This is a genomic window from Microbacterium sp. S1037 (assembly GCF_048381605.1).
Classification (GTDB): Bacteria; Actinomycetota; Actinomycetes; order Actinomycetales; family Microbacteriaceae; genus Microbacterium; species Microbacterium testaceum_B.
Genome location: NZ_JBLWIG010000001.1, coordinates 478,049 through 932,675 on the forward strand (window position 1 = coordinate 478,049; position 454,627 = coordinate 932,675).

Genomic DNA, 454,627 nt, shown 5'->3' on the forward strand with positions numbered 1-454,627 from the left:
TCGTCGCGACCGCGGGACACGCGGACCATCGCTAGTGGCCCGCGCGCGGGCGAGGTCATCCCCGTCGAGGTCGACACCCATGTGACGGGGGTCCTCGAGCACGTCGGCAGCGCGGTGTCGACGGTGACCTTCAGCTTCGACGCACCGGTCAGCGATGCGGCCCCGATCGAGGTCTACGGCGAGACGGGCACCCTGTCGGTCCCCGACCCCAACCTGTTCGACGGCGAGGTGCGCGTGTGCGCCGGCCGTCAGGACGAGTGGCACGCCGTGACCGAGCGCGCCGGATACGAGCACGCGGGCCGCGGGATCGGCATCCTGGATCGGATCCGGACCGGCTCGGATCGCACGGATGCCGCCATCGCGCTGCACGTGCTCGAGGTGATGACGGCCCTCCAGGAGTCGGCGCGCACCGGTAAGCGCATCGAGATCGAGACGAGGCCGACGCCGCCGCCCGTGGTCCCGTTCACGGGAGAGGAGCAGTGGCGCGCGGGGTGAGTCAGCGCGGGTGAGGCAGCGCGGGTGAGTCAGCGCGGGTTCGAACTCCGCGCGCGGAACCAGACCGTGAGCTCGCGCAGGGCGCGCGCCGTGACCGTGTCGTCGTCGGAGTCGAGATCGTCGAACGAGTCACGGAAACCCTCGGGCGCCGCCTTCTGCGGAACGTTGAGGACCTCGTACCCCATGGTCCAGTCGGCGAAGCGACGCTCCTCGATCTCCTCGTCGACGAGGATCCGCATGTCGCGGTGCCGCGGATCACGGCGGATCCGGTCGACGAGCTCTCGTACGACGGACTCGGGGCCTTCGAGGACCTGAAGGAACCTGTTGCCGCGGAACAGCAGCATGCCCGACAGGTCGCGCGCGAGGTTCGCGGCTCTGCTCGACGCCAGCAGGTCGGCGAGCTCCTTCGCGCCGAACGCCGACGCCGCGGTGCTGGAGTAGGTCATCGATCGCAGAGCCTCGGTCATCACCGCACCACCGATCCCGGGTGCTCCCGGTCGGTCCGCACCTGCTGCAAGACGATCTCCTCCTCGCGCCGGACCGGCATACGCGTCTCGACCGGTGCGGACGTGACCGCCGCCATGCCTGAGACGAGCGTCGGGAAGCGACCGACCAGGCGGGAACGTCCGTCGTACGCCAGGTAGCTGCCGTCGGCCTCGCGGTCGAGATAGCCCAGGAAGACGCCGTTGCGGCTACCCACGTGAAAACCCTCTTCGACGCGGGCCCACACCACGCCGGCACCCGGGCGGTTCGTGTCGGTCATGTCGGCGCTCCTCTCCCGCGGCGATTCCGCGGACTTACGACCGTACCTATGCATGCGATGGCCGCGCGCTCCTTGACAGCGGCGCTCGAACCCGTCCGCTCAGCCGAGCAAGGCGCTGATCTGCTCGGCGTCGTCGGTGCCGGATGCCTCGACGATGCGCCCGCGCGAGAGGCGGTACATCGCGAACGCGGCGATGTTCACGCGCCGCCGGGTGGCCGCGAGGTGCCGGTACGTGCCCGTGTGCGTCCCCGATCCGCGCAGGTGCACCGCGAGGCGGTCGTCCTCGACGATCACCTGGATCCGCTTCCACTGCCAGTCGGGGAAGGCGTGCACGAGCTCGGCGACGTCGGCGATCCAGGCCTCGGCACCGGCGGGAAGGTGGGCGCGGCGCACGCCGGGGTCGAGGAACTCACGTACCGCCTCGAGATCGTGCCGGTTCTGGGCCTCGAGGAAGTCGGCGAACCAGTCACGCGTCTCCCAGGCCTCCACCGTTCCATTATCCGGCGGGGCTGCCCGGTGGGGCGTGCTGTCGGCGCCGGGCCGTGCTGTCGGCGCCGGGCCGTCAGGCGGAGTCCGTTCCCGACACGCCGCCCCACGGCATCCCGCCGCGGCGAGTCGCCCCCGAACTCCGCACGACGGCACGGCCCCACCCTGACCACCCCACCCGGACCATCAAGCGGGGAACGACCCCGACACGCCGCCCCACGGCATCCCGCCACGGCGAGTCGCCCACCAACTCCGCACGACGGCACGGCCCAACCCGACCCCCGCGCGTCAGGGCCGCGCGCCGCCCAGGTCGGCCGCGAGCCGCCGCGCGCCGCGCACGGCGATCGCGACGCTCATCAACGTCGGGTTCATCGTGTTCGCCGTCGGGATCAGCGCATTCCCGCCGACGACGAGGTTGTCGAAGCCCCATACGCGCGAGTAGGGGTCGGCGACCGAGGTCTCGGCATCCGTCCCGGTCCGCATCGTGCCCATGAAGTGCAGGCTCGACCCGTTCGGCAACAGACGCGGGCCCGCGACGAAGCTGCCCAGCGCCTCACCCGCGCGGCGCAGGCGCTCGGTCGCCTCGGCGATCTCCTTCTCCTCGCGCTCGGTGAGGGCGTACTCGATCGTGAAGTTCGGCATGCCGCGGTAGTCGAGCTCGTCCTCCGCGAAGGTCACGCCGTCTTCCACGCGGGGGAACTTGCGGATGCCGAAACCCATGTTCACGTACCCCCACCGGTTCCCGTGCGCGGGGTGGTCCGCGGCGAGGGGGAACGGCGGGGTCTCGGCGTACATGATCTGCGCCGAGTAGGGGTGCCCGGGCTCCGAGAAAGGGATGCGGTTGACCGCGGCGACGGGGTCGGTCGGGTTCACCGCGCGGCGGGCCAGCTCGGCCTCGAGCTCGTCGTCGGTGACGAGAGCGCTCATGCGTCCCTCGTCGAGGGCGACCGTGCTGATGACCACCTGATGCTCGGTCAGGTAGCGGCCGAGCGGAGCGGGACGGATGCCGGAAGCCCACAGCAGCTGCGGGGAGCGGAACGCATCGGCCGCGACGACGACCACATCCGCGCTGACGAACGACTCCTCGCCCGTGCGCAGATCCTCGACGGTCACGCCCCGGACGTGCGCACCGTCGTGTTCGAGGCGCCGGACGAGCGTGAGGTCGCGCAGCTCGAAGCGCGCGGCGGTGTCGGTTCCGGGCTCGATGAGGGGGCCCAGCACGGTGTCGGCGCCGGCCCAGCGCATCGAGCCGTCGGGCTGCGGGTCGCCCGCGACGGGGAGCGTGCTGACGCCGTAGCCCTCGGGCAGCTCGGCACCGAACTCGCGGTCGAGGAGCGTGCGGATCGCGGCGCCGACCGGGGAGTCCGAGAAGGCGGCACTCTGCTTGTGCAGGAGGTCTTCGGCGGTGGAGATCAGGTCTTCCCACTCGTCGTCGCCGACGAAGTCGAGCTTCTCGCTGAAGGCCGGGCGCGGGATGGCGCAGGTCCAGTGCGCGCCCTGGCCGCCGACGTTGGTGGCCGCGGCCGCCGCGGGGAAAGAGGGGGCGTGCGCGGAGCCCTCGCCCCCGAAGTCGAGGAGGTGGGTGCCCTGTCGCGCGGTGAACATCCCCTCGACGACGGTCCCGCCCGGGATGCCGAGCGACTCGCGGAACGTCCCCGCCTGCGGCCCCTGCGAACGCTCGCGGGCGCGGGCCTTCTCGTCGGGATCGGCGATGTTGCGCACGCTCTCGCCGGGGCGCTCGGTGAGCTGCGGGCCGGCCTCGAACATGATCACGCGGGCGGCGGGAACGGACTCCAGGAGCACGCGCGCGTAGGCGGAGCCGATGGGACCGCTGCCGACGATGGCGATGGTGGGGGTGTCGGACATGCTCTCTCCTTCGAGATCGGGCGGGCGGGTTCGGGCGGGGTCAGGCGGGTTCAGGCGGGTTGTCGGTCGGAGGGCGCCGCCGTCGCGGGCATCTCGTCGGACAGACGCTCGGCGGGCAGGAGCAGCGCGATCACGACACCGCACGCGTAGACGAGCGCGAGTCCGAGGAAGACCGGCGCGAACACGTCGTGGTAGATCAGCGCGATCTGGTCCTGGACCCCCTCGGACGCCGAGCGGGCCGCCGCGGGCGTGAGGGTGGCGGCATCCAATCCCGGAGGAAGAGCGGCCGCCACCGCGAAGCCGACGACACCGCCGACCACCGCGGTGCCGACGGCGGCTCCGACCTGCCGCACGAGGTTGGTGGTCGCGGTGACCGCGCCGAGGTCGTCGCGCGACGCGGCGCTCTGCACCACGGCGAAGATGAGGTTCGTGAATGCCCCGGTGCCGACACCGACCGCGGCCATGACCGCCATCGGCACCCACAGCGGCATTCCCACCGGAAGCAGGGCCATCACGGAGAGGCCGACAGCCGCGAGCGCGGTACCCACGACCGGGTAGAGCCGGTAGCGGCCCGAGCGGCTGACGAGCCACCCGGTCAGCAGACTGCTGACGAGCATGCCGAGCACGGTCGCGATGGGCACGAGACCCGACACCGTCGCGGTGGTGCGGTACGCCATCTGCACGTACGTCGGCACGTAGGCGACGACCGAGAACAGGCCCGCCCCCACGACGAGCGAGAGTCCGAGACAGACGAGGATCGTCCGGTTGCGCAGGATCCTCGGCGGAAGGATGGGCGCCGCGGCCCGCCGCTCGATCGCGATCAGGGCCAGGATGCCGATACCCGCCCCCACCGCACACGCGATCGCCGCGGGGCGAAGGGTGTCGTCGCCGATCCAGGTCACGGCGAGGATGAGCGCCAGGAGCGACCCCGTGAACACGAGGGAGCCCGGCACGTCGAAACGCGGGTGCGCGCCGCCCGGCAGCCGGGGGACGGCGACGAGCGCGAGCACGAGCGCGACGAGACCGACGGGGATGTTGATCCAGAACACCCACGGCCAGCTCCAGTAGTCGGTGATGAGCCCACCGACCACCGGTCCCACCACGATCGCGACGGGGAAGGCCGCACCGATCACCGCCATGTAGCGGGGCCGCTGGCGCGGGCTCGTCACGCGCGCGACGATCGTCTGCGACATCAGCTGCAGGCCCGCCGATCCGAGTCCCTGCACCACCCGCGCGGCGACGAGCCAGCCGAGGTCGGGCGCGAAGCCGCACGCGAGCGACGCGGCGAGGAACAGCGCGAGCGAGACGACGAAGACCAGGCGCGGCCCGACGACGTCGCCGAGCTTGCCGAGGACCGGGAGCATCACGGTGGCCGCGAGGGTGTAGCCGACCATGATCCAGCTCATGTGCTCGAGCGCGCCGAGGTCACCGGCGATCGTGGCGAGAGAGGTCGAGACGACGGTGTGGTCGAGGGCGCCGAGGAACGACACCGTGAGAAGGGCCGCGACGAGGATGCGGACGCGAGCGGGAGAGAGAGTCATGCGTGGGGCGCCCGTACGACCGGGCGATCGACGCGACCGTATGTGCCGCTCCGGCTCCCTCACCGGGCGAACGGGCTCGCGGAGCCCCGACGTCCCGTCCATCATACCCGACTTATGTCGATTTTTGACATTAGCCGCGTCGGACATCAGCGGAAAGCGTTCGACAGCACCGTCGCTGCGCCCGAGAGCGCCTGTCCCCCGTCGACGCCGATCTCGGCCCCCGTGATGAAGGCCGCGGCATCCGACAAGAGAAAGGCGACGATCCCGGCGACCTCGGAGGACTCGCCGACCCGGTGCAGCGGAATGATCGCCGTGTTCGCGTCGGCGAAGGCGGGCGGCGCCGAGGCCGTCATCGGCGTGCGGATGAAGCCCGGGTGCACGAGATTTACCCGGATGCCACGGGGCCCGAGCTCGGTGACGCACGCGTGCGTGAGCCCCCGGAGCGCCCACTTGCTCGCCGTGTACGCGGCTGTGTAGTGCCCCGTGAGTCCCGCGACCGAGCCGATGTTGACGATCGAGGACCCGGCATCCATCAGGGGCAGGAGGGCCTGGATGCCGAGCATCGCGCCGGTGACGTTCACGGCGAAGACGCGGTCCCAGTCGCCGCGGTCCAGCGCGCCGATACGCGCGCGGTGGGTGATGCCGGCGTTGTTCACGAGCCCGCGGACCCGGCGCCCCTCGAGCGCCGCGGCGAGCGCGGCCCAGTCCTCCTCGCTCGAGACGTCGAGGCGGCGATAAGTGATGCCCGGTGCGTCGCGCAGGTCCGGGGCGTCATCCGCCACGTCGACCGCGACGACCTCGGCACCCGCGCGGGCGAGGGCGAGCGCTTCCTCGGCACCCTGCCCTCCCGCGGCACCGGTCACGACGAAGAGGTTCCCGGTGAGCCCGGGGGTGGTCATCGCGACCGCGCCCTCGAGCGGACGCGCGCCCGCGGCACGGGCGGGGCGGCGACCCGCTCCCCCACGACGTTGACGATCTCGCCGACCCCCTCGATCACCAGGCGCACCTCGTCACCGGGTTCGAGCGGTCGCGGGTCGAGACCGCCGCGGCGCCCCCACAGCTCGCCGAGGCACCCGCCGTTGCCGACGGTGCCCGAGCCGAGCACGTCACCCGGAACGACGATCGAGTTGCGCGCGGCGTAGGCGACGAGCTCGGGGAACGGCCAGCCCATGTTCGACACGAGGTCATGACCGATCAGCTCGCCGTTGATGAAGAGCTCGGCGCGCACCGCGAGGAAGCCGTCGGCGTCGAGGAACGGCTCGAGCTCGTCGGCCGTGACGATCCACGGCCCGAGCGTCATCGCGAAGTCTTTGCCCTTCGCGGGCCCGAGGCGCACCTTCATCTCGCGCGACTGCAGGTCGCGAGCCGACCAATCGTTCATGACGGTGTAGCCGAAGATGTGCCGCGCCGCGGTCTCGGCGTCGACGTTCTCGCCGTCGGAATCGGGGGCTGCCCCGATCACGGCGGCGAGCTCGAGCTCGACGTCGAGACGCTGGGTCTCGGGGATGGCGACGACGTCACCCGTCGCCCGCACGGTGTGCGGGTTCGTGAAGTAGAACGTCGGCGCCTCGTACCACTCGGGCACGACCTCGCTCTTGCCGTCGACCGACGCGCTCACGCCCTCGACGTGCTCCTCGAAGGCGACGAAGTCGCGGATCGACGCCGGCACGAGCGGGGCGAGCAGGCGCACCTCGGTCAGCGGCCGGGCCGCGGCACGGTCCCGGCGTTCGTAGAGCGCCGAGGCCGCGGACAGCCCCTGCGCCAGCACCTCGGCGACCCGGAGCCCGTCCGGGAACGGCACCACGAAGTCGTTGACGACGAAGCCCTCGCCCACATCGGCCCCGTCGGCCCACCGTGCGATCCTCACGCGTGCACCCGGGTGCGCAGCAGCTCCGCGGCGTTTCCGCCCAGGATGCCGGAGGTCTCGGCATCCGAGAGTCCGGCTCCGCGCACGAAGCCGACGGGATCGTCGAGTCCCATGTCGAACGGGAAGTCGCTGCCCAGCAGCACGCGGTCGGCACCCGCCGCCTCGACCAGCCAGCGCAGCGCCCGCTCGTCGTGCACGACCGTGTCGAACCAGAGCTTCGAAAGGTAGGTCGACGGGGCGTGCGCGCAGCCGCGCGCTTCGGGGCGGACGGTCCACGCGCGGTCCGAGCGGCCGATCGCCGTGGGCAGGTAGCCCCCGCCGTGCGCCGCGATGAGGCGGAGTCCCGGATGCCGATCCAGCACGCCCGCGAAGATCAGGTGCGACAGCGCGACGGCGTTCTCGGTGGGCTGGCCGACCGTGTTGGAGAGGTAGAAGCGGTCGAGGCGCTCGTCGAGCGAGCAGCCGAAGGGGTGCAGGAACACCACGGCGCGCAACTCGGCCGCGCGGGCCCAGAAGGGCTCGAGGCGTTCGTCGCTGAGCTCGACGTCCCCGGCGAACGACGAGATCTCGACGCCCGCGAGGCCGCGCCCGAGAACGGCGTCGTCGAGCGCGTCGACGACGAGGTGCGGGTGCTGCAGCGGCACGGTCCCGAGACCGACGAGACGGTCGGGTGCCTGCGCGACGTGGTCGGCGATGAGGCGGTTCGCCTCGCCGGTCGTCCAGGTCGCCAGGCCCTCGTTCGCCCACGGGTAGAAGTGGTTCGGCGAGGGGCTGACCCACTGGCGGTCGACGCCCTGCGCGTCCATCGCCTCCAGGCGCGCGCGCACGTCGGTCAGGCGCGGGAAGCGCTCGCCGATCATGCGTCCCGAGGCCTGCAGGCTCGCGAGGCCGTTGCGCTTCAGCTCGAGGTCGGCCGCGGCCTGCACCTCGTCGGGCACGCGGCGCTCGACCTCGGCGTGGAGCCCGGGCATGAGCAGGTGCGCGTGGACGTCGGTGACCTCGTTGCGGTCGACGCCGTCGGTCGCGAGGCTCATGCGCGGGCCGCCGTCAGCTGCGCGACGCCGAACATCAGGCCGCCCATGTCGGCGTCGCGGACGCCGTCGAGCTGCCACTGACCGAGCTGCACCGAGGCGTCGACGATCGCTTTCGCGCGCGCGACGCGGCGCTCGTGGAACGCGTCCCACAGCGCCTGGTCGACGGCATCCCGCTCCACGAGCAGCTCGCTCAGGACCGCGGCGTCCTCGAGGCCCTGGGCCGCGCCCTGCGCGATCGTGGGAGGGCAGCTGTGCGCGGCGTCGCCGATCACGACGACGCGACCGCGGTTCCACGGCGCCTCGACGAGGTGCTTCGTGAACCAGGTGTAGTTCGCGTCGGCGCCGGCTTCGATGTCGGCGCGGATGTGGTTCCACGGTCCGTCGTACGCGCGCGACTGCTCGACCATGATGCGCCGCGCCTCCTCGGGCGTCGCCTGGGAGCGGTCCTGCGCCGCCTCGACGAGGAACGCGTACATCGTGTCGTCACCGGTGGGCGTGTAGCCGGCGATGTACATCGGGCCGCCGTAGTACAGCTCGCTGCGGTCGACGTCGGGCGGCAGCGACACGAAGGTGCGCCAGATGCCCATGCCCGTCTGCTCGGGGGAGACATGGATGCCGATCATCTCGCGCACGGCCGAGTGCAGGCCGTCGGCGCCGACGAGCAGGTCGAAGGTGCCCGCGGGCTTGCCGTCCACCTCCACCGCGACGCCGTCGTCGGTCTGCGAGACGCCGGTCACCCGTGTGCCGAAGTGCACGCGCGCCCCGTGACGCTCGGCCGCAGCGAGCAGGATCCGCGCCAGATCGGGACGCGACATCCCCATCGTGGAGGGGTAGTCGGGGCCGCCGGTCTTCAGGTCGGGCAGGGCCGCGACGACCGGAGCACCGGGGCCGGGGGCGCGCAAGTTGAGACCCTCGAAGGCCTTTCCGGCGGCGGCGACCTCGTCCCAGACGCCGAGCTCGTCGAAGACGCGCAGCGCGTTGCCCTGCAGGGTGATGCCGGAGCCGCGCGTGGAGAGCGCGGGTTGGGCGTCGTACAGGTCGACCTCGACGCCGGCCTTGGCGAGGAAGATCGCGGTGGCCAGGCCCGCGACGCCGGCTCCGGCGATCGCGACTTTCTGAACGGCGGTCATGTCAGAACCTCTCTGTTCTGGGACGGGTGATCTGTTCGGGGCAGGTAGAGGGATTACAGCAGAGCGACCGGGTTCACCGGCGAACCCACGGCGCCCGTGATCGGCAGCGGCGGAGCCGAGAGGAGGAACTCCCAGCGTCCCGCGGCGGCGCAGGCCGCGGCGAGCGCGTCGAGGTTCCACATCTCGCCGATCGTCAGCCCCATGTTCGGGATGACGACCTGGTGCAGCGGCTGGAACGCCGGCACGTCGAACTCGTTCGGCCGCACCTCGAAGCCCCAGGTGTCGGTCGCGATCGCGGCGATCTCGGTGCGGTGCAGCCACCCGGCGGTGGTGAGCGAGAGCCCGGGAGCGGGTCCGCCGGCGTAGTCGCCCCAGCCGTCGCGGTGCGCGCGGGTGTAGTGGCCGGTGCGGACGAGCACGATGTCGCCGCGCCCGATCTCGACGCCCTCGGCCGCGGCGCACGCCTCGAGGTCGGAGACGGTGATCGCGTAGCCGTCGACGAGCTCACCCGCCTCGGGGGCGAGGTGCCGTCCGAGATCGAGCAGCACGCCGCGCGACACGATGACGTCGGCCGCGTGCTCGATCCCGGTGACCAGGTCACCGTCGCTCGTGACGACGTCTCCGGCCCGGCGGCCGTTCCACGCGTAGCCGTGGTCGAAGATGTGGCCGAGACCGTCCCACTGCGTGGAGCACTGCAGGGGCATCGCGATGACGTCGTCGGCGCCGCCGATGCCGTGCGGGAAGCCCTGGTTGCCGCGCTCGGCGTCCGTCCCCGTGTCGGTCATCGTGTGCACCGGGTTGGTCCGCCGACGCCAGCCCTTCTGCGGGCCGTCGGTGTCGAAGCGCTGCGAGAGCGAGATCGAGAGGCCGTCGCGCACGAGGGCCGCGGCCGCCCGGCGCTTGTCGGCGTCGATGAAGTTGAGGGTGCCGAGCACGTCGTCCTCGCCCCAGCGTCCCCAGTTGCGGAACGCCTCGGCACGCGAGGCGATCTCGGCTTCGGGATTCTGCCGGTCGAGGTCGGCCGGGTTCTCGGAGGGGAGGGTCACGACGCCTCCCCCACGCATCGCACGACCTGCGTCCCGAGCGCCCCGATCGTCCCGGTCATGACGTCCCCGTCGCGCAGGAACCTCTTCCAGTGCTGACCGTTGCCGGCGGGGCTGCCGGTGAGCAGCAGGTCGCCGGGAAGCAGCGGGTGGGTCTGCGATGCCGCCGAGATGAGCGCGGGCACGTCGAACAGGAGGTCGGAGGTGTTGGCATCCTGCATCACCTGTCCGTTCAGCTCGAGGCGCACGTCGGTGTCGGCGGGGTCGACGAACCGCGCGGGCACGAGGAGGGGCCCGGTCGGCAGGAAGCCGGGCGCGTTCTTCGCCCGGTACCAGTCGGTGCCGATCTCCTTCATGTCCTTGCGGAACACGAGGTCGCGCGTCGTGATGTCGTTGACGATCGTGTACCCGGCAACGTGGTCGAGGGCGTCCTCCCGCGAGACGCGGAAAGCCTCCTTGCCGATGACGACGGCGAGCTCGAGCTCCCAGTCGTGCACCTCGCTGTACGAGGGAAGGACGAGCGGCACGTCATCGCCGACGACGCACGCGGTGAGGCCGATGAAGAAGTACGGCTCGCCGCTGCGGGCGCGCTCGTCCATCATGTCGGCGGCGAAAGCGTGCGCCTCCTCGGGCGTGCGGTCGGTGTTCTGCGTCAGGCCCGCGGCCACGAGCTGGATGACGTGCTCGCGGTAGTTGGCACCGGTCTGCAGCACCTGCCGCGGCTCGACGGGCGCCGTGAGGGTGACATCCGAGAGGGGATACCACTCCCCCGGCGCCTCTTCCCGCCCGGAGGCGAGGGCTTCGAGGCGATCCCAGTCGGGGTCGGCGAGGAAGGTGTTCAGACCCCCACCCAGTTCGTCGGCGGTGAGCGCGCGGATGCGGTCTCCGGCGACGAGGCCGATGCGCACGGCATCCGCCTCACGAAAACGCGCGAGCGCGAAGGGTGCAGTCGTCATGGTGGTGCTCACTTTCCCCGACCGGGATCTCGGCTCAGCCCCGGCCCTGAACGGCGTAGGGGTTGAGCAGCGCGTCCTTGATCTCGTCGGGCACGCCCTCTTCGGTGGCGCTGGGGCCGTCGGCGGGCGGGAACGACTCGGTCATCGACATCGGCATGGCGCCGTTGCGGTACATGTTGTTCGAGCCGAGCGAGGGCTTCCAGGTGTTCGCCTCCCAGTCGGGCACGTAGTTGCGGTAGCCGCCGGTGTTGAGCTCGATGCGCAGCGTCGAGGGCTCGCGGTAGTAGAGGAAGGTCTGCTCGCCGATGCCGTGGATGTTGGGGCCGTACTCGATCGGCACGCCGTTCTCCATGAGGGTGTCGGCGGCGATGAGCAGCTCTTCGCGGGTGTCGACCCAGAAGGCGTAGTGGTTGATGCGGCCGGCGCGGCTCGAGCCGTCGAGGACGACGCCGAGGTCGTGCGACTTCTCGTTCGTCGTCAGGACCGAGAACACGGAGATGGGCGCCTCGTCGAGAACGGTGCGGGCCATGAAGCGGAAGCCGAGCGTGTCGACGTACCACTGCACGAACGAGTCGACGTCCTTGGTCGCGACGGTCACGTGGTCGAGCTGGCGGGGAGCACCGGCGACGGAGCTGCGCTTCTCGGGGCGGTCGGGGAAGATCGAGGCGGTGTGCGGCTCGGCGCGGTGGCGCTCGACGTCCCAGTGCAGGGTCATGTTGTGCCCCTGCGGTCCGGTGAAGCGGAACGCGCGGCCGATGCCCCGGCCCTCGAACCACTCGCCCTCGATGCCGGCGGCCTGCACGCGCTTGGCGGCCTCTTCGAGCGCCTCGGCCGACGAGGTGCGCCAGGCCATGGTCTCCATGCCCGGCTCGTCGCCCTTGACGACGATGACGGAGTACGCGTAGTAGTCGCCCCAGCAGCGGAGGTAGACACGGTCGTCTTCGCGGGCGACCTCGGTCAGCCCCACCTGGTTGACGTAGAAGTCCACCGAGGCCTCGACATCAGGAGTCGTGATCGCGACGAACGACAGATGAGAGAGAAGCTTGATCATCTTCGATCCTTTCGGTGAATCGGGTCGTTCCGACTCTTCTTCCACTATCCGACCGAAGTCGGTATCAGGGAATCCGATTCTGTGGATGCCGGGCATCGGCGTGACTTATTCGCTCGACGCTCGCTTCACGCGTGAACGGACCCCGGGCATCGCTCGTCCCACTTCTGACGGTGCATGTCCCAAAACTGGTCGGCCTGGGAGCCCGCAACCCACCACAAGTGGGACATGCTCCGGTGGAGGGCAGCTCCGCTCGTCAGGAGGGGTGCGAGATGACGGCGTCGTCCGCTGCCAGCTCGGGCAGATCACTGAGAACGGCGCCCGCGTCGATGGCATCCAGGACCCGGCGGAGCGCGAGACGTTCCGGGGACTCGCGCCGGACGGGCCGGATGCGGCGACCGCCCTCGTCGTGGAACGCCACCTCGGCGAGCGGCGACGCGGTGTCCACGCGCACCTCGAGACGGCGCGGGCCCAGCGCGGTCGCGACGAGCGCGCCTCCCACTCCGCCGCCGATCGCACGGGTCACGCTCGCGCCGACGCCGTCCAGACCGCGCAGGGCCAGAGTTGTGGCCGTGGCGGTATCGGCGCGATCGACGAGGCTCAACGAACCGCCGGCGAGGATCCGCGCCCACCCGACCGCGTCACGGAGGAGGGCCGTGGCATCCGTTCGCCCTCCCCAGGCGTCGATCACGACGTGCCGCGGTACGACGGGCTCGGCGCCCGCGTCGGCGACGACGTCGGGCCGCACGCGTCGACGGACGACCGCGACCGGAGAGCCGATCGCGCCGAGCCGTGCGTGCACGTCGGTCGGCGCCGGGTCGGGCTCGTCGACGACGAACGCCGCTGCGTCGACGAGACGCTCCCACCAGGCGCCGCGGCCCTCGACTACCCGGATCGCGTCCGCGCCACCGCCGGGCCTCACCCGCGGCGCGAGCTCGGCCACCGCCGCGCGGTACGCGGGGAGGTCGGTCCACACGTCCCTCATCGCACCGCCCCCGCCCGCACGGCACCCCGGCGCGCGTCGTCTTCGCGCCCGGCCCGGTCCGGCACGGCCCGGTCCCGCACGGCACCGTCCCGCACGGCCTCGGCCGCCCCGTCGGCGATCGCCGTCACGAACGCGGCGTCGGCGCGCAGCTCGTCGTATTCCATCGCGGCCTCGCCGCGCAGCAGGGCGGCGAGCGCCCGCCACTCGACCTCGTAGCCGTCGCGACGGTCGATCGGGTAGACGGTCTGCACGCCCTGCGCGTCGCGCACGGTGGTGCGCGCGCCACCCACGTGGACGAACGGCGGGGGGAACTCGACCTCGACACGAGCACCGGCGGTGGCGACGCTCACCCGCCAAAGCGAGTCAGCCCCCTCGGGCAGCATCACGGTCGTGAACCGCACCAGAGCGCCGTTCGCGCGAAGGGCGAGGTCGAAGCCGATCGGCGGCACGGGCCGCGCCCAGAGCACCTCCGGACCGCCCGGCACGAGGTCGCGAACGAGCGGAAGATCGTGGACGCCGAGCCCCGCGACGAGCTGGCGCACGATCGCGGCGCTCTGCTCGGGGTCGTCGAGGTCGAGCGGCGGGCGCTTCGCGGGCGGCGCTGAGGGAAGCGGCTCGCCCATCGTGAGCGCGTGGTACCGATCGTTGGGCGAAAGGCACAGCGTGACCGTCACCGAGGAGATGCGCCCCTCGAGGGCGTTCAGGTGGTGCGTCGCCCGCCCCCACGCCGGATCGAAGAGGTGGTTCGTCCCGACGACGAGGAGGGCACCGACCGCCGCGCACTCGGCGACGAGGAGCTCGGCATCCTGAGCCGTATCGGCGAGCGGCTTCTCGCAGAAGATCGCCCGACGACCCGCGGCCAGGCTCGCGCGCACATGTTCCGCATGGAGCGCGGGCGGGCTGCAGATCGCGACGACGTCGACCTCGGGGTCGGCGAGGAGCGCATCGATCCCCGTGGACGCACGAGCGCCGAACCGTTCCGCGATCGCCGCGGCCCGCCCGCTCCCGGCATCGCTCACGTGCACGAGGCGGAAGTCACCACCGGTGCGCACGAGGGTCGGCGCGTGCAGCGCCGCGACGCCGGGACCCGACCCGATGATGCCCACGCCCCACGTCATGTCGGCCCCCTCGCCTACTTCGGCATGATTTATGCCGAAGTTGTCACGTCACGAACTATAGATGACGAGATTCGAGCAGGACAGACCCGCTCTTATGTGAAGATCAACCCATGGCCAACGTGTCCACCCTCCGCTTCGGCGCCCAGACCGACGAGGTCACGAGCCTCCTGCGGATCGTCAACATGGTCCGCCTCGGTGAAGCCGTGACGCGCCCCGAGATCGGCCGTGTGACGGGCCTCGGCCGCGGTGTCGTCGCCCAGCGCGTCGACCGCGCCGTCGAGATGGGCTTCCTCGAGGATGCCGAGTACGGCCCCTCCTCCGGCGGCCGCGCGCCCCGAACCCTGCGTTTCCGCGCGGAACGCGGCCGCATCGTCGTGTGCGCGCTCGGCGGTCAGCACATCCACGTCGGCGTGACCGACCTCGACGGCGAGATCCTCGACGAGGCCCATCGCGTGTGGGACATCGCGCGCGGCCCCGAGGAGACCCTGACCACCGCGACCGCGATGGTCGACGAGCTGCTCGCCAAAGGCGACGGCACCCCCGTCTGGGCGATCATCGTGGGCCTCCCGGGCCCCGTCGACTTCGAGACGGGGCGGCCCGTGGCCCCGCCGATCATGCCGGGCTGGAACGGCTTCGACGTCCGCGGCGCCTTCGAGGAGCGCTACGAGGCCCCCGTCTGGGTCGACAACGACGTGAATCTGCTCGCCGCGGGCGAGCGCGCGCGCCGCCGCGACGAGGCGATCGACCTCATCTACTGCAAGGTCGGCACGGGGATCGGTGCCGGGCTCGTCTCGCACGGGCGGCTACACCGGGGCGCGAACGGCGCCGCGGGCGACATGGGCCACGTGCGCGTTCCCGGCGCCGAGCAGGTCTGCCGCTGCGGCAAGATCGGCTGCCTCGAGGCCGTCGCCGGGGGATGGGCGCTCGTGCGCGACGCCCGCGCGGCGATCGAGGGAGGCGCCACGGGCCCCCTCGCCGACAGTGTGGCCGCGGGCGACGATCTGAGCCTCGAGAGGATCACCCTCGCAGCCAGCAGAGGCGACGCCCTGGCCATCTCGCTCGTCCAGGCCTCGGCCCGGCAGGTCGGCGAGGCCGTCGCCGCCCTGGTCAACATGTTCAACCCGAGCCTCATCGTCATCGGCGGGGCCGTCGCGTCGACGGGCGAGCTGTTCCTCGCCGAGGTGCGCCACCGGGTCTACGAGCTGTCCCTTCCCCTCGCGACTCGGGACCTTCAGATCAAGACGAGCGAGAACGACACGCGGGAGCCCGTCCGCGGCGGCGTGGACCTCGCCTTGGAGCAGCTGTTCGAGGTGAGCCTGCCGCGCTGGTTCGCGGATGGGCGGCCGACCGTCGCGGCGGTGCACGGGACACCCGCCTGACTTCTTCCCTATTTCGACATTAGTCGGTAGGTTGTGAGCGGAAGCGCGCCATCGGGCGCGCTGTGACACGAGGACGTGCCCGCCATGACCCTTTCCGCCCTGCGCGACGATGCGCTGCGCGCCGCCGCAGACGGGACGGAGGTGCGTCTCTCGCTGCCGTGGATCCGGTCGCTCCCCGTGGCGAGCCTGATCGACCCGGTCGTCCACCTCGACGGAACGCGGCACGAGCCCTCCGTCGTCCTCGGCACGCGGCGCGTACCCGCCGCAGCGCTCACCGACGAGGGCGGCTGGTGGTACCTGCAGGATCGCGTCGTGCTGGAGATTCCGGATGCCGTGACCCCCGGCATCCACGAGGTGTCGGTGTCGTTCCTGCTCGAGATCCCGTATCTGCCCGCCGGGCCCGACGCCCCGCTGCGCCTGCCGTTCTCCTTCCGCCGTGAGCTCGAGGCGGGAGCCGCTGCCCCGAGCGTCTCGCTCGACGTCGGAGAAGCCGCGTGAGCCTGCCCGAGGGGTGGACCCTCTCCGCCAGCGCCTTCAACCTCACCCCCGAGGTGATCAGGGCCGAGCGCAGCGCCCCCGACCTCGCCCTCACGCTCGTCGAGCGAGGCATCGCCTCGGCCGTCGAGATCGAACTGGGCCAGATGTGGCGCGGATTCCCCGCGCCACCGACGCGCGACGTCGAGGCGTTCCGCGACCGGCTCACCGCCGAGGGCGGACGCGTCAGCATCGTCGGCGTCAGCATCGACGAGTACGACCGCGGTCGGCGGCGGACGGATGCCGAGCGCCGGGCGTTCCTCGAACCGCAGCTGCGCGCGGCCGCCTCGGTGGGAGCTGCCGGAGTCCGCCTGCCGATCGGCCAGGCCGGAGGGATCCTCGACGACCTCGTGCCCCTGCTCGAAGACCTCGACCTCGTGCTCTTCGAGGAGGCACAGGGCCACGAGACCCCGGCCGCGCGACCGGCGGACTACGACCGCATCGCCGAGCTCGACACCCCGCACGTGCGCCTGCTACTCGATATCAGCATGCTCATGCCGGCCCTGCCGGTGACCTACCTCGAGCGGCTCGAGCGCGCCGGCATCCCGGCCGACCTCGTCGGGCGACTCCGCGACGAGTGGCGCGAACCGGCGACCCACGACGCGGTCATCGGCCTGCTGCGGTCGGGCGGTGTACCGGGGCCGGTGCACACGCTGTACATGAACCTGCTCGTGCGGTTCGGTCGCGCGCACATCTCGGACCTGGCATCCGTCCTCCCCCTCCTCGGTGCCGTGCACCTGAAGTTCTGGGACCTCGACGACGCCGATCACCGACTTTCCGACCCCCTTCGCGACGTGGGCGCCGCCCTCGCCGCGACGGGCTTCACCGGCACGCTCTGCAGCGAGTGGGGCGGCCAGGAGTGGCTCGACGACGACCCGTGGGAGATGACGTCGCGTCATCTCTCGTTGGCCGCCGGCGCCCTCTCCGACCGTCACCCATCCGCATCCCTTCAGAGAGCGAGCACGCAATGACCGACCGACCCATCAAGTGGAGCTACATGGACCACTGGCGAGCCCAGGGCCCCGCCGGCCCCTACGACCAGTGGCAGTCCAAGCTGGCGATGAAGCGCTTCCTCCAGCAGGTCGCCGCCGTCGGCTTCGACGCGATCGACACCTTCGACTTCCGCATCTGGCAGATTTTCGAGCAGTACGGTTCGGTCGCGAACTACCAGGAGTTCGTGCAGGAGCAGGGCCTCGAGCGCATCGTCAACACGTTCCACGGCGTCTACTACTCCCCCGACCGCTACGCGCCCGAGGTGCCCGCGACCCACGGCACGATCCTTGAGGACTTCCAGCGCACCCTCGACATGTGGTCGGGCATCCAGCTCGACAACATCATCGTCATGCCGGGGTCCCGCTACTTCGACGAGGCGGGAGTGCCCGACGACGGCCTCAAGCACGCGGCCGACATCTGGGGGAAGGTCGGCGAGCTCACGCAGCAGTACGGCGTGAACCTCACCTGCCACCACGAGTTCTACGCCGGCATCCGCACGCGCGATCAGATCGACCGCTTTTACTCGTACGCCGACCCGCGCTACGTGAAGTTCTTCGTCGACACCGCGCAGCACTGCATCGCCGACGTCGACCCCGTAGACGTCTACGAGAAGCACCACGAGCGCGTGACGGGCTTCCACTTCAAGGACACCCGCCACAAGGACGTCAACGACGACTACCGGATGTTCCCGGATGCCGAGGTCTCGGCGAAGACGACCGAGAAGTGGTTCTACGAGATGGGCACCGACGAGGGCCTCGTCGACTTCGAGGCGATGATGCGATCGGTCCGCGACAACGGATACACCGGCTGGATCAGCGTCGAGCACGACAAGGCCGACAAGCTCGGCGGCGACTACGCCGAGAGCACCGCGATCTCGCGCTGGTACGCCAAGAACGTCCTGGACGGCATCTACAACGAGGAGGTCGCGCGATGAGCGACGTGCGCTGGGCCTACGCCATCAACCAGTGGGACACGAACATCGACTCGTTCGTGCGCAAGCGCGAGCACGAGCGCGCGTTCAAGACGGCATCCATCAGCGGATTCGCGGGGATCGAGCTGACCGCCGAGAGCTTCGGCGCGTGGGAGCCGCTGGGCACGCCCCAGCAGCTCGCCGACCTCTACGGCTCGGTCGAGGAGTTCGGCGAGTTCCTGTCCTCGTGCGCCATCGAGGCCGTGAGCAGCTATGTCTACGACCCCTCCGTCGGCTTCGAGGTCGAGATGGGGCGCGGTCCCGACCCGCTCGACCCGGCGTCGGTCGACCAGATCGTGCGCACCGCACGGTGGTTCGCGGATGCCATCCGCCGCCTCGGCGGGAGCGTGCTCGTCGTGCGCGCCGCGCCGTCGGCGTGGCAGACCGGCGAGCTCTCCGACGAGCAGATCGGCGTGCTGGCGACCCTGTGGAATACCGTCGGCGCGGCCATCGCGGCGGACGGCATCGCCCTGGGCCTGCACGTCGACTTCCTCTCGGCGCTGCGGCTGGGTGATGGGATGCACCGCCTGCTGGCGGCGACGGATGCCGAGAAGGTCGGCCTCGCGATCGACACGGCGGAGTACGCGATCGCGGGCATCGACCCGGTCGCGTTCTACCGACGTCACGCCGACCGCGTCGTGCACGTGCAGCTGAAGGACGCACGCGAGACGGTCGACGACGCCGAGGCGAGCACCCCGCACGCGGAGCAGTTCATCCGCACCGAGGGCGGCGCGCGCAAGATCCTGCGCTGGTTCTACGAGCCGAGCGACGAGCGCGCGCTCGTCGACTTCGAGGCATTCGTCGGCGCCCTGGCAGAGCACGGCTACCGCGGCTGGATCGTCGTGGAGTCCGACCAGAGCCCGCACCCCGCCGAGAGCACGATGGTGGCGGGCTGGTACGTGCAGAAGGTGCTGCGGCCGATCCTCGAGGGGACGCGCGTCCCCACCTGACCCCTCCCGACCAGGGGATCGCGCCGGAACAGGATGCCGTCAGACGCAGGCGTCCGCACCGGTGCGATCCCCTGGTCTCGTCCCTGCGGTTGCTAGCACAGCGCTCTCGCGTGCGCCGCCCCCTCGGCGCCCCGGCGCGCGCGTGGAACCGTGGGGGCATGGCATCCCCCCTCGCCCTGCTTCGTGACGACTCGCTCTCGCTCCTGGTCCGCGGCTACGGATTCGGCGCGCACCTTTGGCGACGCGCCGATCGCGGCGCGCGAGCGGTGCCGTTCCGACTCCTCGGGCGAGAAGCGCTGTTCGTCCGCGGCGAGGAAGGGGTGCGGCTCTTCTACGACGAGTCGCTGACCCGCCGGCACGGGGCGATGCCGGCGTTCATCCAGGAGTCGCTGTTCGGCCACGGCTCGGTGCACAGCCTCGACGGTGAGGAGCACCGCCACCGCAAGGCGACGTTCGTCGACGTGCTCTACGACGACGCCGAGGTACAGCGCCTGCTGCCCGAGCTCGAACGGCAGTGGCAGGGCGAGCTCGACGCGTGGGTCGCGGGCGGCGAGCGCTCAGCGTACGACGCCGCGGTGGGAGCCCTGGGCCGCGCGATCATGCGGTGGGCAGGCATCCCCGGCACCGCCGCGGCACAGACGCGCTGGGCGAAGCGGCAGGCACAGATCGTCGACGGGTTCGGCGTGCCGTACTCGCCCGAGTTCTTGCTGGCCCTGGCGAACCGTCGGTGGTCGGACCGCCACGCCGCCGAACTCATCGAGGCCGTCCGCGCCGGAACCCTGGACCCCGCCGAGGGCACGGCGCTGCACGCCTGGGCGTGGCACCGCGACCGCTCCGGCGAGCTGCTGCCCGCGAAGCGCGCGGGCATCGAACTGCAGAACAGCTTCCGTCCGATGATCGCGGTTTCGCGCTTCGTCGCGTTCGCCGCGAAGGAGCTGCACGACCGTCCCGAGTGGCGCGAGCGCATCGCGGCCGAGACGGCCGAGCGCGGCTCGCTCGTGAGCGGCGAGCTGGCGACGGCGTTCGCGCAGGAGATCCGCCGGACCGCTCCCTTCGTGCCGATGCTCCCCGCGTGGGCCGTGAGCGACGTCGAGCTCGATGGCGAGCGCGTTTCCGCCGGTGGCCGGGTCGTGCTCGACATCCTCGGCACCGACACCGACGCGCGCGAGTGGGAGCGGCCCTCGACGTTCGACCCCGAACGCTTCCGCGGCATCGACGACTACGAGGCGCTGCGCGCCTTCGTCCCCCACGGCGGCGGCGAGGTGCCGACCGGTCACCGCTGCCCGGGCGAGAAGCTCGCGATCGCCGGGCTCGCGGCATCCATCGCCGTCCTCAGCGACCCTCGCCTGCGGATCTCGGGTCACGGCCTGGAGGTGAACCGGCGCCGGATGCCGACCAAGCCGCGCTCCGGCGGGCGCGTGCGCCGCGCGGACGCCCCGTCGGGCTGCCCGTTCCACCGGGGTCGGGCAAGCTGAGCAGCTGCGGCTATCGGCCGTAGACCTCCCGACGGTGGGCGGCCCGGACCACAGTGACGACGAGCTCGCCATCGAAGACGTCGTAGATCACCCGGTAATCCCCGACGCGAATGCGCCAGGCCGTGTGCTCGCCGACGAGCTTCTTCGCACCCGTCGGTCGAGGGTCGTTCTGGAGCATCCCGATCGCCTCCATCACACGATCGCGCGCAGGCCTCGGAAGCTTCCTCACCTGACGAGCTGCCGCCCCGGTGAGTTCGACGCGATAGGTCACGACGAGAGGTCGGCGCGAAGCTCCTCGAGCGTCACGCGGGTACCGTCATCCGTGCTCTTCGCCTGACGGTACGCGGCGACGTCTTGCGCCATCTCGAACTCTTCGAGGGCCTCGACGTCGGCGACACTCACGACCACCGCTGCCAGCTTGCCGTTGCGGGTGACGCCGATGCGCTCCCCCGCGTACATCGCACGACCCAGAACGTCTGAGAGCTGGCTCCGCAGCTCGCGGGTCGACAGTTCGGTCGTCACGGTGTCCATGCCATCATTGTAGCAAGAGTGTTGATTGTGTACACAATGTCACGTGGAGCGACGCACCCAGCGCCGCCACTCCGGTTGGGGCGCATATCCGCGAGCCGCCCACGCCGACGCGCCCAAGTCATTGCCCTCGAGCACCATCGCGTCGAAACGTCCGGCGCCGAGCGCGCGAAGACGATCCTCAGCCGCGTCGAGGAGCGCACCGGCGATGCCCTGACGACGGTGGTCGGGGTGCACGGCGAGGCGATAGAGGTGGGCGCGCCACCCGTCCCAGCCCGCGATGACGGTGCCGACGATCCGGCCCTCCGACCGCACGACGAGCACGGCCTCGGGGTCACGGCGCAGGAGCGCCTCGACCACGGGAGCCGAGTCGCTCGGCCGTGCGTCGTTCTCGCCCGCGATGGCCCAGAACGCCAGCAGCGCGTCGACATCGGCGAGGGTGGCGGTCTCGACGGCGGGGGAAGGGCTCATCGTCCGACGATATCGCCGCATTCCCCTTCGGGATCGACGAGAACAGGCTGATCGTCGAGGACAGCACCGCCCCTGCCGCCGGCCTGTCCTGGCCGGATGTCCTGTTCTCGCGAGGCACCCCAGCCGTCAGCGCGGCTCCAGCCCCGCCGCGCGGTAGATCGCGTCGACCACCCGCATCGTCCCGACGCCGCGACGGGCGTCGAGCACGCTCTCCGAGCCCTCGGCGAGCACATCGCGCAGGTGCTCGAGCTGACGGGCGTAGCTGTTCTCCCCCGGTTCCGCGGCGACGGAGCGGAGCACCTCGCCGGCCGGCGACGTCACGGTGAGCGTCGCTCCCCACTGCGGCACGATCACGCTCGTCGCCAGCAGCGACGCGTCGCCGCCGTCGACGCGCACCCACATCGCGCCCTGATCGTCGCCGAGGAACGACGCCCGCAGGAGGGCCGGGATGCCACCGGGTAGACGCAGCTCGGCATCGGTCTGGAGGTCGATCCGGGGATCGGCGTCGTACGTCTGCGCCGTCGCCGTGATCGCCTCGGGCTCGCCGAACGCCGCGCGGAGGAGATCGACGGCGTAGCAGCCGACGTCCATCACGGCCCCACCCGCGAGGTCGCCGTCGAGGCGGATGTTGCCGGGCTGTACGACGAAGTGCGGGATGCTGAAGTCGATCTCGACGAGCTTCACGTCACCGAGCACGCCCGACGAGATCGTGTCGAGGAGCTCGCGGATGAAGCCGTGGAGGCGGAAATGGAACCCGACGAACGCGCGTCGGCCCGCGACATCCGCGGCATCCGCGATCGCTTCGGCGGTGGCACCGTTCGCCGACAGGGGCTTCTCGCACAGCACGTTCTTGCCGGCGGCGAGCGCGCGCTGCGCCCACTCGGCGTGCACGATCGGCGGGAGCGCGAGGTAGACGAGGTCGACCCGCGGGTCGGACAGCACCGCGTCGTAGTCGCCCCATGCGGGGACTCCCAACCGCTCGGCGAACGCCCGAGCTCGCTCCGGGTCGCGCGCTCCGATCGCGACCACCTCGACGCCCTCCACCCCGCGCGCGGGGTCGACCATCGCACGCTCGGCGATGCCGCCGGCCCCCAGGATGCCGATTCCGATCACGCCCGTCTCCCCTCACTGATAAACGCTGTTACGTGCGAGAAACGCCGCGACACCGCGTTTCTCGCAAGGAACGGCGTTTATCGCGGCGGGCACGCCCCCGCACGCCCCCGCACGCCCCCGCATGCCCCGCGCCCCCGCACCCGCCGCCGCCCGCACGCAGCCCCCGATCACCCCCTGTTCGAGAACGCGGCGTCGAACAGTTGGTGCGGCGGCGTGATCTCGCCGAGCTTGCGAACGAAGGCGAGGGCCTCGGGGCCGCCGACGAGCCGGTCCATGCCGGCGTCCTCCCACTCGACGCTCGTCGGGCCGTCGTAGCCGATCGCGTTCAGCGCGCGGAAGAGCGGCTCCCACGGCACGTCGCCGTGGCCGGTCGAGACGAACGTCCACCCGCGGCGCGGGTTGTCCCACGACAGGTGCGAGCCGAGCACGCCGTTGCGGCCGTCGAGGTTGGTCGTGGACTCCTTGCAGTGCACGTGGAGAATGTGCTCCGCGAAATCCAGCACGAACGCGACCGAGTCGAGCTGCTGCCACACGAAGTGCGAGGGGTCGAAGTTGAACCCGAAGCTCTTCCGGTGTCCGATCGCCTCGAGCGTCTTCTTGGCGGTCCAGTAGTCGTACGCGATCTCGGACGGGTGCACCTCGAGCGCGAAGCGCACGCCGACCTCTTCGAAGACATCGAGGATCGGATGCCACCGCTCAGCGAAGTCCGCATACCCTCGCTCGATCATGGCGTCGGAGGCCGGCGGGAACATCGCGACGTACTTCCAGATGCTCGACCCGGTGAAGCCGGTGACCGTCTTCACGCCGAGCTTCGCGGCGAAGCGCGCCGTGTTCTTGAGGTCCTCGGCGGCACGCCGGCGAACGCCCTCGGCATCCCCGTCCCCCCACACGCGCGGCGGCACGATGTCGTGGTGGCGCTCATCGATGGGGTCGTCGCACACGGCCTGGCCCACGAGGTGGTTGGCGATCGTCCAGACCTTCAGACCGTTGCGCTCGAGGATGTCGAGACGCGACTGCACGTAGTCGGCGTCGTCCCAGCGCGACACGTCGATGTGGTCGCCCCAGCAGGCGATCTCGAGGCCGTCGTAGCCCCACTCGCCGGCGAGGCGCGCGACCTCTTCGAAGGGCAGATCGGCCCACTGGCCGGTGAACAGGGTGATGGGGCGTGCCATGACGGGGCCTTTCACGAAGCGGGGACGGGGGATGCGACGCCGGTCCACACCGCGCCGGCGGAGGAACTGCGCTCGACCGCGTCGAGCACGCGCTGGACGCGAAGCCCCTCGTCGAACGAGGGATGCGGGTCGGTGCCGGCGTCGATCGCGCCGACGAGGTCGACGACCTGGTGGCTGAAGCCGTGCTCGTAGCCGAGCATGTGCCCCGCGGGCCACCACGCCGAGACGTACGGATGCTGCGGCTCGGTGACGAGGATCCGCGTGAAGCCCTGCCGCCCGTCGGCGGCGGTGCGGTCGTAGAACCGCAGGCTGTTGAGGTCTTCGAGGTCGAACGCGAGCGCGCCCCGGTCCCCCGACACCTCGATCGTGAGGGCGTTCTTGCGCCCGGTCGCGAAGCGGGTCGCCTCGAAGGACGCGAGGGCGCCGTTCGACAGCCGCCCGGTGAAGATCGCGGCGTCGTCGACCGTGACCTCACCGAACCCTTCGCCGGCCGAGCCCGACAACCCCGACCCGGCGGCCTGCAGCGGCCGCTGCTTCACGATCGTCTCGAGGGTTCCCGTGACGCTCTCGACGCCGAGCCCGGTCACGAACTGCGTCATGTCGATGATGTGCGCGCCGATGTCGCCGAGCGCCCCCGAACCGGCGTGCTCCTTCTGCAGGCGCCAGGCGAGCGGCATCCCGGGGTCGACGAGCCAGTCCTGCCGGTACGCCGCGCGCACCTGCTGCACCGTGCCCACGGCCCCCTCGGCGATCATGTCGCGCAGCAGCGTCACCGCCGGCACGCGACGGTACGTGAATCCGACCATCGACCGGATGCCACGCGCCCGCGCCCGCTCAGCCGCCTCGGCCATCGCCTCGGCCTCGGTGACCGTGTTCGCCAGCGGTTTCTCGCACAGCACGTGCTTGCCCGCCTCGAGGGCCGCGATGGCGATCTCGGCGTGCGAGTCGCCGGGCGTGACGATGTCGACGATGTCGATGTCGTCGCGCCCGATGACCTCGCGCCAGTCGGTGGCCGACTCGGCCCAGCCCCACTTCTCGGCGGCGGATGCCACGGCATCCGCGTTCCGTCCGACGACCACGGTCATCTCGACCGCGCGCGGCAGGTCGAACATGCGCGGCGCCTGGCGCCAACCCACGGAATGGGCGGCTCCCATGAAGCCGTAGCCGATCATGGCGACGCGGAGCGGAGTTTTCGGCGGAGGGTCGCCAAGCGGCGCTTCGGGCACGGTGACGCGAGCGGGCGCGGTCATGCCAGCACCAGCTCGCGCTCGACCGGAACCCGGTTCGTGACGTAGCGACCGGGACCGCCGTCGACGCCCGGCATGATCTGCATGTAGAGCAGACGCATCGTCAGGACGACCTCGACGGTGACCTTCTCGCCCGCCGCGGGCGGCGTGTCGAGGTGGATCAGCACATCGGGGCGGTCGGCGACGAACCACAGGGTGTCGGACTGCTCGGGCAGCTCCTCGACGCGGTACTCGCGACCCTCGAGGACGAACCGGAGGTCCTCGGTCGGGACCGCGACACCGTTCACCGAGGCGGCGACCCCGTCGACGGCCGACAGCCAGAGGCTCCGATACCACGGCAGCTGCACCGAGACGGCGAGCCCGTCGTCGGTACGACGGACGTCCTTCTCGGCGAAGAGCGAGTTGTGGGTGGCCACGGGGACTCCTAGGCGAAGGTGTCGACGAAGTGCTCGTGCGCCACCGGCGGCACGGGCTCGAGCTTCTGCGTCGTCTGGGGGCTGTACGGGTGGTTCTTCGAGGGAACCGGCTCGTCAGCGGGCGGCATGAAGACGGGCTTGCCGTCGTCGCCGAAGTACATCAGGTCGAGGTCGAAGGCGCCCTGGTTCTTCAGGCCGAAGCTGACCCAGTTCTCCTCGAAGGGGGCACGGGCGAGCTCGTAGCAGCGGAACTTCCAGAACTTCCACTCGCCGTCCTGCTTGAGGAAGTCGATGGCGTACTTGCACCACACCCAGTGCGCCCAGACCTTCTTGCCGAGCACCTCGTCGGGCGAGTACATGTCGGGGAACGCCTCGGCGACCTTGGGGTCGGTCAGGCCCGACTCGGTGCCGGCCATGAGCCAGACGCCCTTGGCGGTCTTGCCGTCGGCGGCGACCTCGATCACGGGGGTGTTCGTGGTGTGGAGGATGAGCTTGCCCTCCGGGTGGGGGCGCCCGCGGTGGTAGTCGGTCACGCTCTGCCAGGTCGTGTACTGACCGGCGTTGGTGTACCGCGCGCGGATGCCCTCGGTGCCCTCCTTCACCCACATCGGGATGATCTGCTCGTCCTCGAAGGCGTTGTGCAGGAACATGTAGCGGTTGAACAGGTTCTCGACCTGTCCGCGGTCCTCGGCGCGCTGCGCGAGGGACTGGGCGGCCTCGACCTGGTCGCGCAGGCGCGCGATCTCGGCGATGAGGTCCGAGATGGATGCCTCGGTGGTGGTGTTCGACACGGATACTCCTTCGTGGGTGAGGGTTGTCAGGCCGGCTGGCGCTCGGCGACGGTTTGTTCGATGGCTTTGCGCATGAGCGCGTGCTGCTTCTTGACGAGATCGATGGGGTCGCTCTCGCCGAGGTCGCTGAAGGCGTGGCCCTCCCATTCGCTGGAGAGATAACCCTCGTACCCGCCGATCACGAACTGCTTCACGATGCGCGGGATGTCCATGGCCGGCTCCTGGCCGTCCACGCCGATGTCGTAGAACTTCGCGTGCACGTGGAAGATCCGCGGCATGATGTCGAGCCACTCCTCCGGCGGCACGAGACCGTGCATGTTGAAGGCCAGGCGCGTGAACGGCCCGAAGCGCAGCGGGTCGACACCCTCGCCCGAGAGGTAGTCCTCGAACTTCTGGTTGCGCACGTGCATGGGGGTGGGCTCTCGCCAGATCTCGTCCATGACCGGGAAGTGCTTCCCGTCCATGCCCATCTGGCCGAGCGTGCGCAGCAGGGTGGGAGAGAGCGAGTGCATGGTCGACGAGAAGTCGGCGGTGAAGCCGAGCCGGTCGCTCCCGAGCTCGTCATACACCTCGCGGATCTCGAGCACCTTCGGGTCGTTGGGACCCGAGGGCGCGTGGATCTCGTAGCCGAGCCGCTGGTCGTACTTCTCGGCCAGGGGCAGCAGACGGCGCAGCAGCTCCTTGCCGGCCGAGCGGATGACGACCGTCTTGAAACCGAGCGTGTGCGCCGACTTGAGCTGGCGCGCGAAGAAGTCGTGCTCCTCGTCCGGCGTCATGTCGCGGTCCTTGCGCCGGCCCATGTCGAGGTTCGTGCCGACGGCGCTGGCCTCGAGACCGTACGTCTCGAGCGAGTCGAACCAGAGCTTCGTGAAGTCGGCATCGACGTCGGGGTACGAGCGCAGCAGCTGCGCGAAGTTGAACTCGACGCCCGGGCCGATGCCCTGGTCGTGCACTTCTTTGATGAGGGTCTCGGGGGTGTAGAGCCCCGCGGCGAACTCGCTCGTCATCGAGTAGAGCGTGGTGCCGAGCTTGATGCCTGTTCCGGCGATGCCGTCAGTCATTCGCGTTGTCCTTCCAGGCGCGCGGGTCAGGCCCGCACGGCGTGCGGCAGGTGGGCGTCGAGGGCGCGCCGAGCCTCGGCGGCATCCGTGATCATGCGCGAGCCCGCGGCCTCGGCCGCGGTGCGCTGGATGGCCTGTTCGCCGCGGATGATCTCGAAGGGGCTCTGCCAGTGGTTCCAGTGCCAGCCCTCGTACTCGCTCGACACCGCTCCGCTGTAGCCGTTCTCGACCAACAGGGTGATGAGGTCGGCGACGGGCACCGAGGGCTCGTTCCCGTGCTCGTCGATGCCGAAGAACTTGCCGTGCACGTGCTTGATCCACGGCATGATCTCGAGCCAGTCGTCCACGCGCGCCGGCCCGAACAGGCCGGTGCCGTTGATGCCGAAGTCGATGCCGAGGTCGGGGCGACCGTGCTGGTGAGCCAGACCGATGAAGCGGCCGAAGCGCTGCCCGTGGTCGGCCTGATCGGCGGGCGGACCCTGCTCGTAGTACTCGTCCCACAGGGCGACGACGGCCGAGAGAAGCTCCTCCGAGGCCCCGCGCCGGCGGTACGCCTCGATGAGCGAGGGAGCGAAGCCCGTGACGGTGGCGCCCCAGTCCATCGTGAAGCCGAGGAAGGGCGAGCCGACCTTCTCGTAGCGATCGCGCAGCGCGAGGATGCGCGGGTGCGAGGCGTACTGGTCGGCGTGCACCTCGAGCGCGAGCGTGACGCCATACTCCTCGGCGATCGGCGCCAGCGCCTCCATCGAGTCGGGCGTGAGCGAGATCTGCACGCGCGCGATGGGGAAGCCGAGCTTCGCCGCCGCCGCGATCTGCTTGCGCATGTACGCGATGAGCTCGTCCTGGTCCATGAGCTTGTCGGGACGCAGGCCGATGTCGGCGTTCACCGCGAGCGAGGTACGCACGAGGCCGACCTCGTCGATGAGGTCGGAGAAGCTCCCCGCGAAGCGGTCGTCGATCTCGGGGAAGCCGCGGAAGCTCGAGAAGCCGATGATCTCGAGACCGGGTCCGAAGCCCTCGGCCGCGGTCTTGCGGATGAGCTGATCGAGGTCGTACTCGCGGCCGTGGAAGGCGCGGGTGAAGCTGTAGAGGGTGACCCCCTGGATGGGCGTGCCGAGCTCGGTCATGCGCGGGCCTCCTCGACCTGGCGGACGGTCATCGTCTTCGTGTCGTGCTCTTCGATGTGGAGCACGCTGTCGGCAGAGCTGTCGTCGGAGATGATGATGTACGGGATGTAGAGCTCGAGGTCGACGCGCACCTCGTGCTCTCCGGCATCCACCGCCACCTCTCCCGACAGCACCGCGGAGTCGGTCGGGAACCACCACTGCTCGGTGTTCGTCTTCATGTCGGCGAAGGTGAACTCCTCGCCGTTCATCTCCCAGCGCAGCGAGTCCGCGGGCGCCTCGACCCCGTCGACGGTGAGCTTCGCACCGGAGATGCAGGATGCCGGGAGCGCCCGGTACCAGGGGAGGCGCACCTCGACTGCTGCGCGTCCGTCGCGGGCGCTCAGAGTGCCCTGCTCGATGATGCGATCCGGGATCACCGGGACCTCCTCGTCGGTGCGGCCGAAGCCGCGAACTTCTTTGTTCTGATTTCTACACTCTAATGTCTGATTCCTGCATAAGCAAGGATCAGACGGATGCCGAGACCGGGGCGGCCCGCTCCGAACCGAGCACGGCCGCGATCTTCCGCGCCCCCCGCACCGCCAGGGCGACCGAGGTCACCGTGGGGTTGCACGCGGTCGCGGTCGGGATCACGCCGTTGCCGGCGACGAACAGATCGGGAACGCCCCAGACTTCGCTGTCGACGTCGCACACGCTCGTGCCGTCGTCCGCGACGCCCATCCGCGTCGAGCCCTGATAGTGCAGCGACGAGCCGAGCGGAAGCGTGAACGGGCGATCGCCGACCGGGTCGCCGATGGCCTCGGCCAGACGCACGATCTCGCGCCGGGCCCGCTCCACCACCTCGTGATCGCGGGCGGTGAGGCGGTAGTGGATGCGGGGAGCCGGCATCCCATATCCGTCGACGTGCCCCTCGTCGAAGACGACGCGGTCATCGCGCTGCAGGTCCTTGGCGCAGAACAGTCCGAGCCCCACGATCGAGCCCGGGACGACGGGGTCGTCGTCGGCGAGGGCGATCGGAGAGGCGTCGAGCTGCATGATCTGACCGTGGAACGGCATGTCGTCGGTGAACGGCACCCAGCTCACGCCGCTGTACTCGGCGAGTCCGGCCGTGGGGGCATCCTCGGCGAGCGGCGGCATATCGCGCAGCCGCGAGGCGAAGACCACCTGGGCCTGATCGTTGAGGTAGCGCCCAAGCGCCTCGGGACGCACGCCCGAGGCCCACAGCAACTGCGGCGTGCGCAGCGCGTCGGCCGCGACCACGACGAAGCGCGCCGCAACGCGGTGCTCCTCGCCCGAGCGCAGGTCGCGCACGATCACCCCGGCCGCGCGTCCGCCCTCCACGATCACGCGCACCGCGAGCGATTCGTCGAACAGCGAGAACCCGGGGTTCTCTCGCGTCACCTCGCCGAGCACGACGTCCGACCCCGACCAGACCAGACGTCCATCGTCGCGGCGGTGCACGGCCAACGGCATCCGCTGCACCTTCGTCTCATCGACGCGGCCCTCATCGACCGCCGCCGAGAGGCGCTCGCGCACGATCGCCCCGAACGGCGCCGAGTCGAAGGCGTTGCGGGTGACGCCGAGCAGACGATCGCCCTCGTCGAGCAGCTCGTCGAGATCGGGCAGGAAAGCGATGCGCTCACTGTCGTTCGGGCGGGGGCAGGCACCAGTCCAGTGCGCCGCCATGCCGCCGACGTTGCTCGACATCGCCACGACCGGCAGGCCGTCCTCCCCCTCGAACGCGTAACCGTCCTCCAGGAGGAAGGTGCCCGGGCGCGCACCGCGGACGCCCGCCCGGGCGGCGCCGGGGTTGGCGACCTTCGCGCCGCGCTCACCGGGACCCTCGGACGCGACCTGCGCGCGAGCCCGTTCGGCGGGGTCGGCGATGTTCTTCACGTGCGCGCCGGGCGGGTCCGACACCGTCGGCCCCACCTCGAACATCGCGATCGTCGCACCCGGCACCCGCTCCGAGAGGATGCGCGCATAGGCCGAGCCCGTGGGGCCGCTGCCGACGATGACGACGTCGACCGATTCGGGGTAGCGTCGCGCGTTCATGCCGCGCGCGCGATCTCGACGACGTGCGCGACCGAGGCCTCGGACGCGGTGGTCGGGTAGTACTCCAGGCCCACCGGCCCGTCGTAGCCGCTGTCACGCAGCAGAGCGAAGCGCTGGGTCCAGTCGAGGGCACCCGTGCCGGGCTCACCGCGGCCCGGCGCATCGGCGAGCTGCACGTAGTGGATGAGGTCGCCGGCGTTCGCGAGCTCGGCCTCCATGTCCTCGCCCTCGACGGCCGAGTGGTAGATGTCGTACAGCACGCCGAACTGCGGCGAGTCGACGCCGCGAGCGACGTAGACGCCCTCGGCCGTCCGGTCCAGGAGCGAACCGGGGTGGTCGACCCGGACGTTCACCGGCTCGAGCACCAGGCCGACGCCCGAGCCCTCGATCTGCGCGATCGCCTTGCGGTAGATCTCGATGAGCTTGTCGAGCTGCACCTGGCGCTTCCACCCACCGAACCCGGTGCCGCTGCCGACGACGATGCGCGGGCAGCCCAGGTCGCGGGCGATCTCGACTCCCTCGTCGAGCTTGCGGAAGAACTCCGAGTGGTCCCACGGCGGGATCATGAACTGCGTGCGCGGCTCGGCGAGCTGTGCGGTCAGCTGCACGCCGGTCTCCTCGAGCGCGGCCTTCAGCGCGGGCAGATCCTTCGGGGTGGCCGGGGCGTCGACGCCGGTCGGCCCCCACATCTCGACGGCATCGAAGCCCGCGGCCGCCGCCGCGCGCACGCGGTCGTGGTAGTCACCGGCCTCGGTGAAGAGGAGTTCGATGTTGGGGGCGAGTTGGTACACGAGGGTGTCCTTTCGAGGATGCGGGCGCGACGATCATGGATGCCGGCGGTCCGGCATCCATGAGGAGAAAGCGTCAGCCCTTCAGGCCGCCGGCGAAGCCCTGGATGAAGCGCTTCTGAGCGAACATGTAGAAGAGCAGGATCGGGACCATCGAGATGATCACGACGGCGAAGATCTTGTTCCAGGCCGAGACGAGACCGCCGACGTAGGTGTACATCGCGACGGGCAGGGTCTGCGTGGTGGAACCGCCGAGGAAGATCAGCGAGTTGAAGAAGTCGTTCCAGACGATCAGGCCCGCGAGGATCGCCACCGTTCCGGTGGCCGGCGCCATGAGCGGCAGCACGACACGGAAGAAAGCCTGCACCGGCGAGGCGCCGTCGATCACGGCGGCCTCTTCGTACTCGGTCGACAGCCCGCGGAAGAAGCTGGCGTAGAGGAAGACCGACAGCGGCATCAGGATGCCGACCCAGAGCACGATCATGCCGAAGGCGTTGCCGGTCAGGCCGATCGAACGGGCCCCGATGTAGAGGGGAACGGTGCCCAACTGCGCGGGCAGGATGATCGCGATCAGCACGAGGTAGTAGGTGATCGTCGTCCACTTCCGGGTGCGGCGGGCGATCACGTAGGCGGCGACCGAGCCGAACAGGACGAGACCGAGGATTGCTCCGCCGGTGATGATCACGCTGTTCAGGATGCTCATCGGGATGCTGTTGCGACCGGTCGCGGTCAGCACCGACACGAACGCGCTGAAGTCGATGCTCGTCGGCGGGGCGACGGCACTGCTCGACAGGGCCTCCTTGTCGCTCTTGAGCGCGGTGGCGACGAGGATGTAGAGGGGCAGGAGACCGATCAGGGTCACGACCCAGACCAGGACTTCCCGGACGGCCGTGAACTTCGTGTAGCGGAACATCAGGAGACCTTCCCGACCTCGCGGTCGCGCGTGACGTACTGCTGGAGGATGGCGAACGCCAGGATGATGACGGTGAGCACGAGCGCGAGCGCCGAGCCGAAGCCGAACTGCCCGAGAGAGAAAGCGTTCTTGTAGACCTCGGTCGCAAGAGTCTCGGTGGCTCCCGCCGGACCGCCTCCGGTGAGGGCGAGGATCTGGTCGAAGATGCGGAGGCCCTGGATGAGTCCCAGGGTCGTCGCGATCGCGATCGAGGGGCGGATGGCGGGGACGACGACGTTCCAGAAGCGCCCCCACACGCCGGCGCCGTCGAGGGCCGCGGCCTCTTCGACCTCGACCGGCACCGAGGCCAGGCCCGCGAGGTAGATCACCATCGTGAAGCCCGTCTGCTGCCACACGACCGTGATGAGGATCGCCCAGATCGACCACGTGGGGTCGGCGAGCCAGGTCTTCTGCAGCGACTCGAGACCGATCGCCCCGAGGAAGCCGTTCAGCGGACCGTTGAACTGGAAGATGAACTTCCAGACATAGGCGACGGCCAGCGGGCTGAGCACGACCGGCATGAACAGCAGGGTGCGCAGGATGTAGCGCGTCTTCAACGTGCGGTTGATCGCGAGGGCGAACAGCAGACCCAGCACGTTCGTGATGATGACCGACCCGAAGGCGAGGAAGAGGGTGTTCCACACCGCGCCGAGCAGCTGCGGGTCCGCGAAGATCTTGGCGAAGTTGTCGAACCCGGTGATCTCGAACGAGCCGAGACCGGTCCAGTTGGTGAAGGCGAAGAAGCCGCCCGTGAGGGTCGCGGCGTACTGCACGCCGAGCACGAGGAGGATGGCGGGAAGAGCCCACCACCACTGCCCGTAGCTGATCAGGGGCTTTCCCCCGCGCACCGGCCGCTGAGATGTCCGCCGAGCCTTGGGCGGCACGGTGAGCGTCCGCGTGGTGTCCTTTTCGATGGTCACAGTCATCTGCCCTCTGACTTCGTCGTCATTGCGCTCTCGTTGCGTCGAGCGCCGGTTCTCCGACTATCGCACCCTTGTGTCGAAAAGACACATTAGTGAGATGGATGCTCGACATAACGAGACGAGCTCTCCCCTTCTGACCCTCACGGCCACCCGCGCGCATCGCCCGCGCGCGAGGAGAAATGCTGGTGAGCGGCCGTATCGATGGCGAATCGCTGGCACTATTGCACGGCATCAGCGACGCTAATGTCGAAAACCGACAAATGTGTGTCACCCTGAACTCGCGGCAACGAAAGCCGTACCAGCCACTCACTACCCGGGCTGGAGACAAAGACGTCACGAAAGGGTTCGCCCATGCCACAGCACAGTTCGCTTCGGTCGCTCCGCCTTCCCCTGCTCGCCGCTCCGCTCGCCGGTGTCCTCATCCTCGCCGGCTGTTCGGGCAACAGCGACTCCGGCGGCGGCGACAGCGCCGACGGGTTCACCGTCATGGTCGCCCAGGCCAACGACGACGACCAGTCGTACGCCAAGACGCTCGAGGCCTACGGGCAGGAGAAGGGCCTCAACATCGAGGTCATCCCCTACCCCTCCGAGGCCTACAACACGCAGGTCACCACGCAGCTGCAGGCCGGCAACGCCGCCGACGTCATGATCCTCGCGCCCGGCACCGGACAGCCGATCTCGGTCATCTCGCTCGCGCAGGCGGGCCTCCTGGCCCCGCTGGGCGACTCGTCCGCCAGCCTCGTCCCGGCGAACGCCGAGAACCAGTACGAGGTCGACGGCAAGGTCTACGCCCAGCCCACCGCGCTCATTCCGGTCGGCCTCGTCTACAACAACGACGCCGCAAAGGAAGCGGGCCTCACGGCCTACCCCGACGACTACGAGTCCCTCCTCGCCGACTGCAAGACCGCTCGCGACGCGGGCAAGAGCTTCACGGTCCTCGCCGGCGCCATCACCTTCAACACCGGCCTGATGGCGCAGCTCATCTCGGCCACCCGCGTCTACGAGGCGACCCCCGACTGGAACGAGCAGCGCGCCGCGGGCAAGGTCACCTTCGCCGACACCGAAGGCTGGAAGGAGACGCTGCAGGACCTCGTCGACATGAACTCCGCCGGCTGCTTCCAGGACGGTGCCGCGGGCGGCACGTTCGACAACATCACCGCCGGCCTCGGTGGCGGCACGGCTCTGTCGGCCGCGGTCCCCGGGAGCGCGGCGAGCTCGATCGGCGCGGCGACCGGCGCCGACCTGACCGTGCAGAGCTTCCCGCCCTCCTCGGGCCAGAAGCCGTTCGTCCTCGCCTCGGCCAACTACGCCTGGGGCGTGAACGCGAAGACCAGCGACGCGAAGAAGAAGCTCATCCAGGACTTCCTCGACTGGGTCGCCACCCCCGACCAGGCCAAGGCCTTCGCCGACAGCTTCGGCGGCGTGCCGATCGTCGGCGCCTCGGAAGACAGCCTGCTCCCGCAGTACAAGAACATCGGCTCGCTGCTCGAGTCGAACTCGTACACCGGCCTGCCGAACGCCGCGTGGCCGAACCCGGGCGTCTACGACGCTCTCGGTGCGGGCGTCCAGGGTCTGCTGACCGGCCAGAAGACGGTCGACCAGGTGCTCGCCGACATGGACAGCGCCTGGGGCTGATCCCCTCTGTCGCGATCGGCTGTCGTCCCCCGGGGCGGCAGCCGATCGCTGTTTCCGACCCACGCACAGGAGCTCTCGTGACCACCTTCCGCAATCCCGTCCTGGGCGGGGACCGTCCGGACCCGGCCGTCATCAAAGTCGGCGACGAATACTGGATGACGTACTCCTCGTTCGAGTCGGCTCCGGGTCTACTGCTCTACCGCTCGCGCGACCTCGTCTCGTGGGAGTACGTCACGGCCGCGCTCCCCGATCCCGTCGGCGTGACCTTCGCGGTCGACATCGCCGAGGTCGACGGACGCTTCTTCATCTACATCCCCTTCATCCCGGCATCCTGGTCCGCGCTCACGGAGCCCTCGATCTTCGTCATCCACGCCGACTCCATGGAGGGCCCCTGGTCGGAACCGATCGACCTCGGCATCCGGGGCGCGATCGACCCGGGCCACGTCGTGGGCGAGGACGGGAAGCGGTACCTGTTCACGAACGGGGTACGTCGAATCGCCCTCGCCGACGACGGACTGTCGACCGTCGGCGACCTCGAGCACGTGTACGACGGCTGGCATTACCCCGACGAGTGGGTCACCGAGGCCTACGCTCTGGAGGGGCCCAAGCTGCTGCGCAAGGACGAGTGGTTCTACCTGATCAGCGCCGTCGGCGGCACAGCCGGCCCGCCCACCGGGCACATGGTCACCGCCGCTCGATCACGCTCGGTGCACGGCCCGTGGGAGAACAGTCCGCACAACCCCGTCACGCGGACCACGGATGCCGCCCAGGCGTGGTGGTCGCGCGGTCACGCGACGATCGTTCCCGGCCCGGAGGGCGACGGGTGGTGGATGCTGTCACACGGGTACGAGAACGGCTACCGCACGCTCGGCCGCCAGATCCTGCTCGAGCCCGTCACCTGGACCGACGACGGATGGCCGCTCGGGGCCACCGACATCGGCGGCGACCTCGACGTCCCGGCGGGTGCCGCCGCGCAGAGCGGACCCGTCGCGTGGAACGACGACTTCGCGGCGCTCCCGTCCCCCGAACGGTGGACGTTCCATGCCCCCGGCCCCCGCGAGGCGGAACGGCTGCGAATCGATGACGGCCTCGTCGTCACGGCGAAGGGCGACTCTCCCGCCGACACGTCGCCGCTCGTCACGATCGCCCCCGACCACGCGTACGAGATCGAGGTCGACGTCGAGGTGAACAACCCCGGGGTCGAGGCCGGCATCCTGCTCTTCTTCAACGACCGCCTGTACGTCGGCGTCGGCATCGACGGCGAGCGCATGCGCACGTACTTCGGCGGCCATCCGCACCACCGCCCCGAGCCGGCACCGCCCGCGCGGCGGATGCAGCTGCGCATCCGCAACGACCGGCACATCGTCGAGATCCACTACCGCGCACCCGGCGGCGAGTGGACACGGCACGGCCTGCGGTTCGAGGTCTCGGGCTACCACGCCAACACCGTCGGCGACCTGCTGAGCCTGCGACCCGCGCTCTACGCGTGCGGCGAGGGAACCGCGCGCTTCCGCTCCGCGACGTACCGGCCCCTGTCATGAGCGCTCGCATCGACGACCTCCTCGCCCGCATGACGTGGGACGAGAAGATCGGTCAGCTCCAGATCGTCTTCCGCCCGAACCCCGACGATGCCGCCGCCCTCGTCCGCCGCGGCGTGGGCTCGACGTTCTGGCCCCCATCCGCCGCGGCGACGAACGCCCTCCAGCGCGTCGCCGTCGAGGAGACGCGTCTCGGGATCCCCCTGCTCGTCGGCCTCGACGTCATCCACGGACAGCGCACGATCGCCCCGATCCCGCTGTCGCAGGCTGCGACCTTCGACCCCGACCTCGTCCGCGAGCTCGCGCACCTCGCCGCGACCGAGGCCCGCTCGGGCGGCGTGACCTGGACCTTCTCCCCGATGGCCGACGTCTCGCGCGACCCGCGGTGGGGACGCGTGTCCGAGGGGTTCGGCGAGGATCCGTGGCTGACCTCGCTGCTGGTCGCCGCCATGGTCCGCGGCTACCAGGGCGACGACCTGTCGTCTCCGGATGCCATCGTCGCCACCGCCAAGCACTTCGTCGGCTACGGCGCGGGCGAGGGCGGGCGCGACAACAACGGCGCCGACCTCAGCGAACGAGCCCTCCGCACCGTCCACCTCCCGCCGTTCGAGGCCGCCGTACGGGCGGGAGCCGCCTCGGTGATGGCCGCGTTCACGTCGGTGTCCGGCATCCCGATGCACGCCCACCGGCGTCTGCTGACCGACGTGCTCAAGCGGGAGTGGGGCTTCGACGGGGTCGTCGTGGGCGATGCCGAGGGCGTCGCGAACCTCGTTCCGCACGGCGTCGCGGAGAACCTCGCGGATGCCGTCCGCCAGGCGTACGCGGCCGGGCTCGACATCGAGATGGGAGGCTCTCCTCTCGGCCTCGCCGACGACGAACTCGCGCGTCTCGATCCCGGCCGCGTCGACGACGCCGTACGCCGCGTGCTGCGCGTGAAGGAGGCACTCGGCCTCTTCGAGAACCCCTACGTCGATCCGGATGCCGAGATCACGACCCCGGATGCCGCCTCTCGCGCGCTCGTCCGCGCCGCCGCCACGCGCGGCAGCGTGCTGCTGCACAACGACGGCACCCTCCCCCTCGTCGCGCGCCGCGTGCTGCTGACGGGCCCGTACGCCACGTCGACCGACCACCTCGGCGCGTGGGTGCAGTTCTTCGGTGCCCGCGCGGGGTCCGTGGTCGACGAGCTGTCCGATCGCCGCCCCGACCTCGAGATCGCCGTCGAGGAGGGCGTGGACTTCCTCTCACCCGACGACGACGGCATCGCGGCAGCCGTCCGTGCGGCGGCCGCCGCCGACGTCGCGGTCGTCCTCGCCGGGGAGCCCTCCGCCCTCTCCGGCGAAGCCGCCTCGCGAAGCGACCTGCGCCTCCCCGGTCGGCAGGAGGCGTTGATCCGCGCGGTAGCCGCCACCGGGACGCCCACCGTCGTGATGCTCGTCACCGGCCGCCCGCTCGTCGTCGCCGGCTGGATCGACGAGGTGGCCGCCGCTGTCGTCGTGTGGCACGGGGGCACCGAAGCCCCCGCGGCGATCGTCGATCTCCTGCTGGGTGACGCCGAGCCCTCCGGTCGCCTGCCGATGTCGTTCCCGCGCTCGGTCGGGCAGATCCCGATCCCCTACGCCCACGAGAACACCGGACGCCCGGCATCGACCGGCGGAACGCTCACCGCCGAACACATCGACGTGGGCCTGCACGGACCCGGGAACGTGCAGGACAAGTACACGTCGAAGTACCTCGACCTCCCCCTCGGACCGCAGTTCTCCTTCGGCCACGGCTCGGGCTACGCCCGGTTCGCGCACGGGGTGCCCGAGGTCTCGGCATCCGCATTCCCCGCCGAGGGCGCTCTCGACGAGACGGTGCTCACGGTGACTGTCGAGGTGACGAACACGTCCGACCGGCGCGGCGACGAGGTGGTGCAGGTGTACCTGCGCGACGTGGTGGCCTCGGTCACGCAGCCCGTGCGGCGCCTCGTCGGCTTCGCGCGACGGACCCTGGATGCCGGCCACTCGGCGACCGTGTCCATCGCCCTGCCGCGCGAGGTCTTCGGGCTGTGGGCGGACGGCTGGCGCGTCGAACCCGGGGCGTTCGAACTTCACGTCGGGAGCACGCTCGCGACCACTCGGCTCGTGCGCGTCGAGGCCCGGTAACCGGAATCACGATCAGGAATACTTTCAGGCACGACATCGACGTGGTTGATACGCTCGGCGTACCCGATTCGTTCCGCCCCCGGCACGAGGAGAACACGACGACGTGTCCGACAACGCAGCTCTTTCCCGCCTCGACCTCAACCTGCTCGTCTCGCTCGACGCGCTGCTCACCGAGCGCAGCGTCACGCGCGCGGCCGAGAGCCTGCACTTGAGCCAGCCCGCGCTGAGCGCCTCGCTCGCGCGCCTGCGCACGCACTTCAACGATCAGATCCTGGCGCGCCGCGGCAACACGTACGAGTTGACGCCCTTCGCGGTCCGCCTCACCGATCACACGAGCACGGCCCTGGAGGCCGCGCGCCGGGTGTTCGAGAGCCAAGCGTCGTGGTCGCCCGCCGAGTCGACCCGCGAGTTCTCGATCTACGGGTCGGACTACGGCTTCGTCACGGTCGGCACCGTCGTCTCGCAGCTCGCCGCCGAGCAGGCGCCGGGCGTGCGCTTCCGGTACATGCTGCACAACCCCGGCATCGTCGAGGACGCCGCGAACCGCCTGCGCTCGGCCGACGCGATGGTGATCCCGCACGGGCCGGTGTCGGAGTTGCCGTACCTCGACCTCTGGCAGGACGACTGGCTGGCCGTCGTCGCCGACGACAACGACGAGGTCGGCGACACCCTGACGATGCAGAACCTCGCCGATCTGCCGTGGGTGCTCACCTTCCAGTCGCGGTCGGCGTTCACCTCCGCCGCGCGGCAGATCCAGCAGCTCGGTGTCGAGCCCCACATCGAGGTCGTGCTCGAGAGCTTCCTCTCGGTCGGGCATTTCGTCAGCGGAACCCGCCGCGTGGGCCTGGTGCAGTCGGCGCTCGCCCCGCATCTGCTCCGGATCGGCGGCATCCGCGTCGTTCCCCTCCCCTTCGCGGCGACGCCGATCGTGAGCGCGCTGTGGTGGCATCCGTCCCACAATCGCGACCCCGAGCACGAGTGGATGCGGGGGCTGTTCGCCGAGGCCGGGCGCGTGATCGCCGCCGGCCACGCCCCGCACTGACCCGCCGCCATCCACGCGTCGTTCACTGTCCAAGACACCCGGTCGATTCCGCGACCCGTCCGGGTGTCTTGGACACTCAACCACCCGCCTCGGAGTCACGTTGAGAGTCCAAGACACGCCGTAATGCGCCGGGAGGTCGCGGCGTGTCCTGGACACTCAACATTGCTCAGGGCCGTGCGCTCCCGTTGCCCCCGGCGCGCGCCCGCCACGCCCCCGCGCGCGGCACCCGCCACTCGGTGTCCAGAACACCCGGACCATCTCGCGAAACGTCCGGGTGTTCTGGACACTCGACCGAGCCGCGGCCCCACCCACCGCGGCGTTTCCCGACACCGAAGAACCCAGGAATTACGCCGTTGTAGTTTCGAAGCTTCCCTCGGGTCGAGGGTTTTCCACAGGGTATTCGCACAGAGAATGGCGGTTTACGCACACCTCTCCACAGAGTTATCCACAGGTGCACTCACACCTGTTCGTAAAGGCGTGCGCACCCGAACACCGACGGCTCAGCCGAGACGTAGCCGCCGGATCCACGCGACGATCGCCTCGACGGTCGGCAGCGCCGTCGGATCCGCGGGCTCGTTGATGTGCCCGTGCGCGGCGCCCGGCTCGAGGTGCACGTCCACCGCGCCGCCCGCGGCGCGCACCATCTCGGCGAACGCCTCCCCCGAGGGGCGCAGCTCGTCGAGCTCGCACACGACGACCAGCGTCGGCGGGTAGCCCTCTCCCCGCCCGAGACCCGGGAAGGCGTACGGATCACGGATGCCGCCGGGCCCGGCGAAGTTCTCCGAGATGCGGCCGATCGGCGAGGCGGGATCGAGCGGCGCGCCGGGGTCGACGCTGTTCGGATGCAGCGCCGGATACACCGGGACGAGCCCCGCGGGCGCCGTGCCCGCTCCATCGCGGAGTCGCGCGGCGACGCCGACCGCCAGGTTGCCGCCCGCGCTCGCCCCGCCGAGGACCACGGCATCCGGACCCACCCCGAAGAACTCGTGCGCGTTCTCGAGCGCCAGACGCCATCCGGCGAGCACGTCGTCGGATGGAACGGGGAAGTGCGCCTCGCCGAGGCACTTCGTGTACTCGAGGGCCAGGACCGGGATGCCACGGGATGCCAGTTCGAGGGCGACCCAGTGCGACTCCGGCATGTCCAGGTACCCGCCGACGAACGCACCGCCGTGCACCCACACGAAGGCCCGCCCGCTCGGCGCCGCCGACGGGTCGCGGTACAGCCGCGCCGGCTGCGGCCGGCGGGCCCCGTCCACCGTGAGGTCGCGCGTCTCGACGGCGGCCAGACGCGGGAATCGACGCACGAGCGAGGCCGCGTCGATGTCGTCCCGCGGATCGGTCGGCTCACCGTGCTCGCGCAGATGCGCGAGCATCTCGGCGAACGGCATCGCGCGCAGGTCGGTCATACGCCGGCCGGCACAGCCCGCATCGACGCCCGGATGAGGTCGTGCTGACGCCGCACGAGGAGCAGCGGGTCGACCTCGCCGAGCTCGGCGAACGCGTGACCCTCCCACTCGCTCGACCAGAAGCCGCGGTACCCGCCCTCGACGAACACGCGCACGAGTTCGGGGTAGTCGATCGCCGGCTCCTGGCCCTCGTCGTCGATGTCGTAGAACTTGGCGTGCACGTGCAGGATCTGCGGCATGATGTCGGCCCACTCGCGCGGGTCGACGTGCCCGTGCATGTTGAACGCGAGGTGCGCGAACGAGCCCAGGCGGCCCGGGTCGAAGTCCCGCCCTCGGAGGTACGCGATGAACTCCTGCTGTCGCGCCTGCATCGTGGCATCCGTCGCCCAGATCTCCTGCAGCTTCGCCACCGCCTCGTCGTCGAGACCCGCCCGCCGGACGGCCCGCAGCAGGGTCGGTGACATTGCGTGCATGGTGGAGGAGAAGTCGGCGACGAAGCCGAGCAGGGGCGAGTCGAGCTCGGCGTAGGTCTCGCGCACGCGCAGGATCGGCTCGGAGTTCGGGCCCATGGGCGCGTGGATCTCGTACGCGAGCTTCAGTTCGAGGTCCTCGGCGATCGGCAGCAGCCGGCGCAGCAGCTCGGGCTTGGCGCTCTGGATGCGCACGAGCGGGAAGCCGAGCTTCTTCGCCCCCTCGAACATGAGCTTCGAGAACGCGAACTCCTCGTCGGGCGTCATGTCGCGGTCGCGCCGACGCCCCATGTCGAGGTTGGCTCCGAACGAGCTCTCGACGAACCCGTGGCGGTCGAACGCGTCGCGCCACGTGCGGACGAAGTCGTCGCCGACGACGGGGTAGGTCGGCACCATCTGGGATGCCACGATCTCGATGCCCGGACCGATCCCGAGCTCCGCGACCCGGTCGAGCAGCCCGTCGAAGTCGAACCACCCGGCGCGGAACTCCGCGCTGGCCGAGTACAGCGTGAGCCCGAGCTGGAAGGGGTCGCCGTCGACGGCCGGCGGCGGGGGCGCCACCTCGGACACGAGCGCCGGGGGCTCGGCATCCGCGGCGACGACCGTGAGGCTCTTCACGTCGTGCACGACGTTCGGCACGTACATCCCCGGGCCGCCGTCGGCCCCGGGCGCGATCTGCATGTAGGGCAGGCGCAGCTCGCCGTGCAGCACGACGTCGTGGGTCTCGCCGAGCGCGACCGGAGCGGAGCGGCGCGCGATGAGGAGCGGGTGCTCCTGCAGGAACCAGAGCCGTTCGCTCTGCTCGGGCAGCTCGTCGAGGCGGTACGAGGTGTCACCGAACTCCACGCGGAGGTCGTCGGCATCCACCCGCTCTCCATCGACGGTGAGGGCGAGGGTCGTCACCGACGACAGCCAGAGGCTGCGGTACCAGGGGATCGTCAGGCGCAGCGCGAGCCCGTCGGGGTGCGTGCGCAGACTGTCGTCGTGGATCAGTCCGTTGGGCATGGCGTTCCTCAGATCCGGTCCGCGATCTGGCGGATCAGCGAGTGCTGGCGGCGAACCTGCTCGATCGAGCGCCACGGCTCGCGCTCGCCCTCGTACTCGCTCGACAGGTAGCCGGTGTACCCGGCGTCCTTGAGGGCCTTGAGCACCGGCTCCCACGGGATCTGCTTGTCGTCGAGTTCCTCGTCGATGTCGTGGAACTTCGCCTGGATGAACACGACGTTCTCGATCACGTCGAACACGTCTCTCGGGTCGACGTGGATGCCGTCGAGGAACGCCGGACGCTGACCCGGCAGCTCGCCGGGCTTCAGCGGAATGGGGCGGTCCTGGAAGATGCCGGTGTCGAGCAGCAGGCCGAAGTGCTTCGTGCCGGTGCGGCGGATGAGCGCGATGTAGTCGTCGACGACCTCGTGCTTGATGGGGGTCGGCGAGTGGATCTCTGGGCAGATGATGACGTCGAGCTCTTCGGCGAGCGGGAGGGATGCCTCGACGACCTCGGTCCAGATCGGGTGCGGGATGAGGTCGCTCGAGACGACGCCGATCTTCGGCCGCACGAAGCGGAAGCCGAGGCCCTTCGCGAGACGCAGGTCGCGCTGGAGAGCGGCTGCCCCCTCCTCCACCGTCATGTCACGGCCGTTCGGGCCGCTGGAGTGCAGGCGCGTGTCGATCCACGAGCCGTAGTTCGTGGGCTCGAGGCCGTACTTCTGCAGCAGAGCGAACCACTGTTCGACCCACTCGTCGGACGGGTTCGGGTAGTTCGGGATGTGCGCTTCGCCGAGGATCTCCAGGCCCGTCGCACCGAGGTCGGCGATCGAGGCCATCGCGGTCTCGAGGTCCATGACCGTGCCGAAATCGCTCATGTAGCTGTACAGCGAGACGCCGTAGCGGAAGGGGGCACCGGATGCCTCGGGCGCGAGCGTGACGTGCTTGGTGACGCGGTAGGTGCTCGGCTGGTGCTCCTGCGGGATGTACGACATGCGCAGTCGCAGCTCGATCGACAGCTCGTGCACGCCGTCGGGGAGGCCGCCGCCAAGCGGCACCGTGATGATCGCGGCGTCCTCGAGCGGCCAGCGGACGCCGTCGCCGTCCCACAGCTCCGCGAGTGTGTAGGTGCCGCCCTGCAGCGTCCACAGCGGCACGTCGGGCGCGACATCGACGAGCCCGGGGATGCTCACGCCGATCCCGTCGATCAACGAGGCGGCCATGCCGCGGTACGACGGCATCCGGACGCGGAACTGGAAGCCGGTGATCTCGCCGTTCTCGCGGACGTTGCGGAATCCGACGGACTGGATGAGGTCTCTTTCGAGAAGCATCGTCGCTCACTCTCTGTGGGGTTCGCTTCGACGTTACCTCTCTTTAGTCTATTTCAGACATAAGGGGTTGTGATGCCGCACATCACCATCGCGCACCCCGCGCTCGAGCTTTAGCAGCACGCGGGTGATGTCCCGAAATGTGCGATCGGGGCGCGCTCTACCTGCACAAAGTGGGACATGAGTCGCCCGACTCCGGTGCCTCGCCTCACGCGTGGTCCGCGAACACCTCGCTCGCGATGCGGAAGGCCGTGTTCGCCGCCGGCACGCCGGAGTAGATCGCCGACTGAAGGATGACCTCGCGGATCTCGTCGATCGTCAGGCCGTTGCGGAGCGCGGCGCGCAGGTGCATCGCGAGCTCCTCGTGGTGACCGTGCGCGATGAGAGACGACAGCACCGCGACCGAGCGCGAACGACGGTCGAGACCCGGGCGCGACCAGACGTCGCCCCAGGCCACGCGGGTGATGAAGTCCTGCCAGTCGGCGGTGAGCTCGGTCGCGGCGGCGGTCGCGCGGTCGACGTGCGCGTCCGAGAGCACCTCGCGGCGCACCGTCATGCCCTGGTCGTAGCGTTCCTGGTCGGTGGCCATCAGGCCTCCTCTCGAGAGGCGGCCTCTGTCGAGACCGAGGCGAAGAACGACCGCAGCAGCGCCGCCACGGCCTCGGGCTGCTCGGCGGGCGGAAGGTGCCCGGCGTCGTCGATACGCGCGATGCGCCCGTCGCGGACCCCGGCGACGATCTCCGCGGCCTTCTCCTCGGGCGCGACGGCGTCGAACGCGCCCCACGCCGCGAGCACCGGCACGGTGATCTCGCCGAGCACGGGTCGGATGTCGTACGCGGCGAGCGCCTCGCAGCAGCGCGCGTAGCTGTCGTCGTCGGCATCCTGCAGCGCGTGCAGCAGGCGCCCGGTCAGCTCCGGTCGCCGCGCGATGGAGTCGGGGGCGAACCAGCGCTGCGCCGAGGCGATGATGAGGCTCGACGTGCTCTGGGCCCGAGCCTGCGCGGCGCGGTCGTGCCAGGCCCCGGGGTCGCCGAGCTGGGCTCCGGATGCCACGATCGCGGCGGCCCGCACCCGATCGCCGTGCCGGCGCGCCAGTTCGAGGCCGGTCGCCCCGCCGAGCGAGACGCCGGCGTAGAGGAACGTCTCGTCGGGCACGGCCGCAGCCACGGCATCCGCGAGGTCGGCGACCGTGAACACCTCTCGCGCGATCGGCCCCGCGCCGTGACCGGGCAGGTCCCACGCGGCGACGCGATAGTCGTCGGCGAGCAGCGGCAGGACGTCGTCCCACAGGATCGTCGAGGTGCCGAGCGACGGGCCGAGCACGACGAGGGGCGCCCCCGCCGGGCCGACCGGCTCGGTCAGCGAGATCAGCGGCATCGCGGTCATCGTTCCACCCCGTCTTCGTCGGCATCCGGTCTCGTGCGGTCACGGCGATCCTGCGCAGCCCCGGCGCCGGCCCGCGCCATCCGCGGAGCCAGGCCCACGTAGGCCCGCGGATCGAGGAGGGCGTCGACGTCGAGACCCGCAGCCTCGGGCATCGCCCCCAGGGCGTCGGCGAGGCCGGCGTCGCCCGCGAGCAGCTCGGCGAAGCGCTCGGCCCCGATGAGCGGGACGAGCACGCCGCGCAGGCGTTCGCTCACGAGGCGCCCGCCGGTCAGGTCGGCGTTGCTCTCCGCCGCCGAGGAGTCGACCCGCAGGTGCGCGAGCATCGACGCCGCGTGCCGCGTCGCGCCGAGTGCGAGCCGCAGCAGCTCCCGCAGGGTCGGCCACTCGGCGTGCCACGCCCCGTCGGGGCGTTCGTCGACGGCGAGGGATGCCGCGAGGTGCAGCGTCGCGCCGAGCTGCGGCGCGCGAAGGGCCGCGGAGCGGATGAGGACCGCCTCCGCCGGGTTCTGCTTCTGCGGCATGGCCGAGGAGCCGCCGCCCACGCCCTCCGACACCTCGCCGATCTCGGTGCGACTGAGAGTCGCCACGTCGCCCGCGACCTTGCCGAGAGCGTCGATGGCCTGCACGAGCGCGTCGCCGAGCTCGGTGATCGGCCAGCGCGTCACGTGCCACGGCGCATCGGGCGCGTCGAGATCGAGCGCCCGCGCGAAAGCGGCGGGGAGCGCCGCCGCGGTCTCTTCGGAACCGGTGATCTCGACGAACGATGCCAGCGTGCCGCCCGCCCCGCCGAGCTGCGCGGGGTACTCCAGGTTCTCGAGCCGCCGCGACGCTCGCTCGATACCGCGCGCCCAGGTCGCGGCACGCGCGCCCACGGTCGTGGGGACGGCGTGCTGGGTGAGGGTGCGTGCGGCCGAGACGTCGTCGGCGTGGGTGACGGCGAGTTGCCGTGCCCACTCCGCCGCGATGCGCAGCGACGAGCGCACCTGGTCCATCGCCCGGCGCGCGACGATCATCAGCGCCGTGTCGAGGATGTCCTGACTCGTCGCCCCGCGATGGATCCACGCCCGATGCTCCGCCGGCACCTGCGCCTTCAGCATGCCCACGAGCGGGATCACGGGGTTGCCCCCGCTCACCGACTCCGTGATGAGACGGTCGACCTCGAGACCCGCGGCCGGATTGCCGTACTTCTCGTCGATGCCGAAGGTGTGGTCGATGTCGCGGCGAGCCTCGCGCGGGGCGACGCCCACTTCCTCGTACGCGGCGACGAGAGCGCATTCCGCGCGAACGAGCGCTCTCAGCACGAACGAGTCCGACACCAGAGCGTCGTGCCCCACGGTCACGGGCGACAGCAGCCCGAGGTCGATGGGCACGAGGGGATCAGAAGGCAAGGAAGACCGTCTCCTTCTCGCCCTGCAACCGGATGTCGTGGTGGAGGTTCCCCTCGGGCGTTCGCGTCGCCACGAGGCTAGCGCGCTCGCTCTCGTCGAGCGAGGACAGCAGGGGATCCGCGGCGAGCGCCGCGTCGTCGCCCGGCACGTAGATGCGGGTGTGCAGCTTGTCGGGCAACCCGCGTGCGAACACGATCGCCGCGAAGAAGCCCGGACGATCCCGGATGCCACCGGGCTCCCGCGTCCAGAACTCGAAGTGCCCTTCGTCGTCGGTGAACGCGCGGCCGAAGCCGGTGAACGTGTGGTCGTCGCGGCGGAACGCGCCCCGCGCCCGCGGCACGGAGCCGTCGGCATCCGCCCCGAAGATCTCGACCAGCGCGTCGGGGACAGGCGCTCCCGCCCCGTCGAACACGGTGCCGCCCAGCACGATCGCCCCCGGCGAGTGCGGGAACACGACCTCGTGCTGCTTCGGGTACTCGAGGCCGTAGGCGAAGAACGGGCCCACGGTCTGGCCGGGGGTGGCGCGGTGGGTCTTGGCGGGGGTGCTCATCACTCGTCGCCCTCCTGCTCGAAGTACGTCTGATCCGGGCCGTCGACGACGATGTCGAAGCGATAGCCCGTCGCCCACTCGGGCGAGGTGAGGTCGTGGTCGTAGACGCCGACGAGGGCGTCGCGGTCCTTCTGCCGGTGGATGGTGTTGTAGATCGGGTCGAGCGCGAAGAGCGGGTCGCCCGGGAAGTACATCTGCGTCACCAGGCGCTGCGTGAACGACGAGCCGAACACCGAGAAGTGGATGTGCGCGGGGCGCCAGGCGTTGCGGTGGTTCTTCCACGGGTAGGGGCCGGGCTTGATCGTGGTGAAGCGGTACTCGCCGTTCTCGTTCGTGATCGCGCGCCCCGCCCCGGTGAAGTTGGGGTCGAGGGGGGCGGGGTGCTGATCGCGCTGGTGGATGTAGCGCCCCGCCGAGTTGGCCTGCCAGATCTCGATGAGCTGGTTCGCGATCGGTCGCCCCCACGAGTCGAGCAGACGCCCTTGCACGCTCATGCGCTCGCCGAGCGGCTCGCCGGCGTGCTGCAGGGTGAGGTCGGACTCGATCGCGGCGACGTCGCGCTGTCCGAATGCGGGCGAGAAAAGCTCGATCGTCTCGGGGTCGACGAGCTTCGGGTTCTTCGTGGGGTGCCGCAGCACGCTCGAGCGGTACGCGGGGAAGTCGTGGGCGGTCGCGGCGACCCGCTCTCCCGCCGCCTCGAGTGCGTCGAGCTCGGCGTGACGGGTGCGGATCTCGTCGACGATCTGGTCCTGCGTGGCCTGATCGGGAGCGGCGAGCAGCGTTTCGGGCGCCGCGGCGGGGGTGTGCGTCATGGGGTCTCCTTCGACCAGACCATCGTCCGACACCGACCTGGAGGACGGCGTAGTGTTCCCGCTCAATGGGAATCGTGGCATCCTGAGCCTATGGCGAACTCCCCCTCGGGCGACTCGGTCACCGACCGGCTGGTGCGCATCCTCGAGACGTTCACCCCCACCCGCACCGCCCAGACGACCGCCGACATCGGCCGACGCGCGGGGTTGCCGAGCTCGTCGGCGCACCGGATCGTGAACGAGCTGGTCGACGCCGGCCTGCTCGAGCGCGACGACGAGCGACGCGTGCGCGTGGGGATGCGGCTGTGGGAACTGGCGACCCGGTCGTCGCACGCCCTGCGCCTGCGCCAGGCGGCGCTGCCGTACATGGAGCGCGTGCAGCAGCGCGTGCGCGAGCACACGCAGCTCGCGATCCTCGAGCACGACGAGGCGCTGTTCCTCGAGCGGCTCAGCGCCCCCGACTCGGGAGCGAACATCACGCGCGTCGCGGGCCGCCTGCCCGTGCACGCCTCGTCGTCGGGACTCGTCCTGCTCGCCTTCGCCCCGCGCGACCTGCAGGAGCGGGTGCTCGCCGGCCCCCTTCCGCGCGTGACCCCCGAGACGATCGTCGACCCGGCGGCGCTCCGGCGCACGCTCGCCGAGATCCGCACGCTGGGGCGCGTGATCGCCCCCGGATACGTCGACGAGGTCTCCACCGGCGTCGCCGTGCCCGTGCGCGACGAGACCGGCGCCGTGATCGCGGCGCTGTCGGTGGTTCTGCCCCGCGACGCCGAGACGCAGTTCGCCCTCGTCGAGCTGCACCGCGCCGCCCGCGACACCGAGCGCACCCTCGGCTATCGGCGCTGACCCCCGCCCGCGCTCCCCCCCTGCCGCGCACGTCGCGCGTCCATGTGCATGATCCGTGGGGCGCGAGTCACCCGAAGTGCCGCACGGGGCGCCCCACAGCCACCCCGTCCTGCAGTTGGACCACACCGAGCCACATCCCGTTCAATGAGAGCACTGCGACGGGGAGCCCGCGGGAACGGCACCATCGACACAGCCACCGTCGAAGGAGACGCCATGACCACCACCGTCCGCACCCGTGTCGCCATCGTCGGCGCCGGCCCCGCCGGCCTCCTGCTGTCGCACCTGCTCGATGAGGCCGGGATCGCCTCGGTCGTCATCGACCAGCGCTCGCGCGACGAGATCGAGAGCACGATCCGGGCCGGCATCCTGGAACAGGGCACGGTGGAGCTGCTCGACACGATCGGCGAGGCCTCGCGCGCCCGGACGGTCGGCCACCGCCACGACGGCATCGAGCTGCGCTTCGAGGGCGAGGGACACCGCATCGACTTCGCCGCGACGGTCGGCCGGGCGGTGTGGCTCTACCCGCAGCACGAGGTGCTGAAGGACCTCATCGCCGCGCGTCTGGCCGCCGGCCAGGACCTGCGCTTCGGCGTCACCGCGGAAGGCATCGAGAACGGCGAGCGCCCGCGGGTGATCGCGCGCGATGCCGAAGGGAACCCTCTCGAGATCGAGGCCGAGTTCGTCGTCGGGTCCGACGGCTCGCGCAGCGTCGCCCGTGCCACCGTGACCGGGTCGAGCACCGGCGGGTACTTCCGCGAGTACCCCTTCGCCTGGTTCGGCATCCTGTGCGAAGCCCCGCCCAGCAGCGAGGAGTTGATCTACAGCAACTCCCCCGACGGTTTCGCGCTCGTCAGCCAGCGCTCCGACACGGTGCAGCGCATGTACTTCCAGTGCGACCCCGAGACCGACACCGCGGCGTTCAGCGAGGAGCAGCTGTGGGACGAACTGCAGAAGCGCGTCCCCGGCACGACTCTGAAGCAGGGCCCGATCTTCCAGCGTGACGTCCTGCGCTTCCGCAGCTTCGTCGCGCACGAGCTCCGCCGCGGTCGCGTCGCGCTCGTGGGCGACGCGGCGCACACCGTCCCGCCCACCGGCGCGAAGGGCATGAACCTCGCGATCGCCGACGTGCGCCTGCTCGCCGCCGCCCTCGGCGCCCTGCTGCTCGACGGCGACGAGCGCCTGCTCGACGCCTATCCCGAGACCGCGAGCCGACGCATCTGGAAGGCCCAGCACTTCTCGTGGTGGATGACGAGCCTCCTCCACGTGGCTCCGGATGCCACCGACTTCGACCGCCGCCGCCAGCTCGGCGAGCTGCGCACCGTCGTTGAGTCGGAGCACGGCCGCGCCTACCTCGCCGAGGCGTACTGCGGCTGGCCCTTCGACGCCTGACCGGCGCACGCACCCTGACCTCCGCCCGCACGCCCCCTCGAGTGTCCACGACACCCGGACTGAGATCGAAAACGTCCGGGTGTTCTGGACACTCAACGCACGTTGCCGCGCACACGACAGCGGCGCCCGAGCCGAAGCCCGGGCGCCGCGTCACCCCCGCGAGGGGCTCAGTCCTTCTTGCCGCGCGCGTTCTTGTCGCGCGGCTGCGGGAAGGGGCTCGGCACCACCGGGACCGTCCCCGTGTAGCCCTCGCGCTCGGCGGCGAGCTCGGCGATGCGCTTGCGGCACGCGAACCATCCGGCCGTGATGAGCAGGCTCGCGACGATCGCGACGACCAGCGTCGCGGGCGAGTCGATGAACACCAGCACCAACACGATCGCGAGGAACACCAGCGTCGCGTACCCCGTGTACGGCGCCCAGAAGAGCCGGAATCTCGGGCGGACCAGCTCTCCGCGATCGGCCAGGCGCTTGAACTTCATCTGGCAGAGCATGATGGTCGCCCAGGTGACCAGGATGCCGACGGCGGCGACGTTCAGCACCGTCTCGAACGCGTCGCTCGGGTTGACGTAGTTGATCACGACACCGAACAGCGCCACGACCGCGGTGATCGCGATGCCGCCGTAGGGGACGCCGGCCTTGTTCATGCGGGACGCGAACTTCGGCGCGGATCCCGCCACCGCCATCGAGCGCAGGATGCGACCGGTCGAGTACAGCCCCGCGTTGAGCGACGACAGGGCGGCGGTGAGCACGACGAGGTTCATGATCACGTCGACGCCCGGAACCCCGATCGAGGCGAAGAAGGTCACGAAGGGGCTCTCGTCCTTCGAGTACGCGGTGTACGGCAGCAGCAGCGCGAGAAGGAGCACCGACCCGACGTAGAAGATCGCGACGCGGAAGATGACCGAGTTGATCGCGCGCGGCATGACCTTCTCGGGGTTCTTCGTCTCGCCCGCCGCGGTTCCGACGAGCTCGATCGAGGCATACGCGAACACGACGCCCTGCATGAGAATGATCGCGGGCAGGATGCCGTTGGGGAAGAAGCCCCCGTTGTCGGCGATGAGCGAGAAGCCGACGGGCGCACCGTTGGGGGTGCCGAACACGACGAAGTAGATGCCCACGAGCAGGAACGCGACGAGCGCCGTGACCTTGATGAGCGCGAACCAGAACTCCAGCTCGCCGAACACCTTCACCGACACGAGGTTGACCGCGAGCACCGTGACGAGCGCGGCGAGCGCCCAGGCCCACTGCGGCACCGCGGCGATCCACGGCACGTACTTGCCGAAGAAGTTCATGTAGAGCGCGGCGGCGGTGATGTCGACCATGGTCGTGGTCGCCCAGTTGATCCAGTAGAACCAGCCCGAGACGAACGCCGCCTTCTCGCCGAAGAACTCGCGCGCGTAGGAGACGAATGAGCCCGAGGTGGGGCGATGCAGGACGAGCTCGCCGAGCGCCCGGAGGATGAAGAACGCGAAGAGCCCGCACACCGCGTACGAGATGACGATCGCGGGTCCGGCCTGAGCGAGGCGCCCGCCGGCACCGAGGAAGAGACCGGTTCCGATGGCACCGCCGATGGCGATCATCTGCACCTGACGCGACGTGAGCCGCTTGTGGTACCCGGCGTCCTCGAGCTGAACGGTCGAGGTGTGGATCTGCTCGGCAGCGTCGCCGGCGCGGGGGGTGGAGTCGTTCACGTACCCATCATTCGTTTCACGCAGCCCCTGTCCAGCAAGCGCGCCGAGTGTCGGGATTCCGGATGCCGCGGGCTACAGCCACTTCTTCACCTTGAACGTCAGCCACAGCCCCGCCGATACGAGCACCATGAGCACGAGCGCCATCGGGTAGCCGAACTCCCAGTTGAGCTCGGGCATGTTCTTGAAATTCATGCCGTAGATCCCGCCGATCAGTGAGGGCCCGAAGAGGATCGCCGCCCACCCGGAGATCTTCTTGACCTGCTCGTTCTGCTCGAGCGACGTCTCGGTCTGCCGCTGCGTGACGAGCGTCGCGTTGACGGTCAGGGCGTTGTCGAGGATCGAACGCATCGACGTCAGCTTGTCGCACTGGCGCAGGACGTGGTCGAGGACGTCGCGCAGCGACCGCTGCAGTTCGATGTCGACGCCGTACTTCTCGGCACCGCGCAGCAGCGCCTGGAGCATGTCGCGCAGGGGTTCGGTCGCACGCTGGAAGTGGATGACCTCGCGAGCGAGCTCGTAGATGCGCTGCGTCAGCTCCGCGCCGCCGACCCCGAAGAGCTGATCCTCGATCTCGTCGACGTCGTTCTGCAGCCCGCGCGCGACGGGGTCGTACTGGTCGACGACCTCATCGAGAATCGCGTAGAGCACCGCCTCGGGGCCCCGGGCGAGGAGCTCGGGCTGCTCCTCGAGCCGGTGCCGCACGCGGGCCAGGTCGGGCACCTCGGCGTGACGCACCGTCACGACGTAGTCCTCGCCCACGAACACGTGCAGCTCGCCGAACTCGACGGTCTCGGTCTCGTCGATGTACCGGGCGGGACGCAGCACCGCGAAGAGATTGCCGCCGTACCGCTCGAGCTTCGAGCGCTGGTGCCCGGCCAGCGCGTCCTCGACCGCGAGGGGGTGCAGCGAGAACTCCGCCGCGACGCGTTCGAGCTCTTCGGGGGAGGGGCGCAACAGCCCGATCCAGGCCATCCCGCCGTGAGCCTCCATGTACTCGAACGTCTGGTCGAGGCTGGCGGGGTTCTCGATGCGGTGGCCGTCGACGTACACGGCGCTGTCGATGATGGGCATGTATCAGTTCTACGCCCCGCAGGTGGCCGGGCGATGACGTGGTACCCGCCTTCAGGCGGGAGTCACAGCGCCGGGCACCGGCACGAGGTCGATGCCCTAGGCCTTCTTCGGATCGTGCCCCCAGTTCATGAGGGAGTATCGCCAGTCGGTGTCGGTGATGTCGCCCTTCGGGCGCTGGGCTCCGTGCCGCTTGACGTATCCGACCACTTTCCGCATGTGCGCGATGTCGGCGTCGGTGAGGTCGGCCTTCTTCTTCTTGAGGATCCGCACGATGTGCCGACCGCTCTCGTGCCCGGTCGACTCCCCGCCGTCCTTCTTCTGTCCGACGCCGCGGGACTCGTCGGTCTCCAGCCAGTCCGACAGCTCGGTGGCCGTCATGTTCACGGCCTCCCCGAACTCGGCGCGGGTCTGTTCGTCGTCATCGCTGCGTTCGCTCATACGCCCATGCTGACCGTCGACCCCGCACCGCCCCGCCCCCTTGCGCGGCCCGCCGGCCCATGGCATCCCGGGCTCAGCCGACGGGCTCGCTCAACGGCTCGTTCGGATCGGATCCCGGATGCCGACCCCCGGGCGCGTTCCGGGCGGCCGCCGTCACGGCACCGATGCTCGCCGCGATGACCAGGGCGACACCGCCCACCTCGAGCCACGAGAGGTGCTGGCCGAGGAGGAGGAATCCCGCCGTCGAGGCCGTCGCGGGGCCGAGGCTCATGAGGATGGCGAAGGCCGAAGCCGGCAGGCGTCGGAGAGCGATGAGCTCGAGCGCGTAGGGCACGGTCGACGACAGCACGGCGACCGCGGCGCCGAGGGCGAGGATGTCGAGGCGGAGGAGCACCTCGCCGGCCTGCGCGATGCCGAACGGCAGGGCCGCGATCGCCCCGACGGCCATCGCGAGCGCCAGGCCGTCGAGGCGGGGAAAGGCTCGCCCGACGCGCGCCGACGCGAGGATGTACAGCGCCCAGCTCACCGCCGCGCCGAGCGCGAACAGCACGCCGAGAGGGTCGAGCCGGTCCCACCCGCCCGCGCCCAGCGCCACGACGCCGGCGAGCGCGAGTCCCGCCCAGAGCCAGCGCGCCGGGCCCGTCGCCGTGATGATCGAGAGCGTGAGGGGGCCGAGCACCTCGATGGTCACGGTCACGCCCACCGGGAGCCGCTCGAGCGCGAGGTAGAACAGTCCGTTCATCGTGGCGAGGACGAGACCGAAGGCCACGACCTCGCGCCAATGCGCCGGCGAGTGACCGCGCCACCGCGGTCGGGCGATGATCAGCAGAAGCGTTGCCGAGAACAGCAGGCGCAGCATCACGATGCCAAGTGGCCCCGTCTGCGGGAACAGCATGACGGCGAACGAGGCGCCGACCTCTTGGCACGCGAGACCGATCAGCACCAGCGCCGCGGCCGACCGCGGTCCGCCGGTCGCGCTCATTCCGCCGTCACTGTGCGGGGACGGTGCAGATGGCGTTGCCGACGATGCCGTCGCGCATCTGCTGGGCCGTCCAGGGCAGTCCCGCCTCGGGAGCGGTCTGCCCCGAAGCCGCCGGAGCCTTCGACGCGATTGCCGCGAGCTCCCAGCTGAGCCACGCGGCGGTCTTCGGGTTGCCCGCCGAGTTGTTCAGCACGACTGAGACGGCCATGCCGGTCTTGGGGTCGGCGAAGGAGCCGACCATGTAACCCGCCGTCGCACCGAACTGTCCGATGAGCGAACCGGCCTGGTACGCGCCGCCCGCCGCGGTGAACCACGTCGGGTCGTCGGCGCTCACGGGGAGGGGCGACGAGAACCTGTCGCTCCCCTCGGGCAGCAGGGAGCCGGCGGCGAGCGCCTGCGTATAGCGGCCGAGGTCGGTGATGTCGGTCACGGCTCCCGCGGCGGCGCCGCCGAAGCTCGACGAGGTCACGGTGACGTCCTGGGGCTGATCGCAGGTCCATCCTCCCTCGGGGAGTTGCTGCGAGCGGAACCCCTCGAGGGCGGTCGACGAGGGCGCGGCAGCCGCCGACCCCGGCAGGCTCGTGTTCGACAGCCCGAGGGGTTCTGCGACGCGCTCGCGGATGAGGTCCGAGAGCGTCTCCCCGGTCGCGCGCTCGGCGGCCAGACCGGCGATCAGGTAGTTCGTGTCCGAGTCGGCGAACGCCGCGCCGGGGGGGTTCAGCCGAGGGCTCGCGATGCCGTACGCGAGCAGCTCGCGCGGGTTCCACGCCCGGTCGGGGTTGTTCAGCTCGCTCCCCTGCAGCACGGACGAGTAAGAGCCGAGCCCCGAGGTGCCGTTGCAGAGCATGCGCAGCGTGATGTCGTCATACCCGGGGAGGTTGCTGACCCACGTCGTCACCGGGTCGTCGAGCTTGACCGTGCCGTTGGCGGCGAGCTCGTACAGCACATCGCAGGTCATCGCGCCGGTGACATCGGCGGCACGGAAGTCCAGGTCGGCCGAGACCTCGGCGCCGCCCGGTCCCTGCGTGCCCAGGCCCGACACCCAACTCCCGCTCCAGGGCGCCCACACGCCGACGATGGCGCCGCTCGATCCGGTCGCGGCCATGGCGGTCGTGACGGCGTCGCGCAACTCGGTGACCGTCTGGTCGGGCAGCGGCGCGTCGACCTGGGCCGGGACGTCGATGGACACGGAGCTCTCGGCGGTGCACCCGCTCAGGATCACCGCGAGGACGCTCGCGCCGGCGATCGCGGCCGCAGCAGACCGACGCCATGTCCCCATACTGAACCCCCTGGAATCCGCGCGCGACGAATCGCGCGCTCCAAGAATTCAAACACACGCCGCCCGGAGCGACTTGCCGGTTGCGCCCGGGCGGCGTCACGTCTGCATCACATCTCGCCGCGAGCGCTCGGCGGTACGTCGATCAGCGGCGAAACCACAGGAAATCGGGGGTTAGGTTCACCTAACCCTGTGCGTATGATGTCCCCATGAACGCCGTCGTCCCGTTCTCCGCCGCTCTGCGCGAGCGCTGTTCCACCAGCGCGCATTCGACGAGCGAGTGCGACGGCTTCATGACCGACCTCCTCAACGGCACCGGCTCCCGCGACGACTACATCGCCCTCATCGCGCAGCAGTGGTTCATCTACGAGGCCCTCGAGACGGCCGGCGAGCGCATGCGCCACGACCCGGTGGCATCCGTGTTCCTCAGCGACAAGCTCACCCGCCTTCCCGCGCTGGAGGCCGACCTCGCGTTCCTCCTCGGCGCCGACTGGCGCGGGCAGATCAGACCCCTGCCCACCACGCAGGCGTACGTGTCGCGGATCCGCCGCGTCGCCGCGACCTGGCCGGGGGGCTTCGTCGCGCATCACTACACGCGCTACCTCGGCGACCTGTCGGGCGGACCGTTCATCGGTCGCCTCATGCAGCGCCGCTTCGGCTTCGACACCAACGGGATCGGGTTCTTCCTGTTCGGCGACATCGCCGACCCGAGAGCATTCAAGAACGTCTACCGCGAGCAGCTCGACGCGGTCCCGTGGGACGACGACGAGAAGGCCCGCGTCATCGACGAGGTGCTGGTGGCGTACCGGTTCAACAGCGAGCTGTTCGCCGACCTCGCGCGCGCCAAGGCGGCTCAGGTCGCCTGAGCGCGATCGCCCTGCTGGCGTCCGAGCCACGCCTGCTTCATGAAGCGGCGCACGTCCTCGTCGACGCGGATGTCGCTCGGGCGCAGCGGCCGTGACAGGTAGAGACCGTCGAGAGACGTCAGCCGGCTGAGTGCGACGTAGGTCTGCCCGGGTGCGAAGGCCCCGGCACCCAGGTCGACGACCGCGCGGTCGTACGTCTTGCCCTGCGACTTGTGGATCGTGACGGCCCACGCGAGCCGAAGCGGGAACTGCGTGAACTCCGCGACGATCTCGCGCGAGAGGTTCTTCGTCCCCGGGTCGTACGCGTAGCGGTACCTCTCCCACACGGCGGGTTCGACATCGTGCTGGATGCCGTCGACCTCGACCCGCACGCTGTCGCCCGCGATGCGCGTCACCGTGCCGATCGTGCCGTTGACCCACCGCGGCGCCTCGCCGAACTGCGCGGAGTCGTTGCGGAGGAACATCACTTGCGCCCCCACCTTGAGCGTGAGTTCCATCTCGGCGGGATAGTTCGCCTCACCGCGTCCGAAGTCGCCCGAGATCTCGGCGTTCGCGGTCTGTGTGCGCCCCACGAGCTCCTCGAGATGGCGCCGGTTGATGCTGTTGACGCGATCGTTGCGCGTCGCCAGCGTGATGATCGGGTGCTCGCCGTCGGCCGGGTGCGGGGGCGTGCGGGCTCCGGCGGTGTTCAGGATGCCGGCCATCTCGGCCGTCACGCGCCCGTAGCGCACCGCGTTGAGCAGCGTCTTGAAGCCCGGGTCGGACTGCCGGTGGATCTCGACGAGCTCGTTGACGTGCAGGTCGGCCCCGTGGCGCCCGATGTCGATCAGCCCGTCGCTGGCCGCTTCGCCCGACCACACCTTCGCGTCGAAGAACCAGAACGAGCGGTAGTGGTCGCGGATGTAGCGCGCCTCGTCACCGCGCGGGGGGACGGGGGCGAGCTGGTACGGGTCGCCGAACATGACGATCTGGGTGCCGCCGAAGGGCTCGGCGCGCCGGCCCCGCGCCTGACGGAGCGAGCGGTCGATGGCATCCATGAGGTCGGCGTTCACCATCGAGATCTCGTCGATCACAAGCGTGTCGATCGCGTTCAGGATCTTGCGGGTCGCGTCGTTCTGGTCGATGTCGCCGTTCGCGATCAGGCCGATCGGCAGGCGGAACAGCGAGTGGATCGTCTGCCCCTCGACGTTGAGCGCCGCCACGCCCGTCGGCGCACACACGGCGATCTGCTTCTGCGTGTTCCACGCGAGGTGCTGCAGCAGCGTCGACTTGCCCGTCCCCGCACGCCCGGTCACGAAGACGTGCTCCCGCGTGTCTTCGATCAGCCGGAACAGCGCCTGCTGCTCGGCGGAAAGAGGCGGGGTGGTCACCGATTCATGCTAGTTCGCGGGACGATCGCGGGGCGGCTCGGTGTGGACAAGCAGCCACTGCGCCTCTCCCGACAGGACGTCGGCGACATGGCTGCGGAAGCGCGGGCACTGCGTGATGTCATGCGACCGACATCGCAGCGCATGCTCGGTCATCGCCCTCGCCTCCGCGATGTCGGCGGCACGACGATCGAGTTCGGCGATGTGCTCCTCGAGCACGCGGTGGCGATCCGGCGCATCCCGCTCGAGCAGCACGCGGATCTGCTCGAGCGACATTCCCGCGGCCTTGTTGCGCAGGATGATCGCGATCCGGACGCTGTCGTCGTCCGAGTAGCGGCGTCGACCGCCGGCATCCCGATCCGGATGCAACAGCCCCTCGTCCTCCCAGTAGCGCAGCACGTGCGTGTCGAGCCCGAACCGCGCCGCGGCCTCCCCGATTGACTTCATGTCGACATGAAGTCACACGATGGTCTCGAACGCAAGCGAAGGAGTTCCTCATGTACGACGCGATCATCATCGGCGGCGGCCCGGCTGGCCTGCAGGCGGCCCTCACGCTCGGACGCATGCACCGGCGGACCCTGCTGCTCGACTCCGGCGAGTACCGCAACGGGACGGTGCCGCACGCGCACAACCTGCTCACCAACGACGGCCGCGACCCGGCCGAGCTCCGCCGACTCGGACGCGCGGAGATCGCCGCGTACGAGACGGTCCGGATCCAGGATGCCGCCGCCACCGAGATCACTCGGGTCGACGCGGATCTGGTGGTCACGGTCGCCGGCACCCCGCTGCGGACCCGAGCCGTGATCCTCGCGACCGGACTCGCCGACGATCTGCCGCCGATCCCCGGACTCGCGGACCGCTGGGGCGACCGCGTCGCGAACTGCCCGTTCTGCCACGGCCACGAGTTCGCCGGTCAGCGCGTCGCGGTGCTCAACGGCACCGCACACGCGGCGATGCTGGCCGCGATGCTCGAGCCGGTGGCATCCGAGATCGTCGTCCTCGACCCGGTTCGGGTGCGGGAGGTGGGCGACTCCCCGGCGGGGCTGCGGCTGCACCTCGACGACGGCACGACCGAGGATGTCGCCGGAGCCTTCGTGGCACCCGTCTCTCGCCAGCGCGCACCGTTCGCGGACCAGCTCGGGCTGGAGCGGCAGGAGTCGGGAGCCGTCCGCGTCGACCCCTTCGGACGCACGAGCGTCGACGGCGTCTACGCGGTGGGCGACATGGCCCAGCCCGACCATTTCATGGGGCCGATGGCGTCGCTCGCGAACGCGATCGCGGCAGGCCAGCTCGCGGCGGTCGCCGTCGTGCAGGCGGACGCACAGGTGCGGGTGGCGTCCCATTCTTAAACTGGGTATGTGGACAACGCAGGCGGGGGCCCCGCGACGCCCGAGGGTGTCCGCTTTGCGCGCCCGCGTCTCGCCCTCGAGCTGACCGCGCTCGGGGTCGTCGGCGTGCTGCTGGTCCTCGCGCTGGCCGCCGGCGCGGGCGCCCTGTACCGCGAGGTGTACAGCCCGCGGGCCTTCGTCCGGCACTACCTCGAGCTGCTCGAGAATCACCGCGCGGCCGAAGCGCTCGCCGTCCCCGGGGTCGCGATCGACGCCGCGGAGCTCGAGGCGGCGGGCCTCCCGTCGACGGCCTCCGAGGCGCTCCTGCGACCCGACGCCCTGGGCACCCTCTCCGACGCCGAGATCGTCGACGAGACGGTCGACGGCGACATCACGCGGGTGAGCGTCACCTATCGCGCGGGCACCCACGAGGGCCGCACGACCTTCGCGGTGAAGAGCGACGGCGAGACCGGATTCCTCCCGCGCTGGCGCTTCGCCACCAGCCCCCTGGCCGTCGTCGACCTCTCGGTCCGGGGGTCGATGCGGTTCTCGGTCAACGGTTTCGAGGTCGACAAGCGCCAGGTCTCGGTCGACGGAGCGGATGCCGATCCCTCGGCCGCCGTTCCCCTGCTGGTGTTCTCGCCCGGTCTCTATTCGGTGGCGGTCGACACCGCGATCTCGGCGACCCCGGGCGTCGCGGTACTGGCGGATGCGCCCCTGACGGGGGTTCCGGTCGACGTTCAGGCCGAACCCACCGACGAGTTCATCTCGGTCGTGCAGCAGCGCGTCGAGGACTTCCTCACCACCTGCGCCGAGCAGAAGGTGCTGCAGCCGACCGGGTGCCCCTTCGGCTACACGGTGCGCAATCGCATCGAGGGGGCACCCTCGTGGTCGATCGCTCAGCAGCCGAAGGTGACGATCGTCCCCGACGGCGCGGGCTGGCGCATCCCGTCCACCGGCGCCGTCGCGCACATCGACGTCGACATCCGCTCGATCTTCGACGGCTCGATCCGCAACGTCGACGAGGACGTCCCCTTCAGCGTCGACGGCAAGATCACCGTGCTCCCCGACGGCACGGCATCCATCCTCGTCAGCGGCAGCTCCGACTGAACCGCGCCGCCCGCGCGTGAGGGAGAATCCGTCAGCCGCGACGAGCGGCGTCGCGCTCGGCCGCCCGGGCGTCGCGCGCCGCGAGCCGCGCGAGCTCTTCGTTGTAGGCGTCGAGCTCGAGGTCGCCGACGCGGTCGACGTGACGGTCGCGTCGGCGCTGCTGGCGTTCGTCGCTGCGACTCCACTGGATCGCGACGGTGATCGCGAGGATCAGGGTCGGGATCTCGCCGACCGACCACGCCACGCCGCCGCCGGCGTACTGATCCTCGAGGGGTGTCGGCCCCCACGTGCGCCCCATCGCCCCGAACCACTCGGCGACCATCAAGCCGGAGTTCATCATGATCGCGATGCCGAAGAACGCGTGCATGGCCATGATCGCGATGAGCACGAGGAGCCGCATCGGGTAGGGCAGACGGTACGGGACCGGGTCGATCCCGATGAGGCTCAGCACGAACAGGTAGCCCGTGATGAGGAAGTGGGCGACCATCCAGATGTGCCCGAGGTGGTCGTACAGCGACCAGCGGAACAGGTCGGTGTAGTAGAAGGCCCAGAGCGAGCCGATGAACAGTCCGGCGGCGACATAGGGGTTCGTGAGCACCTTGGCGACCGGGTTGTGGACGGCCCAGAGGATCCACTCGCGACCGCCGCGCGTGCCGTCGTCGCGCTTGCGGATCGCGCGGGCCGCGAGGGTCACCGGCGCCCCCGAGACCAGCATGAGCGGGATCGCCATCGACAGCAGCATGTGCCCGATCATGTGCATGCTGAACAGGTAGTCCTGGTAGACGTTCACCGGCCCCGAGGTGATCCAGAACACCGCGAGCATGCCCAGGCACCACAGCACCGTCCGGTAGATCGGCCAGCTGTCGCCGCGGCGGCGCAGACGCCACACGCCGGCGAGGTAGAAGAAGAGTCCGAAAGCGACGACGAATGCCCAGAGCAGGTCGATGTCCCAGCTGGTGAACCAGCGTTCGATCGTCAGCTCGGGCGGCAACGGCGAGCCCGTGAGGATCTCGGCGGGAGTCTGGCCCACCAGCGGCGGAGCGATCGGAGGAGGGGTGCGGGCGAGGGCTGCGGCCGCACCGCTCGCGATCCCCATGAAGACCAGCTCGACGACGATGATCGCCCAGAAGCGCCGCGAGCCCTGCTCGTCGGCCATGCGCGAGATGAGGCGGCGGCGGTACCACGCCCCCAGCACGCCCATCGCGAGCAGCGCCGCGACCTTGACGAGGACCAGGATGCCGTAGGGCGAGAACAGGTTCTCCCAGCCCAGCAGGCCGATCGAGGCGCGCACCGTGCCCGAGACGGCCACGACGACGAACGCCGCGAGGGCGATCGACGAGTACCGCAGCAGCGTGGTCTGCAGCTGCGTCCGCGACATGGCGGGGCGCACGACGACGAGCAGCACCAGGCCGCCCAGCCAGACGGCGGCGGCGATGATGTGCAGCACGAGCGAGGTCACGGCCGCCGTGTGGCTCGCCTCGGTGCCGGCGTGGCCCTGCGTGCCCATCGGGACGAGCGACGCCAGCGCGAGGATCGCGACGATCATCGTCGGAACCCAGGAGCGCACGGCGAAGGTCAGCACGGTCAGCACCGCACCGGCGATCGTGGTGATCAGCCAGGCGGGGCCGATCTCGCTCTCGACGAGGAAGCGGCCGAGCTGCTGACCGAAGAGCGGGTCGAGCGTCGGCTTCGCGTTGATGATGTTGAGGAAGGTCAGATAGCCGGTCGCGGCCGAGGCGACCGTGAAGATCGCGGCACCGATCGAGGCGGTGTCGAGGGCGAGCTCGAAGGGGCGTTCCCCGGCCTTCAGGGCGAACAGCGCGAGCACCAGGGAGCCGACCATCGTCGCCGCTGACAGGTTGACCACGAGCGTGGCCAGCGGCAGTCCCCATCGCACCACGGGACCGGGGTCTGCGAGCAGGGGCGCAGCGGCGCCGCCGCCGTACGCCAGGCCCGCGACGACGGCGATCAGCGAGACCGCGACCAGGATGACGGGTCCCGCCACGCGGAGGGCACGGGCGTTCACCCACCCAGACTACGTCGGCGCGCGCACGCGAGGACGCGGAGCGGCGTCGGAGGCATCGACGAAGGACGATATCGAACGATTCGGGTCGAATGATCTCGGGTCGAACGATCCCGGGTCGAGCGCTCTTGCGCCGGACGCTCTTGCGCCGGACGCTCTCGCGCCGGACGAAGACAGAGGGGGATGCCTCTCGGCATCCCCCTCTGTGCGGTGCGGCGACGTCTTACTTGACGGCAGCCTTGAGCTTCGAGCCCGCGGTGACCTTGACGCGCTTGCCGGCGGGGATCGAGATCTCTTCACCGGTCTGCGGGTTGCGGCCCGTGCGAGCGGACGTGGCGACCTGCTCGAAGGCGATCCAGCCGGGGATCGAAACCTTGCTGCCCTTGGCGACCGCCTCGGAGACGGTGGAGAAGAGGGAGTCGAGCACGCCCGACACGGCGGACTGGCTCTGCCCGGTCGCGCTGGCGATGCTCGCGACGAGCTCGGTCTTGGTGATGGACTTGTCAGCCATGTGGTTGTCCTCCAGGCGACGTTGTCGTCGCCTCTCGTTACATCGGACGAGGAGGAATTCTCCTCGGTGGTCGGGAGACCGCCTCGACAGTATCAACCGAACCGCGGAATTACGGGGATTTTGAGGGATTTCCCCCTCGAATGCACCGGCGTGTCGCTCGAAACGGGCCCGACCCGGCCCCGGTGAGAGTGAAGGCCCGCCTCCTCGCGTCCTCGGGCGAAGAAGCCGGGCGAAGCGACCGAGCGATACGGGTGACCTCGGACGTGAATGAGAGCGGTATATCCCCGGAGGGGCGCGAGATGCGGGTGAGCGGCTTTCGTATGTTGGGGGCTCGACGGGTCATGTGCCTCGCACCATCGGAGGGTCCGGGCGCCCTCTCCGACTCCCGTCGGGAGAGGGGGGCGCCATGCCGAACACGCAGAGATCCATCGACGCCCGGGCCGCCTTCCACGCGGCGGTCGTCACGACCGCGGCCCGGTTGGCCCCCGGGCACGGGATTCCGGAGCAGCGCCACCTCGCCCTCCTGGCCGAAGCACCGCCGCCCCCGCTTCCTCGCGTCTGGACCGACACGGCGGCGCTGACCCTTGCCGCCGTCCTGGTGTCGCGGGCGCGCCGAGATGCCCTCTCCGAGGGGCTCTCGCTCATCGATCGGTACTTCGTCGACACCCGCCTCACCCGCGAAGCCACCCTGTCCGACGACGCGCGCGCGCATCTGCTCGCGGCCGCCGGCGAGTACTGCTGCGCCATCGGCTGGCCACAGGTCGGCGCACAGTACGGCGCCGAAGCTCTGCTCTTCGCCGACACCGACCCGGTCCGGTACCGCGCCCACGCCGTTCTCGCCCTGGGCCATGCCCTCAACGGCGAGTACGAGAGCAGCGAGAACGACAGGGCCGCCGCTCAGGCGCTCTTCACCGACAATGCCTGGCCTGACGATGAGATCGACTACCTCGTCCTGCTCGCGGAATCCCTCGTGGCCGCGGCCTGGATGCAGCCGGAGCGTCTCGTGGCGGTCTCCACGATCCTGCACGAGACCCGGCCGGACGACCCGTACTGGGACTACTCCGCCCGCGCCATCGACGTCATGCGGGGCCTCGTCGAGCGCGACTACTCGGGAGCTCTCGCCGCGAACTGGCAGCTGTCGTATGGTTCACGGCGCCACCGCAGCCACCGCATGATCCGCGACTTCCTCACGTGCATCCGGTCCGACATCCTCGTCGCGCGAGGTGAGTACGCCGAGGCTCTGGCGACTCTTTCCACCGGACAGACTCCGCCCGGACACGGGATCTGCTTCCCGATGCAGCGCTCGGTGGCGCTGCTCCTCCTCGGACGCGACCGCGAACTGCTCGCCGAGACCGAGGCGTGCGTGGCCGACGAGACCGACCACTGCTTACGCACCCTGACTCCCACGCTGCTGCGTCGCGCGATCGCATTCGCGCGTATCGGGTCCGCGCGACGCGCCGCGCAGAGCATGGAAGCGGCCCTGCTGCTGATCTCGCGGACCGGGGGCTCGATCACGCCGTTCATTATGCTGCCCCTGGGCGAGACGCTGGCCCTGTTCGACGAGGTGGTGAGCGCTCGACCAGAGCTCGGACCCCTCGTCACCGGCATCCGGGACTTCCTGCCCTCGGTCGCCGCACCGTCGCTGAACCCCGCTGAAGCCATCGGGCTCACCCCCACCGAGCGGGAACTGGCGGTGCTGCTCTCGTCGGACCGGAACCTGGCCGACATCGCCCGCGAGAGGGGTGTGTCTCTCAACACCGTCAAGAGCCAGGTGCGTTCCATCTACGCCAAGCTCGGCGTCAGCGGGCGCGCGGAGGCCGTGGGAGAACTCCTGAGACGGACGTTCTGAACGGCGAAGGGCGGGAGCCCCTCTCGGGACCCCCGCCCTTCGCGGTGGTACTGGTGCTTACCAGGACGACTTGGTCACACCGGGCAGTTCGCCACGGTGGGCCATGTCACGGAAGCGGACGCGCGAGACGCCGAACTTCGTGAGGACACCACGGGGGCGGCCGTCGATGACGTCGCGGCTGCGCACGCGCGCGGGCGACGCGTTGCGGGGCAGCTTCTGCAGGCCCACGCGGGCGGCCTCGCGGGCCTCGTCGGTCGCGTTGGGGTCGACCAGGGTCTTCTTCAGTTCGGCGCGCTTCGCGGCGTAGCGCTCGACGACGACCTTGCGCTGCTCGTTGCGCGCGATCTTGCTCTTCTTAGCCATGTGCTTAGCGCTCCTCTCGGAAGTCGACGTGCTTACGGACCACGGGGTCGTACTTCTTGAGCACGATGCGGTCGGGGTTGTTGCGGCGGTTCTTGCGCGTCACGTAGGTGTACCCCGTGCCGGCGGTCGAACGCAGCTTGATGATCGGACGGACGTCCTGAGCCTTCTTCGCCATTACAGCTTCACGCCCTTCGCCTGCAGGTCACGGACGACGGCTTCGATACCGCGCGCGTCGATGACCTTGATGCCCTTCGCCGAAACGTTGAGCTTGATGTTGCGACCCAGCGACGGAACGAAGTAGGTCTTCTTCTGCACGTTCGGGTCGAAGCGGCGCTTCGTCCGGCGGTGCGAGTGCGAGATGTTGTGACCGAAGCCGGGAACCGCTCCAGTCACCTGGCACACTGCTGCCATGGTGATGTCTCCTTCTGTACCGTGACACCGGACGGTGCCACCCAAGATCCCTTGTCTGCACCCCGTCTGAGCACGACGGAGAGCCGGGATCAGGAGGAGGGGTGCGAACTGCGTGCTGGAGTGCGCGCAGACAAGGGGTCAGTCTAGCACGGACGGCGTGTCGCCTTGACTCCCGGTGGCTTCGACAGGCTCAGCCACCTGCGCCGTGGAGGTCCCTGAGCCCGCCGAAGGGACCGGGACCCTCACTCCCCCGCCGCCTCCGCGGCACCGCGGCCCCAGCGGAACGCGGACACCGTGGCATCCCCCTCGATCCAGAAGCGCCAGGGGAACGCGGCGGTGCCGGCGACACCGGCCACCCCGACGCGCGGGCCGGTCGCGATGCGGGCCACCGGTTCGTCCGGCCATCGGAGCCGCGCGCGGGCGCCGGCGCGGATCTCGCCCTTCACCGCGTCGATCCCGTCGTGCAGCGGATGCCGAAGGCCCACCGCGTCGCCCAGACGACCGGGACCCCGGGCGAGGTCGCGCGCGGCACGAACGACACCGCGGCGCTCGAGACGACGCCTCTCGGCGACCGGTGCCCCCTCGATGATCTCGCCGCCGCGCAGCAGCACACCACCGGCGACACCCTCGGGCCCGCAGACGACGTTGACGCAGGAATGGATGCCGTGACTCAGGTAGACGTAGAGATGACCAGGCTCGCCCCACATCGTGGCATTTCGAGCGGTCGGACCCATCCGTGCGTGCGAGCCCGGATCGGGCCGTTCCCCCGTGCCGAGACCGTGATACGCCTCGACCTCGGTGAGACGGACGGCGACGCGTTCTCCCTCGACCTCGGTCTCGAGCACGGCGCCCAGCAGTGAGGGGGCGACCTCGACCGGAAGCCCCGCGAGGTCGTCGCGCGTCGCGAACCGCGTCATCCGGGCGGGACCTGGCACCACGAGAGGTCGAAGCCCTCGAGGGCGACGAGCTGCTGGCCGGTGTCGATCTCGACGAGGTGCGTCTGCAGCTTTCCGGGCAGGGGCAGTTGGTAGCGGTCGAAGGGGTTGTTCACGGCGCCCGGGGCCACCAGGACCGCGGCGTAACGCCCGCTCGGCGAGACGCACGTCTGCAGGACCGTGTCGGTTCCCGGCACGTCGAGCAGCTGACGCACCGTCCCGTCGCTGCTGACGTGCCCGACGATGGTCGAGCGATAGGCGCCGTCCGACCCGATGTCGGCGAACGACCGGACGGTTCCCGCGTCGAGACCGGGGACGGGCGTCGCGCGGCCCGTTCTTCCCGGAGGGTCCACCGGGTCGACGAGGGCTTCCTCCGAACCGTCCGTGAGGTTGATCTCGCGCACTCCTTCGAGGCGTTCGACGATCGCGACCGACGACCCGCGCGCGATGCCGTCGATCGCCACCGCGCTGCCGAGCGGAGCGGCGTTCCCGCCCACCGCGTCGGTCAGGAGGAGCCGCGAGTCGAACGTCAGCACGAGCATGCTGTCGGTGTCGGGCACGAAACGCCAGTCGGCGATGCGCACGTCGCCCCCGTTGAGGCCCACCTCGACCGGGGCGTCCTCGGTCGCGGCCGAGGCCGTGAAGAGCCGGCTCTCGCGTCCGCCCGCGGCGCCGAGAGTGGCATCCGAGAAGGTGAAACCGAAGCGCTCTCCGCGATCCGCCGACTGCAGGTTCGAGACGAATCCGGGGCCGGGCAGGGTGACGTCGCGCGGGTTCTTCCCGTCGAGATCGGTCACGATCACGCGGGCGGTGTCGTTGTCGCGTGTGGAGATGACGAGGTGGTTCGCCGTCGTCCGGAAGTCCTCGATGTGCGGGTCGGTGAACACCGGGAGCCCGGCCTTGCCCTCGAGGTCGGTGCGGAAGATCGTGTCGCCCTCGGGCGTCCCGCGCTGCATCAGGTACGCCTGCAGGGCAGGCGTTCGGAACGTCTCGGTGAGGGTCGCTCCGGGCCCCGCGCCGAGACCCTTCACGTCGTTCACGGTGACGCGGTAGTCGGAGTCGTCGCGCAGGGGCAGCGTGAAGCGGATGCCGACACTGCGTCCGGAGGTGTCGACGGTGAACGGCGTCGCCGGCTCCACCTCGACCTGCGAGGGATCCACCTTCTCGAGCGACTGGGTCGTGGTGAGGATGACGCGCGATCCGGATGCCGCGATGCCGGCGGCCGGATCGACCTGCACGTCCGTGACGCGGGGTCCCTGCGCGACGGCGACGACGCCGCCGACGCCGCCCACGAGAACGAGGGTCAGCAGCACCGCACCGAACGCGGCGAGGTAACCGCGGCCCTGGCGGCGGCGCGCCCGCGCGCGGCGAGAGTCCGCGCCGCCCCGGCGCCGGGTGTCAGTACTCATAGGGGTCCGCCGGCTCATCGATCGCGGCCACCTGGTCGGCGTGCACCTCGAGCTTGCCGTCGCCGCTCGAACGCACCGTTCCGGTCACCGTCACCCACTGCCCGCTCGCCGGGGCGTCACCGGTCGCCGCGATCGGCAGACGCGCGGTCTGCGCGTCGATGACGCAGTGCGTGATGACGAGTCGCGTGAGGTCGAAGCTCGCCCCGTCACCGCCGGGGGTGATGAAGCCGGTCAGGGTGACGGGCTTACCGTCGAAGGTCTCGGGATTCGTCGCGTGGGCGAAGACCGCTGACCAGTCGCCGACGCCGAATTTCGAGGTATCGCCGGACGCGGCCAACGTGATCACGTCGGAGCCGGCGAACAGGGGTGCGGCCCCCACGTCGCGCGAGACGGCGAGCTCGGTCGAGAGCGAGGCCGCGGGCGTGAGCAGCACGGCGACGACGGCGGTCGAGGCCAGCACGCCTCCCGTGAACGCGGCGATTCCCGCCGGCGTCAGGCGCGGACGGGCCGCGAGGTGCTCGTGCGCGGCGTGGTCGTGCGCGTCGGCCGGGTCGGAGTGCTCGTGGTCGGCGTGGGCGAAGGCCTCGCGGCGCGCCGAGGCGGCCGCGGGGGCGTGACCGTGCTCGTGGTCGTGCCCGTGATCGGCTTCGGCCCCGAGCGGGAGGGCGAACGATGCGATCGCGCCGATCAGCGCGACGACCGACATTCCGACGGCGAACCAGGCGGAGTCGGGGTTGATGTAGAGCGACATCCGCCCGGTGATCCACAGCGTGATCGTCGTGATCGACAGGCAGGCCGTGAGACCCACTCCCAGCCAGCGTGTCGCGAGGGCACCGGTCTTAGACAAGGAGGTTCACCACCGTTCCGAGCGAGAACGCGAACAGCACGACGACCACCGTCATCCCCACCAGGACGCGCGTCGAGAAGGTGGTGCGCAGCAGCGCCATCATCTTGAGGTCGATGATCGGCCCCACGACGAGGAAGGCGACGATGGAGCCCGGGGTGAACGTCGAGGCGAACGACAGCGCGAAGAACGCGTCGACGTTCGAGCACAGCGACACCACGATCGCCAAAGCCATCATCGCGGCGATGGAGAGGGCCGGGTCGGACCCGATCGCCAGCAGCGCGCTGCGCGGCACGAGCACCTGGACGGCGCCCGCGAGCAGCGAGCCGATGATGAGGGCCGGCATCACCGACCGCAGCTCGACGACGAACTGCGCGAGCGTGCGCCTCCCGCGGTCGCCGCGCTCCTGCACGACGATCTCGCACGTCTCGAGGAAGCGCTCGGTGAGCAGCTTGTCGGGATCCGGATGCCGGCTGTACAGCCACCCGATGAGGTTGGCGACGAGGAACCCGCCGATCAGGCGCGCGACGAGGATGCCGTCGCTGAAGCCGAACGCCGCGTGCGTGGAGATGATCACGATGGGGTTCACGATGGGCGCGGCGACGAGGAACGTGAGGGTGTCCGAGACCCCGAAGCCGCGCATGAGCAGGCCCCGGGCGAAGGGGACGTTGCCGCACTCGCAGACGGGGATGAACATGCCCAGCAGCGACAGCACGGCTCGGCGCGCCCACGGCGCGCGCGGCATCCATCTCTCGATCGTCCCCGGCGGCACCCACACCTGCACGATGATCGACAGCACCACGCCGAGCACGACGAAGGGCAGCGACTCGATCAGCACGCTGAGGGCGAGGGTCAGCCCGTCCTGCGCGCGCGTGGGCAGCGGCTGCGCGAAGAAGGTCGGTGCGAACGCGTCGATGAGGAACAGCGCCGCGATGACCACGACACCCAGGCCGAGAGCGACGAGGGTGCGGGAGGCGCCGGTGCGCTGCGGCGACGGCGTCGCGGTGCGACTAGTCGTCGCCACGCTCGCGGGCGCGCGCCTGCGCGCAGTCGGCGCAGATGCCGAAGATGTCGACCACGTGCTCGGCCTCGGTGAAACCGTGCTGCGCGGCGGTGCGCTGGGCCCACTCCTCGACGGCGTCGGCCTCGATTTCGACCGCGACACCGCACGAGCGGCAGATCAGGTGGTGGTGGTGTCCGCGGGTCTCGCACGCGCGGAAGAGGTTCTCGCCCTCCGGGCTCTGCAGCGAGTCGGCGTCGCCCTGAGCAGCGAGGCCCGCGAGAGCGCGGTAGACGGTCGCCAAGCCGATGCCGGTGTTCTCGTCGCGCAGCGTCGCGTGCAGCGTCTGGGCGCTGACGAAGCCTCCCGCACCGGAGAGGGCTTCGCGCACCCGCTCTCGCTGCCACGTGTTGCGCTGGACCATGGCCCCGAGTTTAGCCAGGTCGTCGGTGAATCGGCTGGGCGCCTACACGGCCCTGGTCGTGCGATCGCGGCGCGCGCCGATCACGCGGCAGACGAGGTAGATCGCGAACGAGATGGTCGTGATGTAGGGGCTCACCGGGAGGGTTCCCGCCACCGCGAGGAGGACGCCGCCCACCGCGGACACGAAGCCGAACAGCGCTGCCAGCAGCGGCACCGACAGGGGGCCGGATGACACGCGCATCGCGGCGGCGGCCGGGGTGACGAGCAGGGCCATCACGAGCAGAGCACCGATGATGTGCACCGCAACGGCGACGATGAGTCCGAGCAGCAGCATGAACACCAGCGACACCGCGGTGGTGTTCACCCCGCGCGCGGCGGCGGACTGCGGGTCGAGGGAGTCGAAGCGTAGCGGGCGCCAGACCAGCAGCAGCGCGACCAGCACGATCGCCCCGATCGCCACGAGCCACCCGAGCTGTCCGCTCTGCACCGACACGATCTGCCCGGTGAGCAGGCTGAACCGGGTGGCGCTGCGTCCGTTGTAGAGCGACAGGCACAGGATGCCGACACCCAAGCCGAACGGCATGAGCACGCCGATGATCGAGTTCCGGTCGCGCGCGCGGGCCCCGAGCACGCCGATGAGCGCCGCCGCGATGAGCGAGCCGACGATCGAGCCCGAGACGACGTCCGCGCCGATGAGCAGCGCGACCGCCGCCCCGGCGAACGACAGTTCGCTGATGCCGTGGACGGCGAAGGCCATGTCGCGCTGCATGACGAAGACGCCGATCAAACCGCCGACCAGGCCCAGGACGGCCCCCGCGTAGACGGAGTTCTGCACGAGCTCGAGGATCGCGCCGTACTGGCTCACGCCGCCGAAGAGGGCGTTGCCGACGTCGGACCAGTTCATGCGTGATCCTCGTCGTGGTGATGGTGGTGGGCCTCATCGGCATCCGGAGCTCCGACGACGATGAGCTGCCCGCCCGCGCGCACCACGAAGACCGGGGCGCCGTAGAGGGCCGACAGCGTCTCGGTGGTGAGCACCTCGTCGGGGGTGCCGAGGGTGAAGCGGCCGTTCGCGATGTAGAGGATGCGATCGACGCGTGAGAGCACGGGGTTGATGTCATGGGTGACCAGCAGCACGGCCGCGTCGCGGTCGCGGCGGTGCCGGTCGATGAGCCGGACGACGGCCTGCTGGTTCGCGAGGTCGAGGCTGGTGAGCGGCTCGTCGCAGAGCAGGAGAGCGGGATCGTCGGCGAGAGCCTGGCCCACGCGGAGTCGCTGCTGCTCGCCGCCCGACAGCAGACCGACGGGGCGGTCGCCGAAGGCGGTGGCTCCCACCGCGTCGAGGAGTTCGTCGATGCGCGCGCGGTCCTTCTTGCGCGAGAGGGGCAGGCCGAAGCGATGGCCGTCGACCCCGAGACCCACGATGTCGCGCCCGCGCAAAGGCGTCTCGCGCGGCAGGGGACGCTGCTGCGGGATGTAACCGATGCGGCGGTTTCCGGCGCGGCGCACCGGTTCGCCGAGCGCCTCGATGGATCCCTCGCTCAACCGCTCGAGGCCGAGGATCGCGCGAAGCAGCGTGGTCTTGCCCGAGCCGCTCGGTCCGAGGACGGCGACGAGCTCGCCGGGCTCGACCTCGAGGTCGAGCCCGGCCCACAGCTCACGGCCCCCTCGTTCGAGGGCGGCGCCGCGGATGCGCAGCGGTGCCGCTGCGCTCACGCGGCGAGCGCGTCGCTCAGGGCCTTGATGTTGCTCTGCATCCACGAGATGTAAGTCTGACCCTCGGGGAGCGTTTCCGTGAACTCGATCACGGGGATGTTCTTGGCCTTGGCTTCGTCCTGCACCTTCGTGACCTCGGCACCGCCGGTCTGCGGGTTGACGATCATGACCTTGATCTGACCCGAGTCGAGGAGCTGCAGCGACTCGAGCAGGGTCGCGGGCGGCACGTCCTGTCCCTCCTCGACCGACTCGCTGAACTCGTTCGGGGTGGCGTTGTCGAGACCGGCCGCGGTGGTCAGGTACACGGGCACCGGCTCGGTCACGAAGATCTTCTGCCCGGCATCCTTCGCCTTGATCTGGTCGAGTGAGTCTTCGAGACCGGCGATCTGCTGGGTGAACGCCTCGGCGTTGGCGTTGAAGTCGGCGACGTGGTCGGGCGCGAGCTCGCCGAGCTTCGACGCGATCGCCGCGGTGAGGTCTTCGACCGTGTGCGGGTCGTACCAGACGTGCTCGTTGAAGCCCTCGATGTGGTCGTGGCCGTCGCCCTCGTCGTGCGCGTGGTCGTCAGCGCTCTCGCTCGGCGCGGGGCTCGCGTCATCGTGCGACTCGGCGCCCGGGTAGTCGTGGTTGTACTCGACGGCCGTGAGCACGGGCGCCGCGGTGCCGCTCGCCTGGATGAGGCCCTCCATGAAGGAGTCGTAGCCCGCGCCGTTCTCGATCACGAGGCCCGCGTTCTTCAGGGTGAGCTGGTCTTGCGCGCTCGCCTCGTACTCGTGCGGGTCCTGCGTCGGCGAGGTGATGATCGAGGTCACGTCGACGAAGTCGCCGCCGACCGCCTCGGCGATCGAGCCGTAGACGTCGGTGGATGCCACGACGGTCACCTTGCCGTCGGCACTCGCGGTCGAACCAGCCGAGGGGGACGCGCCGGCGCAGCCGGCGAGGGCGAGCACGGAGGCCGCACCGAGGGCGAGGGGGGCGAGGAGGCGTCGGGTCATGCGAGCCACTGTAACGGTAGTGATAACCGTTCTCAAACTCACGGCGGGAGCCATAGCGCCTTCCCAGGATGCCTGTTGGCGCGGTCGCCGGGGCGGCCGGGTAGGGGCGCGGCGCGGTCGCCGGGCGGCCGGGTAGGGGCGCGGTCGAGCGGAGGCACGGCGGGCGCGGCGGGGGTCGCCGGGGCGCCGACGGCGGCTCGCGCACGCGCCATAAACGCGATCCGCTCACATAAACGCGATGTCCCCGCGTTTATGTGCGTGGATCGCGTTTATGCCGGCGTCTGCCCCGGAACGACGACCTCGAGAGCGGGCCTCAGCGCCGCAGGATGCGGTGCGCGAGCGCGTTGCCGACGAGCTGACCGGCCTGCACGATCACCACGATGATCGCCACCGTGATCCACGTCGCCTGGGCGTTGAACTGCTGGTAGCCGTAGATGATCGCGAAGTTGCCGAGCCCGCCGCCGCCGATGTACCCCGCCATCGCCGACATGTCGACGACCGCGATGAACATGAACGTGTAGCCGAGGATGAGCGGCGCGAGCGCTTCGGGGATGACCACCCCGAACAGCACGCCGATGCGCCGCGCGCCCACGGCGCGAGCCGCCTCGACGGTTCCCGGATCCACGGCGACGAGGTTCTGTTCGACCACGCGGGCGATCACGACCGTGGCCATGATCGTGATGGGCACGATCGCGGCATCCGTCCCCAGCGTCGTCCCCGTCACCGCACGGGTGACCGGGGCCACCGCGGTGAGGAAGATGATGAACGGGATCGGGCGGATGAGGTTGATCACGAGGTTCGCGACGAAGAAGACGACGCGGTTCTCGAACAGATTGCCGGGGCGGGTGGCGTAGAGCAGGGCGCCGATGGCGAGTCCCGCGATGCCCGAGATGAGCAGCGACACCGCGACCATGTAGACGGTCTCGCCGATCGACTGCAGCAGCACCGGCGTCAGGGTGTCCCATTTGTTCATGCGCGGGCCTCCTCGACGTTCGGCACCACGACGTCGGTGTGGGAGCGGAGCTCGGCCACGACGGCATCCAGGTCGTCGGTGTGCACCCGATACGTGAGGGTGCCGAGCTGCTTGCCGAGCACGTCGGTCACTCCGCCGTAGACGACCGAGTGCCGTGCGCCGTGGCGCTGGAACACCTCGGACACGTCTTCGCTCGTGAACTCGTTCACCTCGACGCTCACCAGCGCGCCGCCGCCCGCGGCGAGCGCCGCCAGCGCCTCACCCGACGGCACGCCCTGCGTCACCGCGGCGACGAACCGCTTGGTCAGTTCCGCCCGCGGGTGCGCGAACACGCGATACGTGTCGCCGCTGTCGACGACGCGTCCGCCGTCCATCACGATGACCTGATCACAGAGCTCGTGCACGATCGAGATCTGGTGCGTGATGACCACGATCGTGATGCCCAGGCGCCGATTGATCTCGCGGAGCAGGTCGAGAACCTCGGCGGTGGTCTGCGGGTCGAGGGCGCTCGTCGCCTCGTCGGCGAGGAGGATCCGCGGGTTCGTCGCGATCGCGCGCGCGATGCCGACGCGCTGCTTCTGTCCGCCCGACAGGCGCCGCGGGTACTGCTTCGCCTTGTCGCCGATTCCGACGAAATCGAGCAGCTCCGCCACCCGCTTGTCGCGATCGGCCTTCTTCCACCCCGCGACCTTGAGCGGGTACGCGACGTTGGCCGCGACCGTGCGCGAGGAGAACAGGTTGAACTGCTGGAAGATCATGCCGACGCGGCGGCGCAGGTCGCGTAGCGTCGCCTCGCTGGCATCCCCCACGTCCACTCCCAGCACCTCGACGGTGCCCGAGGTGGGCTTCTCGAGGCCGTTCAGCAGCCGCACGAGCGTCGACTTGCCCGCGCCGGAGTACCCGATCACCCCGACGATCGACCCCTCCTCCACGCTCACCGTGACGTCGTCGACGGCCGTGGTGGTGGAACGGCGGTCGGTGCGGAAGCCCTTCGTGACGCCCCGCAGCTCGATGACCGCGGTCATCCCTTCTGGGCCTTGAGGGCGTCCTCGAGGCTGGTGAGCTCGTCCTGCAACTGCGCACCGGTCCACTCGGTCTTGAACTGCAGGTTGCCCTGGTTGAGCTCGGTGACCGCGGCCTCCACCTCGGGCGAGTGGTACGCGGCGACGAGCTTCTCCCAGCGCGGGTCGTCCTTCTTGTCGTCGCGGACGACGAAGGCATTGATGTACGGCGCGAGCTGCGGGTTGTTCAAGTCTTCCTTGAAGATGATGAGCTCGTCGCCGAGCCCGCCCTTCTGCGCCTGCGTGTTGTTGACGATCGCGGCCTGGGCGCTGCCGTCCTTGAGCGCGGTGACCGTCTGGTTGGTGTCGACCGGCAGCAGCTCGACCTTGGAGGTCACGATGTCGGCGGGCGTCGAGAGGGCCGTGCCGCCGTCCTTGAGGGTGAGCAGGCCGGCGGTCTGCAGGTTGAGCAGGCCACGCGCGAGGTTGGTGGGGTTATTGGGGATCGCGACCTTCGCGCCCTCGGGCAGGTCCTTCACCTCGGTGTACTGCTCGGAGTACAGCGCGAGCGGGTACACCGCGGTCGCACCGACCGGCACGAGCGAGCCGTTGTTCTCGACGTTGAACTGCGACAGGTAGATCAGGTGCTGGAAGAGGTTCACGTCGAGCTCGCCGTCCTGCACGCCCTGGTTGAGCTGCACGCCGTCGTTGATCGTGCGCACCTCGAGGTCGATGCCTTCGCCTGCGAGCTTCTGCTTCAGCACCGTCCAGTGCGCCTCGTTGCCGTCGTCGGCACCGAGGACGATGCGGGACGAGTCGTCTTCGGATGCCGCCCCTCCCGCGCACCCGGTGAGGGCGAGGAGGAGGGCTGCGGTGGAGGCGCCGAGGATCGTGGCCAGGCGTGCGGTGGTGCGTGAAGTCATGACTCCACGTCAACATGCGCCCGCCCGAGGCTCAAACCGGACCGTCACGAGCGGTAACCGGTCGTCGTGCGGCGTCATCGATTCGACGGACCCCGGGCTCGATGGCATCCGGAATCGACGCGGACGCGCGTCAGCCCCTCCCCCGAACGTCCGTGGTGGAGGGGCTGACGTCGTCGATCACGGGGTCGTGAGGACCGCCCCGTCGACCCAGGCTTGGGCGGTGCCGCTGTTCTTGTAGAAGTACAGCAGCGCCGACGTCGCCGTGGATCCGGTGGTGAAGGTGACCGAGGCCTGCTTCCAGTGGCTGGCGGTCACCGGCGTCGAGACCTCGGACCCTCCGAAGTTCTTGGCGCCGATGTACACGGGCTCACCGGCCGCCGACTTGGCGAATCCGCTGAACGTGTACGTCGTGTTCGGGGTCAGCCCCGACACCACCTGGTACACGCCCTTGCCCGCGCCCGTGAAGGTCGCGGCGTTGCGTCCGTCGTAGACGTTCGTCGACACGACGGATGCCGCGCCCTCGACCGACCAGGAGCTCAGGTCACCGCTCTCGAACCCGGGGTTGAGAACACCGGCGTTGGTGAGCTCGAGCTCCGCGAGCTGCAGACGGTAGACCTGCGACGACCCCTCGGTGACCGGCTGACCCTGCTTCGTCGCCGTGAGGCGGACGTACCGGTACGACGCCTTCCCGGTCGAGAACACCTGCGGTCCCGCGACCTTCTGGCCCGCTTTGTACCCCGTCTTCGTGACGAGCGATGTCCAGGTCGAGCCGTCGTTCGAGCCCGCGAGCGTGAAGTCGACCGGGAAGCTCGAGCCGTCGGCATCCTGATCATCCCGCGGCCAGAGAGTCGCGGTGTCGAAGGACTTTGCGCTGCCGAGGTCGAGCTGCACCCACTGGGTCGCCTGGGCCGTCGACGTGGAATCCGAGGTGAACCCCTGCGAGATCCCGCCGGTGTCGGAGGCGTCGTAGGTGTGGCGACGACCGTCGACGAGCTTTGCTCCACCCCAGCCGCCGCCGGTGTAGCTGCTCGAGCTCGTCACGATGCTCGCCCGCGCCACGTTCGTCGACGAGGTGGGCGTGCTCAGCGGAACGGCACCCGCGGCCTGCGTCGACGGGCTCAGCACGAACAGCGAGACCGATTTGGCGGGCATGGTCACCTGCGACGACCACGTGGATGCCGGCGCGGAGACGTTCACGCTGGACGGGCGCAGCAGTTCGTTGGGGCCCGTCGTGCGGTTGCGGGTTCCGGCGGACCAGTCGGCGTAGTAGTTGCCCGACGTGGCGTTGACGTCGTACCGGGTGACCGAGAAGTTCGACGATGCGAACGGGAGCGCACTCGCCGACAGCGAGACGGTGGAGGCGTCGCTGCCGTCGTTCCAGGCGAGGAACGCGGTCGTCTTGCTGCCGGTGTCGCCGGTGGCGATGGCGCCGACCGACCGGTCGGTGGGCGCTCCGGAGGTGGTGGACGTCAGCACGGTGGACGGCATGAGGTCGACCATCTCGAACACGTTGCCGACGGCCTTGCGGTGTCCTTCCACGGTCAGCAGACCGAGGTCGGTGGAGAAGTCCGCGGTGGGGTTCCACCCCTCGACCGGGCTGAAGAAGAACACCCCGTTGAGGGTGGGCTGCAGCAACGCTGAGGTCAGGCGACGGGCCGTGTAGGAGGCGAGCACGTTCGTGTCCGCGTCCCCGCCGGGGGTGGAACCGAACGCCGCCGTGGTGTGCCACTCGGTGATGTACTGCTTCTTCGCCGGGATCTTGCGCGACGACAGCATCCCCGCCACGGTCGCCGACTCCGAGAAGTCGTTGCCGCCGTAGTCGTGCCAGCTGACGAAGTCGAACGGCACGCTCGGGTTGGCTGCGATGTAATCCAGGAACGACCCCATGATCGACGCGTTGATGTCGTAGACCGCGGGACCACCGATCTGCGCGGTGGAGTCGGTGTCCTTCACCGCCTTCGCCGAGGCCGCGTACAGATCGTTGAACGCGGATGCGCCCGACTTCCAGAACGAGAAGTCGGGCTCGTTCCAGACCTCCCAGTTGAGTCCGGTGTGCCCCAGATCGGAGTAGTGCTTCACGGTGGTCGAGACCACCGTCGACCAGTCCGCGTAACTGGAGGGGGCCGTGAACTTGTCCTTCGCCAGCGCCCCCGGCATGTAGCTGAGCGTGAACCACGGGACCATGCCCTGATCGAACAAGGGCAGCACCACCGAGTCGAGCTTGGTGAAGTCGAACGTCAGCGCGCCGGCGGAGTTGCGGGAGACGAGCCCGTAGAAGTCGTCGTCGAAGATGTGGTCGATGCGCACCGACCGCACCCCGGTCGAATTGACCTGACCGAGCGTCTCGGGCAGCAGGTGGAGGTTCTTCGTGACGGCATAGCCGCCCTGAGAACCGTTGAGCAGCCGGGCGTCGTCGAGCTGCTGGCCCGCATCGGTGCCGTACGTGGCGCTGAACGTGACGGTGCTCGCCGCCACCGCGGACGGCGCCGACGCACCCGCCAGCACGAGGGCCCCGATCACGACCCCCACGGTCGCATTCGTTCTGATGGACACGTTCGTCCTCTCCTCTTCATCGAGAACCCGGCGGCGTCATCGCCGTCGGGGGTGGCAGGCCGGCCGCCGTCACGGTCGGCCTGCCACGGCCTCCACGGCAGAGCATCGCGCGGGCGCGGTCCTGCCGTCTCCGTGTGTGGGCGGCAGGGGCGGGATGCGCCCCTGCCGCCGTCTGCTCAGCCCTCGAGCCAGCGCTGGTTGTCGCCGCCGTTGCACCACCACAGGTTCGCGGCCGTGCCATTGCCGGTGTTGTTGCCGTACACCTCGAGGCAGAGTCCGCTCGCCGCGTTGGAGATCGCGTTGTATCCACCGGTGGCCGAGGCGATGTTCCACTTCTGCACGGCGACGTCGGCGCAGGTCACCTGCACCATGACCGCTCCCGCGGAGGTACTCGCATCCTTCGGAGCGAGGCATTTGCCGCTGTTGACGTTGATGATCTTGTACGACGAGCCCGTTGCCTGCAGCGTCCATCGCTGGTTCGCGCCCCCGTTGCACGAACCCTGGTTGACCGGCGCTGCCTCACTTGTGCTCAGACCCCATACGTCGAGGCACTGCGAGCTATGGGCGACCTGGAGCGCCAACTCGGTCTTTCCGAGAGGTGCGCCGAGGACGGGCCAGCCGTTGGCGTAGGAGAGGGGGCGGATGTCCAGGCTTTCTCGACCGTTGTTGGTGGCGTCGTAGTAGTGGTAGCCGAAGAAGGCTGACGAACCGTTGGTGAAGACGTCGCCGCCGCCCGCGGCGACACGCGGATAGGTGCCCTTCAGGACGACGGTGCCTCCGCCGTCGACCATGCTCTTCCCGCTCATGTCCGTGTACGGGCCGGTCACCGAGGTCGATCGCGCCACCGTGGTGTAGTACGTGCTGCTCGTCCCTGAACAGCACAGCCCCTTGGATCCGTACAGGTAGAAGTAGTCGCCGTCGCGGTGGATGGATACGCCCTCGACGCCCGTCGCGATCTTCCAGAGGTTGTTGTCGCTCGTCGAGAGCTTGCCGGTGGTCTCGTCCACGACGTGCATGTAGACGGCACCGCCGGTCCACGAGCCCCACGATACGTACAGACGGTTGTCACCGCCCCGGACGACATCGGGGTCGATCGGGTAGTTGACGTCCGTCACCATGCCCTCATCGGTCCACGGCCCGGCCGGGTCGGTCGCGGTGAGCAGGCCCATCACGGCGGAGGAGGTGCCCCAGACGGAAGCCCCGTAATAGAGGTAGTACTTCCCGTTGAAGAAGTTGATGTCGGGCGCCCAGATGTTCGGCGGGGTCTTGCCGAGCTTCTGGGTGATCCAGGCGGGCGTGCTCGCCCACGTGTTGCCGACCTTGACCCAGTTCGTCGTCGCGGGCGTATCGCAGGTGCGATAGACCATGACCGCTCCGGCGGCATTGTTCGGGTCGTTCTCGAAGCCGGTCGAGAAGGCGTAGGTGCACGAGCCGACCGTGATCAAGGACGGGTCGTGCAACCGTGTCTCGCCGCTGAGGGCATTCGCGGGTGGTGCGGCGATGAGCCCCGCGAGCACGAGCGCGAACGCTCCGAGAGCGACGACCGTGCGCCAGAGACGCACCGCCTCCCGGCCTTTCGTGATGGACGACGACGATGTCATTTCGACTCCTTTATCGGTGTGCATGGTGTGTCTTGGGGGGGGGCTCTCCGCCCGGCATCCACCGGACGGAGAACGCGCTGTCGTGTCTCCGGTTCGTCCGCCTATCGGAGAAGAGCAGAGGCCGTCGCGGGATAGGTCGCGTGGAAGAGATGAGTGCCCGCCCCGACCCTGATGTCGAGGTCGAACAGGTCCACTTGCGCCCTCGTGCCCTGCGGGACGACGACTTCGAGCCGGATGCCGTCCGCCTCGCGGTTCCACCTCACAGCGGCGCCTCCGTACGGCGTCATGACCTCGGTCTCGGCCCAGTCCACGCCGTCCACCGGACGAGGGGCGACGAGGATCTCGCCGTAGCCCGGCTCCGCAGGAGCGAGCCCTCCGAGGACACGATGCATCCAGTCCGCGACAGCACCCAAGGCGTAGTGGTTGAAGGAGGTCATCTCCCCCGGGTTCACGGTCCCGTCCGGGAGCATCGAGTCCCACCGCTCCCAGATCGTCGTCGCCCCCATCCGAACGGGATAGAGCCACGACGGACACTCCCTCTGCAGGAGCAGGCGTCCGGCCGTCGGCACTTGGCCCGTCGAGCTGAGAGCATCGAGAATGAACGGCGTGCCGGCGAAACCGGTGGAGATCCGGTAGTCGCTCTTGGCGACGAGCTCGGCCAGACGGGCACCCGCCCACTGCCGTTCCTCCTCATTTAGCAGACCGAAGACGATGCTCAAGGCGTACGCGGTCGTGCAGTCGTTCCGCAGACGCTTGAGCGCTGCATCGACGTAGGCGACGCGGTACGCCGCGCGGACGCGCCCGGCGAGTGCGTCGAGCACGTCCCGATCATCGAAGCGCTCGAGGACCTCAGCGCTTCGCGCCGTGAGAACGACCGTGCGGTAGAAACTGGCCGTGGCGACGAGACCGGTGTCGGCCTTCGCCTTCTCCGGGGATTCGGGCGGGGCGTCCGGATCGAGCCAGTCTCCGAACTGGAAACCCTCATCCCACAGGCCGGAGGGCGAGAGCAGGGACTCGACCCTCCGCACGTGGGCGAGCATCGAGTCGAACGACTCCTCGACGACCCGGAGATCGCCGTTCGCCTCCCACACCGCCCACGGGACCCAGACTGCAGCGTCGCTCCAGATGGCTGTCGAGTCCATGGGCGTGAACTCCGCCGGCATCCCGGCGTGCTTCAGCACATCGGGGACGACGTACGGCACGAGGCCGTCCTGCCCCTGCTGCTCCGCTCGAAGGTCGCGCAGCCAATCACGCAGGAAGTCTCCGACGTCGAAGAGGAACGCGGCGGTCGGTGCGAAGACCGCGATGTCCCCCGTCCACCCCAGGCGCTCGTCCCGCTGCGGGCAGTCGGAGGGAATGTCGAGGAAGTTGCCGCGGGTACTCCACACGACGTTGCGGTGAAGCGTGTTGAGCGCTTCGTTGGAGCTGCGGAACGTTCCGATCCGCCGCATCTCGGAACTCACCACCACCGCGGTGAGCGCGGACGGATCGAAGGCATTGATCCCTCCCGGCCATCCGTCGATCTGCACGTAGCGGAAGCCGTGGAAAGTAAAGGTGGGTTCGAAAACATCGCGACCGCCCGACAGCACGAATCGATCGGTCGCCGTCGCAGACCGTAGCGGGCGGAGTGCGAGTTCGCCGTCTTCCAGCACCTCGGCGTGGCGGAGAACGATCTCCGAACCGCGTTCGCCCGTCACCTCGCATCGCACCCAACCGACCAGATTCTGGCCGAAATCCACGATGAGAGCGCCGGATGGAGACGTCCATGTGGCCTTGGGCGACACCTCTCCCTGACGGCGAACGGGCGGACCGACGTACGGCTCGAAGCGGGACAAGTCATCCTCGAGGAGGCGCACGGGAACCGACGCCCCCGGCGTCCCGCAAAGCCGGGCGTCGATCGTCTGACCACGGTAGAGGTCGTCGCTGATCGTGGCGCTTCCGCGGGCCGCCCACGTGGCGTCCGTCCCGAGGACGCGCACGCTGCCGTCCTCGTAGCGCACCTCCAGCTCGGCGATGCCGGCGAGGTCGTCACCGTAGACCGCGGAAGCCCCCATCCAGGTGAGGTTGCCGCGGTACCACCCATTGCCGAGCTCGAGTTCGATCTCCACGTCGGAACAGTCGCGCACTAGCTCGATCACGTCGGCTTCGGCGACGCGGATGCGCCACTCGTAGCTCGACCACCCCGGCGTGAGGACGTCTTCGGACACCGCGGCGCCGTCGATACGAGCCTCCACGATGCCGAGTGCGGAATACCGAAGCACCGCCGATACGACGGGACTTGCCGAGGCGATGTCCACGCGCGCATGCAGGACGGGCGCGGAGTCGAGCGCTGCACCGGGTGTGATCAGAGAAGCGACGGAGAACGGCGACCCGGTCATCCCTTCACCGCCCCACTGGTCATTCCGGCGACGATCTGGCGGTTGAAGAAGATGTACATGATGAGGGGAGGAATCGTGATGAGGAGGATGTCGGCGAAGAGGAGGTTGTACTGGTTCGCCGCCATGCCGCCGGCGTAGTTGTAGAGGGTGAGCTGGACGGTCGCGTTCTGATCGCCGGGGAGGAAGTAGAGCGGGTTGGCGAAGTCGTTGAAGACAGCGACCGACTGCACGACGATCGACGTCACGATCACCGGCTTCAGCAACGGCAGCACGACACGGAAGAAGAGACGGATGGGACCCGCGCCGTCGATCACCGCGGCCTCGTCCAACTCCCGCGGGATCGTGGCCACGAAGGCGCGGAACAGCAGGATGCAGAAGGACAGACCGAACGTCGCCTCGATGAGGACGAGTCCGGGCAGCGTCTTGAACAATCCCAGGCGCTGCAGCACCCAGATGGTGGGGACGACCGCCGGCGGGACGATGAGTCCGGCGAGCACGAAGAAGGTGATGACGCCGTTCCATCTCGACTGACGACGCGACAGGATGTAGCCGACCATCGCGGACAGCACGACCATGATCGTCACGCTCGCCACCGTCAAGACGATGCTGTTGACGAAGGCGCGCACGAGGAGGCCGTTGCGGTCCGACAGGACGGTGACGATGTTGTCCCAGAGCACCCACTTGTCCGGGAGCGAGAAACCGAGGAGCGAAGCGCCCTGCGTGGTCTTCGATGCCGTGATGAGAATGAAGGCGAACGGCACAAGGAAGACCAGTACCGAGACGGCGATGGCCACGGCGCCGACGATCCATCGGCGCAGCTGTGTCCGCCTCATGACTCCACCCCCCGACGGCCGATGTAGGAGGCGAGAGGGATCATGATCGCCGCCACGATGACGAAGAGGACGACGTTGCCCGCGGTCGAGAGTCCGTAGAAGCCCGCTTGGTACTGCTTGTAGATGACGGATGCCACCACATCGGAGCTGAAGCCCGGGCCTCCCTTGGTCATCGCCCAGATGAGGTCGAACGAGCGCAGACCGCCGATGAGGGAGAGGATGATGACGGTTCCAGTGGCGGGCCACGACAGCGGGAAGATGATGCTCCGGAAAACGGTCCACGCACCCGCCCCATCGACGCGGGCCGCCTCGAAGTACTCCTGCGGAATCGCCACGATGCCCGCGATGTAGATGAGCGTCGCGATACCGAGACCTTTCCAGACGTCGACCAGGGCGACCGACAGCAGAGCGAGGTTCGGGTCGGTCAGCCACCCGGGACCCGCGATACCCAAGGCCGCGAGTGCTTGGTTGACCACGCCGTCGAACGGGTCGAGGAGGACCTTGAAGGTTAGCCCGACGCCGATGGTGGAGACCAGGACGGGGAAGAAGGTGACGGCCCGGAGATATCCGCGGCCGATGAGGTTGCTGGTCAGCAACAGGGCCAGGGCGAACCCGAGCACCACTTTCGCGCCGCTGGTGACGACCGCGTAGATCAGGGTGTGGGCGAGCGACTGCGAGAGCTGAGGGTCCTGGAAGAACTGGACGAAGTTGTCGAGACCGATGAACGTGACATCGAACAGCGTCCACCGCGTGAGACTGAAGTACAGCGACGCGAACGTCGGCACAGCGAACAGCACGACGTAGAGCAGGGATGCCGGCAGGTGGAACCAGAGCGGGTAGGTCCGTCGGGCGAAGGGATCGGTGCCGGTTCTCCGCTTGCGGCGGCGGCCGCGGCGGCGGTCGAGGTCGGGAAGGACCTGAGCCATCGTGCTTGCCATGGGTTTCTCCTAGGTGGGTGGGGAGCCGGCTGCGAGAGTTCAGGGGGACAGCCGGCTCCCCGGTCGATCACGAGTGGATTGTGCGCGTGAGGCGCGTCACCACCCCTCGATGCCCAGCTGCTGCGCCTGCTTCTTCACGTCCTCGTCGTACGCGGCGGCGCCGTCGGCGGCCGATCGGATGCCCGATCCGACCTCGACGGAGATGTTCTCGAGGTTCGGTCCCTTGATCGGCGAGAGGAATTCGAGCGCGGAGGCGGACTTGCTCCCGTCGACGTACGACGCGATGTCGGAGACGAGCGGAGCGGCATCCGTCGGAACCTTGCAGGTGTCGATGACGTACGGGCCCGCGGCGTTGCCATTGGCGTTCTGGATGTCACAGCCCGCGGAGGAGTTCGCGAACGCGATGAACTTCTTCGCGGCGTCGAGCTGCGCACCCTCGGTGGTCTTGGGGATGTACAGGGCGGACGGCTGCCAGACCGTCAGCGTGGTGTCTGCGGCGGCGTCCGCGGGGAACGGGAAGACTCCGAGGTCCGCGATCTGGTCGGGCGCGTCCTGCGCGAGCTGGCCGAGCACGACCTGAGTCAGCATCGGGTACATGGCCGCCTTGCCGCTGCCCAGCGCAGCGATTCCGTCTGCCGCTGTCGCGGAGGCGAAGTCTTGATTGAACATCCCGGCGTCGAACGCGTCCTGCAGGTGCTGGAAGCTGGTGAGCGCCGGCTGGTCGGCGTACTTCGCCTTGTTGGCGGTGTACTCCTCAGCCCACTGCGGGTCCTGCGCGAGGATGTTGCCGAAGTCGCCGAGCACGAAGAGCTGCGAGGTCCACGAGTCACCGTAGGTCTGCTCGACCGGAGTGATGCCGGCGGCCTTGATCTTCGCAGCGGCGGCCGTGAACGAGGCCCAGTCCTTGGGCACCTCAATGCCCAGGTCGGCGAAGACCTTCTTGTTGTAGACCACGGCCCCCGCGTACGACGTGCCGAGCGGAGCGCCGTAGAACCCGGCATCCGTGGAGACGACGGCCTTGAAGCCATCCGAGACGTCGGCGGCCCATGACTCGCCGGAGAGATCCGTCAGGGTCTGGTCGGGGTTCAGCGCCTGGAAGAGGGAGCCGCTGTTGTACAACAGAACGCTGTCCATCTCCCCGGTCGACAGTTGCGTCTTGACGAGGTTGTCGCCTTCGGTTCCCGTGGGACGCGGGTCCACCGTGACCGTGATGCCCGGGTTCTCCTTCTGAAAGGCTTCGGCGAGGGCCGTCACGGTCTTGACCACGGCGGCCTCGTTGTAGACGGAGACGGTCACCTCGGCATTGGCCCCGTCGCCGCCGTTTCCGGCGGAGGAGCAGGCGGCGAGGGATACCGCGACCAGGGCGGATGCGGTGAGGGCGGCGCTCGTACGAAGCGCGCTGCTGCGGGACAACATGGCTTACCTCTCTGTAAGGGTCAGGACGGCGGGCTGTGTAGATTGATCTACACACGGGTCGGAGTTACCCGCCGCGCTCAAGTTAGACGCACTTCTGTGAAAATGTCAACCGGTCTACACTGGACACGCCCAGTCATCGACGACGGAGACGCTTTGACCCCTGCCGCCCTTCCCACCCCCTCGCCCGACGCGACACCACCCGGAGGGATCGCCCCGACCCGGGCCACCATCGAAGACGTCGCGCGAGCCGCGGGCGTGTCGCGCGCCGCCGTGTCGAAGGTCATCCGGGACGCCTACGGGGTGAGTGATTCGATGCGCGAGCGCGTCAGCGCCGCGATCGCCGATCTCGGCTATCGCCCTCGCGTCGCGGCGCGCGCCATGCGCGGATCGAGCCGAACGGTGGGCGTGCAGCTACCGCGCGTCGACAACTCGTTCTTCGCGAGGATTCTCGTCGGCGTCTTCGATCATCTGGAGGGGACGGGGTACCAGACGATCCTGGCCCCCATGACGCACGCGGCCAACGGGAAGGCAGCCCTCGAGAGCCTGGTCGACCGGCAGGTGGATGCCATCATCGCCGTCGCCCCCGCGGTGAGTCAGACATGGCTGGAACAACTCGGCCTGCGCGTCCCGCTGGTGCAGATCGGCCAGCATGACGATCCGGAGCACTACGACGTCGTCACGGGTGATGACGAAGAGGGCAGCCGTCTGGTCATGGCCCACCTGTTCGAACTGGGCCACCGCCGGATCGCTCATTTCACCGTCGATCAGAGAGCGCTCTCGGACCCACCGGCCGACCCCCATCTCGCCCGCACCCGAATCTACGACGAGCTCATGACCGAGCGCGGGCTGCCCACCGATACTCGCGCCATCCCCCTGACGGAAGAGGCGGCCTACGCGGAGACGATCTCGCTCCTGTCCCTCGCCGACCCGCCCACGGCCCTGTTCGCCGGACACGATGAACTCGCGCTCGGCGCCCTGCGTGCAAGTGCCGAGCGGGGCCTCGGACCCGAGGAGTTCTCCGTCGTCGGTTACGACGACGTCCCCATCGCGTCGCATCCGCTGATCGGACTCACCACCATCGACCAGTTCGGCGAGGAGATGGGCTTCCTCGCGGCCTCGCTGGTGCTCGAGAGGATCTCGGGCCGCACGGGATCCGTCCTCCGGCAGACGGATCCCGTGCTGCGCGCGCGGCGGTCCAGCGCTCGGATCTCGTCGGCGACGCAGGCGGCAGGCGCCGACTGATCCGTTCTCGCCGTGGGCGATGACCTCGTCAGCCACCGGCGCAGCCTTCGCCGTCCCCGAGCCGGATAGCCTGGAACCGATGCCACGGGATGAGAACGAACGAAGAAGACTCACCCGGATGCCACCTCAGGGGGCGGTCGTCGCCGTCCTGGCCCTCGCGGGGTTGTGCTCGTCGTTCATGTTCACCCTCGTGGTGCCCATCCAGTCGCAGCTCCCGACTCTGCTGAACGCCTCGCGCGACGACACCGCCTGGGTCGTCACCTCGACGCTGCTCGCGGCCGCCGTGTTCACGCCGATCGCCGGACGCCTGGGCGACATGTACGGCAAGCGCCGCATGGTGCTGGTCCTCCTGGCGGTGATGATCGCCGGGTCGGTGATCGCCGCTGTCTCGGGCGGCATCGTCGGTCTGATCGTCGGCCGCGCTCTGCAGGGCGCGGTGGTGGGCGTCGTGCCGCTCGGCATCTCGATCATGCGTGACGTGCTGCACGAGAACCGCGTCGACAGCGCGATCGCGCTGATGAGCGCGACGCTCGGCGTCGGCGGCGCGCTGGGGCTTCCCATCAGCGCACTGGTCGCCGAGAACACGGACTGGCACTGGCTGTTCTGGATCGCCGGCGGACTCGGCGCCGTCGTCTTCGCGCTCGTCCTGTGGGTCGTCCCCGTGAGCGTGCTGCGCACGGCCGGGCGCTTCGATTACCTCGGAGCCGTGGGCCTCGCGATCGGCCTGATCGGGATCCTTCTCGCCGTCTCGCGCGGCAACACGTGGGGCTGGATCTCGCCGCTCACTCTCGGCCTGGCGGCCGGCGGCATCCTGATCCTGCTCGTCTGGGGCTGGTACGAGCTGCGCGCCGAGAACCCGCTCCTCGACCTTCGCGTCGCGGCGCGCCGCCCGGTCCTGCTCACCAACCTCGCCTCGATCGCGATGGGTTTCGCCCTGTTCACCTCGAACGTCGCCTACCCGCAGATGCTCGAGCTGCCGCTCGCGACGGGCGTGGGCCTCGGCCTCTCGCTGCTGGCCGCGAGCCTCGTGGTCATGCCGTCCGGGCTCGTGATGATGGTGCTCTCGCCCATCTCGGGCACCCTCGCCCGCACGATCGGGCCGCGGGTGCTGCTCATCGCCGGGTCGATCTCGCTGATCCTCGCGTACGGCTTCAGCCTCGTCTTCTCGACGGAGGTGTGGCACTTCGTCGTCGCCAACATCCTCATCGGCTTCGGGATCGGCTTCGGCTACGCCGCCATGCCGATGCTCATCATGCGCGCGGTCCCGCCGAGCGAGACGGGAGCGTCGAACGGGCTCAACGCCCTGGCGCGGTCGCTGGGCACGAGCACCGCCGCGGCGATCGTGGGCGTCGTGCTCGCGACGCTGTCGACCGGCGACGGCGACACCCGCATCCCCACGGCGCAGGCGTTCCAGGTGTCGTTCCTGCTGGGGATCGGCGCGGCGGCCGTCGCCCTCGTCCTGGCGTTGTTCATCCCGACGCGCGAGAACCCGGCCGGCGAGCGGGCATCCCTGCCCGAGTGAGCGTCAAGCCCCGCGCCGGCCTTCGCCGAGAGGGACGAACGGGTCTAGCGACCGAGCGTCACGGAATCCATGTGGTCGATTCGACTCGGATGTCAATCGAGCAGCAGCGCCGGCTCCTCCAGAACGGATGCCACGTCCGCGATGAACCGCGAGATGCCGTCGCCGTCGACCACGCGGTGATCGAACGAACCCGAGACCGTGGTCACCCAGCGGGGGCGCACCTCGCCGTCGACGACCCACGGCTTCTGGCGGATCGCGCCGAGCGCGATGATCCCGGCCTCGCCGGGGTTGATGATCGGGGTGCCGGCATCCACTCCGAACACGCCGATGTTCGTGATCGTGAACGTGCCGCCGGTCTGGTCGGCCGGGCTCGTCTTCCCCTCGCGCGCGGTGAGCGTGAGGCTCTCGAGCGCCTTCGCGAGCTCGCGCGTGTTCATCGCCTGCGCGTCCTTGATGTTCGGCACGAGGAGGCCGCGGGGGGTGGCGGCGGCGATGCCGAGGTTGACGTAGTGGCGCACCGAGATCTGCGCGCCGTCCTCGGTGTCGACCCAGGCGGCGTTGATCATCGGCGTGCGGCGGAGCGCCCAGATGACGGCGCGCGCCATGATCAGCAGCGGCGAGATCTTCACGTCGGCGAAGTCGGGCGAGGCCTTCAGGCGCTTGACGAGCTCCATCGTGCGCGACGCGTCGACGTCGACCCACACCGAGACGTGGGGGGCCGAGTAGGCACTCGAGGTCATCGCGTTCGCGGTGGCCTTGCGGACGCCTCGGACAGGGATCGACTCCTCGCGGGCGTCGGCGACCGGCGCCGGGGCGGCCGGGGCGGGAACGGGGATCGTCTCTTCGCGCACCTCGCCCCACGCGGGCGTCTCGATGTTGCGGAAGACGCTCGCCTGCTCCGCGTGCTTCACGACGTCGTCGCGGGTGACCTCGCCGGCCGGACCGCTCGGGGTGACCGCCGACAGGTCGACGCCGAGGTCGCGAGCGAGCTTGCGGATCGGGGGCTTCGCGACGACCCCCACGGATGCCTTGACGGGGCGCTCCGCGGGCTTGCGCCGCCGCGACGACACGGCGCCACCGGTGCCGTAGCCCACCAGCACCGCTCCGCCCGGATCGCTGGGCTCGGGAACCGTGGTCGGCTGCGCGGGCGCCGGGGCAGCGGCATCCGAAGATCCGATCGTGATGATCGGCGCACCGACCTCGACGGTGGACCCCTCGGATGCCAGGAGCTCGCCGACCGTGCCCGAGTAGGGCGAGGGCAGCTCGACGAGCGACTTCGCCGTCTCGATCTCGACGATCACGTCGTTGACCGCGACGGTGTCACCCGGGGCGACGCGCCACTGCACGATCTCGGCCTCGGTGAGGCCCTCTCCGACGTCGGGGAGGACGAAGGTCTGCTCGGTCACGGGGTGTCCTTTGCTCGCGAGACTGCATCGGGCTGACGAGACAGCGGCAGAATGTCGCGGTTTCGTCAGCGAAATGAAGTCTCGCGGATCATGGGTCAGTAGGCCAGCGAGCGGTCGACGGCCTCGAGGATGCGGTCGGCGTCGGGCAGATAGGTGCCCTCGAGCTTCGCGGGCGGGAAGGGCACATCGAAGCCCGACACGCGCAGCACGGGCGCCTCAAGCGCGAAGAACGCCTTCTCCATCACGGTCGCGGCGATCTCGGAGCCGAGCGAGGTGAAGCCCGGCGCCTCCTGCGCGTAGACCATGCGGCCGGTGCGGCGGATCGAGTCGAGCAGCGGGCCGTAGTCGACCGGAGACAGCGAACGCAGGTCGATGACCTCGCAGCTCGTGCCCTCGCTCTCGGCGAGCGCGGCCGCCTGCAGCAGGGTCGTGACCATCGCGCCGTGACCGACGAGCGTCACATCGGTACCGCGGCGGACGATGCGGCTGGCGTGCAGCGGCAGGGCGGGGGCGTCGAGGTCGACCTCGCCCTTCTGCCAGTACTTCGCCTTCGGCTCGAGGAAGATGACGGGGTCGGGCGAGGCGATGGCCTGCTGCATCATCCAGTACGCGTCGTTGGCGTTCGAGGGGCTGACCACGCGCAGACCCGCGGTGTGCGTGAAGTACGCCTCGGGGCTCTCCTGGTGGTGCTCGACGGCGCCGATGTGCCCGCCGTAGGGGATGCGGATGACGACGGGCATGCGCACCGCGCCCTCGTGACGGTTCGTGATCTTCGCGAGCTGCGAGGTGATCTGGTCGAACGCCGGGAAGACGAAGCCGTCGAACTGGATCTCGAGCACCGGCTTGAAGCCGCCCATCGCGAGACCGATGGCGGTGCCGACGATTCCCGACTCGGCGAGGGGCGAGTCGATGACGCGGCGCGGACCGAAGTCTTTCTGCAGGCCCTCGGTCACGCGGAAGACGCCGCCGAGCGGGCCGATGTCCTCGCCCATGAGCAGCACGCGGTCATCGGTCTCGAGGGCGCGGCGGAGCCCGGCGTTCAGCGCGCGGCTGATCGGCATGTTCTCGGTCACTGCGCGCCCCCTTCCATCGACGCCTCGTAATCGTCGAGCCAGCGCTGCTCCTCCTGGATCAACGCATGCGCCTCGGAGTACACGCTCTCGAACATGTGCGCGCGCGGGATCGTGCCGAGCTCGTTCGTGCGCACGCGCACGTCGTCGGCGAGCGCGGCGCCCTCGGCATCCGCGTCGTCGAAGAACTGCTGCGAGGCACCGCGGGCCTCGAGGAACGCGCGCATGCGGGCGATCGGATCGCGACGGCCCCACGACTGCTCCTCGTCGGAGGTGCGGTACTTGGTCGGGTCGTCGCTCGTGGTGTGCGCACCCATCCGGTAGGTCATCGCTTCGATCGCGCGGGGTCCGCCGCCGGCACGCGCCTCGTCGAGGGCGGTCTTCGACACGGCGTAGCTGGCGAGCACGTCGTTTCCGTCGACCTGGACGCTCGGGATGCCGTATCCCTCACCGCGCTTGTACAGCGGCGAGCGCGATTGCGTGGCGACGGGGACCGAGATGGCCCACTGGTTGTTCTGGAGGAAGAAGACCTCGGGGGTCTGGAAGCTCGCGGCGAAGACCATCGCCTCGTGCACGTCGCCCTGGCTGGACGCGCCGTCGCCGTAGTAGACGATGACCGCTTCGTCGCGCTCGGGGTCTCCGGTGCCGCACTTGCCGTCGAACACGAGCCCCATCCCGAGACCCGTGGCGTGCAGCGTCTGCGCGCCGAGCACGAGCGTGTAGATGTGCGTGTTGCCGTTCTTCGGGTCGCTCGGATCCCACCCGCCGTGGGTGAGCCCGCGCATGAGCCGGATGATGTCGAGCGGGTCGACGCCGCGGATGCGGGTGACCACGTGCTCGCGGTACGAGGGGAAGATGTGGTCCTGCGCGCGAGCGGCCCGGGCGGATCCGACCTGGGCGGCCTCCTGCCCGAAGGACGGCGGCCACAGGGCGAGCTGCCCCTGGCGCTGCAGGTTGGTGGCCTGCACGTCGAACGCGCGGATCGAGACCATGTCACGGTAGAACGTCTCGAGCTCGGCGTCGGTGAGGGCGTCGATGAGCGGCAGGTAGCGCTCGGCGGCGGGCGTGGGGGCCAGCGTGCCGTCGGCTGCCAGAACGCGCACGAGAGCGGGGTCGTCGAGCGGGGTCATGCTCCCACGCTAATGCTCGCCCTATGCCGAGGACTGCATGAGGTGAACAACGGATGCCGGGATTCGGCGTACGTGATCGACAATCGACACCGTGGTCCAATTGCAGGACCGACGCGGTTGAACGCGCCCGGGCGACGGCTTCGAGGCCTCATGCGCCCCACGGGTCATGCAGATGGACCGCGCTCAGCGCGGCGCCGTCGCGGCCGCGACCTCGACGATGCGGTCGAGCGACTCTTCCTCACCGACCGAGATCCGCACGCCGTCGCCGGCGAAGGGGCGCACCACGAGGCCCGCCGCTTCGAAGGCCGACGCGACCTCGAGTGCCCGGTCTCCCGCGGGGAGCCAGACGAAGTTCCCCTGGGCGTCGGGGACGGGCCACCCGGCATCGCGGAGGCGGGCGACGAGACGGTCGCGGCGCTCGGCGATGACGCGGACGCGCTCCAGCAGCTCGGACTCGGCGGCGAGGCTCGCGAGCGCCGCCTCTTCGGCCGCGGCCGTGACCGACAGCGGGATCGCGGTGCTGCGCGCGGCATCCAGGACCCGCGTGTGGCCGATCGCGTAGCCGACGCGCAGGCCCGCGAGCCCGTAAGCCTTGCTGAAGGTGCGGAGCACGACGATGTTCGGGCGGGCGATGATCGCGCGCACGCGGTCGCCCTCGACCGAGGAGGGGTCGGTCACGAACTCGGCATACGCCTCGTCGAGCACGATCAGCACGTCGGCGGGCACGGCCTCGACGAACGCGGCGAAGTCGTCGTGCGTGACGGTGGGGCCCGTCGGGTTGTTCGGGCTGCACACGATGACCAGGCTCGTGCGCTCGGTGATCGCGGCGGCCATCGCGGGGAGGTCGTGGCGGAAGTCGTCGGTCAGGGGCACCTGCACGCTGGTGGCGCCGGCGACGGCGACGAGCGAGGGGTAGGCCTCGAAGGAGCGCCAGGCGTAGACGACCTCGTCGCCCGGCCCCGAAGTCGCGAGAAGCAGCTGCGCGAGCAGAGACACGCTGCCGGCACCGATGTGCACGTCGTCGGGCGAGACGCCGTGTCGCGCGGCGAGACGTTCGCGGAGGCGGGCGGCCGTGGCATCCGGATACCGATTGATCCCGGACGCGCCCTGGATGGCCTCGAGAACACCGGGGAGCGGGTCGAAGGGGTTCTCGTTGCTCGACAGCTTGAACGCGTCGGCGCTGGCCTGTCGGCCCTGGCGGTACGCCGGCAGGGCGGCGATCTCGGGGCGGATTCGGGGGAGGACCGGCTCTTCACTCACCCCGCGAGCCTAACCGCGGGCGGCCGTCGCGCGTCAGTCCCTCCGTGGCATCCGTCGCAAGCCCCTGCCGGACCGTGGCACCGGCGTGCCAGGGTGGGGGCATGCGCTTCGTCGTCCGCGTCGCCGTCAACGCCTTCGCCATCTGGATCGTCACGCTGCTGCCCGCCCTGCAGGTGCGGCTGATCCCCTTCGCGCCCGGGGAGTGGCTGCAGGTCGCCCTCACCCTGCTGCTCGTGGGGCTCATCTTCGCCCTGGTGAACACGATCGTCGGGACCGTGGTCAAGATCGTGGCGATCCCGCTGTACATCCTCACGCTCGGGCTCATCTCGCTCGTGATCAACGGATTCCTGCTGTGGCTGACCGCCGTCATCACCGCGAACTGGGACTGGGGCCTGCGCACCGGCGAGTTCTGGTTGACGGTCGTGGCGGCGCTGCTGATCGGCATCATCAACGCCGTGCTCGGCGGCATCCTGCGTCCGCGTCGAGACGAGCGTTCGCGGCGCTGACGGGTCGGTTCGCGTCACCCGGGTCCCCGAGCCCGTCGAGGGGACCGGAACCGGCGTGCGTCCGGAGGAATCGGCGCGTGCGGTCGCGGCGCTTCAGCGCCATGATGGAGGGATGACCGCGAGTGCCGACGCGCCCTTCCGCGTCGTGTTCGTGTGCAGCGGCAACATCTGCCGCTCCCCCATGGCCGATGTGGTGTTCCGTCATCTCGCGGATTCCTCGGGGCTGGGCTCGCGCGTCGCCTCGTCGTCGGCCGGTACCGGGGACTGGCACGTCGGGGAACGCGCCGACCACCGCACCCTCGCGGCTCTGGAGCGTCTGGGGTACGACGGTGCGGCGCATCGCGCGCGACAGTTCCAGTACGCCGACTTCGAGCGCAACGACCTGGTCGTGGCGCTGGACCGCAGCCACGAACGTGTCCTGCGCGGCTGGGCCCGCGACGACGACGCCGCCGACAAGATCACCCTGCTGCAGTCGTTCGTTCCGGATGCCGAGACCCTCGACGTCCCCGACCCGTACTACGCCGGCCCCCCGATGTTCGACGAGGTGCTCGGTATGATCGAGAGTGCCTGCCGCGCTCTGTTCCGGCAGCTCGAGCCCGCCATCCGTTCCGCGGGCTGACCCCTTCGCGCGACCCCCGGGAGACCCGTGTCCGCTCTGCCTCCGCAGCCCCTCAGCCCGCTCGACGGCCGGTACTTCGGCACTGTCGCAGAAATCGGCGACTATCTGTCGGAGGCGGGCCTGAACCGCGCCCGCGTCGAGGTCGAGGTCGAGTGGCTCCTCGCCCTGACCGACCGCTCGCTGTTCGGCACCTCGCCGGTGTCCGACGCCGACCGTGCGCGCCTGCGTGCGCTGTACGAGGAGTTCGGCGCCGACGAGATCGCCTGGCTGAAGGAAAAGGAGGCGGTCACCCGCCACGACGTCAAGGCCGTCGAGTACCTCGTGCGCGACCGGCTCGACAGCCTCGGGCTCACCTCCCTCGCCGAGCTCACGCACTTCGCGTGCACGAGCGAGGACATCAACTCCACCGCCTACGCCCTGACCGTGCAGCGCGCCGTCGAGCGCGTGTGGCTGCCGAAGCTCCGCGCCGTCACCGCCGCCCTCGCCGAGCTCGCGGTGACGCACCGCGACGCCGCGATGCTCTCGCGCACGCACGGCCAGCCCGCGACGCCCACGACGATGGGCAAGGAGATCGGCGTGTTCGCGTGGCGCCTCGAGCGCGTCATCCGTCAGCTGGATGCCGGGGAGTACCTCGCGAAGTTCTCGGGTGCCACCGGCACCTGGTCGGCGCACGTCGCGGCCGAGCCCGACGTCGACTGGCCGCAGCTCACGCGCGCGTTCATCGAGTCGCTCGGCCTCGGCTTCAACCCCGTCACGACGCAGATCGAGTCGCACGACTGGCAGGTCGAGCTCTACGACCGCGCGCGCCACGCGGGTGGCATCCTGCACAACCTCGCCACCGACATCTGGACGTACATCTCGCTCGGGTACTTCACGCAGATCCCCGTCGCGGGAGCCACCGGCTCGTCGACGATGCCGCACAAGATCAACCCGATCCGGTTCGAGAACGCCGAGGCGAATCTCGAGATCGCCGGCGGACTGTTCAGCACCTTGGCATCCACTCTCGTCACCAGCCGGATGCAGCGCGACCTCACCGACTCCACGACCCAGCGCAACATCGGTGTCGCCTTCGGGCACTCGCTGCTCGCGCTCGACAACCTGCAGCGCGGCCTCACCGAGATCTCGCTCGCCGAGGACGTGCTGCTGGCCGACCTCGACGTGAACTGGGAGGTGCTCGCCGAGGCCATCCAGACCGTGGTGCGCGCCGAGATCGCCGCCGGTCGCTCGACGATCACCGACCCGTACGCGCTGCTGAAGGACCTCACGCGCGGTCGCCGCGTCGGCGCCCCCGAGCTGGCCGAGTTCGTGCGCGGCCTCGACATCGGGGATGCCGCGAAAGAACGCCTGCTCGCGCTCACCCCGGCGGCGTACGCGGGCCTGGCCTCGCGGGTGGTCGACTCTCTGTAGGCGGCGTCGCCCGGGGCCTGCTCGGCGGCGTGCCGTCAGGCGGAGTCTGCGGACGACACGCCGCGCCGCGGCACCGGGTCGCGGCGTGTCGTCCAGGAACTCCGCCTGACGGCACGCGCGCGCCCCGCGAACCGCGCGGCCCCGACAACCCGAACGGCTACGACGACCGCCCCGCCGCCGCGGTCGGCACGGCGTTCTCGGCCAGCGAGCGCGCCACCGCCTCGGCGACGCGGGCATCCTCGGCATCCTGACGCCGACGACGACGAGTACGCACCCACCGCGGACCGAGAACGGCCGCGCCGATGGCCAGCAGCAGAACGACGAGCAGCGGCCACGGCACCGCCCAGCCCATGGCTGAGCCGACGACCGGGTCGAGGACCGTGGTCGATCCCGAGGCGTCGGTGACCGTGGGCGATGCCGTCACCGACGCCCAGATCATCCCCATCGCGGCGACGGCGGGAACGCGCACGTCGCGCTGCCACGACTCCCCGGGGAGCAGGATGGGAGCGGCGTCACCGGGGGTCGCATCGACCTCTCCCCAGCCGAAGGGGCCGGCGACGGCGTCGGTGTCGTCGGCCGTGAGTGAGACGTTGCCGGCGTTGTGCAGGCGGTAGTGCACGGTGGCGTCGCCGAAGAGGAAGGGGACGGCACCGCCGTCCCAGTCGACGCCGACATCGTCGAGGGCGAGGGCCGGAGCAAGATCGCCGCCCACCCGGATGCCGGCCCGGATGCCGAGACGACGGTCGACGTTGACGTTCGCCGTCTGGTCGGCCACGGTGAGCGAGGTGACGACGCCGCCGGCGTAATCGCCGGGGGTGGCATCCGCGGGAATGTCGATCGTGAAGGGCACCTCGACGGTCTGCCCGGCGGGCACCGACACGTGGTGCTGCGGAACGACGATCCACTTGCCGACGCCCACCGGCTCCTCGGCGGCGAGACGCAGATCGACGGCGCCCGTCGAGGTCGTGTACCCGTCTGCCGCATAGACGTCGAGCTCGACAGCCTCGGTGCCGCGGTTGGCGACGACGAGGCCGTCGTCGAGATGGGCTCCGGGGTTGAGCGCGTAGGAGAAGTTCGTCCGGTCGGCGCCGAGGTCGTTGGACGCGGTGCGCACGGTCCAGGTCACGTCGTCGGTCGCGGCGAACGCCGCGGGGGCGGCGGCCAGGGGGACGGCGGCCACGACGGACGTCGCCAGGAACAGCGCGAGGGGACGGGAGAGGTTCTTCATGAGGGATCCTTCAGAAGGGGCCGGCGGGGAGGGGACTCCCCGCCGGCCCGGTTCGCTGGTCAGCCGGCCAGCGCGGTGAGGGTCAGGGTCGCGCGGTAGCTCCCCTTGTCGATCGAGTTGGGCATCTTCAGGTCGAGGTCTGCCCCCACGACGCCGGTGCCACGGTCGTGGCCCATGGCGGCGGAGCCGAGGACCCGCGACGTCGACAGGCCGTCGCCGCCGTCGTAGCCGGAGCCGACGGCCGCACCCGCGACAGCGCCGGCACCCGGGGTGACGACCTTCGGCGTCCACCCGAGGTACTTGCCCTCGAACGTCTTCGAGCCGTCGGTGAAGGTGCCGACCGACGCCGAGACCGACCAGGCGGCCTTGCTGCGACGGGTGTCGGTCACGGCGATCGGGTTGATCTGACCGGTGGCCTCGAAGTACTGGAGGTTCTTCTCCTCGGCGGTACCGAGGTCGACGAGACCGTTGTGGCCGTTGATCGTCCAGCCGAACTCGCCCGGCGCGCCCGAGGGCACGTCGACCTGGATGTCCTGGCCGTCACCGTGGTTGGGGTGGATTGTCACCTCGTCCTGGATCGACCCGACGGCCTGGGCCGGCTGGGTGCCGTTCTGGGGACCGCACCACAGCACGCGGTTCAGCTCGACGGCGGCGTTCGGGGCCGAGCAGTCGCCGGAGCGGATGTTCTGCACGACGAGCTGGTCCTTCTGCACCTGGACCTTGACGTACGAGCGCACGTGCTCCTGGTTCTCGACCGAGTTGTACCAGTAGTTGTTCGGGTTCAGCGGATCGGCGCCGTTCCCCGCACCGCTCGTGCCGCTGTTGTCGGGCGCGGTGATGTCGTAGTACTTGGATCCGGATGCCGAGTTGGCGGTGACGTACACGACGCCGCCGGGGCCCTCGAAGACCTCGTCCTGACCGGGCTTCTCGTCGGCGTTCGCCTTCGCCCCGTTCTTGATCTCATAGGAGCGCGAGTAGCTGTGGTCGTGGCCCTGGAGCACCAGGTCGACGCCGAGCTTCGAGAACGCGGTCGGGAAATCGACACGACGGACCTTGTTGTCGGCATCCTTCGCGTGGTCGGCCGGCGAGTAGATCGCGTGGTGGTAGACGAGGACCGTGTACTTCGCCTCGGCGCCGTGCTTGTTCACGACGTCCGTGACGTAGGCCACGTGGGCGTCGTCTCCGCCGCCGCCCTGGGAGGTGGCGTAGCTGTTGCTGTTGAGGTCGATGAACAGCGTGTCCTTATAGATGAACCAGTAGTCACCGCCCGACTCGGTGCCGGTGCTCGCGGCGCCCTTGCGGTAGTACGCCCCCGAGCGGTCGGTGTTCGGGGTGTACAGGTGCTGCTCGTAGGCCTTGCCGCCCACGTCGTGGTTGCCGATCGTGGCGACCCACGGGTACTGGCGCAGCTCGTCGGGGGCGAGGAATGCGTTCCACTGGGCCTCGTTGTTGGCCGAGTCGACCTGGTCGCCGCCCGAGACGAGCAGCTCGGCGTTCGGGTCGGCGTTCACGGCGACCTTCGTGGTGTCCTGCCACCCCGCCTGGTCCTTCGCGACGTCGCCGGACGACCCGATCTGCGGGTCACCGAAGAAGAGGAAGTCGTAGTCGCCCTCGAACGACTGCGTCTTGAACGCGTACGTCGACGACCAGTTGCCGTCGGAGCCCACGCGGTACGAGTAGCCGGTGTTCTCCGCGAGGCCCGTGATCGTCGCGTGGCGGTTGTACCCGCCGCTCGTGGCGACATTGGCGGTCCCGGATGCCGAGAACGTCGTGGCCGTGGCGGGGAACTCGCCGTTCACCAGCGTCGAGGTCGGCGCGACCTGCACGGTCTGCGCGGTGTCGGCCGAGGAGTACCAGGTGACGATGCGCTGTGCTTCGTCGGCCCCGACGCCGAGGATGACGCCGGAGAGGGTCGCCGGGGAGTCGGCCTGCGCAGCCGACGCCACCGCTGTGCCCGAGAGCACGAGCGAGACGCCGACGACGGCCGTTGCGATCCACGTGGCGCGGCGACGCGTGCGCGTCCCGTGCGACGTCGATGCGGAAAGGAGCATGGCTGTCCGTTTCTCTAGGTGGGGGGCCCGCGATCGGCGGGCTCCCCCACGCTCCGCCCGCCCGGTGACCATCGGATGAATGGTTGACTCAGTGCACCTATCGAGTCCGTCAACGCTCGTCACTCGATGCCCAGGATCCGCTGGACGAACCAGACGAGCCCCGCCACCGTGACGACGACGGCGAGCAGACCGCTCGCCCACATCCCGATGCGGGGGTAGTGGCGACGCAGCAGCACGAGGAGCGGGAAGGCCACGACGATCAGGCCGATCTGCACCGCCTCGATGCCGACGTTGAACACCAGGAGCGACCAGAGCAGCGTCCACGACCACGGCTCGTCGATGCCCAGCGCCGAGGCGAAGCCGAGCCCGTGCACGAGGCCGAAGAGGAAGACGACACCCACCCGCAGCCATCCGGCCCGGTCGAGGCGAAGGAAGCCGTGGGCGTGCGAGAGGTCTTGATCGACCTTGCCGCCGCGCCACAGGCGCCACAGGTACCACGCGCCGACGACGGCGATCGAGAGGGCGATCGTGGGTTCGACCAGCTCGGGCGGAGCGGCGACGACACCGGTCGCCGCCAGGATGAACGTCACCGAGTGGGCGAGCGTGAAGGTCGTCGCCGCGATCACGACCTCGCGCAGGCGTCGGGAGCCGACGATCAGCGCGAGGAGGAAGAGGATGTGGTCGATCCCGGTGAGCAGGTGCTCGGCGCCGAGCCGGAAGAACTCCCAGAAGCGTTCGAGGGGCGTCTGGGCAGTCGTGAACGACGGGTGCTCGGCATCCAGGACCGTACTCCCCTCGTGCAGGTCGAGGGAGTACGTGAGGATCGTCTTCGTGTCGGTGACGTAGCCCTCGGCGTCGGGGAAGAGCGACGAGAAGACCTCGTGCCCGTTCTCGGACGGCGGGCACGCGTAATCCAGCCCGAGCACGGCGTAGGGCACGCCGTCCTGTTGGGTCATGGTGATGTCGCCCGCGAGGGTGGGGGCGCACTCCTGTCCTGCGGCGTCGATGCGGAAGCGCTCGGTCACGTACGACGACACCGCGGGGCGGTGCGCCTGGAGGACGGCGACCTGCTGCTCGGCGTCTCCGGCGTCGAACGCGTCCATCCCCGCGCGATAGAGCGGGTCGTCTTTCGCCGCGTCGGCCGCGGAGACGACGAACAGGTCGTACTCGACCTGCAGCTGCGTATGGACGACACCCGGACCACCGCTGGACAGGTCGGCGTAGACCACCGACAGGATGCCGTGCGCCGAGGCGGGTGCCGCGACGGCGAGGAGCGCGGTGACGCCCGCCACGAAGAGAAGAGCGCGGGTCACGCGCCGAATCGCTGAAGACATGGAGACCTTTCCGCGATGAGGGTGCTCCGCCGTGCTGAACGGCGGGACGCGGTGAGGAGAACGGAAACGTAACGTGCGCCCGCCGTTCTCCCGCGGTCCACCCGGGCCGCGCACGGCGCGCGCAGAGTGGGACGGTGAGGCGGATGACGACCACGGTGGCGACGCTCGCCGCCCTGATCCTGCTGGCGGGGTGCTCCACGACCCCCGGGTGGAGCGAGATACGACCGGTACCTTCACCTATCGGTTCGCCTGCGGCGGGGTTCTTCCCGGCGACCCCTCCCGCGCCGGAGTCCACGCATTCGCCCTCCCCGGGGTCGTGGGATGGGGTCCGCGCCCCCGAGGGCCTGCGGGTCGTGCTGCTGACCGTGGGCGACGACGCCCCGACGGCCGTGCTCGTTCGAGCGGTGCAGGGATGGGCGACCGAGACACGGGCCGACCTCGAGATCGTGCACGCGGACGACGACATGATCGACGGGATCGTCGCCGCGATGCAGATGAACCCCGACCTCATCATCAGCGCGGGCGACGCACTGGTCGATCCGCTGGCCACGGTGACCGCGAGCCACCTCGACCGGCAGTTCCTCATCGTCGGCGCCGAACTCGCCGAGCCGACCGAGAACGTGACCGCGGTCGACTGGACGGGGGCGGCGTACCGCGGCGAGGGACTCGGGACGGCATCCGCGTACGACCCGGCGTCGTTCACCCCGGAACGCGCGGCCGCCGCCGTTCGTGCGGGCGTCGCCTCGGTGCTCACAGGCCAACGCGGCATCGTGCTCTGGATGGAGTGACGCGGCGTCGCTCGCGACTTCGTGAGCCGTGGGGCCGCGGGCCGTGGGCCGTGGGCGGTGGGAGGTGGGGCCGTGGGCCGTTGGCCGTCGGGCCGTGGGCGGTGGGAGGTGGGGCCGTCGGGCCGGGCCGTCAGGCGGAGTTCGGCCCCGACACGCCCACCCACGACCGCCAGACACGGCGTGTCGGCCAAGAACTCCGCGCGACGGTACGGCTGCCACGTCCTTGCACGGCGGCCGGCGGCCGGCGACCCCGGCGGCGGGCGGAAGAATGGATGCCATGCGCGCGATGATCATGGACGCCCTGGCCGCACCCCTCGAGGTGCGCGACGTCGAGGCCCCGACCGCTCCGGACGGCGGGGTCGTGGTCGAGGTGCACGCGACCGGGCTCTGCAAGAGCGACTGGCACGCGTGGGTCGGGCACGACGACGTCTCGCTCCCCCACGTTCCCGGCCACGAGCTGGCGGGCGTCATCGTCGAGGTCGGCGCGGGCGTTCAGCGGTGGAGCGTCGGCGACCGCGTCACGGTGCCGTTCGTGATGGGCTGCGGGGCGTGCGAGTGGTGCCTCGCGGGCGACGCGCAGGTGTGCCCGGACCAGCAGCAGCCCGGGTTCACGCAGTGGGGCTCGTTCGCCGAGCGCGTCGTGCTGCGCGCGGCCGACACGAACGTCGTGCGGATCCCCGACGGCGTCTCTTACGAGGCGGCCGCGGCGCTCGGATGCCGCTTCGCCACGGCGTACCGCGCCCTCACCGGCCGCGCGCGCGTGCAGGCGGGCGAGTGGGTCACCGTCGTCGGGGCCGGCGGGGTGGGCCTCAGCGCGGTGATGATCGGGGTCGCCCTCGGCGCGCGCGTGATCGTCGTCGACCGCACGCCCGCGGCTCTCGAGGCGGCTGCTCGCCTCGGCGCCGAGCACACCCTGCTCGCCGACGGGTCCGACATCGCGGCCGTGGTGCACGAGATCACCGGCGGCGGGAGCCACGTCGCCGTCGACGCGGTCGGCAGCGCCCAGACCTCGCGCGACGCCGTGCTGAGCTTGCGCCGCCGCGGGCGGCACGTGCAGATCGGTCTACTCCCCACCGCCGACGGGATGACGTCGATGCCCATGGCGCGCGTGATCGCGTGGGAGCTCGACCTCCTGGGCAGCCACGGCATGGCCGCCGTCGACTATCCCGAGATGCTGTCGCTGATCGAGAGCGGCGCGTTGCGGCCGCACGACCTGATCGAGCGCGTCATCGGCCTGAGCGAGGCGGCGACCCTTCTGCCCGGCATGGACACCGCGTCGCCGGCGGGCATGACGATGATCGATCCGCGGCGGGACTGATTCAGGCGGCGCCCGGCGGAGATCCGGCGGCGGGAGAGTGCGCAGGCCCCAGCGGGCGTCTAGCTCCGCGGCTTCTCGGGACCGCCGTCGGCCGGCGGGGCCTCGGGGGCGTTCGCGGCGTCGGGGGTGGCGGCATCCGGAGTCTCTTTCGGAAGCAGCAACGGCCGGTCGACGGTCGCGGTGACCTTCGCGGGGTCGACGACGAGAAGCATGAGCGCGACGCTCACGAGCACCACGATGAAGGTGACGCCGGCGGCGACGAGACCGACCACGAGAGCGCGCTGGATCTCGTCGGCGGGACGCGTCTGGAAGAAGCCCATCGACATGAGCGTGACGAAGCCGGCGAACAGGGCGGCACCGAAGGCGAGGCCCAGCAGCTGGACGGGCTTCATCAGATCGCGACGGGTCGGCTTTTCGGCGGGCTTGTCGGTCACGACACGGCCTCCTCGGTGGGTGCAGCCGGGATCGGCTCGGGGCGGCGCGGCGAGAATCCCGCGATCGCCAGGAAGACGGCGACGACCGCCGCGTAACCGCCGAAGAGTCCGACGGCGATGACGATGCCGGTCAGCGTGAACGAACCCGCTCCCTCGATCGCGTAGCCGAGGGCGAACTGCGGGTTGGTGACCAGGAGGCCGACGCCGAGGACGAGAGTCAGGATGCCGATGAGCAGACCGTCGCGCGGGGCGGCGGCGGTGCGGGCGGCTCGACGATCGCGGAACGCGGCGATGACCTCGACGAGGCCGCTCACGAACGCCCACGCGATCACGATGGCGAAGAAGGTGCCGGTCTCGCGCCACGACGGGACGCTCGCCGCCATGCCCGCGACCGCCGAGACGACCGCGAGGACGATGACCGTCGCGCGGCTTCCACGGGGGAAGACCAGCCAGGCCGACAGCGCGAAGACGAGCGCCGTGGCGAGAGTGAATCCGCTGAAGACGGCGAGACCCACGGACGCGGAGTGGTCGGACGAGAAGGTGACCATGGCAGCGGCGACGGCGGCGAAGAAGGCGCGCGCGAGCTGCAGATGGCGCACGTCGAAGGTGCGCGCGGAAGAGGAAGTGGCCACGGAGGATCCCGGAAGAACGGTGTCGATGGCATCCAGTCTATTCCTCGGGGAGCCCGCGACCTCCGGGGAGCCTGGATGCCGACGGGCTCATCGGCAATCCCCAGGTGACGCCGTGCGCGCGCGGAACAGTTGTCTTCTTGCTGCAGACGCCGAGCAAAATCAAGTCTTCCGAGACGAAAAAGGGAGGCGAGTTATCCTTTCTGTCGCCGTGAGCGGTCGGTGGGTGACCGCGGGACGACTGGGGGGTTCTCTGTGGCTGATGTCGATCTCGAGGTGTATGGGGCACCTGATCTGACGTACGACTTCGGGCGGGCGGACGCTGTCGCGTCGGCGGCGAATGCGGCCGCGAACCACATCGAAGATCAAACGGCGTCGCGGATCTCGTACGCCGCGACGGCGCGGACCGATTTCTCGGGCTACTTCTCCGAGCTGTTCAACGCGAACGCCGACATCGCGGCGAGCGACGCCCGCGAGCTGGTCTACCGGCTGCGCGACGTGGCGTCGTTCATGGGGCGGCTGAGCGATGCGGCGCGCGAGGAGAACGCTCGCCGCAAGCGGGCGCGGGAGTGGCGCGACCGCGTCGAGGCGCGTCGAGCGAACTGGCTGGAAGCGACGTGGGACGACATCTTCGGTGAGGAGGCGCCGCCGTCCGACGGCCCCATCGACCCGCCCGTCTTCCAGGCCACGACGCTGACCTCGTCGCCGCGCCAGACACCGGCACCGGGCAGCGGAGGCGGGGGCGGCGGCACCTCTTCGGCGCGTCCCGAGAACCTCCGGTCGTTCGCCAACGGCACCGCGGAGTTGGACGCGGGCCTGTCGGCGCACCCGGGGCGCCTGTCGGAGTGGACCGGCGACTTCATGGCGACGTGCGATTTCGGGGGCATCGACGTGAGCCCGGTCGTCGCGGGGTTCCGTGCGTGGCTCGACGCGAATGCGAATGACACGGCGTGGGCGAACACGATCGCGCAGGCGTTCGAGGACGCCGGGACGAACGGGGGGATCGGGACGGTGTCGGATGCCGCGTTGGCGGCGTCGCTGGCGGCGGCGGGGGTGTCCGCGACCCGTCAGGATCTGACCATCGACCCCCCGACGGCGTGGGGTGGGGCCCCGACGACGGGGTTCGTGAACGACCCGGTCAACTCCGCCACGGGAAATTTCCTCGAGCCGGAGAACGATCTCCCGTTCCCCGCGGCGACAGCGCTGCTGTCGCTGACGCGGATGTACAACTCCCTCAACGACGGGGCCGGGGTGTTCGGCCTCGGGTGGTCGTCGATCCTCGACACCACCCTGCTGCTCGGCGAGGACGACGCCCGGTTCGTGATGGCCGACGGGCGGCAGATCGTCTTCGGCCGGGACGGGCGCGACTGGGCCCGGGGGACCGGGGAGAACTACTGGCTCAACCGCGCCAGCGCGGAAGACCTCGCCGCGCGCGGGTTGACCGTGTCCGAGGGCCTGCTCGTGACGGACAACGCCGGGGCCTGGTGGGCGTTCACCACCGGCGGCGACTGGGTCGGCGCCGGCGCCGGAGCAGGCAACGTCGTCACCGTCCACCGGGATGCCGCCGGCGCGATCGTCGCCCTGGAGCACTCCCGCAACCGCCGCATCGACGTCGACTACGTCGACGGGCTGGTGGCATCCGTCACCTCCTCCGACGGGCGCCGCGTCGAATACCTCTACGACGACGACCACCGCCTCACCGCGGTCACCGGCCCCGCCGGGACGCGCACGTACCGGTGGAACGACGACGACCTCATCGACCAGGTCACCGCCGCGACCGGTGTGATCGAGTGCGCGAACGTGTACGACACGCAGCGGCGCGTGCGGGAGCAGGTCACGGAGTTCGGGCGTCACACCCGCTTCACCTACCTCTCCGGCCGCGTCACCGAGGTCGCCGACGCCGACGGGTCGAACGCGAACACGTGGATCGCCGACCGCAAGGGCCGCCTCGTCGGCATCATCGACACCGACGGCAACCGCCAGTCGATGGCCTACGACCCCACCGGCAACCTCGTCTCGGTCACCGACCGCGAAGGACGCATCACCGTCCACGCCTACGACACCCGCGGACGCAAGACCCGCACCGTCACCCCCGACGGCGCCGACATCACCTACGGGTACGACGACCACGACCGCGTCACCACCGTCGTCACCGCCGACGGCGGCATCGTCACCTACGACTACCCCACCGACCAGGAACGAAACCCCTCCCGCATCACCGACCCTGCCGGCGGCGTCACCGAACTCGACTGGGAGAACGGACTGCTCCGCCGCGCCCGCGACCCCGAGGGCGTGATCCTCCGCTTCGAGTACGACGCGCACGGGGAACTGGTCGCCACGCGGAACGCTGACGGTGCCACCGCGCGGCTCGTTCGTGACGGCGCGGGGCGCGTCACCCAGGCGATCACCCCGCTGGGCGCGATCACGCGCTACACCTACAGCTCCGAGGGTTCCCTGCTCAGCCGGGAGGACCCGGACGGCGCGATCTGGCGCTACGAACACGGACCCGGCGGGGTCGTCACCGCGATCATCGACCCCCTTGGCGCCCGCACCGAACTGGAGTACGGCCCCCACGGGCAGCTCACCCGCACCACCGACCCCCTTGGCCGGGTGATCGACCGAGCGTTCGACCAGTTCGGCAACGTCACCGGGGTGACCCTGCCGGATGGCGCCGCATGGGGCTTCACCCACGACGCCCTCTCCCGCCTGAGGGAGATCACCGACCCCGCCGGCGGGGTATGGACCCGCGAGTACGACGCCGCCGGCGAGCTCACCCGCATCACCGACCCGACCGGCGTGCACACCGACCTCACACGCGCGGACGAAACCGTGACCGTCCGCACCGCCTTCGCCGAGGCGTCGGTCCGGTACGACCAGTACGGGCGCCCCGAACGAGTCGAAGATGCCGCGGGCGACGCATCGCTGATCACCTACGACGCGTGCGGACGGCCCGTCGAGCTCCTCGACGCGGACGGCGGCCTCACCCGCATCGAACGCGACCTGGCCGGCCGCGTCACCGCGATCACGACCCCCGCGGGTCGCGCGACCCGCTACGAGTACGACCACTGCGGGCGCCCTGTCGCGGCCGTCGACGGCAACGACGCGCGCACCACCCTCGAATACGATGCCGATTCCCGCATCGTCGCCCGCATCCTCCCCACCGGAGAACGCGCCGAAACGACCTACGACGAGGTCGGACGCGTGGTTCGTCTCGACACCCCCGGCATGGGCGTCACGCGGCTCGGCTATGACAGAGCGGGGCGCCTGACCTTCGCGCAGGACGCGCGCTACGGCATCCGTCGCTTCTCGTACGACGCCGCCGGCCAGCTCGTCGCCGCGACCAACGGCATCGGCGGCGTCACCCGCTACGACTACGACGAGAGAGGACGGCTGACCTCGATCACCGACCCTCTCGGCGCGGTGACGACGCGGACGTACACGCCACTCGACAGGGTCGCATCGCAGACCGACGCGCTCGGGCGCACCACCACGGCCCGGTATGACGCGGCCGGTCGTCAGATCGCGCAGATCACCCCCGACGGGACGACCTTCGAACTCCACTACGACGAAGCGGGGATGGCATCCGGTCTCTCCGTCGACGGTCGACGGCTCACCGAGATCGACCGCGACTCTCGCGCGCGCACCATGACGATCGCCGACCACACCGGCGATGAGACCGTGACCCACACCCTGCGGTTCACGCGCCTCGACCAGCTCGCGGAGCAGACGAGCGGCGACCGCTCACTGCGTTGGGAGTACGACGCCGACGGCGCTCGCACGCGCCTCATCACTCCCGACGGTGTGACGGTCGATTACACGAGGGATGCCGCCGGGCATCTCACCCGCATCGACCACTCCCGCCTCGGCGCAGTGCACTACACGCGCGACGCGTTCGGCCGGATCCTCGAGTCGCGCGCGGGTGACAGCCTCCAGGCGTGGGAGTACGACAACGGCTTCCCCGTGACCCACACGCGGACGGATGCCACGGGCGCCACCGTCACGCGCATCGAGCGCGACCACTCGGGTCGGATCCTCGCGGTCACGGATGCCACGGGCACCACGCGCTACCTGCACGACGACGCGGCACAGCTGGTCTCGGCCGTGGACGCGGACGGCGAGACCCTCTGGCGGTACGACGCCGCCGGCCGCCTCGTGAGCGAGACGACCCGCCACGGCGAGCGCGTGTCGGCGTACGACGGGGCCGGACAGCTCGTGTCGGTGACCGACGCGGACGGTGAGACGACCTTCTCCTACGACCCCCGCGGGCGTCGCGTGCGCGAGGTCGCTCCCGACCACGAGACGGCGTACGCGTGGGAGGAACGCGGCTGGCTGCGGAGCGTGACCGAACGCCGCGCTGACAGCGAGGAGCGTCAGACCTCGCTCCACGTCGATGCGCTCGGCGATCTCGTCGAGGTCGACGGCATCCGGCTGCTCTGGGACACCGCCGACGGTGTGCCCCGAGCGCTGCGGGTCGGATCGACCGATGTCTTCCGTGCGCCCGGCGCCCTCGCGGGCATCGACGGCGAGTGGGTCGTCGGCGGGTGGCGCGACGCGCGCTCCGCGGCGGCGGACGAGCCGTGGGCCGCTCTGCGCGCCGTCCAGTCGCTGGGCGGCGGCGCGGTCTCGATCACCCCGAGCGGAGACCTGGCGATCGCCGGGCTCGAGTGGATGGGGGCGCGCGCCTACGATCCGTCGACGCGCGGCTTCCTCACCACCGACCCGCTCGAGGCGCCCATCGGCGCGGTGTGGGGCACCAACCCGTACTCGTTCGCGGGCAACGATCCCTTGCACGCCACCGACCCGCTGGGCCTGCGGCCGGTGACGGATGCCGAGCTCACGGCGTACGCCGAGGCGCACCAGGGGGCGCTGGCCGATGCGGGCGCCGCTTTCGGCGACTGGTGGGACCAGTACGGCGACTGGGTGATCGGCGGCGTGATGCTCGTCGGCGGGATCGCGCTCATGGCGACCGGCTTCGGCGGCCCGATCGGAGCGGTACTGGCGGGTGCGGCCGTGTCGGGCGGCATCTCCGCCATCTCGCAGAAGACCACCACAGGCGAGGTCGACTGGGGCAAGGTTGGTCTGGACGCTGCAGTCGGCGGCATCGCCGGCGGGGCGGGATCCGTCGCCGCAACGGCGCTCGCCCGCGGTGCGCAAGTCGCGCGAGGAGCGGTCCTGACGGGGAACGCCTCCCGGGGCGCACAATTTGCCTACAATGCGCTGGGCAAAGGCATCCCGGGCAACGGTGGATTAGCTGCAAGCGTAGGTGAAGCGTTGGGGAACAACGGCATCCGCGCCGCCGTCAGCGGGTCGGTCAGCGGGGCTGCCGGGAACATAGCCGACTACTCGTTGAACGGGGAGAACCAGACGATCGAAGGCTACATACAGGCGACGGGAACGGGCCTTTTGATCGGCGGCGGCGGATCCGTCCTCACGCAGGGGCTCGGGAGAATCACGTCTAACCTCGTCGGCTCGGAACTCACGCCGAACCTGGTCGCGAGGGTGTCGGACAGCGCACACGCCGGCGCGCCGGTCAACTTCGGGCAGGTCATCACACAACACGGCATCAACCACGTCGGCGGAGGGCTTCTCAACCTGGCCAATACAGCGGTACAACCGGGAGGGGTCGGCGACAAGAGCCTGTCCGATAGCTTCTGGCAAGGATTCATCAACGGCGGAACTGGCCCGACGACGAGCCTGCGATCATGAGCGAGCTACACCCCAGAAAGCGGCCTTCCTTGAAGCTGGTCGCCTTGTTGACGGTCTTTGCCCTGATGATCCTCGCGGCGGTGGGCGTCATCCTCATCCCGCAATGGGACAACATCGGGATCGAAGGGCGCGAGTGCACGGTGACCGGTGCACAGGCGGCGTCTTCGGGAGGCGGACGCAGCCCGACCCTCCCGATCGTCCGCATCGAGACGAGCGACTGCGGGGCCCTGGCGTGGCAGGAGGGGGTCACTTTCGACAACAATGCCGAGGTCGCCGAGACGTTCACCCCGGGGGTCTACGTGATCCGGATGGGATGGTTCTCCCGCGTCGTGATGCCGCTCCTGCCGGACGGCCTGCCGACGGTGAAAAGCTACGAAAAAGAAGGCTGAACCATGAACACCTCCATTACCCTGGTGAGCGTCGGCGTCGCCATCGCGGCGATGGTCATCGTGACCGTCGCGGTCTCAGCCGGAGTGCGCCGCTCGCCCTCGACGGCCACCTATCGGGCGACCAAAGCCGACGTCCTCTTCGTCGTCTCGACCCGCAAGTGGCAGCGGGTCATGGTGCGGACCCTCGGGATCGTCGTCTTCGCCCTCGGGCTGCTGCTGTCTCTGGTCGCCGCCACGCGCCCGTCTTCGCCGCTCTCCATGGGCATCGCCGGGGTCGCCATGGTCATCGGGGGCGGGGCCTTCATCCTGCTCGCCCGGGGGATGGCCCGACTGCGACTCGAGGTGACCCCCGACACCATCTGGGCGTTCCCGATGGTCGCGGCACCCCGCGAAGTACCCCTCGCCGAGCTCACCGCGCTCGCCCCGCACATCGGCAACAACTACGGCGGCGTCGTCGGCAAGAGCGGGTCGAAGACCCGCTTCGCCGCCAACCGGCTGATGCTCGGGTATCCCCAGCTCATCCAGCACCTCCGCCAGTACCGGCCCGACCTCACGATCCCCGACGCCTCCCGCCCGCTGCAAGAGGCGTGAACGAGGAGTCGGGCGGTCGAACGGATGCGCTAGCTGCCGCGGCTTATCTCCTCGTCAAGAACGCACCTTCTTAAGCACAAAGAGTCCGGAAAGTACGGGGGAAACTCCCTAGCGTCGTCGCATGGCCCACCCCACGACGCCGCGGACACCGTGCTGAGCGCCGCCACGCGCGCGGTGTTCTTCGTGTCCGACAGCACGGGGATCACCGCCGAGACCCTCGGCAACGCGCTCCTCGCCAACTTCCCCGCCGCCCACTTCGATCGCCACACCATCCCCTTCGTCGGGACGGTGACGCCCGTGTCGACGGTCGCCGCGGCGCTGCAGAGCGCGACGACGCCGGAGGCCGCACCGATCGTCTTCGCGACGGTGAAGGATGCCGGCATCCGGGCCGTGATCGCCGGCTCCGCGGCGGTGGTCATCGACCTCCTCGCGGGGCACCTGACCGAGCTCGAGGCCGCGCTCGACACGCCCGCCGAGCAGCGCTCGGGGCAGTACCACGGGCTCGGCGACCTCGAACGGTACTTCGCGCGCATGCGCGCGGTCGAGTTCGCGATCGAGCACGACGACGGCCAGAGCGGACGCGCGCTCGACACCGCGGACGTCATCATCGTCGCGCCCTCCCGGTGCGGGAAGACGCCGACCACGATGTACCTCGCCCTGCACTACGGGCTCCTCGTGGCGAACTACCCGCTCACCGACGACGACTTCCCCACCGACGGGCTCCCCCGCATCGTCGCGCCGCACGCCGATCGCTGCTTCGGGCTCACCACCACCGCCCTCCGGCTCAGCCAGGTGCGACACGAGCGCCGCCCGAACTCGACGTACTCCAGCCTCGCCCAGTGCACCCTCGAGATCCGCCGGGCCGAAGACCTCTATCGCCGCACCCGTGTTCCGTTCCTCAGCTCCGCGACCCGGAGCGTCGAGGAGATGTCCGCCGTGATCCTGCAGTCGATGAAGCTGCGGGACCGACCCCACGAAAGGCCCACACCATGACCAACATCCTTCGTTTCGACGAGATCGGCATGAGCGATCTCGCGCAGGTCGGCGGCAAGAACGCCTCCCTCGGCGAGATGGTGTCGCACCTGGCATCCGCCGACGTCCGCGTGCCGCCCGGGTTCGCCACCACCTCGGACGCGTTCGGACGCTTCCTCGCCGAGGGCGGACTCGACGAGCACATCCGCGCGGCCGTCGAGGGCATCGACATCGACGACGTCGCCGCGCTGAGCCAGCTGGGCGCCCGGGTGCGCGCCTGGATCGAGGAACAACCGTTCCCCGCCGACCTCGAGGCCGACATCCGCACCGCCTACGCGGCGCTCGTCGGCAACGAAGCGGATCCGGATGCCGTCACCTGGGCCGTCCGCTCGAGCGCGACCGCCGAGGATCTCCCCGACGCCTCGTTCGCCGGGCAGCAGGAGACGTTCCTCAACATCGGCGGGATCGAGAACATCCTGCAGGCGATCCGCCGCGTGTTCGCCTCGCTCTACAACGACCGCGCGATCGCGTACCGCGCGCACCACGGCTTCGACCACCACGAGGTCGCGCTCTCGGCCGGGGTGCAGCGCATGGTGCGTTCCGACATCGGCGCCTCGGGGGTCATGTTCACCCTCGACACCGAGTCGGGGTTCGAGGACGCCGTGTTCGTCACGAGCTCCTACGGCCTCGGCGAAGCGGTCGTACAGGGCGCGGTGAACCCCGACGAGTTCTACGTGTACAAGCCCGCCCTCCGCGCCGGGCGTCCGGCGATCCTCAAGCGGTCGGTCGGTGAGAAGGCCATCGCGATGCGCTACACCGACGGCATCCATGTCGACGGCAGCACGGCCTTCGTCGAAGTGGACGCCGCCGACCGGACGCGGTTCTCCCTCACCGATGCGGAGGTCGAGGAGCTCGGCCGCATCGCGCTGGTCATCGAGGAGCACTACGGGCGCCCGATGGACATCGAGTGGGGCAAGGACGGCGTCGACGGACGCCTGTACGTGCTGCAGGCCCGACCCGAGACGGTCGTCTCGCGCCAGTCGGCCAACGTGCTGCGCCGCTTCGTGCTCGCCGAGCGCGGACCGGTCCTGCTCGAGGGCCGGGCGATCGGTCAGCGCATCGGCGCGGGACGCGTGCGCGTGCTCACCTCGATCGACCAGATGGCCGACTTCGCGCACGGCGATGTGCTCGTCGCGGACATGACCGACCCCGACTGGGAGCCGATCATGAAGCGCGCCTCGGCGATCGTGACCGACCGCGGCGGCCGGACGTGCCACGCGGCGATCATCGCCCGCGAGCTGGGCATCCCCGCCGTCGTCGGCACGGGTGTCGCCACTCGCGCGCTCACCGACGGGCAGGAGGTCACGGTCTCGTGCGCCGAGGGCGACGACGGCCTCGTGTACGGCGGCATCCTGCCCTTCGTCGAAGAGCAGACCGAACTGGACCGGATGCCGGAACCCCCCGCCAAGATCATGATGAACGTCGGCACCCCCGACCAGGCCTTCGCCTTCTCGCGCCTGCCGAACGCGGGCGTGGGGCTCGCGCGGCTCGAGTTCATCATCAACCGACAGATCGGGATCCACCCGCGCGCGCTGCTGGAGCTCGACGCGCTCGACGGCGAGCTCGCGGACGACATCCGCGCGCGCGTGGCCGCCTACCCGTCGCCGGAGGAGTACTTCATCCAGCGCGTGGCCGAGGGCGTCTCGATGATCGCGGCGGCTTTCGCCCCCGAGCCGGTGATCGTGCGCCTGTCGGACTTCAAGTCGAACGAGTACGCCAACCTCATCGGCGGTCCGCTCTACGAGCCGCACGAGGAGAACCCGATGCTCGGCTACCGTGGGGCGGCCCGGTACGTGTCGCCCGAGTTCCGCGCCTGCTTCGACATGGAGTGCGAAGCCCTGCGGCGCGTGCGCGACGACATGGGGCTCACGAACGTGCAGATCATGGTGCCGTTCGTCCGCACCGTCGGTGAGGCCGCCGCCGTCATCGACCTGCTCGCGACCAACGGCCTGCGCCGTGGAGAGAACGGTCTCAAGGTCGTGATGATGTGCGAGCTCCCCGCGAACGCCATCCTCGCCGAGCAGTTCCTCGAGCACTTCGACGGTTTCTCGATCGGCTCGAACGACATGACCCAGCTGACCCTCGGGCTCGATCGCGACTCGGCGCTCATGGCATCCGCCTTCGACGAGCGCGACCCGGCGGTCCGTCACCTGCTCGGGATGGCGATCGACGCGTGCCGGCGCCAGGGCAAGTACGTCGGGATCTGCGGGCAGGGGCCCTCGGACCACCCCGACTTCGCCGAGTGGCTCGTGGCCCGTGGCATCCAGTCGCTGTCTCTCAACCCCGACACGGTGGTCGAGACGTGGCTCGCGCTGGCCGCGAACGAACGCCCGAAGGGGCAGGTGCTGACGGAGGCGCAGCTGGGGGCGCCGCGGCGCGACTGAGCGCGCGACTCACCACCCCGGGAACGGGTTCTGCGCGGTGGCCGCCGCCGTCACGGGGTTCGCCCCGGGGCGGCGTGCGGCCGCCTCGACCGACGCGGGATCGAGCCGGAACGCCGCCAGCGGCAGGGGGATCGCGTCGGGGCGGAGCACCCTCACGACGCGGCCGTCGGGGGCGAGGTCGACCGTCCAGGTCTCGGCGGCGACGCTCACCGCGGGAGGACCCGGGCGGAGGTCGTCGAGGCGTCCGCGCAGGGCGGTCCGCACGCGCGGGTCGAGGGCGAGCTGCACGTGCGCGAGAGGGTCGAGCAGGCGTCGGCGTGCGCGCGGGTCGGCGGGGGCGTAGCGGCGGTCCGGGCGGTGGGGGACGACACCCGGCACCCCGAGCGCGTGCAGGTCGGAGCCCGGGTCGTCGAGCGACCGGGCCAAGACGAGCTGCCACAGCGCCCGGGCGATCGCGGCGCGCTGACCGGACGCGTCGAGTCCGTATCCGCCGCCGACGGTCAGAATGCGCCCGTCGTCGACCGCGGCCAGCGTGACCGGGCCGAGTACCCCGCGATCGAGGCGGCGGAGGGTCAGCTCGACGTCGGCGTCGGCCCACAGCTCCCGCACCCGCGCGACCGGATCGAGGGATGCCGCGGGCGCGAGGCCCGTCCACCAGCACCACAGCGCGTCCTCGACGACGACCGTCCTCCCCGCCTGAGCCCGCGCATCGTCGGGGTCGGCCCCCGCGCCGAAGCCGCCCAGCAGCGGTGGGTGCGTGAGCGGCTCGTCGGGGCGTGCGTCACCGGGGCGGGCCACGGCGGCGGTGTACGGCATCCATCCCTCCACGCTCCCGCGGCGAGCGCGCACCCACCGGCGTTCGACGAGGTCGTCGTCGGGCGCGAGCGGGAAGCCCGGCATCGCGCGCTCGGTCGGATCGACCCAGCCGAGATCCGATGCGCGGAGGACGGGCGAACCCTCGGCGGCGAGGTCGCGGGCCGAGGCGCGACGGACCTCGAGCTGTCCGTGATCGGCCGACCACCAGTGGCGGCGGACGGCGGCGTCGATCGCGTCGGGATCGGCCTCGGGGGCGAGGTCGACGACGACCGCGTGCGCGTCGACACCGGGTGCTCCGGGCATCGCGACCTGGAGGTGCTGGAAAGCCGAGGGGAACGGGGCGGGATGCCGGACCCGCACCGGCCGGGCGGTCAGCGCCGGCTCAGGCATGCGGCAGCGGGAAGAGGTTGATCTCGTCCTCCGGGAGGGGGGTCTCGCGCCAGCCCAGCTCGACCGCGATGCGCTGGACGCGTCCGTGACCGAGGAAGGGGAACGCCGCGGGCGCGTTGCCGATCGTGCCCGGGGCGACGACGCGCACGACCGTGAGCCCGGCGCTGCGGATGTCGGGGGTCGTGATGTCGACCACGATGGGCTCGACGTCGGCGCGTTCGAGGGCGGCGATCATCGCGACGCGGGAGCGCTCCGGCATCCGGGGCACGCTGTCGATCGGTCTCCCGGAAGCGGGGCGCAGGAGACGCTCCATGCGTTCTCCGGCGCGGGGGTCGAGGTACACCTGCTGCTGGACCATGAGGTCATCGCAGTCGTGCATGTCGGGACGGAAGTCGTCGAGGTAGCGACGGTCGGCCCGCCAGGGCTTGAACGCGCGGCCGTTGAGCTCGCCCTCCGTCATGACGCGCCAGTGCAGGCCGTCGGCGTGCAGCAGATCGCGCGAGCCCTCCTGCAGGGTGTAGGCCTCGGTCAGGGCCTTGGACGCCGCAGAGGCGAAGTCGGGGCGCGCGGAGAACCCGACGTTCACCAGCTGATCGTCGTCATCGTGCAGGATCGCGGCCGCCACCGGGACGGCGAACTCGTTGTCGAGCTGCACGAACGACACCCGCGAGCGCTCGGCGACCGCGGGGGCGCTCACCCCCTCGACGCGGGGCAGGGGCTGCGCGTTCAGCCACCACACCATCGTCGCGTGACGCTCGACGACCTCTTCGATCGCGCTCGTGACCGCGAACTCCTCGCTGGGACCGGCGGCGATGCCCGCGAAGGCGCAGAAGTTCGTCGGCGGCGCGGCGGCCACGTCGGCCGAATACCAGTTGACGTAGACGAGGGATGCCGGCACCCAGATCTCGCGGCCGGTCACCGCAGAGCGTCCCGGCACCCAGTGCACGGGGAGGTCGGCATCCAGAGGGACGAAGGGGAATCCGGGGGCGGCGTACTGCGCGTCACTGTAGAGGACGAGCCGGCGGGGATCGAGCGCGGGCACGCCCGCCCGACGCAGCTGCGCGAAGGAGCCGTGCCGCACGGGCAGGGTGTCGAGGATGTTGCCGCAGTACCGCTCCACCGACTCCCCGACCGCGGCCGCCTGGGCGGATGCCGCGTCGTCGAACGCCGACCCCTGGCACAGCACGTTGTTGGCCCACGACGTCACCGCACGGATGTCGGCGACGTCGGCCTGGCGAGTGACGAGACCGGCGGGAACCCGTGCGTGGTGGCGGACGTCCCGGACGCGGGTGATGACGCCGGCGCGCTCGTCGACGAGGTCGAGCGCGGTGTGCCGGCGGTGTCGCGTGCGCCGGTGCGGCAGCGGGAGCACGGGGTGCGACACGTGGCGCACCTTCCCGTCCTCCAGCCACAGCTCGTGCAGGAGGTCGCCCGGCGCCTCGGTGAGCCCCTCGCGCGCGACCGTCTCCGCGGCGACGGCGACCAGTTCCCACATCGCGTCGAGCAGATCGGGCAGGTCCGCGGCATCCGGCCCCTGATCCCCACCGACGGCCGGACTCCGCAGCGCCCGGTGGACGGTGGCGTTGCGGGCGGATGCCAGACGGCGGGCTGCTGCGTCTTCGTACGACGCCCCGACCCCCGGCGTGACGAGGGGGCCGACCCACAGCCGACCGCGGGAGAGCTCGACGGCCAGCCACGGCACGCGGAGGTCGTGGCAGATGCGGTCCAGGTCGATGAACTCGCGCTCGCGGCCGCCGCGCAGGGCGACGACGAGGAGGCGGTCGGCCGAGAAGGCCGTCGTCGCGACGGTGCGCGGCGGGCCGACCGGCGCGGGGAGCACGTCGTCATCGGCGCGCAACCGCGCTCGGGCGGCGGCGACCACGTCATCGTCGCCGGCGAGCACGGCGCGGACCGCGGGACCCGCGTCGGGTCGCGGGGCCGGGGCGATCACGGCCGGCGAAGAGACCGCGGCGGCGGCGAGCAGCGGCCGCAGGGCAGCGGCCGCCTCGGCGAACTCGACGCCGACCAGATCGTCGCGCCTCTCGTGCCACGCCCAGAGGAGGACCTGGACGACGGCGGCGGGAACGTCGACGATGTGGTGCTGCTCACCGACGGTGACGAGGCTGCGGCGCTCGTCGAGCGGACGGATCTCGACACCGGTGCGCGCGGGGCGGGCGTCGAGCACGAGCGGGGTGGGCGTCATCGGGGGTCTCCTCATGAGAGCGGGTGGAAGCGGGCACGCGCGGGCCCGGCCGAAGCCGAGCCCGCGCGCGGAGAGGTCAGGACCAGGCGAACGAGGTCGCCACGTGACCGTGGTGGTTGGAGTTGGGAGCGAGCACCGTTTCGGCGGCGCGCTGCTCCTCGACGGCGACGATCGTGATCTGCGACATGGACATCACCTCCTCTCGAGGTCGGGGATTTCGGACAGGGCTTCGGGGGACGGGTCGGCGCCTTCGACGACCGAGCGATACCGGGCCGATCGCGCGACCAGCTCGTCATGCGGGCCGGTGTCGACGACGCGTCCGCTCTCGACGAAGACGACGCGGTCCATCGCGCGCATGAGGGTCGGGCGGTGGGTGATGGCCACGGTCGTGCGTCCCGCGCGCGCGGCCGTGAGGGCGGCGAGGAACTCCGCCTCCGTGCGGGTGTCGAGGCTCGCGGTCGGTTCATCGAGGACCAGCACGGACGGGTCGCGCAGGAGAGCGCGAGCGAGCCCCAGGCGCTGCCGCTCCCCGCCGGACCACGTCGTCCCGCGCTCGGCGAGCAGGGTGTCGATGCCGTCGGGAAGGGCGCGCACGTGCGCGGCGAGGCGCGCGCGCTCCAGCGCGGCCCAGACGGCCTCGTCAGCGGCATCCGGAGCCAGGAGGTTCTCGCGGACCGTGGCCCGGAAGACGTGCGGCTGCTGGGGTAGGAGCACGAGCCTCCGGCGCGTCTCGGCACCCGATTCGCTCGCGCAGTCCGCGCCGTCGACCGAGAGGTCGCCGTCGACGGCGAGGAGGCGGGCGAGGGCGAGCGCCAGGGTCGTCTTGCCCGCGCCGCTCGCGCCCACCACCGCGACGTGCTCGCCCGGGGCGATGTCGAGGTCGACGCCATCGAGCGCGGCGGTCTCCCCTTCGGGGTAGACGGCGCGCAGACCCCGCGCCGCGATCGGGCCGGGGCGCGGCATCGAGCGAGCGCGGACACCCACCGGGTCGACGGGTCGCACGCCCGGTGCGCCCAGCACCTCGGCGACACGACGGGCCGCCTCCGCCGTCTCGCCGATGCGCCCGAGAGCGCCCGCGGCGATCGCGGCCGGCGACAGCGCAGCCGCGGCGAGCACCACGAGCGACGGCGCGAGCGTGGCATCCATTCCCGCCGAGACGGCTACCGAGGCGAGAAGCAGCGTGGTGACCAGCACGACGACGGTCAGGGCATCGGTCAGTGCCTGCTCCAGCCCCGCGCGCAGCGAGAGCCCCCGCCGCGCGCGCTGGACGGCACTCGTCTCGTCGGCCACCGCACGGGCCTCGACCCCGACCCGGCCGAGCAGCACGACGTCGCGCGCACTGGATCGCGCCGCGAGGACCCGGGCCGACAGGCGCGCGAGTGCCGCCCGCAAGGTCCGGCCCTGCTCTGCCGCGCGGCCCGCGAGCAGCAGGGGCACGGCCACGAGGAGCGCCTGCGCGGGGAGGAGGAGAAGCCACAGCGGCCCGAGGAGCACGACGGCGGTGACGTCGATCACGAGGCAGGCGAGGGCGCCCGCCGAGACCTGGGCCACCGTGTGCGCGGCGAACCACTCCAACGACTCCACGTCGCCCATCGCCGCCGCCACCGTGTCGCCCGAACGGCGGCGAGCCAAGCCCACCGGAGCGAGACGCGCGATCGCGCGGTGGACGTCGATGCGGAGGGCGTCGATCACCCGGTAGGCGAGGACGTGCGCGAACCACTGCTCGCCCCACGCGGCCAGACCCGCGGCCACGACCGCCGCGACGACCGCGAGGACGAGGGCGGGTGCCCCCGCCTCCACCGCGAGCGCGGACGCCGCCGAGACCGAGAGCACCGACACCGCGACGGAGGCGAGCATGCCGACGGTGACGACCGCGAACACGCCGAAGAACAGGCCACGCCGTCGCCGCAGGTACGGGACCAGGAGGCCGAGGGGCCGCAGAACGTTCACGCCCGACCTCCCGACACGGCGACGCGCCCCTCCGCCGCGAGCAACGCGGCATAGGCGCCGGCGCGCTCGCGCAGCTCCCCGGGCGTGCCGGTCTCGCTGATGCGTCCGCGCTCGACGACGAGGACCCGGTCGGCGCTCTCGGCCACCGCCAGACGGTGCGTGACCGCGATGAGCGCGTCGTCGGGATGAGCCGCGCGCAGTGCCGCGATCACCCGGGCCTCAGCCGCGGGGTCGAGAGCCGAGGTGGCCTCGTCGAGCACCAGCACGCGCCGGTGCTGCATGTCTCCGCGCGCGATTGCGACGCGCTGGCGCTGCCCGCCCGAGAGCACCGCTCCCCCGTCGCCGAGGGGCGTATCGAGGGCGACCCCCGCACGCGCGGCGACGTCCTCGGCGGCTTCCGCGTCGGCCGGAGCGCCCAGAAGGATCTCCGCGCGGACGTCGGCCGTGAACAGCGCCGGGTCCTGGGCGACGAGGCCCACTCGCGCGCGCAGCTCGTCGGCGCTCATCGCCCGTCCGCCGAGCGAGATCGTGCCGGCCTCGGGCTCGAGCAGTCCCGCCAGCGCGGCCGCGATCGACGACTTGCCCGCCCCCGTGGGTCCGACGACGGCGGTGAGTCCGGCATCCACCCGGAAGGATGCGTCGTCGACGACCGGGGACGGGGAGTTCGGATGCCGCAGCCGCAGGCCCGTGACCTCGAGCGGCAGCGCGACCTCGGCGCGGGCGACGGCCTCCGGATCCCGGCGTCCACGATCGGCCTCGACGAGGTCGAGGACGAGGGGGCCGGAGAAGGTCCCGAGGTAGCCCGCGTGCCAGGCGGCGGCGAGCTCGCGCAGGGGCCGCACGAGCTCGATCGACAGCAACACCGCGGCGAACATCTCGAACGGGCTCAGCTCTCCCCCGCGCACGGCGACCAGGACGAGCACCAGAGCCGGAACCGCGAGCAGTGCGAACTGCGAGAGACCCGATTCCACGAGCGACACGCTGAGCTGGCGAAGCGTCCGCCGCAGGAGGGTGTCGGAGGCCGCGGCGAGCTCGCGTTCGCGACGTTCCTCCTCGCCGAACGCCACGAGGGTGGTCATCCCGTGCATCGAGTCGACGAACTCGGCGTGCAGGTGCTGGTAGGCGTCCCAGTGATCTCCGCCGCGCGCGGCGAGAACGCGATCCCACAGACGCGGGACGAGCGGCAGGAGCGCCGCCGCGGCGATCGCGACGACCCCGATGAGGGGGTCGACCAGCACGAGGCCCGTGCCCACGGCGACGAAGACGACGCCGGTCACCGCCAGTTGCGGCACGTAGGCCGAGAGGTAGGCGTCGAGATTCTCGACACCGTCCGTCACCGTCGCCTGATCCGCGCCGCTTCGCCCCTCGCCCGGCGTCCGGGCTGTGCGGTGGATCAGCGCGGCGACGGCGTGCTCGCGCAGATCGCGTTTGACGGCATCCATCGTCCGGTGTGCGATCACGGCCCGCATCAGGGTCAGTGCGGGCCGTACGAGCAGCACCGCGGCGACGGCGACCAGCATCGGGGCCAGCGAGGGGTCGACGAGGGAGCGCCCGCCGAGCAGGCCCGCGAACAGCTGTGACAGCAGCACCGCCTGGACCGCCCACGTGGCGGAGATCGCCACGCCGACGGCGACGAGCGCGACAAGCGCCCCCGCGTGACCGCGCCACAGGCGGAGAAGACGGAGATGCGTCATGTCAGGGAACCTTATTGAGAATGGTTATCATTAGGCCATGACCGTAGAAGAGCGCGCCGACGACGTCAAGTCGCCGACGGTGCCGTGGCCCCGCCGGCGGGCCGCCGCCGCGATCGTTCTCCTGTGCGCGGCCGTGCCCGTCGTCGTCGTGCTCGGTATCGCCGCCGGCCAGGTCGCGCTCACCCCCGCGGACGTCGTCGACGTGACCTGGCGCGCTCTCACCGGCACGACGGGGACCACGGATGCCGCGCGCCTGGCCGACACCGTCGTCGGGCAACTGCGCGCCCCGCGCGTGCTGCTCGGGTTCTGCGTCGGCGCCATCCTCGCCGCCAGCGGCGCGGCCCTGCAGGCGGTCGTGCGCAACGACCTCGCCGACCCCTACCTGCTCGGCATCACCTCCGGCGCCTCGCTCGGCGCTGCCGCCGTGATCGCCCTCGGAATCGGAGCCTTCGCGGGCGCGATCTCGACCTCGGGAGGCGCGTTCGTCGGGGCGCTGCTCGCGCTCGCGATCGTGCTGGTGCTCGTCGGGCCCCGCCGACGTCTCGGATCGGGTCGGCTGGTGCTCGCCGGACTCGCCGTCGGCTACGCGCTGTCGGCCGTCACGAATCTCATCGTCGTCCTCTCCGACAACCGCGACGCGATCCGAGCGATCACGTTCTGGATGCTGGGGTCGCTCGGCCAGGCTTCGTGGGCCGACCTCCCGCTCGTCGCGCTCGCCCTCGTCGCCGCCGTCGGCGTCCTGACGGTGTGGGGCCGCCGGCTGGACGCCATCGGACTGGGCGACGACGTCGCCCGGAGCCTCGGGAGCGACCCCGACCGGCTCCGTCGCAACGTGGCCGTCGTCACCGCCGTCGCGATCGCGGCCGCGGTGGCGGTCAGCGGGTCCATCGGCTTCGTCGGCCTGGTCGTCCCCCACCTCGCCCGCGGGCTCGTGGGCGCCACGCACCGTGTGCTCCTGCCGACGAGCGCGCTGCTCGGCGGCATCCTCCTCGTCGCCGCGGACACCCTTGCGCGCACCGTGCTCGCTCCGCGCGAGATCCCCCTCGGCATCCTGACCGCCCTGCTCGGCACTCCCCTGCTCCTCCTGCTGATCGCCCGTCGCAGCCGCGACGCGTGACAGCCCCACCCGAAAGGAACCCGATGCGTTCGCGCCCCATCCTCGCCGCCGCCCTCGTCCTGTCCGGAGCCGCGCTCCTCCCCGGCTGCTCGTCCTCAGCCGCCGCGCCGGCGTCGTCCGGCGCCGCCGGTGCGTACCCCGTCACCGTCACGGATTGCGGGACGGACGTCCAGATCGACGCGCGCCCCGAACGGGTGCTCACCGTCGGCACCGCCGCGGTCGAGCTGCTCGACGCCGCGGGGGCCAGCAGCTCGATCACGGCCCGAACGGCCGAGTTCGGAGCGGCCCTGTCGGACTCGATCACCGACCCACCCTCGGACGACCTCATCATCGACCCCGCCGATCCCACGACGGAGACCATCGTGGGAGCCACCCCCGACCTGGTGTTCGGTTACGGGCTCTTCTCGGCAGACCCGGCGCAGGTGAAGGCTGCGGGGATCCCGATCCTGACGGTGCAGGGCGAGTGCGGACACGACGCCAGCACCGACAGCGAGGCGGTGGACCTGCACACCGTCACCGACGACGTGCGGCGCCTGGGCACGGTCTTCGGCACGAGCGACACCGCCGACACCGCCGCCGACGCTCTCGACGCGCGGATCACCGCCGCCACGCGTCCCGCGACGGGCGACTCGGCCGCCTGGGTCTACTACTTCTCGTCGGAGGACCCGATCTCGGCCTACGGCGGAGCGGGTCTTCCGGCGGCCGTCCTCACCGCCGCCGGGCTCGACAACGTCTACGGCGACCAGAGCGACGCGTACCTCACGGTCTCGACCGAGAGCCTCCTCGCCGCGCAGCCGACCTGGATCGTCCTCACGCACGGCCTGTACGGCGAGACCGCGGAGCAGGCGCGCGAGAAGCTGCTCGCCGAGCCCGGGATCGGAGAACTGGATGCCGTCAAGGCCGGTCGTATCGTCATGGTGGGCGCCGACACGTCGAGCCCGTCGCCGGCGGCCGTCGCCGGCCTCGAGGCCATCGCCTCGGGGACACGTGACTGACGGCCCCGTGGCGGACGGCCCCGTGGCGGACGGACCAGCCCTGCTGGAGGCCGAGGACGTCGTCGTCGCGCACGGACGGCGCAGGGTGATCGAGGACCTCTCGTTCACCCTGCGCCGTGGCGAACGCGTCGCTGTCGTCGGCCCCAACGGCGCGGGGAAGACGTCGCTGCTGCGCGCGCTGGCCGGGCTCAGCCGCCCGGCCGGCGGGCGGGTTCGCCTGCACGGGCGCGACCTGCACCGACTGCGGGAGCGGGAGCGCGCACGACACCTCGCCTTCGTCGCCCAGGACGAGCACACCGACCTGCCGTACCGCGCGCGCGACGTGCTCCTTCTGGGACGGTCGGCGGGACGCGGCGACTGGCACCGCTACGACGGCGACGATCACGCCGTCATCGCCGAGGTCGCGGAGCGGTGGGAGCTCACGGGGCTGCTCGACCGCACGCTCGACGCCCTGTCGGGCGGGGAGCGGCGCCGCGTGCTGCTCGCCCGTGCCTTCGCGCAGGACGCCGAAGCGGTGCTGCTCGACGAACCCACGAACCATCTCGACCTCCGACACCAGCACGCGCTGCTCGCGCACCTGCGCGACACCGGCGCCACCGCGGTGCTGACCCTGCACGACCTCGACCTCGCGGCGGCGTACTGCACGCGCGTCCTGCTCCTGCAGCACGGGCGGGTCCTCACCGACGGGGAGCCCGAGGCAGCCCTGTCGGCCACGCGCGTGTCGGAGGTGTACGGGGTGCCCGTCACGGCCGTGCACGTCGGCGGGCGCGCCCGCATCCTCGTGGGGTAGCCACGATCCCTCTCGCGGCGGATGCGGATACGCTCCGGGGCGGACGACACCACAATCCCGCGCGGCTGGGATGGAGGCATGACCTCTTCTCCCGTCCTCACCGCCACCGGACTCGTCAAGCGTTACGGCGAGCTGTCGGCGCTCGACTCCGTGTCCCTGACCATCCGCGCCGGCGAGTCCGTCGCCGTCATGGGGGCGTCGGGGTCGGGCAAGACCACCCTGCTGCACACCCTCGCCGCCGTGATCGCGCCCGACTCCGGCTCCGTCGTCCTCTCGCCCCCGGGCGCTCAGCCGATCGAGCTCGTCGGTCTCACCGAGGGAGAACGCGCGCGCGTCCGCCGCACGCTCCTGGGCTTCGTCTTCCAGGAGCACCTGCTGCTGCCCGAGCTGACCGCCGTCGAGAACGCGGCCCTGCCGCTGCTGCTCACCGGGATGAGGAGGCCGGATGCCGAGCGCCACGCCGCCGGCTGGCTCGCCGCCCTGGGGCTCGCGGGAATGGAGTCCCGCCGTATCGGTCAGCTCTCGGGCGGGCAGGCGCAACGCGTCGCGATCGCCCGCGCGCAGGTGACCGGGGCACCGGTCGTCTTCGCCGACGAGCCCACCGGTGCCCTGGATTCGGCCACCTCGACCGACGTGCTGAGCGCGCTCCTGCACGCCACCACCGGCCAAGGCCGAACGCTCGTCATGGTCACGCACGACGCCGAGGTCGCCCGCCGCTGCTCGCGCATCGTGCGCCTGCGCGACGGCCAGGTCGTCGACGACACCGCGGGGGTCCTGCGATGAGCACCGTCCTCCCCCTGGCCCGTCTGCTGTCGCGGCCCAGCCGCCAGGGTCGCGCGGCGCTCGTCCTCCCCGCGGTCGCCTTCGCGGTGACCACGGCTCTGCTGCTCACCGTCGTCGGCGGTGCGCACATGTTCCTCGTGGATCCTCGAACGCAGGACGGCGCGGGGGTCTACGGCATCCTGGCCTCGCTCGCCGTACTGCTGCTGGCCGTCCCGCTCGTGACGCTCGGAGCGGCGGCCGCGCGGCTGTCGAGCCGCCGCCGCAACGACCGTCTCGCGACGCTGCGTCTGCTGGGCGCGAGCGGACGCGAGATCTGGGCCCTCACCGTGCTCGAGGCCACGCTCGTCGCCGCCGCGGGCGCCGTCGCGGGCGTGGCGCTGTATGCCGCCCTGCTCCCCCTCGTCGGTCTACTGCCGTTCTTCGGCGGTCCGGTCGGGGTCGCGGCTGTCGCGATCACGCCTCTCCTGGGGGCGGGCGTGCTGGTGGGCGTGGTCGTCATCGCCGCGATCAGCGCCGCCGCGAGCCTGCGCAAGGTCACGGTGACCCCGCTGGGTGTGCGGACGCGCAGCGCCGCGCCGCCGTCGCGTCGCGCGGTGCTCATCGTGGGGCTCGTCCTGCTCGTGGCGGTGGGCCTCGCGGTCGCGAACTTCAGTGTCGTCGGCAGCCTCGTCGGGCCTGCCCTCGCCACGGGCGTGCTGCTCGGGCTGTTCGTGGGAGGCATGGCCCTGCTCAACCTCGTGGGCGCCCCGATCATCGCCGCCCGCGGCCGCGCCATGGCCCGCACCGCGAAGAGCGCGGCGCAGCTCGTCGCGGGTCGTGAACTCGCGGCGCACGCGGGGCCGTCGTGGCGCCGGGTGTCGGGCATGGCGATCGTGTCGTTCATCGCGGTGGTCGCCGGGTGCGGCCTGGCCGTCGTCAACGCGGCCGAGGGCGCCGAGGGCGTGACGCTCCTGACCGACATCCGCACCGGCGTGCTCCTGACGCTCGGGATCGCCTTCGTCCTCCTCGCGTGCGCGGTGGGGGTCACGCAGGCGGCGTCTGCGCTCGAGGAGCGCGACCTGATCGTGGGCCTGGACCGGCTCGGCATCCCGGATGCCGAACTCCGCCGCGCCCGCCGGCTCACGGTCATGGTGCCCCTGCGCTGGGCAGCGGTGGGCGGCGCCGCCCTGGGCGGGGCGCTGTCGTTCCCGATCGTCGGGATCGGCCTCGTGACGGCCCCGTTGTCGGTCGCCACGATCGCCGTGACCTTCGTCGCGGGCTTCGCGCTGGTCGCCGCGGCCCTCGCGTCGACGCGTCCGATCGTGACGGGCATCCGCCGCGGCACGGTGTGAGGCGGGCGGGCGGTGCCGGATCCGGGGCGGCACCGCCCGCCAAGAGGGTTGAGTGTCCCGGACACCCGGATGGATGGGGGCACTCGTCCGGGTGTCTGGGACACTCAACCCTCTGCGGGCCCCTCTGCGGGCCGGGGTCGCCCCGCGCGGGTGTTAGCGTGCGGGGGTGCGACAGGATGCCACGGAACCCCGCCGAATCCGCGTTTCGGCCGCGGTCATCACCGACGCCGCGGGCCGCCTGCTACTCGTGCGCAAGGCCGGAACCACCGCGTTCATGCAGCCCGGCGGCAAGCCCGAGCCGGGCGAAACGGCGGCGGAGACTTTGGCCCGCGAGCTCGCCGAGGAAATCCGTCTCGACGTCGATCCCGCGGCCCTCGAGCCGCTCGGCGAGTTCTCCGCCGTGGCCGCGAACGAACCCGGCTTCGAGGTGGTCGCCGACGTGTTCCGTGTCGACATCGGCGACCAGGAGCCGGTCCTGGATGCCGAGATCGTGGAACTTCGCTGGGTCACCGCCGCGACGGCATCCGGAATCGAGATCGCCCCGCTGGCCCGGGAGTATTTTCTGCCGGAGTGACGGGGCGGGAGTTCCTGCCGGGCTGTCGGGCCCGGGCCCGGGCCGTCAGGCGGACTCCAGGCCCGACACGCCGCCGCCCACGGCCACCACACGGCGTGTCGCCGACGGACTCCGCACGACGGCACAGGATGCCACGGCCCCGGCCCGCGGCACGGAACCACAGCCCCAGCCCCGGCCCCGGCCCCGCACCGCGACGTCAGCCGCCGACTGCCCCCACCAGCGCGCGCAGGGCCATCGCGGCCAGGATCTCCGCCGCGCGGTCGCCGGTCGAGTCGGCGCTGTGCGGGGTCGAGTTGAGCAGGCCGAAGGTCCCGAGGAGGCGCGTCTGGCGCTCGGCCGCATCGAGTTCGGGACGGACGGATGCCAGGACGGCATCCCATTCCTGCACGTACTGCCGCTGCAGACTCCGGACCTGGTGGTTCGCGTCAGCGGGCAGTTGGGCGAGCTCGCGGTCCTGGATGCGGATCGTGTCGGGGTCAGCCGTCGCGAAGTCGAGGTGGAAGCGGACGAGCCTCGACAGGACCTCGTCGGGGGTCCCGGCCTCGGAGACCAGGGCGCGGCCGCCCTCGAGCAGGCGGCGGCTGGCGTCGATCAGCAGCTCGGCGAGGAGCGCCTCTTTGCTGGGGAAATAGTTGTACAGAGCGGGCCCGCTCATCCCCACGGCTTCGCCCAGTTCGACCGTCGACACGGCCGCGAAGCCCCGCTCGGCGAACAGCGCCGCCGCCGAACGCATCAGCGACGCCCGGCGGTTGGCCTTCTGCGTCGCCCGCCAGGTCGCCGTCACCGCAGCATCTCGCGCGCCTGCCGCAGTACCGGCTCGTCGATCATGCGCCCGCGGAAGCGGAACACCCCGGGCTGCCCCTCCGCCTCGGCGAGCACGGCCCGCGCCCACTCGCGCTCGGTGTCGGTGCTCGCATAGGCTGCGCGGATCGTGGCGACCTGCGTCGGGTGGATGCACGCGGTGGCGGTGAAGCCGGAGGCGGCGGCGTCCTCGCACTCGGCGCGCAGGCCCTCGAGGTCGGCGATGTCGAGGTGCACCGCGTCGATCGCGTCCTTGCCGTGAGCGCGGGCGGCGAGCAGCACGTTCGCGCGCGCGGTCCGAGCAACATCGCGGTAGCGGCCGTCGGCGAAGCGGCTCGAGCGTCCGTTCATGCTCGCGATGAGGTCTTCGGCGCCCCACATCAGCCCGACCGTCGCGGGGTGCGCGGCGATCTCGGCGGCGCGCACGATGCCGCGCGCCGTCTCGCACAGCGCGATGACCTCGAACCCGTCCGTCGCCTCGACGTCGGCGGGCGACTCGACCTTCGCGAGCATCACGGTCGTGTACGCGGTCTCGCGCACGGCGAGAAGGTCGGGCGCGTGCTCGGGGGTTCCCGCGGGATTCAGGCGAACGATCACGCGCTCGGGGTCGAGCGTGCTCGCGGCGAGCGCCTCGCGCGCCCGCTCCTTGTCGGCCGGGGCCACGGCATCCTCGAGGTCGAGGATGACGGTGTCGGCCGCCGCGGCCGCCTTGGCGTAGCGGTCGGGGCGGTCGGCCGGGCAGAACAGCAGGGCGGGGCCGTGCATCAAGGCTCCTCCTCGGGGTTGCGGTCAGGGACCGGGTCGGGGCCGGGCGCGGTCGCGGGGCCCGAAGCGGACGCGGGGCTCACGAGCATGAGGGTCGAGCGGCGCGCTCCGGCGACCACCACCCCATTCTGGTTGCGCATCGTGTGGGCGAACTCCACGATCCCCTGGCCGGGCCGCGAGGTCGACAGGCGTTTGCCCGCGATGAGCGTCTCGGCGTACAGGGTGTCGCCGACGCGCACGGGCGCCGGGAAGCGCACGTCACTGAACCCCAGGTTCGCGACGATCGTGCCCTGGGTCAGCTGCGCGACCGAGAGTCCGACCATCGTCGACAGCGTGAACATGCTGTTCACCAGACGCTCGCCGAACTCGGTCGATGCCGACCACGCGGCATCCAGGTGCAGCGACTGCGTGTTCATCGTGAGGGTCGTGAAGAGCACGTTGTCGGCCTCGGTCACCGTGCGACCCGGGCTGTGCACGTAGGTCGCGCCCTCTTCGAGCTCGTCGAAGTACAGCCCTCTCTGGATGATCCGGATGCCACTCACTCCCCGCCCCTTTCGTCGCCCGCGCCGGGTTCGCGCGGTGTCTCCGCGCCCGCCGGCGCACCGTCCGAGTCGACACCGGGTGCGACCACCGCGAGCGCCTGCCCGCGCGCGACCACGTCGCCGACCGCCGCCTGCAGCCTCACCGTCCCCGCGACGCTCGATCGCACCACGTGCTCCATCTTCATGGCCTCCACCGCGAGCACCGCGTCGCCCACCCCCACCGTCGCCCCGTCGGCGACGTGCACCATCACCACGGTGCCGGGCATGGGCGAGACGAGCTGCGGGTCGGCGTCCGCCGTGGCGTCGGCGCGGTGCACCGCTCGCACGGTCTCGACCCGTCGCACCGCCCCGCCCCGCGCGATCCACACGCCGTCGGCGTCGACCTCGGCCGCGAGAGTCCGCGTACGGCCGTCGAGGGTGACCGACACGAGACCGTCGTCGTGCCGGACGATCCGCGCGGGCTCCCGCTCGCCGGCCCGCGCAAGCGCCGCCACCGCGAGCGTCTCCCCCGTCCCGGTTACCTCGACAGTGCTGCGCACCAGGCCCGCGAGCGTCTCCCCCACGCCGGTCACCTCGACCGTGCGCTGCTCCCCGCCGAGCGCGAGACGGTAGCGGCGCGGCGCGGGTGTCCCCAGCCGCCAGCCGTCGCGGCGTCGCCACGGCTCCCGCGCGCGCGAGGCCGTGGCATCCAGGATCAGAGCCGCCTCCGCGAGAGCGCGCTCGTCGACCTCCTCGGTCGTGAGCCCCTCGAGCTCTCGAGCGATCAGCCCGGTGTCGAGAGCGCCCGCCACCACGTCCGGAAGCTCGAGCAACCGCCGCAGGAACTCGACGTTCGTCGCGAAGCCGAACACCGCGGTGTCGCCGAGCGCCGCGACGAGCCGCCGGCGCGCGCTCTCGCGATCGGGGCCCCACGCGATGATCTTCGCGAGCATCGGGTCGTAGTCGACCGAGACGTCGAGGCCGTCCTCGAGCGCCGTGTCGACGCGGATCCCCTCCCCGCCGGGGTGCCGGACGCGCACGACGTGACCGCCCGTCGGCAGGAATCCGGATGCCGGGTCCTCGGCGTACACGCGCGCCTCGATCGCGTGCCCGGTGAGGGTGACGGCATCCTGATCGACGCCGAGAGGCTCACCGGCGGCGATCCGGAGTTGCTGCTCGACCAGGTCGAGGCCGGTGACCTCTTCGGTGACCGGATGCTCGACCTGCAGGCGCGTGTTCATCTCCATGAAGAAGAACTCGCCGGGCGCCTCGGCCGACACGATGAACTCCACCGTCCCGGCGCCGCGGTAGTCGACGCTGCGCGCGGTCTCGCACGCCGCTTGGCCGATGCGGGCGCGGGTCTCGGCGTCGAGCAGGGGCGACGGCGCCTCTTCGATGACCTTCTGGTGACGGCGCTGCAGCGAGCACTCGCGCTCGCCCAGGTGCACGACCCCGCCGTGCGCGTCGGCGAGCACCTGCACCTCGATGTGCCGCGGAGCCCGGACGTAACGCTCGAGGAACAGGGTGTCGTCGCCGAAGCTCGCCGCTGCTTCGCGCCGGGCGGCGGCGATCGCCCCCGCCAGCGCTCCGGGCGCCTCGACGACGTGCATGCCCTTGCCTCCGCCGCCCGCCGAGGGCTTGATGAGGAGCGGGTAGCCGACGTCGGCGCCGGCGGCGATCAGCTCGTCGTCGGTCATGCCCGCGCGCGCGACCCCCGGAACGGTCGGCACCCCGCGCGCCTCGACCGCGTGCTTGGCCGAGATCTTGTCACCCATGACGCGGATCGCCTCGGCACTCGGCCCGATGAAGACGATCCCGGCCTCCTCGCAGGCCTGCGCGAAGGCGGCGTTCTCGGCGAGGAATCCGTACGCGGGATGGATCGCCTCGGCGCCGGTCTCGCGCGCCGCGCGGATCACGGCGTCGACGTCGAGATAGCTCCGCGCCGCCGGCGCCGGTCCCAGGCGCACCGCGACATCGGCGAGGTGGACGTGGCGGGCCCCGGCATCCGCATCGCTGTAGACGGCGACCGAGCGGATGCCGAGGGAGCGGAGGGTGCGGATGATGCGACAGGCGATCTCGCCGCGGTTCGCGATCAGAACGGTGGAGAACATGCGGGTCACATCCGGAAGACGCCGTAACCCGGCGCGTCGAGGGGCGAACGGGTGATGACGTCGAGGGCGAGAGCGAGAACGTCGCGGGTCTGCGACGGCTCGATGATCCCGTCATCCCACAGACGGGCCGTGGAGTAGTACGGGCTCCCCTGTCGCTCGTACTGCTCGCGGACCGGCGCCTCGAAGGCGGCCTGCTCCTCGGCCGACCATTCGCCGCCGCCGGCCTCGATCTGGTCGCGGCGGACGGTGGAGAGGACGGATGCCGCCTGCGGGCCGCCCATGACCGAGACGCGCGCGCCGGGCCAGAGCCAGAGGAAGCGCGGCGAGTACGCGCGTCCGCACATCGAGTAGGTGCCGGCGCCGAACGATCCGCCGACGACGACGGTGAGCTTGGGCACCGAGGCACAGGCGACGGCGTTGACCATCTTCGCGCCGTGCTTGGCGATGCCGCCCGACTCGTACTCGCGGCCGACCATGAACCCGGTGATGTTCTGCAGGAACACCAGCGGGATGCCGCGCTGGTCGCATAGCTCGATGAAGTGCGCCCCCTTGAGGGCCGATTCGCCGAAGAGGACGCCGTTGTTCGCGATGATCCCGACCCGGTGCCCCTCGATGCGGGCGAAGGCGGTGACGAGGGTCTCACCGTACTCGCGCTTGAACTCGTGGATGCTGCCGGCATCCACGATCCGGGCGAGGATCTCGCGGGCGTCGTAGGGGGTGGTGAGTTCGACCGGCACGATGTCCTCGAGCGCGCGCGGGTCTTTCTCGGGGTCGGCGGCGGGTTCCGGCATCCGCTGTTCGGGGGGAGGCAGGGTCGCGACGATGTCGCGCACGATCTCGAGCGCGTGTGCGTCGTTCTCGGCGAGGTGGTCGGCGACGCCCGACACGCGGGTGTGCACGACCCCGCCGCCGAGATCTTCGGCCGTGACGACTTCTCCGGTCGCGGCCTTCACCAGCGGCGGTCCGCCGAGGAAGATCGTGCCCTGGTTCCGCACGATCACCGTCTCGTCGCTCATCGCCGGGACGTACGCGCCGCCCGCGGTCGACGAACCGAGCACCGCCGCGATCTGGGGGATGCCGTCGCGCGACATCCGTGCCTGGTTGTAGAAGATGCGACCGAAGTGGTCGCGGTCGGGGAAGACCTCGTCCTGCATCGGGAGGAAGGCACCGCCCGAGTCGACGAGGGAGACGCACGGCAGGCGGTTCTCCGCGGCGATCTCCTGCGCGCGCAGGTGCTTCTTCACCGTGATCGGGAAGTAGCTGCCGCCCTTCACGGTCGCGTCGTTGGCGACCACCATCACGTGCCGGCCGTGGACGAGGCCGATCCCCGCGACCACACCGCCGGCGGGGCAGTCGCCGCCGTACATCCCGTAGGCCGCGAGCGGGGCGACCTCGAGGAACGGGCTGCCGACGTCGAGCAGCGCGTCGATGCGGTCCCGGGCGAGCATCTTGCCGCGGGCTGTGTGACGCTCGCGGGCGGTTTCGGGTCCGCCGAGCGCGACGGTGGCGCGGCGCTCGCGCAGCTCGGCGACGAGTTCGCGGTAGCCCTGCGTCATGACAACTCCTCGTTGAGTTACCGATCAGTAATGGAGTTAGATTACGGCTCGGTAATCGAGTTGTCTACGTGTCGGCGCCCCCCCCCGGTTGAATGTCCAAGAAACCCGGACGCCTCGGAAAAACGTCCGGGTGTTTTGGACACTCACCGCGCTCAACAGCCTCGCGCCCTGCCCTGACCCGCCTCGCGCCGCTCCGCTCCCCGCGCCGCCCGCGCCCCGCCGACGCTTAGGCTCGACGCCATGCGCAGCGACTGGATCACGCACCGACGCCCCGACGGCGAGGTGCTCGGGTGGATGGAGCCGCACGGCGACGGCTTCGTCGTCGTCGACCTGCTCGGCCGGCGTTCGGCCGAGGCGGTCGATTGGCTGACCGCTGAGGAGACGCTCGAGGAGCGCGGGATCGGCTACCTCGCCGACATGTACGAGCTGCGCCTCGACGACGGGTCGTGGCTGCGGGTGCGCATCGCCGAGGTCTCGACCTCCGGCATCCGGGTCAAGAAAGACGACTGGGGCGCCGTCGGGGCTCCGCAGCTGTTCTACGACGTGGCGTTCCCGGTCGACGAAGCGGTGCTGCGGCCTCTGGGGTAGCCGTGCTCGCCCTCACGGCCCACTGAGTGTCCAGAACACCCGGGCGCCGACGAAAAACGTCCGGGTGTTTTGGACACTCAACCGGCGTGGGCACGACGCGAGCGCCGTCACCCCGTCGAGTGAGCGCCGGCCGAGCTCACCACGAGCTCTTGCGGTAATCCTTCAAGAAGATGCCGAAGAGGTCTTCGCCGGCCTCGCCGCGCACGATCGGGTCATACACGCGGGCGGCTCCGTCGACGAGGTCGAGCGGGGCGTGGAAGCCCTCCTCGGCGAGGCGCACCTTGGTGAAGTGCGGACGCTCGTCGGTGATCCAGCCGGTGTCGACGGCGGTCATCAGGATGCCGTCGGACTCGAACATCTCGCGGGCACTCGTGCGCGTGAGCATGTTCAGCGCGGCCTTCGCCATGTTCGTGTGCGGGTGGCCGGGGCCCTTGTACCCGCGGCCGAACACGCCCTCCATCGCCGAGACGTTGACGATGTACTTCCGCCGCGCCGACGACGCGGCCATCGCGGGACGAAGCCGGCTCACGAGCAGGAACGGCGCCGTCATGTTCGCCAGCTGCACCTCGAGCATCTCGAGGGGCTCGACCTGGTCGACGTGCTGCGTCCAGCTGTTGATGCGGTCCTCGTCGGGCACGAGCCCGCCCGCGTCGATCGCGGTTCCCGCGGCCAGGCGCTCGAGCGACGACGAGCCCGCCGCCATCGCCTCGGCGGTCAGCTCCTCCGCCGTTCGCGCGGCCGACGCGAGGATCGGGTGAGCCGACACCGACTGCGCGAGCGCAAGCGGGTGCGCGTCGTTGGTGTGGCCGAACGTGACCAGCTCGGGCAGCGGCCCGTCCGGGAGTGGTGCGAGTTCGGCATCCACCAGGGGTTTGTACGCACCCGGCGAGCGCCGCACGGTCTGCGCGGCGTTGTTGATCAGGATGTCGAGCGGACCATCGGATGCCACGGACTCGGCGAGTCCGATCACCTGGGCGGGGTCGCGCAGGTCGATGCCCACGACCTTGAGCCGGTGCAGCCAGTCGGCGCTGTCGGGGAGCGACGAGAAGCGCCGCACCGCGTCGCGCGGGAAGCGGGTCGTGATGGTGGTGTGCGCGCCGTCGCGGAGCAGCCGCAGCGCGATGTACATGCCGATCTTCGCGCGGCCGCCGGTGAGCAGCGCGCGCTTGCCGGTGAGGTCGGTGCGCGCGTCGCGCTTGGCGTGGCTCATCGCCGCGCAGTCGGGGCAGAGCTGGTGGTAGAAAGCGTCGACGAGGGTGTAGTCCTCTTTGCAGATGTAGCAGGCGCGGGCTTTGATCAGCTCTCCGGCGAACGGCGTGGTCGTGCGGGTCGCGAGCGGGATCCCGCGCGTCTCGTCGTCGATGCGGTCGGCGGCACCGGTCGCCGTGGCGGCAACGACCGCGCGGTCGGCATCGGCGATGCGCTGGCGCTTCTCGCGCCGCGACTGCCGCTTGACGTCCTTGTAGAGCTTGCCGGTCTGACGGCGCAGCGCAATGTAGGCGGGATCCTCACGGTCGAGCGACGACGCCGCGTCGATGACGCGCAGCGCGATCTCGAGCTCGGTGGGATCGATGGATGCCACACGCTCGACGTCGGGCACGGCACCGGAGTCCGTGGCATCCGGATCCGTATCGGTCACCGGCGCGGCGGCATCCAGCGCGGTGACGCGATCGGCGTCACGATCGGGGCTGGGGGGTGTTTCGGGCACAGGGAAGTGTACCGAGGGCTCGCTGGACGCGGGATGGGTCTCCGCCCCGGGATTCGCTCGATCGCCGCACTGCCGGTGCGAGCCCTGCCCTCAGGGCTCGGGGCGAGGGTGGGCTACTGCTTGCCGCCGTCGACCCAGCGCGTGTGAGCCTTCAGCGCGTGCAGCACGGCCAAGCGCACGACGAAGTACGTCACCAGGCCGATGACCGCGAGCGCGACCAGCCAGCCGAGCAGAAGGATGAGCAGGTGGGCGCCTCCGACAGCTGAGAACATCCGGCGAGCCTAGCCGCGGGGCGGCCGAGACTCCAGGGGGACAGCTCAGAAGCCGGGCCTCGCCTCACGGCTGCACGTCTCCGATGAGGCGGTGACCTCTCAGCGGGCCGTGCGCCGGCGGACGGCCGACAGCGCGACCGAGGAGGGCGGCGGCCGCTCAGCCGACCGGTCGGCGGCGGACGGAGGCGACGACCAGCGCGACGGCTCCGAGGAGGACGGCGATCGCCCCGACGATGCCGCCCGCGACGAGTCCCGACGAGTCCTGACCGCTCGCGGCGAGGACGCCGGACGCGGGCGTGGGGGTGCCCGTCGGAACCGGGGCGGGCTCCGCGGTCGGGGTCGTCGTCGGGTTCGCGGTCGGTGTGGGCGTCGGTGTCGGCGTCGGTGTCGGTGTCGGTGTCGGTGTGGGCAGCGGCTCGTCGATCGCCGCCCGCATCACGGCCGCCCACTTCCACGGCGCCTCCGTCCCGCCGGGGAGCGAGTTGAAGTACTCCCATCCCGCGACGCCGCCGAACGTGGGGGTCGTGGTCTTGATCTCTTGAATCGACGCCGTCAGCTCATCGAGCGGAACCCACCCGTCCCCGCAGTTGTCGGGGTTCGTGAGGGCGGCGATCACGATCTTCGCCGCCGGAATCCCGGCGCCCTTCGTGCTCTGGTAGTCGACGATCTCGCCGTAGTCCGCCGCGGTGGGATCGCCCCACCCGCAATAGAACTGCGTGTTGAACCAGTCGATGGAGTCCCCCGAGCTGCGGTAGAGGTCGTCGTAGTCGAATCCCGAGAGATTGTCCTCCCCGACCAGCGCCGCGGTCACCGGCGACAGCGTGATGAGGAACGACGGACCGAAGTCGGCGCTCAGGTCGGCGATCACCCTCTCGACGACCGAGATGTCGGTGTCGGTCTCGACGTCGAGATCGATGCCGTCGAGCGCGTGCGCCTCGACGAAGTCCCGGAGCCGCACGTACTGCACGTCGTAGTCGTCGGTCAGGCTCTGCCAGGTGGCATTCTGCGCGCCGCCGATCATGCCGACGACGGCGACCCCCGACCGCTGGATCTCGGCCAGTTCGCTCCACATCGTGTCGAAGGCGGGATCGTCCGGCAGAAGGTCGTTGAGCTTCAGGACGTCGGCGTTCATGTGCACCGCGGCGAGGTTCACGACGTCGACGCCCGTGTTCTCGGTCACGAGGGGCAACGGCGAGATGTACGCACCCGTCGATCCGTCGACGAACTGCTTCTGGTAGTACACGACGACCCGCCCGCTGTCGCGCACGACGGTTCCGGATGCCGTCGACCCGGCCGTCTCGGCCGCCGATGCCGCGCCGGTTCCTCCGCCGAATGCGAGGGTCAGCGCGACGACGGCGCCTCCCACGATCACCCGAGTACCAAGCGTCTTCCTCGCGCGCCGCGTCATGTCCGCCCCCTGTCCTCGTCACAGGATGCCGTTCCAGCGGCATCCTGGTCCAGTCGACGCCCGCCACACCGGGCGTAGAGGCGCTGCGCGTCAGCGGTTCGCGGCGAGGTGCACCCCGGGCGCCGAAGCGGAGCGCACCGTGGCCCGCGACCGGTCGTAGCGCAGCAGCCACCGCTGCGCCGGGATCTCGATGAGCTTGTGCATCGCCCAGGCGAGGCCGAGGGCGATGCCGAAAGCGGCGAGCGCGAGCGGCACGGCCTGTCGCCAGGGCAACTGCGGGTGCCCGTCGGGCCACGCCGACGACACCGACGCGATGACGAGCAGGTGCACGAGGTAGAACGCGAACGACACCCGTCCGAGTTCCTGCCAGAGGGGCCGCGCGAGGAAGGTGGAGTTCGCCCGGGCGTCGGCGTTCGCGAGCGAGGCGACGAGCAGAGCGTAGAACCCCACGGTCGCGGCGAGGCCCGGGTGGATGTCGGTGCCGGGCAGCGTCGGCGCCTCCGACAGCGCGTAGCCGGCGACCGCGAGCGGCACGGCGACGATCAGGCGCACGGGCTGCCACGCGCTCTTCTTCATCAGCAGCGCGAGGCTCACGCCGATCACGAACTCGGGCATTCGCAGCAACGGGGTCGACGCGGCCGACATCGGGATCGGCGACATCGACGCGATCTGCGGCGCGAGGGCGGCGACGACGAGGGATGCCACGACCACGACGCCGAGGGCCCGGTTCGAGGCGCGCGCGAGGGGGCGGATGAGGAACGGGAAGGTGAGATAGAAGAACGCCTCGCACACGAGCGACCAGCTCGCGGGATTGCCCGCCTGCCACCAGTCGGGAACCCAGCCGTTGACGAGGAAGACGTTCGCGACCACGGGCGCGGTGCCGTCGGCGCGGATCTCGGGAACGAGGGTGGCCGCGGCGATCAGCGCGAGCCCGACCCCGACGAGGTGCAGGGGGTAGATCCGCGCGATGCGGTGCCACCAGAACGACCGCGCGGTCTGCTGCGGCTTGTACCCCCACGCGAGGACGAAGCCCGAGAGGATGAAGAACAGCGTCACGCCGGTCTTCCCGGCCTCGAAGAGGTTTCCCCAGATCACGCCCGGAGTGCCGCCGAAGTACTCGACGGCCATGAGGTGGTGCCCGAAGATGAGCATCGCGGTCGCCCATCGCAGCCCCGTCAGCGACGGCAGGTTGCGCACCTTGTCGAGGGGACCGGGGCTCGTCGCGATCGGAGCGACGACGGGGGCAGTGAGCGTGCTGATGGTGATCGCCTCCCGTGTCGTAACCGAGCGCGATCGCGTGCCCGTCGACGACGCCGCCTATGGAGTCGACCTGAGCACGTGAAGTCGCGCAGACCGGGTGAGACGGTACACCGCCCGGGTGAGGAGATCCCTGAGAGGGGTGGGGGCTTGACTCCGAGGCCCCGCCCGGCCGACGACTCCGATACGCAAGCCCCATCCGATTCGCGCACTCCTCCGAACAGGTGTCGGCGGCTCGTTTTCTCCGACGGCCGCGCTCTCGCACCCGGAGGAAAGATGCTCGAGACGACCATGCCCGCTTTGGCGAGCCTCGAAGCGTTCGGCAACGTGACCGACCTTCTCGTTCGCCGCGCCGCCGACGCCCCCGACCACGTCGCCTTCGACGTACCGGCCGACGATCCCGCATCGTGGCGCCCCGTGACGACCGCCGCATTCCTGGGCGACGTCCGGGCCCTCGCGAAAGGGATGATGGGTGCCGGCCTGGCGGCGGGCGACAGAGTCGCCATCATGGCGCCCACGCGCTACGAGTGGGCCGTCGCCGACCTGGCCACCTGGTTCGCCGGCGGCGTCGTCGTCCCGGTCTACGACTCGTCCTCGGCCTCGCAGGTCGACGCGATCGTGCACGACGCCGGCGTACGCCTGGCCATCGCGGGGTCGAGGGCTCACGCCGACCTGTTGACCAGGGCACTCGTGGGGACTGACGCGATCGGAACCTGGGCGATGCGCGGGGTCGACGGCATCCGGTCGCTCGACGATCTCTCCGGTCGTGGAACACACGTCACCGACGCCGAGCTCGAGACCCGTCGCACTCTGGCGGGGCACCACGACCCCGCGACCATCGTCTACACCTCGGGAACGACCGGCGAGCCGAAGGGGGCCGTGCTCACGCACTCGAACTTCCTCGGGCAGGTGCTCAACATCGCCGCGGCCTACCGGGAAGTGGTCACCCCGACGGGGAACACCATCATCTTCCTGCCTCTCGCCCACGTGCTCGCCCGGGGTCTGCAGCTCATCTGCATCGCGAGCGGCATGCGCATCGCGCATCTGTCGGAACCCTCGCGAGTCGTGCCCGCGCTCTCGGTGCTCCGCCCGACGTTCCTCGTCGTCGTGCCGCGCGTGCTGCAGAAGATCCAGGCCGCGGCTGCGGATAAGGCGGCCCGCATGAGGCTCGGTCCGGTCTGGGAGCGTGCCGTGTCGACCGCCGTCGCCCGGGGTCGTCTGGCCGAGAAACAGGATGCCGGACGTCGGAGCCGCGCCCCGCGGGGCCTCCGTGTGCGCGGGGCGGTGTTCGACGCGCTCTTCTACTCGCGGCTGCGCGCGATCATGGGCGGCCGCGTGGACTACATCCTCTCGGGCGGGGCGACGCTCGACGGCGCCCTGTCGCTGTTCTTCCGGGGGATCGGGGTTCCGGTCATCGAGGGCTACGGACTCACCGAGACCACCGCTCCGCTCACGGGCAACCTGCCTGGGCGCATCGTGTCGGGCACGGTCGGCCTCCCCCTGCCCGGCTCGACGGTGCGCATCAGCCCCGAGGGCGAAGTGCTCGCTCGCGGAGTGGGCGTGTTCGCCGGCTACCGCGATGCCCGCCACGATGCCGAGGCGTTCGTCGACGGGTTCTTCCGCACCGGAGACCTCGGGCGCATCGACGACGGCGGACGCCTGATCCTCGAGGGCCGCATGAAAGACGTCATCGTCACCTCGAACGGCAAGACCGTGGTCCCGGCCCGCTGGGAGGGCGCGGTCGAGGCGAGCCCCCTCGTGCAGCACGCCGTCATGGTCGGCGAGGGCAAGCCGTACCTGTCGGCCCTGCTCATCCTCGATCCCGCGGAGTCGGCCGCGTGGGCGGCATCCCACGGATCGACGTTCGCAACGGGCTCACCCGGAGAGATCCGAGCCATCGACGAGCCCCGTCTCCGCGCCCACCTGCAGCCCACCGTCGACGCCGCCAACGCCCTGGTGGCGCGGAGCGAGCAGGTACGCCGCTTCACGCTCGTGCTCGCCGACCTCGACGACCACGAGCTCGTCACCCCCACCCTGAAGATCAAGCGCCGCGAGGTTCTGCACCGCGCCGCCGACACGATCGACACGCTGTACCGAGGAGCCGCATCATGACCGCACCCGTGCCCCCGACGACGGAGCGAGCCGGCGGCTCGCAGAATCGAGCGGCGGTCGTCGCCGTCGTCGTCGCCCTCGCGATCGGCGCGGGCTTGGCCGCGGCCGGCAGCTCTCGCGGCGGGCAAGTCGGCGGCATCCCGGTGTTCGCCCTCGCGGTGACGGCGGCCTACGTCATCCAGTTCCTCATCTTCATCCCTTCGGCGCTGCGTCGGACCGAGCGCTTCTTCGACCTCACCGGGAGCCTCACGTTCATCACCGTGTCGATCGCCCTCGCACTGCTCGCTCCCCAGCAGGACGCGCGGGGATGGATCCTCGCCGCGATGGTGATCGTGTGGGCGGCGCGACTCGGCTCGTTCCTCTTCGCGCGCGTCCACCACTCGGGTTCCGACGGGCGTTTCGACGAGATCAAGACGCGGCCGCTGCGCTTCTTCCAGGTGTGGTGCATCCAGGGTCTCTGGGTCTCCCTCACCGCCTCGGCGGCGTGGATCGCGATGAGCGCGGATGCCGCCGGCCGGGCGCCCCTCGACGGTTTCGTGATCGCCGGGATCGTCGTCTGGCTGCTCGGGATGGCGTTCGAGGTCGTCGCCGACCTGCAGAAGCAGGCGTTCCGCGCCGACCCCGCCAACAGGGGCGAGTTCATCCGCACGGGCCTGTGGTCGCGCTCGCGCCACCCCAACTACTTCGGCGAGATCCTCGTGTGGATCGGGGTCTTCCTCGTGGCGGCGCCCGTTCTGCAGGGCTGGCAGTGGATCGCCGTGCTCTCGCCGCTCTTCGTCATCCTGCTCCTCACCCGGGTCAGCGGCATCCCGCTGCTCGAAAAGCGCGCCGACGAGCGCTGGGGCGACCGCGCCGACTACCGCGCCTATCGCGACCGCACGCCGGTGCTGATCCCGGCGCTGACCGCACGGCGGTAAGGGCACAGCCGCGGATGACTTCCTAGAGTGGATGCCATGCGGCGAACGACGAAGACCTTCGCACTGACCGTGGGCGCCCTGGCGCTCCTCACCGCGTGCTCGCCGGCGGCCGATCCGACCCCGCTGAGCACGGAGACCGCGGCGGCCCCGGCATCCCCGACCCCCACGGGCGGGACGGCGGTCACCTCACCCCGCGAGTGCGACGATGTCGAGCTCATCGCGGACGCGAGAGTGACGGGCTCCGACCTCTCGGCGTGCGTGATCGCGTTCTCGCGCGCGGCCGGCAGCGGGCACCTGACCCTGCAGTCCGCCGATCTGAGCGGGGAGGCCGACTTCGTCTTCGGCGACGATCCCGCCACATCGGGGTCGGTCACCGGCCCCGACGGGACGAACGACTTCGTGCTCACACCGACCGAGGCCTGGGTCACGTTCGACGGTGCCTGGGTGAAGGCCGACCCGTCGAGCGGCGACTACCGCGCCGTCATCGCCTCGACCATCGGTGAGTCGTACCGAGCTCTCGCCGACCCCGCAGCCGCGGCATCCCTTCTCGCCTCCGCCCCCTCCTGGACGGTGCAGACCGGCCAGGACACGGTGGCCCTGCCCGACGGCACCGACGTGCGCGCCTGGCGGGTGCAGGCCGATGCGCCCTTCTCGGCCGCGGGCGTCGACGTCAGCGAGATGATCGTGTGGCTCGGCGAGGGGCACCGCGTCGTGGCCACGCAGGCCACCGGGACCTTCGGGGGCGTACAGACCACATCCCTGCAGCAGTTCACGCGGTGGGGCGAGCCGGTGACGATCGAGGCGCCGAAGGGCTGAGTCCGCGCGGCGCGCGCCGGGGTTCCCGGGTGGCGAGCGGAGGAGATGGGGTGCGCGGAGGACCGAGCCGCGGCATCCTTCCTCCCTCCGCCCCACCTCCTCCCCTCGTCACTACCGTCTCGCTCACGCCTCCCCCTCCCGGGTCGCGGCGAGCTGCTCCTCCCAGTCCGCGGGCAGGCGGTCCTGCGGCCCCGGCACCGTCTGCTCGGCGGGGTGGGTCGTGGGCGGGGCGAGCGGGGGTCCGTGCACGACAGCCGAGGTCCCGTAGTCCCACCACCACACCTCCCCGGGCTCGAAGCTCTGGATGTAGCGGTGCCCCGTCGCGTGGAAGTGCGCCGTCGCGTGTCGGTTCAGCGACGAGTCGCAGCAGCCGACGTGACCGCACGCGGCGCACCGCCGCAGGTGGACCCACCAGCTCCCGCTCGCGTCGCACTCCTGGCATCCGGGACCGCTCGGAGGAACGCCCCGGTCGATCTGATCGAGCGCGGTCATCACGCGAGGTCGGCGATCGCGTCCGTGATGACTTTCGCGACCTCGGCGGGGTGGCTCTGCATCACGAGGTGGGGCGCGTCGAGCTCGACGACCGTCCGCAAGCCCGCGCGCTGGTAGCCGAAGCGCTCGACGTCGGGGTTGATCGTGTGGTCGGCGCTCGAGACGATGCCCCACGCCGGCTTCGTCTTCCACGCGGCGACGGGCGCGTTCTCGCCGAACGCGAGGGCGGCGAGGGGCCGCTGCGACACGGCGAGCACCTCGGCCCGCTCGAGCGGCACGCCGTGCGCGAAGACCTCGGGGAAGGCCGCGACTTCGACCGAGACGTCGGTGCCCGGCTCGCCGCCCTCGACGGGGAACGGCGTGTAGACGAGGTGCTGCGCGAGGTCGGAGTCGGGGAAGCCGCCCTGCAGCTGGCCGAGACTCTCGCCCTCTTCGAGCGCGTAGCCCGAGACGTAGACCAGGCCCACGACGTTCTCGGCGACACCGGCGACGGTGATCACGGCACCGCCGTACGAGTGCCCGGCGAGAAGCACGGGTCCCTCGATCTGCTCGACGACCGAGCGGATGTACGCCGCATCGCCGATCAGGCTGCGGTTCGGCACGGCGGGCACGCGCACGGTGTACCCCTGGTCGAGCAGCGCGCGGGTCACGGGCGCCCAGCTCGCGGCATCCGCGAAGGCTCCGTGCACGAGGACGATGGTGGGGGAAACGGACATCGGATGCCACTCCTCTCGTCGCAGCCGAGTCGCCGCGAGTGGGTGCCCACGCTAGGCAGCGTGGCGGCGGGGCGGCAGGGGCATTCGTCGAGAATCGCGCTCGACAGATGTCGAAGGCGGATCCCCGCCGACGGGTGATCGGTGACAGGCTGAGAGAAGGTTCGGGACGGGAGCGACGGATGACGGGGCAACGGCGTCGGATCGGGATTCTGCTGTTCGACGGGGTGAAGGCGCTCGATTTCGTCGGCCCGGCCGAGGTGTTCTCCGAGACGAACCTGACGACGGATGCCTACGAGCTCCGGTTCTACTCACCCACGGGCGCCGACGTCACGGCGTTCATGGGTCTGCGGATCGGCGTCGACGGCGCCGCCTCCGAGAGCGGGCCGCTCGACACGGCGATCATCCCGGGGAGCGAGCGGGCACCGGCGGTCTTCGACGACGCCGATCTGCAGAGGGCGATCACCGACCTGGCGCGTCAGGCCCGGAGGATCGCGTCGATCTGCAGCGGCGCGTTCGGCCTCGCCGCGACGGGACTCCTCGACGGTCACCCCGCGACGACGCACTGGAAGTTCGCCGACGCGCTGGCCAGCCGCTATCCCCGGGTCGCGGTCGATTCCGAGCGCATCTTCACGAAGCAGGGTGACATCTACACCTCGGCGGGGGTCGCGGCGGGTATCGACCTCGCCCTGTCCCTCGTCGAAGACGATCACGGCGCCGAGGTCGCGCGCAGCGTGGCGCAGCACCTCCTCGTCTACATGCGCCGCTCGGGCGGGCAGTCGCAGTTCTCGGCCGCGCTGAAGATGCCGGTCCCGCGCACGAGCATCGCCCGCGCGGTAGCCGAGTACGTCTCCGACGATCCGACCCGCGCGACGAGCGTCACCGAGCTCGCCGCGCACGTGAACGTCAGCCCGCGACACCTCACCCGCGTCATCCGCGACGAACTCGGCGTCACCCCGGCCGCCTACATCGCGTCGCTGCGGCTGGAGCTCGCGGTCAACCTGCTCGAGTCGGGTGCCTCGATCGCGCAGTCGGCCTCCGCGTCCGGCTTCGGCTCGCCCGCGGCCCTCCGCCGCGCGTTCCTCGCGCGCTACCGCGTGACGCCGTCGGGGTATCAGCAGCGGTTCCGCTCGACGGTCGCGCCGCCCGCGGGCGAGCTGTCGGCCTAGAGCGAGGCCGACTGTCGCACGGGCGAGAGCGCCACGGACGCGTGGGCGAGAGCACCGCTTTCAAACGAGCCTGAGTGGTGCTGTCGCGCGGGCCCGCGCGGTGCTGAGCGGAGGATCGGGGGCGAGCGGAGGACCTTTCGCGCCGCTGGGCCCTCCCTCCGTCCCTGGCCCTCCGCTCGTCACGCCGTCCGCCCGTCACGCCCCGGCCCCCCGAACGCCCCGACCCTCCGCCCGTCACGCCCGGCCGTACGCCCGCCGCACGAGGTCGCGAAGCGCCTCGACCCCGGGGGTGTTCGGTTCGGCGAAGAACTGGGTCATCGTGCAGCCACGGGATGCCGGGATCGCCAACGTCTCGCTGCGCAGGCCCACCCACCCGTGGGACTCGATGTACACCAGCGGCCACGCGCTCGTGTGCGGCCGCACCTCGCATCGCTGCCACAGCTCAACGAAGCGCGGGTCGGTCGCGCTGAGCGTGTCGACGATGTGGCGCAACCGGGGGCTGCGCGGATCGGCGTGGTACCGCAGCGACGCGACGAGGTTGCTCGCGGTGCGCCGCCAGTGCGACTCCGAGTGCGGGTCGGGATAGTGCTCGAACACCGACATCACGAGGTTGAGTCCCGGTCGCAGACCCCCGGGCGCGAGCAACCGGCCCGCTTCGTTGACCCCGATCACGTCGAGGGTGCCGTTCGACAGGTACGCCGGCGTCTCGGGGTGCAGGTCGAGCAGCGCGCGGATGCCCGCGGGGACCTCGTCGCTGACGGTCGGCGCCTCGTGCCCCGCCGACAGATTGGCGACGCGGTGCAGGTGCTCGTCGCCGTACACGTCGAGAAGGAGCGCGCGGCTGAGAGCGCTGAGCACCTCCGCCGAGGGGCGGTGCCCCCGACCCTGCTCGATGCGCAGGTAGTAGTCGGCGCTGATCCCGGCGAGCTCGGCCACCTCGGTGCGACGCAGGCCCCGGACGCGGCGGCGCGACGAGTCCGACAGCCCGACCTGCGCGGGCGTGAGCGACTCGCGTCGGTCGCGCAGGAACTCGGCCAGCGGGCCACTCGAGGTCGTCACGCGCATCCTCCGCCGAGTAATGGAACGGTCGCTCCAATTCTCCGCGCGGCCCCGCCGGACCGTGCGACGCAAACGGACACGATTGCGCGAGAACAGGACGTGCCCGTTGAAGAGGCCGGGGGTGCAGCGGGTACCGTGGCCGCGTGGGTCGACCCCGGCGATACGACGAAGACGAGCTCCTGGATGCTGCGCAGGAGCTGTTCTGGTCGCGCGGATACGACCGCACCTCGATGGAAGACGTGGCCGTGGCATCCGGAGTCGGCACGAGCAGCCTGTACGCGGCCTACGCGAGCAAGCTCGGGCTGTTCCTCTGCGTCTTCCGCCGGTATTGCGAGGGGCGCGTGGCGTTCGTGGCCGAGGCGACCTCCGCGCCGCGCACCGATCTCGCGGTGGTGGCCGGGCAGTTCCTCCAGCGTGTCGTCGATGAGTGCGGCTCGTCCGCGGATCGACGTGGATGCCTCATGCTCAACACGATCGTCGAGCTCGGCGATCGCTTCCCCGAGGTGCTCGACATCTCCGCGGCGACGACCGCGCGGATGGAGCGAGTGCTGGCGGAGACGTTTCTGCGGACGGCGGCGGAGCAGGACCTGATCCTGGATGCCGAGGAGGCGGCCGCGCACGCCGAACGCACGGTCTTGGCATCCCAAGGTCTCATCCAGTTGAGTCGCCTTCGCGTCCCGCACGAACGCCTCGCGGCTCTCGCGGCGCATTCGGCCCGCGCCTCGGTGTGGCAGGGCGCCTGACCCGTCCGTCAATTGTCGAAGCCGGGTGTCGGCGCCCCCGAGTAGGGTCGGGGCGAGGAGGCGTCATGGCCGAGTTCAGCAGGGGTTTCGGTGCACGCCGGCGCGCGTCCGACCCGCAACTTCCCCCGGGGCAGTACCTCACGCACGACTTCCCCGTGCTGTCCGCGGGCCCGACCCCTCGCATCCGGCTCGACGACTGGCAGTTCGCGATCCGCACCGAGACGGGCGCGACGACGACGTGGACGTGGGACGAGATCCACGCGCTGCCGATCGAAGACGTGCACACCGACATCCACTGCGTGACCCGATGGTCGAAGTTCGGCACGTCCTGGCGCGGGGTCTCGGTCGACACGCTGCTGGCCGACATCGACAGCGCCGCCCCCTCGGTGATGGCGCACTCGTACGGCGGATACACGACGAACGTGCCGGTGAAAGACCTGATGGGCGGCAAGGCCTGGGTCGTCTTCGAGTTCGACGGCAAGCCGCTCACACCCGAGCACGGCGGGCCCGCGCGCCTGCTCGTGCCGCACCTCTACTTCTGGAAGAGCGCGAAGTGGGTGCGCGGCCTCGTCATGCAACCGCGCGACGATCCCGGCTTCTGGGAGCAGAACGGCTACAACATGCACGGCGATCCGTGGCGCGAAGAGCGGTACTGGTGACGGCGACGCCATGGCTGCCGGCGCACGTCGCGTCGGTCACCCGCCTCACCGCGCACGCCCGGTCGCTCGTGCTCGACGTCCCGGGCTGGACGGGGAGCCTCCCCGGGCAGCACCTCGACATCCGCCTCACCGCCGAAGACGGCTACCAAGCCGAGCGCTCGTACTCGATCGCGAGCTTCGGACCCGGAAGCAGCGTCGAGCTCGCCGTCGACGAGGTCGAGGACGGCGAGGTCTCGCCGTACCTCGTCGAAGAGGTACGTCCCGGCGACTTCCTCGAGGTGAAGGGCCCGCTCGGTCAGTACTTCGTGTGGCGCGAGAGCGACCCCTCGCCCGTGCAGCTCATCGCCGGCGGCTCGGGCATCGTCCCGCTCCTCTCGATCGCCCGGGCGCGCGCGGCCGCGGGCACCGCCCAGCCGTTCCGGTTGCTGTACTCGGTGCGTTCGGCACCGGATGCCATGTACGCCGACGAGATCGACCGGCTCGGGGCCCTCGGCATCCCGACCGAGTGGATCCACACGCGCCTCGCCCCGCCCGGATCGCCGCGGGCCGCGGGCCACGTGTCGATGGCCGAGCTCGAGCGCCTGACGATTCCGCCCGCGGAGCGACCCCTCATCTTCATCTGCGGACCGACCGCGTTCGTCGAGGCGACGGCCGACGCGGTGGTCGCCGTCGGCCATCCGCCGCTGCGCGTGCGGACGGAGCGTTTCGGCGGCGCGTGACCCTACGGGGTCACCCTCCCCACCGATCGCATTTTCGTGTACGTTATTCGCATGGGCGACCACCTCCTGCGCGGCAAGCGCGTCACCGACTCCGAGGTACAGGCCTGGGCCGACGAAGCCGAAGAGGGCTACGACCTCACCCGTCTTCCCCGGCCGTCGCGAGGCCGACCGGCGATCGGAAACGGTCCCGGCGAAGCGACCACCGTCCGCCTCGACGCTGAAACATTGACGGCGTTGATGCGACGAGCAGAAGCCGAGGGCATCACGTCGCGATCCGAAGCCATACGCGCGGCCGTGCGCGAGTGGGCTCACGTTGCCTGAGCTGCATCGCTCTGCTCGAAAGCACTATCACCGCGACCGGCTGAACGACGACGCCGTTCGGCAGGCCGCGAGCCACGTCCTCGCGCCATGGCCGCTCGACGACGAGGACGACCCCCGTCGCTGGTTGCTGATCGGCATGGAGCAGCGGGTCGGACACTCGAGCTCGTGACCCTCACCTTCGACGACGGCCACGAGATGATCATCCACGCGATGATCGCCCGACCGGAGTACCTGCGCGATCTCTGACACCCGTCACGCCCGCAACAACCCCTCCTCGCGCAGCGGCACCACCGCCGCCTCGGACGCTTCCTCCTCCCAGAGCCTCAGCAGCTTCAGGGCAAGGTGCAGGGTGGTCCGCTGCAGACCATCTGCGAGCGCGACGCGCACCGACTCGGGCAGGTGCTCCAGCCGGTAGTACAGCGTCGTGCGGTGGATGTGCAGCCGCTCGCAGGCCACGGGCACGCGCCCGGCGGCATCCAGGTACGCCTCGACGGTCTCTCGGGGCGTCGGATCGTCCAGCGCGAGGAGGTCGAAGGCGGCCGGGCACGCCTGGTGCAGCAGCGGGCGTGAGCGCGGCACGGTGTGCAGGAGCGCCCACCCGCCGAGGTCTTCGGCACGCACCGACGCGACCTGGTCGGGCAGGGTCGCGCGCAGCCGTGCGGAGGCGATCGCGCGCTCGACCGCGGCGTCGATGTCGGTCTCGACCGCGCCGCAGGTCGCCATTCCGAGACCCCGGGGCACGACCCCGTGCACGGCGGCCTCGCGGGTGACGGCATCCGTCAGGTCGTCGATGTCGCGCACGGGAGCGGCGAGGAAGACGGCGGCCCCGTCGCGGATGCCGACGAAGTGCACCGCCCCGTGGAGGGTGAGCGCGAGGTGCCGGCCGAACGCGGTGACCGCGAGCTCGCGGGCGGCGTCGAGCCGGACGACGAGCACGTCGAGGTCGTCGGCCCGACCGTCGACCCACCGCCGGGCGCGCACCTCCCCGAGGGCTTCGCGCCGCCTTCGGCGGTCGGCATCCATCAGTCCGGTGAGCACCGTGTCTCGCGACGCGGCCAGGCCCGCCCCGAGGTCGAGCAGGTACGCCGCGGCGTCGATCACCGCCCACTCGAACGGGCCAAGCTCGCTCTGCATCGCGCCGACGATGCGGAGGTACGCCGCTCCCCGGCCGAACGGGACGTCGACGCACACCGTCTCGCGGTCGACGACCGCCGGGTACGTCGTCTCGCGCAGGTGAACCCGGCGGCCGAGCATGGTCGAGAGTTGGTCCACGATCTGCGGCGGATGCATCCCGACTCCTCGCGTGCGTTCCGGTGGGGGGTCCTCACACGCTACGTCGGCGAGGCCCGCGGCAGCGTGGCCCTCTCGCACACACGGTACCGCTCCCACGACGCGAGAGAGGCGCACCCCGAATTCCCCGGAATGCGCCTCTCGTCGGCTCTTTACTGCTGGATGAACGCGAGGATGTCGGGGTTGATCACATCCGCGTGCGTGGTGAGCATGCCGTGCGGGTAGCCCTCGTAGATCTTCAGCGTCGAGTTCGCGAGCATCTCGTGCTGGCGGATGGCCGCGGCCTTGTACGGCACGACCTGATCGTCGTCGCCCTGCAGCACGAGCACCGGCACGGTGATGGCGCGGAGGTCGGCTTCCTGGTCGGTCTCGGAGAACGCCTTGATGCCCTCGTAGTGCGCGACCGCGCTGCCCGTCATGCCCTGGCGCCACCAGTTGTCGATGACCGGCTGCGAGGGAGTGACGCCGTCGCGGTTGAATCCGTAGAAGGGTCCGGATGCCACGGCCTCGAAGAACTCGGCACGGTTGGCCGCGAGGGCCTCACGGAACCCGTCGAACACCGACAGCGGGGTGCCCTCGGGGTTGTCGTCGCGCTGCAGCATGAGCGGCGGCACGGCCGCGACCAGGACGGCCTTGGCGACACGGCCCTGGGGTTCGCCGTGCTTCGCGACGTAGCGGGCGACCTGGCCGCCGCCGGTGGAGTGGCCGATGTGCACGGCGTTGCGCAGGTCGAGGTGCTCGACCACGGCGCTGACGTCGCTGGCGTAGTGGTCCATGTCGTGGCCGGTGCCGATCTGCGACGAGCGGCCGTGACCGCGGCGGTCGCTCGCGATCACGCGGAAGCCCTTGCCGAGGAAGTAGAGCATCTGCGCGTCCCAGTCGTCGGACGACAGGGGCCAGCCGTGGTGGAACACGATCGGCTGCGCCTCGGGGTTCCCCCAGTCCTTGTAGTAGATCTCTGCGCCATCTTCGGTGGTCACGAATGCCATGACGTTGCCCGCTTCCTTGTCTCGACGAGTGCGCCACGAACGTGGCTCGACCACTCAACCCCGCGGCGGCCCGGCGGGCATCAGACGTTCGTCGAGAACCACGGGCGGGGTGGGGCGTGACGAGCGGAGGACGAGGGACGGGAGGAGGATCCCCTCGCCGTCCGCACCCTCCGCTCGTCCCCCGCCCTCCCCCTGGCACGCACCGGAGGCGCGACGGGCCGCGGCCTCCCGGACCAGCCCCGGGCCCGTCGACGGCACGGAGACGCGAGAGACACTGTCCGAGATCTGAGACACCTTCCCGCCCCGGTTCCCGCGGGCCGCCCGCCGGGAAGGCACGCTGGAGCCATGACCATCCCCCGCCTCATCCGTGTCGCCGACCTCTCCCCTACTCCGTGGGCGAACGGGCGCGGTCAGACGGTCGAGCTGGCGCGCCGACCCTCGACCGGACCCTTCGCGTGGCGCCTGTCTCTGGCGACGATCGACGCGGCGTCCGCGTTCTCCACCCTCCCCGGCGTCTCGCGCGCGCTGCTCACGGTCGACGGCCCGCTGTCGCTCCTCATCGACGGACGCCCGCTCGAGCTGCCGCGCCACGAAACGGTGGTCTTCTCGGGCGACGCGGCCGTGTCGGTCGCCGACCCGGGGTCCGCTCAGCGCGACCTCAACCTCATGGTGCGCGGTGCCGCGACACCCTCGCTCGACGCGGTCGCGATCGAGGGGCGCGTCACGACGCCCGCGGATGTCCTCGCGGTCGTCGCCCTCGACGGCGAGGTGACAGCGCTGGGGTCTCGACTCCTCCCCGGCGACACCGTGATCACCGAGGGAACCGAGACCGCCCTCCGGGGCCGTGGCACGGTCGCCTTCGCCGCGATCCGCTGAACCGGTCGCATCGTCGGCGGGCAGGCACCCGACGACGATCGGACGACCGACGCAGCCTCAGGACGCCGCGAATCGCGGCAGCACCTCCGCCAGGGCCGCGACGAGCCCGGGCTCCCCGAGAGAGAGCCGCAGCCCCTCCCCCTCGAAGACGCGCGTCGAGATGCCCGCGTCCGCGCACAGCGCGCCGAGCGCGGCGCTGCGCGGGCCGAGTGGCATCCAGACGAAGTTCGCATGGGTGGCGCTGGCGGGGATTCCCGCCGCGGTGAGCATGTCGAGGACGGCGGAACGCTGCGCGCGAACCCGGGCCACGATCGCTTCGCGATGCGCCTCGTCGTCGAGAGCGGCGATCGCCGCCGCGACCGAGAGCGCGCTGACGGGGAACGGGGGGAGGATCTTGCGGACGGCGGTGATCACGTCGGGATGACCGAGACCGTAGCCGACGCGGAGTCCCGCCAGGCCGTACGCCTTCGAGAACGTCCGCAGCAGCACGAGGTTCGCGTGGGCCGCGACGAGCTCCCGCGCCCGCGGACGATCGGCGCGGTCGTCGAAGTCGAGGTACGCCTCGTCGAGGACGACGAGGACCTGTCGCGGCACACGCAACAGCACCTCGGCCACCTCCTGGTGCGTCAGGCCGACCCCCGTAGGGTTGTTCGGAGAGCAGAGGATGAGTCCGGCCGTGCGCTCATCGACGGCCGAGATCATCGCCTCGACGTCGTGCCCGCCGTCCGCGCGATTGAGAACCCGCACCGGCTCGCCGCCGGCGGTGAGCACGCAGATCGGGTACGCCTCGTAGCTGCGCCACGGGATCACGACTCGGGCGCCGGGAGCGACGTGCGAGAGCAGCAGATAGTTCAGCAGCGAAAGCGAGCCGTCGGCCACCGCGATCTCGGCGGGGTCGGCGTCGAGCCGGTCCGCGAGCGCCCGGATGAGGTCGATCCCCCCGAGCACGGGGTAGCGGTTGGGCCGCTCGAGGCGGTCGAGCACGGCATCCCGTACCGCCGGGGAGAGCCCGTCGGGCGCCTCGTTCGACGAGGCGCGCAGGCGCACGGGCACGGCGCTCGCCAGGGCGGACGAGTAGACCGGCACCTCGCCGAGTTGCGGGCGGGCAGGAACGGTGCCGTCCGGAGCGGTCGACCAGCTCACCGGATGCCGCCGACCACCGTGCGTGCCGCGGCGAGCGCGCGACCGGACTGGACGAAGGCGACGGCCGCGGCGATCTCGGGCGCGAGGTAGCGGTCGGTGCCCGGACCCGCGACCTCTTCCCGCAGCGCGGTGATCACCGCCGCGCCGACCGGTCCGGGCGCGGAGTCGCGGATGTCGATCGCGCGCGCCGCGGTCAAGATCTCGACGGCGACGACGCGCTGCGCCCCGTCGACGGCCCGGCGGAGCTTGCGCGCCGCGGCCCATCCCATCGAGACGTGGTCTTCCTGCATCGCCGACGTGGGGATCGAGTCGACGGATGCCGGCACGGCCAGGCGCTTGAGCTCGGAGACGATGCCGGCCTGGGTGTATTGCGCGATCATGTGCCCCGAGTCGACACCGGGATCGTCGGCCAGGAAGGGCGGAAGGCCGTGACTGCGGGCGGGATCGAGCATGCGGTCGGTCCGCCGTTCCGAGATGGAGGCCAGGTCGGCGACCGCGATCGCGAGGAAGTCGAGCACGTAGCCGACCGGGGCGCCGTGGAAGTTGCCGTTGGACTCGACGCGCCCGTCGAGGGTGACGACGGGGTTGTCGACCGCGCTCGCGAGCTCGCGTCCCGCGACGAGCTCGGCGTGGGCCACCGTGTCGCGGACGGCACCGTGGACCTGCGGCGCGCACCGCAGCGAGTAGGCGTCCTGCACCCGGGTGAAGGCCGTGGGCGCGGTGCGGTCCGCGATGATGTCGCTTCCCGCCAGCACGGCGCGGATCACCGCGGCGCTGTCGGCCTGTCCGGGGTGCGGGCGCAGTGCCTGGAGATCGGCCGCGAACACCGCGTCGGTGCCGCTGAGGGCCTCGACGCTGAGCGCCGCCGCGATGTCGGCGGTCGGAAGGAGCTCCCGCAGATCGTGGATCGCCATCACGAGCATGCCCAGCATGCCGTCGGTGCCGTTGATGAGCGCGAGCCCCTCCTTCTCGCGGAGCGCCACGGGCGTGAGACCGGCGGCCGCGAGCGCGTCACCCGCGGGGTGGACGACCCCCTCAGCGTCGCGCACGTGCCCCTCGCCCATGACCGCGAGGGCGCAGTGCGCGAGCGGGGCGAGGTCGCCCGAGCAGCCGAGGCTGCCGTACTCGCCGACGAGGGGGGTCAGATCGGCGTTGAGCAGGCTCGCGTACGCGTGCGCGACCTCCGCGCGGACGCCGGTGCGCCCGGTCGCCAGGGTCGACAGACGCAGGAGCATGAGCGCGCGCACGACCTCGCGTTCGACCTCGGCGCCACTGGAGGCGGCGTGACTGCGCACGAGCGATGCCTGGAGCTGCGCCCGGAGGGCCCCGGGAATCGACTTCGAGGCCAGGGCGCCGAAGCCCGTGGACACCCCGTAGTGGGGCCGGGTGTCCTCGGCGAGCGCGTCGATGATCGCACGCGACGCTTCCATGGCCGTCACGGCGTCGTCGGAGAGCGCGACCGGAGCGCCGTGCCGGGCGACGGCGACGACCTCGTCCGGAGAGAGTGCGTCGACCCCGACGGTGACGATTCCTGTGCGCATGCGGGTTGCCTTTCTGTCGCTGGGACGAGCCATTCTCCGCGGGGGAGCGGGCCGGTTCCCATCGTGCGGCCGAGGCCCGACGGCATCCGACGATCCGTCCCGCCTTGTGTCTGACCCGTCAGATCGGAGCCGCCCGTCCCGCATTTCAGACACCTGATCACGACCGGATGCCGGAAAACCGGGGAAGGGGGTCTTTCATGGAGGCATGTCCCGCACGATCCAGGCCCTTCGGCTGCACCGCGACCTCGTCGCGGACGTGGCAGCCGTCGCCGCGCCCGCGCTCGGCGAGGGCGACGTGCGCGTGCGCACCGGCGCCGCGGGCATCTGCGGCTCCGACGTGCACGCCGCGCAGACCGGCGCATGGATCGAGTACTGGCCCGCGACCACCGGGCACGAGGTCGCGGGCGTCGTGGTCGAGAGCCGCGCGGTCGCGGTGCCGGTCGGGACGCGCGTCGTCGTCGACTCGCGCCTCCCGTGCCGCGCGTGCGCGGACTGCGCCGTCTCGCCGCGCCTGTGCCCCGACCTCACGTGGCTCGGGGAGTCGCGCCCCGGCGGTTTCGCCGAAGAGCTCGCGGTACCCGCGGCGCAGACGCACCCGATCCTCGACGACGCGCTGCCGCTCGACGTCGCCGTGCTCGCGGAGCCGCTCGCCGTCGTCGTCACCGCCCTGCGCGGCATCCCCGACGGCACGCGCACGGTGCTCATCCAGGGGTACGGACCCATCGGCGCGCTCGCCCACCTCGTCCTCCGTGGACGCGGGATCGAGGTCTCGGTCGTCGAGACCGACCCCGGTCGTCAGGCGCAGGCGGTCGCCCGCGGCGCCGTTCCCGCCGGAGGGCGGGTGGATGCCGTCCTCGACGCCGCGGGGTACCCGGGGTCGGTACGGGCGGCGTTCGAGGCCGTCCGCCGCGGTGGCACCGTCGTGGTCGTCGCGATCGGCGATCACCCCCTCGACATCTCCGCACAGGCCCTCGTCGAGAAGGGCGTGAGCATCGTCACCTCCGTCGGCTTCGACGACGACGGCATCCCCTCCGCCCTCCGGCTCCTGGCCGAGGCCCCGGGCGCCTTCGCCGACATCGTGAGCGACCGCATCCGTCTCGATCAGCTTCCCGCCCAGCTCGTCGCCCCGGCGCGGACGCTCGGAAAGGTCGTGGTGAGCTTCCCATGAGCCGCAGATACCTCGTCACCGGCGGGACGAGCGGGATCGGCGCCGCCGTCGCCCGCCACCTCACCGCCCAGGGCCACCGCGTCCTGATCACGGGCACGTCGCGCACCACGGTGGATGCCGCTCTCGCGGAGGGCGTCGCCGCGCAGGGCGCGGTCGCGGACGTGACGGATGCCGCCGCCGTCGAGGCCGCGTTCGCCCGGGCCGTCAGCGCCCTCGGGGGACTCGACGGCGTCTTCGCCAACGCCGGCATCGACGGCGAGGGCAAGCCCGCCGAGGAGCTCGACGCGAACGTGTTCCGACGGGTGCTCGAGGTCAACACGGTCGGCGTCCTCCTCGTCGCGCAGGCCGCGCATCGCCACCTCGCTCGCCCGGGGACGCTCGTCGTCAACGCCTCGGTCAACGCGCTCCGGCCCGAAGCGCATTTCGCCGACTACAACGCCAGCAAGGCGGCGACCCTGGCTCTCGCCAAGACCCTGGCCCTGGAGTGGAGCGCGGAGCGGCTGTCGGTGACCTCGGTCTGCCCCGGCTACTTCCCCTCGAGGATGACCGCCGACTGGCTCACCGACCCCGAGGTCTCGAGCCAGCTCCTCGGCCTGATCCCGGCCGGTCGCTTCGGTCGCCTCGACGAGATCGGCGCCCTCGTCGAGTTCCTGCTCGGCCCCCACGCCCCCTTCCTCACCGGCGCCGCCATCACCATCGATGGCGGACGGAACATCTGACACCCGAGAGAAAGAGCACTCCATGACGACTCCGTCCATCCGCGAACGCGGACGTTGGGCCGACATGTCGGTCGCCGAGCGCGCCGATCTGACCACGCGCGGCATCGGTCGCGTGTTCGACCCCGAACTGCGCGCTTCGGTGCTCGAGATCCTCGAGGACGTCCGCGACCACGGCGACGCCGGTCTCCTCCGGGCGCTGTCCAGGTTCGACAAGGTGGAGGTGGATGCCGCCGGCATCCGCGTGTCGCGGGAGGAGTTCGACGCGGCGCGGGGCGAGATCGATCCCGAGATGCTCACGGCGATCCGCGAGTCCATCGCCGCGGTGCGCCGGTACAACGAGCGGCTGATCGCGGAGGACGCGGACTGGAGCTTCGAGACGGTTCCCGGCGTCGTCGTCGGCGAGCGCACCAGCCCGATCGAGAGCGTCGGGCTGTTCGTCCCGGCCGGCAAGGGCTCGTTCCCCTCGGTGCTGGTCCAGCTGGGCACCCCCGCGGTCGTGGCGGGCGTCCCGCACATCGCGGTCGTGACCCCGCCCGTCCCCGGCTCCGGCGGCAGAGTCGACCCGGCGATCCTCGTCGTCGCGGACGAGCTCGGCATCACCGACGTCTTCCGCGTCAACGGCCCGGCCGGCATCGGCGCCCTCGCTTTCGGGACCGAGACCGTGCCCGCCGTCCGCAAGGTCGTCGGACCGGGCAGCCCCCCGGTCGCGGTCGCGCAGATCGAGGTCCAGCGATTCGGTGTCGTGAGCAACATGCTGCTCGGCCCGAGCGAGAGCCTCATCCTCGCCGACGACTCCGCCGACCCGCGCCTCCTCGCCGCCGACCTGCTCAACGAGGCCGAGCACGGCCCCGACTCCTCGAGCGTGCTCGTGACCACCTCGGCGGAGCTCCTCGCCGCGGTGCAGATCGAACTCGCCGAGCAGCTGGCTCAGCTGCCCGCGCCCCGCGACGAGTACGCCCGCCTCGCTCTGCACAACGGCGGGGCCGTGCTCGTCGACTCGATCGAGGAGGGAGCCGCGGTCGCCAACGCCTACGCACCTGAACACATGCAGCTCGTCGCGCGCGATGAGGAGGACGTGCTCGATCTCATCGTCGACGCGGCGGAGATCCTCGTCGGTCAGTACACGACGGTGTCGATGGCGAACTTCGCCCTCGGGTGCCCCGCCGCCCTGCCGACGAGCGGGTACGGGAAGGTGTCGAGCGGCATCACGGCCCACACGTTCCGCAAGAAGCGCGCCGTCGCCCGCTCGACGCCGGAGGGTCTGCGCGCCCTGGCCCCGACGGTCCTCGCGTACACCGCTCACGAGGGGTTCCCGGCGCACGGCAACTCCGTCGCGATCCGGCTCTGATCCGTGAAGCTCAGCGAGGCCCTCGACTTCGTCGGACTCACCCGGGGTCGGCCGGCGGGGAAGTTCGCCCACCTGTACACGGTCGACGACGTCCACCGCGCCGCACGTCGGGCCCTCCCCCGAGGCATTTCCGACTACGTCGACGGCGGGGCCGACGGCGAGGTGTCGATCGCCGCGAACGAGCAGGCCTTCGACGCCTTCCGCTGGCATCCGGATTCCCTGGTCCCCGCCGACGCGATCGACACGGCCACGACGATCGCGGGCGAGCGCTGGGCCCTTCCCGTCGGGCTCGCGCCCACGGGGTACACGCGCATGATCCACCCCGCGGGCGAGATCGCTGTCGCCGAGGCCGCGGCCGACGCGAGCGCGCCGTACGTGCTCTCGACCGTGGCCACCACCACAATCGAGGACGTGACCGCGGCCACGCGCGCACCCTGGTCGCAGCTGTACGCCATGCGGGAGCGCGAGGTGACCGACGACCTCATCCGGCGCGCCGCAGCGGTCGGCTCCCCCGTGCTCGAGCTCGCCGTCGACACGGCGGTCGCGGGCAACCGGGTGCGCGACCGTCGCAACGGCCTCGTCATCCCGCCGCGCATGACGCCGTCGACCATCCTCGGCATCGCGGTCAAGCCGCGGTACTGGATGGGCATGCTCACGAACGACTCGATCGACTTCGCCCAGGTCAAGGCGAGCGACGTGGGCGGTCGGCTCCCCGGGGGCTCGATCTCGGACATCACCGCCGGGTTCGACTCAGCGCTCGACTGGGACGAGATCGCCCGCATCCGCGACCTCTGGCCCCGCACCTTCCTGCTGAAAGGGCCGATCAGTCCGCGCGATGCCGAGCGCGCCCGCGACCTGGGGATCGACGGTGTGCACCTGTCGAACCACGGGGGAAGGCAGCTCGACCGCGCGGTCGCCCCGATCGACCTCGTCGCGCCGGTGCGTCAGGCCATGGGTGCCGACGCTCTCGTCGTGGTGGACTCGGGCGTCCGCAGCGGCGGTGACGTCGCGATCGCGATCGCCCTCGGGGCGGATGCCGCCTTCCTCGGCCGTCCATATCTCTGGGGCCTCGCCGCGGGAGGGCGCGAGGGCGTGGCCCGCGTGCTCGAGATCGTGCGCGGAGAGCTCGCCCGGACGATGGCGCTCGTCGGCGCTCCCTCGGTGGCGACTCTGCGTGAGCGCGGACCCCGTCTTCTCGCGCAGCCCCGTACGCTGGGCGGTGCCTGAGCAGCACGGGGCACAAGAGATCCAGGATGCCGAGATGACCGCCGATCCCGCCGATGACGTCGCCGCCACCATCGCCGCGCCTCCGGAGCGCCCGGTCGGCCCTCGTATGCCCGCCCTCCGCCATGGCGTGGCCGTGCTCCGCTTCCTCGCGAGCAAGCCCGGACCCGTCGGCGCCGTGGCGATCGCGCGGAGCCTGGATCTTCCGCGCAGCTCGACCTACCAGATCCTCCAGGTGCTGGTCGACGAGGGACTCGTCGTGCACATCCCCGACGCGCAGGGATACACCCTCGCGGTCGGGGTGTTCGAGCTCGGGTCGGCGTATCTCCGGCACCAGCCGCTCGAACTCCTCGCGCGCCCACTGTTGAACCGGCTCATGCTCGCGCTGGGGCTCACCGCGCACGTCGGCATCCTGTACGGGCACGAGACGCTCTACCTGCTGAAGGAGCAGCCGCCCCGCGCGACCTCGCTCGTCACCGACGTGGGCGTGCGTCTTCCCGCGCATCTGACCGCCACGGGCCGCGCCATGCTGGCGATGCTGCCGGCGAGCCAGATCATGGCCATCTACGCCGCGCGGGGTGCCTTCGTGCAGCGCACCGAGCGCGGACCGCGGAGCCTGCGCGAACTGCGCTCTCTGCTCGCCGCCGATCGGCAGCGCGGGTGGAGCCTCGAAGACGGGCACACGACCGACGGGGTGACGTGCATCGCCGCCGCCGCGGTCGACCACAACGGCCACCCGGTCGCGAGCTTCTCGGTGTCGTTCGCCAGCGATCAGCTCGCGGACGTCGAGGCGCACGAGAGGGTGGGCATCGCGGTCCGCGAGGCGGCCGCCCAGCTGACGCGTCGCCTGCACGGCGATCCCGCGGCCCTCGTTCCCCGCCGCGTCGGCGGCTGACCCCGGCCGGGCACGCGCGCGGGCCCCGCACCCGGGGCCGGGCGCGCGGGCGGCACGCGCGGGCCCCGGGCCGGACACGCGGGCGGCACCCGCACGGGGGCCGCCCGCCGCGTCCGCCCCCGGCTACTCCGGGGACACCGCCGCGAAGAACTCCGTGAACACGTCGTCTCCCGCGACCGGCTCCGCGCCCGCAGCGACGGCGATGCTCCAGCCGATCGCCGCGCTGACGGGCGTGTGTCCGGTCGGGCCGCCGGCGCGCAGCTCGTGCACGAGCGTGGGGCAGCACATCAGCGCGAGCCGGACCAGCCGTCGCCAGTCGGCGGGCAGCCATCCCCGCTCGTGCAGGTCGGCGAGCAGCGGGCGCCAGATCAGTTCGACCTTGGTGTCGAGGAATGCTCCGCGCAGCGCGCCGAGGTCATGGTCGTGGTCGACGACGAGACGGCCGTCGGCGTACGACACGGAGGCCGAGTAGCGCTCGGTCGCGATCGCCGGCTCATAGAGCCAGAAGGGATGCGCGAAGACGTTGTGGAAGGTCGTCTTCACCTCGGCGAGCAGCGCGGGAACGTGACGCCCCGCGAAAGCGGGGTCGAACTGGGTGAGCAGGGCACGGCCGTCGTCGGCCCGCTCGAACCACACGTTGGCGTTGTGCGCGTCGCCGTGCGCGATCACGGCCGCGGGTCCGTACCGCTCGGGGACGAGTGCGACAAGGGCTTCGTCGAACAGCTCACCGACGGTGCGGTCGTACTCGACGCCGTTGACGACCCACCGCGCGGCGAAGAACTCCGCATCGTCCAGGACCACCGTGCGCGCGCCGCCCAGGCGGTGCTCCTTCCCGCGGTAGAACCGCGAGACGCGTCCCGCGACAGCGGTCCCGGCCGGATCGTCCGCGGGGTCGAACAGCCGGTCGCGGAACAGACGGTTCACCGGCTCCGCGGCGAGCTCGGCCGTCGTCGCGGCGTGCAGCGTCTCGCGCATCCGGGCCAACGAGACGGCATCCAGGTCGCGTTGGGCCTGCACGGCCTCACGTACCTCCGGGGTGTCGGCGGCGGCGCCGTCGACCTCGAGTCCGCGACACAGGTCGGAGAAGCGGGGGTCTCGGCGCAGCCGGTACAGCAGGATCTGACGCCCCGGCTCACCGTTCGCCAGCGCCGGCACGTCGACCGGGTACCCCGCCGCCTGCAGCAGCTCGGCGTTGTAGTACTCCTGGATCGTGTCGTCCTCGCCCTCCTCGGCGTGGAACTTGAAGAAGAACCGCTCGCCGTCGAGGTCGACGGTGCCGTTGAGGGAGTTCAGGCTGTACACGTCCCGGTTGATGGCGACCCCGGCGACCTCGCGGTCGGAGATGTCGCGGATCAGTTCGGTGAGACTGCGCGTCGCCGCCGGCTCGTCGCCCGACAGGTACTGATCGCGCGCGAGGCGCGCGAGGGGCGGGGCGCTCACGCGACCTTCTCGTGGACGAGCTCGAGGATCTCGGCGAACATCTCGCGGAACTCCGGTGTCGTCGTCATCTCGGCGGCGCGCGGTCGAGGCAGCGGCACGCGCAGATCGGCCCGCACGCGCCCAGGTCGCGGGGTCATCACGATGACGCGGTCCGAGGTGTAGATCGCTTCCTCGATGTCGTGCGTGATCATCAGGACGGTGAGCTTGTGCTGCTCCCAGATGCGGGTGAGCAGCGACTGCATGTCGCGACGGGTGAGGGCGTCCAGCGCGCCGAAGGGCTCGTCCATCAGCAGGATCCGCGGACGGTAGCTGAGCGAGCGGGCGATCGCGACGCGCTGCTGCATTCCGCCGGAGAGCTGAGCGGGGAAGTGGTCCTCGAACCCCGTCAGCCCCACGAGGGCGAGCTGCTCGCGCGCGTAGGCGGCGCGGTCCTTCTTCGACATGCGCTCGTTCTCGAGAGCGAACTCGACGTTGCCCTGCGCGGTGAGCCAGGGGAAGAGCGTGAAGCCCTGGAACACGACCCCGCGGTCGCGTCCGGGACCGTCGATCTCGGCGCCGTCGACGCTCACGTCGCCGGTGGTCGCCTCGGTGAGCCCCGCGATGATGCTGAGCAGGGTCGACTTCCCGCACCCCGAGGCCCCGACGACTGAGACAAACTCGTTCTCGGCGAGGGCGAGATCGATGGGTCCGAGCGCCTCGACGGAGCCGAAGCTCTTGGTGAGGGCGTCGACGTGGACGAGACCGCTCATCGGCGAATCCTTTCGTAGCGGAACAGCGCACGCCCGATGAGGCGCATGAGCACGTCGGTGACGAGGCCCAGGATGCCGAGGACGATGAGGTACGCGAAGATCAGGTCGGTCTGCAGGAAGCGCTGCGCCAGCACGATGCGGTACCCGAGACCGGTGGTGGCGGCGACGAGCTCGGCCAGCACGATCCAGGTCCAGGCCCAGCCCAGGGTGATGCGCAGGGCGTCCCAGATTCGCGGGGCCGACGCGCGGAGCACGATCCGCGCGAGGATGCGCCCGTTCGACAGCCCGAGGGTCTCGCCGACGTCGATGAACGAACGCGGCACGGATCGCACCGCGTCGGCGACCATGAGCACCTGCTGGAAGAACGTGCCGAGGAAGATGATGAGCCACTTCTGCTCCTCACCGACGCCGATCCAGAGGATCGTCAGCGGCACGAAGGCGACGACGGGCATGTAGCGGATGAAGTCGACGAGCGGCTGCACTGCCGCCTCGACCCGCGCGCTGATGCCGACGACGGCACCGATGGGGACCGCCAGCACGGTCGCGAGCAGGAATCCGACGAGGATGCGGTACGTCGAGGCGCCGAGATCGGCGAGGAGCTGGCCGTTGGCGATCTGCTCGCCCAGCGTGACGGCGACCTCGAGGGGAGAGGGGAGGAACCGGGGGTTGGCGACGCCGGCCGCGCTCACGAGAGCCCAGAGAACGAGCAGCACGACGAACGAGACGACCGCGGTCGTGACGTAGCGCCGGCGGGTCATGGTCTGGCCGATGCGATAGCGGCGGCGACGCGGGCGGCGCGTCGTCGCCGGGGTCGTGGCCGACGTGGTCGCGTCGGCGCGGGTGGAGGGGAGGGTCATGAGTACCTTCTCTCGCGGGTGCGCCGGCCCCGCCCGGAGGCGGAGCCGGCGAACCGCGTCGGTCCTTTCGTCAGTTCGTGACGAACTGGCTGTCGTAGAGGGCGGTGAGGTCGACGGGCTTGGTGAGCAGTCCCGCCTCGGTGGCGACGCGCTCGGCCAGCGGGAGGACGTCGGAGACGTACTCGCCCGAGAACGCCGTGGCGTTCTCGGCCTTGTCGAAGTAGCGGACCCCGTCGAACGCGCTCGACAGAGCCGAAGCGTCCTCGCCGACCTGCTTCGCGATGACGCCGCGGGCGGCTTCGGTGTCGGACTTGTAGTAGTCGACGGCCTCGCCCCACGAGTCGACGAGCGCCTGCACCGTGGTGGGACTGTCGGAGAGGAGCTTGCCGCTGATGACGAGGGCGTCGCTGATGAGACCGGGGGCGTCGGATCCGGAGAAGATCGGCTTGAGCGCCGAGTCCTGCTCGAGCGCCGTGGTGATGTACGGCTCGTAGGTGATCGCGACGTCGACCTGCTTCGAGATGAGGGCGGCCGCGGCATCCGAGGCGGCCATCGGCACCGGCTGGATGTCGCTCATCGTCAGGTTCGCCTTGTCGAGGGCCGCGTGCAGCAGCAGGTCGCTCGTGGACCCCTGCTCGTACGCCACCTTCTTGCCTTTGAGCTGCGAGATCGAGGTCACGTCGGGCCCGGCGAGCATCGCGTCGGCGGTCTCGGAGTAGTCCTCGATCAGCACGATCTTGAGGTCGACGCCCGCCTCCTTCATCATCATGGCGGTGTGGGTCGCGACGTTCGCAGCGTTGATCTGACCCGAGGCGAAGGCGCTGATCTTGTCGGCGTCGGTGTTCAACTGCACCATGTTGACGTCGACGCCGTTCTTCTCCAGGATCCCCTGGTCCTGGGCGACGTACCACTGGCCGTATCCGATCCAGGGCTGGGTGCCGAGGGAGACGGCGACATTGCCTCCCTCTCCTCCGGCGCTGGAGGAGGAGGTGCCGGAGCAGCCGGCGAGCAGAAGGGCGGCCGCCGCGACGGCGGCGACGGCGAGACGACGCGCACGGCGCGGCATCCCGGAGAGCGGAGTACGTCGGGTCGTGTTCATGGCTTCACCGTAGGAGCGCCGTGTTTCCAACACGAGTCCCACGGGGCCGCGCGGGAGAGGTTGTGTGTGGGATTTCAGATTGCGCCCCCTCCCGCGGCCGCGCCCGCGCCCCGAGACGCGACGCGACGCCGCAACCCCTACTCCGTCACGTCCCCCCGGTCCACGCGGAACGTCTCGCTCCGCCCGTCCGGCGCCGTCACGGTGACCTCGGCCACCCCCGAGCCCCCGGGGAACACCCGCAGCGACAGCCCGTCGAGGTAGTCGTAGTCGGGCCGATCCTCGCGCGCACCCCACGGCAGCACGGCGCCCGGCCGCACGTACAGGGGCAGCGAGTCGAAGCCGTGCGCCTCACGGCGCCACCCGCCGCCGACCACCCGCTCCCCGGTGAGCAGGTGCGTCCACTCCCCGTCCGGCAGGTAGAACGACACATCTCCGGATGCCGAGAACACCGGCGCGACGAGCAGATCGCCGCCGAGCATGTACTGGCGGTCGAGATGCAGGGTCGTGGGGTCGTCGGGGAACTCGAGCGCCATCGGCCGCATCACCGGGACACCGGTCGCCGCGGCCTCCCGCGCCGCCGCGTACAGGTACGGCATCAGGCGGAGCTTGAGGCGCGAGAACAGCCGTGTGACATCGACCGCCTCCTCGTCGAACGCCCACGGCACCCGGTACGAGTCCGAGCCGTGGAAGCGGCTGTGCGACGACAGCATCCCGTAGGCGATCCACCGCTTGAACACCGCCGGGTCGGGGGTGCCCTCGAAGCCGCCGATGTCGTGGCTCCAGAACGAGAAGCCGCTCCACGCGAGCGACAGGCCCCCGCGCAGGGTCTCGGCCATCGACGCGAACGTCGACGAGTTGTCGCCGCCCCAGTGCACGGGCATCGTCTGCCCGCCCGCCGTCGCCGAGCGGGCGAACAGGACGGCCTCGCCCTGACCCCGCTCCTCCACCAGAACCTCGTGGACGGCCGCGTTGTACAGCTGCGTGTAGAGGTTGTGCATGCGCTCGGGGTCGGTCCCGTCGAAGTACACGACATCGGTGGGGATCCGCTCGCCGAAGTCGGTCTTGAAGCAGTCCACGCCCTGCGCGACGAGGCGCCGCAGGTACGACTGGTACCAGCGCACGGCATCCGGGTTCGTGAAGTCGACGAGCGCCATGCCCGGCGTCCACAGGTCCCACTGCCACGGCGATCCGTCGGGTCGGCGCACGAAGTAGCCGTTCGCGACCCCCTCCGCGAACAGCGCCGAACGCTGTGCGATGTAGGGGTTGATCCACACCGACACCCGCAGGCCCCGGTCGTGGAGGCGCCGGAGCATGGCATCCGGATCCGGGAAGACCCGGTCGTCCCAGGTGAAGTCGGTCCAGGTGAACTCGCGCATCCAGAAGCAGTCGAAGTGGAACACCGACAGCGGCAGGTCGCGCTCGGCCATGCCGTCGATGAACGACGTGACGGTCTTCTCGTCGTAGTCGGTGGTGAACGACGTGCTGAGCCACGTGCCGAACGACCACGCCGGCACGATGGGCGGACGACCCGTGAGTGCGGTGTAGCGCTCGAGCACCTCCTTGGGGGTGGGGCCGGCGATGACGAAGTACTCCAGCGCTTCACCCGAGACCGAGAACTGCACGCGCTCGACGTTCTCGGACGCGACCTCGAACGAGACGTGTCCCGGGTCGTTGACGAGCACGCCGTAACCGCCCGACGACACGTAGAACGGCACGCTCTTGTACGCCTGCTCGCTCGAGGTGCCGCCGTCGGCGTTCCAGATGTCGACGGTCTGACCGTTCTTCACGACCGGTCCGAAGCGTTCGCCGAGGCCGTAGACGGTCTCGCCCACGCCGAGGTCGAGCTGTTCGTGGACGAAGTGACGGGATGCCGGGATGCCGGTCTCCGCACCCCGGTTCGAGATCACGCCGGCATCGACGTCGGCATCCTCCGCGAGGCTCACGCGACCGACGGAGCGGTGCCCGCTGCCCGTCACCCGCTGTCCGTCGAGCTCGAAGGAGAGGTCCCACGGCGCGCCCGGCGCGATGCGCGCGACGAGCCGCCCCGCGGTGAGGGTCCCGGCCTCGACGTCGACCTCGCCGCCGCCCACGGCTCCCGGGAGCGCGAACCCTCGCCCGCGCCCGGCTCCGTCGTGGTGCACGATCCGCACCCGCACGACCCCCTCGAGCGGAGACGACAGCGTCACGGTCAGCAGCGTCCGGTTGAGCACGTCGCCGCGCTTGACGATGACCTTGGTCGGGGCGTGCACGACGAGGCCCGGTCCGTCCGGGGTGTCGTCGGTCCGGCTGATGTCGTAGGCCTCGGCCGCGTAGTCGACGGTCACGCCGTGACGCATGAGCCAGAACCCATCGGTGAACTTCATTACTTGACTGCTCCTGCCGTGATGCCGCGTGTGAGCGTGCGTTGGAAGATGAGGAAGAAGATGAGCGTCGGGATGATGCCGAGCAGCGCCGACGCGCTGATGGTGGTGACGTCCATGAGGCGATCGCCCTGCAGGACGCTGATCGCGACCGGCACGGTCTGGTTGTCGTTGGATGCCAGGAACGTCAGCGGGATGAGGAACTCGTTCCACGTCCAGATGAAGAAGAAGATGAGCAGCACCGCGAGGGTCGGGCGACTGATCGGGAAGATGACGCGCCAGAGGATCTGCCAGCGGCTCGCGCCGTCGATCGCGGCGGCCTCGAGGATCTCGCGCGGGAACGTGCCGTAGACCGACGAGAGCAGGTAGGTGCCGAAGGCCGCCTGCACCACGGTGAAGACGATGATGACCGACAGGACGTTGTCGTACAGACCGACCGATTTGAACATGTAGTACAGCGGGTACAGCAGCGCCTCCTGCGGGAGCAGGTTCGCCAGGAGGAACAGCAGCACGATGCCGGTGCGCCCGCGCACCCGCCCGATGCCGATCGCGAAGGCGTTGAGCACCGAGATGAGCACCGCGAGCACCGCGACGACGCCCGAGATGAGGATCGAGTTGCCGACCTTGCGCGGGAAGTCGACGCGGTTCCAGAAGTCGACGATCCCGCCGAAGTCGAGCTGCTGCGGCAGCGCGAGCGGCCCCGAGGTCGCGTAGTCGAGCGGCGACTTGAACGAGTTCACGAGCACGAGGTAGAACGGCGCGAGCACGAGCAGCGCGCCGACGACGACGAGCGCGAGCAGCAGCCAGTCGATCGGGCGGCGGCGGGTCATGCCCCCGCGGCCGCCGCGACCCGGGCCCGCGGGCCGACGCCGCGGCGGGCGTTCGGCGGCGGTCGTGGTGAGAACGGATGCCGAGGCCATCAGAGTCCCGCCCTTTCCTTGCGTTCGAGCGAGCCCTGCACCCGGATGAACACGATCGACACGATGACGACGACGATGGTGAGCACCGTCGCGATCGTGGCGCCGTAGCCGACGTTCCGCTTCGTGAAGAACTCGAGGTAGGCGTAGTACGCGGGGACGATCGTCGAGCCCGCAGGCCCGCCCTGGGTGATGACGTAGACGGGGCCGAACACCTTCAGGGCCGCGATCGTGCAGGTCAGGGTCACGACGAAGATCTCGGGCCGGATGATGCTCATCGTGATCGCGGTGAAGCGTTGGAACCAGTTCGCCCCGTCGAGTTCGGCGGCTTCGTACAGCTCGGGGTCCACCCGCTGAAGCGCGGCCATGAAGACCACCACGGGGTAGCCGATCTGCACCCAGACGAGCACGACCATCAGCACGATCAGCGCCGAGGGCATCTGCCCGAGCCAGTCGTACGACGGCAGACCGAGGCTCGCGAGGATCTGGTTGAGCGCGCCGGTCTCGCCGGGCCGGACGATCCAGCCGATGACGATGCCCGCCACCGCGATGGGCAGGATCTGCGGCAGGTAGTAGGTCGCGCGGAGGAAGCTCCCGACCTTGCCGCCGAACTTGCGCCCGACGACGTCGAACAGCAGCGCCGCGACGGTGAGACCGACGATCGTCGGGACGACGACCATCGCGAGGATCATCCACACCGAGTTGGCGAACGAGGTCCAGAAGTCCTCGTCGGCGAGGAGCTTCGACCAGTTGTCGAGTCCGATGAACTCGGGGTCGCCGACGCCCCGCCACTTCGTGAAGGTGAGGAAGACGTTCCACACCAGCGGGATGATCACGATCACCAGCAGCAGCACGAAGCCGGGCAGCAGATAGAGCCAGTAGCCGGCGGTGCCGCCGCGGCGCTGGGGGATGGCCGGCTGTTCGGGTGGCAGGGCCACGCGCGCCGGGCGGGTCAGAAGGGCCATGTGGGGGTCTCCGAATCAGGAAGAGGTGGGGGCGGCGGGGCGCGCCGCCCCCACCGGGGTCAGCGGAAGTCCGCCGTGCCCTCGTCGTACTTCTTCCCGAGGTTCGCGTTGGTGGTCGCCGGGTCCTGCGTCCCGGTCACCAAGCCCTGCAGCTCCTGGACGAGCACGTCGTAGAAGCCGGGGGCGGGCCAGTCCGGGTAGAACGACAGCCCGTCGTCGGCCAGGATGCCGTTGAACGTGTCGATCAGCTCTTTGCTCTTGGCATCCGTGATGTCGGCGGTGTCGGCCGCGACGGGAACGCCGCCGTTGTTGCCGATGATCGCCTGGATCTCGGGGCTCATCGTGATGTCGATGAACTGGTACGCGAGGTCCTTGTTCTTCGAGCGGTCCGGGACGACCCAGAGGTTGCCCGACGATCCGAGCGACAGCTTCGAGCTCGGGAAGGTCGCGAGCGACCAGTCGAAGCCCGCCTCCTCGGTGAATCGGCCGTACCACCACGAGCCCGAGACGAAGATCGGCGAGGTGCCGTTGATGAACGAGACGCCCGCGTCCTCGGCCTTGACCGACGAGACGTCCTTGGCGATGTAGCCCTTGTCGACGTACTCCTTGAGCGTCTCGGACGCGTAGTCGACCTCGGAGCCGTTCCAGTCGACGGGGTTCTTGTACAGCTGGTAGTCGTCGACCCACGAGCGGTCGGCCTTCGTGAGCGCGAGCTGGTACCAGAGCTGGCCGAGGGGGTACTCGGCGCCGGCTTCGGCGAGCGGCGTGATGCCCTTCGCGACGAACGCGTCGAGCGCCTTCACGAACTCGTCGTAGGTGGTCGGCACCTCGATGCCCGCAGCCTTGAAGGCGTCGAGGTTGTAGTAAACGCCGACGAACTCGCCGTAGTTCGGCACGCCGTACCAGGTGTCGCCGCCCATGACCCCGTCGGAGGAGTACTTCGCGGTGGTCTGCAGCGACGGGGCGAGCTTGGCATCCCATCCGTACTCGCTGACGGCGTCGCCGATGTCGGCGATCAGGCCGGTGCTGGCGAGGAAGCCGGCGGTGGCGTTGCCCTTGTTGAACTCCATGAGGTCGGGAGCCGCGTCGGTGTCGAGCACCTGGCTCGCGGTCTTCTGGATCTGCTCGAAGGACTTCTCCTCGACCTTGACCGTCGCGCCCGTCTTCTCCTCGAAGATCGGGGTCGCGGCGTTCCAGGCCTTCGCCATCGCGCTGTCAGCGCCCTCGTAGTGCCAGAGCGTGAGGGTCTTGCCCGCGCCGTCGGTGGATCCGGCGTCGCCGCCTCCCCCGCTGCAGGCCGAGAGGGTGAGGGCGGCGACGGCGATCGAGCCGACGGCCGCGAGGGCTCGGGTCGCGCGTCGTTGTGCGTTCGTGCGTGCCATCGTTGGCACTCCTTTCACTGTGATCCGCTGGTTGGGAGGGGTCCGCTAGCGGTGGCGGATGCGCTGGGCCCGTCGTCGAAGAATCGTCGAAGAATCGTCGAAGCGCTTCGATAATGGGCGAACAGAGCGAGATGTGGAGTTGAAGGGTCAGGCGGGGGGAGCCGCGGCGACCGAGCCGCGCTCGAGATACGTCGGGGCGATGAGATGGAGACCGGATGCCACGGGGCGACCGGCGATCAGCTCGATGGCGAGATCGACGGCGAGTTCGCACGAGCTCTGCGGCACGAGCGGGATCGAGTCGATCGGGGTGGGCTGGGCGTCGGTGTCGAAGCTGCTGCCGACCGACACGATCGACACGTCGCCCGGCACGCTCTTGCCGAGGGCGGCGAGCTCGACGAGCACGACCTGGAGCACCTCCTCGGGAGCGTGCAGCACGATTCCGGTGACCCCGTCTTCGACGAAGCGGCGCACCGATCGACGCACCTGGCTGCGATCGGTGACGACGGGACCGGATGCCACCGACACGGCGCTCATCCCCCGCTCGGTCGCGCGCTCCGACAGGGCAGCGCGCACGCGCGAGGGGAAGTTCGACTTCTCGTACGCGCGCTCCGACCCGCCGATGAGGCCGATCGCGCGGTGCCCCGCATCGGCGAGACGGTCGACGGCCTCGACCGTCGCGTGCTCGAAGTCGAGGTCGACGCAGACGAGACCCTCGTGGTCGTTCGGGATGCCGACGAAGATCGTCGGGGTCGCGCTCGCGCGGGCGATCTCGACCCGCGCGTCGTCGGGGGCGACGTCGAGCACGAGGATGGCATCCACGAGTCCGCTCTGCGCGACCCGCTTCATGCCGGCCGAGGCGTCTTCGTCGGTGAGCAGGAGCATGTCGTACTCTTTCCGGCGCGCGGCGACGGTCATCGCGTGCATGAACGACATGTGGCTCGGTGCGTGCGAGTCGGCGCGCAGCGGCTCGGACAGCGCGAAGATGTTCGTCTGGCTGCCGGCGAGCATGCGCGCCCCGGCGTTGGGGCTGTAGCCGAGCTCGTGCACCGCGTCCTGGATGCGACGCCGCGTCTCGGCCGAGACCGGGCGCTTGCCGCTCAGCGCGTAGGAGACGGTGCTGATCGATACGCCCGCGGCACGGGCGACCTCGTCGATCTTGACCATAGCGACTCCTTCGTAGCTGTCGAAGCGCTTCTCGGAAGCGCTTCGATGGCCAAGCTAGATCAGGTTGGCGGGGAGCGCAAGAGTTAAGTTGGCGATCGCAACAAAACGGGTGCCCGTGTTGAGGCCGCGCGCGCGGCGCGCGCGTGACGAGCGGAGGACCTGGGTCCGAGGGAGGACCCTTCCCCCTCTCGCGCCCTCCGCTCGCCCCTCACCCTCCCTCGGTCACGCATCGCGAGCGGCGGCGATGGGGAGCGGGCGTGGAACTCCTCCGCGCGTGGGGCGGGGCGGTGCCGCGCGTCTGACGTGCGCCCGCGCTCCGGGATAGCCTGACCACTCGGCATCCGCAGAACTTCACCCGGGGGACGAACGATGAGCCAGAACGCGGCACCCGTGCCACCCGAGAAGCTCGCGCGCCGGACGCGAATCCTCACCCCCTTCTTCGCCGCGGTGTTCGCGGCGGTGGGTGTCGCTCTCACGGGATTCGGCCTCGCGTCGCCGCCGATGCTCGCCGCCGGGATCACGGAGATCCTGCTCAGCGTGCTCCTCGTGGTGGCCGTCTTCGTCGCGTCGCCGATCGTGCGATGGGTGGCCCTCGCGATCGCCGGGGCGGGTGCCGCCACAGCGGCGGTGCTCGGCGTGACGACGCTGCCGAACGATCTCGGAATCGCCGCGACCCTTCTGCTGGGCATCTTCGCGATGCTCGGCCTGACCTGGTTCATCCTGCACAGCTCCGCCCGCGCGGCACACCCGCTCCGCGCCTGAGGTACCCGGGGCTCGAGGCCTCGCCCCGCGCGCACGCGCCGCCGTACGCGAAAGCGCGGCTCAGTCCCGCGGAAGCGCCCGCTTCGCGACGACGCGCCGCGCCTCGACGGCCGCTTCGGCGAAGTCGGTGTCGGGGTCGCCCATCACGATCGCCGTGGCCCGCGCGTGCGCGCTGATGACGTCGTACGGCGACACCGTCGCCCGCTCGATCGCCCCCTCGGCGCGGAAACCGATCGCCGCGAACGCACGGCTCAGGCTTCGCTGGGTCTCGTGATCGCCGCGTCCGAACTGGGTGGCGAGCTCGTCGGCGAGGTCTTCCTGCGCTCCTTCGGGAACGAGACCGGATGCCGTCCGCCAGGCCGCTCGCGCCACCTCGGGGTGCGGGTCGCGCAGCACCGCGGGCGTGATGGCCGCGAACGCGATCGGGTCGCCGATCTTCGACAGGGTGTGCAGCGCCTGGCTCCGCGCCTGCGGGATCTCCGACGTCACCTCGGGCAGGAGGACCTCGACCGCGCGCGACGGATCGTGCCTCGTGAGAGCCCAGGTCAGCATGTCCCGGACGAAGAAGTCCGGTTCGACCGCGCACCGCGCCACGAGCTCGACGACGTAGCTGTCATCGGGTCGTGTGCCGGCGGCGAGCGCGGCTTCGAGGCGGGCGGACGCGTCCGGGTGCTCGAGCGCTGCGCGCAACCGGTCGGACGGAGCGGATTCGGTCATGGTGATCCCTTCGGTCCTTCCAGCGTGGCACGTCGCAGAAGACCCGGGGCCGGCGTGACGACTCTCCCCGCGAGGGCGAATTCGACGCCCGACCAGGGCGGGACGGATGCCGCCGGCCTCCGCCCGCGACCCGGTCGGGCGCGCGGCTACCGTCGGACCGCGCGCTGCTCGATCAGCTTGCGGACGACGTCGGCGAAGTGCGGCGCGTACTTCGCCCATTCCTTGTCGAGCTTCGCGACGTCGATCTTGCCCGTGTGGATGAGCTCGCACAGCTTCATCCAGCTCTCGCCCGTCGCCGCGGTGAGCGCACCGGCCACTCCGGCGTTCACGACGACACCGGCGCCGGGGATGAGCTTGAGGAAGCTCGCCGCGAGCGCGCGACCCGCGACCTGCACCCCGAACTGCGCGAGCGCACCCGCCGAGAGCATCGTCTTGAACTCGAGGTCGTAGATCGTCGCGATCCGCCCCATCATCGTCAGCTGGATCGGCGCCAGCGTGACAGCGTCCGTGACAGGGAGGGGAACCGTCGCCGCTCCCGCGGCGGCTGCGGTGGCGGCGGCGATGACGGGGCGCGCCATCTCGCGCTTCCAGGGGAGGTTGAGCCGCTGCGCGATGCGAAAGGCGTCCTTGTCGCTCTCGGGGGCGAGCGCCAGGGTCTCCGTGACAAGGTCACCGAGGCCGTGCCCCTTGCCCTTCCCGTGCCGGTCGCGGGTGGAGGTGAGGATCACGCGGCGATACGGCACGTGCAACGGCTGGCCGGTGGCATCCACAGGTTCGTGCAACCAGTCGACGAAGGCCTGGAGGTCTTTCGCGATCCCGCGCTGCCCCGTGATGGGGTTCTTGATCCAGTCGACCTTGGTGAGCACGAGGATGACGGGCAGCCCGCGTGCATCGAGCTCGCGGATCATCGCGATGTCGGCGGGCGTGAGCCGGTCGTCGTTGGCTTTCACGCAGTACCAGACGACCGAGATCTGGTGGTCGCCCGGGTGCGCCGCGATCGCGTCGAGGTGGCCGCGCAGCTGTTGGTCGGGCGGGACGGGCGAGCCGATCTCGAAGCCCTCGACGTCCCAGATCCCGAGGGACTCGTCGTGATAGAACTGCACGCCCCGGGTGACCGGGAGCCCCTTCCCGACCTTGGCCCAGTCGCGCCCGAAGACGGCGTTGACGAGCGACGACTTCCCCACGCCGGAGCTGCCGACGATCGCGAGGTTGAACCGCCCGTAGCGCGACCGCGCCTCCGACGACGCGTCGACGAACGCTTTCTCGTCGAACGCGGGCTTTCGCGGGTCCTTCTTCGCCATCGCGCCCCCTCGTTTCACCTCGCTCCGTCAGTGTCGCATTCGTGGCGGCCGCGGAGCCTCCCCTGGACAACGGGCGCTCGGCACATCCACCACGAGTCGGATTCGCCGCGTGTCGAACGGAGGACCACGGATGGAGGGAGGACGAATCCCCCTCTGTCATCCTCCGCTCATCCCAGGCCCTCCGCTCGTCACCGGCCACAGTCGCGCGGGCGGTCAGGAGAGATCAGTCGTTGCGGCGAGGATCTCCCGCAGCAGCTCGTATTCGGCATCCATGCCCGCGTTCGCCCGCCGCGGGTCGTCCGACCGGCCGGTCCGGCGGACGTCGGCGAGGTAGCGGCGATCGGCGTCGAGCCGGGCGCGCGCGTCCGTACCGATGTTTCCGTGCCCCGGGATCACGAGGCGCGCGGCGTCGGCGTACGGCTCGAGCAGGTCGAGCGCTCGTTCGTACGCGGGCACGTCGTGGGGCCAGAAGGGCAGCGGCAGCTCGACGTCGCTGAGCATGTCGCCCGCGACCAGCACACGCGGCTCGGGCAGCCACACCGCCGTGTGCCCCGGAGCGTGCCCGTCGTGCACGATGAGCTCGACGTCGAACGCCGGGGTGCCGGCATCCACTCTCCCCATGAGGTCGACGAGGTCGGGCGTGAACTCCGGCCCGAGCGCCGCGACGAGGTCGTCGCGCTCGGTGCGGGCGAGCTCGGCGGTGCGGGGCGAGGCCCAGCGCGGCACGTCGCCGAATCCCGGATGCCACAGCACATGGTCGTGATGAGCGTGGGTCGCGAAGCCCTCGGCGACGGTGATCTCGCGCTCGCGGAGCTCGGCGGCGAGCGCGCCGAGCTCATCGGGGAGCCACGCGGGGTCGATGAGCAGGGCACGTCCGGATGCCACGACCACCGTCGTGTTCGTCTGCATGACCCGGCTCGTCCGCACGAGCACGCCGGGCGCGATCTCGCGGAGGCCCGTCACGGCTGCCGCCGCATCCCCGCCCACCCGTCGCCCTCGCGCTGGAACACGATCCGGTCGTGCAGCCGCGACGGGCGCCCCTGCCAGAACTCGAACTCCGCGGCATCCACCCGGTATCCGCCCCAGTGCGGGGGCCTCGGCACCGGCTGGTCATCGGGGAAGCGCGCGGCGACCTCGGCCATCTGCTCCTCGAGGGCGGCTCGGGATGCCACGGGCTCCGACTGGTGGCTCGCCCAGGCCGACAACTGCGAACCGCGCGGACGCGAGGCGAAGTACGCGTCGTCACGTTCGGCTGGCAGCGGGGTCGCGGTGCCGAGCACGATCACCTGACGCTGCAGCGCGTACCAGGGGAACAGGATCGAGACGCGCGGATTCTCGGCGAGCGCGCGGCCCTTGCGCGAGAGACGGTTGGTGAAGAACCAGAGGGCGCCGTCGTCGTCGATCCCGCGCAGCAGCACGGTTCGCGAGGTCGGTGAGCCCGTGGCATCCACCGTCGAGACGACCATCGCGTTCGGCTCGGGCAGGTCGGCGGCGTCCGCCAGCCAGCGCTGGAGAAGAGCGAGAGGGGATGCCGCGAGCGCGGCGTCGTCGAGCTCGTCGAGCGTGTAGTCGAGCCGGTGGGCGAGGGGGTTCTCGGTCATCGCGGATCCTCCGGTGGGTGGCTGGGGCACCAGCGTATGGCGATCCGCACGCCGCACGGCGGGTGATCTAGCGGTCGATAGGATCGTCGAATGGAAGAAGGGGGCACGCGGCAGCAGATCCTCGTGCACGCGGCCCGCTTGTTCGGCCGGCACGGCTACCACGGCACCACGACGCGCGAGATCGCCGACGCGGTCGGCATCCGGCAGCCCTCGCTCTTCTATCACTTCGCGGCGAAGCACGTCATCCTGTCGGAGCTCGTCGACGCCGACCTGGCGCAGACGTTCGGCCGCCTGCAAGACGCGCGGGCCCTCGAGGCGTCGTGGGCGGAGCGGTTCCACTACTTCCTCACGATCAGCTCGAACGACTACCTGACGCTGCCCTACGACGCGCGCGGGTACTACAGCGACGCGATCTTCACCGAGCCCGAGTTCGAGACGCAGCGCCGCGAGATCTCGCGCTTCCACGACGAGGTGCGGGCGCTGGTCGAAGAGGGCGTCGGGGCGGGCGAGTTCATGGACGTCGATGCCGAGTTCGTGCAGCGCGCGATCACCGGCCTGCAGTTCGAGGGCATGCGCGAGCGCGAGACGAATGCCTCGGCGCCGGTCGCGCATCGGCCCCTGCAGGTGTCGGACTTCATCCTGCGCGCGATCCTCGACGACCCGTCCCGGTTGCACGCGGTGCGTGCTGCCACGCTGTCGCGCCTCGACGGCGTCGTCTCCTTCTCGTCCTGATCGAGCCCCGTCGGGCCAGTCTTCTCCGCGTCGATATCGGCGTGTAATGCGGGCGCAACATGCGCCGTCTATCAATTGATAGACGAACCACCTATCAATTGATAGCCTGCTCCGCACGTCACACCCGAGGTGACGGAGCATCGAGCATCGACGGAGATTCCCATGCACACCACCACTCGCATCGCCGCAGTCGTCGCGGTCGCCGGCATCGCCGCCCTCGGCCTGGCCGCGTGCTCCTCGAGCCCGGCACCGGCAGCCGACACCGCATCCGCGATCGCCACGGTCGCCCCGAGCGCCCTGCGTTCGGCCGGCACGCTGTCGGTCTGCACCACCAACCTGGGCTCACCGCCCAACATCAGCACCGACGAGTCGGGCACGCTCGTCGGCAGCGAGATCGATCTGGCCAAGGCCGTCGCCGGACGTCTCGGACTGAAGCCCGACTTCGTCACCGTGGACTTCGCGGCGCTCATCCCGAGCCTGCAGGCGAAGCAGTGCGACGTCATCATGGCCTCGCTCTACATCAAGCCCGAGCGTGAAGAAGTCGTCGACTTCGTGCCTTACCTCACCTCCGCCACGGGTGTCGCGGTGAAGCAGGGATCGGATGCCGGCATCACCGGCCTCGACGACTCGCTCTGCGGCAAGAAGGTCATGGTGACCGTCGGTACGACGGCGCAGGATCTCGCCGAGAAGCAGTCGACCACGTGCACCTCCGAGGGCAAGAAGGCGCTCGACATCAGCACGAACAACCAGGCGACGGTCGGCTTCCAGCAGCTCGTCAGCGGCCAGCTCGACGCCTATCTCGACGCCGCGGAGCTCATCGGCTACTACCAGAAGCAGGGCACGGCGGGCATCGAGATGGTGGGCGACCCGACCGACGCGATCGACATCGGCGCGGCCACGCTGAAGGACGACACCGCGCTGCACGACGCCATCCAGACGGCGTTCGACGACCTCGTCTCCACCGGCGACTACACGAAGATCCTCAGCTCGTGGGGACAGGAGTCGCTCGCCTACACCGGGACCAACTGACGATGAACTTCGACTGGGGCTTCTTCTGGAAGAACCTGCTCACCCCGGGTCCGCCGTTCCTGCAGGGGCTCGCGCTGACCGTCCTCATCTCGGTGCTGGCGATGGCCGGGGCGCTCGTCGTCGGCCTCGTGATCGCCATGATGCGACGGTCGTCCTTCGCGCCCCTGCGCGTGATCGCGAGCCTCTACATCTGGCTGATCCGCGGTACCCCGCTGCTCGTGCAGCTCGTGATCATCTACACGGGCTTCGCGGCGGCGAACGTGTTCCGCTTCCAGGACGTCGACCTCGGCGGCATCCTGATCAAAGCCGCCATCCAGGCGGCGATCGTCGGGCTCATCATGAACGAGAGCGCGTACATCTCGGAGATCATCCGCGCCGGTCTCGACTCGGTACCGGTCGGTCAGACCGAGGCGGCGCAGGCGCTGGGGATGTCGGGCGCCTCGGCGATGCGGTGGATCATCCTGCCCCAGTCGTTGCGCCTCATGGTCCCGCCGCTCGGCAACTCGTTCAACGGACTCATGAAGAGCACCTCAATCCTCAGCGTCATCGGCGTCTCCGAGATGTTCCTCGTCACGCAGAGCATCAGTGCGGCCACCTTCCGCACGTTCGAGATCTTCGCCGTGGTCGCGATCTACTACCTCGCCCTCACCACGATCTGGACGGTAATCCAGAGCGCGATCGAGAAGAAGCTCAACGCCCGGGTCGGCATCGTCACCACGGTGTCTCCGTGGCAGCGACTGTTCGGCGGGCGGCGCTCCGCTCCCCTCACCCCCGTCACCGCCCTCTCCGACTCGGGAGTCCTGAAATGACCGACCCCATCGTCCGCGCGAAGAACGTCACGCGCGCCCTCGGCGGCCGCCAGGTGCTCGACGACGTCTCGCTGGACGTGCAGCCGGGCGAGGTCGTCGTGCTGGTCGGCCCCTCGGGCGCCGGCAAGACGACGTTCCTCCGCACGATGAACGGCCTCGAGAGCATCGACGGCGGAGAGCTCACGGTCGCCGGCCAGCCCATGGGCTACCGCGTCGCTGCGAACGGTCGGCGCGTGCCCGCCTCGAAGTCGGCCCTGCGCCAGCAGCGCCAGGAGATCGGCTTCGTCTTCCAGCACTTCAACCTCTTCCCGCACATGACCGCGCTCGAGAACATCTGGCACGCGCCCGTCCGCGTGCGCGGGGTCGCGAAGGCCGAGGCCGTCGCACAGGCCCAGGCGCTGCTCGAGCGTGTGGGGCTGGGCGACAAGGCCGACGCGCGTCCCAACAAGCTGTCGGGCGGTCAGCAGCAGCGCGTCGCGATCGCCCGCGCTCTCGCGATGAAGCCCCGTCTGATGCTCTTCGACGAGCCGACCAGCGCGCTCGACCCCGAGATGATCGGCGAGGTGCTCGACGTCATGCGCGAGCTCGCCGCCGACCACATGACCATGGTCGTGGTCACGCACGAGATGGGGTTCGCCCGCGAGGTCGCCGACCGGGTCGTGGTGATGGATGCCGGAGCGATCATCGAGGTCGCCCCGCCGAGCCGGCTTTTCGCCGCCCCCGAGCACCCGCGCACGCAGGCCTTCCTCTCGAAGATCCTCTGACCTCTCCCCTCCCCGCACGATCCACCGAGGAACACCCATGTCTCGCACGCTCCTGACCGGCGCTATCGCCACCCCGCACGCCGACGCCACGCGCTCCGCGGAGAAGGCGTTCGCGCGCGGCGGCAACGCGATCGACGCCGCTCTCGCCGCGGCCGCCACACTCAGCGTCGTCTACCCGCACAACGTCAGCATCGGCGGCGACCTGATCGCGCTGGTGCGCGACCCCTCGGGACGCACGCGGTGCGTGAACGCATCGGGCCCCGCGGCATCCGCCGTCGATCGCGACGCGATGCGTGCCGCGCACGGCGACATGCTGCCGTACCGAGGAATCGACACCGTGACGGTGCCGGGCGCCGTCCGCGGCTGGGACGCACTGCGGCGCATGGGCGGCCAGCTGGACTGGGCGGAGATCTTCACGGATGCCATCGCCGCCGCGCGCGATGGAGTGCCGGTGTCGCGGTCCCTCGCCGCCGCCTTCCGCGAGGAGGAGGCCGCGATCGGGTTCGACAAGGGGTTCCGCGACACCTTCCTCGCCCGAGGGCTGCCGAGCGAGGGCGACGCTCTCGTACAGCCGACCCTCGCCCGCACGCTCGAGGCGATCCGCGATGGCGGATCCGCCGCTCTGTACGACGGCGTGTTGACGGCACCGTTCGTCGATGGTCTCGCCCGCCTCGGCTCGCGCATCGGCGCGGCCGACCTGCTCCTGTTCCACCCCGAGGTCGTCGAACCGCTGACGACCTCGTTCGGGTCGTACCGCGTGCTCACGAGCCCGCCCAACACGCACGGCTTCGTGCTGCTCCGCGTGCTGGGCGAGCTGGAGCGCAACGGCATCACCGACCCGCTCGGCGCGGACTTCGGTCGCATGATGGAGCGCTTCTTCGCCGCCAACCTCGTGCGCGACGAGCTTCTCGCCGACCCTCGCGTCACCTCGGGAGACGTCAGCGAGCTCCTCGGCGGCGACGCCTCCGCCCGCGGCGACGAGCCCGTGCTCCCCGGCTTCCGTCGGCCCCGCGGCGACACGGTCGGCATCGCGGTGTCGGATTCGTCGGGGTGGTCGGTCTCGCTCATCCAGAGCGTCTACCACGCCTTCGGTGCCGCGGTCGTGGAGCCGTCCACCGGCATCCTGCTGCACAACCGCGGCACCGGCTTCTCGCTGGATCCCGCGTCACCGAACGCCCTCGCCCCCGGCAAGCGCCCGCTGCACACGCTCATGCCCGTGATGGTCGACGACGCCAAGGGCCTGCGCTTCGTGTCGGCCACGATGGGCGGCCAGGGTCAGCCGCAGATCCACGCGCAGACTCTGCTCCGGGCGATGGCCGGAGCCTCGGCACAAGAGGCGGTGTCGGCCCCGCGCGCCATCGTCGGCCCGCAGCGCGACGGCGACAGCCCGTCCGACATCTACGTCGAGAGCGATCTCGCCGCACCGGCCCGCGCCTCGCTCGCCGAGACGCGCCTCCACATCATCGAGACCCCGGATGCCGACGAGCTCGTCGGTCACGCCAACCTCGTCGCCGTGGCATCCGACGGGGGTCTGGATGCCGGGAGCGACCCGCGCTCGGACGGCGCGGCGAGCGTGCGGGTGTACGGGGGCTGAGGCGAGCGGTTGGCGACTCGCCCGTGGCGGCGCTGAGAACAGGACGGCGCAGGAGCCTGTGTCAACCCACCGCTGCACACATGTGCATTCCGTGGAATAGGTCGATGCCGCGCTCCGTTGGGTTCGCGTGGCCCTTGTTCCCCACGAAAGGACTCCCGTGAGCCTCTTCAGCCCCACCACCGTCGGCGCCGTCGACGTCCGCAACCGCGTCTCGCTCGCGCCGATGACCCGCCTCCGCGCCGCCGAAGACGGCGTTCCCGGCCCGATCGTCGCGAAGTACTACGCGCAGCGCGCCGGCATCGGCCTCCTCGTCACCGAGGGCGTCTTCCCGAGCGCCGAGTCGCGCGCGTACCCGGGCCAGCCGGGCATCGTGACCGACGCTCAGGCCGCGGGCTGGGCCAAGGTGGCCGACGCCGTGCACGCCGAGGGCGGCACCGTCTTCATGCAGCTCATGAACGGCGGACGCGTCACGCACCCCGACATCACCGGTACCGACCGCATCGTCGCCCCCTCGGCGATCGCGATCCAGGGCGAGACCCGCCTCGCCGACGGCACCAAGGTCGCTTACGCCGTGCCGCACGCCCTCGAGACCGAGGAGCTCGCCACCGTCCGCGACGAGTTCGTCGCCGCTGCCCGCCGGGCCGTGGATGCCGGACTCGACGGCGTCGAACTCCACAGCGCCAACGGCTACCTGCTGCACGAGTTCCTCTCCCCCGCCTCCAACCAGCGCACCGACGAGTACGGCGGGTCGCCCGAGGCCCGTGCCCGCTTCGTCATCGAGGTTGCGGAGGCCGTGGCCGCAGAGATCGGCGCGGAGCGCGTCGGCATCCGGATCTCTCCCGCCCACAACATCCAGGACGTTCTCGAGACCGACGACACTGAGACCCGCGCCACCTACGAGGCGCTCGTGTCGGGCCTCGCGCCCCTGGGCCTGGCGTACCTGAGCGTGCTGCACGCCGACCCCGCAAGCGAGCTGATCCAGGACCTCCGCCGCACCTTCGGCGGCACCTTCATCGTGAACTCGGGCTTCTCGAGCGTGACGACGCGCGACGAAGCGGTGTCGGTCGTGGAGGACGACATCGCCGACCTCGTCGCCGTCGGCCGCCCCGCGATCGCCAACCCCGACCTCGTCACGCGCTGGGAGCAGAACGCGTCCGAGAACGAGGTCGACCAGGCCTCGGTCTACGGCGGCGGCGAGCGCGGCTACACGGATTACCCGTTCTTGCAGGGCTGAGATTCCGGATGCCACGGGCCCCGCGCGAGTTGTCGCGCGGGGCCCGTAACTACCCGCCGTCCATGTCGCGCGGGCTGGATTTCAGAAGAACACTCAGAGGGACCACGAGGGTCACCCGTAGGCAACCCTCGTGGTTCTGACGCGGTTTACGCAGGCGCAAATCAGAGGTGAGCGAATGCCTCGACCTTGCTGTCCAGCGGTACTTCCCACAGCGGTACCTTCCACGCTGCCGTGCCGCCAGCAGGCACACGATCCGTGTAGGTGGTGTCGACGCCTACGATCTTCCCGTCGCCATTGCGAGCGATCACGTCGATACGGACCATGTCCTGATCCTCGGTGAACTTGCTGGTGACGGTGCCGCTGACAGTCATCCAGTCGTACTCGGACCCGGTGGTCACTTCACCCATCGTGAAGGAGCCGGTCTCAGCGGCTGGCGAGTTGGTCGCCGCACTGGCGCTCGGCCCGCGCACCTCGATGTGGTCGATCTGCGCCGATCCCACCTGCAGGAAGCGGCCGACGTACCACGAGCTTCCCGAGAGGATGGTGCTGTAATCCGTACCGGTGTCGAGAAGCACGCCGCTCGCGTCATAAGCCTCCACCTCGATGGCGGCGTTGCCGAAGACGTAGTCCTCGTTCGGGTTGGTCAGCTGCACGGCGTACCAGCCCATGCCGCTCTCGGCGTCCACGCCAAACGCGGTCTCGCCGAGCACGAGTTCCTGCGCCGCCGCAAGCGCGGGCTTCTCAGCGGTCCCGGGCGCCCCTTCCTCGACAATGTCGGAGGTACCGACCTTGTCGGTAACCGTGTCGTCGATCGCGTTGTTGAGAGCTGTGGCCGCGACCACGAAGAATACGACCACCCCGACGATCGTGCCAACAACGGACACGATGATCGCAGTGAGGCCCTGCCATTTGGGCTTGTCTTTCTGGAAGAGCGCCACGATGCCGAGGATGAAAGCGATCGGCAGCAGAATCCATCCGACGATCAGGGCACCGGGGATGCAAGCGAAAATGAATCCCACGGCCGCCAGCCCGAGCGCCACGATCCCGAGGAGGTTGCGCGTCTTCTTCTCAGGCCCAGGAGCTGTCGATCCGGGGGCAGCGAAATCGCTCCTGCCAGACGCGGCGTTGACGGGACGAACGTGGTCAGTCCACGCGGTGCCATCCCAATAGCGCTCCTGGCCTTCGACGCCAGCAGGGAACCAGCCCGCGGGCGCGGCTGGAGTGATCGATTCAGTCAAGATATCCCCCACGGAAAGGGCCACGTCGGATTCGTGGCTTGTGAGCTGAGTGCTCGCCGTCGGCCGGCGAGACTCGAAAGTCTATGGGCAAAAATCCACCTAACTCATAACAAATACACACCTTTTGTCCGACCACCGCGCGGGCGCGGCGGTGTTGCTTCGCTGAATGAGTTCGGCGGCCCATAGCGGAGGTGGCGAGAACTTCGCCGCCCACCAGTACGACGATCTCGACCCGCACCGCGTCTGGCGCACGCTCACGCGTGACGTGCCGCGGCTCCGCGAGTACCTGACTGACGTGGTTGTCCCGGCCCTCTAGGTCAGTCGCCCGCCACCGACGCTTCTCGCGAGGACGCCACACCCCGCCCGAACGCCTGCCCCTGCAGAATGGCGCCCAGGTCGACGCCCGTCGCCGACTTCACGCTGTCGAACGTCGCCGCCAGACCCGCCGCCTGCTCGCGCGCGATGTGCGTGCCGGCGGAGTCGCCGCCCACGAGGGTGACGTTGCCGACGTTTTGGTACCCCTTCGCGAACTCGGCCATCAGCGCGGGCAGCTGCCCGATGAGCTCGCGCCCGAGGATGGCCTCCTGGTTCTCGCGCAGCGCCTCGGCCTCGGCCTGGATCGCCGCCGCGCTCGCCTCACCCTTCGCGCGGATGGCCTCGGCTTCGGCGAGAGCTTGAGCGCGAAGGGCTTCCGCCTCAGCGCTGGACTTCGCCCGCAACGCTTCCGCTTCAGCCTCGGCGCGCGCCCGCACGGCGGCGGCTTCGGCTGCGGCGGAGGCCTGCCGGGCCTCGGCCTGGCGCTGCACCGCGTAGGCCTCGGCATCCGATTCCTGCTGCGCCACCTGACGGTCGGTCTCGGCCTTCTTCTGGCGCGCGTACGACTCGGCGTCGGCTTCGGTCTGCTTGCGGTACTTCTCGGCATCCGCGACGCGCTTCACGTCGGCGTCGAGCTCGGCCTGACGGTTCTCGGCGCGCTGCACCAGAACGGCCTGTTCGCGCTCGGCGCGGGCGAGGTTCTCGGCCTGCTCCGCCTCGGCGTTCGCACGCCCGACCTCGGACTTCGATGCCGCCGTGTTCTTGTCGAACGCGGTCTGCTCGATGAGGTTCGCTTCTTCGGTCGCGAGCTGGCGCGCCTTGACCTCGCGGGCCGCCTCGATGCGCGCGACCTCGGCCTCGCGCTTCACGCGCTCGACCTCTTGCGCGCCGAGTGCCTCGATGTAGCCGTTGCGGTCGGTGACGCCCTGGATGGCAAACGAGTCGAGCACGAGACCCTGAGCGAGCAGGTCGCCCTTGATGCCCTCGGCGATCTCGTCACCGAGCTTCTGGCGGTCTTGCATGACCTCTTCGACGTTCAGCTTCGCCACGACTCCGCGCAGCGCACCCTCGAGCTGCTCGGTGGTGAAGACGTCGATCGCCTGGTCCTGCGAGGCGAAGCGCTCCGCGGCGGCGCGAACCTGGTCGGGCAGCGACCCGATCTTGACCAGCGCGACACCAGCCAGGTGGATGGTCACGCCGTTCTTCGTCTGCGCGACGGGCTCCATCTTGATCTGTCGCGACCGCAGCGAGATGCGGTCCGAGCGCTGCGTCAGCTTGTTGACGAAAGCTCCGCCGCCGGTGATGACCGTCATGTTCGACGTCAGCCCGTCGGAACCGCGCTGCTTCTTACCGACGATGACGATCGCCTCATCGGCCTGCGGCACCTGGTACCAAGCCCGGAAGATGAAGAAGCCGATCAGCAGGATCAGCAGCACCGCCCCGACGGCGACGACCACACCGATGATCCAGAAAATGTCACTGTTCACGACAAACGCCCCCCGGCCACGAAAATGCGGATTGTGGGATCACGCTATCGGGTGCCGGTACCGCTGCACGGTAGCCCCCGAGCCGAACTCCCACCGCTCGACGAGCTCGAGCTTCAGCTCCACGCCGTCGAGCAGCCGCGGTCCGCGACCGGCGATCACCGGATGCACCACAAACGTGTACTCATCGATGAGCCCCGCCGCGGCGAGCGCCGCTGGCAACCGCACACCGCCGAGCGAGATCCCCCGCCCCTGCCGCTCCTTCAACCGCCGCACCGCGTCGACGACATCGCCGCTGATCAGCTCAGCGTTCCAGTCGACGGCGTCGAGAGTCTCGGATGCCACCACCTTCCGCATCGGATCCATGACCTCCGAGAAGGCCACCTCACTGGCATCCATCCAGTCCGGCCACTCCCCCGACTCGGGCCTGCGCCACGCGCCCTGCATCAGCTCGTACGTCACGCGTCCGTAGAGGAGCGCGTCGGATCGACGCAGCTCGTCGGTCCAGAACGCCATCGACTCCTCGTCGGGTGGGAGGCCCTCCTCGTGCGAGCAGCAGCCGTCGAGGGTGACGTTGATGGCGTAGCGGAGGGGCTGGGTCATGCCGCTAGCTTCCTCGCCGGGGCTCCTCCGCGGAAGAGCCCGCCGCCGCGAATCGCTCCGCCTGCACCGCGAACGCCTCCGCCAGCTCGGGCGGCCCGACGACCTCCATGGCCACCTCGAACCGACCGAAGGATGCCGCCCTTCCCGCGAAGGCCTACCCCTCGAGGATTAGTGCCATTCGACAGGTTCTCTCCTGCGCGGTCTGTACGTCCATCGCCAGACTGTCGCTTTCTTCCGACGACGCGACGCGGTCCTCGCAGATAGGTTGAACTTCTCGGCCGGTTACACAGTGAGCGCACATGACATGACGAACCTCTCCATCACGAGCATCCACGACGTCCTCGACCAGTACCGGAAGGTCGCGTTCGACGAATACGACAAGGGCGCGCACTTTGAGCGGCTGATGCAGGCGTTTCTCCGCACCGAGCCGCAGTACGCCGAGTTGTACGACGAGGTGTGGCGGTGGTCGGAGTATCCCGAGCGCGGAAACCGTCCTGACACGGGCGTCGATCTGGTTGCCCGGAGTCGTGACACGGGCGAACTCACCGCGATTCAGTGCAAGTTCTTCGCGCCCTCCACCACAGTGACGAAGGCGATGCTCGACTCTTTCCTGTCCGCGTCCGGCAAGATGACAGTCGACTACGTACCAGAGTTCGCAGCGCGCCTAGTGATTTCGACGTCAGACACCTGGGGGAAGAACGCCGAAGAGGCGATAGCTGGGCAGTCGATCCCCGTAGAGCGACTGCGCGTGCAAGACCTCGATGACTCGTCGATCGACTGGTCTCAGTTCGTATGGAACGAGCCCGCACGACTGGAAAAGAAGCGCCTCAAGACCCCCTTCGACTATCAGCGCGCCGCCATTGACGATGTCGTCGCAGGCTTCACCGAGCGTGATCGCGGGAAGCTCATCATGGCGTGCGGCACCGGCAAGACGTTCACCTCGCTTCGTCTCGCCGAGAAGGTCGTCCCGCTCGGTGGCACCGTCCTGTTTCTCGTGCCTTCGATTGCTCTGCTGTCGCAGACGCTCAAGGAGTGGACGATCCAGGCCGAAGTGCCCATGCGCTCGTTTGCGGTCTGCTCTGATGTGTCGGTCGGCAAGCGTCGTACCGAAGAAGACATACCGGTCACCGACCTTGCATTCCCCGCAACCACGAACGCATCGGCGCTCGTCAAGCAGTTCACCTCGGGCGATGGCTCGGACAAGCTCACCGTCATCTTCTCGACCTACCAGTCGCTTCCCGTGATCTCGAAAGCTCAGGGGATGGGGCTGCCTGAGTTCGACCTCATCGTCAGCGATGAGGCGCACCGGACGACTGGAGCTGCAATGTCGGATGACGACGAGTCAGCGTTCATGAAGGTGCACGACCAAGACTTTGTGCAGGGCAAGAAGCGCCTCTACATGACTGCCACACCGCGCATCTTCTCGGATGGCACTCGCAAAAAGGCGGGGGAGATCGGCGCGAAGCTCGCCGACATGGATGACGAAGCGGTCTACGGACCCGAGTTCCACAGACTCGGATTCGGGCAGGCAGTCAGCATGGGCCGACTGACCGACTACAAGGTGCTCGTGCTCGCGGTCGATGAGTCGTTCGTCGCACGCGAGTTCCAGTCGTTGATGTCGCAGGACGGCTACGAACTCGCGATGGAGGACACTGCGAAGATCGTCGGCACCTGGAATGGTCTCTCGAAGCGTTCGGTGATCCCCGGAGAGTACGAGGACGACCCGTCACCGATGCAGCGTGCGGTGATGTTCGCGAAGGACATCGCGACCTCGCGCAAGCTCTCCGACGCATTTCAGCAAGTTGTCGAAGGTGAGATCGAGCGCATCGAGGCCTCAGGCGAAGACACCTCTCGGCTGCTCCACGCCGAAGCGCGGCACGTCGACGGAACGCAGTCGATGCTCGTGCGCAACGAGAAGCTCGACTGGCTCAAGGAGCCGTCCCCGGAGAGCACCGTCCGCATCCTGTCGAACGCCAAGTGCTTGTCCGAAGGCGTGGACGTTCCCGCGCTCGACGCTGTGATGTTCATGAACCCGCGCAAGAGCGTGGTCGACGTGGTGCAGTCGGTCGGTCGCGTCATGCGCAAGATGGCGGGGAAGAAGTTCGGGTACGTGATCCTCCCGATCGCGATCCCCGGTGGCATTGAGCCCGACGAAGCACTGAACAACAACGACAAGTACCGGGTCGTCTGGCAAGTTCTCCAGGCGCTCCGAGCGCACGATGAGCGGTTCGACGCCGAAGTCAACAAGATCGACCTCACGAAGAAGACCAACAGGCTCATGGTCGATGTGATCGGCGCAGGCGGCGGGAAGAGCGACGACGAGGAAGACTCGGCAACCAAGGGTGCCGACAAGGTGCAGGGTGCTTTGCAGCTTGACTTCTCGAAGATCGAAGCCTGGCGCGACGCGATCCTCTCCAAGATCGTGCAGAAGGTAGGTCAGCGGCGCTACTGGGAGAACTGGGCGAAGGACGTTGGTGAAATCGCGCAGGCTCACTCCGAGCGAATCAACGCGCTCGTCAAGGGCGACAACAAGCGGATCCGCGACGAGTTCGAGGCGTTCACCGAAGGTCTTCGACTCAACCTGAACCCCGACATCTCGCATGACGACGCGGTCCAGATGCTCTCGCAGCACCTCATCACGCAGCCCGTATTCGACGCGCTGTTCGAGGGGTACGCGTTTTCTGAGAACAACCCGGTCTCTCGGGTCATGAACGCGATGGTCAAGGTGCTCGACGGCGAGAACCTTGAGAACGAGACAACGAAGCTCGAGTCGTTTTACGAGTCCGTTCGCGTACGTGCGGCGGGTATCGACGACGCGGCGGCAAAGCAGACGATCGTCAAAGAGTTGTACGAGAAGTTCTTCTCAACCGCGTTCTCCAAGACAAGCGAGAAGCTCGGCATCGTCTACACGCCGAACGAGATCGTGGACTTCATCATCCACTCGGTAAATGACATTCTGGAAGACGAGTTCGACACGTCGATTTCCGATGAAGGCGTGCATGTCCTCGACCCGTTTACGGGTACCGGCACGTTCATCGTGCGGTTGCTCCAGTCGGGTCTCATTAAGCCGCACGACCTGGCGCGGAAGTACCGCTACGAGTTGCACGCGAACGAGATCGTGTTGCTCGCGTACTACGTAGCGGCGATCAACATTGAGGAGACATACCATGCGCTCCGGGGCGGCGAGTATGTCCCCTTCGACGGCATCGTCCTGACCGACACGTTCCAGATGTTTGAGGACGATGACGAACTCGACGACATGGGCATCTTCCAAGCCAACAACGACCGCGTGATCGCTCAGAAGGAACGCGATATCCGCGTCATCATCGGCAACCCGCCGTACTCGAAGGGTCAGACCTCCGGTAACGACGACAACGCGAACAACTCATACCCGACGCTCGATGGCAAAATTCGCGACACGTACGCGAAGCGCTCAACCGCGACGAACAAGAACAACCTCTACGACTCCTACATCCGCGCGATCCGATGGGCGTCCGATCGCATCGGTGAGGAGGGGATCGTCGCGTATGTCTCGAACGGTGGCTACATCGACGGCAACACTGCCGATGGACTCAGACTGAGCCTGATCGACGAATTTACGAGCGTCTACATCTTCAATCTGCGCGGGAACACCAGAACCTCCGGAGAACGGGCGAGGAAAGAGGGAGGGCAAATTTTCGGATCGGGCTCGCGCGCTACGATCGCGGTCGCAATCCTCATCAAGAACCCGAAGCGGCAAATCCCCGGAACTCTTTACTACTACGACATTGGCGACTATCTCGATAGGAAGCAGAAGCTCGGAAAGATAGCCGGGTTCGGCTCTCTTACGGCACTCCCGTGGAAGAAGATCGAACCGTCGACTGAGGGCGACTGGACGACTAAGCGGAATGATGAGTTTACAAAGTTCTCCCCGATTGGGGAGAAAGACGCGAATAGGTCTCGCGAGACGCGATTCTTCGCCACTTTCAGTCGCGGACTGGAAACAGGACGCGATTCCTGGGTCTACAACTACTCTAAGCGCACGCTCGACGACCTCGTGTCGCGACTGATCACAAACTACAACGCAGAGATCGACCGTTGGAGTGATGCAGGACGCCCGAAGAACTTGAAGACGTTTGTCAAATTCGACGGAGGCTACATTAAGTGGACGAGCACCTTGCTCGACGAATTGGCGCGCGAACACCGTGCAGTGCTCGCTGAGGGCACGTCAGCTCGGGTAGCACTGTACCGGCCGTTCAGTCGCCAACGTGTCTATTTTGACTCACAAATGAATCATCGCCAGGGGAAGTTGATGAGCATGTTTCCGACAGCAACCTCGGAGAACATGGGCGTCTATGTAACAGCTCCAGGCGCCGGCCACGGGGCATCTTTACTAATGACCGACGCGATCCCCGATCTTGCCCTTTGGGGTTCGGGAAGCGGGCAATTCTTCCCTCGCTACACATATCGCCGCACTGAACAAATTCCTGGAGCTCTAGACGTATATGGAGAAGGCGATGCCCCTGGCTACGAGCGCATCGATAACATCACCGACGAGATTCTGACCGACTACCGGCAGTCGTTCGGCAAGGATGTGGCGAAGGACGACATCTTCTTCTACGTCTACGGGCTGCTGCACTCGCGCGAGTACCGGGCAGAGTTCGAGGCTGACCTCGCGAAGATGCTCCCGCGCATCCCGAAGGTCAAAGCGTTCAAGCAGTTCGTCGAAGCCGGTCGCGCACTCTCCGAGCTTCACCTGAACTACGAGACCGTCGAGCCCTACCCGCTGATCGAGACCGCCACGCCGAACGCCTCGCTGCGTGTCACCAAGATGCGCTACGCGAAGGAGGGTCGTCAGGACAACAAAACGACGATTGTCTACAACGACAGCATCACCCTCACCGGCATCCCGGAGGAGGCGCAGGAGTACCTGCTCGGCTCTCGCTCCGCGCTCGACTGGATTATCGAGCGGTATCAGGTGAAGACCGACAAGGCGTCAGGCATCATCAACGATCCGAACGCCTGGGGCGACGAGCACGGCGACCCGCGCTACATCCTCGACCTCATCAAGCGGATCACGACGGTAAGCGTCGAGACGGTCAAGATCGTCAACGGGCTGCCGTCGCTTGAGGTCGTCGATGCTTGATTCTCTGACCCTTTCGGGGATGGCGTGTTTCGGCACTACTCCGCTGGCGATGAAGCCCTTCGGGGTTGCCACCTTCGTGTTCGGTCCAAACGGCTCGGGGAAGACCTCCATAAGTCGTGCGCTTGCCGAGCCGTCCCGATTCGCTGGCACGAAACACCACTGGAATGGTGACACGCCACTCGACGTGAGGGTGTACAACAGAGACTTTGTCGAGAAGGTGATCGAGCAATATTCGCGCCTGGAGGGAGTGTTTCTTCTTGGCGAGGAGAACGTTGAGAAGCGCACCGCGCTTGAGGCGATCGTTGGCGAGGGCGGAGAGAAGCCCAAGGCGGAGACGAAGAAGAAGCGCACCGAGTCCAACCTGAAGAAGCACCGAGACGAACTGGCTTCCGCCAAGGATCGTCTGAAAACGGACGCGTGGAAGAAGCGGAGTGATTTTGCACCGGAGCTTAGGAGCGCGTTCGACGGGTTCAACGGGTCAATGGATCGTTTCGTCACGAGGCTGCTGGCTGCTACTGCAACGGTGTCGGAAGCCACGGACGCCGATGAGGCAGTGCTCGTCGCGGAGGCGCAGAGTGTCTTCGACGATCAGGCGACAGAAGCGCCCAAGTTCGCGCCGCTCACCACGCTTAGGGTCAACGCCCTTCCCGGATACGACCTGTTTGCGCAGCGAGTGGTCGGACGTGAGGATGCCACGCTGAGCGATCTGGTGCAGCGGCTCGGAAACGCAGACTGGGTGTCCGCCGGTCGTCGATTCGTCGATCATGCTGACGGGGTCTGCCCGTTCTGCCAACAGGAGGTCTCCTCGGACTTCGCGCATCAACTGGAAGAGCTGTTCGACCGGTCATACGAAGAGCAGATCGAACAACTGCGTCGCTTCGACGAGGCATTCACGAGGCAGTCCGAGGCGATTATCGGGACGGTTCGTCGTCTTCTCGAAGGTCACAACTGGCACTTGGACGCGGCGGCACTCGAAGCACCGGCAGCGGCGCTCGAACTTGTCGTTGAAAAGGTGCGGGGATCGATCGGGCAGAAGCTCGCGTCTCCGTCCACCGAAGTAGCCCTCGATGACATTGCTCCCGAGATCAATCGGATCAACGAGGTGCTTGCATCCGCGAACGTCGGGATTGACGAACACAATGCACGGGTTCGAAGACGCGCTCAGGAGCGCCCGCTCCTCGTGGAACGCTGTTGGAACTACTTCGCCGCCCACGTCGTGAACGCAGACCTCGCCGCATATAAACGTGACGTTGACCGGCTCGAACCAGCGATTGCTGGCATCGAGGAGGCGCTAAGTGCGGCTGAGCGTGATCTTGCCGACATTGTCCGTCGCGAGGTGGCTCTGAGCGCGCAGTTGGTGTCAAGCAAACCGACCATCGAGCGCATGAACCGAGTCCTCGCGGATACCGGATTCACGTCGTTCCGGCTTGCAGCCTCCGATGAGCTAGAGGACGGCTACACCATCACTCGGAACGATGGAGCCTTCGACGCAGGCTCGCTGAGTGAAGGAGAGCGCACCTTCCTGTCGTTCCTGTACTTCTGTCACGTGCTAAGAAGCACCAAGACAGGGGGCTCTCCACAACCGATCCTTGCCGTGATCGACGATCCGATCTCGTCAATGGACAGCGATGTGATGGTCGTTGTGAGTGCGTTGATCCGTGAGCTCGTGGACGAGGCAATGAAGGGCGGTGGGCAAGTCGCTCAAGTCGTTGTTTTGACCCACAACGTTCACTTTCACAAAGAGGTCACCTACCAGCGCAGCCGAAAGCCCGACAAGCGGCGACGCTACTTCACGATCAGAAAGTATGCAGACCGGGCTCATGCAATCGAGCCCTTCGACACCAACCCGATCAAGTCCTCGTATGGTCGACTCTGGGACGAGGTGCGCAACGCGGGACGTGCCGGTGGCTACGAGACGCCTATCGGGCTGGAGAACACCATGCGGCGTATCTTGGAGACGTACTTCAACGTTCTCGGCGACGTAGGCCAGGACAGCATCCTCGATCAGTTCACGGGCGATGACCGGCTCATCTGCCACTCGCTCTTCATGTGGGCGAATGGAGGATCGCACAGCATCTTCGATGACAACGATCACTCTCCGTCGATGCACGCCGTAGAGACCTACCTCAGTGTGTTCGAGCGCATCTTCACGGTGACGAAACAGAATCAGCACTACGACATGATGATGGCGCGCGACGTAAGCCCTGCGGAGGACTGGTCGGAAGTTCCCGTCGTCTAGTGGTTCGGTCAGGATGGGCTTACATACGGCAGAGCCCGTGAAATCGTGCTTTCCCGACGATACGAGACACTCTTTGAAGGCGCCGATCGCTCATGGCGGAAGCTATCAGCGATAGCTACTGCGACGACCAGCCCGGCATGAATTGACACGTAAACTAATCTCGAAATTCGAGATCTTTGCGGTCTGATGAACAGGACGACGCAGAGCCGATCGGACGATCGCCGCGTGATCGCGCACAAGCCCGGGCCCAAGATCACTGCGGCCCCACGCCAACGTGAGAACTCGCGGTATCACCGGGCGCTGACTCCCGCACCAAGGGCCGCCCGCGGAGCAGAAACGATAACCCGGCGCCGTCAAGCGAGCCGAACTCACACGCCGCGGCGTCCATAGCTCAGCTCGGAACACCGGTAGTGCGTCCGCTGACCGGCCCTGGTACCACGCTGTCAACTGCAACGTCTCACGGTCCGCGAACGGGGGACCCCGAGATCTGCAACCCGTTCGGCCGCCCATTGGCTGCGAAGCGGCCGGTGACCGACAGGTAGCCACACTTGTTGCGCGGCAGCGTGAACGCGCTAAGCGACATGGTTTCGCTCGCGTCGACGCCTTAGGGCATCGACGACCCGTGGGAACGCCGCTTCAGGGCGACTAGGGCGAGCGTCGCCTTCGAACGCCGACTTCGCCGCTACCATGCTCTTCTGCAGGTCGCGGAGCGTGTCGTAAGCCTCAAAGGCACGGCGGCCGGTCATATCGGCACCCCGGTGATGCTCCCAGTCCGCAACGTAAGGCAGCACGGGCTTAGCGACCCGCCCGCGCCTGTGTGGACGAACCACTGATCAATTTGCGAGCCTAATGCGTGGTCAGCGCGGAGCCGCTTCACTTATCCAGAGAAACGAAACCGCTCATGTTCCGGTTCGCCATTCTGGATAAACCCAGGGGGATTCCCATTCGAGAGGTTCCGAAAGACTCATGACTCGCGCGAACTCCGCGAAGTAGGCGGCGGCGATAGAGGAGTCGTCAATCTCGACCGCATTCTCAAACGAGTAGCCGGCATTCTTGGAGAAGTTAAACGAACCGGTCCACACCGCCACTGGCCGAAGGTGATCGACCGCGGGCTCGGCTCGCTCGTTGTACTCCAGTCGAACGAGGAACTTGTGGTGCATCCGGGGCATCGCCGGCGACTTGTCCGAGTTGTGATTCCCTACGCAGCGAACTGGCTCCAGAGTCGGATCTGTGGCGTAAGAAGACGACCCCAAAGGCTCCGGAAACTGAAATCGGACGAATGAATTATGGAGCTCTGCGTAGCTAGCTCGCAACCTCGTCGCCCAATCGGCCGCCGACCGTGCATCGGGCCGGAGGAAATCTTCCTTCTGAACGACAATCGACGTGTCGCGACCCGCCAGCGCAGCAAGTAGGCGCGGCTCCGTTAGCCAGGCAACACAGCCCACGACAGCAGAGGAACTCTCGATGAAGCGCACCGCGCGGTCTGTCAGGTCTCCGAAATGCGCGACCACAGGGCCAGAGCTGGTCGTACGCTGATCGTCATCCCACGGGAAGTCGGTCCGGTCCTCGAGCACCGGTCGCTCACGGTGCAGGCTCCGTGTCACCGGGTCTGAGCCTCCGGAGCCGGAGAAGTTGCGCCACCTACGAGATTCCCCCATGCATGCACCATATACTCGAAGACTCGCAAGTCATCGCAAGCCCTCATAGGGACCATCGGGCATGCGGCGCTGCCCCGTGAGCAAGAGTCGAATGCCTAAACATGAGGAGCTTTTCGGCTTCGACTTACTTGACATCCCACTGCGGTAGGTCACATCTCACTCCGCTCCCAGGCATCTTTGGCCGCCATACGAACCCCCAGAAGTTTGACGCCGACGCGGGCACCGCGTGAGTACTCGCCCGAGCCAGGCGGGACGTCCGCTGCGCCATAGCTCAGCTCGGAAACATCGGTCACGCATCCACCGTCCGCGCAGTCTCGCATGATGCCGTCATCCGCGACGGCCCGGTCGGCGCACCGCCGTCCTCAGATCTCCAGCTCACTGGGCCGGCAGTCGACGATGAATATGCCGGTGTCGGCGCCACGAAGCTCTGGTCCATGTCCTACCCCCGGAGTACCCTCCCCACCATGACCCCAGCCGCCCTCTTCCTCCACGCCGATGCCGCGCTGCGCGAGGTCATCGACCAGCTCGATCCCGCTGACTTCTCCGCCCCCGTGCCGAAGGAGTGGAGCCAGCTCGAGTCGCCCACGCTGCTCGGCATCCTCGGGCGCCATGCCTACGACGAAGCCTGGATCCCCGACGTGCTCGCGGGCCGCGCCGCTGCGGACGGCGACCCGTACGCCGACGTCGACCTGCTCGGCGACGACCCCATCGCGTCATACGACGCGCTCAACGACAAGGCGACAGCAGCCGTGCGATCAGGTGACATCGCCGAGACCTTCCGGTTCACCTACGGCGGCTACCCGGCCGACGAGGGCTTCGCGCACCTCGCGACGTATCGCGCGTTCCAGGCGTACTCGATCGCGAAGCACTTCGGCATCCCCTTCCACCTCTCCCCCGAGCTGGTCGCCGGCTTCAACGAGCACGTCACCCCGCACGCCGACGAGTGGCGGCAATGGGGCGTGTTCCCGCCGGCCATCGAGCCGCCCGCGGATGCCGATGACGAGACGCGACTGCTCTGCGCGCTGGGGTTCTGGCAACCCTGACGTCTGCGGTCAGGCGATCCGCACTGGCTTTCCCGTACGAACGCTCGCATCGAGCGCGGCATCCATCACCGCAATGAGCTGTCGGCCATCGGCCGTCACGAAGTAATCACCGAGCGAGGTGATAGTGTCGGCGATGTCGCTCCCCCACGGCGGGCTGACGTCCGGCTTATCGATGTCCCAGACCACGTCGGCGGATGGGTGTCGCCGCAACTCGCGCTCGACGTTCGCCAGTTCCGCGCGGGCGAGCTGGGCGGCATCCGGAGACAACTCCCCGTCCCCATAGAGAGCCGCGAGCGTCGGGAACCGCGAGCCGCGAGTGCCGCCCTCGAGCCGAACCGTGACGGTGTCGAAGAACGAGCCGAGAAAGTCAGCGCGTCCGATCGGATACGCGATCGGCCCCACCCTCAGACTGACGCTCATGGCAGGAGCTTAGGAAAGATCATCGCGCCGGTGACGCCGAGGGGTTCTCGATCAGGTTCACCTGCGTGCCGTCGATGTCGACCAGGTTGCCGATCCGCAATCCCGACGGCTGCGTCGCCACCGGATGAACGCGCGGAAACCCGACCGTCTTCTCGACGACGCCCGCCGATGTGATGCGCCGATACAGCTCGTCGACGTCGTCGACCCGGATGCTGCACATGAACGAGCTGCTCGCGGGGTCGAGGTCGACGAAGGGGAAGAACTCCAGCGAGAGCCCGCCACGCCGGAGGATCAGCCAGCCCTCGTCCCGGTAGTCCTGCTCGAAGCCGAACCCGCCATAGAAGGCGACCGTGGCGTCGAAGTCGCGAGACGGCAGGTTCGGGACAGCGCGATCGGTCATGCGGCAGACCCTACAGCGCCCATCGCTCACCCGCCCGAAAGCTCCGCCTCACCCCGGCCGGCGAACCGCTCCCAGTGCCCCTCCGACACCACGCGCACCTCATCGCCCGCGACCATGAGGGCCGTCTCGTCGTCGATCGCGTAGGCCGCGGCACGCCGATCTTGGACGCCCATCGCCGCGCGCTCTCCGTAGTGTTCGACGACCAGCCCGGGTAGTCGAGGTGCGGGAAGATCGAGAACTCGACGAGACCGAGCGTCTCGTCGGGGCCGTCCGGCTGCCACTCGACGAACTCCGGCCCGATGCGCGGCGTCAGCACCATGCTGCCGGCGCTCACCCCGACCCACACCGTGTCCGACACCAACGGGAGCAGGTCAGCGAGCCCCGACTCGCGCAGCCAGTGCGCGAGGTACACCGCCTCGCCTCCGTCGACGAGGAGGACGTCGGCCTGACGCACCCACGGCTCCCAGCGCTCGCGATGCATGGTGGGCAGAGCGAGGAGCTCGAGGACCCCGACGGACTCCCAGCCCAGCTCGACGAGACGCGTCTTCCCCGACACGGCGCGCCACAGACTCTCGGGCGTGCACATCGGGTGACCCCACTGCGCCGTCGGGATCACCAACGCGCGCGACTCCTCGATCGGCTTGCCGAGCAGCCCGACGAGAGCGGCACGGATGCTGTCGTTCGTGACCCCGCCGGAGGTCAGCAGAAGCTTCATGGTTCACCGACACGCGTGGTCATCGAGCGCTCCTTCATCCCCTCGGGCCGAACCGGTGCGACGGATCGAGATTCTTCCCGAGAATCGCGGTGATCCGCGAGAGGTGAGCCAGATCTTCCGGCGAGAGCGCATCGATCACGAGCCGGCGCGCGGTGGCGATGTGTCGAGGCGTCGCGCGGATCAACTCCCGTCGCCCCGCCGCGGTCAGGGTGGCCATGCTGACGCGTCGATCGGCGGGCGAGATCGACTTCTCGACCAGCCCGCGCCCCTCCAACCGCCGGCACACGTGCGACACCCGCGGGAGTGTCGCGTTCGTGGCCTCGGCGATTTCGGTCATGGATGCCGTCGACTCGGGCATCGCGCGAAGGTACGACATGAGGCCGAACTCGTAATGCGTCATCCCGGAGTCACGCGACAACTGCGCATCGAGCTCGCTCGGCAGCAGATTGCAGACGCGCAGGAGCCCGAGCCAGGCTTCGCCCTCTTCGGGGGTCATGCGCGGAACGGCGTAAGTCATCAGGTGCTCCGAACGTCGGGAGCGGGAGGGCTACCGCGCCCTCACGCTACCCCGAGGTCGAGGTGGTGGCCGGTGTGATCGCGCTTCGCCCGCAGATAGCCAGCATTCGCCGCCGTCAGGTGCACTCCGGTCGGCACGACGCCATGGACGGTGATCCCGAGCGCGGTCAGCTGCGCGACCTTGTCGGGGTTGTTCGTCAGAAGCCGGATGCCACGCACCCCGACCGCATCGAGCATCTGCGCGGCCGCGGTGTAATCGCGTTCGTCTTCCCCGTGCCCCAGGGCGGTGTTCGCCTCGTAGGTGTCGAGTCCGGCATCCTGCAACGCGTACGCGTCGAGCTTCGCGTACAGCCCGATGCCACGGCCCTCCTGCCGCAGGTAGAGCAGCGCGCCACCCTCGATCGACAGCCGCTCGACGGCTTCGCGCAGCTGCGGGCCGCAGTCGCACCGCTCCGAACCGAACACGTCGCCCGTGAGGCACTCGCTGTGCAGCCGCACCAGAGGAACGTCGTCGCTCTGTGAGGTTCCGTCGAACGACAGGAGCAAGTGCTCCGCTCCGTCGGCGAGGTGACGGAACGTCGACACCCGCGCGGTGGTCTCGAAGCCGTCGGCGAATCGCAGCGGGATACGCACCTCGTTGCGCACCTCCGCGCGCGGGAGGAGTGAGATCGCCGCGTTCATGCCGCACCTTCTTCCGGCGTGACGGTCAACAGGGTTCCCCAGGGATCGCGGAGCCGGAGACTCCGCCCGTCGTCCTCCGTGGCGATGCCAGCGTGGCGGGCACGATCGGCGAGGGCCAGCACGTCACTGCGCTCTGGCATCCGGAGACGGACATCGCCCAGGCCGAGCGAGACCGCACGCGGGCCGGCGCCGGCGCTGTGCCATGTGTTCATGCCGATGTGGTGGTGGTAGCCGCCGGCGGAGATGAACAGCGCGGACCCGAGGTCCATGACGACGTCGAAGCCGAGGGTGTCGACGTAGAAGCGGCGCGCCGTCGGGATGTCGCCGACCTGGAGGTGCACGTGGCCGATCGTGGCCTCGTCGGTGCTCTCGCGCGAGGGGTCGAAGTGCTCGCGAAGGAAGGCGTTCGGGTCGATCGCCAGGTTCTGCGGCATCCATCCGGCGGGCTTGTTCTGCCAGACCTCGACCGGTCGATCCCAGTAGAGCTCGATGCCGTTGCCCTCGGGGTCGTGGAAGTAGAAGGCGTTGCTGAACGTGTGATCCGTCGCGCCCTCGTACAGATGCCCCGCGTGCCGGGCCATCGACATGACCGCCGCGGCGAGCGCCGCGCGATCGGGGAACGCGATGGCCGTGTGGTACAGTCCGGCGTCGTGCCGGCGGAAGGGCGGCAGGTCGGGCGTGTGGGTGAGGGTCACGATCGGGATACCGTCACGCCCGAGGGTCGCGCGCGGACCGGACTGGTCGAGCACGTCGAGAGTGACGCCGCGGCGGTAGAACTCCGTCTGCGCGTCGAGGTCTCCGACAAGGAGTTCGACCGTGTCCATGCGCGTAGCGTCGGCCGCCGCGCCGGCGGTGTGAAGGGGAGACGGGCGCCAGGTCAGCGCGGGAGCGGTCATCGAACACGTCCTTCGGCCTGCGGATCGGACGGTCCGACCGCGTTAGTTGACGCAACAACTAAGTGGGGAAAGCCATTCCCCACTGACCGCACGATCTTCGGGCGGGCTCGACGAGGCTCACAAACCCTTTCGCGACGGAGCGATCAGCAAGGGGTGGTCACGCACACGCCACTGACGGGGAGTGCGGGCTACGCGGTGGCGTGGCGGAGGATCGCGTCGGCGAGTGCGGCCGGATTCTCGAGGGGGAGGAAGTGACCGCATCCGGCGACGGAGTGCGTGCTGGCGGTCGAGAAGAATTCGGGGATCCGGTCGGCCCATGCGGGTGGGAAGAGGGGGTCGGCATCCGGCCAGAGGATCGTCGACGGGGTGTGGATGGGTGGGAGTGCTCCGCTGTAGCCACGGTTGGCGGTGTACCACTGGATGCTGGCGTGGAAGGCTCCGGGCCTGCTGTAGGCGGCGATGAGGTCATCGCGGTGTGGATGCCGCTGCGGCGCGTCGGGTCCGGACCATTGCGTCCACACCCAATCAAGGTAGGAGGCGACGTTGTTCTCGTTGCCGTCGATGAGCTCGGCTGCCAGCGGCGTGCGGTGGAAGTGCTGGTACCAGAACCGCTCGGCGTACTCTGCGGCGCCTGCCCGTTCGCCGATTCCTGGATATCCGGGCGTGAGGACCGCGCCGATGAAGCGGTCCGGGTCTGCGCGTAGAGCGGATTGAGCGATGCGGCTGCCGATGTCGTAGCCGACGATCGTCACTCCGCTCGTGACACCCTCGGCATCGAGTTCGCTGAGGAGGCGCCGGGCATAGGAGTCTGCGGTGGCATCGTCCGCGTCGATCGGACCGGTGTATCCGGTCCCGAATCCTGCGAGCGTCGGGACCAGTACGCGAGTACCCGACAGGAGGGGCGTGACGGCCCGATAGTCCGAAGGTAGCCCCGGCCAACCGTGCAGGAGGACGACCGGGTTCCCACCCGACGCCGGTTCAGGCTCCATGATCATCCGACACTCACCGACCTGTAGGTTCCCGCTGGAGGTGGCGGGGATCGCCGCGATTCCACGATAGTTGGCAGTGGTTTCGAGGTCGGGATTCCACGCGAGATGGCGGATTCCTACTCTCGCACTCTTAGGCTCCCCGCCGCTGGCTAGCGGCGCGACTGCGTCCGCATCGCCTCGACTGCCGCGATGAGCGCTTCTTCCTCGACTGGCGCGCTGTTCCAGTCGGTCCAAAAGTTCTTCGTGGCGCTGGTGGGCCTGACTTTTGGCGCGTCGAGCCGGATACGAGTCGGGAGGATAATTGCGTCACCCAGCAGGAGCGCTTCTCCAACATCCAGGAGCGGCAGCGCTGCGGTGAGCCCGTCCATGCTGTCGGGCATGAGTCGCTTGACGACGGCTTGGTCCTGATCGTTGGTGAGACGAAGAGCGATGAAGTTGTTGCACTGGGAGAGCACTGTACGACTTACATCCGACGGCCGCTGGCTAACGACGAGCAGCGAGATCCCGTACTTCCGGCCTTCCTTTGCGATTCGTTCGAAGGAGTCAAGGGCTCGAAGGTCAGCTGCTCCTGCGTTTCCGACAGGCAGGTAGAGGTGCGCCTCGTCGCAGACGAGCGTTACTGGCGTGCGCTTGTCTTCAGCTGTCCAGAAGTGGATCTCGTAAAGCACACGTGCCATGACCCCGACAACGATCGGCAAGACATCGCTCGGCACTTCGCTGAAGTCAATGACTTTGATTCCAGGAGCGGTGCCGAGAAGACGCTTGGCGAAGGCATGAAGCCAGTCGTAGCCGAGATGGTCGGCCGGCGGGCTGAACATGAATCCGTACCGGCGGTCACTGATCCTTGCCTCCATCCGACTCACGAGTCGTGTCAGCCTTCCAAAAAACGGTCCTTGCTTCTCGCGGCCACCCGCGCCTGGCACCATCTCAGCATCATCGGCAGATAGGCGTCCAACGAGTCCAGAGAGGTCGTAGGGGACCGGACTGTCAACAGTGAATCTCGCGGCGAGCTCGGTCTTGCCATCCGCAACAAGCCGATCATGCTTCAGTGCGCGCACGTGATGGGTCAGCCGGGCAGCCTGGTTGGGTGCGTTCTCCTCGGATCGGTCGAGCAGGAGGGCTTGCATTTCCTCTTGGTTGAGTAGCCACCACGGCAAGTAGAGAGCGTGATCGTCGTCCGGCGTTTGCCCCGGCCCTGCGATGTGGAATCCGCGCGCGATAGGGACGTCGCCCTCGGCCAGGGGCGTGTACTCACCATGCATGTCGAATACGACAAGGTTTGGATGAGCGAGCGACTTGGCCCGCTCGAGGATGAGAGCAACTGCCCAACTCTTGCCCGACCCAGTACTGCCCAGCAGCGCCGCGTGCCGCTGAAAGAGGCGATCACCGTCTGCGACGGCCTCAGCTGTGGGATCAGCGACGAAAGTTCCTAGACGTAGCCGCTTCTCCGGATCGAGCTGGCTGGCGAGCAGACCCATGAGCCGTTGCAGGTTGGGGCCGTCGATCACCCAGCACAGCGACTCGACGAGCGGATAGCTGTCAGCGCCACGCTTGAAGGTGTTCTTCCTGGTGCCATCGACTATGCGGTACGTGCCGAGCAGGACGACACGTAGGAGATCCCGCTGACGTATCTCCACCGGGACATCACCGTCTGGACTTATCTCTTCGAGCAGGGCTTCTTCCTGGAGATCGCGGGTAACTCGATCAAGCATGCCAACGAGGAACTCGGACGGGTTGGATCCTTGGAAGGCGATCAGGCTACCAACACCGATGCGAGTCAACCGCTCGTGGTCTACAGCCTCAGCCCAGACGCTCGCCGTGTCCACTCTGAAGACGCGTCCGAGGGCTGCTTCGCGGGGGAAGTCAAGGGCAGAGTCGGTCATATGCTGAGCACTTCCTTTACCAGGTGTTCCAAATCCCACAGTGGGATGTCGAGTTCCAGATGGTCGCCACCTTGAACGATCCGGCACCCTGCTCCGTGCTCGGTGGCCTCGATGCCGATCGCGCTCGGGTTCGAATCGAGGTAGCCAAGGGCATTCGTAGTGAGGGAGCGACTGACTACGACGGCCGGCACCTGAGCAAACCTCGAGCGCAGATGGGTCTGGAGATGCTCGTCGTTGAAGCCGTATCCCACAGTGAATAGCGAGGCCGCTCCATCGATTGCCTGGTTGGCGCGATTGCGCTGCTGGTCGAACGGGACCTCATAGCCGAGCCTGTACTTGTTGCCCCCCGGCGCGATGATCTGCCGTGACCCCGGGATGGCGAGGTCACTCCGAAAGTACTGTCCTTCGTGAGCGAACCAGTCGAGACTGCCGTGCGGCTTGGCCAAACGAATGTGCGGCCGCGTGCGTACCGTGACGCCGCGTGCGCCGCGTCCAGCGGGAGCATGAGCCTCATAGAGCTCTTCATGGCTGAGAGCCGCATCCATCCGACCTATGGTGTGCCCGTAGTACATGGAGTCCACTCGCACACCAGCGCGAGCGGCGTGCACCTCAATCAGGCGGTCATAGTTGGTGGTGACCACATCTGCATGCGTCGCCGAGCGCAGGATGTGTTCAAACAGGCGTCCGAAAGCGGACGCCTGTTCAGCTTGAAGGATCTCCGCGATCGCCGCTCCTTCTGAGAGCCGAACCCGATCGGTGATGGCCATCGTGAGTACGTCTGCGAGTGACTCAGGCAACGGCTGCTCCCCGAGCGCGGACTCAAGACCTTCGCCGGCAGCCAAGCCTGTTGCGATTCGTCCCCACTCCCGCAATGCGAGCACGTCATCATCGGGAGTGTGTTCGGGCACAGCGACGCGCAGGTGTTCAGCCAACTCACCCATACTGGGAAGTCCATACGCGCAGGACGCGCCGGAGCCGACGATGATCACCACACCTCGTTGGAACAGCCCCTGCACGTACGTGTAGACGCTGTCTTGAGTTATCGCCACTTTCCCCTCTCGGTGCCCGGTCACAGTCCCGACCCTCCCCGGTACGGGAACCGGCTCGCACTAGCGTCTGCGGCGGCCGCCCGGTCTGCAATCATGCGGCCATCATGGGCGCCCGCTCTCACGCGCAATAATGCACGAAACCACCACGATTACGTAAGTCACGTCGTACCGAATCGCTCTTGCATGTTCAGCAACTACGTACGATGTGACGTACGTTCTAGTGAATGTCACATTCGTTGAACCCTCGAAACGGCAAGAATCAAGTTGTGTACGTGAGATAGACAACACCGGAGGGAGATCGCCTCGGAATCACCTTCGCGCACGTGCCCGGCGTCGGCGACGTACGCGAAACTCGGGGCATGACGATAGTGGAGCCCATCGCACCGGAGGAGTCCCGGCTGTTCTTTGACAACAGCTATATGAACGCTGTCGTCATCGAGATCGCCGCCCTCGAAGGCGACACCTTCTCACCCAAGTAGATCGTCGAGGCGACCGGCTTGCTGGGCAGCATCGTCCACCTCTGATCCACAAGCTTCGCGACGCGCACTTCCTCGAGTTCGTCGGCCGCGTCCCCGGCGAACGAACTCTCCTCTACAGAATCCGCGACAACTACTGGTGGGAAGACGCCCGGCGCTACGCCGCCGACCGGCAGGCCGCGGCGCAGCGCGCAGCTTCCTAACCGGCCGGCGACTGCAACGGCAGGTAGTACGCATCGAGATCGATCGCCAGCGCCGTGCCCAGCCGGGAGAGGGCGCGATACAGACGTGTCGCGAACCAGATGAGCTCCTGTCCGGGCGGCGCGTAGGCGACCCCATCCGTCCGGTCGAACGCGCCGCCGCGAACGGCGATGCCGAGATCAAGCGCTGTGGGCTGGTCCTCGGCGATAGACCCGACGGCCGCGGCACCGCGGATGTCGCTCCAGTCGAGGTCTGTGCTGAGAAAGACACCCAGAATCGGCTTGGTGTCTGGGCCCTGTGGCGGGTAGGTGCCGCCGGCGTGCCGGATTTCCGCTGAGGTTCGGTGAAGTCGGCGGACGCTCGCGACCTTATCCCGGGCGTAATCGAGGTTGTCCTTGTTCATGCGAGGTTTCACCTCGCACACCGCGTACACGCTTTCCGCGGGCACGAAGCTCACGTTCCCCTGTTCGAAGAACAGGGGTGAATACTGCCGATCGTAGATGCCGATGTCGATCTGACCGCTCTGCTGCCCGAGGGAGTCGATTGCGAAGATCGGCCCCACGCCGTACCGCTGAGGAAGGAACTCTCGGAGCACGCTGGTCCACTGCTCCTCTGTCGCGTCGCCCTTCGTCCCGGGATGATCGGTGAACTGGGGCATGAGTCCGAGCCCGGTGAGCATGTGATCCTGCTTAGCCGTGTAGGCCTTGGCGAGGTCGAACGGTTCAACCATGTGTGTGCTCGCTCTCTGTCGACGGGACCGGCAGGTCGCCCGCCGGGATCATGGCACACGTCCGCAGCCGGACACCGCGCGCGACGTGCAGGTCGATCGCGTACTGGTCCTCGACGCATCGTGCGATCAGCAGCAAGGTCGGCTGCATCGTGCGGACCGCTGTCGTCACGGTGGTCAGCCTGTCAGTCGCGCTGGCGGGGACATCCATCGGGTGAGAGTGCCAATCCCCGAGATACCCCACCCGCGGATCCAGATCGCGCAGCTGGCTCACCGCTCGTCGCGTCACGCCGGCGGGGAGGCGATACGCGGTATGCCCTCGTTCGGCGGTGCGAACTTCGACGGCGTGGGTGACCCACGGGTACCGACTGGTGTGGACCCCGACGAGGATCCCGCCGGTCTCCAACGGATGGGACAGAGTCGCCGCCGCGCGGATCGTGTCGAGGGCCGACTCAGAGACATGCACCGTCGTGCTAGGCATTCGCCCACTCCTGTTCCCGCCCCTCTGCCGCCGGAAACACGAGGCTGCCTCGCGTATCGAATGGTGCGGCGTCAATCGGATGGAGAACGGTGACGACGTCCTGCGCGCCGGTGTTGCGACCCGTGAGAAGGTCCACTGCCACGAGCGCTGCGTCGGCGGCCGCTCGGAGGACGGCAGTCGGCGGCGCGTTGTGTACCGGGGCGGTGCAGCCGAGCTCCAGGAATCCCTCCGTATCCTCGTGGTCACCAGGAGGGATCGCCGGGAACGCCGGGCTCGTGCGCTGCAGAATTGGCACATCCCCATGGGTTTGCCGCTGGATGCGAAACAGGCGGCCGGCGCGATGCAGCGACACTGACACAAGCGGTACGTTCTCCAACTCGCATGCGCGGGCGAGCGCAAAAGTAGCAGCGAACATGCCCGTGCAATCGACCACAAGGTCGAACCCTCGGATGACGTCCGCGACCTGTTCCGGGTCCAACGGAAGCGCCGCTCCCTCCACCGTCCGACACCACGGTGCAGAACCCGCGATCCTCACGCTCAACCCCACGGTCTTCGAGTACCCGACGAGGTAGTCATCGAGGACATGCCGAGCAAGGTTCACCGAGCGGAGATCATCATCGTCACGAAGGTAGAGCTCACCAACACCGCTACACGCCAGCGACAGCGCGACCTGACCGCCCACCGCTCCCACACCGGCCACGAGTACGCGCTTCCTCTGCAGAATGCTGGCATCGGGTCCAGCACGCCGAATGCGGCTAGCCACATCACTCGGCGAGGTCGAGTGCGGAGAGGCAACCAGCTCCGCTCCGGCGCCAGCGAAGGAGAGCACCAGCGCCTCAAACTGCCCGTACTTCGGCCAAGCGAGAACCGCGAAGTCATATCCACCGCTCGCCTCCCCTTGAGCCGCGCCGCCGCGCCGCGCAAGACCATGGTTGAGATTGTCCCGCTGCCGACGCGTGAGAGCAGCACGGAACTCGTCGAGAGAGCGGGGGGCCATCCGCACACTGTCGCGGTACATCACCACACCCTCCAGCGGGTGATCGTCGCGTGCGTTCTTCGTGAGAGTAAGGATCGCTTTGGACTTCCCGTGGACGACATGGACGTCACCGTTGCGAGGTGTCCCTAGCAGTGCCGGCAAGTCGAGTTCGGCGCGAACAGCGGCGATCCCCGGGAACAGGACCCACGAGTCAAGCGCACGGTCCTCAAGCTCGAACCCGTCCCGCGCACTCGCGGCCCAACGATCCAGACGCGCGGAGAACGCGCCCCATGTCTGTCCGTGAATCTGCGCCGGATCGTCGTCGGCCCACAGGCAGATGTATCCCGACTTCGGCAGCACATGATCAGCGGTCAACCCCGGGACGAACGCCTTGGCGGCCACCGCCGGCCACCCGTCGGTGATCGCGATCTCCATCACACCGGCATCGGTGAGCGGTTCGAGGGACTCCGGAATTGCGCCGGTCCAGTGGCGCCCTCCTGAGCCGACCGTAGGGCTGAAGCCCGCGCGGACCAGCTCCGCACAAAAGGCCTCAAACGCCGCCTGGTCGTACACGAAAGACCCCGACACGACGCCGTCACCAGTTCGGGCGCGCGAAACCCCGAGCCCGCGCCGGTCCCGTCGCGCTCACCGCCGCAACGCCGAGAATCGGGCGCCCATCCGCTCCGCAACCGGGCGGAAGGGGAAGCACCTGGCCGCGGTCATTCGAACCAAGGATCTCTCGCCAGATCGCCGCCGCGGCGCACGCATCTGCGCGGAGCGCTTGCTCGGCCCGGGACGCCAACTGGGCGAATCGTTCCGAAGCGATCTGCCACTGAGCCTCGGCGAGAGCAGGACGAAGCGGCGTCCCGAGAATGGGGTCGGACAACCCCGCCGCTGCCGCTCGTTCGAACTCGGCGGCGACCTCGCGGAGCGAGCATGCGAGCAACTCGGCCCACGAATCGCCGACCACGCGACCGGCCTTCCATGCGTAGTACGCGGCGATCTCGACATACAAGCCGCCCGGCTTTGCGTCAGCCAGGTGCGTGTGGCGCACCTGCCGCAACAGCCGCACCACCGGCTTGTACGCATTCCGGGCTCCCACCGTCGGACTCGACGCACTCGTCGAGAGCGCATCCGTCTCCGCGGCGAACAACACTGGACTCGTCTTGATCCATCGCGTCGACGGCTCCGACCAGGAATCGCGGTCTCGAGTCGGGATCCCCCAGTGCTCCCCCCAAGGGACGGCTGGAACAGCATCAACGCTGAACGCCAAGTCAGCCTGCGCCCCCGGCGCCGCGAAGTCGATCTTCACGCTCCGCGCCTGCAGTGTCACACGGCCACCGTGCTCAACTAGCCCGTAGTGAGCGATCAAGACCCTCGCAACCCGGTCATAGATCGTCGTCGGATTGAACGACGTCGACAGTGCCTTGAAACGGAGGAAGACGTCGACATCCTTCCCCGGGTAGCGGCCGGTCTCGCGCGCATACGACCCGATCAGGATCGTGTCGATCCCCCACTCCATGAGACCGGAATCCGTCTCTAGCAGCTCTCTGACCTCGGTGTGAGCCGCAATCGCGCGCTGCCGCTTATCACCGCTGATCGACACATTCGACACGGCGTCTTCGAACTGATCCCCCAGGATCTCCATAGATCGCATCCTCTACATCGCTCAAGCACTCGACACGTTGGCGGCTGCTAGCCCATCCTCGAACCTTTCGCCGACCTCAGACAGTAACGGCGCCCCCCGACACCTGGCGAGTGACGAAGCGAGCGCCTACGGCGGCAGCCACCGCGCCGCACCGCATTCTCAGGAAGATGGCGGAACCGCCATGTATCCGCCACTTCATCTGAGAATCCGCCATCATCGCCGATGAACCTACAGAATGGCTGGTTACATCCCCGGCGCCATATCCGCGAACCGCGAATAGTGCCCCTGGAACGCCACCGTGATCGTGTCCGTCGGACCGTTACGGTGCTTCGCCACGATCAGATCCGCCTCACCGGCGCGCGGGGAGTCCTTCTCGTACGCGGCCTCGCGGTGCAGCAACACGACCATGTCGGCATCCTGCTCGATCGAGCCCGACTCACGCAGGTCGCTCAGGGCGGGCTTCTTGTCGGCGCGCTGCTCGGCACCACGGTTCAGCTGCGACAGCGCGATGACGGGAACCTGCAGCTCCTTCGCCATCAGCTTCAGCGCACGCGAGAACTCACTGACCTCCTGCTGACGCGACTCCACGCGCTTACCGCTCGTGAGCAGCTGCAGGTAGTCGATGACGACCATCTTCAGACCCTCGCGCTGCTTCAGGCGACGGCACTTCGCCCGGATCTCGACGAGCGTCATGTTCGGGCTGTCGTCGATGTAGAGCGGGGCGTCGTTGATGCGGCCACGGGTGGCGGCGACGGTGGTCCAGTCGCGGGAGTCGAGCGTGCCCTTGCGCATGCTCTGCAGCGGGATGGCGCCTTCGGCGCTCAGCAGGCGCATCGCGATCTCGGACCGGCCCATCTCGAGCGAGAAGAAGATGCAGGGCGCGTTCGACTTGATCGCGGCCGCGCGGGCGAAGTCGAGCGCGAGCGTCGACTTACCCATGGCGGGACGCGCGGCGAGCACGATCATCTGACCCGGGTGCAGACCGTTGGTCAGCTGATCGAGACCGGCGAAGCCGGTGGGGATGCCGGTCATCGAGCCGTCGCGACCGCGGGCGGCCTCGATCTCGTCGACAGCGGCATCCACGGCCACCGTCAGGGGGATGTAGTCCTCGGCGCTGTCGTCGCCCGAGACGTTGTAGATCTCGGCCTGCGCGCTGTTGACGAGCTCGGTCGGGTCGCCCTCGCCGGCGTAACCCATCTGCACGATGCGGGTGCCCGCCTCGACGAGGCGGCGGAGCAGAGCGCGCTCGGCGACGATCGACGCGTAGTAACCGGCGTTCGCAGCGGTCGGGACAATCGAAGTGAGGGTGTGGAGATAGTCGGGCCCGCCGGCGCGCTGCAGCTCGCCGGTCTTGATGAGCTCGTCGGTGACGGCGACGACGTCGGTCGGCTCACCGTGCGAGTAGAGGGTGAGGATCGCCTCGAAGATCAGCTCGTGCTTCGGCACGTAGAAGTCGGGGCCGCGAAGGGTCTCGATGACATCCGCCACGGCATCCTTCGACAGGAGCATCCCGCCCAGCGCGCTCTGCTCGGCCAGCATGTCGTGCGGCGGGGTGCGCTCGGGGCGCGGCGCTTTTCCGAGACGCTCTTCGGCGATGTCAGCGATCGACACGTGCTCTCCTTCAGTGCTCCGACGCCCCCTCACCTCCTCGCGCGCGCGCGTGGGAAGGTCGGGAACGCTGCGGGTGGGACGATCTCGCCAGCATGAAATCACCAACATCCGACATCGACGCGCGCCGGTGGTGAAGGGGGTGCCCGAGGGGCTGCACCCACGCTAGATACCACCGTCTCCACATGCAAACAGACCTGTGGATAACTCTGTGGAGAGCTTGCGGGAAACGCCGCCACGTCTGTGCACAACTACTGTGGACAACTAGGTGGATGGATACGAATTTTGGGCAATAAGAGCTGTCTGACCTGGGATAAATCTGTCCACAGCTTTTGTGTTTGAAACCTGCGTGAACTTCGGCTTGAAGGTTGTGCGCTACGGGGTTCGCATGTGCACAACTCGGGGGATAACTCGCCGGACGCCTAGCCATCCAAGGTCCCTGCTGTCAAATCATTTTTCCCATCCGGCGTGTCGCCCGTCATCCCGCTGTTACTTACCGACTACCGAGATTTCACCCCCGCCCTATCGAACCCGCCGACGCAGGCGTACCGTTGCCGCCGCAGAGTCGTTGACGATTCTTTGGGGGTGCATCGATGGATGCCACGGCGAAGCGGGGAGTGTCGCACACGCTGCGATTGCTCATCGCCGGCGCCTGCGCGGCATTCGCCCTCGCGCTCCTCTCGCTCGTCCTCTCGGTGACGTCCGCGTCGGCCGATGACGGCGGGGGATTCGGTCTGCTCGGCGGAATCGCCTCGACCGTCGACGACGCGACCGATGCGGTCGCCGACGTCGCCCGCCCCGTCACCGATGCCGTCGAACCTGTCACCGATCACGTGGCCGACACCGCGGCATCCGTCTCCGACACCGTCGCCGAAGCGCTGCCCGAGCCCGTCGCAGCCCCGGTCACCGAGATCACCGACACGGTGACCGACGCCGTCACCGACACGGCGGCTGCCGTCACCGACACGGCGGGTGACGTGTCCGATGGGGCACTCGGCACGGTCGACACCGTTGTCGACGACGCGACGCAGGGGGTGTCCGATGTCGTCGACTCAGGCGTGGGCGGCACGATCGTCGAGCCCATCGTCGACACCGTCGAGGCGCTGCCCGTGGTCGGACCCATCGTCGACGACACGGGCCTCGGGGACGTCGTCACCGACGTGGGCGACACGGTCGACGGTACGGTTCCGGTGATCATCGGCGAGCTGCCCTCGGTCGACCCCGTCGCCCCGGTGACGCCCGTCATCCCCGCGATTCCCGTCGTGCCGACGGTCCCGATGCCGGTCGAGCCGGGCGGAGTCGTCACGCCGCCGGCCGCGCCGGTGGCGACCGACCCCACGTCCTCGTTGGCGATGGGCGCACCGTCGACGGCTCCCCCGGCCGACCCCACCGATGCGCTCTTCGCGCACGCTCGCGCGACCGCCGCGTTCTTCACCGCCGCGGCGCACTCCGCGCCGCCGGCGCAGATCGCCGCCCCCGCGTCCCCCGCGGTTCCCACCGACGATCAGACGCCCCTCGCCGCACAGAGCGTGTCGGGCGTCCCTGGCTCGTCGGCATCCGGAAGCTCCGCCGCCGCCCCCTCCCCCGTCGCAACGCCCGCCAACGCCGCCTTCGGCGCCGGGTTGCTGCTTCTCGCTCTGCGCCACAACGTCGACGACGATCTGCCGGGGAGCCCCGTCTTCGCCACCGACGTCTCTCCTGACTGAGGACGGTCGCGCCGTGCCCCGCACGGCAGACGACCCCGCGCGTTCGCGCACCCTCACTCACACACAGGAGAAACACTCATGCGCAAGTTCTACTCGCGTGCCCTGCTGGGCGCGCTCGTCGGGGGCGGCCTGGCCGTCCTCGGATGCGGCATCGCCAATGCCGCGGAGACCTCGGGAGCGGACAGTCTGCTCTCGGGCGACCAGGCCGCTGTGTCGGTCGACCTGCCCATCACCGTCGGCGGAAACGCCGTCTCGGTGATCGGCGACAGCCACAGCGAGGATGCCGACACCTCGGCGCCCGCTCCGGATGCCGCCCCGGTGACGACCACCGACGGCAGCGACGGAGTGGCCTCGGGCAACCAGGGGATCATCTCGGTCGACGTGCCCATCACGGTCGGCGGAAACGCCGTCTCGGTGATCGGCGACAGCCACAGCGAGGACGCCGACACCTCGGCGCCTGCCGAGCCCGCTGCCGAGCCGGAGACGGCTCCGGAGCAGCCCCCGCTGCCCGTCACACCGCCCCCCACCCACGAGGTGCCCGGAAAGACGGATTCCGTGACCACGGACGGCACCGGCAGCATCGGCGGCGGCAACCAGGCCATCATCCCGATCGCGGTGCCCGTCACCATCGGCGGCAACGCCGTCTCGGTGATCGGCGACAGCCACAGCGAGAACGCCACCACCACCGGCGACACCACCGGCACCACCGGCTCCACCGGCGACGTCGAAACCGACGGCACCGACAGCCTCCTCGGTGGCAACCAGGCCATCATCCCGATCGCAGTGCCCGTCACCGTGGGCGGCAACGCCGTCTCGGGCATCGGTGACAGCACCTCCACGGGCGCGACCACCACGGGTGGGGCCGGCGACGGAGGTCTGATCGGGGGGATCGTCACCGACGGCACCGGCAGCATCGGCGGCGGCAACCAGGTCATCGTCCCGATCCAGCTGCCCGTCACGATCGGTGGCAACGCGGTATCGGTCATCGGTGACAGCACCACCGACGGCTCGCACACCGGCGGCACGCCCGGCACCCCGGGAACCCCCGGAACGCCCGGTACTCCCGGAACGCCCGGCACCCCGGGAACCCCCGGCACCCCCGGAACGCCCGGCACCCCGGGAACCCCCGGCACCCCCGGAACACCCGGCACCCCCGGCACCCCCGGCACCCCCGGCACCCCCGGCACGCCCGGCACCCCCGGCACCCCCGGCACCCCGGGGACGCCGGGAACGCCGGGAACCCCCGGCGGTCACACCACCACTGGCGGCACCCCCGTCGTCGGTTCGGTCGCTTCGACGAGCTCGGTGACGCCGCTCTCGACGAACGCCGCGAAGACGCTCGCGGTCACCGGGACCGACGGCTCCACGGCCCTCGGACTCGGTATCGCCGGCCTGCTCGCGCTGCTGATGGGAGGCGTGCTGCTGCGCCGCCGCCGCTCGCTCTCGTGAGTCGCGGAGGGCACTGACCCTCGCCGGAAGACACCGGATGCCGACGCGCTGTCGCGGCATCCGGTGTCGTGGCGCGCTCGGAGCCCGGTGTCGTGCAGCGCGCCGACGTTGTCAGTCGGCCAGGCGCCAATCGTCGAAGCTGAACCCCGGCGACACGAGGCAGCTCACCACGACCTCGGCGTCGCCCGAGGGCCGTGCCGCCTGCCACACCCCCGCCGGAACGGTGTGCTGCAGCACGTGACCGGCGGCGAGGTCGGGGCCCAGTGTGATCGTCTGCGCCTCGCCCGGCTCGGTGCCCGACCCGCCGAGCGACAGCTCGAGCGCGCCGGGGCCGTGCCACAGCCACACCTCGTCGCTCGTGACGACGTGCCACGCGCTGCGCTCATCGGGCTGCAACAGGTAATGGATGCAGGTCGCCGCGGGTCGCTCACCCGCGGGGGTGTCGACGGCGTACGACCCCGTCCACATGCGACGGAACCACCCGCCCTCGGGGTGCGGCTCGAGGTCGAGCAATCGCGCGGTCTGCGGGCGGTCGTCCCCCGCGCCGGCGGTCTCATCACGGTCGGTCATGCGCGCACTCCTGTCTCGCGGATGAAGGCGGGCGAGGTGAAACGCGCCTCGCCGTCGATGAACGTCGCGGCCGCGGTCGCAGACCCGGCCACAACGAGGTGTTCGATCGTGGCATCCACCTCCGACACCGGGATGTCGAAGAACGCCAGATCCGCCACCGCCCCCACCGCCAGGTAGCCCGTGCGCGTGGGACCGGTGTCGAGGCCCATCGCGTGCGCCCCGCCCAGAGTCGCCGCGCGCAGCAGCAGCTCCGACAGGTCGCGACCGGTGTAGCCCTGCGCCCGCGCGAGCCGGTGCAGCGCGGCGACATCGGCGAGCAGATCGAGCGACGGCGACGACGACAGCGAGTCGGTGCCGACCGCCAGCGCGTTGCCCTCGACGAGGTATGCGGCCACCGGCGGCTCATCGAGTCCGATGACGGCGTTGGACCGCGGGCAGAGCGCCACGGTGGTCCCCCGCGCGCGGAGCGTCGCGCGATCGCGCGCGGTCATGTAGACACCGTGCGCGATGTGGCAATCGGGTCCGAGCACACCGAGCTCGTCGACGAACTCCGTCGCCCCGGTGCCGAATCCCTGCTCGCGCAGCGCCTGGAAGCTGGCCGGACGCTGCTCGCGCCACGGGGCCGCCTCGCCGTGCTCCCGTTCGAACGCGGCCTCGCCGAGGTGAATGTGAAGGCGACTCCCCCGCTCGCGCACGATGTCGGGGATCTCCAGCAGCGGCTCGACGTCGAGCGAGTACGGCGCGTGCGGCGAGAGACCGGTCCCGGGCGGCGAGGGCAGCGCGTCGAGGCGCGCTTCGACCTCCGCGCGGCCTCGTTCGGCCCACGCGTCGTTGGTCCAGCTCATCACCTCCCAGTAGGTGATCCCGTGCAGACGAGCGTCGTGCAGCGCCGAGGCGGCCTCGACGTCGGTGACGACATCGGCGACGGCGGTGGTGCCGGCGGCGATCATCGCGTTCGCTCCGGCTCTGGCATCCGCTCCCCAGTCGTGGGGAGTCTCGTACACGACCTGGAACGCGCGCGCCCAGTCGTCGAAGCCGCCGTACATGCCGCGGCCCACCTCGGCCATGCCGGTGTACTGCAGATGCGCGTGCGCGTTGACGAGCCCGGGAGTGAGGACACCCGACCAGTGCACCTCGTCGAAAGGGATCCCGCGGGTGCGCAGCTCGTGCACGACCCACTCGCGCTCCCCCACGTGCCGGATGCACCCCGCCGCCACGGCGATCGCCCCACCTCGGATGGGCGGGGCGGTGATCGGCAGAACGAGGGATGCCGAGTACACGACGACTCGACCGGCACGCTCTTGCACGGCGTCAGCCTAGGGTCGCGGTGTGACGGGCGTGTGTCGCGCTGCGCACCCTCACCCTTCGACAGGCTCAGGGCCTCCCCCACCGCACGGTTTTGGGGCGCATTCTTCCGTTTGGGGCACGGAATACCCCGCCCCGAACGGAAGAACGCGCCCCAAACCCACCGACCCCGCCGCACGGTAGCTGAGCTCGTCGGAGCCACCCCGGACCCTTCGACGAGCTCAGGGTCCTCCCCGGGGACGCGAAAAGGCCCCGCCCTGCCGAAGCAGGAGCGGGGCCGAATCGTGCGTCGCGAATTACTTCGCGGCGACCACCTGGAGGGTGATCACGGCGGTGACGTCGTCACGCAGACGAACGGTCGCCTCGTGCTCGCCCACCGACTTGATCGCCGAGGTGATCTGGATCTTGCGCTTGTCGAGCTCGCCCAGACCGGCGGCCTTGACGGCGTCGGCGACGTCGCCCGGCTTGACCGAACCGAACAGGCGACCCTCGTTGCCGGCCTTGACCGACAGCTTGACCGTGTTCGACTCGAGCGTGTTCTTCAGGGCCACGGCGTCTTCGTGCGCGTGGATCGCGCGGGCCTCGCGAGCGGCGCGGATCGACGCGACCTGCTTCTCGCCACCGCGGCTCCAAGCCACGGCGAAGCCCTGCGGGATGAGGTAGTTGCGGGCGTACCCGTTCTTGACCTCGACAACGTCACCGGCGCTACCGAGCCCGGTGACCTCATTCGTGAGAATCAGCTTTGCCATCGGGTGCTCCTTAGCGGCCGGCGCCGGCGTAGGGCAGGAGAGCCATCTCGCGCGCGTTCTTGATGGCGCGGGCGATCAGGCGCTGCTCCTGCACGGAGACACCGGTGATACGACGGGCGCGGATCTTCCCGCGCTCCGAGATGAACTTGCGGAGGGTTGCGACGTCCTTGTAGTCGATGACGCCGACGCGGATCGCCTTCGCGGGGGCTGCGTTCTTCGCGCCCTTCCGCGGCTTGCGGCGGTCGCCAGTGGCCTTTCCAGCCATGCTTCCTTCTTTCGTGTGGTTCGGATGCCGAGGCGGTCACGCGGACCGGGGTGTGGCATCCGGAATTTCAGGGGGTCGTCGTGCTCGCGAGAGCGCGGCGAAGATCAGAACGGGGTGTCGTCTCCGTAGGAACCAGGAGTGCTCCACGCGTCGGCACCGCTGTTGCCGCTGTTCGAGCCGGGGGTCGACCACGGCTCGTCGTTGGACTGCTGCACCTGCGGGCGCTGACCGCCGCCACCGCCGCCGCCGGAAGCGGCACGGGTGACCTGCGCGGTCGCGTAGCGGAGCGAGGGGCCGATCTCATCGACTTCGAGTTCGATGGAGGTGCGGTTGTTGCCCTCGCGGTCCTGGTACGAACGCTGCTTGAGGCGACCGGTCGCGATGACACGGCTGCCCTTCGTCAGCGAACCGGCGACGTGCTCGGCGAATTCGCGCCACACCGAGGCACGCAGGAACAGCGCCTCGCCGTCTTTCCACTCGTTCGCCTGACGGTCGAACGTGCGGGGAGTCGACGCGATGGTGAAGTTCGCGACCGGAAGACCGTTCTGCGTGTAGCGCAGCTCGGGGTCGGCCGTGAGGTTGCCCACAACGGTGATGACGGTTTCGCCGGCCATCGTCGTTACTTCGCAGCCTTCTCGGCGGACTCGACCTTGCGGGGAGCGGCAGCCTTGCGAGCGGCCTTCTCCTCGGAGCGCTTGGCTTCGGCGGCGACCTGAGCGATCGCTTCTTCGGCACGGAGGACCTTGGTGCGCATGATCTGCTCGTTCAGCTTGAGCTGACGATCGAGCTCGTTCGTGGCCTCGCTGGTCGCGACGAAGTTGACGACGGCGTAGATGCCCTCGTTCTTCTTGCGGATCTCGTAGGCGAGACGACGGCGGCCCCAGATGTCGACCTTGTCGATGGTTCCTCCATCGGCCGTGATGACCTTGAGGAATCCGTCGAGCTTCGGAGCGACCTGGCGCTCGTCGACCTCGGGATCGAAGATGACCATGAGTTCGTACTGGTGCGTCACTAACCCACCTCCTTCGGACTAGAACGGCTGACGGGCATTTCCCGGCAGCAGGAGGGTGTGTTGCACGTCGTCGTGGGCTTATACGCGCATGGGCGTCGCCAGACAACCTTCATAGTCTAACGGATGCCACCTCGCTCGGCGGAATCGTCCTGGGTAACGTGGATGTGAATCACGACCGTGGGGGGACGGATGCCGGGAATTCGACCGTTCGACGCACGCGCGCTGGTGGAACCCGTCGACACCGCCGCGGCGAAGGCTTTCACGACCCGGCTGCGCCGAGAGGGTCGCATCAACGAGGGCGGCAAGGTCGCCGCGATCGTCGTCTACATCGTGATGCTCGTCTTCATCGGCGGATTCGCGCTCGTCGGGCTGTTCTTCCTGATCGTCTTCGCGTCGGTGCTCAAAGAGGGTGCGATCTTCATCGGCATCCTGTTCGGCCTTCCGGTGCTGCTGTGCGTCGGGGTGATCGTCGGGGCGTTCTTCTTCGGGCTGCGCGGCGAGCGCATCGCGCAGGAGCGCCGCTGGCGGCTCGCGCGCTTCGCGCAGGCCGTGAGCATGGAGTACGTGCCGTCGATCAGCGAGCCCCCGCTGCCGGGCTCGATCTTCTCGCGTGGGAGCGGGCGGACCGCCGTCGACGTGCTGCGCGGACGGGAGCCGCGGTTCGTCGAGGTCGGCAACTACCGATACACGGTGAGCAACGGGAAGAACCAGACGACCGTGCGGTGGGGGTACATCGCGATCAAGCTCAACGTGCCCCTCCCCCACATCGTCCTGGACGCTTCGGGCAACAACATCTCACTCGGCACGTTCGGCCGCGACCAGCACCTCAGCCTCGAGGGCGACTTCGACCGGTACTTCCGGCTGTACTGCCCGCAGGGGTACGAGCGCGACGCGCTGTATCTCTTCACCCCCGACGTGATGGCGCGTTTCATCGACAACGCCGCCGTGTTCGACGTCGAGATCGTCGACGACTGGCTGTTCCTGTACTCGTCGGACGACATGTCGACCCTCGACCCCGGGCGCTGGGCCTGGACGTTCTCGCTGCTGTCGGCCCTGCTCGACAAGCTCGCGCAGTGGGAGCGCTGGCGCGACGACCGGCTGCTGCCGGCCGCTGATCCGGGCGTGCCGTGGGGGCCGGGGGCGGGCGTTATGCCGGGCGCGGGCGCTGCGGCGGGCCCGGGCGCTGCGGCGGGCCCGGGCGCTGCGGCGGGCCTGGGCGCGGCGGGCCTCGCGGCCCCGAGCGGAGGGATGCCGGGAGGCGCGGCATCCGCTCCCGTCCCCGTCGCGCCGCTGCCGCTGTCGGCGCCGCCCGGCGTCGCTCCCCCGGGTCGGCGCCTGCGCCGGGGCGTTCCCTGGTTGGCGCTCGGGATCATCGGTGGCGTGCTGGCGCTGGGTTTCGTCCTGATCGGCGCGTTCCTGCTCCTCCCCGTCCTGTTCCTGCCCTGACGGGCGGTACGGCGCCGGGTGAGCACGGCTCGGTAACGTGGGCCGCGCACGACGAGACCCTCTGAGGAAGGTGTGCCCGTGGCATCCGGAACTCCCCCGTTCGACCCGACGCCCCTGACCGCGCCCGTCGACCGCGCCGAGGTGCGCGCGTTCACGGCCCAGCTTCGGCGGAGCGGAGCGTTGCGGACGAGGTGGCTCTCGGGTGCCGTCCTGGCGATCATCGGCGGGGCCATCGTGCTCTTCACGGTCCCGACGCTGCTCGTGCTGGTTTCGACCATCACGTCGGGCGAGAACACGATCAGCCCGGTGTCGATCTTCTTCGTGCTGTTCTTCGTCGCGGTCATCGCGCTGATCGTGGTGGCGATCGTGCGCGCGTTCCGCGGACGGGCCGAGCGTCGATACCGACTCGACCGCTTCGCACGCGCCAACGGGCTCGAATGGCGGGGAGACGTCGATGACCCGCCCCTGCCCGGCATGATCTTGGACCAGGGCCACTCGCGCGAGGCGAGCGACGTCGTGAGCGGATACCGTCCGCGGTTCATCGAGGTGGCGAATTACGCGTACAAGACCGGCTCCGGCAAGAGCGAGACGACGCACAAGTGGGCCTACGTCGCGATCCGACTCGACACCCCGCTCCCCCACATCGTCCTGGATGCCGTGGGCAACAACGGTCTGTTCGGGGGATCGAATCTACCCATCACGTTCACCCGCGGCCAGCGCCTCGGGCTCGAGGGCGACTTCGACAAGCACTTCGCGCTCTACTGCCCCGAGGGATACGAGCGCGACGCGCTCTACCTCTTCACCCCCGACGTCATGGCGCGCTTCGTCGACAACGCGGCCGCCCTCGACGTCGAGATCGTCGACGACTGGCTGTTCCTCTACGCGCGGCGCGACCTCTCGAGCCTCGACCCGCGGACGTGGGAGTGGCTCTTCACGACCGTCCAGGCCATCGAGGAGAAGGTCGCGCAGTGGGCACGGTGGCGCGACGAGCGGCTGCAGGCATCCGCGGCGGCGGCGCGCCCTGGCGCGGTCGGTACCGCCATGCCCCTGCTCACTCCCCCGCCGGCGGGCGTCGCCCCGCAGGGGCGGCGCCTCAAGCGCGGCGTCTCGTGGCTGACGGTCGCGATCGGCGTGATCGTCGTCGGGTACTGGATCGTGAGCATCGTCTCGGACGTGTTCCTCCGCTGACCCGCGTCGCCCCCGCGCACCCACCGCGCTCGCGCCTCCCGTTGAGTGTCCAAGACACGCCGTAATGCGCCCGGGCGTTACGGCGTGTTTTGGACACTCAACACGGGGCCGCGGGCGGCGCAGCGGGCGGCGAGCGCGGTCAGTGGGCGGACCAGCCGCCGTCCATCGTGTAGCTCGCGCCCGTGACCATTCCGGCGTCGGGGCCTGCGAGCCAGAGCGCGAGGGATGCCACCTCGTCGGGCTCCACGAGCCGCTTGATCGCGGCATCCTGAAGCAGCACCTTCTCCAGAACCTCGCTCTCCGGTATGCCGTGGGCTTTCGCTTGATCAGCGAGCTGTTTCTCGACGAGCGGCGATCGCACGTACCCCGGATCGATGCACACGCTCGTGACCCCGTGGGGGCCACCCTCGAGCGCCGTGGTCTTGGACAGACCCTCGAGGCCGTGCTTTGCCGTGACGTACGCCGACTTATATGCCGATGCGCGTATGCCGTGCACGCTCGACATGTTGAGCACGCGCCCGAATCCGCGCTCGTACATCCCCGGCAGGGCCGCACGGATGAGGAGGAAGGGGGCCTCGAGCATCAGGCGCAGCATGAACGCGAACCGCTCGGGGTCGAACTGCTCGATCGGGCTGACGTGCTGGATGCCGGCGTTGTTGACGAGGATGTCGACGTCCAGGCTCAGCTCACGGAGCGCGACCGTGTCGGAGAGGTCGACCCCCCATGCACGACCGCCGATCTCCCCCGCCACGCGCTCGGCGGCTTCGCGGTTGACGTCGGCCACGGTCACCTGGGCTCCGGCATCCGCGAATCTCCGCGCGACCGCCTCGCCGATGCCGCTCGCTCCCCCGGTCACGAGCGCGCGGCGTCCGGTCAGGTCGATGCTCATGCGGTCTCCTTGCTCGCCGGGCGGTCCGAACGCGCCGCGTCGGCCGCGTCGATGGCGTGCAGCGAGATGCCGCGCGTTTCCTTCAACGACAGCACGGTCAGGGCGGTGATGACGCACGCCACGACGATGTACATCGCGATCGGCAGCCACGAGCCGAAGTCACGAAGCCACTGCGTCGCGAGGATCGGCGCGAGCGAACCGGCGAGGATCGCGGTGACCTGGGCGCCGAGCGAGACACCCGAGTACCGCATGCGCGTCGGGAAGAGCTCGGCCATGACCGCGGGCTGCGGCGCGTACATGCCGGCGTGGAACACGAGGCCGATCGCCACGGCGGCGACGATGAGCACCGGGTTGAGCGTGTCGAACATCGGGAACGCGAAGAAGGCCCAGGTCGCGCTGAGAATCGCCCCGGCGAGGTAGACCGGGCGACGCCCGACGCGGTCGGCGAGGCGGCCGAGGGGCGGGATCACGGCGAAGTGGATCACGTGGGCGATGAGCAGCGCGAGCAGGAGCTGGCTCGTGTCGTAGGAATGCACGACCTTCAGGTAGACGATCGAGAAGCTCACGACGATGTAGTAGACGATGTTCTCCGCGAAGCGAACCCCCATCGCCTGCGCGACACCCTTCGGGTAGCGGCGAAGAACCTCGACGACGCCGAACGACGTCGCCTTCTCCTTCTCGACCTGCGCCTTCGCCTCGAGGAAGATCGGTGCCTCTTCGACGTGCGTGCGGATGTAGAAGCCGACCAGCACGATCACCGCCGACAGCCAGAACGCGATACGCCAGCCCCAGTCGAGGAAGGCCGCGGGGCTCAGCACGAACGACGTGACCAGCAGCACCATCGTCGCGAGCAGGTTGCCGACGGGCACCGCCGCCTGCGGCCAGCTCGACCAGAAGGCGCGCTGCTTGTCCGGGCTCTGCTCCGCCACGAGGAGGACGGCGCCGCCCCACTCTCCGCCGACGGCGAAGCCCTGGATGAAGCGGAGGGCCACGAGCATCGCGGGGGCCCAGTATCCGACGCTCGCGAAGCCGGGGAGGCATCCCATCAGGAAGGTCGCCGCGCCGACGATGACGATCGTCGCCTGCAGCGTCGGCTTGCGACCGAAGCGGTCACCGATCTGCCCGAACACGATGCCGCCGAGCGGACGGGCGACGAAGCCGACCGCGTAGGTGACGAACGCTGCGATGATCCCGTCGAGCGGCGAGCCCGACGACGGGAAGAAGAACGTGCCGAAGACGAGGCTCGCGGCGGTGGCGTAGAGGAAGAACTCGTACCACTCGACGACCGTGCCGGCCATGGACGCGGCGACGACGCGCCGGATGGGGGTGGTGGGGGCTGCGCCGCAGCGGCTGGTGGTGGGGGATTCCATGCTGCTCCTTCGGTGTCGACGGTGACATCCGCGGTTCAGTCTGCGGCGGGGGATTGTGAGCGGCAATGCCCAGTCCCTCGTCCCCGCTGTGCAGAATTGCACACATGGATGCCAGTTCCGTGCGTGCCGACGACCTCTTGATGCTGCTCGCAGTCGCCCGCACCGGGCGCTATACCGCCGCCGCACAGCTGCGAGGCGTCGACCACACGACCGTTGCGCGCCGAATCTCCGCGCTCGAGGACGCCCTGGGCGGCCGGGTCGTGTCGGCGTCCGGCCGCGGCTGGGAGCTGACGACCCTCGGGCAGCACGCCGTCGAGACCGCGGGCCGTATCGAGGCGGCGATGTCGCACCTCGCCGGCGGGGGAGTCGAGCCCGACCCCGTGTCGGGTGTGGTGCGCATGTCGGCGACCGACGGCTTCAGCGCTTACATCGCGGCTCCCGCGGTCTCGGCGCTGCGTCAGCGGCATCCGGATCTCTCCGTCGAGATCGTCACGGCCCAGAGACGGGCGGCCCTGCACCCGGGGCTCGACATCGAAGTGGTCGTGGGCGAACCGCAGTCGTCGCGGGGGCACGCGATCGAGCTGGGGCGCTACACGCTCGGGCTCTACGCGTCTTCCGCGTACCTCGCCCGGGCGGGGCGCCCCGCTCGCGTGGAAGACCTCGAGCGGCACCGGCTCGTGTACTTCGTCGACTCGATGCTGCAGGTCGAAGCCCTCGACCTGCCGCGCCGGGTCGTGCCGCACATGCGCGACGGCGTCAGCTCGACGAACGTGCTGGTGCAGGTCGAAGCGACGCGCGCAGGTGCCGGGATCGGCATGCTGCCGTGCTTCACGGCCGACCGGCACGACGATCTCGAACGTCTGCTCCCGGAAGAGGTCAGCGAGAGCCTGCCGTACTGGATGATCGTGCGCGCGGACTCGCTGCGGATCCCCGCCGTGGTCGCCCTGTCCGACGCGCTCCGCGAGGAGACGGCGCGGGCTGCGGCGATGCTCGCGGGCGTCGTCTCGGCGCCCCGGGTCAGCGCCGCGCGGGGACCTCGGGCTCGCCCAGCGAGAGCATCAGGCGGTTCGCCCAGCTGAAGAACGCGGCGCCGTTGACGGCGTCGACGATCGCGGCGTCGTCCAGCCCGGCGTCACGCAGGCGGGCGACGTGCGTCTCGGTCAGCGCCGGGGGAGTCGCGGCGAGAGCTGCGGATGCCGCGGCCACCGCGTTCCACTGCTCGTCGCCGAGGTCCGCGGCGACGCCCTCGTCGAGCAGGCGCTGCACGTCGTCACGGCGCCCCGACTCGCGCGTCGCGAAGGCCGCGTGCACGGAGGCGCAGAACACGCAGCCGTTGAGCCGCGATGCGGTCGCGGCGGAGAGCTCACGAGCGGCGCGGGGGAGGCCGCCGTCGGTGTTGGTGAAGATGTCGAGGTCGGTGAGCGTACGGGCTTCGAGCGCCGCGGGGTCGCGGGCGAGCAGTCGGAAGTACGGCATCGCCGCCCGCGCCGGCTCGATCAGGGCCTCGAGCTGCTCGGGCGTCAGCTCTTCGCGCTCGACCGGGGCGAGCCACGGCACCCAGCCGAGCCCGTCCTGCGTGAAGACCTCCGGACGATGGATGCCATCGTGCTCGGTCACCAGGTCGGTCTCGGCGGGAGTCGTGTGGGGCTGCCCGGCGGCGGCCACCTCGGGCGCGGCCCATGCGCGGGTCGCGCTCCCCGACACGGCACGCAGCCCCGCCACCGCACGGAGCTGGAACGCGAGGAACGACACGAGCTGCGAGAGCGAGACGATCTGGTCGGCGTCCCACCCCGCGGCGACGAGTCGGCGCAGCGCGTCGGCCGAGCTCTCTCGCGGCCGGAACACCAGGAGGTGCGTGTGCTCGAGGGCCGCGGTGAGCCGCTCGCCGAGGACGGGGACGACAGCATCCGGAACACCGTATGCCTCGACGGGAATGCTCTCGTCGGACAGCCCCGGCTCGCGGTAGACCCCCACAGGGCCGGTACCGAGCCCCGCCGATGCGGCCCGGAGCACGGTCGCGAGAAGGTCCGAGTCCTCGTCGGCGAGCAGGTCGCCATAGAACCGCACCGCCGCGTCGTCGCCGTGCACAGCGGCGACGAAGGTCGCGACCGCGTACCGCTCGGCCAGGGTGAAGCCTCGGTCGTCCGTCGGCTCCAGCAGCGCGGCGAAGCTCCGCTGGGCGTTCTCGCGCGCCTGCGAGCGGCGGTGGCGCACGGCATCCAGGGGCCCTTCGGCGGAGAGGCCCGCGAGAAGGTCGATCACGTCGGTCATGCGAGTACTCCTGTGGTCTGTGCGGTGAGGTTCCGCAGTTCGTCGGCGGCCTCGGCACCCGCGCGCAGGCCCAGTCGCGGCGCGACCTCTGTCGCGAGCAGTTCGATCGAGCGCAGGGTGATCTCGTGCGCGGGATCGACGGAGTGCACTTGGAACGCGACGTCGGTCGCGCGTCCGAGGGTGAGATCGGCCTCGAGAGAGGCGACGACCTCGTCAACGGTGCCGAGGTGCGTATCGGTGAGCCGCGCGATGTCGCACAGGTCGCCCGCGCCGTCCTGCTTGAGGAAGGTGCGCGCGAGGCGGCGGAGTCCCGGGTCGGCTGCCTGCCACGCAGCATCGAGATCGGCGGGATCGACCACGACGGCCGTACGCGACGCCAGGATGCGCGGCTCGACACCCGACGGCAGGGCCTCGAGGTAGGCCTCGACGATCGGCAGCTGGACGTCGTGCAGCGTCTGACCGGGCTCCTTCGGCTGAGTGCGCGAGAGCAGCAGCCCGTCGCCGTCGAGCCCGGCGCGCCGGCCGCCCTCGACAGAGAACGTCGCCTGCCACAGCCGGACAGCGAGGTCGGGAGCCGGGGGATTGAGCACCGAGGACGTGCCCCGGATGCCGCGCCCGCCGAACGCGTCGCGCAGCACCTCGACGTGCTCCGCCTGGATCGCGCGGCGCTCGTCGGACGAGCGCTGGAACGCCGCGAACGACGACGGCGTCCCCCCGGTGCCGATGCCGAGTTGCACGCGACCTCCGCTCAGCGCGTTGACCACCGCGGCGTCTTCGGCGACACGGATCGGGTCGTCGATGGGGAGGGTCACGATGCCGGTGCCGAGCGCGATGCGCTCCGTCTGCACGGCGGCGGCCGACAGGAACGGGAAGGGCGACGGCAGACCGCCCTCGTCGCGGTCGAAGTGGTGCTGCGCCACCCACAGCGAGGCGAACCCGTGCTGCTCGGCGGCGCGGACCTGCGCGAGAGCCCGGTGGTATCGCTCGCTGTCGGTTCCGGCATCCAGAAGTCGTGTGAAGAATCCGAGTCTCGCGCCGCTCATCGCGTCGCCTCCGTTCCCGCCTCGTGGGCCGTCTCATCGTTGTATGCCGTTCCCGGAATGGCCGCGAGCAGCTGCCGGGTGTCCTCGCTGCGCGGCTGTTCGAACACGCGCGCGACCGGTCCCGTCTCGACCTGTCGTCCGCGCCGCAGCACCGACACGGTATCCGCGATCTGGCGCACCACGGCGAGATCGTGCGAGATGAACAGGTAGGTCAGACCCAGATCCTCCTGCAGCCGGGCGAGGAGCCGCAGGATCTGCGCCTGCACCGTCACGTCGAGCGCCGACACGGCCTCGTCCAGCACGACGACCCGCGGGTCGAGCACGAGCGCCCGCGCGATCGCGACGCGCTGACGCTGGCCGCCCGACAGCTCCGCCGGGTAGCGCGACGCGAGGGCGGGGTCGAGGGCCACCTGTTCGAGCTGATGCCGCACGCGTTCCGAGCGGGCGGCCGCGCTCCCGAGACCGAAGTTGCGCAGCGGCTCCTCGATGGCGCGCCCCACGCGTTGACGCGGATCGAGGGATGCCAGGGGGTTCTGGTACACGAGTTGCACGACACGGCGATAGTCGCGGAGCCCGCGACCCGAGAGGGCCGTGACATCGATCCCGTCGACGCGCACGGTCCCCGCGGTCGGGCGCTGGAACCCCGCGACCGCGCGACCCGTGGTCGTCTTGCCCGATCCCGACTCCCCGACGAGCGCGTGGGTGGTCCCGGCCGCGACGGTGAACGACACGTCGTCGACCGCGACGAAGGGCTCGGCTCCGCGGCGCGCGTACTCCCGACGCAGACCCTGCACCTCGATGAGGGGCCGGGCGGTCTCGGCATCCGGAATCCGCCGCTCCACGACGCTCGACAGCGAGGGGGCGTCGGCGAGCAGGGTCCGCGTGTACTCCGCGGTGGGGTGCGCGAGCACCTCGGACGCGCGCCCGGTCTCCTGCACGGTCCCGCCGCGCAGGACGACGACCTCGTCGGCGCGGTCGGCGGCGACCGCGAGGTCGTGCGTGATGAGCAGCACGCCCGTGCCGCTCTCTCGGCGGAGGCTGTCGATGAGGTCGAGCACGGTCTTCTGGACCGTGACATCGAGGGCGCTCGTCGGCTCGTCGGCGACGATCAGGTCGGGTTCGAGGGCGATCGCCGACGCGATGAGCACGCGCTGCTTCATACCGCCCGACAGCTCGTGCGGGAACTGACGGGCGCGCGTCGCGGGGTCGTCGATGCCGACGCGCTCGAGCAGCTCGAGGACGCGGCGCCGGATCTTCGCGTGGTCGCGGTCGCCGTGCACGCGGAACGTCTCGGCGATGCTCGCGCCGACCGTCCGCACCGGGTTGAGCGACCCCGTCGGGTCTTGCGGCACGAGCCCGATACGCGCTCCGCGCAGGGCCCGCAGGCGTCGCTCGGACAGTCCGAGCAGCTCGAGCTCACCGAGACGGATGCTTCCGGATGCCACCCGCGCGGCGTTCGGCAGAAGCCCCAGAACGGCCTGGCCGAGGGTCGACTTGCCCGACCCCGACTCCCCGACCAGGGCCGTGACGCTCCCCGGCGCGACGGCGAGCGAGACGTCGTCGACGGCCGTGTGGCGTCCGCGGTCGGTGACGTAGTCGACGGTGAGTCCGCGGATGTCGAGCAGGGAGCCGGTCATGAAGATCCTCCCCGGCGGATGGCGCCGCTCAGCCGATTGGCCGAGAGCACGACGAGAGCGATCACGATGCCGGGCAGCGTCGTGAGCCACCACGCGGTGGCGATGTAGTTGCGACCCTCCGCCACGAGCAGGCCCCACTCGGGCGTCGGCGGCGGAGCCCCGTACCCGAGGAAGCCGAGCGTCGCGATCTGCAGCACGGCGGATCCGAACTGCAGGGCGGCGAGCGCGAGCACCGCGGTGAGCGAGTTGGGCAGGATGTGCCGCCACAGCACGGTCCAGAACGTGCCGCCGCTGCCGTAAGCGGCCTCGACGAAATCGCTCACCCGGACGCTGACGACCTGCGAGCGCGCGAGACGCGCGAACGCCGCGATCGAGGTGACGCCCACGGCGAGCGCCGCGTTCGCCGTGCCGAACCCGAGCAGGATGATGATGCTGAGCGACAGCAGGAGTCCCGGGATCGCGAGCAGCACGTCGACGCCGCGCATGAGGACGTCGTCCACGGGCCCCGGACGCGAGCCCGCGACGACACCGACCGCCGTACCGGCGACGAAACCGACCCCCACCGCGATCACGGCGCCGAGCAGTGACTGCGAGGCCCCGTGGACGACACGCGTGTAGAGGTCTCGGCCCGTGGCATCCGTCCCGAACCAGTGTTCCGGGCTCGGCGGCTGCAGAGCCTGCATGCCGATCCCGGCCGTCGGGTCGCCCGGGGCGAACATCCACGGCACCAGCGCCCAGGCGATCGCGATCGCGAGCACCAGGAGCGAGAACAGGATGCCGAGAGCCGGGCGTCGGCGCCCGCGACCGGCGCGCGCGGGAGCGGCGGGATCGGTGAGCAGAGCGGTGGCGGTACCGGTCATCGGCGGGCTCCTCGCAGGCGCGGGTCGAGCACCGGGTAGGCGAGGTCGACCAGAAGGTTGATGACGACGAAGGCGAGCGCCGAGAACACGACGACCGCGAGGAGGACCGGCGCATCGCGGGCGGCCACGGCCTGCGCGGTGAGCTGTCCGACCCCCGCCCGCCCGAAGACGCTCTCGGTCACGACGGCTCCGCCCACGAGCTCGCCGAAGATGAGTCCCGCCATGGTGAGGGCCGGGAGCACCGCGTTGCGCGCGACGTTGCGCCAGAGCAACCAGCTCGTCGACGCGCCGCGCGCACGCACCACGGCCACGAAGGGCTGCGCGCGCACCTCGTCGATACTGCGGATGAGCACCTGGGCGAGCGGCGCCGACAGCGGGATCGCGAGGGTGGCGACCGGCAGGATCAGCGCTTGCACGGGGCTCGCGTTGATCACCGGGATGAGCCCGAGGCGGAACGAGAAGACCTGGATCAGCACGATGCCGACGAAGAAGACGGGGATCGACACGAAGAGCGGGGGCAGCGCCTGGAAGCCCCGACGGACGAACCGCGGGCCGAAGGTCGCGGCGATCGCGATGCCGACCGCCAGCACGATCGCGATTCCCAGACCCCACGCGGCGAGCACGAGCGACGAGGGGAGGGCGGTCGCGAGGAGCGTCGACACGGCCGCACCGCTCTGCACCGAGTAGCCGAAGTCGCCCCGCACGAAGGCGAAGAGCGACTCGAAGTAACGCTGCCACAGCGGTCGGTCGAAACCGTAGGCCTCGCGGATCGTCGCGAGCTGCTCGGGCGAGAGTCCCAGCTCGGGGCTCGCGAATCGCGCGACCACGGCGTCGCCGGGCAGAGCCGCGAGCAGCACGTACGCGACGGTGTACGCCAGCAGCAACACCAAAGCCGCCTGTCCGAGGTGGCGGAGCACGTAGGTCATGGGGGATCCTTCGGGGGTGGTGGGGGCGGCCCGCCGGCCGGCCCCTCACGGGTGGGGGTCGGCCCGTCGACCGACCCCCACCCGGGGTCAGCGGTCGAGCCAGACCTCGGCGAAGCTCGGGCGACCGACCGACTCGGTGTGGAAGCCCTTCACGTCGGCGCGGAGGCCGAACACCTGCGGCTCCTCGAAGATCGGCAGGATGTACGCCTGCTCGGCGAGGTACTGCTGCGCTGCGGCGGAGGCGGCCGTGCGCCCCTCGACCGTGGGCGTCGAGGCGATCGCCGCGAGCAGCGTGTCGAGCTGGGGGTCGCCCACCGAGCCGTCGGCCGGGTGGAGGTTCAGCAGCGTGTTGCGGTTCTTCGAGAAGTACTGCGACTTCAGAACGTCGAAGTCGGCCCGCCCGACCATCGAGTGGTACACCTGCACGATGTTCTCGTCGAGCGAGTTCGCCGTCTGCGTGGCCATGTCGCCGGGGGTCAGCGACACCGCGATGCCGAGCTTCGCGAGCTGCTCCTGGATGATCGTGACCACCTCGGCCGACCGCGGCTGGGGCAGGGCCTCGTTGAAGGCGATGGCGAGACGCTGACCGTCCTTGACCCGGATGCCGTCGGCCCCGGGCACCCATCCTGCTTCGTCCAGGAGAGCTGCGGCCTTCTCGGGGTCGTACGCGTAGTACGAGGAGGTGTCGGTGTACCCGAGCGCGTTCTTGGCCAGGGCTCCGGTCGCGAGCGGGTAGTTCTTCGTGAAGAGGGTGTCGACGATGTCCTGGCGGTCGATGCCGGCGATGATCGCCTGGCGCACGCGGATGTCGGCGAGCAGCGGGTTGCGGAAGCGGAAGCTCAGGCCGTTGTTCACCCCGTTGGTCGGCGCGGCGACCAGCGCGAGCCCGGGGGCCGCGAACTGCGCCTCGTCGGGTGCTTCGATCTGACGCGCGGCATCCGCTTGCCCCGCCACCACCGTGCCGACGCGCACGCTGTCTTCGGCCGCGACGATCAGGTCGATGCCGTCGAGGTAGGGGCGACCCTGGTGCTCGCGCGAGGGCGGCGCCCAGTCGTAGTCGTCGCGCGCCTTCAGCGTCACCTTCGTGCCGACCTCTTCGGCGTCGATCACGAACGGACCCGATCCGATCACCGTCGTCGCGTTGCCGGGCCCGAAGGTCTCGGCCGTCTTCGCGAGCGTGGAATTCGAGACCAGACCCGAGTTGATGGTCGACACCGCCTGCGCGAAGCCGGGGGAGGGGGCGGTGAAGAAGAAGCGGACCGTGGTCGCGTCGACGACCTCACCGTGGTCGTAGTTGTTGATCGCCTCGGACTGCGTGAGCTTGCGGCTTGAGTCGCCCTTGCCGAACAGGTCGAAGTTCGCCACGACGTTCGCCGCGTCCAGCGGCGTGCCGTCGGAGTACGTCACGCCCTCGCGGATGGTGAAGGTGTACTGGGTGGCATCCTCGTTCACCTCGGGGAGAGCGGTCGCGATCCAGGGCTGCAGCTCGAGGGTCTCGGGGTCCTGGTAGAGCAGTCGATCGGTGATGTTGTTGACGATGCCGCCGTTCGGATAGAAGCCCGCGGCGGGCGGGTACAGCGTCGTCCACGTCTGCGGCTCGAGGTAGGTGAGCGTTCCGCCCGTGACGGGCTCGGCATTGACCGGAGCGCCCGATCCGGCGCCGCCGCCCGAGCATCCGGCGAGCAGAGCCGCGGCGGCGACGGCTGCGGTCGCGGCGAGCGCGAGGCGGCGAAGAGGACGGGGCAGGGGCATGTCGACTCCCGGTTTGCTGTGGGTGAGGTAGGAGCCAGTCCAGCGCAGGCTGGGAACCGACGCACATTCAGCGCGTCACGCGACGACATAACCCGTCACATTCGGGGTCACATGGCGGGCGGTCACGCGCCCGCAGTCACACGCGGGCGCTCGCCCACGTCGCCGCGCGGGCGACTTCGGTCTGCGGGCGGCCCTGCACGATCGAGAAGCAGACGACCTGGAGCGGATGCGTCGCCGCGATGATCCGCGCGCGGTGCACGACCTCGGGCGGACGCACGCGCTCGATCACGTCCCACCCGTGCCACACGGCGAGCGCTGCGACATCGATGGCCGGGTCGCCCGAGCTCGCGAGATCCCAGTCGATGACGCCCGTGACGACACCGCCGTCCCAAAGGAGATTCGACCCGGCGAGGTCGCCGTGGACGAGGACCTCGGGGACCGGCTCGAGCGCGGCGAGGTCGTCAGCGGCCCGGCGGGCTCTGTCTCGGACGTCGGGGGCGAGAAGCGGGATCGCCCGCTCGACCATGACCGGATGCCACTGCTCACCGCCCATGAACGCGTGCGGAGGCGCGAGGCGCGCTTCGAGCGCGCGGACCGGTACCGCGGCCAGCGCATCGAGGACTCCGCGCAGCGCATCGGCATCGCCGTGTCCGCTCGGGTGAGGGACGCCATCGAGTCGGCGCTGCGCGATCGCGACCATCTCACCGTCGCGCACGGGATCGGCGAGGGCACGGGGGAGCGCGAACGGCAGCTCGGGCAGCGTATCGACCACGGCCTGAGCGCGGAGAGACTCGGCGGCCGCTCTCGCGGTGCGGCCGACCCGCACGGCGGCGGCGCCGGCGAGCACGACGAGGTTGGCCGAACCGTGTTCGATCCACTGCCACCGCGCGGGGTCGTCGGGCTGGCCGGCCGCTCTCAGGGCCTCGGCGACGAGGGCTTCGGTGCGAGCGCGATGCGGGATCACGTACCGCGTCTCGACCATGAGTCGAGCCTACGGGCCGGGGTCACGGCACCCGTCGTCCCCCTCAGCGCGCGGCGACCTCGATCGGGTCGCCGGTGCGCGCGAGATCCGCCTCGAGCTCACGCACGATCGGGATGACCGTCTCGCCGAATCGCTCGAGCTCCTCCTGGAAGTGGAGGAAGCCGAGCAGGAACAGGTCGACGCCGCGCTTCTTGTACTCGATGATCCGTTCGGCGATCTGCTGCGCGTCACCGAACAGCTGCGTGCGGAAGCCGTCGTTGTACTGCACGAGGTCGTCGAGGGACGAGTCGGCCCACATGCCCTTGCCGTCCTTCGTCGATGCTCCGGCCTCTTGCACGCTCTTGCGGAAGCCCTCCACCGCACCGTCGTCCGCGTGGGCGATGATCTCGCGGAGCTGCTGCTCCGCCTCCGCCCGGCTGTCGCGCTGGATGACGAAACCGTTGAGACCGAAGCGCGTGCGACGCCCGTGTTCGGCCGCGATCCGGGTGACGTCGTCGTACTGCTCGGTGAAGCCGTCGAAGTCCTTGCCGTTGGAGAAGTACCAGTCCGAGAATGCGCCGCCGTTGAAGCGCGCCGCCGTCGAGTTGCCGCCCTGGAAGATGTCGGGGTGCGCGCGCCCCGGCACCTCGTAGGGGAACGGGCGCAGCGTGAAGTCGGTGATGTCGTAGTACTTGCCGTGGAACGAGAACTTCTCCTGCGTCCACAGTCCGCGCAGCACCTGGATGAACTCGGCGGCACGCTCGTACCGCTCGTCGTGCTCGAGCCACTCGAGACCCAGGTCGGTGTACTCGTCCTTGAACCAGCCGCTCACGACGTTCACGGCGGCGCGGCCGTGCGAGAACTGATCGGCCGTGTTGATGAACTTCGCCAGGACGGCCGGATGCCAGATCCCGGGGTGGATGGCCGAGATGACCTTGAGCTTCTCGGTGTTCAGCAGCAGCGCCAGGCTGATCGAGGTGGATTCGTGCTGCTGCGCGGCTCCGTAGCTCGAGGCGTATCGAACCTGGCTCAGCGCGTACTCGAAGCCGACCCGCTCGGCCGTCTGCGCGAGCTTCACGTTGTAGTCGTAGCCCCAGTCGGTGCGCTGCTCGATGGAGCTGATCACCAGGCCGCCGCTGACGTTGGGAACCCAGTAGGCGAACTTCAGGGGCTCGTGCGTGGGGGCGATGTCGGTCATGGGGTTCTCCTCGAGGATCGGAACCCGGCTACCGTCGCACCGACCTCGACAACGGTCAACGGTGTGTGACGGTCCGTGTCCTCGCATGACGACACACGACATCGAGCCGGGTCAGGATGGATGCCATGACCTCCCCCCAGCGCGTGCGCTTCGGCTACTGGACCCCCATCTTCGGCGGATGGCTGCGCAACGTCGACGACGAGCAGACGCCCGTCTCGTTCGCCCACATCGCCGAGATCGCTCGCGCAGCGGAAGAGGGCGGCTTCGACCTCACGCTCATCCCGGAGCTCAACCTCAACGACATCAAGGGCGTGGAGGCGCCCTCGCTGGACGCGTGGGCGGTCACCGCGGGTCTCGCCGCGGTCACGTCGAACCTCGAGCTCATGACGGCCGTGCGCCCCGGGTTCCACAACCCCTTCCACACCGCGAAGCAGGCCGCCACGATCGACGAGATCAGCGGCGGACGGTTCACCCTCAACGTCGTCTCCGCCTGGTGGGCCGAGGAGGCCAAGCAGTACGAGGGACTGTTCAGCGCCCACGACGACCGGTACGCCCGGACGATCGAGTGGGTCGAGGTGCTGCGCGGACTCTGGAACGAGACGCCGTTCGCCTATGAGGGCGAGTACTACCGCACCGAGGGCACGTACACCGAGCCGAAGCCCCGGGTGCAGCCGCGCCTGTACGCCGGGGGCGAGAGCGAGGCCGGGCGCACCGCGATCACCCGCTTCGCCGACGCGTACCTCACCCACGGCGGGACGCTCGAGGAGCTGTCGGCGAAGGTCGCGGACATGCGCCGGCGCCGGTCCGAGGCCGGCGCGACGCCCTTCGAGGCGTTCGGCATGGCCGCCTACGCGATCGTGCGCGACACCGAGGACGAGGCGCAGGCCGAGATCGAGCGGATCACCGACGTCCGCGGGGGAGCAGCGTACGGCTCGTACCAGGACTTCGTGAGCAAGTCGAAGCTCGACACCCAGGTCGACCTCAAGGAGTACTCGGTGTCGAACCGTGGCCTGCGTCCGAACCTCGTCGGCACGCCCGATCAGGTCGCCGAACGCATCGTGGAGTTCGCGAACGTCGGGGTCTCGACGCTGCTCCTCCAGTTCTCGCCGCACCTGCCCGAGATGCAGCGCTTCGCGGCCGAGGTGATTCCGCGCGTGCGCCGCCTGGAGGCGCAGCGCGACGCCTGACCCGCGGCTGCCGTGTGTTGAGTGTCCGAAACACCCGGAACGTCTCGAGATACGTCCGGGTGTTTTGGACCCTGAACGAGGGATGCCGGGCGTCGCTTCTCGCGCAGCACCGCACCCGTGACCCGGTACGCGAACGCAAACCGGCGAGCGCCCGCTACGCCACCGCGCGCAGCGCCTCGTCGAGGTCGGCGATCAGGTCTTCGGCATCCTCGAGCCCGATCGACAGGCGGATGAGCCCGTCGCCGATGCCGAGGCGGTCGCGCGTCTCTTGCGTGAAGCCGAGGTGCGTCGTGGTCGCCGGATGCAGCGCCATCGAGCGGGTGTCACCGATGTTCGTCATGCGGCTGAACAGCCTGAGCGCGTCGAAGAATCGTTCGGCCGCCGGTCGTCCCCCGCGCACGGTGAAGGAGAACACCGAGCCCGAGAGCCCGCCGTAATCGCGCACGGCGAGAGCGTGCTGCGGGTGCGACGGGAGTCCCGCGTAGTCGACGCTCTCGACGACGGGCTGGTGCTCGAGCCACTCGGCGATCGTGCGGGCGGAGGCGAGGTGCTGCCGCATGCGCACCGACAGCGTCTCCATGCCCTGCTGCAAGAGGAAGCCGTTGAGCGGAGACAGCGCGGGTCCCGTGTCGTTCGCGATCCCGAACCGCAGCGAGAACTCGAAGGCGCGCGGGCCGAACGCGTCGACGTACGACGCATGCTCGGCGATCGGCGTCGCGGTGATCGCGGGATACGAGCGATCGGATGCCACCCAGTCGAACGTTCCGCCGTCGACCACCGCCCCGGCGAGGTTCGCCCCGTGGCCCGAGAGGAACTTCGTGGCCGAGTGCACCACGACGTCGGCGCCGTGCTCGATCGGGCGGATCAGGAACGGTGTCGCGATGGTGTTGTCGACGATCAGAGGGATGCCGTGGCGCTTCGCGATGCGGGCGACGGCGGCGACGTCGACCACGTCGTTCTTGGGGTTGGGGAGCGTCTCGGTGAAGATCGCCTTCGTCTCGGGGCGGATGAGGGCGTCCCACTCCGCCTCGTCGTCGGGGTTCCAGACGTACTCGACGGTGACGCCCATGCGCGCGAACGTGCGATCGAAGAGTACGCGCGTGCCGCTGTAGATGCTCGCGGTCGAAACGATGTGTTCGCCGCTTCCCGCTAGCGCCAGCAGGGCGGTCGTGATCGCCGCCTGCCCCGAACCGACGACGATCGCTCCGCTGCCGCCCTCGAGAGAGGCCAGGCGTCGCTCCGCCACCTGGTTCGTCGGGTTGAGATTGCGTGAATAGAGGTGTCCGAGATCGGCACCGGCGAACCGGTCCGTCGCCTCCTGGAAGGACGCGAAGCGATACGCCGCCGACAGGTGAACCGGGGTGATGCGGGAACCGTGTGTGAGGTCTTCGACCTCGCCGGCGTGCACCTGGCGCGTCTGGAAGCCGAATCCGTCCCACTCGACGTGGGGCGGCGATGCCTCAGCCACGAGCTCCGACCACTTCCTGCGGCAGGAGGGAGCCGAGCCACCGCGCGATCTCGCGCGGTCCCGAACGGGGAGCCGTCGCCTCGACGTCGGGGTTGTAATTCGTGTTCGTGTTGACGTCGTAGGTGACCGTGCGTCCGTCGCGCGTCTCGATGAACTCGATTCCGGCTATGCCGATGCCCTCGGCGGCGAGGAACGCGAGGTACCGGTCGACGAGCTCGGGATCCACGTCGTCGCGGCGACGGAACATCGGCTCGGGCTCGACGCCGTCGGCTCCGGGGAGCGCGCACGCCTCGGCCGGGCACAGTTCGAAGCTGCCCGCGCTGGTGTCGACCCGCACCGCGTAGACGAGCGAGCCGGCGACGAACTCCGCGCGTGTGATGAACGGCGCCTTGGCGACGAGCAGCTCCTGGAGCAGCGTGATCCCGTCGGGCGACGGCTCGAAGTCGGGGCCGTCGACCCACGCCGCGAACTCGTCGACGGAGTCCCACCGACGCACACCGAGACCCTTGCCGCCCTGGTTGTGCTTGCTGATGAAGGGGGCACCGAACTCAGCCGCCCGCTCGACGATCCCATCGGTGCCGAGCACGGCGACGGTGCGCGCGACCTCGATGCCCGCGTGCTGGAGGGCCACGTGCTGCGCGACCTTGCTCACCTCGAGCTCCAGGACGTCGGCACCGTTGATGACGGTGCGACCCCATGCCGAGAGCCACCGCAGCACCGCCCGACCATAGTCCTTGCTGAGCGCTCGATCGCGGGTGTGCGCAGAGGCGCTCAATCGCGACCAGAACACGCCCTCCGGCGGCTCGGACGAGAGGTCGATCGCCCCCTCGGTCAACAGCCACTCCTCGAGCGGCACCCCCTCGGCGTCGAAGGCCGCCCGGAACGGCGGCAACCACGAGGGGTTGTCATGGATCACGTACACCTTGCCCGACATGCCGCCAGGCTAGCCCGCGGCCCCGACATCGCAGCCTTCGCGTGTCACCGTGCGTCATCGCCGTCCGCCCGGGCGCACGGGGCGCCCGTCGAATCCGAACAACCCCGAACACCGCGCGACCACGCGGGCGCAGTGGCATCCCTTTGGATGAAAAAGTGGACATCGAACTCTCGCACTTCGTCTTCGGCGTGGTCACAACACTCGCGCTCGGATTGCTGGCGGCTGCACAGTTCTTCGTCGACCACCGACGGCGCCGCTTCGAGGACACCCAGATCGCGCTCGACATTCAGGCCGCCTTGACGACGCGGGAGATCGTCGAGCTGTTGCGGAAGCCGACCCTCTCGGCTTCCGAGCGAGACTTCCTCTTCTACGCGCACGGGGTTGCGCTCGACAGACAGCTGGCGATGACGTCGTTCGACAAGCTCAACCCCGATGTGTCCGAACGGGTCTTGGCATCCATAGAACGCGTCTATCGCGTCGTCGAATCCGACAAGCGCGCTCGCGACCGGCAGAAGGCGGCCGACGAGAGGTTCCACACCAACGTGGTCGACCACACGAAGTTCACGTGGGGCGATGGCGCCGAGAAGCTCGGCAAATGGGATGTGCTCGCACTGGCGGGTGCGAGATGGCTGCGCGAGAACCCCGACGTCCGTACGCGCGAGCAGTTCGAGGAGGCGTTCGGGAAGGTCGTCCGGCCGGTCATCGAACCCTTCGCCGGCGGGGGTCGGTTCAACCCGAAGCTGCTGCTGCAGCCTGTCGTGCACGCCAACCAGAAGGAGGGCGACCGCAAGCGCGGTGAGCGCTGGCTGACATCGCACGGGCACGACGGGGGGATCGCACTGGACGGCGAGACGTTCCGCACGGGATGGAACCTCGGCTTCGGCTCGACCGGCGGTGGCTCCGCGCACCTCGCGATGATCGACCACTTCCGCACCGCCCTGGGCTACGACATCCGCCCGGTCGCGTCGTGACCGCACAGCCGACGGTCGACGCGGAGCTCGAATGGCAGGCCCTCCGCCTGCAGAAGATCGTGCATAAGAAGTTCGAGGTGTGGGCGATCAGCCGCATCGTCCACGGTCTCGACGACCCCGAGATCGAATGGGCGACCCAGCAGGTCGTCCCCGCCCGAGCCGAGGGGAAGCTGTCGCTGCTCGACCTGTACTTCCCGCAGTTCCGCCTGGCTGTCGAGATCGACGAGCTCGGGCACGTCGACCAGGTCGCGCAGGACCGCCTCCGCGAACGCCGTGTCATCGACACCGCGAACGTCGAGTTCTGGCGGTGGAAGATGCAGGACATCCGTAGCCTCGACGACGCGCGGCGCCACATCGATGCGCTGGTCGACGACCTCCGCACACGTAAGCGCTCCCAGGTCGACGACGGCACGTTCGTGCCCTTCCGTTTCGGCGAGAAGCACGACCCCGCTGAATGGATCGCGCGCGGAGGAGTCGGCATCCAGGACGATGCGCGCTTCCGTCGTCACATCGATGTCGCCCGTCTGTTCGGCAGGAATCTCGCCGTCCACCGCTCCGGCATGCTGCGGGTGTCGAGGGCCGTGCAGGTGTGGTTCCCGAAGCTCTACCCGAACACCCCTTGGCACAACGCTCTGCTCGACGGCGGCCGACGCATCCTGCAGCGCCTCGCGGCAGACGTCGTCGAAGGAGTCGACGTCGAGCCGCTCGCCCTCGGCAGCGGGTCGGGCGAGACCCGCCTGGTGTTCGCGCACTATCGCGACGAGTTCGGGCAGATCTACTACCGCTTCGTCGGGGCGTTCGAGCACACCGGCCAGGACGGCCACAGCGCGGACTTCCGCCGCATCGGGGAGCGCATCACGGTCGATGGCGCGGGCGGCTTCGAGATCGTACGACCGTGACCGACCTGACCCCCTACGTGCGCATCGTCCAGCGGGCGGAGCGCGCGAGTCGGATGCCCGAACCCGCCCGCGCGCGCGAGGAGATCGCAAAGCTCCTGGAGGAGCTGCGCGCGCTCGGTCCGCCCGAAGACCCCCGGGCCCGTGAGCGCATCTGGGCACAGTTCCAGGCCGCCGAGAACAGCGTGCCCACGCCCGCGACTCCGCCCCGCCGTCCCACCGCACGTGAGGTCCTGCGGGACCGGGTGACTCGGCTGCGACGCCTCGCGTGGCGAGAGCTCACGCTCGACGCCGTCCGGGGGTACGCGCGAGCATTCTCGTTCGGGGGCAGCGACCCCCGCGCCCGGTTCTGGCCCTTCGCGCTCGTCGGTCTACCCCTCGGCATCCTGATCATCGCTGCGGTGAGCCGCATCCCCGCGCCGTCTGCCCTCGTCGTCGCGACGGTTATGGCACTCGGCGCGTGGTGGCTGCTCTCGTTGATCGCCGCCCTCTGGCGGCGCTTCGACGATGCCGGAACGCCGACCTCCCTGGCCATCGGAGCGGTCCTCCTACCGGCCGCGCTCTGGTTCGACGCATTCGTGATCTCGTTCTTCGTGCCCCCACAGCCCCTCGCCGGTGTGTGGCCGGCGACCGCCCCCATCCTCATCGCCACGACGGTGCTCTGCGGCACATCCGCTCTCGCGAATGTCGTCGTGGCCTGCTGTCTGCCGGCCGGCAGCGTCCGTCGCTGGAACCACGGCGGCGCGATGCTGGTGCTCGGCGCCCTCTCGCCGGTCCTGGTGCCCTTCCTGCTCTTCGTGGCCTTCTTCTCGTTCGTCCTGAGACTGTTCACCGCGGCCGGCGTCCCCCGGACCGCCCGCGTGTCATCGTCCCGTCGACGCATTGGGGGGCGAGTCGGCGCGGACGGGAAGTGGCGGAGGGGTCGCACGACCACCGTCCGAGCGCACGAACGCCGCCTGAAGGGCACCCGATCCTCGACGGCCGATGAAGCCCTCGCGCTGTCGGCCGGGGCCGGGACGGGACTGGCGTTCCGGATGCTGATCGCACCGGGCATCATCTGGGACTTTTCCCTCGTGCGGCGCATCCGAGCATCGCCCCACCCATGACGAACGTCACCCCCACATCGTGACGAGAGTCTGAGGTCGTGCGGCCGCCTGGCGGCCAGCATGAAGACATGACCTCCTCCACCCCCACTCCCGCCGCGATCGACGCGCGGGGCGTCGTCAAGAGCTTCGGCTCCGTTCATGCCGTCCGCGGCATAGACCTCTCGATCAAGCCGGGCGAGATCGTGGCGTTCCTCGGGCCGAACGGCGCGGGCAAGACCACGACGATCGACATGATCCTCGGCCTGAGCACCCCCGACTCCGGCTCCATCAGCGTCTTCGGACACAGCCCGCGCGGCGCGATCGCCCGGGGTCTCGTCTCCGCGGTCCTGCAGACGGGCGGGCTGCTGAAAGACCTGACCGTTCGCGAGACCGTCGAGCTGACGGCGAGCCTTTTCGCCGAGAAGCGTCCCGTCGACGAAGCGCTCGAGCGAGCCGGCATCCGGAATCTGGCGAGCCGGCGCGTCGGCCTCTGCTCGGGCGGTGAGCAGCAGCGGCTCCGCTTCGCGATGGCGCTCGTGAGCGACCCCGCCCTGCTCATCCTCGACGAGCCGACCACCGGCATGGACGTCGAAGCGCGCCGCTCGTTCTGGAACGCCATCCGAGCGGATGCCGCCCGTGGACGCACCGTCATGTTCGCGACGCACTACCTCGACGAGGCCGACGAGTACGCCGACCGCATCGTGCTGATGCGCGGGGGAGAGATCGTGGCCGACGGCCCCACCCCCGAGATCAAGAACCTCGTGTCGGGGCGCATGGTGCACGCGACGCTTCCGGATGCCGACATCACCGCCCTCGCGGCCCTTCCCGGTGTCGACTCGGTGGAGGCCGCCGGCGAGCGCATCGCGATCCGCACGAGCGACTCCGACGCCCTCGCCCGCCACCTGCTCACCACCACCGACGCGCGTGACATCGAGATCACGGCGCAGAACCTCGAGAGCGTCTTCCTCACCCTCACCGCCGACTCCGCCGCACCCGCCCAGAATGGAGCAGTCCGATGACCGCCATCACCCTTGACCGCCCGGTCCCCGCGTTCGGTGGATTCACGCTCACGTATCTGCGCATCGAGCTGCTGCGCAAGCTCCGCAACCCGCGCAGCCTGCTGTTCACGGTCGCGTTCCCGGTGCTGATGTTCTTCATCGTCGGGTTCCAGACGCTCGACGTTCCGCTGACCGATACCCCGCTGGCGTCCGGGGGAGTGTCGGTGGCCGCGTACATCATGGTCTCGATGGCGATGTACGGAACCATGATGTCCGCGACGCAGACCGGGGCGTCGGTCGCCGTCGAGCGTGCGCAGGGCTGGAGCCGCCAGCTCCGCCTCACCCCCCTGAACCCCGTCGCGAACGTCGTGGTCAAGATGATGGCGGGCATGATGTTCGGCCTGATCGCCGTGATCGCGACCTACGCCGTCGCCGCCTTCGCCGGTGTCACCCTCGCCCCCGTACAGTGGATCGTGACCGGCCTCGCGGCCTGGCTCCTCGCCAGCGCGGTGTTCACGACACTCGGCCTCATGGTCGGCTACATGGTGCCGGGCGAGAACGCGGCGCAGATCACGAGCCTCGCCGTGGTGCTGCTGGCATTCCTCGGCGGCCTGTTCTTCCCCCTGTCGTCGATGCCCGATTTCCTCCAGGTCATCGGCAAGTTGACGCCCGTCTACGGCATCGGCGAGCTCGCGCGGTCGCCTCTGACGGGGGATGCCTTCGACCTCGGCGCCCTGATCAACGCGGTGGTCTGGCTCGCGGTGTTCGTCTTCGGGACCGTGTACTTCTTCCGTCGCGACACGCGGCGCGCGTGACGCCTAGGGTGAACGACATGAGCAGTGGGACCGGCCCGGAGCGAGCGATCGTTCCGGGCCGTCGCCCGTTTCAGCGCGGGTGGCTCATCGGTTCGTCGATCTCGCTGATCTGGACGTTCCCGACTCTGCTCACCCTCTGGGAAGAGCCGGGTCTGGCCCCGCGGGTGCTCGGGACCTCGATCGTCGTGGTGTTCGCGGCGCTGTTCATGGCGACCGCACCCCTCGCGCGGATCACCCCGTCGTTTGGCCGCCGGCTGATTCCCCCCGTGGCGCTCTTCGCGCTGAGCGTGGCCCTCTGGCCGTGGCTCGGCGCCGACGTGCGATGGCTGTGGACGTTCGTGGGCGTCTCCGTCGCCGTTTCGCGTGTGGGGCCCCGCACGATGTGGACGACCGTCGGCATCCTGAGCGGACTCTCGTTTGCCGTGGGCGAGTGGAGCGGGGCCGACACGTTCACGAGCGTGCTCAACTCGGCGATCATCCTTTCGATCTCGATCATGATGTTCAGCTTCATGCGGAACATCTCGACCCTCGAGCGCCTCCGCGATGCGCAGGCTCAGATCGCCGAACTCGCCGCCGAGAAGGAGCGCGGGCGCGTCGCCCGCGACGTGCACGACATCCTCGGTCACTCGCTCACCGTGATCACGGTGAAGGCAGAACTCGCCGGACGGCTGATGGATGCCGGCTCCCCGGCCGCCCGCAACGAGATCACGCAGATCGAGCAGCTGGCGCGCGGCGCCCTCTCCGACGTCCGCACGACGGTCCACGGGTACCGCGGGGTGAGCATCAGCGGAGAGCTCGCCGCCGCGCGAGCGGCGCTGGAGAGCGCCGGTGTCTCCGCCGACCTCCCCGGATCGACGGAGCAGGTTCCCTCCGACCGCCGCGAGCTCGCCGGGTGGGTCGTCCGCGAGGCGGTGACCAACGTCATCCGTCATTCCGGTGCCACCGCCTGCCGAGTGCGGCTCGACGGCCGGTCGATCGAGGTGGCCGATGACGGCTGCGGCCCCTCGTCCACGGCATCCACCGGATCGGGGCTGACGGGCCTCCGCGAGCGCGTCGAGACGTCCGGCGCTCGTCTGACCGTCGGGCGCAGCGACCTCGGCGGATTCACACTCAAGGTGGCATGGTGATCCGACTCCTCATCGCCGACGACCAGGCTCTCGTGCGCGGCGCCCTCGCCGCCTTGCTCGGTCTCGAGCACGACATCGAGGTCGTGGCTCAGGTCGGCCGCGGCGACGAGGTGGTCGAGGCCGCGCGAGCCTCCGAAGCCGACGTCGCTTTGCTCGACATCGAGATGCCGGGCATCGACGGCATCGCCGCGGCATCTCTCCTGCGTTCTGAGGTTCCCGGATGCCGTGCCCTCATCGTCACGACCTTCGGACGCCCCGGCTACCTGGCGCGTGCCATGCAGGCCGGCGCCTCGGGATTCGTGGTGAAGGACACGCCCGCGGCGGAGCTGGCGGATGCCGTGCGGCGCGTGTCTCTCGGCCTCCGCGTCGTCGATCCGGCCCTCGCCGCCGAGTCGCTCGCGCAGGGCGACTCTCCGCTGACGGAGCGCGAGACCGACGTGCTCGCCGCAGCGCGCGACGGCGGCTCGATCGCCGACATCGCGCGGACGGTCCACCTCTCCGAGGGGACGGTCAAGAACCACCTGTCCAGCGCGATCGGCAAGACCGGTGGGCGGAATCGGGCGGATGCCGTGCGGGTGGCGGTGGAGCGGGGGTGGCTGTAGCGGGAACTCAGCCTTCGGCAGGAGCACCCACCCCGAACGCCACCGCCTCCTCCTCCGTCAGCATCCGCGACCGGATGAGGAACCGCATCCCCGTCGGCCCCTCCACCGAGAACCCGGCTCCGCGCCCCGGCACGACGTCGATCGTGAGGTGCGTGAACTTCCAGTACTCGAACTGCGACTCCGACATGTAGACCTCGATCGGGTCATCCAGGCCGACCTCAATGTCACCGAGGCGCACGTCACTCGGTCCGGTCAGGAACATCCCCACCGGGTAACACATCGGCGAACTGCCGTCGCAGCACCCACCGGACTGGTGGAACATCAGCGGGCCGTGCTTCGCCGTCAGGTCGCGCAGCAGCGCGGCCGCGGCATCCGTCACGTCGACGCGGGAGAGCTGGGTCACCATGTCCCGCTCCTTTCGGTTCGTGTCCCAAAATTTGTCGGCTGCAGGTCCCGTAACCAGCCATAAGTGGGACGAGGGTCCATGCGAAGTAGCCATAAGTGGGACATGCACTGACACAACAGGGGCACGCCACATCCGCCACCCACAGCCATGTCCCACAACGTCCGGGTTCAGCCGATGCAACTCGCACGAAACGGGACACGCACTGACACAACAGGGCCGCGGCCGCGAAGCGGCCCGAGCCGAGCGGGTGTGACCCCCGGGACTAACCCGGGGGTCACGGAACCAGGGCCACCCGCCGCGGCCCCGGCTCCGCCGATCAGAAGAAGCCCATCGCCCCTTCGGCATACGACACGAGCAGGTTCTTCGTCTGCTGGTAGTGGTCGAGCATCTTGAGGTGGTTCTCGCGGCCGATGCCCGACTGCTTGTAGCCGCCGAACGCGGCGTGCGCGGGGTACTGGTGGTACGTGTTCGTCCAGACGCGTCCCGCCTCGATCGCACGACCTGCGCGGTACGCGGTGTCGCCGCTGCGGCTCCACACACCGGCACCGAGACCGTACAGGGTGTCGTTGGCGATGGAGATGGCGTCGTCGAAGTCGTCGAACGACGTGACCGAGAGCACCGGCCCGAAGATCTCCTCCTGGAAGATGCGCATGTCGTTCGTGCCCTCGAACACCGTCGGCGCGACGTAGTAGCCGCCCGAGAGGTCACCGCCGAGGTCGACCCGCTCGCCGCCCATGAGCAGCTTCGCGCCGCCCTGCTTGCCGATGTCGATGTACGACAGGATCTTCTCGAGCTGGTCGTTCGAGGCCTGCGCACCGATCATCGTCTCGGGGTCGAGCGGGTTCCCCTGACGCACCTTCTTCACGCGCTCGAGGCCGTCACCGAGGAACTGGTCGTAGATCGAGCGCTGGATGAGCGACCGCGAGGGGCACGTGCACACCTCGCCCTGGTTGAGCGCGAACATCGTGAATCCCTCGAGCGCCTTGTCGTAGTACGCGTCGTCGCTGCGCAGCGCCACGTCTTCGAAGAACACGTTCGGGCTCTTGCCCCCGAGCTCGAGCGTCACCGGGATGAGGTTCTGCGAGGCGTACTGCATGATCAGGCGCCCGGTCGTCGTCTCGCCGGTGAACGCGATCTTGCGGATCCGCTTGTGCTGCGCGAGCGGGGCACCCGCCTCGATGCCGAAGCCGTTGACGATGTTGACCACGCCCGCGGGGAGCAGGTCGCCGATGATGTCGAAGAGGAACAGCAGGGATGCCGGGGTCTGCTCCGCCGGCTTGATCACGACGCAGTTGCCCGCGGCGAGGGCCGGCGCGAGCTTCCATGCCGCCATGAGAATGGGGAAGTTCCACGGGATGATCTGGCCCACCACACCGAGCGGTTCGTTGAAGTGGTACGCGACGGTGTTCTCGTCGAGCTGGCTCAGCGAGCCCTCCTGTGCGCGCAGCACGCCGGCGAAGTAGCGGAAGTGGTCGACGGTCAGCGGGATGTCGGCCGCGAGCGTCTCGCGCACCGGCTTGCCGTTCTCCCACGTCTCCGCGACGGCGATTCTCTCGAGGTTCTCCTCGATCCGGTCCGCGATTCTGTTCAGGATGACGCTGCGCTCGGCGGGCGTGGTCTTCTTCCAGCTCGCGAACGCCTTCCACGCGGCATCCACCGCTCTGTCGATGTCGTGCGCGTCGCCGCGGCCGACCTCGCAGAACGGCTTGCCGGTGACGGGGGTGATGTTCTCGAAGTACTCACCGCTGTGCGGTTCGACCCACTCGCCGCCGATGTAGTGCCCGTACCGCGAGCGGTACTCGGCGACGGCCCCGCGGGTGCCGGGGGCGGCATAGACGCTCGAGACGCCTTCTTCGACGATGGTCATGCGTGTCTCCTTCGACGGTCATGAGTCGCCGCGACGGCTTCGAGCGGCGATGCGCCGACGGTACGCCGGGGGAGGTTGCATCGGGTTGCATCCGCATGTGCCTCAGGCCTGGCCACCGGAATCGGAGAGGTGCATCGGATTCGGATGGCGCTGCCCGTTCGATCCGAATCCGCTGCGCGCGTCCGAATCCGTTCACCTGGGCTGCGTCGCGCATGCCCCGCACGGACAGCACGCGACATCACGCATGCCCAGCGGCCGCGCCCCACAACTACGGCGCAGGCACCGGAAGCTACGGATGCCACGACCCCGAGGCCGTGGCATCCGTTCCGCGCGTACCGTCAGGCGTCGGCGTCCGCCAGGACCGAGCGCAGGGGCGGGACGTTCACCTCGTGCAGGTCGATGTCGTCGAGGCGCTCGATGCTGATGACGCGCGGCGCGATCGTGCGGTCGTCGGCGACGATCCAACTGCCGACGAGGAGGAAGCGATCGTTGCCGGCGGTGATGGGCCCGGTCAGGGCGAAGGTGTGGTTCGTCGGTGTTGCGAAGGTGACCCGCACGGGCGTGCCGTGGGGAAGGGCAGACGGGTCGACGACATCGGCCGTGAGCGCCGGCTCGGGAGGCTCGATCCCCACGTCGATCCGCTGGATCTCGGAGCTCGTGCCCAGGATGATGTCGCCGACGAGCGGCTGCCCGCCCACACCGATGCGTACGGTTCCCTCGATCGCGTACAGCCCGTAACGCGGGGAACGGACGATCACCCGGGCGACATCGCCCGCCTTGACCTCGGCGAGCGCCTCACGAATGCGCCCCACGTCGCGCCGAGCGCGAGCTGCCGAGAAGATGTCGAGCGCCTTTTCGTCCATATGTTCAGCGTAACGAGGGCCTCCGACATCGGGCACCCCGGGGCCGCATCCCGATGTCACGTGTCCCACTTCGCGCGAGATGTCAGCGCGATATCCGCACGAAGTGGGACATGCCGGTGCAGGAATACGCGCAGAAAGGCGCGAACGCATCACCCGCGCTCGAGCCGCTCCACCCGTGCGACCAGTCCCGCGCGCTTCGGAGACCGCGCGGGCAGCATGCTCAGGCACAGCCGCAGCACCTCCTCGTCGTCGCGCGCATCCGCCATGTCGGCGTACGCGAGCAGCACGTCGATGCTCGCCTCGGCGAGCAGGGCCTCGCGCAGCGCCGAGCGCACCGACTCGCGCAGGTCGACGACGCCCGGCGCGTCCGATTCGGGCAGCACCGGGCCGGCATAGGCGGCGAGCGCCACGCGGTGCGCCCCGCGGTCGAGGAGCGACAGCACGTGCTGCGCGTCGGTCTCGAGTCCGTCGGGCAGCCGGTACGGACGGGATGCCGGAACCAGGCGCGGTGCGACGGGGGCGAGCGCGCGCCGCAGACGCACCATCTCGGGACGGAGCGTCTCGACGACGGCATGACCGTAGACCGCCTCGCTCAACGCCTCGGCGGACAGACCCTCGCGATGGACGGCGAGCAGCAGCAGGATCTCCGCGTGACGGGCGCTCAGCTCGAGCGTCTCTCCCCCGGCCTCGAGCACCGCGCGGTCGCGACCGAGGATGCGCAGCAGCGCGCGGGACGGTGCCGATCTTCTCGGCGGGGGCGCCTGCTGCGCCCGGAGGCGCGCGACGAGGATCTCGCTCTCGATCGCCCGGGCCGTGGCATCCACGAGCAACTGCGCTTGCGGAGTCACCGCCTCGGGGCCTCCCGTCACGTCGATCACCCCGAGGAGGCGTCGCGATTCCGGGTCGTGCACGGGTGCCGCGGTGCATGACCACGGTTGCACGAGCCGATTGAAATGCTCGGCACCGCGGATCTGCACCGACCGGTCGAGGGTCAGAGCCGTTCCCGGGGCCGAGGTGCCGACGGCATCCTCCGCCCAGTTCGCGCCCGCGACGAAGCCCATGTCGCCGGTCAGGGCCCGGATGTGCCGGTCGCCCTCGACCCACAGCAGCCGGCCGGCCGCGTCGCCCACGGCCACGACGACGCCCGACTCCTCGGCCGTTCCGGGCAGCAGAAGAGCGCGAACCATGTCCATCACCCCGGCGAGCGGATGCGCGCGGCGATACGCCTCGAGCTCGTCGCTCGCGAGGTCGAGCGAGGGGAGTCCCTCCGGTCCCACGAGGGATGCCAACGACCGCCGCCACGACTCCTGCACGAGCGGCCGCACGTCGTTCAGCCGCCGATCCTCCTCGTTGCCCGCGAGTAGCTCCTCGTGCGCTCGCGCGATCAACAGCCCCGATGTCTCGGAGGAGATCGGCGGTCGCGACCACGGAGAAGGCACGGCACTCCCATCGGCGGTGACGGAGGAGGCTCCCAGTGTAAGTCGGTCGTCGCCCGGGCGGGAGGGGCGGTACCGTCACGCGGACTCACGGCGCGACACGCCGTTCTGCGGCTGGTCCACGCGGCGTGTCGGCCCCGGACTCCGCGCGACGGCCCGCCACGGACCGGGGGGCCGAGGTACAGATAGGGGAAAACACGTTCCGCACCCCGCACTACTGCGCACTGCGTGGTACTGTCCGAGGCAGACAAGCGAAGGGGGGCCGCGTGTGGATACGACGCAGCTATTGAAGGGAGTGCTGGATGCCGCCGTGTTGGCGGTCGTGCAGCACGACGACGGGTACGGGTACGACATCGTGCGACGCCTGCGCGAAGCGGGGCTCGGCGAGGTGGGGGATGCCTCGGTGTACGGCACGCTCCGCCGTCTCTACTCGGCAGGCGCCCTGTCGAGCTACGTCGTGCCGAGCGACGGGGGACCGCACCGCAAGTACTACGCGATCAACCCGCAGGGCCGTGAGCTGCTCGCCGCGCAACGCGCGAGCTGGGCTCACTTCTCCTCCGCCATGACCACGCTCCTCGACGACACCACGACCACGAAACTGCGCACGATCGGAGAAGCCCGATGATCACCACGCCCGTCCGCGACGACATCCGCGCCTTCGCCTCCGCGGTGCGCGCGCACCTCGACGACCTCCCCGTCGACGAAGTCGACGACCTGCTCGACGGCCTCGAGGCCGACCTGTCGGATCAGGCCGCCGAGGCCGGTGACGGTTTCACGATTCCGGATGCTGCGACCTACGCCGCCGAGCTTCGTGCGGCCGCGGGGCTGCCGGAACGCGGCGATGCTCCCGCGACGAAACGCACGCCGTTCCGCCAGCGACTCTCGAACGCCCGGACGTCTGTCGAGGCACAGATCCGTCGCAACCCGGCCGGTGCCTGGCTGCTCGACCTGCTGGCATCCCTCCGTCCGATCTGGTGGGTCCTGCGCGCGGTGGTGCTGTACCTCTTCATCGCGCCGCTCTTCTGGTCGGGGTACGGCTCGGTGTCGGGTGCGCTCGCGTACCTGATCGGGGCGGTGCAGTTCCCGGGCATCGTGCTCCTGGCGGTGCTCCTGCTGGTGAGCGTGCAGTGGGGTCGTGGACGATGGGCGCCCAACGCCATCGTCCGCGGTTTCCGCACCGCGGTGACCATCGTGGTCGTGGTCCTGACCCCGTTCACGCTCGTGGCGATCGGCAGCAACATGCAGTCCCTGGTGTGGGATGGATCGCACGACGTCCTCGCGGCGCCCTACACGTCGGGTCTGTCGCTCGACGGTCAGCGCGTCCGCAACATCTTCGCGTTCGACGCCGACGGCAACGCGATCCCGACCGTGCAGCTGTTCGATCAGGACGGCACTCCGCTCACGACCGTCGGCAACGCGAACGGCAACGCTCCCTTCGACAACTACTTCTACGGCGGGGGCGGTCCCGTGCCCGTGCCCTACACGGCACCCGGCGCCGCCGACGCGTGGAACATCTATCCGCTGCACGAGATCCCGGCGGGCGTGATGAGCTGGGATTCGGTCGAGGACGTCAGGAAAGCGACCGCGCCGGCGTTCCCCTTCCTGCGCGTTCAGCCCGTCCCTACCGACGCGGCGTCTTCCGCCGGAACGACTGCCGGGCCCACGCCTCAGCCGTCGCCGAGCCCCACCGACGCGGCGGTGACCCCGTGAGCGACGAGCCGCGCATCGTGAGCATCGACCTCACCCACCTCGTGATCGCCGCGCTGGAGGACGCCCGCGACGAGGAGGAGTAGGCATCCCGAACTCGGGGCGTGATTCGGCGGATTGGGGGCGTCGAATCACGCCCCGGCCGTCTCCCGCCCGCTGAACGCGCGCCGTCGTGCGGAGTTCGGCCCCGACACGCCGTTCCCGACGGCTCCGGACCGGCGTGTCGGGGCCGAACTCCGCGCGACGGCACACAACGCCCGGCCGCACACGACGCCGGGCCGCACACGACACCCCGCCGCGACTCGCGTCAGCTCCGCGCGGCCCACCAGTCCCGAAGACGCCGCTCGGCCTCTTCTTCGCCCACCACGCCCTCATCGAGTCGCAGATCGAGCAGGAAGCGATACGCCTCGCCGACCTCGCGGCCCGGCGTCAGCCCCAGCACCTCCTGGATGCGGTTGCCGTCGAGCTCGGGCCGGATCGCGTCGATCTCCTCCTGCTCGCGCAGCGTCGCGATCCGCGTTTCGATGTCGTCGTAGGCGGATGCCAGGCGCTGGGCCTTGCGCTTGTTCCGCGTGGTCACGTCCGCCCGCGTGAGGATGTGCAGCCGCTCGAGCTCGTCCCCCGCGTCGCGGACGTAACGCCGCACCGCGGCATCCGTCCACGCCCCTTCCGCGTAGCCGAAGAAGCGCAGGTGCAACTCGATCAGGCGCGAGACGGTCGTCGTGGTCGCCGCGTCGAACCGCAGCGCCTGAAGGCGCTTGCGTGCCATCCGCGCGCCCTTGATGTCGTGATGGTGGAAGGTGACGCCACCGCCGGGCTCCAGTCGCCGGGTCGCCGGCTTGCCGATGTCGTGCAGCAGGGCCGCGAGGCGGAGGGGCACGTCGGGCGCGGCATCCGGATTCCGCTCCTTCTCGAGCGCGATGGCCTGCCGCAGCACCGTGAGCGAGTGCTCGTAGACGTCTTTGTGGTGGTGGTGCTCATCGACCTCGAGCCGCAGCGCGGGGACCTCGGGGAGGAACTCGTCGATCAACCGGGTCTCGACCAGGACCCGGATGCCACGCACCGGATCATCGGTCTGGAGAAGCCGCACGAGCTCGGCCTGGACCCGCTCGGGACTGACGATCCGGAGCGTCTCGCGCAGAGCGCTCATCGCGTCGAGGGTGTCGGGGTCGATCGCGAACTCGAGCTGCGACGAGAAGCGCGCCCCGCGCAACATGCGCAGCGGGTCGTCGCCGAAGCTCACGGCCGGGTCGATCGGGGTGCGCAGGCGTCCGGCGATGAGGTCTTCGACGCCGCCGGTCGGGTCGACGAGCGTCCGCGCGGGGACGCGCAGCGCCATCGCGTTGACGGTGAAGTCGCGACGGCTGAGGTCGGCTTCGAGCGTGTCGCCGAACTCGACGGTGGGCTTGCGGGTGACGCCGTCGTAGCTGTCGGCGCGATAGGTCGTGATCTCGACCTGCTCGCCCTTCACGCGGGCGCCGATCGTGCCGAAGGCCCGTCCCACGTCCCACTGCACCGACGACACGGGCTTCACGAGCGCGAGGATCTCGTCGGGGCGGGCATCGGTGGTGAAGTCGAAGTCGTGCGTCACGCGCCCGAGCAGCGCGTCGCGCACCGGGCCGCCCACGATCGCGAGATCGCGCCCCGCGTCGGCGAAGACGCGGGCCAGGGTGGCGACCACGGGATGCGCGGCGAGCTCTTCGAGGCGCGCGAGACCCTCGGCCATGTTCAGCATGCTTTCGAGCCTATCCGGGGCCGCCGACAGCGCACCTGCGGCACCCCATGACGCCGAGTGTCCGAGAAACGCCGTACCGGGCTCACGCGTTGCGGCGTGTTCCGGACACTCGACCGCCGCGGCGCCTATGCGTCGAGGAAGCGCAGGAACCCGGCGACGATGAGCTCACGCACGCGGGGGAGGAGGTCGGCGCGGAGGTCATCGGCATCCACCTCGAGAAGCTCCGCGATCGCACCGACCAGCGGTCCCACGGCGAGGTCTCCGTCGCACGCACCGACGAGGGCGGCGAGCGCCGGGTCGACCTCGATCGTGCGACCGAAGCCTCCGCCCTGGCGCAGCTCGATCACCGACGGAGACTCCTCTCCGGGGCGGTGGTGCCGGGCCTCCGTGACGTCGGACGCCACACGAAGGGTCGCGGCGGCCAGTCCGTCGTCGTCGATCAGGGCGGCGCGGTCGTGCTCCTCGAGGCACGCCGCCAGGTGCGGACCGAACGCCGCCTCACCGCCGCCGGCGACCCGCTCGTAGCGCGCCAACGTCGGAGCCCCGGCGAGCGGTCGACGCAGGAGCACGTACCCGAAGCCGATCCCCGTGACCCCGCGCCGGTCGAAGTCCTCGAGCCAGGCGTCGATCAGACCGGCGTACGCGGGTGTCCCCGGCACCGTCCCGCCGTCGCGCACCCACAGCTCGGCGTACGCGAGCGGATCCAGCACCTCGCGCTCGATCACCCAGGCATCCAGCTCGGGATCGACCCACCCCTTCACCCGGTCCAGCCCGCTCTTGCCGTCGCGGTACTCCCAGTTGCCGAGCGACTGCGCCACTCCGCCCGGTGCGAGGTGCGCTCCGACGCTGGCGATCACGGAGGCCACGAGAGCGTCACCCTCGAGCCCTCCGTCGCGGTACTCGTACGCCGGAACCCCCGCCACACGCGGAGTGATGACGAACGGAGGATTGGATGCCACCCGCTCGAACACCTCTCCCTCGACGGGTTCGAAGAGCGAACCGTGCCGCGTCTCGATCCCGTCGACGTCGTTCAGGAGGGCGTTCAGGCGGGTGAACCGCAAGGCCCGTTCGGAGATGTCGGTGGCGACCACTCGCGGCACCAGGCGCCGCAGGCGAAGAGCCTGGATGCCGCACCCCGTGCCGATGTCGAGAGCAGAAGCGGCGCGCCAGGTGACCTGCAGCCGCGCGAGCGTCTGCGACGCTCCGCCGACGCCCAGCACGTGATCCTCGGGAAGAGGGCCGCCCAGCGCCGCCTCGTCGAGGTCGCTCGCGATCCACCACTCCTCCTCGCCGTCCGCGTCGGCGATGGCCTGCGGGCGGACGAGAACCATGGGAGCCACAGCGTCCCCGTCCTCTGCGACGAGCCCGAGAGCGACGACTCCCGCAACGCCGACCGACGGCAGAGCGGTCGCCAGGTCGTCGCGCGTCACCGCACGGCCGAGCCCCCACAACCGGCCCAGCACCGCGAGCGGATCGCGCCGGTCGCCCAGCGCGCGCATCGCGGGACCGAGCAGTCCGCGTGCGACGGCGTCGTCGGCCTGTGGGCCCCAAGCGCTCCTCAGCTCGGCGCTGCGGTAGCCCGCCGCCCGCAGGTCGTCGGCGAGGAGGCGGCACAGCGTCGGATCGGGTTCGGGAAGCACCGCTCCATTCAACCGTCTCCGCGAGGCTATCGGGGGGCTCCGAGGTGGGCGGCCCTAGACTCGTCGCGGTGCGAGACCCCTCGCCCACCGACGCTCGTATGACCGTGATCTCCCAGCCCTCTGGCTCACCCGTGCTGCGGCGCCCTCTCACGCGCCGGCTGCTGGCGACCCTCGCGGCAACCGCCCTGGCGCTGGGTCTGGCCGCTCCCGCGGCGGCCGTGGCTGCTCCGACGGCCACGCCGACGCCCTCGGCCACGGCGAACGCCGCACCGGTGCTCGCGGTCGCACCGGCGGCCAACGGCATCCTGCGCAGCGGGGACGCGCTCACCGCGACCGCGACCCGAGCGAACCCCAGCGGCGGAAGCGCTCTCTCCGCCTCCGCCGTGGCGCTTTCGATCGGCACGCAGGCCCTCGCCGACGACACCGCCCTGACGCGCTGGCTCGACGGCGACGCGACCGGCGTGACGCTGCAGCAGATCGCCACCGGGATCCTGGATGCCACTCCCTCCGGCTCGCAGGCGTCGACGACGTTCAGCGTGCCCGCCACCGATGCCGCGGTGGCCGGCCGGCCCGCAGGGGTGTACCCGCTTCTCGCCCGCACGGATGACGGCCTCTCGGCGCTCAGCGTCGTCGTGGTGACCGCCGACGGGGGGACCCCGACGCCCCTGGGACTCGTCGTTCCCATCACCGCTTCCCCGATGACGCGTGGCCTGCTCACCGCCAACGAGCTCGTCGACCTCACGGCGGTGGACGGTCCCCTCTCGGCCCAGCTCGACGCCGTCGACGGCACGCGGGCGACCCTCGCAATCGACCCGGCGATCGTGGCATCCATCCGCGCACTCGGCTCGTCGGCACCTCCCACCGCCGTGGCGTGGCTCCAGAGACTGCTGTCGCTGCCCAACGAACGCTTCGCTCTGCAGTTCGGCGATGCCGACCTGGCATCGCAGCTGCGCGCCGGGCTCACGGCCCCCCTCGCCCCGACCTCTCTCCAGTCGTACATGACGGCGAGCGATTTCACGCAGCCCCCCGCGGTCGCGAGCCCGTCACCGGATCCCTCCGCGACCCCGGGGCAGCCGACGCTCCCCGACCTGGCGACCCTGCTCGACATCGGCTCCGCGACACCGTCGGTCTACTGGCCGGCCTCCGGCTCCGCGGGTGCCGACACGGTGGCCGCTCTCGGCGGTCAGGGAACCGTGGACGCCCCCACGCGGGTCCTGGTTCCCTCGAGCACCGTCGCCGGTGCGGGCGAGGCCGTCCCGGCGAACGCCAGCGTCGGAGGAGTGTCCACCCCCGTGTATGACGCCGAGGTCTCGGCGGCGCTGACCCGTGCGGCCGGCGAGAACGACACGACACGACGGGGAGGCGACCTCGCCGCGGCACTGGGTTATCTCTCGTTCGCGCGCGCCGCGAACGGCGACCGTCCCGTCCTCGCCGTCCTCGACCGCGGCACGGACCGCTCGCGCGGGAGCCTCCGCGCCACCATGACGGCGGTCACGACCGCGCCGGGCTTCACCGGAACGACCCTCGACGCGATCGCCGGGCAGCCGGCATCCGCGATCTCGCTCGTCGATGCCGCGATCGACGGCACCCGGGTCGACGATGTGACGAACCTCGTCGCCGACGAGCAGGTCATCGATCGGTTCGCGACGATCCTCGAGCAGCCCGACCTGCTCACCGGTCGAGAGCGCGCCGAGGTCCTGCAGGTGCTGAGCGTGGGATGGACCGGGGATGCCGCCCGCACGGCCGTCTCCGATCACCGCGCCGCGACGCAGACCACCCTGAACGCGGTCGGCATCCTGTCGTCCGATTTCCGCCTGGTGAGCTCGAGCGCGCCGCTGCGGCCGTGGGTGCGCAACGACCTCCCGTGGCCGATCTCGGTGGTGCTCGCGGTCCGTCCCGACGATGCGCGACTGCGGGTCCAGGATCGCACCCCGGTCGAGGCCCAAGCGTCGGCGAACACGCGCGTCGAGGTCCCCGTCGAGGCGCGACTGGCCAACGGCGAGGTCAGCGTCGCTCTTCAGCTCTACAGCCCCACCGGAGAGCCCGTCGGTGCCCCGCAGGTCGTCGACGTCGAAGTGCGCGCCGAGTGGGAGAGCATCGGCCTCATCGTCGTGATCGTGCTCGTCGTCGTCTTCCTCAGCGTGGGCGTGATCCGAACTCTCGCGCGCCGACGGCGCGTCGCCGCCGGCCAGGAGCCGGAGCCGACACCCGATGACGAGCCGGCCGACGGACGCGCCCCCGCCGAAGGCGATGCCCTCGATGACCCCACCAACGCCCCCGACGTCGACGCCACCGACGTCAACGCCCCCGACGTCAACGCCACCGAGGAGTCCCACCCGTGAGCAGCATCGGTCGCGCGAGCGTCCTCATCGGGGCGGGCACTGTCGTCTCGCGGGTCAGTGGCCTGCTCCGCACGATCGTGCTCGTCGCCGCGATCGGGTCGATCAGCGGCGCGGGTGACGCGTTCGCCGTCGCGAACCAGCTGCCCAACAACATCTACGCGATCATCTCGACCGGCCTGCTGACCGCGGTCGTCGTCCCGCAGATCGTGAAGGCCGCTGCGCACGCCGACGGCGGTCAGGCCTTCATCTCGAAGCTCTTCACGCTTGGGACGGTGGGACTGGTCGCCGCGACCGCCCTCGCGATGATCGCCGCCCCGTTCCTCGTGCAGGTGTACGCAAGCAAGTTCACGCCGGACCAACTCGCGCTGTCGACGGCTTTCGCCTACTGGTGCCTTCCGCAGATCTTCTTCTACGGCCTCTATGCGCTGCTCGGGGAGATCCTCAACGCTCGACGGGTGTTCGGCCCCTACACGTGGGCACCCATCGTCAACAACATCGTCTCGATCGCCGGCTTCGGGGCGTTCATCCTCATCTTCGGCGGCCCCCAGACCCGAGTCGATGCCTGGACCCCGAGCATGATCGCGGTACTGGCAGGAACGGCGACGGCGGGCATCGTCGTTCAGACCCTGGTGCTGCTGTTCTTCTGGCGGCGGGCCGGCCTCGCGCTGCGGCCCGACTTCCAGTGGAAGGGCGTGGGGCTGCGCCACATCGCGCGGCTGGCGGGCTGGACGTTCCTCATGGTCGTCGCGGGTCAGCTCGCCGGCATCGTGCAGTCGAACGTGCTCTCGGGCGCCTCGGGAGAGGATCCGGCGATCTTCGCGTCGCAGAACGCCTGGCTGCTCTTCATGCTCCCGTACTCGATCATCGTGCTCTCGATCGGGACGCCGTACTTCACCCAGCTCAGCGAGCACGCGGCATCCGAACGGCACGACGAGGTGCGGGCCGACATCGCTCGCAGCATCCGTACGCTCGGCTTCTTCATCGTCGTGGCCGCTGCCGCCCTCGCCGTGGCCGCGGTACCCGCCAGCCGCATCTTCACCAACGGCGCGGACCAGGCGACCGCAGCCGCTCCGGTGCTCCTGTGCTTCCTGCTCTGCCTCGTGCCTCTGGCCGTCCTGTTCGTCGTGCAGCGGACGTTCTACGCGTACAACGACACTCGGACCCCGTTCTTCTTCACGCTGCTGCAGTGCGCCCTCGTGGCCGGTGGCGCGGTTCTCGCGGGCCTCCTCCTCGATCGCAGCGTCCTCGCCGCGGGGGTGGCCCTCACCCAGTCGTTCGCCAGCATCGTGCAGGTCGTCGTTGCGAGCGTTCTGCTGCACCGGCGCCTCGGCGGGATCGGGACTGCCGCGTGGCTCCCCGCGCTGGTGAAGTTCACGCTCGCGTCGATTCCGGCTGCGATGGCCGGATTCGTCGTTCTCTCGCTCCTCGGGGGATCGACCGGCTGGATGACGACGAGCTCTCTCGCCGGCGCGGCCGGAGCCGGCCTCATCGGAGCTGTCGTGGTGGCGGTGTACGTCGGCATCCTGGCCCTGTTCCGTACCCCCGAGGTAGCGTCGGCGTTCTCACTCATGCGCCGGTTCCTGCCCCGACGCTAGCCCCCAGCCCCGCGGAATACCCCGCGGCTACCATGGGTTTCATCCGACGGAATCAACGAGAGGAAGGCGCAATCGTGCGTCACGTCATCATCATCGGGTCGGGTCCTGCCGGCTACACGGCCGCCATCTACGCCGCCCGGGCCAACCTCGAGCCCCTCGTCGTCGCGAGCTCCGTCGAAGCCGGCGGCGACCTCATGAACACGACCGAGGTCGAGAACTTCCCCGGGTTCCCCGAGGGCATCCAGGGCCCCGACCTCATGGCCAAGATGCAGGCCCAGGCCGAACGTTTCGGCGCCGAGGTGCTGTACGACGACGTCGTGTCGCTCGAGCTCGACGGGCCCGTGAAGAAGGTCACGCTGGGCAGCGGCAAGGTCGAAGAGGCCGTTTCGGTCATCTATGCCACCGGCTCGGCGTACCGCAAGCTCGGGCTCGAGGGTGAGGACCGCCTGTCGGGCCGCGGCGTCTCGTGGTGTGCCACGTGCGACGGGTTCTTCTTCCGCGACCGCACGATCGCGGTCGTCGGCGGCGGTGACTCCGCGATGGAGGAGGCCAACTTCCTCACCAAGTTCGCATCGAAGGTGTACATCATCCACCGCAAGGACACCCTGCGCGCCTCGAAGATCATGCAGGAGCGCGCTTTCGCGAACCCCAAGATCGAGTTCATCTGGAACAGCGCGGTCGACGAGATCCTCGGCGACGAGGCCGTCTCCGGCGTCCGCCTGCGCTCGACCGTCGACGACACCACGCGCGAGCTGCCCCTCGACGGCCTGTTCGTCGCGATCGGCAACGACCCGCGCACGCACCTCGTGCACGACAAGCTGCAGCTCACCGACCAGGGCACGATCTGGGTCGATGGACGCTCGTCGCGCACGTCGGTCGAGGGTGTCTTCGCCGCCGGCGACGTGATCGACCCCACGTACCGCCAGGCCATCACTGCGGCCGGCAGTGGCACGGTGGCCGCCCTCGACGTGGAGCACTTCCTCGCGGCGCGTGGCGAGGCCGGCGAACCCGCCGTCGCCGACAGCCTCATCGAGGGCCTGCCCGACGCTGCGGTGGTCTGAGGAACAATTCGACGCCCCCAGGCGTTTCATCAACTGACGCTCTCACTAAGGAGAAAAGCACATGACCGCCAAGGCGACGACCTCCGCGACCTTCGAGCAGGACGTCCTGCAGGCCGACGGACCCGTTCTCGTGGACTTCTGGGCCGAGTGGTGTGGACCGTGTCGCATGGTCGCCCCCGTGCTCGACGAGATCCAGTCCGAGAACTCGGGCAAGATCACGATCCTCAAGCTCAACGTCGATGAGAACCCCGACCTCGCGATGAAGTACCAGATCACCTCGATCCCCGCGATGAAGGTGTTCCAGGGCGGCGAGGTCAAGACGACCATCATCGGCGCGAAGCCCAAGTACGCGCTCGAGCAGGACCTCGCGCCGTTCATCGGCTGAGTCCCCTCGCGAATCGGATCCCCGGCGCTTCGGCGTCGGGGATTCGTCGTTTCCGGGGCATATCGACGCGGGGATCGCCGGGGACGATGGATGCCGAGCAGGGCCCGCGCTCGATCACGCCCGGGGTGCTGGCGCAGGCGTGAGGCCCATGGAAGTTGCATCGTCGAGACGGTGGGGAAAGGATGCCGCGGAGGGCGCGCTGCGGCGTTTGCGTCGCGCGGACCGTGTCCTGCCGGGGTGTGAACCGCACGCGCACCGCGTCGTGCCAGGTGTGCGCCGCTCGGGCTGAACGTCGTGCCGGGCTGAACGTCGTGCCGGGTTGTGCGGCATACGGGGTGTGCGGTGACCGCGGCGTGCGGGGTCTTACGCCGCGCAGGGAGCGCGCCGCACGGGCTGAGAGCGTCGTACCGGTTGGTAGGACGGCGTCAGGCGCCTGAGGGCCGTCAGGACGCGTCGAGACGTACGCTGGCATCCCAGCGCCGATGGGGCTCTTCTTCGCCCAGGATGCGCCACACAGCGCGCGTGAGCGGGGGATAGTCGAGAGCGATCTGCCGCAGCACGCGGTAGTTGCGCGCGCGGTTGGGTCGCTGCCCGCCGTTCTCGGCGATGTTGTCGGCCCGCAGCGTCAGGACGACGAGCTCATCGACACTCGGGAGGTCCTCCATGAAGTCCCACGGATCCTCGCCACCGCGCAGCCGCTCATGGATCAGCACCGCCAGTTCGTCGGATGCCTCTGCCCGCAGCAGTTCCAGACTCGCCCGCCGGGGCGGGTCTTGCTCGTTCGCGGTCACCTTTCCAGGGTACGCGCGACCGGCGACACCTGGGCCTCCCGGTCAGCCGGTGTAGCTCACTTCGCCCAGGGCGGAGAGGATTCGATTCAGGTCCTGAATCGTCGCGAAATCAATGCTGATCTGGCCTTTCTTGGCCGTCAGTGACACGCGGACCTTGGTGTCGAGTCGGTCGCCGAGCCGCTCGGCGACGTCGTCGAGACCGGATCGTCGCGACCCTGCCTTGGGCTTCTGACGTGCGGGGGAGACACCCGGCATCTTGGCCGCTGCTTCCGCCGCGCGCACGGAGAGATCCTCGTTGACGATCTTGTCAGCGAGCTTCTGCATCTCCTGCGGGTCGTCGAGCGACAGGATCGCACGAGCGTGCCCCGCGCTGAGCACACCCGCCGCCACGCGCTGCTGGACAGGCACGGGGAGCTTCAGCAAGCGAATGGTGTTGCTGATCTGTGGGCGAGAGCGACCGATGCGAGTGGCCAACTCCTCCTGGGTGATGCCGAAGTCCTCGAGGAGTTGCTGGTAGGCGGACGCCTCTTCGAGGGGGTTGAGCTGGGAGCGGTGGAGGTTCTCGAGGAGCGCGTCACGCAGCAGGTACTCGTCGTCGGTCTCGCGAACCACGGCGGGGATGGACTCGAGGCCCGCCTCCCGCGAAGCGCGCGTCCGGCGCTCGCCCATGATCAGTTCATAGGTGCCATCGCCCTTGTCGCGGACGACCACGGGCTGGAGCACACCGAACTCCCGCACGGAGTGCACGAGCTCCGCGAGGTCTTCGGGGTCGAAGTGCGTACGTGGCTGACGAGGGTTGGGGACGATCGCCTTGGGGTCGATGTGTACGAGTCGAGCGCCCGGCACCGAAACGAGGTCGCTCGCCGGCGACGTCGCGTCCGTTCCCGCGGGGGATTCTGTCTTGACCGACGAATCCTTCGAGGAAGCACCAGGGAAGAACACGTCGACGGGACGCGCCTCCGATGCTTCCGCCGTCGGGATGAGGGCGCCGATACCGCGCCCGAGTCCGGTCCTCTTCGCCATCAGGAGCCCTTCGTCGTGGTGTCGCGGTTGACGATCTCGACCGCCGCTTCGCGGTAGGCGATGGCGCCCGCTGACTGGCCATCGTACGCGATCACGGTCTGCCCGAAGCTCGGCGCCTCCGAGACGCGCACAGAACGCGGGATCACGGTATCGAGCACTTCGTTCGCGAAGTGGGAACGCACCTCGTCGGCTACCTGCTGAGCCAGACGGGTACGGCCGTCGTACATGGTGAGAAGAATCGTGGAGACATGCAGGGTTGGGTTGAGGTGCTTCTGGATCATCTGAACGCTTCCCAGAAGCTGGCTCAATCCTTCCAACGCGTAGTACTCGCACTGGATCGGGATCATGACCTCGTCGGCCGCCGTGAAGGCATTGATCGTGAGCAGACCCAGCGACGGAGGACAGTCGATGATGACGAAGTCGAGATGATTGCCGTCGATGGCGAGGTAGTCGCGCAGCGCTCCCCGAAGACGGTGCTCGCGAGCGACCTGTGACACCAGCTCGATCTCCGCGCCGGCGAGGTGGATCGTGCTCGGCGCGCACAGGAGGTTCGGCGATTCGGGGCTCGTCTGGACGATCTCGGCGAGAGGCACCTCGTTGATGAGGACGTCGTAGATGCTGGTGGTCTCCGCGTTGTGCGCAACCCCCAGAGCCGTGGAGGCATTCCCCTGCGGGTCGAGGTCGATCACGAGCACGCGAGCTCCGACCGACACGAGAGCGGCGGCGATGTTGACCGTGGTCGTCGTCTTACCGACGCCGCCCTTCTGGTTCGACACCGTGAAGACGCGGGTGCGACCGGAGAGCTCGACTTTCGCGCTCTCGAGCGCCCGTCGACGCGCTGAGAGATGAGCGATCTCGCGTGCGATGGGGGAGTCGAAGAACGAGGATGACGATGGCGTTTCGTCGGACTGTTTCACGTGAAACGCTCTCCCTTGCCGTCGCCGAACTCGCCCAGTCTACCCGCGCGGCTGTCGCGATGATCGACGCGGGCCGGTTATCCACAGGCTTTCCGGGGAGGGTGAAAATCATCTCTCCGAGGCATTCGGGATGCCAGCCGTCCCCGGGGTGGGCGTCTCCTCGACCTCGCCGAGGGCGGTCGGGGCGCCCACGAGAAGGTGGCGGGGCGCGGCGACGTCGCCGCGAGCGCCGGGTGACAAGTCCCGCGTGCCGCAGGCGCCGTTTGTAGGCCCAACTCATGCGATGGGTCACGACATGATGACAGCGCCTGCTTTGCGGAGACGACCATGGCTCGTGGTTCGCGACTCCTTCTGATTTTCTTCGCGCGAGCATCCGCTTCGATGCGCGGACATTGCCTTCCCCGGATGCTGGGGCAGGATCCCCGATTCGACGCCACGGACAGGCGATGCAGCGGGTTCCAACGGCGAGGGTCGACAGCGCGCACCTGAGGCGGCCCGCACAGCGGGTCTCGTCGTGGGCGGTTCGCGGGTCCCGAGCCACGGGGACTAGCGAGCGGACGGACCGCCCGGCGCGGACGGCCGGTCTTCTCCGACGCGGACTGACGAATTCGGTCCTACCAGCAAGATGCGGCCAACCGCCTTCCTCCAGCGGCCCCGCGAACCGCAATGACACCGCAAGACACGTTCAATGAACGCCACCGAACCGTAGTCGTTCAGCACGTCATCGATTGACGCGTGCCGGCGTAGTCCTCGGCCCGAAATCTTGCCCCTTGGGGCGTGGCCACGGCCAGTTCATGGCGCTGGTCGTTGTTCTACGCGCCACATAGAAAGCACGTGTGGGCTGGGGTGGAGCGGGTGTTTCACGTGAAACATCCCGTAGGTCGGCTCCCTGGTGCGTTACTGAGCGAGGACTCCCATCCCAGCAATCACGGATAGGCATCACTCATCCGTCGATCCGTTTCCCCCTGACATCTCAAACCATCTGGTCTCCACTGGTGCCCAGACATCGCGTGATGACCCGGCGACGGTGAACGAGCACCGCCACCCTCCACGAATCCCGATCGTGTCGTGTCTACTCTCAACGCCAACACCCGGGCTGCTTGGTTCGAGGGGGAGCTGGTGCGTCGATTCTCGGCCCCGACTGGCTCGATGCCCCGCCGAGCTCATTAGGAACGTTTCACGTGAAACACCACCCGTCAGCACCCCAGGTCCCGCGATAGAACGCTTCCGCGCACGGCTTGTACGTCGCGGTCGTCTTCACGCCCAAATCAACGCACGCCCTGCGACAGTGTCGGACAACATTCGCAGGGACAGTGCCAACAGCCAACAGACCACCCGTCAGCCCACCAGGCCCCGCGATAGAAGGCTTCCGCGCACGGCTTGCACGTCGCGGTCGTCTTCACGCCCAAATCAACGCACGCCCTGCGACAGTGTCCGACGGCATTGGCAGGGGCAGTGTGCCAACAGCCAATACACCGCCCGTCAGATGATTCGACATCTCGCGAGTCGACGAGCGAGGACCCGCTGGCAACCTTCGTCCCAACCAGACCACACGGCGTCGATCAAGTTCACGCCGCGCCCAGATCGGAACGGGAGGCCCCGGGCTGTACGAACGTAAGCACACGAGCCGAGAGCTCGTCGACATGACGCCATGAGCGGAGTGCAGTCGCTCGATCGTGGGAGCATCAGTACCCGTGTCCCGCTCGCTTCGAGTTCGCGATCCGCGGGATGGTGCCCCATTCGTTCGCGGCAGCTTGTGCGGCCACGGGCGGGCGGCGAGCTTTAAGAGATCCGCTGCAGCGCGAGCTCACTCACTCTGCTGTCAGTTGAGAGCTGGCGCCGCGACAGGAGAGGTCCCACCTCTCAGGTGGGGCCCGTGACCCTCTACAGCTCGTGCAACCTCGGTCAGTGGATCGGTACCGATTCACTTCGGGGAAGCGCAGCCATCCTCGCCCACAAGCACCGATTTCGCCCTCACTGGCGCAGTCGTAATGCCCGCTTGTGCGGCCCTACCTACCGCCCGTGTGTTGGACAGCGAGAGCGAGGTTTCACGTGAAACAGCCGTCGCGGCGGCAGCGTGCGGACGTACGGCCGGTCCGTGAGACCGACGAGTCCTCGACGGCGTAGTCCGGATGCCTTCCTTCTGGCGCACTTCCGTTACGAAGGCACTCGCTTGGAGAACCAGGCCTGTGGTCGGGCAAGGACTCCGTTTGCGACCTTGACGAGCGGGCATCGCAGCCCCCGCGTGTGTTTCGCCACCCACGGCCACCACCCGCATTGCCCCGTGCGAGGCCGCATAGCCCCGTCCGAGGGCAAGTTTCACGTGAAACATGTGTCGTCTCGGTCGCCAGGTACTTAGTCTCATGGCAGCACGACGACTCTCTTCCAGACCGTTCACCGTGGCGAACGCCACGCTCCGCCTGTCGGCCCGATGGCATTGACCCTCGATATGAGCCCGATCCCGCCTCGGAGGACATCGTCGGCGGCCCGGAGTCACGACAATGGGAGGGCGCAGCTGGCGTGCTCTACCGTCCGCAGGACGGCGTCCACCACCCGATCAGTTCCGGGAAAGCGTTCCTACCTGCCACCACTCGGTCGACTCCTTGGACACTTTCCTAGCTGCCGCCGGACGAGCCGGGATCTGGGGGAGGAGCTTCGCACTGGAGCCGATCGCCGGCCTCTCCATCACACCATCACGCTTCGAGCTCTCGGTCATGGTCCTCGCTCTGGCGCGCCCGGCGACGTTTGGACCGGCGAGCTTCTGTCGCGCCTCGCTGATTCCAGGACCGTGGCGAGTTGCTCCTAGGCTCGACGGTGGGTCCGAACCCTCTGATCCCTCATCGCCCCAATGTTGCTTCGATGAGCATTCCGTGCTCCCTCGCTCGATTCCATCAACATGTGGCATGCGTGAGCGTTGGGGTTCGTCTGGGTGACGGAACGGTCGACCACGTCATCCGCTCCCGACATCCACGCCATGGTCGACGTGCGCGAGCAGCGGAACGCATCGTCGCCACGACCTGGCCACGTCGGCTCCTCGCGCGAACACATGCGGCGGCCGGCGCCGTCGACGAGCAGGTCCGCGTCGGCATCGGACCCCGCGCGATATCGCCAGGTGCCAGCGCGACGATCGTTTCCCGTTTCATACGGCGTCAGCTGCCGCGGTACCTACGCGCTGGTGCGGCAGGAGGTCATTGCGCACGCCGGATGGCGCGCGTTCTCACCGTAGGTACGCAGCGCCCACCCGCGCTCCCGGGCAGCCGGAAAGTGGGCACGTTGCCGTGCATGTTTTACGTGAAACACACGGACCAGAGGTGCTGGACGAGCTACGCATGGGGGTGGGGTATCACGTGCTTTCGAACGCCAGGCGCCTCACGCTCACGCTCACGCTCACACTCACACTCACACTCACACTCACGACTATGGCGATGAGACCCCGCGAGATTCACGGCGGGCAGCGCGGTACGTTTCACGTGAAACATCAAGCCCGGCCGTACGGGCCCAGAATGCGCGCGCACACGCATTCGCAGCGAGGAACATCGGGCCCGCGACAGTCACCACGCGGTCAGGGCGGGTCCGAACCAGTAGCTGCCCGCATATCGAGTCACGGAATCCATCTGACACGGGCCCCGCAGCGGCTCATCTTGCCGCCTCATTGCGCTCACAACCTGATCCTGGGCGGCAAATCGCATCCATCACCGCGCGATGTTCGCCGCGGGTCGCAGATGCCCGCGGCTCGCAATCCAGACCCTCAGTCATGCCTCTCTGGCGGAGGTACATCGCGGCTCCCTCCAACCGACCTGCGCTTCTTCGCCTGCACGCAGGTCGACGAGGACACTCCTCGGTGCCTCGACTCCCGAGACAGCAGCTGACCATCGCGTCACCCGCCTCGGTGACCGGCGAACGCGATAGCTGGAGAGGCACCACCCGAGGACGCGCACGCAGCCAGGGGTGCCAGCCAACGCACGCTAGGACGCCGGCTCGAGGTCCAACAGCACGACACTCACAGACTCCAGCCCGCCGAGGCGCAGAAGCGTGTGCGATTCCGCCTGAGCGCTGATGTGAGCACAACTTGCAGTCGGAGCGTCCCCTCCAGGTGCGCCCGCTGACCCCGGCTGGCGCCGGCGCGACCCGAACAACCCCCATCGCAACGTGCCTGTCTCTGTCATCTCCAGCGCGAGCCCGACCGTCGTTGTCCGCATCACCGTCTCGCCACGCTCCCGCCTATGCGCTGAAGACGAAGACGAATCAGACGCATCTCGCACGAACACGGTCGCTGCTACCGTCCATGCTCGCGACATGGGGGAGAGCCCGGGAGAACGCTCGCGCGCCATCAGCCCTACGCGCACTACGGCCCACGGCCAACCCGCGCCCCGTTCATGCGGGCGAGATGTGATCGGCTCTACCGACCGTGGCGCCCGTCGCATCAGTCACCGAGCGCTGCGCGCCGATCACGCCTCCGCCGCGGACGTCGTTGTGGTCCGGCCCACTCCCGGGCTCGTCTTCGCGTCCGATAGCGGTACATGACGGGGCGGATCACCACTCTGAAGCCGTCCACTCCTTCGATCACGCGAACTCCGTTCGTCACGCATCTCCAGCGCTCACGATGCGAGAGGTTTCCCGCCTGAGCGACGTCCGGAGATCATGGGGGAGAGGCGAGATATCCACTGCCGCCTTCGCCGGGCCATCCGATTCGGCCTCGGGCGGACCACGTGTCCCGAAAGAGATGTGCGCCGGATTGGTCGGCGCACTTCACGTGGATCCTCTCCTGTCCGCAGTCCGGACGCAGGCCTTCGGAGGCGGTGCGGCGCCGCCCGGCGTCATTGCCAGATGACTCCCGAGCGAGTCGCTCAAAGCCAGGCCACGCCCATCGGTCCGGCGAGATCGCACCCTCTCGCCGCCGGCGCGCGCAGTGCGTCACCGAGGTCAAGATGTCCGTCCACGCTCGACCCCGCGGACCTCGCCCAACACCGTTTCACGTGGAACACGGATGCCAACGCTCGAGCGCCAAGCCGGCAACAGAGACCACAACGCACCACGCGCAGGGTTCGCGCCGACACCCCTGCGATCTAACTGACTACCTCGCAAGGGTCTTCGTGGTCGCGTAAGCCACGACCAACTTGTCAGACAAGCCTTCCACACTCTATCGCGGTCGCCTTCGCGCTCAAGTGAAGGACGCAGATCACCGCGCCACGCCCGTCGGACGAGCGCACACGCGCCGTCCATAAGCGCCCCGTGTCCCAGAATCACCCGCACGATCGATGAGTTCTCCGCCGGTCGCAGCTCGCTCGGCCGCGCGCTGATTCCGGTCGACCGGCACGCGGCATCCGCCCCTGTCTCTGCGAGCCCCGCACGAGAACAGTGCCACCGAAGCCTCACCCGAAACCGCGAGATAGGCACCACAACCGCTGACGTCAATCAGGAAGGGGTACGCCGCAAGTCGGCGGGATGAGGGAGATCGTCAGCGCGACACCGTCGCCACGAAAACGCGCGTCGGCTCGTCCAACTGCCCCTCACCGACGACCTCGACGCGCACATCGGTCAGTCCAAAGCGGCGCACCTGCTTCGCGGCCGCGTCGATCTCGGCCGCGACGTTCGCCCCCTTCAGGAGCACCAGCCGACCACCCGGACGAACCAGGGGAGCGGTGAAGGAGAGCAGCGTGCGCAGCGCACTCACCGCACGCGCGGTGACGACGTCGAACGAACGCCCACCGGTCCACTCTTCGCCGCGCATGCGAGCGACCGTGACGTTCGAGAGCCCGAGACTCTCCGCCTGCTCGGTCAACCAGATCGTCCGGCGCTCCATCGGCTCGATGAGCGTCCAATGAACGTCCGGGCGCGCGATCGCGAGGACGATCCCCGGCAGACCGGCCCCCGACCCGATGTCCGCTGCTTGACCTTCGAAGAAGGGCGCCGCGACAGCACTGTTGAGGATGTGACGAGTCCACAAGCGCGGAACCTCGAGCGGACCGATCAGACCGCGTTCCTCGCCATGCTGCGCGAGAGCCTCGGTGAAACGCCGAGCGAGGCCGAGACGATCACCGAAGATCTCCGCGGCGACCGCGGGCTCCGCCTCCAGCTCCAACGGCATCCCGGGTCCTCAGCTGCGACGCAGAACGGTGTGACGGTCCGCGCCCTCACCGAAGGATTCGGACACGCAGCCGCGCTGAGCCGCGATGTCGTGGACGAGCTTGCGCTCGTAGCTCGACATCGCGGGAAGGGACGCTTGCGACGCACCCTCGTCCAGGCGCTCGATCGCCCGGTCGACGAGGTTCTCGAGTTGACGCTGGCGCGCGTCGCGCGAGCCGCCCACGTCGAGGATCAGTCGCGAGAAGCGACCGGTCGCGTTCTGCACGGCGAGACGCGTGAGTTCTTGGAGGGCCTGAACCGTGTCGGGGTGCGACAGCGACGACAGCGCGCTCGCATCGTCCGCCTCCACGGACACGTAAGCCCGCCCGGCACGCACGTCGAGGGCGAGATCACCATCGATGTCGGCGATGTCGAGCAGTCCCTCGAGGTAGTCGGCGGCGATGTCGCCCTCCTGCTCGAGCTGCTCTTCGGTGGCGGCGTTCTGGTCGGTCGAGATCTGCTCGGACGTCGTCATGATGTCTCCGGGTCGTCAGGAGGAAGGGTCGGATGCGGCGGAACCGGATGCCGGGCGCGCGGGGGAGCCGCCGGGTTTGGTGCCGCCCTGCTGCTTCTTGGCACGCTGCTTGCCGACCGGCTGCTGCCGCTTGGGCTGCGCTGCACGGGCGCGCTCAGCCTCTTCGAGGAGACGCTGCTGCTCGGCGCGGTACTTCTCGATCGGGACGACCTTGCCGCTCGAATCGATCGCCTTGCCCTTGCGCGCGAGGCGCTCTTCGCGGGCCTTGGCCGCGTCCGATCCGGGGGTCGGCATCTCGCGGATGACGACGAACTGCTGGACCATCGTCCACAGGTTGCTGACGAACCAGTAGATGACGACACCGAGCGGGAAGAAGACGCCCGAGAAGATGAACGCCAGCGGAAGGATGTAGAGCATCACCTTCTGCATCTGGTACGCCTGGCCGGTCTTCGCCTCGGGGGAGAGGTTCTTCGAGATGATCTGCAGCTGCGTGAAGAACTGCGACGCGATCATCAGCACCACCAGCGTGAGCAGGATCGCCACGGTGACCTGGCCGTCGGGCTGGCTCCACGCCGTCACAAGGTTCACGTGCATGGATGCCACGTCGAACAGACGCGCGTCGTAGAACTCGGTCGTGAGCTCGGGGGTGAGCAGACCCACACCACCGACGCCGCTCGCGGCGTGCTTCGACACGTCGTTCAGCACGCTGAACAGGGCGAAGAAGATCGGCATCTGCACCAGGAGCGGGAGGCAGCTCGAGACCGGTGTCGTGCCGTGCTTCTTGTACAGAGCCATGGTCTCGCGGCTCATCGCCTCGCGAGACAGCTGGTCGCGCTTGCCCTTGTACTTCTCCTGCACCTTGCGCAGTTCCGGAGCGATCTCCATCATCTTGCGCTGGCTCTTGATCTGCTTCACGAAGAGCGGGATCAGGGCGGCACGCACGATGAGCACGAGACCCACGATCGAGAGCACCCAGGTGAGGCCCGCGGCCGGCGCCATGCCCAACGCCGTGAACAGCGCGTGCCAGCCCACCAGCACGAGCTCGACCATCCATTTCAACGGCCAGAGGATGGTCCCAATGAGATCGAATTGCACGATCAGTCCTTCCGGGAGGGCACGACGAATCCGTGCGGAGTGAGTTCGTGACGGAAGGCGCGGTGAGGACGGACATCGTCGATGCCTCCCTGAGCCCAGGGATGACAGCGTGCGAGGCGGGCCGCGGTCAGCGCGACACCCTTGACGAGTCCGTGCTGCTGCACGGCGCCTACCGAATAGGCAGAACAGGACGGGTAGTACTTGCAGACGTCGCCATAGACGTGCGAGATCGTCGCGCGATACGCGTGCAACAGGGCCAGTCCCGCGTTCCGGGGGAGGAGCGGGATGGATGCCACCACCGCGGACAGCTCGAAGTGGGCGGTCCCGGTGGACGAGGTGGGGAGGGTCGAGGCGCTCATACGAAGGCCTTCCGCTGCAAGCAACGAAGGACGTCGGACCGGAGCGACGCGTAGTCGGCGGTCGCTGAAGAGGGGAGAGCCCGGATCACGACCGAGGCGCCCCCGCGGACAGACGGGAGCGCCTCGGCGCACACCGCCTTCAGGCGGCGGCGGACGGTGTTGCGGGTGACCGCGGATCCGACCTGCTTGCTCACGATGAAACCGAAACGGGCGGGGCCGTCTTCGTCCACGCTGCCGACGTACGTCACGGCATGGGTTCCGGCGCACCGAGTGCCCCGGCGGACAGTGGCTTTATAGTCCGATCCGCGGGTGAGTCGGTTCGGCTTCGCGAGCACTAGGTGGGTCAGGCCGAGAGTTCGGTGCGGCCCTTGGCACGACGGGCCGCGAGGATGCCGCGGCCGGCGCGCGTGCGCATGCGGGCGCGGAAGCCGTGCTTCTTGGCGCGGCGACGGTTGTTGGGCTGGAAAGTGCGCTTGCTCATGGGTCACTCCGGAGGTGGTGTCGCCCGATGCTCTTCTGCCGGGGACGTGGGTCGGGACTGCCGTATAGGCATAAGTCAACCGACTAAGGCTACGTCGCGCGCGCCCTTAACTCAAACCGAGAAACCGACCGCCCATTATCCCCAGTCGTTGTCCACAGGCGTGGCAAAGACACGCGACAGCGTTCTACAGTGGATTTTGCTCCGGATGAGCCGCGAACTAGCGTGGCCCCGGAAGTTATCCACAGGTTCGACGCGACTCCGTCGGTCTGCCCGCGCGCCGAGATCCCGGAGGGGACATGTCATTGCACGAAGTACCGGATGTTCCCGTCTGGTCCGCCGTGCTCGACCACCTCCTCGAGGATGAGCGCGTCACGCCGCAGCTCCACGGCTTCCTCAACCTCGCCGTTCCTCAGGGCGTCATGGGCGGCACGCTGTATCTCGACGTCCCCAACGATCTGACCGCCGCGCAGATGAACAAGCGCATGCGTGCACCCATCCTCGAGGCGCTGACCCAGGTTCAGGGATCAGACCCCGAAGTGAACGGGTTCCGCGTGGTGGTCAACCCCGACCTGATCGATTCGCCGCGGCCCGCTCCCGCCGACGACCGCCCCGCGCCGGCCCCCGCCGCTCATTCACTCATCCCCGAGCAGGCGCCGGAACCGATCGTGCCGGCATCCCGCAGCGACACCCGGCTCAACCCGAAGTACACGTTCGACAACTTCGTCATCGGCCAGTCCAATCGGTTCGCCCACGCAGCGGCCGTCGCCGTGGCCGAAGCGCCGGCGAAGGCCTACAACCCGCTCTTCATCTACGGGGACTCGGGGCTGGGCAAGACCCACCTTCTCCACGCGATCGGCGACTACGCCGCGAGCATGTACGCCGGCATCCGCGTCCGATACGTCTCGAGCGAAGAGTTCACGAACGACTTCATCAACTCGATCGCGAACAACCGCGGCTCGGCGTTCCAGGCCCGATATCGCGACGTCGACATCCTTCTGATCGACGACATCCAGTTCCTCCAGGGGCGTGCCGAGACGCAGGAAGCCTTCTTCCACACGTTCAACACCCTGCACGACCACGACAAGCAGGTCGTCATCACGAGCGACCTGCCCCCGAAGCAGCTCACGGGCTTCGAGGACCGCATGCGGAGTCGCTTCGAGTGGGGCCTCATCACCGATGTGCAGGCGCCCGACCTCGAGACCCGCATCGCGATCCTCCGCAAGAAAGCGCAGAGCGAACGTCTCCTCATTCCCGACGACGTCCTCGAGTACATCGCCACGGTGGTGTCATCCAACATCCGCGAGCTCGAGGGTGCTCTCATCCGTGTCTCCGCGTTCGCGAGCCTGAACCGGTCGACCCTCGACATGTCGCTCGCGCAGACGGTGCTCCGCGACATCATCGATCAGGACGACGCCAATGTCGTCTCACCGACCGACATCATCACGGCGACTGCGCAGTACTTCAAGCTCTCGGTCGACGACCTCTACGGTTCGAGCCGATCACAGGCCGTCGCCACCGCCCGGCAGATCGCGATGTATCTCTGCCGTGAGCGCACGAGCCTGTCACTGCCCAAGATCGGACAGCTCTTCGGCAACCGCGACCACACGACCGTCATGTACGCCTACAAGAAGATCAGCGACCTCATGAAGGAGCGTCGATCCATCTTCAACCAGGTGTCGGAGATCACGAGCCAACTCGGACGTATGCGCTGAGAGCTCGTCTCCCGCACCGGGCCCGTCCGCATCCGCGGTCGGGCCTTTCGTCTTTTTCGGCCGGGAGAACCCGTCACAACCTCTTCCGCGGAGACTTTTCGGCAGGTTCTACACAGTGTGGAAAACCTGTGGATAACTCAAAATCTCTGCGGATGACTTGTGTACGACGCGCCCTAACCTGTGGACGACAGGCGCACCCCCGCCGAGCGCCGTCGTGTTAACTGCGCAGACTCTCCGCAACGCCTCCACAGGTCACAGTCGTGTCGTTCCCTTCTGTTAACAGGGATCCATCGAGTTATCCACACTCTCCACAGCTGTTAACAAGATGAAAGATCCCCTTTGAGTTAAGAGAGATTCGATGACCTTGTGGTGCGAGGGCACGCACATCGGGGGCGCCTCGGTCGGGGACTAGCATGGGTAAGCCATACCCGCCGTCAAGGGAGCGTCCGTGAAGTTCCACGTCAATCGCGATGTGTTCAGCGAAGCCGTCTCGTTCGTGGTCAAGCTCCTGCCTCAGCGCAATCCGCAGCCGATCCTCGCGGGTGTGCTCATCGAGGCCGGCGATCAGGGACTCACGCTCGCCGCGTTCGACTACGAAGCGTCCGCGCGTACGACGATCGAGGCGACGGTCGACGAGCCCGGCACGATCCTCGTCCACGGTCGTCTCCTCAGCGACATCGCCAGCCGCCTGCCGAACGCACCCATCCAGATCGCTGTCGACGACGACGGTGGCATCCTGCTCACGTGCGGGTCGGCGCGGTTCACCCTCGCCTCGATGCCCGTCCAGGAGTACCCCGCGATCCCCGAGGTCACGGGTGAGTCGGGTCTGGTCCCCGCGGACGAGTTCGCCACCGCTATCGCGCAGGTGGCCTTCGCGGCATCCCGCGACGACGTCACCCCGGTCCTCACCGGTGTCCAGCTCGAGGTGAGCGGGACACGGCTCAGCCTCGTCGCCACCGACCGCTACCGCGTCGCGCTGCGCGAGATCCCGTGGGACGGCGGGCAGGCGGCATCCGACGAGACGACGTCGGCGCTGGTGCCCGCGCGCACCCTGCAGGAGGTCGGCAAGACCTTCGCGCACGGCGGTGACATCTCCATCGCCTTCTCGGGGTCCGGTGACCGCGAGATCATCGCGTTCACGGCCGCGAACAAGACCGTGACGTCGCTGCTCATCAAGGGGAACTTCCCCCCGGTGCGCCGGCTCTTCCCCGAGCAGACCGAGCACCACAGCGTCGTCAACACCGCCGAGCTGGCCGAAGCCGTCCGTCGCGTGGCGCTCGTCCTCGACCGCTCCGCTCCGCTGCGTTTCACCTTCGGCGCCGACGGTGTGTCGATGGACGCGTCGGGCACCGAGCAGGCGCGCGCCACCGAGACAGTGGATGCCACGCTGGTCGGCGACGAGGTCACGCTCGGCCTCAACCCGCAGTACCTGCTCGAATCGCTCGGCGCGGTGCGCAGCGAGTTCACGCGCATCACGTTCACCTCGAGCGACAACGCGAACAAGCTGAGTCCCGTGCTGGTCACCCCGCAGACCTCGGTCGACAAGGGCGGCGAGGGCACGTTCAAGTACCTGCTCCAGCCGAACCTGCTGCTGCGCTGAGCCGGCCCCGGGCCGATCCTCGGGCTGATCCTCGGGCTTCGGTGTCGGAGGCGGCGGGTAGTCTGACTCGGTGATCGTGGAGCAGCTGGGACTGAGGGATTTCCGCAATTACGCGGAAGTCGACGTCTCGCTCGCCACGGGCGCCAACGTCTTCGTCGGGCGGAACGGCCAGGGGAAGACGAATCTCGTCGAGGCGGTCGCCTATCTCGCCACACTCGGTTCTCACCGCGTGTCCAGTGACGCGCCGATGGTGAAGGACGGGGCGGATGCCGCGATCGTCCGCGCGCGTCTCGCTCACGGAGAGCGCAACGTCCTCCTCGAACTGCAGCTCAATCGCCAGGGCTCCAATCGCGCGCGTGTGAACGGCGTGAACGTCCGCACCGCCGAGTTGCCGCGCTATGCGCAGGTGATCCTCTTCGCGCCCGAAGATCTTCAGATCGTCCGCGGTGACCCGTCCGCACGCCGGCGCTTCGCCGACCAGCTCATCGTGCAGCGGAGCCCCCGCATGGCCGCTGTCGTCGCCGACTACGACAGGGTCCTGCGTCAGCGCACCGCTCTGCTGAAGTCCGCTCGGGCGCGAGGAGTGCGCGGCGACGCCCTCGGCACGCTCGACGTGTGGGACGACAAGCTGGTCACCCTCGGGACCGAGCTCATCGAGGCGCGCCTGGCGCTGGCATCCGATCTGTCCGAACCCGTCGCACGCGCCTACGCGGCGATCGCGGGCGCCGACCACGAACCGCGCCTCGAGTGGGCACTCTCCGTCGGTGGCGGCGATCCCGAAGAGGGCGAGGCGGCCACCCCCGCGTCGGCCGGGCCTCTCGCCGACCAGTTCCGCGCCGCCCTCGCCGCTCGCCGCTCCGCCGAGCTCGAGCGGGGGCTGACACTGGTCGGTCCGCACCGCGACGATCTGGTGCTGCGTGTCCGCAACCTGCCCGTGAAGGGCTACGCCTCGCACGGAGAGTCCTGGTCGGTCGCGCTCGCTCTGCGCCTCGCCTCGGCCGAGATCCTGCGCGCGGAGTCACGTCTCGGAGACCCCGTCCTGATCCTCGATGATGTTTTCGCAGAGCTCGACGCCGGACGCCGCGCGCGCCTCGCCGAGCTCGTCGGCGGATATGAGCAGGTGATCGTCACCTCCGCGGTCGAAGAGGACGTCCCCGACGGCCTCCGCGCCCACGTGGTTCGAGTGGAGGCGGGTCGGATCGTGAGTGACGACGATGAGTGACGAGACCGAACTGCCCGAGACGATGGCGACCTACCTCCGCCTTCGTGGCCTCGAACCCTCGCCCTACCGCAAGAAGAGGCGTCGTCGGCGGACCGACGACGACGAGAACGCCCCTTTCACCCCCGGCCGCGACCCGCGCGGGCTCGGGGACGTGCTCTCGACGCTGACGCAGTCGGCGGGGTGGGAGCCGCAGCTTGCACGCGAGGATCTGGTTCGCACCTGGCACGACGTCGCCGGCGCCGACACGGCCGCGCACACCCGCCCGGTCGCTCTGGACGCCGGCACACTCACTGTCCAGGCCGACTCCACCGCGTGGGCGAAGCAGCTCCAGCTCATGCGCGCGCAGATCCTGTCGGAGATCCTGCGTCGCTTCCCCGAGGCGGGTGTCGAGGCGATCCGGTTCGTGGGGCCGGACGTCCCCTCCTGGAAATGGGGGCCCAGAGCCGTTCCAGGCCGCGGCCCGCGCGATACCTACGGCTAGGCCATGGTCGATCCCGCCTCGACCCGATTTATCCCCGCGTAGGGGCGTACACGCCATTTCTGCAGGTCGCGCGCGATAGGATGGAAGCTCCGAGAACCGATCTGGAGCGCGCGTACCCATGACGTCCGAAAACCCCGACAGCGTTTCCGAGGAACCCGAAGCACCCTCCACCAAGGTTCCCAACGAGTACGGGGCCGACGCCATCCAGGTGCTCGAAGGTCTCGAGGCGGTGCGCAAGCGCCCCGGCATGTACATCGGCTCCACCGGCGAGCGGGGCCTGCACCACCTCGTCCAAGAGATCGTCGACAACTCCGTCGACGAGGCCCTGGCCGGGTACTGCGACACGATCGAGGTCACGATCCTCAGCGACGGCGCTGTCCGCGTCGTCGACAACGGCCGCGGTATCCCCGTCGACATGCACCGCACCGAGGGCAAGTCGACGGTCGAGGTCGTGCTCACGGTCCTGCACGCCGGCGGAAAGTTCGGCGGTGGCGGATACGCCGTGTCCGGCGGTCTGCACGGCGTCGGCTCATCGGTCGTGAACGCGCTGTCGACCCGCCTCGAGGTCGAGGTCAAGCGGCAGGGGCACGTGTGGCGCCAGTCGTTCCGCGACGGCGGGCACCCTCTCGCTCCGCTCGAGAAGGGCGAAGAGAGCGACCAGACCGGGACGACGATCACGTTCTGGCCCGATGCCACGATCTTCGACACCATCGACTTCGACTACGACACCCTCCGCACGCGTTTCCAGCAGATGGCGTTCCTCAACAAGGGTCTGCGCATCAGCCTCCGCGACGAGCGTCCGCAGTCGGTGGTCGTCGAGGGCGAGCCGGGCGAAGAGGTCACCGAGGCGCGGAACGACTCGTTCCTCTACGAGCGCGGTCTCGTCGACTACGTCGAGCACCTCAACCGTGTGCGCAAGGCCGATGTCGTCAACGACGAGATCATCGAGGTCGAGTCGGAAGACACCGAGCGCCACATCGCGCTCGAGCTCGCGATGCAGTGGACCACCGCGTACACCGAGAACGTGTTCACGTACGCGAACACGATCAACACGCACGAGGGCGGCACCCACGAAGAGGGCTTCCGCGCCGCGCTGACCACGCTGGTCAACCGCTATGCCCGCGCGAACAACCTGCTCAAAGAGAAGGACGACAACCTCACCGGCGACGACATCCGCGAGGGACTCACCGCCGTCATCTCGGTGAAGCTGTCGGAGCCGCAGTTCGAAGGCCAGACCAAGACGAAACTCGGGAACACCGAGGCGCGTGCCTTCGTGCAGAAGGTCGTCGGCGACAAGCTCGGCGACTGGTTCGACCGCAACCCGGGCCAGGCGAAGAACATCATCCGCAAGGCGATCGATGCCGCGACCGCACGTCTGGCCGCGCGCAAGGCGCGCGAGACCGCTCGCCGCAAGAGCGTGTTCGAGTCGGCCGCGATGCCCGACAAGCTCAAGGACTGCACCTCGAAGGACCCCTCGATCAGCGAGATCTTCCTCGTCGAGGGTGACTCCGCCGGCGGTTCGGCCGTGCAGGGCCGCGACCCGCACACGCAGGCGATCCTGGCGCTGCGCGGCAAGATCCTCAACGTCGAGCGCGCGCGTCTCGACCGCGCACTGGGCAACAAAGAGGTCCAGGCGATGATCCAGGCTTTCGGCACGGGCATCGGCGAAGACTTCGACATGGCCAAGGCGCGGTACCACAAGATCGTGCTCATGGCCGATGCCGACGTCGACGGCCAGCACATCACCACGCTGCTTCTGACCCTGCTGTTCCGCTACATGCGCGGACTCATCGAGGCCGGTTTCGTCTATCTCGCCCAGCCGCCCCTCTACCGCCTGAAGTGGTCCAACCACCCCCACGAGTACGCCTACAGCGACCGTGAGCGCGACGCGATGCTCGTCGACGGCCAGGCCGCCGGTCGCCGTATCCCCAAGGACAACGGCATCCAGCGCTACAAGGGTCTCGGTGAGATGAACGACCACGAGCTCTGGGAGACCACGATGGACCCCGAGACGCGCACCCTGAAGCAGGTGACGATCGACGACGCCGCGGCCGCCGACGAGATCTTCTCCGTGCTCATGGGTGAAGACGTCGAGTCGCGTCGCAGCTTCATCCAGCGCAACGCCAAAGACGTCCGCTTCCTCGACATCTGATCTCTCGCCCGCGCGACCCCGCACGGAACCTCACGACGACGATCGACGACGTACTACGAAACTGAGAAGACATGGCTGACGACATCACGCCCGAGCCCGACGACGTCCGGTCGGAACCCGCGCACAACCACGGCAGGATCGACCAGGTCGACCTCCAGCTCGAGATGCAGCGGAGCTACCTCGACTACGCGATGAGCGTCATCGTCGGCCGCGCACTGCCGCGTGTCGAGGACGGTCTCAAGCCGGTCCACCGCCGCGTGATCTACGGCATGTACGACGGCGGCTTCCGCCCCGACAAGTCGTTCTCGAAGTGCGCCCGTGTCGTCGGCGAGGTGATGGGGCACTACCACCCCCACGGTGACGCGCCGATCTACGACGCCCTCGTCCGGCTCGTGCAGCCCTGGTCGCTGCGGTACCCCCTGGCGCTGGGGCAGGGCAACTTCGGCTCCCCGGGCAACCAGGGAGCGGCTGCCCCTCGCTACACCGAGACGAAGATGTCGCAGCTCGCGCTCGAGATGGTGCGCGACATCGAAGAAGAGACCGTCGACTTCGAGGACAACTACGACGGTCAGACGCAGGAGCCCGTCGTCCTGCCGTCGCGCTTCCCGAACCTGCTCGTCAACGGCTCGGTCGGTATCGCGGTCGGTATGGCCACGAACATCCCGCCGCACAACCTCCGCGAGGTCTCCGCCGGCGCGCTGTGGGCTCTCGAGAACCCGGATGCCACCCGCGAGGAGCTGCTCGAAGCGCTCATGGAGCGCATCCCGGGGCCCGACTTCCCGACCGCCGCGCAGATCCTCGGAACCCGAGGAATCAAGGACGCCTACCGCACCGGTCGCGGTTCGATCACAATGCGCGCCGTCGTCAACATCGAGGAGATCCAGGGCCGTACGTGCCTCGTGATCACCGAGCTGCCGTACCAGGTGAACCCCGACAACGTCGCGGTCAAGATCGGCGACCTCGCTCGCGAGGGCAAGATCACCGGCATCGCCGACATCCGCGACGAGACCTCGGGTCGCACGGGCCAGCGCCTCGTCGTCGTCCTCAAGCGCGACGCGGTCGCCAAGGTCGTGCTGAACAACCTCTACAAGCACACCCAGCTGCAGGAGAACTTCGGCGCGAACATGCTGGCGATCGTCGACGGGGTGCCCCGCACCCTGTCGCTCGACGGCTTCATCAGCCACTGGATCGACCACCAGCTCGACGTCATCGTGCGCCGGACGCGGTACCGCCTCCGCAAGGCCGAAGAGCGCATGCACATCCTGCGCGGCTACCTGAAGGCGCTCGACGCCCTCGACGAGGTGATCGCGCTCATCCGCCGGTCTCCGACGGCTCAGGATGCCAACGAGGGACTGCAGAAGCTCCTCGACATCGACGACATCCAGGCGCAGGCCATCCTCGACATGCAGCTGCGTCGTCTGGCAGCGCTCGAACGGCAGAAGATCGTCGACGAGGCGACCGAGCTCGAGGCCCGCATCGCGGACTTCAACGACATCCTCGCGACCCCTGCCCGCCAGCGCACGATCATCCGTGACGAGCTGACCGGGATCGTCGACCGCTTCGGCGACGACCGTCGCACGCAGATCCTGCACGGCTTCGACGGCGACGTGTCGATCGAAGACCTGATCGCCGAAGAAGAGATGGTCATCACCGTCACGCGCGACGGCTACATCAAGCGCACGCGCAGCGACAACTACCGGTCGCAGCATCGCGGCGGCAAGGGCGTGAAGGGTGCGCAGCTGCGCGCCGACGACGTCGTCGAGCACTTCTTCGTCACCACGACGCACCACTGGCTGCTGTTCTTCACGAACAAGGGCCGCGTCTATCGGTCGAAGGCCTACGAGGTCCCGGAGGCGGGACGGGATGCCAAGGGCCAGCATGTGGCGAACCTCCTCGCCCTGCAGCCCGACGAAGAGATCGCGCAGATCCTCGACATCCGCGACTACAGCGTCGCCACCTACCTGGTGCTGGCGACCCGCAACGGTCTGGTGAAGAAGACGCGCCTCGACGAGTACGACACCAACCGGCAGGGCGGTGTCATCGCGATCAAGCTCCGCGGCCAGGTGGCCGAGGAGGGCGACGACACCGAGCCTGGCGCGGCCGATGAACTGGTGAGCGCCCTGCTGGTCGACGAGGGCGACGACATCCTCCTCATCAGTCGGCTGGGCATGTCGCTGCGCTTCTCCGCGACCGACAGTGCGCTGCGCCCGATGGGTCGGTCGACGTCGGGCGTGAAGGGCATGGACTTCCGCGAGGGCGACAGCCTGCTCTCGGCATCCGTCGCCAAGGACGACGAGTACGTCTTCGTCGTGACCGAGGGCGGCTACGCCAAGCGCACCGCGGTGACCGAGTATCGCATGCAGAACCGCGGCGGTCTGGGCATCAAGGTGGCCCGTCTGACCGACGATCGGGGCGTCCTCGCGGGCGGAATGATGGTCTCCGAGGGTGACGAGGTCCTTGTGGTTCTTGCCAGCGGCAAGGTGGTACGCTCTGCCGTGGCCGAGGTGCCCGCCAAGGGACGTGACACGATGGGTGTCGTGTTCGCCCGAGCTGGAGGCGACGATCGCATCATCGCGATCGCTCGAAACGCCGAACGCAACTTGGCAGAGACGACGGAGACGACCACGGAGCCCGCCGCAGCCCCTGCGGACGAGGCCGACGCCTCCGCTCCCGAGACCCCCGAGGAAAGTACTGACGCATGAGCACGGTAGCCGACAAGCTCGCTAAGAAGTCGACTCACAAGACCCCCGCCAAGCAGGTGCGCCTGCGCCTGGTCTACATCGACTTCTGGTCGGCGGTGAAACTGTCGTTCCTGGCCGCCGTGGCGGTCGCGATCGTGACCGTGGTCTCGTACTTCCTCATCTACCTCGTCGTCAGCGCCACGGGCCTCATCACGAAGCTGGACGAGTTCTTCACGAGCTTCACCGACGGCGGCGCCACACTCTCGCAGTACGTCGGGCTCCCCCAGGTGATGGCGTTCGCGGCGATCGTCGCGATCCTCAACCTGGTCGTCATCACGGTTCTCGGCGCCGTCGTCGCCGGAATCTACAACCTGGCGGTCAAGGTCACCGGCGGTCTCCTGGTCGGCTTCACCTCGAACTGAGGCCGATTCGGAAAAACCTCGGGATTCCGGTAAAGTCTTCGAGGTTGACGACATCACGTCGTCGCAACGGGGCTATAGCTCAGGCGGTTAGAGCGCTTCACTGATAATGAAGAGGTCCCAGGTTCAAGTCCTGGTAGCCCCACCCCATCCCCACGGGGCCTTAGCTCAGTTGGTAGAGCGCCTGCTTTGCAAGCAGGATGTCGGGAGTTCGAATCTCCCAGGCTCCACATCTTCTTCATCCCGGCTCCGGCCGATGCGGGTCTCTTCACGGCCCGCGTCGCACGCCGCCGCTGTCGCGCCGCTATGGTGTCGCAATGGACATGCGAGTCGCCGCCTATGCCATCGTCACCGGCTCGAGCGACCGTTTGCTGCTGGCGCACTGGGTCGAGGGCCGTCGGGCGGCGTGGACGCTCCCCGGAGGCGGTCTCGAGGCCGGGGAGGACCCCGAGCGCGCGGTCCGGCGCGAGGTGCGGGAGGAGACGGGCTACCGTGTGGTGGTCGATGAGCTTCTCGGCATCCACTCCCGAGTGATACCTGCGTCCGGGCGGCTGTCAGCGGATGCCGACGGGCCGCTTCACACACTGCGAATCGTCTACCGCGCCCATGTGGTCGGAGGGCGTCTCCGCCATGAGGTCGGAGGATCCACGGACCGCGCAGAGTGGTTCTCGTTGCCGACGGTCCGCAAGCTCCGCCGTGTCCAGCTCGTGGACATCGCCCTCCGCATGGCGAAGATCTCGCCGCGCGGGACGGAGGAGTCGGCTCTTATGCCCGAGGCGCGGTGATATCGGCGACCGTCGCGTCGTAAGCGTCGATGAGGTCGTCGGCCTCGACGAAGAGGCTGTAGCCGTGTGCGCCGGCTCCCATGGCGATGCGCTGCCCGACGATGCTCTCGTCGGCGTAGACCGGCCAGTCGTTCGTGCTGCCGATGGGAACGATCGTCCCGCGTTCGTACCCGGTCGCCGCCAGCGCGAGCTCGGGTTCGGGCAGGCGCAGCTTGTTGACCCCGACGACGGCGCGGAGCTTGGGCCATGAGATCGCCCGATCACCGGGCACGAGCGCGAAGAGATACGTGTCGTCGGATCGCTTGACCACGAGCGTCTTCACAATGGCCGCGGAGGGGATGCCGAGGAGTTCGGCCGCCTCGTCCAGGCTCGACGCCGCCGGACGCTCCCGGATATCGACGGAGAGGCCGCGCTCACGCGCGGCCTCTCGGACTCTGATGGTGGGGTCGCTCACGCGTCCGGTGCACGCAGCGGGTCGTCGGCCACCCACAGCTCGTCGTCGGCACGAAGTGTCTGCCACGCGGCGTAGGCCACACCGGCCGCCGCGACGACGCCGAGGATGATGGCGATGACGCCGCCGGCGCCGATGCCGTCGTTCTGGTGAGGAAGCTTCTTGGCGAGGTTCTTCGACGCCTTCTTGCCGTACTTCTCGGCACGCTTCGCGTACTTGTGGGCGTCGAGCTCGAAGCCCTGGCCCTTCGCGAGACGGTCACGCGTGTCTCCCGCGGCATCCCACACCGACATCGCCCCGCCGACGACCGCACCGGCCGCCGGAATGAGCTTGTTGCTGAGGAAGCGGTTGCTGTACTTCACGCTCTTGTCGACGTAGGGCGCGGCGTACTTGTTGTAGCCGTCTTGGACGGCGGGGACGAGGTCTTCGCGGCTGAAGCGACCGAGCTGGTGGCCGGCTTCGCGAGCCACCTTTCCGCTCTCGCCCAGCAGCACCTGCTGCGACTCCCACACCTTCGCGGCGTGCTTCTGGAGCTTGCGCAGTTCCTTCTTGCTCTTGCGGCTGAGGCCCACGGCTCATCCTCCCTATCGATGGGATGTACGTTGCTTCATCTTGCCAGACCGGGCGGCGCCCACCACGGACCCTTGCAGATAACTCTGAGAGAATGTACCCATGGCTACTCACACCGCCGTCGCGACCTTGCACACCAACCACGGCGACATCGTGGTCAACCTGTTCGGCGACCACGCTCCCCGTACCGTCCGCAACTTCATCGGCCTGTCCGATGGAACGCAGGAATGGACCAACCCCGCCACCGGCGCCAAGGGCGAGGGTCCGCTCTACAAGGACGTCATCTTCCACCGCATCATCCCGAACTTCATGATCCAGGGCGGTGACCCGCTCGGTCAGGGCATCGGCGGTCCCGGCTACAACTTCAACGACGAGATCCACCCCGAGCTCGACTTCACCGCTCCGTACAAGCTGGCCATGGCCAACGCGGGTCTGCGCCGCAACGCCATCACCGGCCAGCCGGAGGGCACCAACGGCTCGCAGTTCTTCATCACCACCGACCCGACGCCGTGGCTGCAGGGCAAGCACACCATCTTCGGTGAGGTGGCCGACGACGCGTCGAAGGCCGTCGTCGACGCCATCGCCGCTGTCCCCACCGGTGCCCAGGATCGACCGAAGGCAGACGTCGTGTTGCACTCGGTCGACGTCGTCGCCGTCTGACCCTCGAGGCGGCGGCGGGTGTCTACGACCGACGATTTCCGTCGTAACAGCGACAACTTCTGTTACCGGCATCCGGATCGGCAGAGCTTCGTGCTCTGCCAGCGATGCCTGCGTACGGTCTGTTCGGAATGTCGCACCCCCGCCGCCGTCGGCGTGATCTGCCCCGAGTGCATGGCTCAGCAGCGCGCCGCGGAGACCCCCGCCCAGAAGAAGGCGGAACGACGCTGGGCCTCGCGTCGCCCGGCGGTCGTGGTCGCCTCGGGTCGACCGCTCGCCACGCTGACGATCATCGCGGTCACAGGCCTCGTCTACATCATCGGGATCATCCCCGGTCTCGGGTCGATCCTGAGCAACGCGCTCATGTTCTACGGCCCGTACCTCGTGCCGCAGTTCGGTGCCTTCGAGCCGTGGCGGCTGTTCACCGTCTCGCTCGTGCACTCCGGTTTCTTCCACATCGCGCTGAACATGCTCGCGCTGTGGTTCATCGGTCGAAACCTCGAACCGCTCCTCGGGCGGTGGCGGTTCGTCGTGCTCTACGCCCTCGGCACCCTCGGCGGATCCGTCGCCGTGGCTCTGCTCGCGCCGCTGACTCCGGTTGTCGGCGCCTCGGGCGCGATCTTCGCCCTCTTCGGCGCGCTGCTCGTCATCGGGCGCCACATCGGCGCCGACATCCGCGTGATCGCCGTGCTGATCGGCATCAACTTCGCGTGGCCGTTCGTCGTCGCGCTCATCACCTCGATCGGCACGGGCGACTTCATCTCCGCACTGAACGGCGTCGGGATCTCGTGGCAGGCGCACCTGGGCGGGTTGATCACCGGGGCGGCCGTGGGCTTCGTCTACGCGCGGACGCGTCTCGCGCGGCAGAGAGCGTTGCAGATCGGGCTGCTGGTCGGGGTGGGCGCGGTGCTTCTCGCGCTGCTCGTGATCCCCGTCGTCGTGTACTACTGAGAGTTATCCACAGGCTCATCCACAGGTGGGGATGAATTACACGCGTGTAAGTCGGGTGAAAATCAGCGCCAGCGCGTGGTCATCAGGAAGCCGACGAAGGCGATTCCGAAGCCGATGACGAGGTTCCACGGGCCGATGCCGGGAATGGGGAACTGCGAGTTGCTGAGGTAGAACACCAGAACCCAGACCAGGCCCACCAGCATGAGACCGATCATGATGGGCAGGAACCACACAGGGTTCGGTGCCGACGCGCCTTCGTTGCGCTCGGCGATCGGGTCGTCGCCGTTTCCAGTTCGAGCCATGCGGCCCAGTCTAATGCTCAGGTGCTGCGCGACCCACGGAACTAGAATCGCCTGGTGCACACCGCATCCTCTCCGCAGACGCGCCGCGACGCTCGCCGTAGCACTCGCCGGCGTCCCGCTCCGCGGCGCCGGGTGTCGGTCATCGGTGTCTTCGGTGACCTGCTGTTGACCGCGGGCGTGCTCGTGCTTCTGTTCGTCGCCTGGCAGCTCTGGATCGGCGACGCGATCATCGGTGCCCAGTACAAGAACGAAGCCAGCTCGTTGACCGACAAGTGGGCGACCGAAACACCCGCCCCCGCGCCCTCGCCCACCGCTTCGTCCTCCGGAGCGCCCGCCCCGACGGAGCCGGCCACCGCCGAGCCCCCCGCTCTGCCCCAGCCCGGCGACGGCGAGGTCTTCGGCGTGTTGCGCATCCCGCGTCTGGGATCGGATTACCAGTTCAAGCTGGCGGGCGGGGTGAGCTCGTCGGTCACGCTCGATCCGATCGGCGTGGGGCACTACCCCGACAACGCGATGCCGGGTCAGGTCGGCAACTTCGCCATCGCGGGACACCGCGGCAGCCATGGCGCCCCGTTCGCCGATCTGCCCTCCCTCCACATCGGCGACGCCATCGTCGTCGAGACCCCGGACGGCTGGTACACCTACCGCTACCGCAACCTCGAGTACGTGCAGCCCGATGGCGTCGGCGTGCTGCTCCCGGTCCCGCAGGCGGCTCAGGTCGAGGCGACGGATCGGTTGATCACGATGACCACGTGCAGCCCGCGGTACGGATTCTCGGAGCGTGCCATCGGCTACGGCGTCTTCGAATCGTTCACGCCCCGCGCCAACGGCGCCCCTGCTTCGCTGACCTCTGGAGCCGCCTGATGTACGGAGCCCTCTGGCGTGTGCTTCCCGGACCCTGGTGGGTGCGGGTGCTCATCCTTCTCGTCCTCGCTGCCGCGGTGCTCTACGGACTCTTCTACTACGTCTTCCCCTGGGTGAGTGACATGGTCTACCCGCAGGAGGTCACGGTCGAGTGAGTCGGTGGCGCGTGGTCGTCGTCGACAACCGCGACAGCTTCGTCCACACCCTCGCCGGGTACCTGAGCGATCTCGGCGCGACCGTCGAGACGCTTCCCTCGAACGACCCGACGCTGCTTCACGCGGTCACCACACGCGCCGAGGCCGTCGTCATCTCACCCGGGCCCGGTCACCCCGATCAGGCGGGCGGATCGATCGAGGTCGTCCGCGCTGCACACGACGCAATGCTTCCGCTTCTCGGCGTCTGCCTCGGCCATCAGGCGATCGCGGTCGCGTTCGGGGCCCGCGTCGACCACGCCCCCGAGCTCCTGCACGGGATCACGAGTCGCATCCGCCACGACGGACGCGGTGTGTTCGCCGATCTGCCCGACGGGTTCGCAGCGACGCGCTACCACTCGCTCGCCGTGTCGGACGGAACGCTCCCCGCTGAGCTCGAGGTCACCGCGCGCACCGACAGCGGGGTGATCATGGGCGTCCGCCACCGGTTCGCACCGATCGTCGGTGTCCAGTTCCACCCCGAGAGCGTGCTGACCGAGGGGGGTCACCGGCTTCTCGGCAGATGGATGGACGATGCCGGATGCCTCGGCGCCGCCGTGCGCGGCGCGACCCTTCATCCGCGCCGAGTCAGGAGCCGGAGCAGGACGTGAGCGTGATCTCGCTGTGGACCGGCACCTCGCCGGGGGCCAGCGACTGCGTCTTGACCGTGGGGCTCGGGACCGAGGCCGGACAGCTGGAATCCTCTTCGACCTTGACCGTCAGCTGCATCGCATCGGACTCGAGCTCGCGCTTGGCGGCATCCACGGTGTATCCCGTGTAGTCGACGATCACGACCTGGCCGCTGGCGACGATCAGGTTCACGGTCGTGTTCTTGGCGAGCTGCGATCCCGCTTCCACGTTCGTGACCGCACCGCCGCTCGCGACACTCGCGGAGATCACGGTGCTCGCAGCGAGAGCCGGGTCGTTCTGTCGCCGGACCGAACCGACGGAGAGCCCCGCCTGCTGCAGCGCGGTGCGCGCGGCCTCTTCGCTCATCCCCGAGAGGGTGGGCATGGTGGCGAGGTCTGGCCCGCTCGAGACGTAGAGCACGACCTCCTGGCCCTCCGCGACGGACGTGTCGGCAGCAGGCGTCGTCCGTGTGACGTTTCCGGCGGCGATCTTGTCGCTCGGCTCGTCGACGCGCTTGGCGACGAGGTCTTCTCCCTCGAGCGCCTCGACGGCCCGGTCGTACGACATATCGACGACGTTCGGCACGGCTCGGCCGGCGGACGGAACGTTGTTCGAGGGCTGGATCTGCATCACCCAGAACAGCACGGCGACGAGGAGAACGGCGAGAACCGTGACGCCAGCCCAGATCCAGGCGACGGGAGGGCCCGGCTGCGTCCGGCGCATCGTCGTGTCGGTGCTGAGCTGACGCAGCGATCGTGCGGTCTCGGCGGCCTGCCGAGGGTTGGGGCCGTAGAGCTCGTTCGACAGGGCCGACATCTGACGCTTTGTCGGACCTCTGCCGTCCACGGTGGCATCCAGAGCTTCCCGGAAGCTCGCCGCATCCTGCGGACGCTGGAACGGATCCTTCGCGAGGGCACGGAGCACGATGGCATCCAGAGCCGTCGACACGGATTCGTTGATCTCGCTGGGCGGCACCGGGGCTTCGCTGACGTGCTGGTACGCGACGGCCACGGGTGTCTCACCGCGGAACGGCGGTCGGCCGGTCAGCAGCTCGTAGAGGACGACGCCCGTCGAGTACAGGTCGGCTCGCGCGTCGACCGACTCGCCCTTCGCCTGTTCCGGAGAGAAGTAGGCGGCGGTGCCGACGATCGCCGTCGTCTCGGCCACGGTCGACGAGGAGTCCGACACCGCGCGCGCGATGCCGAAGTCCATGACCTTCACGCCGCCGGATTCGGTGATCATCACGTTGCCGGGCTTGATGTCGCGGTGCACGACGCCGGCGCGGTGAGAGTACTCGAGAGCCTCGAGGATGCCGTCGACGTACCGCAGTGCGTCGTCGGTGGGGACGGGGCCGGCCGAGATGATGTCCTTGAGCAGGCGCCCGTGGACGAGTTCCATGACGATGTACGGAACGGGACGTTCCTGGCCGTCCGGGCCCGTCTCGACGTCTTCGCCCGCGTCGAACACCCGCACGATCGTGGGGTGAGCCATCCGCGACGCGGCCTGCGCCTCGAGGCGGAAACGCGTCCGGAAGGCCGCATCGCCGGCGAGATCGGCCTTGAGGACCTTGATCGCGACGGTCCGCCCGAGCGTCTGGTCGTAGCCGCGGTAGACGCTCGCCATGCCGCCACGACCGATGAGGTCGTCAACGCGGTAGCGTCCGGACAGGACGCGCGTCTCAGTGGTCACGAAGGAACTCCAGGGGTGATGCGTGTGCGAAAGGGTCAGTTCTTGGGCGACGCGGAGGTCGTCGGCGACGGACCACCGGAGATCGTGGCGGATGCCTCACCCGAGGGGCCGGCGGTCCGATCGGTGCCCGAGCAGCTGACCGTGTAGGTCACCCGGAGAGTCGATCCGGGAGAGTTGCTCACCACCAGCTCGGCATTGCGCTCGTCCGGGGAGAACGACGCCGTTGACGAGCCGTTGGTGGCGAAGGTCCCCTGCTCGGCGGTGAAGTTGTACGACGTGACGTTGCCCGTGCCCGAGGGGCAGGTGTACTGCTGCCACGAGACCTGCACCGTGGCACCGGCCGCGACCGACGAGGGCAGCGTCGGCGTTCCCGGCTGGCTGAGGGGCGTCTCTTCGCCGTAGACCGTCACCGTGATGTTGGTGCCCGCGGGGTTCCGACCGGTGGGGTCGACCTTGTAGACCGTGCCGATCTCGTCGGCGTTGGTCGCCGCGTTACCGGTGGCACAGGTGGCCGCGAGGTTGCTGTCGCGCAGGATCGCGCGCGCCTCGTCGCACGTGCGGCCGAGCAGGTCGAGCGAGTCGACGTCGACCAGGGTCTGCGAGGGGGAGGACGACGGCGAGGGCGTCGACGCGCTCGGCACCGGCGTGGCCGCTGTCGGAGCCGTGCTCGACGTGGCCGCGTCGGGCTCGTTCTGGTTGGTCAGCAGGGCCGCGAGCGTTCCTCCGAGGACGAGCACGAGCAGCACGATCAGCGCGATGAGCGGCCACGTGAGCCGGCTCCGCTTCCTCTTCTGCGGCACGGTCTCTTCGGTGTGCTCCTCGGTGAGAAGCGACGTCGCTGCCGGGGTCGGCATGAGGCGCGTGGCCGCGCTCGTCTGCCCGGGCGACAGGAGCTGCGTGACATCGTCGGCGACGGCGGCACCCGCGGCGATCGCGGGGACCGCGGCCGCGGCGGCGGTGAGGTCTCCCCGGCGCAGGGCCGTAGCGGCGCGTGAGACGGCGGCAGCCGAGGCGGGCCGGTCGTCGGGCTTCTTGGCGATCATGGCCATGACGAGGTTCTGCACCGGAACCGCCACGGTGGGCGGGAGCGGCGCAGGCTGCTCGTTGATCTGGGCCATCGCGATCGCGACCTGCGACTCGCCCGTGAAGGGGCGCTTGCCCGCCAGGCACTCGTACGCGACGATGCCGAGCGAGTAGATGTCGGTCGCCGGAGACGCCGGGTGTCCGGACGCCTGCTCGGGCGACAGGTACTGCACGGTGCCCATGACCTGACCGGTCGCGGTCAGCGGGACCTGGTCGGCGATGCGCGCGATGCCGAAGTCGGTGATCTTGACGCGGCCGTCGGGCGTGATCAGCAGGTTGCCCGGCTTGATGTCGCGGTGCACGAGACCGGCGGCATGCGCGGCCTGCAGCGCGGCGGCGGTCTGCGCGACGATGTCGAGCGTCTTGTCTGTCGACAACGAGCCCTCGCGCTCGAGGATCGTCGACAGGGCCTCGCCGGGGACGAGCTCCATGACGAGGAAGGCGCTGCCGTCTTCCTCGCCGTAGTCGAACACGCTCGCGATGCCCTCGTGGTTCACCAGGGCTGCGTGACGGGCTTCGGCGCGGAAACGCTCGAGGAACCCGGGGTCGCCCATGTATTCGTCTTTGAGGATCTTGATGGCGACGGTGCGTCCGATGACGTGATCGGTCGCTTCCCACACCTCACCCATACCGCCGATCGCAATACGCGAATCGAGCTCGTACCGTCCTCCGAAGGTCACTCCCTGCGTCGGTCTCATTTACCCAGCACCGCCTCCATGACCTTCTTCGCTATCGGGGCGGCGATATCGTTGCCGCTCCCGCTCTGCCCCTGGCCCCCGCCGTTCTCGACCACCACTGCGACGGCGACCTTGGGGTCGTCGGCCGGAGCAAAACCCGTGAACCAGAGAGTGAACGGACGTGTCGATCCGTTCTCCGCGGTGCCGGTCTTACCGGCGACCTGGACCCCGTCTATTCTTGCATTCGACGCCGCGCCGTCCTGGACGTTCGCCGTCATCATCGAAACCATCTCCGCCGCGAGATTCGCGTCCAGTGCGCGACCGAACTCGCTGTCGGCGCGTTCATCGGTCACCGACAGGTCGGACTCGATCACCCGGTCGACCATCCGCGGGTTCATCACCACTCCGCCGTTCGCGATCCCGGCCGACACCATCGCCATCTGCAGCGGTGTCGCGGTCACCTGTCCCTGACCGAATCCGCTGAGCGCCGTCTGCGCGGCGTCGAGGCCGGAGGGGTAGCTGGACGCGGTCGAGGTCAGCGGCATCGAGAACTGCTTGTTGAAGCCGTACTTCTCGGCCTCGGCCTTGATCGCGTCATCGCCGAGCTCGACGGCCAGCTCGGCCATCGGGATGTTGCAGCTCAACCGCAGGGCCGTGGCGATCGTGACGGTGTCGCCGCCGCCGCACGTGCCGCCGCCGGCGTTGCGTACGACGCTGCTCGACTGCGGCAACGTGTACTCGGCCACGTTGGGGAAGCTCGAGTCGGGAGTGTACTTTCCGGATGCCAACGCCGCCGACGCCACGACCAGCTTGAACGTCGACCCCGGAGGGTTGAGGTTGCCGGCGATGGCGCGGTTGTCCATCGGCTGCGACGGATCGGCGACCAGTTGGTCGTAGGTCGAGTCGACGGCATCCGTGTCGTGAGACGCGAGCGCGTTCGTGTCGAAACTCGGCGTCGAGACCATGGCCAGGATGCGACCGGTCGAGGGCTCCATCGCGACGACAGCACCCTGCAGACCGCCGAGGGCGTCCCACGCGGCGCGCTGAACGTTGGCGTCGAGCGACAGCTCCACGTTGGCACCCCGGGGCGCCTGACCCGTGATCGCGCGGTTGATGCGCGAGAAGAACTCGTTCTCTCCCGATCCGCTGAGCACCGAGTTCTCGGCATCCTCGATCTGCGTGCGCGAGTCGAGCACCGGGTTGACGTACCCGGTCACGGGAGCCCACATCTGCGCGTCGGTGTACTGGCGCTGCCAGCTGTAGACGTCGTCCGACGGCACCGACTGCGCGATCGGGCTTCCGCTCGCGATGATCGAGCCGCGCTGGATCTCGTAGGAGTCGTAGAGGGCGCGAGTGTTGCCGGGGGCATCGGTGAGATTGCCCGCCTGGGCGACCTGGATGATGCTCGTCGAGGCGAACAGGGCGAGGAACATCGCCAGCATGACGATGCTGAGGCGTCGGAGTTCTTTGGTCACGGTGCCTCCTCCGGTCGGGGAGCGCCGAGGGGCGCGGTGGGGGGCGCGATCGTGGGCGTCATCAACCGATCACCACCCGGGGGCGGCTGCGCACGGCATCCGAGATCCGCAGCAGGAAGGCCACGATGATCCAGTTGGCCACGAGCGAGGACCCGCCGGCGGCGAGGAACGGCGTGGTCAGGCCGGTCAGCGGGATCACGCGCGTGACACCGCCGACCATGATGAACACCTGCAGCGCGATCGTGAACGAGAAGCCGGTCGCCAGGAGCTTTCCGAAGTCGTCCTGACCGGCGAGGCCGATGCGGATGCCGCGGCTCGCGAACACCATGTAGAGCGCGAGGATCGCGAACAAGCCGACGAGACCCAGCTCTTCGCCGAGGCTCGGGACGATGTAGTCGCTCTGCGAGAGCGGGGTGATGTACGGGCGGCCCTGGCCGAGACCGGTGCCGAAGAGTCCGCCGTGCGAAAGGCCGAAGATCCCCTGCACGAGCTGATAGCTTCCGCCGTCGCGGTTGACGACCTCGGGGTTGAACGCGTCGAGCCAGTTGGCGAAGCGCCCGTTGACGTAGGGGAGGACCCGGGATGCCAAGAACGCTCCGGTCGCAGCGAGGACGACGCCGATCAGCACCCAGCTCGTCTTGCCGGTCGCGACGTAGAGCATCGCGACGAACATGCCGAAGATGAGCAGACCCGTACCGAGGTCGCGCTGGAGCACGATGATGCCGAGCGAGACGAGCCAGATGATCAGGAGCGGGCCGAGCTCTCGCGCGCGGGGCCAGGTCATGAACAGGAACCGGGTGCCCGTGGAGGTGAGGCTCTCACGGGTGCGCACCAGGTAGCCGGCGAAGAAGATCGCGAGGCAGATCTTGGCCAGCTCGCCCGGCTGGAACGACACGAATCCGAGCGAGACCCACACGTCCGCGTTCTGCTCGGTTCCCAGGCCCGGGACGAACGGCAGGAGCAGGAGCAGGATGCCGATGAGACCCGAGAGGTAGGTGTAGCGGAAGAGCACGCGGTAGTTGCGCACGAAGATCACCACAGCGAGGGCGGCGACCAGAGCGATGGCCGCCCAGGCGATCTGACGGTTCGACGTGGCATCCCAGCCCTCGAGGCGGACCGCGAGGTCGATGCGGTAGATCATCGCGATGCCGATACCCGTCAGCACGGTGGCGATCGGCAGGACGAAGGGGTCGGCGTCGCGGGCGCGCAGCCGCAGGACCACGTGCATGACCAACGCGAGGACGGCGGGGATGCTCGCGAGCGTGAGGAAGCCCGACTCGATCGTGCCGTTCACGCCCAGCTGCACGAGCACGAGAGCGGCGCCGTAGACCGCGATCGCGAAGATCAGCAGGCCCAGCTCCCGATTGCGCTGCGTGGCGGGGACGCGGATCTTCTTCAGGGCGCGCATCACGGCCGTGTCGGTCGACACGGCGTTGTCGCGGGTCAGCTTCTGATCGGTCATCCGCCGGCCTCCGGGGTGGGACGCAGACGCTCCACGATCTGTTCGGCGTCGGACAGGGAGCGCGCCGAGATCGTGGCCTCGACCGTCTGGCGGTCGAAGTCCGAGAGGTCGGCGAGGACGATGTTGGTGTCTTCGTACACCGACGACAGCGAGATCGGGCCGATGGACTGCTGCACTCCGCGGTAGATGACGACGGAATCGTCGTCGGCGCCCACGTAGTACCGCGTCTGGGTCCAGTTGTAGCCGGCGAAGAGAGCGAGGCCGATGCCGGCCAGCACGATCAGGAGCGCGGCGAGCCAGCCGAGGCGGCGCCGACGGGCGCGGCGCCGGTCTTCTTCGATGAGCTCTTCGAGGAACTCGGCCGCGGGTTCGAAGTGCGTCGGCTCGTTCGCGGCCTGGCGGACGGGGTGCAGCCAGTTCGACCTCGCCGGTCGGCCCGCGGGCGCGACGGCTCCGACCGGGTTCAGCGCCGAGCCCACGATCGTGGGTGTGCCGGTGAAAACCGGGTGCTGGCCGCCGACGTCGACGATCACGACGGTGACGTTGTCGGGCGCCCCTCCGTCGAGCGCTTGCTTGAGGAGCGCGTCCGCGGTGCGGGCGGGCGGCATCCCGAGGGCGAGGGTGCGGTCGGTGTGTGCGTCGTCGACGACGCCCGAGAGCCCGTCGGAGCACAGCAGCCAGCGATCGCCGTCCTGCGTCGGCATGATGAACGTGTCGATCTCGGGATCGGGGTCCATGTCGCCGAGCACGCGCATGAGGACCGAGCGCCGCGGGTGATACCGCGCCTCTTCGGGGGTGATGCGACCCGAGTCGACCAGGCGCTGCACGAACGTGTGGTCGGTCGTGATCTGGGTGAGCTCGCCGTCGCGGTACAGGTAGATGCGCGAGTCGCCGATGTGGCCGATGACGGCGTAGTCGTCGACCATGATCAGGGCGCTGACGGTGGTTCCCATCCCCGCGAGCTCGGGCCGACGCGCGACCGTGTCGATGAGCTCGGCCGCCGTGTCGGACAGGGCGTCGCGCAGGGCGTGCTCGGCGTCGGCGGGGGTGGGGAAGGGCTGGTCCAACTCGGTCATGCGGTGGATCGCGAGGCTCGACGCGACGTCACCGCCCGCGTGACCGCCCATGCCGTCGGCGACCACGAAGAGATTCGAGCCGGAGTAGCCCGAATCCTGGTTGTTGGAGCGCACCTTGCCCGTGTGGGAGATGGCGGCGCTCGAGCCTTGGAAGACCATGGAGGAGGGTTACTTCCTCAGCTCGAAGGTCGTCGCGCCCACCTTGATGGGGGCGCCGACCTTCACCTGCACGGGGGATGCCACGCGCACCCCGTCGTGCGTGGTGCCGTTGGTCGAGTCGAGGTCTTGCAGCATCCACTGGTTGCCCCACAGCACGAGCCGCGCGTGGTGGCTCGAGGTGTAGTCGTCGCGGACCACGAGACCGGACTCGCTCGAGCGGCCGATCGTGAGCGGTTCGGTGCCGAGGGGGAGTTCGAGGCCGACCTTGGGTCCGCTCGTGATGACGATGCGCGACACGGTGTCGGTGGTGGCGAGTCCGCCGGCGGGGGCGGCCGCCGGGGCGGGCTGGCGCTTGACCTGGGTGGTCACCGCGTCGGGAGAGGCGACCGGGGCGGGCGTCGCGGGAGCGGATGCCGCCGGCTCGGGGAGCTTCCGCACCTTCACGCCGAAGAGGTCGGCGCGCAGCGAATACACCACGCCGAAGACGAAGAACCACAGCAGGACGAGGAAGCCGCCCTGCAGCAGCAGAAGAGTCAACGGACTCATGACAGGGGCCCCCGCTCCCGAACGTCGAACAGGCGCGTGGCGTCGGAAACCGCCGCGCGTCGCGCCGGCTGCGCCTGCGCCACCACACGGAACACGATCGTGGTGCGACCGATGGAGATGGTCGAATCGGGCGGAAGTGCGGCTTCAGACACTTTACGGCCGTTGAGGGTCGTGCCGTTGGTGGATCCGAGGTCGCGCACCATCGCGCGCTCGCCGTCCCACAGGATCTCGACGTGCTTTCGGCTCGTACCGGCGTCGGGGATCGTGATGTCGGCGTCGCTGCCGCGCCCGATGACCGTGCGGGCCCGGGTGAGCTCGTGCCGCATTCCGTCGATGTCGACGACACCGCGCCACGAGACCTGGCCCTCGCTGGTCTGCGAGTCGACGCGGAGGGTCCCCGTCGACAGCGACTCGTCGCGTTCGATCGAGATGGCCAGGGGGCCGGCGAACGAGTAGCCCTGCGTGCTGGCGTGCTTCTTCACGAGCGTGGTCAGCTCGGTGACCAGAGTGGACCCCAGCGCGCTCATCTTCTCGTCGTCGGCGGGCGACAGACGGACCGCGAAGGCGTTGGGGGCGAGGATGCGGTCGCGGGTGACCACGACGGCCTTCTTATCGAGCTCACTCCGCAGCGCGGAGGCGATCTCCACCGGCTGGATGCCACTGCGGAAGGTCTTCGCGAACGCACCGTTGACGGCGCGTTCGAGACCCTTCTCGAAACTGTCGAGTAGTCCCACGAGACTCCTTCGGGCAGGCAGACCAGTAGGCACATCGTAGTCAGGGCGGCTGAGCAGGTCATGGATGCCGCCTGCGGAGCCCGCGTTTCGCTGTGCCGACGCGGCCGTGATATTCTCGGGAAGTTGGTCGCGTGGCATCCTCGATGTCGCGCACGCGCGAGTGGCGGAATAGGTAGACGCGCTGGCTTCAGGTGCCAGTGCCTTCACGGGCGTGGGGGTTCAAGTCCCCCCTCGCGCACAGATGAGAAAGACCCCCGGGTTCATCCCGGGGGTCTTTCTCATGTCTGGGGGAGGGGCGGCCCCGGACCCGTCCCGGCTTGCACCGGAATCGGACACGGCGAACAGAATCGGATGCCGAGCCCCCTGGCATCCGATTTCGTTGCACTGGTCCGAATCTGTGGGGGTGCCGCTCGGGTCAGGGGGACTTCGCGGTCAGGCGCGCCTGCATCCACACCACGAGCAGCACGACCGCGGCGCCGGCCGCTGCGAGGAGCACCGTCGAAGCGACGTCGCCCGACGGCGCGAGGGAGTGCCCCGCGTCGTCCTGCCAGGGCCAGAGCGCGCGGAGCGAGCCGAGCATCAGTCCCGTCATGAGGGCGAGCATGCCCGCGTGGAACCGCGTCAGGAGCAGGCGGAGGACATTGACGAAGAGGCTCAGACCGACGACCGCGCCGAGGGCGAACGCCAGGATGTAGGGCATGTCGCGCTCGTTCAGGGCGACCAACGTCGTCTCGTAGAGGCCGAACACGAGCAGCAGGAAGGCTCCGGATAGCCCCGGCAGCACGAGGGCGCACACGGCGACCGAAGCCGCCAGCGCGACGACGATGAGCGGCGGGTTCTCGACGGCACCAGAGGGCAGGCCGGTGAGGACGAACGCAGCTACGGCGGCGACGAGCGTCAGCAGGCCCAGCCGCCACGTCCACTCGCGGCCCAGCAGCCGGATCGGAATGAGCAGGGATGCCGCGATCATGCCGCCGAAGACGGCCCGTGTCCCGGTCGGATACTCCTGCACGAGGGGAGCCAGGACGCGCGCGCCGAGGACCACCGCGAGCACCATGCCGGCGAGCACCGGGGCCACCACACGCCAACGGACGGCCCGGAAATGGCGGGCGCTGCGCGCGAGTCCGCGGCCGCGTACGACGTCCGTCGCCGCGACCGTGCCGCGCACGATGTGGCTCGCGGCGTCGATCAGCGTCGCGTACACCCCCACGATCAGGGCGACCGTTCCGCCGCTGACCCCCGGGATGACTTCCACCGCCCCGATCAGGGCGCCGCGAACCACGTCGAGAGCGGGGCGGAGAGGTGAACGTCGGTCGGCAAGGGTGTCGGCCATTCGGTCCACGCTAGGCGAGGGTCAGCCGGCGGCCAAACCGCTCTCGCCCCAGGCGCGCACGCGGTGGATCGTCGCCGTCTTCGGGTAGAGACCCCGGCGTGGGCCGATCTCGAAGAGGTCGATCATGAGGAACAGCGGGTAATCGGGTGCCTGTGCGACCCGCCGCAGCGTGCGGTCTTGGCATCCGATGACCGTCTCGCCCGACCCCCACTGCACGAACCAGGTGTGCGGGGCAGACGCGTCCAGGGGAAGAGCGACCTCGCTCATGTCGGACGTGAGGTGTGGGTCGTGATGGGCTTTGATGCCGCTCCGCGCCACGGTGGTCTCGCCGATCGCGTCGGCGTCGATCTCGAAGATGCAGATCTCACCGGACTCGGTCGGGGAGCGGTTCTCGGTGCCGACGAGCCAGGCGGCCGTCATGCAGTTCACGTCACGGCTGGCGGAGACCGTGATCTCGACGCGTCCACTCGAGGGGGCGAAGAGAAGTCGCGTCGGGGTCTCGGTGCGGACGGTGAGGCCCTCGCGGTGACGGTGCGACCCGAGGGGGGAGCCGACCGGCCCCGAGAACACCCCGGTCTGCAGGTTCGAGACGCGCAGGGGAGCGTCTTCTTCGCGCCAGTCCGGCTGATCGCGATCGATTCTCAGTGCGAGACCGTCCGGCCCGGTGTCATAGCGCGCTCGCGCTCGCTCCGGCGTGGTCCAGTGCGGCAGGTAGCTCGCGACCCACCAGCGTGGGTCGAGTCCCGTCCGGAAGTCGTCGTCGAGATCGGGCTCGCGGTCCGGCGCGGGAGTCAGGCTCCCCGGAGGGAAAGGCATGAGGAATGATCGCACGCCCTCTCAGCGATACGCGGGTGTTCCGCGGTTTACTGGGCGGATGCCGAAGACCCGACGCACCGGCCTGATCGTGACGCTCGTGGTCGGCGGTGTTCTCGCCGCCGTGGCGGTGTGGCCGCAGCTGGTCGGTGCGCAGCGCCTGCAGGTGGTGGCCCAGCTGATCCCGTTCCGCGGCATCCTGGCCATCGGCCTCGCCGCGCTCGCGGTGGTCGCGGGCGTGATCGCCGTGCTCCGGCGGCGGTGGGGCGTGGCGGCGGGGCTGGCGATCGTGCTCGCCGCGGCGTCTCTCGGCAACGCGGGCGTGCTCGTCGCGCGCGGTGGGGGCGGGGCGGCTGCCGACGGCGAGCTGGTCGTCGTGGCCTGGAACACGTACGGGGGCGGGGCGTCGCCCGAGAGCATCGCCCGACTCGTCCGCGATACCGGGGCGGACGTCGTGAGCCTTCCCGAGACCGACGCGGACGCGGCAGCGGAGGTCGTCGGCATCCTGTCCCGCGAGGGCATCCGCATGACTCCCTCGACGTTGCAGGCCGCTCCCGGGGACGATCCCGTCCCCACGACGCTCCTCGTCGCGGAGTCGATGGGACCGTACGTCCCGGATTTGTCGGCCGGCTCGACGCCCGGGGTTCCCAGCGGGGTCTTCCGCCCGGCTGAGGGGGACGGACCGACACTCGTCGCCGCGCACCCGCTGCCCCCGTTGCCGCTGATCATGACCGACTGGACCGAGGGGATGGACTGGGTGGCGGCGCAGTGCTCGAGCCCCGACGTGATCCTCGCCGGCGATCTCAACTCGACGCTCGATCACCTCGCGGGTCTCGGACGGAACGGCGGCACGGTGGGGGAGTGCCGGGATGCCGCCGCCGAGGCGGGAGCGGCCGCGGTGGGCACCTGGCCGGTGCGCCTGCCCACCGGGCTCGCCGCACCCATCGACCACGTGCTGGTCGGATCGGCGTGGGAGGTGCGCGGCTTCGAGGTCAGAACCGACTTCGACGACGCGGGGAGCGACCACCGGCCGATCGTCGCGACCCTCTCGCGGCGCTGACCTTTACGCGGCCGCTCGCGCGCGCCTAGGTTGGGCGCATGTCGGAGAAGCGCAGAGAAGAAGAGGCCTACGCCCTCGCCGCCCAGCAGGCCGCCGCAGCCGAGGAGGACAGCGCCACGGACGACACGTCGGTCGACGCCGACGAGACGCTCGAGGAGAGCGAAGAACCGAACTAGGGCGTCTCGACGCCGCGGTTGTGGACGATCACGGCGGCGAAGTACGGAATCAAGAGGAACACCACGGCCACGGACCCTGCCAGCAGGGGCACGAGCCAGGACGGTGCGTCGAGCTGACCCCAGGGGGCGATCCCGACGCCGAGAGTCAGGGTCGCGGCTCCGAAGGCCCGCGACGCGACCGCGCGACCCGGGGCATTACGGGGGTTCCGCCACACCGGGACGCGCTCGCCGCGGTAGGCGCGGACGGTCAGAGCGATCGACCACCACCACAGCGCCCCGCCGGCGATGATCAGCACCACACTCGGAACGATCCCGCCCCACGTCACGTCGTTCATGTCGAGGTCACTCCAGAGTCGGGGGAAGGACGTAGACGATGTCGTCCCCGTCGCGCGAGTCCTCCACGAAGCCCAGCCCGGCGAGCACGGCGTGCGAGGGGTCGTCGTCGGCGGCGAGGCAGGCGTAGAGGGGGCGCTCGGGTTCGAGGACCGTGAGCAGGCGGAGGGCTTCGGTGGCCACACCCTCGACGGCACCGGGAGTCACAGCGAGGAGGATCTCGCGGTCGTCGTCGACATCGAGCGTGGCGGCGAGGCCGACAATGGCGCCGTCGGCGACCACCGCGCGGGCGGCCACGCGATCCTCGGCGACCCAGGCGTCGAAGGCCTCGCGGTTCTCGATCGTGGCGCGCGGCCACGAGGAGGCACTGTCGCGGACGGCGGCGAAGGCGGCATCCCGATCGTCGTCGGTCAGCTCGCGCAGGTCGATGTGGGCCATGGCGCCACGCTACCGGGGGCACCGTGCGGGGCGCTCGACGCTTGCGCGCTCAGGCGAAGCCGTGCAGAGCGAGGAAGGTCCACGTCGCGCCGTTCGCGTCGCGCGCGGCAAGCTGCGTGCGCAGATGCGCGAACAGTGTGGGGCGGGTGTCTCCCGTGATGCTCTCCCACCCCTCGAGGTTGCGCCGCAGGACCAGATCGGTCTGCTCCAGCGTCCTCTGGAAGGGGATGTTGTGCGAAGCCGCGACCATGAGCGCGTACAAATCCAGGACAGCGGCCACGTACGTCTTCGAGGAGTCGGCGTCGCGCATCGCGTCGATGAGGGTGAGGGCGGTCTCGATCTCCTCGGGGGTGCAGCGCGGCAGCGCGACGCGCATCGCCGACGCGATGTTGTGCGCGGCGTACTCGCGCATGTCGGTGCGGGCGCGGTCGGTGAGCGCGGCGACGCGCGTATAACGGTTCGCGGCGACCTCGACGAGACCGATGCGTTGGAGCTTCTGCAGCGCTTCTCGGACGGGCGTTCGCGAGATACCCATGTAGGCGGCCAACTCCACGTCGCGGAGGCGGTCCCCGGGTCGAAGCCGGCCGTCGACGATGGCCTCGCCGAGGGCCGCGTAGGCCTCATCGACGAGGGCCAACCGAGACCGTGGAGCGCTCATCACGCGGAGTTTACGTCGCGCGAGTATCACAGTCTCGGACTTTGCGTTACGTATTCACAGCTTTCGTGTCGCGCGGAGGCCTTCTGCGGCTGTAATGTCATCACCGTCACGCCTCGCGTGACATATCCGGGGGGATCCGTCGACGCCCGGGCTTCGAGCTCTGCTCAGCCCGGGCGTCGTATGGGCTTCGGCCTCATTGCGGCATGCAACGTTTGTGTCACGGGGTCGTGCGCCGTTTCGACGCGGGCGCTACTTTTGGGGCAAGTCCGGCGCGCTCGGTGCCGGCTCAAGCGGAAAACGGCATGTCGATGAGCACGCAGGGCACGGTCAAATGGTTCAACGCGGAGAAGGGTTTCGGCTTCATCGCGCCCGATGACGGCGGGCAGGACGTCTTCGCGCACTACAGCGCGATCCAGTCGGGCGGCTACCGCTCGCTCGAGGAGAACCAGCGCGTCGAGTTCGAGATCGCGCAGGGCCCCAAGGGCCTGCAGGCGGAAGACATCCGCCCCCTCTGACCTCTCACCCCGGGCGACCCGGGGTCGATTCGGCCGGGCACGGCGGCATCCCCCTGTCCGGCCGATCAGCGTTCGTGGCGCACGAGGTCGAGGCCGGCTGCGGCGAACTGGCGGATCGTCGCGTGCGGCAGGAACGCCCGCGTGAGCGCGGTGCCGATCCGCGTCAGGTCGGCCTCGTCGCGGTAGAGCAGGTACATGGTCTCGTAGCGCGGTTGGAACTTCTGCTTGAACCGGTGCAGGGACGCGAAGCCGTAGACGGGTTCGAGCATCGCGGCCATGCGCTGCTGCAGGTCGGCGATGGGGCCGGCATCCGCGGGATACTCGTGCGCGAGGGGCGCGCCGGACAGCGACATGACATCCGCGCCCTCGCGGGAGAACTGCAGCGCCGACGAACCGATGAGGTACTCCATGACGGGGCCGAAGCCTCCGTCGCGTCGGCGCATGAGATCGAGCGTCCAGCCGCGCACGCGGCCCTCGCCGTACACCGGCAGCCACGACAGGAACCCGTCGACGTCGCCGGCGGGCGAGATTGCGAGTGCCACCCGCACCTCGGGGTCGTTCGCCTCGTGGAGCGTGCCGAGGGTGAAGCCCATCTCGGGCAGACCCTTCTCGCCGACCCAGCTGTCGGAGATCGCCCGCAGCTGCTGCCGGATGCCCCACGTCTCGTCGGCGAGGCGAGACAGCCGGAACGTCATGCCCTCGCGCTCGCCGCGGTTGAGTGAGGTGCGGACTGCTCCCCACGCCTTGCCGGTGAATTTCAGGCCCGGCAGGTCGACGATCGTGTCATCGGCCACGACGATGCTGCGCCAGTCTTCGGGTACGGCCGCGCGCGTCTCTTCTCCGGCGCTGAAGAAACAGGGGGCGAGGCCGGCGCTCTCGGCGCGGTCGATGAACGCGCGCACGGCCTGCGGACGATCGCCCGCGGGGCCGAGGGCGTCGCCGAGCGCGAGGGCGACGCCGGTTCGGCGCTGGAAGGCCACGATGCCGCGGCCGAACCGCGCGTACGACATGCCCTCCCAGGTCGCCATCCATGACAGGGTGCCCCCGCCGGATCGGTGCAGCTCGTCTTTGACGTCAGCGACGGTGGGGGCGGGAGTCTCGCCCAGTGCCGCCTTCGGGCGCGCGCGGAACGCGGCGCGCACGAGCACGAGGTAGACGAGCACGATGGTCCACAGCAGCGACGAGGCGAGGGTGATCGTGAGGTCGATACCGGAGTCGGCCTCGAGATCGGCGGTGCCGTAGAGGAGTACCAGCCCGGCGAGCAGGACCACGAAAACCGCGTTGAGGGCCGCGTAGGCGATGAGCACGACCCACGCCCACCGACGGCCGCGGCGGATGCCGGTCGCGACGACGAGCACCAGCACCGTGTTGACCGCGACGTCGATCCACGAGCCCGAAACGGGGGCCGATGTTCCGAAGGGACCCGTGGTGGGGCTGAAGAAGGTCAGGATCTCGATGGCCCCGAGCGCGCAGACGACCACGAAGGCGATGAGCCGCTGCTCGCGCACGGACACCCGCTGAGGACGCAGCGAACGATCGACGACGAGCACGAAGACGACCGCGAAGGCGTGCTCGAGATCGGGCAGCGAGCCCCAGTAGATCAAGGTCACGGAGAGGCCGGCCACCAGCACGGTCCACACGCGGAGGCGCCAGGGCGAGGGCAGGAGCGAGACCGCCGCGGCGATGGTCGCGACGACGCCGCCCGAGGGGCCCACGTCGAGCACGGCCGCCTGCTGCTGCGCCCACGGCCAGGGGAGGAGCGCCGCTGCCCAGAGGAACAGGGCGGATGCCAGCACCGAGACGAGCTGGCCGGCGGCGAAGTACCCCGCGGCGACCCGCGAGCCGCGCCGGTACTCGACGTACCCCATGCCCGCGAGGCCGAGCAGGATCGGGGCGTACACCCACGGCGCGTCGAGGAAGAACGTGCCGGTGACGGGGGTCCACCACCTGCCCTCTTGAAGTGCGGGAAGACCGTACGCCACGGTCGGGAACACGTCGGAGGTGGAGAACGGATGCCAGAGCCCCGCCCCCGCGACGCCGACGACGAGCAGGATCCCGGCGAGCACGAGCGTCGCGGGGACCCGCCGCATGAGCTGGAGCGTGCGGCCTGCTGTGGTGTTCTCCCCCATGTCGCTCACGATAGGGCACCGGGGGTGCGCCCTGTCAGCGCGCGGCGGCCGCCTGCCATGCCGTTCGGGCGTTGGCGAGGGCGACACCGGCGTCGGTCGCGGCGCGGGCGGCCGCGAGCTCGCGTCGCGCGCGGTCGCGTCGCAGGCGCGCGTCGATCGTGCGATCGTCTCGTGCCTCCGCGGCCGCGAGAGCCGCTCGCGCGCACGCGAGGGTTCCCGGGAGTGCGGCGCGGGCGGCCTCGAGTCGCCGCCGTGGAGCGGGGGCCTCGCCCAGCAGGTCGTCGCGGAGCTCGCGGACGCGGGCGACGGTCTCGATCGCGGCGCGCGGCCGCCTCCCGGCATCGATCGCCGCGGCGTCGAGGTCGTTCGTCGCTTCGCGCAGTCGCGCGGCGGCGTCGGACGCGCACTCGTCGGGGCGGCTCTCGGCGATGTCGATGGCCGCCGCGAGCTCGTCGCGCGCGGCGGCGACCTCGGCGCCGGCGTTGTCGGCGGCCTGGAGGGCGATGCGGTGGGCGTCTTCGACGGCTTTCAGGTGCCGAGCTGCCCGGCGCGTGGCATCCGTCGCCTCGTGGACCAGACGATCGATCTCGGCGGGGTCCGTGGCTGCGTCGGCGGCGGCGAGCGTCTCGTCGGCCTGAGCCAGGGCGGCGGTGGCCGCGTCGGCGGCCTCGGCGGCGTCGCGCCAGTCGTCCTCGGCGAATCGCTCGCGCAGGCCCGCGATCAGGGGCGCGGGATCACCGGCGGCGCGGACGACGTCGTCACGTCGTGCTCGCGCGGCCCTCACACGGTCGGACGGGGTTCCGTGCGTTCGTGCCCATTCGACGAGCTCGGCCCGCGTGCGGGCGACCTTTGCGAGCTGCGCCTCGAGCTGAGCGCGCACGGCCTCGGCCTCGATCCGGCGTTGAGCGGGGATGGCCGAGGAGCTCTCGAGGGCGGCGACATCCGTGAAGCCCCGGTCGCGCGCCCGCAGCGCGGCGGCGCGCGACCGACGGAGGGCGCTCGTCGAGTCGCCGTCCACCAGTGCCTCGGACGCCTCGAACGCGATGTCGAGATCGGTGGCGGCATCGTCCAGACGAAGGAGCGCGTCGGCTGCGGCGAGGCGCGCCGCGTCGGCGGCGGCCCGCGCACGCGGGGAGCGGCGTCGCGCGCGGACGACCATCACGACGACGGCGGTCACGAGGAGGGCTCCGACGATCGCCAGGGCCGTCGGAACCGCCCAGGTGACGTCAGACACGGGTGACGGTCCCGCCGTCGCCCTCGGCAGCGAGCTCGTCGTCTGAGACGAGGAGCAGCGCGCGCAGCTGATCGATGTCGTCGACCGCGGCCTGGGCGCCGTCGGCCTCGTAGGGCCAGCTGAAGCCCCAGCGGACGAAGATCACCGGCACGCCGGCATCCGCTCCACCCTCGACGTCGTGATGCCGGTCGCCGATCAGGACCGGGCGCGAGGTGTCGACGCCGTTCGCCTCGAGACGGCGGAGTGCTTCGCGCACGATGTCGGACTTCGCGCTGAGACTGCGCTCGTCGAGCGAGGCGCCGACGATCGCCTCGAGGTCGGGGGCGAGGCCGAAGTGGTCCATCAGCGCGACGACCTGGACCTCGGGCTTCGAGCTCGCGGTCGACTGGGGGACGCCCGCGGCGTGGAGATCGTGCACGAGCTCGGCGACGCCGGGATAGAGCCGCGCGCTGACGGTGTACCCCTCGCTCTTGTTCAAGCCGCGGTAGAAGGCGACGGCCTCGGTCGACTGCTCCGGCGTCATGCCGACGTTCACCTGGAAGGACTCGAACATCGGCGGCCCGATCCACCGCGACAGCTCGTCGCGGGTCGGGGGCGTGCGCCCGAAGTGCTCGAGCGTGATGGTCAGTCGGCGGAGGATCCCCTCGGACGCGTCGACGAGAGTGCCGTCGACGTCCCACAGGACACACGAGAAAGGGGAACGCACAGGCATATGTCCACGCTACCGGCGCGGTCGGACGCGAGCGTCAGGGCGCGGCGGTCACCTCGCAACGGTCACCTCGCGACGGTCACCACGGGGCGATCGACCCCGTGGCGACCGCGGAGGCGCGTGAGGATGCCGGTCGCATCGTGAGATCGACACCCGCCGTGGAGGTGCCCACCGTGACCTTGACCCCCGACCGGCAGACCTCGGCGAACGGAGTCGGCGATTCGACCGGTCGCGCGCAGACGGTGTACGTGCCGGGAGCGGCCTCGATCGCGTAGGCACCGGGGGATCCGGCGTCCGACCGGCCGGTCGTGACGGTGCGCCCGGCATCGTCCTTCACCGTGACGTCGGCGAACGCCCACGTCGTCGTGCCCTTCGCGGGCGCGGCGGCCACACGACCACTGATGATGCCCGCACGCGTGAGCTTGGTGGTCGGAGCTGTCACCGTGGCACCGACGGCCACCTTGATGACGGCGGCGTCTTCACGCGTGCGACCGCTCGGGGCCCACCCCGGGGCGTACGACGATGCGGAGTCCGTGTCGGCGCGGGTGAACTGCACGCGGTACGAGCCCGCGGGGAGATCGTCGAAGCGGTACGAGCCGGTTTCGTCCGTCCACCGTTCGGTCATCGGCCAGGTCTCGCCCTCTCGCCATAGCGCGACAGCGATCCCGCTCGTGGCGTCGGCCACCTTCCCCTTGATGACTCCCAGCCGCGGCGTCGTGAACGTGAACGCCTGGGTGCCCGCTTTCGCGGTGAAGGTCCGCGTCGAGAGGGCCGTGCCGCTGAGCGTCCGCACGTCGATGCGATACGACGTGCCGGCGCGCAAGGTGGACGGGAATGAGAAGGCGCCGAGGGAGTCCGTCCGGGTCATCACCGTGCTCGCGCGTCCCTGCAGGGCGGAGACGCGATCGAGGGGGGTGAGCTGCACGGTCGCCGAGCTGATCGCGGTCCGGTCGGTGGCATCCAGGACCTTTCCGGTGACCGAGGCGTCGCCCGCGGCGAGAGCGAACGAGACGGTCGACGTCTCACCCGCGCGCACGGTGATCTTCTTCGCCGTCGTGTTCGACGCGCCGCCGTACCAGGTGTCGACGACACCGGGGGAGGTGGAGGACGCGAAGACGCGGTAGGTGCCGACCGGGACGGCGAAGGTGCCGGTCACCGAGTTGGAGCCCGTGCTGCTGCGAGAGGGGTCGTACATGCGCCCGCTGGAACTCACGACGACGATGCGGGCGGAGTACGACGCTCCCGTCGCGGTGACGGTGAGCGTTCCCGCGGTGCCACGCGGTGTGGCATCGAAGACTCCGAGGTCGACGACCTTGCCGCCGGTCACGGTGAACCGCGTCGCCGCGTCGGCCGTGACGGCGCCGCCGAGGTAGACCCCGTCGACGGATGCCGTGTACGTACCCGGCGCGAGGGCATCGAGCCTCACGGACGAACCTGCCGGTCCGCCCGCGTACGCGGCGTACTGCGCGGTTCCGTCGGCCCACCGATAGAGCTGGAGGGCACGGTACGAGGAGGATCCGGTCCCCGCCGGGAGGACGGCGGTGACGGTTCCGCCCGAGAGCGCGGCCAGGTTCTTCGTCAGCGCTGTCGAGGCCACGGTGAACGCGGTGGCGGTGCGGGGGTCGGTGCCCCCGCCCGACCACGTCTCCGCCAGCCCGCTTCCCGCGGCGGGCGTGAACTGAGCGGTGTAGGAGCCTGCGATCACTCCGCGTAGGCGGTAACGGCCGTCGGTGCCCACCGTCGCGGGCGTCGCCGGCCCTCCCAGGGAGGAGGTGAGCCGAACCGTTCCCCCGGAGACCGGTGTGCCCGTCGCCCCCACCGTGACGACGCCCGAGACGGTGACGCCGGGGACTTTGACGTCGATCCTCGCGGTCTTCTCGACCGTGACGAAGGTCGCGCCGGCGAGGATGTCGGTCGAACCCGCGTAGACGGTCCCGCCGCCCGCGCTCACGCCGGCCGTGACGTCGCCCGATACGCCCACCACGGTGTAGGCCCCCGTCGCGTCGGTCGTCGCCGAACCGATGCGCGCGGCGGTCCGCGAGTAGAGGGTCACGGATGTCCCGGCCACCGGGGATCCGTCGGCGTAACGCACGGTGCCCGAAACGGTGGTGCCGACGGCGAGCGTCATGTTCGCGGTCACGTCGCGCCGGGAGCCGGAGTCGAGGGTGAGGGAGTTCGCCGTGGCCAACGAGGGCTTGTCGTTGTAGTACTCCGGTAGCAGGTCTCCCGCCGCGGGCTTCGCGTGGAGCTTGTATGTCCCGGGCGACAGCTTCGGGAACGAATACGTGCCGGTCGAGGTCGTCGTCGCCTGACGCGTCCACTGCCACGAACCGTCGTTGCTGAGGCGATACACCTCGACGGACACTCCGGCGACGGCCGCACCACCGGTTCGCGTGATCGTCCCGGAGATCGAGCTCGAGCGCGCGAGTGTGGCGTCGATGCCCGACTGATCCTGACCGCCGGCGAGCGTCACGGACTGAGCGCTCGCGAAATCGGGCTTGTCGTTCCACCACTCGTCGAGCACGGGCGCGTCCCACGAACTGAACTTGATCTTGTACGACCCGGCGGCGAGGCCGGTCACGACGTACCGTCCGTCGGATTCAAGGCGTCCCTGGAACGAGGTTCCCCACTCGTTCGAGGCGGGGACGGCGGAGACCGAGATCTGATCTGCCCGTACTCCCGCGGGCAGGGTGACGGTGCCCGAGATCGAAGCCGACTTGCGCAGGGTGGCGTCGATGCCGGTGACGTTCCGAGAGCCCAGCACGATCGCCGTGGCCGAGTCGAAGTCGGGCTTGTCCTTCCACCACTGGTCGAGGACGTTGAGTCTGCCCGCCGAGAAGCGCACCCTGTAGGTTCCGGGCTCCAGTCCGTTCACCACGTACGTGCCGTTCGGGGAGGCCATCGTCGTAGCCTTCGGCGTCCACGGCTGATCGAGCGTGTACGCCGACACCGAGACGTCCATGCCCGAACCCGTGGACCCCGCGGGGAGCGTCACGGTGCCCGAGATCGTGTACGACAGGGCGAGCACGGCGTTCACGCCCGTTCGCTTCTCACCCGCCGAGACTTTGACGGGCTTCGCGGAAGCGGCATCCCTCGCGTCGTCCCACCACTCGGCGACCACCGGCGCGTCGTACGACGTGAATTTCACGATGTACGACCCGGCGGGAAGACCCGACAGCGTGTAGGCGCCGTTCTGGTCGGCAGCCGCGCTGGCGATGTTGCGCCACGGCTCGCTCTGTGTCGAGGCGGACACCCACACGTGTCCCTGGCCGGCTGTCACTTCCTTCGGAAGGGTCACCGTTCCCGAGATGGTGGCCGAGGGAGCGAGGCTCGCGTCGATCCCCGTCCGCACCTCACCGCCCTTGACCGTCAGCGGAGTCGCCGAGGCGAAGTCCGGGGCGTCGTTCCACCACTCGCTCAGCGCAGGGACGTTGTACGCGGAGAACTTCACCTTGTACGTGCCGGCCGGGACGTTGGTCACGGTGTAGCTGCCGTCGGCCTCGAGCCGGACGGCGCCGACGGACGAATACTCCGATGTGGTCGGGGCGACCGTGACCATCAGGGAGCCGAAGGGTGCGGTGACGCCGTCCGGGAGGGTGATGCGGCCCGAGATCGTCGCGCCGTTCGCGAGGGAGGCGTTGACGCCGGTCCGCTTCTCGCCCGCGGCCACGGTGACGACGGTGGCGGAGTAGTAGTCCGGCTTGTCGTTCCACCACTCGGGCACGAGCGTGCCCGAAGGGGAGAAGTTGAGCTTGTAACCGCCGGCGGCCAGACCCGTCACGCTGTAGCTGCCGTCCGACAGGACGAAGCTCGACCCGACCATGGTGTACCCCGTCTCGGAGAAGACCTGGACGCGGATCGACGTCTGCGAGAGGGTCGTTCCGGCGGGCAGGGTGACCCGGCCCGAGATGCTGGCCGTATCGGCGACGGGAGCCGGAATCGCGGGGGTTTTCGTGGGGGATGCCGACGGGCGAGGCGTGGGCGTCGCCGTCCGGCCGGGCGTGGGCGAGGTGGTGGGCTTGGGGGTCGTGGTCGGCTTGGACGTCGCGGTCGGCGTCGGTGCCGGCGTCGGTGTCGGCGTCGCTGAGCGGGTCGGCGCCGGACTCGCCGAGCGGGTCGGCGTCGGAGCGGCGCTGGCACTCGGCATCGGCGTCGGCGTCGCCGGAGTGGGAGAAGCAGACCGCGTCGGCGACGGGGTGGCGACCGCTGCCATCTCTCCCGGTGCATCGGGCGTCTCGGCGTACGCCGCGGGGGCGATGAGCGACGAGCCCACGAGAGTGAGCCCGACCACGGCCGTGATCCAGGCACGCAGCAATGACCGCGCAGGTGCGCGCATAGTTCCCCCCCGGGCGGCCTCGCGGCCGGCAGCGCGGGTTTCGGGTCCCGCGGTTCAGCGCGGAAGCGCCTCCCGCTGGGTCAGTCCTATCGCAACCTGGGAGTTCGCTGCAAGCTCATGATCCGAGAGCGGCTCAGAACAGGCGCGGAGCCCCAGAATCGATGCCCTTCATCTCGTCGTAGTCGAGGGTGAGGCACCGGATGCCACGGTCTGTCGCGAGCACGCGGGCCTGGGGCTTGATCTCCTGAGCGGCGTAGACGCCGGTCACCGGAGCGAGGAGGGGGTCGCGGTTCAGGAGCTCGAGGTAACGGGTGAGCTGCTCGACGCCGTCGATGTCGCCGCGGCGCTTGACCTCGATCGCGACCGTGCCGCCGTTGTCGTCGCGCAGCAGGAGGTCGACCGGGCCGATAGCCGTGGGGTACTCGCGTCGCACCAGGGTGAGCCCCTCGCCGACGACCGAGACCTGCTCGGCGAGCAGGCGCTGCAGGTCGGCCTCCACGCCGTCCTTGATGAGACCGGGGTCGACCCCGAGGTCGTGAGCGGTGTCGTGGATGACCTCGTGGATCCGCACGAGCAGAGCGTCGCCGCTCTTCGCGTGGGTCACGCGCCAGCGCTCGACGACGCCGTCTTCGACGTCGACGTCGTCGGGCTGCTCGACGACGAGGCTGCAGGGCGGGCTCATCCAGTTGAGCGGCTTGTAGGAGCCGCCGTCGGAGTGCACGAGCAGCGACCCGTCACCCTTGTGCACGAGCAGGCGGGTGGCGAGGGGGAGATGCGCGTTGAGACGGCCGGTGTAATCGACGGAGCAACGGGCGATGACGAGACGCACCCGACGAGCCTAATCGCCCCGCACGCACGTCGTCGGGCTGTTCGGAGTCGTTCGGAAATGCCGTTCGGCGCGATTCCGCGCTCGCGAGATGTCTAGCGTGACGAGAAGAAGGGCCGGATTTCAGCGGCTCCGGATCAGAAGGATGCCCATGTCGCTCTTCTCGGGACTCACGCGCGCGAGCGCGGCGATCGGTTTCGGCGTCTCCGCCGTCGTGGTGGCGGGATTCCTCGCCGCCGCACCCGCGACGGCCGCTGTGCCGGCGCCCCCCACCGCGTCGGCGAGTCCGGCTCCGACGGCGAGTCCGGCTCCCACGGCGATCGGGCTCGTCGCGCCGCTGAACGCCCCGTCGTCGTCTGCCGCCCCCACACCCTCTCCTGCAGCGTCCTCCTCGCCCGTTTCGGTGGGCGAGCTGGCGGCCGCGAAGACCGTCACGATCTCGGGCCGGGTGATCTTCGACAAGCGCACGACGACGGCCCAGCGGGCGGCGGTCACCGTCTCGGCCGCCCCGGTCGGCGGGGTTCCGGTGCCGAGCGCCAAGGTGAAGTACGACGCGAAGGCCGGAACCTTCCGCATCTCGGACGTGCCGCGCGCCACGTACACCGTCTTCAGTCGGATGGAGCTGGCGGACGGGTGGTTCGCGTCCTCGCCGTACGAGACCGTGGTCGACGCGACGACCAAGAGCGTCTCGGACATCACGATCGACTACAGCGTCGCGCGCGGTGGCCTCGCGACGGAGCTGCTCATGTTCGACGAGTCCGTCGTCATGCGGCAGCTGCGCGTCGTGGCGACCGACGTCTCCACCAAGGCCGAAACAGAACTCGACCTCATCGGCGGCGGACTCGGCGGGGTCTACAACGAGACCATCCTTCCGACGGGCACGAAGGTGACCGTGCGCGCGCAGTACACCGACGGTCGGGTCGTCTACTACGACGGGACCGCCAAGGGAACGAGCGATCCCGCTCGCGCTGTCGCCGTCTCGATCGGCGTGTGGTCCTTCACCCGTCTGACCATCGACTGGGCCGTGGCCGCGGCCCCGAAGCTCGCCTCGTCGACGCCGACCGTCTCGGGCACCGCCCGCGTCGGACGCGCGTTGACGGTCACCACGGGGGTATGGGCGAGAGGCGCGACGCTGAAGTATCAGTGGTCCGCCGACGGCGTGGCGGTGCGGGGGGCCACCGCCACGTCGTTCACCCCGGGCGCCGCACAGAGGGGCAAGTCCATCACCGTGACGGTCACCGGGACGCTCGCGGGCTACACGTCGGTGTCGAAGACCTCGAAGCCGACGGCGGCGGTGGCGGCCGGCATCCTGACCTCTCCCACCCCGACGATCCGCGGGACCGCGCGCGTCGGGACGACGCTGACGGCGGTTCCCGGGACGTGGACGAGCGGGACGACGCTCACCTACCAGTGGTTCGCGAACGGGGCCAAGATCCGCGGGGCGACGTCGTCATCGTTCACGCCGACCAGCGCGCAGCGCGGCGCGAAGCTCACCGTCACGGTGACCGGCACGAAGGCCGGTTACACCTCGAAGAGCGTGACGTCGAAAGCCACGACCGCGGTCGCGCGTTAGCCGCGCCGGACCTTCTCGGTCTCGGCGCTCTCGACGGCGAGCGGCTTGGCCGCCCCCGAGAAGAGACCGGATGCCACGATCAGCCCGACCACGATGAACAGCGTCGGGAGCAGCCCGATGTGGTCGCCGATCCAGCCGAGGATCGGGGGACCGCAGAGGAAGGCGATGTACCCGATCGTGGCCGCGGCGGCGACGCGGGAGGCCGCCTTGGCGGGGTCGTCGGCGGCGGCCGACATGCCGATCGGGAAGCCGAGCGACGCGCCGAGACCCCAGAGGGCGGCGCCGATGAAGACGAGCGGGCCGAAGGGCGCGACGATGAACAGCAGGAGTCCCGCGGCGGCGGTCGCGGCGAGGACGCGCAGCACGATCACACGGCCGAGACGGTCGACGACGGGCCCGCCGGCGATGCGGCCGATCGTCATGGCGACCGAGAAGACGGCGAGGACGGCGGGTCCGGCCTCTTCGGGTGCGCCGTGGCCGAACACGACGGCTGACGGAAGCCAGTCGTTCGCGCTGCCCTCGGCGAAGGCCATGCCGAGCATGATGACGCCGAGCGTGTAGGTCCGCGGCTCCTTCCACGCCTGCAGCGACGTGGCGAGGCGCTCGCGCCAGTGGGCGCGCTCCTCGTCGGCGGGCGCGTCCATCGCGACCTCGCGTCGGGGGACGTTCGCGATCGAGACGAAGGCCACCACGAGGATCACGACAGCCAGGGCGATGCAGTGCGCGAGGACGGGGATCCCCACGCTCACGGCGACGAAGCCGAGGCCGGCGCCGATGACGGTGCCGAAGCTGAAGAAGGCGTGCAGGAGCGGCATGATCGTGCGGCCGGTTGCCTTCTCGAGAGCCGCACCCTCGACGTTCATCATCACGTCGAGCGCGCCGTTGCCCAGTCCGAACAGGGCGAGGCCCACGAGCGCGACCCCGAACACCTGCAGCGTGTCGGCGCCGAAGCCGATGATCGCGAGGCCGACACCGACCAGCACGAGAGCGGTCAGCATGCCTCCGCGCGCGCCGAGACGTGCGAGGACGGCGGGAGCGATCGAGAGTCCGATGATGGATGCCACACCCATGCCGAGCAGCAGCAGGCCCACGCCGGAGTTCTCGATCCCGAGGGACTCGCGGATCGCGGGAACGCGCGATGCCCAGGTCGCGATGCTCAGTCCGCTCGCGAGGAAGATCGCGCAGATCGCGATGTGCCAGCGCACGAGCTGAGAACGGGTGAGGGCGGTGTCCATGCGCTTCACTGTACCGAATCGATTCGACGTGAATCGAATCGATTCGGCCGGAGGGCGTGTCGCGGGTACGATCGGCCCGTGAGCACGCGACGGGCGACCATCAGCGACGTCGCCCGCGCGGCGGGCGTCTCGGCGTCGACCGCCTCGGTCGTCTTCAGTGGCAAGACCCCGACGTCGGAGGCGACGCGGGCTCGCGTTCTCGCAGCGGCCGCGGAGCTCGGCTACACCGGCCCGGACCCCCGTGCCGCGTCGCTCCGTCGCGGACGGTCGGGCATCGTCGGGGTCGTCTTCGATGAGCACCTCGGTACGGCCTTCCTCGACCCCGTCACCACGCACATGATGGACGGGCTCGCCGACGGCGTGTCCCGGCTCGGCGCGGCCCTCCTGCTCCTTCGTGACGACGGTGAGACGGTGAGCGAGCCCTCGCTGCACACGGCTCCGATCGACGCCGCCGTGCTGATCGGGTGCAGCCCTCGCATGCGCGACTCTCTCGAGATCGTCCGAGCTCGCGGCATCCCGGTCGTCGTCATCGAGGGAGACGCGGGCGAGGGTATCCCCCGCGTGCTCCTCGACAACGTCGAGGCCCAACGCGAGGCCGCTCGCCACCTCGCCGACCTGGGACACCGCGACGTCGTCATCGCGACCCTCCCGACGGATGCCACGCGTCGGCGTCGATGGATCGCCGACGACGCGGAGGTCCGCGTCGACGTGACGGCGGATCGGCTCGCCGGGGCGCGGGAGATCTTCCCCCGGGCTCGGGCGCTCGCCGCGGCGGGGAGCTCGATCGACGAGGGCATGATCGCGGGTCGGACGATCTTCGCCGACCCCGACCGGCGCCCCACCGCGGTGATCGCGCAGAGCGACCTGCTCGCCGCGGGGGTCATCCGCGCGGCCGAAGAGGCGGGCCTCCGTGTGCCGCACGACGTCAGCGTCACCGGATTCGACGGCGTCGTGGTCGACGGTCTCGCGCCGCACGTGCTGACCACTCTCGTCCAGCCCGCCACCGCGAAAGGACGCGCCGCGGGTGAGGCCGTCGCGGCGATGCTGCAGGACGAACCCCCGTCGGGACTCGATCTCGCGTGCACTTTCCGGGCGGGCACGACGACCGCCCCACCGCGTACCACATGATCCCGTCGGTGCGGGGACTCTCATGCTTCCCATAGAATAGAAGCGACACCCCGAGAGCCGAGGCCCAGCGCCCGTCGACCCCGAGGAGGCCCACCTTGTTGGTACTCCTCAGCGCGTTCGCTCTTCTCCCGCTGATTCTCCCGTGGCTCGTCGGCCGCATCGGAGCACGGGCCTTCTATGTCGCGGCCCTACTTCCCGCCGTCGCTTTCGTGCAGGCGATCCTCGCCGCTCCCGCGGTCTTCTCCGCGGACATTCCTTTCGAGGAATACCGGTGGATTCCCGCCCTCGACGTCTCGCTCTCGATGCGGATGGACGTCCTGAGCTGGCTGCTCACCCTCGTCGTGACGGGTGTCGGAGCGCTGGTGATGCTCTACTGCCGGTGGTACTTCCGCGGCAAGACCGCCGGCGTCGGGCAGTTCTCGGCGGTTCTCCTCGCCTTCGCCGGCGCGATGTACGGCCTCGTGCTCACCGACGACATCGTCGTGCTGATCATGCTGTGGGAGGTCACGAGCGTCCTGTCCTACCTGCTCATCGGCTACTACCACGGCCGCGCGGCCAGTCGCCGTGCCGCACTGCAAGCCTTGCTCGTGACGACGCTCGGCGGCCTGGTCATGCTGATCGGCGTCGTCCTGATCGTCGTGCAGTCGGGCACCTCGAGCCTGTCGACGATTCTCGCCGACCCACCGACCGGCACCGTCGTCGACATCGCCGTGCTGCTCCTATTGGTCGGGGCGCTCAGCAAGTCCGCGATCTTCCCCTTCCACTTCTGGCTCCCCGGCGCGATGGCGGCACCCACGCCCGTGAGTGCGTACCTCCACGCCGCCGCAATGGTGAAGGCCGGCATCTACCTGATCGCGCGCCTGTCGCCGGCCTTCGCCGAGACACCGTTCTGGCGTCCCACGCTGATCACGCTCGGTGTGTTCACCATGCTGCTGGGCGGCTTCCAGGCGCTGCGCGAACGGGATCTCAAGCGCATCCTCGCGTTCGGCACGGTGAGCCAGCTCGGGTTCCTGACCGTCATGCTCGGGTACGGAACGAGGGATGCGGCTCTCGCCGGCGTCGCGCTCCTGCTCAGCCACGCGCTGTTCAAGTCGTGCCTCTTCCTCGTCGTCGGTGTCATCGACCGCCAGCTCTCCACCCGTGACATCGGCGAACTGTCGGGCCTCGGACGGCAGGCGCCGGTCATGGCGACCGCCTCGTTCATCGCGATCGCGTCGATGGCCGGTGTCGCCCCGACCCTCGGTTTCGTCGCGAAGGAGACCGCGATCACCGCGCTGCTGCACGAGGCCGAGGCCGGAGCGGGGTGGGGCATCGTCGCCCTGGCCGGCATCGTCGTGGGATCGGCCCTGACCGCGGCCTATGGCATCCGGTTCCTCTGGGGCGCGTACTGGACCAAGCGCGATGTCGAGAAGACGGACTGGCCCGACCCCCCGATGGGTTTCCTCGCCGCACCCGTCCTGCTGGCCGCGGCGTCGCTGACGCTGGGATTCCTCGCACCGATCGTCGACCACTGGCTCGCGCCGTATGCCGACGGGCTTCCCGAGGCGACGCCGGGCGTCGCCGCGCCGGACTATCCGTACCACCTGGCGCTGTGGCACGGACTCGAGCCCGCCCTGTTCATCTCGCTCGGGACTCTCGCCCTCGGTGCGGGTGTGTTCTGGGTCGTGCGGAAGACCCAGCTCCACAAGCGTCGCCGCGTGCTGCCCTTCACCGCCAACGATGCCTACAACGTCGTCCTGCGGGCGATCGACCGCTCGTCCGAGTGGGTCACCGCGCGGTTCCAGCGCGGCTCGCTGCCCTTCTACGTCGGCACGATCTTCGTCGTCCTCGTCGTCGCCGAGGGCACGGCACTGTTCGCCTCGGACGAATGGCGTGCACAGCTTGACGCGTGGCAGTCGCCCGCGCAGCTCATCTCGGCTCCGCTCATGATCGCCGCGGGCATCCTCGCCGTGCGGGCGCGGAAGCGGTACACGGGCGTGGCGCTGGTGTCGGTGACGGGGCTCGGCATGGTCGTCCTCTTCGCGACGAGCGGGGCACCCGACCTCGCCCTCACCCAGGTGCTCGTCGAGACCGTGACGCTGGTGGTGTTCGCTCTCGTCCTTCGCCGGCTGCCGGCGCGGATGGGCGAGCAGAATGCCTCGGTCGCCCCGATCGCCCGCGCGATCCTCGGGGCCGGGGTGGGTCTCACCATGGCTCTCGTCGCAATCGTCGCGACCGGTGCGCGGCAAGACCTCCCCATCTCGCTCGAATGGCCTCCGCTGGCGTACGAGATCGGTCACGGCCGAAACGTCGTCAATGTCGCCCTCGTCGACCTGCGCGGCTGGGACACCATGGGCGAGCTGTCGGTTCTCGTTCTGGCGGCCACGGGTGTGGCATCCCTCGTCTTCATCACCGACCGCAGCGACAACCTCGCGCGCCGCTCGGGCACCGCCCGCGCGCGCGTCGGCCTCGGGCGCCGTCGTCCTCTCGTCGAGACGGATGAGGGCGTCCGCGCGCAGCGCGTCGGCGAGACGGGCGCCCCGCGGGCATGGCTCATCTCGGGCGCGAAGGTGCAGCCCGAGAACAGGTCGATCCTGCTCGAGATCATCGTCCGGGTGCTCTTCCACTCGATCATGATCGTGTCGCTCTATCTGCTGTTCGCCGGACACAACCTGCCCGGCGGCGGCTTCGCGGGTGGACTCGTGGCGGGAATGGGCCTGGTCATGCGGTACATCGCGGGCGGGCGCTGGGAACTGGGCGCCGCGGCACCGACCGACGCCGGGCGACTCCTCGGAGCGGGTATGGCGATCGCGGTGCTGTGCGCCGTCGTGCCCCTGTTCTTCGGGTACGCGCCGTTGCAGAGCTTCACGTTCGAGGGTGATCTGCCGCTCATCGGGCACTGGGAGTTCGTCACGAGCACGATTTTCGACGTGGGGGTCTACCTCGTCGTGATCGGTCTCGTGCTCGACGTGCTGCGCAGTCTCGGCGCCGAAGTGGACCGTCAGTCGCAGCACCCCGAGGACGCGGAGGTGGTCACCCCGTGAACATCTCGCTGGTCCTCGTGATCGTCATGGCGGTGCTCTTCGCATGCGGCGTGTACGCGATGCTCGAGCGCAGCCTCACCCGCGTTCTCATCGGGTTCCTCCTGCTCGGCAACGCCGCCAATCTGCTGCTGCTGATCGTGATGGGCGTTCCCGGCAAGGCTCCGTTCTACGACGGCGGAGAGACGGATGCCGCGGAGATGTCCGACGCCCTCCCTCAGGCTCTGATGCTCACCGCCATCGTGATCACGTTCGCGATCTCGGCGTTCCTCCTCGCGCTCATCTACCGCTCGTGGCAACTGGGGCAGGCCGACACGGTCATCGACGACGCCGACGACGTCGCGCTGCGCACCCGCGCCGCCGACGAGCCCGAAGACGCGATGGACGAGGAGTCCCGCTCCGACGACGAGGACGTCACGACGGACTTCGTCGGTGATGTGGCCTCGCCGATCCGCGTCCTTCACCAGGGCGATCTCTCGCAGCTCGTCGACGACGCCCCGGTCGATCGGGTGGCCGTGCGCCGCACCGACGACGACACCCGCGATACCCCGGACGGTGATCGCCCGTGAGCGCCCTCGTTCCCCTGCTCGTCGGCATCCCGCTCATCGGTGCCGCGATCAACCTCGTCTTCGGCCGTCGCAAGAAGACGCAGATCGTGGTGTCGGTCGCCGCGCTCTCCGCCGTGCTCGTGCTCGGGGCGATCCTGCTGGTCGAGGTCGACACCAACGGTCCCCTCGCCGTGGCGATCGCGGGGTGGGACATCCCGTTCGGCATCGTGCTCTACGTCGACGTGCTCGCGGCCCTCCTCGTGGTCGTCACGAGCATCGTGCTCCTCGCGGTCCTGCTTTTCTCGATCGGCCAGGGCGCTGCCGACAACGACGAGGACACTCCGGTCTCGATCTTCTATCCCGCGTATCTGATCCTCGGCGCGGGCATCTTCAACGCCTTCATCGCGGGCGACCTGTTCAACCTCTACGTCGGTTTCGAGATCCTGCTCGTCGCCTCGTACGTGCTCATCACGCTCGGCGGCACCGAGTCGCGCATCCGCACGGGCGTCGTCTACATCGTCGTCTCGCTGGTGTCGTCGATCCTCTTCCTCGCCGCGATCGGCATGGTCTACGGAGCGCTCGGCACCGTGAACATGGTGCAGATCAGCGAGCGCATGGCACTCCTGCCGCAGGATACGCAGACGATCCTGCACCTGATGCTGCTCCTCGCCTTCGCGATCAAGGCGGCGGTGTTCCCGCTGTCGTTCTGGCTGCCCGACTCGTATCCGACGGCTCCCGCGCCCGTCACGGCCGTGTTCGCCGGCCTGCTCACCAAGGTCGGCGTCTACGCGATCATCCGCACCGAGACGCAGCTGTTCGTCGACAACGATCTGAACTTCCTGCTGATGATGGTGGCGCTGTCGACGATGATCGTCGGCATCCTGGGCGCGGTCGCGCAGGCCGAGCTCAAGCGCATCCTGTCGTTCACGCTCGTCAGCCACATCGGCTACATGATCTTCGGACTGGCGATCAACACGCCTCTCGCGGTGGGCGCGACGATCTACTACATCGTCCACCACATCATCGTGCAGACGACTCTGTTCCTCGCCGTCGGCCTGATCGAGCGCCGCGCGGGCAGCACGTCGATCCTCAAGGTGAAGGGACTCATGCGGGCGGCCCCGGTGCTCGCGGTGCTGTACTTCATCCCGGCGATCAACCTCGGCGGTCTGCCGCCGTTCTCGGGCTTCATCGGCAAGTACGCCCTCTTCGACGCCGCCGCGCAGGTGGGCACGCCGGTCATGATGGTGCTGATCGTCGGCGGGATCGCGACGTCGATCCTGACCCTCTATGCCCTCATGCGCGCGTGGAACCTGTCGTTCTGGCGTGAGGACGACGACTCGACCGAGACGATGGAGCGCATCGCGTACCTCGGCAACGCGCCCGCCGCGGCGATCTCGACCGAGCGCCGCACGATCCCCAAGATCATGACCCTCGCGACGGTCGGAATGGTCGCCGTCACGGTTGCCCTCACCGTGTTCGCCGGTCCGCTGCTCGACATGTGTCTGCGCGCGGGTGTGACGATCACCGACGGCGTGAGCCTCGTGCAGCTCCAGGAGCAGGGGGGCCAGCGATGAGCCCATCGCGTCGTTCCCAGGTGTCGTTGTTCCTGCACCAGCTGCCCTTCCTGGTCTGGCTCGTCGCCCTGTGGATGATGCTGTGGGGGCAGTTCACCTGGCTCGCCTTCCTCACCGGCCTCGTCGCCGCGATCGTCGTCACGCGCGTCTTCCGCCTCCCGCCGGTCGAACTGTCGGGCCGCATCAACCTCTGGTACGGCCTGATCTTCGTCGTCACCTTCCTCGGCGCCGTGATCCGGGGTTCGCTCATCGTCGCGTGGCAGGTGCTCGACGTCCGGCGGCAGCCGGGTGCCGCGATCATCGCCGTGCCCCTGCGGGTCGATGACGACGTGATCATGGCCCACACCGCCGTCACGGCATCCCTCATCCCGGGCTCTCTCATCGTCGATGTCGACCGCGAGAACCGGACGCTGTACCTGCACACCATCGGCGTACGCAGTGACGAGGATGCCGAGCACCAGCGCCGCGTCGTGCTCGGGTGGGAGGCCCGCATCACGCGTGCCGTCGGCTCTCGCGAAGAGCTGCAGGAACTGCGCGCGAAGATCGCCGAGTCCGAGGCGGATGCGCGTCGGGCGACGGAATCACCCCGAGAGGGGAGGACCCCGCTGTGACCCCCGTGACCACCGCCCTCGTCATCGTCATCCTGGTCGTTTTCGCGGCCGCGGCCGTGCTGGCTCTCATCCGCCTCGTGATCGGCCCCTCGATCCTCGACCGCGCGGTCGCCGCCGACGTGCTGCTGACCGAGGTGGTCTGCATCCTGGGTGCCGACATGGTGATCAACCACCACACACGATCGCTGCCGGCCATGCTCATCATCGCCGCGGTCGGCGTGTTCGGCTCGATCGCGGTCGCCCGCTTCGTCGCGCGGAAGGAGAATCCGCGATGACCCTCGAAAGCGTTCTCGACACGATCGCCCTGATCCTCGTGCTGATCGGTGCGATCCTGTGCCTCACCGCGACGATCGGCCTGCTGCGCTGGAAAGACGTCCCGACCCGTCTGCACGCGGCGACCAAGCCGCAGGTCCTGGGCGTGCTGCTCATCGTCGTCGCCGTCGAGCTCGCCCTGCGATCGTGGGAGGCCCTGGCCTTCGGCATCCCGATCGTGCTCATCCAGTTCGCCACGGCGCCTCTCGCCGCGCACATGGTCGGTCGAGCCGCGTACCGCAACCGGACGACCGACGAAGAGAACCTCTACATCGACGAGCTGAACCACAGCACGGAGCAGCCGGGCGGGACGCACACGGAGTCGCGGCCGGAGAGCTGAGCGGCCCTGCTGGTCAGAGGGTCGCAGCGATCGCACGGCCGACCGTGCGTCCCGTGAAGAGGCAGCCGCCGAGGAAGGTTCCCTCCAGCGCGTTGTAGCCGTGCGCGCCCCCTCCACCGAACCCGGCCGCCTCGCCCGCGGCGTAGAGCCCGGCGATGTGCACACCCTCGGCGTTCAAGGCGCGGCCCTGCAGATCGGTCTGGATGCCGCCGAGCGATTTGCGCGTGACCACCCACAGGCGCACCGCGATCAGCGGGCCGTGCGCGGGGTCGAGCATAGCGTGGGGCTTCGCGGTGCGGAAGATCCGGTCGCCGAGGAAGCGTCGGCTGTTGCGGATGCCCATCGCCTGTGCGTCTTTCGAGTACGGGTTCACGAGCTCGCGGTCGCGCGCCACGACCTGGTCGCGGACGGCATCCGGATCGAGGAGGTGATCGCCGGTGAGGTCGTTCATGCCGCGCACCAGCTCGTCGAGGGTGCCGGCGACGACGAAGTCGGCCCCCTTGGTCTTGAAGGCCTCCACCGGGCCCGGGGCCGTGCGCCCGAGTCGGCTGCGCAAAAGGAGCGCGCGGTCGCGGTTCGTGATGTCGGGGTTCTGCTCCGAGCCGGAGAGGGCGAACTCCTTCTTGATGATCGACTGGTCGAGGACGAACCACGAGTAGTCGTAGTCGGCGAGGTCGGGGGTGGTCCGCAGGAGTCGCAGGGTGCCGAGCGTGTCGTACCCCGGGAGGCCCGGTGCCGGCAGCCGACGACCGCGCGCGTCGAGCCACAGCGACGACGGTCCCGGCAGGATGCGGATCGCGTGACCGGGCCAGATCGGGTCCCAGTTCTGCACGCCCTCGGTGTAGTGCCACATGCGGTCGCGGTTCACGAGCCGCACGCCCTGGTCGGCGGCGATGTCGAGCATGCGTCCGTCGACGTGGGCCGGAACGCCGGTGACCATCTTCTTCGGCGGCGTTCCCAGGCGCTCCGGCCACCACCGGCGGACCCGTTCGTGATCGCCGCCGATGCCGCCCGTGGCGATCACGACCGCCTGTGCCGACAGCTCGAACGTCGACACCACCTCGCGCGACGACGACACACCCCGCGGGGAGTCGTCCGGTGCGAGGATCGACCCGTGGATGCCGGTCACCCGACCCGCCGTGAACGTCAGGCCGTCGACGCGATGGCGGAAACGGAAGACGACCCGCCCCGTCTCGGCGGCCGCCCGCGCCTCGTCGGCGAAGGGCTCCGAGATGCCCGTGCCGGTGCCCCACGGCACGTGGAATCGCGGGACGGAGTTGCCGTGGCCGCGGGCCGACAGCGACCCGCGCTCGGCCCAGCCGACGACGGGCGTGAAACGCACGCCGTGCTCTTGCAGCCAGGTGCGCTTCTCGTCGGCGGCGAACTCCACGTACGCGCGGCCCCAGCGCTGCGCCCACTCGTCTTCGGGGTGCTCGCCGTCGAGGCGGTCCCACGCGGCCGAGCCCTGCCAGTCCTGCCACGCGAGGTCGAACGAGTCCTTCACGCCCAGCCGACGCTGCATGGGGGAGTCGACCAGGAAGATGCCCCCGAACGACCAGAACGCCTGCCCGCCGAGGTTCGCCGCGTTCTCCTGATCCACGACGATCACGCGCTTGCCCGCCCGGACGAGTTCGCTGGTGGCCACGAGACCGGCGAGCCCTCCGCCGATGACGATGACGTCGGCATCCATTCGATCCCCGTTCCGCGGGTCGGCATCGACACGCTCGGTGAGATTCTCCCCCAGGCGAGGCGCGGCGGCGTCAGATGTCGGCTTCTCGCACGTCTTCCTGAGCCTGGGGAGAAGGAGTGCCCTCCTCGGGGTCCGGCGTCTCGGTGCGGTGGTCGAGCTCGCGCGCCTCGCGCTCCTCACGGCGGCCCTCGGCGAGGAAGGCCAGGCGATTGAGGCACTCGTGATTACGCGCGATGAGGAGGGGCTTCCACAGCAGTGAGGGCAGGATCGACGCCGCACCGGTCACGGGCTCCTCGGCGATCGTGACCGCGATGCCGTCGCCGTGCGGTCGGACGTCGATGCGGATGACTCCGCGACCCAGGATGCCGGCCTCCGGGCGGAGGCGCAGTCGTCGGGGCGGATCCCACTCGACGAGCTCGGTCTGGTCGTGGATCATGACGGGCCACACGCCGAGCGAGTGGTGGATGCGCGAGCCCTCCTTCGGCCACTCCTCGTCGACGTCGCGCATCCGCGCCGCTCCGACGACCCACACGGGGTAGAGCCAGCCGTCGGAGAGCACCGCGAAGAGGTCGTCGGGCGTGCAGCGCATGAGGCGGGTGTTGCGGGCGGCCATGGCATCCCTCCGGTCGGCGTGTTTCGACTGTAGGGGGAGGGTGGGGCTGTGGTCTCGGGCCTTGACGCGCGGGGTGCGGAGCGGCGTGACGGAGGGAGGGCCGGGGACGAGCGGAGGAGGGATGCCGGGTTTCGGCCCTCCACTCGTCCCCGGCCCTCCGCTCGTCGCGGGGACGCGGGCTCAGCCTCGCGTGATGTCGCTGATCCGCCCGCCCGCGAGGCGCAGGCGCCGGCGTGCGCGTCGGGCGACGGCGGAGTCGTGCGTGACGACCACGAGGGTCAGCCCCTCGATGTTCAGCGTCTCGAGCACGTCGAGGATCTCGTCGCGCATGCGCTCGTCGAGGTTGCCGGTCGGCTCGTCCGCCAGCAGGACCCGGGGCTGCTTGGCGATCGCCCGGGCGATCGCGACGCGCTGCTGCTGTCCGCCCGACAACTCCCCGGGACGGTGGTCGTGCCGGTCGGCGAGGCCCACGCGAGTGAGCGCATCCGCGATGCGGCGCAATCGTTCGGGGCGGTCCAGCTTCAGAGGCTCCAGACCCATGTCGACGTTCTCGGCGGCGGTGAGGGTGGGGATGAGGTTGAAGCCCTGGAACACGAAGCCGATCTCCTCGGCGCGGAGGCGGCTGAGCTGCGCGTTCGACGCCTGCGCGATGTCGACGTCGCCGAGCATCACCGAACCGCTCGAGGGGCGGTCGAGCGCCCCGAGCATCTGCAGCAGCGTCGACTTGCCGCCGCCGGTCGGTCCCTGGATGGTGACGAAGTCGCCCGCGTCGATCTCGAGGTCGACGCCCGCGAGGGCCTGCACGGTGCGTTCGCGCTGACGGTAGGTGCGGGTCACTCCCTGCAGACGGTAGGCGGTGGCGGTGGCGGTGAGGGTCATGATGTCTCCTTCGAACGGGATGCCGGTCACGCGACCGAGCGGAGGGCGGCGGCGGGGCCGAGGCGAGCGGCTCGCCATCCGCCGAAGGCGCCGGCGAGGACGCCGCCGAGGACGGCGATCCCGACCGCGGCCACGATGATCGCGGGGGTCATCGGCGCGTGCAGCACGATGTCGGTGGCCTGGGCAGCGGACTGGCCGAACCCGCCGGGGCCGCCCATGCCCGCGCCGCGCTCGCCGCGGCCCGAGGTCTGGCTCGCGACCGAGATGGTGGGCGAGATGACGTTGACGAGCAGGATGCCGCCGAGCCCCAGGACCAGTCCCGCGACACCGCCTATGAGCCCCTGCGTCAGAGACTCTCCCGCGACCTGCCGCACGATCCGACCGTTGGACCATCCGATTGCCTTGAGGGTGCCGAACTCGCGGGTGCGACGCGCAACGCCCGAGATGGTGAAGAGCACCGCGAGCGAGAGGGCGACCACGAGGACGACGATCGAGAGCCAGGTCCCGAGGTTCGAGATCAGCGCCGAAGCGCTCGAGAGCGAACCCGACACGGTCGAGGCGAGCTCGGACTGCGAGCTGACGGTGGCGTCGGGCAGTGCGGCCGTGATCTCGCTCTGCACGGAGTCGATGGCATCCGCCGAATCGGCCTGCACGTAGACCGTGGAGACCACGCTGCCCACTCCGGCGAGGGTCTGAGCGGTATCGAGGGGGAGGTAGACGTTCGCGGCGGTGTCGGCGTCGGACGACGTCGAGGCGACGATCCCGACGATCTGCATCGCCGTGCCGCCCACGTCGATCGTGCCCCCGACCGAGAGGGAGGCGCTCGTCGCGTAGGTCGCGTCGATGACGGCGACGTCCGTGCCGGCGTCGGACGCGGTGAGAGCGCGGCCGTCGCTGACGGTGACGGACGAGAGGGGACCGACGGATGCCGAGGGGTCGACGCCGAGGACGGTGAACGAGTCGACGCCGAAGGCGCTGCCACCGTCGCCGCCGGGACCGCCGCCACCCGCCGGCGGCTCTCCCATCTGCGCGCCGTCGCCGGTGCCGCTGCCGCCGGTACCGCCCGACTGGGAGCTGCGGTCGGGAACCTGTCCGGAGAAGGTCGTGTTCGTCAGCGACAGCGCCCCGGTCGCGGCCGCGACGCCGTCGAGGCCCGTGACCGTTGCGACGGTCGACGCGTCGAGCGTGCCGCGTCGCATGTCGGTCATCAGGCGCGACTGGCTCAGCGTGGTGGTGCCGTCCTGCGTCGCTCCCTCGCCCGCGCCGAAGTCGAAGCGGGTACCGCCGCCCTGTCCGGGTTCGGTCTGCGCGCCGGTCACGGTCAGGTCGGTGCCCACGCCGTAGACCGACGACAGCGCTTGCGACTGCGCGTCGCGTACCCCCGCCGAGAGGGCGTTCACGACGATCACGAGCGCGATGGCGATCGCGAGCCCGATCGCGACGATCACGGTTTGCTTGACGCGGCCGGCGAGTTCGCGCCGCAGGTAGGTGCCGTACATGCTTCTCCTTTCGGACGCGGAATGCGGCCGTGCCCCGAAGGTAGGAACGGCACCCTCACCGCTCCCTCAGCGTTCCTATGAAGCGTGTATGTCCGGTGACAGCGGGGGTGGAGAGCGGGCATGCTGGCTCTCGTGACCTTCCGCCCCGCCCCCCTCACCCGTCCCGACGGGTCGCCGATCCGCGTGCTCGTCGTCGACGACGAGGCGAACCTCAGCGACCTGCTGCGCATGGCGCTGCAGAACGAGGGGTGGGACGCACGCACGGCCGCCAACGGGCAGGAGGCCCTGAACGTCATCCGCGAGTTCGGCCCCGACCTCCTCGTGCTCGACATCATGATGCCGGGGCTCGACGGCATGGAGCTGCTGACCCGCATCCGCGCTGCCGGCAATGATGCCCCCGTGCTCTTCCTCACGGCGAAGGATGCCGTGGAGGACCGCATCGCGGGCATCTCGGCGGGGGCCGACGACTACGTCACGAAGCCCTTCAACCTCGAAGAGGTCGTCGTCCGGCTCCGGGGGATGGCGCGCCGGCACGTCGCGGCCATCGCCGACGCCGACCCGCGACTGCGCGTGGGCGACCTGTCGCTCGACGAGGAGTCGTACGAGGTCGAGCGCGGCGGCATCCCGATCAAACTCACCGCGAAGGAGTTCGAGCTCCTCCGCTACCTCATGCAGAATCCGCGTCGGGTGCTGAGCAAGTCGCAGATCCTCGACCAGGTCTGGAGCTACGACTTCGGCGGCAACGGCAGCGTCGTCGAGATCTACATCTCGTACCTGCGGAAGAAGATCGACAGCCTCGGCGAGCCGCTGATCCACACGGTGCGCGGCGTCGGTTACACGATCAAGGCGTCATGACCCGGTCCCGGTGGACGCTGCGTCGCACCCTCGTCGTCGGCACGAGCGTGCTCGTGGCTCTCGCATTCGTCGTGATGAGTCTGGCCACGATCGTGGCGCTGCGCTCCTTCGCGCTCGACCGCCTCGACCAGCAGGTGGGGGAGGGGTTGTCGTTCGCCGTCGGTCGCGGATCGTTCGATCACTCCGGCGCGGACCAGCGTGAGGGGCAGAATCGCGGCCAGGATGCCGACCGGCCCGCACCCCGGATCGGATCGCTGCAGGCGGTGGTCGCATCCGACGGCACGGTGCGCACCTCGAGTTATACCCGCAGCGACGGCACCCAGGTTCAGCTCAGCGACGATCAGGTGGCGCTGCTGCGCGCGGACGTTCCCACCGATCGGACGCCCACGTCGATCGATCTCGGCGGCGATCTCGGATCCTTCCGGGTCGCGGCCGCCGACCTCGACGGGACGACCGTGTTCGCCGGCAGCTCGCAGGCAGACGTCACGGCGACGACGAGTGCGCTCACGGTGATCCTGCTCGCGGTGAGCGCGGCGACGCTGCTGATCGCGGTGGTCGGGCTCTCGCTCTTCGTCCGCCGGAGTCTTCGCCCCCTCGATCGGGTGGCCGAGGTCGCCCAGCGTGTCTCGACGCTGTCGCTCAGCGAGGGGAGCGTCGACATCCCCGACCGGGTCGCCCCCGCCGACACCGACCCCTCGACCGAGGTGGGCCGCGTGGGGTCGTCGCTCAACGACCTTCTCGGGCACGTGCAGTCCTCCCTCGCCGCGCGGCACCACAGCGAGGAGCAGCTGAGACGGTTCATCGCGGACGCGAGCCACGAGCTGCGCACGCCGCTCGCGAGCATCCGCGGATACGCGCAACTTTCCCTCGGCGAGGACGCACCGATGACGCCGACCCAGGCGCGCTCGTTCGATCGGATCGAGTCGGAGGCTCAGCGCATGGCATCCCTCGTCGACGATCTGCTCTTGCTGGCCCGGTTGGATGCCGGACAACCGCTGCGCCGTGACGAGGTCGAGCTGACGCTGCTCGCCGTCGATGCGGTGAGCGACGCGCACGCGGCGGATGCCACGCACGAGTGGCGTCTCGACGTGACAGACGACCTCATCTCGGTCACCGGCGACGAGAACCGCCTCCGGCAGGTGGTCGCGAACCTGCTGCGCAACGCCTCCACCCACACGCCGCCCGGGACGACGGTGACGCTGTCACTGGGTCGCGAGGGGAGAGAGGCCGTGCTGCGCGTGACCGACACGGGCCCGGGGATCGACCCGGGGGTGGCGGGACGGCTCTTCGACCGCTTCGCCCGTGCCGACGACGCCCGGAACCGGGATGCCGGCAGTACGGGGCTGGGGCTGTCGATCGCCCAGGCGATCACGGCGGCGCACGGAGGCACCATTTCGGTCGAGAGCAGGCCGGGGCGGACGGTGTTCGAGGTGCGGCTGCCGGCGTGAGGCGGTTCCGGTCCCTTCGACGGGCTCGGGGGCCTGGGCGCGTCGAAGGGGGCTGAGCGCGTCGAAGCCACCGGAACGTGACACATGTCATGCCCGCTCGTGACACCGCGGCCCTGGCCGGGAACGGCCCCCCGCCCGAGGCTGGAAGCATGACACGACGACGACTGCTCACGACCGTGGCGATGGTGGCCGCGCCGCTCATGACGCTCGCGGTCGGGCTCGTGACGATGCCCCGACCGCCGGCACTCTCCGAGCGGATCATCGGCGATGCCGCGCTCGCCGCCGCGGTGCGCGACGACCTCGTCGCCGCGGGCCAGCGCCACGAGGCGGTCGTGGTGTCGATCGACGGCGACCGCACGCGGTTCGCGGGCTTCGGAGCCGACGAGCACACGCCGTTCGAGATCGGATCGGCGACCAAGACCATGACCGGTCTGCTCTTCCAGGACGCGGTCGAGCGCGGCGAGGTGGCCGCGGACGACCGTCTCGACCTGTGCCTGCCCGAGCTGGCGGACACCGCGGCGGGGGCGGTCCGTCTCGACGATCTCGCCACTCACATGTCCGGGATGCCACGCCTGCTCAGCGATCCGGGATTCCTCGCCGACACGCTCGGCCGCAGCCTCCTCGGGCAGAACCCCTACATGCTGACCGCCGACGAGATGATCCGCCTTACCCGAGCAGAGCGGGTCGGGGAGACCGGTGCCTTCGCGTACTCGAACCTCGGCACGGCTCTGCTCGGCCAGGCGATCGCGCGGTGCGCGGACATGGACTACCCGACCCTCATCGCGAGCCGTCTGTTCGAGCCGCTCGGGATGACCGAGTCGACCGTGCCCCTGACCGCCGACGACCTGCGGCCGATCGACACGCGCGGGTTCAGCGCTCAGGGAGTCCCTCAGGGCCAGTGGGCCATGGGCGGCCACGCTCCGGCCGGCGGGGTGCGCTCCACCGCGCACGACATGACGCTGTTCGTGAAGGCGCTCCTCGACGGCACCGCACCGGGTGCCTCCGCGATGGATCCGCGCCGGGAGACGGCATCCGGTCCCATCGGGTGGTTCTGGTTCACGCTCGACGTCGACGGCACGGCCATCACCTTCCACAACGGCGAGACCGGGGGATTCACCTCGGCGATGATGCTCGATCGGGCGGCCGGGCGAGCGGGCTTCGTCCTCGACGACACCGCGGCGAACGTCGACGAGGTCGCCTATGCCGTGCTCACGAAGGGAGCGGCACGATGATCGCCGTCGTCCTCGCCGCACTCCTCGTGGCCGTTGCCGTCCTCTTCGCCGTCCGGGCGTGGGGCGTCGGACGGTTCGCGCTCCGCGACCGCGTGATGGTCCTGGCGGAGGCGTTCGGGATGGTGGTCGCGTTCGCCGCGGCGTCGCTGCTCGTGGACTGGACACGGGCGTCGCCCCTGCTCTGGGTCGCAGCGGTGATCCTCACCGCCGCGGGGACGATCGGGGCCGCGCGCCGCTTCGCGGCCCTGCCGTGGCGGCGCACCCGGCGCCGTTGGTCGCTGCGCGTGGTGCGGCTGGTGGCCGGCGGCATCCTGGGCTCCGGTGTCGTGGCGCTCGCTGCCGTGATCGCGGCGTGATCGGCGCGACAGGCGGCGGCCGGGAAGTCGGTCCCCTTGGGGGACGACGGACCGTTCGTCAACCACCCTGACACACAGCTTGCGCATAGCAACGATGAGGGCCCGCTTATGTCCCCCCTTTGAGGATCGGCAGATGCCCTCGCCCCCGGATGCAGACTTCCTTGTTCTCACCAGTCGCCTGGCCCCGCGCCTCGACGGCGGATACGCCGTCGCGGTCGCCTCTCGTCTGCGCCTGTTGCGGTCGATCGGCGTGACGCGCCCGCTCCTTCTCACTTTCGACGTCGGGGACGCGGACGAGCGCGCGCGCGAGGTCCGCCACGCGCTGAGGGAGGATCCCGAGGGTGACATCGAGATGCGCAACCTCTACGAAGAGGTCGTCCGCGATCCGTCGTGGCTGTACGAGCAGGCTCAGGAGGGCGGGGCAGACCCGGCGACCGCCTATCGCGCCATCCGAGACGATGCAGGAGCCGAGGTCGTATCGCTGCCGGTGATCCGCGATGACCCCGACTGGCACCTCACGCGGACCCCTGTCGTCGTCCGCGGAGAGCGTGGCTCCCGCGTCCTGGCCGGCTTCCGAGCCCTCTACGCGGCGTGGCTGACGCGCGTGGTGGCGGAACTGCGCGCCCGCGCCGGTGATGACGAGCGGAGCGTCGTGGTGATCTGCGAGTCGAAGCAGATCGGTGAGTTGATCGCCGAGTGGGTCGACCCGAACGTGCGGATCGTCCACACCGTCCACGACTCGCACCTCGCGGCGCCGTGTCGGCCCTCGGCGCCGCTGCGGGACGACGGGTGGCGCAGGTGGCTGGGCCTGCTCGATCGCTTCGACGCCGTGGTCTGGCCCACGCCGAGCCAAGAAGACGACGTGGTCGAGCGTTTCGGTGCCCATGAGGGCTTCGCCGCCATCCCGACACCGATCGCTCCCGGCCTCGAGCCCCCGGCTCGCGCGCGCGAGGGAACCGACGTCGTGATGGTGAACAGGCTCGTCGACCAGAAGCGGGTGGACACCGCGATCGCCCTGTGGCCGAGCGTGGTGGCGCGCGTCCCGGATGCGCGCCTCCACATCTACGGGGACGGTCCCCTCCGGAGTGCGCTGCAGAACCTCATCGAGGAGCGTGGAGTGAGCGGGAGCGTCCACCTGCACGGGTACTCCGACCGGGTCCGCGAGGCGATGGCCACCTCCGCCGTCTTCTTGTGCACAAGCATCTTCGAGGGGCAGAACCTTGCGATCGGCGAAGCCTTGGCGAGCGGGCTGCCCGTCGTGGCGTTCGACGTCTGTTACGGACCCCGCGACTACGTGGGCGCCGGCGGCGTCCTCGTCGCACCGGGCGACACGGACGGTGTCGCGAGCGCCCTCACGGCACTCCTCACCGACGAGGGCGCGCGCGAGGAGATGTCGGAACGCGCGCGCGAACAGAGCCTGCTGTTGACGCTCGAGGCGGTGGGCGAGACCTTCACGCGCCTTCTCGAAGACGTCGTGGCGCGCCCGGCGCGGCGGTGAGCCGGCGCGGGCGCGACACACGGTGAAGAGCGGAGGGGCGGGGGCGAGCGGAGGACGGATGCCGCGGGTTCCCCCTCCGGTCGTCCCTCATCCTCCGCTCGCCACGCGGGGCACGCGCCGCCCGGCCCGCGTCAGCCGATCAGGCTCGGCTGCAGGTCGCGCAGGGTGCGGAAGTGCGTCATCCGCGTGACCCCCAGGGCGGCCAGCGCCACCCCGCCGAGCATCCACGCGCCCAGCACCAGCAGGTCGGGCCCGACGCGTGAGACGTCTCCGCCGTACATGACCTGGCGCATGGCATCCACCACGTATCCCATCGGCAGCACGTGGTGCAGGGCCGCGAGAGGTGCGGGCAGCGTCTGCCACGGGAAGGTTCCGCCCGCCGTGACGAGCTGCAGCACCATCAGGACGAGTCCGAGGAACTGTCCCACCGAGCCGAGCCAGACGTTCAGAGCCAGCACGATCGCGGCGTAGGTCGCGGAGGCGAAGAGCAGGATGCCGAGGGCCGCCCATGGATTCGCGAACGAGAACTGCAGCGCGATGGCGAGCACCGTGAAGAGTCCCACCATCTGGAGGGCTCCGAGTCCCGCGGGGGTCAGCCAGCCCGCCAACGTCACGCGGACGGGCGAGCGCAGTGCCGTGATCGCGCGCTTGGACACGGGCTTCACGATGAGGAACAGCGCGTAGATCCCGATCCAGCCGGCGAGGGCGGCGAAGAAGGGTGCCAGGCCGGCGCCGTAGTTCTGCGCCTTGGTGACCGCGCTCGTGCCGACCGCGACGGGATCGCTGATGGCCGCGGCCTGCGCCTTGCGCGTCGCGTCGTCGGAGTCGGGGATCTGCTGCACGCCCGACGCGAGCCCGTCGCGAAGCTGCGTCGCACCTGTCTGGAGCTGACCGATACCGCTGTCGAGCTGACTCGCCCCGTCGCGGAGCTGCGCCGAGCCGTCGCGCAGTTGCGCGGCTCCGGATGCCGCTGTCGCGGTGCCGTCGGCCAGGGTCGAGGCTCCGTTCGCCAGGGTGTCCGCACCGCTCGCCACCGAGGCGCTGCCGTCGGCGACCTGGCGTGCGCCGTCGTCGAGCTGGTTGATCTGGCCGACGGTGCTCTGCACCTGTTCGTTCGCGGCGGTGAGGCGCTCGGCGACCGGATCGAGCCGCGACAGGATCTCGTCGATGCGGGCCTGGCTGAGTCCCGCGTCGGCGAGGGCCTTGGCGATGTCGGCGCGCGCTTCGGGCAGGCGGTTCGCCGCGTCCTGGGCGATCGAGCCGACCTGGCGAGCCGCGTCGTCGATACGGTCGACGCCCCCGGCTACCTGCTGTGCGCCGTCCGCCACACGCGCGGAGCCGTCGCGCAACGAGGCACTGCCGTCGCGCAGCTGGTCCGCGCCGCTCGAGAGCTGAGCGGTGCCGTCCGCCAGCTGCGCCGAGCCGTCGGCGAGGGTCGCTGAACCGCTCGCGAGCTGGGACGATCCGTTCTTCGCCGTGCCGAGACCGTCGACGAGCTGCGTCGCCCCGTTCGTGGCATCCACGAGGCTCACCCGGATCGTGTGCAGGGCGTCGAGCAGGGAGAGACCCGCCTCATCGACGACCTTCTTCGCCACCGACGCCTGGATGCGCGCGACCGCCTGCGTGCCGATCGTGGAGGCGAGGTAGTTGTTCGCATCGTTCGTGCGCAGCTCGATGTCGGCCTGCCGCGGCGAATCGCTGGAGAGGGATGCCACCGCCTCGGTGAAGTCCGCCGGGAGCGTCACGATGAAGTCGAAGTCGCCCGCCGAAAGGCCGGCGTCGGCCGCGTCGGAAGTGACCCGGTGCCACTCGAAGGTGTCGCTGTCCAGCAGCTGCTCGGCCGCTTCGTCGCCGAGGTTGCGTTGCTGGCCGTTGACCTGGGCGCCCTGATCGTCGACGACGAGCGCGACGGGGACGCTCGAGAGGTTGCCGTAGGGGTCTTGGTTCGCCCAGAGGTAGAGCCCGCCGTAGAGGATCGGGACGGCCAGCAGGGCGATCAGGGCGATGACCGACATGCGCGTCGAGGTGAGGCGACGCAGCTCGGCGGTGATCATCTGCGGGATCTTCATCGCGCGTCCTCCTCGGCGGGGGTGGTGTCGAGTGCGGCGGCGGCCGCGAGCGCCGACTGCGATGCCTGGCCCGCGATGACGAGCACGGCGTACCCGCGCTCGGCGAACTCGCGAGCGATGCGCCACCACGCGGCCGGCTCGCCGCCGTGCCGGTCGGGTGCCACGAGCACGAGGCCGTCGACGTCTTTGCGCAGCGCGGCGAGCTCGAGCAGGAGGCGGATGCGATCGGTCGGCTCGACATTGCCGATCGGCAGCCCGGCGAGCGTGTCGAGTCCGATGCCCTCGAGCCAACGCGCGGCGGCGAAGGGCGTGGGAGCGTGTCCGGCGAACATCAGCTCCTCGGCGACGACGCCGGTGACGGTGACGTTGGACTCGGGCTCCGACACGACGGGCGCGTCGACCAGGGCGACGCGGCGGCGGATGGCCTTGGCATCCGTCCGCCCGTCGATCGTGACCTCACCGCTGTCGACCTTCATGCGACCGGATGCCACGAGGCCCAGCACCGTGGGCCGCTGCTCGGTCTCGGCGAGGGCCAGGGTGGCCCGGCCGGTCTCGAACGAGGTGGAGGTCGGGGGGAGGACCCGTTCGGCCCGGCCCTTCGCGACCTCGGAGAGGACGATTCTCACTGCTTCTCCAGTTCGGGGTGCTCCGCGAGGAGCGCCTGCGCCTCGGTCCAGGAAAGTCCGGCGATGCCGAGCACGGCGCGCACGGCGATCGAACGGGCGGTCGATGCCCCCGCGTCGACGCGGCTGACGACCGTGCGCCCCGTCTCTTCGAGCAGGCGCGAAAGGGTCGGTGCGGGGAGGTCGGTGCGCAGCTCGCCGGTTTCCTGTCCGCGGCGGACGATCGCGTCGATCCGGCGGCGCAGCGGGGCCAGGGCCGCGGAGGTCTCGGGGAGGTGCGCGTCGTCGAGGGCGAGGGCCGCGGCGGCCTGCACGTGCGCGGCTTCGGCCCAGAGCTCGGATGCCAGGCGCGCGAGCGCAACGCGGGAGTCGGCGTCGTCGACGCGGTCGGCGATGGCGTTGAAGCGGGCGGCGCCCGCGGCGATGACCTCGCGGATGATGGCGTTGCGGTCGTCGAAGTGGCCGTACAAGGCCCGACGAGAGAGGCCGGCGCGGCGGGCGATCGCGTCGATCGACGCGCGCGGGTCGTGGCCGATCGCGGCGGTGGCCGCGTCGAGGATGCCGGCGCGGTTCTCGACGGCGTCGCGGCGGGTGGGTGTGCTCACGAGGGATCAGTGTACGCCGAAAGTGCACGCGCGTGTGCAACTTATTCACCGATCGATGGCGCGGAGGTGGCTGAGCCCGTCGAAGCCGCCGGGCGGGCGTGCGGGTCCGGCCCCTTCGACAGGCTCAGAGGCCCGGGTCGGCGGACGCGAAAGAGCCCGCGACGCCGGGCGCCGCGGGCTCTCGTCGAGGTCGCTTCGTCAGTCGGTGCCGGCGTCGAACGCGGCGGACTCGCCCGCGGCGTCCGTCGCCTCGGCGAGGCGTTCGCCGTCGGCGCTCAGGGGAGCGGCGGGCTCGATGATCTCCTGAGCCCCACCGACGGCGACGTCGCCGACGAGCTCGCCGGTCGGGCCGCCGATGAGGCCCTGGGCCGCGTACTGCTCGAGGCGGGCGCGCGAGTCGGCGATGTCGAGGTTGCGCATCGTGAGCTGGCCGATGCGGTCGACGGGGCCGAACGCGGCGTCGCCGACGCGCTCCATCGAGAGCTTCTCGGGCGAGTACGACATTCCGGATGCCACGGTGTCGAGGATCGTGTAGTCCTCGCCGCGGCGCAGGCGCACGGTGACCGAGCCGGTGATGGTCGAGCCGACCCACTTCTGGATCGACTCGCGCAGCATGAGCGACTGCGGCTCGAGCCAACGGCCCTCGTACATGAGGCGACCGAGGCGGCGACCCTGCTCGTGGTACGTGGCGAGGGTGTCTTCGTTCAGGATGCTGTTGACGAGGCGCTCGTACGTGAGGAACAGCAGCGCCATGCCCGGGGCTTCGTAGATGCCGCGCGACTTGGCCTCGATGATGCGGTTCTCGATCTGGTCGCTCATGCCGAGACCGTGACGGCCGCCGATCGTGTTGGCCTCGCGGACCAGCGCCACCGGGTCGTCGAAGCGCGTGCCGTTGATCGCGACCGGACGGCCGGCCTCGAACTCGACGGTCACGTCTTCGGTCTCGATCTCGACCGCGGGGTCCCAGAAGCGCACGCCCATGATGGGCTCCACGATCTCGAGCGACACGTCGAGGTGCTCGAGCGTCTTCGCCTCGTGCGTGGCGCCCCAGATGTTGGCATCCGTCGAGTAGGCCTTCTCAGCGCTGTCGCGGTAAGGGAAGTCGTGGGCGACGAGCCACTCGCTCATCTCTTTGCGACCGCCCAGCTCGGTGACGAAGTCGGCGTCGAGCCACGGCTTGTAGATGCGCAGGGCGGGGTTGGCGAGCAGGCCGTAGCGGTAGAACCGCTCGATGTCGTTGCCCTTGTAGGTCGAGCCGTCGCCCCAGATGTCGACGCCGTCTTCTTTCATCGCGCGCACGAGCAGCGTGCCGGTCACGGCGCGACCGAGGGGCGTCGTGTTGAAGTACGTGCGACCGCCCGAGCGGATGTGGAACGCGCCGCACGCGAGCGCGACGAAGCCCTCTTCGACGAGCGCGGTCTTGCAGTCGACCAGGCGCGAGACCTCGGCGCCGTACTGCGTGGCGCGACCGGGGATCGACTCGATGTCGTCTTCGTCGTACTGCCCGAGGTCACCGGTGTACGTGCAGGGGATGGCGCCCTTGTCGCGCATCCACGCGACGGCCACCGAGGTGTCGAGACCACCCGAGAAGGCGATGCCGACGCGCTCGCCGACGGGAAGGGACTGCAGGACCTTGGACATACGCCGATTCTATCGGGGGAGGATGCCGCGACCCGACCCGTGTGGAGGGCTCACGCCCCGTTCCCGGGCTGGGGAGGAGGAGTGTCAGCCGACCGTGACGGCGGTGATCTCCACGGGAGTCGCGGGCGCACCGTCGGCTCCTCCGCCCGAGACGCCGGCCTGGCCGATCTTCTCGACCACGGCGAGGCCCTCGGGCGACATCTTCCCGAACACCGTGTACTTCGGCGGCAGCTTGGTGTCGGCGTAGACGAGGAAGAACTGCGAGCCGTTGGTGCCGGGCTGGCCCGTGTTGGCCATCGCGACGGTCCCAGCGGGATACGTCTCGCCGCCGTCGAGCTCGTCGGCGAAGGTGTATCCGGGGCCTCCGCGACCCGACCCCGTGGGGTCGCCGCACTGCAGCACGAAGATGCCCTGCGTCGTGAGGCGGTGGCACTGCGTATTGGTGAAGTACTGCTGCTGCGCGAGCGACACGAAGCTCTCGACCGTGCACGGGGTCCGCGCCCCGGTGAGCGTCATGGGGATCTCGCCCGCCGAAGTGTCGAGGGTGACCTCGACATCCCCGGTGGGCCGCTCGGTGTCGGCGCTCGGAGGGGTGACGTCGACCGAGGGCTTCCCCGACGTGGGGTAGGCGCATGCGCCGGCCGCGCTCGGCTCGCTCGCGGGCGGTGCAGCGGGGCCCGGCCCCGCACATCCGGCGAGCAGGAGCAGGGCGGAAGCGGCGAGAGCCGCCGAGATCAGTCGCGTGCGCACGTGTTCCAGGCTAGAGCGCCCGGGGCGTGGCATCCGTCTTCCGATCGGAGAAAGGCAGCCGAATCGGCGGTCCCACGCCGATTTCCGCGAAGGACTGCTCAGGACGATCGGATGCCGCGCGCCCGTCCGATCGCGATGGCACCACATGCGAGCCCGACGATCGCCAGCGCGATGCCGACGATGTAGACCGCGACGCTGCCCCAGCCGTTCGTGTGCGGGTCGAAGAAGGGGTAGGGGTACCAGTACGGTGCGCCGGTGGTCGGGTTCGTGATGAACGGGCCGCGAGCCAGCGTATAGACGATCCACACGATCGGGAAGACGGCGGCGCCGAGTGCGGCCTTCCAGGGGAGTCGTCGCCGGCCCGGGCCGATGAGCAGATCGAGGAGGAAGAAGAGCGGCGCCCACACGTGCACGATCTCGTTCGACCAGCCCACCGACTCGGGCTGCGGCGGGAGCCCTCGCAGCAGCAGGTTGTAGACGATGCCGGTGATGATCATGTAGGTCGAGACCCACGCCAGCGCGGTGGCCAGGGCGGCGGGATCGGCGTCGAGACGGCGGCCGCGGACGAAGAACCGCAGCCCCGCGAGAGCGAGCACGACGACCGCCGACAGATTGGAGAGGTTCGTGAAGAAGCTGAAGAAGTTCGCCACCACGGTCGGGAGGTCGCGGCCCATCGCGGCGGAGTAGCTCACCGTCGAGACGAACTGGGCGATCACCGCCACCGCGATGAGCACCGCCATCGCCACCCGAGCGAGGTTCCACCCAGCAGCCCACCCCGGGGCAGGTCGCGGATCGTGCCCCGCGGTCTGCGCCGTCGCTGAGAAACGTGCCATGGGGGCACGTTAGCGAGCCGGCCTTCCGAGCCGCGGGGCTTGCGGGGGCGGTGTCGGACCCTCTCGATAGGATGGGGTGTACCGCCGGACAACATGCGAGGAGCACTCATGCCCGGAATCGTGATCGTCGGCGTCCAGTGGGGCGACGAGGGCAAGGGCAAGGCCACCGATCTGCTCGGTGAGCGCACCGACTGGGTGGTGAAGTTCAACGGCGGCAACAACGCCGGCCACACCGTCGTCATCGGCGACGAGAAGTACGCGTTGCACCTGCTGCCCAGCGGCATCCTGTCCCCCGGCGTGACCCCCGTCATCGGTAACGGCGTCGTCGTCGATCTCGAGGTGCTGTTCAACGAGCTCGAGGCGCTGAACGCGCGCGGTCTCGACACCACGCGCCTGAAGATCAGTGCCAACGCGCACATCATCACGCAGTACCACCGCACGCTCGACAAGGTCACCGAGCGCTTCCTCGGCAAGCGCATGATCGGCACCACCGGTCGCGGCATCGGCCCCGCGTACGCCGACAAGATCAACCGCGTCGGCATCCGCGTGCAAGACCTCTTCGACGAGAACATCCTGCGTCAGAAGGTCGAGGGCGCCCTCGACCAGAAGAACCACCTGCTGGTGAAGATCTTCAACCGCCGTGCGATCACCGCCGACGAGGTCGTCGAAGACCTGCTCTCCTACGCCGAGCGCGTGCGCCCGATGGTCGCCGACACCTCGCTGCTGCTGAACGAGGCCCTGGATGCCGGTGACGTCGTCGTCTTCGAGGGCGGCCAGGCCACCATGCTCGACGTCGACCACGGAACCTATCCCTTCGTCACGTCGTCGTCCGCGACGGCGGGTGGCGCCTCGACCGGCTCGGGCGTGGGCCCGAACCGCCTCGACCGGATCGTGGGCATCGTCAAGGCGTACACGACGCGCGTGGGCTCGGGACCGTTCCCTACCGAGCTGTTCGACGAGAGCGGCGACTGGCTCCGCTCCCGCGGCTTCGAGTTCGGCACGACCACGGGTCGCCCACGCCGCGTCGGCTGGTACGACGCCCCGATCACGCGCTACGCGACGCGCATCAACGGGATCACCGACCTCGTGCTGACCAAGCTCGACATCCTCGGGGGCCTCGAGCAGATCCCCGTCTGCGTCGCCTACGACGTCGACGGTGTGCGCTTCGACGACCTGCCCGTCAACCAGACGGACTTCCACCACGCGAAGCCGATCCTCGAGTACTACCCGGGCTGGAGCGAAGACATCTCCACCGCGCGCACCTTCGACGACCTGCCGCAGAACGCGCAGGACTACGTCCTCGCGCTCGAGAAGATGAGCGGCACGCGCATCTCGGTCATCGGCGTCGGTCCGGCTCGCGACCAGGTGATCGTGCGACACAACCTGATCGACTGACATGCGGTTCTGGGTGGGGGCCTACGCGGGCGACGCGGGATCAGCCGAGGGCATCGGCATCCTGCAGGCCGGAGACGCCGACTCGGTCTGGGCGTCGGGTCCGCTCGGCATGGTCGGCACCGCCGTGCCCGCGCCCGGCTCGGCGTCGTGGCTCGCCGCCCACCCGACGCACGACCTGCTCTACGCCGCGCTCGAATCCGACGGCACGGTGCAGGCCTACCGCCGCACGAGCGAGACGCGCTTGACCCCGGTCGGCCCCGCGATCGAGGCGGGCGAGTCGGTCTGCCACGTCGCGGTGTCGCCCGACGCGAGCTTCCTCGTCGCGAGCTGCTGGAGCGACGGACGGGTCGTCCGGATCGATCTGGATGCCGCGGGCCGGCCGTCGCGTCCGCGGATCGCCGCCGAGGCCACCGACCCCTGGGGCCCCGACTCCCCGGAGAGCGGCGTCTCGACCGGGGCACGCGTCTCGGGCGCCGTGGTCCCCGACCTCGCCGCCGCCGCGCGCGCCCTGCGCGAAGCCGCCGGAGACGAGTACGGCGACCTCGTGCCGGCGTACGACGCCGTGCCCGAGACCGATGCCGAGTCCGAGGAGGCCGCGATCGGCCCCCGCGTCTCGCGCTCGCACCAGGCGATCTTCCTCCCCGGCGGTCTGATCGCCACCACCGACATGGGCCTCGACCTCGTCCGCTTCTGGCGTTCGAGCGGCGACGGCCTGCGACTCGTGCAGCAAGTCGTGCTGCCGAAGGGCAGCGGTCCGCGGCACGGGGTGTGGCATCCGTCCGGCCATCTCTACGTCGTGACCGAGCTCAGTCGCGAGGTGTTCGTCCTGGCTCCGGATGCCGAGACCCGGTGGCGCGTCATCTCGGGCCAGTCACTCGTCGGCAGCCTCGACACCGACACCGCGGCCGAGCTGTGCGCGAGCCGCGACGGCGCCACGCTCTACGCGGGCGTCCGCGGCAGCGACACGATCGGCGTGCTCGCCGTGCGCGGAGCCGGCGAGGAGCTGCAGTTCACCGCCCTCGCCGACGCGGGAACCCACTGGCCGCGACACCACGTCGTGGTGAACGACACGCTCCTGGTCGCCGGGCAGCTCGCCGACGAGATCGTCTCGCTCCCCCTCGACGCCCGCACCGGTGTGCCCGGTCGCGTTCGTCACCGCACCGCGTCGCCCTCGCCGACGCGGCTGCTGCCGATGCGCTGAGATCCCCTTGCCCAGGGAGAGAGCCCGTCCCCCAACCGGGAACGGGCTCTCTTTTCGTCAGGAGGTGGGGATCCACACCCTCATGGTCGACGGACCCCGGTTTCCCCAGTCGTGATACGGCACGAGGGCGACCGGTTCCGCGTCGCCGATGGTCGTGGACGTCGGGGGAGCGTAAGGCCACCCCTCGCCGACGGGCGTGCGGTGCGCGAGCTGTACCCACACGCGGCCGTCCTTCTCGACCGGGATCGCACCCGCCGCCAGCGCGACATCGCCCACGTCGGCCCCGTTGACGAGGTCGGCCGACTCGAGCGCCCAGACCTCGGGCCCTCGTTCGACCGCGACGCACCCCCGGACCGCGTCGATTCGGGGATCGGGAACGACGACGCGCGGCGTCATCGGCAGCTCGAGCTGCACCACGTCCCCCGCGTGGAAGGCGCGGCGCACCCGCGCCCAGCCGGGAGCCGCGGGCAGCGACTCGCTTCGCCCATCGGCCCCGTCGATCCGCAGGGCGGCACCCGTCGCCCATTCCGGCACGCGCAGCGACAGGGTCCACGCTGCGTCGGCGTCCTCGGCGATCCGCACGCGGACCCGTCCGTCGGCGGGGTACGCCGTCGTCACGTCGAGGGCCACGGGGCGACCGTCGTCGAGGGTCGTCCGGATCTCGGCCGGGGCGTACTGGTGGATCTGGATGCCGTCCGCATCAGCCGTGGCGATGTACGCGTCGAGGCTGGCGAGCGTGCGGGCCACGTTCGGCGGGCAGCAGGATACCTCGAACCACGGCGCCCGAAGCGAGGACGAGGCGCGCGGAGACGTCGCGTCGGGATCGGGGACGACACCGGGCACTCGCTGGTGCAGGGTGTTGGCGTAGAAGAAGCTGCGTCCGTCGGCGGCCGGGGAGGTGGCGACGACGTTGAAGAGCGTGCGCTCGATGAGGTCGGCGTAGGTGGCGTCGCCTTCCGACAGGAGAAGGCGCCACGAGAACATCACCGAGGCGATCCCCGCGCACGTCTCGGAGTAGGCGCGGTCCGGCGGCAGCTCCCAGTCGTCGCCGAACGCTTCGTCCTGGTGGTGCGAGCCCTGCCCGCCGGTGATGTAGGTCCGGCGTCCGCGCGTGCGGGCCCATTGACCGCGGAGAGCGGTCAGCAGCCCCTCGTCGTCGTTCTCGACGGCGACGTCGACGGCTCCCGCGGCCAGGTAGTTGGCACGCACGGCGTGACCGCCGAGGGCTCGCGTGTCACGCACCGGGACGTCGTCCTGGAAGTACCGGCGTCCCCACTCGATGTCGGCGAGCGTGGCGTGTCCGCGACGCTCGACGAAGAGGGCGGCCTGCGCGGCGTAGCGGCCATCTCCCGTGACGCGTGAGAGCTCGACGAGGGCCGCCTCGATCTCGGGGTGGCCGCAGAAGGCGGGGATGCCGTCGGCCCCGAACACCTCGCAGACGAGGTCCGCGGCGCGGCGCGCGATCACGAGCAGTCCGTCGTCGGCATCCGGGCGCGTCCGCTCGCGGGCGACGGCCGCCTGGAAGAGGTGGCCGAGGCAGTAGAGCTCGTGTCCCCACTCCAGGTCGGACCAGCGGGGCTGCTGGCCCGGCCGACCGAACTCGGTGTTCAGGTACCCGTCGGCTTCCTGCGCGGCGGCCACGCGGGCCACGACCCCGCGGAACGTGCGCTCGAGGGCGGGGTCGTCGCTGCGGCCGATCTCCCACGCGGTCGCCTCGAGGAACTTGTACACCTCGGAGTCGCTGAACTCGCGCCCCCGCCGGCCGGACGGGAGGGTTCCCGCGGCGCCGCGATCGAAGTTGGGCAGCCAGCCCTCGGACTCGAGCCGACCGAGGATATGGCCGAGGGTGTGGGCGGCGTTGACACCCTGGCGCTCGCCCCAGAATCCACCGGTGATGCGGACATCGCCGAGGCCGAGGGGGCGCAGACGGGAACGCGTGGGAAGGACGGGGGCGGCGACGCTACGTGCCGTGTCCGGGTCGAGCGGACGGGAGGGGAGGGTGGTCGACATGGTCATCCCTTGAAGGCGCCGGACATGAAGCCGCGCACGTAGTGACGTTGGAGGATCAGGAACAGGACGATGCACGGCAGCGCGAGCACGACGACCCCCGCTTCGGTGACGCCGTAGTCGATGACGCCCATGGTCTGCCCGCGCAGATTGGCGACGGCCAGGGGCAGCGTGATCTTGGACTGATCGTTGATGAGGATCAGCGGGGCGATGAAGTCGTTCCACGCGGTCAGGAACGCGAAGAGGCCCACCGTGATGAGGCCCGGCTTGACCGCCGGGAGCAGCACGCGCCGCAGGGCGCCGAAGCTCGTGCACCCGTCGACGAGAGCCGCCTCGTCGAGCTCGCGCGGCACCGACTCGAACGAGATGCGCATCATGAACATCGAGAACGGCAGCTGGAACATCGTCAGCACGAGAGCGACCCCGACCAGCGAGTTCTGCAGCCCGACGGCGTTGAGGATGACGTAGAGCGGGATGAGCAGGGTGGCGTAGGGCACCATCAGGATCGCCAGCACCAGAAGGAACAGGAGGTTCTTGCCGGGGAAGGAGAAGCGGGCGAAGGCGTAGCCACCCAGGAACGAGACGATGAGGGTCAGGGCGACGGTCAGCAACGACACGAACAGCGAGTTGCCCAGATACACCCAGATGCCGGACTGGAACGAGGCCAGAGCGGCGTAGTTGCCGAAGCCCCATCCGGTGGACTGGCTCGTGCCGGCCTGCGGGCTCACCGAGGCGACGCCGGTCCACACGAGGGGGTACAGGAAGATGATCGCCAGACCCCCCGTGAAGACGGTGGAGGGGATGCCCCAGAGCAGGCGACCGGTCGGACGGCGACGCGGGCGCGAGCCGGGGGCGACGATGGTGCGGGTGCTCGCGGTGGCGGCGGGCGAGGGAGCGGCGGTCAGGGCCATCTCAGGACTCCTCGGGGCGACGGAACGCGCGCAGCTGCACGACGTTGATGACGACCAGGGCCAGCAGGATGATGACCGACAGCGCGGCGGCGATGCCGAGGCTGTTCTGCCCCTGGAAGGCGATGTTGTAGATGAGCTGCACGACGGTCATCGTGCTGTTGTCGGGCCCACCCTTGGTGAGGATGTAGAACTGGTCGAAGGCCAGCAGGGACCCCGTCACGCACATGACGGTGGTGAGGGCGAAGGTGGGGCGCAGCAGCGGGACCGTGATGTCGCGGAAGATCTGCCAGCGCGAGCCGCCGTCGATCCGCGCGGCCTCGTAGATGTCCTCGGGGATCCCCTGCAGCCCGACGAGCAGCAGGAGCATGTAGAACCCGGCGAAGCGCCAGACGATGAGGAACACCGTCGACCAGAGCGCGCCTTCGGGAGACCCCAGGAACGTGATGCCCCACGACTGCATCAGCCCGGCGAACGGACCGGCGATGGGGGAGTAAAGCACGTAGAACAGCAGCGAGGCCGAGGCGAGTCCGAGGGCGCTCGGCAGCAGGAACGCCGTGCGGAGGAAGCCCTTCCACCGGGTGGACTCCTGCACGAGCAGCGCGAGCCCGAGCCCCAGGCCGATGAGCAGGACCGTGGTGATCACCGTGTACAGCAGCGTGAAACGCACCGACTCCCAGAAGAGGCGGTGATTCAGGGCGTCGGTGAAGTTCTCGGGGAAGTTCGGCCCCATGTTGCCCCGGAGCAGGGGCCACTCCGAGCCGGACATCTGGAGGACGAGGAGGAGGGGGATGACGAAGAGGGCGACGACGAACAGCGCCGTCGGGGCGGCGTACAGCCAGCCCTGCACGGGTCCGCCGAGCGCCGAGCGCGCGTAGCGCGAGCGCCGAGCGGTGGAGGAGAGAGCCACGGTGTTCCTTCCGGGGAGGGGGGTGCCGGGTGAGCCGCCCGGCACCCCGCGGGGTTACTGCGACAGGACCGCGGTGATCTCGTCGTTGTCGGCGTCGACGGTGTCGGTGCCCTGCAGAACGGCGTTGCGCACGAGAGTGAGCCACGGGCTTCCCGGTGCGTTGAACGCCTGCTGGAAGTTCAGCGCCACCGGCGTCTTGCCCTTGCCGGCGACCTCGTTGATGGCGACCTGGCGCGGATCCTTCGCCGCGTACTCGTTGTCGGCGAGGTCGGACCGCGAGACGGTGCTGCCGCCCTTGGCGAGGACGCCGACCTGCGCGTCCTCGGAGGTCAGCCACGACAGGAAGTTCCACGCCTGCGGCGACTGCTTCGAATCCTTCGAGATGCCGATGCCGTCACCACCCACGAACGTGGACTCGCCGCCCTTGACGCCGGGGATTCCCGAGACGCCGGCGTCGAATTTGAGGCTCGACAGGAGCGTGGCGGGGAAGGGCATGATGCCGACCTTGCCCTCCTGGAAGCCCGCGACCCAGGTCGCACCGGTCTCGTCGGCCGAGCCGGGGGCGACGGCGCCCGACGCGTCGAGGTCCTTCCAGGTGGAGTAGACCTCCTTGGCGGCGTCGTTGTTGAGCAGCGAGGTCGTACCGTCGTCGCTCAGCACCTCCTCACCCGAGGCCCAGACGGAGGGGAACCACGTGAACAGCAGGCAGCCGCCGCAGTTGAGCCCGGTGGAGGTCCCCGAGACGCCGGGCTTGTTCAGCGCCTGGACGGCCTTGGCGGTCTTGGCGAAGTCGGCGATGGTCGTTGGCGCCTTCTCGGGGTCGAGACCGGCCTCCTTCACGAGGTCCTTGTTCCACATCATGACCGAGAGGTCGAGGACGAACGGGAGCACGTACTCCTTGCCGTCGAGCGTGCCCGCGTCGAGGTGGCCCTTGTTGATCGCGTCCTTGTACGACAGGCCGTCGATCTGCGCCGAGACGTCCTGGAACAGGCCCTGCTGCACCCAGTTGGGCACGTACACGATGTCGGCCGCGAAGAGATCGGGCAGACCGCCCGATCCGGCTGCCGCGCCGACCTTCGCGACGTAGTCGTCGTTGGGGACGACGGTCAGCTCGACCTGGTTCTTGTGGCTCGCGTTGTACGCGGCGACGAGATCCTTGGCCTGCTTCTCGAGGGGGGCGCGCGTCCACAGGGTCAGGGTCGCGCCGTCGTCGGTTCCTTCGGCCGGGATGTCGGCCGGAGCGGTCGTGCCGGATCCGCCGGAACACGCGGCGAGGCCGCCGACGAGAGCGCTTGCGGCCAGGATGGCCGTCGCTGCCCGGAGGGCGAAGCGGCGCCGGGATGGGGTCATTGCAGTCTCCTCTAGCTCTTCATTGAGCGGATGCGACATTCGGGGTCGGCACCGCTGTACAGGGCGGGATATCGAAAGTACCGAAATCCCTTTCGGGACGGTAACGTGAGTCCTGCCGATCCGTCAAGACGGCAAACGGTTACGAACGAGAAACGGATTGCGATGACCGCCGATGCCACGCGCGCCGCCACCCTGAGCGACGTCGCTCGCCGCGCCGGCGTCTCGATCGCCACCGCGTCGAAAGCCCTGAACGGTCGCGGCGACGTCGCCGCAGGCACCCGCAAGCGGGTGATGGAGGCCGCCGCCGAGCTCGCGTTCACTCCCAACGCGATGGCGAGAGGTCTGCTGGCGGGTCGTACCGGCACTGTGGGCCTGCTCACGAACGACCTCGAGGGTCGTTTCGTCATCCCGATCCTCATGGGTGCCGAGGATGCCTTCGGTGCCGGCCAGATCAACGTCTTCCTCTGCGATGCGCGGGGCGACGCCATCCGTGAGCAGCACCACCTCCGGGCTCTATTGAGCCGTCGCGTGGACGGGATCATCGTCGTGGGTCGCCAGACCGACCCGCGGCCGTCCCTCGGGCAGGAGCTGCCCGTCCCCGTCGTGTACGCCTATTCGCCGTCCGACGATCCGCGCGATCTGTCGCTCACGCCGGACAACTATTCCGGCGGTCGCCTCGCCGTGGAGCATCTGCTCGCCTGCGGGCGACGGCGCATCGCGCACATCTCGGGAGATCCGTCCTACGCGGCCGCGCAGGATCGCCTCGCCGGGGCGCGAGCGGCCCTGGCCGCGGCCGGACTCGACTTCGTCGGCGAGCCGATGTTCGCCGCGTGGAACGAGCACTGGGGCCGTGATGCGGCGGCGATGCTGCTCGAGCGGCACCCGGAGGTCGACGCCGTCTTCTGCGGGTCGGATCAGATCGCGCGCGGCGTTCTGGACACGGCCCGCGACCTCGGACGCGATGTGCCGGGCGACCTGGCGGTCATCGGTTACGACGACTGGGAGCTGCTCACGCAGAACGCGCGCCCGCCGCTGACGAGCATCAACGCCAATCTGCAGCAGCTCGGTCGGCAGGCCGCGCAGCGCGTGTTCGATGCGATCGACGGGGTCGACGTGGGGGCGGGGACGCATCAGATGCCCGTGAAGCTCGTCATCCGCGGATCGACGATCGCGCATCGCTGAGCGGCCTCTCCGGCCGTTTTCGCTGATTTTTCGAAATCCCCGAAAAGCATTGCGAAACAATTCCGCTCCTCTGTAGCGTGCCAGCCACGCACACACTGCTCATCGACGAGCAGTGCCGAGAGGAACAGACAACGTGGACTGCACACCGACGATCCCCCATCGCGTCGGGCGCTCCGTGATCGCCGCTGCGGCGATCACGACGCTGCTGGCGACGACCTTCGTGGCCGCGCCGGCGCACGCCGCCAACACCGACATCGGGTACCCGACTTTCTCGGGGAGCCCGAATCCCGTTCCCGACACCGGAGTCACGTACACGCCGGGGAACCAGCTGCAGAAGATCTTCGACGCGGACGTCGTCGCCGGCGCGGGCACGAGCCCCGCGAAGGACTTCTGGATGGATCGGATACTCGCCCGCACCGGCGACGCCGGCAGCTTCGGCGACAACAACCAGTGGCTCTTCACGCGCGGGCGTGCCGTGTTCATGAAGGAGCACGACCCGTCGGCCCTCGGTTTTGGCGGGCAGCTCGCGTACTGGGAGGCGATCGACGGCCGCTCGGGTTACACGATCACCGCCCGCGTGGGCGGTGCCGATGTCGCGCTCACCGAGGATGTCGCAGAGCGCAAGCAGACGCCCAGCTACTGGCGGAGCGTCCACCGGGGCGGCGGCCTCGAGGTCGTGCAGACGAAGTTCATCACCGACGCGAACGTGCTCGTGACGAACCTCGAGGTGCACGCGACGGGCGACGCGGTCGACGTCGAGCTCGTGGCATCCTCCCCGTACGCGGTGTCGGCGGAAGGCGACGAGCTCGTCGGTCACGTGGAGGCGCTCAACGACCTCACCAAGATCTCGCCCCGCTTCTCGGGAGACGGCTTCTCGCCCGCGGGCGAGACCCTGACGCGCACGCTGTCGGTGCCCGCCGGCGGCAGCGCCACGGCGAAGGTGCAGCTGGGTCTCGTCACCGACGAGATCGCCGAGTCCCGCACCGAGTACGACGCCACGCGCGGGCAGACGGCCGGCGAGGCGTACACCGCCCACGTCACCGCGTACAACAAGTGGTGGGCCGACAACGTCCCCTACCTCGACACCCCCGAAGACAACATCGACAAGACGCTCTTCTACCGCTGGTGGCTGATGAGGTACAACTTCCTCGACGCCGACATGCCCGGCAACACCTACCAGTTCCCGGTCGCCATGGAGGGCGTGCTCGGGTACAACAACTCGATCGTGCTCACCACGGGCATGTTCATCGATGACCTGAAGTACTTCCGGGATCCGATCTACTCGTACGGCCCCTGGGTGTCGACGGGCGAGACGAGCAAGAGCTACAAGTTCGTCGACAACCCGGGCGACCCGGCGAACTGGTCGAACAGCTACACGCAGTACATCTCCGAGGCCGCCTGGCGCTCCTACGAGCTGCACGGCGGGCCCAGTGCCATCGCCGGCAACCTCGCCAAGTACGCCGAGGACGACGTCAAGGGCCTCCAGGACGCCTACGACTTCAACAAGAACGGCCTCATCGAGTACAACTGGGGCGCGATGACGGGCAACGACGCGGATGCCGTGTCGTTCCACTGGAAGCCCGGCTATCAGGACCGTGCCGAGAACGCCTACCTGTACTCCAACGCGCTCGCCGCGGCCGAGGCGTACCGCACCGCCGGGGACACCGCGAAGGCCACGGAGATGGAGACCTTCGCGCAGAACATCAAGACGCAGGTCATGAAGGTGCTGTGGAACCCGCAGGACAAGCTCCTCGAGCACGCCATGGCAAACAACGGCGAGCACGTGCCGTGGAAGGAGATCAACAACTACTACCCGTTCACCGTCGGTCTCGTTCCCAAGCCCGGCGACGCCGACTACAACGACGACTACGTGCAGGCGCTGCGGCTCTTCGCGGACGACAAGCAGTACCCGATCTTCCCCTTCTACACCGCGAACCAGGCCGATCAGGCGGCGTACAACGCCACCGGTGGTCAGGGCAGCAACAACTTCTCGGTCATCAACTCCACGGTCATGTTCCGGATGATGTCGACGGTGCTGCGCGACTATCCGACGGATGCCATCACCGCGGAGTCGTACAAGAAGCTCCTGTACTGGAACGCGTGGGCGCACTACCAGAACGGCGGCGACAACCGTCTGCCCGACCAGAACGAGTTCTGGGCCAACGGCTCGGCGAACCCGCAGAAGATCGACTACCGCTCCTGGATCCACCACACGATCCTCGGTGCGACGAACTTCACGATGATCGAGGACACGATGGGGGTGCGCACGCGCGACGACGCCAAGATCGAGCTCGACCCCATCGACATCGGGTGGGACCACTTCACCGCGAACAACATCCGCTACCGCGACCGCGACCTGACGGTCACGTGGGACGCGCCGGGTGGGACGCGCTACTACGGCGATGACGTGCCCGAGGGCTACTCGGTGTTCCTCGACGGGAAGCTCGCGTTCACCGTCGACAAGCTGTCGCACGTCATCTACGACCCGGCCACCGGCACGGTGCAGGTCGTCAAGGGCGACGCGAAGGTGACCACCGCGACGACCTCGTCGGTGAAGGCGCCGCAGGACGTGCGGTTCGCCGACGACGCCCGCGTCGTCGACCTGTTCGCCAAGGCCGGCGCCGACGTCCGCACCGCGAGCACGGGCAGCGCGAACCTCGCCACCACGGCGACGGCCACGTTCTCGGCCGCGGGCCGTGACCCGAAGGGAGCGGTCGACGGCACCACCATCAACGAGCCCTTCTGGGGGACCGCCGGCTCGCCGAACGCGAAGGACTCCCTCACCATCGAGCTGGGCGGAGAGAAGACCTTCGATGACATCCGCCCCTACTTCTACGCCAGCTCGTCGTCGGCGACCGCGGCGGGGTACGTCGAGCCGTCTGTCTACACGCTCGAGGTGCGTCGTGGCGGGCAGTGGTCCGTGATTCCCCAGCAGGCCCGCACGCCCGCGTACCCCCGCGCGAACTACAACCACGTGCAGTTCCCCGAGGTGACCGGTGACGCCGTACGCCTCACGGTGACTCACGCCGGCGGGATGAAGACCGGGGTCAAGGAACTCCAGGTCTTCCACACGGGCGTCGCTGTTCCGGCATCCACGAACCACGCTCCGCTCGTCACCGCGTGGCAGGATCGTCAGGCCTCGGTGGGCGGGTCGGCCGCGTTGGTCGGCACGGTGAAGGACGACGGACTGCCGTCCGGGGAGGTGTCCTCGCGATGGAGTGTCGTCAGCGCGCCCGAGGGGGCGACGGTGCTGTTCGATGACGCCGCGTCGGCGTCGACGACCGCGCGCTTCTCGGACAAGGGCGAGTACGTGCTGCGTCTGACCGCCGATGACGGCGAGAAGACCTCGCAGAGCGACGTCACCGTGCAGGGAGAGCCGGTCACGGCCGGCACGGACGTCGCACCGGATGCCACACCGACGGCGGAGTACACCGCGGGCTGGAACAACGTCGACGCCGTCAACGACGGGAAGGTGCTCTTCACGGGCGGCAGCCAGAGCGACATCTGGGGCACCTGGTCGGGCACCCACCCGGCCACCCGCTGGCTGCAGTACGAGTGGAAGACGCCGCAGCGCGTCGCCGGAGCGGAGATCGCGTTCTGGAGCGACCAGACCGACCCCGCGTCGGCGAACGGCGTCAACGTCCCGAAGGGGTGGAAGGCGCAGTACTGGACCGGGTCGGACTGGGCCGACGTCGCGAACCCGTCGGACTACACGGTGAAGCGCGACGAGACCAACGCCGTCACCTTCGACGCCGTCACCACGACGCGGTTCCGTGTGGTGCTCGAGGCCGCCGGCACCGGACCGTACGCGGCGGTCGCCGTCAGCGAGCTGAAGGTCTTCGCCGACGCGCCCACCTCGATCGAGCCGATCGATGTGCGGACGACCGTCGGCACCAAGCTGACTCTGCCTGCGACGGTGGATGCCACGTACTCGGACGGCAGCCACGCCGACCTCCCCGTGACGTGGGCCGAGGTCACCGACGCGCAGGTTGCGGGGGAGGGCAGCTTCCCCGTGTCGGGGATCGTCCCGGGCTCTCCGGTGCCGGCCAAGGCCACGGTCTGGGTCCGCGCGACCGCTCCCAGTCAGATCAACCAGGTGGATGCCGTCACCAGCCGCACCCAGCCGGGTGTCGCGCCGGTGCTGCCGAAGACGGTGGGCGTGTTGTTCAACGACGGCTCGCGCCAGGATCTGCCGGTCACGTGGGATGCCGTGGACGCGGCGTCGTACGCGGCGCCCGGACAGTTCACGGTCGCCGGGACCGTGCAGAGCGAGCTGCCGGGCACGAAGGCGGCCTCGGCGGCAGTGACCGTGGGCGGCGGCGGTGACGACACGAAGGCGCCGACCGTGGCGTTCCAGGTCTCGCCGGCGGCGCCCGACTCGGGCTGGTACGCGCAGGCGGTCGCCGTCGACGTGACCGCCCGCGACGATCAGGACGCGGCCCCGCGCATCGAGGTGCGCGTGGATGCCGGCGCCTGGGCGGCCTACTCCGGCACCGTCTCGCTGACCGGCGACGGCTCCCATGTGGTGCAGGCGCGGGCGACCGACGCGGCGGGCAACACCTCCGCTGTCGCCGAGCAGACCGTGCGCATCGACACCACGGCTCCGGCCGTCGAGGTGACCACCGACGCGGTCTCGCGCACGGTCAAGGCCGCCGCGACGGACGCCGGTTCGGGTGTCGCGTCGATCGAGTACCGCCTGGACGACGCCGAGAACTGGTCGACGATGACGGGTCCCGTGCTCGTCGGGCTCGACGAGACGACGGTGCGAGTGCGCTCCACTGACACGGCGGGGAACGTCTCGCCCGCGATCGAGCGGACGATCCCGAAAGCAGATGGCACGCAGCGGCGCAACGTCGCCCTGCTCGCCACTCCCACGGCATCCGGAACCGCCGGATGGAACAAGGTCACCGGACTCAACGACAACGTCCAGCCCACGTCGTCGGGCGACGTCACGCCCAACGACAACGCGAACGTGTGGGGTGTCTGGCCGGCCGTGACGGACCAGTGGGTGCAGTACGACTGGAAGGATCCGGTGCGCATCGGCGAGCTGGGTGTGTACTTCGTGTCCAACCTCGACGCGCAGGGGCTCGGCATCGACGTCCCCGCGAAGTGGGAGGCCGAGTACTGGGATGCCACGACGAGCGCGTGGGTGCCGGTGAAGAACGCGGGAGCGTACGGCACGGCGAAGAACACGTACAACACCGTGTCGTTCGACCCGGTGACCACGACGAAGCTCCGCCTCGCGCTCGACCCGGTCGGGACCGAGCAGGGCAAGGGCAGCGTCGGCATCAAGGAGTGGCAGGTCTGGGAGCAGCCGGAGACCCCGGTTCCCGACACGCAGGCGCCCGTCGTCACCACCTCGGTCGACCCGGTGGCTCCCGCGAGCGGCTGGTACACCGGCACCGCGACCGTCTCGGCCACGGCCATCGACGACCGCGACGACGCCCCCCTCCTCGAGGTGCGCCTCGGCGACGGGGAATGGACGACGTACACCGCGCCGGTCGCCGTCTCGACCGACGGGGTCACCACGGTCTCGTTCCGGGCGAAGGATGCCGCCGGCAACACCTCCGAGCCCTCGGGCGTCGAGGTGAAGCGGGATGCCACCAAGCCGGTCGCCGACGCGGGCTGGAACGCCGCGTCGCGCACGGTGACCCCCACCGGCACGGATGCCGGTTCGGGCGTGGCCGTCGTCGAGTACCAGCTCGGTGACGGGGCGTGGACCGCCGCGACCGGTGCCGTCGCCGTCGGCGACGCCGCCACCACGGTGCATGTGCGGGTGACCGATGTCGCGGGCAACGTCTCGGATGTCGGGGAGGTCGCCGTGCCGGCGAAGCCGAGCGACCCCGGTACCGATCCGGGCACGGACCCCGGTACCGATCCGGGCACGGATCCCGGTACCGATCCGGGCGTCGACCCGACGGGGACGCTCACCGGATCCGAGGTGGTGCGCGTCGGCGTCGCGCAGGTCGCTCCGGGTGGTCAGCTGCCGGTCTCGGTGACCGGTGCGAAGCCGGGAACGGTCTTCGCGGTGGAGTTCCGTTCGACGCCGACGCGTCTCGGGACGCTCACGGTCGGAGCCGACGGGTCGGCCTCGGGGGTGTTCACCGTCCCGGCGTACGCCGAAGCCGGGGTGCACACCGTCGCGCTGATGGTCCCGGGCGGAGAGGTCACCGCCCAGGTGACGGTGGTCGCCGCGGGGGTCTCGTCTCCGCGAACCCCGCCCCTGGCCGTGACGGGTCAGGACGACCGTGCCACCCGCGTGGCGGTCGGCCTCGGCATCAGCGTGCTCGTCCTGGGTTTCGTCGCGACGATCATCGCCCGCCGGAGCCGTCGCCGCTCGTTCTGACCGACGCGGGAGGGCCGGGAGCATTCGCGCCCCGGCTCTCCCGCGCGTCCTCCGTCGGACGTCAGAACCCCTGCGCCGCGGGCTTGAGCCGCCACGCCTCGCGATAGGCATCCGCCAGCGCCAACTCCCGTGCGGCGTCCTCGTCCGCCAGCACGGTGACGTGCGGGTGCAGCTGGATCGCGGAGCCGGGCAGGCTCGCCGATACGGGCCCCTCCACCGCACCCGCGAGCGCGGCGCTCTTGTCGGTCCCGAACGCCAGTAGGACGAGGTGCCGCGCTTCGCGGATGGTGCCGATGCCCTGCGTGATGCAGTGCACGGGCACGTCCTCCGGGTCGGTGAAGAAGCGCGCGTTCGCCTCGCGGGTCGTGGCGGCCAGCGTCTTCACGCGGGTGCGCGAGCCGAGGGACGACCCCGGCTCGTTGAATCCGATGTGGCCGTTGCGTCCGATGCCGAGGATCTGGATGTCGACGCCGCCGGCTTCGTCGATAGCGCGGTCGTACGCGGCGGCGGCGGCGAACGGATCGGCCGCGCGCCCGTCGGGCACGTGCACGTGAGCGGGGTCGAGACCGAGCGGCGCGGTCACGGTGCGCTCGATGACGGCGGCGTACGACTCCGGGTGGTCGGCGGGAAGGCCCACGTACTCGTCGAGCGCGAAGGCCCGCACCCCCGACGTGTCGAGGCCGTCCTCGGCGATGCGCCGGGCCAGGTGCCGGTAGAACCGTTCCGGGGTCGAGCCCGTCGCCACGCCCAGGACGAGCCGCGGCTGCGCGGCGATCGCCCGGGCGACGTGGTCGGCGGCCAGCGCCGAGGCCTCCTCGGCGGTGCGCGTGATCACGACCTCGGCCATCAGACCAACTCCGTTCGTTCGAGGCGGCGCTCGCCGCTCCTGCTGTGCGCCGCCGTCAGCACGGCGCCCCACGCCCCCGCCCATGATCCGAGCTGAGCCCGGATGATCGGGGGTACCGCGTGGAAGGTCGCCCGGCGGTGGGCTTTCTCGATCGCGGGGTCGATGATCCAGGCGGGAGAGTTCGACAGGCCGCCGCCGATCACGATCACCCCGGGGTCGATCATCGCCATCAGACTGAGCAGCCCGTTCGCGAGAGCCGTGGTGGCCTCGTCGAGGATCGCGCGGGCCGTGCCGTCGCCACGCTCCGCGGCGAGCACCACGTCGAGGGCGGTCGACTGCGCGTCGACCCCGCGGGCGCGATCCCAGCGCGCGCCGAGGCGCGTGCCACCCAGCAGCGACTCCAGGCATCCCGACTGCCCGCACGTGCACTTCTCGCCCCCGCCCGTGGCGATGTGGCCGATCTCGCCCGCACCGCCGTGGGCGCCCTTCCGCACCGACCCGTCGACGACGTGGGCACCGGCGATGCCCGTGCCCAGGGCCAGCACGAAGACGTCGTCCGCTCCGCGCCCGGCGCCGAGGACCGCCTCCGCGATCGCCGTGGCGACGCCGTCCTGGACGGCCTCTCCGGGGATGCCGAGGCGGTCGGACAGCTCGCGAGCGGGGGCGAGTCCCTCGAGCCAGCGCATGTTCGCGCTGGTGGCCACGAGCCCGGACGCCTCGTCGAGGATCCCGGCGACGGTCAGGCCGAACGCGTCGGCGCGGTCGTCCGCCAGGAACGTCCGTGTGAGGGCCGCGAGCTCGTCCATGGCCGAGGGCCCGCGCGGGGTCGGCGCGTCGGCCGTGCGCACGTGCTCGAGCCGCCCCTCGATCTCGCGGGCGAGCAGCAGCTTCACCCGCGTGCCCCCGTTGTCCACTCCCAGAAGAAGCGTCATCTCGCCTCCTCGTTCGAACGCAGGATGCCGAGCACGCGACGCGCTTCGTCGGCATCGACGGTCTCGTAACCGCCGCCGTCGGTCGCCGCCGAACCGAGCGCGACGCCCGGCGTACCGGTGACGGCCCGCTTGGCGGAGGCGTGCACGGCGTGAACGCCGGTCGCGGCGATCCGCGCGACGTTGTCGGAGCGCACGCCGCTCCCCGCCATGATCTCGATGTCGCGACCCGCGCGGCTCACCAGGCGCCGCAGCACCGCGAGAGCGTCGACCGCGCGTGCTTCGCCGCCCGAGGTCAGCACACGCGTGACGCCGAGGTCTGCGAGGCGGTCGAGGCCGGCGTCGAGGTCGGCCAGGTTGTCGAACGCCCGGTGGAACGTCACCGGGGCGCCGTCTGCGGCGACCACGATGCGCGAGATCAGCGCGTCGTCGATCCGGCCGTCGCGAAGGCCACCGACGACCACGCCGGTCGCCCCGTGCGCGCGCGCCCAGAGGACGTCCTCCACGATGATGGCCCGCTCGGCGTCGTCGTACTCGAAGTCGCCCGCCCGCGGGCGTACGAGCACATGGGTCGGGATGCCGGAGGCCGCCGCCGCGGCGATGAGACCCGCCGAGGGGGTCAGGCCGCCGAGCGACAGGGCGGAGCACAGCTCGATACGGTCGACGCCGAGCTCGGCCGCGACGCGGATGCCCGCGGCATCCTGAACCGCCAACTCGAAGGTCGTCATCGCAGCACCGTCGCCGTCAGATCGGGGGCGGTGTCGAACGCGTCGAAGGGGAACATCGGTCGCGCGATGCGGTGATGGCCCAGACGCGCGAGGTCCTGATCGACCGGCCCGGGGGTGAGGGCCAGCGTCCAACCCGCGGCCACGTCGTACAGCGTGGGCTCGAGGTACCCGATCTTCGTCACGACGATGTCGGTGGCGAGCGGGTCGATCCCGACCGCGCGGAAGTCGCCGACGGCGTGGAAGGCCTTGCGCCGCTCCGTGACGATCACCCGCAGGGCGCCGACCCCGATGACCACGACACGGCCGGCGACCGGGTCGTCGTACCTGCCGACCAGAACGCCGGTGATGCGGACCGGGCCGCTGACGCGGTCGTCGACGCGGGCTCCGGCCTGGAGGTCGACCGTCGAGCCCACAGCGGCGTCGTCGAGAGAAGCGACGGCACCGGGGTCGAAGATCGACGCGACGGCGACGGTGAGATCGTCCACAGCGCCGGTGAGGCGCTCGTCGGCAAGCAGCTGGTGCAGCGTCCACGTGACGTCGCCCGAGCCGCCGGCACCCGGGTTGTCGCCCGAGTCGCTGACGAGGTAGGGCCGCTCGCCTCCGGCGGCGCGGTGCGCGAGTCCCGCGGAGATCCCCTCTGCGAGCGAGCCGGGCGGCCCGACGAACGAGAAGTCGTCGCGGACGTGCCACAGCCCGCGGGCGAGCTCCTCGGCCTCGGCTGTGATCGCGTCGGGGTCGTCGCCGCTGACGATGACGGTGGCGTGACACCGGGGTTCGTCCGCCCACGCGTATCCGATCCAGATGGACGCGTCCGTGACACCCGGCATCCGTTCCACGTCGGTGAGGCGCGCGTAGAGGCTTCTCGCGGGCTCCACGCGCGTGGAGGTCTTCTCGCCGGGGAGCAGGATCGGCACCCGCACCCAGGCGCGCGCGGGGCGCTCGTCGCGGCCGACCCACTCGAGCAGGGTCCGCGCCGCGCGCTCGCGGGTGTCTTCCGCGTCCTCGTGCGGGGCGAGGCGGAAGCATGTCGGCAGGTCGACGGCGCGGGCGAAGCGTTCCGAGACGTTGCCGTGCAGGTCCATCGGCGCAGTGATCAGGGGTCGGGTTCCGACCACCGCGCGCACGGCCTCGACGAGGTCGCCCTCGGCGTCGTCCATGCCCTCGACTCCCATCGCTCCGTGCACGTCGAGGTACACGGCATCCACGTTCCCGACCTCGGCGAGGCCGGTGACGATGCGGGAGCGGAAGTCGTCGTACACGTCGCGACGCACCTGCCCGCCGGGGATCGAGCGCGCGTAGAAGACGCCGATCCACTCCGCGGCGTCGCCCAGCGGCGTCCCGGGCGCGAGGAACGGGTAACGCGCGAGCACCTCGCTCCCGCGCAGCACGGCGAAGTCGTCGTGGCCGGCGCGGTGGGCCGCGTACGCGCTGGACTCGATCGCCATTCCGGCGATGACGATCCGGGGCAGTCGCGCGGTCATCGGCCGCCCAGACCCGACGTCGCGATGCCCTTGACCAGGTGCTTCTGCAGCGCGATCACGAGGATCGTGGTCGGGATCATCGAGATGATCGTCGCCGCCATCTGCAGGTCCCACCGCGTCCCGGTCTGCGTCGCGAAGCTCGCGAGGCCGATCGGCAGGGTCCCGAGCGCGTTGTAGTCGTTGACGGTCACGAGCGGCCACAGGTAGCTGTTCCAGTAGTTCAGGAACGTGAACACGGCCAGCACCGCGAGCGCCGAACCCGCCAGGGGCAGGATGACCTGGATGAAGGTGCGGACGGGACCCGCGCCGTCCATGCGCGCGGCCTCTTCGAGTTCGAACGGGATGCCGCGGAAGAACTGCCGCATGAGGAAGGTGCCGAAGGCGGTGAAGGCCCACGGGAAGATGAGCGACTGGTACGTGTCGACCCACCCGAACCACTGCATGACGACGAACATCGGGATGACGAGCACTTCCTGCGGGACCATCAGCGTGCCGAGGAAGAGGACGAACACGATGTCGCGCCCGGGCCAGCGCAGACGTCCGAAGGCGTAGCCCGCCGTCGCCGAGACGACGAGGACGACGAGCACCCCGGCGATCGACACGAAGAACGAGTTCGCGATGTACGTCGTGAACGGCGCGAAGCTGAACACCTCGAGGAAGTTCTGCCACCGCACCTCGCTGCCGATCAGCGTCGGAGGCGCCAGCAGCACCTCGTTCGACGGCTTCAGGGCCGAGAAGAACGCGTAGACGAGAGGTGCGGCGAAGATGACCGCGGCGAAGATGACCGCGACGTACGCGCCGATCAGCCCGAGGCGCTCGCCGCGGGAGGCCGGCTGTCCTCGGCGCCGACCGCGTCGGCCGCCGCGCGGTCCCTCGACGGCGGTCGCCGGCGACAGCGGGGTCGGACGGTGGGTCTGTCGCAGGGTCTCAGTGCTCATAGTGCACCCACCTCTTCTGCGCCCGGAACTGCAGCGCCGTGATGCCGATGATGATGACGAACAGGATCCACGCGCCCGCGGCGGCGAGACCGAGATCCTGGAACTTGAAGCCGGTGTTGTAGATGAACATCACCAGCGGGACGGTCGAGGTCCCGGGGCCGCCGCCGGTGAGCAGCTGCGGCTGGGCGAAGACCTGCATCGACGAGATGATCGTCATCACCGCGGCGAAGAAGATCGCGGGCGAGATGAGCGGGATGATCACCTGCCAGACGAGACGGATGCCACGGGCCCCGTCGATCTGCGCGGCCTCGACGACCGAGGTGGGTACCTGTTCGAGCGCGGCGGTGAGGACGAGCATGTTGTAGCCCATCCCGGCCCAGACGCTCATCGCGACGACGGCGAGCATCGCCCAGTTCTGGTCGACCAGGAAGTTCGGCAGTTCCCACCCGAAGAGCGAGACCGTCATGCCGTTGAGGAGGCCGTCCGGCTGCAGCACGAGTCGCCAGATGAGCGCGCTCGCGACGATCGGTGTGACCACGGGGATGAAGAACAGCACGCGGAAGACGGCGCGGCCGCGGATGCGGGGACCGAGCAGCAGCGACAGCCCGAGCGCCACGATGAGGTTCAGCGGCACGTAGAGCAGTGTGAAGACCGCCGAGTTGCGCAGCGCGGGCCAGAAGTCCGGCGACGAGGTGAGCAGCGTGACGTAGTTGTCGAAGCCCACGAACGCGCGCTTGCCGAAGATCGGCCAGTCGAACAGGCTCATCACGATCGCGAGCCCCACGGGCAGCACGGTGAAGACCGCGAGACCGAGCACGGCCGGGGTGATGAAGCCGAGCGCCTGGCGACGTTCCCTCCGCTCGATCGTGTTGCGTCGCCGCGGGGCGATGGAGGACTCGGTGACCATCCGGTGGCCTTTCGTCATGAGGAGGCCCGCAGGTACAGCTCGATCACGGGCAGCGCGACCGACGGAGGCTGGACGGGGAGCTTGAGCGTCAGGGTCCCCGGCTCGGGGGCCGCGGGCTGGAGGTTGAACGCCTCTTGATCGGCGGGGATGTTCTCGAACAGCACCTCGGATCCGTCGTCGAGGAACCGCGCGAACTCGACGCGATCGGCGAGGTCGGGGAGGTGGAGCAGGCCGAAGGGCCAGTCGAAGAGGTGCGCGTAGAGCCGGTCGCCGCGCTGCGTGTAGACGACTCCCGACGGGGCGGTGTAGCTCGACGCGGCGGCACCGCGGATGGCATCCGCGTGGCGGGTCATCCACTCGCCCACCTCGGCAAGGAGGGCCGCGTCGCGCGGGGCGATCTCGCCGCGTCCGGTGGGGCCGACGTTCAGCAGCAGGTTGCCGCCAAGCGCCACCGAGCGCGCGAGCATGCGCACCAGCAGGGCCGCGCTCTTGCTGTCGTGGTTGTCACGGTGGTAGCCCCAGCTGCCGTTGATGGTCTGGCAGGCCTCCCAGACGAGGGGGACGCCGTCGCGCTCGAAGGGGCGAACCGGCTGGTACTGCTCGGGGGTGACGAGATCGGCGGGGATGCCGAGGCGATCGTTCACGACCATGTCGGGCTGCAGCTCCCGGCACATCGCCAGGAGGGTCTCGGCATCCCAGTCCTCGGGCGACTTCCCGGGCAGGCCGTCCTCCTCGGCGGGCTCGGTGAAGTCGAAGAAGAGGTAGTCGAGCGGACCGTACCCGGTCAGCAGCTCGCGCACCTGGGCGTGCAGGTACTCGCGATACACCGCCATATCGCGCGCGGCGTTGCGCTCGGCGACGTCGGCGGCGCCGCGCTGGGGGTGGTGCCGGTCGATCGTGTACTGCGGGTGCGACCAGTCGAGGAGAGAGAAATAGAGCCCGACGCGCAGGCCCTCGGCGCGCAGCGCGTCGACGTACTCGCGCACGAGGTCGCGGCCGCAGGCCTCGACGGCGTTGAACGGCGTCGTCGCCGTGTCCCACAGGCAGAAGCCCTCGTGGTGCTTGGCGGTGAGCACGACGTAGCGTGCGCCGGCCTCGCGGGCCTGACGGGCGAGGGTGCGCGCGTCGAAGAGGTCGGGGTCGAAGAAGCGTGCGTAGCGCGCGTAGTCGGCGGCTTCGATGCGCTCGTAGTTCTGGACCCACTCGTGACGGGCGGCGACGCTGTAGAGCCCGAAGTGGACGAACATGCCGAAGCGGTCGTGGACGAACCAGTCGGTGCGGCTCGCGTTCATGGCGGTGTTCCTCGAGGAAGAAGGGGGAGGCGGCGCCGAGTGGCGCCGCCTCCCCGAGGGGCTTACTTACCGAAACGCTGTTCGAGACCGTCGAGCACCGACGACATGGTCGCCTGGCCCGTGTAGACGCTGACGAGCTCGTTCGGCATGGCGGTCGCGACCTGCGTCCACTGGTCGGTCACGCGCTGCGACACGGCGCCCTCGAAGGCGGCGGTGAAGGCCTGCGTGAGGTTGTCGCGCGTGGCGTCCGGGAGCGCGGTGAAGAACTCCGGCTGGCTGGCGAGCTGCGCGGGGTAGCCGCCCTGCTGCGCGATGACGGACTGCACGTCGGGGCTCGAGAGGGCTCCGAGCACCTTGAGCGCCGCTTCCTTGTTCTCGCAGTTCGCGGCGATGCCGTAGCCCGAGCCGAGTGCGACGCCGTACGCGCCGTCGGAACCGCGGGGGATGCGCACGGCACCCGCCGAGAAGCCGAGATCGGGAGAGGTGAGAGTGGATGCCATCCACGTGCCCTCGATGATCATCGCGGCCTTGCCGTTCTCGAACTGGGTCGTGGTCCACGCCGAGTCGGAGGCGGAGGGGACGGCGTCCGAGACGCCGAGCTTGGTGACGAGGTCGCCGTAGCGGGTCGCTGCCTCGACGAAGTCGGGGTTGGTGAGGTCGAGCTTGCCCGAGTCGTCGACGGGCTGCAGGCCCGTCTCGGCCATCGGCAGCGAGAGCCACTGGAACTCGTCGACCGAGACGGCGAAGCCCTTCGCGCCCGCCTTGGCGGTGATCTCGCTCGCAGCCTTCTCGAAGTCGTCGATCGTCCAGTCGTTGGTGGGCAGCGGAGCTCCGGCCTTGGCGAACAGGTCGGCGTTGTAGAAGAGGAGCATCGCGGCCGTGTCGTAGGGCAGGCCGTACAGCTTGCCGCCGTTCTCCATGACGCTCAGCGCGCCCGGGTTGTACGCGTCGCGCGATATCCCCATGGTCGACAGGTCGTCGTCGGTGAGCTCGTCGAACACGTCGGTGTAGCCGGCGAGACGCTGACCGTTCATACCCGTGACGCAGGCGACCTTGCCCGACGCCATGTTCGTGTTGAGCTTCGTGAAGTAGTCGGCCCACGGCGCCGTCTGCAGTTCGATGGTGATGTCGTCGCCGACGAGCTTCTGTGCGACGGCCATCTGGTCCTTGAGCTTCTGCTCGGACGCGGTGTCACCGGCCCACATGTTCCAGACGATGGTCGTCTTGCCGCCGTCGGCCGCGCTGCCGCCGGAGGCGCAGGCGGTGAAGCCCATCGCCGTGACGGCGACGAGGCCCGCGAAGGCGATCCGTTTCTTGTGCATTAGGTTTCCTCTCGGGTGCGGGCTGCGGAGGTCGGGTCCGGCGTATCAGCCCTGGAGACATCGGATGAATGGGTCTTGGGGAGAAGCTAACGGCGCGAGCGACGTTGGCTTCATTCCGTAACTGACCTGTTACACAGATCGCATGAAGTCGTCTTTTTGATTTCAAACAGTGAAGTAAGTCAGGAACGCGGACGCGCCAGCGCGTCGATGGATGCTGCGGACAACAGCTCGTCGCGAACGAGCAGCGCCGCCCCGCGGGCACCGATGTCCCAGCCTTCGGTCGAGGCCGCGACGTCGAGCGACGACGTCGAGAGCGGCAGGCACAGGTCGTAGATGCTCGAGCGCACACCGGCCACGAACTCATCGGTCGTGGCGATGATGCCGCCGAGGACGAGACGTTCCGGGTTGAAGAACCCGACGATGGTCGCCAGCACGCTGCCCGTGCGCAGGCCCGCTTCGCGCAGCAGACGCGTGGCGAGGGGGTGTCCGTCCCGGGCCAGATCGGCCAGCTGCGCGACATCGTCGACGCGGATCCCGGCCGCCGTCATGGCCTCGCCGATCGCGCGACCGCCGGCGATGGCATCCAGGCATCCGACGCGTCCGCAGACGCAGGCCACGGTCGATCCGGCGACGGCGATGTGGGTGATGTCGCCGGCGACGCCGGTGGCCCCGCGATACAGGGCGCCGTCGGCGATGATGCCCACGCCGATGCTCGATCCGGCCTTGACGACGAGCATGTTCGCCGAGCGGCGGCCGTCGGCGATGTGCTCACCCAGTGCCATCGCGTTGGCGTCGTTCTCGCAGCGGACGGGGACGCCCGCGATGCCCCCGAGGATCGCCGAGGCGTCGATCCCGTTCCATCCGGGCATCCGCGACGGCGAGATGATCCGTCCGTCCGGAACGCCCACGGGCCCCGGGACGGCGAGGCCGATGCCCGCGAGCGTCACCGGTTCCGCGGCGGCCGCGACCAGCGCGAGGACCTCGCGATGGATGCCACGGAGCACCACCTCGGGAGCTCGGGCGATGTCGAGACTCATCCGATGACGGGCGACGCGCGTGCCACGGAGGTCTTCCAGGATGATCGTGGCGTGGGCGGTGCCGAGATCGATGCCCGCGATCACGCGACCGTCTCGGGCGAGGGCGAGCTTGCGCGGACGTCGTCCGCCCCGGGATGCCGTCTCGCCGGCCTCCTCGACGACGCCGAGGCTGAGGAGCTCATCGACTCGCAGCGTGATCGTCGAGGGGGCGAGACCGGTCAGTCGGGAGAGGTCCGATCGTGACCGCGCGAGACCGTCGCGGATGAGCGAGAAGACGCCGCCCGTCGACGTGAGGTGGGGGTAGGGCGCGCTCATTCGGCTGCTTTCGACGGGGGACGCGGTGACGAGATCATTGCACGTCGCGGAGCGTCGGTCAGGCGGTGATGGAGCGGGTGCGGCGACCGATTGATCAGATCTCTGCACTACGGTGGGCGGCATGACCTCGCCGCACAGCCAGCCCGTCGGCGCCCCTTCCGGACCCGTGCCCGTGCCCGCGTTCGTGGATCTGCACTGCCACGGAGCGCTCGGCCACGGCTTCGACGACGCCGACCTCGACGGCGTGCGCGCGGCGGTCGATCACCATCGCGCACACGGGACGCAGACGCTGCTCCTGAGCCTCGTCAGCGCCCCCGTCGACCGCGTGGCGCGCCGGCTGGGTGAGCTCGGCCAGATGCTCCCCCTGCTCCCCGGGGTCGCCGGCGTGCACCTCGAGGGGCCGTTCCTTGCACACGGCCGTCGTGGCGCGCACGACCCCGTGGCCTTGACGGCGCCGTCGGCGGAGGCCGCCGAGCGTCTGATCGAGGCGGGGAACGGGATCGTGCGCTCGGTGACGATCGCGCCCGAGCTTCCCGGCGCGGGTGAGGCGATCGAGCGGTTCGTCGCCGCCGGGGTCGTCGTCGCGGTCGGCCACACCGAGGCCGACTACGACACCGCCGCCGCCGCGTTCGACCGCGGCGCGCGCCTCCTCACGCACGCGTTCAACGCGATGCCGGGGCTCGGGCACCGCGCCCCCGGGCCGGTCGGTGCCGCACTCGCGCGCGACCACGTCGTGCTCGAGGTGATCGCCGACGGCGTCCACGTGCACCCCGTCGTCATGCGGACGCTTTTCGACGCTGCTCCCGGCCGCGTCGCGCTCGTCACCGATGCGATGTCGGCGACGGGGTTGGGGGACGGCGTCTACCGGCTGGGTGGACTGGAGGTCGAGGTGCGCGACACCCGACCGGTGATCGCCGGAACGGACACCCTCGCCGGCTCGACCCTGACGATGGACCGGGCTGTCGCCGCAGCCGTCTCCGCGGGCGTGCCGGAGGCCGTGGCGCGAGCGGCGGCCTCGACGGTTCCGGCCGGAATGCTGTCGTGAGCGCTACTTCTTGGCATCCTGTCGCGGGATGACGATCTGCTTGATGATCAGCAGGACCGAGGCCGTGACGGGAATCGCGACCAGGGCGCCGAGCAGGCCGAGGAGCGTCCCGCCGACGAGCGCGCCGATCACGACGAGCGAGCCGGGCACCGAGATCGTGCGATTCATCACGCGGGGCGTGAGGAGATATGCCTCGATCTGCATGTAGATCAGGTAGACGATGGCGAAGATCAGTCCGGAGGTCGGGCTCACGATCAGCGTGAAGACCGTCGCGACCGCCCAGAACAGCACGGAACCCACCAGCGGGATGAGCGTGATCCCGAACGCGAGCGCCGCCAGCAGGGCCGCGAAGGGCTGCTGCAGGATCGTCAGCACGATGAACGCGAAGACGGCGTTGCACAGAGCGAGGACCACCATGCCGGCCAGGTAGCCACCGACCGAGTCGGTGATCTGTCCGGTCATGTCGGAGACCGTCGCGCGGCTGCGCGCGGGAGTCAGACGCACGAGGCTGTTCTTCATCTTCGGCAGGGCCGCCAGGAAGTACAGGCTCAGCACCAGGACGATGATCGCTCCCGAGATGAAGGTGCCGATCGTGATGCCGACCTGGAGAAGGCCCCCGCCGATCGCGGCGATGTTCGTCGGGTTGGTGACGAAACCCTGCACCTCTTTGAGCACGTCCCCCAGGCTGTCGCCGAAGTTCGCTTCCACCCAGCGCACCGCGTCGCTGTCGATGAGGTCGTTGACGAAGGTCGGGATGTCACCGACGAACTGCTCGACCTGCCGGACGACCGGCGGGATCAGCAACCACAGGGCCGCGGCCAGGATCACGGCGAGGCCGCCGAACACGATGACGATCGACCACGCGCGAGAGATCCCGCGGCGTACGAGCATGCGCACCACCGGATCGAGCGCGAGAGCCACGAACAGCGCGATCGCGATGTAGATGAGCACGGTCGACAGGTTCGACAGCGCGAGCCCGAGCAGGATCGCCGTGAGGCCGCCCAGGGTCAGGAAGAAGCCCGCCGCGTACGGCCGCGATATCGCGGACCAGACGGGGCGGTCGCGCGAGGTGGGCTCGCCGGCGTCGGCGCCCTCGGCAGTCGGGTCGGGACGCGTCGATCGGCTCATGGTCACACTGTAGGGGTCGGCTGAGAGCGGACGCTCGAGCGCGCGCCCGCGCGATAGTCTCGGATCGACTCGGGAGGACACATGACGGACGCCGACCCCACGACGATCCTGCAGAACCTGCGGGGCAGCATCGACAACATCGACGCCGCGCTCATCTTCCTGCTTGCCGAGCGCTTCCGGTGCACCAAGCAGGTCGGCGTGCTCAAAGCGAAGCACGGGATGCCGGCATCCGACCCCGCTCGTGAGGAGCAGCAGATCGCGCGCCTCATGCGACTCGCCGAGGACGCCGATCTCGACCCGGCCTTCGCGGAGAAGTGGTTCAACTTCGTCGTGGCCGAGGTCATCCGTCACCACCGCTCGGCTGCCGCGCACCCCGCGGACTGACGACCCGTCCGCGCGTCGTCGCGACGCGTCATCGGGACGCTCGGGCGACCCGCGCGGGGCGAAGCGACACGCCCGGGCTGACACGCGGTGTCGCCGCTGGCGACACCCGTTGAAAGGGTGACGCACGCGCGCGCGTGTGCCACGTGGCATCCGGAATCGCAAGACGGTACGCGAACTTGCCAGTCGATCCATCAGCATGAAAACGTAGTGATGGCCCGGTTTTGGGCCGCCCACTCGACCAGTCCGCGGTCGCGGTGACGACTCGGGGGAGTCGACACCGCGAGCGTACGGTCGGCAGTCGGGGCCGCGGGATCCGACATCCTGCGCCAACGCGCTCCACCCCCCTGAGCGCCGGCGACTGCCACCCGGGCGTGACCGATGCGGCCACCCGAGGCCGCCGAGGTGCACCAGTGACACATCCGCCTGCCCTCGCGCCGCAGACTTCCGCGACGCCGGCTCTGGCCGCCAAGAATCTGTTCAAGGTCTTCGGACGTTCTCCTCAAGCCGCCGTCGAGAAGCTCCGCTCCGGTGCACGCCGCGAGGAGATCGCCGACCACGGGACCGCCGCCGTCATCGACGCGAGCTTCGAGGTCCAGCCCGGCGAGATCTTCGTCATCATGGGCCTGTCCGGATCCGGCAAGTCCACGATCATCCGCATGCTGAACGGCCTGCACGAGGCGACCGCCGGCACCGTCGAGGTGAAGGGCGATGCCCTCACCGGCGTCGGCCCCTCGCGTCTGCGGTCTCTGCGCCGCGAGCGCCTCGCCATGGTGTTCCAGCACTTCGCGCTCCTCCCGCACCGCACGGTGGCCGCGAACGTCGCCTACCCGCTTGAACTCCGCGGCGTCGGCAAGGCCGAGCGCCTCGCGAAGGCCGAAGAGATCCTCGCGCTCGTGGGTCTCGAGGGGTGGGGCGACACCTTCCCCTCGGCGCTGTCGGGCGGCATGCAGCAGCGCGTCGGAATCGCCCGCGCGCTCGCCGCCGACACCGACATCCTCCTGATGGACGAGGCGTTCAGCGCCCTCGACCCGCTCATCCGCCGCGAGATGCAGGAACAGCTCATCGAGCTGCAGCGGACCCTGAAGAAGACGATCGTCTTCATCACCCACGACCTCAACGAGGCGATGTTCCTCGGTGACCGCATCGCCGTCATGCGCGACGGACGCATCGTGCAGATCGGCACGCCCGAGGACATCCTCACCGACCCCGCCAACGACTACGTCGAGCAGTTCGTGCAGGACGTCGACCGTGCCCGCGTGCTCACCGCCGGCAACGTCATGGAGCGTCCGCGTCCGCGCGTCGACGCCTCGGCCGGTCCGCGCACCGCGCTGCGGCAGATGCGCGACGCATACATGTCGGCCGTGTACGTCACCGATCGCGACCGGAAGCCGCTCGGCATCATCACGGATCGGGATGCCATGAAGCTGGTCCGCGCGGGCGAGAGCTCGCTCGCGTCCAAGCTGCGTCCGCTCCCGCAGAGCGTGCGCGAGGACGACGTGCTGATGAACCTCTTCGTCCCCTCGGTCGAGTCGCCCCTGCCGCTCGCCGTGCTCGACGCGGAGGGACGCCTGGCCGGCGTCATCCCGCGCGTCACGCTGCTCGCCGCCCTCGGCCCCGGCCCCAGCTCCACGGAGGAGATCACCGTGCTCCCGCAGCCCCTGCCCTCCGCCGAGATCGACGCGGTGCTCGACACTCCGGTCGCGGCCTCCGAGACCGAGGGGGTGCGCTGATGGACGGCTTCCGTGTCCCGGTCGGCTCGTGGGTCGACGGCGGTGTGGACTGGCTCCGCGACAACCTCTCCGGATTCTTCGACGTCATCGCCGTGACCGTCCGCTTCCTGGTCGGCGGGCTGAGCGACGTGCTCCTCGCTGCGCCGATCGTCGTCGTGATCGTCGTCGCGGCCCTGCTCGCGTGGCTCCTGCGCTCGTGGAAGCTCGCCCTCGGCACCGTGATCGGCTTCGCGCTGATCCTGGCGATGGGTCAGTGGGTCACCGCGATGCAGACGCTCGCCCTCGTGCTCGTCGCGACCGTCGTCGCGGTGGCGATCTCGGTTCCCCTGGGGATCTGGTCGGCCCGGAACGCGACCGTTCGCGCGGTGCTGAAGCCCATCCTCGACTTCATGCAGACGATGCCCGCCTTCGTCTACCTGATCCCGGCGATCACGTTCTTCAGCATCGGCGTGGTGCCCGGTGTCGTCTCGACGGTCATCTTCGCCCTGCCCCCGGGCGTGCGACTGACCGAGCTCGGCATCCGCGGCGTCGACTCCGAGACCGTCGAGGCGGGGCAGGCGTTCGGCGCGACCCCGGGACAGATCCTCCGCGGCATCCAGCTGCCGCTCGCGATGCCCACGATCATGGCCGGCGTCAACCAGGTCATCATGCTCGCCCTGTCGATGGCGGTCGTCGCCGGCATCGTCGGCGCCGACGGACTGGGCAAGGAGGTCGTTCAGTCGATCTCGACCGTCAACCTGCCCAAGGGCGTCGAGGCGGGCCTGAGCGTCGTCATCCTCGCGGTCTACCTCGACCGTCTCACCGCGGCCCTCGGCAACCGCGCCGACAACCGCTCGTCGCTGCTGGCGATCCTGGGCCGTCGTCGGGGCGCCGGATCGACGGATGCCACGCCCCCGCGCCCCGCTCCGTCGACGGATGCGGCCGCCGAGGCCGAGCGCGAGCAGGCGTCGCCGCGTCGCGCCCCGATCTCGACGGGCGCCTGACCCCTCGGCATCCCTCTCACTCGGGAGGGGCGGACCAACCGGCCCCTTCCGAGCGGACACCCACGGAAATCGCATACGAAAAGGAAGAGAACACAGCAATGAACAAGCGACACCTCACCAGTGCCCTCGCCCTCGGCGCCGTCAGCGCCCTCGCTCTCGCCGGCTGCGCCAGCGGCAACCAGGCCGAAGGCGGCTCGGGCGGCGACGACAGCAAGGGCACCATCACGCTCGGCTTCCTGCCCTCGTGGACCGACGGCCTGAGCACCGCGTACCTGCTCGAGGACCAGCTCGGCAAGCTCGGCTACACCGTCGAGATGCAGACCCTCACGGAGGCGGGTCCGCTGTACGCCGGCCTCGCTCAGGGCGACGTCGACATCTACCCGTCGGCATGGCCCGAGCTCACCCACGCCGACTACATGAAGAAGTACGGCGACAGCATCGAGGACCTCGGCGCGTACTACGACAACGCCAAGCTCACCATCGCGGTGCCCAGCTACGTCGACATCGACTCGATCGACCAGCTCAAAGACAACGCGGCGCGCTTCGACGGCAAGATCTACGGCATCGAGCCGGGCGCGGGTCTGACGAAGCAGACGCAGGAGGTCGCGATGCCCGGTTACGGTCTCGACGGCCTCGAGCTCGTGACCTCGTCGACCGCGGCGATGCTCACCGAGCTCGACAACGCCATCGCGGCGCAGAAGGACATCGCGGTCACCCTGTGGCGTCCCTTCTGGGCGAACGACGCGTACGACGTGAAGGACCTGGAAGACCCCCAGGGCCTGATGGGCAAGCCCGAGGCCCTGCACTTCCTCGCCACCTCGGGCTTCAAGGAGAAGTACCCGGATGCCGCCGAGCTCATCGCCGGCATCCAGCTCGACGACGAGCAGTACGGCTCCCTCGAAGACCTCGTCGTCAACGAGTACGGCGAGGGCAAGGAGCCCGAGGCCGTGCAGGCCTGGCTCGAGCAGAACCCCGGCGCGTTCTCGACGCAGCGCTGACGTGACGTGCGGCGGCGGTCCCCTCGGGTGGGGGCCGCCGCCGTCGTCTGTCTCTGCGGGGCCGCGCCGTGCCCGCGGCGGCCGGTGATCAGCTGATCGAGCGCGCCGCGGTGAACCGCGTGATGAAGCCCGGGTGCCCCGCCGGCATCGCGAGCACCGAGTCGGGCGCGCGACCGGCAAGCTGAGGGAACCCGGCATCCGCGACGAGGTCGTCGTCGAGCTCGTCGAGCCGGGCCTCGACGAGCGGCCACGGCTCGTGGGCGTTCGCGGCCCAGATCGTGCGGCCCAGGTGGCGCTCGTGGAAGCCCCATCGGGCGGTCAAGAAGCGTGACAGCGGGGTGTCGACGGTGTCGGTGCCGAGTGTCGCGCGCACGCGGGTTCCGGGATGCCGACCCCCGTGACGCCGCGACCGGAACTCGATTCGCGCACCGTCGGTGCGCACCCCCACTCGCGCCCACCGGTACGGCAGGCCGAACAGCGCGCGGGCGGCGAGGACCGGCGCGAGATGCTCGGCCTCGAGCGTGCGGAACACGACGCCGCGGCGTCCTTCGTCGTCGACGGCGTAGGTGCGGACGTTGATCTCGGTGAAGGTGCCGAGGAGAGGCACCGGCGGAAGCGGCAGGAAGCGGAACTCGCTCAACACGAACGGCACGAGACCCACCCATGCGGAACCGTCGTGCACATCGGGGCGGGTTCCGGACGGCAGGAGGGGCGCGACCTCGGCCGGGTCGACCCGCCAGTGCACGAACACCGCGCGATTCCACCGCTGCGCGATGACCGCGCGGCCGGGCAGGTCGGGGGCGTGTCGATCGGTTTGCACCGGCTCATTCTGGCCCCGTCATCGCCGCGCCGAGGGAGACTGGACAGATGGCCCCGTCATCTGGTGCGGACCCTCGGCTCGTGGCATCCATTCGCGAACTGCTCGCGGCTCGGGATGCCGACAAGACGATCTGTCCGTCGGAGGCCGCCCGCGCGGTGGGCGGCGACGACTGGCGCGACCTCATGCAGCCCGCGCGCGATGCGGCGCACGAGCTGGTCGGCCTCGGCGAGGTCGAGGTGACGCAGAAGGGCGAGGTCGTCGACGTGACGACCGCGCGGGGGCCGGTGCGGATCCGGCGGAAGCGCTGAGCTACGCGGCGGTTCCCGTGCGGCAGTGCGAGGGCGGCTGCCGCGGGGTCGGACCGCGTGCGCGGAGGAGCTGAATCGGGTGGGTGAAGCGGAATCGGATGCCGAGGGGTCGGTCGCCCGATTCTGGTGCGGTGGGCCGATTCCGGTGCGCGGGTGGGGCGCGACCCGCGGCATGGAGCGGGGTCAGACCGCGGGCTCGGGCGGCGTCCGCGGTGCGGGTTCGGCGCCGCGCGGCAGCTCGAGCGCGACCTTCTTCTCGAGCTCCTCGACCGCGTCGTCCGAGAGCCAGATCAGGCCGTCGAGCTCCTCGCGCACGCGCTTGTACGCGAGCTGGCGCTCGTTCGGCGTCGCCGCCTGGTCGGTCGCGACAGTGAGCAACTGCTTCGCGGTATCGAGACGCTTGCGCTCATCGGGTGAGAAGGCCGCGTCCTTCACCCGACGGGCGTCGCGTTCGGCCACCTCGAACGCGACCTCGTAGTCGGTGACGGCGTCGCGGTACTCCTTGAGCCGCTCGGGCGAGAGCGTCTCCCCGTCGCGGGGTCGGAGATTGTCTGCGACCTTCTTGGCGCGCAAGAACGCGGCGGTCAGCGGCTGGCGGCCGTCACTCATCGCGGGGTAGGTGATGAGCTTCCCGGCGTCGAGCTCGTACTCCAGCCAGCGGTGCGTCACCGCATCCTGCGCGGCGATGAGGCGCTGCTGGTCGTCGGTCTCGGCGGGGGGCGTCAGCGGAGCCGGAGCGGCCCCGCCCTGCGCGCGGATCAGCTCGATCTGTTCGCGGTGCCGACGGCGGGCCTGCACCTCACGGCGCTTGTTCACGCCGTTCACCGCCCCCATCGTCATCCCGAAGAGCGGAAACACGAGCCACCAATAGCTGCCCGCGAAGGTCCAGAAGTCATGCACCCCCGTCATGCTACGCCGGTCCGCGGTGACGACCTCGCCGGGATCATTCGGGGTCGGTGCTCTTCCGGCCGCGCTTCGTGCTCCGTTCGTTCCAGCTGCGCGCGGCGGCCCGTCCCATGGACTCCATCGACCGGGCGAGGGCGCGCTGAGCGGATTCGGCGAGATCGGATGCCATGCGTCCCCAGGCCTCGGAACCGTCGAACGCCGGGGGCGGATTCTTGTCACCGTGTCGGGCGATGCGTTCCGCATGGTCGAACGCGTTCACCGTGCGGCGGACCGCGTCGCGGTACGCGAGGAAGTCCGCGGGTTCGAGGCGCGTCTGCGCCGACGCGGGGCGAAGCCACTGCGCCTTCTCGTGTGCCCGGAGGAACTCGGCGAGCAGGGGCGACCGAGGATCCGACATCCCCGGGAAGTCGATCGCGAGCGCCGGATCGGTCTCGTAGGCCATCCAGCGCGCCAGAACGGCGTCGTGTTCGGCGAGGAGGCGCTCGACCGGGAGGGGGGCGCTGCCACCACGGATGGCGGGGAGCATCGCCTGCGCGGCCTTGACCGCGGCGCGTCGCGCCCGGAGGTCGGCCGACGCGGCGCGCAAAGCGTGCTGCGCCGCCACGAGGCGCGCTCGTGCCGCCGACACGGCTTCGGAAGAGCCTCGGGATGCCGCCCGCTCCGCCTGTGCACGAACCACCTCGGCATCGGCGATCTTGACCTCGGCCCGCCCGCGCGTGATGGCTTGCCGTGCGGTGAGGAGGTCGAGCTGCGCCGCGTCGAGTTCGAGTCGACGGGCCGCGTTCTTGCTCATCGGGCGGGACGCCCACGCGCGAGCCGCGCGGTCACCCGTCGTGGTGGTGCCGGCGGGGAGGGCACGCTGCTGGCGAGAGCGGCGCACGCCGATCCAGCCGAGTGTGCCGGCACCGGCCGCCGCGGGCCCGATCCACCACCACTCGGCCAACAAGACCATCAGCGGCTCCACGCTCCCATGCTACGTCGGGCATGCGACACGGTGCTTGTCGTGGGGCCGGATTGGGCTGGGGCTGGGGCTGGGGCTGGGGCGGGGGCAGGGGCTGGGGCAGGTGACAGGGGCAGAGGGTGGGGCCGGGGCGGGCCGGGGCTGGGGCTGGGGCTGGGGCAGGGACAGGGAGGGCAGGGGACAGGGGCAGAGGGTGGGGCGGGGTGGGCCGGGGCTGGGGTAGGCCGGGGTGGGCGGGTCAGGCGCGCGGCGCCGACGATCCGTGGTCGCAGATTCGGATCAGTGCAGCAGATTCGGATGAGATCGGGAGTTTTCGTCCGGATCTGCTGCCTCGATCCGAATCTGCGCACGGGTCGTGCGCGCGGGAGCCGCCCGCGCCGGGGCGATCCGCGCCGGGCGTGCCGCCTCGCGTCAGCCGAAGATCAGCGTCAGCACCGTCGCGCCGCCGCCCGTGAGGACGAGGGCCGCGATGACCACCCACGCGGTCACCTTCACGCGGCGCTGTCGTTTCTCATCGAACACGGACATGTCGTCGTCGTTCGTCACCGCGTCTCCTCTCGGTGTGGGTGGGTGGGCGGGCGGGTCGGTTCGGGTGCGGCGGGCCTAGCGAAGGATGGCCGCGGTCTCAGGCGACGGGCTCTGCGACCGTCGGACCGAAGACCGCGGGGAGCGTCTCCGTCGACAGGCGACGCAGCTCCGCGACGGGGACCGTGAAGACGTCCTGGATCTCGAGGGATGCCTCGGTGCCGGGCTCGACGTCGGTCACACCGATGCGGAGCACCGGGTATCCGCGGCCGTCGCAGAGGCCCCGGAACTTCACGTCCTCCTCGCGGGGGACGCTGACCAGCACGCGCCCGGTGGACTCGCTGAACAGGGCGGCCGTGGCATCCACGTTGTCGCGCTCCATGAGCTCGGTGAGCCACACGCGCGCGCCGACGCCGAAACGCATCACTCCTTCGGCGAGGGCCTGGGCGAGACCGCCGGACGACAGGTCGTGGGCGCTTGAAACGAGCGACTGCGATCCCGCGGCCTGGAGCAGCTCGGCGAGCTTGCGCTCCTGAGCGAGGTCGACCTTGGGCGGGCGACCGCCGAGGTGGCCGTGGATCGTGCCGGCCCACTGCGAGCCGTCGAGCTCGTCGGCCGTGACGCCGAGCAGGTAGAGGTTCTCGCCGGCATCCTGCCATCCGCTCGGGATGCGCGCGGCGACATCGTCGATGATGCCCAGGACACCCACCACGGGGGTCGGGTGGATCGGCTGGTCGCCGGTCTGGTTGTAGAACGAGACGTTGCCGCCCGTGACCGGGATGCCGAGCTCGAGGCATCCGTCGCTCAGGCCCTCGACGGCCTGGCTGAACTGCCACATGACCTCGGGGTTCTCGGGGCTGCCGAAGTTCAGGCAGTCGGTGACGGCGGTGGGCACGGCACCCGTGACGGCGACGTTGCGGTACGCCTCGGCCAGCGCCAGCTTCGCGCCGTTGTAGGGGTCGAGCTGGTTGTAGCGGCCGTTGCAGTCGGTCGCGATCGCGAAGCCGAGACCCGTCTCCTCGTCGACGCGGATCATGCCGGCGTCGTCGGGGAAGCTCAGCGCGGTGTTGCCGAGCACGTAGTAGTCGTACTGGTTCGTGATCCACGATGTGTCGGCCAGGTTGGGGCTCGCCACCAGCGTCGTGAACTGCTCGCGGAGGGCCTCGGCATCCGTCGCCCGGGGAAGGGTCGCGGCGGAGTCGGCCTGCAATGCGTCGATCCACGTCGGGTAGGCGACCGGACGCTCGTAGACGGGGCCGTCGACGGCGACAGTCGAGGGGTCGACGTCGACGATGCGCTCGCCGTACCAGTCGATGACGAGGCGGCCGTCGCCGGTGACCTCGCCGAGGACGCTCGTCTCGACGTCCCACTTGCCGACGACCGCGAGGAAGGCGTCGAGCTTCTCGGGTGCGACGATCGCCATCATGCGCTCTTGCGACTCCGACATGAGGATCTCTTCGGGCGTGAGCGACGGGTCGCGCAGCAGCACCTTCGACAGCTCGACCTTCATACCACTGTCACCATTGGCGGCGAGCTCGCTCGTGGCGCACGAGATGCCCGCGGCCCCGAGGTCTTGGATGGCCTCGACGAGGTCGTCGCGGTAGAGCTCGAGGCAGCACTCGATGAGCACCTTCTCGGCGAACGGGTCGCCCACCTGGACCGCGGGACGCTTGGTGGGGCCGCCGTCGGCGAAGGTGTCGGATGCCAGGATGCTCGCGCCGCCGATGCCGTCGCCGCCCGTGCGGGCACCGAACAGCACGACCTTGTTGCCCACGCCCGTGGCGTTGGCGAGCTTGATGTCTTCGTGGCGCATGACGCCGACCGCGAGGGCGTTCACGAGCGGGTTGCCCTGGTAGACGGCGTCGAAGACCGTCTCTCCGCCGATGTTGGGCAGGCCCAGGCAGTTGCCGTAGAACGAGATGCCGCTGGTGACGCCGTGCACGACGCGCGGGGTGTCGGGGTGGTCGATGGCGCCGAAGCGCAGCTGGTCCATGACCGCGACCGGGCGCGCGCCCATCGAGATGATGTCGCGAACGATGCCGCCGACGCCGGTGGCCGCGCCCTGGAACGGCTCGATGTAGCTCGGGTGGTTGTGCGACTCGACCTTGAAGGTGACCGCCCATCCCTCGCCCACGTCGACGACGCCGGCGTTCTGGCCCATGCCGACCATGAGCCGAGTCTTCATCTCGTCGCTGACCTTCTGGCCGAACTGGCGCAGGTAGATCTTGCTCGACTTGTAGGAGCAGTGCTCGCTCCACATGACCGAGTACATCGCCAGCTCGCCGCTGGTGGGGCGGCGGCCCAGGATCTCGCGGATCTTCGCGTACTCGTCGCTCTTCAGGCCGAGCGCGCCGTACGGCTGCTCTTTCTCGGGCGTCGCGATGGCGTTCTCGACGGTGTCAGCAAGAGCTGTGCGGGCGGCGGGGTTCGGGGTGGTCACGCGGCTGAGCTCCAAGAATCGCAGGGGCCGGACGGGCATCAGTCTAGTTGGGGCAGCCGATCCTGATCGGCCGACGTGGACAGGTCGCGGCCTCCGCCCCGCTGGGGAGGACGGGTGGGGCGTGGCATCCGCTCCCCTGGTCGAGGTCCGGGGCCGTCACGGGTCACGGCCGGGGCCCGTACCGTCGTGCGGAGTCCGGTCGCCACACGCCGGTTCCGGATGCCGCGGGGCGGCGTGTCAGCCACGAACTCCGCGTGACGGCACGGTGGCGGACGACCCCACCGCCGGGTACCGCGCGGACCCGGTGGGAGGGTGGCGGCACCGGAAGTGGTTGTGCCGAACAGAGGAAGGCGACAGGCTGATCCGCACCGGACCGAAAGGCGTGCCATGGCCATCCTCAATTTCCAGCTCGTCGTCTCGGGCGACCTCGCCGCGGCGCAGGACGCCACGCGATCGGCCCTCGAAGCAGCGGACTTCACCGTGACCGACAAGGGCGACCACTGGAAGGCCGCGCACGGCAGCATCGCCCGGACGATGTTCCAGGGATTCATCACGAGCGAGGACTCGCTCCGCGAGGTGCTCGATGTGAAGTTCACCGACCTCGGCGGCACGGTCCAGGTGGATCTCCACCGCCCGATCTTCCAGCCGGGCAGCGGTAACGACGACGGTCTCGTCCAGGTGAGGCTCTACGACGCCTATAAAGAGGCGGTCGGCAAGGTCGCCGCCGACCTCGAGGGCCGCGGCATCCTGGTCAGCAGCAAAATCTGAGGCGGGCGGCCACTACGTTCCCTCGGGCGGAGTCCGGGCGCGACGCGCCGGTTCAGGATGCCGCGGCACGGCGTGTCGGCGATGAACTCCGCGTGACGGTCCGGGGCGTCATGCCCGACGCCACCGCACAGAAGCACCGCGTGAGAAGGAGGGCGACATGACGTCGACGTGCGCCATCGCCGGCGGCGGGCCCGCGGGGCTGGTGCTCGGACTTCTGCTCGCGCGGGGTGGCATCCGGGTCACCGTTCTCGAGAAGCACGCGGATTTCCTCCGCGATTTCCGGGGTGACACCGTCCACCCCTCGACTCTCGCACTGCTCGACGACCTCGGACTCTTCGAGCGCTTCGACCGGCTCCCGCAGTCCCGTGTGCGCCAGTTCCGGGTCCCCACGACCGACGGTTCGGACGTGGTGCTCGCCGATCTCGATCGCCTGCGGGTGCGGCATCCGTACATCGCGATGGTGCCGCAGTGGGATCTGCTCGACCTGCTCGCGGCGGCCGCGGAGGCGGAGCCGACCTTCACCCTGCGGCGCGAGCACGAGGTGACCGGCGTGCTCCGCGGGGGCGGGCGCGTTCGCGGCGTGACTATCCGATCCCCGCGCGGTGAGGGCGAGCTGCTCGCCGACCTCACCGTCGCGTGCGACGGGCGGTGGTCGGTCGTCCGTCGCGCGGTCGGGTTTCCGGTGCGCGAGTTCCGCGTGCCGTTCGACGTGTGGTGGTTCCGCATCACGACCGCACGGCACCTGGCGGAGGCGCTGCTCCCGCGCGTCCGTCGAGGCCGTATCGGGATCGCGATCCCCCGCCGTGGGTACGTGCAGGTCGCGTGGATCGGCCGGAAGGGGACGGATGCCGCGCTCCGCGCCGCCGGAATCGACGCGTTCCGCGCCGAGGTCGCCGAGCTCCTCCCCGACCTGGCCGAGGACGTGCACACGATCGCGTCGATGGACGACGTGAAGCACCTCGACGTGCGGCTGAACCGCCTCCGCCGGTGGCACGCGAACGGCGTGCTGTGCATCGGCGACGCCGCGCACGCGATGTCGCCCGCGGGAGGGGTGGGCATCAACCTCGCGGTTCAGGATGCCGTCGCCGCGGCGCGTCTGCTCGCGAAACCGCTGCGCGACGGGGCGCTCGCCGGACCGCGGTCGGGGCGTCTGCTCGGGCGAGTGCAGCGCCGGCGACGATTCCCGACCATCGTGATCCAGACCCTGCAGCGGGTCGTCCATGCGCGCGTGATCGCGCCGGTGATCGCGGGCCGCACCGGGGTCGTCGTGCCCCGGATCGCCGGCATCCTGTTGCGTCGGCTGCGCGGGCTGAGCGTGGTCCCGGCGTTCGTGATCGGGGTGGGGCCGCGCCCGGAACGGGTTCCGGGGTGGGCGCGGCGGGGCGGCGGCTGAGCGGGGTCACGTGGTGGGATGGCGGGTATGCGTCTGACCCTCCGCCGTGCCGCCGTCGTCCTCTGCGCGGGGCTCGCTTTCGCGACGGCGGGATGCACGGGAGAATCGGAGAACCCCTACATCGCGCTCTGCAAAGACCCGGTGGTCGTGACGTGCGACCCCGCCGACGGCCCCTTCTCGATCACGGTCGACGCCGAAGCCGCGAGCGGCGACGTGGTGGGTTTCGCGGGTCGAGTGCAGGATGCCGTGACGCGAACGCAGCGCGAGGTGACCCTGTACGCCGAGGACGCCGACGCCGTGCAGCTCGACCCCGAGGTGTCGGTGAGACCGAAGTGGCAGGTCACGCTGCAACCCGAGGGGACTGCCGACTCGGTCTCGAGCGTGCTCGAGGCGGCTTCCGTTCCTGGCGCGAGCGGGATCTCGGCGGGGGCGGGGTGGCCGTCGGCCGTTGCCGCGACCCTCGGCGACGTGGCGCCGCTGATCACCGCCCTCTCATCGACGGCGCTCTTCGCCGACGGCGGGTCGTTCACGGTGACGTCGCTCGGTGACCGTTTCCGCCTCGTCTACGTGCCGGCCTACACGACGATGGACGGCGTCCGCGAGGTGATCTCCGTCGCCCGTGACTACCCGGACGCCGAAGTGCTGCTCGAAGCGCCCGCAGCGGGGCCGAACCAGCCGACGTTCTACGTCGCGCACCTGACGCCCGAGGAGGCGACGCAGCTCGCGGCGCGACTGAGCGCGCCGGAGCTGGCATCCGCGAGCGTGCCGGGTGCACCGCTCGCGTTCGTCCTGACATCGGTGAGCGAGCAGGGCACAGACTCGCTCACGGGCACGTTCGGGAACGTCCCGGGCTGAGCGACGGCGCCCGCGGGGGCCGATGGGGGCGGTCCAGGCGGAACGCGCGCGGTGTCGGCTTCCGAGATGCGCCGGATCCGGAGACGCACGCCAGATCCGGACGGAATCGTGGATTCGATCCGGATCTGTGTTCGCGATCCGGATCTGCGTTCGCGATCCGGATCCGGCGCACGGCCCGGGCGGGTACCGCTACCATCGCGCCATGACCTCTCCCGTGGCACCGGTGCGGACGAGCACACTTGCGGTGGTCGGCTTCATCGCGGCGTTCATCGTGCCGATCGCCGGGCTCGTGATCGGCATCGTCGCGCGGAATCAGCTCAAGCGGCCGGACAACGTCGAAGCGGGCGTCGGGTTCGCGCGGTGGGCCATGATCATCGGGGCGCTCGGAACAGCGGCAAACGTCGTGTTCATCGTCATCTGGGCATCGTTGATGGCCCGCGCGCTGTCGTCGTTCTGACGTCGGGTCCGCTCCCTTGCCGGCGCAGTGTCGACCGGCTCCGGTCGACGAAATCGGACCGGTGCAGCAGAGTCGGATGCCGAGGCCAAACCGGTCCGAATCCGTTGCGCCGCTCCGATTCTGCGTGCCGCGCGCTGCCGCACCGCGCGCTGCCCGCCGCGCGCCTCGGCGACGGCGTCAGGCCGTCTTCGCGATCCTCACCCGGATGTCCTTCATCAGCGGCTGGTCGCTCTGGCGGCTGTAGTCGTCGGGGCCGAGGAGCACGTTGAGCTCGGGGAAGTAGCCGGCGGCGCTGCCGCGCGGCGTGTCGTACTCGAGCGCGCGGAAGCCCGTGACACTGCGCACCGAGCCGTCGCGCGAGGTCGCGACGATGTCGACGAGGTCGCCCTCGGCGATGCCGCGGTCCTTCATGTCTCGACGGTGCATGAACACCAGCTCGCGGATGTTGCGGACGCCCCGGTAGCGGTCGTCGGCCGAGTAGATCGTGGTGTTCCACTGGTCGTGGGAGCGCATGGTCTGCAGCACCAGCACGTCGGCCTCTTCGGGGATGACGTTCGGCAGCTCGGCATCCGAGAACTCCGCCTTGCCTGACGGCGTCTGGAAGTCGCGCTCGCGCGCCGGCTGCGGGATGCGGAAGCCGTACTGCTGGCGCACGAGCTCGTTGAAGCCCTCGAATCCGGGCAGCACCTTCGCCATGGTGTCGCGGATGCGGTCGTAGTCGCCCACGTACCACTCCCACGGCGTCGCCGAGTCGGGCATGGTGGCGCGCGCGATGCGTGCGATGATCTCGGGCTCGCTGAGCAGGTACGGCGACGCGGGCTTGCGGGAGCCGAGCGAGAGCATGACCGAGCTCATGGCATCTTCGGTCGAGATCGACTGGGGGCCCGCCTCTTGCACGTCGCGCTCGGTGCGGCCGAGGCACGGGAGGATCAGCGCTCGCTTGCCGTGCGTGAGGTGGCTGCGGTTGAGCTTGGTGCTGACGTGGACCGTCAGCTCGCAGCGGCTCATGCCCTCGGCGGTCAGCGAGGTGTCGGGAGCAGCCCGGACGAAGTTGCCGCCCATCCCGACGAACACCTTGAGGTCGCCGCGGTGCAACGCGGCCACCGTGTGAACGGTGTCGAGGCCGGGCTCTCGCGGCGAGATGATGCCGCAGACCTCGTCGAGCTTCGCGAGCCACTTCTCGGTGGGCTTGTGGTTGATACCGCACGTGCGGTTGCCCTGAACGTTGCTGTGGCCGCGTACGGGCGAGGGGCCGGTGCCCTTGCGCCCGACATTGCCGCGCAGGAGCAGCAGGTTGACGATCTCGCGCACGGTGTCGACGCCGTGCTGGTGCTGACTGACGCCGAGGCACCAGCTGATGACCGTCCGGTCCGCGCTGAGATAGACGTCGGCCGCCCCGCGGATTTCGGCTTCGGTCAGCCCCGCCTGTTCGACGAGCTGGTCCCACGGGGTCGCCTCGACCAGAGCGCGGTACTCGTCGAGCCCGGTCGTGTACTGATCGAGGAAGGCCTGGTCGAGGGCGCTCGGGTCGGTGTCGGACGCCTCGAACACGACCTTCGCCATGCCGCGCACGAGGGCGAGGTCACCGCCCGGGCGCACCTGCAGGTTCATGGTGCTCGTCGGCGTGCTGTGGAACGTCGCCATGTCGACGATCTCGTGCGGGACGATCGTCCGGGTGCCGGCGACCTCGCGCAGCGTGTTGACGTGCACCACCTGAGCGCCGCGGTCGATCGCCTCGGCGAGGCTCGTGAGCATGCGCGGGGCGTTGGAAGCCGCGTTCACGCCGAGTACGAAGAGGGCGTCGCAGGTCTCCCAGTCCTCCAGATCGGCGGTGCCCTTCGGGGTGGCGAGGGATGCCGTGAGTCCACGCCCCGAGCCCTCGTGACACATGTTCGAGCAGTCGGGGAGGTTGTTCGTGCCGAGCTCGCGCGCGAACAGCTGGTAGAGGAAAGACGCCTCGTTGCTGAGCCGGCCCGAGGTGTAGAACGCTGCCTGGTCGGGGGAATCGAGAGCCGTGATCTGCTCGGCGATGAGGCGGAAGGCGTCGTTCCACGAGATCGGCACGTAGTGGTCGCTGGCCGCGTCGTAGACCATCGGGCCGACGAGGCGCCCGGCGTCTTCGAGGGCGAAATCGGTCCACTGCGACAGCTCGGACACCGAGTGCTCGGCGAAGAACTCTTTGCCGACGCGCTTGTGGGTCATCTCCCACGTGACGTGCTTGATGCCGTTCTCGCAGATGTCGAGGGCGACGCCCTTGTCGTCGGGCCACGCACACCCCGGGCAGTCGAAACCGCTCTTCGGGTGGTTCATCGTGAACATCGCCCTGGTGCCCGCGATCGGCTGGCGTTGTTCGAGCAGCACCTTGCCGACGGTGAGCGCGGCACCCCATCCGGCGGCGGGATGCTCGTACTCGCCGGTGCTCGACCAGTCGCCCGTGACGACCGGTCCGAGGCCTCCCTGACGGGGCTTCTCGGTCATCAGGCCGAAAGATTCACCCATGCTCACCCTCCGTGGTATTCGGTGCCGGGTCGGTGGCATCCACCCTTCCCGCGCTCTTCGTCAGCGTACGCTCGACGGCGCTGCGGCAGAGGGGGTTGTGGGCGCGTCGGTGGAGGGAACCGCGATTCGGTCCGCCCGGGAGTACAGGTTCATGCTGCCCCCGCGCACGAAGGCGGCGAGGGTGAGCCCCGCGCGTTCGGCCAGCTCGATCGCCAGCGACGACGGCGCCGAGACCGCCGACAGCATCGGGATGCCGGCCATCACGGCCTTCTGCACGAGCTCGAAGCTCACGCGACCCGACACCTGCAGCACGGTGCCCCGCAGGGGGAGCCGGTCGTTCAACAGCGCCCACCCGACGACCTTGTCGACCGCGTTGTGGCGACCGACGTCTTCGCGGACGACCAGCATGTCACCCGAGGCGATGTCGAACAGGGCCGCGCCGTGCAGTCCGCCGGTCTTGTCGAACACTTTCTGCCCCTCGCGCAGGCGATCGGGGAACGCCGCGACGTCGCGGGCGTCGATGCGGACCTCGTCGGTCGACACGTCATACGTCGACACCTTCTCGACCGCCTCGATCGACGCGGTTCCGCACACCCCGCACGAGCTCGTCGTGTAGAACGAGCGGGCGATGTCGGGCGAGGGGAGCGCGACCCCGGGCGCGAGCGTGAGGTCGAGCACGTTGTAGGTGTTTCCGTCGGCGCCGCCCGTACCCGGCCCGCCGCAGTGGATCGCGCGGGCGAACTGGTCGCCGCGGCTGATCACCCCCTCCGACACCAGGAAGCCGGCCGCGAGCTCGACGTCATGCCCGGGGGTCCGCATGGTCACGGCGAGCGGTGAGCCCGCGACGCGGATCTCGAGCGGTTCCTCGACGGCGATGGCATCCGGTCTCTGACGGTTGACCCCGTCGAGGGTGATGCGAGTGACCCGGCGGGAGGCGGTCAGGCGACCCACGTCAGTGCCGCCGCGAGCGAGAGGGGGACATGCGTCGAGCGTACGCCGGGGGATCGTGGCACGGGGCGGCGATGCGGTCCATCTGCATGATCGGCGGGGTCCGTGGGAACGGGTGGGGCGCGCGTGACGGGACATCGAGCATGGGTCCTGCAACCGCGCCGAGGCACGGTGCGTGGGAGCGCGCACATCGGCGAGATGACGCCGATTTCAGGCTTTCGCATTCATGCGAATACAGAATCTCGAACTTTTTTCAATCCCCGCGTGACGTTTCCCACACCCGGTACGTCTTATCCACGTAGGCCAAATCGCTTACCCCGGCCCCGCCGGGCACCACACGTGAAAGGCACCGACATGGCTACCGAGGCCCCCACCACCCCCGCCGCGCAGAACGTCCCGCAGGCGGCGTCGCGCGTCAACCGCCCCCTCAACGCCCGCGGCTCGGAGACCCCCACCGAGGGCAAGACGACGATCGCCGACGGCGTCGTCGCCAAGGTCGCCGGCATCGCCGCGCGTGAGGTCGCCGGCGTGTACGCCCTCGGTGGCGGCGGAGCCCGCGCCCTCGGCGCCATCCGCGATGCGATCAACGCCACCGACCTGACGCAGGGCGTCAAGGTCGAGGTGGGCGAGACCCAGGCCGCCGCCGACATCACGATCGTCGTCGAGTACGGCGCCCCCATCCAGGAGGTCGCCGACCAGGTCCGCGGTCGCGTGGCCGGTGCGATCAACCGTCTCGTCGGCCTCGAGGTCGTCGAGGTCAACGTCGACGTGAACGACGTCCACATCCCGGGCGACGACAACGACGACGACGCCAACGAGAAGCGCGTCCAGTGAGCGCCACCACGAAGGGCGCGCTCGTCGGGCTCGTCCTCGCTCTCAGCGCCCTGATCTTCGGCTTCTGGGGATTCATCCTCGTCGCCCTGTTCATGGCCATCGGAATCGTCGTCGCACGCATCACCGCCGGCGAGATCGATTTCGGCAACATCGTCAACGCCTTCAAGGGTCGGAGCACATCGTGACCACCGTCACCGCTTCCCCCGGGGTCGGCAGCCGCACCACGGTTGCCGACCCCGGCCTCCCCGCGGGCCGCGTGAACGTCGCCGACCGTGTTCTTCAGAAGACGGCGGAGCGCGCCGCGGCCGACATCATCGGGGTGGATGCCAAGAACGTCCGCGTCGAGATCGTCTCGGCCCGCGACACCGCCGTCGTCCGCGTCACCACGCCGTTCCCCGTGCCGCGCCTCGACGACACCGCCGCGGTCGGCGCGGCGACTCCCGTCCTCGAGGCGGCGCGTACCGCGCAGACCGCCCTGCGGTCGCGCCTGACACACCTCTTCGGACGCGACGTCTCGCGGGTCGATCTGACCATCTCGGGCGCCAGCGTCCCCCAGCGAAAGCGAGTGCTGTGATGACCGATACCGTGCTCCGCACCGTCGTGCGTCGCGAGACGCACTCCCCGCGCACCGTGGCGATGCTCGTCGTGGTCGTCCTCGCGCTGCTCGCGCTGGCGTACGCCGCGGTCGAGATCGTCCTCGCCCTCCTCGGGCAGCCGCCGCTGCTCGTCGGCCCCGGCGCCGCTCTCAACGCCGTTGTCGCGGCTCCGGCCGCGCTCCAGCCCGTCGCCTTCATCGTCGGCGGAATCGTGCTCGCCCTGCTCGGGCTCGTCGTGCTCGTGCTCGCCCTCAAGCCCGGACGCCTGTCGCGTCACGAGATGGCATGGGGAGAGCGGGCCGTCGTCGTCGACAACGGCGTGGTGGCCTCGGCTCTCGCCCAGCACCTCAGCAACGAATCCGGCATCGCCCGTGACGACATCGTCGTGGGCGTCGCCCACCGCACCGTCGACGTCACCGTGCGCCCGCCCGTCGGCATCCCTGTCGACGAGGCGCAGATGCGCCGCATCGTCGACGACGAGATCGCCACCTACAAGCTCTCGCCCGCCGTACGCACGCACGTGCGCGTGCAGCGCCCCGACACCAAGGAGTCCTGATGAACGCCACGCGCCGCGGTCTCAACCGCCTCGTCCTCTTCCTCGTCGGCGTCGTCCTGCTGGCGGCAGGCGCCCTCGCGCTCGCCGTGGCGCTGCTCCCCGGTGGAGCCGACACGTGGACCACCGTCATGGGCGGCTTCCAGGGCTGGCTCGAGTCCCTCGGTCGTGAGTCCGCCGGGTGGGGCGCCGTCGCCGCCTTCGTCGTGCTGGCGCTCGTGCTCATCGTGATCGCCTCCGCCGCCGTCCGCGGTCGTCGTCAGGCCCCCCTGCAGTCGACCGGTAGCGACAGCGCCGAGGGACGCATCACCGTCACCGACGGATTCGCCGCCGAAGCGCTCAAGAACGCGCTCGCGGAGCGCGACGAGATCCTCTCCTCGCGCATCAGCGCCGGCGAGATCCAGCGCGAGTCGGTGCTCCACGTCGCGGTCACGCCGCGCCAGAACACCTCTCCGCGTCAGGTGGCCGAGCACATCGACACGCTCGTGACCAACCTCGCCGCCCTCACCGGGCAGAACCTGCGCGCCTACATCTCCATCCACTCGGGTCTGCGCGCCAAGCTCGCGCGCGACAACACCCGCGTGCACTGATCCCACGAGGAGTCGTCATGACCAGCATCGACACACCCACCCTCGACGCGGCGGCCGGACGCGCGGCTACCGCCGCCGCGGCGGTCGACGGCGTACACGCCCTCGGCAGCCTGCTCGGACGGGCCTCGGATGCCGTGCGCGAACGAGTCGGCCTCGCGAGCAGGGTTCCCGGAGTCAAGATCGACACCGACCGCGCCGACTCGGTCACGGCGACCATCTCGCTCGTCGTGGACTACCCGCATAACCTGCGCGAGGTCTCGGGCGCGGTGCGATCGGCCGTGCGGACGGCCCTCGAGCCGCTCGGCCGCGGTCAGGTCGACGTCGACGTCATCGTGACCGGTGTCTTCGGTCCGTTCGACCGTGACGTCGTCACCGAGGCGGAGGAGAAGGCGGATGCCGTCGCCGCCCGCGCCCGGGAGACGGCCGCCTCCGTTCGAGAGCGGACGGATGCCGCCGTGACCCGCGCCTCCGAGGCGGTCGACGACGTGAGAGCCCGCGCCTCGGCGGCGACCGAGAGCGCGGTGGCCGCGTCGAAGGACATCGCCGCCAGCGCCGCGGAGACGGTCGACGCCGCGGTCGCCAAGACCAAGGACGTCGCCGCCGGCGCCGCGGCAGCCGTGGACGAGACGGTGAAGGCCGCCCGGGAGCGGGTCGCGGTCGACGACGCGCGCGCCGACGTCGATGCGGCCGACCGGGTGACAGAGGGTCTCGAGCCCGAGCCTGCCGCCACGGACGCGCACACCGCCGCCGCCTCGTCCACCGCCTCTGCTGAGCCCACGGAAGCCGCCATCGAGCCCACGGGAGCCCTCTCCGGGCCCGGGGGAGTGCCCACCCAGCCCGCGGGAGCCCCCGCCGAGCCCGCCGGAGCGCTCGCCGAGCCCGCCGGAGCGCCCTCCGAGCCCGCCGCCGACCGCGCCGACGTGAGCGACGTCGTCGCCGAGGCTCTCGAAGACGCCGCGATCGACATCGCGATCGCCGCCGACGAGGTTCGGGGCGACGAAAAGACGCCGGCGACGGACGAGGTTCAGTCGCTCGTGGAGGACGAGAAGCCGCGACCCTGAGGTTCTGAGGCGGGTCTCGGCCATCAACAGCCTCGATGCGGGCCTCGCGGGCACCCGTGCGAAACTCCTGAGAATCCGGAGGACCGGTCCGTTTCGAGACCGGACTTCCGGTCTGTCCCGCCGCTCGCCGAGCGGAAGTCAGGAGTTTCGCACGGGTGCTCCGAGCGTCAGCCCGCTGTCGCGTTGTCGTACGCGCGCTGCGCGGCGGCTTGCGCGTCGGCCAGCGCCTGCTCGGTCGTCTTGTCGCCGAGGAGCACGGCGGTGATGGCGTTGTTCAGCTCGTTCTGGATGTCCTGCCCGGCGGGCGAGGAACCGAACGAGCGACCGGAGGCGACCACGTCGTAGTACGTCGAGATGACCTGGTCGAAGCCGGCATCGCCGGTCGGCGTGACGTACTGCGAGCGGATCATCTCGTCGGCCTCGGGGGAGCCGGTGAACAACCCCGTGTTGAGACCGCCCTTGCTCTCGATGGTCTCCGCGCGGGCCGCCCCGGCCGCCATCCAGGCGTCGGTCGAGGTGAGGTCGGTCATCCACTGACAGGCGGCGGCCGGGTTCTTCGCCCCGGCGGGAATCACGAACGCGGTGCCGGAGGCGACCGAGAACGGCTGGCCGTCGGCATCCCGGAACGGAACTGCCTGCAACGAGATCTGGTCGCGGTAAGCGCTGAGGACGTTCGGGTACCACTGGTTCGCGACCTGCGCGCCGACCTTGTTCGTCACGAACTGGTTCGCGTCGCCGAAGGTGTCGAACGCGTCGGTGAAGCTCTTCACCGCGGCATAGCCGCCCTGAGCGTCGGTGATGCGCTTGAGGGCGTCGATGCCGGCCGCGTTCGCCGGATCGTCCAGGGTCGGCTTGCCCTCGGCGTCCGTGAGCTGTCCGCCCATGCCCAGCACCCAGAGGCCGCCCTGGCCGGTCGCGACCGGGTCGAAGCCGAGTCGCGTCGGAGTGTTCCCCGAGCCCTGGTACATCTTCTCGACGGCGGCGAGCAGGCCGTCCATGTTCGAGGTGTCGAAGTCCTCGGGCGTCACGCCCGCTTCGTTCAGCACGTTCATGTTCAGCAGGATCGCGGGCGGCTGGTAGAACTGCGACACCGCGTATACGGCATCCTGATACGTCACGTCGTCGACGACGTTCTGATACCAGCGTTCGGTCGGATTCACGCCCTTGGCCTCGAAGCATGCGTCGAGCGGCATGAGGAGTCCCTGGGCGGCATATGTGGTGACATAACGCCGGTCCATCTGCACGACGTCGGGGACGTTGCCGCCGGCGATGCGCGTCGTGAACTTCTGGGCGTCGAAGGCCGTGGCATCCAGGGTCACCTCGACATCGCCGAGCTTCTCGGCCGCGTAATCGAGACGCGACTGACCGACGTCGTCGGCATTCTCGAAGCCCCAGGCGGCGAGCGTGCCGGACGGCGGGGACGAGAAGTCGACGTCGGCGGCGGGGTCGTCCGAGCCGCCGCTGCAGGAGGTGAGAAGGAGAGCGGATGCCGCGAACGCGGCGACACCGGCGAGGGAACGCTTTCGCATGAGGGGGTCCTTTCCGGACAGGGGGGATGGTCAGCCTTTGCGGCCCTGGGTGGCGACGCCCTCGATGAAGTACCGCTGGCCGAAGGCGAAGAGGATGAGCATCGGAAGCGTCACGAGGAGCGAGGCGACCATCACGTACTGGTAGTCGCCCTGACCGCCGGCGCTCGGGCTGTACTTCGTCATCGCGTAGGCGATGCCGAGCGGGGCGGTGAAGTCCTCGACGCTGCCGGCGTTGAGGTAGATGAGCGCCGCCTGCAGGTTGTTCCAACTCGCCTGGAACTCGAAGAGGAACACGATCACGAACGACGGGATCGACAGCGGCATCGCGATCCGCCAAAACAGCCCCCACGCACTGCAGCCGTCGAGGCGCGCCGCCTCGAACAGCTCGCGCGGAACGCCGAGGAAGAACTGCCGCTGAAGGAAGATGTAGAAGGCGCTGCCGAACAGGTTCATGCCCCACAGCGGCACCCACGTGCCGAGCAGCCCGGTCTCTTTCCAGATGAGGTAGATCGGGATCATCGTCACGGCGCCCGGCAGCATCATGGTCGCCAGCACCAGGCCGAAGAGCAGCCCCCGGCCGGGGAAGCGGAAGTACGCGAAACCGAAGGCGACGATCGAACTCATGATCGCGACGATGGTCGCGGCGAGGAGCGCGATCGCGACGCTGTTGAACATCCAGTTGAGCAGCGGCAGCTGGTTCCACACCTCCGCGTAGTTGCCGGGAAGGAACGTCTTCGGGATGAGGGCGTTGTCGAACACCTCGCCGCGTGGCTTGAGGCTCGCCGCGAGCAGCCACGCGAAGGGGTAGAGGAACAGCAGCGCGAACAGCACCAGGACCGCCGCGAGGATCACCCGGCCGGCAAGGGTCTTCGGGCGGCTGAGCGCGCGGCGCCAGCGTCTGCGCGGCGGGACGACCAGTTCGGGACGCGCCTGCGCGATACCGGGGGTCTGCAGCGTGGTGGCCATCAGCGGTCCCCCTCGTAGTAGACGAAGCGGTTGCCCAGCCGCACCTGCACGAGCGTGATGAGCAGGATGATCACGAAGAGCAGCCACGCCATCGCCGCGGCGAAGCCGAAGTTGAACTGCCGGAACGCCTGCTGGAAGAGGTAGATCGCGTAGAAGAGGGATGCCTCGGGGGAGGCGTTGCTCTGATCGCGCCAGAACAGCAGGTAGGCCTGGTCGAACACCTGGAACGCCGCGATCGTGAGCACGATGACGTTGAAGAACATCGCCCCCGAGATCATGGGCAGCGTGATCGAGAAGAACCGGCGGATCGGCCCCGCGCCGTCGATCTGCGCGACCTCATACAGATCGACGGGCACGTTCTTGATCGCGGCGAGGAAGATCACCATCGTGCCGCTGACCGTCCAGAGCGCCATGATCACGATGCTCGGCTTCACCCAGGCCGGGTCGACCAGCCACTGCGGACCCTGGATGCCGACGGCCCCGAGCGCCTGATTGATCGCGCCGGAGTTGCCGTTGAGGAGGAGGAAGAACACCGCCGCCGTGGCCACGGCCGGAGTCATCTTGGGCAGGTAGTAGAGCGTGCGGAAGATCCCGGCTCCGCGACCGACACGGCTCAGCAGCAGAGCGAGGAACAGCGCGAAGGCGATCTCGAGCGGGACGGCCATGACGGCGTAGAAGAGCGTGTTGCCGAGGGAGACGGCGACCCGCGGGTCCTCGAACAGCTGCGCGTAGTTGGTCGCCCCGACCGGTCGCGCGGAGCCGGTGGCGAGGTTGTAGCTCGAGAACGAGATGACGAGGCTGTAGATCATCGCCCCGGCCGTGAAGATCAGGAACCCGAGGATCCACGGCGACATGAAGAGGTAGCCCGCGATCGCTTCGCGGCGGTTGTATTTGACCTTCTGGCGGCGGGGCTTCTTCGAGTCGACGGTGGTCGGGGCGGTCGAGAGGGTCACCGGTGCGCCAGGTCGGGGGCGGTGGCGTCGTCGTTCATGGGTGTCTCCTCTCGCCTGCGCCCCCGGCATCGAGAAGCGCTTCGCCAGGGTCGAGAAGTGTCGAGAAGAGGTCCAGGGCGTTGCCAAAGCGGTCCGGGAGTGGGATAAGCGTCCGCGCGCGGGCGAAACTCCTGAGATTCTTCGCGCGCGATCGGATGCCGCGCCCCGCGGCGCCGGAGTCGAGGCCGGGCGGGCCCGAATCTCAGGAGTTTCGCCCGTCTCAGCGCGCGTCGAGCGCGCGGAGGTACCGCCGCGTCATCCACGCCTGCACGGCACGACCGAGCGGGGCGGCGACCCGGGTGAACCAGCGACCCGGCTTCGAGAACGCGGCGATCTCGAACACCACGGCGCCCGAGGGCAGCAGCGTGAGCGTGAAGCGTTCCTCGCCGCGTTCGGGGTGCCCGGGCAGCGTGCCGTACGCGAAGCCCGCGGTCGTCGCGGTGCGCTCGGCCCACACGATGAGGCACGGGATCCGGAAGCTCAGGATGCCGAGCCCCAACCGCATCGTCACACGGTCGCCCTCGCGCAGCGGCGTCCGCGGCATCTCGACCCGCGCCCCGGCACGGCGCTGGGCCTCGCCCGCCAGGAGGGCATCGGCGGCGCGCGCGAAGACCTCGGGACCGTTGCCGATCACGCGCTGCGCGCGGACGTGGTGGTAGCCCTGCGGCATCTCTCCGGCCGTCGCGCCGACCTCGTCGTAGGTCAGGTCGTCCATTCGGCCACGGTAGCGCCGGGTGCGGGGGACCCCGGCGGGGTTGCGGGGGCGGCTTGGGGTGAGGGGCCGGGGCGAGGGGAGGAGATGTGGCGAGGGGAGGACGTGGCACCGCTCGCGGGGCCTCCGCTCGTCCCCGCTCCTCCGTTGGGCACCGCCCGCCCCGCCGCGGCGCACTGCCTTTCCCCGGCGCCTACCGACCCGCGGCCGGGAATCTCGGCGCCGCACGTCCCCCTGAGGTCACCGCCGATGTCGGGAGGGGCTGGGAGGATGGCCGCATGATCGAGTTCCGCGAAGCGCGACCCGCCGATGTCGACGCGATGGTCGAGGTGCAGAACGCGATCCACCGCGCGGGCCTCCGGCCCTCGCCGGTCGATGCCGCCCTGGTCGAGGAGCGCTACTTCGACGCCGAGCACACGATCTCCTGCACCGTCGCCGATCGTGACGGCGTGGTTGTGGGCTTCCAATCGCTCAAGCGCGCCTGGGAAGGCAACCCCTACGGTGTCGAGGAGGGCTGGGGGATCATCGGCACCCACATCCACCCCGAGGTGGGCCGCAGCGGCATCGGACGCAGCCTCTTCGCGCGATCGCTGGCCGCAGCCCAAGCCGCGGGTCTGCGCCACATCGATGCCACCATCGGGGCTGACAATGCTCCCGGGCTCGCCTACTACACGGCGATGGGGTTCGCGCCGTATCGCGACGGCGACGGCGCGATCCCGCATCGCTTCGACCTCTGACCCGCGCCTACGCTGGGTCCATGCCCCTCGCTCGCCTCGGATCGACCGCGTGATCGACGTCGCCGAACACCTCGCGGCGATCCTCGCGGCCGTTCGACCTCTCGAGCCCGAGCCGCGCGGTGTGGCGGAGGCGCGGGGCCGGGTGCTGCGGCATCCTGTTCTCGCCAGGGTCGACGTACCCGGATTCGACAGCTCCGCGATGGACGGCTTCGCGGTACGCGAGGTCACCGGCCCGGCCACGCTGCGCGTGATCGCCGACCTCCCCGCGGGCACGCAGGACGATCCGAGGATGGATGCCGGCGAAGCCGCGCGCATCATGACGGGTGCGCCCGTGCCGACCGACGCCACCGCGGTCGTCCCGTTCGAAGACACCGAACGCGGGCTCGCCGGCGGACTCGGGGACGTCACGGTCCTCGCCGCCCCGCGCGGCCCCGGAGCTCACATCCGCCGCCGCGGCTCTGATGTGCGAGAAGGCGACCTCGTCGTCGCGGACGGCATCCGACTGACCGCCGCTCGACTCGGTGCGATCGCCGCCGCGGGTGTCGGGACGGTCTCGGTGTCGCCTGCCCCGCGCGTGGCGGTGGTCTCGACCGGCTCCGAGCTGCGGCCGGCCGGGGAGCCGCTGCGTCGCGGGCAGATCCCCGAGTCGAACAGCGTGCTCCTCGCCGGTCTCGCGGAAGAGGCCGGGGCCGAGATCGTGCTGCGCACGAGCGTCGGCGACGAGGGCGACGGACCGCGCGACGCCATCGCCGCCGCGGAAGGCGCCGGGGCCGACGTCGTCGTGTTCTCGGGCGGGGTGAGCGCGGGAGCCTACGAGGTCGTGAAGAACACGCTCGGCGACCTGATGCGCTTCGACCGCGTACGGATGCAGCCGGGCAAGCCGCAGGGCTTCGGGAGCACGCCCTCGGGCACCCTTCTGTTCGGTCTGCCCGGCAACCCCGTGAGCGCCGCGGTGTCTTTCGAGCTGTTCGTGCGACCTGCGCTCGGCGCCCTCGAGGGTGAGGCCGACCTCGGCCGCGAGACGCTGCGCGTCGCGCTCGCAGCGGATCGCCGCGCCCGACCGGAGCGCGTGCAGTACGTGCCGGTGCGCCTCGACCGTTCCGATCCCGCCCGTTGGACGGCCCTGCCGACGGCGCACGGAACCCGGGGGCTCGGCGAAGCCGACGGCCTCGCGATCATCCCGCCGAGCGACCGCGACCTCGTGGCCGGCGACCTCGTGACGGTGACCCGGTGGTGACGGGCCCGGTGGTGACGGGCCCTGCGTGGGCGGACCCTGCGGTGAGGGCCCTGCGGTGACGGGCCCTGCAGAGACGGGCCCTGCGATGACGGACCGTGCGGTGCCGGGCCCTGCGTGGGCGGACCCTGCGGTGAGCGTCGACGCGATCCTGCTGGCCGGGGGCCGCGCGTCGCGCGTGGACGGCGCCGCCAAGCCGCTCTTCGAGGTCGATGGCCGGACGCTCCTGCGCGCGGGATACGACGCTGTCCGCGCGCGCGGCGCGCGAAGGGTCGTGGTCGTCGGACCGCGACTCGACGACGACCTCCCCGTCCGGTGGGCGCGCGAAGACCCGCCTTTCGGTGGGCCGGTCGCCGCGATCGTGGCCGCTCTCCCGCACGTGGACGCCGCCGACGTGTTCGTGCTCGCCTGCGATCTGCCGACCGCGATCCCGGCCGTCGCCGCGCTGCCCGATCCGCTGCCGACGGGCGTCGACGGGGCGTGCCTCGATGACGGTCGACGCCAGTGGCTCATCGGCCGCTACCGGACCGCGGCACTGCGGGCGGCGGCATCCGGTCTCCTCGGCCGAGGACGGGATGCCTCGATGCGGGCGCTGCTCGGCGGACTCCGCGTCGAGCCGGTCGCCGTCGACCCGGCCCTGACGCGCGACGTCGACACGTGGGACGATCTTCGAGCAGCCCGAGGAGGAGCCATGACCGAATCCCGCACCCTGCCGCCCGAGGCCCTGAACGACTGGAGTGCCGCTCTCGCCGAGCGTTTCGGCCTGAGCGAGGGCGACATCCCGATCTCGCTGATCCTCGACCTCGCGCGCGACGTCGCGAACGGCGTGGCGCGCCCGGCGGCGCCGCTGAGCGCGTTCGTCGCGGGGCTCATCGCGGGTCGTGCCGGTGGGTCGCCCGCCGATACCGAGGCCGCCGTCGCCGCGGTGGTCGAGATGGCGCGCGGGTGGGAGAACCGGTGAGCCACTAGCCTCGCCCGATCACATCGACCGCGAGGCCACCGGATGCCGCGTGCAGCCGCGCGTCGTTCGTCCAGAACGCCGTGCAGCCCGACTGCCGAGCGATCCCGAGATGGAGGGCATCCGCCGTCGAGAGACGTGGATGACGGGCGCGAAGCAACGCCGCATCGAGGTAGGCGTCCGGCTCCGCGAGCAACAACTCGAAGGCATCGAACGCGCTCCACATGCGCAGCTGCGCGTCGGCATCGCCGTCTCTCATCGGCTTGACCAGAGATTCGAGCACCGCAAGAGGACTCGTCGCGACGCTCGCCTCCGCGGTGGCGAGCGCGCTGCGCGCCCGATCACCGATGTGGTCGTCGCGCTCCACGGCGTAGATGACCAGACAGCTGTCGACGTAGATCACGCCCCCGCAGCCCGGTTCTCGGCGATGATCGCCTCGATCTCGTGGGCGGGCCGAGCCCGCTCGGGTGCGAGCGGGTGCTCCTGGAGCCACGTCGCGAAGGCGTTTCGCGGGCGTTGCGGTGCGGCATCGACCGGGACGAGTCGCGCGACCGGAACCCCGCGGCGAGCGATCGTCACCTCGATCCCTGATTCGACGTCGGCGATCAGCTTCGACAGACTGTTCCGCGCTTCGAGGACGTTGTACATCATGCTGGCAACCTAGCCAGGCACATGGCGCGGTCGAGGTGGGGAGGGGCGATCTTCACCTCTTCACTCGAGCGAATTCGTCCGAACCGGGCGCCTCAACGCCCCACGTACTCGCCCCGCGGGCGCAACCGCATCGCCTGCTCGGCGTACTCGGCCCGGATGTGCGCGATCCAGCCCGCGAGGCGCCCCACGACGAAGATCGTGCTCGCCGCGTCGTCGGGAAGGCGGGCCCCGGATGCCAACGCCGCCAGCGCGAGATCCACGTTCGGCCGCAGGCGCGTGCGGTCGGCGACGACGTCGCTGAGGCGGCGCACGGCATCCATCGTCGCCTCTCCGTCGGGGAGGCGCTCGACGAACGAGAACAGGGCGTCGGCCCGATCGTCGATCCCGGGATAGAGCGGGTGGCCGAAGCCCGGGATGCCGTTGCCGTCCTGCAGCGTTTCGGTCAGCGCCCGCTCGGGTTCGAGGCCCCGCCGCACGCGCGCGAAGAGGCGCGCGGTCCGCGCCGCCGCCGAGATGTGCAGCGGGGAGTCTGCGGCGCCCAGCGCGGCGCTCACCGCGGCGTACCCGTCGGCCCGCGCCGACGCGGCGACGCGCGCGGCGAAGGTGGACACGGCGAGGTCGTGGTCGATCAAGAGGATCAGCGCCGCATTCACGGCGGCGACGGTCGCCTCGTCGGCGGGCGCGCGCCACGCGCTCACGAGCGAGCGAGCGATGTCGCCGTGCGGGTCGCCGCCGAGCGCGACGGGCAGGCCGGTGAGCAGGGTCCACCCGATACGGTGCAGCGTGGCCGACGAGGCATCGTGGCGCAGGGGGTCGTCGGCGGCGAAGCCGGTGAGGGCCGCGCGAAGGCGGTCCATGGCGCCGGCGTGCGGAGGAAGGGCCGCGACCATCTCGCGCGCACTGCCGATCGCGGGGTCGGGAGCGTCGACGCGCTCGGCGTCCCACAGCCACTCCACGACCTCGGCGAACGGACGGTCGGTGAGGTCCCGGGCGCGGCGGCCGCGGTACAGCAGTTCGCCGTCCTCGATGTCGGCGATGTCGGTGTGGACGACGGCGAGCGGCATCCCGGTGGTCGGGTGGACGGCCGCCGGTGCCGTGCGACGGCGCGCTCCGGCGAAGGCCTCGACCTCGAGCGCGTCGAAGGTCGAGCCGTGCGCGTCGCGGTCGCGTCGGAGCAGACCCCGCGACACGTACGCGTACACGGTCTGCGGCTTGACACCGAGGCGGGCGGCCACCTGGGCGGCGGTGAGACGGGGGAGCGAGGATGCCATATTGATCCGATCAACGTTGACGCTGTCTGCGTCATGTTCGCACACTGAACGCATGAGCGACCTGATCGATGTGCCCCGCGGACTCAACGGCGTCGTCGCCGCCGAGACCGCCATCAGTGACGTCAACGGCGAAGCCGGGTACTACCAGTACCGCGGCCACTCGGCCGTCGAGCTCGCCCGCAAGCGATCCTTCGAAGACGTCTGGCATCTGCTCGTCGTGGGTGACCTCCCCGACGCCGCGGCATCCGCCGCCTTCGCCGAACGCATCGCGGACACCCTCACGGATCCTCGGATGCCGGAACTCCTCGCCGCGGTCGCGGACCAGACCGACCAGCCGCTCGCGCGCCTCCGCGCGGTCTGGACGCTCGCGGCATCCGATCGTCGTTCGCCTGCGCTGTATGACCTCGGCGAGGAGGACCGGCTCGGCGAGGCGATCGCCTACGCGGCGATGGCACCGGCCGCCCTGGCAGGCGGGGTCTCCGCGAGCGGGGGAAGCGTGGTCGCCGACTACCTCGAACGGGTCACCGGCGTCGCGCCCGACGCCGCCCACGAGCGCGCGCTGTCGGCGTACCTCATCGCGGCCATGGACCACGGCTTCAACGCCTCGACGTTCACGGCCCGGGTCATCGCGTCGACCGGGGCGGACATGGCATCCTGCCTCACCGGTGCGGTCGGCGCGCTGTCGGGGCCGCTGCACGGGGGCGCGCCGGCGCGGGCACTCGACAGCCTCGACCGCGCGGGGGACGATCCGGCGCGCTGGATCGCGGGGGAACTCGCCGCGGGGCGCCGGCTCATGGGGTTCGGGCACGCCGTCTATCGCACGGCCGATCCACGCTCGGAGCTGCTGCGCGAGGTCGCGCGGGGGCTGGGCGGTGACCGGGTCGCCCAAGCGCTCGCTTTCCAGGCAGAGGCCGAACGGCAGCTGGCGGCCCGTCGCCCCGATCGCCCGTTGCACGCGAACGTCGAGTTCTACGCGGCCGTTGTCATGGAGCAGTGCGGGATCCCGCGCGACCTGTTCACGCCCACTTTCGCGCTCGCGCGCACGATCGGCTGGACCGCGCACGTGCTCGAGCAGGCGTGCGACCCGAAGATCATCCGGCCGTCGGCGCGGTACGTGGGGCCCGCGGTGCGGGCGGTGTGACTTGGGCGCGTGGTCGCGGCGGTGTCTGCGGGGTGTGCCGTCAGGCGGAGTCGGTTGGCGACACGCGGGTGGGGGCCGGTCCGGGGCGGCGTGTCGGGGACGGAATCCGCGGGACGGTACGGGGTCTCGCGGCTGGTCCCGGCCCCTTTGGCAAGCTCACGGACCTTGGGCAGGGGTCGGGGCATCATCGAGGCACCGGCCCCGCGGGGACCGCGGGGACGTGACGACGGCTCCCACCTCGACCACAATGGAGGGATGCGATCCCCCCACGCGCTGGTCATCACCCTGCTCGCTGCCGGTCTCGCCCTCACCGGGTGCACCGGGTCCTCGGCATCCGACGAGCCGTCCGAGACGACGGCCGCAACGGCGGATGCCAGTCCCGTCGCCACCGCGTCGCCGGTGCCGGCGGACGGCCCGGTCGCGGCGTTCCAGACCTGGTGGACGGCGGTGCGTTCCGCCGACACCGTCGCCGCGTGCGGCGCGCTGACCGACCCCCTCCAGCAGCGGATGATCGCCGAGTACGAAGCCGCGACCGGCATGGACATCGATGATTGCGCCAGCCTCATCCGGCAGAGCTCGGCCCTCTATGCGGCGGCGGGCCTCCCCGCCGATGTGACCGTCGACGTCGAGTCCGAGACCGCCGACGACGCGATGCTGCAGGTGACGTATGCCAACGGCGACTGCGGAACGGTGCACCTCGAGCGCACCGCGAGCTCGTGGGCCCTCACCGAGCTCAGTGAGGAATGCGCCGGCTGACGCATCCGGGCCGGGAGGGCGTCAGGGAAGGAAGTCGGCGCCGCTGAAGAAGCCGATGCCCAGTGACAGCAGGGCCGCGGCCACGCCCGCGATGAACCCGGCCGCGGCGAGTTCGCGCGCCATGCGGGCGTTCAGGCTCAGGATGCCAGTGACCAACGACACGAGGGCGAGCGCCCAGATGCCGAGCTGCACCCACACGAACTGATCGAAGTCGGCGATGGCGCTGACCGAGACCAGGAAGATGTGCCACGCGATGACGATGCTCCCGGTGACGATCGCGATGATCGAGGCCACCCGGAGGTCGCCCTTCGGAACGGGCGGCGCGGGCGGCTGGGGCCGCGGAGGCACGCGAAGGCCCGGCTCGAAGGAGTCGGGAAGGTCGTCGTCTGCCATGGGGTGATCCTCGCAGGTCCGGCGGGTGAGGGCGACCGCTTGCGCCGCGACGATCGCGCTCGGACGAACGGTGGGGTGCCCCGGACGATCGGTCGGGCGCGCGGAATGCGCCGTTGCGAGCATCGAGCCATGACCATGACCGCCCCCGTCCCCGTCGCTCCCGTCGCCCGCATGAGATACGGCGGGCTCGTCGTCCTGATGTTGATGAGCTTCCTGCTCGTCACCGCCGAGTTCCTCCCCAACGGTGTCCTCACCGAGATGGCCGCGGGCCTCGGCATCACTCCCGGCCAGGCCGGGCAGACGGTCACCGTCACCGCGCTCGCCGGGTTGCTGATGGCGCCCACCGTCGGGCTGATCTTCCCGCGGATGGACCGCCGCACGCTGCTCGTGATCGCGGCGGCGGCGGCCGCGGTGTCTAGCCTCGCGGTGGCGGTCGCTCCCCACTTCGTCACGATCCTCGTCGCGCGCTTCCTCCTCGGAACGGCGATCTCGACCTTCTGGTCGATGTCGATCACGGTCGCCGCCTCGCTGTCGGCGCCCGATCGCATCGGTCGTGCCGTGATGTTCACCTCCGCCGGTCTGTCGCTGGCCACGGTCGCGGGAGTCCCCCTCGGCGTCCTTCTGAGCGAGGCCCTCGACTGGCGTCTGGCGTTCCTCGTCGTCGGGCTCGCCTCCGCGCTCGTCGGGGTGGCCGTGCGTCTCTCCCTCCCACCGGTGCCGGCGGCCGCCGCATCCAGCATCCGACTCCTCGTCGACACGCTCCGCCGGCCCGGAGCCACGCTCGGGCTCGTCGGCCACGTCTTCATCGTGCTCGGGCACTTCCTCGCCTACACCTACGTGCGGCTCGCGCTGGAGCGCCTCCCCGAGGTGGATGCCGCAACGGTGGTCCTCCTCCTGACGCTGTTCGGCGCCGGCGGGCTCATCGGCAACATCGTCATCGGGATCGTGGTCGACCGGGCGTTCGGCATCCTGTCCGTCGTCGGTCCGCTCGCGATCGCGGCGTCGATCGTCGTGGTGCTCTCGCTCCCCGGATTCGCGGCGGTCGCCGCGGCGGTGTTCGCGTGGGGCTTCCTCTTCGCGTCGTGGCTGATCATCGTCAACACCTGGGTCGGACACCGGATGCCGGACCGACTCGAGGCGGGCGGCAGCCTCGTGGTCACGGGCTTCCAGCTCGCGATCGTCGCGGCCGCCGGTATCGGTGGTCTGCTGGTCGACGGGGTCGGCATCGTCGTCACGGATGCCGTGGGCGCGGCGCTCCTCGTCGTCGGCGCCGTGCTGTTCGGGGTGTCGCTGCGGGTTCCGCGCTCGCGCTGAGCGTGCCCGCGTTGCGCGCGGCCCAGCCGCGGCGGTTCGGTCCCGGCCGTCGCGGCTCAGCGGCGCGCGATCGGGACCGGCTCCGCGGAGGCGCGCCATCGCGAGGGCGCCACGCCCGTGACGCGGCGGAACGCGCGGCGGAATCCCTCATCGGAGGCGTAGCCCAGGGTCCGCGACACCTCGGACACGGACTCGCCGGCTTCGAGGAGCTCCTTGGCGCGGTGCACGCGCGCGTCGGTGACGTAGCCGCCGGGGGAGCGGCCGAAGGCCTCGCGGAACCGCTCGGCGAACACCGAGCGCGACATCGCGGCGAGACCGGCGAGTTCGTCGGTGGTCCAGGAGTGACCGGGGTCCGCGACGATTGCGGCGGCGGCACGATCCAGGAACGGATCCTCCGAGCGCGGTGGCCACGCGGCGTTCGCATCGGCGAAGGCCCACGCGCGGATCGCCGCGAGGACCACCGTGCGCACCATGATGTGGCAGATGGTCGTGTCGCCGGGGCGGGGGGACTGGCCGAGGTGGGCGGCGAGGGCCGCCGCGGCCGGCTCGGCGCGCGCGAAGTCGTTGACGAAGACGACGCCCGGGAGCGCGCCGGAGAGGAGGGTGCGTGCCACTCTCACGGAGATGACGGTGACCTCGGCCCCGGACTGCGACGTGAGCGCGAGGTGCTGGCACCCGAGCGAGACGAGAGCGTCGCCCGCGAGGAGCGTGCGACGGCCGCGCAGGGTCGCCGCCTCACCCGATCCGGCGTCGATCGAGCAGCCGAGATTCTCGCCGATGTCGCCGGTGATCTCTCCCGCGCGCACGAAGAGCAGTGTCGCCTCGCCGGGCGGGACCGTCAGACGTTCGCCCGCCTCGAGTGTCGAGCGCCGCGCGTGGTCGGCGCGGATCTCGAGCGACGCGAGCGCGCGATCGAGGGCGGCGGCGTGCGAAGTCACACCGGCGAGAACGACGGCGTCGTCGACGGTATTCCGCGCGGGCGGGCGAGCCACCCGTGATGCTGGGCCGTAGGCTGCGCGGGTGAGAACGATCGGCGTCGACCTGGCCGCGGGCGTGCCCGGTACCGCACTCGCCGAGCTCGTCTGGGCCGACGGTGGCGCCCGGCTCACGCGGCTGGAGACCGGGGTCGATGACGCCACGATCGTGGCATCCGTCTCCGGAGATGCGGTGTGGCTCGGTGTCGACTGCCCGCTCGGCTGGCCCGACGCGTTCGTCGACTTCGTGCGCGCGCACCACTCCGGCTCCGCCCTGGAGCTCGTGGACGGCGGAGCCGACTGGCGTCGCCCGCTCGTCTACCGCCGCACCGACCACGTGGTGCGCGAGCGCATCGGACGCTGGCCGCTCAGTGTCTCGACCGATCGCCTGGGTGTCACGGCGCTGCGGTGCGCGGGGCTTCTTCGGCGGCTCGCCGAGTCGGGGTTCCCCGTCGACCGAGCGGCCGAGGGGCGCCTGTTCGAGGTGTACCCCGGCGGCTCGCTGCGTCTGTGGGGCTTCGACACGACCGGATACCGGGTGGATGCCGAGCGCCGGGCCGTTCTCCTCGACACGCTGTCCGCGCGCGCCCCGTGGCTCGATCTCGGCGGCTTCGCCCCGCTCGCGGTCGCGAACGCCGACGCCTTCGATGCCGTGGTTGCCGCTCTGGCGACGCGCGCCGGTGCGCTCGGGGCGTTCGAGCCTCCGGCATCCGAGGTTCTCGACATCGCCCGGCGGGAGGGGTGGGTCGTGCTGCCGGAGGGGGCGGTGGAGGCGCTCGCGTCGTCGTGAGGCGTCCGAGGCATCGCGTGTGGTTCCTCGCCCGGGCCGGATCCGGGTCGTCTCCCGTGCAGATGAAGCCGCGGGTGGATTCGGCGCAGCGCATGGTTGCCGTGCTCACGTCTGGGCCGGCGTGAGTATCCGCGTGGCGCGGGGGCTGCGGCGAGTGCGTGCGAGGCAAGCCGTGCAGGCGCATAATTTACTCCCCCTTTAGCCATGTATTAAGGGGCCCTACAGTGCGATCATGGTCAAGCCGATGAAGTACCGCGACCTGGTCAGGTTGCTTCGGGATGCCGGATTCGACTCGGAGCAGGGGAAGGGCGATCACGAGAAGTGGTCGGCACCGGGGCTGTCGCGCCCCGTCATCATCACGCAGACACGAGAGGTGTCGCCAGGATTGACGCGGAAGGCGCTGGCGGCCATCGAGGAAGTGAAGGGACAGGACCGATGACGATGATCGATGTCACGGCCACCCGCTGGGACGGCGGATGGGAACTCGCAATCGACGGCGACCCTGTGACTCAGGTGCGCACTCTCGACCGTGCGGAGCAGCAGGTCCGCGACTACCTCGACACCCTCGCCCCCGGCGTCGACCACAGCGATGTGCAGGTGAACCTCATCCCTGATCTCGGGACTGGCGTTTCGGTTCGCGTCAAGGAGGCGCGGGAGGCCACGGCGGCGGCGCAGGAGCGTCAGGTCGCTGCAGCGCGCCAGGCTCGCACGGTCGTGCGCGAACTTCGCGCGCATGGCGTCACGGTCTCCGACGCCGCGGTGCTTCTCGGCGTCAGCCCCGCCCGCATCAGCCAGCTCGCCAAAGACAAGACCGACGCAGCTGTCGCGTCCTGATCTCCGGGGCGCAGGATGAGAGCATGCGCGACGACCGGATACACCGACCTAGAAAGAAGATTGATCCTGCGGAACGAACGCTGCCGCCGGAATCACGCGAAGCGAGCTCATCACGATCATCCGAACGTGACACGGTGCAGGGGGACACGATCGATCATGGGCCGCTGAACGTCCTATCTGAGTCTCCACTTCGGTGCTCAGAACGCTCAAATGCGCGGAGGCATGCTGCGAAACCAATTGGTTGTGCACTACCCACCGTCATCTCTCTCGGTCATTGCGAGCGGATGCGCCCCCGCTGTTTCGCGAGCGCCAGTAAGCCCCGTAGATGATGAAGCCGATACCGCCGACCGCCAACGCGGGTATCGCAAACCACATCGGTAGGCCGCGCCCAGTGGTCCCGGTGGGGTCTCCTAGGAGCACGGGTAGTGCGATCAAACTGAGTACCAGGAACGCCACTCCCAGCCCGATCAGAACGTTCGGCCGCTTGGGTGGGGTTGCCATAGTGCAGATGCTGACAGCCCCGCGGGTCGGGCGCTACCCAGCCACCGTGCCCTTTATCGATTGGGGGCGGGGTTGCCGCGCTGGTCGTCTGGCTGCTGCTGGCTGTCGGTGCGTACCTCGCCCTGCTGCACGGGCGCGCCGCAAACGCCCGGTGCTCGCGAGCGTCATGACCGGTGCGAGCGCACTCATCGTGCTCGGGGTGACGGCCGTGGCGCTCTCCTCGCCGCACCGCTTCTGAGCGCGGAACCGTGCCGGTCGCGGCCTCGCGCTGCGGGCCGTGTGCGAGGATCATCGAACGATGCGGCGGAGGGGGTTCGGATGATCAGTTCGCCTCGTCGTCTTGCCCTGTCTCTGATCGCCGGCGGGGTGTTCGCTCTCGTGGCGGGTACCGTGCTCGGCGTCACGACCGGGGTGACTCTGCTCGGGATGACGGGACAAGTGCTCGGGACGTGGTTCAGCTACGTGCCGATGTTCTCGGAACCGACCCCGCGACCCATGCCCGCGCTGGAGCCGCTCTTGCCCGCTGTGGGGCTCGTCGCCGGCATCACGCTCTTCCTCGGGGGCTGGGTGGCGATCATTCGAGGTGCGGCGCACGGCTGGCCCGCGAGGTTCGATCGCTCAGCTCCCTGAGCGGAAACCGACCGCGTCCGGTCTACGCCGCCGTGAGTTGGGGAGCGACGCGGGCGATGCGCGAGCGGAGCTCGGCCACCGTCTCGTCGAAGGCTTCGATGCTGCCCGTTCTTGCGGGATCGCGAATGGACCAGTGCACGTCGTCTCGCCCCCGCATCCGTTCGTGGGCATGGTCGCAGACGCTGATGAGGAAGTCGCCGGGACGCGCAACCTCGTCAAACGAACGCGGGGTCGCATCGGCCTCGAGCGGGATGCCGTGGCGAGCGGCGGCGGCCACCGCACCGGGATTCACCCGATCGGCGGGACGGGTGCCCGCGGACGCGGCCGGGATGGAGCTGTGCGTAGTCCAGATGGCCTGTGCGAGCTGCGAGCGCGCGGAGTTGGCGGTGCACACGAAGACCACCCGGCCTTCCACTCTCCGAGGTCCCAGGGCGAGCGCCGAGAACGCTTCCGGGATGAGCTGGAGGTAACTGCGACGACCGTCGGACTCTGATCGGACACGTCGCGCGATACCGCGGGATTCCAGAACGTTGGCGTGGAAGGCGACGAGATTCGACTTCATGCCCAGGGCTGCCGCGATCTCGCTCGACGACATGTCGCCGATGGACAGCAGGTCGATGATCTGAAGACGTCCGGGGTCGGCGAGGGCGGCGAAAGCATCCGCGCGTCGTTGAAGGTCGTCCATTATGCACCCCAGGGTCGCACCGTGTCAGCGGGCAGCGCCAGAAAAATTAGCTCAGTAATCTTTGAGCGACCGCAGCGGGCTAGGCGCCCCCAATCCTCCTCCCGCTGCGGTCCCTCGACGTCAAGAGTTACAGGGAGTCTCGCATGGGCAGAGGAACCCGCGTGCAGGTGTCCCCCACCCGTCGCGCTCGCGACGACGGAGACACCCTCGTGTGAGCACCGCAACGCGACGCGACCGAAGCCGCGGCTCCGAACGGGAGGCCCTCTCGGCCCTTCTCGGCGAGGTGTTCGCGGGGCGATACCGGCTGCTGGAGCCCCTCGGACTCGACGGCGGATCGCGCGTGTTCCGCGCGCGGGACGACATCCTCGCGCGTGACGTCGCGGTGAAGGTCTTCCGCGCCGACCCGCGCGATGCGTCCGATCCACCGAGGCGTCTTGCGGCCGCTCACGTGCTCACCGGGCTCGATCACCCGTCTCTGGTGACCCTCTATGACGCGCACCTCGGTCGTGACGGCCGTGGCTTCCTCGTCATGGAGCTCATCAAAGGCCCCACTCTGCGACAGCACCTCGACCAGGACGGCCCGCTCCCCTCCGACGCGGCCGCGGGGGTGCTCCGGGATATCGCGCGGGGACTCGCCACCGTCCACGAGGCGGGCATCGTCCACCAGCGCCTCCGCTCGTCGAACACGCTCCTTCGGCCTCTGCGAGACGGCAGTCGGCCTTTCGCCGCGGTCCTCTCCGACTTCGGCGTGACGGACCTCCTGGAGCGCGCGGCACGAGCGGACGGGCTCGACCTCACCGTCGACACGGCGGAGTACCTTCCTCCGGAACGTGTCCACGGCGAAGGCGCCCGACCTGCCTCCGACATCTACTCGCTCGGCCTTCTGATGCTCGAGGCGCTGACCGCGGAGCGCCCCCTTTCCGGCGGACTGGTGCAGGACCTCCTTCTCGACCCTCTGGCGTATGACCCGGAGATCCCCACGACGTTCGGGTACGGCTGGGAACTGCTGCTCACCGCCATGACGGCCCGTGACCCCGACGCACGCCCTACCGCGTCGGAGGTCGCGGCCCTGGCGGCCGAACTGCACGACCTCCCCGAGCCGACGCCGGCAACGGTGATCACCACGGACAGTCCGGAGCCGGTGCCGGCACTTCGAGCCGTGCGTCAGACGCGCGACGTCGTCGCGCGGAAACGCCGACCCGCGCTCTGGACATGGGTCACCCACTACCACTAGCCGACGCCTCACGGATTGCACGCGTCGCACGCGGCGGGATCGGCCACCTTCACCGGTCGCCGGCGTTCCTGCCGTTCCGGACACCGCGGGCACCCGTCCACGTCGAGCCGCACCTGCGACGTCGCGTTGCCGCAGGCGCCGCACGGCAGTCCGCGCACCACACCGACCGGTCCGAAACCGGGGCACCCGCACCCCGGGCAGAGGCGAGTGAGGCGTGCGGCGAGCAGCCACGACAGTCGCCGCAGCGTTCGTCGTCGCCCCGGGTTCATGTGCGCACGCAGATCCGGCTCGAGCTCGACCGGACCCCGACGGACGAGGGCGAGGAGGGCCGTGGCATCCTGGATCCCCTTCCTCATGCCCTCGTCGGTGTGCGCCACGACGGCCTGCGCGGGGAAGCCCACGCGCTGGAGATACCGCTGTGCCTCGCTCTCGCTACGGACGGTGCGCCGCGGCGCGATGTGCACGTGCTGGCGGATGCCATGACGCACGCGCATGCCGCGTTCGAGGTCGACGAACACGGCGAGCTCCTCGTGCACCATCGGGCCGAAGCCGCCCAGCGCGGGGGAGTACGACGCCTCGGTCGCGAGACCCGTCGCCGTACCCAGTTCGGCCGCCGCCCCGCGTGCTTTGGCCGCCGCGGCCTCTTCGGGAGTGAGCAGCCTCGGCACGTCTCGCGTGAACGTGCCGAGGGCGTCGGTGTCGAGCGCCACCGTGGGGGCGACCCACGCGCCGAGCCACCGTCGGAACGCGGGCGCGAACGCCGCCTCCTTCCCATGGACGGTGCCGATCGCGACGGTGGTCCCGTCGAACGGCGAGGGAGCGCCCATCACACGAAGTAGTCGGCGCGGCTCACCGCGGTGGGTGACACGAACATCACGCCGGCCGTGCGTTCGAGAAGGGGACGGATGCCGGCGACGATCCCGTCGGCGCGCTCGGGAGCGACGACCGTGACCAGCAGGGTGAGGGCGTCATGGTCGTTGAACAGCAGGCGGCCGCCGCGCGAGCCGTGGTGTCCGACGCCGGCCACACCGGTGATCGCGGTGTACCCGCGCGCGCCGAGCGATTGCATCAGGGCGGAGACCTCGGCGACGTCGTCGCTCGCGACGACCACCTCGATCTTGGTCATCGGGGTCAGTTCGGACGTGCTCATGAGAGGTGCTCCTTCGTGGTGGTTTCGGGGTGGAGGACGGGGATGCCGGGGGCCTCGGCCGTGTCGAGGTCGTCGAGCTGCCAGCCGTAGCGGCCCCAGCGCATCCACGGCGCGTTCTCGTCGTCGCGTACCCGAAGGGTGATCCAGCGGTGAGCGACGAGGGTGCGGACGACCTCGGAAGCCTCGACGATCGTGTTGACGCGCTCGATCGGCGCCTGGACGAACACCTGCAGGCGTACGGGCTCGTGCCGTGCCTCCTGGCCGACGCCCACCGACTGCCACGGCAGGCCGATCCGCACGTCGCCGCCGTAGCCCGAGAGCACGCCTATGGTCCCGACGACGTTGTGCAGCGGCTTCGGGCCCGCGCCGAAGCGGTCGGGGGCGACCGTCGAGGCGGTGTACTGCGCGTTGATCCACTGCGCCACGATCATCGGCGCGGTGAGGATCGTCTCGAGCCCCGACCCCTCCGGATCGGCGGACGCCTCGTAGCTGTGCAGGAACGCCCGCCGCTCGAGGTCGAGCCCGGCCGTGATCGCCCGGGGCCCGACGATGAAGGCCGCGTTGCCCGCGAGCCCCCATTCGGCGTACGACTCCGCCCAGTCTGCGGACCGCCGCTCGGTGTCGCGCACGGCTCCAGCCGCGTCGCTTCCCCCGGGGAGGGTCGCGCTGCGCTCCGCGGTGTTCGCGACGCGCGCGGACTCGAGGTGGTGCCCGAGCTCGAGCACGATCGTCTCGTGCGTGGCGGGCACCGTCCACGGCTCGAGGAGCGTGACCTCGTCGGTCACGGTGTCCATCTGCGCGGCGAGGAACAGCGTGTCCGCGGGAATCCGGATGCCACGCCCGGCCAGCGCCAGGCGCGTCTCGGGGTCGTTGAAGATCATCGCCGCGGCACGGGCGTTCGGCTCGCCCTCGTGCCCCCCGCACGCTCCGCACTGCAGGCTCGACGCGAACGGATTGTTCGTGACCGTCGCGCCGTGGCCGCACAGCAGCACGATCGGCGCGAAGTCGTCGACGAGGCCCATCATCCGCAGCGCCGTCTCGGCGTACAGGACGCGTTCCTCGAGCGAGAAGACGACGTCGGCGTCCACGTGGGTGGACGGCTTCGCGGGCCTGACCATCTCGACGAGCGCGCGCCATCCTTCCGGGGCGAGGGTCCGCAGCGCGGAGGCCGCGCCGATCACCCAGCCCGCGGTCTCGGCGAACGCGAAGGGCGTGACCGGCGACTCCTTCAGCGCGTCGAGCGTGGCATCCCGTTCTCCTTCCGCGATCCGGCGCCGCCGCCACCGGTCGAGGGCGTCGCGCTCGACGGACGACTCGGTGATCGCGACCCGCGGAGTCAACAGGACGGGACAGGAGGCCACCTCGGGGGACCCGTCCGCGGGACGGAACGAGATCGGCACCGCGAAGAACCCGGCGAAGCCGAGCGTCTCGACCGGGCCCGCCTCCTCGAGGTGGCGCCGGAAGCCCTCGGACCGGGTGTCGATGCAGAAGACGGCCTGAGCGAGGGGGCGGTCGGTCCGTTCGCTTCCCCGCGCGGGCGCGAGGGCACGGGCCGCGCCGCGCTCGTAGGCCTCCTGCCAGACGGCGAGCCTGGTCGCCGGGGTGACGAGCGCGAGGGTGCGGCCCACGACCGCGCGGGTCGCGGGGTCGGAGGGGTCTGCCCCCAGTGCGAGGGCGACCATGCCGATCCGGGCCTCCTCGTCGGGCGCGGTCTGCGCGGGGACGCGGAGGGTGGCGTCGGCCGGGAGCAGGAGGCGCTCCAGGGTGGTCCGGATGGCGACGAGCGAGGTGAGGTCGACCCCCCGCGAGCCGTCCGTGAAGTGCCGGACGAGGGCCGACCAGCCCGGCTGTGCGAGCACGTGCGCCCGCAGGAAGTCCTCGGCCGCCGAGCCCGCGAGCTGCCAGCGGTCGAGGGCGACGCCGATCGCGCTCGCCGCGTCGGCGGGCGTGTTCCGGATGCCGCTGCGCACCTGCCGCGAGAGCGTCGGGTCGACCGCGGCGAGGCGCCGCCAGCCGGTCCACATGCCGTCGCGCCGCACGGGGCCGCTCCACGCGCCCTCGCCGAGGGTGGCGGTGAGCCACCGCGCGGTGAGGTCGTCGACGCGCGCATGGACGCGGGGCGAGAGAACGGCCGCCGGAGTGGGTAGCGACGGTCCGGTGGCCATCGCGGGTGAGACGAGCAGATCCTGCCGCAGGACCTCGGCGACCGTCGTCACGATACGACCGACCACGAGGGTGTCGGTTGCGCGTGCCTCGGCGACCGTGAACCGGAGGGCGGCGATCAGGTCGGCCGACGAGATGCGACCTTGCTCGTGCAGCTCGCGGAACCGCTCTTCGGGCAGGGTGAGCAGGATGCCGTGGTCGCGGGCGATCTGTCCGAGTGCGCCCTCCCAGTCGAGGTCCTCGTAGCCGGCGACGGGGTTGCGGGCGATGAAGGTCTCGAGCGGGAAGTGCGGCGAGATCGCACGGCCGGCGGCGGCGACCCAGCCCCGGACGGTGGCCGGTGAAGGAGGAGCGGTGGTGGTCATCAGACTCTCCGGTACTCGAGGGGGCCGTCGGCGGATGCCGGAGCCCAGGACGGGGTGGGGGCGGGGAGCGGCGGTCGGCCCCACGCGAGGGCGAGGGCGAAGATCCGGTCCGAGATCGGTCCGGTGGAGCGGATGCCGAGGAGGGATGCCGCGGCGACGACGAAGACGGCCAGAGCAACGCCCCAGGGCAGTGCCGTCGTCCCGCTGACGGGGACGAGCGCCTCCGCGCCCGGGAAGACCACCGCCACGTATCCGACGACCGCGATCGCCAGCGTGAGGAGCAGCGCCGCCCGCGTGGACACCCGCGCCGAGGACGCGCCGATCTGCGCCCCCGCGACCGCGGCGGTCGTGAGCGCGAAGAGGAGGAGGACCGCGGTGGGGTGCGTGAGCGCGCCGCTCGCGACGACGGCGATCGCGGCGGTTCCTCCGACGAGCAGTGCTCCCGTGACCTGCCCGATCCGCGAGGGGACGGGCCGGGGGAGTGCCCGTGCCCGGAGCGCGTGTTCCACGGCGGAGCCGGACCCGAGGAAGAGGCTCGCCTTGAAGAGGGCGTGCCCGATCACGTGGACGAACGCGAGTCCGTAGGCGCCCAGCGCGCACGCGAGGAGGAGGAAGCCCATCTGCGCCGCGGTGGAGTGCACCAGTCGGCCCTTGACGTCGGCGCGGGTGAGCATCGCGAGCGTCGCGATCAGCAGCGTGAGCGCTCCGGCCACTCCCGCGATCCAGGGGCCGACGGCCGAGGGGACGGGGGAGAACCGCAGGAGGAGCAGAGCCCCGGCGTTCACGAACCCCGCGTGCAGGAGGGCGGAGACGGGCGTGGTCGTCGCGGCGGTGGCCGGGAGCCAGCCGTGCAGCGGGAACGACCCCGCGCGGGCGATCGCGGCGACCGCCACGAGTGCGCCGACGATGGCGGCCGAGGCGGCGTCGAGGCTGCCGAGGGCCGCGAGCGAGATCGAACCGGTCGAGGCGGTGGCGACGACGACGGCCGTCCACAGGGCGGCATCGCCGATCAGGAGCGCTACGGCGCTCCGCCGGACGGCGACGCGCGTCTGCGGGCCCGAGCCTCCCGAGGCGATCAGGGCGATCATGCTGAGGGTCGAGACCGTCCAGCCTGCGGCCAGCAGCACGACGTCGTTCGCGGCGATGGCGGTCGTCGACCCGAGGGCCGCGAGCGACGACAGGGCGAAGAAGCCGCGCGAGCGCGGGTCCCCGCGGAGGTTGCGGCTCGCGTAGACCTGCACGACGACGGTGAGGGCGACGATGAGCAGCGCGAGTGCCGCGCCGGCGATGTCGGCGCTCTCGGCGAGGGCGCTCGCGAGACCGAGCGTGGCCAGAGCCGTGGCAGCGACCCCGGGCCAGACGGCGAGCGAGCCCGGAGTGCGGTGGCGCGTGGCATCCGGCAGGAGGGCGGCGAGGAGCGCGGCCGTCAGGAGCGGGGCGATCAATGACATGCGCAGCACGTTACATGCATAAAATTGCGTGTGTCAAAACACAGGTAATTAATCACACGTTCTTGAATTCCGGTAGCTTCGGTCACTAGGCTGTGGTGATGAACACCTGGACGTTCCTGACGAACCACGCCCACGTGTTCATCTACGTCTCCCGCGATCCGGGTGCGCGTGTCCGAGAGATCGCGGATGCCGTCGGCATCACCGAGCGCACGGCGCACGGCATCCTGGCCGACCTCGTCGATGCCGGCTACCTCAAGCGCGAGAAAGAGGGCCGACGCAACCGCTACGAGTGCGTCGAGGACCTACCGCTGCGCCACCCGGTCGAGAGCGACCACCCCGTCGGCGCGCTGCTTCAGGCGCTGCGCGGCTGACTCTCGCTCGCTCTTTCGCTGGTTGCGGTCCGGGTCTCGCGATCGTCACGCGCGCCCGGGTTTGCCAATCCGGTTATGAGCGTGCGAGCGGCTACCTCTGGATCTGTATACGCGTGTGATGTCCGTGCGCTTCCGAGAACCGGTTTACTCGGTCGACGAGACTCTCGCGGACTCCATCAACGTTCTTGCCGATGGCCGGCGGTAGCAAGTTGTCGCCCACGAGACCTTTGCGCACAAGTCGGGTCATTCTCCCGATCTCTTCGTCGATCATCTCGATCTGTTCGCGATAAGCAAAGGAGGCGTACGCGGATGCAGCCTTCGCCGTGGCCTGAATGCCCTCCGCCTTGCCAACCGTGACCATTTGCTTGATCTGGCGTAAGGCGCGCAACATGTCCCCGAAGTCCGCCTCGACCGCCACCGAATGGCGTATAGCGTCGCGATTCAGGGTGCTCAGAACCACCTCGAAACAGGCGAAGTCGGAGCGCTGAGTGAATTGAGTCCAGGGGACGGACTCTCCCAGTCGTTCGTCGAGTTTCTCGAGCTGTCTAAGGGTCAAGCCGGCCGTGCTGAGGATCGATTCTTGGTGCGTAATGGTCACCCATTTCAAGGCGTGTTTGCTTTGTCTGATCCCTTCGATGCCAACGATGTGCAGGGTGTCGTACTTTCGATCTAGCTTCTTAGCTAAGAAGACTTCGACGGTCTTCTTGACCTTCCGTGAAGTAAGCCGGGCGGTCACCTGCACGGCAATTCGACGTCCCGTGTCGTGAAGATCGATGGCGGCGGAGTTGAGAGTCTCGAAATTCGTCGATGTCAGCGCCCAGCCGCGAGTCATGTTGAGAATTTCCCGGTACAGGGTTTCAAGTCCCTTGGCGGCGTCGTTGAAGCCAGAATCAGTGAGGCTCAACACATGATGACCGATGGCTCCGGCGCGATCCGCGATCGAGACGGCCAGATCAGTTTCTCTCATGGGTGCTCCTTGTCAGGGCGTCTCGTGGGTCAAGTATCTCTGTTCCGTCGACGGTAGCTCGACCCGCTTTGCTAGCCGGTTGTTTCAGGCCCGGGAGGCATGTTCGGGACGAATGAGAGCGATCGGTCGCGACGGTTGACCTCTTGAGAGGTCTGTGCCACCTGACATGCCGGAATTGCAGTCAGATGACATCGGACGTCCACGCGCTCGGGGCCGTAAGGGGGATGATCCAGGACATTGCAGCGATACATTCCTGCGACCCGAGGCGGCTTGCAGTCGCGTCCCGCCAGCGCCCGCTCGTTCGTGCCCGATATCCTCTCGTCAGCTAGAGGACGCAGCGGGAGTACGGGGAGATCGGGATGGCCGAACCACTCAAGATGGATAAGGTTCGGACGGGATTCGGCAAGACCGTAGATGACATGGGAAGGCTCGCGCGCAGCACCTCGGCACAAGTCGCCGAGCAGGCCGGCGAACTCAAGGACGCCGCTGGGAACACCCTCCAGAAGCTCACCACCAAGAAGCCGGACCCGTACGAAGAAGCGATCGCCGAGTACAACGGTGCGTTCACAGCAATGAACGACAGCGGACTGTCGCTGCTGCGCCAGCGCGAGCGCTCGACGGACCTGGTCGACCTGGTCGAGTTCCTGGTGAACAGCATCGCGAACACGCCGAAGTCATTCGAGAAGGATTTCGACGAGATCAACTTTCGCAAAGCACAGTTCGTTGAGGTCATCGAGTTCGCTCGGAGGGATCTCGAGGCCGCTCGAGCGTCCGCGGTCGGGGCAGGGGCGGGCCTCGCTGCGGGTGCTGCTGTGGCGAGCATGGCGCCGACAGCGGCCATGTGGGCCGCCACGACCTTCGGTGTCGCTTCGACCGGAACTGCGATCTCCACGCTCTCAGGGGCTGCCGCAACCAACGCGGCGTTGGCGTGGCTCGGTGGGGGAGCTCTCGCGGCCGGCGGCGGCGGCACTGCCGCGGGAAGCGCGCTCCTCGCACTTGCGGGCCCCATCGGATGGACGGTGGCAGGGGCCACTCTGCTCGTCTCGGTCGTGCTGTTCACGAGGAAGAAGGTTCAGAACCGCGACGCGAAACAGGAAGCGCTCATCGGCGTCAAGCAGAACACCGCGCTCGTGCGACGCATCGACGCCCAGATCAACGACCTGCTCCGTCGTACCTCTTCGTTTCGCGAGCTTCTCCTGAACCGCTATCGCGATGCGCTCACACTCGTCGGCGCAGACTTCCTCGCGATGTCCGCAGCGGAGCAGTCTCGGCTCGCCGCACTGGTCAACAATGCGAGGGCCGCCGCGGTGCTCCTCAGCCGCACTGCGGATCAGCACGCCGCCGATGAGTGATCCGGAGCGCCTCGCCAGAACCAACCAAGAGCAAGCGGTCGCCGCGTGGGTCAATCACCTGAACCAACTCCGCCTGGACAATTTGCTGAGCGCCTTTCGTCAGCAAGATGTCAATCTCGAGGATGCGCTTGCCAGCGTCGACGAAGCAATCAGAAAGATCGACCTCGAAGTGGTCACATCCAACCGCGGCGGCTTGAGGGGCATGCACGGCTTCATCGCCGAGGTTGCTGAGGTTGGCGTCGGTAACGCGCGGAGCCAGATTCTCGGAGAAGGTGCCGTCTACCAGTGGGTGAACGACAACGGCCCTGTGGACCTCATGCGCGGCGGCGTGGAGATCCAGCAGAAGTTCGTTGCTGCCGGCGGGCGCTTTGGTTTGGGCGCAATCACGGAGCATCTTGAGAAGTACCCGGACTTCGTGACGAGCGGTGGGAAGTACCAGATCCCCTGCGACCACTTTGATGTGATCCGAAACCTCCACGACATGCCGCGCGCGGAAGCCAGCAGTCTGCTGGCACGCAGAGGGAACGGTCCCTCTTTTCGGGACTGGGAGCGAGTCCAAGCGTTCTTCGGCGATGGCTCGGTCGGCATCGAGTCACTCGAACCATCCACGCTCGACTACCGCGAGGTGCAGCGAGGCGAGTACGAGTCCACGCTGGAGGCTGAGAAGGATGCACTCCGCTCAACCGACGAGACCCTGCGCAATGACGCGTACCAAGCGAGCCGACCGAAGCTCAAAGAAGGCGCGAAAGCAACACTCGTATCCGCTGCCGTCGAGGGCGCGACTGCCTTCGTCATCGCGGTGGTCGGAAAACGTCGAGAGGGTAAGAAGCTCAAGGACTTCACGCTCGATGACTGGACGGAGATCGCCGCTAGCACGGGGCTCGGCGCCGTCAGCGGAGGGGTTCGCGGTCTGAGCATCTATTCGCTCACGAACTTCACGGCGACGTCTGCGGCCGTCGCCAGCTCGATCGTCACCGCCGCCTTTGGCATTGCTGAGCAGGCAAGCAAGCTACGACGCGGGGAAATCGACGAGCTCGAGTTCGTCGAGGCTGCCGAGCTCATCTCCCTGGAAGCCGCGGTCAGCGCCCTATCGTCCTTCGTCGGCCAAGCACTCGTCCCGGTCCCTGTTCTCGGTGCCGTGATTGGCAACACTGTCGGCATGGTCATGTATAGCGGGGTCTCTTCATCGCTATCCCGACGAGAAGCAGAACTCGTTACCCGCTACCTCGAAGAGCAACGGATGCTCGATGAGCGGCTTGCTGCCGACTACCAGGAGCTGGTCAACCGGCTCGACGGGTGCATGCGGGACTACCTCGCGGTTCTCGAGCGAGCGTTCTCTCCCGATGTGGAGGTCGCGCTTCTCGGATCGGTCGACCTAGCGCTCACACTCGGCGTAGAGCCAGATGACGTTCTGGATTCAGAGCGGAAGACCTTCAGGTATTTCCTCGACTAGATGTAGCCGGTCAGCACGTTGGTAGTCACGGACACCTTTCGAGGTGCGCACCTGCATCGGATCAATCGCAGCCCGGTCCCGTTCGCTCAGTTCTCTGCTGGCGACGGCGTGCTGCAGTTCGAGGCCCGCGTCCCGCTCATTCGCGCGCGGCACCTCGACAACCTCGCGGTTGCGCTCGTATGCCATGCCCACTAACGTGCAACCAAATGGTTAAACGACAGCCCCTCCACGACGCCGACATCGACCGCGTCTTCCACGCGCTCGCCGATGCGACGCGGCGCGACATCGTGCGGCGCACGCTTGTGGCCGAGCAGTCGGTGTCGGATCTCGCCGCGGGATACGCCATGTCGTTCGCCGCCGTGTCGAAGCACATCTCCGTGCTGGCCGAGGCGCGGCTCATCACCAAACGCGCGGAGGGAAGGGTGCGACTCGTGCGCGCCGACCCCGCCGCGCTCGCGCGGGCGCAAGAACTGCTCCGCTCCTACGAAGACCTCTGGCGGGGCCGGATCGACCGGCTCGACGCCCTGCTGGCCGAACCCGCGCCCGCGGATCCCGGCCTCGAAGACGCCGGGGACCCGGCATCCGCCCCTCCACCTGTGAACTGAACCGACGAAGGAGTCCGTCATGCCCGTCACATCCGTCGAGAGCGACGCCGAAGCGCTCACCATGACCCTGGTCGCCGACTTCCCCGTCGGCACTGAGCGGCTGTGGGCCGTGTTCACCGACCCGCGGCAGCTCGAGCGCTTCTGGGGTCCTCCGGGGTGGCCGGCGACGTTCACCTCCTTCGCGTTCGAGGCCGGTGGGCGCGCCCGGTACGAGATGCGCAGCGCCGGCGGCGAGATCGCCCGGGGCAGCTGGGAGTTCGTCGCCATCGATGCTCCGCGGGGCTTCGAGGTTGTGGACTCGTTCGTCGATGAGAACGGCGACCCCATCGAGGGCATGCCCGCGATGCGCATGACCTTCGCCTTCGACGAGACACCGAGCGGCTCGCGCCTGACGAACATCACGTACTTCGACTCGCTCGACGGCCTCGAGCAGGTGCTCGCGATGGGCGCCGTCGAGGGGGCCACCCTCGCGATGAACCAGCTCGACGCGGTGCTCGTGGGGCTCCGGGAGTTCGCGCAGGGAAAGGGCACGCAACTCGAGATCCTCGACGATCAGCACGTGCGCATCACGCGGCTCATCGAGGGCCCGCGCAAGCTCGTCTGGCGCGCGCACACCGACCCCGAACTCATGCGGCGATGGATGCTCGGCCCCGACGGCTGGCGCATGAGCGTCAGCGAGGTCGACGTCTCGGTCGGGGGGACCTACCGCATCGCCTGGGAACCCGAGGAGGGCACCGAGGGCGAGCCGTTCGGCTTCGACGGCGAGACGCTGCTCATCGACGAGCCGCGCCGCATCGTGCAGACCGAGCACATGACCGGCACCGACTACCCCTCCACGACCAACGACCTGTCGTTCTACGAGGAGGACGGCGCGACCCTGGTCACGCTGCTCATCGAGTATCCGGATGCCGCCACCCGCGACGCCGTCCTCGCCACGGGCATGGTCGACGGCATGGAGCAGAGCTTCCAGCGGATGGAGCGCGTGGTCCTCGCCTGATCGACGGATGCCGCGGCCTCGAGGTCGCGGCATCCGTTCGGCCGGGCACGCAGAATCGGACCGCAGCAGCGGATTCGGATGCCGGGGCCGTGCTGCTCCGATTCTGTTGCTGCGATCCGATTCCGGTGCCGCGCGTCAGGCCGCGGGCGCCGCCCGCCGCACGAGCTCACGGATCCGCTGCTCCACCTCGGGCGTCACCTCGACCACCGCGTACGACACCGGCCACATCGGCCCGTCGTCGAGCTGCGCGCTGTCGTCGAAGCTCACGGTTCCGTAGCGGGTTTTGAACTTCGAGGCCGGCTGGTAGAAGACCACGACCTTGCCGTCTTTGGCGTAGGCCGGGAAGCCGTAGTAGGTCTTCGGGCTCAGGTGCGCCGCCTCTTCGAGCACGATCACGTGCAGGCGTTCGGCGACCGCGCGGTCGACTCCCTCGAGCTTCTCGATCGCCTCGAGGCAGGCCTCGTTCTCCTTCTGCAGTTTCGCGAGACCCTTCAAACCCTTCATGGCCTGGAGTTCCTCGGCGCGCTGCTTCATCGCCGCGCGCTCTTCTGCGCTGAATCCGTTGCCCATGGCATCCGCCTCTCTCCGTCGTGGTCGCAGGATATCGCCGCCCCGGCGGCCCCCACCATGCGGTGCGCGCACCGTCGGCGTCGGCTCGCGAAATGAGCTCGTGAGTGTCCAAAACACCCGGACGATTTTCTGAGACGTCCGGGTGTTTTGGACACTCAGTGGGCGTGGGCGCTGGGGAGCGGACGTCCGGATGCCACGGCCTCAGGCCTGCCGCAGCCCTTGCTCGAGCGCGACCCAGGCAAGCATCGCGCACTTCACGCGCGCGGTGTACTTCGAGACGCCCGAGAGGGCTGCCGCGTCGGCGAACGTCTCCTCGTCGAGGGGGATCTTGCCGCGGGAGCGCAACGCCTCGCGGAAGCCGGCGATCAACGCCTCGGCGTCGGCGCGTGGCATCCCCTCGTCTCCGCCGTCTTCCTGCAGGAGCGCCACCAGCATGGATGCCGAGGCCTGCGAGATCGAGCAACCGGCGCCCTCCCACGTGACCGAGGCGACGCGGTCGCCCTCGACATCGACGCGGAGCGTGATTTCGTCGCCGCAGACGGGGTTGCGCTGGTGCACGGTGGCGCTGTGGGCACCGGGCTCGGCGAGGCCGAAGCCGCGGGGCTTCTTCGCATGGTCGAGGATGAGCTCCTGGTAGAGCGACTCCAGTCCGCTCATGCGCTGACCCCGAAGAAGCCGCGGACGCCCGAGACCGCGTCGAGGAACGTGTCGATCTCGGCCTCGGTCGTGTGGATCGCCGCGCTCGCGCGCACTGACGCCGTGATCCCGAACCGTCGGTGCAGCGGCTGCGCGCAGTGGTGACCGACGCGCGCGGCGACGCCGCGGGAGTCGAGGAACTGCCCCACGTCGTGCGCGTGGACCCCCTCGACGGCGAAGGCCTGCAGGGCGACGCGGTCGGCGGCATCCGTGTCTCCGAGGAGGCGGATACCCGGAATCGAGCGAAGCCCCTCGCGCATGCGCTTCTCGAGCGTCGACTCGTGCGCGTGCGCGGCCTCGAGGTCGTGCTCGCCGAGCCACCGGACCGCGGCGGCGAGGCCGACGGCCTGGGACACCGGCTGCGTGCCGGCCTCGAAGCGCTGGGGCGGCGGCAGGTATTCGGCGCGCTCGAGCGTGACGGTCGTGATCATCGAGCCGCCCGTGGTGAACGGCGGCAGCGACTCGAGCACCTCATCGCGGCCCCAGAGGGCGCCGATGCCGTAGGGACCGTGGATCTTGTGCCCCGAGAACACGGCGAGGTCGACCCCGGATGCCGGGAGGTCGAGCGCGAGGTGCGGTGCCGACTGGCACGCGTCGAGCACCGTCAGCGCACCGACGCCGCGGGCGAGGGTGACGAGCTTCGCGACCGGGTTCACGATGCCGAGCACGTTCGAGACGTGAGGGAACGCGACGACTTTGGTGCGCTCGCCGATGAGGTCGGCCGCGGCGCGCATGTCGAGGGTGCCGTCGTCGAGCACGGGGATGTGCCGCAGGCGCGCTCCCGTGCGCGCGGCGAGTTCCTGCCACGGGATGAGGTTCGCGTGATGCTCGGCCTCGGTGACGACGATCTCGTCGCCCTCGCGCAGACGCCCCGCGTAGCCGAGGGACCCGGCGACGAGGTTGAGGCCGGCGGTGGCTCCGCTCGTCCAGACGAGCTGCTCGGGCTCGGCGCCCACGAACTCGGCAACCGTAGAGCGGGCGTCTTCGAACAGCTCGGTCGCCTCGGCGGCGAGCGTGTGCGCCCCGCGGTGGACGGCGGAGTTGGCGCGCTCGAGGAAGTCGCGCTCGGCGTCGAGCACCGCGCGCGGTTTCTGGCTCGTCGCGCCGGAGTCGAGGTAGACGAGCGGATGTCCGTCGACCTCGGTCTCGAGGATCGGGAAGTCGGCGCGCACGGCGTCGACGTCGAAGGAGAGGGTCACCTCTCCAGGCTACGCGGCGCGGGGTGGGTGGCGGCCGGTGGGCCGGTCCGGCCGATGTCGAGGGGCGGTTGGGACGGCGGGGGCGGGCGAAACTCCTGACAGAGCGGAGGCCGTGCCCCCGTGGCCGCGGGTTCGGGCGCCGAGAGGACTGAATCTCAGGAGTTTCGCTCGCTGGTGCGTGCCGCGCTCCGGAAAGAACTGCCCGATTGCCGCACAGAGCGGCCGAACCGGGCGCACTCGGGGCCGTTCTCCGGGGCGCGGCACGCGCCCGGCCGCAGGGGATCCGTGCGGATCGCCGGGCGCGCCGTATGGGAGTCGTGAGAGTCCCGCACCCCGTCGGATGACCCGCGTAGACCGGATGCCATGACCCTCACGGCCCTCCTCCCCACCCTCCGCTCGAGCATCCCGGCGCCGTTCGACGCCGGGGCCTGGCCCGCCGGCTCCGCGCCCACCCTTGACGACGTGACCGTCCGTGCGGTGTCTGTCGGGCGGTACGCCGACATCTGCGGCACGCCCTGCGTGTGCACGGGGCCCGCCGTCATCCCGGCGTCGGGCGGGGTGGCATCCGCGAGTCTGTCGATCACCGTGGTGGTGGCGACGGTGACGGATGCCACGCCCGCGACGCTCCGCCTCGACGCGTGCGTCGCGGGGCTCGAGGTCGTCTGGCGCGAGGCGCGGTTGATCGGTCGTGTCTCGCACGCCTACGACGAACCGTTCGCCGTGCTCGACGCCCACGGCTCGGCCGCCTGCGGAAGCGTCGTGCTGCCCGGCGACGTGCACGTGGGCGACCGCGTCGCCTTCCCGTGTCCCGGATGCCACACCGTCGGCGAGGTGCGCTGATGCTGCTGCACTCGATCGTCTACGCGTGCCGCTGCGCGCGGGTGCAGGCGGAGTTCGAGGGGTGCTCCGCCGGCGACGAGGTCGAGGCCGAGCAGAACTCCTGAGTTTTCGCTCCGCCGAGTGGGCGGGCGCGGCCGGGGCGTGCGAAACTCCGGAGTTTTCGCTCGGTTGAGGCCGGAACCGGGGTGTAAGACGGCCGGCGGCTCGGTTTCTCCGGAGTTCGGCCCGGCGGGCGGATGGCCCCGGCCGCGGCCGAACCCGCCGCCTCACACCACCAGCCGATACCCCATCCCCTGCTCCGTCAGCAGGTGCGCCGGGTTCGACGGGTCGGCCTCGAGCTTCTTGCGCAGCTGCGACATGTACAGCCGCAGGTAGCCGCTGTCGGCGACCTGCTCGCTCGCCCAGATCTCCTTGAGCAGCGTCTGACGGGTCACCAGCGACCCGGGGTTGCGGGCGAGGAACTCCAGCATCCGCCACTCCGTCGGGGTGAGGTGCACACGGGTGCCGTCGCGCAGCACCGCCTTGGCGGCCAGATCCACCTCGACGTCTCCGAAGCGCACCACCGCGTCGCCCGAAGCGGGAACAGACCGCCGCGCGTGCACGCGGAGTCGCGCGAGCAGCTCGTCGATCTGGAACGGCTTCGTGACGTAGTCGTCCGCCCCCGCGTCGAGCGCGTCGACCTTGTCGGCCGAGCCCGTACGGCCCGACACGACGATGATCGGCACGCTCGTCCACCCGCGCAGCGCCTGGATCACCTGCACGCCGTCGAGGTGCGGCATCCCGAGATCCAGCAGGACGATGTCGGGGTGCGCCTGCGCGGCGAGCGTGATCGCCGCCGCGCCGTCGGCCGCGGCCACGACGTCGTAGCCGTGCGCGCCGAGGGTGATGCGCAGCGCGCGGACGAGCTGCGGGTCGTCGTCGGCGATCAGAATCTTCACGGTGCGTCCTCCCGGATCCCGGATGCCACGGCCTCGGCATCCCGTTCGGCGACGGGCAGCGTCACCACCATCGTCAGCCCGCCGCCCGGGGTGTCCTCGGGGACCAGCGTGCCACCCATGCCCTCGGCGAAGCCGCGCGAGAGGGCGAGACCGAGCCCGAGGCCGGCGGTGTTGTCGGTGTCGCCGAGCCGCTGGAACGGCGAGAACATGTCGGTGCGACGCTCCGCCGCGATGCCCGGGCCGTGGTCGATCACGCGGATCTCGGCGATTCCGCCCAGCCGGCTCGTCGCGATGCGCACGCGCACGCCCTCCGGCGTGTAGCGCTGCGCGTTCGCGAGCACGTTGACCAGCACGCGCTGCAGCAGCACCGCGTCGGCGCGGAGCGCGGGCAGCTCGGGGTCGAGGGCGAGCTCGACCTCGTCGGGACCCAGGTCGAGCTCGTCGAGCGCCGCGATCACGACATCGGCCGCGTCGACGGGCGCGAGAGAGATCGCGAGCACTCCCGCCTGCACGCGGCTGACGTCGAGCAGGTCGGTCACGAGCACCGAGAGCGTGGCGAGGCTCTCGTCCGCGGTCTCGATCAGCTCGCGGCGGTCGTCCTCGGACAGGTGGTCGCCCGCGGCGCGCAGTCCTCCGAGGGCGGCGACGGCGGATGCCAGGGGTCGGCGCAGATCGTGGCTCACGGCCGAGAGGAGCGCGCTGCGGACCTGGTCGGTCTCGGCGAGGGCGCCCGCCTCGGCGGCGGTCTCGGCCAGGTCGGCTCGTTCGAGGGCTGCGGCGAGCTGAGCGACGACGACGTCGAGGAGGCGGCGGCTGCCGGCATCCAGATCTCCGCCGTGCAGTTCGAGGGTGGCGCGTCCGTCGCCGACCGGGATCGCCGTTCGGCGCTCGCCGCGGACCGGCTCGCCGTCGGTCGCGAGCACGCGTCCGTCGGCAGCGACGAGACGCACGCCGGCCAGGCCGAACGCCTCGCGCGCGCGGCTGACCAGCGCGGGCACGGCGACCTCGCCGCGGAGCACGCTACCGGCGACCGTGGCGAGCAGTTCGGCCTCGGCGGAGGCGCGGCGCGCGGCGCGGGCGCGGCGGGCCGCCTGGTCGACGACGACGCTCACCAGCATCGCGATCACGACGTAGAGGACGAGCGCGATGGCGTGCACGGGGTCGCTGATCGTCACGGTGTGCACGGGCGCGATGAAGAGGAAGTCGAGGGTGAGACCCGACAGGACCGCCGCGAACACCGCCGGCCAGATCCCGCCGATCAGCGCGACGATCACCACGAGCAGCTGGTAGCTGAGCACGTCGGTCGTGATCGAGTCATCGGAGCCGGTCGCCAGCAGGAGCAGCGAGATGATCGGGCCGCCCAGGAGAGCGGTGACGAAGCCGAGGATGCGCCGCTTCCTGCTCAGCGCGGGGCCCGTCAGACGCGGCAGCGCGAACCGGCCGCCCGCGCGGGCGTGGTTCACGATGTGCACGTCGATGTCACCCGACTCGCGGATGACGGTATTGCCGATGCCGGGACCGGTCAGGGCGGCGCCGAGGCGTCCGCGCCGACTGACACCGATGACGAGCTGCGACGCGTTGACCGAGCGGGCGAAGTCGACGAGAGCGGTGGCCACGTCGTCGCCCACGACCTGGTGATACGTGCCGCCGAGCTGTTCGACGAGGGCGCGTTGCGTCTCGAGAGCCCCCGGGTTGCTCGTTCGCAGACCGTCCTGCGTCGACACGTGGACGGCGAGCAGCTCGCCACCGGCCGAGCGCGCGGCGATGCGCGCCCCGCGGCGGAGCAGCGTCTCTCCCTCGGAGCCGCCGGTCAGCGCGACGACGACGCGCTCGCGCGCCTGCCATGCCCCCTCGATGCCGTGCTCGGTGCGGTAGCGCTGGAGCGCGGAGTCGACCTCGTCGGCAAGCCACAGCAGCGCGAGCTCGCGCAGGGCCGTGAGGTTGCCGAGGCGGAAGTAGTTCGACAGCGCCGCGTCGATGCGTTCGGCGGGGTAGACGAACCCGGCCGACAGGCGATCGCGCAGAGATTGCGGCGCGAGGTCGACGACCTCGATCTGGTCGGCCGCGCGGACGACGGCATCCGGAACCGTCTCGCGCTGCGTCACGCCGGTGATCTTCTCGACGACGTCGTTCAGCGACGCGATGTGCTGGACGTTGACGGTCGTGATGACGTCGATCCCGGCGTCGAGGATCTCTTCGACGTCGGTCCACCGCTTGTCGTTGGCGGAGCCGGGTGCGTTGGTGTGGGCGAGCTCGTCCACAAGGGCGAGATCCGGATGCCGCGCGATCACCGCCGCGAGATCCATCTCGTCGAGCGCGACCCCGCGGTGGGCGACCGTTCGACGCGGAACGACCTCGAGGCCGTCGGCTTGCGCGGCGGTACCGGCTCGACCGTGGGTCTCGACGACCGCGATGACGACGTCGCGTCCCTCGGCGGCGAGCCGTCGCCCCTCTTCGAGCATCTCGTACGTCTTGCCGACGCCCGGGGCCATGCCGAGCAGGACGCGCAGCTTGCCGCGCTTCACGGCCGCCCTCCCGCGCCCGCGCCCGCCCCCGTGACGATCCGCCCGCGCCCGCGCCCGCGCCCCCCACGTCGAGTGTCCAGAACACGCCGTAACGGCACCGCGGAATACGGCGTGTCTTGGACACTCGAGGTCGTTTCCCGAGTCGATACCGCTGCCCGGGCGCACGCGCGCCGCCGCCCCGCGCGGGGCGGGGCGGCGGCGAAGGACGCGTCGACGGTCATGTCAGCGATTCTCGTCGCTCACCGGGCGTCGAGCGCGCGATTGAGCTCGAACACGTTCACGCGCGGGTCGCCGAGGTAGCCGAGATCGCGCGGCAGGGTGTGCTGCGCCACCAGCGCCTCGACCTCCGACGACGGGATGCCACGGGCCTCCGCCACGCGCGCGACCTGACGCTCGGCGTTCTCGACCGAGATGTCGGGATCGAGCCCCGAGCCCGAGGCGGTGACGGTGTCGGCGGGGACCGAGCCCGCACCGTTGAGGTCCCGGAAGTCCGACTGCCCCTGCTGGATCGAGGCGATGAGGTCGGGGTTCTCGGGCCCGAGGTTCGAGCCGGTCGAGGCGGCCCCGTCGTACTTCGCGGCGGAGGGACGCGACTGGAAGTACTGCGGGAGCGCCTGGCCGTCGGCATCCTGGAACGACTGTCCGATGAGGGTCGAGCCGACCACGGCGCCGTCGGCCGAGCGGACGAGCGAGCCGTTCGCCTGGAACGGGAGCGCGACCTGGCCGATCGCGGTGATGAGCAGCATGTAGCCGACGCCGAGTACGGCGGTGAAGACGAGCATCGCGCGGACGGCGACGCCGGCGGTACGCAGGGTGGTGCGCATGACGGGGCCTTTCAGAAGCCGGGGAGCAGGCTCACAACGAGGTCGATGAGCTTGATGCCGATGAAGGGGACGATGACGCCGCCGAGCCCGTAGACGAGCAGATTGCGGCTGAGGATGCTCGACGCGCTCGCCGCGCGGTACTTCACTCCGCGCAGGGCGAGGGGGATGAGCACGATGATGACGATCGCGTTGAAGATGATCGCGCTGAGCACCGCGGATGCCGGAGACGACAGCTGCATGATGTTCAGCACCGCGAGGCCCGGGAACACCCCCATGAACATCGCCGGGATGATCGCGAAGTACTTCGCGATGTCGTTCGCGAGCGAGAACGTCGTGAGCGCGCCGCGCGTGATGAGCAGCTGCTTGCCGATCCGCACGATGTCGATGAGCTTCGTCGGGTCGGAGTCGAGGTCGACCATGTTGCCGGCCTCCTTCGCGGCCGAGGTGCCCGTGTTCATCGCCACGCCCACGTCGGCCTGCGCCAGGGCGGGGGCGTCGTTCGTGCCGTCGCCGGTCATGGCGACGAGGTTGCCGCCCTCCTGCTCGCGCTGGATGAGGGCGAGCTTGTCTTCGGGCGTCGCCTCGGCGAGGAAGTCGTCGACCCCCGCCTCGGCCGCGATCGCCTTCGCGGTGAGGGGGTTGTCGCCCGTGATCATCACGGTGCGGATGCCCATCGCCCGCAGCTCGCCGAAGCGCTCGCGGAGGCCGTCCTTGACGACGTCCTTGAGGTGGATGACGCCGAGCACGCGCCCCTCGCCTGTGGGCGTGAGGGTCGCGACGACCAGCGGTGTACCGCCCGACTGGGCGATGGCATCCGTCTCGCTCTGGAGCTGCACGCGCGGCGCCTCGGGAACGGGGGATCCGGATGCCGCGAGCCAGGCGACCACGGCCGACGCGGCGCCCTTGCGGACCTGCGTGCCGTCGGTGAGGTCGAGGCCGCTCATGCGGGTCTGGGCCGTGAACGGGACGGGTTCCGCGCCGCGGGGCATCTCGGCGACGATGCCCTGGGCCGCGGCCAGTTCGACGACCGACACGCCCTCGGGCGTCGGGTCGGCCTGCGACGACAGCGAGGCGTACTCCGCGAGCAGCGGGCCGCCGACACCGTCGAGCGGCACGAACGCCGACGCGCGACGGTTGCCGTAGGTGATCGTTCCGGTCTTGTCGAGCAGCAGCGTCGTGACGTCGCCCGCGGCCTCGACGGCGCGGCCCGACATGGCCAGGACGTTGCGCTGAACGAGACGGTCCATGCCGGCGATGCCGATCGCGCTCAGCAGCGCACCGATGGTCGTGGGGATGAGGCACACGAGCAGCGCGACGAGCACGGGGATCGACACCGGCGACGCGGCGTACGACGCGATCGGGTTCAGCACGAGCACCACGACGACGAACACGATCGACAGGCTCGCGAGCAGGATGTTCAGTGCGATCTCGTTGGGCGTGCGCTGGCGCGAGGCGCCCTCGACGAGCGCGATCATGCGGTCGACGAAGGTCTCGCCGGGCTTCGAGGTGATTCTCACGACGATCCGGTCGCTCAGCACGCGGGTGCCGCCGGTCACCGCGCTGCGGTCACCGCCCGACTCGCGCACGACCGGGGCGGACTCTCCGGTGATCGCCGATTCGTCGACGGTCGCGATGCCGTTGACGATGTCGCCGTCGCCGGGGATGAGCTCCCCGGTCTCGACGAGCACGATGTCGCCGACGCGGAGGTCGCCCGAGGGGACGTCCTCGGTGGCGGCCCCGGATGCCGCGGGGTCGGTCTTCCCGTCGTACGAGACGACGCGGCGGGCCGAGGTCGTCGTGCGTGTCTTGCGCAGCGTCGCCGCCTGCGCCTTGCCGCGTCCCTCGGCGACCGACTCGGCGATGTTCGCGAAGAACACCGTGAGCCACAGCCAGATCGCGATGGCCCACGTGAACCCGAAGGGCAGCGACCCGTCGGCGCCCCCGAGGAACGGCTCGGCGATCGCGATGAGGGTCGTCAGCGCCGCACCGACCCACACGAGGAACATGACGGGGTTGCGCCACTGGGCGGCGGGGTTGAGCTTTCTCGCGGCACCCGGGAGAGCGGCGACGATCTGCGCGGCGCTGAAGGCGCGGCGCGGGGCGGCGGGGTTCGGGGCCTCGGCGGGAGCCGGGGCGTGGGTCAACGTGGGCATCAGCGGACAAGTCCTTCGGCGAGGGGCCCCAGGGTGAGGACCGGGAAGTAGGTGAGGGCGGTGACGATCACCGCGACGCCGGCAAGCAGGCCCGCGAACTGCGGTCGATGCGTCGGCAGGGTTCCGGCCGTGGAGGGCACGGCATCCTGAGCCGCCAGCGACCCGGCGAGAGCCAGCACGAACACGATCGGCAGGAAGCGCCCGAGCAGCATCGCCACCGCGAGGGCGGTGTTGAACCACGCGGTATTCGCGGTGAGGCCCGCGAACGCCGAGCCGTTGTTGTTGGCCGCCGAGGTGAAGGCGTAGAGCACCTCGCTGAAGCCGTGCACGCCCGGGTTGAGGATCGAGGTGTTCTCCACGTCCTCGCGGATGCCCGGCAGAGCGAAGCTCAGCGCCGTGCCGGCGAGCACGAGCGTCGGGGTGACGAGGATGTACAGGCTCGCGAGCTTGATCTCGCGGGGCCCGATCTTCTTGCCGAGGTACTCGGGCGTCCGGCCGATCAGCAGGCCGCCGACGAACACCGCGATCACGGCGAGGATCAGCATGCCGTACAGCCCCGACCCGACACCGCCGGGCGCGATCTCGCCGAGCATCATGTTGATCATCGGCATCATGCCGCCGAGCGCCGTGTAGCTGTCGTGCATCGAGTTCACGGCGCCGGTCGACGTGAGCGTGCTCGTCGTGCCGAACAGCGTCGACCCGAAGACACCGAATCGCACCTCCTTGCCCTCCATCGCGCCGCCCGCGAGGGTCGGTGCCGTGCCCGCGGCGGTGAGCTCGGCCCATGTGAGCAGAGCAGTGGATGCCACGAAGATCGCGCCCATGACGCCGAGGATCGTGTAGCCCTGGCGGTCGTCGCCGACGATGCGGCCGAAGGCGCGGGGGAGCGAGAACGGGATCACCAGCATGAGGAAGATCTCGAGGAGGTTTGTCCACGGCGCCGGGTTCTCGAACGGATGCGCCGAGTTGGCGTTGAAGATGCCGCCGCCGTTGGTGCCGAGCAGCTTGATGGCCTCCTGGGATGCCACCGGCCCGCCCGGGATCGACTGGGCCGCGCCCGTGAGGGTCGTGGCATCCGTGAATCCGTTGAGGTTCTGGATGACGCCGCCCGCGAGCAGGACGACCGCCGCGATGATCGAGAAGGGCAGCAGCAGGCGGTAGGTGCCGCGCACGAGGTCGACCCAGAAGTTGCCGATCACGCCGCTGCGGCGATACGCGAAGCCGCGCACGAGCGCGACCGCGACCGCGATGCCGACGGCGGCCGACACGAAGTTCTGCACGGTCAGAGCGGCGAACTGCGCGGTGTAGCCGAGCGTCGACTCGCCCCCGTACGACTGCCAGTTGGTGTTGGTGACGAAGGAGACGGCCGTGTTGAACGACAGTGCCTCACTCGGGGCATCGAGGCCCAGAGAGTACGGCAGGACGGCCTGCAGACGCAGGAGCGCGTACACGAACACGACGCCGACGAACGAGAACAGCAACACCGAGCGCAGGTACGCCTGCCAGGTCTGCGCGCTGCGCGGGTCGACGCCGATCAGACGGTAGGTGCCGCGCTCGATCGCGAGGTCGCGCTGTCCGGTGTAGATGCGGGCGATGTAGTCGCCGAGCGGGCGGTACGCGAGGCCCAGGGCGACGACGAGGGTGAGGCTGGTCAGGAGAATCGCCATCTCAGAACTTCTCCGGACGGACGAGCGCGACCACGAGGTACACGACGGCGGCGACCGCGAGAACCGCGGCGAGGATCGAGAAGAAGATCACGAGCGGTCCCCGTCCTCGCGGGAGGTGCCGGCCGCGTTCGCGTCGGAACGCGCGGCGGAGGTGCCGCGGGGCGCGAGAGTGCTCGCCGGCGGGCCGAGCTTCTCGACCCCCTTGGCGACGAGGGCGACCAGCGCGAACAGCGCGACGGTCGCGACGAGGAAGACGGCATCGAGCACGACGACTCCAGGATCGAGGGGGCCGCGGATTCGCGGATGCCGCGGGGGCGGCACGTCTGTCGATCCAACGCGCCGGGGGCCCGGCATCCCGCTTCCCTAACGCTTTCCCTACGGGTCGCCCACGGACGCATACGCCGTGCTTACGCGGGCGGGCGGTGGGCTTCCGCGACGCGGCGGGCGCAAGATGGAGGCATGAGCGCCTCCGACGATTCCGGCATCCGGGTCACAGGTTCGCTCGTGATCCCCGCGTCCGAGCTGTCCTGGCGTTTCTCACGATCGTCCGGCCCGGGCGGGCAGGGCGTGAACACCACCGATTCGCGCGTGGAGCTGATGTGGGATGCCAGGGCCTCCACGGTGCTGTCGCGCGTGCAGCGCGAGCGGCTTCTCGAACGCCTCGGGAACCGGCTCGTCGACGGGGTGCTGACGATCGCCGCGTCGGAGCACCGCCATCAGCTGCGCAACCGCGACGCCGCGCGCGAGCGCCTCGCCGCGCTCGTCGCCGATGCCGTGCGCGCTCCGGCGCCGCCACGGCGTGCGACCACGCCGACGCGCGGGTCGACGGAGCGCCGGCTGCGGGCGAAGCAACGCCGCACCGACATCAAGCGGATGCGCCGTCGCCCGACCGACTGACGCCGGCGCCCGCCCGCCCGCGCGCCCGCCCGCGCGCCCGCCCGCGCTCCCGCTCGCCCGGTTGAGTGTCCAAAACACCCGGACATATTTTTGAGGCGTCCGGGTGTTTCGGACACTCAGCACGCCTGGGACCCGCAGCAGACGCCCGGCGCCGTCCTGACACCGGGACAGGGTCGCCGCCCGTCGCGTCAGCTCCCCGCGCCCGCACCCGACCCGGCCGCGCCGCCCTCCGCGCGCCGCCGACGCACCTGCTCCTCGAGGTCGGCGAGGTGCATCTCGCGCTCGAGGTCGGCGATCTGCTGCTCGGTGCTCCGCGCGTCGTACGTGCGCGGGGCGGGTGCCGGCTCGGCATCCTTCTGCCAGCGCCGCGGGTCTCCGAACGACATCGGCGCCTGCCGCTGCTCGTACTCGCGACCGATCGTGAACCACAGGATCGACCCGATCAGCGGCAGCAGCACGATGAAGAACACCCACACGAACTTCGGCATGTGCTTGACCTGGTCGTCGCGGCGCGTGATGGCGTCGATCAGGGCGATGACCATGACGGCGAGGGTCAGCAGGGCGAGGAGGGGCATGCCCCCACCCTCTCGCGAACTCGCGGTGGCGTCTACCGCCCGCGGGCTCAGGATGCCGAGCCGCCAGGCCCCTTCCGCACGCGGGGAGCCGGCACCTCGGCGACCGGCTGTCCACCGCGCTGCTGTCCCGGGAGGGGTCGCGAGCGGCGGCCGTAGATGACCTCGGACGAGTCGAGCAGCCAGGGGACGAGCGTGATCGAGACGCCGTGCACGAGCATGAGCTGCTGCGCCAGTCGGCGGGAGCGGCGGTTGTGGAGGATCGACTCCCACCAGTGCCCCACGATGAACTGCGGCAGGTACACCGTCACGACCGAGGAGCCGTGCTTCTCGCGGTACGACTTGATGAAGCTCGACACGGGCGACGTGTACGTGCGGTACGGCGACTCGATGATCACGAGCGGGATCGGCATGTCGTGCTCGGCCCATTCGCGCTGAAGGCTCGCCGCTTCCTCGTCCGTGATCGCGACGTGCACGGCGAGCGTCTTGTCGTGCTTGGCCGCCAGGGCGTAGTCGATCGCCTTCATGACGGGCTTCTGCAGCCGGTTGACGAGCACGATCGCCACGTCGCCGGACGCACCGAAGTGCACCGTGTCGTCCATCTGGATCTCGTGCTCGACGTCGCGGTAGTACCGGTTCACGCCGACCATCAGCACCGCGAGGATCGGGATGGCGATGAACACCAGCCAGGCGCCGTGCGTGAACTTGGTGATCGTGACGATCAGCAGCACGAGCACGGTCATGCCGGCGCCCACGGAGTTGATCCACAGGCCCGAGATCGCCGACCGGCGCTCGATCGCCGCGGACTGCTGCTTCGCGGCCTCGGGCGGCAGGCTCTTCAGCCCGCGCAGCGTCCGGCGCCAGTGCTTGACCATGCCGATCTGGCCGAGCGAGAACGACACGAAGACGCCGATGATGTACAGCTGGATCAGCGTCGTGAGGTTCGCCTGGTAGACGATCAGCACGCCGATGGCGACGATGCCGAGGATGATCATGCCGTTCGAGTACACGAGACGGTCGCCGCGGGTGTTGAGGGCCTTCGGGGCGTATCCGTCGCGGGCGAGAACGGCGCCGAGCAGCGGGAAGCCGTTGAACGCGGTATTGGCCGCGAGTAGCAGCACGCACGCCGTGGCGGCCTGGATGATGAAGAACGGGATGCTGTTCATGCCGAACGTGGCGGCCGCGACCTGAGCCATGAGACTCGGCTGCGGGTTGTTCTCGCAGTCGAAGCCGATGAGGTGGCACGGGTTCTCGGCGTAGTGCACGCCCGAGATCAGGGCGAGCAGCGTCAGGCCCGTGAACAGGACGATGGCGATCCCACCCATCATCGTGAGCGTCGTCTGCGCGTTGCGGATCTTCGGCATGCGGAAGGCGGGCACGCCGTTCGACACGGCCTCGACACCCGTCAGGGCGGAACATCCGCTGGAGAAGGCGCGCAGAATCAGCAGGATCAGCGCCGCCTGCGTGAGCGATTCCGCCTGGACGGCGTACTGCGCGCTCTCCGCGACCGGGGCGTTGCCTAGCAGGGTCCGGCCGATGCCGACGACGATCATGATTCCGACCGAGCCGATGAACAGGTACGTCGGGATCGCGAAGACGCTCGACGCTTCGCGCACGCCGCGCAGGTTCACGATCACGATGAGGATCACGAAGCCGACCGCGATCTCGACGCGGAACGGGTTCAGTTCCGGCAACGCCGAGATGATGTTGTCGACCCCGGATGCCACTGACACGGCGACCGTGAGCACGTAGTCCACGAGGAGCGCGGCGGCGACCACGACCCCGGGGATCTCGCCGAGGTTCTTGCTCGCGACCTCGTAGTCACCGCCACCGGAGGGGTACGCCTTGATGAGCTGCCGGTAGCTCAGCACCACCACGACGAGCAGTACCACGACGGCCACGGCGACCCACGGGCTGAGCGTCAGGAGCGCCGTTCCACCGATGAGCAGGATCATCAGCAGCTCCTGCGGGGCGTAGGCCACGGAGGAGAGGGCGTCGGAGGCGAAGATCGGCAGCGCCATCTTCTTGGGCAGGAGCTGCTCGTCGAGTTTTTCCGACGTCAGAGGCTCGCCGATGAGGATGCGCTTGGCCATCGGCGTCTCCACGCCGGGCTCGCGACTTTCTTCAGTCACGGCGCGCGACATTACGCGCACTGGGGGCTGTGCGCAATCTGACGCGCACCCGTTCACGGCATGGTCGCCAGACCGTGATGATGGGATGTTCCGGATGCCGAGCCCCGGGGCCCCGCGGAGGGGAGCTCAGCGGCCGGTCGCCGCCTCGGCGACGAATGCCGCGATCGCATCGGCGCCCGCGTGGTCGTCGGCGCTGATGGTCACGACCGCGTCGCCCGCGAACACGATGAGCTGGCCGTAGGCACCGTGCAGTCGCCACGCGTCGCCGGGGCCCTCCCAGCCCGCCAGCGCGTACCGGCGGTACCCCTCGCCGGTGCTGCCGGTGTCGACCCAGCCCGCGTGCATGGCATCCACGATCCCCGTCGAGACGAGCCGCCGCCCGCCCCAGACGCCCCGGTCGCGGATCAGGAGGCCCAAGCGTGCCATCTCCTCCGTGCGAAGCGACAGGCCCTCGCCGCCGAGCACTCGACCGTTCGGGCTCCGATCCCACGAGACGTCCCCGATGCCGAGGGGAGAGAAGAGGCGCGGCCGGAGAAACTCCTCGATGTCGCCCACGCGCCGAGCGAGCAGGGCCATCGCGGTGTAGGTGCTGGCGTTGGAGTACTGGAAGACGCGCCCGCGGGAAGGGCGCGAGAGGAACTCCGCCGCGAGGTCGGGCCAGTCGGTCATCAGCGTCGGCGACCACGGGAAGTCGATGCCGCTCGTCATCGTGAGGAGGCGGCGAAGCGTGAGATCCCGTTCCCGCGTGGAATCGATCGGCTCGTCCAGCGACACCAGCCCCTCGTCGGCGGCGATCCCGGCGGCCAGGATGCTCACCGCTTTGGCGACGGAGTGGATCTCTTCGCGTTCGTCGGGTGTCCAGCGGTGCTCGGCGATGTCGTCACCCACACGGACGTGGAGCCCGTGGGCGCGGAACCCGGTGTCATCGATCCGGCTCACGATCGCGTCACGAAGAGGTTCGGCTGCGGGCACGGTCTCAGGCTAGGCGCTCGCTCCCGCACCGTCGTGCGTGCGGTGCCCGAGCCGGCTGCACGGCGCCCCCGATGGTGCCGAGCGCACCTCAAGAAAGCGACAAGAGCTGCGCAACAAACGCAAGATCGCACAGGCCGCCGATAGCTTTCGGCTATTACCCGCATTCGCCGGTCTGCGCGTCGCGCCGGTCGGCAGCCCGAAGGAAACCATGAAACGTACATCCTGGGCCGCGCTCGCGAGCGCGGCCGCTTTCTCGGTGATCGCGGCGGGGGCGTTGATCGCTCCGCCCGCTTTCGCCGTTCCTGCCTCGTCGACCGACGACGTCGTCGAATTCGACCAGGGCACTGCCTACGTCCTCACGAATGTCGCCACCGGTCTCGTCGCCGGCATTCCCGGGAACACGAAGCACGAGGGCGCTCTGCTGAAGCAGACCGCCGACAAGGGCACAGCCAACCAGCAGTGGTACCTGCGTCCCGCGGGCGGCGACCTGTTCACCGTGGTCAACGTCAACAGCGGACTCGTGCTCGACCGCTTCCTCGACGACAAGCGCGGAACCGCCGTCGGCCAGTGGACCGCCAACGGTCAGACCAATCAGCAGTGGACCTTCGAGGCCGTCGGCGACGACACATACGAGATCCGCGTCAAAGACACCGGACAGGTGCTCGAGGTCGGCGCCAACGCCGACGAGGCGGCCGGGGTCACCGTGGGCACCGATGAGTCGAAGCCGACGCAGCGGTGGCGTTTCACCGCCCTCGACCGGGTCTCGGTCACCCCCACCCCGGCGGTCGCGGCCAACGGTTCCGGCTGGTTCACGGCTCCCGTCTCGCTGACCTTCCCCTCGTCGAGCAACGGCGTGACCGTGCAGACGCGCGTGCAGGGCACCGACACCTGGTCTTCGACGCAGCCCGTGCGGGTGAGCGCTGAGGGAACCACCGTCATCGAGTACCGCGCCGTGCGCAATGGCTCTGTCGCGGCGGGTTCGCGGGGCACCACGACGGTCAAGATCGACACCGTCGGCCCGGTGGCGTCGGCGACGACGAGCCCGGCGTCGGGCACGGTCGCTGCGGGTGGCACGGCGACGGCGACCTTCACGGCCACCGACGCCACCTCGGGCGTCGACCACATCGAGTACTCCACCGACGGCGGAGCCACCTGGGTGCGCGGATCGAGCATCTCGTTCACCGACCCCGGCACGCACGACGTGAAGTACCGCGCGGTCGACGTGGCCGGAAACGTCGGCGCGACGACGTCGCTCTCGCTCACCGTGCAGGCGCCCGTCGTCGCGCAGAAGGCGACGCCGTCGATCACCTCGGCCGACACGACCCCGCTCGGGTACCAGAAGGACGTGTACGTCACCCTCGTCGCGCCGCGGGCCGGACAGAAGATCCAGTACCGCCTGTACGGCAGCGACTGGAAGAACTACACGACGCCGGTCAAGGTCGCCCGTAACGGCATCTCGACGCTCGACTACCGCCTGGTCGCGTCGGGCAAGCCCGTCGCCGGGTCGGAGGCGAGCCTCACGATCAAGGTCGACAAGGTCGTGCCCGCGGCCACGGCCACGCGCAACGCCGCGAGCGGCATCGGCACGCCGAGCAAGCCCATCTCGGTCTCGTTCGTCGCGAAGGACCTCCACTCGGGCGTCAGCAAGGTCGAGTACCGCGTGAACTCCGGCGCGTGGATCACGGCATCCGGGACCCCCGTCGTGTTCGACAAGGTCGGTTCGTACACGGTCCAGTACCGCGTGACCGACGTCGCGGGCAACGTCTCGTCGGTGCGTTCGGTGCCGGTGACGATCAAGACGAAGTAACCCGCTCGTCTCCGCGCCCGGTCTCTCGAATGGGGGCCGGGCGCGGAGGCGTTCCGGGCCGCTACCGTTGGGCGCATGGGGGAGCCACTGTCGGCCGCGGATGCGCGCATCCTCGCGCTCGAGTCCGATGTCGTGCGCGGGCACGCGCTCAAGCTGCTCGTGCTCGACCCGGGCGAGGCGCTCGACCTCGACGCGGTGCGCGCGAGCGTCGCCGCCCGCCTTCCGGCTTTTCCCCGCGGCCGGCACGTCGTGGTCGACGAGGACGGGGGCCCCGCGTGGGTCGATGCCGGCGAGGTGGATCTCGCGCACCACGTCCGCCGACGTCCCGCCGCCGACCCCGCCGCGCTGCGCGCCACCGTCGGACAACTCATGTCGGAGCCCCTCGACCGCGCCCGACCGCTCTGGACCATCGACCTCATCGGTCCCCTCGCCGACGGACGCGAAGCCCTCGCGATCCGCCTCCACCACGCCGTCGCCGACGGGCTCACGGCCGTGCGCTTCCTCGAGTCGGTCGTGCTCGAACCGCACGATGCTCCGGCGCACGAGGTCGGCATCCGCGATCCCGAGGCCCGGCCCTCGAGGTGGAGCGAATGGGAACGGATGCCACTGACCCTGGCCCGCGAACTCGGTCACCCGGGGTCCCACTCGCCGTTCGACCGCCCGATCACGGCGCACCGCGCTCTGGCGTTCGTCGACGTGCCGCTGGCCGAGGCGCGCGCCGTGGGCGCCGCGCGGCCGGAGCACGCGACGGTCAACGACGTCCTCCTCGCCGTGATCGCGGGTGCGCTCCGGCGCCGTCTGCTGCATCACGGCCACGTCCCGCGCTTGAACGCCCAGGTGCCGGTGAGCCTCCACGAACGCGGCGAGGACGCCGCGGCATCCGGAAACCGTGATTCGTTCGTCGACGTCGGCCTCCACCTGCATGAGGGCGACGACGCACGGCGGCTTGACCTCATCAGCGCCGACACCCGCGCCCGCAAGCACGGCCACGACGCCCGCGCCCTCGACGAGCTGTTCCACGCCCTCGCCGCCGCGGGCCCCGTGGGGGCGGCGCTCCGCGGTCTCGCGGACGATCCGCGCGAGTTCGCGCTTGCGGTGTCGAACGTCCCGGGTCCGCGAGTGGCGGTCTCGGTCGGCGGCCGCCGCGTCGCGCATGTCTACACCTCGTCGGAGCCCGGCCCGCGGCACGCGTTGCGGGTGGCCGCGATCTCGAACGACCGCTGGCTCGGCATCGGGTTCTGCGTGGACCCCGAGGCGGTCCCCGACGTCGAGCTGCTCGCCGACGCCGCGCACGATGCCTGGGAGGCGCTGCGCGCGTGAGCCGCGGCGCGCGCGCCGCGTGGGGCGGGTCGTCGTGCGGCGAGCCGTCCCGCGGAGTCCGCGGGCGAAACGCCGAGTGGCGGCATCCGGTGTCGGTGTGTCGTGCTCGAACTCCGCGTGACGGTACGGTCCACGGCCGCCTCGGAATGACCGATCGACCCCGGACGTCTCTCGACGCCGTGGCACTTCCCGCACCGGGGTCGCCCGCCCCGCCTAGGCTGGGCGCGGGAGGAGTCGCATGTCGTCGAGAGCGGGGCGCGCGCAGCGCGTCGGTCGGGGGATCGCCGCGGCCGCCGTCGCGACGTTCATCGCGACCGTCTCGCACTCCTCGGTCGGCGCCGAACTCCCTCCCGCGCTGAACGTCGCCCTCGCTCTCTCCCTCGCGGCCCCGGTGTGCGTCCTGCTGGCCGGGCGCACGGCGTCGTGGTGGCGTCTGTCGCTCGCGGTGGTGCTGAGCCAGGCGTTGTTCCACGGCATCCTGGCCCTCGACCTGCGCGGAGACGGTGTCGTCGCAACGGGCGGGCATCACGGGATGCCGGTGGTGCTCCTCGATGCCACCGGATCGAGCCACGCGGTCGTCGCGCACGGGTCGCACTCGCCGTGGATGTGGGTGGCCCACGCTTTCGCCGCGGCCGTCACGATCCTCGCGATCGGTCGAGGCGAGCGCGCCGTGCAGGTCATCGCGCGGTTCTTCCACGCCGCGCTCGCCGTGCTGCGGCCCTTCCGCGGGCTCCCCCCGCTGGCGGACGACGTACGCGCAGCGCCCGAGCCGCTCCTGCTCACGACGGCGATGACCGTGCTGTCGGCGATGAGGCATCGAGGTCCGCCGCTCGCGGCGTGACACCTCGACACCTCATCCTCGCGCGACGCGAGTCGCTCGCGCGCGCCTTCGCAGAAAGCAGCATCATGTCTCGTTCTCCCTTCCTTCGCCGTGCCCTCGTGGGCCTCGCGGCGGGCGCCGTCCTCGCGATCGGCGTACCGCTCGCGGCATCCGCTCACGTCACCGTCAACCCGAACACCGCGACCCCCGGCAGCTACGCCACGGTCAACTTCCGCGTTCCGACCGAGTCGGAGACGGCCTCCACCGTCAAGCTCGAGGTGAGCCTGCCGACCGACACGCCGCTGAGCGCGGTGCTCGTCCAGCCCGTCCCGGGTTGGACCGCCACCGTCGAGAAGGGCGCACTGCCCGCGCCCGTCGAGGCGAACGGCAACACCGTCACCGACGCGCCGTTGAAGATCGTCTGGCAGGCCGACCCGGGCGTCGGGATCGGTCAGGACCAGTTCCAGATCTTCTCGGCCGTCCTCGGACCCGTGCCCGACGTCGGACACCTCGTCCTGCCGGCGGTGCAGACCTACTCCGACGGGTCCGTCGTCGACTGGGCGGCGACCCCCGACCAGGTCGCGGCCGACTCCTCGCTCGAGCCCGCGCCGGTGCTCTACGTCAACGACACCCCGCCGACCGGTGAGCACAGCCACAGCACCGCCTCGGCCGCCCCGTCGTCAGCGGACCACGACATGGATGCCACGGCATCCGGTTCGTCGTCGGGCTCGGGGACGGCGCTCGGTCTGAGCATCGCCGCCCTCGTCGTCGCGGCGATCGGTGCGGTGCTGGGCGCTCTCGCCTTCGCCCGTCGCCCGAAGCGCGGCTGAGCGTGCGCGTGTCGAAGGCCCTCGCGCGGACCGTCGCAGTCGTGGCGATCGCGCTGGGCGCCGTGCTCGGCGGGGCCCAGGCCGCCTCGGCGCACGACAGCCTCGAGTCGACGTCGCCCGCCGCGGGCACGACCGTCTCGTCGCTGTCGGAGGTGTCGCTCGACTTCAGCGCCAACCTGCTCGGGTACGACGGCGGCAACATCGTCATCGTGCTCGGACCGGACGGGCAGCACTACGAGACCGACTGCGTGACCCTGTCGGGGCCGACCCTCACGGTTCCGGTGGCTCTGGGCGCTGCCGGGGAGTACCAGGTGGAGTGGCGCGCGGTCTCGTCCGACGGCCACCCCATCTCGGGGTCGTACTCGTTCACCTCCACGGAGACGGGTTCGTCGACGGGCCTCGCGCAGTCGCCCTGCGCCGACGCGGCCGGCGCGGGGCAGGCCACGGCCCCCGCGACCGAGACGCCCGCGAGCGGAGCACCGTCGGGACTGACCCTGGGTCTCGTGATCGGCGGCGTGGTCGTCGTGCTCGTGGGTGTGCTGGTCGTGATCATCCTCCGGACGCGTTCGCGCGAGGAGTGACGCAGCGCCGCGGTGCCACCGTCTCGCGGAAGCGGGGTGGTGGTGCCGCGGTGGCGGCTGCCATTGAGCGGGTGGCTTGGTGGCGGGTGCGGTGCTGCGGGCGCCGGGCGCGGGTGGCCCGTACCCTCAGGCGGAGTCCGTGGTGGACACGCCGGGGCGCGGCATCCTGAACCGGCGTGTCGCGCGCGAACTCCGCACCACGGTCTCGGGCGCTGAGCCGTCGGGCGGAGTCGGGCGCGGGTGGTGTGTGCCGTCAGGCGGAGTCGGTTGCGGCCGGCGCGTACCGTCAGGCGGAGTCGGTGGTGGACACGCCGGGGCGCGGCATCCTGGATCGGCGTGTCGCGTGTGAACTCCGCGGGACGGTCTTGGGCGCTGAGCCGTCAGGCGGAGTCGGCCGCGGGTGGTGTGTGCCGTCAGGCGGAGTCGGTTGCGGCCGGCGCGTACCGTCAGGCGGAGTCGGTGGTGGACACGCCGGGGCGCGGCATCCTGGATCGGCGTGTCGCGTGTGAACTCCGCGGGACGGTCTCGGGCGCTGTGCCGTCAGGCGGAGTCCAGCCGCCGTCGGCGGGTGTCGCGCCCGCGCGGCGGTGCGGTCGGCCCGTACCCTCAGGCGGATTCGGAGCCCCTCGGACCGTACCCTCGGGGGGAGTCGGTGGTGGACACGCCGGGGCGCGGCATCCTGAACCGGCGTGTCGCACATGAACTCCGCCGGACGGCCCGGCGCGTGCGCCCCGCCGGACGGCCCGGCGCGTGCGCGCCCCGCACGACGGCCCGGTGCACGCGCGGCCGGACGAACGGGCGGGCCGGATGCCGCGACCTACAGGTCCTGCCCCGCCACCGCGAACGTGTCGCAGGCGTTCACGCCGCCCTCGCGTCCGGCGTCGAACCAGCGCTGGCGCTGCTCGCTCGATCCGTGCGTCCAGCTCTCGGGGTTGATGCCGCGACCGGACTCCGCCTGGATGTGGTCGTCGCCCACCGCAGCGGCCGCCGCGAGGGCGTCACTGATCTGCTGCGGCGTCGGCGGCTCGAGGTACGGCGTGCCGTTCTCGTCGACCTGCTCGCCGGCCGCGGCAACCCAGGCGCCGGCGAAGCAATCGGCCTGCAACTCCGTGCGCACGCCGTTGCTGTCGGGGCCGGTGCCGTTGTTCGGGTACTGCTCCATGACCCCCGTGAGGTTCTGCACGTGGTGGCCGTACTCGTGGGCGAGCACGTACAGCTGCGCGAGCGGACCGGCGGTCGTGTCGTACTGCTCGCGCAGGATCGCGAAGAACGTCGGGTCGACGTACACCGTCTCGTCGGGCGGGCAGTAGAAGGGGCCGGTGGCGTTCGAGGCCGTGCCGCACGAGGTCCCCGTGGACTGGTCGACGATGATCAGCTGCGGTTCGCGGTAGCCGTCGAGTCGTTCCTGCCAGAACTGATCGATGTTGAGGGATGCCGCCGCCAACCGGCACGAGTCGTCGCTGTTCGCGTCGGCTCCGGTCTCGCAGTTGGCGATCGCTTCTCCGCCGGTCTCCGGGCCGGCGGCTGTTCCCCCGCCGATCAGGCCGGTGAGATCCGTGCCGGTGAACAAAGAGAACAGCAGCACGACGATTCCGCCGAGGCCCACTGCCCCGCCACCCACCGCGGCGACGGTGCCGCCCCGGCGCTTCGCTGAATTGCCCCCGACGCGGGCGTTGTCGTTGAACGTCACGACCGTCACGGTACGCGCGCGGGCGCGTTCGGACACCGGCCTTGCGCGCGGGCCCCCGAGCGGTTCAGCGCTGCGAGATCGGGTGCGTCTCGACCTCGAACTGCCCGAACGGCAGCGGCGACCACACCGAGAACGCGCTCCAGTCGTCGATCCGGAGCGTCATGATCGCCCACCATCCGACCACCAAGCCGGTCAGAGCCACGACGACGATGACCATGCGGGCGTTGTTCAGGATCCGCAGCGCGTGATCGACGTCGGTCGCGCGCCCGAGGACGCGCGTCAGCGCCGTCACCACGATGATCGCGAGGATCGCGAAGACGAGCGGGCTCGGGCTCATCGTCACCGTGCCGCAGATCGGCTCGATGTCGGTCGGCTTCCCGTCCGCGCCGATGTACCCCTCGCCGTCGCTCGCCAGGCCCCCGGAGCAGCTTTCGTGCGTCCCGTGCACGAACATCCCGAGGATCGCGGCCGCGACGACGCCCCAGATGACGAGAGAGCGGATGCCGGCGATGATCGGGGCTCCGGGCAGGAGCCCGTCGCGGTCATCGTCGGCGGTGATCTGGGCGTCCCTCTGCGTCGCGCTCATCCCTCCACCCTTGCAGGCGAGGCGCGAGGCGTCGAGAGGGTACGTCAGACGATCCGACGAATCGCGGCGTCGGCGGGCGGCGGGGCGGTGCTCTCGCGCACGACCAACTGCGGGCGCTCGGACGAGAAGCGGCGCCCCGTCTCCCCGGCGATCTCGTTCAGCAGGAGCTGGAGTCCGCGACGGCCGAGGCCGGCGAAGTCCTGATCGACCGTGGTGAGCGGGGGCGTCCAGAGCGAGGCGAGCGGGTGGTCGTCGAACCCGGCGACGGAGATGTCATCGGGAACACGGCGACCGGATGCCACGATCCCGCGGATCACGCCCATCGCGATCTCGTCGTTTCCGCAGAACACCGCGGTGACGGTCGGGTCATCGGCGAGACGGCGACCGATCTCGATCCCGGAACGGGGGTCCCAGGATGCGTCGCTCAGCGGGGGAACGACGGCTCCGCGACGCTTCAGCGCCCGGCGCCATCCGGTCGTTCGGCCGTCCTCCCGGCGCGACGGCGGAACCCGTACGTGGTGCACGGTCGCGTGACCGAGATCCAGCAGGTGGTCGGTGAGCTCCTCCGCGGCGCGGGACTCATCGAGCACCGCCTGGCGAAGCCCGGGCTCACGGACTCCCGAGAGGGCGACCACCGGCAGTGAGGGGGGGATGCGGTGGAGAGCGGCGACCCCGGGAGGGTCGAACTTCAGGACGCAGACCCCGGCCAGCGGCTGCGACAGCGTCGCCGCGATCGCGCGGTCGATCTCGTCGTCGTCTGTGCTCTCGACCACGGTGATCATCACCGTGTAGTCCCCGGCCCGCGCGGCCTCCTCGATCCCGCGGATCGTCTCGGCGTAGCCGTACTGCGACGTGTCCCCCGCGATCACGGCGATCACCTGTGCCTTGCGGGACGCCAGCACACGGGCCGCGGCGCTCGGCCGGAAGCCGAGCGCCGCGATGGCCGCCTCGACGGCCTCGCGTTTGGCGGGGCTCACCTTCGCGGCGCCGGTCAGCACGCGCGAGACCGTCGGTACCGACACCCCGGCGCGCGCCGCCACGTCGGCGATCGTGGCCGGTTTGGTGCGGGAGGGGTCCATTGCGCTCCGTCTGTGCGCGGCACCCGCCCTCATTTGACGGCGCCGCTGGTGATGCCCGAGATGATCTTGCGCTGCGCCACCATGAACGTGATGAGCAGGGGCAGGCTCATCAGAATGATGTACGCGAAGATCAGATGCCAATTCTGAAGGTACAGACCGGCACTCGCCACCTGGTACAGGTTCAGCGGGAGGGTGTCGAGGCGACCGCCGACGACGAACAGCGCGTAGAAGACGTCGTTCCAGATGTACAGGCAGATGAGGATTGTCGCGGTCGCGAGCACCGGCATGAGCAGCGGCAGGATGATCTTCACGAAGACCCGCACCGGCGAGGCGCCGTCCACGCGCGCCGCTTCCTCCAGCTCGACGGGGATCGTGCGGACGAAGCCCGTGACGAAGAAGATCACGGTCGACATGTACATGCCCATGTACACCCCGATCATGCCGACGGGGGTGCCCGCCAGCCCCAGCTGACGCAGCAGCAGCACGATCGTGACGACGGCCGGGGGTAAGACGATGCCGCTGATCGCGACGGCGTAGACGAAGGCCAGACCCTTCGAGCGACGGCGTCCGAGGATCCAGGCGGCCATGGATCCGAGGACCAGCACGCCCAGCACCGCCGGCACCATCACCAGGACGCTTCCTCCGAAGGCGGCGAGCATACGCCCGTCTCCGATCACGGTCGCGAAGTTGTCGAGCAGGTGCCACTCCGACGGGAGGGCGAGCGAGGGGACGAATGCCTCCGCCTGCGTCTTCGACGCGGTGAGCACGGTGAGCAGGAACGGGATGCCGAGGAGCACCACCGCGACGAGGATCGCCGCCACCGGTTGCACGAAGCGGCCGAGCGGCGAACGCCGCCGGGGGATCCGCTGGACGCGGCCGGTGGTCATGGTCTCGGTCACAGCACGTCCTCCCGCTTGCGCAGAATCCGGATGACGGGGAATGCCAGGATCGCGACCACGAGGAACAGCACGAGGCTCATCGTCGTGGCCTGGGCGAACAGGCCCTGGCCGAATGTCCGGAAGATGAAGATGTTGAGCAGCTCGGTCGTGCCGCCCGGGCCACCGGCCGTCGTGGCCTGCACGATGTCGAAACCGTTCATCGACCCGAGCAGGGCGGTGGCGACGTTGAACGTGACCGCCGGGGCGAGCAGGGGGAACCGGATGGAGCGGAACGTCGCCCACCACCCGGCGCCGTCGAGGCGGGCAGCTTCGAGTACGTCGTCGTTGATGGTCTTGAGGCCGGCGAGGTAGATGAGCATCGACAGGCCCATCCACTTCCACGCGTGGATGAGGGCGACCACCACGATCGTCCAGGTGGTGCTGCCGAGCCAGGCGATGTCGATGTTCTGCCCGGTCACGGCGCTCAGGATGCCGTTGAGCGCGCCGTCGGGCTTGAGCATCGCCTGGAAGATGTAGCCGACGGCGAGGGCTGACATGATCACCGGGACGAAGAACGCCACCCGCAACGCGCGGTTCGTGCGGGTGTCGCGCTCGAGCAGGAGCGCGAGCGCGAGGCCGAAGAGGTTCTGGAAGATCGCCACGAGCACGGCGTAGACGAGCGTCACAGTGAGCGCGTTCACGAGCGAGCCGTTCGAGAACAGCGAGACGAAGTTGTCGGTGCCGATGAAGTCGATCGAGCTCTTGAAGCTCGACCAGTTCGTGAACGCGTAGACGAAGTTGAAGACGGTGGGGACGGCGAAGAACACCACCAGCACCACCAGCGCGGGGATGAGGAACCACAGGGGGTGGTCCTTCGCGTGCCGACCGCGCGGGGTGGGTCCCGCCGACCGCGGCGGCGGCGTGACCGTTCGAGGCCGCTCAAGGGTCGAAGTCATGGGGGTGTTCCTCCCGGAAAGGGGGCGCCGGACCGGAGTCCGGCGCCCCGTGCGGTTCAGAAGCCGGAGGCGCCGATGGCCTTGGCCAGTTCGGCGAACTGCGACTGCGTGGCCTCCGCGACCTGTTCCGGGGTCTTGGTGCCCTGGATCATGTCGCCGAGGTTGAGGTACAGGTCGGGGTTGGCCACGGCGAGCGCCTGCATCGAGCCGACCGAGTCGCCCAGGGACTTGCTGACGTCCAGCAGCGCCTGCGGCACGTCCGAAGACGACTCGACATCCGACTGCAGCGAGACCGTCTTCTGCGCCTGGACGAAGTCGCTGTAGCCGTCGCCGAGCCAGTACGACAGCAGCTGACGCGCGGCGGCCTCGCGCTTGGCATCCCCGGTCTTGAAGGCCACGAGGGCGTTCGACTGGTCGGGGATGAAAGTGCCTACGTTGCCCGAGGGCGAGATCGGGAAGAAGCCGATCTTCTCGTTCAGCTCGGCGGTGTCGGCGAGGGACTGCAGCTGCCCGAAGAACGAGTTCACCTGCACGGCCATGGCGGCCTCGCCCGACAGCAGCGCCGGGCCCTGGTCGTCGAAGGTCGCGGTCTTCAGGTTGGCGTTGAACAGACCCTCCTGGATCAGGCCCTGATAGGTGTCGATCGCGCCCTGGATGGTCGGGTCGGTGAACTTCTCCTTGTTCTCGTTCACGCGCTCCCACAGGCCGTCCTTGGCGGCGTCCGCCAACTGGACCGAGACCCACCACTGCGTGGCCCACGGTGTACCGCCGCCGAAGTCGAAGAACGGGGTCACGCCGGCGGCCTTGAGCTGGCGCGCGTCGGCGAGGAACTCGTCCCAGTTGCCGGGGGTCTTGGTGATGCCGGCCTTCGCGAAGACGTCCTTGTTGTAGTACACGCCCTCGACGGCCGGGGTCGTGATGAGGGCCGCGTAGCGCGTGCCGTTCAGGATGCCGGTGATGTCCTTCAGCTCCGGCGTGTACTTGTCGATGAACGGCGCTCCGTCGAGCGACTGCAGGTTCGTCGAGGCGTTGAGCGCCGTCAGCTGCGAGGCCGTGGGCTGCCAGAACGCGAGGTCGGGCTTGTCGCCCGTCGCCACCTTGGTCTGCACGCTCTGCTCGTACGGGTCGGGGATCGTCACGACGTTCACCGTCGCGCCGGTGGCCGCCTCGAAGCCCTTGATCACGCTGTCGGGGACCTTGTTCGAGTTCTGCGCGGCCCAGATGGTGAGGGTCGTGCCGTCGAGCTTGGTGTCCTGTGCGGGCCAGTCCGCGGGGGCCGCGTTGCCGCCACCGGCGCCCGGGTCCGAGCAGCCGGCCAGGGCGAGTGCTGCGACGGCTGCGACGGCCGTCGCAGCGAAGAACCGCTTCTTCATTGAATTGCTCCTTGTTGGTGTGATCAGTGTGATCCGGTGCGGGCGTCGTCGTCGACCTCGGTGGGTCGATGTGACAGACGCAGGGTGCGCGCGGCGAGACGGGTATCGGTGCCACGCACGTGGAGGGTTCCCGTCGTGGCATCCCAGTCGGTGTGCCAGGCGGGGAGGTCCAGGGGGAAGACCGGGGTCACCTCGACGTCGTGACCGACGAGGTGGGGGAACGACAGGGTGGTCGCGTTCGCGCCACCTCGCCGCCAGATCGAGACGAGGTCGCTCTTCGCGCCGCGCAGACCGAGCGCGAGCCACGCGTCGTCCCAGCGGGGGAGTCCGAGCGGCCAGTGCGGGTGCGCGGTCGCGATCTCGCCGCGCAGGTCCTTCGCGACGGCGATCGCGGTCGCGACGCGCGAGCGCTGCTCGTCGTTCATGCGGTTGAGGTGACCCGAGACGTAGAACCGACCCAGCAGCCCCGTGACGAGGCAGAACGAGGACTCCTCGGCATCCATCTCGGGCTGGGGATAGGCCCAGCTCGCGGCCTGCTCGGGGAGGATCGAGATCGGCGCGCTCGCGGCGATCGGCGGGTACTTGCGGAAGTCCTGCTGGTCCGAGGTCGACTGCATCGCCAGGCGCGAGAGCATCGCGTAGTCCATGCGCATCGCGCCGGAGCTGCAGTTCTCGACGATGAGATCCGGATGCCGATCCAGCACGCCGTCGATCCAGTCCAGGTGCGCGCGATTGTGACGGAGGAGTCCGTCGCCGACGCTGTCGGCGTCGCGGTCGGTCCCGGGTCCGGGGTTGATGTTGTAGTCGATCTTGAAGAACCCGATGCCGAAGTCCGCGACGAGGCGGTCGACGACGGCGTCGAGGTGTGCGCGAGCGGTGGGGTGGCGCAGATCGAGATGGAACCGGTCGTGCTCCACGACGCGTTCGCCGTTCCGCTGGAGGAACGCTTCAACGGGGAGTGCATCGGCGATCGGACTCTGGATGCCGACCACCTCGGGCTCGAGCCAGAGCCCGGCGATCATCCCCTCGGCGTGGATCGCGTCGATCACTTCGCCGAGTCCGCCCGGGAACCGGGTGGTCGACGGCATCCAGGTGCCCACGGAGTCCCACCAGTAGCCCGAGTCGTCGTACCAGCCGGCGTCGATGCAGAACACCTCGGCACCCACCTCGGCCGCGGTGCGGATGAGGGGAAGGAGCTTCTCGGTGGTGGGGTCGCCGTCGAGGGTGTTCATGTAGTCGTTGAAGATCACCGGCATCGCGGTGTTGTCCGGGTGCGTGCGGCGTGTGGCCCGGCGGTGGTCGGTCAGGGCTCCGATCGCGGACACGGCGTCGACACCGAGAGCGAGCGTCACCGGCACGCTCTCGAAGCTCTCTGCCGGGGTGAGGACGCGACTCCACCCGGAGTCGGCGTCCGTGGGTCCGGAGAGCGCGAGGTAGGCGCCGGCGGTGTCCTCGCCGATCTCCCATCGCCACGCGCCGTTGTGCTCGATCTGCCAGGCGAGCGCGAGGGATGCCTCGCGGGATTCCAGGATGCCGGTCGGCAGCTGGTGCGCGGTCGACCAGGTTCCCGTGGAGACGGCTGACAGCGAGCCGCGCGGATTGTGACCGGTGAGGTGCTCGGCGAGGGGAACGAAGTCGGGGCCGCGCAGGGGAGTGCGCGTCCACCGACCCTCGCCGAGCCAGTCATTGGTGCCCGTGAGGCGCTCCCATCCGGCGAGCGCGTCTCCGGAGTGGTCCCGAGCGGTGAATCCGGCCACCCACGACGCGACGGCGCGCAGCACGATGCGACCGTCGCCGACGTTGCTGGCGATCACGCGGCTGGTGACGGCGGCGACTCCGTCGCGCGCGGTCAGTTCGAGGCGCACCTCGAGATCGCCCGAGCGTTCCCGGATCACGAGTCGGCGGACGCCGCCTTCGTCGATCTCGTGGTGGTCGACGTACCGCAGTCGTGCGCCGTGCTCCGTGTGGGCGAGGCGACCGGAGGCGGGGCGATGCCCGGCGTCGGCGGTGAGGATCTCGACCGCGGGGACGCGGTGGACGGGCAAGGTGCGGCCGGCGACGGCGACGGCGACGCACGTGACGGGCGACTCGGCATCCCAGTCGAACGTCAGCGTCACCCGGTCGTTGCCCCACGCCAGGGTGGGCTTCGCGCCGGTGGCTGCGGGTTGCGTCGTCGTCATTCGTCTCTCCGTCGTGTCGAACTGAAGAGGACGCTAGCCGACGTTGAAAGCGTTATCAAGCACGATCTTGAAACCGCTATCAAATCTGGTTACATTTCCTTCGGGCGCAACGCCGCGTCCTCTGATCGATGGAGACACCCCCGATGAGACACCCCCGATGGATCGCCGCGAGCGCGATCGGAGCCGTCGTGCTCGGTACGCTCGCCACTTTCGTTCCCGCCGCGACCCCCGCGACAGCCGCCACCACCGACACCCTGTCCGTTGACTTCGCCGCCACCACCGGCGACTTCCGCGGCGGGGCGTCGGGCACCCTGTACGGCCTCGGCGACGACGGTGCGCCGACCCAGGCGCTGATCAACGGCGCCCACGTCACCAACACCTCGCAGAAGGCGCCGTTCGGCACGCAGCACCCCAGCGGCGACGCGCTCAAGGTCGAGAAGGGATTCTTCGCCAAGAACGGCACGCAGCTCGACATCTACATCCAGGACTACTACCCCGACTGGGCCTACAACGGAGGGAAGCGTCCGGGCGACGACCGGACCTACAACCAGGCGGACGGCACGTACACGAACCAGTCCAACGGCATCTGGGACTACCTCGAGGTCGTGGAGTTCGTCACCGAAGCGGTCGCCACGAAGTCGGCGCACCCGAAGGATTACGTCTTCATCCCGTTCAACGAGCCGGACGGGGGAAACTGGTACGCCGACAACACGTTCTTCGCGCAGCAGTTCCTGCCGGACTGGAAGGCGGCGGTCGAGAAGATCCGCGCGGTGTACGCCCGGCACGGCCTGGGCGACCCGGTCATCGGCGGCCCGGGTGATGCCTCCTGGCATGCCGACCGCACGGCCACCTGGCTCGACTACGCGAAGCAGACGAACACTCTGCCGCAGTTCATGATCTGGCACGAGCTCGGCATCGACAATCTCGCGACCTACCGCTCGCACTACGCCGAGTACCGCAAGCTGGAGGCCGATCGCGGCATCAGCCCGCGCCAGATCAACATCACCGAGTACGGCCTCCTGCGTGACATGGGGGTCCCGGGGCAGCTGATCCAGTGGTTCTCGATGTTCGAGGACACGAAGGTCGACGCGCAGACCGCCTACTGGAACTACGCGGGCAACTTCTCCGACAACTCCGCGCGGCCCAACGGCGCCAACGCGGGGTGGTGGATGTTCAAGTGGTACGGCGACCTGGCCGGGAGCCAGACGGTGAAGGTCACCCCGCCGAAGCTGAACGTCGCCGACACCCTTCAGGGAATCGGCTCGATCGACACCGCCGACAAGAAGGCGACAGTTCTGTACGGAGGGTCGGGCGCCGACACGGTGTCGCTCGCGCTCACCGGTCTGAGCTCGAGTGTGTTCGGCTCGCGCGTCGACGTCGAGGTGCGCGAGGCTCCGCTCTCGGGTGCCGAGGGGCTCGCCGCCACGCCGCGCGTCGTGACCTCTCTCTCGGGCGTGGCCGTGACTAACGGCGCCCTTCAGGTGAACGTGCCGAACTACGACCGGTACGCCGGCTACCAGGTCGTCGTCACCCCGCAGCGGGATGCCGTGCCCTCCACGGCTCAGGTCTGGTCGACGTCCGTGGAAGCGGAGGACACGACGATCACCGGTGCCCGCGTCTACGACCAGTCGCCCACGGGGAACGGCGGATGGATGTTCCTCGCCTCGCACGGTCGCGATGTCGGATCGTTCAACAACGCCTCGGCGAAGGCCGATTGGAGCGTGACCGTTCCGCGGGACGGCACCTACCGCTTCCAGGTCATCGGCGCGACCCCCGGCACGCCGGGCCGCCACGCGCTATTTGTCGACAACGCCAACCCCACGACGGTGCAGTACACCGCCGACCTTGCGCTGAACGACAACAGCAAGTGGAAGTACCGCGGCAGTGCCGAGGTGCAGATCGCCCTGAAGAAGGGCACGCACACGCTGTCGCTGCGCGCGAGCGCCGACGGGTCGACGGTGCTGCCGAACGCCGACATCACTCTCGACAAGTTCGTGCTCACTGACGTCACCGACGGAGAGGCGACCGTGTATCCGGCATCCACGATCCGGCTCGCGGGCGCTGCGGCGCTCACGTACGACGTGTCCGGAAGCCGCGGAGCGGCCAAGATCGGGGCCGATGGTCGGGCCGACGTCTACGCCACGGCCTTCCAGTCCGGGTACTACGACGTCAAGGTCGACTACCGCACGACCGGAGCGTCCGACGTCGCCGTCGATCTGAACGGGCGCCGCGTGGCGTCGGGGACCGCCAGCGCGGCGGGCACCTGGTCGACGACCGCTCGTCTGCACCTGTCGGAGGGCATCAACGAGATCGAGGTGCGCTCGCAGGCGGGTATCGCGCTCACGGCGGTGACCACCACGCGTGTCGCCTCGGCTGACTCCGCCGCCATCAAGGTCGAGGCGGAGTCCGGCACCCGCAACGGCGGGGCGCGCGTGGGGACGTACGACGCTGCGTCCGGGTCGAACGTCTCGGGCGGGAAGTTCGTTGGCAACCTGGGTAACGGGACGGGCAACACGCTCACGATCCCGAGGGCGACCGGCTTCACCACCGCCGGCGACTACGACATCGTCGTGAAGTACGCCAACGCGGAGGTCTCGGGCCGACACGACTACAACCCCCAGGTCGTCGACCGTCGCCTGCAGGTGACCGAGGCGGGCGTGGGGCGCGTGGGCGAGGGCTACTTCCGCTACACCTATGCGTGGAACAGCTTCTGGGAGCGCACGATCCCGGTCACGCTGTCGACGACGAACGGGGCGATCGTGCTGGGCAACGACGGCCCGTGGGCACCCGATGTCGACTACGTGGTCGTCGCTCCCGTGCGCGTCGGGCAGCCGTCGACCGTCAAAATCGGCTGATCGCGCACACGAGAGGTGCCCACGTCCTCACGGACGCGGGCACCTCCGCGTGTGCGATCCGGATGTCAGTCCAAGAACTCCCGCGCCGCCACCACGAGGTTCTCGACGCCGCGGTCGATCGTCGGCTGCATCACCGGGGCGAAGAACGGCGAGTGGTTCGTCGGGATGTCACGCTCGATCGTGCCGCCGGCCAAGGCATCCGAGAACTTCTGCGGGTCCACTCCGCCCCAGAACCAGTAGACGAGCGGCACGCCCGCGTCGCGTGCGAACCACGACACGTCTTCGCTGCCGGTGAACATGCCCGGGTCGACGACGCTCGTCTCGCCGAACGCCCGACGGAAGGCCGCGGTCAGGCGGGCCGTGGCATCCGGATCGTTGATCGTCGGCGGCAGCGTGTGGTCGGTCGTGATGGTCGGGGTCTGCTCGGCGCCGGAGGCCTGTGCCTCGGCGCGGACGATACGCTCGACCTTCTCGAGCACGCGGTCGCGCGCGGCGTCGTCGGGGTAGCGCAGGCTCAGCTCGAGCTTCGCCTCGGCGGGGATGATGTTGTTCTTCAGGCCCGCGTGGATCGAGCCGACGGTCACGACGGCGACGTCGCGCGGGTCGACCTCGCGCGACACGATCGTCTGCAGCCGCATGACGGTCGCCGCAGCCATCACGACCGGGTCGATCGTGGAGTGCGGGCGCGAGCCGTGTCCACCGCGACCGTGCAGGACGACGGTGAGCCCGTCGGATGCCGCCATCTGGGTGCCCGGGCGCACGCCGATCGTGCCCGCGGGGAGAGGCGTCACGTGCTGACCGAGCACGATGTCGGGCTTCGGATAGCGGTCCAGGATGCCGTCGTCGAGCATCGCGCGAGCTCCGGCGCCGTACTCCTCGGCGGGCTGGAACACCGCGATGACGGTGCCCGACCACTCGTCGGTCGTCGCCACGAGCCGCTCGAGCGCGCCGATCATGGCGGTGATGTGCATGTCGTGCCCGCACGCGTGCATGACGGGAACGGCGTTGCCCGCCGGGTCGGTGCCGCGGGCGGTGCTGGCGTACGCGAGGCCCGTCTGCTCCTCGACGGGGAGTCCGTCGGTGTCGGCGCGCAGCCACACGACCGGACCGTCGCCGTTGTCGATCCGCGTGACGATGCCCGTGCGGCCGACCCCCTCTTCGAACTCGAGACCGAGGTCGGTCAGGTGCCGTGCGATCACGCCCGCCGTGCGCGTCTCCTGGAACGACAGCTCGGGGTGGGCGTGCAGGTCGATGTACAGGTTCTCGAGGTCGACGCTCATGCCCCGAGCCTAGTTCGCCGCGCCGCGCCGCGACCCTCCCCGCCGCCGCGCGGCCCGGGCATTGAGTGTCCAAGACACCCGGAACCCTCAGAAAATCGTCCGGGTGTTTTGGACACTCAACCTGGCCGGCCGGCCCCGCGCGGGGGTCATCGACGTCCGCTACCGGATGCCGCCTCGCCCCGCAACCCGTCCCGGGCACCCCGGCGCGACGGCGAGGCTGGCCGCATGACCACGACTCACTTCGATCACCTCATCGTCGGCGGCGGCATGGTCGCCGACACGGCGGCGCGCGGCATCCGTGAGATCGATGCCAACGGCTCGATCGGCATCCTGAGCGATGACGTCGACGCGCCCTACACGCGCCCCGCGCTCAGCAAGAAGCTGTGGACCGACGACGAGTTCACGTGGGACAAGGTGCCGCTCGGCACCGCGGACGACACCGGCGCCGACATCCACCTGCGCACGCGGGTCACGGCGATCCGCCCCGAGGAGCGGGAGGTGGATGCCAACGGCCAGACGTTCTCGTACGGAACCCTCCTGCTCGCCACGGGTGGGAAGCCCGTCGCCCTGCCGATCGAGGATCGGTCGAACGGTGAGCGGGCGTTGACCTTCCGCACCGCTGAGGACTACCGCCGTCTGCGGTCGCTCGCGGACGAGGTCGACCGGATCGCGGTCGTCGGGGGCGGCTACATCGGCTCGGAACTCGCCGCGGCTCTCGTGCAGAACGGCGTCGACACCGTGCTCATCCACACCGGGGCCGTCCTCGGCGACGCCGTGTTCCCCGCCGCGCTCGCGGAGAGGTTCGAGAAGCTCTTCCGTGATGCCGGTGTCGAGATCGTCGCCGGGTCGAAGGTCGCCGGGGGAGACGCGGATGCCACGGGCGCGCGCCTCGAGCTCGAGAACGGCGACGTGGTCCGGGCGGATGCGGTGGTCAGCGGTCTCGGGATCGAGGTCGCGACCGACCTGGCCGAGGGGGCCGGACTCACCGTCGATGACGGCATCGTCGTCGACGCGCAGCTGCGCACCTCGACCGACGGGGTCTGGGCGGCGGGAGACGTCGCGAGCTACCCCGACCGGATCCTCGGTCGCCGCCGTGTCGAGCATGTCGACAACGCGAATGAGCAGGGTCGGGCCGCGGGCCGCAATCTCGCGGGCGCCGCCGAGCCGTACACGCACACGCCGTACTACTACTCGGCGGTGTTCGGCATCCGGTACGAGGCGGTCGGGACCCTGGATGCCGCTCTCGACACCGTCGAGGACTGGATCGACCCCGAGCGCGGTGTCGTCTACTACCTCGACGACGACCGTGTCGTCGGCGTGCTGCTGTGGAACGTCGAAGACGCGCGGGACGCGGCGCGGAAGGTGCTGGCCGAGGCCGATCGGCTGTCGCGCGACGACCTCCCCGGTCGTATCCGCTAGCGCCTCGAGCGGCTCTTGTCACGCCCTCGCCCGTCACAGCGGGGTGCGGAGGCCGTCGCTATGATTCTCGTGCGTTGCTCGACGCCGCCGCGGAGAATCCTGGGGAGTTCCTATGCCTGAGCCCATTCTGATGCACCTGACGCTTCCGGCGGGCCCGGCGCGCGACGCGGTGGGGGCTGCTCTGGCCGAGCAGGGTTTCACGGTGCAGCCCACCGCCACGGGATCGCTCGATGTCTCGCGCGGAAGCCTGGGCACGACGCTCGTCGCCGGTGCCTTCGCCGGGCAGGACATGCACGTGCGATTCGACGTGCACGTGCGTGACGAGCCGGGCGGATCGGTGGTCGAGTTCGTCCACTCCGCGGCGGGCGGCTTCTTCAAGGGCGGTGCGGTCGGTGCTGTCAAAGCGGGTGACGTCGTCCGTGAAGCGGCGCACCGGACCGGCGTCCGACTCGCCGAGCAGGGACTCGTCCAGGGCGCGGTTCCCGTCCCTCCGGCCCCCGACGCGGCGGCGGGTGCTCCCGCGCCCGAGGGCGCTCCGGCCTCCGCGGGTGCTCCGGCTCCCGAGGGCGCGGCTCCGGCCGCCGCGCCCTACGCCGGGGCGCAGCCGGGCGGTGTTCCGGCCTACGCCGGCTCGGCATCCATCCCCCCGCCCGTGGACTACGCGAACCGCACCAACGTCGTGTCGATCTTCGCGCTCGTGCTCGGCTTCGTCGTGCCGATCGGCGGCATCATCGCCGGAGCGATCGGCCTTTCGCAGGTCAAGCGCACCGGCGAGAAGGGCCGCGGTCTCGCGATCGCCGGCATCATCGTCGGTTCGGTGATGACCCTCCTGGGCATCATCGGCGTCGTCCTCTTCTTCGTGTTCCTCACCATCGGCGCCGCCGCGTCGGAGGCTCAGTCGTCGGGAGACGGTGGCTACTCCGACCCGGGTCAGGGCGGCGACTCGAGCCAGCTGATGACGCTGACGGTCGGGGAGTGCCTCGACGATGTCGCTTCGGGTGTCCTCACGACCGACAACCTGGTCGACTGCGACCTGCCGCACACCTACGAGGTCTTCGGCGACTTCACCGTGCCCGACGGCGCCTTCCCCGGTGACGACGCCATCACGGCCTCCGCGGAGGAGCAGTGCAACGCCGCCTTCGAGGCGTACATCGGCGTCTCGTACAACGACTCGACCCTCGACTACAGCTACGTCAGCCCGACGAGCGACACGTGGGCGCAGGGCGACCGCGAGATCTCGTGCCTGGTGACCGACCCCTCCGGCGAGACCACGGGAACGCTGCAGGGGGCTGCGCGCTGACGTCGGCGCGGGTCATGACGCGCCGGTGAGCGTCCGGGCCGGCGTCGACCGATGCCCGGCGACGCAGGTCGTTTCGGAGAGTGCTCGGCAGCGCGACGTCGCTCCCGCCCGTGGGTCGTCGGAAGGACGCCGAGCCCCGGCGCCCTCGCCGCGCCCGTCAGCGTCGCGAGACGTCGACCGGCCCGGTCGAGCCGCGGTCGACCAGCTCGAAGGGGAGGGTGCCGAGCCCCGGCGCCGGGTCGGCGCCGTCGAGCTCGGCGAGTGCGGCCTCCGCCGCGCGTTCTCCCTGGCCGCGCGCGAACTGGTCGACGGTCGTGAGGCCGAACCAGCGGCCGAGTTCGTGTCCGTCGACGCCGATGATCGACACGTCGGCGGGAATCCGCAGGCCGAGCTCGCGCGCGGCGAGGATCGCGCCGATGGCCATCTCGTCGGATGCCGCGAAGATCGCGGTGGGCGGGACGTCGCCGGTCAGCGTGCGGGTGGCTGCCGCGGAGCCGCCCTCGATGGTGAAGTCGGCCGGCTCGAACACGGCGTCGGCGCCGATGGCATCCATCGTCTCGGTGAAGCCCCGCCGACGGAGTGCGGGAACCGACGAGGCCGCGTTGGTCGTCGTGTCGGCGCCGATGTGGGTGACGCGGCGGTGCCCGAGCGCGATGAGGTGCTCGGTCGCGAGGCGTCCGACCGCCCGGTCGTCGACCGTGAGCGTCGTCAGCAGCGGGTTCGGGCCGCCGATCGAGACCACCGGCACGCCGAGGCTGCGGAGCAGCGCCGACTCGGCGGCATCCATCTCGATCGCGATCGTGACGACGGCGTCGATCCGACGTCGGCGCAGGTGATCCTCGAAGACGCGGCGGCGTTCTGCCGGGTCGGCGCTCACGCTGTAGAGCGTGATGTCGTAGCCCTCGCGGACGAGCGCGTCGGAGATCCCCGCGAGAACGGTGCTGAAGAACCACCGGTCGAGGAACGGCACGACGACGCCGACCGCCCGGGCCCGCCCGGTCGCGAGGCTCGACGCCGCCGCCGAGACGACGTACCCGAGTTCCTCGGCGGCAGCGAGCACGCGATCGCGCGTCGCGGTCGACACCGGACCGCGTCCGCTCAAGGCGCGCGAGACCGTGGCCGTCGACACTCCCGCCCGGCGGGCGACGTCGTCGATACCGGCCACGGTCTCGCGATTCCGGATGCCGCGGCTTACGCCGCCGCGATCCAGACGGTGGTGTCGGTCGGCAGGGCGTCGCCGTCGAGGGGGCCGCTCGCCACGAGGACCTCGCCCGCGGGGAGCTCGACCGACTCGTCGCCGAGGTTGGCGATGACGGTGAGCGATCCGTTGCGGAAGGCCACGACGTCGTCACCGTACCCGTCGAGCCAGTCGAGCGCCCCGGCGCCGAGGTTGCGCTCGCGACGCTCGGCGAGCAGCGAGCGGTACAGCGACAGGGTCGAGGCGGGGTCGTCGACCTGCACGTCCCGCGCGAGCGCGGCCCACTCCGCGGGCTGGGGGAGCCACGACTCACCCGTGGTATTGAAGCCGTAGGCGGGGCCGTCGGCGGTCCACGGGATCGGGACGCGGCAGCCGTCGCGGCCGTAGCGCTCGCCGTTCGTGCGGAACCACGTCGGGTCCTGGCGGGCGTCATCGGGCAGGTCGATGACCTCGGGGAGGCCGAGCTCTTCGCCCTGGTAGAGGTACGACGAACCGGGGAGCGCGAGCATGAGCGAGGTCGCGGCGCGGGCGCGCTGCAGGCCCTTCACGGGGTCGGGCTGGCCGGGCGACTTCGGGCCGATGCCCGCGCCCTGCGGGTTCTCCGCCGTCAGCGCGAGGCGCGACGCGTGGCGCACGACGTCGTGGTTCGAGAGCACCCAGGTGCTGGGGGCGCCCACGGCGGCGTACTCCTCGAGCGACTCCGAGATCACGTCGCGGAGGGCCTCGGCATCCCACTTCGTCTCGAGGTAGTGGAAGTTGAACGCCTGGTGCATCTCGTCGGGCCGCACCCACAGCGCGGTCTGCGCGACGGTGGGGAGCCACGCCTCGGCGCACAGAGCCCGGTCGCCGTCGTACTCCGCGAGCACCTCGTGCCACTCGCGCCACACCTCGTGGACGCCGGGCTGACCCCAGTACGGCACCTCTTCGGCGTCGCCGCCCATGGAGCCGCCGTCCGGGTCGGGCGTGAAGTCGGGCAGGCCCTCGGCCTTGATGAGGCCGTGCGCGACGTCGACGCGGAAGCCGTCGACCCCGCGATCGAGCCAGAAGCGCAGGATGTCGCGGAACTCCGCGCGCACCTCGGGGTTGGTCCAGTCGAAGTCGGGCTGGCTCTCGTCGAAGATGTGCAGGTACCACTGGCCGGGCGTGCCGTCGGCCTCGGTCACGCGCTTCCACATGCCGCCGCCGAACACGCTCTCCCAGTTGTTCGGGGGAAGCTCGCCGTTCTCGCCCTTGCCGTCGCGGAAGATGTACCGCGCCCGCTCCGGGCTGCCGGGCGCGGCCTTCAGAGCCTCCTGGAACCACACGTGCTGATCGCTGGAGTGGTTCGGCACGAGGTCGACGATGACCCGGATGCCGCGCTCGTGCGCGCCCGCGAGCATCGCGTCGAAGTCGGCCAGGGTGCCGAAGATCGGGTCGACGTCGCGGTAGTCGGCGACGTCGTAGCCCGCGTCCTTCTGCGGCGACCGCTGGAAGGGGCTGAGCCAGATGGCATCCACCCCCAGCTGCTTCAGGTCGTCGAGGTGAGCTGTGACGCCGGGCAGGTCGCCCAGGCCGTCGCCCGAGGCGTCGGCGAAGGAGCGCGGGTAGATCTGGTAGATGACGGCGGTGCGCCACCACTCCGAGCCGGGTGCGGACGCGAGTTCGGGTCGCGAGTCCTGCTGCGTGAAAGTCATGCGGTACACCGTACTGCAAGCGCTTACATCGGCGTCAAGCGCGTTCCCGCACCGGCTCCCGCACCGGAGTGTCCAGAACACCCGGACGGTTCCGAGATTCGCCCGGGTGTTCTGGACACTCAACGGGGAAAGGCGTGAGAGTCGAGGCGCCGGGGACGCGGGGGCGAGGCCGCGATTAGGCTGGGGCGGTGCCCGACGCCTCCGCCCTCGCCCGTGCCGAATCGCTCATCACGAGCATCCCGGACTACCCCAAGCCCGGGATCGTGTTCCGCGACATTACGCCCCTGCTGACGGATGCCACGGCCCTGCGCACCGTCGTCGAGGCGCTCGTCGAGCCCTTCGCGGGCCGGTTCGACGCCGTTGCGGGAGTCGAAGCGCGCGGCTTCCTCCTCGCCGGAGCCGCGGCCATCGCCGCGAACGTCGGGCTGATGCCGATCCGCAAGGCCGGGAAGCTGCCCCGACCCGCCGCCGCGGTCGAGTACGACCTCGAGTACGGCTCGGCCACGATCGAGATGCACGACGACAACGCCGCCGGTGCGCGCGTCCTGCTGCTCGACGACGTGCTGGCGACGGGCGGCACGCTCGCCGCCGGTCGTGAGCTGCTCGAGGCGGTGGGCAGCGAGGTCATCGGCATCGCGACGCTGCTCGAGATCGACGGCCTCGGCGGCCGCGAGGCTCTCGGCGGCGACGTGCACGCGATCTTCCACGTCTGACGCGGCTCCCGCCTGCGCGCCCGCGCCGCACTCAACGTGAGAGGGGTGCGCCGCCGCGCCCGACGCCGGGCGCGCCCCGCTACCCGCGACCCAGGCGCAGCCGGAGGCCCTCGAGCAGGGCGTCGAGGCCGAGGGTGAACGCGAGGTCGGCGGGGGTGGCGCCCTGAGCCTCGGCGAGTTCCCGGCGAGCGTGGTAGGCCGCGGCGAACGTGGGGACGTCGGCCCGATCCCCCGGATCGAGCATGTCCTGCGGGGCGGAGGCGTCGAGCGCCGAACCCAGCACGAAGGACTCCACGGCCACGATGACGCTCATCGTTTCTGCGGCTGACCAGCCGGCATCCTGAAGCTGGGATGCCAGGTGGTCGTACGATCTGCCGACGGTCGAGGTCGCGTCCAGGGGGAGCGCCGACAGGTACGCGACCGTCGAGGGGTGAGCGGCGAAGGCCGCGCGATAGGCGTGCGCCCAGTTGCGGAGAGCGTGGTCCCATCGGGGATCGGGAGCGGCGTCGGCGTCGATGCGTTCGGCGAGGATCTCTCGGATCTCCGCGAACACCGCCGTCTTGTTCTCGACGTGGTTGTACAACGACGACACGCGCACGCCGAGCGCTCGCGCCAGATCGCTCATGCGGAACCCGGTGTCGCGATCGTCGTCGAGCAGGCGTAGGGCGGTCTCGCCGATGAGGCGGCGAGAGAGCACTCCGACCCGCGGACGCCCCACCGGGCGGGGTCGTCCGGCGGCCTCGGACGCTGTCTTCGCTACTGCACTCACGCTGTTTCCTCGCCGTCGAGCCGGAGAAATCCGAGCCGGAGAAACATTGTACGTGCGGATAAATCGAACTATGTTCGTTTTACGCGATCGCAGGTGATCGCACCTCACCCAAGGAGTTCGCTCATGTCTCAGCGTTCCCGCACCTCCCTTCCCCGCTCGATGGGCGTCGTCGGCCTCACCCTCTTCGGCATCTCGTACATGGCCATCGGCACGGTCTTCACCACGTACGGCATCGTGAACCAGCTGACCGAGGGGCACCTCGTGGCGTCCTACGCCGTCGCCCTGATCGTCATGCTGTTCACCGCCTCGAGCTACGCCGCGATGGTCCGCCGCTACCCGGTCGCCGGTTCGGCGTACACCTACGCACAGCAGTCGTTCGGCGGGGGCGTCGGCTTCCTCACCGGGTGGATCCTGCTGCTGGACTACCTGTTCATCCCGATGATCAACTTCCTCATCCTCGGGCTGTACGCCAACACCCAGTTCCCCGACGTGCCCGTCTGGGTGTTCACCCTCGGCGCGATCATCGTCGCGCTCATCCTGAACGTCCTCGGCATCTCGCTGGTGAGCAAGGTCAACACCGCGGTCGTCCTGATCTCGTTCGCCGCGGTCGTGGTCTTCGCCTTCTTCGCCATCAAGACCGCGATCGGAGACCCGAACGCGCCGGGCGTCCTCGAACCGTTCCTTCCGGGCAGCGCGCAGTTCAGCCCGGTGCTCACGGGCGCCGCGGTGCTCTCGCTCTCATTCCTCGGCTTCGACGCGGTGTCGACCCTGTCCGAAGAAGCGAAGCGTCCGCGCCGCGACATCCCGGTCGCCATCATGATCACCACGATCGTCGGCGGACTCCTCTTCATCGCGGTCGCCTGGGTGGGCGCTCTCGCCTACCACCTGTCCGACTGGAGCACCGCGCCGCAGGCGCTCCTGGATGCCGCGGGTGCGGTGCTCTTCGACCACGTCGGGGGACCGATCCTCGCCGGCACCTTCGTCTTCGTCACCGTCATCGGCACCCTCGGCGCCGGGCTCGCGGGACAGGCGGCGGTGTCTCGCATCCTGTTCTCGATGGGTCGAGACGGCATCCTTCCGCGTCCGCTGGGCGGCCTGTCGAAGAAGTACGGCACCCCGGTGGTCGCGACGGCCCTCGTGTCGGTCGTGGCCCTCGCGGGGCTGTTCGTGACGCTCGCCCAGGCCGCGTTCATGATCAGCTTCGGCGCGCTCGTCGCCTTCGCGATGGTGAATCTCTCGGTCATCCGCACCTATCTCTTCCCGCCGCGCGCGGAGCGTCGCGCGCTCACCGCGGGACGCCTCGTGCGTTACGGGATCGTCCCCGCGATCGGCTTCGCGCTCACGCTCTGGCTGTTGAGCTCGCTCGAGGGCGGGACGTGGGTCATCGGCGGCATCTGGGCACTGCTGGGCGTGGTGATCCTCGCGATCAAGACGGGGATGTTCCGGCGCCCGGTTCCGAAGCTCGACTTCTCGGAGGTCGAACCCACCACCGAGGCGATCGACCAGCTGCCGCGCGAGTCCTTCCTGGGGCAGAAGTGACGGCATCCGATCGAAGCGACACCCGTCGCTCACTGAGAAGGGAGGCACCCATGCCCGAGAACACCGACCTGCTGGTCCTCGCGGGAGCGATCCTGACGCCGACGGCCCTCGCCGGAGCGCCCGCGGAGGCCGGGTTCGTGGCGATCCGCGACGGCGTGATCGTGGGGGTGGGGACTCCGGATGCCGCTGACTCGTGGATACCGCGCGCTCAGCGCGTCGTCGACCTGGGTGATGCGACGCTCACCGCTGGCATCGTCGATGCGCACATCCATCCCGTCGCCGGGATCGGGATGACGAGAGGCGTCGATCTGAGCGAGGCGGAGACCCTCGAGGACGCCCAGCAGGCGCTGGCCGCGGAGTCCGCCGACGCGGGCGAATGGGTGTTCGGGTGGGGTCTCAACCCCATCGTCTTCGGTGTGGCGGCACCGTCGATGCGACTCTTCGACCGGCTGCCGCAGGACCGCCTCGCGTTCGTGCAGCTGTTCGATGCGCACTCGGCCGTCGCGTCCGGGGCGGCGCTGGCTCGCGCGGGTGTCACGGGTGCCGAGACCTTCGACGACGCCTCGTCGATCGCCGTCGACGCCGAGGGCACGCCGACGGGATATCTCCTCGAGCACCGCGCCATGGGGCGCGTCACACGCATCATCCCCGCCCTGACTTTCGAGGAGCGGCGTGATGCCCTCGTCGCCATCCTGCGTGGCATGGCCGAGACGGGCGTGACGATCGGGCAGATGCTCGACTCGTCCGACCCCGACGCCTTCGACCTCTTCGATGCGATCGAGGCGGAGGGCGAGCTGCCGATCCGTCTTCGCGTCTCGCCGATGGCCGTTCCCGGTTCCACCGAAGCGGACTGGGCGCAGCTCGCCGACCTGCAGGGCCGGCACGGCCGCCGCTGGGAAGTGCGCGGCATCAAGCTCATGATCGACGGCACCATCGACAACGGCACCGCGTGGTTGCGAGAGCCCGACACTCTGGGCGAGTCGACCGAGTCGCTCTGGCTCAGCCCGCCGGAATACGCCGCCGCCGTCGAGTACTTCCACGCCCGCGGCATCCCGACGACGACCCACGCGATCGGCGATCGCGGCATCGAGTTCGTGGCCGCGACGTTGAACGGCCTCGAGCGCACCGGTGTCCCGCACCGCATGGAGCACATCGAGACGCTGCCCGACGACGTGCTGGATCTCATCGTCGAAGCCGGAGTCTCGGTCAGCATGCAGCCGACGCACTGCACGCACTTCACGCGCGCGGACCACACCGACAACTGGTCGCGCCGCCTCGGCGACGAGCGCGCCGACCGCGCGTGGCGCACGCGCGACCTGCACGACAAGGGCGTGGTCGTGGCTCTCGGGTCGGACTGGCCGGTGGCGCCGTACGACGCACGGGCCACCCTCGCCGCGGCGATGCTCCGCCGCCCGGCGGGTCGCGTGGATGTCACGCCCGTCCTGCCCGATCAGGCCCTCGACGCCCCGGTCGCCCTCGACGCGCACACGCGCGGATGGTGGCGTTCGGTCGGCGAGGCCGGCGGGACCATCGAGGAGGGGATGCCGGCCTACCTCACGGCGTTCTCCGCCAACCCGCTGACCGCGGATCCCGACGCCTTCGCGACGGCCGACGTGCTGTTGACGGTCGTCGGCGGTGACGTGGAGGTCGACCGGACGGCGGTGACCGCGCGGGGGTGACGCGTCCGTCCCGCGGCGACGGTGCGCCGAACTCCTGAGTTTTCGGACTATTCGGGGCTGGATGCCGCAGGTTCTCGCCCTCGCCGGGTGTCCGGCATCCGTTTCTCAGGAGTTTCGCGCGCGCGCCGGCCGCGCGCCAGCCGCGCCCGCCCGCGCGCCGGCCGCGCCCGACGGGTCAGCGCATCACGCTCGCGCCCAGCTCCACGGGGCTGCCCTCGATGTTGCCCACGATCCCGCGGATGACCCCCGTCCCGTCCTCGCGGCGCAGGCCGTCGTACCAAGCCTGCGTCGCGGCGATGTCGAAGGCGTGCGTCTCGTGCGCGCGCTTGCGGGCACGCAGCACGAGGTCGCCGGCCCGCTCCGTGCGGATGCGCTCGTAGCGCTTCAGCGAGTCCTCGACGCCGAGCGTCGTCGTGGCGAACACGATGCCGAGTGCGAAACTGTCCTCGAGGGCCGAGCACGCGCCCTGGCCGATGTCCGGCGCGGTGTTGTGGGCGGCGTCGCCGAGGATCGCGACGCGCCCGCGCACCCACGTGTCGAAGGGGTCGATGTCCCAGATCTCGACGCGGTTGAGCGACTCGTCGGGGTCGATCCCGTCCAGCAGCGCCCGCACCCCGGGCGCGCCCCACTCGCCGAAGGCCTGCTCGAGCGCGGCCATGCGGTCCTCGACCACTCCCGATGGCCCGGGGACGTCGACGAAGAAGTAGAACCGGTTGCCCGCGACCGGCATGACCGCGCAGCGCTTGCCGTCGCCGACGTAGGTCGTCCACTGATCGAGCGGTCCGATCCGCTCGTCGGCGCGTACGAGACCGTTGTAGTTCACGTAGCCCGAGTAGGACCTCTCGGGACGGATGCCGGTGGGCTCGGTGACGTAGTCGCGCACGAGCGAGCGTGCCCCGTCGGCCCCGATCAGCAGGTCGGCGGTGTCGGTCGAACCGTCGGCGAAGGTGGCGGTGACGACGCCGTCGGCCTCGGAGACACCGGTCAGCTGCTTGCCGAGGTGGATATGCGCGGAGCCGACGGCATCCATCATCAGCTGCTGGAGGTCTGCCCGGGCGACCGGATACGGGCGTTGACCGGTCTGTTCGGTCACCGGGGCGAGGCTGAAACGGCAGAGCTCGTCGCCGGTGTGGCCGTCGTAGTAGGCCATGTCGTCCATGCGCCCGCCGA

The 454,627-nt window shown here is 69.8% G+C and carries 409 protein-coding genes, 3 tRNA genes and 1 pseudogene (2 of these 413 cut by a window edge); 162 read left to right on the top strand and 251 right to left on the bottom strand.

Annotated features, from left to right (window positions below):
* Window positions 1-495, top strand: partial view of a Gfo/Idh/MocA family protein gene (locus ACMW4R_RS02050; protein WP_418299004.1) — the final stretch only. It extends 594 nt beyond the left edge of the window; 495 of the gene's 1,089 nt are visible here — the last part of the coding sequence; the start codon falls outside the window, past its left edge; it ends in the stop codon at window positions 493-495.
* 29 nt (window positions 496-524) lie between these two features.
* Here the strand turns inward: ACMW4R_RS02050 and ACMW4R_RS02055 are convergent, their stop codons facing one another.
* The 14 genes from ACMW4R_RS02055 to ACMW4R_RS02120 all read right to left on the bottom strand — a co-directional run bounded on the left by ACMW4R_RS02055 (window position 525) and on the right by ACMW4R_RS02120 (window position 14,332).
* Window positions 525-962, bottom strand: a complete 438-nt coding sequence (locus ACMW4R_RS02055) for a BLUF domain-containing protein (protein ID WP_058596998.1) — start codon at window positions 960-962, stop codon at window positions 525-527.
* Window positions 962-1,258 (bottom strand): hypothetical protein, encoded by a 297-nt coding sequence (locus ACMW4R_RS02060; protein ID WP_193751308.1) that lies wholly within the window; start codon window positions 1,256-1,258, stop codon window positions 962-964. Before ACMW4R_RS02060 ends, ACMW4R_RS02055 begins: the two co-directional genes overlap by 1 nt.
* A 99-nt stretch (window positions 1,259-1,357) precedes the next feature.
* Complete coding sequence (locus ACMW4R_RS02065; RefSeq protein WP_058596997.1) at window positions 1,358-1,747, bottom strand: ester cyclase; 390 nt, start codon at window positions 1,745-1,747, stop codon at window positions 1,358-1,360.
* A gap of 285 nt (window positions 1,748-2,032) precedes the next feature.
* Complete coding sequence (locus tag ACMW4R_RS02070; protein ID WP_058614181.1) at window positions 2,033-3,610, bottom strand: GMC oxidoreductase; 1,578 nt, start codon at window positions 3,608-3,610, stop codon at window positions 2,033-2,035.
* A gap of 50 nt (window positions 3,611-3,660) precedes the next feature.
* Window positions 3,661-5,151 carry an MFS transporter gene (locus ACMW4R_RS02075; protein ID WP_418299005.1) on the bottom strand — a complete coding sequence of 497 codons (1,491 nt, stop codon included), beginning with the start codon at window positions 5,149-5,151 and terminating at the stop codon, window positions 3,661-3,663.
* 146 nt (window positions 5,152-5,297) lie between these two features.
* Window positions 5,298-6,050 (bottom strand): SDR family NAD(P)-dependent oxidoreductase, encoded by a 753-nt coding sequence (locus tag ACMW4R_RS02080; RefSeq protein ID WP_418299006.1) that lies wholly within the window; start codon window positions 6,048-6,050, stop codon window positions 5,298-5,300.
* A complete protein-coding gene (locus tag ACMW4R_RS02085) occupies window positions 6,047-7,018 on the bottom strand; it encodes a fumarylacetoacetate hydrolase family protein (protein WP_418299007.1) in 972 nt (323 codons plus the stop codon). The genes ACMW4R_RS02080 and ACMW4R_RS02085 overlap by 4 nt, the downstream gene beginning before the upstream one ends.
* Window positions 7,015-8,052: an amidohydrolase family protein gene (locus tag ACMW4R_RS02090; protein ID WP_058614185.1), complete on the bottom strand. Its 1,038-nt coding sequence runs from the start codon at window positions 8,050-8,052 to the stop codon at window positions 7,015-7,017. Before ACMW4R_RS02090 ends, ACMW4R_RS02085 begins: the two co-directional genes overlap by 4 nt.
* A complete protein-coding gene (locus ACMW4R_RS02095; RefSeq protein WP_058614186.1) occupies window positions 8,049-9,182 on the bottom strand; it encodes an FAD-dependent monooxygenase in 1,134 nt (377 codons plus the stop codon). The genes ACMW4R_RS02090 and ACMW4R_RS02095 overlap by 4 nt, the downstream gene beginning before the upstream one ends.
* Before the next feature lie 53 nt (window positions 9,183-9,235).
* Complete coding sequence (locus tag ACMW4R_RS02100) at window positions 9,236-10,246, bottom strand: cyclase family protein (protein WP_058628527.1); 1,011 nt, start codon at window positions 10,244-10,246, stop codon at window positions 9,236-9,238.
* The gene (locus tag ACMW4R_RS02105) at window positions 10,225-11,181 is read right to left on the bottom strand and encodes a fumarylacetoacetate hydrolase family protein (RefSeq protein WP_418299008.1); all 957 of its coding nucleotides are present in this window, start codon (window positions 11,179-11,181) and stop codon (window positions 10,225-10,227) included. Before ACMW4R_RS02105 ends, ACMW4R_RS02100 begins: the two co-directional genes overlap by 22 nt.
* 34 nt (window positions 11,182-11,215) lie before the next feature.
* Window positions 11,216-12,232, bottom strand: a complete 1,017-nt coding sequence (locus tag ACMW4R_RS02110; protein ID WP_058595937.1) for a VOC family protein — start codon at window positions 12,230-12,232, stop codon at window positions 11,216-11,218.
* Window positions 12,233-12,485: 253 nt separating this feature from the next.
* Complete coding sequence (locus ACMW4R_RS02115) at window positions 12,486-13,214, bottom strand: hypothetical protein (RefSeq protein ID WP_153001249.1); 729 nt, start codon at window positions 13,212-13,214, stop codon at window positions 12,486-12,488.
* Window positions 13,211-14,332 (bottom strand): Gfo/Idh/MocA family protein, encoded by a 1,122-nt coding sequence (locus ACMW4R_RS02120; RefSeq protein ID WP_058627217.1) that lies wholly within the window; start codon window positions 14,330-14,332, stop codon window positions 13,211-13,213. Before ACMW4R_RS02120 ends, ACMW4R_RS02115 begins: the two co-directional genes overlap by 4 nt.
* A gap of 110 nt (window positions 14,333-14,442) precedes the next feature.
* Between ACMW4R_RS02120 and ACMW4R_RS02125 the strand changes: the two genes are divergently transcribed.
* The 6 genes from ACMW4R_RS02125 (at window position 14,443) to ACMW4R_RS02150 (ending at window position 20,633) form a co-directional block, all read left to right on the top strand.
* Window positions 14,443-15,711, top strand: a complete 1,269-nt coding sequence (locus ACMW4R_RS02125) for an ROK family protein (protein WP_058595940.1) — start codon at window positions 14,443-14,445, stop codon at window positions 15,709-15,711.
* A gap of 84 nt (window positions 15,712-15,795) precedes the next feature.
* Complete coding sequence (locus ACMW4R_RS02130) at window positions 15,796-16,209, top strand: hypothetical protein (protein WP_058614192.1); 414 nt, start codon at window positions 15,796-15,798, stop codon at window positions 16,207-16,209.
* Entirely contained in the window at window positions 16,206-17,216 is a 1,011-nt protein-coding gene (locus ACMW4R_RS02135; protein ID WP_058614193.1) for a hypothetical protein, read from the top strand. The genes ACMW4R_RS02130 and ACMW4R_RS02135 overlap by 4 nt, the downstream gene beginning before the upstream one ends.
* Window positions 17,213-18,172, top strand: a complete 960-nt coding sequence (locus tag ACMW4R_RS02140; protein ID WP_058595943.1) for a sugar phosphate isomerase/epimerase family protein — start codon at window positions 17,213-17,215, stop codon at window positions 18,170-18,172. The genes ACMW4R_RS02135 and ACMW4R_RS02140 overlap by 4 nt, the downstream gene beginning before the upstream one ends.
* Complete coding sequence (locus ACMW4R_RS02145) at window positions 18,169-19,158, top strand: sugar phosphate isomerase/epimerase family protein (RefSeq protein ID WP_058614194.1); 990 nt, start codon at window positions 18,169-18,171, stop codon at window positions 19,156-19,158. Before ACMW4R_RS02140 ends, ACMW4R_RS02145 begins: the two co-directional genes overlap by 4 nt.
* Before the next feature lie 158 nt (window positions 19,159-19,316).
* The gene (locus ACMW4R_RS02150) at window positions 19,317-20,633 is read left to right on the top strand and encodes a cytochrome P450 (protein ID WP_058614195.1); all 1,317 of its coding nucleotides are present in this window, start codon (window positions 19,317-19,319) and stop codon (window positions 20,631-20,633) included.
* Between the two features lie 10 nt (window positions 20,634-20,643).
* Here ACMW4R_RS02150 and ACMW4R_RS02155 read toward each other — a convergent pair whose 3' ends face one another.
* The 15 genes from ACMW4R_RS02155 to ACMW4R_RS02225 all read right to left on the bottom strand — a co-directional run bounded on the left by ACMW4R_RS02155 (window position 20,644) and on the right by ACMW4R_RS02225 (window position 33,277).
* Window positions 20,644-20,904: a type II toxin-antitoxin system RelE family toxin gene (locus ACMW4R_RS02155; RefSeq protein ID WP_058614196.1), complete on the bottom strand. Its 261-nt coding sequence runs from the start codon at window positions 20,902-20,904 to the stop codon at window positions 20,644-20,646.
* Window positions 20,901-21,164 (bottom strand): type II toxin-antitoxin system prevent-host-death family antitoxin, encoded by a 264-nt coding sequence (locus tag ACMW4R_RS02160; protein WP_058614197.1) that lies wholly within the window; start codon window positions 21,162-21,164, stop codon window positions 20,901-20,903. The genes ACMW4R_RS02155 and ACMW4R_RS02160 overlap by 4 nt, the downstream gene beginning before the upstream one ends.
* A 39-nt stretch (window positions 21,165-21,203) precedes the next feature.
* Entirely contained in the window at window positions 21,204-21,755 is a 552-nt protein-coding gene (locus ACMW4R_RS02165) for a GNAT family N-acetyltransferase (protein ID WP_275044804.1), read from the bottom strand.
* Window positions 21,756-21,758: 3 nt separating this feature from the next.
* Entirely contained in the window at window positions 21,759-22,745 is a 987-nt protein-coding gene (locus ACMW4R_RS02170; RefSeq protein WP_418299009.1) for a Gfo/Idh/MocA family protein, read from the bottom strand.
* A gap of 167 nt (window positions 22,746-22,912) precedes the next feature.
* A complete protein-coding gene (locus ACMW4R_RS02175) occupies window positions 22,913-23,917 on the bottom strand; it encodes a sugar phosphate isomerase/epimerase family protein (RefSeq protein WP_418299010.1) in 1,005 nt (334 codons plus the stop codon).
* A gap of 11 nt (window positions 23,918-23,928) precedes the next feature.
* A complete protein-coding gene (locus ACMW4R_RS02180; protein WP_418299882.1) occupies window positions 23,929-25,089 on the bottom strand; it encodes a Gfo/Idh/MocA family protein in 1,161 nt (386 codons plus the stop codon).
* A 74-nt stretch (window positions 25,090-25,163) separates the two neighbouring features.
* On the bottom strand, window positions 25,164-25,580 hold the full coding sequence (locus tag ACMW4R_RS02185) for a C-glycoside deglycosidase beta subunit domain-containing protein (protein WP_058595948.1): 417 nt from the start codon (window positions 25,578-25,580) through the stop codon (window positions 25,164-25,166).
* An 8-nt stretch (window positions 25,581-25,588) separates the two neighbouring features.
* Entirely contained in the window at window positions 25,589-26,371 is a 783-nt protein-coding gene (locus ACMW4R_RS02190; protein WP_418299011.1) for a nuclear transport factor 2 family protein, read from the bottom strand.
* Window positions 26,372-26,397: 26 nt separating this feature from the next.
* Complete coding sequence (locus ACMW4R_RS02195; protein WP_418299012.1) at window positions 26,398-27,432, bottom strand: sugar phosphate isomerase/epimerase family protein; 1,035 nt, start codon at window positions 27,430-27,432, stop codon at window positions 26,398-26,400.
* 26 nt (window positions 27,433-27,458) lie between these two features.
* Window positions 27,459-28,559: a sugar phosphate isomerase/epimerase family protein gene (locus tag ACMW4R_RS02200; RefSeq protein WP_058627207.1), complete on the bottom strand. Its 1,101-nt coding sequence runs from the start codon at window positions 28,557-28,559 to the stop codon at window positions 27,459-27,461.
* The gene (locus ACMW4R_RS02205; protein ID WP_418299013.1) at window positions 28,556-28,975 is read right to left on the bottom strand and encodes a C-glycoside deglycosidase beta subunit domain-containing protein; all 420 of its coding nucleotides are present in this window, start codon (window positions 28,973-28,975) and stop codon (window positions 28,556-28,558) included. The genes ACMW4R_RS02200 and ACMW4R_RS02205 overlap by 4 nt, the downstream gene beginning before the upstream one ends.
* 88 nt (window positions 28,976-29,063) lie before the next feature.
* Window positions 29,064-30,611 (bottom strand): GMC oxidoreductase, encoded by a 1,548-nt coding sequence (locus ACMW4R_RS02210; RefSeq protein ID WP_418299014.1) that lies wholly within the window; start codon window positions 30,609-30,611, stop codon window positions 29,064-29,066.
* Entirely contained in the window at window positions 30,608-31,402 is a 795-nt protein-coding gene (locus ACMW4R_RS02215; protein WP_058615224.1) for a TIM barrel protein, read from the bottom strand. The genes ACMW4R_RS02210 and ACMW4R_RS02215 overlap by 4 nt, the downstream gene beginning before the upstream one ends.
* 73 nt (window positions 31,403-31,475) lie before the next feature.
* Window positions 31,476-32,312, bottom strand: coding sequence for a carbohydrate ABC transporter permease (locus tag ACMW4R_RS02220; protein ID WP_058615223.1), 837 nt, complete (start codon window positions 32,310-32,312; stop codon window positions 31,476-31,478).
* The gene (locus ACMW4R_RS02225; RefSeq protein ID WP_058595955.1) at window positions 32,312-33,277 is read right to left on the bottom strand and encodes a carbohydrate ABC transporter permease; all 966 of its coding nucleotides are present in this window, start codon (window positions 33,275-33,277) and stop codon (window positions 32,312-32,314) included. The genes ACMW4R_RS02220 and ACMW4R_RS02225 overlap by 1 nt, the downstream gene beginning before the upstream one ends.
* Before the next feature lie 348 nt (window positions 33,278-33,625).
* Between ACMW4R_RS02225 and ACMW4R_RS02230 the strand changes: the two genes are divergently transcribed.
* From ACMW4R_RS02230 to ACMW4R_RS02245, 4 genes are all read left to right on the top strand, one after another.
* Window positions 33,626-34,909 carry an ABC transporter substrate-binding protein gene (locus ACMW4R_RS02230; protein WP_058595956.1) on the top strand — a complete coding sequence of 428 codons (1,284 nt, stop codon included), beginning with the start codon at window positions 33,626-33,628 and terminating at the stop codon, window positions 34,907-34,909.
* 77 nt (window positions 34,910-34,986) lie between these two features.
* Window positions 34,987-36,450, top strand: a complete 1,464-nt coding sequence (locus ACMW4R_RS02235) for a family 43 glycosylhydrolase (protein ID WP_418299015.1) — start codon at window positions 34,987-34,989, stop codon at window positions 36,448-36,450.
* Window positions 36,447-38,591: a glycoside hydrolase family 3 N-terminal domain-containing protein gene (locus ACMW4R_RS02240; RefSeq protein WP_418299016.1), complete on the top strand. Its 2,145-nt coding sequence runs from the start codon at window positions 36,447-36,449 to the stop codon at window positions 38,589-38,591. The genes ACMW4R_RS02235 and ACMW4R_RS02240 overlap by 4 nt, the downstream gene beginning before the upstream one ends.
* A gap of 103 nt (window positions 38,592-38,694) precedes the next feature.
* Complete coding sequence (locus ACMW4R_RS02245; RefSeq protein ID WP_058595959.1) at window positions 38,695-39,633, top strand: LysR family transcriptional regulator; 939 nt, start codon at window positions 38,695-38,697, stop codon at window positions 39,631-39,633.
* 500 nt (window positions 39,634-40,133) lie between these two features.
* Here the strand turns inward: ACMW4R_RS02245 and ACMW4R_RS02250 are convergent, their stop codons facing one another.
* From ACMW4R_RS02250 to pcaH, 8 genes are all read right to left on the bottom strand, one after another.
* A complete protein-coding gene (locus ACMW4R_RS02250; RefSeq protein ID WP_418299017.1) occupies window positions 40,134-41,039 on the bottom strand; it encodes an alpha/beta hydrolase in 906 nt (301 codons plus the stop codon).
* A complete protein-coding gene (locus ACMW4R_RS02255; RefSeq protein ID WP_058628516.1) occupies window positions 41,036-42,514 on the bottom strand; it encodes a C-glycoside deglycosidase beta subunit domain-containing protein in 1,479 nt (492 codons plus the stop codon). The genes ACMW4R_RS02250 and ACMW4R_RS02255 overlap by 4 nt, the downstream gene beginning before the upstream one ends.
* An 8-nt stretch (window positions 42,515-42,522) precedes the next feature.
* On the bottom strand, window positions 42,523-43,824 hold the full coding sequence (locus ACMW4R_RS02260) for a C-glycoside deglycosidase beta subunit domain-containing protein (protein WP_418299018.1): 1,302 nt from the start codon (window positions 43,822-43,824) through the stop codon (window positions 42,523-42,525).
* A 205-nt stretch (window positions 43,825-44,029) separates the two neighbouring features.
* Window positions 44,030-44,410, bottom strand: coding sequence for a 4-carboxymuconolactone decarboxylase (pcaC, locus tag ACMW4R_RS02265; protein WP_418299019.1), 381 nt, complete (start codon window positions 44,408-44,410; stop codon window positions 44,030-44,032).
* On the bottom strand, window positions 44,410-45,207 hold the full coding sequence (locus ACMW4R_RS02270) for an alpha/beta fold hydrolase (RefSeq protein WP_418299020.1): 798 nt from the start codon (window positions 45,205-45,207) through the stop codon (window positions 44,410-44,412). Before ACMW4R_RS02270 ends, pcaC begins: the two co-directional genes overlap by 1 nt.
* Complete coding sequence (locus tag ACMW4R_RS02275; protein WP_418299021.1) at window positions 45,204-46,595, bottom strand: lyase family protein; 1,392 nt, start codon at window positions 46,593-46,595, stop codon at window positions 45,204-45,206. Before ACMW4R_RS02275 ends, ACMW4R_RS02270 begins: the two co-directional genes overlap by 4 nt.
* On the bottom strand, window positions 46,585-47,145 hold the full coding sequence (gene pcaG, locus ACMW4R_RS02280) for a protocatechuate 3,4-dioxygenase subunit alpha (RefSeq protein ID WP_418299022.1): 561 nt from the start codon (window positions 47,143-47,145) through the stop codon (window positions 46,585-46,587). Before pcaG ends, ACMW4R_RS02275 begins: the two co-directional genes overlap by 11 nt.
* A complete protein-coding gene (pcaH, locus tag ACMW4R_RS02285; RefSeq protein ID WP_363336369.1) occupies window positions 47,145-47,957 on the bottom strand; it encodes a protocatechuate 3,4-dioxygenase subunit beta in 813 nt (270 codons plus the stop codon). The genes pcaG and pcaH overlap by 1 nt, the downstream gene beginning before the upstream one ends.
* A gap of 90 nt (window positions 47,958-48,047) precedes the next feature.
* Here pcaH and ACMW4R_RS02290 point away from each other — a divergent pair, with 90 nt between their 5' ends.
* Window positions 48,048-48,800: an IclR family transcriptional regulator gene (locus ACMW4R_RS02290; RefSeq protein ID WP_058595968.1), complete on the top strand. Its 753-nt coding sequence runs from the start codon at window positions 48,048-48,050 to the stop codon at window positions 48,798-48,800.
* A gap of 213 nt (window positions 48,801-49,013) precedes the next feature.
* Window positions 49,014-50,189 (top strand): 4-hydroxybenzoate 3-monooxygenase, encoded by a 1,176-nt coding sequence (locus ACMW4R_RS02295; RefSeq protein ID WP_418299023.1) that lies wholly within the window; start codon window positions 49,014-49,016, stop codon window positions 50,187-50,189.
* Between the two features lie 167 nt (window positions 50,190-50,356).
* Here the strand turns inward: ACMW4R_RS02295 and ACMW4R_RS02300 are convergent, their stop codons facing one another.
* The 5 genes from ACMW4R_RS02300 to ACMW4R_RS02320 form a co-directional block, all read right to left on the bottom strand.
* Window positions 50,357-51,838 carry an amino acid permease gene (locus ACMW4R_RS02300; RefSeq protein WP_058613437.1) on the bottom strand — a complete coding sequence of 494 codons (1,482 nt, stop codon included), beginning with the start codon at window positions 51,836-51,838 and terminating at the stop codon, window positions 50,357-50,359.
* Window positions 51,839-51,952: 114 nt separating this feature from the next.
* Window positions 51,953-52,951: a magnesium/cobalt transporter CorA gene (gene corA, locus ACMW4R_RS02305; protein ID WP_058595970.1), complete on the bottom strand. Its 999-nt coding sequence runs from the start codon at window positions 52,949-52,951 to the stop codon at window positions 51,953-51,955.
* A 96-nt stretch (window positions 52,952-53,047) separates the two neighbouring features.
* Window positions 53,048-53,389 (bottom strand): DUF3140 domain-containing protein, encoded by a 342-nt coding sequence (locus ACMW4R_RS02310; protein WP_058613427.1) that lies wholly within the window; start codon window positions 53,387-53,389, stop codon window positions 53,048-53,050.
* 73 nt (window positions 53,390-53,462) lie between these two features.
* A complete protein-coding gene (locus tag ACMW4R_RS02315; RefSeq protein WP_418299024.1) occupies window positions 53,463-54,371 on the bottom strand; it encodes an EamA family transporter in 909 nt (302 codons plus the stop codon).
* Window positions 54,372-54,378: 7 nt separating this feature from the next.
* Window positions 54,379-55,650, bottom strand: a complete 1,272-nt coding sequence (locus ACMW4R_RS02320; protein ID WP_058627192.1) for a serine hydrolase domain-containing protein — start codon at window positions 55,648-55,650, stop codon at window positions 54,379-54,381.
* A gap of 206 nt (window positions 55,651-55,856) precedes the next feature.
* Between ACMW4R_RS02320 and ACMW4R_RS02325 the strand changes: the two genes are divergently transcribed.
* Entirely contained in the window at window positions 55,857-56,513 is a 657-nt protein-coding gene (locus tag ACMW4R_RS02325; protein ID WP_418299025.1) for a heme oxygenase (biliverdin-producing), read from the top strand.
* Here ACMW4R_RS02325 and ACMW4R_RS02330 read toward each other — a convergent pair.
* Together ACMW4R_RS02330 and ACMW4R_RS02335 are read right to left on the bottom strand one after the other, a co-directional pair.
* On the bottom strand, window positions 56,501-57,883 hold the full coding sequence (locus ACMW4R_RS02330) for an ATP-dependent DNA helicase (protein ID WP_058595975.1): 1,383 nt from the start codon (window positions 57,881-57,883) through the stop codon (window positions 56,501-56,503). The genes ACMW4R_RS02325 and ACMW4R_RS02330 overlap by 13 nt on opposite strands.
* 9 nt (window positions 57,884-57,892) lie before the next feature.
* Window positions 57,893-58,327 (bottom strand): MerR family transcriptional regulator, encoded by a 435-nt coding sequence (locus ACMW4R_RS02335; protein WP_058627189.1) that lies wholly within the window; start codon window positions 58,325-58,327, stop codon window positions 57,893-57,895.
* A 50-nt stretch (window positions 58,328-58,377) separates the two neighbouring features.
* On the opposite strand from ACMW4R_RS02335, the gene ACMW4R_RS02340 reads away from it, so the two are divergent.
* Both ACMW4R_RS02340 and ACMW4R_RS02345 read left to right on the top strand, forming a co-directional pair.
* A complete protein-coding gene (locus ACMW4R_RS02340; RefSeq protein WP_418299026.1) occupies window positions 58,378-59,229 on the top strand; it encodes an NAD(P)/FAD-dependent oxidoreductase in 852 nt (283 codons plus the stop codon).
* A gap of 9 nt (window positions 59,230-59,238) precedes the next feature.
* Window positions 59,239-60,318: a hypothetical protein gene (locus tag ACMW4R_RS02345; RefSeq protein ID WP_058595978.1), complete on the top strand. Its 1,080-nt coding sequence runs from the start codon at window positions 59,239-59,241 to the stop codon at window positions 60,316-60,318.
* A 31-nt stretch (window positions 60,319-60,349) separates the two neighbouring features.
* On the opposite strand, the gene ACMW4R_RS02350 is transcribed toward ACMW4R_RS02345, so the two are convergent.
* Window positions 60,350-62,344 carry a cytochrome c oxidase assembly protein gene (locus ACMW4R_RS02350; RefSeq protein WP_418299027.1) on the bottom strand — a complete coding sequence of 665 codons (1,995 nt, stop codon included), beginning with the start codon at window positions 62,342-62,344 and terminating at the stop codon, window positions 60,350-60,352.
* Window positions 62,345-62,564: 220 nt separating this feature from the next.
* Window positions 62,565-62,852 (bottom strand): HU family DNA-binding protein, encoded by a 288-nt coding sequence (locus ACMW4R_RS02355; RefSeq protein WP_013584778.1) that lies wholly within the window; start codon window positions 62,850-62,852, stop codon window positions 62,565-62,567.
* Between the two features lie 406 nt (window positions 62,853-63,258).
* On the opposite strand from ACMW4R_RS02355, the gene ACMW4R_RS02360 reads away from it, so the two are divergent.
* Window positions 63,259-64,701: a helix-turn-helix transcriptional regulator gene (locus ACMW4R_RS02360; protein WP_058595980.1), complete on the top strand. Its 1,443-nt coding sequence runs from the start codon at window positions 63,259-63,261 to the stop codon at window positions 64,699-64,701.
* A 57-nt stretch (window positions 64,702-64,758) separates the two neighbouring features.
* Here ACMW4R_RS02360 and rpsN read toward each other — a convergent pair whose 3' ends face one another.
* The 20 genes from rpsN to ACMW4R_RS02460 all read right to left on the bottom strand — a co-directional run bounded on the left by rpsN (window position 64,759) and on the right by ACMW4R_RS02460 (window position 85,413).
* Window positions 64,759-65,064: a 30S ribosomal protein S14 gene (gene rpsN, locus ACMW4R_RS02365; protein ID WP_022878196.1), complete on the bottom strand. Its 306-nt coding sequence runs from the start codon at window positions 65,062-65,064 to the stop codon at window positions 64,759-64,761.
* Window positions 65,065-65,068: 4 nt separating this feature from the next.
* Window positions 65,069-65,239 (bottom strand): 50S ribosomal protein L33, encoded by a 171-nt coding sequence (gene rpmG, locus ACMW4R_RS02370; RefSeq protein WP_013584775.1) that lies wholly within the window; start codon window positions 65,237-65,239, stop codon window positions 65,069-65,071.
* Window positions 65,239-65,475: a 50S ribosomal protein L28 gene (gene rpmB / locus ACMW4R_RS02375; RefSeq protein WP_013584774.1), complete on the bottom strand. Its 237-nt coding sequence runs from the start codon at window positions 65,473-65,475 to the stop codon at window positions 65,239-65,241. The genes rpmG and rpmB overlap by 1 nt, the downstream gene beginning before the upstream one ends.
* Window positions 65,476-65,717: 242 nt before the next feature.
* Window positions 65,718-66,392 (bottom strand): DNA-3-methyladenine glycosylase, encoded by a 675-nt coding sequence (locus tag ACMW4R_RS02380; protein WP_418299028.1) that lies wholly within the window; start codon window positions 66,390-66,392, stop codon window positions 65,718-65,720.
* Window positions 66,389-67,819: a hypothetical protein gene (locus ACMW4R_RS02385; RefSeq protein ID WP_418299029.1), complete on the bottom strand. Its 1,431-nt coding sequence runs from the start codon at window positions 67,817-67,819 to the stop codon at window positions 66,389-66,391. Before ACMW4R_RS02385 ends, ACMW4R_RS02380 begins: the two co-directional genes overlap by 4 nt.
* Complete coding sequence (locus ACMW4R_RS02390) at window positions 67,809-68,666, bottom strand: DUF1980 domain-containing protein (protein WP_058614961.1); 858 nt, start codon at window positions 68,664-68,666, stop codon at window positions 67,809-67,811. Before ACMW4R_RS02390 ends, ACMW4R_RS02385 begins: the two co-directional genes overlap by 11 nt.
* Window positions 68,659-69,687, bottom strand: a complete 1,029-nt coding sequence (locus ACMW4R_RS02395; protein WP_058627182.1) for a permease — start codon at window positions 69,685-69,687, stop codon at window positions 68,659-68,661. Before ACMW4R_RS02395 ends, ACMW4R_RS02390 begins: the two co-directional genes overlap by 8 nt.
* Complete coding sequence (locus ACMW4R_RS02400) at window positions 69,674-70,087, bottom strand: Fur family transcriptional regulator (RefSeq protein WP_058595985.1); 414 nt, start codon at window positions 70,085-70,087, stop codon at window positions 69,674-69,676. Before ACMW4R_RS02400 ends, ACMW4R_RS02395 begins: the two co-directional genes overlap by 14 nt.
* Window positions 70,088-70,129: 42 nt before the next feature.
* Window positions 70,130-70,990: a metal ABC transporter permease gene (locus ACMW4R_RS02405; protein ID WP_058595986.1), complete on the bottom strand. Its 861-nt coding sequence runs from the start codon at window positions 70,988-70,990 to the stop codon at window positions 70,130-70,132.
* On the bottom strand, window positions 70,987-71,802 hold the full coding sequence (locus tag ACMW4R_RS02410) for a metal ABC transporter ATP-binding protein (RefSeq protein WP_058627180.1): 816 nt from the start codon (window positions 71,800-71,802) through the stop codon (window positions 70,987-70,989). Before ACMW4R_RS02410 ends, ACMW4R_RS02405 begins: the two co-directional genes overlap by 4 nt.
* Window positions 71,799-72,797 (bottom strand): metal ABC transporter solute-binding protein, Zn/Mn family, encoded by a 999-nt coding sequence (locus ACMW4R_RS02415; RefSeq protein ID WP_418299030.1) that lies wholly within the window; start codon window positions 72,795-72,797, stop codon window positions 71,799-71,801. Before ACMW4R_RS02415 ends, ACMW4R_RS02410 begins: the two co-directional genes overlap by 4 nt.
* Window positions 72,798-73,110: 313 nt before the next feature.
* Entirely contained in the window at window positions 73,111-73,770 is a 660-nt protein-coding gene (locus tag ACMW4R_RS02420) for a methionine ABC transporter permease (RefSeq protein ID WP_058614957.1), read from the bottom strand.
* Window positions 73,767-74,795, bottom strand: coding sequence for a methionine ABC transporter ATP-binding protein (locus ACMW4R_RS02425; protein ID WP_418299031.1), 1,029 nt, complete (start codon window positions 74,793-74,795; stop codon window positions 73,767-73,769). Before ACMW4R_RS02425 ends, ACMW4R_RS02420 begins: the two co-directional genes overlap by 4 nt.
* The gene (locus ACMW4R_RS02430; protein ID WP_418299032.1) at window positions 74,792-75,694 is read right to left on the bottom strand and encodes a MetQ/NlpA family ABC transporter substrate-binding protein; all 903 of its coding nucleotides are present in this window, start codon (window positions 75,692-75,694) and stop codon (window positions 74,792-74,794) included. Before ACMW4R_RS02430 ends, ACMW4R_RS02425 begins: the two co-directional genes overlap by 4 nt.
* Before the next feature lie 177 nt (window positions 75,695-75,871).
* Complete coding sequence (locus ACMW4R_RS02435; RefSeq protein WP_418299033.1) at window positions 75,872-78,247, bottom strand: GH39 family glycosyl hydrolase; 2,376 nt, start codon at window positions 78,245-78,247, stop codon at window positions 75,872-75,874.
* Between the two features lie 176 nt (window positions 78,248-78,423).
* The gene (locus ACMW4R_RS02440; RefSeq protein ID WP_418299034.1) at window positions 78,424-79,848 is read right to left on the bottom strand and encodes a family 43 glycosylhydrolase; all 1,425 of its coding nucleotides are present in this window, start codon (window positions 79,846-79,848) and stop codon (window positions 78,424-78,426) included.
* A 101-nt stretch (window positions 79,849-79,949) separates the two neighbouring features.
* Window positions 79,950-82,145, bottom strand: a complete 2,196-nt coding sequence (locus ACMW4R_RS02445; RefSeq protein ID WP_418299035.1) for a family 78 glycoside hydrolase catalytic domain — start codon at window positions 82,143-82,145, stop codon at window positions 79,950-79,952.
* Window positions 82,146-82,222: 77 nt separating this feature from the next.
* Window positions 82,223-83,059 (bottom strand): carbohydrate ABC transporter permease, encoded by an 837-nt coding sequence (locus ACMW4R_RS02450; RefSeq protein WP_058596801.1) that lies wholly within the window; start codon window positions 83,057-83,059, stop codon window positions 82,223-82,225.
* Entirely contained in the window at window positions 83,056-83,997 is a 942-nt protein-coding gene (locus ACMW4R_RS02455) for a carbohydrate ABC transporter permease (RefSeq protein WP_418299036.1), read from the bottom strand. The genes ACMW4R_RS02450 and ACMW4R_RS02455 overlap by 4 nt, the downstream gene beginning before the upstream one ends.
* Window positions 83,998-84,093: 96 nt before the next feature.
* Complete coding sequence (locus tag ACMW4R_RS02460) at window positions 84,094-85,413, bottom strand: ABC transporter substrate-binding protein (protein ID WP_418299037.1); 1,320 nt, start codon at window positions 85,411-85,413, stop codon at window positions 84,094-84,096.
* A 153-nt stretch (window positions 85,414-85,566) separates the two neighbouring features.
* Here ACMW4R_RS02460 and ACMW4R_RS02465 point away from each other — a divergent pair, with 153 nt between their 5' ends.
* Both ACMW4R_RS02465 and ACMW4R_RS02470 read left to right on the top strand, forming a co-directional pair.
* Entirely contained in the window at window positions 85,567-86,655 is a 1,089-nt protein-coding gene (locus ACMW4R_RS02465; protein WP_241490510.1) for a LacI family DNA-binding transcriptional regulator, read from the top strand.
* A 118-nt stretch (window positions 86,656-86,773) separates the two neighbouring features.
* Window positions 86,774-88,177: an MFS transporter gene (locus tag ACMW4R_RS02470; RefSeq protein WP_418299038.1), complete on the top strand. Its 1,404-nt coding sequence runs from the start codon at window positions 86,774-86,776 to the stop codon at window positions 88,175-88,177.
* 92 nt (window positions 88,178-88,269) lie between these two features.
* On the opposite strand, the gene ACMW4R_RS02475 is transcribed toward ACMW4R_RS02470, so the two are convergent.
* From ACMW4R_RS02475 to ACMW4R_RS02490, 4 genes are all read right to left on the bottom strand, one after another.
* The gene (locus ACMW4R_RS02475) at window positions 88,270-89,583 is read right to left on the bottom strand and encodes a dihydrolipoamide acetyltransferase family protein (protein WP_418299039.1); all 1,314 of its coding nucleotides are present in this window, start codon (window positions 89,581-89,583) and stop codon (window positions 88,270-88,272) included.
* A 95-nt stretch (window positions 89,584-89,678) separates the two neighbouring features.
* Window positions 89,679-90,644: an alpha-ketoacid dehydrogenase subunit beta gene (locus tag ACMW4R_RS02480; RefSeq protein ID WP_363336949.1), complete on the bottom strand. Its 966-nt coding sequence runs from the start codon at window positions 90,642-90,644 to the stop codon at window positions 89,679-89,681.
* A gap of 8 nt (window positions 90,645-90,652) precedes the next feature.
* Complete coding sequence (locus ACMW4R_RS02485) at window positions 90,653-91,783, bottom strand: thiamine pyrophosphate-dependent enzyme (protein WP_058596807.1); 1,131 nt, start codon at window positions 91,781-91,783, stop codon at window positions 90,653-90,655.
* 183 nt (window positions 91,784-91,966) lie between these two features.
* Window positions 91,967-93,043: a histidinol-phosphate transaminase gene (locus ACMW4R_RS02490; RefSeq protein WP_418299040.1), complete on the bottom strand. Its 1,077-nt coding sequence runs from the start codon at window positions 93,041-93,043 to the stop codon at window positions 91,967-91,969.
* A gap of 101 nt (window positions 93,044-93,144) precedes the next feature.
* Here ACMW4R_RS02490 and ACMW4R_RS02495 point away from each other — a divergent pair, with 101 nt between their 5' ends.
* The 3 genes from ACMW4R_RS02495 (at window position 93,145) to purB (ending at window position 95,575) form a co-directional block, all read left to right on the top strand.
* Complete coding sequence (locus tag ACMW4R_RS02495; RefSeq protein ID WP_058627162.1) at window positions 93,145-93,549, top strand: phage holin family protein; 405 nt, start codon at window positions 93,145-93,147, stop codon at window positions 93,547-93,549.
* Between the two features lie 112 nt (window positions 93,550-93,661).
* Window positions 93,662-94,168 (top strand): low molecular weight protein-tyrosine-phosphatase, encoded by a 507-nt coding sequence (locus ACMW4R_RS02500; RefSeq protein ID WP_058596810.1) that lies wholly within the window; start codon window positions 93,662-93,664, stop codon window positions 94,166-94,168.
* Between the two features lie 27 nt (window positions 94,169-94,195).
* Window positions 94,196-95,575, top strand: a complete 1,380-nt coding sequence (gene purB, locus ACMW4R_RS02505) for an adenylosuccinate lyase (RefSeq protein WP_418299041.1) — start codon at window positions 94,196-94,198, stop codon at window positions 95,573-95,575.
* Between the two features lie 157 nt (window positions 95,576-95,732).
* On the opposite strand, the gene ACMW4R_RS02510 is transcribed toward purB, so the two are convergent.
* The 3 genes from ACMW4R_RS02510 to ACMW4R_RS02520 all read right to left on the bottom strand — a co-directional run bounded on the left by ACMW4R_RS02510 (window position 95,733) and on the right by ACMW4R_RS02520 (window position 100,167).
* Complete coding sequence (locus tag ACMW4R_RS02510) at window positions 95,733-96,803, bottom strand: WxL protein peptidoglycan domain-containing protein (RefSeq protein ID WP_418299042.1); 1,071 nt, start codon at window positions 96,801-96,803, stop codon at window positions 95,733-95,735.
* Between the two features lie 59 nt (window positions 96,804-96,862).
* Window positions 96,863-98,854: a fibronectin type III domain-containing protein gene (locus tag ACMW4R_RS02515; protein ID WP_418299043.1), complete on the bottom strand. Its 1,992-nt coding sequence runs from the start codon at window positions 98,852-98,854 to the stop codon at window positions 96,863-96,865.
* A 119-nt stretch (window positions 98,855-98,973) separates the two neighbouring features.
* On the bottom strand, window positions 98,974-100,167 hold the full coding sequence (locus tag ACMW4R_RS02520; RefSeq protein WP_418299044.1) for a HupE/UreJ family protein: 1,194 nt from the start codon (window positions 100,165-100,167) through the stop codon (window positions 98,974-98,976).
* A gap of 164 nt (window positions 100,168-100,331) precedes the next feature.
* Between ACMW4R_RS02520 and ACMW4R_RS02525 the strand changes: the two genes are divergently transcribed.
* Complete coding sequence (locus ACMW4R_RS02525) at window positions 100,332-100,976, top strand: hypothetical protein (protein ID WP_418299045.1); 645 nt, start codon at window positions 100,332-100,334, stop codon at window positions 100,974-100,976.
* Window positions 100,977-101,253: 277 nt separating this feature from the next.
* Window positions 101,254-102,294: an alcohol dehydrogenase catalytic domain-containing protein gene (locus ACMW4R_RS02530; RefSeq protein WP_058629239.1), complete on the top strand. Its 1,041-nt coding sequence runs from the start codon at window positions 101,254-101,256 to the stop codon at window positions 102,292-102,294.
* Window positions 102,295-102,353: 59 nt separating this feature from the next.
* On the opposite strand, the gene ACMW4R_RS02535 is transcribed toward ACMW4R_RS02530, so the two are convergent.
* Together ACMW4R_RS02535 and ACMW4R_RS02540 are read right to left on the bottom strand one after the other, a co-directional pair.
* A complete protein-coding gene (locus ACMW4R_RS02535) occupies window positions 102,354-102,728 on the bottom strand; it encodes an amino acid transporter (RefSeq protein WP_242864303.1) in 375 nt (124 codons plus the stop codon).
* Complete coding sequence (locus ACMW4R_RS02540; protein WP_418299046.1) at window positions 102,725-103,360, bottom strand: acyl-CoA synthetase; 636 nt, start codon at window positions 103,358-103,360, stop codon at window positions 102,725-102,727. The genes ACMW4R_RS02535 and ACMW4R_RS02540 overlap by 4 nt, the downstream gene beginning before the upstream one ends.
* Before the next feature lie 252 nt (window positions 103,361-103,612).
* On the opposite strand from ACMW4R_RS02540, the gene ACMW4R_RS02545 reads away from it, so the two are divergent.
* From ACMW4R_RS02545 to ppsA, 5 genes are all read left to right on the top strand, one after another.
* Window positions 103,613-109,063, top strand: a complete 5,451-nt coding sequence (locus ACMW4R_RS02545; protein ID WP_418299047.1) for a DUF6531 domain-containing protein — start codon at window positions 103,613-103,615, stop codon at window positions 109,061-109,063.
* A complete protein-coding gene (locus ACMW4R_RS02550; protein ID WP_418299048.1) occupies window positions 109,060-109,452 on the top strand; it encodes a hypothetical protein in 393 nt (130 codons plus the stop codon). The genes ACMW4R_RS02545 and ACMW4R_RS02550 overlap by 4 nt, the downstream gene beginning before the upstream one ends.
* 3 nt (window positions 109,453-109,455) lie before the next feature.
* Window positions 109,456-110,043, top strand: a complete 588-nt coding sequence (locus ACMW4R_RS02555) for a hypothetical protein (protein ID WP_418299049.1) — start codon at window positions 109,456-109,458, stop codon at window positions 110,041-110,043.
* A gap of 150 nt (window positions 110,044-110,193) precedes the next feature.
* Entirely contained in the window at window positions 110,194-111,036 is an 843-nt protein-coding gene (locus ACMW4R_RS02560) for a pyruvate, water dikinase regulatory protein (RefSeq protein WP_058614990.1), read from the top strand.
* Window positions 111,033-113,459 (top strand): phosphoenolpyruvate synthase, encoded by a 2,427-nt coding sequence (gene ppsA, locus ACMW4R_RS02565; RefSeq protein WP_418299050.1) that lies wholly within the window; start codon window positions 111,033-111,035, stop codon window positions 113,457-113,459. Before ACMW4R_RS02560 ends, ppsA begins: the two co-directional genes overlap by 4 nt.
* A gap of 9 nt (window positions 113,460-113,468) precedes the next feature.
* On the opposite strand, the gene ACMW4R_RS02570 is transcribed toward ppsA, so the two are convergent.
* The 4 genes from ACMW4R_RS02570 to ACMW4R_RS02585 form a co-directional block, all read right to left on the bottom strand.
* The gene (locus ACMW4R_RS02570; protein WP_418299051.1) at window positions 113,469-114,665 is read right to left on the bottom strand and encodes a hypothetical protein; all 1,197 of its coding nucleotides are present in this window, start codon (window positions 114,663-114,665) and stop codon (window positions 113,469-113,471) included.
* A complete protein-coding gene (locus tag ACMW4R_RS02575; RefSeq protein WP_418299052.1) occupies window positions 114,658-116,868 on the bottom strand; it encodes a YcaO-like family protein in 2,211 nt (736 codons plus the stop codon). The genes ACMW4R_RS02570 and ACMW4R_RS02575 overlap by 8 nt, the downstream gene beginning before the upstream one ends.
* 192 nt (window positions 116,869-117,060) lie before the next feature.
* Window positions 117,061-118,818 carry an amino acid ABC transporter ATP-binding/permease protein gene (locus ACMW4R_RS02580; RefSeq protein ID WP_418299053.1) on the bottom strand — a complete coding sequence of 586 codons (1,758 nt, stop codon included), beginning with the start codon at window positions 118,816-118,818 and terminating at the stop codon, window positions 117,061-117,063.
* Entirely contained in the window at window positions 118,815-120,512 is a 1,698-nt protein-coding gene (locus ACMW4R_RS02585; RefSeq protein WP_418299054.1) for an ATP-binding cassette domain-containing protein, read from the bottom strand. Before ACMW4R_RS02585 ends, ACMW4R_RS02580 begins: the two co-directional genes overlap by 4 nt.
* Window positions 120,513-120,549: 37 nt before the next feature.
* Between ACMW4R_RS02585 and ACMW4R_RS02590 the strand changes: the two genes are divergently transcribed.
* From ACMW4R_RS02590 to ACMW4R_RS02615, 6 genes are all read left to right on the top strand, one after another.
* Window positions 120,550-121,629 carry a FecCD family ABC transporter permease gene (locus ACMW4R_RS02590; RefSeq protein WP_418299055.1) on the top strand — a complete coding sequence of 360 codons (1,080 nt, stop codon included), beginning with the start codon at window positions 120,550-120,552 and terminating at the stop codon, window positions 121,627-121,629.
* Between the two features lie 23 nt (window positions 121,630-121,652).
* Complete coding sequence (locus ACMW4R_RS02595) at window positions 121,653-122,624, top strand: ABC transporter substrate-binding protein (RefSeq protein ID WP_418299056.1); 972 nt, start codon at window positions 121,653-121,655, stop codon at window positions 122,622-122,624.
* Window positions 122,617-123,414 carry an ABC transporter ATP-binding protein gene (locus tag ACMW4R_RS02600; RefSeq protein WP_418299057.1) on the top strand — a complete coding sequence of 266 codons (798 nt, stop codon included), beginning with the start codon at window positions 122,617-122,619 and terminating at the stop codon, window positions 123,412-123,414. Before ACMW4R_RS02595 ends, ACMW4R_RS02600 begins: the two co-directional genes overlap by 8 nt.
* Window positions 123,415-123,492: 78 nt before the next feature.
* Complete coding sequence (locus ACMW4R_RS02605; protein ID WP_058596829.1) at window positions 123,493-124,197, top strand: ABC transporter ATP-binding protein; 705 nt, start codon at window positions 123,493-123,495, stop codon at window positions 124,195-124,197.
* Window positions 124,194-125,528 carry an FtsX-like permease family protein gene (locus ACMW4R_RS02610; protein WP_418299058.1) on the top strand — a complete coding sequence of 445 codons (1,335 nt, stop codon included), beginning with the start codon at window positions 124,194-124,196 and terminating at the stop codon, window positions 125,526-125,528. Before ACMW4R_RS02605 ends, ACMW4R_RS02610 begins: the two co-directional genes overlap by 4 nt.
* Before the next feature lie 166 nt (window positions 125,529-125,694).
* Window positions 125,695-126,102, top strand: coding sequence for an NUDIX hydrolase (locus tag ACMW4R_RS02615; protein ID WP_418299059.1), 408 nt, complete (start codon window positions 125,695-125,697; stop codon window positions 126,100-126,102).
* A 196-nt stretch (window positions 126,103-126,298) separates the two neighbouring features.
* Here the strand turns inward: ACMW4R_RS02615 and ACMW4R_RS02620 are convergent, their stop codons facing one another.
* The 5 genes from ACMW4R_RS02620 to ACMW4R_RS02640 are packed head-to-tail and all read right to left on the bottom strand — an operon-like array spanning window position 126,299 to window position 131,856.
* Complete coding sequence (locus ACMW4R_RS02620; RefSeq protein WP_193752660.1) at window positions 126,299-126,886, bottom strand: TetR/AcrR family transcriptional regulator; 588 nt, start codon at window positions 126,884-126,886, stop codon at window positions 126,299-126,301.
* Window positions 126,883-127,668: an HpcH/HpaI aldolase/citrate lyase family protein gene (locus ACMW4R_RS02625; RefSeq protein ID WP_418299060.1), complete on the bottom strand. Its 786-nt coding sequence runs from the start codon at window positions 127,666-127,668 to the stop codon at window positions 126,883-126,885. Before ACMW4R_RS02625 ends, ACMW4R_RS02620 begins: the two co-directional genes overlap by 4 nt.
* Window positions 127,668-128,210 (bottom strand): MaoC family dehydratase, encoded by a 543-nt coding sequence (locus tag ACMW4R_RS02630; protein ID WP_418299061.1) that lies wholly within the window; start codon window positions 128,208-128,210, stop codon window positions 127,668-127,670. The genes ACMW4R_RS02625 and ACMW4R_RS02630 overlap by 1 nt, the downstream gene beginning before the upstream one ends.
* Complete coding sequence (locus tag ACMW4R_RS02635) at window positions 128,207-130,300, bottom strand: acetyl/propionyl/methylcrotonyl-CoA carboxylase subunit alpha (protein ID WP_418299062.1); 2,094 nt, start codon at window positions 130,298-130,300, stop codon at window positions 128,207-128,209. The genes ACMW4R_RS02630 and ACMW4R_RS02635 overlap by 4 nt, the downstream gene beginning before the upstream one ends.
* Window positions 130,301-130,305: 5 nt before the next feature.
* Window positions 130,306-131,856 carry a carboxyl transferase domain-containing protein gene (locus tag ACMW4R_RS02640; protein WP_418299063.1) on the bottom strand — a complete coding sequence of 517 codons (1,551 nt, stop codon included), beginning with the start codon at window positions 131,854-131,856 and terminating at the stop codon, window positions 130,306-130,308.
* Between the two features lie 240 nt (window positions 131,857-132,096).
* On the opposite strand from ACMW4R_RS02640, the gene ACMW4R_RS02645 reads away from it, so the two are divergent.
* The gene (locus tag ACMW4R_RS02645) at window positions 132,097-132,444 is read left to right on the top strand and encodes a hypothetical protein (RefSeq protein ID WP_058615142.1); all 348 of its coding nucleotides are present in this window, start codon (window positions 132,097-132,099) and stop codon (window positions 132,442-132,444) included.
* Window positions 132,445-132,580: 136 nt separating this feature from the next.
* Here the strand turns inward: ACMW4R_RS02645 and ACMW4R_RS02650 are convergent, their stop codons facing one another.
* The 4 genes from ACMW4R_RS02650 to ACMW4R_RS02665 form a co-directional block, all read right to left on the bottom strand.
* Window positions 132,581-134,044, bottom strand: coding sequence for an SDR family NAD(P)-dependent oxidoreductase (locus tag ACMW4R_RS02650; RefSeq protein WP_418299883.1), 1,464 nt, complete (start codon window positions 134,042-134,044; stop codon window positions 132,581-132,583).
* Between the two features lie 221 nt (window positions 134,045-134,265).
* Window positions 134,266-134,424, bottom strand: coding sequence for a hypothetical protein (locus ACMW4R_RS02655; RefSeq protein WP_193752661.1), 159 nt, complete (start codon window positions 134,422-134,424; stop codon window positions 134,266-134,268).
* A 157-nt stretch (window positions 134,425-134,581) separates the two neighbouring features.
* A complete protein-coding gene (locus ACMW4R_RS02660) occupies window positions 134,582-135,832 on the bottom strand; it encodes a hypothetical protein (RefSeq protein ID WP_418299064.1) in 1,251 nt (416 codons plus the stop codon).
* Window positions 135,833-135,922: 90 nt separating this feature from the next.
* Window positions 135,923-137,029, bottom strand: a complete 1,107-nt coding sequence (locus ACMW4R_RS02665) for an acyltransferase family protein (RefSeq protein ID WP_058596639.1) — start codon at window positions 137,027-137,029, stop codon at window positions 135,923-135,925.
* A gap of 336 nt (window positions 137,030-137,365) precedes the next feature.
* Here ACMW4R_RS02665 and ACMW4R_RS02670 point away from each other — a divergent pair, with 336 nt between their 5' ends.
* The 3 genes from ACMW4R_RS02670 to ACMW4R_RS02680 are packed head-to-tail and all read left to right on the top strand — an operon-like array spanning window position 137,366 to window position 140,934.
* The gene (locus ACMW4R_RS02670) at window positions 137,366-139,201 is read left to right on the top strand and encodes an AMP-dependent synthetase/ligase (protein WP_418299065.1); all 1,836 of its coding nucleotides are present in this window, start codon (window positions 137,366-137,368) and stop codon (window positions 139,199-139,201) included.
* Window positions 139,198-140,118, top strand: coding sequence for a DUF1295 domain-containing protein (locus tag ACMW4R_RS02675; RefSeq protein WP_418299066.1), 921 nt, complete (start codon window positions 139,198-139,200; stop codon window positions 140,116-140,118). Before ACMW4R_RS02670 ends, ACMW4R_RS02675 begins: the two co-directional genes overlap by 4 nt.
* A 36-nt stretch (window positions 140,119-140,154) precedes the next feature.
* Window positions 140,155-140,934, top strand: coding sequence for a hypothetical protein (locus ACMW4R_RS02680; protein ID WP_418299067.1), 780 nt, complete (start codon window positions 140,155-140,157; stop codon window positions 140,932-140,934).
* Between the two features lie 123 nt (window positions 140,935-141,057).
* Here ACMW4R_RS02680 and ACMW4R_RS02685 read toward each other — a convergent pair whose 3' ends face one another.
* The gene (locus ACMW4R_RS02685; RefSeq protein ID WP_418299068.1) at window positions 141,058-141,426 is read right to left on the bottom strand and encodes a UBP-type zinc finger domain-containing protein; all 369 of its coding nucleotides are present in this window, start codon (window positions 141,424-141,426) and stop codon (window positions 141,058-141,060) included.
* The gene (locus ACMW4R_RS02690) at window positions 141,426-142,142 is read right to left on the bottom strand and encodes an alpha/beta fold hydrolase (RefSeq protein ID WP_058598206.1); all 717 of its coding nucleotides are present in this window, start codon (window positions 142,140-142,142) and stop codon (window positions 141,426-141,428) included. The genes ACMW4R_RS02685 and ACMW4R_RS02690 overlap by 1 nt, the downstream gene beginning before the upstream one ends.
* A 179-nt stretch (window positions 142,143-142,321) precedes the next feature.
* Here ACMW4R_RS02690 and ACMW4R_RS02695 point away from each other — a divergent pair, with 179 nt between their 5' ends.
* Window positions 142,322-143,308 (top strand): GlxA family transcriptional regulator, encoded by a 987-nt coding sequence (locus ACMW4R_RS02695; protein WP_058598207.1) that lies wholly within the window; start codon window positions 142,322-142,324, stop codon window positions 143,306-143,308.
* A 234-nt stretch (window positions 143,309-143,542) separates the two neighbouring features.
* Here the strand turns inward: ACMW4R_RS02695 and ACMW4R_RS02700 are convergent, their stop codons facing one another.
* Window positions 143,543-144,373, bottom strand: a complete 831-nt coding sequence (locus ACMW4R_RS02700; RefSeq protein ID WP_418299069.1) for a helix-turn-helix transcriptional regulator — start codon at window positions 144,371-144,373, stop codon at window positions 143,543-143,545.
* 137 nt (window positions 144,374-144,510) lie between these two features.
* Between ACMW4R_RS02700 and ACMW4R_RS02705 the strand changes: the two genes are divergently transcribed.
* The 5 genes from ACMW4R_RS02705 (at window position 144,511) to ACMW4R_RS02725 (ending at window position 147,055) form a co-directional block, all read left to right on the top strand.
* A complete protein-coding gene (locus tag ACMW4R_RS02705; RefSeq protein WP_081318556.1) occupies window positions 144,511-145,110 on the top strand; it encodes a TetR/AcrR family transcriptional regulator in 600 nt (199 codons plus the stop codon).
* A gap of 65 nt (window positions 145,111-145,175) precedes the next feature.
* Window positions 145,176-145,769 (top strand): molybdopterin-dependent oxidoreductase, encoded by a 594-nt coding sequence (locus tag ACMW4R_RS02710; RefSeq protein WP_418299070.1) that lies wholly within the window; start codon window positions 145,176-145,178, stop codon window positions 145,767-145,769.
* Window positions 145,766-146,488, top strand: a complete 723-nt coding sequence (locus ACMW4R_RS02715) for an FAD-binding oxidoreductase (protein ID WP_418299071.1) — start codon at window positions 145,766-145,768, stop codon at window positions 146,486-146,488. Before ACMW4R_RS02710 ends, ACMW4R_RS02715 begins: the two co-directional genes overlap by 4 nt.
* 51 nt (window positions 146,489-146,539) lie before the next feature.
* Window positions 146,540-146,809 (top strand): ribbon-helix-helix domain-containing protein, encoded by a 270-nt coding sequence (locus ACMW4R_RS02720; RefSeq protein ID WP_058596578.1) that lies wholly within the window; start codon window positions 146,540-146,542, stop codon window positions 146,807-146,809.
* A gap of 87 nt (window positions 146,810-146,896) precedes the next feature.
* Window positions 146,897-147,055, top strand: a complete 159-nt coding sequence (locus tag ACMW4R_RS02725; RefSeq protein ID WP_241492221.1) for a hypothetical protein — start codon at window positions 146,897-146,899, stop codon at window positions 147,053-147,055.
* 6 nt (window positions 147,056-147,061) lie between these two features.
* On the opposite strand, the gene ACMW4R_RS02730 is transcribed toward ACMW4R_RS02725, so the two are convergent.
* Both ACMW4R_RS02730 and ACMW4R_RS02735 read right to left on the bottom strand, forming a co-directional pair.
* Window positions 147,062-148,099, bottom strand: coding sequence for a helix-turn-helix domain-containing protein (locus ACMW4R_RS02730; protein WP_418299072.1), 1,038 nt, complete (start codon window positions 148,097-148,099; stop codon window positions 147,062-147,064).
* A gap of 152 nt (window positions 148,100-148,251) precedes the next feature.
* Window positions 148,252-149,088 carry an alpha/beta fold hydrolase gene (locus ACMW4R_RS02735; protein WP_058596576.1) on the bottom strand — a complete coding sequence of 279 codons (837 nt, stop codon included), beginning with the start codon at window positions 149,086-149,088 and terminating at the stop codon, window positions 148,252-148,254.
* Between the two features lie 345 nt (window positions 149,089-149,433).
* Here ACMW4R_RS02735 and ACMW4R_RS02740 point away from each other — a divergent pair, with 345 nt between their 5' ends.
* On the top strand, window positions 149,434-149,964 hold the full coding sequence (locus ACMW4R_RS02740; RefSeq protein WP_058614087.1) for a HutD family protein: 531 nt from the start codon (window positions 149,434-149,436) through the stop codon (window positions 149,962-149,964).
* A 57-nt stretch (window positions 149,965-150,021) separates the two neighbouring features.
* On the opposite strand, the gene ACMW4R_RS02745 is transcribed toward ACMW4R_RS02740, so the two are convergent.
* Together ACMW4R_RS02745 and hutH are read right to left on the bottom strand one after the other, a co-directional pair.
* Window positions 150,022-151,107: an aminotransferase class I/II-fold pyridoxal phosphate-dependent enzyme gene (locus tag ACMW4R_RS02745; protein WP_418299073.1), complete on the bottom strand. Its 1,086-nt coding sequence runs from the start codon at window positions 151,105-151,107 to the stop codon at window positions 150,022-150,024.
* A complete protein-coding gene (gene hutH, locus ACMW4R_RS02750; RefSeq protein ID WP_418299074.1) occupies window positions 151,104-152,648 on the bottom strand; it encodes a histidine ammonia-lyase in 1,545 nt (514 codons plus the stop codon). The genes ACMW4R_RS02745 and hutH overlap by 4 nt, the downstream gene beginning before the upstream one ends.
* A gap of 205 nt (window positions 152,649-152,853) precedes the next feature.
* Here hutH and ACMW4R_RS02755 point away from each other — a divergent pair, with 205 nt between their 5' ends.
* Genes ACMW4R_RS02755 through ACMW4R_RS02775 form a run of 5 tightly spaced genes read left to right on the top strand, consistent with a single transcriptional unit; the run spans window position 152,854 to window position 158,002 of the window.
* A complete protein-coding gene (locus ACMW4R_RS02755; protein WP_418299075.1) occupies window positions 152,854-153,816 on the top strand; it encodes a zinc-dependent alcohol dehydrogenase in 963 nt (320 codons plus the stop codon).
* Window positions 153,813-154,535 (top strand): SDR family NAD(P)-dependent oxidoreductase, encoded by a 723-nt coding sequence (locus tag ACMW4R_RS02760; RefSeq protein WP_418299076.1) that lies wholly within the window; start codon window positions 153,813-153,815, stop codon window positions 154,533-154,535. The genes ACMW4R_RS02755 and ACMW4R_RS02760 overlap by 4 nt, the downstream gene beginning before the upstream one ends.
* A gap of 22 nt (window positions 154,536-154,557) precedes the next feature.
* Window positions 154,558-155,883 carry a histidinol dehydrogenase gene (gene hisD, locus ACMW4R_RS02765; RefSeq protein WP_058614082.1) on the top strand — a complete coding sequence of 442 codons (1,326 nt, stop codon included), beginning with the start codon at window positions 154,558-154,560 and terminating at the stop codon, window positions 155,881-155,883.
* Between the two features lie 3 nt (window positions 155,884-155,886).
* The gene (locus ACMW4R_RS02770; protein WP_058629893.1) at window positions 155,887-157,110 is read left to right on the top strand and encodes an alpha-hydroxy acid oxidase; all 1,224 of its coding nucleotides are present in this window, start codon (window positions 155,887-155,889) and stop codon (window positions 157,108-157,110) included.
* Window positions 157,103-158,002: an IclR family transcriptional regulator gene (locus ACMW4R_RS02775; RefSeq protein WP_241493705.1), complete on the top strand. Its 900-nt coding sequence runs from the start codon at window positions 157,103-157,105 to the stop codon at window positions 158,000-158,002. The genes ACMW4R_RS02770 and ACMW4R_RS02775 overlap by 8 nt, the downstream gene beginning before the upstream one ends.
* Window positions 158,003-158,125: 123 nt before the next feature.
* Here the strand turns inward: ACMW4R_RS02775 and ACMW4R_RS02780 are convergent, their stop codons facing one another.
* From ACMW4R_RS02780 to ACMW4R_RS02820, 9 genes are all read right to left on the bottom strand, one after another.
* On the bottom strand, window positions 158,126-159,442 hold the full coding sequence (locus ACMW4R_RS02780; protein WP_418299077.1) for a hypothetical protein: 1,317 nt from the start codon (window positions 159,440-159,442) through the stop codon (window positions 158,126-158,128).
* The gene (locus ACMW4R_RS02785) at window positions 159,439-160,191 is read right to left on the bottom strand and encodes an ABC transporter ATP-binding protein (RefSeq protein WP_058612929.1); all 753 of its coding nucleotides are present in this window, start codon (window positions 160,189-160,191) and stop codon (window positions 159,439-159,441) included. Before ACMW4R_RS02785 ends, ACMW4R_RS02780 begins: the two co-directional genes overlap by 4 nt.
* Entirely contained in the window at window positions 160,188-161,048 is an 861-nt protein-coding gene (locus ACMW4R_RS02790; protein WP_058629895.1) for an ABC transporter permease, read from the bottom strand. The genes ACMW4R_RS02785 and ACMW4R_RS02790 overlap by 4 nt, the downstream gene beginning before the upstream one ends.
* Window positions 161,049-161,118: 70 nt before the next feature.
* On the bottom strand, window positions 161,119-162,147 hold the full coding sequence (locus ACMW4R_RS02795) for an ABC transporter substrate-binding protein (RefSeq protein WP_418299078.1): 1,029 nt from the start codon (window positions 162,145-162,147) through the stop codon (window positions 161,119-161,121).
* 137 nt (window positions 162,148-162,284) lie between these two features.
* Window positions 162,285-164,510: an alpha-xylosidase gene (yicI, locus tag ACMW4R_RS02800; RefSeq protein ID WP_418299079.1), complete on the bottom strand. Its 2,226-nt coding sequence runs from the start codon at window positions 164,508-164,510 to the stop codon at window positions 162,285-162,287.
* A complete protein-coding gene (locus ACMW4R_RS02805; RefSeq protein WP_058596789.1) occupies window positions 164,510-165,337 on the bottom strand; it encodes a carbohydrate ABC transporter permease in 828 nt (275 codons plus the stop codon). Before ACMW4R_RS02805 ends, yicI begins: the two co-directional genes overlap by 1 nt.
* 89 nt (window positions 165,338-165,426) lie before the next feature.
* Window positions 165,427-166,389 carry a carbohydrate ABC transporter permease gene (locus tag ACMW4R_RS02810; protein ID WP_058612925.1) on the bottom strand — a complete coding sequence of 321 codons (963 nt, stop codon included), beginning with the start codon at window positions 166,387-166,389 and terminating at the stop codon, window positions 165,427-165,429.
* A 59-nt stretch (window positions 166,390-166,448) separates the two neighbouring features.
* Window positions 166,449-167,771 carry an ABC transporter substrate-binding protein gene (locus ACMW4R_RS02815; protein WP_418299080.1) on the bottom strand — a complete coding sequence of 441 codons (1,323 nt, stop codon included), beginning with the start codon at window positions 167,769-167,771 and terminating at the stop codon, window positions 166,449-166,451.
* A 147-nt stretch (window positions 167,772-167,918) separates the two neighbouring features.
* Window positions 167,919-168,935, bottom strand: coding sequence for a LacI family DNA-binding transcriptional regulator (locus ACMW4R_RS02820; protein WP_058612923.1), 1,017 nt, complete (start codon window positions 168,933-168,935; stop codon window positions 167,919-167,921).
* Between the two features lie 369 nt (window positions 168,936-169,304).
* Between ACMW4R_RS02820 and ACMW4R_RS02825 the strand changes: the two genes are divergently transcribed.
* Complete coding sequence (locus ACMW4R_RS02825; RefSeq protein ID WP_418299081.1) at window positions 169,305-169,697, top strand: hypothetical protein; 393 nt, start codon at window positions 169,305-169,307, stop codon at window positions 169,695-169,697.
* 60 nt (window positions 169,698-169,757) lie between these two features.
* On the opposite strand, the gene ACMW4R_RS02830 is transcribed toward ACMW4R_RS02825, so the two are convergent.
* The 4 genes from ACMW4R_RS02830 to pdxH form a co-directional block, all read right to left on the bottom strand.
* The gene (locus ACMW4R_RS02830; RefSeq protein ID WP_058612921.1) at window positions 169,758-170,414 is read right to left on the bottom strand and encodes a HEAT repeat domain-containing protein; all 657 of its coding nucleotides are present in this window, start codon (window positions 170,412-170,414) and stop codon (window positions 169,758-169,760) included.
* Between the two features lie 146 nt (window positions 170,415-170,560).
* Entirely contained in the window at window positions 170,561-171,715 is a 1,155-nt protein-coding gene (locus tag ACMW4R_RS02835; protein ID WP_418299082.1) for a DUF697 domain-containing protein, read from the bottom strand.
* Between the two features lie 213 nt (window positions 171,716-171,928).
* A complete protein-coding gene (locus tag ACMW4R_RS02840; RefSeq protein ID WP_418299083.1) occupies window positions 171,929-172,678 on the bottom strand; it encodes an MBL fold metallo-hydrolase in 750 nt (249 codons plus the stop codon).
* A complete protein-coding gene (gene pdxH / locus ACMW4R_RS02845; RefSeq protein WP_418299084.1) occupies window positions 172,675-173,316 on the bottom strand; it encodes a pyridoxamine 5'-phosphate oxidase in 642 nt (213 codons plus the stop codon). Before pdxH ends, ACMW4R_RS02840 begins: the two co-directional genes overlap by 4 nt.
* Window positions 173,317-173,406: 90 nt before the next feature.
* Here pdxH and ACMW4R_RS02850 point away from each other — a divergent pair, with 90 nt between their 5' ends.
* The 6 genes from ACMW4R_RS02850 (at window position 173,407) to ACMW4R_RS02875 (ending at window position 179,478) form a co-directional block, all read left to right on the top strand.
* A complete protein-coding gene (locus tag ACMW4R_RS02850) occupies window positions 173,407-174,048 on the top strand; it encodes a TetR/AcrR family transcriptional regulator (protein WP_058596766.1) in 642 nt (213 codons plus the stop codon).
* Window positions 174,049-174,210: 162 nt separating this feature from the next.
* Window positions 174,211-175,077, top strand: coding sequence for an ABC transporter substrate-binding protein (locus tag ACMW4R_RS02855; protein WP_418299085.1), 867 nt, complete (start codon window positions 174,211-174,213; stop codon window positions 175,075-175,077).
* A 2-nt stretch (window positions 175,078-175,079) separates the two neighbouring features.
* Window positions 175,080-175,886, top strand: coding sequence for an amino acid ABC transporter permease (locus tag ACMW4R_RS02860; RefSeq protein WP_058596768.1), 807 nt, complete (start codon window positions 175,080-175,082; stop codon window positions 175,884-175,886).
* Window positions 175,883-176,650, top strand: coding sequence for an amino acid ABC transporter ATP-binding protein (locus ACMW4R_RS02865; RefSeq protein WP_418299086.1), 768 nt, complete (start codon window positions 175,883-175,885; stop codon window positions 176,648-176,650). Before ACMW4R_RS02860 ends, ACMW4R_RS02865 begins: the two co-directional genes overlap by 4 nt.
* Window positions 176,651-176,687: 37 nt before the next feature.
* Window positions 176,688-178,244, top strand: coding sequence for a gamma-glutamyltransferase family protein (locus ACMW4R_RS02870; RefSeq protein ID WP_418299087.1), 1,557 nt, complete (start codon window positions 176,688-176,690; stop codon window positions 178,242-178,244).
* 157 nt (window positions 178,245-178,401) lie between these two features.
* Window positions 178,402-179,478 carry an alkene reductase gene (locus tag ACMW4R_RS02875; protein ID WP_418299088.1) on the top strand — a complete coding sequence of 359 codons (1,077 nt, stop codon included), beginning with the start codon at window positions 178,402-178,404 and terminating at the stop codon, window positions 179,476-179,478.
* A gap of 161 nt (window positions 179,479-179,639) precedes the next feature.
* On the opposite strand, the gene ACMW4R_RS02880 is transcribed toward ACMW4R_RS02875, so the two are convergent.
* The gene (locus tag ACMW4R_RS02880; protein ID WP_418299089.1) at window positions 179,640-180,740 is read right to left on the bottom strand and encodes a DUF2510 domain-containing protein; all 1,101 of its coding nucleotides are present in this window, start codon (window positions 180,738-180,740) and stop codon (window positions 179,640-179,642) included.
* Between the two features lie 142 nt (window positions 180,741-180,882).
* On the opposite strand from ACMW4R_RS02880, the gene ACMW4R_RS02885 reads away from it, so the two are divergent.
* Entirely contained in the window at window positions 180,883-181,032 is a 150-nt protein-coding gene (locus ACMW4R_RS02885) for a HepT-like ribonuclease domain-containing protein (protein WP_418299090.1), read from the top strand.
* 1 nt (window position 181,033) lies between these two features.
* Here the strand turns inward: ACMW4R_RS02885 and ACMW4R_RS02890 are convergent, their stop codons facing one another.
* Together ACMW4R_RS02890 and ACMW4R_RS02895 are read right to left on the bottom strand one after the other, a co-directional pair.
* The gene (locus ACMW4R_RS02890) at window positions 181,034-182,518 is read right to left on the bottom strand and encodes an SPFH domain-containing protein (protein ID WP_241493644.1); all 1,485 of its coding nucleotides are present in this window, start codon (window positions 182,516-182,518) and stop codon (window positions 181,034-181,036) included.
* A gap of 39 nt (window positions 182,519-182,557) precedes the next feature.
* The gene (locus tag ACMW4R_RS02895) at window positions 182,558-183,118 is read right to left on the bottom strand and encodes a dihydrofolate reductase family protein (RefSeq protein WP_418299091.1); all 561 of its coding nucleotides are present in this window, start codon (window positions 183,116-183,118) and stop codon (window positions 182,558-182,560) included.
* Window positions 183,119-183,422: 304 nt separating this feature from the next.
* Here ACMW4R_RS02895 and ACMW4R_RS02900 point away from each other — a divergent pair, with 304 nt between their 5' ends.
* Both ACMW4R_RS02900 and ACMW4R_RS02905 read left to right on the top strand, forming a co-directional pair.
* A complete protein-coding gene (locus ACMW4R_RS02900) occupies window positions 183,423-188,243 on the top strand; it encodes a DEAD/DEAH box helicase (RefSeq protein WP_418299092.1) in 4,821 nt (1,606 codons plus the stop codon).
* Window positions 188,236-190,482 carry an AAA family ATPase gene (locus ACMW4R_RS02905; RefSeq protein WP_418299093.1) on the top strand — a complete coding sequence of 749 codons (2,247 nt, stop codon included), beginning with the start codon at window positions 188,236-188,238 and terminating at the stop codon, window positions 190,480-190,482. The genes ACMW4R_RS02900 and ACMW4R_RS02905 overlap by 8 nt, the downstream gene beginning before the upstream one ends.
* An 899-nt stretch (window positions 190,483-191,381) precedes the next feature.
* Here the strand turns inward: ACMW4R_RS02905 and ACMW4R_RS02910 are convergent.
* Entirely contained in the window at window positions 191,382-192,086 is a 705-nt protein-coding gene (locus tag ACMW4R_RS02910) for a hypothetical protein (protein WP_418299094.1), read from the bottom strand.
* Window positions 192,087-192,604: 518 nt separating this feature from the next.
* Here ACMW4R_RS02910 and ACMW4R_RS02915 point away from each other — a divergent pair.
* The gene (locus tag ACMW4R_RS02915) at window positions 192,605-193,183 is read left to right on the top strand and encodes a hypothetical protein (RefSeq protein ID WP_418299095.1); all 579 of its coding nucleotides are present in this window, start codon (window positions 192,605-192,607) and stop codon (window positions 193,181-193,183) included.
* 9 nt (window positions 193,184-193,192) lie between these two features.
* Here ACMW4R_RS02915 and ACMW4R_RS02920 read toward each other — a convergent pair whose 3' ends face one another.
* From ACMW4R_RS02920 to dnaB, 14 genes and pseudogenes are all read right to left on the bottom strand, one after another.
* Complete coding sequence (locus ACMW4R_RS02920) at window positions 193,193-193,585, bottom strand: Imm70 family immunity protein (protein ID WP_418299096.1); 393 nt, start codon at window positions 193,583-193,585, stop codon at window positions 193,193-193,195.
* A gap of 37 nt (window positions 193,586-193,622) precedes the next feature.
* Window positions 193,623-194,003 (bottom strand): bleomycin resistance protein, encoded by a 381-nt coding sequence (locus ACMW4R_RS02925; protein ID WP_418299097.1) that lies wholly within the window; start codon window positions 194,001-194,003, stop codon window positions 193,623-193,625.
* A 26-nt stretch (window positions 194,004-194,029) separates the two neighbouring features.
* Window positions 194,030-194,718: pseudogene (locus ACMW4R_RS02930) on the bottom strand (Type 1 glutamine amidotransferase-like domain-containing protein).
* 34 nt (window positions 194,719-194,752) lie between these two features.
* Window positions 194,753-195,235, bottom strand: coding sequence for a MarR family winged helix-turn-helix transcriptional regulator (locus tag ACMW4R_RS02935; protein WP_418299098.1), 483 nt, complete (start codon window positions 195,233-195,235; stop codon window positions 194,753-194,755).
* Between the two features lie 41 nt (window positions 195,236-195,276).
* A complete protein-coding gene (locus ACMW4R_RS02940; RefSeq protein ID WP_418299099.1) occupies window positions 195,277-195,915 on the bottom strand; it encodes a GTP cyclohydrolase II in 639 nt (212 codons plus the stop codon).
* A complete protein-coding gene (locus tag ACMW4R_RS02945) occupies window positions 195,912-196,811 on the bottom strand; it encodes a VOC family protein (RefSeq protein WP_418299100.1) in 900 nt (299 codons plus the stop codon). Before ACMW4R_RS02945 ends, ACMW4R_RS02940 begins: the two co-directional genes overlap by 4 nt.
* A gap of 188 nt (window positions 196,812-196,999) precedes the next feature.
* Window positions 197,000-197,800 carry an alpha/beta fold hydrolase gene (locus tag ACMW4R_RS02950; RefSeq protein ID WP_418299101.1) on the bottom strand — a complete coding sequence of 267 codons (801 nt, stop codon included), beginning with the start codon at window positions 197,798-197,800 and terminating at the stop codon, window positions 197,000-197,002.
* A gap of 149 nt (window positions 197,801-197,949) precedes the next feature.
* Window positions 197,950-199,683, bottom strand: coding sequence for an ATP-binding protein (locus ACMW4R_RS02955; RefSeq protein ID WP_418299102.1), 1,734 nt, complete (start codon window positions 199,681-199,683; stop codon window positions 197,950-197,952).
* Window positions 199,680-200,756 (bottom strand): SIR2 family protein, encoded by a 1,077-nt coding sequence (locus ACMW4R_RS02960; protein ID WP_418299103.1) that lies wholly within the window; start codon window positions 200,754-200,756, stop codon window positions 199,680-199,682. Before ACMW4R_RS02960 ends, ACMW4R_RS02955 begins: the two co-directional genes overlap by 4 nt.
* 651 nt (window positions 200,757-201,407) lie before the next feature.
* Entirely contained in the window at window positions 201,408-202,139 is a 732-nt protein-coding gene (locus ACMW4R_RS02965) for a DUF6602 domain-containing protein (protein WP_418299104.1), read from the bottom strand.
* On the bottom strand, window positions 202,132-202,617 hold the full coding sequence (locus ACMW4R_RS02970; protein ID WP_418299105.1) for a Mov34/MPN/PAD-1 family protein: 486 nt from the start codon (window positions 202,615-202,617) through the stop codon (window positions 202,132-202,134). Before ACMW4R_RS02970 ends, ACMW4R_RS02965 begins: the two co-directional genes overlap by 8 nt.
* A complete protein-coding gene (locus tag ACMW4R_RS02975) occupies window positions 202,610-204,166 on the bottom strand; it encodes a HesA/MoeB/ThiF family protein (RefSeq protein ID WP_418299106.1) in 1,557 nt (518 codons plus the stop codon). The genes ACMW4R_RS02970 and ACMW4R_RS02975 overlap by 8 nt, the downstream gene beginning before the upstream one ends.
* Before the next feature lie 22 nt (window positions 204,167-204,188).
* Window positions 204,189-205,241 carry a nucleotidyltransferase gene (locus tag ACMW4R_RS02980; RefSeq protein WP_418299107.1) on the bottom strand — a complete coding sequence of 351 codons (1,053 nt, stop codon included), beginning with the start codon at window positions 205,239-205,241 and terminating at the stop codon, window positions 204,189-204,191.
* Between the two features lie 243 nt (window positions 205,242-205,484).
* The gene (dnaB, locus tag ACMW4R_RS02985) at window positions 205,485-206,780 is read right to left on the bottom strand and encodes a replicative DNA helicase (protein WP_418299884.1); all 1,296 of its coding nucleotides are present in this window, start codon (window positions 206,778-206,780) and stop codon (window positions 205,485-205,487) included.
* 662 nt (window positions 206,781-207,442) lie between these two features.
* Between dnaB and ACMW4R_RS02990 the strand changes: the two genes are divergently transcribed.
* Window positions 207,443-208,555 (top strand): hypothetical protein, encoded by a 1,113-nt coding sequence (locus ACMW4R_RS02990; protein WP_418299108.1) that lies wholly within the window; start codon window positions 207,443-207,445, stop codon window positions 208,553-208,555.
* Between the two features lie 78 nt (window positions 208,556-208,633).
* Window positions 208,634-210,004, top strand: coding sequence for a chaplin family protein (locus ACMW4R_RS02995; RefSeq protein WP_418299109.1), 1,371 nt, complete (start codon window positions 208,634-208,636; stop codon window positions 210,002-210,004).
* Window positions 210,005-210,115: 111 nt separating this feature from the next.
* Here ACMW4R_RS02995 and ACMW4R_RS03000 read toward each other — a convergent pair whose 3' ends face one another.
* The 6 genes from ACMW4R_RS03000 to rpsF all read right to left on the bottom strand — a co-directional run bounded on the left by ACMW4R_RS03000 (window position 210,116) and on the right by rpsF (window position 213,905).
* Entirely contained in the window at window positions 210,116-210,574 is a 459-nt protein-coding gene (locus ACMW4R_RS03000; protein ID WP_418299110.1) for a cupin domain-containing protein, read from the bottom strand.
* Window positions 210,571-211,881, bottom strand: coding sequence for an amidohydrolase family protein (locus ACMW4R_RS03005; protein WP_418299111.1), 1,311 nt, complete (start codon window positions 211,879-211,881; stop codon window positions 210,571-210,573). Before ACMW4R_RS03005 ends, ACMW4R_RS03000 begins: the two co-directional genes overlap by 4 nt.
* 294 nt (window positions 211,882-212,175) lie before the next feature.
* Window positions 212,176-212,628: a 50S ribosomal protein L9 gene (rplI, locus tag ACMW4R_RS03010; RefSeq protein WP_058597356.1), complete on the bottom strand. Its 453-nt coding sequence runs from the start codon at window positions 212,626-212,628 to the stop codon at window positions 212,176-212,178.
* A 10-nt stretch (window positions 212,629-212,638) separates the two neighbouring features.
* A complete protein-coding gene (rpsR, locus tag ACMW4R_RS03015; RefSeq protein ID WP_013584646.1) occupies window positions 212,639-212,893 on the bottom strand; it encodes a 30S ribosomal protein S18 in 255 nt (84 codons plus the stop codon).
* A gap of 104 nt (window positions 212,894-212,997) precedes the next feature.
* A complete protein-coding gene (locus ACMW4R_RS03020) occupies window positions 212,998-213,507 on the bottom strand; it encodes a single-stranded DNA-binding protein (RefSeq protein WP_058597357.1) in 510 nt (169 codons plus the stop codon).
* A gap of 5 nt (window positions 213,508-213,512) precedes the next feature.
* Window positions 213,513-213,905, bottom strand: coding sequence for a 30S ribosomal protein S6 (rpsF, locus tag ACMW4R_RS03025; protein WP_013584644.1), 393 nt, complete (start codon window positions 213,903-213,905; stop codon window positions 213,513-213,515).
* 189 nt (window positions 213,906-214,094) lie between these two features.
* Between rpsF and ACMW4R_RS03030 the strand changes: the two genes are divergently transcribed.
* Window positions 214,095-215,351, top strand: coding sequence for a hypothetical protein (locus ACMW4R_RS03030; RefSeq protein WP_418299112.1), 1,257 nt, complete (start codon window positions 214,095-214,097; stop codon window positions 215,349-215,351).
* Between the two features lie 78 nt (window positions 215,352-215,429).
* Complete coding sequence (locus tag ACMW4R_RS03035) at window positions 215,430-216,539, top strand: hypothetical protein (protein WP_418299113.1); 1,110 nt, start codon at window positions 215,430-215,432, stop codon at window positions 216,537-216,539.
* A gap of 139 nt (window positions 216,540-216,678) precedes the next feature.
* On the opposite strand, the gene ACMW4R_RS03040 is transcribed toward ACMW4R_RS03035, so the two are convergent.
* Both ACMW4R_RS03040 and ACMW4R_RS03045 read right to left on the bottom strand, forming a co-directional pair.
* A complete protein-coding gene (locus ACMW4R_RS03040) occupies window positions 216,679-217,428 on the bottom strand; it encodes a 3-hydroxybutyrate dehydrogenase (RefSeq protein ID WP_058597360.1) in 750 nt (249 codons plus the stop codon).
* A complete protein-coding gene (locus ACMW4R_RS03045) occupies window positions 217,425-218,798 on the bottom strand; it encodes an MFS transporter (RefSeq protein WP_418299114.1) in 1,374 nt (457 codons plus the stop codon). Before ACMW4R_RS03045 ends, ACMW4R_RS03040 begins: the two co-directional genes overlap by 4 nt.
* Before the next feature lie 104 nt (window positions 218,799-218,902).
* Here ACMW4R_RS03045 and ACMW4R_RS03050 point away from each other — a divergent pair, with 104 nt between their 5' ends.
* Window positions 218,903-219,877, top strand: coding sequence for a LysR family transcriptional regulator (locus ACMW4R_RS03050; RefSeq protein WP_418299115.1), 975 nt, complete (start codon window positions 218,903-218,905; stop codon window positions 219,875-219,877).
* Here the strand turns inward: ACMW4R_RS03050 and ACMW4R_RS03055 are convergent.
* The 8 genes from ACMW4R_RS03055 to sfnG form a co-directional block, all read right to left on the bottom strand.
* The gene (locus ACMW4R_RS03055; RefSeq protein ID WP_418299116.1) at window positions 219,816-221,069 is read right to left on the bottom strand and encodes an alkylhydroperoxidase domain protein; all 1,254 of its coding nucleotides are present in this window, start codon (window positions 221,067-221,069) and stop codon (window positions 219,816-219,818) included. The two genes, ACMW4R_RS03050 and ACMW4R_RS03055, sit on opposite strands and share 62 nt — an antisense overlap.
* Window positions 221,066-222,112, bottom strand: coding sequence for a putative FMN-dependent luciferase-like monooxygenase (locus ACMW4R_RS03060; protein WP_418299117.1), 1,047 nt, complete (start codon window positions 222,110-222,112; stop codon window positions 221,066-221,068). Before ACMW4R_RS03060 ends, ACMW4R_RS03055 begins: the two co-directional genes overlap by 4 nt.
* Window positions 222,109-223,749: a dipeptide ABC transporter ATP-binding protein gene (locus tag ACMW4R_RS03065; protein ID WP_418299118.1), complete on the bottom strand. Its 1,641-nt coding sequence runs from the start codon at window positions 223,747-223,749 to the stop codon at window positions 222,109-222,111. The genes ACMW4R_RS03060 and ACMW4R_RS03065 overlap by 4 nt, the downstream gene beginning before the upstream one ends.
* Window positions 223,746-224,609 (bottom strand): ABC transporter permease, encoded by an 864-nt coding sequence (locus ACMW4R_RS03070; protein WP_418299119.1) that lies wholly within the window; start codon window positions 224,607-224,609, stop codon window positions 223,746-223,748. The genes ACMW4R_RS03065 and ACMW4R_RS03070 overlap by 4 nt, the downstream gene beginning before the upstream one ends.
* Entirely contained in the window at window positions 224,606-225,535 is a 930-nt protein-coding gene (locus ACMW4R_RS03075; RefSeq protein ID WP_418299120.1) for an ABC transporter permease, read from the bottom strand. The genes ACMW4R_RS03070 and ACMW4R_RS03075 overlap by 4 nt, the downstream gene beginning before the upstream one ends.
* Window positions 225,536-225,622: 87 nt before the next feature.
* Window positions 225,623-227,287, bottom strand: coding sequence for a TIGR04028 family ABC transporter substrate-binding protein (locus ACMW4R_RS03080; RefSeq protein ID WP_418299121.1), 1,665 nt, complete (start codon window positions 227,285-227,287; stop codon window positions 225,623-225,625).
* A 136-nt stretch (window positions 227,288-227,423) separates the two neighbouring features.
* Entirely contained in the window at window positions 227,424-228,269 is an 846-nt protein-coding gene (locus ACMW4R_RS03085) for a phosphotransferase family protein (RefSeq protein ID WP_418299122.1), read from the bottom strand.
* A 43-nt stretch (window positions 228,270-228,312) separates the two neighbouring features.
* Window positions 228,313-229,446 carry a dimethylsulfone monooxygenase SfnG gene (gene sfnG / locus ACMW4R_RS03090; protein WP_275796227.1) on the bottom strand — a complete coding sequence of 378 codons (1,134 nt, stop codon included), beginning with the start codon at window positions 229,444-229,446 and terminating at the stop codon, window positions 228,313-228,315.
* Between the two features lie 125 nt (window positions 229,447-229,571).
* Here sfnG and ACMW4R_RS03095 point away from each other — a divergent pair, with 125 nt between their 5' ends.
* Complete coding sequence (locus ACMW4R_RS03095; protein WP_418299123.1) at window positions 229,572-230,633, top strand: LLM class flavin-dependent oxidoreductase; 1,062 nt, start codon at window positions 229,572-229,574, stop codon at window positions 230,631-230,633.
* 154 nt (window positions 230,634-230,787) lie between these two features.
* Here the strand turns inward: ACMW4R_RS03095 and ACMW4R_RS03100 are convergent, their stop codons facing one another.
* Window positions 230,788-232,101: an O-acetylhomoserine aminocarboxypropyltransferase/cysteine synthase family protein gene (locus tag ACMW4R_RS03100; RefSeq protein WP_418299124.1), complete on the bottom strand. Its 1,314-nt coding sequence runs from the start codon at window positions 232,099-232,101 to the stop codon at window positions 230,788-230,790.
* On the bottom strand, window positions 232,094-233,035 hold the full coding sequence (locus ACMW4R_RS03105; protein ID WP_418299125.1) for an ATP-grasp domain-containing protein: 942 nt from the start codon (window positions 233,033-233,035) through the stop codon (window positions 232,094-232,096). Before ACMW4R_RS03105 ends, ACMW4R_RS03100 begins: the two co-directional genes overlap by 8 nt.
* Window positions 233,036-233,190: 155 nt before the next feature.
* Between ACMW4R_RS03105 and ACMW4R_RS03110 the strand changes: the two genes are divergently transcribed.
* The 7 genes from ACMW4R_RS03110 to ACMW4R_RS03140 all read left to right on the top strand — a co-directional run bounded on the left by ACMW4R_RS03110 (window position 233,191) and on the right by ACMW4R_RS03140 (window position 239,529).
* Window positions 233,191-234,006, top strand: coding sequence for a hypothetical protein (locus ACMW4R_RS03110; protein ID WP_418299126.1), 816 nt, complete (start codon window positions 233,191-233,193; stop codon window positions 234,004-234,006).
* Window positions 234,003-234,905: an AbaSI family restriction endonuclease gene (locus tag ACMW4R_RS03115; protein WP_418299127.1), complete on the top strand. Its 903-nt coding sequence runs from the start codon at window positions 234,003-234,005 to the stop codon at window positions 234,903-234,905. The genes ACMW4R_RS03110 and ACMW4R_RS03115 overlap by 4 nt, the downstream gene beginning before the upstream one ends.
* Window positions 234,902-236,008, top strand: a complete 1,107-nt coding sequence (locus tag ACMW4R_RS03120; protein ID WP_418299128.1) for a hypothetical protein — start codon at window positions 234,902-234,904, stop codon at window positions 236,006-236,008. The genes ACMW4R_RS03115 and ACMW4R_RS03120 overlap by 4 nt, the downstream gene beginning before the upstream one ends.
* 68 nt (window positions 236,009-236,076) lie before the next feature.
* Window positions 236,077-237,006 carry an ABC transporter ATP-binding protein gene (locus tag ACMW4R_RS03125; RefSeq protein ID WP_418299129.1) on the top strand — a complete coding sequence of 310 codons (930 nt, stop codon included), beginning with the start codon at window positions 236,077-236,079 and terminating at the stop codon, window positions 237,004-237,006.
* The gene (locus ACMW4R_RS03130) at window positions 237,003-237,800 is read left to right on the top strand and encodes an ABC transporter permease (protein ID WP_058628439.1); all 798 of its coding nucleotides are present in this window, start codon (window positions 237,003-237,005) and stop codon (window positions 237,798-237,800) included. The genes ACMW4R_RS03125 and ACMW4R_RS03130 overlap by 4 nt, the downstream gene beginning before the upstream one ends.
* A gap of 17 nt (window positions 237,801-237,817) precedes the next feature.
* Window positions 237,818-238,927: a sensor histidine kinase gene (locus tag ACMW4R_RS03135; protein ID WP_418299130.1), complete on the top strand. Its 1,110-nt coding sequence runs from the start codon at window positions 237,818-237,820 to the stop codon at window positions 238,925-238,927.
* Window positions 238,924-239,529: a response regulator transcription factor gene (locus ACMW4R_RS03140; protein WP_081317304.1), complete on the top strand. Its 606-nt coding sequence runs from the start codon at window positions 238,924-238,926 to the stop codon at window positions 239,527-239,529. The genes ACMW4R_RS03135 and ACMW4R_RS03140 overlap by 4 nt, the downstream gene beginning before the upstream one ends.
* 7 nt (window positions 239,530-239,536) lie before the next feature.
* Here ACMW4R_RS03140 and ACMW4R_RS03145 read toward each other — a convergent pair whose 3' ends face one another.
* The 4 genes from ACMW4R_RS03145 to ACMW4R_RS03160 form a co-directional block, all read right to left on the bottom strand.
* Complete coding sequence (locus ACMW4R_RS03145) at window positions 239,537-239,935, bottom strand: DUF779 domain-containing protein (protein WP_058596217.1); 399 nt, start codon at window positions 239,933-239,935, stop codon at window positions 239,537-239,539.
* Between the two features lie 316 nt (window positions 239,936-240,251).
* Complete coding sequence (locus ACMW4R_RS03150; protein ID WP_058627701.1) at window positions 240,252-241,802, bottom strand: aldehyde dehydrogenase family protein; 1,551 nt, start codon at window positions 241,800-241,802, stop codon at window positions 240,252-240,254.
* 338 nt (window positions 241,803-242,140) lie between these two features.
* A complete protein-coding gene (locus tag ACMW4R_RS03155) occupies window positions 242,141-242,665 on the bottom strand; it encodes a hypothetical protein (RefSeq protein WP_418299131.1) in 525 nt (174 codons plus the stop codon).
* Window positions 242,666-242,814: 149 nt separating this feature from the next.
* Entirely contained in the window at window positions 242,815-244,104 is a 1,290-nt protein-coding gene (locus tag ACMW4R_RS03160; protein WP_418299132.1) for a GAF domain-containing protein, read from the bottom strand.
* Window positions 244,105-244,369: 265 nt separating this feature from the next.
* Between ACMW4R_RS03160 and ACMW4R_RS03165 the strand changes: the two genes are divergently transcribed.
* On the top strand, window positions 244,370-244,726 hold the full coding sequence (locus tag ACMW4R_RS03165) for a PadR family transcriptional regulator (RefSeq protein WP_418299133.1): 357 nt from the start codon (window positions 244,370-244,372) through the stop codon (window positions 244,724-244,726).
* Window positions 244,723-245,811, top strand: coding sequence for a hypothetical protein (locus tag ACMW4R_RS03170; protein WP_418299134.1), 1,089 nt, complete (start codon window positions 244,723-244,725; stop codon window positions 245,809-245,811). The genes ACMW4R_RS03165 and ACMW4R_RS03170 overlap by 4 nt, the downstream gene beginning before the upstream one ends.
* Before the next feature lie 304 nt (window positions 245,812-246,115).
* Here ACMW4R_RS03170 and ACMW4R_RS03175 read toward each other — a convergent pair whose 3' ends face one another.
* Both ACMW4R_RS03175 and ACMW4R_RS03180 read right to left on the bottom strand, forming a co-directional pair.
* Window positions 246,116-247,543 carry a CCA tRNA nucleotidyltransferase gene (locus ACMW4R_RS03175; RefSeq protein ID WP_418299135.1) on the bottom strand — a complete coding sequence of 476 codons (1,428 nt, stop codon included), beginning with the start codon at window positions 247,541-247,543 and terminating at the stop codon, window positions 246,116-246,118.
* 125 nt (window positions 247,544-247,668) lie between these two features.
* Window positions 247,669-249,183 (bottom strand): DUF7059 domain-containing protein, encoded by a 1,515-nt coding sequence (locus ACMW4R_RS03180; RefSeq protein ID WP_418299136.1) that lies wholly within the window; start codon window positions 249,181-249,183, stop codon window positions 247,669-247,671.
* A gap of 68 nt (window positions 249,184-249,251) precedes the next feature.
* Between ACMW4R_RS03180 and ACMW4R_RS03185 the strand changes: the two genes are divergently transcribed.
* The 4 genes from ACMW4R_RS03185 (at window position 249,252) to trxA (ending at window position 254,566) form a co-directional block, all read left to right on the top strand.
* The gene (locus ACMW4R_RS03185) at window positions 249,252-251,525 is read left to right on the top strand and encodes a DUF6049 family protein (protein WP_418299137.1); all 2,274 of its coding nucleotides are present in this window, start codon (window positions 249,252-249,254) and stop codon (window positions 251,523-251,525) included.
* Window positions 251,522-253,120 carry a murein biosynthesis integral membrane protein MurJ gene (gene murJ, locus ACMW4R_RS03190; protein WP_058627695.1) on the top strand — a complete coding sequence of 533 codons (1,599 nt, stop codon included), beginning with the start codon at window positions 251,522-251,524 and terminating at the stop codon, window positions 253,118-253,120. Before ACMW4R_RS03185 ends, murJ begins: the two co-directional genes overlap by 4 nt.
* A gap of 74 nt (window positions 253,121-253,194) precedes the next feature.
* On the top strand, window positions 253,195-254,181 hold the full coding sequence (trxB, locus tag ACMW4R_RS03195) for a thioredoxin-disulfide reductase (protein WP_081322693.1): 987 nt from the start codon (window positions 253,195-253,197) through the stop codon (window positions 254,179-254,181).
* Between the two features lie 61 nt (window positions 254,182-254,242).
* Window positions 254,243-254,566 carry a thioredoxin gene (gene trxA, locus ACMW4R_RS03200; protein WP_058596206.1) on the top strand — a complete coding sequence of 108 codons (324 nt, stop codon included), beginning with the start codon at window positions 254,243-254,245 and terminating at the stop codon, window positions 254,564-254,566.
* A gap of 443 nt (window positions 254,567-255,009) precedes the next feature.
* Here the strand turns inward: trxA and ACMW4R_RS03205 are convergent, their stop codons facing one another.
* From ACMW4R_RS03205 to rpmH, 9 genes are all read right to left on the bottom strand, one after another.
* Window positions 255,010-255,357, bottom strand: coding sequence for a hypothetical protein (locus ACMW4R_RS03205; RefSeq protein ID WP_058596205.1), 348 nt, complete (start codon window positions 255,355-255,357; stop codon window positions 255,010-255,012).
* Between the two features lie 42 nt (window positions 255,358-255,399).
* On the bottom strand, window positions 255,400-256,380 hold the full coding sequence (locus ACMW4R_RS03210) for a ParB/RepB/Spo0J family partition protein (protein WP_418299138.1): 981 nt from the start codon (window positions 256,378-256,380) through the stop codon (window positions 255,400-255,402).
* A complete protein-coding gene (locus tag ACMW4R_RS03215; RefSeq protein ID WP_418299139.1) occupies window positions 256,380-257,297 on the bottom strand; it encodes a ParA family protein in 918 nt (305 codons plus the stop codon). Before ACMW4R_RS03215 ends, ACMW4R_RS03210 begins: the two co-directional genes overlap by 1 nt.
* A gap of 5,458 nt (window positions 257,298-262,755) precedes the next feature.
* Window positions 262,756-263,385: a 16S rRNA (guanine(527)-N(7))-methyltransferase RsmG gene (rsmG, locus tag ACMW4R_RS03220; RefSeq protein WP_058596202.1), complete on the bottom strand. Its 630-nt coding sequence runs from the start codon at window positions 263,383-263,385 to the stop codon at window positions 262,756-262,758.
* A 9-nt stretch (window positions 263,386-263,394) separates the two neighbouring features.
* On the bottom strand, window positions 263,395-263,898 hold the full coding sequence (locus ACMW4R_RS03225; RefSeq protein WP_193751220.1) for a protein jag: 504 nt from the start codon (window positions 263,896-263,898) through the stop codon (window positions 263,395-263,397).
* Between the two features lie 15 nt (window positions 263,899-263,913).
* Window positions 263,914-264,993, bottom strand: coding sequence for a membrane protein insertase YidC (yidC, locus tag ACMW4R_RS03230; RefSeq protein WP_193751221.1), 1,080 nt, complete (start codon window positions 264,991-264,993; stop codon window positions 263,914-263,916).
* Between the two features lie 2 nt (window positions 264,994-264,995).
* Window positions 264,996-265,352 (bottom strand): membrane protein insertion efficiency factor YidD, encoded by a 357-nt coding sequence (gene yidD / locus ACMW4R_RS03235; protein ID WP_058596199.1) that lies wholly within the window; start codon window positions 265,350-265,352, stop codon window positions 264,996-264,998.
* The gene (gene rnpA, locus ACMW4R_RS03240; protein ID WP_058596198.1) at window positions 265,349-265,687 is read right to left on the bottom strand and encodes a ribonuclease P protein component; all 339 of its coding nucleotides are present in this window, start codon (window positions 265,685-265,687) and stop codon (window positions 265,349-265,351) included. Before rnpA ends, yidD begins: the two co-directional genes overlap by 4 nt.
* An 8-nt stretch (window positions 265,688-265,695) precedes the next feature.
* Entirely contained in the window at window positions 265,696-265,833 is a 138-nt protein-coding gene (gene rpmH / locus ACMW4R_RS03245; protein ID WP_013584598.1) for a 50S ribosomal protein L34, read from the bottom strand.
* Between the two features lie 296 nt (window positions 265,834-266,129).
* Between rpmH and dnaA the strand changes: the two genes are divergently transcribed.
* The 10 genes from dnaA to ACMW4R_RS03295 all read left to right on the top strand — a co-directional run bounded on the left by dnaA (window position 266,130) and on the right by ACMW4R_RS03295 (window position 276,885).
* On the top strand, window positions 266,130-267,545 hold the full coding sequence (gene dnaA / locus ACMW4R_RS03250) for a chromosomal replication initiator protein DnaA (RefSeq protein WP_058596197.1): 1,416 nt from the start codon (window positions 266,130-266,132) through the stop codon (window positions 267,543-267,545).
* Window positions 267,546-267,993: 448 nt separating this feature from the next.
* Window positions 267,994-269,145 (top strand): DNA polymerase III subunit beta, encoded by a 1,152-nt coding sequence (dnaN, locus tag ACMW4R_RS03255; RefSeq protein ID WP_058596196.1) that lies wholly within the window; start codon window positions 267,994-267,996, stop codon window positions 269,143-269,145.
* 70 nt (window positions 269,146-269,215) lie between these two features.
* Window positions 269,216-270,367 carry a DNA replication/repair protein RecF gene (gene recF, locus ACMW4R_RS03260; protein ID WP_058627690.1) on the top strand — a complete coding sequence of 384 codons (1,152 nt, stop codon included), beginning with the start codon at window positions 269,216-269,218 and terminating at the stop codon, window positions 270,365-270,367.
* Window positions 270,360-270,848: a DUF721 domain-containing protein gene (locus ACMW4R_RS03265; RefSeq protein WP_058596224.1), complete on the top strand. Its 489-nt coding sequence runs from the start codon at window positions 270,360-270,362 to the stop codon at window positions 270,846-270,848. Before recF ends, ACMW4R_RS03265 begins: the two co-directional genes overlap by 8 nt.
* Before the next feature lie 118 nt (window positions 270,849-270,966).
* Window positions 270,967-273,000: a DNA topoisomerase (ATP-hydrolyzing) subunit B gene (gene gyrB / locus ACMW4R_RS03270; protein WP_058596194.1), complete on the top strand. Its 2,034-nt coding sequence runs from the start codon at window positions 270,967-270,969 to the stop codon at window positions 272,998-273,000.
* A gap of 71 nt (window positions 273,001-273,071) precedes the next feature.
* Window positions 273,072-275,702, top strand: a complete 2,631-nt coding sequence (gyrA, locus tag ACMW4R_RS03275) for a DNA gyrase subunit A (RefSeq protein WP_058596193.1) — start codon at window positions 273,072-273,074, stop codon at window positions 275,700-275,702.
* Window positions 275,699-276,103 carry a DUF3566 domain-containing protein gene (locus ACMW4R_RS03280; protein ID WP_058596192.1) on the top strand — a complete coding sequence of 135 codons (405 nt, stop codon included), beginning with the start codon at window positions 275,699-275,701 and terminating at the stop codon, window positions 276,101-276,103. Before gyrA ends, ACMW4R_RS03280 begins: the two co-directional genes overlap by 4 nt.
* Window positions 276,104-276,171: 68 nt before the next feature.
* A tRNA-Ile gene (locus tag ACMW4R_RS03285) sits at window positions 276,172-276,245 on the top strand.
* Window positions 276,246-276,257: 12 nt separating this feature from the next.
* Window positions 276,258-276,330: transfer RNA gene (locus ACMW4R_RS03290), tRNA-Ala, on the top strand.
* A gap of 87 nt (window positions 276,331-276,417) precedes the next feature.
* Window positions 276,418-276,885 carry an NUDIX hydrolase gene (locus ACMW4R_RS03295; protein WP_058596191.1) on the top strand — a complete coding sequence of 156 codons (468 nt, stop codon included), beginning with the start codon at window positions 276,418-276,420 and terminating at the stop codon, window positions 276,883-276,885.
* Here the strand turns inward: ACMW4R_RS03295 and ACMW4R_RS03300 are convergent.
* On the bottom strand, window positions 276,866-277,339 hold the full coding sequence (locus tag ACMW4R_RS03300) for an aminoacyl-tRNA deacylase (protein ID WP_058627687.1): 474 nt from the start codon (window positions 277,337-277,339) through the stop codon (window positions 276,866-276,868). The genes ACMW4R_RS03295 and ACMW4R_RS03300 overlap by 20 nt on opposite strands.
* Window positions 277,336-277,908 carry a hypothetical protein gene (locus ACMW4R_RS03305; protein ID WP_058596189.1) on the bottom strand — a complete coding sequence of 191 codons (573 nt, stop codon included), beginning with the start codon at window positions 277,906-277,908 and terminating at the stop codon, window positions 277,336-277,338. The genes ACMW4R_RS03300 and ACMW4R_RS03305 overlap by 4 nt, the downstream gene beginning before the upstream one ends.
* 100 nt (window positions 277,909-278,008) lie before the next feature.
* Between ACMW4R_RS03305 and ACMW4R_RS03310 the strand changes: the two genes are divergently transcribed.
* Together ACMW4R_RS03310 and ACMW4R_RS03315 are read left to right on the top strand one after the other, a co-directional pair.
* Complete coding sequence (locus ACMW4R_RS03310) at window positions 278,009-278,566, top strand: peptidylprolyl isomerase (RefSeq protein ID WP_058613747.1); 558 nt, start codon at window positions 278,009-278,011, stop codon at window positions 278,564-278,566.
* A gap of 18 nt (window positions 278,567-278,584) precedes the next feature.
* On the top strand, window positions 278,585-279,514 hold the full coding sequence (locus ACMW4R_RS03315; RefSeq protein WP_058596187.1) for a rhomboid family intramembrane serine protease: 930 nt from the start codon (window positions 278,585-278,587) through the stop codon (window positions 279,512-279,514).
* Window positions 279,515-279,576: 62 nt separating this feature from the next.
* Here ACMW4R_RS03315 and ACMW4R_RS03320 read toward each other — a convergent pair whose 3' ends face one another.
* Entirely contained in the window at window positions 279,577-279,816 is a 240-nt protein-coding gene (locus ACMW4R_RS03320) for a cell division protein CrgA (protein ID WP_058596186.1), read from the bottom strand.
* Window positions 279,817-279,870: 54 nt separating this feature from the next.
* Between ACMW4R_RS03320 and ACMW4R_RS03325 the strand changes: the two genes are divergently transcribed.
* The 3 genes from ACMW4R_RS03325 to ACMW4R_RS03335 are packed head-to-tail and all read left to right on the top strand — an operon-like array spanning window position 279,871 to window position 281,482.
* Window positions 279,871-280,680 (top strand): class E sortase, encoded by an 810-nt coding sequence (locus tag ACMW4R_RS03325; protein ID WP_418299140.1) that lies wholly within the window; start codon window positions 279,871-279,873, stop codon window positions 280,678-280,680.
* The gene (locus tag ACMW4R_RS03330) at window positions 280,680-280,835 is read left to right on the top strand and encodes a hypothetical protein (protein WP_193751324.1); all 156 of its coding nucleotides are present in this window, start codon (window positions 280,680-280,682) and stop codon (window positions 280,833-280,835) included. Before ACMW4R_RS03325 ends, ACMW4R_RS03330 begins: the two co-directional genes overlap by 1 nt.
* Window positions 280,832-281,482 (top strand): anthranilate synthase component II, encoded by a 651-nt coding sequence (locus ACMW4R_RS03335; RefSeq protein ID WP_418299141.1) that lies wholly within the window; start codon window positions 280,832-280,834, stop codon window positions 281,480-281,482. The genes ACMW4R_RS03330 and ACMW4R_RS03335 overlap by 4 nt, the downstream gene beginning before the upstream one ends.
* On the opposite strand, the gene pknB is transcribed toward ACMW4R_RS03335, so the two are convergent.
* The 7 genes from pknB to ACMW4R_RS03370 all read right to left on the bottom strand — a co-directional run bounded on the left by pknB (window position 281,460) and on the right by ACMW4R_RS03370 (window position 290,402).
* On the bottom strand, window positions 281,460-283,190 hold the full coding sequence (gene pknB / locus ACMW4R_RS03340; protein ID WP_058614461.1) for a Stk1 family PASTA domain-containing Ser/Thr kinase: 1,731 nt from the start codon (window positions 283,188-283,190) through the stop codon (window positions 281,460-281,462). The genes ACMW4R_RS03335 and pknB overlap by 23 nt on opposite strands.
* A 35-nt stretch (window positions 283,191-283,225) precedes the next feature.
* The gene (locus ACMW4R_RS03345; RefSeq protein ID WP_418299142.1) at window positions 283,226-284,971 is read right to left on the bottom strand and encodes a protein kinase domain-containing protein; all 1,746 of its coding nucleotides are present in this window, start codon (window positions 284,969-284,971) and stop codon (window positions 283,226-283,228) included.
* Window positions 284,968-286,425: a peptidoglycan D,D-transpeptidase FtsI family protein gene (locus ACMW4R_RS03350; protein WP_058596753.1), complete on the bottom strand. Its 1,458-nt coding sequence runs from the start codon at window positions 286,423-286,425 to the stop codon at window positions 284,968-284,970. Before ACMW4R_RS03350 ends, ACMW4R_RS03345 begins: the two co-directional genes overlap by 4 nt.
* 61 nt (window positions 286,426-286,486) lie before the next feature.
* Complete coding sequence (locus ACMW4R_RS03355; RefSeq protein ID WP_058596752.1) at window positions 286,487-287,887, bottom strand: FtsW/RodA/SpoVE family cell cycle protein; 1,401 nt, start codon at window positions 287,885-287,887, stop codon at window positions 286,487-286,489.
* Window positions 287,884-289,122 carry a PP2C family protein-serine/threonine phosphatase gene (locus ACMW4R_RS03360; RefSeq protein WP_058614464.1) on the bottom strand — a complete coding sequence of 413 codons (1,239 nt, stop codon included), beginning with the start codon at window positions 289,120-289,122 and terminating at the stop codon, window positions 287,884-287,886. Before ACMW4R_RS03360 ends, ACMW4R_RS03355 begins: the two co-directional genes overlap by 4 nt.
* A 9-nt stretch (window positions 289,123-289,131) precedes the next feature.
* Window positions 289,132-289,668, bottom strand: coding sequence for an FHA domain-containing protein FhaB/FipA (locus ACMW4R_RS03365; protein WP_363336054.1), 537 nt, complete (start codon window positions 289,666-289,668; stop codon window positions 289,132-289,134).
* On the bottom strand, window positions 289,665-290,402 hold the full coding sequence (locus ACMW4R_RS03370; RefSeq protein WP_418299143.1) for an FhaA domain-containing protein: 738 nt from the start codon (window positions 290,400-290,402) through the stop codon (window positions 289,665-289,667). The genes ACMW4R_RS03365 and ACMW4R_RS03370 overlap by 4 nt, the downstream gene beginning before the upstream one ends.
* A 154-nt stretch (window positions 290,403-290,556) precedes the next feature.
* On the opposite strand from ACMW4R_RS03370, the gene ACMW4R_RS03375 reads away from it, so the two are divergent.
* Window positions 290,557-290,640 (top strand) — tRNA-Leu (locus tag ACMW4R_RS03375).
* A 177-nt stretch (window positions 290,641-290,817) separates the two neighbouring features.
* On the opposite strand, the gene ACMW4R_RS03380 is transcribed toward ACMW4R_RS03375, so the two are convergent.
* Together ACMW4R_RS03380 and ACMW4R_RS03385 are read right to left on the bottom strand one after the other, a co-directional pair.
* Window positions 290,818-291,735: a DUF368 domain-containing protein gene (locus tag ACMW4R_RS03380; RefSeq protein ID WP_418299144.1), complete on the bottom strand. Its 918-nt coding sequence runs from the start codon at window positions 291,733-291,735 to the stop codon at window positions 290,818-290,820.
* 21 nt (window positions 291,736-291,756) lie between these two features.
* Window positions 291,757-292,551 (bottom strand): hypothetical protein, encoded by a 795-nt coding sequence (locus ACMW4R_RS03385; protein ID WP_418299145.1) that lies wholly within the window; start codon window positions 292,549-292,551, stop codon window positions 291,757-291,759.
* A gap of 58 nt (window positions 292,552-292,609) precedes the next feature.
* On the opposite strand from ACMW4R_RS03385, the gene ACMW4R_RS03390 reads away from it, so the two are divergent.
* Both ACMW4R_RS03390 and ACMW4R_RS03395 read left to right on the top strand, forming a co-directional pair.
* Window positions 292,610-293,608, top strand: coding sequence for an endonuclease/exonuclease/phosphatase family protein (locus ACMW4R_RS03390; protein ID WP_418299146.1), 999 nt, complete (start codon window positions 292,610-292,612; stop codon window positions 293,606-293,608).
* Between the two features lie 38 nt (window positions 293,609-293,646).
* Window positions 293,647-293,784, top strand: a complete 138-nt coding sequence (locus tag ACMW4R_RS03395; RefSeq protein ID WP_193751243.1) for a hypothetical protein — start codon at window positions 293,647-293,649, stop codon at window positions 293,782-293,784.
* On the opposite strand, the gene ACMW4R_RS03400 is transcribed toward ACMW4R_RS03395, so the two are convergent.
* Genes ACMW4R_RS03400 through ACMW4R_RS03410 form a run of 3 tightly spaced genes read right to left on the bottom strand, consistent with a single transcriptional unit; the run spans window position 293,781 to window position 295,213 of the window.
* On the bottom strand, window positions 293,781-294,119 hold the full coding sequence (locus ACMW4R_RS03400; protein ID WP_058615126.1) for a hypothetical protein: 339 nt from the start codon (window positions 294,117-294,119) through the stop codon (window positions 293,781-293,783). The two genes, ACMW4R_RS03395 and ACMW4R_RS03400, sit on opposite strands and share 4 nt — an antisense overlap.
* Before the next feature lie 7 nt (window positions 294,120-294,126).
* Entirely contained in the window at window positions 294,127-294,555 is a 429-nt protein-coding gene (locus ACMW4R_RS03405; RefSeq protein ID WP_418299147.1) for a GNAT family N-acetyltransferase, read from the bottom strand.
* A 49-nt stretch (window positions 294,556-294,604) separates the two neighbouring features.
* On the bottom strand, window positions 294,605-295,213 hold the full coding sequence (locus tag ACMW4R_RS03410) for a GntR family transcriptional regulator (protein WP_081317247.1): 609 nt from the start codon (window positions 295,211-295,213) through the stop codon (window positions 294,605-294,607).
* A 308-nt stretch (window positions 295,214-295,521) separates the two neighbouring features.
* Between ACMW4R_RS03410 and ACMW4R_RS03415 the strand changes: the two genes are divergently transcribed.
* Window positions 295,522-295,728 (top strand): cold-shock protein, encoded by a 207-nt coding sequence (locus ACMW4R_RS03415; RefSeq protein WP_058595582.1) that lies wholly within the window; start codon window positions 295,522-295,524, stop codon window positions 295,726-295,728.
* 65 nt (window positions 295,729-295,793) lie between these two features.
* Here the strand turns inward: ACMW4R_RS03415 and ACMW4R_RS03420 are convergent, their stop codons facing one another.
* From ACMW4R_RS03420 to nucS, 5 genes are all read right to left on the bottom strand, one after another.
* Window positions 295,794-297,857: a bifunctional lysylphosphatidylglycerol flippase/synthetase MprF gene (locus tag ACMW4R_RS03420; RefSeq protein ID WP_418299148.1), complete on the bottom strand. Its 2,064-nt coding sequence runs from the start codon at window positions 297,855-297,857 to the stop codon at window positions 295,794-295,796.
* A 34-nt stretch (window positions 297,858-297,891) separates the two neighbouring features.
* On the bottom strand, window positions 297,892-299,091 hold the full coding sequence (locus ACMW4R_RS03425; protein ID WP_418299149.1) for a hypothetical protein: 1,200 nt from the start codon (window positions 299,089-299,091) through the stop codon (window positions 297,892-297,894).
* Entirely contained in the window at window positions 299,084-299,803 is a 720-nt protein-coding gene (locus ACMW4R_RS03430; RefSeq protein WP_058595574.1) for an HAD hydrolase-like protein, read from the bottom strand. Before ACMW4R_RS03430 ends, ACMW4R_RS03425 begins: the two co-directional genes overlap by 8 nt.
* Window positions 299,804-299,879: 76 nt before the next feature.
* Window positions 299,880-304,136, bottom strand: a complete 4,257-nt coding sequence (locus ACMW4R_RS03435) for a carboxypeptidase regulatory-like domain-containing protein (RefSeq protein ID WP_418299150.1) — start codon at window positions 304,134-304,136, stop codon at window positions 299,880-299,882.
* 133 nt (window positions 304,137-304,269) lie between these two features.
* Window positions 304,270-304,965 carry an endonuclease NucS gene (gene nucS / locus ACMW4R_RS03440; RefSeq protein ID WP_058595572.1) on the bottom strand — a complete coding sequence of 232 codons (696 nt, stop codon included), beginning with the start codon at window positions 304,963-304,965 and terminating at the stop codon, window positions 304,270-304,272.
* Between the two features lie 148 nt (window positions 304,966-305,113).
* Here nucS and ACMW4R_RS03445 point away from each other — a divergent pair, with 148 nt between their 5' ends.
* Complete coding sequence (locus tag ACMW4R_RS03445) at window positions 305,114-306,535, top strand: hypothetical protein (RefSeq protein ID WP_418299151.1); 1,422 nt, start codon at window positions 305,114-305,116, stop codon at window positions 306,533-306,535.
* Here the strand turns inward: ACMW4R_RS03445 and ACMW4R_RS03450 are convergent.
* Window positions 306,532-307,770 (bottom strand): MFS transporter, encoded by a 1,239-nt coding sequence (locus ACMW4R_RS03450; RefSeq protein WP_058628809.1) that lies wholly within the window; start codon window positions 307,768-307,770, stop codon window positions 306,532-306,534. The genes ACMW4R_RS03445 and ACMW4R_RS03450 overlap by 4 nt on opposite strands.
* Window positions 307,771-307,848: 78 nt before the next feature.
* Between ACMW4R_RS03450 and ACMW4R_RS03455 the strand changes: the two genes are divergently transcribed.
* From ACMW4R_RS03455 to mnhG, 7 genes are all read left to right on the top strand, one after another.
* Window positions 307,849-308,898: a LacI family DNA-binding transcriptional regulator gene (locus tag ACMW4R_RS03455; protein WP_418299152.1), complete on the top strand. Its 1,050-nt coding sequence runs from the start codon at window positions 307,849-307,851 to the stop codon at window positions 308,896-308,898.
* Between the two features lie 95 nt (window positions 308,899-308,993).
* A complete protein-coding gene (locus tag ACMW4R_RS03460) occupies window positions 308,994-311,921 on the top strand; it encodes a Na+/H+ antiporter subunit A (protein ID WP_418299153.1) in 2,928 nt (975 codons plus the stop codon).
* Complete coding sequence (locus ACMW4R_RS03465; protein WP_058595566.1) at window positions 311,918-312,487, top strand: Na(+)/H(+) antiporter subunit C; 570 nt, start codon at window positions 311,918-311,920, stop codon at window positions 312,485-312,487. The genes ACMW4R_RS03460 and ACMW4R_RS03465 overlap by 4 nt, the downstream gene beginning before the upstream one ends.
* The gene (locus ACMW4R_RS03470) at window positions 312,484-314,040 is read left to right on the top strand and encodes a Na+/H+ antiporter subunit D (RefSeq protein WP_058595565.1); all 1,557 of its coding nucleotides are present in this window, start codon (window positions 312,484-312,486) and stop codon (window positions 314,038-314,040) included. The genes ACMW4R_RS03465 and ACMW4R_RS03470 overlap by 4 nt, the downstream gene beginning before the upstream one ends.
* Window positions 314,037-314,651, top strand: a complete 615-nt coding sequence (locus tag ACMW4R_RS03475) for a Na+/H+ antiporter subunit E (protein ID WP_058595564.1) — start codon at window positions 314,037-314,039, stop codon at window positions 314,649-314,651. Before ACMW4R_RS03470 ends, ACMW4R_RS03475 begins: the two co-directional genes overlap by 4 nt.
* Window positions 314,648-314,926, top strand: coding sequence for a monovalent cation/H+ antiporter complex subunit F (locus ACMW4R_RS03480; protein WP_193751244.1), 279 nt, complete (start codon window positions 314,648-314,650; stop codon window positions 314,924-314,926). Before ACMW4R_RS03475 ends, ACMW4R_RS03480 begins: the two co-directional genes overlap by 4 nt.
* Window positions 314,923-315,303 carry a monovalent cation/H(+) antiporter subunit G gene (gene mnhG / locus ACMW4R_RS03485; protein ID WP_058595563.1) on the top strand — a complete coding sequence of 127 codons (381 nt, stop codon included), beginning with the start codon at window positions 314,923-314,925 and terminating at the stop codon, window positions 315,301-315,303. The genes ACMW4R_RS03480 and mnhG overlap by 4 nt, the downstream gene beginning before the upstream one ends.
* 13 nt (window positions 315,304-315,316) lie before the next feature.
* Here the strand turns inward: mnhG and ACMW4R_RS03490 are convergent, their stop codons facing one another.
* The 4 genes from ACMW4R_RS03490 to ACMW4R_RS03505 form a co-directional block, all read right to left on the bottom strand.
* Window positions 315,317-316,993 carry an FAD-binding dehydrogenase gene (locus ACMW4R_RS03490; protein WP_418299154.1) on the bottom strand — a complete coding sequence of 559 codons (1,677 nt, stop codon included), beginning with the start codon at window positions 316,991-316,993 and terminating at the stop codon, window positions 315,317-315,319.
* A gap of 70 nt (window positions 316,994-317,063) precedes the next feature.
* Complete coding sequence (locus ACMW4R_RS03495; protein ID WP_058615137.1) at window positions 317,064-317,606, bottom strand: SRPBCC family protein; 543 nt, start codon at window positions 317,604-317,606, stop codon at window positions 317,064-317,066.
* 180 nt (window positions 317,607-317,786) lie between these two features.
* Complete coding sequence (locus tag ACMW4R_RS03500) at window positions 317,787-318,485, bottom strand: ABC transporter ATP-binding protein (RefSeq protein ID WP_363336016.1); 699 nt, start codon at window positions 318,483-318,485, stop codon at window positions 317,787-317,789.
* Window positions 318,486-318,511: 26 nt separating this feature from the next.
* Window positions 318,512-319,984, bottom strand: coding sequence for an ABC transporter permease (locus tag ACMW4R_RS03505; RefSeq protein ID WP_418299155.1), 1,473 nt, complete (start codon window positions 319,982-319,984; stop codon window positions 318,512-318,514).
* Between the two features lie 120 nt (window positions 319,985-320,104).
* Between ACMW4R_RS03505 and ACMW4R_RS03510 the strand changes: the two genes are divergently transcribed.
* The 5 genes from ACMW4R_RS03510 to ACMW4R_RS03530 all read left to right on the top strand — a co-directional run bounded on the left by ACMW4R_RS03510 (window position 320,105) and on the right by ACMW4R_RS03530 (window position 325,373).
* A complete protein-coding gene (locus ACMW4R_RS03510) occupies window positions 320,105-320,839 on the top strand; it encodes a response regulator transcription factor (protein WP_058614695.1) in 735 nt (244 codons plus the stop codon).
* Window positions 320,836-322,287 (top strand): sensor histidine kinase, encoded by a 1,452-nt coding sequence (locus ACMW4R_RS03515; protein ID WP_418299156.1) that lies wholly within the window; start codon window positions 320,836-320,838, stop codon window positions 322,285-322,287. Before ACMW4R_RS03510 ends, ACMW4R_RS03515 begins: the two co-directional genes overlap by 4 nt.
* A gap of 149 nt (window positions 322,288-322,436) precedes the next feature.
* Window positions 322,437-323,519: a serine hydrolase domain-containing protein gene (locus ACMW4R_RS03520; protein ID WP_418299157.1), complete on the top strand. Its 1,083-nt coding sequence runs from the start codon at window positions 322,437-322,439 to the stop codon at window positions 323,517-323,519.
* Window positions 323,516-323,875 (top strand): hypothetical protein, encoded by a 360-nt coding sequence (locus tag ACMW4R_RS03525; protein WP_418299158.1) that lies wholly within the window; start codon window positions 323,516-323,518, stop codon window positions 323,873-323,875. Before ACMW4R_RS03520 ends, ACMW4R_RS03525 begins: the two co-directional genes overlap by 4 nt.
* 133 nt (window positions 323,876-324,008) lie before the next feature.
* Entirely contained in the window at window positions 324,009-325,373 is a 1,365-nt protein-coding gene (locus ACMW4R_RS03530) for a glycosyltransferase (RefSeq protein WP_418299159.1), read from the top strand.
* Window positions 325,374-325,504: 131 nt separating this feature from the next.
* Here ACMW4R_RS03530 and ACMW4R_RS03535 read toward each other — a convergent pair whose 3' ends face one another.
* The 6 genes from ACMW4R_RS03535 to ACMW4R_RS03560 form a co-directional block, all read right to left on the bottom strand.
* Window positions 325,505-327,442, bottom strand: a complete 1,938-nt coding sequence (locus ACMW4R_RS03535) for a YhgE/Pip family protein (protein ID WP_418299160.1) — start codon at window positions 327,440-327,442, stop codon at window positions 325,505-325,507.
* Window positions 327,439-328,068, bottom strand: a complete 630-nt coding sequence (locus tag ACMW4R_RS03540) for a hypothetical protein (protein WP_418299161.1) — start codon at window positions 328,066-328,068, stop codon at window positions 327,439-327,441. Before ACMW4R_RS03540 ends, ACMW4R_RS03535 begins: the two co-directional genes overlap by 4 nt.
* On the bottom strand, window positions 328,065-328,670 hold the full coding sequence (locus tag ACMW4R_RS03545) for a TetR/AcrR family transcriptional regulator (protein WP_058596965.1): 606 nt from the start codon (window positions 328,668-328,670) through the stop codon (window positions 328,065-328,067). Before ACMW4R_RS03545 ends, ACMW4R_RS03540 begins: the two co-directional genes overlap by 4 nt.
* A gap of 198 nt (window positions 328,671-328,868) precedes the next feature.
* Window positions 328,869-330,311 carry an argininosuccinate synthase gene (gene argG / locus ACMW4R_RS03550; protein ID WP_058596966.1) on the bottom strand — a complete coding sequence of 481 codons (1,443 nt, stop codon included), beginning with the start codon at window positions 330,309-330,311 and terminating at the stop codon, window positions 328,869-328,871.
* 84 nt (window positions 330,312-330,395) lie between these two features.
* Window positions 330,396-331,061: a peptidylprolyl isomerase gene (locus ACMW4R_RS03555; RefSeq protein WP_241490522.1), complete on the bottom strand. Its 666-nt coding sequence runs from the start codon at window positions 331,059-331,061 to the stop codon at window positions 330,396-330,398.
* Window positions 331,062-331,159: 98 nt separating this feature from the next.
* Window positions 331,160-331,894 (bottom strand): Pr6Pr family membrane protein, encoded by a 735-nt coding sequence (locus ACMW4R_RS03560; protein ID WP_241492239.1) that lies wholly within the window; start codon window positions 331,892-331,894, stop codon window positions 331,160-331,162.
* 108 nt (window positions 331,895-332,002) lie between these two features.
* Here ACMW4R_RS03560 and ACMW4R_RS03565 point away from each other — a divergent pair, with 108 nt between their 5' ends.
* Both ACMW4R_RS03565 and ACMW4R_RS03570 read left to right on the top strand, forming a co-directional pair.
* Complete coding sequence (locus ACMW4R_RS03565) at window positions 332,003-333,289, top strand: adenylosuccinate synthase (protein WP_058596968.1); 1,287 nt, start codon at window positions 332,003-332,005, stop codon at window positions 333,287-333,289.
* Between the two features lies 1 nt (window position 333,290).
* Entirely contained in the window at window positions 333,291-334,490 is a 1,200-nt protein-coding gene (locus ACMW4R_RS03570) for a lactonase family protein (RefSeq protein ID WP_418299162.1), read from the top strand.
* A 57-nt stretch (window positions 334,491-334,547) separates the two neighbouring features.
* Here the strand turns inward: ACMW4R_RS03570 and ACMW4R_RS03575 are convergent, their stop codons facing one another.
* The 4 genes from ACMW4R_RS03575 to ACMW4R_RS03590 are packed head-to-tail and all read right to left on the bottom strand — an operon-like array spanning window position 334,548 to window position 339,665.
* Window positions 334,548-336,500, bottom strand: a complete 1,953-nt coding sequence (locus ACMW4R_RS03575; protein ID WP_418299163.1) for a glycoside hydrolase family 127 protein — start codon at window positions 336,498-336,500, stop codon at window positions 334,548-334,550.
* Between the two features lie 2 nt (window positions 336,501-336,502).
* Window positions 336,503-337,408: a carbohydrate ABC transporter permease gene (locus ACMW4R_RS03580; protein WP_418299164.1), complete on the bottom strand. Its 906-nt coding sequence runs from the start codon at window positions 337,406-337,408 to the stop codon at window positions 336,503-336,505.
* Window position 337,409: 1 nt separating this feature from the next.
* Window positions 337,410-338,315, bottom strand: coding sequence for a carbohydrate ABC transporter permease (locus ACMW4R_RS03585; protein WP_418299165.1), 906 nt, complete (start codon window positions 338,313-338,315; stop codon window positions 337,410-337,412).
* 54 nt (window positions 338,316-338,369) lie between these two features.
* The gene (locus ACMW4R_RS03590; protein ID WP_418299166.1) at window positions 338,370-339,665 is read right to left on the bottom strand and encodes an ABC transporter substrate-binding protein; all 1,296 of its coding nucleotides are present in this window, start codon (window positions 339,663-339,665) and stop codon (window positions 338,370-338,372) included.
* A gap of 162 nt (window positions 339,666-339,827) precedes the next feature.
* Here ACMW4R_RS03590 and ACMW4R_RS03595 point away from each other — a divergent pair, with 162 nt between their 5' ends.
* Complete coding sequence (locus tag ACMW4R_RS03595; protein WP_418299167.1) at window positions 339,828-340,847, top strand: LacI family DNA-binding transcriptional regulator; 1,020 nt, start codon at window positions 339,828-339,830, stop codon at window positions 340,845-340,847.
* A gap of 133 nt (window positions 340,848-340,980) precedes the next feature.
* Complete coding sequence (locus ACMW4R_RS03600) at window positions 340,981-347,193, top strand: OmpL47-type beta-barrel domain-containing protein (RefSeq protein ID WP_418299168.1); 6,213 nt, start codon at window positions 340,981-340,983, stop codon at window positions 347,191-347,193.
* A 61-nt stretch (window positions 347,194-347,254) separates the two neighbouring features.
* Here the strand turns inward: ACMW4R_RS03600 and nagB are convergent, their stop codons facing one another.
* The 9 genes from nagB to ACMW4R_RS03645 all read right to left on the bottom strand — a co-directional run bounded on the left by nagB (window position 347,255) and on the right by ACMW4R_RS03645 (window position 356,989).
* Window positions 347,255-348,040, bottom strand: a complete 786-nt coding sequence (gene nagB, locus ACMW4R_RS03605) for a glucosamine-6-phosphate deaminase (RefSeq protein WP_058614704.1) — start codon at window positions 348,038-348,040, stop codon at window positions 347,255-347,257.
* On the bottom strand, window positions 348,040-348,972 hold the full coding sequence (locus ACMW4R_RS03610; RefSeq protein WP_058629278.1) for an ROK family protein: 933 nt from the start codon (window positions 348,970-348,972) through the stop codon (window positions 348,040-348,042). Before ACMW4R_RS03610 ends, nagB begins: the two co-directional genes overlap by 1 nt.
* Complete coding sequence (locus ACMW4R_RS03615; protein WP_418299169.1) at window positions 348,969-349,697, bottom strand: copper homeostasis protein CutC; 729 nt, start codon at window positions 349,695-349,697, stop codon at window positions 348,969-348,971. The genes ACMW4R_RS03610 and ACMW4R_RS03615 overlap by 4 nt, the downstream gene beginning before the upstream one ends.
* Window positions 349,694-351,178: a M81 family metallopeptidase gene (locus ACMW4R_RS03620; protein ID WP_418299170.1), complete on the bottom strand. Its 1,485-nt coding sequence runs from the start codon at window positions 351,176-351,178 to the stop codon at window positions 349,694-349,696. Before ACMW4R_RS03620 ends, ACMW4R_RS03615 begins: the two co-directional genes overlap by 4 nt.
* Window positions 351,175-352,116 carry a carbohydrate ABC transporter permease gene (locus tag ACMW4R_RS03625; protein WP_058596974.1) on the bottom strand — a complete coding sequence of 314 codons (942 nt, stop codon included), beginning with the start codon at window positions 352,114-352,116 and terminating at the stop codon, window positions 351,175-351,177. The genes ACMW4R_RS03620 and ACMW4R_RS03625 overlap by 4 nt, the downstream gene beginning before the upstream one ends.
* Window positions 352,106-353,023 (bottom strand): carbohydrate ABC transporter permease, encoded by a 918-nt coding sequence (locus tag ACMW4R_RS03630; protein WP_363335984.1) that lies wholly within the window; start codon window positions 353,021-353,023, stop codon window positions 352,106-352,108. Before ACMW4R_RS03630 ends, ACMW4R_RS03625 begins: the two co-directional genes overlap by 11 nt.
* 14 nt (window positions 353,024-353,037) lie before the next feature.
* Window positions 353,038-354,315, bottom strand: a complete 1,278-nt coding sequence (locus tag ACMW4R_RS03635; RefSeq protein WP_418299171.1) for an alpha-L-fucosidase — start codon at window positions 354,313-354,315, stop codon at window positions 353,038-353,040.
* Window positions 354,316-354,377: 62 nt separating this feature from the next.
* On the bottom strand, window positions 354,378-355,637 hold the full coding sequence (locus tag ACMW4R_RS03640) for an ABC transporter substrate-binding protein (RefSeq protein ID WP_058629274.1): 1,260 nt from the start codon (window positions 355,635-355,637) through the stop codon (window positions 354,378-354,380).
* Between the two features lie 179 nt (window positions 355,638-355,816).
* Window positions 355,817-356,989: an ROK family transcriptional regulator gene (locus ACMW4R_RS03645; protein ID WP_058629273.1), complete on the bottom strand. Its 1,173-nt coding sequence runs from the start codon at window positions 356,987-356,989 to the stop codon at window positions 355,817-355,819.
* 121 nt (window positions 356,990-357,110) lie between these two features.
* On the opposite strand from ACMW4R_RS03645, the gene ACMW4R_RS03650 reads away from it, so the two are divergent.
* A complete protein-coding gene (locus tag ACMW4R_RS03650; RefSeq protein ID WP_058614709.1) occupies window positions 357,111-358,034 on the top strand; it encodes an N-acetylglucosamine-6-phosphate deacetylase in 924 nt (307 codons plus the stop codon).
* A 3-nt stretch (window positions 358,035-358,037) separates the two neighbouring features.
* On the opposite strand, the gene ACMW4R_RS03655 is transcribed toward ACMW4R_RS03650, so the two are convergent.
* On the bottom strand, window positions 358,038-359,162 hold the full coding sequence (locus ACMW4R_RS03655) for an AI-2E family transporter (protein ID WP_418299172.1): 1,125 nt from the start codon (window positions 359,160-359,162) through the stop codon (window positions 358,038-358,040).
* Between the two features lie 81 nt (window positions 359,163-359,243).
* Here ACMW4R_RS03655 and ACMW4R_RS03660 point away from each other — a divergent pair, with 81 nt between their 5' ends.
* The 4 genes from ACMW4R_RS03660 (at window position 359,244) to ACMW4R_RS03675 (ending at window position 363,257) form a co-directional block, all read left to right on the top strand.
* Window positions 359,244-359,546: a chorismate mutase gene (locus tag ACMW4R_RS03660; RefSeq protein WP_058623337.1), complete on the top strand. Its 303-nt coding sequence runs from the start codon at window positions 359,244-359,246 to the stop codon at window positions 359,544-359,546.
* Between the two features lie 410 nt (window positions 359,547-359,956).
* A complete protein-coding gene (locus ACMW4R_RS03665; RefSeq protein WP_058627366.1) occupies window positions 359,957-361,276 on the top strand; it encodes a quaternary amine ABC transporter ATP-binding protein in 1,320 nt (439 codons plus the stop codon).
* Complete coding sequence (locus ACMW4R_RS03670) at window positions 361,276-362,259, top strand: ABC transporter permease (protein WP_418299173.1); 984 nt, start codon at window positions 361,276-361,278, stop codon at window positions 362,257-362,259. The genes ACMW4R_RS03665 and ACMW4R_RS03670 overlap by 1 nt, the downstream gene beginning before the upstream one ends.
* 98 nt (window positions 362,260-362,357) lie before the next feature.
* On the top strand, window positions 362,358-363,257 hold the full coding sequence (locus ACMW4R_RS03675) for a glycine betaine ABC transporter substrate-binding protein (RefSeq protein WP_418299174.1): 900 nt from the start codon (window positions 362,358-362,360) through the stop codon (window positions 363,255-363,257).
* 88 nt (window positions 363,258-363,345) lie between these two features.
* Here the strand turns inward: ACMW4R_RS03675 and ACMW4R_RS03680 are convergent, their stop codons facing one another.
* Window positions 363,346-364,077, bottom strand: coding sequence for a YqjF family protein (locus ACMW4R_RS03680; protein WP_418299175.1), 732 nt, complete (start codon window positions 364,075-364,077; stop codon window positions 363,346-363,348).
* A gap of 80 nt (window positions 364,078-364,157) precedes the next feature.
* Here ACMW4R_RS03680 and ACMW4R_RS03685 point away from each other — a divergent pair, with 80 nt between their 5' ends.
* Window positions 364,158-364,385 (top strand): DUF3253 domain-containing protein, encoded by a 228-nt coding sequence (locus tag ACMW4R_RS03685; protein WP_418299176.1) that lies wholly within the window; start codon window positions 364,158-364,160, stop codon window positions 364,383-364,385.
* 183 nt (window positions 364,386-364,568) lie between these two features.
* Here ACMW4R_RS03685 and ACMW4R_RS03690 read toward each other — a convergent pair whose 3' ends face one another.
* From ACMW4R_RS03690 to purL, 4 genes are all read right to left on the bottom strand, one after another.
* Complete coding sequence (locus ACMW4R_RS03690) at window positions 364,569-365,285, bottom strand: hypothetical protein (protein WP_418299177.1); 717 nt, start codon at window positions 365,283-365,285, stop codon at window positions 364,569-364,571.
* A gap of 43 nt (window positions 365,286-365,328) precedes the next feature.
* The gene (locus tag ACMW4R_RS03695) at window positions 365,329-366,255 is read right to left on the bottom strand and encodes a hypothetical protein (RefSeq protein WP_418299178.1); all 927 of its coding nucleotides are present in this window, start codon (window positions 366,253-366,255) and stop codon (window positions 365,329-365,331) included.
* Between the two features lie 408 nt (window positions 366,256-366,663).
* On the bottom strand, window positions 366,664-366,798 hold the full coding sequence (locus ACMW4R_RS03700; protein WP_275044580.1) for a hypothetical protein: 135 nt from the start codon (window positions 366,796-366,798) through the stop codon (window positions 366,664-366,666).
* A 79-nt stretch (window positions 366,799-366,877) separates the two neighbouring features.
* Entirely contained in the window at window positions 366,878-369,256 is a 2,379-nt protein-coding gene (gene purL / locus ACMW4R_RS03705; protein ID WP_418299179.1) for a phosphoribosylformylglycinamidine synthase subunit PurL, read from the bottom strand.
* Between the two features lie 348 nt (window positions 369,257-369,604).
* Here purL and ACMW4R_RS03710 point away from each other — a divergent pair, with 348 nt between their 5' ends.
* The 4 genes from ACMW4R_RS03710 (at window position 369,605) to ACMW4R_RS03725 (ending at window position 372,690) form a co-directional block, all read left to right on the top strand.
* Window positions 369,605-369,985 carry a hypothetical protein gene (locus tag ACMW4R_RS03710; RefSeq protein WP_058598175.1) on the top strand — a complete coding sequence of 127 codons (381 nt, stop codon included), beginning with the start codon at window positions 369,605-369,607 and terminating at the stop codon, window positions 369,983-369,985.
* 157 nt (window positions 369,986-370,142) lie between these two features.
* Complete coding sequence (locus ACMW4R_RS03715; RefSeq protein ID WP_418299180.1) at window positions 370,143-371,378, top strand: FAD-dependent oxidoreductase; 1,236 nt, start codon at window positions 370,143-370,145, stop codon at window positions 371,376-371,378.
* A 27-nt stretch (window positions 371,379-371,405) separates the two neighbouring features.
* Entirely contained in the window at window positions 371,406-372,233 is an 828-nt protein-coding gene (locus tag ACMW4R_RS03720; protein WP_418299181.1) for a hypothetical protein, read from the top strand.
* Between the two features lie 202 nt (window positions 372,234-372,435).
* Complete coding sequence (locus tag ACMW4R_RS03725) at window positions 372,436-372,690, top strand: hypothetical protein (RefSeq protein WP_153004665.1); 255 nt, start codon at window positions 372,436-372,438, stop codon at window positions 372,688-372,690.
* 177 nt (window positions 372,691-372,867) lie between these two features.
* Here ACMW4R_RS03725 and ACMW4R_RS03730 read toward each other — a convergent pair whose 3' ends face one another.
* Together ACMW4R_RS03730 and fdhD are read right to left on the bottom strand one after the other, a co-directional pair.
* The gene (locus ACMW4R_RS03730) at window positions 372,868-375,189 is read right to left on the bottom strand and encodes an FdhF/YdeP family oxidoreductase (protein WP_418299182.1); all 2,322 of its coding nucleotides are present in this window, start codon (window positions 375,187-375,189) and stop codon (window positions 372,868-372,870) included.
* Window positions 375,190-375,249: 60 nt separating this feature from the next.
* A complete protein-coding gene (gene fdhD / locus ACMW4R_RS03735; RefSeq protein ID WP_418299183.1) occupies window positions 375,250-376,140 on the bottom strand; it encodes a formate dehydrogenase accessory sulfurtransferase FdhD in 891 nt (296 codons plus the stop codon).
* Window positions 376,141-376,491: 351 nt separating this feature from the next.
* Here fdhD and ACMW4R_RS03740 point away from each other — a divergent pair, with 351 nt between their 5' ends.
* The 6 genes from ACMW4R_RS03740 to ACMW4R_RS03765 are packed head-to-tail and all read left to right on the top strand — an operon-like array spanning window position 376,492 to window position 379,771.
* Window positions 376,492-376,971: an Asp23/Gls24 family envelope stress response protein gene (locus tag ACMW4R_RS03740; RefSeq protein WP_058613261.1), complete on the top strand. Its 480-nt coding sequence runs from the start codon at window positions 376,492-376,494 to the stop codon at window positions 376,969-376,971.
* Window positions 376,968-377,156 carry a DUF2273 domain-containing protein gene (locus ACMW4R_RS03745; protein ID WP_055832192.1) on the top strand — a complete coding sequence of 63 codons (189 nt, stop codon included), beginning with the start codon at window positions 376,968-376,970 and terminating at the stop codon, window positions 377,154-377,156. The genes ACMW4R_RS03740 and ACMW4R_RS03745 overlap by 4 nt, the downstream gene beginning before the upstream one ends.
* Window positions 377,153-377,545 carry a hypothetical protein gene (locus tag ACMW4R_RS03750; RefSeq protein WP_418299184.1) on the top strand — a complete coding sequence of 131 codons (393 nt, stop codon included), beginning with the start codon at window positions 377,153-377,155 and terminating at the stop codon, window positions 377,543-377,545. Before ACMW4R_RS03745 ends, ACMW4R_RS03750 begins: the two co-directional genes overlap by 4 nt.
* On the top strand, window positions 377,545-378,123 hold the full coding sequence (locus ACMW4R_RS03755; RefSeq protein WP_418299185.1) for a DNA/RNA endonuclease G: 579 nt from the start codon (window positions 377,545-377,547) through the stop codon (window positions 378,121-378,123). The genes ACMW4R_RS03750 and ACMW4R_RS03755 overlap by 1 nt, the downstream gene beginning before the upstream one ends.
* Entirely contained in the window at window positions 378,123-378,710 is a 588-nt protein-coding gene (locus tag ACMW4R_RS03760) for a hypothetical protein (RefSeq protein WP_418299186.1), read from the top strand. The genes ACMW4R_RS03755 and ACMW4R_RS03760 overlap by 1 nt, the downstream gene beginning before the upstream one ends.
* 17 nt (window positions 378,711-378,727) lie before the next feature.
* Window positions 378,728-379,771 (top strand): Asp23/Gls24 family envelope stress response protein, encoded by a 1,044-nt coding sequence (locus ACMW4R_RS03765; RefSeq protein WP_418299187.1) that lies wholly within the window; start codon window positions 378,728-378,730, stop codon window positions 379,769-379,771.
* A gap of 167 nt (window positions 379,772-379,938) precedes the next feature.
* On the opposite strand, the gene ACMW4R_RS03770 is transcribed toward ACMW4R_RS03765, so the two are convergent.
* The 4 genes from ACMW4R_RS03770 to ACMW4R_RS03785 form a co-directional block, all read right to left on the bottom strand.
* A complete protein-coding gene (locus ACMW4R_RS03770) occupies window positions 379,939-381,300 on the bottom strand; it encodes an ABC transporter substrate-binding protein (RefSeq protein ID WP_418299188.1) in 1,362 nt (453 codons plus the stop codon).
* A gap of 30 nt (window positions 381,301-381,330) precedes the next feature.
* Window positions 381,331-382,266 carry a carbohydrate ABC transporter permease gene (locus tag ACMW4R_RS03775; RefSeq protein ID WP_418299189.1) on the bottom strand — a complete coding sequence of 312 codons (936 nt, stop codon included), beginning with the start codon at window positions 382,264-382,266 and terminating at the stop codon, window positions 381,331-381,333.
* Window positions 382,266-383,120 (bottom strand): carbohydrate ABC transporter permease, encoded by an 855-nt coding sequence (locus ACMW4R_RS03780; RefSeq protein ID WP_418299885.1) that lies wholly within the window; start codon window positions 383,118-383,120, stop codon window positions 382,266-382,268. Before ACMW4R_RS03780 ends, ACMW4R_RS03775 begins: the two co-directional genes overlap by 1 nt.
* 358 nt (window positions 383,121-383,478) lie before the next feature.
* Entirely contained in the window at window positions 383,479-383,973 is a 495-nt protein-coding gene (locus ACMW4R_RS03785; protein ID WP_418299190.1) for a DUF1990 family protein, read from the bottom strand.
* Window positions 383,974-384,248: 275 nt separating this feature from the next.
* Between ACMW4R_RS03785 and ACMW4R_RS03790 the strand changes: the two genes are divergently transcribed.
* From ACMW4R_RS03790 to ACMW4R_RS03800, 3 genes are all read left to right on the top strand, one after another.
* Window positions 384,249-384,707, top strand: a complete 459-nt coding sequence (locus tag ACMW4R_RS03790; protein WP_193754906.1) for a GNAT family N-acetyltransferase — start codon at window positions 384,249-384,251, stop codon at window positions 384,705-384,707.
* A 49-nt stretch (window positions 384,708-384,756) separates the two neighbouring features.
* Window positions 384,757-385,944 (top strand): gephyrin-like molybdotransferase Glp, encoded by a 1,188-nt coding sequence (gene glp / locus ACMW4R_RS03795; protein ID WP_058627280.1) that lies wholly within the window; start codon window positions 384,757-384,759, stop codon window positions 385,942-385,944.
* Window positions 385,945-386,074: 130 nt separating this feature from the next.
* Complete coding sequence (locus tag ACMW4R_RS03800) at window positions 386,075-386,902, top strand: DUF6457 domain-containing protein (RefSeq protein ID WP_418299191.1); 828 nt, start codon at window positions 386,075-386,077, stop codon at window positions 386,900-386,902.
* 4 nt (window positions 386,903-386,906) lie between these two features.
* On the opposite strand, the gene ACMW4R_RS03805 is transcribed toward ACMW4R_RS03800, so the two are convergent.
* The 3 genes from ACMW4R_RS03805 to ACMW4R_RS03815 form a co-directional block, all read right to left on the bottom strand.
* Window positions 386,907-387,302: a type II toxin-antitoxin system VapC family toxin gene (locus ACMW4R_RS03805; RefSeq protein ID WP_058613583.1), complete on the bottom strand. Its 396-nt coding sequence runs from the start codon at window positions 387,300-387,302 to the stop codon at window positions 386,907-386,909.
* Entirely contained in the window at window positions 387,299-387,550 is a 252-nt protein-coding gene (locus ACMW4R_RS03810; protein WP_363335927.1) for a type II toxin-antitoxin system Phd/YefM family antitoxin, read from the bottom strand. The genes ACMW4R_RS03805 and ACMW4R_RS03810 overlap by 4 nt, the downstream gene beginning before the upstream one ends.
* A gap of 92 nt (window positions 387,551-387,642) precedes the next feature.
* A complete protein-coding gene (locus tag ACMW4R_RS03815; protein ID WP_418299192.1) occupies window positions 387,643-388,821 on the bottom strand; it encodes a citrate synthase in 1,179 nt (392 codons plus the stop codon).
* A gap of 52 nt (window positions 388,822-388,873) precedes the next feature.
* On the opposite strand from ACMW4R_RS03815, the gene ACMW4R_RS03820 reads away from it, so the two are divergent.
* Window positions 388,874-389,962 (top strand): citrate/2-methylcitrate synthase, encoded by a 1,089-nt coding sequence (locus tag ACMW4R_RS03820; RefSeq protein ID WP_418299193.1) that lies wholly within the window; start codon window positions 388,874-388,876, stop codon window positions 389,960-389,962.
* A 255-nt stretch (window positions 389,963-390,217) separates the two neighbouring features.
* Window positions 390,218-390,718 (top strand): hypothetical protein, encoded by a 501-nt coding sequence (locus ACMW4R_RS03825; RefSeq protein ID WP_418299194.1) that lies wholly within the window; start codon window positions 390,218-390,220, stop codon window positions 390,716-390,718.
* Between the two features lie 21 nt (window positions 390,719-390,739).
* Here ACMW4R_RS03825 and ACMW4R_RS03830 read toward each other — a convergent pair whose 3' ends face one another.
* Window positions 390,740-391,111: a hypothetical protein gene (locus ACMW4R_RS03830; protein ID WP_153003261.1), complete on the bottom strand. Its 372-nt coding sequence runs from the start codon at window positions 391,109-391,111 to the stop codon at window positions 390,740-390,742.
* Window positions 391,112-391,240: 129 nt separating this feature from the next.
* Between ACMW4R_RS03830 and ACMW4R_RS03835 the strand changes: the two genes are divergently transcribed.
* Window positions 391,241-392,425 carry an MFS transporter gene (locus ACMW4R_RS03835; protein ID WP_418299195.1) on the top strand — a complete coding sequence of 395 codons (1,185 nt, stop codon included), beginning with the start codon at window positions 391,241-391,243 and terminating at the stop codon, window positions 392,423-392,425.
* Between the two features lie 56 nt (window positions 392,426-392,481).
* Here the strand turns inward: ACMW4R_RS03835 and ACMW4R_RS03840 are convergent, their stop codons facing one another.
* Window positions 392,482-393,417 carry a helix-turn-helix transcriptional regulator gene (locus tag ACMW4R_RS03840; RefSeq protein WP_418299196.1) on the bottom strand — a complete coding sequence of 312 codons (936 nt, stop codon included), beginning with the start codon at window positions 393,415-393,417 and terminating at the stop codon, window positions 392,482-392,484.
* Window positions 393,418-393,445: 28 nt separating this feature from the next.
* Here ACMW4R_RS03840 and ACMW4R_RS03845 point away from each other — a divergent pair, with 28 nt between their 5' ends.
* From ACMW4R_RS03845 to ACMW4R_RS03860, 4 genes are all read left to right on the top strand, one after another.
* A complete protein-coding gene (locus tag ACMW4R_RS03845) occupies window positions 393,446-394,189 on the top strand; it encodes a DUF429 domain-containing protein (protein WP_418299197.1) in 744 nt (247 codons plus the stop codon).
* A 232-nt stretch (window positions 394,190-394,421) separates the two neighbouring features.
* Window positions 394,422-394,628: a type II toxin-antitoxin system HicA family toxin gene (locus ACMW4R_RS03850; protein ID WP_058595305.1), complete on the top strand. Its 207-nt coding sequence runs from the start codon at window positions 394,422-394,424 to the stop codon at window positions 394,626-394,628.
* Entirely contained in the window at window positions 394,625-395,023 is a 399-nt protein-coding gene (locus ACMW4R_RS03855; protein ID WP_058595306.1) for an antitoxin HicB, read from the top strand. The genes ACMW4R_RS03850 and ACMW4R_RS03855 overlap by 4 nt, the downstream gene beginning before the upstream one ends.
* Before the next feature lie 819 nt (window positions 395,024-395,842).
* A complete protein-coding gene (locus ACMW4R_RS03860; protein WP_058614827.1) occupies window positions 395,843-396,154 on the top strand; it encodes a hypothetical protein in 312 nt (103 codons plus the stop codon).
* A gap of 22 nt (window positions 396,155-396,176) precedes the next feature.
* On the opposite strand, the gene ACMW4R_RS03865 is transcribed toward ACMW4R_RS03860, so the two are convergent.
* A complete protein-coding gene (locus ACMW4R_RS03865; protein WP_418299198.1) occupies window positions 396,177-396,839 on the bottom strand; it encodes an ArsR family transcriptional regulator in 663 nt (220 codons plus the stop codon).
* Between the two features lie 211 nt (window positions 396,840-397,050).
* On the opposite strand from ACMW4R_RS03865, the gene ACMW4R_RS03870 reads away from it, so the two are divergent.
* A complete protein-coding gene (locus ACMW4R_RS03870) occupies window positions 397,051-398,073 on the top strand; it encodes a serine/threonine-protein kinase (protein WP_418299199.1) in 1,023 nt (340 codons plus the stop codon).
* Window positions 398,074-398,081: 8 nt separating this feature from the next.
* On the opposite strand, the gene ACMW4R_RS03875 is transcribed toward ACMW4R_RS03870, so the two are convergent.
* From ACMW4R_RS03875 to ACMW4R_RS03890, 4 genes are read right to left on the bottom strand one after another with little or no spacing between them, the layout of a single operon-like run.
* Window positions 398,082-398,900, bottom strand: coding sequence for a DUF6671 family protein (locus ACMW4R_RS03875; protein ID WP_418299200.1), 819 nt, complete (start codon window positions 398,898-398,900; stop codon window positions 398,082-398,084).
* Window positions 398,900-399,223, bottom strand: coding sequence for a P-II family nitrogen regulator (locus ACMW4R_RS03880; protein ID WP_058595311.1), 324 nt, complete (start codon window positions 399,221-399,223; stop codon window positions 398,900-398,902). Before ACMW4R_RS03880 ends, ACMW4R_RS03875 begins: the two co-directional genes overlap by 1 nt.
* Window positions 399,220-401,751: a DUF2309 domain-containing protein gene (locus ACMW4R_RS03885; protein WP_418299201.1), complete on the bottom strand. Its 2,532-nt coding sequence runs from the start codon at window positions 401,749-401,751 to the stop codon at window positions 399,220-399,222. Before ACMW4R_RS03885 ends, ACMW4R_RS03880 begins: the two co-directional genes overlap by 4 nt.
* Window positions 401,751-403,202 carry a proton-conducting transporter membrane subunit gene (locus tag ACMW4R_RS03890; protein WP_418299202.1) on the bottom strand — a complete coding sequence of 484 codons (1,452 nt, stop codon included), beginning with the start codon at window positions 403,200-403,202 and terminating at the stop codon, window positions 401,751-401,753. The genes ACMW4R_RS03885 and ACMW4R_RS03890 overlap by 1 nt, the downstream gene beginning before the upstream one ends.
* A gap of 98 nt (window positions 403,203-403,300) precedes the next feature.
* Between ACMW4R_RS03890 and ACMW4R_RS03895 the strand changes: the two genes are divergently transcribed.
* Window positions 403,301-403,573 (top strand): helix-turn-helix transcriptional regulator, encoded by a 273-nt coding sequence (locus ACMW4R_RS03895; RefSeq protein ID WP_058597146.1) that lies wholly within the window; start codon window positions 403,301-403,303, stop codon window positions 403,571-403,573.
* 91 nt (window positions 403,574-403,664) lie between these two features.
* Here ACMW4R_RS03895 and ACMW4R_RS03900 read toward each other — a convergent pair whose 3' ends face one another.
* The gene (locus ACMW4R_RS03900; protein ID WP_418299203.1) at window positions 403,665-404,540 is read right to left on the bottom strand and encodes an SMEK domain-containing protein; all 876 of its coding nucleotides are present in this window, start codon (window positions 404,538-404,540) and stop codon (window positions 403,665-403,667) included.
* Window positions 404,541-404,899: 359 nt separating this feature from the next.
* Between ACMW4R_RS03900 and ACMW4R_RS03905 the strand changes: the two genes are divergently transcribed.
* The 4 genes from ACMW4R_RS03905 to ACMW4R_RS03920 all read left to right on the top strand — a co-directional run bounded on the left by ACMW4R_RS03905 (window position 404,900) and on the right by ACMW4R_RS03920 (window position 408,947).
* The gene (locus ACMW4R_RS03905) at window positions 404,900-405,892 is read left to right on the top strand and encodes a hypothetical protein (protein WP_418299204.1); all 993 of its coding nucleotides are present in this window, start codon (window positions 404,900-404,902) and stop codon (window positions 405,890-405,892) included.
* Window positions 405,885-407,345 (top strand): hypothetical protein, encoded by a 1,461-nt coding sequence (locus tag ACMW4R_RS03910; RefSeq protein WP_418299205.1) that lies wholly within the window; start codon window positions 405,885-405,887, stop codon window positions 407,343-407,345. The genes ACMW4R_RS03905 and ACMW4R_RS03910 overlap by 8 nt, the downstream gene beginning before the upstream one ends.
* Before the next feature lie 206 nt (window positions 407,346-407,551).
* Window positions 407,552-407,950 carry an ArsR/SmtB family transcription factor gene (locus ACMW4R_RS03915; RefSeq protein ID WP_058597142.1) on the top strand — a complete coding sequence of 133 codons (399 nt, stop codon included), beginning with the start codon at window positions 407,552-407,554 and terminating at the stop codon, window positions 407,948-407,950.
* Window positions 407,951-407,969: 19 nt separating this feature from the next.
* The gene (locus ACMW4R_RS03920; RefSeq protein ID WP_058628056.1) at window positions 407,970-408,947 is read left to right on the top strand and encodes an SRPBCC family protein; all 978 of its coding nucleotides are present in this window, start codon (window positions 407,970-407,972) and stop codon (window positions 408,945-408,947) included.
* Window positions 408,948-409,082: 135 nt separating this feature from the next.
* On the opposite strand, the gene ACMW4R_RS03925 is transcribed toward ACMW4R_RS03920, so the two are convergent.
* The 3 genes from ACMW4R_RS03925 to ACMW4R_RS03935 all read right to left on the bottom strand — a co-directional run bounded on the left by ACMW4R_RS03925 (window position 409,083) and on the right by ACMW4R_RS03935 (window position 411,412).
* The gene (locus tag ACMW4R_RS03925; protein WP_058614819.1) at window positions 409,083-409,517 is read right to left on the bottom strand and encodes a hypothetical protein; all 435 of its coding nucleotides are present in this window, start codon (window positions 409,515-409,517) and stop codon (window positions 409,083-409,085) included.
* Window positions 409,518-409,718: 201 nt separating this feature from the next.
* Entirely contained in the window at window positions 409,719-410,174 is a 456-nt protein-coding gene (gene sufU / locus ACMW4R_RS03930; protein WP_058597145.1) for a Fe-S cluster assembly sulfur transfer protein SufU, read from the bottom strand.
* Window positions 410,171-411,412, bottom strand: coding sequence for an aminotransferase class V-fold PLP-dependent enzyme (locus tag ACMW4R_RS03935; protein ID WP_418299206.1), 1,242 nt, complete (start codon window positions 411,410-411,412; stop codon window positions 410,171-410,173). Before ACMW4R_RS03935 ends, sufU begins: the two co-directional genes overlap by 4 nt.
* Window positions 411,413-411,775: 363 nt before the next feature.
* Between ACMW4R_RS03935 and ACMW4R_RS03940 the strand changes: the two genes are divergently transcribed.
* Window positions 411,776-412,252 carry a hypothetical protein gene (locus tag ACMW4R_RS03940; RefSeq protein ID WP_418299207.1) on the top strand — a complete coding sequence of 159 codons (477 nt, stop codon included), beginning with the start codon at window positions 411,776-411,778 and terminating at the stop codon, window positions 412,250-412,252.
* Window positions 412,253-412,518: 266 nt separating this feature from the next.
* Here ACMW4R_RS03940 and ACMW4R_RS03945 read toward each other — a convergent pair whose 3' ends face one another.
* From ACMW4R_RS03945 to ACMW4R_RS03975, 7 genes are all read right to left on the bottom strand, one after another.
* Entirely contained in the window at window positions 412,519-413,190 is a 672-nt protein-coding gene (locus ACMW4R_RS03945; protein WP_058598213.1) for a response regulator, read from the bottom strand.
* Entirely contained in the window at window positions 413,187-415,715 is a 2,529-nt protein-coding gene (locus ACMW4R_RS03950; RefSeq protein WP_418299208.1) for a DUF4118 domain-containing protein, read from the bottom strand. The genes ACMW4R_RS03945 and ACMW4R_RS03950 overlap by 4 nt, the downstream gene beginning before the upstream one ends.
* A gap of 239 nt (window positions 415,716-415,954) precedes the next feature.
* The gene (gene kdpC, locus ACMW4R_RS03955) at window positions 415,955-416,539 is read right to left on the bottom strand and encodes a potassium-transporting ATPase subunit KdpC (RefSeq protein WP_418299209.1); all 585 of its coding nucleotides are present in this window, start codon (window positions 416,537-416,539) and stop codon (window positions 415,955-415,957) included.
* Window positions 416,540-416,550: 11 nt separating this feature from the next.
* A complete protein-coding gene (gene kdpB, locus ACMW4R_RS03960; protein WP_418299210.1) occupies window positions 416,551-418,692 on the bottom strand; it encodes a potassium-transporting ATPase subunit KdpB in 2,142 nt (713 codons plus the stop codon).
* Window positions 418,692-420,359: a potassium-transporting ATPase subunit KdpA gene (kdpA, locus tag ACMW4R_RS03965; protein WP_418299211.1), complete on the bottom strand. Its 1,668-nt coding sequence runs from the start codon at window positions 420,357-420,359 to the stop codon at window positions 418,692-418,694. Before kdpA ends, kdpB begins: the two co-directional genes overlap by 1 nt.
* Before the next feature lies 1 nt (window position 420,360).
* Window positions 420,361-420,450, bottom strand: coding sequence for a K(+)-transporting ATPase subunit F (gene kdpF / locus ACMW4R_RS03970; RefSeq protein ID WP_074696280.1), 90 nt, complete (start codon window positions 420,448-420,450; stop codon window positions 420,361-420,363).
* A complete protein-coding gene (locus tag ACMW4R_RS03975) occupies window positions 420,447-420,626 on the bottom strand; it encodes a hypothetical protein (RefSeq protein ID WP_058630356.1) in 180 nt (59 codons plus the stop codon). Before ACMW4R_RS03975 ends, kdpF begins: the two co-directional genes overlap by 4 nt.
* A 192-nt stretch (window positions 420,627-420,818) precedes the next feature.
* Between ACMW4R_RS03975 and arfB the strand changes: the two genes are divergently transcribed.
* Window positions 420,819-421,256, top strand: a complete 438-nt coding sequence (arfB, locus tag ACMW4R_RS03980) for an alternative ribosome rescue aminoacyl-tRNA hydrolase ArfB (protein ID WP_418299212.1) — start codon at window positions 420,819-420,821, stop codon at window positions 421,254-421,256.
* A gap of 188 nt (window positions 421,257-421,444) precedes the next feature.
* Here the strand turns inward: arfB and ACMW4R_RS03985 are convergent, their stop codons facing one another.
* The 3 genes from ACMW4R_RS03985 to ACMW4R_RS03995 all read right to left on the bottom strand — a co-directional run bounded on the left by ACMW4R_RS03985 (window position 421,445) and on the right by ACMW4R_RS03995 (window position 424,932).
* Window positions 421,445-421,831, bottom strand: a complete 387-nt coding sequence (locus tag ACMW4R_RS03985; protein ID WP_058628946.1) for a PLD nuclease N-terminal domain-containing protein — start codon at window positions 421,829-421,831, stop codon at window positions 421,445-421,447.
* A 47-nt stretch (window positions 421,832-421,878) separates the two neighbouring features.
* Complete coding sequence (locus ACMW4R_RS03990; protein ID WP_058628947.1) at window positions 421,879-423,972, bottom strand: APC family permease; 2,094 nt, start codon at window positions 423,970-423,972, stop codon at window positions 421,879-421,881.
* Between the two features lie 114 nt (window positions 423,973-424,086).
* Window positions 424,087-424,932 (bottom strand): serine hydrolase domain-containing protein, encoded by an 846-nt coding sequence (locus tag ACMW4R_RS03995; RefSeq protein ID WP_418299213.1) that lies wholly within the window; start codon window positions 424,930-424,932, stop codon window positions 424,087-424,089.
* Window positions 424,933-425,140: 208 nt separating this feature from the next.
* On the opposite strand from ACMW4R_RS03995, the gene ACMW4R_RS04000 reads away from it, so the two are divergent.
* From ACMW4R_RS04000 to ACMW4R_RS04020, 5 genes are all read left to right on the top strand, one after another.
* Window positions 425,141-426,739 (top strand): RICIN domain-containing protein, encoded by a 1,599-nt coding sequence (locus ACMW4R_RS04000; protein ID WP_418299214.1) that lies wholly within the window; start codon window positions 425,141-425,143, stop codon window positions 426,737-426,739.
* 75 nt (window positions 426,740-426,814) lie between these two features.
* Entirely contained in the window at window positions 426,815-428,059 is a 1,245-nt protein-coding gene (locus ACMW4R_RS04005; protein WP_058596455.1) for a wax ester/triacylglycerol synthase domain-containing protein, read from the top strand.
* Window positions 428,060-428,297: 238 nt separating this feature from the next.
* Complete coding sequence (locus ACMW4R_RS04010; protein WP_058596456.1) at window positions 428,298-428,900, top strand: hypothetical protein; 603 nt, start codon at window positions 428,298-428,300, stop codon at window positions 428,898-428,900.
* A gap of 65 nt (window positions 428,901-428,965) precedes the next feature.
* On the top strand, window positions 428,966-429,709 hold the full coding sequence (locus ACMW4R_RS04015) for a YcnI family protein (RefSeq protein ID WP_418299215.1): 744 nt from the start codon (window positions 428,966-428,968) through the stop codon (window positions 429,707-429,709).
* Between the two features lie 8 nt (window positions 429,710-429,717).
* Complete coding sequence (locus ACMW4R_RS04020) at window positions 429,718-430,290, top strand: copper resistance CopC family protein (RefSeq protein ID WP_418299216.1); 573 nt, start codon at window positions 429,718-429,720, stop codon at window positions 430,288-430,290.
* A gap of 817 nt (window positions 430,291-431,107) precedes the next feature.
* Here ACMW4R_RS04020 and ACMW4R_RS04025 read toward each other — a convergent pair.
* The 7 genes from ACMW4R_RS04025 to ACMW4R_RS04055 form a co-directional block, all read right to left on the bottom strand.
* Window positions 431,108-431,980 carry a neutral zinc metallopeptidase gene (locus tag ACMW4R_RS04025; RefSeq protein ID WP_058596484.1) on the bottom strand — a complete coding sequence of 291 codons (873 nt, stop codon included), beginning with the start codon at window positions 431,978-431,980 and terminating at the stop codon, window positions 431,108-431,110.
* Window positions 431,981-432,044: 64 nt separating this feature from the next.
* Complete coding sequence (locus ACMW4R_RS04030) at window positions 432,045-432,566, bottom strand: hypothetical protein (RefSeq protein WP_418299217.1); 522 nt, start codon at window positions 432,564-432,566, stop codon at window positions 432,045-432,047.
* Window positions 432,567-432,610: 44 nt separating this feature from the next.
* Window positions 432,611-433,645, bottom strand: coding sequence for a LacI family DNA-binding transcriptional regulator (locus ACMW4R_RS04035; RefSeq protein ID WP_418299218.1), 1,035 nt, complete (start codon window positions 433,643-433,645; stop codon window positions 432,611-432,613).
* A gap of 29 nt (window positions 433,646-433,674) precedes the next feature.
* Window positions 433,675-434,544, bottom strand: coding sequence for a carbohydrate ABC transporter permease (locus ACMW4R_RS04040; RefSeq protein WP_418299219.1), 870 nt, complete (start codon window positions 434,542-434,544; stop codon window positions 433,675-433,677).
* Window positions 434,541-435,479: a carbohydrate ABC transporter permease gene (locus tag ACMW4R_RS04045; RefSeq protein WP_418299220.1), complete on the bottom strand. Its 939-nt coding sequence runs from the start codon at window positions 435,477-435,479 to the stop codon at window positions 434,541-434,543. Before ACMW4R_RS04045 ends, ACMW4R_RS04040 begins: the two co-directional genes overlap by 4 nt.
* A 56-nt stretch (window positions 435,480-435,535) precedes the next feature.
* Window positions 435,536-436,852 (bottom strand): ABC transporter substrate-binding protein, encoded by a 1,317-nt coding sequence (locus tag ACMW4R_RS04050; RefSeq protein WP_058613283.1) that lies wholly within the window; start codon window positions 436,850-436,852, stop codon window positions 435,536-435,538.
* Window positions 436,853-436,875: 23 nt separating this feature from the next.
* Window positions 436,876-439,032 carry a glycoside hydrolase family 36 protein gene (locus ACMW4R_RS04055; RefSeq protein WP_418299221.1) on the bottom strand — a complete coding sequence of 719 codons (2,157 nt, stop codon included), beginning with the start codon at window positions 439,030-439,032 and terminating at the stop codon, window positions 436,876-436,878.
* A 143-nt stretch (window positions 439,033-439,175) separates the two neighbouring features.
* Between ACMW4R_RS04055 and ACMW4R_RS04060 the strand changes: the two genes are divergently transcribed.
* Window positions 439,176-441,887 (top strand): hypothetical protein, encoded by a 2,712-nt coding sequence (locus ACMW4R_RS04060; RefSeq protein WP_418299222.1) that lies wholly within the window; start codon window positions 439,176-439,178, stop codon window positions 441,885-441,887.
* Window positions 441,888-441,952: 65 nt separating this feature from the next.
* On the opposite strand, the gene ACMW4R_RS04065 is transcribed toward ACMW4R_RS04060, so the two are convergent.
* A complete protein-coding gene (locus ACMW4R_RS04065) occupies window positions 441,953-443,167 on the bottom strand; it encodes an amidohydrolase (RefSeq protein WP_058596463.1) in 1,215 nt (404 codons plus the stop codon).
* Between the two features lie 225 nt (window positions 443,168-443,392).
* Here ACMW4R_RS04065 and ACMW4R_RS04070 point away from each other — a divergent pair, with 225 nt between their 5' ends.
* The gene (locus ACMW4R_RS04070; protein ID WP_418299223.1) at window positions 443,393-444,586 is read left to right on the top strand and encodes an NAD(P)/FAD-dependent oxidoreductase; all 1,194 of its coding nucleotides are present in this window, start codon (window positions 443,393-443,395) and stop codon (window positions 444,584-444,586) included.
* A 112-nt stretch (window positions 444,587-444,698) separates the two neighbouring features.
* Entirely contained in the window at window positions 444,699-445,886 is a 1,188-nt protein-coding gene (locus tag ACMW4R_RS04075) for a septum formation family protein (RefSeq protein ID WP_418299224.1), read from the top strand.
* A gap of 157 nt (window positions 445,887-446,043) precedes the next feature.
* On the opposite strand, the gene ACMW4R_RS04080 is transcribed toward ACMW4R_RS04075, so the two are convergent.
* Complete coding sequence (locus tag ACMW4R_RS04080; RefSeq protein ID WP_418299225.1) at window positions 446,044-447,051, bottom strand: LacI family DNA-binding transcriptional regulator; 1,008 nt, start codon at window positions 447,049-447,051, stop codon at window positions 446,044-446,046.
* Between the two features lie 26 nt (window positions 447,052-447,077).
* Window positions 447,078-448,757 (bottom strand): glycoside hydrolase family 13 protein, encoded by a 1,680-nt coding sequence (locus tag ACMW4R_RS04085; protein ID WP_418299226.1) that lies wholly within the window; start codon window positions 448,755-448,757, stop codon window positions 447,078-447,080.
* A 188-nt stretch (window positions 448,758-448,945) separates the two neighbouring features.
* On the opposite strand from ACMW4R_RS04085, the gene ACMW4R_RS04090 reads away from it, so the two are divergent.
* Entirely contained in the window at window positions 448,946-449,470 is a 525-nt protein-coding gene (locus ACMW4R_RS04090; RefSeq protein WP_418299227.1) for an adenine phosphoribosyltransferase, read from the top strand.
* A 79-nt stretch (window positions 449,471-449,549) separates the two neighbouring features.
* Here ACMW4R_RS04090 and ACMW4R_RS04095 read toward each other — a convergent pair whose 3' ends face one another.
* Entirely contained in the window at window positions 449,550-450,239 is a 690-nt protein-coding gene (locus ACMW4R_RS04095; RefSeq protein ID WP_418299228.1) for a TetR/AcrR family transcriptional regulator C-terminal domain-containing protein, read from the bottom strand.
* 123 nt (window positions 450,240-450,362) lie between these two features.
* Here ACMW4R_RS04095 and ACMW4R_RS04100 point away from each other — a divergent pair, with 123 nt between their 5' ends.
* Together ACMW4R_RS04100 and ACMW4R_RS04105 are read left to right on the top strand one after the other, a co-directional pair.
* A complete protein-coding gene (locus ACMW4R_RS04100; RefSeq protein ID WP_418299229.1) occupies window positions 450,363-451,778 on the top strand; it encodes an APC family permease in 1,416 nt (471 codons plus the stop codon).
* Window positions 451,779-451,828: 50 nt separating this feature from the next.
* The gene (locus ACMW4R_RS04105; protein ID WP_418299230.1) at window positions 451,829-453,457 is read left to right on the top strand and encodes an amidohydrolase; all 1,629 of its coding nucleotides are present in this window, start codon (window positions 451,829-451,831) and stop codon (window positions 453,455-453,457) included.
* A 175-nt stretch (window positions 453,458-453,632) separates the two neighbouring features.
* Here the strand turns inward: ACMW4R_RS04105 and hpxO are convergent, their stop codons facing one another.
* Window positions 453,633-454,627, bottom strand: partial view of an FAD-dependent urate hydroxylase HpxO gene (hpxO, locus tag ACMW4R_RS04110; RefSeq protein WP_418299231.1) — the 3' portion only. 190 nt of this gene lie beyond the right edge of the window; the window shows 995 of its 1,185 coding nt (coding positions 191-1,185); its start codon lies off the right edge, out of view; it ends in the stop codon at window positions 453,633-453,635.

Bases quoted from the DNA above. Each gene is read 5' to 3' on its own strand.
- ACMW4R_RS02055 (WP_058596998.1), bottom strand. From the start codon at position 962: ATGACCGAGGCTCTGCGATCGATGACCTACTCCAGCACCGCGGCGTCG.
- ACMW4R_RS02060 (WP_193751308.1), bottom strand. From the start codon at position 1,258: ATGACCGACACGAACCGCCCGGGTGCCGGCGTGGTGTGGGCCCGCGTC.
- ACMW4R_RS02070 (WP_058614181.1), bottom strand. From the start codon at position 3,610: ATGTCCGACACCCCCACCATCGCCATCGTCGGCAGCGGTCCCATCGGC.
- ACMW4R_RS02075 (WP_418299005.1), bottom strand. From the start codon at position 5,151: ATGACTCTCTCTCCCGCTCGCGTCCGCATCCTCGTCGCGGCCCTTCTC.
- ACMW4R_RS02080 (WP_418299006.1), bottom strand. From the start codon at position 6,050: ATGACCACCCCCGGGCTCACCGGGAACCTCTTCGTCGTGACCGGTGCC.
- ACMW4R_RS02090 (WP_058614185.1), bottom strand. From the start codon at position 8,052: ATGAGCCTCGCGACCGACGGCGTCGACCGCAACGAGGTCACCGACGTC.
- ACMW4R_RS02095 (WP_058614186.1), bottom strand. From the start codon at position 9,182: ATGACCGCCGTTCAGAAAGTCGCGATCGCCGGAGCCGGCGTCGCGGGC.
- ACMW4R_RS02100 (WP_058628527.1), bottom strand. From the start codon at position 10,246: ATGCGTGGGGGAGGCGTCGTGACCCTCCCCTCCGAGAACCCGGCCGAC.
- ACMW4R_RS02105 (WP_418299008.1), bottom strand. From the start codon at position 11,181: ATGACGACTGCACCCTTCGCGCTCGCGCGTTTTCGTGAGGCGGATGCC.
- ACMW4R_RS02110 (WP_058595937.1), bottom strand. From the start codon at position 12,232: ATGATCAAGCTTCTCTCTCATCTGTCGTTCGTCGCGATCACGACTCCT.
- ACMW4R_RS02115 (WP_153001249.1), bottom strand. From the start codon at position 13,214: ATGAGGGACGTGTGGACCGACCTCCCCGCGTACCGCGCGGCGGTGGCC.
- ACMW4R_RS02120 (WP_058627217.1), bottom strand. From the start codon at position 14,332: ATGACGTGGGGCGTGGGCATCATCGGGTCGGGTCCCGGCGTCGCGGCG.
- ACMW4R_RS02125 (WP_058595940.1), top strand. From the start codon at position 14,443: ATGGCCAACGTGTCCACCCTCCGCTTCGGCGCCCAGACCGACGAGGTC.
- ACMW4R_RS02130 (WP_058614192.1), top strand. From the start codon at position 15,796: ATGACCCTTTCCGCCCTGCGCGACGATGCGCTGCGCGCCGCCGCAGAC.
- ACMW4R_RS02140 (WP_058595943.1), top strand. From the start codon at position 17,213: ATGACCGACCGACCCATCAAGTGGAGCTACATGGACCACTGGCGAGCC.
- ACMW4R_RS02145 (WP_058614194.1), top strand. From the start codon at position 18,169: ATGAGCGACGTGCGCTGGGCCTACGCCATCAACCAGTGGGACACGAAC.
- ACMW4R_RS02150 (WP_058614195.1), top strand. From the start codon at position 19,317: ATGGCATCCCCCCTCGCCCTGCTTCGTGACGACTCGCTCTCGCTCCTG.
- ACMW4R_RS02160 (WP_058614197.1), bottom strand. From the start codon at position 21,164: ATGGACACCGTGACGACCGAACTGTCGACCCGCGAGCTGCGGAGCCAG.
- ACMW4R_RS02175 (WP_418299010.1), bottom strand. From the start codon at position 23,917: ATGGCACGCCCCATCACCCTGTTCACCGGCCAGTGGGCCGATCTGCCC.
- ACMW4R_RS02180 (WP_418299882.1), bottom strand. From the start codon at position 25,089: ATGATCGGCTACGGCTTCATGGGAGCCGCCCATTCCGTGGGTTGGCGC.
- ACMW4R_RS02195 (WP_418299012.1), bottom strand. From the start codon at position 27,432: ATGACTGACGGCATCGCCGGAACAGGCATCAAGCTCGGCACCACGCTC.
- ACMW4R_RS02200 (WP_058627207.1), bottom strand. From the start codon at position 28,559: ATGACCGAGCTCGGCACGCCCATCCAGGGGGTCACCCTCTACAGCTTC.
- ACMW4R_RS02210 (WP_418299014.1), bottom strand. From the start codon at position 30,611: ATGAACGCGCGACGCTACCCCGAATCGGTCGACGTCGTCATCGTCGGC.
- ACMW4R_RS02220 (WP_058615223.1), bottom strand. From the start codon at position 32,312: ATGTTCCGCTACACGAAGTTCACGGCCGTCCGGGAAGTCCTGGTCTGG.
- ACMW4R_RS02225 (WP_058595955.1), bottom strand. From the start codon at position 33,277: ATGACTGTGACCATCGAAAAGGACACCACGCGGACGCTCACCGTGCCG.
- ACMW4R_RS02230 (WP_058595956.1), top strand. From the start codon at position 33,626: ATGCCACAGCACAGTTCGCTTCGGTCGCTCCGCCTTCCCCTGCTCGCC.
- ACMW4R_RS02240 (WP_418299016.1), top strand. From the start codon at position 36,447: ATGAGCGCTCGCATCGACGACCTCCTCGCCCGCATGACGTGGGACGAG.
- ACMW4R_RS02250 (WP_418299017.1), bottom strand. From the start codon at position 41,039: ATGACCGACCTGCGCGCGATGCCGTTCGCCGAGATGCTCGCGCATCTG.
- ACMW4R_RS02255 (WP_058628516.1), bottom strand. From the start codon at position 42,514: ATGCCCAACGGACTGATCCACGACGACAGTCTGCGCACGCACCCCGAC.
- ACMW4R_RS02260 (WP_418299018.1), bottom strand. From the start codon at position 43,824: ATGCTTCTCGAAAGAGACCTCATCCAGTCCGTCGGATTCCGCAACGTC.
- pcaC (WP_418299019.1), bottom strand. From the start codon at position 44,410: ATGGCCACCGACCAGGAACGCTACGACCAGGGCATGACGGTGCGCCGC.
- ACMW4R_RS02270 (WP_418299020.1), bottom strand. From the start codon at position 45,207: ATGACCGCGATGCCGCTGATCTCGCTGACCGAGCCGGTCGGCCCGGCG.
- pcaG (WP_418299022.1), bottom strand. From the start codon at position 47,145: ATGAGCACCCCCGCCAAGACCCACCGCGCCACCCCCGGCCAGACCGTG.
- pcaH (WP_363336369.1), bottom strand. From the start codon at position 47,957: ATGACGCACACCCCCGCCGCGGCGCCCGAAACGCTGCTCGCCGCTCCC.
- ACMW4R_RS02290 (WP_058595968.1), top strand. From the start codon at position 48,048: ATGGCGAACTCCCCCTCGGGCGACTCGGTCACCGACCGGCTGGTGCGC.
- ACMW4R_RS02295 (WP_418299023.1), top strand. From the start codon at position 49,014: ATGACCACCACCGTCCGCACCCGTGTCGCCATCGTCGGCGCCGGCCCC.
- corA (WP_058595970.1), bottom strand. From the start codon at position 52,951: ATGCCCATCATCGACAGCGCCGTGTACGTCGACGGCCACCGCATCGAG.
- ACMW4R_RS02310 (WP_058613427.1), bottom strand. From the start codon at position 53,389: ATGAGCGAACGCAGCGATGACGACGAACAGACCCGCGCCGAGTTCGGG.
- ACMW4R_RS02315 (WP_418299024.1), bottom strand. From the start codon at position 54,371: ATGAGCGCGACCGGCGGACCGCGGTCGGCCGCGGCGCTGGTGCTGATC.
- ACMW4R_RS02320 (WP_058627192.1), bottom strand. From the start codon at position 55,650: ATGGGGACATGGCGTCGGTCTGCTGCGGCCGCGATCGCCGGCGCGAGC.
- ACMW4R_RS02325 (WP_418299025.1), top strand. From the start codon at position 55,857: ATGAACGCCGTCGTCCCGTTCTCCGCCGCTCTGCGCGAGCGCTGTTCC.
- ACMW4R_RS02335 (WP_058627189.1), bottom strand. From the start codon at position 58,327: ATGAAGTCAATCGGGGAGGCCGCGGCGCGGTTCGGGCTCGACACGCAC.
- ACMW4R_RS02340 (WP_418299026.1), top strand. From the start codon at position 58,378: ATGTACGACGCGATCATCATCGGCGGCGGCCCGGCTGGCCTGCAGGCG.
- ACMW4R_RS02355 (WP_013584778.1), bottom strand. From the start codon at position 62,852: ATGGCTGACAAGTCCATCACCAAGACCGAGCTCGTCGCGAGCATCGCC.
- ACMW4R_RS02360 (WP_058595980.1), top strand. From the start codon at position 63,259: ATGCCGAACACGCAGAGATCCATCGACGCCCGGGCCGCCTTCCACGCG.
- rpsN (WP_022878196.1), bottom strand. From the start codon at position 65,064: ATGGCTAAGAAGAGCAAGATCGCGCGCAACGAGCAGCGCAAGGTCGTC.
- rpmG (WP_013584775.1), bottom strand. From the start codon at position 65,239: ATGGCGAAGAAGGCTCAGGACGTCCGTCCGATCATCAAGCTGCGTTCG.
- rpmB (WP_013584774.1), bottom strand. From the start codon at position 65,475: ATGGCAGCAGTGTGCCAGGTGACTGGAGCGGTTCCCGGCTTCGGTCAC.
- ACMW4R_RS02380 (WP_418299028.1), bottom strand. From the start codon at position 66,392: ATGACGCGGTTCGCGACGCGCGACGACCTCGCGGGGCTTCCGGTCGAG.
- ACMW4R_RS02385 (WP_418299029.1), bottom strand. From the start codon at position 67,819: ATGAGTACTGACACCCGGCGCCGGGGCGGCGCGGACTCTCGCCGCGCG.
- ACMW4R_RS02400 (WP_058595985.1), bottom strand. From the start codon at position 70,087: ATGGTCCAGCGCAACACGTGGCAGCGAGAGCGGGTGCGCGAAGCCCTC.
- ACMW4R_RS02405 (WP_058595986.1), bottom strand. From the start codon at position 70,990: ATGAACTGGTCCGACGTCGGCAACGCCCTCTTCGGCGGCGTGAGCCAG.
- ACMW4R_RS02415 (WP_418299030.1), bottom strand. From the start codon at position 72,797: ATGACCCGACGCCTCCTCGCCCCCCTCGCCCTCGGTGCGGCCTCCGTG.
- ACMW4R_RS02420 (WP_058614957.1), bottom strand. From the start codon at position 73,770: ATGAACAAATGGGACACCCTGACGCCGGTGCTGCTGCAGTCGATCGGC.
- ACMW4R_RS02425 (WP_418299031.1), bottom strand. From the start codon at position 74,795: ATGACCGCGGTCATCGAGCTGCGGGGCGTCACGAAGGGCTTCCGCACC.
- ACMW4R_RS02430 (WP_418299032.1), bottom strand. From the start codon at position 75,694: ATGACTTCACGCACCACCGCACGCCTGGCCACGATCCTCGGCGCCTCC.
- ACMW4R_RS02440 (WP_418299034.1), bottom strand. From the start codon at position 79,848: ATGACATCGTCGTCGTCCATCACGAAAGGCCGGGAGGCGGTGCGTCTC.
- ACMW4R_RS02450 (WP_058596801.1), bottom strand. From the start codon at position 83,059: ATGAGGCGGACACAGCTGCGCCGATGGATCGTCGGCGCCGTGGCCATC.
- ACMW4R_RS02455 (WP_418299036.1), bottom strand. From the start codon at position 83,997: ATGGCAAGCACGATGGCTCAGGTCCTTCCCGACCTCGACCGCCGCCGC.
- ACMW4R_RS02460 (WP_418299037.1), bottom strand. From the start codon at position 85,413: ATGTTGTCCCGCAGCAGCGCGCTTCGTACGAGCGCCGCCCTCACCGCA.
- ACMW4R_RS02470 (WP_418299038.1), top strand. From the start codon at position 86,774: ATGCCACCTCAGGGGGCGGTCGTCGCCGTCCTGGCCCTCGCGGGGTTG.
- ACMW4R_RS02480 (WP_363336949.1), bottom strand. From the start codon at position 90,644: ATGCCGATCAGCCGCGCGCTGAACGCCGGGCTCCGCCGCGCCCTCGAG.
- ACMW4R_RS02485 (WP_058596807.1), bottom strand. From the start codon at position 91,783: ATGACCCCGCTCGACGACCCCGCTCTCGTGCGCGTTCTGGCAGCCGAC.
- ACMW4R_RS02495 (WP_058627162.1), top strand. From the start codon at position 93,145: ATGCGCTTCGTCGTCCGCGTCGCCGTCAACGCCTTCGCCATCTGGATC.
- ACMW4R_RS02500 (WP_058596810.1), top strand. From the start codon at position 93,662: ATGACCGCGAGTGCCGACGCGCCCTTCCGCGTCGTGTTCGTGTGCAGC.
- ACMW4R_RS02510 (WP_418299042.1), bottom strand. From the start codon at position 96,803: ATGAAGAACCTCTCCCGTCCCCTCGCGCTGTTCCTGGCGACGTCCGTC.
- ACMW4R_RS02515 (WP_418299043.1), bottom strand. From the start codon at position 98,854: ATGCTCCTTTCCGCATCGACGTCGCACGGGACGCGCACGCGTCGCCGC.
- ACMW4R_RS02525 (WP_418299045.1), top strand. From the start codon at position 100,332: ATGACGACCACGGTGGCGACGCTCGCCGCCCTGATCCTGCTGGCGGGG.
- ACMW4R_RS02530 (WP_058629239.1), top strand. From the start codon at position 101,254: ATGCGCGCGATGATCATGGACGCCCTGGCCGCACCCCTCGAGGTGCGC.
- ACMW4R_RS02550 (WP_418299048.1), top strand. From the start codon at position 109,060: ATGAGCGAGCTACACCCCAGAAAGCGGCCTTCCTTGAAGCTGGTCGCC.
- ACMW4R_RS02555 (WP_418299049.1), top strand. From the start codon at position 109,456: ATGAACACCTCCATTACCCTGGTGAGCGTCGGCGTCGCCATCGCGGCG.
- ppsA (WP_418299050.1), top strand. From the start codon at position 111,033: ATGACCAACATCCTTCGTTTCGACGAGATCGGCATGAGCGATCTCGCG.
- ACMW4R_RS02570 (WP_418299051.1), bottom strand. From the start codon at position 114,665: ATGCCTGAGCCGGCGCTGACCGCCCGGCCGGTGCGGGTCCGGCATCCC.
- ACMW4R_RS02575 (WP_418299052.1), bottom strand. From the start codon at position 116,868: ATGACGCCCACCCCGCTCGTGCTCGACGCCCGCCCCGCGCGCACCGGT.
- ACMW4R_RS02585 (WP_418299054.1), bottom strand. From the start codon at position 120,512: ATGACGCATCTCCGTCTTCTCCGCCTGTGGCGCGGTCACGCGGGGGCG.
- ACMW4R_RS02590 (WP_418299055.1), top strand. From the start codon at position 120,550: ATGACCGTAGAAGAGCGCGCCGACGACGTCAAGTCGCCGACGGTGCCG.
- ACMW4R_RS02595 (WP_418299056.1), top strand. From the start codon at position 121,653: ATGCGTTCGCGCCCCATCCTCGCCGCCGCCCTCGTCCTGTCCGGAGCC.
- ACMW4R_RS02605 (WP_058596829.1), top strand. From the start codon at position 123,493: ATGACCTCTTCTCCCGTCCTCACCGCCACCGGACTCGTCAAGCGTTAC.
- ACMW4R_RS02610 (WP_418299058.1), top strand. From the start codon at position 124,194: ATGAGCACCGTCCTCCCCCTGGCCCGTCTGCTGTCGCGGCCCAGCCGC.
- ACMW4R_RS02625 (WP_418299060.1), bottom strand. From the start codon at position 127,668: ATGCACGGCCCCGCCCTGCTGTTCTGCCCGGCCGACCGCCCCGACCGC.
- ACMW4R_RS02635 (WP_418299062.1), bottom strand. From the start codon at position 130,300: ATGTTCTCCACCGTTCTGATCGCGAACCGCGGCGAGATCGCCTGTCGC.
- ACMW4R_RS02640 (WP_418299063.1), bottom strand. From the start codon at position 131,856: ATGACGCAGGGCTACCGCGAACTCGTCGCCGAGCTGCGCGAGCGCCGC.
- ACMW4R_RS02645 (WP_058615142.1), top strand. From the start codon at position 132,097: ATGCGCAGCGACTGGATCACGCACCGACGCCCCGACGGCGAGGTGCTC.
- ACMW4R_RS02655 (WP_193752661.1), bottom strand. From the start codon at position 134,424: ATGTTCTCAGCTGTCGGAGGCGCCCACCTGCTCATCCTTCTGCTCGGC.
- ACMW4R_RS02660 (WP_418299064.1), bottom strand. From the start codon at position 135,832: ATGACGCGGCGCGCGAGGAAGACGCTTGGTACTCGGGTGATCGTGGGA.
- ACMW4R_RS02670 (WP_418299065.1), top strand. From the start codon at position 137,366: ATGCTCGAGACGACCATGCCCGCTTTGGCGAGCCTCGAAGCGTTCGGC.
- ACMW4R_RS02675 (WP_418299066.1), top strand. From the start codon at position 139,198: ATGACCGCACCCGTGCCCCCGACGACGGAGCGAGCCGGCGGCTCGCAG.
- ACMW4R_RS02680 (WP_418299067.1), top strand. From the start codon at position 140,155: ATGCGGCGAACGACGAAGACCTTCGCACTGACCGTGGGCGCCCTGGCG.
- ACMW4R_RS02685 (WP_418299068.1), bottom strand. From the start codon at position 141,426: ATGACCGCGCTCGATCAGATCGACCGGGGCGTTCCTCCGAGCGGTCCC.
- ACMW4R_RS02690 (WP_058598206.1), bottom strand. From the start codon at position 142,142: ATGTCCGTTTCCCCCACCATCGTCCTCGTGCACGGAGCCTTCGCGGAT.
- ACMW4R_RS02695 (WP_058598207.1), top strand. From the start codon at position 142,322: ATGACGGGGCAACGGCGTCGGATCGGGATTCTGCTGTTCGACGGGGTG.
- ACMW4R_RS02700 (WP_418299069.1), bottom strand. From the start codon at position 144,373: ATGCGCGTGACGACCTCGAGTGGCCCGCTGGCCGAGTTCCTGCGCGAC.
- ACMW4R_RS02710 (WP_418299070.1), top strand. From the start codon at position 145,176: ATGGCCGAGTTCAGCAGGGGTTTCGGTGCACGCCGGCGCGCGTCCGAC.
- ACMW4R_RS02720 (WP_058596578.1), top strand. From the start codon at position 146,540: ATGGGCGACCACCTCCTGCGCGGCAAGCGCGTCACCGACTCCGAGGTA.
- ACMW4R_RS02725 (WP_241492221.1), top strand. From the start codon at position 146,897: ATGGCCGCTCGACGACGAGGACGACCCCCGTCGCTGGTTGCTGATCGG.
- ACMW4R_RS02730 (WP_418299072.1), bottom strand. From the start codon at position 148,099: ATGCATCCGCCGCAGATCGTGGACCAACTCTCGACCATGCTCGGCCGC.
- ACMW4R_RS02735 (WP_058596576.1), bottom strand. From the start codon at position 149,088: ATGGCATTCGTGACCACCGAAGATGGCGCAGAGATCTACTACAAGGAC.
- ACMW4R_RS02740 (WP_058614087.1), top strand. From the start codon at position 149,434: ATGACCATCCCCCGCCTCATCCGTGTCGCCGACCTCTCCCCTACTCCG.
- hutH (WP_418299074.1), bottom strand. From the start codon at position 152,648: ATGCGCACAGGAATCGTCACCGTCGGGGTCGACGCACTCTCTCCGGAC.
- ACMW4R_RS02755 (WP_418299075.1), top strand. From the start codon at position 152,854: ATGTCCCGCACGATCCAGGCCCTTCGGCTGCACCGCGACCTCGTCGCG.
- ACMW4R_RS02760 (WP_418299076.1), top strand. From the start codon at position 153,813: ATGAGCCGCAGATACCTCGTCACCGGCGGGACGAGCGGGATCGGCGCC.
- hisD (WP_058614082.1), top strand. From the start codon at position 154,558: ATGACGACTCCGTCCATCCGCGAACGCGGACGTTGGGCCGACATGTCG.
- ACMW4R_RS02785 (WP_058612929.1), bottom strand. From the start codon at position 160,191: ATGAGCGGTCTCGTCCACGTCGACGCCCTCACCAAGAGCTTCGGCTCC.
- ACMW4R_RS02790 (WP_058629895.1), bottom strand. From the start codon at position 161,048: ATGACCCTCCCCTCCACCCGCGCCGACGCGACCACGTCGGCCACGACC.
- ACMW4R_RS02795 (WP_418299078.1), bottom strand. From the start codon at position 162,147: ATGAACACGACCCGACGTACTCCGCTCTCCGGGATGCCGCGCCGTGCG.
- yicI (WP_418299079.1), bottom strand. From the start codon at position 164,510: ATGAAGTTCACCGATGGGTTCTGGCTCATGCGTCACGGCGTGACCGTC.
- ACMW4R_RS02805 (WP_058596789.1), bottom strand. From the start codon at position 165,337: ATGACCCGCCGCCGCCCGATCGACTGGCTGCTGCTCGCGCTCGTCGTC.
- ACMW4R_RS02810 (WP_058612925.1), bottom strand. From the start codon at position 166,389: ATGGCCCTTCTGACCCGCCCGGCGCGCGTGGCCCTGCCACCCGAACAG.
- ACMW4R_RS02815 (WP_418299080.1), bottom strand. From the start codon at position 167,771: ATGGCACGCACGAACGCACAACGACGCGCGACCCGAGCCCTCGCGGCC.
- ACMW4R_RS02820 (WP_058612923.1), bottom strand. From the start codon at position 168,935: ATGGTCAAGATCGACGAGGTCGCCCGTGCCGCGGGCGTATCGATCAGC.
- ACMW4R_RS02825 (WP_418299081.1), top strand. From the start codon at position 169,305: ATGAGCCAGAACGCGGCACCCGTGCCACCCGAGAAGCTCGCGCGCCGG.
- ACMW4R_RS02830 (WP_058612921.1), bottom strand. From the start codon at position 170,414: ATGACCGAATCCGCTCCGTCCGACCGGTTGCGCGCAGCGCTCGAGCAC.
- ACMW4R_RS02835 (WP_418299082.1), bottom strand. From the start codon at position 171,715: ATGGCGAAGAAGGACCCGCGAAAGCCCGCGTTCGACGAGAAAGCGTTC.
- pdxH (WP_418299084.1), bottom strand. From the start codon at position 173,316: ATGACCGAGAACCCCCTCGCCCACCGGCTCGACTACACGCTCGACGAG.
- ACMW4R_RS02850 (WP_058596766.1), top strand. From the start codon at position 173,407: ATGGAAGAAGGGGGCACGCGGCAGCAGATCCTCGTGCACGCGGCCCGC.
- ACMW4R_RS02855 (WP_418299085.1), top strand. From the start codon at position 174,211: ATGCACACCACCACTCGCATCGCCGCAGTCGTCGCGGTCGCCGGCATC.
- ACMW4R_RS02860 (WP_058596768.1), top strand. From the start codon at position 175,080: ATGAACTTCGACTGGGGCTTCTTCTGGAAGAACCTGCTCACCCCGGGT.
- ACMW4R_RS02865 (WP_418299086.1), top strand. From the start codon at position 175,883: ATGACCGACCCCATCGTCCGCGCGAAGAACGTCACGCGCGCCCTCGGC.
- ACMW4R_RS02870 (WP_418299087.1), top strand. From the start codon at position 176,688: ATGTCTCGCACGCTCCTGACCGGCGCTATCGCCACCCCGCACGCCGAC.
- ACMW4R_RS02885 (WP_418299090.1), top strand. From the start codon at position 180,883: ATGAGTTCGGCGGCCCATAGCGGAGGTGGCGAGAACTTCGCCGCCCAC.
- ACMW4R_RS02895 (WP_418299091.1), bottom strand. From the start codon at position 183,118: ATGACCCAGCCCCTCCGCTACGCCATCAACGTCACCCTCGACGGCTGC.
- ACMW4R_RS02900 (WP_418299092.1), top strand. From the start codon at position 183,423: ATGACGAACCTCTCCATCACGAGCATCCACGACGTCCTCGACCAGTAC.
- ACMW4R_RS02905 (WP_418299093.1), top strand. From the start codon at position 188,236: ATGCTTGATTCTCTGACCCTTTCGGGGATGGCGTGTTTCGGCACTACT.
- ACMW4R_RS02915 (WP_418299095.1), top strand. From the start codon at position 192,605: ATGACCCCAGCCGCCCTCTTCCTCCACGCCGATGCCGCGCTGCGCGAG.
- ACMW4R_RS02925 (WP_418299097.1), bottom strand. From the start codon at position 194,003: ATGACCGATCGCGCTGTCCCGAACCTGCCGTCTCGCGACTTCGACGCC.
- ACMW4R_RS02935 (WP_418299098.1), bottom strand. From the start codon at position 195,235: ATGACTTACGCCGTTCCGCGCATGACCCCCGAAGAGGGCGAAGCCTGG.
- ACMW4R_RS02940 (WP_418299099.1), bottom strand. From the start codon at position 195,915: ATGAACGCGGCGATCTCACTCCTCCCGCGCGCGGAGGTGCGCAACGAG.
- ACMW4R_RS02945 (WP_418299100.1), bottom strand. From the start codon at position 196,811: ATGACCGCTCCCGCGCTGACCTGGCGCCCGTCTCCCCTTCACACCGCC.
- ACMW4R_RS02950 (WP_418299101.1), bottom strand. From the start codon at position 197,800: ATGGAGCCTGAACCGGCGTCGGGTGGGAACCCGGTCGTCCTCCTGCAC.
- ACMW4R_RS02955 (WP_418299102.1), bottom strand. From the start codon at position 199,683: ATGACCGACTCTGCCCTTGACTTCCCCCGCGAAGCAGCCCTCGGACGC.
- ACMW4R_RS02965 (WP_418299104.1), bottom strand. From the start codon at position 202,139: ATGGTTGAACCGTTCGACCTCGCCAAGGCCTACACGGCTAAGCAGGAT.
- ACMW4R_RS02970 (WP_418299105.1), bottom strand. From the start codon at position 202,617: ATGCCTAGCACGACGGTGCATGTCTCTGAGTCGGCCCTCGACACGATC.
- ACMW4R_RS02980 (WP_418299107.1), bottom strand. From the start codon at position 205,241: ATGGAGATCCTGGGGGATCAGTTCGAAGACGCCGTGTCGAATGTGTCG.
- dnaB (WP_418299884.1), bottom strand. From the start codon at position 206,780: ATGCTGGCCGAGCAGAGCGCGCTGGGCGGGATGCTCCTGTCGAAGGAT.
- ACMW4R_RS02990 (WP_418299108.1), top strand. From the start codon at position 207,443: ATGGATGCCACGGCGAAGCGGGGAGTGTCGCACACGCTGCGATTGCTC.
- ACMW4R_RS02995 (WP_418299109.1), top strand. From the start codon at position 208,634: ATGCGCAAGTTCTACTCGCGTGCCCTGCTGGGCGCGCTCGTCGGGGGC.
- ACMW4R_RS03000 (WP_418299110.1), bottom strand. From the start codon at position 210,574: ATGACCGACCGTGATGAGACCGCCGGCGCGGGGGACGACCGCCCGCAG.
- rplI (WP_058597356.1), bottom strand. From the start codon at position 212,628: ATGGCAAAGCTGATTCTCACGAATGAGGTCACCGGGCTCGGTAGCGCC.
- rpsR (WP_013584646.1), bottom strand. From the start codon at position 212,893: ATGGCTGGAAAGGCCACTGGCGACCGCCGCAAGCCGCGGAAGGGCGCG.
- ACMW4R_RS03020 (WP_058597357.1), bottom strand. From the start codon at position 213,507: ATGGCCGGCGAAACCGTCATCACCGTTGTGGGCAACCTCACGGCCGAC.
- ACMW4R_RS03030 (WP_418299112.1), top strand. From the start codon at position 214,095: ATGCCGGGAATTCGACCGTTCGACGCACGCGCGCTGGTGGAACCCGTC.
- ACMW4R_RS03040 (WP_058597360.1), bottom strand. From the start codon at position 217,428: ATGAGCATCGACCTGACCGGACGCCGCGCGCTCGTGACCGGGGGAGCG.
- ACMW4R_RS03045 (WP_418299114.1), bottom strand. From the start codon at position 218,798: ATGGAATCCCCCACCACCAGCCGCTGCGGCGCAGCCCCCACCACCCCC.
- ACMW4R_RS03050 (WP_418299115.1), top strand. From the start codon at position 218,903: ATGGATGCCAGTTCCGTGCGTGCCGACGACCTCTTGATGCTGCTCGCA.
- ACMW4R_RS03055 (WP_418299116.1), bottom strand. From the start codon at position 221,069: ATGACCGACGTGATCGACCTTCTCGCGGGCCTCTCCGCCGAAGGGCCC.
- ACMW4R_RS03060 (WP_418299117.1), bottom strand. From the start codon at position 222,112: ATGAGCGGCGCGAGACTCGGATTCTTCACACGACTTCTGGATGCCGGA.
- ACMW4R_RS03065 (WP_418299118.1), bottom strand. From the start codon at position 223,749: ATGACCGGCTCCCTGCTCGACATCCGCGGACTCACCGTCGACTACGTC.
- ACMW4R_RS03070 (WP_418299119.1), bottom strand. From the start codon at position 224,609: ATGACCGGTACCGCCACCGCTCTGCTCACCGATCCCGCCGCTCCCGCG.
- ACMW4R_RS03075 (WP_418299120.1), bottom strand. From the start codon at position 225,535: ATGACCTACGTGCTCCGCCACCTCGGACAGGCGGCTTTGGTGTTGCTG.
- ACMW4R_RS03080 (WP_418299121.1), bottom strand. From the start codon at position 227,287: ATGCCCCTGCCCCGTCCTCTTCGCCGCCTCGCGCTCGCCGCGACCGCA.
- ACMW4R_RS03085 (WP_418299122.1), bottom strand. From the start codon at position 228,269: ATGGTCGAGACGCGGTACGTGATCCCGCATCGCGCTCGCACCGAAGCC.
- sfnG (WP_275796227.1), bottom strand. From the start codon at position 229,446: ATGACCGACATCGCCCCCACGCACGAGCCCCTGAAGTTCGCCTACTGG.
- ACMW4R_RS03095 (WP_418299123.1), top strand. From the start codon at position 229,572: ATGACCTCCCCCCAGCGCGTGCGCTTCGGCTACTGGACCCCCATCTTC.
- ACMW4R_RS03105 (WP_418299125.1), bottom strand. From the start codon at position 233,035: ATGTCGGGCAAGGTGTACGTGATCCATGACAACCCCTCGTGGTTGCCG.
- ACMW4R_RS03125 (WP_418299129.1), top strand. From the start codon at position 236,077: ATGACCTCCTCCACCCCCACTCCCGCCGCGATCGACGCGCGGGGCGTC.
- ACMW4R_RS03130 (WP_058628439.1), top strand. From the start codon at position 237,003: ATGACCGCCATCACCCTTGACCGCCCGGTCCCCGCGTTCGGTGGATTC.
- ACMW4R_RS03135 (WP_418299130.1), top strand. From the start codon at position 237,818: ATGAGCAGTGGGACCGGCCCGGAGCGAGCGATCGTTCCGGGCCGTCGC.
- ACMW4R_RS03145 (WP_058596217.1), bottom strand. From the start codon at position 239,935: ATGGTGACCCAGCTCTCCCGCGTCGACGTGACGGATGCCGCGGCCGCG.
- ACMW4R_RS03150 (WP_058627701.1), bottom strand. From the start codon at position 241,802: ATGACCATCGTCGAAGAAGGCGTCTCGAGCGTCTATGCCGCCCCCGGC.
- ACMW4R_RS03155 (WP_418299131.1), bottom strand. From the start codon at position 242,665: ATGGACGAAAAGGCGCTCGACATCTTCTCGGCAGCTCGCGCTCGGCGC.
- ACMW4R_RS03170 (WP_418299134.1), top strand. From the start codon at position 244,723: ATGATCACCACGCCCGTCCGCGACGACATCCGCGCCTTCGCCTCCGCG.
- ACMW4R_RS03175 (WP_418299135.1), bottom strand. From the start codon at position 247,543: ATGCTGAACATGGCCGAGGGTCTCGCGCGCCTCGAAGAGCTCGCCGCG.
- trxA (WP_058596206.1), top strand. From the start codon at position 254,243: ATGACCGCCAAGGCGACGACCTCCGCGACCTTCGAGCAGGACGTCCTG.
- ACMW4R_RS03210 (WP_418299138.1), bottom strand. From the start codon at position 256,380: ATGGCGAAGAGGACCGGACTCGGGCGCGGTATCGGCGCCCTCATCCCG.
- rsmG (WP_058596202.1), bottom strand. From the start codon at position 263,385: ATGCCGTTGGAGCTGGAGGCGGAGCCCGCGGTCGCCGCGGAGATCTTC.
- ACMW4R_RS03225 (WP_193751220.1), bottom strand. From the start codon at position 263,898: ATGACGACGTCCGAGCAGATCTCGACCGACCAGAACGCCGCCACCGAA.
- yidD (WP_058596199.1), bottom strand. From the start codon at position 265,352: ATGAGCGCCTCGACCCTCCCCACCTCGTCCACCGGGACCGCCCACTTC.
- rpmH (WP_013584598.1), bottom strand. From the start codon at position 265,833: ATGAGCAAGCGCACTTTCCAGCCCAACAACCGTCGCCGCGCCAAGAAG.
- dnaA (WP_058596197.1), top strand. From the start codon at position 266,130: ATGTCATTGCACGAAGTACCGGATGTTCCCGTCTGGTCCGCCGTGCTC.
- ACMW4R_RS03265 (WP_058596224.1), top strand. From the start codon at position 270,360: ATGAGTGACGAGACCGAACTGCCCGAGACGATGGCGACCTACCTCCGC.
- gyrB (WP_058596194.1), top strand. From the start codon at position 270,967: ATGACGTCCGAAAACCCCGACAGCGTTTCCGAGGAACCCGAAGCACCC.
- gyrA (WP_058596193.1), top strand. From the start codon at position 273,072: ATGGCTGACGACATCACGCCCGAGCCCGACGACGTCCGGTCGGAACCC.
- ACMW4R_RS03280 (WP_058596192.1), top strand. From the start codon at position 275,699: ATGAGCACGGTAGCCGACAAGCTCGCTAAGAAGTCGACTCACAAGACC.
- ACMW4R_RS03295 (WP_058596191.1), top strand. From the start codon at position 276,418: ATGGACATGCGAGTCGCCGCCTATGCCATCGTCACCGGCTCGAGCGAC.
- ACMW4R_RS03310 (WP_058613747.1), top strand. From the start codon at position 278,009: ATGGCTACTCACACCGCCGTCGCGACCTTGCACACCAACCACGGCGAC.
- ACMW4R_RS03320 (WP_058596186.1), bottom strand. From the start codon at position 279,816: ATGGCTCGAACTGGAAACGGCGACGACCCGATCGCCGAGCGCAACGAA.
- ACMW4R_RS03330 (WP_193751324.1), top strand. From the start codon at position 280,680: ATGTACGGAGCCCTCTGGCGTGTGCTTCCCGGACCCTGGTGGGTGCGG.
- ACMW4R_RS03345 (WP_418299142.1), bottom strand. From the start codon at position 284,971: ATGAGACCGACGCAGGGAGTGACCTTCGGAGGACGGTACGAGCTCGAT.
- ACMW4R_RS03355 (WP_058596752.1), bottom strand. From the start codon at position 287,887: ATGACCGATCAGAAGCTGACCCGCGACAACGCCGTGTCGACCGACACG.
- ACMW4R_RS03360 (WP_058614464.1), bottom strand. From the start codon at position 289,122: ATGGTCTTCCAAGGCTCGAGCGCCGCCATCTCCCACACGGGCAAGGTG.
- ACMW4R_RS03365 (WP_363336054.1), bottom strand. From the start codon at position 289,668: ATGAGTCCGTTGACTCTTCTGCTGCTGCAGGGCGGCTTCCTCGTCCTG.
- ACMW4R_RS03380 (WP_418299144.1), bottom strand. From the start codon at position 291,735: ATGGCCGACACCCTTGCCGACCGACGTTCACCTCTCCGCCCCGCTCTC.
- ACMW4R_RS03385 (WP_418299145.1), bottom strand. From the start codon at position 292,551: ATGCCTTTCCCTCCGGGGAGCCTGACTCCCGCGCCGGACCGCGAGCCC.
- ACMW4R_RS03390 (WP_418299146.1), top strand. From the start codon at position 292,610: ATGCCGAAGACCCGACGCACCGGCCTGATCGTGACGCTCGTGGTCGGC.
- ACMW4R_RS03395 (WP_193751243.1), top strand. From the start codon at position 293,647: ATGTCGGAGAAGCGCAGAGAAGAAGAGGCCTACGCCCTCGCCGCCCAG.
- ACMW4R_RS03400 (WP_058615126.1), bottom strand. From the start codon at position 294,119: ATGAACGACGTGACGTGGGGCGGGATCGTTCCGAGTGTGGTGCTGATC.
- ACMW4R_RS03405 (WP_418299147.1), bottom strand. From the start codon at position 294,555: ATGGCCCACATCGACCTGCGCGAGCTGACCGACGACGATCGGGATGCC.
- ACMW4R_RS03410 (WP_081317247.1), bottom strand. From the start codon at position 295,213: ATGAGCGCTCCACGGTCTCGGTTGGCCCTCGTCGATGAGGCCTACGCG.
- ACMW4R_RS03415 (WP_058595582.1), top strand. From the start codon at position 295,522: ATGAGCACGCAGGGCACGGTCAAATGGTTCAACGCGGAGAAGGGTTTC.
- ACMW4R_RS03420 (WP_418299148.1), bottom strand. From the start codon at position 297,857: ATGGGGGAGAACACCACAGCAGGCCGCACGCTCCAGCTCATGCGGCGG.
- ACMW4R_RS03430 (WP_058595574.1), bottom strand. From the start codon at position 299,803: ATGCCTGTGCGTTCCCCTTTCTCGTGTGTCCTGTGGGACGTCGACGGC.
- ACMW4R_RS03435 (WP_418299150.1), bottom strand. From the start codon at position 304,136: ATGCGCGCACCTGCGCGGTCATTGCTGCGTGCCTGGATCACGGCCGTG.
- ACMW4R_RS03445 (WP_418299151.1), top strand. From the start codon at position 305,114: ATGTCGCTCTTCTCGGGACTCACGCGCGCGAGCGCGGCGATCGGTTTC.
- ACMW4R_RS03450 (WP_058628809.1), bottom strand. From the start codon at position 307,770: ATGGACACCGCCCTCACCCGTTCTCAGCTCGTGCGCTGGCACATCGCG.
- ACMW4R_RS03475 (WP_058595564.1), top strand. From the start codon at position 314,037: ATGAGCCCATCGCGTCGTTCCCAGGTGTCGTTGTTCCTGCACCAGCTG.
- mnhG (WP_058595563.1), top strand. From the start codon at position 314,923: ATGACCCTCGAAAGCGTTCTCGACACGATCGCCCTGATCCTCGTGCTG.
- ACMW4R_RS03490 (WP_418299154.1), bottom strand. From the start codon at position 316,993: ATGGATGCCGACGTCATCGTCATCGGCGGAGGGCTCGCCGGTCTCGTG.
- ACMW4R_RS03495 (WP_058615137.1), bottom strand. From the start codon at position 317,606: ATGGCCGCCCGCAACACCCGCCTCATGCGCTGCACGCCCGACGACCTC.
- ACMW4R_RS03500 (WP_363336016.1), bottom strand. From the start codon at position 318,485: ATGACCCTCACCGCCACCGCCACCGCCTACCGTCTGCAGGGAGTGACC.
- ACMW4R_RS03505 (WP_418299155.1), bottom strand. From the start codon at position 319,984: ATGTACGGCACCTACCTGCGGCGCGAACTCGCCGGCCGCGTCAAGCAA.
- ACMW4R_RS03510 (WP_058614695.1), top strand. From the start codon at position 320,105: ATGCTGGCTCTCGTGACCTTCCGCCCCGCCCCCCTCACCCGTCCCGAC.
- ACMW4R_RS03515 (WP_418299156.1), top strand. From the start codon at position 320,836: ATGACCCGGTCCCGGTGGACGCTGCGTCGCACCCTCGTCGTCGGCACG.
- ACMW4R_RS03520 (WP_418299157.1), top strand. From the start codon at position 322,437: ATGACACGACGACGACTGCTCACGACCGTGGCGATGGTGGCCGCGCCG.
- ACMW4R_RS03525 (WP_418299158.1), top strand. From the start codon at position 323,516: ATGATCGCCGTCGTCCTCGCCGCACTCCTCGTGGCCGTTGCCGTCCTC.
- ACMW4R_RS03530 (WP_418299159.1), top strand. From the start codon at position 324,009: ATGCCCTCGCCCCCGGATGCAGACTTCCTTGTTCTCACCAGTCGCCTG.
- ACMW4R_RS03535 (WP_418299160.1), bottom strand. From the start codon at position 327,442: ATGAAGATCCCGCAGATGATCACCGCCGAGCTGCGTCGCCTCACCTCG.
- argG (WP_058596966.1), bottom strand. From the start codon at position 330,311: ATGTCCAAGGTCCTGCAGTCCCTTCCCGTCGGCGAGCGCGTCGGCATC.
- ACMW4R_RS03560 (WP_241492239.1), bottom strand. From the start codon at position 331,894: ATGGCACGTTTCTCAGCGACGGCGCAGACCGCGGGGCACGATCCGCGA.
- ACMW4R_RS03565 (WP_058596968.1), top strand. From the start codon at position 332,003: ATGCCCGGAATCGTGATCGTCGGCGTCCAGTGGGGCGACGAGGGCAAG.
- ACMW4R_RS03570 (WP_418299162.1), top strand. From the start codon at position 333,291: ATGCGGTTCTGGGTGGGGGCCTACGCGGGCGACGCGGGATCAGCCGAG.
- ACMW4R_RS03575 (WP_418299163.1), bottom strand. From the start codon at position 336,500: ATGTCGACCACCCTCCCCTCCCGTCCGCTCGACCCGGACACGGCACGT.
- ACMW4R_RS03580 (WP_418299164.1), bottom strand. From the start codon at position 337,408: ATGGCCCTGACCGCCGCTCCCTCGCCCGCCGCCACCGCGAGCACCCGC.
- ACMW4R_RS03590 (WP_418299166.1), bottom strand. From the start codon at position 339,665: ATGACCCCATCCCGGCGCCGCTTCGCCCTCCGGGCAGCGACGGCCATC.
- ACMW4R_RS03595 (WP_418299167.1), top strand. From the start codon at position 339,828: ATGACCGCCGATGCCACGCGCGCCGCCACCCTGAGCGACGTCGCTCGC.
- nagB (WP_058614704.1), bottom strand. From the start codon at position 348,040: ATGGCCGAGGTCGTGATCACGCGCACCGCCGAGGAGGCCTCGGCGCTG.
- ACMW4R_RS03610 (WP_058629278.1), bottom strand. From the start codon at position 348,972: ATGACGCTTCTTCTGGGAGTGGACAACGGGGGCACGCGGGTGAAGCTG.
- ACMW4R_RS03615 (WP_418299169.1), bottom strand. From the start codon at position 349,697: ATGACGACCTTCGAGTTGGCGGTTCAGGATGCCGCGGGCATCCGCGTC.
- ACMW4R_RS03620 (WP_418299170.1), bottom strand. From the start codon at position 351,178: ATGACCGCGCGACTGCCCCGGATCGTCATCGCCGGAATGGCGATCGAG.
- ACMW4R_RS03625 (WP_058596974.1), bottom strand. From the start codon at position 352,116: ATGAGCACTGAGACCCTGCGACAGACCCACCGTCCGACCCCGCTGTCG.
- ACMW4R_RS03630 (WP_363335984.1), bottom strand. From the start codon at position 353,023: ATGGTCACCGAGTCCTCCATCGCCCCGCGGCGACGCAACACGATCGAG.
- ACMW4R_RS03635 (WP_418299171.1), bottom strand. From the start codon at position 354,315: ATGAACGCGAGCCGCACCGACTGGTTCGTCCACGACCGCTTCGGCATG.
- ACMW4R_RS03640 (WP_058629274.1), bottom strand. From the start codon at position 355,637: ATGCACAAGAAACGGATCGCCTTCGCGGGCCTCGTCGCCGTCACGGCG.
- ACMW4R_RS03645 (WP_058629273.1), bottom strand. From the start codon at position 356,989: ATGAGCGCGCCCTACCCCCACCTCACGTCGACGGGCGGCGTCTTCTCG.
- ACMW4R_RS03650 (WP_058614709.1), top strand. From the start codon at position 357,111: ATGACCTCGCCGCACAGCCAGCCCGTCGGCGCCCCTTCCGGACCCGTG.
- ACMW4R_RS03655 (WP_418299172.1), bottom strand. From the start codon at position 359,162: ATGAGCCGATCGACGCGTCCCGACCCGACTGCCGAGGGCGCCGACGCC.
- ACMW4R_RS03660 (WP_058623337.1), top strand. From the start codon at position 359,244: ATGACGGACGCCGACCCCACGACGATCCTGCAGAACCTGCGGGGCAGC.
- ACMW4R_RS03670 (WP_418299173.1), top strand. From the start codon at position 361,276: ATGGACGGCTTCCGTGTCCCGGTCGGCTCGTGGGTCGACGGCGGTGTG.
- ACMW4R_RS03675 (WP_418299174.1), top strand. From the start codon at position 362,358: ATGAACAAGCGACACCTCACCAGTGCCCTCGCCCTCGGCGCCGTCAGC.
- purL (WP_418299179.1), bottom strand. From the start codon at position 369,256: ATGCCCGTCCGGCCCCTGCGATTCTTGGAGCTCAGCCGCGTGACCACC.
- ACMW4R_RS03710 (WP_058598175.1), top strand. From the start codon at position 369,605: ATGGCCATCCTCAATTTCCAGCTCGTCGTCTCGGGCGACCTCGCCGCG.
- ACMW4R_RS03715 (WP_418299180.1), top strand. From the start codon at position 370,143: ATGACGTCGACGTGCGCCATCGCCGGCGGCGGGCCCGCGGGGCTGGTG.
- ACMW4R_RS03720 (WP_418299181.1), top strand. From the start codon at position 371,406: ATGCGTCTGACCCTCCGCCGTGCCGCCGTCGTCCTCTGCGCGGGGCTC.
- ACMW4R_RS03725 (WP_153004665.1), top strand. From the start codon at position 372,436: ATGACCTCTCCCGTGGCACCGGTGCGGACGAGCACACTTGCGGTGGTC.
- ACMW4R_RS03730 (WP_418299182.1), bottom strand. From the start codon at position 375,189: ATGGGTGAATCTTTCGGCCTGATGACCGAGAAGCCCCGTCAGGGAGGC.
- ACMW4R_RS03740 (WP_058613261.1), top strand. From the start codon at position 376,492: ATGGCTACCGAGGCCCCCACCACCCCCGCCGCGCAGAACGTCCCGCAG.
- ACMW4R_RS03755 (WP_418299185.1), top strand. From the start codon at position 377,545: ATGACCGATACCGTGCTCCGCACCGTCGTGCGTCGCGAGACGCACTCC.
- ACMW4R_RS03760 (WP_418299186.1), top strand. From the start codon at position 378,123: ATGAACGCCACGCGCCGCGGTCTCAACCGCCTCGTCCTCTTCCTCGTC.
- ACMW4R_RS03765 (WP_418299187.1), top strand. From the start codon at position 378,728: ATGACCAGCATCGACACACCCACCCTCGACGCGGCGGCCGGACGCGCG.
- ACMW4R_RS03770 (WP_418299188.1), bottom strand. From the start codon at position 381,300: ATGCGAAAGCGTTCCCTCGCCGGTGTCGCCGCGTTCGCGGCATCCGCT.
- ACMW4R_RS03775 (WP_418299189.1), bottom strand. From the start codon at position 382,266: ATGGCCACCACGCTGCAGACCCCCGGTATCGCGCAGGCGCGTCCCGAA.
- ACMW4R_RS03780 (WP_418299885.1), bottom strand. From the start codon at position 383,120: ATGTCGCCGTGGATCCTCGGGTTCCTGATCTTCACGGCCGGGGCGATG.
- ACMW4R_RS03785 (WP_418299190.1), bottom strand. From the start codon at position 383,973: ATGGACGACCTGACCTACGACGAGGTCGGCGCGACGGCCGGAGAGATG.
- ACMW4R_RS03790 (WP_193754906.1), top strand. From the start codon at position 384,249: ATGATCGAGTTCCGCGAAGCGCGACCCGCCGATGTCGACGCGATGGTC.
- ACMW4R_RS03810 (WP_363335927.1), bottom strand. From the start codon at position 387,550: ATGATGTACAACGTCCTCGAAGCGCGGAACAGTCTGTCGAAGCTGATC.
- ACMW4R_RS03815 (WP_418299192.1), bottom strand. From the start codon at position 388,821: ATGGCATCCTCGCTCCCCCGTCTCACCGCCGCCCAGGTGGCCGCCCGC.
- ACMW4R_RS03820 (WP_418299193.1), top strand. From the start codon at position 388,874: ATGAGCGACCTGATCGATGTGCCCCGCGGACTCAACGGCGTCGTCGCC.
- ACMW4R_RS03825 (WP_418299194.1), top strand. From the start codon at position 390,218: ATGCGATCCCCCCACGCGCTGGTCATCACCCTGCTCGCTGCCGGTCTC.
- ACMW4R_RS03830 (WP_153003261.1), bottom strand. From the start codon at position 391,111: ATGGCAGACGACGACCTTCCCGACTCCTTCGAGCCGGGCCTTCGCGTG.
- ACMW4R_RS03835 (WP_418299195.1), top strand. From the start codon at position 391,241: ATGACCATGACCGCCCCCGTCCCCGTCGCTCCCGTCGCCCGCATGAGA.
- ACMW4R_RS03850 (WP_058595305.1), top strand. From the start codon at position 394,422: ATGGTCAAGCCGATGAAGTACCGCGACCTGGTCAGGTTGCTTCGGGAT.
- ACMW4R_RS03855 (WP_058595306.1), top strand. From the start codon at position 394,625: ATGACGATGATCGATGTCACGGCCACCCGCTGGGACGGCGGATGGGAA.
- ACMW4R_RS03860 (WP_058614827.1), top strand. From the start codon at position 395,843: ATGATCAGTTCGCCTCGTCGTCTTGCCCTGTCTCTGATCGCCGGCGGG.
- ACMW4R_RS03865 (WP_418299198.1), bottom strand. From the start codon at position 396,839: ATGGACGACCTTCAACGACGCGCGGATGCTTTCGCCGCCCTCGCCGAC.
- ACMW4R_RS03875 (WP_418299200.1), bottom strand. From the start codon at position 398,900: ATGGGCGCTCCCTCGCCGTTCGACGGGACCACCGTCGCGATCGGCACC.
- ACMW4R_RS03880 (WP_058595311.1), bottom strand. From the start codon at position 399,223: ATGAGCACGTCCGAACTGACCCCGATGACCAAGATCGAGGTGGTCGTC.
- ACMW4R_RS03885 (WP_418299201.1), bottom strand. From the start codon at position 401,751: ATGACCACCACCGCTCCTCCTTCACCGGCCACCGTCCGGGGCTGGGTC.
- ACMW4R_RS03890 (WP_418299202.1), bottom strand. From the start codon at position 403,202: ATGTCATTGATCGCCCCGCTCCTGACGGCCGCGCTCCTCGCCGCCCTC.
- ACMW4R_RS03895 (WP_058597146.1), top strand. From the start codon at position 403,301: ATGAACACCTGGACGTTCCTGACGAACCACGCCCACGTGTTCATCTAC.
- ACMW4R_RS03900 (WP_418299203.1), bottom strand. From the start codon at position 404,540: ATGAGAGAAACTGATCTGGCCGTCTCGATCGCGGATCGCGCCGGAGCC.
- ACMW4R_RS03905 (WP_418299204.1), top strand. From the start codon at position 404,900: ATGGCCGAACCACTCAAGATGGATAAGGTTCGGACGGGATTCGGCAAG.
- ACMW4R_RS03910 (WP_418299205.1), top strand. From the start codon at position 405,885: ATGAGTGATCCGGAGCGCCTCGCCAGAACCAACCAAGAGCAAGCGGTC.
- ACMW4R_RS03915 (WP_058597142.1), top strand. From the start codon at position 407,552: ATGGTTAAACGACAGCCCCTCCACGACGCCGACATCGACCGCGTCTTC.
- ACMW4R_RS03920 (WP_058628056.1), top strand. From the start codon at position 407,970: ATGCCCGTCACATCCGTCGAGAGCGACGCCGAAGCGCTCACCATGACC.
- ACMW4R_RS03925 (WP_058614819.1), bottom strand. From the start codon at position 409,517: ATGGGCAACGGATTCAGCGCAGAAGAGCGCGCGGCGATGAAGCAGCGC.
- sufU (WP_058597145.1), bottom strand. From the start codon at position 410,174: ATGAGCGGACTGGAGTCGCTCTACCAGGAGCTCATCCTCGACCATGCG.
- ACMW4R_RS03940 (WP_418299207.1), top strand. From the start codon at position 411,776: ATGACCCTCACGGCCCTCCTCCCCACCCTCCGCTCGAGCATCCCGGCG.
- kdpC (WP_418299209.1), bottom strand. From the start codon at position 416,539: ATGCGCACCACCCTGCGTACCGCCGGCGTCGCCGTCCGCGCGATGCTC.
- kdpB (WP_418299210.1), bottom strand. From the start codon at position 418,692: ATGCCCACGTTGACCCACGCCCCGGCTCCCGCCGAGGCCCCGAACCCC.
- kdpA (WP_418299211.1), bottom strand. From the start codon at position 420,359: ATGGCGATTCTCCTGACCAGCCTCACCCTCGTCGTCGCCCTGGGCCTC.
- arfB (WP_418299212.1), top strand. From the start codon at position 420,819: ATGAGCGCCTCCGACGATTCCGGCATCCGGGTCACAGGTTCGCTCGTG.
- ACMW4R_RS03985 (WP_058628946.1), bottom strand. From the start codon at position 421,831: ATGCCCCTCCTCGCCCTGCTGACCCTCGCCGTCATGGTCATCGCCCTG.
- ACMW4R_RS03990 (WP_058628947.1), bottom strand. From the start codon at position 423,972: ATGTCGCGCGCCGTGACTGAAGAAAGTCGCGAGCCCGGCGTGGAGACG.
- ACMW4R_RS04000 (WP_418299214.1), top strand. From the start codon at position 425,141: ATGAAACGTACATCCTGGGCCGCGCTCGCGAGCGCGGCCGCTTTCTCG.
- ACMW4R_RS04005 (WP_058596455.1), top strand. From the start codon at position 426,815: ATGGGGGAGCCACTGTCGGCCGCGGATGCGCGCATCCTCGCGCTCGAG.
- ACMW4R_RS04010 (WP_058596456.1), top strand. From the start codon at position 428,298: ATGTCGTCGAGAGCGGGGCGCGCGCAGCGCGTCGGTCGGGGGATCGCC.
- ACMW4R_RS04015 (WP_418299215.1), top strand. From the start codon at position 428,966: ATGTCTCGTTCTCCCTTCCTTCGCCGTGCCCTCGTGGGCCTCGCGGCG.
- ACMW4R_RS04030 (WP_418299217.1), bottom strand. From the start codon at position 432,566: ATGAGCGCGACGCAGAGGGACGCCCAGATCACCGCCGACGATGACCGC.
- ACMW4R_RS04035 (WP_418299218.1), bottom strand. From the start codon at position 433,645: ATGGACCCCTCCCGCACCAAACCGGCCACGATCGCCGACGTGGCGGCG.
- ACMW4R_RS04045 (WP_418299220.1), bottom strand. From the start codon at position 435,479: ATGACTTCGACCCTTGAGCGGCCTCGAACGGTCACGCCGCCGCCGCGG.
- ACMW4R_RS04050 (WP_058613283.1), bottom strand. From the start codon at position 436,852: ATGAAGAAGCGGTTCTTCGCTGCGACGGCCGTCGCAGCCGTCGCAGCA.
- ACMW4R_RS04055 (WP_418299221.1), bottom strand. From the start codon at position 439,032: ATGACGACGACGCAACCCGCAGCCACCGGCGCGAAGCCCACCCTGGCG.
- ACMW4R_RS04060 (WP_418299222.1), top strand. From the start codon at position 439,176: ATGAGACACCCCCGATGGATCGCCGCGAGCGCGATCGGAGCCGTCGTG.
- ACMW4R_RS04065 (WP_058596463.1), bottom strand. From the start codon at position 443,167: ATGAGCGTCGACCTCGAGAACCTGTACATCGACCTGCACGCCCACCCC.
- ACMW4R_RS04070 (WP_418299223.1), top strand. From the start codon at position 443,393: ATGACCACGACTCACTTCGATCACCTCATCGTCGGCGGCGGCATGGTC.
- ACMW4R_RS04075 (WP_418299224.1), top strand. From the start codon at position 444,699: ATGCCTGAGCCCATTCTGATGCACCTGACGCTTCCGGCGGGCCCGGCG.
- ACMW4R_RS04085 (WP_418299226.1), bottom strand. From the start codon at position 448,757: ATGACTTTCACGCAGCAGGACTCGCGACCCGAACTCGCGTCCGCACCC.
- ACMW4R_RS04100 (WP_418299229.1), top strand. From the start codon at position 450,363: ATGTCTCAGCGTTCCCGCACCTCCCTTCCCCGCTCGATGGGCGTCGTC.
- ACMW4R_RS04105 (WP_418299230.1), top strand. From the start codon at position 451,829: ATGCCCGAGAACACCGACCTGCTGGTCCTCGCGGGAGCGATCCTGACG.